The 461,373-nt window shown below is 40.0% G+C and carries 381 protein-coding genes, 2 tRNA genes, 6 pseudogenes and 1 CRISPR repeat array (1 of these 390 running past the window's edge); of the genes and pseudogenes, 194 read left to right on the top strand and 195 right to left on the bottom strand.

The genetic code is table 11. The annotated features are described in order from the left end of the window. Positions 1–42 precede the first annotated feature (42 nt). A complete protein-coding gene (locus AC2D3N_RS04430) occupies positions 43–1,263 on the bottom strand; it encodes a DNA double-strand break repair nuclease NurA (RefSeq protein ID WP_079678648.1) in 1,221 nt (406 codons plus the stop codon). A 92-nt stretch (positions 1,264–1,355) separates the two neighbouring features. Further along, on the bottom strand, positions 1,356–3,149 hold the full coding sequence (locus tag AC2D3N_RS04425; protein ID WP_079678646.1) for a hypothetical protein: 1,794 nt from the start codon (positions 3,147–3,149) through the stop codon (positions 1,356–1,358). Between the two features lie 336 nt (positions 3,150–3,485). Between AC2D3N_RS04425 and galE (AC2D3N_RS04420) the strand changes: the two genes are divergently transcribed. From galE (AC2D3N_RS04420) to AC2D3N_RS04395, 6 genes are all read left to right on the top strand, one after another. Continuing rightward, positions 3,486–4,712 carry a UDP-glucose 4-epimerase GalE gene (galE, locus tag AC2D3N_RS04420; RefSeq protein ID WP_079678644.1) on the top strand — a complete coding sequence of 409 codons (1,227 nt, stop codon included), beginning with the start codon at positions 3,486–3,488 and terminating at the stop codon, positions 4,710–4,712. Positions 4,713–5,181: 469 nt separating this feature from the next. Next, on the top strand, positions 5,182–9,135 hold the full coding sequence (locus AC2D3N_RS04415) for a polysaccharide deacetylase family protein (RefSeq protein WP_484692897.1): 3,954 nt from the start codon (positions 5,182–5,184) through the stop codon (positions 9,133–9,135). Positions 9,136–9,297: 162 nt separating this feature from the next. After that, on the top strand, positions 9,298–10,716 hold the full coding sequence (gene glmM / locus AC2D3N_RS04410; protein ID WP_079678639.1) for a phosphoglucosamine mutase: 1,419 nt from the start codon (positions 9,298–9,300) through the stop codon (positions 10,714–10,716). Between the two features lie 168 nt (positions 10,717–10,884). Next, positions 10,885–12,423 (top strand): HlyD family secretion protein, encoded by a 1,539-nt coding sequence (locus AC2D3N_RS04405; protein ID WP_079678637.1) that lies wholly within the window; start codon positions 10,885–10,887, stop codon positions 12,421–12,423. An 89-nt stretch (positions 12,424–12,512) separates the two neighbouring features. Beyond that, positions 12,513–14,012 (top strand): GT4 family glycosyltransferase PelF, encoded by a 1,500-nt coding sequence (gene pelF / locus AC2D3N_RS04400; RefSeq protein WP_484692896.1) that lies wholly within the window; start codon positions 12,513–12,515, stop codon positions 14,010–14,012. Positions 14,013–14,016: 4 nt separating this feature from the next. Continuing rightward, entirely contained in the window at positions 14,017–15,558 is a 1,542-nt protein-coding gene (locus tag AC2D3N_RS04395; RefSeq protein WP_484692895.1) for a polysaccharide biosynthesis protein, read from the top strand. 279 nt (positions 15,559–15,837) lie between these two features. Here the strand turns inward: AC2D3N_RS04395 and hypB are convergent, their stop codons facing one another. From hypB to hoxE, 12 genes are all read right to left on the bottom strand, one after another. Beyond that, positions 15,838–16,629 (bottom strand): hydrogenase nickel incorporation protein HypB, encoded by a 792-nt coding sequence (gene hypB / locus AC2D3N_RS04390; RefSeq protein WP_484692894.1) that lies wholly within the window; start codon positions 16,627–16,629, stop codon positions 15,838–15,840. Between the two features lie 2 nt (positions 16,630–16,631). Continuing rightward, positions 16,632–16,973 carry a hydrogenase maturation nickel metallochaperone HypA gene (gene hypA / locus AC2D3N_RS04385; protein ID WP_484692893.1) on the bottom strand — a complete coding sequence of 114 codons (342 nt, stop codon included), beginning with the start codon at positions 16,971–16,973 and terminating at the stop codon, positions 16,632–16,634. A 121-nt stretch (positions 16,974–17,094) separates the two neighbouring features. Then, positions 17,095–17,538: a hydrogenase maturation protease gene (locus AC2D3N_RS04380; protein ID WP_484692892.1), complete on the bottom strand. Its 444-nt coding sequence runs from the start codon at positions 17,536–17,538 to the stop codon at positions 17,095–17,097. A gap of 20 nt (positions 17,539–17,558) precedes the next feature. Beyond that, positions 17,559–18,725, bottom strand: a complete 1,167-nt coding sequence (locus tag AC2D3N_RS04375; protein WP_079678625.1) for a SpoIIE family protein phosphatase — start codon at positions 18,723–18,725, stop codon at positions 17,559–17,561. Between the two features lie 48 nt (positions 18,726–18,773). Continuing rightward, positions 18,774–19,274 (bottom strand): PAS domain-containing protein, encoded by a 501-nt coding sequence (locus AC2D3N_RS04370; RefSeq protein ID WP_079678623.1) that lies wholly within the window; start codon positions 19,272–19,274, stop codon positions 18,774–18,776. A 10-nt stretch (positions 19,275–19,284) separates the two neighbouring features. Next, on the bottom strand, positions 19,285–19,548 hold the full coding sequence (locus AC2D3N_RS04365) for a (2Fe-2S) ferredoxin domain-containing protein (RefSeq protein ID WP_079678621.1): 264 nt from the start codon (positions 19,546–19,548) through the stop codon (positions 19,285–19,287). Between the two features lie 117 nt (positions 19,549–19,665). After that, a complete protein-coding gene (locus AC2D3N_RS04360; RefSeq protein ID WP_079678619.1) occupies positions 19,666–21,096 on the bottom strand; it encodes a Ni/Fe hydrogenase subunit alpha in 1,431 nt (476 codons plus the stop codon). A gap of 165 nt (positions 21,097–21,261) precedes the next feature. Further along, the gene (locus AC2D3N_RS04355; protein WP_079678617.1) at positions 21,262–21,810 is read right to left on the bottom strand and encodes an NADH-quinone oxidoreductase subunit B family protein; all 549 of its coding nucleotides are present in this window, start codon (positions 21,808–21,810) and stop codon (positions 21,262–21,264) included. Then, complete coding sequence (hoxU, locus tag AC2D3N_RS04350) at positions 21,798–22,514, bottom strand: bidirectional hydrogenase complex protein HoxU (protein ID WP_079678616.1); 717 nt, start codon at positions 22,512–22,514, stop codon at positions 21,798–21,800. Before hoxU ends, AC2D3N_RS04355 begins: the two co-directional genes overlap by 13 nt. Before the next feature lie 273 nt (positions 22,515–22,787). Then, positions 22,788–24,437 (bottom strand): hydroxylamine reductase, encoded by a 1,650-nt coding sequence (gene hcp / locus AC2D3N_RS04345; RefSeq protein WP_484692891.1) that lies wholly within the window; start codon positions 24,435–24,437, stop codon positions 22,788–22,790. A 233-nt stretch (positions 24,438–24,670) separates the two neighbouring features. Continuing rightward, positions 24,671–26,287, bottom strand: a complete 1,617-nt coding sequence (locus AC2D3N_RS04340; RefSeq protein WP_484692890.1) for an NADH-ubiquinone oxidoreductase-F iron-sulfur binding region domain-containing protein — start codon at positions 26,285–26,287, stop codon at positions 24,671–24,673. A gap of 249 nt (positions 26,288–26,536) precedes the next feature. Next, on the bottom strand, positions 26,537–27,076 hold the full coding sequence (gene hoxE, locus AC2D3N_RS04335; protein ID WP_484692889.1) for a bidirectional hydrogenase complex protein HoxE: 540 nt from the start codon (positions 27,074–27,076) through the stop codon (positions 26,537–26,539). 404 nt (positions 27,077–27,480) lie between these two features. Between hoxE and AC2D3N_RS04330 the strand changes: the two genes are divergently transcribed. The 4 genes and pseudogenes from AC2D3N_RS04330 to AC2D3N_RS04315 all read left to right on the top strand — a co-directional run bounded on the left by AC2D3N_RS04330 (position 27,481) and on the right by AC2D3N_RS04315 (position 33,669). Further along, on the top strand, positions 27,481–27,714 hold the full coding sequence (locus tag AC2D3N_RS04330) for a HypC/HybG/HupF family hydrogenase formation chaperone (RefSeq protein ID WP_484692888.1): 234 nt from the start codon (positions 27,481–27,483) through the stop codon (positions 27,712–27,714). 368 nt (positions 27,715–28,082) lie between these two features. Beyond that, a pseudogene (gene nifJ, locus AC2D3N_RS04325) lies at positions 28,083–31,728 on the top strand (pyruvate:ferredoxin (flavodoxin) oxidoreductase). A gap of 223 nt (positions 31,729–31,951) precedes the next feature. Further along, the gene (locus AC2D3N_RS04320; RefSeq protein ID WP_484692887.1) at positions 31,952–32,962 is read left to right on the top strand and encodes a dihydroorotate dehydrogenase-like protein; all 1,011 of its coding nucleotides are present in this window, start codon (positions 31,952–31,954) and stop codon (positions 32,960–32,962) included. Between the two features lie 122 nt (positions 32,963–33,084). Beyond that, a complete protein-coding gene (locus tag AC2D3N_RS04315) occupies positions 33,085–33,669 on the top strand; it encodes a 50S ribosomal protein L25/general stress protein Ctc (protein ID WP_484692886.1) in 585 nt (194 codons plus the stop codon). Between the two features lie 257 nt (positions 33,670–33,926). On the opposite strand, the gene AC2D3N_RS04310 is transcribed toward AC2D3N_RS04315, so the two are convergent. Then, positions 33,927–34,928, bottom strand: coding sequence for an adenosine kinase (locus AC2D3N_RS04310; RefSeq protein WP_484692885.1), 1,002 nt, complete (start codon positions 34,926–34,928; stop codon positions 33,927–33,929). Positions 34,929–35,107: 179 nt separating this feature from the next. Here AC2D3N_RS04310 and AC2D3N_RS04305 point away from each other — a divergent pair, with 179 nt between their 5' ends. After that, a complete protein-coding gene (locus tag AC2D3N_RS04305; RefSeq protein WP_484692884.1) occupies positions 35,108–36,649 on the top strand; it encodes a bifunctional aminoglycoside phosphotransferase/ATP-binding protein in 1,542 nt (513 codons plus the stop codon). Between the two features lie 219 nt (positions 36,650–36,868). Continuing rightward, on the top strand, positions 36,869–38,122 hold the full coding sequence (locus AC2D3N_RS04300; protein ID WP_484692883.1) for a glycoside hydrolase family 10-like protein: 1,254 nt from the start codon (positions 36,869–36,871) through the stop codon (positions 38,120–38,122). Between the two features lie 17 nt (positions 38,123–38,139). Here AC2D3N_RS04300 and AC2D3N_RS04295 read toward each other — a convergent pair whose 3' ends face one another. Genes AC2D3N_RS04295 through kdpA form a run of 6 tightly spaced genes read right to left on the bottom strand, consistent with a single transcriptional unit; the run spans position 38,140 to position 44,019 of the window. After that, a complete protein-coding gene (locus tag AC2D3N_RS04295; RefSeq protein WP_484692882.1) occupies positions 38,140–38,937 on the bottom strand; it encodes a hypothetical protein in 798 nt (265 codons plus the stop codon). Next, positions 38,882–39,289: a hypothetical protein gene (locus tag AC2D3N_RS04290; protein WP_484692881.1), complete on the bottom strand. Its 408-nt coding sequence runs from the start codon at positions 39,287–39,289 to the stop codon at positions 38,882–38,884. Before AC2D3N_RS04290 ends, AC2D3N_RS04295 begins: the two co-directional genes overlap by 56 nt. Beyond that, the gene (gene kdpC / locus AC2D3N_RS04285) at positions 39,286–39,870 is read right to left on the bottom strand and encodes a K(+)-transporting ATPase subunit C (RefSeq protein WP_079678597.1); all 585 of its coding nucleotides are present in this window, start codon (positions 39,868–39,870) and stop codon (positions 39,286–39,288) included. The genes AC2D3N_RS04290 and kdpC overlap by 4 nt, the downstream gene beginning before the upstream one ends. A gap of 48 nt (positions 39,871–39,918) precedes the next feature. Continuing rightward, complete coding sequence (locus AC2D3N_RS04280; protein ID WP_079678595.1) at positions 39,919–40,188, bottom strand: potassium-transporting ATPase subunit F; 270 nt, start codon at positions 40,186–40,188, stop codon at positions 39,919–39,921. A gap of 43 nt (positions 40,189–40,231) precedes the next feature. Continuing rightward, positions 40,232–42,298, bottom strand: a complete 2,067-nt coding sequence (kdpB, locus tag AC2D3N_RS04275; RefSeq protein ID WP_484693731.1) for a potassium-transporting ATPase subunit KdpB — start codon at positions 42,296–42,298, stop codon at positions 40,232–40,234. A gap of 38 nt (positions 42,299–42,336) precedes the next feature. Continuing rightward, complete coding sequence (gene kdpA / locus AC2D3N_RS04270) at positions 42,337–44,019, bottom strand: potassium-transporting ATPase subunit KdpA (RefSeq protein WP_484692880.1); 1,683 nt, start codon at positions 44,017–44,019, stop codon at positions 42,337–42,339. Positions 44,020–44,364: 345 nt separating this feature from the next. Here kdpA and AC2D3N_RS04265 point away from each other — a divergent pair, with 345 nt between their 5' ends. Together AC2D3N_RS04265 and AC2D3N_RS04260 are read left to right on the top strand one after the other, a co-directional pair. Further along, positions 44,365–45,435: a sensor histidine kinase gene (locus tag AC2D3N_RS04265; protein ID WP_079678590.1), complete on the top strand. Its 1,071-nt coding sequence runs from the start codon at positions 44,365–44,367 to the stop codon at positions 45,433–45,435. A gap of 38 nt (positions 45,436–45,473) precedes the next feature. Beyond that, positions 45,474–46,145: a response regulator gene (locus AC2D3N_RS04260; RefSeq protein WP_079678588.1), complete on the top strand. Its 672-nt coding sequence runs from the start codon at positions 45,474–45,476 to the stop codon at positions 46,143–46,145. Between the two features lie 46 nt (positions 46,146–46,191). On the opposite strand, the gene AC2D3N_RS04255 is transcribed toward AC2D3N_RS04260, so the two are convergent. Continuing rightward, the gene (locus AC2D3N_RS04255; RefSeq protein WP_484692879.1) at positions 46,192–47,493 is read right to left on the bottom strand and encodes a hypothetical protein; all 1,302 of its coding nucleotides are present in this window, start codon (positions 47,491–47,493) and stop codon (positions 46,192–46,194) included. Positions 47,494–47,501: 8 nt separating this feature from the next. After that, complete coding sequence (gene thrB / locus AC2D3N_RS04250) at positions 47,502–48,437, bottom strand: homoserine kinase (RefSeq protein WP_079678585.1); 936 nt, start codon at positions 48,435–48,437, stop codon at positions 47,502–47,504. Between the two features lie 28 nt (positions 48,438–48,465). Here thrB and AC2D3N_RS04245 point away from each other — a divergent pair, with 28 nt between their 5' ends. Next, positions 48,466–48,666, top strand: a complete 201-nt coding sequence (locus tag AC2D3N_RS04245) for a hypothetical protein (protein WP_484692878.1) — start codon at positions 48,466–48,468, stop codon at positions 48,664–48,666. Between the two features lie 23 nt (positions 48,667–48,689). Then, complete coding sequence (locus AC2D3N_RS04240) at positions 48,690–49,070, top strand: cyclic nucleotide-binding domain-containing protein (protein WP_339394359.1); 381 nt, start codon at positions 48,690–48,692, stop codon at positions 49,068–49,070. Positions 49,071–49,081: 11 nt separating this feature from the next. On the opposite strand, the gene AC2D3N_RS04235 is transcribed toward AC2D3N_RS04240, so the two are convergent. Continuing rightward, positions 49,082–50,227 (bottom strand): ATP-dependent 6-phosphofructokinase, encoded by a 1,146-nt coding sequence (locus AC2D3N_RS04235; RefSeq protein ID WP_484692877.1) that lies wholly within the window; start codon positions 50,225–50,227, stop codon positions 49,082–49,084. Between the two features lie 340 nt (positions 50,228–50,567). Between AC2D3N_RS04235 and gap the strand changes: the two genes are divergently transcribed. Next, the gene (gene gap / locus AC2D3N_RS04230) at positions 50,568–51,590 is read left to right on the top strand and encodes a type I glyceraldehyde-3-phosphate dehydrogenase (protein ID WP_484692876.1); all 1,023 of its coding nucleotides are present in this window, start codon (positions 50,568–50,570) and stop codon (positions 51,588–51,590) included. An 88-nt stretch (positions 51,591–51,678) separates the two neighbouring features. Here the strand turns inward: gap and AC2D3N_RS04225 are convergent, their stop codons facing one another. From AC2D3N_RS04225 to AC2D3N_RS04190, 8 genes are all read right to left on the bottom strand, one after another. Then, positions 51,679–51,876: a cyanobactin biosynthesis PatC/TenC/TruC family protein gene (locus AC2D3N_RS04225; RefSeq protein ID WP_079678530.1), complete on the bottom strand. Its 198-nt coding sequence runs from the start codon at positions 51,874–51,876 to the stop codon at positions 51,679–51,681. A 47-nt stretch (positions 51,877–51,923) separates the two neighbouring features. Continuing rightward, positions 51,924–52,130: a cyanobactin biosynthesis system PatB/AcyB/McaB family protein gene (locus AC2D3N_RS04220; protein WP_079678529.1), complete on the bottom strand. Its 207-nt coding sequence runs from the start codon at positions 52,128–52,130 to the stop codon at positions 51,924–51,926. Positions 52,131–52,194: 64 nt separating this feature from the next. Continuing rightward, positions 52,195–54,171: a S8 family peptidase gene (locus tag AC2D3N_RS04215; protein ID WP_484692875.1), complete on the bottom strand. Its 1,977-nt coding sequence runs from the start codon at positions 54,169–54,171 to the stop codon at positions 52,195–52,197. A gap of 15 nt (positions 54,172–54,186) precedes the next feature. Further along, the gene (locus tag AC2D3N_RS04210) at positions 54,187–54,624 is read right to left on the bottom strand and encodes an endonuclease domain-containing protein (protein ID WP_484692874.1); all 438 of its coding nucleotides are present in this window, start codon (positions 54,622–54,624) and stop codon (positions 54,187–54,189) included. 389 nt (positions 54,625–55,013) lie between these two features. Next, positions 55,014–55,592, bottom strand: coding sequence for a Uma2 family endonuclease (locus AC2D3N_RS04205; protein WP_484692873.1), 579 nt, complete (start codon positions 55,590–55,592; stop codon positions 55,014–55,016). Between the two features lie 372 nt (positions 55,593–55,964). Next, a complete protein-coding gene (locus tag AC2D3N_RS04200) occupies positions 55,965–56,117 on the bottom strand; it encodes an anacyclamide/piricyclamide family prenylated cyclic peptide (protein WP_484692872.1) in 153 nt (50 codons plus the stop codon). 264 nt (positions 56,118–56,381) lie between these two features. Continuing rightward, positions 56,382–56,801, bottom strand: coding sequence for an HNH endonuclease (locus AC2D3N_RS04195; protein ID WP_484692871.1), 420 nt, complete (start codon positions 56,799–56,801; stop codon positions 56,382–56,384). Continuing rightward, a complete protein-coding gene (locus AC2D3N_RS04190; RefSeq protein WP_484692870.1) occupies positions 56,798–57,190 on the bottom strand; it encodes a hypothetical protein in 393 nt (130 codons plus the stop codon). Before AC2D3N_RS04190 ends, AC2D3N_RS04195 begins: the two co-directional genes overlap by 4 nt. A gap of 538 nt (positions 57,191–57,728) precedes the next feature. On the opposite strand from AC2D3N_RS04190, the gene AC2D3N_RS04185 reads away from it, so the two are divergent. Both AC2D3N_RS04185 and AC2D3N_RS04180 read left to right on the top strand, forming a co-directional pair. Then, the gene (locus tag AC2D3N_RS04185; protein ID WP_484692869.1) at positions 57,729–57,875 is read left to right on the top strand and encodes a hypothetical protein; all 147 of its coding nucleotides are present in this window, start codon (positions 57,729–57,731) and stop codon (positions 57,873–57,875) included. 61 nt (positions 57,876–57,936) lie between these two features. Next, positions 57,937–58,281 (top strand): hypothetical protein, encoded by a 345-nt coding sequence (locus AC2D3N_RS04180; RefSeq protein ID WP_079678521.1) that lies wholly within the window; start codon positions 57,937–57,939, stop codon positions 58,279–58,281. Here the strand turns inward: AC2D3N_RS04180 and AC2D3N_RS04175 are convergent. The 4 genes from AC2D3N_RS04175 to AC2D3N_RS04160 all read right to left on the bottom strand — a co-directional run bounded on the left by AC2D3N_RS04175 (position 58,253) and on the right by AC2D3N_RS04160 (position 59,220). Further along, on the bottom strand, positions 58,253–58,378 hold the full coding sequence (locus AC2D3N_RS04175) for a PIN domain-containing protein (protein ID WP_255377593.1): 126 nt from the start codon (positions 58,376–58,378) through the stop codon (positions 58,253–58,255). The two genes, AC2D3N_RS04180 and AC2D3N_RS04175, sit on opposite strands and share 29 nt — an antisense overlap. Continuing rightward, positions 58,372–58,665: a type II toxin-antitoxin system VapC family toxin gene (locus AC2D3N_RS04170; protein ID WP_200816751.1), complete on the bottom strand. Its 294-nt coding sequence runs from the start codon at positions 58,663–58,665 to the stop codon at positions 58,372–58,374. Before AC2D3N_RS04170 ends, AC2D3N_RS04175 begins: the two co-directional genes overlap by 7 nt. Continuing rightward, on the bottom strand, positions 58,650–58,880 hold the full coding sequence (locus tag AC2D3N_RS04165) for a type II toxin-antitoxin system Phd/YefM family antitoxin (RefSeq protein WP_079678520.1): 231 nt from the start codon (positions 58,878–58,880) through the stop codon (positions 58,650–58,652). Before AC2D3N_RS04165 ends, AC2D3N_RS04170 begins: the two co-directional genes overlap by 16 nt. A 178-nt stretch (positions 58,881–59,058) precedes the next feature. Further along, positions 59,059–59,220, bottom strand: a complete 162-nt coding sequence (locus AC2D3N_RS04160; protein WP_484692868.1) for an anacyclamide/piricyclamide family prenylated cyclic peptide — start codon at positions 59,218–59,220, stop codon at positions 59,059–59,061. Positions 59,221–59,300: 80 nt separating this feature from the next. Between AC2D3N_RS04160 and AC2D3N_RS04155 the strand changes: the two genes are divergently transcribed. Beyond that, a complete protein-coding gene (locus tag AC2D3N_RS04155; RefSeq protein ID WP_234996663.1) occupies positions 59,301–59,630 on the top strand; it encodes a type II toxin-antitoxin system HicA family toxin in 330 nt (109 codons plus the stop codon). A gap of 11 nt (positions 59,631–59,641) precedes the next feature. Then, complete coding sequence (locus tag AC2D3N_RS04150) at positions 59,642–59,833, top strand: type II toxin-antitoxin system HicB family antitoxin (RefSeq protein WP_369821836.1); 192 nt, start codon at positions 59,642–59,644, stop codon at positions 59,831–59,833. 171 nt (positions 59,834–60,004) lie between these two features. Here AC2D3N_RS04150 and AC2D3N_RS04145 read toward each other — a convergent pair whose 3' ends face one another. After that, positions 60,005–60,160, bottom strand: coding sequence for an anacyclamide/piricyclamide family prenylated cyclic peptide (locus tag AC2D3N_RS04145; RefSeq protein ID WP_484692867.1), 156 nt, complete (start codon positions 60,158–60,160; stop codon positions 60,005–60,007). Positions 60,161–60,347: 187 nt separating this feature from the next. On the opposite strand from AC2D3N_RS04145, the gene AC2D3N_RS04140 reads away from it, so the two are divergent. Then, positions 60,348–62,423 carry a S8 family peptidase gene (locus AC2D3N_RS04140; protein ID WP_484692866.1) on the top strand — a complete coding sequence of 692 codons (2,076 nt, stop codon included), beginning with the start codon at positions 60,348–60,350 and terminating at the stop codon, positions 62,421–62,423. 104 nt (positions 62,424–62,527) lie between these two features. Here AC2D3N_RS04140 and AC2D3N_RS04135 read toward each other — a convergent pair whose 3' ends face one another. Then, positions 62,528–62,896, bottom strand: coding sequence for a hypothetical protein (locus tag AC2D3N_RS04135; protein ID WP_079678515.1), 369 nt, complete (start codon positions 62,894–62,896; stop codon positions 62,528–62,530). Positions 62,897–63,435: 539 nt separating this feature from the next. Between AC2D3N_RS04135 and AC2D3N_RS04130 the strand changes: the two genes are divergently transcribed. The 6 genes from AC2D3N_RS04130 to AC2D3N_RS04105 all read left to right on the top strand — a co-directional run bounded on the left by AC2D3N_RS04130 (position 63,436) and on the right by AC2D3N_RS04105 (position 69,801). Further along, the gene (locus tag AC2D3N_RS04130) at positions 63,436–63,975 is read left to right on the top strand and encodes a phycobiliprotein lyase (protein ID WP_484692865.1); all 540 of its coding nucleotides are present in this window, start codon (positions 63,436–63,438) and stop codon (positions 63,973–63,975) included. Between the two features lie 5 nt (positions 63,976–63,980). Then, positions 63,981–65,102 carry an extracellular solute-binding protein gene (locus AC2D3N_RS04125; protein ID WP_079678513.1) on the top strand — a complete coding sequence of 374 codons (1,122 nt, stop codon included), beginning with the start codon at positions 63,981–63,983 and terminating at the stop codon, positions 65,100–65,102. Positions 65,103–65,199: 97 nt separating this feature from the next. Next, positions 65,200–66,651 (top strand): serine/threonine protein kinase, encoded by a 1,452-nt coding sequence (locus AC2D3N_RS04120; RefSeq protein WP_484692864.1) that lies wholly within the window; start codon positions 65,200–65,202, stop codon positions 66,649–66,651. A 41-nt stretch (positions 66,652–66,692) separates the two neighbouring features. Continuing rightward, positions 66,693–67,037 (top strand): phospholipid-binding protein, encoded by a 345-nt coding sequence (locus AC2D3N_RS04115; RefSeq protein ID WP_484692863.1) that lies wholly within the window; start codon positions 66,693–66,695, stop codon positions 67,035–67,037. A 211-nt stretch (positions 67,038–67,248) separates the two neighbouring features. After that, on the top strand, positions 67,249–69,090 hold the full coding sequence (thrS, locus tag AC2D3N_RS04110; RefSeq protein WP_484692862.1) for a threonine--tRNA ligase: 1,842 nt from the start codon (positions 67,249–67,251) through the stop codon (positions 69,088–69,090). A 408-nt stretch (positions 69,091–69,498) separates the two neighbouring features. Next, entirely contained in the window at positions 69,499–69,801 is a 303-nt protein-coding gene (locus AC2D3N_RS04105; RefSeq protein ID WP_079678509.1) for a type II toxin-antitoxin system RelE/ParE family toxin, read from the top strand. A 41-nt stretch (positions 69,802–69,842) separates the two neighbouring features. On the opposite strand, the gene AC2D3N_RS04100 is transcribed toward AC2D3N_RS04105, so the two are convergent. The 7 genes and pseudogenes from AC2D3N_RS04100 to AC2D3N_RS04070 all read right to left on the bottom strand — a co-directional run bounded on the left by AC2D3N_RS04100 (position 69,843) and on the right by AC2D3N_RS04070 (position 76,838). Continuing rightward, positions 69,843–70,481 (bottom strand): Uma2 family endonuclease, encoded by a 639-nt coding sequence (locus AC2D3N_RS04100; protein WP_079678508.1) that lies wholly within the window; start codon positions 70,479–70,481, stop codon positions 69,843–69,845. A 169-nt stretch (positions 70,482–70,650) separates the two neighbouring features. Further along, entirely contained in the window at positions 70,651–71,586 is a 936-nt protein-coding gene (locus AC2D3N_RS04095) for an NAD-dependent epimerase/dehydratase family protein (RefSeq protein ID WP_484692861.1), read from the bottom strand. A 181-nt stretch (positions 71,587–71,767) separates the two neighbouring features. Then, positions 71,768–72,826: a uroporphyrinogen decarboxylase gene (gene hemE / locus AC2D3N_RS04090; protein WP_484692860.1), complete on the bottom strand. Its 1,059-nt coding sequence runs from the start codon at positions 72,824–72,826 to the stop codon at positions 71,768–71,770. A 252-nt stretch (positions 72,827–73,078) separates the two neighbouring features. Then, positions 73,079–73,189, bottom strand: a pseudogene (locus AC2D3N_RS04085) (ISAs1-like element ISPlr1 family transposase); the annotation flags it as partial. A 172-nt stretch (positions 73,190–73,361) separates the two neighbouring features. Then, positions 73,362–74,240 carry an SPFH domain-containing protein gene (locus tag AC2D3N_RS04080; protein WP_079677926.1) on the bottom strand — a complete coding sequence of 293 codons (879 nt, stop codon included), beginning with the start codon at positions 74,238–74,240 and terminating at the stop codon, positions 73,362–73,364. Between the two features lie 109 nt (positions 74,241–74,349). Beyond that, positions 74,350–76,236: a S9 family peptidase gene (locus AC2D3N_RS04075; RefSeq protein WP_484692859.1), complete on the bottom strand. Its 1,887-nt coding sequence runs from the start codon at positions 76,234–76,236 to the stop codon at positions 74,350–74,352. Positions 76,237–76,364: 128 nt separating this feature from the next. Beyond that, a complete protein-coding gene (locus AC2D3N_RS04070) occupies positions 76,365–76,838 on the bottom strand; it encodes a hypothetical protein (RefSeq protein WP_144017685.1) in 474 nt (157 codons plus the stop codon). A gap of 203 nt (positions 76,839–77,041) precedes the next feature. On the opposite strand from AC2D3N_RS04070, the gene AC2D3N_RS04065 reads away from it, so the two are divergent. The 3 genes from AC2D3N_RS04065 (at position 77,042) to AC2D3N_RS04055 (ending at position 78,927) form a co-directional block, all read left to right on the top strand. Continuing rightward, positions 77,042–77,290 (top strand): alpha/beta hydrolase family protein, encoded by a 249-nt coding sequence (locus AC2D3N_RS04065; protein ID WP_079677929.1) that lies wholly within the window; start codon positions 77,042–77,044, stop codon positions 77,288–77,290. Between the two features lie 139 nt (positions 77,291–77,429). Continuing rightward, positions 77,430–77,930, top strand: coding sequence for a CGLD27 family protein (locus tag AC2D3N_RS04060; protein ID WP_079677930.1), 501 nt, complete (start codon positions 77,430–77,432; stop codon positions 77,928–77,930). Positions 77,931–77,973: 43 nt separating this feature from the next. After that, a complete protein-coding gene (locus AC2D3N_RS04055) occupies positions 77,974–78,927 on the top strand; it encodes an asparaginase (RefSeq protein WP_079677931.1) in 954 nt (317 codons plus the stop codon). A 157-nt stretch (positions 78,928–79,084) separates the two neighbouring features. On the opposite strand, the gene AC2D3N_RS04050 is transcribed toward AC2D3N_RS04055, so the two are convergent. Together AC2D3N_RS04050 and AC2D3N_RS04045 are read right to left on the bottom strand one after the other, a co-directional pair. Continuing rightward, complete coding sequence (locus AC2D3N_RS04050; RefSeq protein WP_484692858.1) at positions 79,085–79,900, bottom strand: circadian clock KaiB family protein; 816 nt, start codon at positions 79,898–79,900, stop codon at positions 79,085–79,087. 92 nt (positions 79,901–79,992) lie between these two features. Then, complete coding sequence (locus AC2D3N_RS04045) at positions 79,993–81,249, bottom strand: type IV pilus twitching motility protein PilT (protein ID WP_079677990.1); 1,257 nt, start codon at positions 81,247–81,249, stop codon at positions 79,993–79,995. Positions 81,250–81,468: 219 nt separating this feature from the next. Between AC2D3N_RS04045 and AC2D3N_RS04040 the strand changes: the two genes are divergently transcribed. The 3 genes from AC2D3N_RS04040 to AC2D3N_RS04030 all read left to right on the top strand — a co-directional run bounded on the left by AC2D3N_RS04040 (position 81,469) and on the right by AC2D3N_RS04030 (position 84,999). Further along, positions 81,469–82,878, top strand: a complete 1,410-nt coding sequence (locus tag AC2D3N_RS04040; protein ID WP_484692857.1) for an amidase — start codon at positions 81,469–81,471, stop codon at positions 82,876–82,878. 44 nt (positions 82,879–82,922) lie between these two features. Then, the gene (locus tag AC2D3N_RS04035; RefSeq protein WP_484692856.1) at positions 82,923–84,599 is read left to right on the top strand and encodes an alpha/beta hydrolase; all 1,677 of its coding nucleotides are present in this window, start codon (positions 82,923–82,925) and stop codon (positions 84,597–84,599) included. A 175-nt stretch (positions 84,600–84,774) separates the two neighbouring features. Then, positions 84,775–84,999, top strand: a complete 225-nt coding sequence (locus tag AC2D3N_RS04030) for a hypothetical protein (protein ID WP_079677935.1) — start codon at positions 84,775–84,777, stop codon at positions 84,997–84,999. A 253-nt stretch (positions 85,000–85,252) separates the two neighbouring features. Here AC2D3N_RS04030 and ilvC read toward each other — a convergent pair whose 3' ends face one another. The 3 genes from ilvC to AC2D3N_RS04015 form a co-directional block, all read right to left on the bottom strand. Further along, the gene (ilvC, locus tag AC2D3N_RS04025) at positions 85,253–86,248 is read right to left on the bottom strand and encodes a ketol-acid reductoisomerase (protein WP_079677936.1); all 996 of its coding nucleotides are present in this window, start codon (positions 86,246–86,248) and stop codon (positions 85,253–85,255) included. 157 nt (positions 86,249–86,405) lie between these two features. Next, positions 86,406–87,164 carry a CorA family divalent cation transporter gene (locus tag AC2D3N_RS04020; protein ID WP_079677937.1) on the bottom strand — a complete coding sequence of 253 codons (759 nt, stop codon included), beginning with the start codon at positions 87,162–87,164 and terminating at the stop codon, positions 86,406–86,408. A gap of 710 nt (positions 87,165–87,874) precedes the next feature. Then, positions 87,875–88,396, bottom strand: a complete 522-nt coding sequence (locus AC2D3N_RS04015; protein WP_079677938.1) for a hypothetical protein — start codon at positions 88,394–88,396, stop codon at positions 87,875–87,877. A gap of 162 nt (positions 88,397–88,558) precedes the next feature. Between AC2D3N_RS04015 and AC2D3N_RS04010 the strand changes: the two genes are divergently transcribed. Then, the gene (locus AC2D3N_RS04010) at positions 88,559–88,810 is read left to right on the top strand and encodes a hypothetical protein (RefSeq protein WP_484692855.1); all 252 of its coding nucleotides are present in this window, start codon (positions 88,559–88,561) and stop codon (positions 88,808–88,810) included. Between the two features lie 236 nt (positions 88,811–89,046). On the opposite strand, the gene gatB is transcribed toward AC2D3N_RS04010, so the two are convergent. The 4 genes from gatB to AC2D3N_RS03990 all read right to left on the bottom strand — a co-directional run bounded on the left by gatB (position 89,047) and on the right by AC2D3N_RS03990 (position 93,497). Next, positions 89,047–90,531 (bottom strand): Asp-tRNA(Asn)/Glu-tRNA(Gln) amidotransferase subunit GatB, encoded by a 1,485-nt coding sequence (gene gatB, locus AC2D3N_RS04005; RefSeq protein ID WP_079677940.1) that lies wholly within the window; start codon positions 90,529–90,531, stop codon positions 89,047–89,049. A gap of 128 nt (positions 90,532–90,659) precedes the next feature. Beyond that, a complete protein-coding gene (locus AC2D3N_RS04000) occupies positions 90,660–91,964 on the bottom strand; it encodes an LCP family protein (RefSeq protein WP_079677991.1) in 1,305 nt (434 codons plus the stop codon). Between the two features lie 126 nt (positions 91,965–92,090). Further along, complete coding sequence (locus tag AC2D3N_RS03995) at positions 92,091–92,774, bottom strand: HEAT repeat domain-containing protein (protein ID WP_484692854.1); 684 nt, start codon at positions 92,772–92,774, stop codon at positions 92,091–92,093. Positions 92,775–92,843: 69 nt separating this feature from the next. After that, on the bottom strand, positions 92,844–93,497 hold the full coding sequence (locus tag AC2D3N_RS03990) for a methyltransferase domain-containing protein (RefSeq protein ID WP_484692853.1): 654 nt from the start codon (positions 93,495–93,497) through the stop codon (positions 92,844–92,846). A gap of 120 nt (positions 93,498–93,617) precedes the next feature. On the opposite strand from AC2D3N_RS03990, the gene AC2D3N_RS03985 reads away from it, so the two are divergent. The 4 genes from AC2D3N_RS03985 to AC2D3N_RS03970 all read left to right on the top strand — a co-directional run bounded on the left by AC2D3N_RS03985 (position 93,618) and on the right by AC2D3N_RS03970 (position 98,783). Next, entirely contained in the window at positions 93,618–95,447 is a 1,830-nt protein-coding gene (locus tag AC2D3N_RS03985; protein ID WP_079677942.1) for a CBS domain-containing protein, read from the top strand. An 87-nt stretch (positions 95,448–95,534) separates the two neighbouring features. Beyond that, the gene (locus tag AC2D3N_RS03980) at positions 95,535–96,275 is read left to right on the top strand and encodes an HAD family hydrolase (protein ID WP_484692852.1); all 741 of its coding nucleotides are present in this window, start codon (positions 95,535–95,537) and stop codon (positions 96,273–96,275) included. A gap of 9 nt (positions 96,276–96,284) precedes the next feature. Then, entirely contained in the window at positions 96,285–97,298 is a 1,014-nt protein-coding gene (locus AC2D3N_RS03975) for a S66 peptidase family protein (protein ID WP_484692851.1), read from the top strand. Positions 97,299–97,739: 441 nt separating this feature from the next. Beyond that, a complete protein-coding gene (locus AC2D3N_RS03970) occupies positions 97,740–98,783 on the top strand; it encodes a hypothetical protein (RefSeq protein WP_484692850.1) in 1,044 nt (347 codons plus the stop codon). Between the two features lie 84 nt (positions 98,784–98,867). On the opposite strand, the gene AC2D3N_RS03965 is transcribed toward AC2D3N_RS03970, so the two are convergent. Beyond that, the gene (locus tag AC2D3N_RS03965) at positions 98,868–100,256 is read right to left on the bottom strand and encodes a hypothetical protein (RefSeq protein ID WP_484692849.1); all 1,389 of its coding nucleotides are present in this window, start codon (positions 100,254–100,256) and stop codon (positions 98,868–98,870) included. Positions 100,257–100,349: 93 nt separating this feature from the next. After that, the gene (pheA, locus tag AC2D3N_RS03960) at positions 100,350–101,192 is read right to left on the bottom strand and encodes a prephenate dehydratase (RefSeq protein ID WP_079677947.1); all 843 of its coding nucleotides are present in this window, start codon (positions 101,190–101,192) and stop codon (positions 100,350–100,352) included. A gap of 218 nt (positions 101,193–101,410) precedes the next feature. Between pheA and AC2D3N_RS03955 the strand changes: the two genes are divergently transcribed. Then, on the top strand, positions 101,411–101,995 hold the full coding sequence (locus AC2D3N_RS03955; RefSeq protein ID WP_079677948.1) for a DUF1997 domain-containing protein: 585 nt from the start codon (positions 101,411–101,413) through the stop codon (positions 101,993–101,995). 19 nt (positions 101,996–102,014) lie between these two features. Continuing rightward, positions 102,015–102,983 (top strand): Rpn family recombination-promoting nuclease/putative transposase, encoded by a 969-nt coding sequence (locus AC2D3N_RS03950; RefSeq protein ID WP_484692848.1) that lies wholly within the window; start codon positions 102,015–102,017, stop codon positions 102,981–102,983. Positions 102,984–102,985: 2 nt separating this feature from the next. Here the strand turns inward: AC2D3N_RS03950 and AC2D3N_RS03945 are convergent, their stop codons facing one another. Then, a complete protein-coding gene (locus AC2D3N_RS03945; RefSeq protein WP_484692847.1) occupies positions 102,986–103,591 on the bottom strand; it encodes a ribonuclease HII in 606 nt (201 codons plus the stop codon). Positions 103,592–103,660: 69 nt separating this feature from the next. Here AC2D3N_RS03945 and bchH point away from each other — a divergent pair, with 69 nt between their 5' ends. The 5 genes from bchH to AC2D3N_RS03920 all read left to right on the top strand — a co-directional run bounded on the left by bchH (position 103,661) and on the right by AC2D3N_RS03920 (position 109,782). Next, a complete protein-coding gene (bchH, locus tag AC2D3N_RS03940; RefSeq protein ID WP_484692846.1) occupies positions 103,661–107,332 on the top strand; it encodes a magnesium chelatase subunit H in 3,672 nt (1,223 codons plus the stop codon). A gap of 118 nt (positions 107,333–107,450) precedes the next feature. Beyond that, positions 107,451–107,792, top strand: a complete 342-nt coding sequence (locus AC2D3N_RS03935) for an ArsR/SmtB family transcription factor (RefSeq protein ID WP_079677952.1) — start codon at positions 107,451–107,453, stop codon at positions 107,790–107,792. Between the two features lie 162 nt (positions 107,793–107,954). Next, the gene (locus AC2D3N_RS03930) at positions 107,955–108,188 is read left to right on the top strand and encodes a DUF7219 family protein (protein ID WP_079677953.1); all 234 of its coding nucleotides are present in this window, start codon (positions 107,955–107,957) and stop codon (positions 108,186–108,188) included. A 330-nt stretch (positions 108,189–108,518) separates the two neighbouring features. Next, positions 108,519–109,112, top strand: coding sequence for a peroxiredoxin (locus AC2D3N_RS03925; protein WP_079676678.1), 594 nt, complete (start codon positions 108,519–108,521; stop codon positions 109,110–109,112). A 112-nt stretch (positions 109,113–109,224) separates the two neighbouring features. Further along, positions 109,225–109,782: a peroxiredoxin family protein gene (locus AC2D3N_RS03920; RefSeq protein WP_079676677.1), complete on the top strand. Its 558-nt coding sequence runs from the start codon at positions 109,225–109,227 to the stop codon at positions 109,780–109,782. On the opposite strand, the gene AC2D3N_RS03915 is transcribed toward AC2D3N_RS03920, so the two are convergent. Beyond that, positions 109,763–110,395 (bottom strand): DUF4241 domain-containing protein, encoded by a 633-nt coding sequence (locus tag AC2D3N_RS03915; RefSeq protein ID WP_079676676.1) that lies wholly within the window; start codon positions 110,393–110,395, stop codon positions 109,763–109,765. The genes AC2D3N_RS03920 and AC2D3N_RS03915 overlap by 20 nt on opposite strands. Positions 110,396–110,733: 338 nt before the next feature. Between AC2D3N_RS03915 and AC2D3N_RS03910 the strand changes: the two genes are divergently transcribed. From AC2D3N_RS03910 to glyS, 3 genes are all read left to right on the top strand, one after another. Then, positions 110,734–112,083, top strand: coding sequence for a 1-acyl-sn-glycerol-3-phosphate acyltransferase (locus AC2D3N_RS03910; RefSeq protein WP_484692845.1), 1,350 nt, complete (start codon positions 110,734–110,736; stop codon positions 112,081–112,083). 151 nt (positions 112,084–112,234) lie between these two features. Next, positions 112,235–112,915, top strand: coding sequence for a Uma2 family endonuclease (locus tag AC2D3N_RS03905; protein ID WP_484692844.1), 681 nt, complete (start codon positions 112,235–112,237; stop codon positions 112,913–112,915). Between the two features lie 160 nt (positions 112,916–113,075). Beyond that, positions 113,076–115,229: a glycine--tRNA ligase subunit beta gene (gene glyS / locus AC2D3N_RS03900; protein WP_484692843.1), complete on the top strand. Its 2,154-nt coding sequence runs from the start codon at positions 113,076–113,078 to the stop codon at positions 115,227–115,229. A 148-nt stretch (positions 115,230–115,377) separates the two neighbouring features. Here glyS and AC2D3N_RS03895 read toward each other — a convergent pair whose 3' ends face one another. The 4 genes from AC2D3N_RS03895 to AC2D3N_RS03880 are packed head-to-tail and all read right to left on the bottom strand — an operon-like array spanning position 115,378 to position 121,049. Continuing rightward, positions 115,378–118,590 (bottom strand): pentapeptide repeat-containing protein, encoded by a 3,213-nt coding sequence (locus AC2D3N_RS03895; protein WP_484692842.1) that lies wholly within the window; start codon positions 118,588–118,590, stop codon positions 115,378–115,380. A gap of 12 nt (positions 118,591–118,602) precedes the next feature. Beyond that, positions 118,603–119,091, bottom strand: a complete 489-nt coding sequence (locus tag AC2D3N_RS03890; RefSeq protein WP_079676672.1) for a prepilin-type N-terminal cleavage/methylation domain-containing protein — start codon at positions 119,089–119,091, stop codon at positions 118,603–118,605. A gap of 46 nt (positions 119,092–119,137) precedes the next feature. Further along, entirely contained in the window at positions 119,138–120,355 is a 1,218-nt protein-coding gene (locus tag AC2D3N_RS03885; protein ID WP_159451485.1) for a DUF1822 family protein, read from the bottom strand. 34 nt (positions 120,356–120,389) lie between these two features. Continuing rightward, complete coding sequence (locus tag AC2D3N_RS03880) at positions 120,390–121,049, bottom strand: RNA polymerase sigma factor (RefSeq protein WP_484692841.1); 660 nt, start codon at positions 121,047–121,049, stop codon at positions 120,390–120,392. A gap of 177 nt (positions 121,050–121,226) precedes the next feature. Between AC2D3N_RS03880 and AC2D3N_RS03875 the strand changes: the two genes are divergently transcribed. Then, positions 121,227–122,735 carry a UbiD family decarboxylase gene (locus AC2D3N_RS03875; protein ID WP_484692840.1) on the top strand — a complete coding sequence of 503 codons (1,509 nt, stop codon included), beginning with the start codon at positions 121,227–121,229 and terminating at the stop codon, positions 122,733–122,735. Between the two features lie 406 nt (positions 122,736–123,141). Here AC2D3N_RS03875 and AC2D3N_RS03870 read toward each other — a convergent pair whose 3' ends face one another. After that, a complete protein-coding gene (locus AC2D3N_RS03870) occupies positions 123,142–131,475 on the bottom strand; it encodes a glycosyltransferase (protein WP_484692839.1) in 8,334 nt (2,777 codons plus the stop codon). A 210-nt stretch (positions 131,476–131,685) separates the two neighbouring features. On the opposite strand from AC2D3N_RS03870, the gene ftsH3 reads away from it, so the two are divergent. Beyond that, positions 131,686–133,524 (top strand): ATP-dependent zinc metalloprotease FtsH3, encoded by a 1,839-nt coding sequence (gene ftsH3 / locus AC2D3N_RS03865; protein WP_079676668.1) that lies wholly within the window; start codon positions 131,686–131,688, stop codon positions 133,522–133,524. 185 nt (positions 133,525–133,709) lie between these two features. On the opposite strand, the gene AC2D3N_RS03860 is transcribed toward ftsH3, so the two are convergent. Further along, on the bottom strand, positions 133,710–134,315 hold the full coding sequence (locus AC2D3N_RS03860) for a CPP1-like family protein (protein WP_079676666.1): 606 nt from the start codon (positions 134,313–134,315) through the stop codon (positions 133,710–133,712). A 68-nt stretch (positions 134,316–134,383) separates the two neighbouring features. Beyond that, the gene (gene pgeF, locus AC2D3N_RS03855) at positions 134,384–135,154 is read right to left on the bottom strand and encodes a peptidoglycan editing factor PgeF (protein WP_079676665.1); all 771 of its coding nucleotides are present in this window, start codon (positions 135,152–135,154) and stop codon (positions 134,384–134,386) included. A gap of 68 nt (positions 135,155–135,222) precedes the next feature. On the opposite strand from pgeF, the gene AC2D3N_RS03850 reads away from it, so the two are divergent. From AC2D3N_RS03850 to AC2D3N_RS03840, 3 genes are all read left to right on the top strand, one after another. Beyond that, positions 135,223–136,029 (top strand): biotin--[acetyl-CoA-carboxylase] ligase, encoded by an 807-nt coding sequence (locus tag AC2D3N_RS03850; RefSeq protein ID WP_484692838.1) that lies wholly within the window; start codon positions 135,223–135,225, stop codon positions 136,027–136,029. A gap of 120 nt (positions 136,030–136,149) precedes the next feature. Beyond that, positions 136,150–137,715, top strand: coding sequence for a M23 family metallopeptidase (locus AC2D3N_RS03845; protein WP_484692837.1), 1,566 nt, complete (start codon positions 136,150–136,152; stop codon positions 137,713–137,715). Positions 137,716–137,798: 83 nt separating this feature from the next. Continuing rightward, positions 137,799–138,374 (top strand): Uma2 family endonuclease, encoded by a 576-nt coding sequence (locus AC2D3N_RS03840; RefSeq protein WP_079676663.1) that lies wholly within the window; start codon positions 137,799–137,801, stop codon positions 138,372–138,374. Between the two features lie 18 nt (positions 138,375–138,392). Here AC2D3N_RS03840 and AC2D3N_RS03835 read toward each other — a convergent pair whose 3' ends face one another. The 3 genes from AC2D3N_RS03835 to AC2D3N_RS03825 form a co-directional block, all read right to left on the bottom strand. Then, entirely contained in the window at positions 138,393–139,013 is a 621-nt protein-coding gene (locus tag AC2D3N_RS03835; RefSeq protein WP_484692836.1) for a J domain-containing protein, read from the bottom strand. A gap of 120 nt (positions 139,014–139,133) precedes the next feature. Further along, positions 139,134–139,748 (bottom strand): ATP-dependent Clp protease proteolytic subunit, encoded by a 615-nt coding sequence (locus AC2D3N_RS03830; RefSeq protein WP_079676661.1) that lies wholly within the window; start codon positions 139,746–139,748, stop codon positions 139,134–139,136. 29 nt (positions 139,749–139,777) lie between these two features. Then, positions 139,778–140,464, bottom strand: coding sequence for an ATP-dependent Clp protease proteolytic subunit (locus AC2D3N_RS03825; protein ID WP_079676660.1), 687 nt, complete (start codon positions 140,462–140,464; stop codon positions 139,778–139,780). A 55-nt stretch (positions 140,465–140,519) separates the two neighbouring features. On the opposite strand from AC2D3N_RS03825, the gene AC2D3N_RS03820 reads away from it, so the two are divergent. From AC2D3N_RS03820 to mtnA, 5 genes are all read left to right on the top strand, one after another. Further along, positions 140,520–141,758, top strand: coding sequence for a vWA domain-containing protein (locus tag AC2D3N_RS03820; protein ID WP_079676659.1), 1,239 nt, complete (start codon positions 140,520–140,522; stop codon positions 141,756–141,758). Between the two features lie 297 nt (positions 141,759–142,055). Further along, positions 142,056–142,592 (top strand): hypothetical protein, encoded by a 537-nt coding sequence (locus AC2D3N_RS03815; protein WP_484692835.1) that lies wholly within the window; start codon positions 142,056–142,058, stop codon positions 142,590–142,592. Positions 142,593–142,697: 105 nt separating this feature from the next. Next, positions 142,698–143,924 carry an NAD(P)/FAD-dependent oxidoreductase gene (locus AC2D3N_RS03810; RefSeq protein WP_484692834.1) on the top strand — a complete coding sequence of 409 codons (1,227 nt, stop codon included), beginning with the start codon at positions 142,698–142,700 and terminating at the stop codon, positions 143,922–143,924. 55 nt (positions 143,925–143,979) lie between these two features. Further along, a complete protein-coding gene (locus AC2D3N_RS03805; RefSeq protein ID WP_484692833.1) occupies positions 143,980–144,576 on the top strand; it encodes a Uma2 family endonuclease in 597 nt (198 codons plus the stop codon). 88 nt (positions 144,577–144,664) lie between these two features. After that, complete coding sequence (mtnA, locus tag AC2D3N_RS03800) at positions 144,665–145,717, top strand: S-methyl-5-thioribose-1-phosphate isomerase (RefSeq protein WP_484692832.1); 1,053 nt, start codon at positions 144,665–144,667, stop codon at positions 145,715–145,717. 146 nt (positions 145,718–145,863) lie between these two features. On the opposite strand, the gene AC2D3N_RS03795 is transcribed toward mtnA, so the two are convergent. Beyond that, positions 145,864–146,457 carry a Uma2 family endonuclease gene (locus AC2D3N_RS03795; protein ID WP_484692831.1) on the bottom strand — a complete coding sequence of 198 codons (594 nt, stop codon included), beginning with the start codon at positions 146,455–146,457 and terminating at the stop codon, positions 145,864–145,866. Between the two features lie 123 nt (positions 146,458–146,580). Between AC2D3N_RS03795 and AC2D3N_RS03790 the strand changes: the two genes are divergently transcribed. Together AC2D3N_RS03790 and AC2D3N_RS03785 are read left to right on the top strand one after the other, a co-directional pair. After that, on the top strand, positions 146,581–146,889 hold the full coding sequence (locus tag AC2D3N_RS03790; protein WP_484692830.1) for a BMC domain-containing protein: 309 nt from the start codon (positions 146,581–146,583) through the stop codon (positions 146,887–146,889). 71 nt (positions 146,890–146,960) lie between these two features. Then, the gene (locus tag AC2D3N_RS03785) at positions 146,961–147,305 is read left to right on the top strand and encodes a carbon dioxide-concentrating mechanism protein CcmK (protein WP_079676654.1); all 345 of its coding nucleotides are present in this window, start codon (positions 146,961–146,963) and stop codon (positions 147,303–147,305) included. A 138-nt stretch (positions 147,306–147,443) separates the two neighbouring features. On the opposite strand, the gene AC2D3N_RS03780 is transcribed toward AC2D3N_RS03785, so the two are convergent. The 6 genes from AC2D3N_RS03780 to AC2D3N_RS03755 all read right to left on the bottom strand — a co-directional run bounded on the left by AC2D3N_RS03780 (position 147,444) and on the right by AC2D3N_RS03755 (position 159,487). Further along, a complete protein-coding gene (locus AC2D3N_RS03780) occupies positions 147,444–148,310 on the bottom strand; it encodes an SDR family oxidoreductase (protein ID WP_079676653.1) in 867 nt (288 codons plus the stop codon). A gap of 53 nt (positions 148,311–148,363) precedes the next feature. After that, positions 148,364–149,008, bottom strand: coding sequence for a response regulator (locus AC2D3N_RS03775; RefSeq protein ID WP_079676652.1), 645 nt, complete (start codon positions 149,006–149,008; stop codon positions 148,364–148,366). Positions 149,009–149,072: 64 nt separating this feature from the next. Continuing rightward, positions 149,073–150,515, bottom strand: coding sequence for a response regulator (locus AC2D3N_RS03770; RefSeq protein ID WP_079676651.1), 1,443 nt, complete (start codon positions 150,513–150,515; stop codon positions 149,073–149,075). A 298-nt stretch (positions 150,516–150,813) separates the two neighbouring features. Next, a complete protein-coding gene (locus AC2D3N_RS03765; RefSeq protein ID WP_484692829.1) occupies positions 150,814–157,122 on the bottom strand; it encodes an AAA family ATPase in 6,309 nt (2,102 codons plus the stop codon). Positions 157,123–157,318: 196 nt separating this feature from the next. Beyond that, a complete protein-coding gene (locus AC2D3N_RS03760) occupies positions 157,319–157,861 on the bottom strand; it encodes a Uma2 family endonuclease (RefSeq protein WP_484692828.1) in 543 nt (180 codons plus the stop codon). Between the two features lie 57 nt (positions 157,862–157,918). Beyond that, a complete protein-coding gene (locus tag AC2D3N_RS03755; protein ID WP_484692827.1) occupies positions 157,919–159,487 on the bottom strand; it encodes a cytochrome P450 in 1,569 nt (522 codons plus the stop codon). Between the two features lie 280 nt (positions 159,488–159,767). Here AC2D3N_RS03755 and AC2D3N_RS03750 point away from each other — a divergent pair, with 280 nt between their 5' ends. Then, positions 159,768–160,796 carry a CHAT domain-containing protein gene (locus AC2D3N_RS03750; protein ID WP_484692826.1) on the top strand — a complete coding sequence of 343 codons (1,029 nt, stop codon included), beginning with the start codon at positions 159,768–159,770 and terminating at the stop codon, positions 160,794–160,796. A 53-nt stretch (positions 160,797–160,849) separates the two neighbouring features. On the opposite strand, the gene AC2D3N_RS03745 is transcribed toward AC2D3N_RS03750, so the two are convergent. Continuing rightward, positions 160,850–161,074: a hypothetical protein gene (locus tag AC2D3N_RS03745; RefSeq protein ID WP_484692825.1), complete on the bottom strand. Its 225-nt coding sequence runs from the start codon at positions 161,072–161,074 to the stop codon at positions 160,850–160,852. A 65-nt stretch (positions 161,075–161,139) separates the two neighbouring features. Further along, positions 161,140–162,435, bottom strand: coding sequence for a pentapeptide repeat-containing protein (locus tag AC2D3N_RS03740; RefSeq protein WP_484692824.1), 1,296 nt, complete (start codon positions 162,433–162,435; stop codon positions 161,140–161,142). A 172-nt stretch (positions 162,436–162,607) separates the two neighbouring features. Between AC2D3N_RS03740 and AC2D3N_RS03735 the strand changes: the two genes are divergently transcribed. After that, positions 162,608–162,934: a hypothetical protein gene (locus AC2D3N_RS03735; protein ID WP_484692823.1), complete on the top strand. Its 327-nt coding sequence runs from the start codon at positions 162,608–162,610 to the stop codon at positions 162,932–162,934. Between the two features lie 129 nt (positions 162,935–163,063). On the opposite strand, the gene AC2D3N_RS03730 is transcribed toward AC2D3N_RS03735, so the two are convergent. The 5 genes from AC2D3N_RS03730 to AC2D3N_RS03710 all read right to left on the bottom strand — a co-directional run bounded on the left by AC2D3N_RS03730 (position 163,064) and on the right by AC2D3N_RS03710 (position 169,847). Next, complete coding sequence (locus AC2D3N_RS03730) at positions 163,064–165,274, bottom strand: peptidoglycan-binding domain-containing protein (protein WP_484692822.1); 2,211 nt, start codon at positions 165,272–165,274, stop codon at positions 163,064–163,066. A gap of 154 nt (positions 165,275–165,428) precedes the next feature. After that, the gene (locus AC2D3N_RS03725; RefSeq protein ID WP_484692821.1) at positions 165,429–167,555 is read right to left on the bottom strand and encodes a caspase family protein; all 2,127 of its coding nucleotides are present in this window, start codon (positions 167,553–167,555) and stop codon (positions 165,429–165,431) included. Between the two features lie 135 nt (positions 167,556–167,690). Further along, positions 167,691–168,332, bottom strand: coding sequence for a lysozyme (locus AC2D3N_RS03720; protein ID WP_484692820.1), 642 nt, complete (start codon positions 168,330–168,332; stop codon positions 167,691–167,693). A gap of 46 nt (positions 168,333–168,378) precedes the next feature. Further along, on the bottom strand, positions 168,379–168,915 hold the full coding sequence (locus AC2D3N_RS03715; protein ID WP_484692819.1) for a hypothetical protein: 537 nt from the start codon (positions 168,913–168,915) through the stop codon (positions 168,379–168,381). 38 nt (positions 168,916–168,953) lie between these two features. Then, entirely contained in the window at positions 168,954–169,847 is an 894-nt protein-coding gene (locus tag AC2D3N_RS03710) for a C39 family peptidase (RefSeq protein WP_484692818.1), read from the bottom strand. A 222-nt stretch (positions 169,848–170,069) separates the two neighbouring features. Between AC2D3N_RS03710 and AC2D3N_RS03705 the strand changes: the two genes are divergently transcribed. From AC2D3N_RS03705 to AC2D3N_RS03670, 8 genes are all read left to right on the top strand, one after another. After that, complete coding sequence (locus tag AC2D3N_RS03705) at positions 170,070–170,672, top strand: 2Fe-2S iron-sulfur cluster-binding protein (RefSeq protein WP_484692817.1); 603 nt, start codon at positions 170,070–170,072, stop codon at positions 170,670–170,672. Position 170,673: 1 nt separating this feature from the next. Then, positions 170,674–171,669, top strand: a complete 996-nt coding sequence (locus tag AC2D3N_RS03700; RefSeq protein WP_484692816.1) for an FAD binding domain-containing protein — start codon at positions 170,674–170,676, stop codon at positions 171,667–171,669. Further along, on the top strand, positions 171,666–173,774 hold the full coding sequence (locus tag AC2D3N_RS03695) for a xanthine dehydrogenase family protein molybdopterin-binding subunit (protein ID WP_484692815.1): 2,109 nt from the start codon (positions 171,666–171,668) through the stop codon (positions 173,772–173,774). Before AC2D3N_RS03700 ends, AC2D3N_RS03695 begins: the two co-directional genes overlap by 4 nt. A 30-nt stretch (positions 173,775–173,804) precedes the next feature. Further along, complete coding sequence (locus tag AC2D3N_RS03690; RefSeq protein ID WP_484692814.1) at positions 173,805–174,935, top strand: XdhC family protein; 1,131 nt, start codon at positions 173,805–173,807, stop codon at positions 174,933–174,935. A 216-nt stretch (positions 174,936–175,151) separates the two neighbouring features. Then, the gene (locus AC2D3N_RS03685; RefSeq protein WP_484692813.1) at positions 175,152–175,754 is read left to right on the top strand and encodes a nucleotidyltransferase family protein; all 603 of its coding nucleotides are present in this window, start codon (positions 175,152–175,154) and stop codon (positions 175,752–175,754) included. Further along, a complete protein-coding gene (sufU, locus tag AC2D3N_RS03680) occupies positions 175,751–176,239 on the top strand; it encodes a Fe-S cluster assembly sulfur transfer protein SufU (RefSeq protein ID WP_484692812.1) in 489 nt (162 codons plus the stop codon). The genes AC2D3N_RS03685 and sufU overlap by 4 nt, the downstream gene beginning before the upstream one ends. A gap of 144 nt (positions 176,240–176,383) precedes the next feature. After that, a complete protein-coding gene (locus tag AC2D3N_RS03675; RefSeq protein ID WP_484692811.1) occupies positions 176,384–176,899 on the top strand; it encodes an FHA domain-containing protein in 516 nt (171 codons plus the stop codon). A gap of 31 nt (positions 176,900–176,930) precedes the next feature. Continuing rightward, a complete protein-coding gene (locus tag AC2D3N_RS03670) occupies positions 176,931–178,916 on the top strand; it encodes an FHA domain-containing protein (RefSeq protein ID WP_484692810.1) in 1,986 nt (661 codons plus the stop codon). A 10-nt stretch (positions 178,917–178,926) separates the two neighbouring features. Here the strand turns inward: AC2D3N_RS03670 and AC2D3N_RS03665 are convergent, their stop codons facing one another. Next, on the bottom strand, positions 178,927–179,484 hold the full coding sequence (locus AC2D3N_RS03665) for a Uma2 family endonuclease (protein WP_484692809.1): 558 nt from the start codon (positions 179,482–179,484) through the stop codon (positions 178,927–178,929). Between the two features lie 249 nt (positions 179,485–179,733). On the opposite strand from AC2D3N_RS03665, the gene AC2D3N_RS03660 reads away from it, so the two are divergent. From AC2D3N_RS03660 to AC2D3N_RS03640, 5 genes are all read left to right on the top strand, one after another. Further along, positions 179,734–179,949, top strand: coding sequence for a hypothetical protein (locus tag AC2D3N_RS03660; protein ID WP_079676631.1), 216 nt, complete (start codon positions 179,734–179,736; stop codon positions 179,947–179,949). Between the two features lie 114 nt (positions 179,950–180,063). Beyond that, positions 180,064–180,981 carry an alpha/beta fold hydrolase gene (locus AC2D3N_RS03655; protein WP_484693730.1) on the top strand — a complete coding sequence of 306 codons (918 nt, stop codon included), beginning with the start codon at positions 180,064–180,066 and terminating at the stop codon, positions 180,979–180,981. A 114-nt stretch (positions 180,982–181,095) separates the two neighbouring features. Continuing rightward, positions 181,096–183,891 carry a choice-of-anchor Q domain-containing protein gene (locus AC2D3N_RS03650; RefSeq protein ID WP_484692808.1) on the top strand — a complete coding sequence of 932 codons (2,796 nt, stop codon included), beginning with the start codon at positions 181,096–181,098 and terminating at the stop codon, positions 183,889–183,891. 230 nt (positions 183,892–184,121) lie between these two features. Further along, positions 184,122–184,700: a 5-formyltetrahydrofolate cyclo-ligase gene (locus AC2D3N_RS03645; RefSeq protein ID WP_079676630.1), complete on the top strand. Its 579-nt coding sequence runs from the start codon at positions 184,122–184,124 to the stop codon at positions 184,698–184,700. A 5-nt stretch (positions 184,701–184,705) separates the two neighbouring features. Further along, positions 184,706–185,533, top strand: a complete 828-nt coding sequence (locus tag AC2D3N_RS03640) for a carbohydrate ABC transporter permease (protein WP_445260726.1) — start codon at positions 184,706–184,708, stop codon at positions 185,531–185,533. 42 nt (positions 185,534–185,575) lie between these two features. Next, positions 185,576–194,047: direct repeats of the CRISPR family, unit length 37 nt; unit sequence GTTTCAATCCCTGATAGGGATTATAGGTTATTTCAAC. Between the two features lie 257 nt (positions 194,048–194,304). Here the strand turns inward: AC2D3N_RS03640 and AC2D3N_RS03635 are convergent. Next, positions 194,305–196,167, bottom strand: coding sequence for a DUF1565 domain-containing protein (locus AC2D3N_RS03635; RefSeq protein WP_484692807.1), 1,863 nt, complete (start codon positions 196,165–196,167; stop codon positions 194,305–194,307). 297 nt (positions 196,168–196,464) lie between these two features. On the opposite strand from AC2D3N_RS03635, the gene AC2D3N_RS03630 reads away from it, so the two are divergent. Then, complete coding sequence (locus AC2D3N_RS03630) at positions 196,465–197,535, top strand: thiamine phosphate synthase (RefSeq protein ID WP_079676628.1); 1,071 nt, start codon at positions 196,465–196,467, stop codon at positions 197,533–197,535. A gap of 13 nt (positions 197,536–197,548) precedes the next feature. Beyond that, positions 197,549–197,761 carry a sulfur carrier protein ThiS gene (gene thiS / locus AC2D3N_RS03625; protein ID WP_079676627.1) on the top strand — a complete coding sequence of 71 codons (213 nt, stop codon included), beginning with the start codon at positions 197,549–197,551 and terminating at the stop codon, positions 197,759–197,761. A gap of 53 nt (positions 197,762–197,814) precedes the next feature. Here thiS and AC2D3N_RS03620 read toward each other — a convergent pair whose 3' ends face one another. From AC2D3N_RS03620 to AC2D3N_RS03610, 3 genes are all read right to left on the bottom strand, one after another. Next, positions 197,815–198,663: a metal ABC transporter permease gene (locus AC2D3N_RS03620; protein WP_484692806.1), complete on the bottom strand. Its 849-nt coding sequence runs from the start codon at positions 198,661–198,663 to the stop codon at positions 197,815–197,817. Positions 198,664–198,748: 85 nt separating this feature from the next. Beyond that, complete coding sequence (locus AC2D3N_RS03615; protein WP_484692805.1) at positions 198,749–200,587, bottom strand: aspartate kinase; 1,839 nt, start codon at positions 200,585–200,587, stop codon at positions 198,749–198,751. A 246-nt stretch (positions 200,588–200,833) separates the two neighbouring features. After that, a complete protein-coding gene (locus AC2D3N_RS03610; protein WP_484692804.1) occupies positions 200,834–201,286 on the bottom strand; it encodes a GAF domain-containing protein in 453 nt (150 codons plus the stop codon). 225 nt (positions 201,287–201,511) lie between these two features. Here AC2D3N_RS03610 and AC2D3N_RS03605 point away from each other — a divergent pair, with 225 nt between their 5' ends. From AC2D3N_RS03605 to AC2D3N_RS03560, 10 genes are all read left to right on the top strand, one after another. Beyond that, on the top strand, positions 201,512–202,303 hold the full coding sequence (locus AC2D3N_RS03605; protein ID WP_484692803.1) for a mechanosensitive ion channel family protein: 792 nt from the start codon (positions 201,512–201,514) through the stop codon (positions 202,301–202,303). An 81-nt stretch (positions 202,304–202,384) separates the two neighbouring features. Continuing rightward, a complete protein-coding gene (locus AC2D3N_RS03600; protein ID WP_197046349.1) occupies positions 202,385–202,528 on the top strand; it encodes a hypothetical protein in 144 nt (47 codons plus the stop codon). A 178-nt stretch (positions 202,529–202,706) separates the two neighbouring features. Continuing rightward, a complete protein-coding gene (locus tag AC2D3N_RS03595) occupies positions 202,707–203,591 on the top strand; it encodes a J domain-containing protein (protein WP_079676622.1) in 885 nt (294 codons plus the stop codon). A 57-nt stretch (positions 203,592–203,648) separates the two neighbouring features. After that, positions 203,649–204,371 carry a M50 family metallopeptidase gene (locus AC2D3N_RS03590; RefSeq protein ID WP_079676621.1) on the top strand — a complete coding sequence of 241 codons (723 nt, stop codon included), beginning with the start codon at positions 203,649–203,651 and terminating at the stop codon, positions 204,369–204,371. A gap of 110 nt (positions 204,372–204,481) precedes the next feature. Next, positions 204,482–205,714, top strand: a complete 1,233-nt coding sequence (locus tag AC2D3N_RS03585; RefSeq protein WP_484692802.1) for an ATP phosphoribosyltransferase regulatory subunit — start codon at positions 204,482–204,484, stop codon at positions 205,712–205,714. A gap of 108 nt (positions 205,715–205,822) precedes the next feature. Next, on the top strand, positions 205,823–206,050 hold the full coding sequence (locus tag AC2D3N_RS03580) for a ferredoxin family protein (RefSeq protein WP_079676619.1): 228 nt from the start codon (positions 205,823–205,825) through the stop codon (positions 206,048–206,050). 62 nt (positions 206,051–206,112) lie between these two features. Further along, positions 206,113–207,057 carry an AAA family ATPase gene (locus AC2D3N_RS03575; protein WP_079676618.1) on the top strand — a complete coding sequence of 315 codons (945 nt, stop codon included), beginning with the start codon at positions 206,113–206,115 and terminating at the stop codon, positions 207,055–207,057. Between the two features lie 112 nt (positions 207,058–207,169). After that, the gene (locus tag AC2D3N_RS03570) at positions 207,170–207,817 is read left to right on the top strand and encodes a PAP/fibrillin family protein (RefSeq protein ID WP_484692801.1); all 648 of its coding nucleotides are present in this window, start codon (positions 207,170–207,172) and stop codon (positions 207,815–207,817) included. Positions 207,818–207,878: 61 nt separating this feature from the next. Beyond that, positions 207,879–209,231 carry a DUF58 domain-containing protein gene (locus AC2D3N_RS03565; RefSeq protein WP_484692800.1) on the top strand — a complete coding sequence of 451 codons (1,353 nt, stop codon included), beginning with the start codon at positions 207,879–207,881 and terminating at the stop codon, positions 209,229–209,231. Beyond that, a complete protein-coding gene (locus AC2D3N_RS03560; protein ID WP_484692799.1) occupies positions 209,228–211,216 on the top strand; it encodes a transglutaminase-like domain-containing protein in 1,989 nt (662 codons plus the stop codon). The genes AC2D3N_RS03565 and AC2D3N_RS03560 overlap by 4 nt, the downstream gene beginning before the upstream one ends. 20 nt (positions 211,217–211,236) lie before the next feature. Here the strand turns inward: AC2D3N_RS03560 and AC2D3N_RS03555 are convergent, their stop codons facing one another. Further along, a complete protein-coding gene (locus AC2D3N_RS03555) occupies positions 211,237–211,614 on the bottom strand; it encodes a PH domain-containing protein (protein WP_484692798.1) in 378 nt (125 codons plus the stop codon). 314 nt (positions 211,615–211,928) lie between these two features. On the opposite strand from AC2D3N_RS03555, the gene AC2D3N_RS03550 reads away from it, so the two are divergent. Next, positions 211,929–214,262 carry a VIT domain-containing protein gene (locus AC2D3N_RS03550; protein ID WP_484692797.1) on the top strand — a complete coding sequence of 778 codons (2,334 nt, stop codon included), beginning with the start codon at positions 211,929–211,931 and terminating at the stop codon, positions 214,260–214,262. Positions 214,263–214,363: 101 nt separating this feature from the next. On the opposite strand, the gene AC2D3N_RS03545 is transcribed toward AC2D3N_RS03550, so the two are convergent. After that, a complete protein-coding gene (locus tag AC2D3N_RS03545; protein ID WP_484692796.1) occupies positions 214,364–223,336 on the bottom strand; it encodes a CHAT domain-containing protein in 8,973 nt (2,990 codons plus the stop codon). A 153-nt stretch (positions 223,337–223,489) separates the two neighbouring features. On the opposite strand from AC2D3N_RS03545, the gene pyrE reads away from it, so the two are divergent. After that, positions 223,490–224,116, top strand: a complete 627-nt coding sequence (pyrE, locus tag AC2D3N_RS03540; RefSeq protein ID WP_079676612.1) for an orotate phosphoribosyltransferase — start codon at positions 223,490–223,492, stop codon at positions 224,114–224,116. 145 nt (positions 224,117–224,261) lie between these two features. Further along, positions 224,262–224,777 carry a hypothetical protein gene (locus AC2D3N_RS03535; RefSeq protein WP_079676611.1) on the top strand — a complete coding sequence of 172 codons (516 nt, stop codon included), beginning with the start codon at positions 224,262–224,264 and terminating at the stop codon, positions 224,775–224,777. Between the two features lie 27 nt (positions 224,778–224,804). Here the strand turns inward: AC2D3N_RS03535 and AC2D3N_RS03530 are convergent, their stop codons facing one another. From AC2D3N_RS03530 to AC2D3N_RS03520, 3 genes are all read right to left on the bottom strand, one after another. Beyond that, the gene (locus AC2D3N_RS03530) at positions 224,805–226,025 is read right to left on the bottom strand and encodes a M20 family metallopeptidase (protein WP_079676610.1); all 1,221 of its coding nucleotides are present in this window, start codon (positions 226,023–226,025) and stop codon (positions 224,805–224,807) included. Between the two features lie 269 nt (positions 226,026–226,294). Further along, positions 226,295–226,978, bottom strand: a complete 684-nt coding sequence (bioD, locus tag AC2D3N_RS03525; RefSeq protein ID WP_484692795.1) for a dethiobiotin synthase — start codon at positions 226,976–226,978, stop codon at positions 226,295–226,297. Between the two features lie 81 nt (positions 226,979–227,059). Next, entirely contained in the window at positions 227,060–229,042 is a 1,983-nt protein-coding gene (locus tag AC2D3N_RS03520; protein ID WP_484692794.1) for a protein kinase domain-containing protein, read from the bottom strand. 185 nt (positions 229,043–229,227) lie between these two features. On the opposite strand from AC2D3N_RS03520, the gene AC2D3N_RS03515 reads away from it, so the two are divergent. The 3 genes from AC2D3N_RS03515 to AC2D3N_RS03505 all read left to right on the top strand — a co-directional run bounded on the left by AC2D3N_RS03515 (position 229,228) and on the right by AC2D3N_RS03505 (position 231,877). Beyond that, on the top strand, positions 229,228–230,220 hold the full coding sequence (locus tag AC2D3N_RS03515) for a ribose-phosphate pyrophosphokinase (protein WP_079676607.1): 993 nt from the start codon (positions 229,228–229,230) through the stop codon (positions 230,218–230,220). 149 nt (positions 230,221–230,369) lie between these two features. Next, complete coding sequence (locus AC2D3N_RS03510; protein WP_079676606.1) at positions 230,370–230,846, top strand: hypothetical protein; 477 nt, start codon at positions 230,370–230,372, stop codon at positions 230,844–230,846. A gap of 95 nt (positions 230,847–230,941) precedes the next feature. Further along, positions 230,942–231,877 (top strand): NAD-dependent epimerase/dehydratase family protein, encoded by a 936-nt coding sequence (locus AC2D3N_RS03505; RefSeq protein WP_484692793.1) that lies wholly within the window; start codon positions 230,942–230,944, stop codon positions 231,875–231,877. Between the two features lie 375 nt (positions 231,878–232,252). On the opposite strand, the gene rsfS is transcribed toward AC2D3N_RS03505, so the two are convergent. The 3 genes from rsfS to AC2D3N_RS03490 form a co-directional block, all read right to left on the bottom strand. Beyond that, positions 232,253–232,669 (bottom strand): ribosome silencing factor, encoded by a 417-nt coding sequence (gene rsfS, locus AC2D3N_RS03500; RefSeq protein WP_079679552.1) that lies wholly within the window; start codon positions 232,667–232,669, stop codon positions 232,253–232,255. Between the two features lie 131 nt (positions 232,670–232,800). Then, positions 232,801–234,039 (bottom strand): glycosyltransferase family 4 protein, encoded by a 1,239-nt coding sequence (locus AC2D3N_RS03495; protein ID WP_484692792.1) that lies wholly within the window; start codon positions 234,037–234,039, stop codon positions 232,801–232,803. A 135-nt stretch (positions 234,040–234,174) separates the two neighbouring features. Next, positions 234,175–235,818: a DUF3352 domain-containing protein gene (locus tag AC2D3N_RS03490; protein ID WP_484692791.1), complete on the bottom strand. Its 1,644-nt coding sequence runs from the start codon at positions 235,816–235,818 to the stop codon at positions 234,175–234,177. A 147-nt stretch (positions 235,819–235,965) separates the two neighbouring features. Here AC2D3N_RS03490 and thyD point away from each other — a divergent pair, with 147 nt between their 5' ends. After that, complete coding sequence (gene thyD, locus AC2D3N_RS03485) at positions 235,966–236,892, top strand: thylakoid membrane protein ThyD (RefSeq protein WP_484692790.1); 927 nt, start codon at positions 235,966–235,968, stop codon at positions 236,890–236,892. Positions 236,893–236,995: 103 nt separating this feature from the next. Continuing rightward, the gene (locus AC2D3N_RS03480) at positions 236,996–238,372 is read left to right on the top strand and encodes a GTP-binding protein (protein WP_484692789.1); all 1,377 of its coding nucleotides are present in this window, start codon (positions 236,996–236,998) and stop codon (positions 238,370–238,372) included. Here AC2D3N_RS03480 and AC2D3N_RS03475 read toward each other — a convergent pair. The 9 genes and pseudogenes from AC2D3N_RS03475 to petC form a co-directional block, all read right to left on the bottom strand. Then, positions 238,369–238,803 carry a DUF4359 domain-containing protein gene (locus AC2D3N_RS03475; RefSeq protein WP_079679547.1) on the bottom strand — a complete coding sequence of 145 codons (435 nt, stop codon included), beginning with the start codon at positions 238,801–238,803 and terminating at the stop codon, positions 238,369–238,371. The genes AC2D3N_RS03480 and AC2D3N_RS03475 overlap by 4 nt on opposite strands. A 31-nt stretch (positions 238,804–238,834) precedes the next feature. After that, entirely contained in the window at positions 238,835–239,458 is a 624-nt protein-coding gene (locus AC2D3N_RS03470; RefSeq protein WP_079679546.1) for a carbonic anhydrase, read from the bottom strand. Next, a complete protein-coding gene (locus AC2D3N_RS03465) occupies positions 239,455–241,098 on the bottom strand; it encodes a SulP family inorganic anion transporter (protein ID WP_484692788.1) in 1,644 nt (547 codons plus the stop codon). The genes AC2D3N_RS03470 and AC2D3N_RS03465 overlap by 4 nt, the downstream gene beginning before the upstream one ends. Before the next feature lie 33 nt (positions 241,099–241,131). Next, positions 241,132–241,476, bottom strand: a complete 345-nt coding sequence (locus AC2D3N_RS03460) for an ArsR/SmtB family transcription factor (RefSeq protein WP_484692787.1) — start codon at positions 241,474–241,476, stop codon at positions 241,132–241,134. A 45-nt stretch (positions 241,477–241,521) separates the two neighbouring features. Further along, a complete protein-coding gene (locus AC2D3N_RS03455) occupies positions 241,522–242,007 on the bottom strand; it encodes a PIN domain-containing protein (protein WP_079679543.1) in 486 nt (161 codons plus the stop codon). Then, on the bottom strand, positions 242,004–242,300 hold the full coding sequence (locus AC2D3N_RS03450) for a UPF0175 family protein (RefSeq protein ID WP_079679542.1): 297 nt from the start codon (positions 242,298–242,300) through the stop codon (positions 242,004–242,006). Before AC2D3N_RS03450 ends, AC2D3N_RS03455 begins: the two co-directional genes overlap by 4 nt. Before the next feature lie 156 nt (positions 242,301–242,456). Further along, positions 242,457–243,302 (bottom strand): alpha/beta fold hydrolase, encoded by an 846-nt coding sequence (locus AC2D3N_RS03445; protein ID WP_484692786.1) that lies wholly within the window; start codon positions 243,300–243,302, stop codon positions 242,457–242,459. A gap of 121 nt (positions 243,303–243,423) precedes the next feature. Further along, positions 243,424–244,381 (bottom strand): annotated as a pseudogene (gene petA, locus AC2D3N_RS03440) (cytochrome f). Positions 244,382–244,510: 129 nt separating this feature from the next. Next, positions 244,511–245,050: a cytochrome b6-f complex iron-sulfur subunit gene (gene petC, locus AC2D3N_RS03435; RefSeq protein ID WP_079679539.1), complete on the bottom strand. Its 540-nt coding sequence runs from the start codon at positions 245,048–245,050 to the stop codon at positions 244,511–244,513. A 576-nt stretch (positions 245,051–245,626) separates the two neighbouring features. On the opposite strand from petC, the gene AC2D3N_RS03430 reads away from it, so the two are divergent. Next, the gene (locus tag AC2D3N_RS03430; protein ID WP_079679538.1) at positions 245,627–246,652 is read left to right on the top strand and encodes an ABC transporter permease; all 1,026 of its coding nucleotides are present in this window, start codon (positions 245,627–245,629) and stop codon (positions 246,650–246,652) included. On the opposite strand, the gene AC2D3N_RS03425 is transcribed toward AC2D3N_RS03430, so the two are convergent. The 5 genes from AC2D3N_RS03425 to AC2D3N_RS03405 all read right to left on the bottom strand — a co-directional run bounded on the left by AC2D3N_RS03425 (position 246,649) and on the right by AC2D3N_RS03405 (position 251,982). Further along, entirely contained in the window at positions 246,649–247,512 is an 864-nt protein-coding gene (locus tag AC2D3N_RS03425) for a DNA-methyltransferase (RefSeq protein ID WP_079679537.1), read from the bottom strand. The genes AC2D3N_RS03430 and AC2D3N_RS03425 overlap by 4 nt on opposite strands. A gap of 7 nt (positions 247,513–247,519) precedes the next feature. Next, positions 247,520–248,434 (bottom strand): HindIII family type II restriction endonuclease, encoded by a 915-nt coding sequence (locus AC2D3N_RS03420; RefSeq protein ID WP_079679536.1) that lies wholly within the window; start codon positions 248,432–248,434, stop codon positions 247,520–247,522. Between the two features lie 511 nt (positions 248,435–248,945). Beyond that, entirely contained in the window at positions 248,946–249,854 is a 909-nt protein-coding gene (locus tag AC2D3N_RS03415; protein WP_484692785.1) for an AAA family ATPase, read from the bottom strand. A 93-nt stretch (positions 249,855–249,947) separates the two neighbouring features. Continuing rightward, a complete protein-coding gene (locus AC2D3N_RS03410) occupies positions 249,948–251,009 on the bottom strand; it encodes a bifunctional riboflavin kinase/FAD synthetase (protein WP_484692784.1) in 1,062 nt (353 codons plus the stop codon). 88 nt (positions 251,010–251,097) lie between these two features. Then, positions 251,098–251,982, bottom strand: coding sequence for an MBL fold metallo-hydrolase (locus tag AC2D3N_RS03405; protein WP_484692783.1), 885 nt, complete (start codon positions 251,980–251,982; stop codon positions 251,098–251,100). 219 nt (positions 251,983–252,201) lie between these two features. Here AC2D3N_RS03405 and AC2D3N_RS03400 point away from each other — a divergent pair, with 219 nt between their 5' ends. Next, complete coding sequence (locus AC2D3N_RS03400) at positions 252,202–253,080, top strand: hypothetical protein (RefSeq protein WP_484692782.1); 879 nt, start codon at positions 252,202–252,204, stop codon at positions 253,078–253,080. A 10-nt stretch (positions 253,081–253,090) separates the two neighbouring features. Here the strand turns inward: AC2D3N_RS03400 and AC2D3N_RS03395 are convergent, their stop codons facing one another. After that, complete coding sequence (locus AC2D3N_RS03395; protein WP_144017756.1) at positions 253,091–253,681, bottom strand: hypothetical protein; 591 nt, start codon at positions 253,679–253,681, stop codon at positions 253,091–253,093. Between the two features lie 450 nt (positions 253,682–254,131). Here AC2D3N_RS03395 and AC2D3N_RS03390 point away from each other — a divergent pair, with 450 nt between their 5' ends. The 3 genes from AC2D3N_RS03390 to tpiA all read left to right on the top strand — a co-directional run bounded on the left by AC2D3N_RS03390 (position 254,132) and on the right by tpiA (position 256,367). Beyond that, positions 254,132–255,022, top strand: coding sequence for an alpha/beta fold hydrolase (locus tag AC2D3N_RS03390; RefSeq protein ID WP_079677252.1), 891 nt, complete (start codon positions 254,132–254,134; stop codon positions 255,020–255,022). 158 nt (positions 255,023–255,180) lie between these two features. Continuing rightward, positions 255,181–255,366 carry a PCP reductase family protein gene (locus tag AC2D3N_RS03385; RefSeq protein WP_079677253.1) on the top strand — a complete coding sequence of 62 codons (186 nt, stop codon included), beginning with the start codon at positions 255,181–255,183 and terminating at the stop codon, positions 255,364–255,366. A 275-nt stretch (positions 255,367–255,641) separates the two neighbouring features. Continuing rightward, positions 255,642–256,367 carry a triose-phosphate isomerase gene (gene tpiA / locus AC2D3N_RS03380; RefSeq protein WP_079677399.1) on the top strand — a complete coding sequence of 242 codons (726 nt, stop codon included), beginning with the start codon at positions 255,642–255,644 and terminating at the stop codon, positions 256,365–256,367. A gap of 94 nt (positions 256,368–256,461) precedes the next feature. On the opposite strand, the gene AC2D3N_RS03375 is transcribed toward tpiA, so the two are convergent. Then, on the bottom strand, positions 256,462–256,650 hold the full coding sequence (locus AC2D3N_RS03375) for a hypothetical protein (protein WP_484692781.1): 189 nt from the start codon (positions 256,648–256,650) through the stop codon (positions 256,462–256,464). Positions 256,651–256,673: 23 nt separating this feature from the next. Here AC2D3N_RS03375 and folP point away from each other — a divergent pair, with 23 nt between their 5' ends. From folP to AC2D3N_RS03335, 8 genes are all read left to right on the top strand, one after another. Continuing rightward, entirely contained in the window at positions 256,674–257,564 is an 891-nt protein-coding gene (gene folP, locus AC2D3N_RS03370) for a dihydropteroate synthase (RefSeq protein WP_484692780.1), read from the top strand. A 298-nt stretch (positions 257,565–257,862) separates the two neighbouring features. Further along, positions 257,863–258,603, top strand: coding sequence for a phosphoribosylaminoimidazolesuccinocarboxamide synthase (gene purC, locus AC2D3N_RS03365; RefSeq protein WP_484692779.1), 741 nt, complete (start codon positions 257,863–257,865; stop codon positions 258,601–258,603). 210 nt (positions 258,604–258,813) lie between these two features. Further along, on the top strand, positions 258,814–262,047 hold the full coding sequence (locus AC2D3N_RS03360) for a BamA/TamA family outer membrane protein (protein WP_484692778.1): 3,234 nt from the start codon (positions 258,814–258,816) through the stop codon (positions 262,045–262,047). Between the two features lie 153 nt (positions 262,048–262,200). Further along, entirely contained in the window at positions 262,201–263,151 is a 951-nt protein-coding gene (locus AC2D3N_RS03355) for a branched-chain amino acid ABC transporter permease (RefSeq protein WP_079677257.1), read from the top strand. 8 nt (positions 263,152–263,159) lie between these two features. Further along, positions 263,160–264,113 carry a branched-chain amino acid ABC transporter permease gene (locus tag AC2D3N_RS03350; RefSeq protein WP_484692777.1) on the top strand — a complete coding sequence of 318 codons (954 nt, stop codon included), beginning with the start codon at positions 263,160–263,162 and terminating at the stop codon, positions 264,111–264,113. Between the two features lie 10 nt (positions 264,114–264,123). Beyond that, entirely contained in the window at positions 264,124–264,903 is a 780-nt protein-coding gene (locus tag AC2D3N_RS03345; RefSeq protein ID WP_484692776.1) for an ABC transporter ATP-binding protein, read from the top strand. A gap of 3 nt (positions 264,904–264,906) precedes the next feature. After that, the gene (locus AC2D3N_RS03340) at positions 264,907–265,608 is read left to right on the top strand and encodes an ABC transporter ATP-binding protein (RefSeq protein WP_079677260.1); all 702 of its coding nucleotides are present in this window, start codon (positions 264,907–264,909) and stop codon (positions 265,606–265,608) included. An 11-nt stretch (positions 265,609–265,619) separates the two neighbouring features. Continuing rightward, complete coding sequence (locus tag AC2D3N_RS03335) at positions 265,620–266,018, top strand: helix-turn-helix domain-containing protein (protein WP_484692775.1); 399 nt, start codon at positions 265,620–265,622, stop codon at positions 266,016–266,018. A 12-nt stretch (positions 266,019–266,030) separates the two neighbouring features. On the opposite strand, the gene AC2D3N_RS03330 is transcribed toward AC2D3N_RS03335, so the two are convergent. Beyond that, a complete protein-coding gene (locus AC2D3N_RS03330; RefSeq protein ID WP_484692774.1) occupies positions 266,031–266,858 on the bottom strand; it encodes a pentapeptide repeat-containing protein in 828 nt (275 codons plus the stop codon). 300 nt (positions 266,859–267,158) lie between these two features. Between AC2D3N_RS03330 and AC2D3N_RS03325 the strand changes: the two genes are divergently transcribed. Together AC2D3N_RS03325 and AC2D3N_RS03320 are read left to right on the top strand one after the other, a co-directional pair. Next, a complete protein-coding gene (locus tag AC2D3N_RS03325; protein ID WP_484692773.1) occupies positions 267,159–267,716 on the top strand; it encodes a hypothetical protein in 558 nt (185 codons plus the stop codon). A 41-nt stretch (positions 267,717–267,757) separates the two neighbouring features. Then, positions 267,758–270,427 (top strand): hypothetical protein, encoded by a 2,670-nt coding sequence (locus AC2D3N_RS03320; RefSeq protein ID WP_484692772.1) that lies wholly within the window; start codon positions 267,758–267,760, stop codon positions 270,425–270,427. On the opposite strand, the gene AC2D3N_RS03315 is transcribed toward AC2D3N_RS03320, so the two are convergent. From AC2D3N_RS03315 to grrP, 12 genes are all read right to left on the bottom strand, one after another. Then, positions 270,424–270,636, bottom strand: a complete 213-nt coding sequence (locus tag AC2D3N_RS03315) for a hypothetical protein (RefSeq protein WP_484692771.1) — start codon at positions 270,634–270,636, stop codon at positions 270,424–270,426. The genes AC2D3N_RS03320 and AC2D3N_RS03315 overlap by 4 nt on opposite strands. Continuing rightward, complete coding sequence (locus tag AC2D3N_RS03310) at positions 270,624–271,157, bottom strand: hypothetical protein (RefSeq protein WP_484692770.1); 534 nt, start codon at positions 271,155–271,157, stop codon at positions 270,624–270,626. The genes AC2D3N_RS03315 and AC2D3N_RS03310 overlap by 13 nt, the downstream gene beginning before the upstream one ends. Before the next feature lie 28 nt (positions 271,158–271,185). Next, positions 271,186–271,794 (bottom strand): ARC6/PARC6 family protein, encoded by a 609-nt coding sequence (locus AC2D3N_RS03305; RefSeq protein ID WP_484692769.1) that lies wholly within the window; start codon positions 271,792–271,794, stop codon positions 271,186–271,188. Between the two features lie 32 nt (positions 271,795–271,826). Next, on the bottom strand, positions 271,827–272,360 hold the full coding sequence (locus AC2D3N_RS03300; protein WP_484692768.1) for a hypothetical protein: 534 nt from the start codon (positions 272,358–272,360) through the stop codon (positions 271,827–271,829). 204 nt (positions 272,361–272,564) lie between these two features. After that, positions 272,565–273,482, bottom strand: a complete 918-nt coding sequence (locus tag AC2D3N_RS03295) for a hypothetical protein (protein WP_484692767.1) — start codon at positions 273,480–273,482, stop codon at positions 272,565–272,567. A gap of 5 nt (positions 273,483–273,487) precedes the next feature. Continuing rightward, positions 273,488–276,220 carry an ATP-binding protein gene (locus tag AC2D3N_RS03290; protein WP_484692766.1) on the bottom strand — a complete coding sequence of 911 codons (2,733 nt, stop codon included), beginning with the start codon at positions 276,218–276,220 and terminating at the stop codon, positions 273,488–273,490. A gap of 8 nt (positions 276,221–276,228) precedes the next feature. After that, complete coding sequence (locus tag AC2D3N_RS03285) at positions 276,229–277,101, bottom strand: hypothetical protein (RefSeq protein WP_484692765.1); 873 nt, start codon at positions 277,099–277,101, stop codon at positions 276,229–276,231. 407 nt (positions 277,102–277,508) lie between these two features. Further along, positions 277,509–279,815 carry an S-layer homology domain-containing protein gene (locus AC2D3N_RS03280; protein WP_484692764.1) on the bottom strand — a complete coding sequence of 769 codons (2,307 nt, stop codon included), beginning with the start codon at positions 279,813–279,815 and terminating at the stop codon, positions 277,509–277,511. Between the two features lie 233 nt (positions 279,816–280,048). Then, positions 280,049–280,255, bottom strand: a complete 207-nt coding sequence (locus AC2D3N_RS03275) for a hypothetical protein (protein WP_079677263.1) — start codon at positions 280,253–280,255, stop codon at positions 280,049–280,051. A 103-nt stretch (positions 280,256–280,358) separates the two neighbouring features. Beyond that, positions 280,359–280,661, bottom strand: coding sequence for a HigA family addiction module antitoxin (locus tag AC2D3N_RS03270; protein WP_079677264.1), 303 nt, complete (start codon positions 280,659–280,661; stop codon positions 280,359–280,361). Positions 280,662–280,666: 5 nt separating this feature from the next. Further along, entirely contained in the window at positions 280,667–280,951 is a 285-nt protein-coding gene (locus AC2D3N_RS03265) for a type II toxin-antitoxin system RelE/ParE family toxin (protein WP_079677265.1), read from the bottom strand. Positions 280,952–281,175: 224 nt separating this feature from the next. Further along, on the bottom strand, positions 281,176–282,072 hold the full coding sequence (gene grrP / locus AC2D3N_RS03260) for an extracellular substrate binding-like orphan protein GrrP (protein ID WP_079677266.1): 897 nt from the start codon (positions 282,070–282,072) through the stop codon (positions 281,176–281,178). A gap of 108 nt (positions 282,073–282,180) precedes the next feature. Here grrP and grrA (AC2D3N_RS03255) point away from each other — a divergent pair, with 108 nt between their 5' ends. From grrA (AC2D3N_RS03255) to grrM, 3 genes are all read left to right on the top strand, one after another. After that, positions 282,181–282,504 carry a GrrA/OscA1 family cyclophane-containing rSAM-modified RiPP gene (grrA, locus tag AC2D3N_RS03255; RefSeq protein ID WP_484692763.1) on the top strand — a complete coding sequence of 108 codons (324 nt, stop codon included), beginning with the start codon at positions 282,181–282,183 and terminating at the stop codon, positions 282,502–282,504. A gap of 150 nt (positions 282,505–282,654) precedes the next feature. Beyond that, entirely contained in the window at positions 282,655–283,005 is a 351-nt protein-coding gene (grrA, locus tag AC2D3N_RS03250) for a GrrA/OscA1 family cyclophane-containing rSAM-modified RiPP (protein ID WP_079677267.1), read from the top strand. Between the two features lie 78 nt (positions 283,006–283,083). Further along, positions 283,084–284,286 carry a cyclophane-forming radical SAM/SPASM peptide maturase GrrM/OscB gene (gene grrM, locus AC2D3N_RS03245; RefSeq protein WP_079677268.1) on the top strand — a complete coding sequence of 401 codons (1,203 nt, stop codon included), beginning with the start codon at positions 283,084–283,086 and terminating at the stop codon, positions 284,284–284,286. Positions 284,287–284,350: 64 nt separating this feature from the next. Here grrM and sfsA read toward each other — a convergent pair whose 3' ends face one another. Continuing rightward, the gene (gene sfsA, locus AC2D3N_RS03240) at positions 284,351–285,106 is read right to left on the bottom strand and encodes a DNA/RNA nuclease SfsA (RefSeq protein ID WP_484692762.1); all 756 of its coding nucleotides are present in this window, start codon (positions 285,104–285,106) and stop codon (positions 284,351–284,353) included. 71 nt (positions 285,107–285,177) lie between these two features. Here sfsA and murJ point away from each other — a divergent pair, with 71 nt between their 5' ends. Then, the gene (gene murJ, locus AC2D3N_RS03235; RefSeq protein ID WP_079677270.1) at positions 285,178–286,791 is read left to right on the top strand and encodes a murein biosynthesis integral membrane protein MurJ; all 1,614 of its coding nucleotides are present in this window, start codon (positions 285,178–285,180) and stop codon (positions 286,789–286,791) included. A 295-nt stretch (positions 286,792–287,086) separates the two neighbouring features. On the opposite strand, the gene AC2D3N_RS03230 is transcribed toward murJ, so the two are convergent. The 3 genes from AC2D3N_RS03230 to AC2D3N_RS03220 all read right to left on the bottom strand — a co-directional run bounded on the left by AC2D3N_RS03230 (position 287,087) and on the right by AC2D3N_RS03220 (position 290,172). Further along, positions 287,087–288,049: a BadF/BadG/BcrA/BcrD ATPase family protein gene (locus AC2D3N_RS03230; RefSeq protein WP_484692761.1), complete on the bottom strand. Its 963-nt coding sequence runs from the start codon at positions 288,047–288,049 to the stop codon at positions 287,087–287,089. 156 nt (positions 288,050–288,205) lie between these two features. Beyond that, on the bottom strand, positions 288,206–289,090 hold the full coding sequence (locus AC2D3N_RS03225) for a S1 RNA-binding domain-containing protein (protein ID WP_484692760.1): 885 nt from the start codon (positions 289,088–289,090) through the stop codon (positions 288,206–288,208). 350 nt (positions 289,091–289,440) lie between these two features. Further along, positions 289,441–290,172 (bottom strand): dienelactone hydrolase family protein, encoded by a 732-nt coding sequence (locus AC2D3N_RS03220; protein WP_079677274.1) that lies wholly within the window; start codon positions 290,170–290,172, stop codon positions 289,441–289,443. Between the two features lie 308 nt (positions 290,173–290,480). Between AC2D3N_RS03220 and AC2D3N_RS03215 the strand changes: the two genes are divergently transcribed. From AC2D3N_RS03215 to AC2D3N_RS03205, 3 genes are all read left to right on the top strand, one after another. Next, on the top strand, positions 290,481–291,464 hold the full coding sequence (locus AC2D3N_RS03215) for a GntR family transcriptional regulator (RefSeq protein WP_079677275.1): 984 nt from the start codon (positions 290,481–290,483) through the stop codon (positions 291,462–291,464). Positions 291,465–291,530: 66 nt separating this feature from the next. Next, positions 291,531–292,187 (top strand): nitroreductase family protein, encoded by a 657-nt coding sequence (locus tag AC2D3N_RS03210; protein ID WP_484692759.1) that lies wholly within the window; start codon positions 291,531–291,533, stop codon positions 292,185–292,187. Positions 292,188–292,287: 100 nt separating this feature from the next. Continuing rightward, positions 292,288–293,781: a hypothetical protein gene (locus AC2D3N_RS03205; protein ID WP_484692758.1), complete on the top strand. Its 1,494-nt coding sequence runs from the start codon at positions 292,288–292,290 to the stop codon at positions 293,779–293,781. A gap of 91 nt (positions 293,782–293,872) precedes the next feature. Here the strand turns inward: AC2D3N_RS03205 and AC2D3N_RS03200 are convergent, their stop codons facing one another. Then, positions 293,873–295,933 (bottom strand): prolyl oligopeptidase family serine peptidase, encoded by a 2,061-nt coding sequence (locus AC2D3N_RS03200; RefSeq protein WP_484692757.1) that lies wholly within the window; start codon positions 295,931–295,933, stop codon positions 293,873–293,875. Positions 295,934–296,123: 190 nt separating this feature from the next. On the opposite strand from AC2D3N_RS03200, the gene cofG reads away from it, so the two are divergent. The 3 genes from cofG (at position 296,124) to AC2D3N_RS03185 (ending at position 298,445) form a co-directional block, all read left to right on the top strand. Further along, positions 296,124–297,104 (top strand): 7,8-didemethyl-8-hydroxy-5-deazariboflavin synthase subunit CofG, encoded by a 981-nt coding sequence (cofG, locus tag AC2D3N_RS03195; protein ID WP_484692756.1) that lies wholly within the window; start codon positions 296,124–296,126, stop codon positions 297,102–297,104. A 16-nt stretch (positions 297,105–297,120) separates the two neighbouring features. Next, positions 297,121–297,191, top strand: a tRNA-Cys gene (locus AC2D3N_RS03190). Between the two features lie 990 nt (positions 297,192–298,181). Then, positions 298,182–298,445, top strand: coding sequence for a hypothetical protein (locus AC2D3N_RS03185; protein WP_484692348.1), 264 nt, complete (start codon positions 298,182–298,184; stop codon positions 298,443–298,445). Positions 298,446–298,752: 307 nt separating this feature from the next. Here AC2D3N_RS03185 and AC2D3N_RS03180 read toward each other — a convergent pair whose 3' ends face one another. Next, the gene (locus AC2D3N_RS03180) at positions 298,753–298,959 is read right to left on the bottom strand and encodes a ribbon-helix-helix domain-containing protein (protein WP_484692755.1); all 207 of its coding nucleotides are present in this window, start codon (positions 298,957–298,959) and stop codon (positions 298,753–298,755) included. Positions 298,960–299,111: 152 nt separating this feature from the next. On the opposite strand from AC2D3N_RS03180, the gene AC2D3N_RS03175 reads away from it, so the two are divergent. The 6 genes from AC2D3N_RS03175 (at position 299,112) to AC2D3N_RS03150 (ending at position 304,952) form a co-directional block, all read left to right on the top strand. After that, positions 299,112–299,957, top strand: coding sequence for a hypothetical protein (locus AC2D3N_RS03175; protein WP_484692754.1), 846 nt, complete (start codon positions 299,112–299,114; stop codon positions 299,955–299,957). Between the two features lie 394 nt (positions 299,958–300,351). Then, positions 300,352–300,846 (top strand): hypothetical protein, encoded by a 495-nt coding sequence (locus tag AC2D3N_RS03170; protein WP_484691985.1) that lies wholly within the window; start codon positions 300,352–300,354, stop codon positions 300,844–300,846. A 118-nt stretch (positions 300,847–300,964) separates the two neighbouring features. After that, complete coding sequence (locus tag AC2D3N_RS03165; protein ID WP_484692753.1) at positions 300,965–301,231, top strand: hypothetical protein; 267 nt, start codon at positions 300,965–300,967, stop codon at positions 301,229–301,231. A 5-nt stretch (positions 301,232–301,236) separates the two neighbouring features. Next, positions 301,237–301,503: a hypothetical protein gene (locus AC2D3N_RS03160; protein ID WP_484692752.1), complete on the top strand. Its 267-nt coding sequence runs from the start codon at positions 301,237–301,239 to the stop codon at positions 301,501–301,503. Beyond that, positions 301,500–302,171, top strand: coding sequence for a hypothetical protein (locus AC2D3N_RS03155; RefSeq protein ID WP_484691982.1), 672 nt, complete (start codon positions 301,500–301,502; stop codon positions 302,169–302,171). The genes AC2D3N_RS03160 and AC2D3N_RS03155 overlap by 4 nt, the downstream gene beginning before the upstream one ends. A gap of 378 nt (positions 302,172–302,549) precedes the next feature. Continuing rightward, the gene (locus AC2D3N_RS03150; RefSeq protein WP_484692751.1) at positions 302,550–304,952 is read left to right on the top strand and encodes a VapE domain-containing protein; all 2,403 of its coding nucleotides are present in this window, start codon (positions 302,550–302,552) and stop codon (positions 304,950–304,952) included. A 354-nt stretch (positions 304,953–305,306) separates the two neighbouring features. On the opposite strand, the gene AC2D3N_RS03145 is transcribed toward AC2D3N_RS03150, so the two are convergent. Beyond that, positions 305,307–306,800, bottom strand: coding sequence for a hypothetical protein (locus tag AC2D3N_RS03145; RefSeq protein WP_484692750.1), 1,494 nt, complete (start codon positions 306,798–306,800; stop codon positions 305,307–305,309). A 150-nt stretch (positions 306,801–306,950) separates the two neighbouring features. Here AC2D3N_RS03145 and AC2D3N_RS03140 point away from each other — a divergent pair, with 150 nt between their 5' ends. Together AC2D3N_RS03140 and AC2D3N_RS03135 are read left to right on the top strand one after the other, a co-directional pair. Continuing rightward, positions 306,951–307,274, top strand: a complete 324-nt coding sequence (locus AC2D3N_RS03140) for a hypothetical protein (RefSeq protein WP_484692749.1) — start codon at positions 306,951–306,953, stop codon at positions 307,272–307,274. A gap of 38 nt (positions 307,275–307,312) precedes the next feature. Then, positions 307,313–307,615, top strand: a complete 303-nt coding sequence (locus AC2D3N_RS03135) for a hypothetical protein (RefSeq protein ID WP_484692748.1) — start codon at positions 307,313–307,315, stop codon at positions 307,613–307,615. An 8-nt stretch (positions 307,616–307,623) separates the two neighbouring features. Here AC2D3N_RS03135 and AC2D3N_RS03130 read toward each other — a convergent pair whose 3' ends face one another. Next, entirely contained in the window at positions 307,624–308,502 is an 879-nt protein-coding gene (locus tag AC2D3N_RS03130) for a DNA adenine methylase (RefSeq protein WP_484692747.1), read from the bottom strand. Between the two features lie 251 nt (positions 308,503–308,753). Here AC2D3N_RS03130 and AC2D3N_RS03125 point away from each other — a divergent pair, with 251 nt between their 5' ends. Both AC2D3N_RS03125 and AC2D3N_RS03120 read left to right on the top strand, forming a co-directional pair. Further along, a complete protein-coding gene (locus AC2D3N_RS03125) occupies positions 308,754–314,831 on the top strand; it encodes an AAA family ATPase (protein WP_484692746.1) in 6,078 nt (2,025 codons plus the stop codon). An 8-nt stretch (positions 314,832–314,839) separates the two neighbouring features. Continuing rightward, complete coding sequence (locus AC2D3N_RS03120; protein WP_079677282.1) at positions 314,840–317,239, top strand: response regulator; 2,400 nt, start codon at positions 314,840–314,842, stop codon at positions 317,237–317,239. Between the two features lie 72 nt (positions 317,240–317,311). Here the strand turns inward: AC2D3N_RS03120 and AC2D3N_RS03115 are convergent, their stop codons facing one another. Then, complete coding sequence (locus AC2D3N_RS03115; RefSeq protein ID WP_079677283.1) at positions 317,312–318,253, bottom strand: metallophosphoesterase family protein; 942 nt, start codon at positions 318,251–318,253, stop codon at positions 317,312–317,314. Between the two features lie 368 nt (positions 318,254–318,621). Here AC2D3N_RS03115 and rnc point away from each other — a divergent pair, with 368 nt between their 5' ends. Beyond that, positions 318,622–319,797: a ribonuclease III gene (gene rnc / locus AC2D3N_RS03110; protein WP_484692745.1), complete on the top strand. Its 1,176-nt coding sequence runs from the start codon at positions 318,622–318,624 to the stop codon at positions 319,795–319,797. A gap of 271 nt (positions 319,798–320,068) precedes the next feature. Here the strand turns inward: rnc and fabF are convergent, their stop codons facing one another. The 5 genes from fabF to AC2D3N_RS03085 all read right to left on the bottom strand — a co-directional run bounded on the left by fabF (position 320,069) and on the right by AC2D3N_RS03085 (position 324,645). Next, the gene (gene fabF / locus AC2D3N_RS03105) at positions 320,069–321,328 is read right to left on the bottom strand and encodes a beta-ketoacyl-ACP synthase II (RefSeq protein ID WP_484692744.1); all 1,260 of its coding nucleotides are present in this window, start codon (positions 321,326–321,328) and stop codon (positions 320,069–320,071) included. A gap of 226 nt (positions 321,329–321,554) precedes the next feature. Further along, a complete protein-coding gene (gene acpP / locus AC2D3N_RS03100) occupies positions 321,555–321,794 on the bottom strand; it encodes an acyl carrier protein (RefSeq protein WP_079677407.1) in 240 nt (79 codons plus the stop codon). A 454-nt stretch (positions 321,795–322,248) separates the two neighbouring features. Beyond that, the gene (locus AC2D3N_RS03095) at positions 322,249–322,719 is read right to left on the bottom strand and encodes a hypothetical protein (protein ID WP_484692743.1); all 471 of its coding nucleotides are present in this window, start codon (positions 322,717–322,719) and stop codon (positions 322,249–322,251) included. Further along, complete coding sequence (locus AC2D3N_RS03090; RefSeq protein ID WP_484692742.1) at positions 322,694–323,917, bottom strand: urease accessory protein UreH domain-containing protein; 1,224 nt, start codon at positions 323,915–323,917, stop codon at positions 322,694–322,696. Before AC2D3N_RS03090 ends, AC2D3N_RS03095 begins: the two co-directional genes overlap by 26 nt. A gap of 8 nt (positions 323,918–323,925) precedes the next feature. Further along, entirely contained in the window at positions 323,926–324,645 is a 720-nt protein-coding gene (locus tag AC2D3N_RS03085; protein ID WP_079677349.1) for a class I SAM-dependent methyltransferase, read from the bottom strand. 533 nt (positions 324,646–325,178) lie between these two features. Between AC2D3N_RS03085 and AC2D3N_RS03080 the strand changes: the two genes are divergently transcribed. From AC2D3N_RS03080 to AC2D3N_RS03045, 8 genes are all read left to right on the top strand, one after another. Further along, complete coding sequence (locus AC2D3N_RS03080; protein ID WP_079677351.1) at positions 325,179–327,710, top strand: mannose-1-phosphate guanyltransferase; 2,532 nt, start codon at positions 325,179–325,181, stop codon at positions 327,708–327,710. Positions 327,711–327,821: 111 nt separating this feature from the next. Next, positions 327,822–328,430 (top strand): single-stranded DNA-binding protein, encoded by a 609-nt coding sequence (locus AC2D3N_RS03075; RefSeq protein WP_079677352.1) that lies wholly within the window; start codon positions 327,822–327,824, stop codon positions 328,428–328,430. 208 nt (positions 328,431–328,638) lie between these two features. Further along, positions 328,639–331,353 carry a bifunctional diguanylate cyclase/phosphodiesterase gene (locus AC2D3N_RS03070; protein WP_484692741.1) on the top strand — a complete coding sequence of 905 codons (2,715 nt, stop codon included), beginning with the start codon at positions 328,639–328,641 and terminating at the stop codon, positions 331,351–331,353. A 324-nt stretch (positions 331,354–331,677) separates the two neighbouring features. Continuing rightward, positions 331,678–331,980, top strand: coding sequence for an RNA recognition motif domain-containing protein (locus AC2D3N_RS03065; RefSeq protein ID WP_079677354.1), 303 nt, complete (start codon positions 331,678–331,680; stop codon positions 331,978–331,980). Between the two features lie 340 nt (positions 331,981–332,320). Next, on the top strand, positions 332,321–332,671 hold the full coding sequence (locus tag AC2D3N_RS03060) for an RNA recognition motif domain-containing protein (RefSeq protein WP_079677355.1): 351 nt from the start codon (positions 332,321–332,323) through the stop codon (positions 332,669–332,671). Between the two features lie 354 nt (positions 332,672–333,025). Continuing rightward, positions 333,026–333,337: an RNA recognition motif domain-containing protein gene (locus AC2D3N_RS03055; protein ID WP_079677356.1), complete on the top strand. Its 312-nt coding sequence runs from the start codon at positions 333,026–333,028 to the stop codon at positions 333,335–333,337. A gap of 227 nt (positions 333,338–333,564) precedes the next feature. Further along, positions 333,565–335,388 (top strand): TIGR02921 family PEP-CTERM protein, encoded by a 1,824-nt coding sequence (locus AC2D3N_RS03050; RefSeq protein ID WP_484692740.1) that lies wholly within the window; start codon positions 333,565–333,567, stop codon positions 335,386–335,388. Positions 335,389–335,435: 47 nt separating this feature from the next. Continuing rightward, positions 335,436–336,386 carry a TIGR02921 family PEP-CTERM protein gene (locus AC2D3N_RS03045; protein ID WP_484692739.1) on the top strand — a complete coding sequence of 317 codons (951 nt, stop codon included), beginning with the start codon at positions 335,436–335,438 and terminating at the stop codon, positions 336,384–336,386. A gap of 37 nt (positions 336,387–336,423) precedes the next feature. Here AC2D3N_RS03045 and AC2D3N_RS03040 read toward each other — a convergent pair whose 3' ends face one another. The 5 genes from AC2D3N_RS03040 to lgt form a co-directional block, all read right to left on the bottom strand. Further along, positions 336,424–337,092, bottom strand: coding sequence for a hypothetical protein (locus AC2D3N_RS03040; RefSeq protein WP_484692738.1), 669 nt, complete (start codon positions 337,090–337,092; stop codon positions 336,424–336,426). Between the two features lie 371 nt (positions 337,093–337,463). After that, complete coding sequence (pyk, locus tag AC2D3N_RS03035; protein WP_079677359.1) at positions 337,464–338,891, bottom strand: pyruvate kinase; 1,428 nt, start codon at positions 338,889–338,891, stop codon at positions 337,464–337,466. A 142-nt stretch (positions 338,892–339,033) separates the two neighbouring features. After that, positions 339,034–339,849 carry an SDR family oxidoreductase gene (locus tag AC2D3N_RS03030; RefSeq protein ID WP_484692737.1) on the bottom strand — a complete coding sequence of 272 codons (816 nt, stop codon included), beginning with the start codon at positions 339,847–339,849 and terminating at the stop codon, positions 339,034–339,036. Further along, positions 339,839–340,681 (bottom strand): precorrin-4 C(11)-methyltransferase, encoded by an 843-nt coding sequence (gene cobM, locus AC2D3N_RS03025; RefSeq protein ID WP_484692736.1) that lies wholly within the window; start codon positions 340,679–340,681, stop codon positions 339,839–339,841. Before cobM ends, AC2D3N_RS03030 begins: the two co-directional genes overlap by 11 nt. Positions 340,682–340,808: 127 nt before the next feature. Continuing rightward, positions 340,809–341,672 (bottom strand): prolipoprotein diacylglyceryl transferase, encoded by an 864-nt coding sequence (gene lgt / locus AC2D3N_RS03020; protein ID WP_079677362.1) that lies wholly within the window; start codon positions 341,670–341,672, stop codon positions 340,809–340,811. A gap of 272 nt (positions 341,673–341,944) precedes the next feature. Between lgt and AC2D3N_RS03015 the strand changes: the two genes are divergently transcribed. The 4 genes from AC2D3N_RS03015 to AC2D3N_RS03000 all read left to right on the top strand — a co-directional run bounded on the left by AC2D3N_RS03015 (position 341,945) and on the right by AC2D3N_RS03000 (position 346,978). Then, positions 341,945–344,551, top strand: coding sequence for a M48 family metalloprotease (locus AC2D3N_RS03015; protein ID WP_484692735.1), 2,607 nt, complete (start codon positions 341,945–341,947; stop codon positions 344,549–344,551). A 459-nt stretch (positions 344,552–345,010) separates the two neighbouring features. After that, complete coding sequence (locus AC2D3N_RS03010) at positions 345,011–345,205, top strand: hypothetical protein (protein ID WP_079677364.1); 195 nt, start codon at positions 345,011–345,013, stop codon at positions 345,203–345,205. Between the two features lie 41 nt (positions 345,206–345,246). Then, entirely contained in the window at positions 345,247–345,786 is a 540-nt protein-coding gene (locus AC2D3N_RS03005; protein WP_484692734.1) for an RNA recognition motif domain-containing protein, read from the top strand. 91 nt (positions 345,787–345,877) lie between these two features. Further along, positions 345,878–346,978 (top strand): nucleotidyltransferase domain-containing protein, encoded by a 1,101-nt coding sequence (locus AC2D3N_RS03000; RefSeq protein WP_079677366.1) that lies wholly within the window; start codon positions 345,878–345,880, stop codon positions 346,976–346,978. A gap of 115 nt (positions 346,979–347,093) precedes the next feature. On the opposite strand, the gene AC2D3N_RS02995 is transcribed toward AC2D3N_RS03000, so the two are convergent. Next, positions 347,094–348,056, bottom strand: a complete 963-nt coding sequence (locus AC2D3N_RS02995) for an aldo/keto reductase (RefSeq protein WP_079677367.1) — start codon at positions 348,054–348,056, stop codon at positions 347,094–347,096. A gap of 69 nt (positions 348,057–348,125) precedes the next feature. On the opposite strand from AC2D3N_RS02995, the gene AC2D3N_RS02990 reads away from it, so the two are divergent. Both AC2D3N_RS02990 and AC2D3N_RS02985 read left to right on the top strand, forming a co-directional pair. Beyond that, positions 348,126–348,707 (top strand): DUF1802 family protein, encoded by a 582-nt coding sequence (locus tag AC2D3N_RS02990; RefSeq protein ID WP_484692733.1) that lies wholly within the window; start codon positions 348,126–348,128, stop codon positions 348,705–348,707. Positions 348,708–348,900: 193 nt separating this feature from the next. Next, complete coding sequence (locus AC2D3N_RS02985) at positions 348,901–350,499, top strand: YcjF family protein (RefSeq protein WP_484692732.1); 1,599 nt, start codon at positions 348,901–348,903, stop codon at positions 350,497–350,499. A gap of 110 nt (positions 350,500–350,609) precedes the next feature. Here AC2D3N_RS02985 and AC2D3N_RS02980 read toward each other — a convergent pair whose 3' ends face one another. The 3 genes from AC2D3N_RS02980 to AC2D3N_RS02970 form a co-directional block, all read right to left on the bottom strand. After that, entirely contained in the window at positions 350,610–351,713 is a 1,104-nt protein-coding gene (locus AC2D3N_RS02980; RefSeq protein WP_484692731.1) for a M23 family metallopeptidase, read from the bottom strand. Positions 351,714–351,849: 136 nt separating this feature from the next. Next, on the bottom strand, positions 351,850–352,497 hold the full coding sequence (locus AC2D3N_RS02975; protein WP_484692730.1) for a hypothetical protein: 648 nt from the start codon (positions 352,495–352,497) through the stop codon (positions 351,850–351,852). Positions 352,498–352,759: 262 nt separating this feature from the next. Next, the gene (locus tag AC2D3N_RS02970; protein ID WP_484692729.1) at positions 352,760–354,076 is read right to left on the bottom strand and encodes an AAA-like domain-containing protein; all 1,317 of its coding nucleotides are present in this window, start codon (positions 354,074–354,076) and stop codon (positions 352,760–352,762) included. 564 nt (positions 354,077–354,640) lie between these two features. Here AC2D3N_RS02970 and AC2D3N_RS02965 point away from each other — a divergent pair. From AC2D3N_RS02965 to AC2D3N_RS02945, 5 genes are all read left to right on the top strand, one after another. Next, a complete protein-coding gene (locus AC2D3N_RS02965) occupies positions 354,641–358,372 on the top strand; it encodes an MHYT domain-containing protein (RefSeq protein ID WP_484692728.1) in 3,732 nt (1,243 codons plus the stop codon). A gap of 65 nt (positions 358,373–358,437) precedes the next feature. Beyond that, positions 358,438–360,357 carry an adenylate/guanylate cyclase domain-containing protein gene (locus AC2D3N_RS02960; RefSeq protein ID WP_484692727.1) on the top strand — a complete coding sequence of 640 codons (1,920 nt, stop codon included), beginning with the start codon at positions 358,438–358,440 and terminating at the stop codon, positions 360,355–360,357. Between the two features lie 107 nt (positions 360,358–360,464). Further along, positions 360,465–361,007, top strand: a complete 543-nt coding sequence (locus AC2D3N_RS02955; protein WP_484692726.1) for a PAS domain S-box protein — start codon at positions 360,465–360,467, stop codon at positions 361,005–361,007. Further along, a complete protein-coding gene (locus AC2D3N_RS02950) occupies positions 360,988–361,440 on the top strand; it encodes an adenylate/guanylate cyclase domain-containing protein (RefSeq protein WP_484692725.1) in 453 nt (150 codons plus the stop codon). Before AC2D3N_RS02955 ends, AC2D3N_RS02950 begins: the two co-directional genes overlap by 20 nt. Positions 361,441–361,493: 53 nt before the next feature. Continuing rightward, positions 361,494–362,318 (top strand): alpha/beta fold hydrolase, encoded by an 825-nt coding sequence (locus AC2D3N_RS02945; protein ID WP_484692724.1) that lies wholly within the window; start codon positions 361,494–361,496, stop codon positions 362,316–362,318. A gap of 12 nt (positions 362,319–362,330) precedes the next feature. Here AC2D3N_RS02945 and AC2D3N_RS02940 read toward each other — a convergent pair whose 3' ends face one another. The 5 genes from AC2D3N_RS02940 to ctpA all read right to left on the bottom strand — a co-directional run bounded on the left by AC2D3N_RS02940 (position 362,331) and on the right by ctpA (position 368,137). Beyond that, positions 362,331–363,977 (bottom strand): mechanosensitive ion channel family protein, encoded by a 1,647-nt coding sequence (locus AC2D3N_RS02940; RefSeq protein ID WP_484692723.1) that lies wholly within the window; start codon positions 363,975–363,977, stop codon positions 362,331–362,333. Positions 363,978–363,986: 9 nt separating this feature from the next. Beyond that, positions 363,987–364,628 carry an HAD family hydrolase gene (locus tag AC2D3N_RS02935; RefSeq protein WP_484692722.1) on the bottom strand — a complete coding sequence of 214 codons (642 nt, stop codon included), beginning with the start codon at positions 364,626–364,628 and terminating at the stop codon, positions 363,987–363,989. A gap of 119 nt (positions 364,629–364,747) precedes the next feature. Continuing rightward, the gene (locus tag AC2D3N_RS02930; RefSeq protein WP_484692721.1) at positions 364,748–365,266 is read right to left on the bottom strand and encodes a pentapeptide repeat-containing protein; all 519 of its coding nucleotides are present in this window, start codon (positions 365,264–365,266) and stop codon (positions 364,748–364,750) included. A gap of 61 nt (positions 365,267–365,327) precedes the next feature. Further along, on the bottom strand, positions 365,328–366,743 hold the full coding sequence (locus AC2D3N_RS02925; RefSeq protein ID WP_484692720.1) for a dihydrolipoyl dehydrogenase family protein: 1,416 nt from the start codon (positions 366,741–366,743) through the stop codon (positions 365,328–365,330). A gap of 158 nt (positions 366,744–366,901) precedes the next feature. Beyond that, the gene (gene ctpA, locus AC2D3N_RS02920) at positions 366,902–368,137 is read right to left on the bottom strand and encodes a carboxyl-terminal processing protease CtpA (RefSeq protein WP_079679774.1); all 1,236 of its coding nucleotides are present in this window, start codon (positions 368,135–368,137) and stop codon (positions 366,902–366,904) included. 843 nt (positions 368,138–368,980) lie between these two features. On the opposite strand from ctpA, the gene ltrA reads away from it, so the two are divergent. Further along, the gene (gene ltrA / locus AC2D3N_RS02915) at positions 368,981–370,696 is read left to right on the top strand and encodes a group II intron reverse transcriptase/maturase (protein ID WP_484693729.1); all 1,716 of its coding nucleotides are present in this window, start codon (positions 368,981–368,983) and stop codon (positions 370,694–370,696) included. Positions 370,697–371,133: 437 nt separating this feature from the next. Here the strand turns inward: ltrA and AC2D3N_RS02910 are convergent, their stop codons facing one another. After that, complete coding sequence (locus tag AC2D3N_RS02910; protein WP_484692719.1) at positions 371,134–371,265, bottom strand: hypothetical protein; 132 nt, start codon at positions 371,263–371,265, stop codon at positions 371,134–371,136. A 203-nt stretch (positions 371,266–371,468) separates the two neighbouring features. On the opposite strand from AC2D3N_RS02910, the gene petB reads away from it, so the two are divergent. The 7 genes from petB (at position 371,469) to AC2D3N_RS02875 (ending at position 376,741) form a co-directional block, all read left to right on the top strand. Further along, the gene (petB, locus tag AC2D3N_RS02905) at positions 371,469–372,137 is read left to right on the top strand and encodes a cytochrome b6 (RefSeq protein WP_079679773.1); all 669 of its coding nucleotides are present in this window, start codon (positions 371,469–371,471) and stop codon (positions 372,135–372,137) included. A 159-nt stretch (positions 372,138–372,296) separates the two neighbouring features. Next, positions 372,297–372,776, top strand: a complete 480-nt coding sequence (petD, locus tag AC2D3N_RS02900; RefSeq protein WP_079679772.1) for a cytochrome b6-f complex subunit IV — start codon at positions 372,297–372,299, stop codon at positions 372,774–372,776. Between the two features lie 153 nt (positions 372,777–372,929). Beyond that, positions 372,930–374,117: a glycosyltransferase gene (locus tag AC2D3N_RS02895; protein ID WP_484692718.1), complete on the top strand. Its 1,188-nt coding sequence runs from the start codon at positions 372,930–372,932 to the stop codon at positions 374,115–374,117. A gap of 138 nt (positions 374,118–374,255) precedes the next feature. Further along, the gene (locus tag AC2D3N_RS02890) at positions 374,256–374,636 is read left to right on the top strand and encodes a hypothetical protein (protein WP_079679770.1); all 381 of its coding nucleotides are present in this window, start codon (positions 374,256–374,258) and stop codon (positions 374,634–374,636) included. A gap of 37 nt (positions 374,637–374,673) precedes the next feature. Further along, on the top strand, positions 374,674–375,672 hold the full coding sequence (gene galE / locus AC2D3N_RS02885) for a UDP-glucose 4-epimerase GalE (RefSeq protein WP_484692717.1): 999 nt from the start codon (positions 374,674–374,676) through the stop codon (positions 375,670–375,672). A 377-nt stretch (positions 375,673–376,049) separates the two neighbouring features. Then, positions 376,050–376,316, top strand: a complete 267-nt coding sequence (locus AC2D3N_RS02880) for a hypothetical protein (RefSeq protein WP_079679768.1) — start codon at positions 376,050–376,052, stop codon at positions 376,314–376,316. Continuing rightward, positions 376,313–376,741 carry a type II toxin-antitoxin system VapC family toxin gene (locus AC2D3N_RS02875; RefSeq protein ID WP_079679767.1) on the top strand — a complete coding sequence of 143 codons (429 nt, stop codon included), beginning with the start codon at positions 376,313–376,315 and terminating at the stop codon, positions 376,739–376,741. Before AC2D3N_RS02880 ends, AC2D3N_RS02875 begins: the two co-directional genes overlap by 4 nt. Before the next feature lie 177 nt (positions 376,742–376,918). Here AC2D3N_RS02875 and AC2D3N_RS02870 read toward each other — a convergent pair whose 3' ends face one another. Both AC2D3N_RS02870 and AC2D3N_RS02865 read right to left on the bottom strand, forming a co-directional pair. Continuing rightward, complete coding sequence (locus tag AC2D3N_RS02870) at positions 376,919–377,932, bottom strand: hypothetical protein (protein WP_484692716.1); 1,014 nt, start codon at positions 377,930–377,932, stop codon at positions 376,919–376,921. Positions 377,933–378,096: 164 nt separating this feature from the next. Beyond that, the gene (locus AC2D3N_RS02865) at positions 378,097–379,386 is read right to left on the bottom strand and encodes a lipid-A-disaccharide synthase-related protein (protein WP_484692715.1); all 1,290 of its coding nucleotides are present in this window, start codon (positions 379,384–379,386) and stop codon (positions 378,097–378,099) included. A 164-nt stretch (positions 379,387–379,550) separates the two neighbouring features. On the opposite strand from AC2D3N_RS02865, the gene AC2D3N_RS02860 reads away from it, so the two are divergent. Further along, on the top strand, positions 379,551–380,591 hold the full coding sequence (locus AC2D3N_RS02860) for a diguanylate cyclase domain-containing protein (RefSeq protein WP_484692714.1): 1,041 nt from the start codon (positions 379,551–379,553) through the stop codon (positions 380,589–380,591). Between the two features lie 18 nt (positions 380,592–380,609). Here the strand turns inward: AC2D3N_RS02860 and AC2D3N_RS02855 are convergent, their stop codons facing one another. The 6 genes from AC2D3N_RS02855 to AC2D3N_RS02830 form a co-directional block, all read right to left on the bottom strand. Next, positions 380,610–380,801: a hypothetical protein gene (locus AC2D3N_RS02855; protein WP_079679762.1), complete on the bottom strand. Its 192-nt coding sequence runs from the start codon at positions 380,799–380,801 to the stop codon at positions 380,610–380,612. Between the two features lie 463 nt (positions 380,802–381,264). Beyond that, a complete protein-coding gene (locus tag AC2D3N_RS02850) occupies positions 381,265–381,606 on the bottom strand; it encodes a hypothetical protein (protein ID WP_026788612.1) in 342 nt (113 codons plus the stop codon). A 204-nt stretch (positions 381,607–381,810) separates the two neighbouring features. Beyond that, complete coding sequence (locus AC2D3N_RS02845; protein WP_079679761.1) at positions 381,811–382,398, bottom strand: molybdenum cofactor guanylyltransferase; 588 nt, start codon at positions 382,396–382,398, stop codon at positions 381,811–381,813. Beyond that, on the bottom strand, positions 382,395–383,498 hold the full coding sequence (locus AC2D3N_RS02840) for an anthranilate phosphoribosyltransferase family protein (protein ID WP_484692713.1): 1,104 nt from the start codon (positions 383,496–383,498) through the stop codon (positions 382,395–382,397). Before AC2D3N_RS02840 ends, AC2D3N_RS02845 begins: the two co-directional genes overlap by 4 nt. A 51-nt stretch (positions 383,499–383,549) precedes the next feature. Continuing rightward, on the bottom strand, positions 383,550–384,542 hold the full coding sequence (locus AC2D3N_RS02835) for a LysR family transcriptional regulator (RefSeq protein WP_484692712.1): 993 nt from the start codon (positions 384,540–384,542) through the stop codon (positions 383,550–383,552). 177 nt (positions 384,543–384,719) lie between these two features. Further along, positions 384,720–386,003 carry a HEAT repeat domain-containing protein gene (locus AC2D3N_RS02830; RefSeq protein WP_159451547.1) on the bottom strand — a complete coding sequence of 428 codons (1,284 nt, stop codon included), beginning with the start codon at positions 386,001–386,003 and terminating at the stop codon, positions 384,720–384,722. A 137-nt stretch (positions 386,004–386,140) separates the two neighbouring features. Between AC2D3N_RS02830 and AC2D3N_RS02825 the strand changes: the two genes are divergently transcribed. Then, complete coding sequence (locus tag AC2D3N_RS02825) at positions 386,141–386,587, top strand: SRPBCC family protein (protein WP_484692711.1); 447 nt, start codon at positions 386,141–386,143, stop codon at positions 386,585–386,587. Between the two features lie 134 nt (positions 386,588–386,721). On the opposite strand, the gene AC2D3N_RS02820 is transcribed toward AC2D3N_RS02825, so the two are convergent. Both AC2D3N_RS02820 and AC2D3N_RS02815 read right to left on the bottom strand, forming a co-directional pair. Continuing rightward, the gene (locus tag AC2D3N_RS02820; RefSeq protein WP_484692710.1) at positions 386,722–387,807 is read right to left on the bottom strand and encodes an S-layer homology domain-containing protein; all 1,086 of its coding nucleotides are present in this window, start codon (positions 387,805–387,807) and stop codon (positions 386,722–386,724) included. A gap of 132 nt (positions 387,808–387,939) precedes the next feature. After that, the gene (locus tag AC2D3N_RS02815) at positions 387,940–390,477 is read right to left on the bottom strand and encodes a glycogen/starch/alpha-glucan phosphorylase (protein WP_484692709.1); all 2,538 of its coding nucleotides are present in this window, start codon (positions 390,475–390,477) and stop codon (positions 387,940–387,942) included. A gap of 286 nt (positions 390,478–390,763) precedes the next feature. On the opposite strand from AC2D3N_RS02815, the pseudogene AC2D3N_RS02810 reads away from it, so the two are divergent. Then, positions 390,764–390,997, top strand: a pseudogene (locus tag AC2D3N_RS02810) (zinc ribbon domain-containing protein); the annotation flags it as partial. A gap of 61 nt (positions 390,998–391,058) precedes the next feature. On the opposite strand, the gene AC2D3N_RS02805 reads toward AC2D3N_RS02810, so the two are convergent. Both AC2D3N_RS02805 and AC2D3N_RS02800 read right to left on the bottom strand, forming a co-directional pair. Continuing rightward, a complete protein-coding gene (locus tag AC2D3N_RS02805; RefSeq protein ID WP_484692708.1) occupies positions 391,059–392,531 on the bottom strand; it encodes a WD40 repeat domain-containing protein in 1,473 nt (490 codons plus the stop codon). Then, positions 392,528–393,667 carry a hypothetical protein gene (locus AC2D3N_RS02800; protein WP_484692707.1) on the bottom strand — a complete coding sequence of 380 codons (1,140 nt, stop codon included), beginning with the start codon at positions 393,665–393,667 and terminating at the stop codon, positions 392,528–392,530. The genes AC2D3N_RS02805 and AC2D3N_RS02800 overlap by 4 nt, the downstream gene beginning before the upstream one ends. Positions 393,668–393,841: 174 nt before the next feature. Between AC2D3N_RS02800 and AC2D3N_RS02795 the strand changes: the two genes are divergently transcribed. Continuing rightward, the gene (locus AC2D3N_RS02795; RefSeq protein WP_484692706.1) at positions 393,842–395,203 is read left to right on the top strand and encodes a helix-turn-helix domain-containing protein; all 1,362 of its coding nucleotides are present in this window, start codon (positions 393,842–393,844) and stop codon (positions 395,201–395,203) included. Between the two features lie 88 nt (positions 395,204–395,291). Here AC2D3N_RS02795 and AC2D3N_RS02790 read toward each other — a convergent pair whose 3' ends face one another. Next, the gene (locus AC2D3N_RS02790) at positions 395,292–396,857 is read right to left on the bottom strand and encodes an outer membrane protein assembly factor BamB family protein (protein ID WP_484692705.1); all 1,566 of its coding nucleotides are present in this window, start codon (positions 396,855–396,857) and stop codon (positions 395,292–395,294) included. A gap of 180 nt (positions 396,858–397,037) precedes the next feature. Here AC2D3N_RS02790 and AC2D3N_RS02785 point away from each other — a divergent pair. From AC2D3N_RS02785 to AC2D3N_RS02770, 4 genes and pseudogenes are all read left to right on the top strand, one after another. After that, positions 397,038–399,108, top strand: a pseudogene (locus AC2D3N_RS02785) (thioredoxin domain-containing protein). A gap of 122 nt (positions 399,109–399,230) precedes the next feature. Next, positions 399,231–401,382: pseudogene (locus AC2D3N_RS02780) on the top strand (Tex family protein). A gap of 65 nt (positions 401,383–401,447) precedes the next feature. Next, positions 401,448–401,999, top strand: coding sequence for a shikimate kinase (locus tag AC2D3N_RS02775; protein ID WP_484692704.1), 552 nt, complete (start codon positions 401,448–401,450; stop codon positions 401,997–401,999). A 114-nt stretch (positions 402,000–402,113) separates the two neighbouring features. Continuing rightward, the gene (locus AC2D3N_RS02770) at positions 402,114–402,548 is read left to right on the top strand and encodes an NUDIX domain-containing protein (protein WP_079679749.1); all 435 of its coding nucleotides are present in this window, start codon (positions 402,114–402,116) and stop codon (positions 402,546–402,548) included. 25 nt (positions 402,549–402,573) lie between these two features. On the opposite strand, the gene AC2D3N_RS02765 is transcribed toward AC2D3N_RS02770, so the two are convergent. Next, positions 402,574–402,646: transfer RNA gene (locus tag AC2D3N_RS02765), tRNA-Phe, on the bottom strand. 189 nt (positions 402,647–402,835) lie between these two features. Between AC2D3N_RS02765 and AC2D3N_RS02760 the strand changes: the two genes are divergently transcribed. Then, positions 402,836–405,373, top strand: a complete 2,538-nt coding sequence (locus tag AC2D3N_RS02760) for a phospholipid carrier-dependent glycosyltransferase (protein WP_484692703.1) — start codon at positions 402,836–402,838, stop codon at positions 405,371–405,373. A 29-nt stretch (positions 405,374–405,402) separates the two neighbouring features. On the opposite strand, the gene AC2D3N_RS02755 is transcribed toward AC2D3N_RS02760, so the two are convergent. Both AC2D3N_RS02755 and AC2D3N_RS02750 read right to left on the bottom strand, forming a co-directional pair. After that, positions 405,403–406,200: a pentapeptide repeat-containing protein gene (locus AC2D3N_RS02755; RefSeq protein WP_079679748.1), complete on the bottom strand. Its 798-nt coding sequence runs from the start codon at positions 406,198–406,200 to the stop codon at positions 405,403–405,405. 82 nt (positions 406,201–406,282) lie between these two features. Beyond that, a complete protein-coding gene (locus AC2D3N_RS02750; RefSeq protein ID WP_484692702.1) occupies positions 406,283–408,673 on the bottom strand; it encodes a DNA phosphorothioation-associated putative methyltransferase in 2,391 nt (796 codons plus the stop codon). Between the two features lie 104 nt (positions 408,674–408,777). On the opposite strand from AC2D3N_RS02750, the gene mrdA reads away from it, so the two are divergent. After that, entirely contained in the window at positions 408,778–410,580 is a 1,803-nt protein-coding gene (gene mrdA / locus AC2D3N_RS02745; RefSeq protein ID WP_484692701.1) for a penicillin-binding protein 2, read from the top strand. 141 nt (positions 410,581–410,721) lie between these two features. On the opposite strand, the gene uvrA is transcribed toward mrdA, so the two are convergent. After that, positions 410,722–413,691: an excinuclease ABC subunit UvrA gene (gene uvrA / locus AC2D3N_RS02740; protein ID WP_484692700.1), complete on the bottom strand. Its 2,970-nt coding sequence runs from the start codon at positions 413,689–413,691 to the stop codon at positions 410,722–410,724. Between the two features lie 125 nt (positions 413,692–413,816). Between uvrA and AC2D3N_RS02735 the strand changes: the two genes are divergently transcribed. The 3 genes from AC2D3N_RS02735 to AC2D3N_RS02725 are packed head-to-tail and all read left to right on the top strand — an operon-like array spanning position 413,817 to position 414,853. Continuing rightward, the gene (locus tag AC2D3N_RS02735) at positions 413,817–414,050 is read left to right on the top strand and encodes a type II toxin-antitoxin system RelE/ParE family toxin (protein ID WP_484693728.1); all 234 of its coding nucleotides are present in this window, start codon (positions 413,817–413,819) and stop codon (positions 414,048–414,050) included. Then, positions 414,050–414,502, top strand: a complete 453-nt coding sequence (locus tag AC2D3N_RS02730; RefSeq protein ID WP_079679744.1) for a helix-turn-helix domain-containing protein — start codon at positions 414,050–414,052, stop codon at positions 414,500–414,502. The genes AC2D3N_RS02735 and AC2D3N_RS02730 overlap by 1 nt, the downstream gene beginning before the upstream one ends. A gap of 9 nt (positions 414,503–414,511) precedes the next feature. Beyond that, complete coding sequence (locus AC2D3N_RS02725; protein ID WP_234996708.1) at positions 414,512–414,853, top strand: helix-turn-helix transcriptional regulator; 342 nt, start codon at positions 414,512–414,514, stop codon at positions 414,851–414,853. Positions 414,854–414,957: 104 nt separating this feature from the next. Here the strand turns inward: AC2D3N_RS02725 and AC2D3N_RS02720 are convergent, their stop codons facing one another. The 6 genes from AC2D3N_RS02720 to AC2D3N_RS02695 all read right to left on the bottom strand — a co-directional run bounded on the left by AC2D3N_RS02720 (position 414,958) and on the right by AC2D3N_RS02695 (position 420,490). After that, positions 414,958–415,584, bottom strand: a complete 627-nt coding sequence (locus AC2D3N_RS02720) for a hypothetical protein (protein ID WP_484692699.1) — start codon at positions 415,582–415,584, stop codon at positions 414,958–414,960. Between the two features lie 106 nt (positions 415,585–415,690). Continuing rightward, positions 415,691–416,302, bottom strand: a complete 612-nt coding sequence (locus AC2D3N_RS02715) for a PIN domain-containing protein (protein WP_079679742.1) — start codon at positions 416,300–416,302, stop codon at positions 415,691–415,693. After that, positions 416,299–416,925: a hypothetical protein gene (locus AC2D3N_RS02710; RefSeq protein WP_484692698.1), complete on the bottom strand. Its 627-nt coding sequence runs from the start codon at positions 416,923–416,925 to the stop codon at positions 416,299–416,301. Before AC2D3N_RS02710 ends, AC2D3N_RS02715 begins: the two co-directional genes overlap by 4 nt. A gap of 29 nt (positions 416,926–416,954) precedes the next feature. Further along, positions 416,955–417,137, bottom strand: coding sequence for a hypothetical protein (locus tag AC2D3N_RS02705; RefSeq protein ID WP_079679741.1), 183 nt, complete (start codon positions 417,135–417,137; stop codon positions 416,955–416,957). Between the two features lie 258 nt (positions 417,138–417,395). Beyond that, positions 417,396–418,079 carry a LapA family protein gene (locus tag AC2D3N_RS02700; protein ID WP_484692697.1) on the bottom strand — a complete coding sequence of 228 codons (684 nt, stop codon included), beginning with the start codon at positions 418,077–418,079 and terminating at the stop codon, positions 417,396–417,398. A gap of 116 nt (positions 418,080–418,195) precedes the next feature. Further along, the gene (locus AC2D3N_RS02695; protein WP_484692696.1) at positions 418,196–420,490 is read right to left on the bottom strand and encodes a ribonuclease R family protein; all 2,295 of its coding nucleotides are present in this window, start codon (positions 420,488–420,490) and stop codon (positions 418,196–418,198) included. Between the two features lie 432 nt (positions 420,491–420,922). Between AC2D3N_RS02695 and AC2D3N_RS02690 the strand changes: the two genes are divergently transcribed. Both AC2D3N_RS02690 and AC2D3N_RS02685 read left to right on the top strand, forming a co-directional pair. Next, the gene (locus tag AC2D3N_RS02690; RefSeq protein WP_484692695.1) at positions 420,923–421,540 is read left to right on the top strand and encodes a hypothetical protein; all 618 of its coding nucleotides are present in this window, start codon (positions 420,923–420,925) and stop codon (positions 421,538–421,540) included. After that, positions 421,506–421,703, top strand: coding sequence for a hypothetical protein (locus AC2D3N_RS02685; protein WP_484692694.1), 198 nt, complete (start codon positions 421,506–421,508; stop codon positions 421,701–421,703). Before AC2D3N_RS02690 ends, AC2D3N_RS02685 begins: the two co-directional genes overlap by 35 nt. 8 nt (positions 421,704–421,711) lie before the next feature. Here AC2D3N_RS02685 and AC2D3N_RS02680 read toward each other — a convergent pair whose 3' ends face one another. Further along, positions 421,712–422,128 (bottom strand): secondary thiamine-phosphate synthase enzyme YjbQ, encoded by a 417-nt coding sequence (locus AC2D3N_RS02680; protein ID WP_079679737.1) that lies wholly within the window; start codon positions 422,126–422,128, stop codon positions 421,712–421,714. Positions 422,129–422,179: 51 nt separating this feature from the next. After that, the gene (locus AC2D3N_RS02675; RefSeq protein WP_484692693.1) at positions 422,180–423,292 is read right to left on the bottom strand and encodes a glycosyltransferase family protein; all 1,113 of its coding nucleotides are present in this window, start codon (positions 423,290–423,292) and stop codon (positions 422,180–422,182) included. Positions 423,293–423,425: 133 nt separating this feature from the next. Between AC2D3N_RS02675 and AC2D3N_RS02670 the strand changes: the two genes are divergently transcribed. The 6 genes from AC2D3N_RS02670 (at position 423,426) to AC2D3N_RS02645 (ending at position 431,121) form a co-directional block, all read left to right on the top strand. Continuing rightward, positions 423,426–425,009, top strand: a complete 1,584-nt coding sequence (locus AC2D3N_RS02670; RefSeq protein WP_484692692.1) for a B12-binding domain-containing radical SAM protein — start codon at positions 423,426–423,428, stop codon at positions 425,007–425,009. A 448-nt stretch (positions 425,010–425,457) separates the two neighbouring features. Continuing rightward, on the top strand, positions 425,458–427,980 hold the full coding sequence (locus AC2D3N_RS02665; protein WP_484692691.1) for an adenylate/guanylate cyclase domain-containing protein: 2,523 nt from the start codon (positions 425,458–425,460) through the stop codon (positions 427,978–427,980). Between the two features lie 288 nt (positions 427,981–428,268). After that, positions 428,269–428,844, top strand: coding sequence for a slr1658 family protein (locus AC2D3N_RS02660; RefSeq protein WP_079679733.1), 576 nt, complete (start codon positions 428,269–428,271; stop codon positions 428,842–428,844). 45 nt (positions 428,845–428,889) lie between these two features. Beyond that, entirely contained in the window at positions 428,890–429,243 is a 354-nt protein-coding gene (locus tag AC2D3N_RS02655; RefSeq protein ID WP_484692690.1) for a slr1659 superfamily regulator, read from the top strand. Between the two features lie 74 nt (positions 429,244–429,317). Further along, complete coding sequence (locus tag AC2D3N_RS02650; RefSeq protein ID WP_079679731.1) at positions 429,318–430,166, top strand: diguanylate cyclase; 849 nt, start codon at positions 429,318–429,320, stop codon at positions 430,164–430,166. Between the two features lie 100 nt (positions 430,167–430,266). Next, entirely contained in the window at positions 430,267–431,121 is an 855-nt protein-coding gene (locus AC2D3N_RS02645; protein WP_484692689.1) for a GGDEF domain-containing protein, read from the top strand. Here the strand turns inward: AC2D3N_RS02645 and AC2D3N_RS02640 are convergent. Continuing rightward, positions 431,105–431,668 carry an NUDIX hydrolase gene (locus AC2D3N_RS02640; protein WP_079679727.1) on the bottom strand — a complete coding sequence of 188 codons (564 nt, stop codon included), beginning with the start codon at positions 431,666–431,668 and terminating at the stop codon, positions 431,105–431,107. The genes AC2D3N_RS02645 and AC2D3N_RS02640 overlap by 17 nt on opposite strands. A gap of 108 nt (positions 431,669–431,776) precedes the next feature. On the opposite strand from AC2D3N_RS02640, the gene AC2D3N_RS02635 reads away from it, so the two are divergent. From AC2D3N_RS02635 to AC2D3N_RS02615, 5 genes are all read left to right on the top strand, one after another. Further along, positions 431,777–432,457: a DUF305 domain-containing protein gene (locus AC2D3N_RS02635; RefSeq protein ID WP_484692688.1), complete on the top strand. Its 681-nt coding sequence runs from the start codon at positions 431,777–431,779 to the stop codon at positions 432,455–432,457. Positions 432,458–432,610: 153 nt separating this feature from the next. Continuing rightward, positions 432,611–433,006, top strand: a complete 396-nt coding sequence (locus tag AC2D3N_RS02630; protein ID WP_484692687.1) for a phosphomannose isomerase type II C-terminal cupin domain — start codon at positions 432,611–432,613, stop codon at positions 433,004–433,006. Between the two features lie 70 nt (positions 433,007–433,076). Next, positions 433,077–433,592 (top strand): adenine phosphoribosyltransferase, encoded by a 516-nt coding sequence (locus AC2D3N_RS02625; RefSeq protein ID WP_079679724.1) that lies wholly within the window; start codon positions 433,077–433,079, stop codon positions 433,590–433,592. A gap of 58 nt (positions 433,593–433,650) precedes the next feature. Next, positions 433,651–434,640 (top strand): ABC transporter permease, encoded by a 990-nt coding sequence (locus tag AC2D3N_RS02620; protein ID WP_079679723.1) that lies wholly within the window; start codon positions 433,651–433,653, stop codon positions 434,638–434,640. Positions 434,641–434,721: 81 nt separating this feature from the next. Continuing rightward, positions 434,722–435,006 (top strand): hypothetical protein, encoded by a 285-nt coding sequence (locus tag AC2D3N_RS02615; RefSeq protein WP_079679722.1) that lies wholly within the window; start codon positions 434,722–434,724, stop codon positions 435,004–435,006. A 176-nt stretch (positions 435,007–435,182) separates the two neighbouring features. Here the strand turns inward: AC2D3N_RS02615 and AC2D3N_RS02610 are convergent, their stop codons facing one another. Further along, positions 435,183–435,359 (bottom strand): type II toxin-antitoxin system PemK/MazF family toxin, encoded by a 177-nt coding sequence (locus AC2D3N_RS02610; protein ID WP_484692686.1) that lies wholly within the window; start codon positions 435,357–435,359, stop codon positions 435,183–435,185. 222 nt (positions 435,360–435,581) lie between these two features. On the opposite strand from AC2D3N_RS02610, the gene AC2D3N_RS02605 reads away from it, so the two are divergent. Next, a complete protein-coding gene (locus AC2D3N_RS02605; RefSeq protein ID WP_484692685.1) occupies positions 435,582–437,234 on the top strand; it encodes a DUF6930 domain-containing protein in 1,653 nt (550 codons plus the stop codon). Between the two features lie 214 nt (positions 437,235–437,448). Here AC2D3N_RS02605 and AC2D3N_RS02600 read toward each other — a convergent pair whose 3' ends face one another. Next, a complete protein-coding gene (locus AC2D3N_RS02600; RefSeq protein ID WP_484692684.1) occupies positions 437,449–438,090 on the bottom strand; it encodes a Uma2 family endonuclease in 642 nt (213 codons plus the stop codon). A gap of 231 nt (positions 438,091–438,321) precedes the next feature. Between AC2D3N_RS02600 and AC2D3N_RS02595 the strand changes: the two genes are divergently transcribed. Beyond that, positions 438,322–439,545 (top strand): hydrogenase, encoded by a 1,224-nt coding sequence (locus AC2D3N_RS02595; protein ID WP_484692683.1) that lies wholly within the window; start codon positions 438,322–438,324, stop codon positions 439,543–439,545. Positions 439,546–439,898: 353 nt separating this feature from the next. Here the strand turns inward: AC2D3N_RS02595 and cobS are convergent, their stop codons facing one another. Beyond that, positions 439,899–440,693, bottom strand: coding sequence for an adenosylcobinamide-GDP ribazoletransferase (cobS, locus tag AC2D3N_RS02590; RefSeq protein WP_079679716.1), 795 nt, complete (start codon positions 440,691–440,693; stop codon positions 439,899–439,901). A gap of 383 nt (positions 440,694–441,076) precedes the next feature. Between cobS and AC2D3N_RS02585 the strand changes: the two genes are divergently transcribed. Together AC2D3N_RS02585 and tgt are read left to right on the top strand one after the other, a co-directional pair. After that, positions 441,077–441,529: a hypothetical protein gene (locus AC2D3N_RS02585; RefSeq protein WP_079679715.1), complete on the top strand. Its 453-nt coding sequence runs from the start codon at positions 441,077–441,079 to the stop codon at positions 441,527–441,529. Between the two features lie 26 nt (positions 441,530–441,555). Continuing rightward, positions 441,556–442,716, top strand: a complete 1,161-nt coding sequence (gene tgt / locus AC2D3N_RS02580; RefSeq protein ID WP_484692682.1) for a tRNA guanosine(34) transglycosylase Tgt — start codon at positions 441,556–441,558, stop codon at positions 442,714–442,716. A gap of 109 nt (positions 442,717–442,825) precedes the next feature. On the opposite strand, the gene AC2D3N_RS02575 is transcribed toward tgt, so the two are convergent. Further along, positions 442,826–444,055, bottom strand: a complete 1,230-nt coding sequence (locus tag AC2D3N_RS02575) for a tetratricopeptide repeat protein (RefSeq protein WP_484692681.1) — start codon at positions 444,053–444,055, stop codon at positions 442,826–442,828. 131 nt (positions 444,056–444,186) lie between these two features. Between AC2D3N_RS02575 and cofH the strand changes: the two genes are divergently transcribed. Continuing rightward, the gene (gene cofH, locus AC2D3N_RS02570) at positions 444,187–445,335 is read left to right on the top strand and encodes a 7,8-didemethyl-8-hydroxy-5-deazariboflavin synthase subunit CofH (RefSeq protein WP_484692680.1); all 1,149 of its coding nucleotides are present in this window, start codon (positions 444,187–444,189) and stop codon (positions 445,333–445,335) included. Positions 445,336–445,449: 114 nt separating this feature from the next. Here cofH and AC2D3N_RS02565 read toward each other — a convergent pair whose 3' ends face one another. Further along, a complete protein-coding gene (locus tag AC2D3N_RS02565) occupies positions 445,450–446,658 on the bottom strand; it encodes a WecB/TagA/CpsF family glycosyltransferase (RefSeq protein ID WP_079679711.1) in 1,209 nt (402 codons plus the stop codon). Positions 446,659–447,162: 504 nt separating this feature from the next. Here AC2D3N_RS02565 and AC2D3N_RS02560 point away from each other — a divergent pair. Then, complete coding sequence (locus tag AC2D3N_RS02560) at positions 447,163–447,765, top strand: class II aldolase/adducin family protein (protein ID WP_484692679.1); 603 nt, start codon at positions 447,163–447,165, stop codon at positions 447,763–447,765. 60 nt (positions 447,766–447,825) lie between these two features. On the opposite strand, the gene AC2D3N_RS02555 is transcribed toward AC2D3N_RS02560, so the two are convergent. After that, complete coding sequence (locus tag AC2D3N_RS02555; RefSeq protein WP_484692678.1) at positions 447,826–449,775, bottom strand: diguanylate cyclase domain-containing protein; 1,950 nt, start codon at positions 449,773–449,775, stop codon at positions 447,826–447,828. A gap of 383 nt (positions 449,776–450,158) precedes the next feature. Here AC2D3N_RS02555 and AC2D3N_RS02550 point away from each other — a divergent pair, with 383 nt between their 5' ends. Continuing rightward, on the top strand, positions 450,159–450,842 hold the full coding sequence (locus AC2D3N_RS02550) for a matrixin family metalloprotease (protein WP_484692677.1): 684 nt from the start codon (positions 450,159–450,161) through the stop codon (positions 450,840–450,842). Positions 450,843–451,489: 647 nt separating this feature from the next. On the opposite strand, the gene AC2D3N_RS02545 is transcribed toward AC2D3N_RS02550, so the two are convergent. The 7 genes from AC2D3N_RS02545 to AC2D3N_RS02515 all read right to left on the bottom strand — a co-directional run bounded on the left by AC2D3N_RS02545 (position 451,490) and on the right by AC2D3N_RS02515 (position 456,926). Further along, positions 451,490–451,693 (bottom strand): hypothetical protein, encoded by a 204-nt coding sequence (locus AC2D3N_RS02545; RefSeq protein WP_079679707.1) that lies wholly within the window; start codon positions 451,691–451,693, stop codon positions 451,490–451,492. A gap of 146 nt (positions 451,694–451,839) precedes the next feature. Next, on the bottom strand, positions 451,840–452,160 hold the full coding sequence (locus AC2D3N_RS02540) for a hypothetical protein (RefSeq protein ID WP_484692676.1): 321 nt from the start codon (positions 452,158–452,160) through the stop codon (positions 451,840–451,842). A gap of 323 nt (positions 452,161–452,483) precedes the next feature. Continuing rightward, positions 452,484–453,530, bottom strand: a complete 1,047-nt coding sequence (locus AC2D3N_RS02535) for a sulfate/molybdate ABC transporter ATP-binding protein (protein WP_484692675.1) — start codon at positions 453,528–453,530, stop codon at positions 452,484–452,486. Between the two features lie 121 nt (positions 453,531–453,651). Next, a complete protein-coding gene (cysW, locus tag AC2D3N_RS02530) occupies positions 453,652–454,488 on the bottom strand; it encodes a sulfate ABC transporter permease subunit CysW (protein ID WP_079679704.1) in 837 nt (278 codons plus the stop codon). A 30-nt stretch (positions 454,489–454,518) separates the two neighbouring features. Beyond that, positions 454,519–455,391 (bottom strand): sulfate ABC transporter permease subunit CysT, encoded by an 873-nt coding sequence (cysT, locus tag AC2D3N_RS02525; RefSeq protein ID WP_079679703.1) that lies wholly within the window; start codon positions 455,389–455,391, stop codon positions 454,519–454,521. 43 nt (positions 455,392–455,434) lie between these two features. Beyond that, complete coding sequence (locus tag AC2D3N_RS02520) at positions 455,435–455,761, bottom strand: NIL domain-containing protein (RefSeq protein ID WP_079679702.1); 327 nt, start codon at positions 455,759–455,761, stop codon at positions 455,435–455,437. A 49-nt stretch (positions 455,762–455,810) separates the two neighbouring features. Beyond that, positions 455,811–456,926: a sulfate ABC transporter substrate-binding protein gene (locus AC2D3N_RS02515; RefSeq protein WP_484692674.1), complete on the bottom strand. Its 1,116-nt coding sequence runs from the start codon at positions 456,924–456,926 to the stop codon at positions 455,811–455,813. Positions 456,927–457,251: 325 nt separating this feature from the next. Here AC2D3N_RS02515 and AC2D3N_RS02510 point away from each other — a divergent pair, with 325 nt between their 5' ends. Beyond that, positions 457,252–458,043 carry a cyclic nucleotide-binding domain-containing protein gene (locus AC2D3N_RS02510; RefSeq protein ID WP_079679700.1) on the top strand — a complete coding sequence of 264 codons (792 nt, stop codon included), beginning with the start codon at positions 457,252–457,254 and terminating at the stop codon, positions 458,041–458,043. Positions 458,044–458,247: 204 nt separating this feature from the next. Here AC2D3N_RS02510 and AC2D3N_RS02505 read toward each other — a convergent pair whose 3' ends face one another. The 3 genes from AC2D3N_RS02505 to AC2D3N_RS02495 all read right to left on the bottom strand — a co-directional run bounded on the left by AC2D3N_RS02505 (position 458,248) and on the right by AC2D3N_RS02495 (position 460,741). Next, positions 458,248–458,490, bottom strand: coding sequence for a lipopolysaccharide assembly protein LapA domain-containing protein (locus AC2D3N_RS02505; RefSeq protein ID WP_079679699.1), 243 nt, complete (start codon positions 458,488–458,490; stop codon positions 458,248–458,250). A 150-nt stretch (positions 458,491–458,640) separates the two neighbouring features. Then, positions 458,641–458,868, bottom strand: a complete 228-nt coding sequence (gene patX, locus AC2D3N_RS02500) for a heterocyst-inhibiting protein PatX (RefSeq protein ID WP_079679698.1) — start codon at positions 458,866–458,868, stop codon at positions 458,641–458,643. Between the two features lie 91 nt (positions 458,869–458,959). Then, a complete protein-coding gene (locus AC2D3N_RS02495; RefSeq protein WP_484692673.1) occupies positions 458,960–460,741 on the bottom strand; it encodes an FAD-dependent oxidoreductase in 1,782 nt (593 codons plus the stop codon). Between the two features lie 222 nt (positions 460,742–460,963). On the opposite strand from AC2D3N_RS02495, the gene AC2D3N_RS02490 reads away from it, so the two are divergent. Next, on the top strand, positions 460,964–461,373 hold the beginning of the coding sequence (locus tag AC2D3N_RS02490) for a polysaccharide biosynthesis/export family protein (RefSeq protein ID WP_484692672.1). 1,126 nt of this gene lie beyond the right edge of the window; the window shows 410 of its 1,536 coding nt (coding positions 1–410); its start codon is at positions 460,964–460,966; its stop codon lies beyond the right edge, outside the window.

Below are 461,373 nucleotides of genomic sequence, written 5' to 3'. Positions count from 1 at the left end.
CGCAAAGAGAAAGAGGGTTGGGAGACCCAACCCCTACGATTTTCACGCAATACTACCCCGTTTTCTTGCTTCCTTATAGGAAATTCCCACATTTCTTAGTCCCGCTTTAATCATTTGTTGCTCCAACATCGTAAAAAATCGAGTGCGATCGCCTCCTTTCACCACCGCTTGATTATGGGCTTCTGCTAACACCACCGGATAGCCATATCCCTTTTGAACTTGCGCCATCACCATTCCCAATGCTAACTCTAATTGGTCAGAATTTTCCACTACCCAAGCCGGAACTTCTAAACGAGCAATTTCACTACCCATATTCACATAACAAAAATAGATTTGATGATGTTCATATAAATCCAAAATTGATGAATTAGAACGCCAGAAAGGACTGCGTTGACCGGGTTTTAATTGGGATTCCCATAATACCGTATCCCGCAGGGGTTCAAACACTTGACAAGGGGCTTTTTTCTCCGCTCCCGTTGAAATTATACCTCCTATCCCCGGACAATGTTGTAAACAATTGGGTTGATCAAAGGGACAAGCCTGTAATCTTAAAAAGGATAAACTTTCACTACTGCGAGAAGCACTTACATATCCAAATAAAGGAATACCCGCTAATCTTAACTGTTCCCAAGATTCTAAAATTGGTAATAAAATTAAATCTCTAGCTTCTGAGGGTAATTGTTCTAAAAACCAATAGATTAAAGAACCATCAACTAAAGCTAAAGTGGGAACATTTAACTGTTGATTTGGGGAAATTTCGAGTAATTGATTTCCCGATTCTGCTAAAATAATCGCTTCCGATACCGCCCGACGATATCCCATCCATTCTTCGGTTTTAATTCCCCATTGCCGGGATAAATATAAATCTTCCGGGCGATAATAAATTTCAGGAATACTATCTAAAATCGGATGACGACTTTGACCATAATGTAAAATCACCCGCCCGACATTAATTAAATAACAATAGGCAATTTCATGGGCACTGGGCGCAATTTGGGAACCATCCGTGGCAAAAACCGTATGGGCGGAAGGTGGCGCATTAATATCAGGACAATAACTTAAAGGTTCTAAGGGAGTAGCTGGTTTAAAAATCATTCTCGGTTTAAATTCTGCATAGTTTCGCATTAACTGATCATCATTTAATTTCGCTTGTTCGATTAAATTTAAAGCGATTTCAATGCGTTTGCGGGATGCTTCAGCTTCTCGATTAATATGTTGGCTCATGCCTTGCATTTGTTGAGCCAATTTTGTTAGATCTAACATAAGTTATTTGAGGAATTATAGTAACTAAAGCAACTGTTGAGCGATCGCCTCACTTGAGACAAATCAATTCTACCCTGAATGGAGTTCCATAATCAGAGTTCAAAATGACAAATTTTGAGTTGATCATCTTCATAATAGATAGAAGCACCAGCATGATGTTTTTGGTAAAGTTCACATAACTTTAAAGCTTCAAATTCTAAACTGGTGCGTCCCGCTAAAGAACGATAATAGTGATAGGTTGGGTCTAATAAAATGGAGTTAGAAATTGCTAAATGTAAGTTCAAAGGATAAATAGCCAGAGGTTGTTTTTCCACAAATACAAATAAATCTGGGACTTCGTAGGGAAATTGAAAATCATCAAACTTTACCTCCGTTAAATATTGTTTGACAAATTCGGCTAAATCTTCATGCCAACCCGCCCGATAATTTTGAGCTAGTTGTTCCGGTGGGGCGACAATAATCCAACGTTTGAGCGGAAATGTTGTGCGAATTTCTAGGCTTTTACGAGCAGCAACTTCATATTCCAAATAATTAATTTTAGCCGGGGGTGGCAGCAGGAAATTACAGGCAAAACAAAATAGTAAAATCAAACAAGCTATTTCTGAATTTCGTCTCAATATTGGGAATAAAAGCCAACTGATAAATAAAAATACTAAGGCAATGAGCAAACTGAGTCCCACAGGTAACGTAATTAGAAATACCCGAAAAAAGTCAAATTTTTCTGGAGAAAAAGCAAATAATAAAGCCAACAATAACCAGGAGATCGCAACCGAAGCCAATCCTAAAATCCGGCTCCCCATCACTCCTACTATTCCGATCAAGGCAAGAATCAGTAATACAGGTGCCGCCATCGCCACCATTGCTAAACAGCAACAGGTATCAAGTACCGCAGTTGGGCGCAATTTTCTGATATGAACCCTGGTAAAACAAGCCAGAGAAAGAACTAAAAACATAGCTGCAATTTCTTCATCACCCACAGCCCACTGTCGAACCAGGGAAAAGTTCAAGCTGCCGATCACAGTTCCTAAAACTTGCTGACCCCACAGGGGTAACTGTTTAGAAATTTCTGGAGACCAGGTAAACAGATAGGCTCCCAAACTGAACATTCCCACCCAAGCAACCGTACCCTTTTGAGTCAAAGTTTGCAGACTGTAACCCACACTCAACACCAGCAAAAACCCAAACAGAGGTTGAAGGAACCTTATAACTTGTGCGCTATCAACCGAAGCCAGCAGCGACATCACAGCAGTCAGAACTGAGAAGACAGGTAAATATTGAACTTGATGTTGAATTTTATCCCAATCTCCCGTTAAAAATTGCTGAGTTAGCAGTAAGTTCTGGTAACTATCGGGAGTTGCTAGGCGCATTTCTAGCAGGGGATGTTCAAAACGCAGTAATAAAGTGAAGCTCAAGATGACGGTTAATACTAGGATTTTGAGGGTTTTTTGAGGACTGTTAATGGTTTGAACACCGATGATCATTAACAATCTTTTTTGATATTGCTGATAAATGAGGGAGAAACTCTTGAAAATCTGTTCCGTAGGGAGTCCTTGGTCAAGTATGTCCAGGAATAAAAACAATAACCCCTGAACAAATATAGTTAGTTTTTCCCTGGCTGTTTTCCGTTGGCGATAATACCAAACAATCAGTAACAATATCGTGTAAAATAGCACCAAGGTTAACCAACTGAACAGATGGAAAGCAGTGAGCGCAAAAACTCCAACTGTTACCACCAATGAGGTTCGGGCGAAGGCACTCACAATTTTGCTGTGCCAATGATGATGATAAGAGCTAGAAAAACTTTTATAAGGCAACCCCAAAAATAAAATAGCCCACAGGGTATACAGCCAAATCGCTGAGATCAAGTCCAGAGCCAATATTTTCATAATTAAAAAAACACGCGAGATTATACCACACTAACACTTGTTAAATCAAGTCGAATTTTGATTTTTCATGAAACATTCATATAAGAACCCTTAATTCTTATTTTTCTTAAAGAATCGGTAAAGTTCGGCTCGGACTATTGCAAGATTCTGGTCGTATGAACCATCATTAGCTTAAGTAAATACACTGATCCGAACAAGTAGTCGGTTTAACTTAAGGTTAACGGTGAAAACTAGGAAAAAGTAAAGATATGTAAACACCTTTACAGTTCTTTACATAGCTGGGTTTATTCGTTTCCGACTACTTAACCACTTTTAAAAGTAGAGGAGGTATCTGTGATGCAAAGAAGTAAAAAGATATTAGTGACTGGAGGCGCTGGTTATATTGGCTCCCATGTCGTCAAACAACTCGGGAAAGAAACAGATTACGAAATCGTAGTCTATGATAACCTCTCTACCGGATCACCCAAAGCAGTGCTTTATGGGGAATTAGTCGTAGGAGATTTAGCAGACTCGCAAAAATTAGCTCAGGTGTTTGCCGAACATCAATTTGATGCGATTCTGCACTTTGCCGCCAGCATTTCAGTCCCCGAATCCACAGCCAATCCCCTGGCTTACTACGGAAACAATACCCGTAACACATTAAACCTGCTGCAATGCTGTGAAAAATACGGAGTCAAAAAGCTAGTTTTTTCCAGTACCGCCGCCGTTTATGGAGAAACCGCAGAAAACCCGGTGCGGGAGTCAACCCCCACCGCACCCATCAATCCCTACGGTTACTCCAAACTGATGAGCGAACAGATGATTCAAGACTACAGTCGAGCATCGGGATTAAAGTATGTGATTCTACGGTACTTTAACGTCGCCGGAGCCGACTCCAGTGGGCGCATTGGTCAAACCAACAAAAAAGCCAGTCATCTGATTAAAGTCGCTTTAGATGCCGCCTTAAACCGACGGGAATCCGTGAGTATCTTCGGCACAGACTTTCCCACCCCCGATGGCACAGGTATTCGTGACTATATCCACGTCGAGGATTTAGCCGCCGCCCATATTGACGCCCTGCGTTATCTGCAAGACGAAAATGACAGCCATATTCTCAACTGTGGTTATGGTCAGGGGTACAGTGTCAAGGAAGTCTTAGCAAAAGTCACAGAAATGTCGGGACGACAATTCCCGGTGGTTGAGATTGAACGACGAGCCGGAGACCCCGCTTGTGTGATTGCTTGTTCCGATAAAATTCGTCAGATTTTGGGTTGGAAACCTCAATTCAATAATCTGGAGACAATTGTGGGTAGCGCCCTAGCTTGGGAGTTGCAGTTAATGTATCCCGAAGAACCAGTAAAAAAGATGCCCAAAACGCCCGCAGCTTTTGCTCTGGGTACAATCCTACTCCAAAAGCAATTTATTTCTCGGAATCAATTGCAAGTCGCCTTGCAAGAACAAACTAATACAGGCAAAAAACTGGGGGAAATTCTGTTGCGGAAGTCTCTGATTTCTCATCAAACTCTGCAAAACTGTTTGCAAGAACAATTCTATTTAAGACAACGTAATTTATTAGCCAGTTAATCAGAGCAGTTTAGACAAAACCCTTTTTAAAAAAACCAGAGTCGAATTCCAATTATTTGTCAATTAACCAGAGTAGTTTAGACAAAACCCTTTTTAAAAAACCAGAGTCGAATTCCAATTATTTGCCAGCTAACCAGAGCAGTTTAGACAAAACCCTTTTTAAAAAACCAGAGTCGAATTCAAAAATTTTAGCCAAAACTTCAAGTAGTATCATTTCCTGTCCGATCCCTCTTTTTTGGATAGACGGGACAATCGGGGCTTTTAATCGGTTCAAAGGGCGTAAATTGTCTCAAATCGCCAAACTGACAAAAGAGGGCTGATACCATTTCTCTTTCACGGTGCAACTTATTCCCCCCTTTTTTAATGAAATCGGGGGGCGAGTGCCCTGCAACTTCACTCCAGATTAATATGACTAATCTTTGATTAGTCACTCATTGAGTACCCATTTTTTATCAAAAATATAGGAGTCATGATGACAAACCAATACGAAAACATTAACGTTGACGGAAAGCTGACGGATTGGACACAGAGTGAGCGCTTAGATTCTGTCTCCGGGACAGGGAAAGCCGGATATGAAATTTACGGCAAATATGCCGCAGATGCTTATGTTTTTGCCTTCAAAGCCGATAGTACGACCATTGGTGCTAATACCACTTTATGGCTGAATACAGATCGGAATACCAAAACGGGTTATACATTATGGGGGTCAACTTCAACAGTTGGAGCCGAATATAACGTCAATTTTGATAGTAATGGTATCCCGGCTCTGTACACTGGGGCTGAGGGCGCAACTAAAGTTTCCGACCTTGATTATACCTTTGATCCCGACAAGAAAATCGTAGAATTTGCCGTTCCCGTGAGCCAATTACAGGGAACACCCAAAGTTGTCGATGCCTACATTGACATTAACAATACTGACTTTTTACCCGGGGATTATGGCAGTCAAAAATATACGGTTTCAGCACCAAAAGTTTTAATCCCAAGAACAGATCTGAGTAAAAAAATAGGTATCGTCTATTCAGACACCACCGCAGCCAAATTCTTCGATAAAAAAGCCTATACCCAGCTATTTCTGTCCGCCCAATCCCAAGCCATGCAGGCTGGAATTCCGTTTGATATTTTAAACGAGGATGATCTAACGGATATTACAAAACTGGTCAATTATGACAGCTTAGTCTTTCCTTCCTTCCGCAACGTTCCCACCAGTAAACTGCAAGCCATTGAAAACACCTTATCAGATGCCGTTTATGACTATAAAATTGGGATTGTTACAGCCGGAGATTTCCTGACCAACGACGAAAATGGTAATGCTTTGCCCGGAGATTCCTATAGCCGGATGCGCAAACTCCTAGACCTGACAAGGGTTGATGGGGGCGGGCCAGTGAATGGGACTCTCACAGCCAAAGATGTAACTAATCCAGTCATGAAAGGGTACGCCGCTAATGAGGCGATTCTTAACTATAGCAACATATCCTATAACACTTATGGCGACGGTGTAACAGACAATAATCAACCCAAGGTTGTCGCAGATTTAGTTGCCAATGGCAAAAATAGCGAGGCGGTGATTACCACCCAAACCGGAGGCCGAAATGTTCACTTTGCCACGGAAGGATTTTTAGCCGATAGTAACTTGCTTTGGCAGGCGCTACAATGGTCTGCGGAAGGGACTGAACCCACAGTACGACTGAATATGAGCCGGGATCAGGGAATCTTTGTTTCTCGGAATGACATGGATCAGTCTCAGGAAACCTATGACGTTAATAATGGAATTTACGATAAACTGCTGCCGATTTTAGACAAATGGAACAAGGACTACAATTTTGTCGGTTCCTACTATATCAATGTAGGTGATAATCCCCCAGACCAAACCACGGATTGGAACAAGTCTGGCCCCTACTACCAGCAGATGTTGGCCCAGGGGAACGAAATTGGTACCCACTCCCTGACCCACCCAGAAGATACCAATGTTCTCACCCCCACCCAACTAGAAAAGGAATTTAATCAGTCCCAATTGGTGATTGAAAAAAATTTAGGAATTAATGTGACTGGTGCAGCCATACCAGGGGCTCCCGAAGGATTCCAAGTCAGTCAAGAACTGAAAAAATACCTCGATTATGTCAGTGGGGGATATTCAGGAGTGGGAGCCGGGTATCCGAATGCGTTTGGCTTACCCTTTAAAGGAGAAGACTATGTTTATTTAGCTCCGAACATGAAGTTTGACTTCTCTTTAATTGAGTTTGAGAAAAAAACGGTACCGGAAGCAGAAGCCGTATGGAATCAAGAATATAACGACATTGCCAGTCACGCCGCCATGCCCATCTTCCATTTTCCTTGGCATGATTATGCCCCAACAACCGCCCCGGGCGCGGCACCCGGTTATACCGAGCAGATGTTTACCAACTTGATCGCTAAGGCTTATAACGCCGGGGCAGAATTTGTCACCGCAGCCGATTTAAGCAATCGGATTAAAACATTTGAAAAAGCCAAAATATCCACATCAAGTACAGGAAATACGATTACGGCTAAAGTTGAAGCCGCTACTAATACCAGCGTCGGTGACTTTGGTTTAAATGTGGAAAAAGGTCAGCAAATCCAAAGTGTGAATAACTGGTATGCCTATGACGCAGACACGGTATTTTTGCCGAAAACCGGGGGCGAATTTACCATTAACCTAGGGACAACTCCCCAAGATGTGACTCGGATTATTGACCTACCGATGCGCTCAACATTGGAGAGTGTTACGGGTGACGGTCAGAATTTAGACTATACCTTTACCGGGGCGGGAACTGTCAAACTTGATTTGAAGATTCCCCAAGGTCAAGAACCGGTGATCACAGGCGCGGATAGCACCACCCTGAACGGCGATATTTTGGAGATGGTCTTTAAAAATGGAGGCTCCCATACTGCCAAGGTCACCTTTGGTACTGTAGATAAACCCCCCACGGTGGCTAGTCCCATTACTGATGTTACCGCCAAGGAAGATGATCCAAGCCAGACCATCGACTTAAGCAGTGTCTTTGATGATGTTGATAACGATAAAAACCTGATTGTCAAAACCATTAAAACTAACAGTAACGAGGCATTAGTTACTTCTAGTATTAGTGGAAATACTCTCACCTTAAACTATCTAAAAGATAAATCAGGTACGGCAGACATTACTGTAGAAGCGACATCCAATGGTCAAACAGTAACTGACATTTTTACAGTCAATGTCGCCCCTGTCGATGATGCCCCCACGGTGGCTAGTGCCATTGCTGATGTGACTGCCGCTAAAAATGCGCCGCAGTCTACGATTGATTTAGCCAATGTCTTTGATGATGTTGACAACGATAAAACAGCCATTACTAAGACCGTATTAACTAATAGTAATACTGGATTAGTTACTCCGAGTATTAATGGAAATACGCTGACCTTGAACTATTTGAACAATCAATTCGGTACAGCAAATATTACAGTTCGAGGTACATCTAATGGCAAAACCGTAGATGATACTTTTGTTGTCAAGGTCAATGACTCCACGGTTACCACCCCCACTGACCCCGTAATTACCAACCCCAATACACCTTTCAATGTTATTAACGTCACCAGTGCCAATAACAATAATGTTAAAGGAACTGCTGCTAACGATCAAATTAACGGTCTTGCTGGGGATGAGACCCTGGCAGGACAAAAAGGGAATGACATCATCAATGCTGGGGACGGGAATGACATCCTCAAAGGCGGGGACGGGAATGACACCCTCAATGGTGATGGCGGGAATGACCAACTAGCAGGTCAATTAGGCGATGACGGATTAAATGGGGGTGCAGGTAACGATATCCTCAGTGGGGGTGGAGGTAACGATTCACTCAGTGGCGGTGCAGGTAACGATAAACTCAATGGGGACGCAGGTAACGACCTCCTGAACGGGGATGCAGGTAATGATTCACTGAATGGGGGTGGAGGTAACGATTCACTCAGTGGCGGTGCAGATAACGATAAACTCAATGGGGAAGCGGGTAACGACCTCCTGAAAGGGGACGCAGGTAACGATACCATCTTTGCCGGAGACGGCGATGATACCCTGATTGGTGTCGATAGTACAACATTTGGAAAAGGCGAAATTGATGCTCTCACCGGGGGTCAGAACAAAGATCGCTTTGTATTAGGAGATTCAAGTCAAGCCTATTACAATGACGGCGATAATACCAACAAGGGATTAAATGATTATGCCCTAATCTCTGACTTCAAACTGGCTGATGATATCATTCAACTGTACGGAAGTGCCTCAAATTATCGCTTACAGTCCCGATATAGTCTCAGTGGTAATACGGGTACCGCTATTTGGTTAAAAACTTCAGGCACGTCGGAGGAATTGATTGCTATTGTTAAAGCGGATCAAACCCTCGCTTTAACTAATAGTAATACTTTCAGTTTCGTTTAGCAGCAACTGGATGAAACCATCCTAACTCAATGTCTAGCGGGCAATCTTCTTGCCCGCAGGACAAACTTTTTTCTCCTCAACCTCCACATTAAAACCTTTTTTGATCACTTTTTGCTCACTTTAAATCCAACAAAACCCCAATATTAACAAAGGATAAAAGTCATGTTTATCTCTACAATTCACAATATTATTGACCGTTTTCCCCTAAATTTACCCAAAACCCCCCTATTCGGAACCGATGGGATTCGGGGAAAAGTCGGAGACGTTCTCACCCCATCCCTGGCTCAACAAGTCGGATTTTGGACAGGGAAAATCCTACAAGCGGAGAATCAGAAAAAAGGGCCGGTAATTATTGGCCAGGATTCTCGTAACTCCAGCAATCTGTTAGCCTCATCATTATCTGCGGGTTTAAGAGCCACCGGATTAGAGGTTTGGTATCTGGGTTTATGCCCCACTCCCACCGTTGCTTATCTAACTCACATTTCTGAAGCAATTGGTGGGGTAATGATTTCCGCCAGCCATAATCCCCCGGAAGATAATGGAATTAAAATATTTGGAGCCGATGGTACAAAGTTAACCACCGCCCTACAAAAACAGATCGAAACTGGCATCCGAGGAGCCGGGGGAAAAATAGCCTACGAACCCGAACAGCCAGTAAAGTATGGATATCAACACGCTCGACCCGAATTATTAAATCAATATCTTCAGTCTTTACAAAACTCCCTACTCCCAACCTCCGATTTGTCGGGTCTACGGATTGTTTTAGATTTAGCCTGGGGAGCCGCCGTTAATTTAGCACCCCAAGCCTTCGCTCAAATGGGAGCCGAAGTCATTTGTCTGCATGATCAAGCCGCTGGCGATCGGATTAATGTTAACTGTGGCTCAACCCATCTCGCCCCCCTACAAGCCGCCGTGCAGGAAAATCAGGCGGATTTAGGTTTCGCCTTTGATGGAGATGCTGACCGAGTGATCGCCGTCGATGGTCAAGGTCGAGTAATTGATGGTGATTATATTCTCTACTTCTGGGGCAAAATGCTGCAACAACAGCAACAGTTACCCGGAAATACGATTGTTTCAACGGTGATGGCTAATCTGGGTTTTGAAATGGCCTGGAAACAGTTGGGCGGGAAGTTGATCCGAACTGCGGTGGGCGATCAATACGTTCATACAGAAATGATGCAAACTGGTGCAATGTTAGGGGGCGAACAGTCCGGTCATATTCTCTGTCGTCATTACGGTATTTCTGGAGATGGTTTGCTCACCGCATTGCATTTAACTGCCTTAGTACAACGTTCTGGCTGTTCCATGAGTCAACTGCGGGAACAAAGTTTTTCCACCTATCCTCAACTGTTAAAAAATCTGCGAGTAGAAGACCGGGAGCGACGTTGTAACTGGCAACAATGTGAACCTTTACAAAAGGCGATCGCTAAGGCCGAAACAGCCATGGGAAATCAAGGTCGGATTTTAGTTCGGGCGTCTGGAACTGAACCCCTAATTCGGGTGATGGTGGAGGCGATTAATGCTGACCTGGCCAATTATTGGTCTGACAATTTAGTTTCAGCCGTTCAGCAATATTTGTAAAAGCAGGTAATAGGGAACAGGTAGGAAAGACTGGATCAGTCTTAATCCTAACTGTTCTGGCAACTGCGATCACCCTCTTAAAATTTCCTGAATTTATGCAATTTTTGTTCATCAATTAATCCGCTTTTTTAAAACCTACTTCCAAAAAAACTCTAAAACTATAAAGCTATGGACGCCAGAATCCCTAATCAACGTTCTTCTCTTGATCCCCAAGGAAAAGCTTCCTTATTTAAGACCGAAGCAATTTCTGGTTTAAACAGCAACTCTCCGTTTACCAGCCTACCCAGCTTTTTAAATAAACCCTATCCTAAATCGGAAGTCGGTTTTGTCAATGAGGGGATTAATGGCGATAAATCCTGGCAACAATTGTTGGTTTTATTTATCATGGCGTTCAGCGTCACCGCCGGAATTTATTTCGTGCGTTATCGCCTGCGGGAACCTCTGCCGATTTTAACTAAATTAGAACAAAATAACCAAATTGGTAAAACAAAATTTACGGGAAAAATTCAACCTGCGAAAACCTTTGCGATCGCTTCCTATTATTCATCCATCGTTGAAGATATCAAAGTAGAAATCGGCGATCATATTCAAGTGGGACAACCGTTGTTAGTCTTAAAAAATATTGAGGCTGAACGGGAACTCAAACAAGCCAAAAAAGAACAACAAACCCTACTCCGAGAAAGAAAAGTTGCCCGACAACAACAGCAAGCCTTGAAACAACAGCAGAAAATCGCTCAACAGCAGCAGTTAGCGGCTTTAAAGCAAAAAGACATGGATTTGCAAGAACAACAAATGGGTCAACAGCAAGAAATCCTCAAGTTGGAACAAAAGATCCAATATTTTGATCAAAACAGCGCCCCCCTACGGGCGAATGTTGCAGAGGCGGAGTCTGAACTCAAAACCGCCCAAAACCAGATGCAGCAAGTCCCCTTACCTCAACGGCAAGATTCTGTGGAACGGGCTGAGGCTCTGTATCAGAAGGCTGAATCTTCCTATCAGCGTTACCTAGAATTGCGGGAACAAGGGGCGGTCTCTGAGGAAAAACTCGAAGAAATCGCAGCCGAAATGAAGGTAGCCCAGGCGGATCTTGACAGTGCGAAAGCGGCGATTGTAGCTTCAGAAACCTTTACCCAAGCACAGACAAAACAATCTCAATTGCAAAGTCAACTGGTGGTTGATCAACAGCAACAAGAACTGACGGACATGAAGGCGAAGTTAAAATTGGCTCAGTTACAATACCAACAATTGACGGAGCAACGTCAGATGGTTCAACAACAGTTGGCGGAATTAAGAGCTATAGAACTTCCCTATGAATCGATAGAAACTAACTCCTCAGACCCAGAAGAACTGTTGACGGAAATTAAAACGACAGAAGTAATTACAGCGACTCGCTCTGGAGTTATAGTGGATTTACCAGTGGCGGTGGGGAATCAAATTTTTGCCGGGACGAAGGTGGTCGATCTGGCGGAAATAGAAAACCTGAATGTGGAAATTCCTGTGAGTTCCCGTTTAATTAATGCTTTACATCTGGGTCAAAAGGCGATGGTCGAAATCGGCGGGGGAGACAAAACCCAGGAATTTGAAGCTAAGGTTGTGAGAATTAATCCTTTACCCTCAGAAGACCTTAACCATCAAGTCATTTTACAGTTTAAAAATGTTAAAAATGACTTGCTGGCAGGTCAGTTAGCCACGGTTTATTTCTGGTGAGCAGCAAAACCTAGGGGGGATCTAAATTATAATGACTATAACCTAAAAAATTCATCCCCTCAATGAGCCCAAACCGCCCCTCTGTACTCTTGACAACTGAAGGTACTTATCCCTTCCACAAAGGCGGGGTGAGTACCTGGTGTCATGTATTAACCCAAGAACTTCCAGAAGTTGATTTTAAACTGTTTGCCATTGTTGCCAACCCTTACCTCCCCCTACGGTATAACTTATCAACCAATGTTAAACAAGTTGTAAAATTGCCTCTATGGGGAATTGATGACCCGGTTGAATATTCTTGGCAATCGCCTTTTTCTAACGCCATTAGAAGTAAATTTCAGACGACCAAAAAAGTTGTCGCTACTCAATTTTTACCTCGATTTGAGAAATTTATACGCGCTATTCTTTTTGAAGATTTAGACATCGATCAATTGGGCGAACTGCTGTTAGACATTCATAAATACTTTCTACATTATGACTACCATATAACCATGATGTCCGCCTCGGTTTGGTCAGTTTATCAAGATTTAGCCTGTAGCAACTGGCAAATTGAATCGGAGCGCCTTGAACCCACCATTAATGAATTAGCTGAAGCTATCCGTTTACTCTATCGTTTTTTGCTGGCGATTAATATTCCAGTTCCCCACACAGATATCACCCATTCCTCAGCAGCGGCATTTTGTGGTTTACCCTGCGTGATTGCCAAATTGGAACGGGGAACTCCCTATCTGTTAACTGAACATGGGATTAATATTCGTGAACAATATCTTAATCTTAACCGTAGTATTCCTTCAGTGTTTGTGCGCCGATTTCTCTATAAAGTTGTGGAAGCTGTGGTCAGGCTTAACTATCATTTTGCCGATCAAGTTTCACCAGTTTGTGAATATAATGCTCGTTGGGAAAAATGGTGGGGAGTGCCTCCTGAAAACATAAAAGTAATCTACAATGGTGCAGATCCAGAACAATTTCATCCAACGCCCCCTGTGAAAAAAGAACGCCCCCAGGTGATGAATATGGGTTTAATTTTTCCCTTAAAAGGTCAGTTAGATTTAATTGAAGCGGCTGCAATTGTCCGAGATAAAATTCCCGATGTGGAGTTTCGTTTTTATGGCAAAGCATCCGATGAGGGATATTATGCCGAATGTTTAAGACGGGTAGAAAAATACGGGATTGAAAAAAATATCAACTTTGCGGGTTTTACCAGCGAACCCTGGCGTGCTTATAGTGAAGCTGATGTGGTAGCCATGTCCAGTATTTCGGAAGGGTTTCCCTATGCTGTGATTGAGGCTATGTTATCGGGTGCTACGATTGTTTCTACCGACGTCGGGGGAGTCAGTGAAGCCCTGGGAGATACGGGGTTAATGGTCAAAGCCGGTCGCCCCCCAGAGTTAGCCGCCGCCATTCTCAAGTTATTAGAATTACCGGAAACTGAACGTCGCCAATTTGGTCAACGGGCTTGCGATCGCGCCTTGGATTTATTTACTCAAAGACGTTTTTTAGATTTACATTTAGAGAGTTATTATCGACTGATGAATAAACCTTTTTCGGATGTTGAAAACCAGCTACAGGAAGTGGAAGTTCTGAAACAATAAAATTATGATTAATCTCGATGAAAAGCTCCAAGAATTAATCCATGCTGTCCAAGAAATTAGTCCTCATTTAGCAAACTATTGGCAAGCCACTGCTATTATTGAATCCCTTGGTTATACAGACAGAATTATCAGAGCAGAATTTGGTTTTGATAATGCTCGGGATTTGGGTCAGTATGTTTATGAATATTTGAACAATGCACCCGTTTCTCCAAAACAAACAAAAAAAGATGATGTTTGGAAAACAATATCCTATGAAATTTTAACTTTTATTAATGAATTTTCTCAAAGTTTTGTTTATGCCCTGCCGTTGATTATGATGTTAGGGATGGAGTATCTCGGGATCGGAGATAAAAAGCAGGTAATCTCACCGGAATTAGCGTCACTTTTTACAATAGTAACCATGGCCAGTCTCACCACCGCCGGTGGATTCGTACAAATGATTAGTCGCCGAGGTCTATTCTACATGACATTAGGCGAAATTCGTCAAGCACAACGAGTTTCTACTTCCCTATTATCCCTAGGAATTATTACGACTATTTTCCTGGGATTCTTGGGCTTATGGTTTGGATTTTATCGAGGCTTATTTGCCGATCATTATATCATTATTGCTGTATTTTACTATCTGTTACTCAGCATTTTGTGGATGTTTTTAGCCGTTCTTTCTATTCTATCACGCTGGAGCGGGCCATTGGTTTTAATTGGGTTAAGTGGATTGTTTCTGTTTTTAAGATTACAGTTGGGTTTAGGCACATTAATTGCACAAATATGGGCTATGTTTATTGGCTTATTAGTGGTTGTTGGATTGGTTTTATTTTGGTTTATTAAACACAAAGATACTGATACAGGTTCTCCCGTTCAATTACCTCGCCTCAGTGCCGTTGTCTATTTAATGTCTCCTTATTTTGGCTATGGATTAGCCTATTTTAGTTTTATTTTTGCTGACCGTATTGTGGCGGGTTTAACCATTAATCCTGCTTCTGGTCTACTATTTGCGATCGATCTTAAATATCAAAAAAGCATGGATTTAGCCTTACTAAACTTCTTAATATTAGTGCCATTATTGCAATATTTAGGATATATATTTATTCGTTATTGGTATAGTAAATCTAAAATTTTAACAATTCATAATTTAGCTAATTTTTCTTCTAGGTTATTTTTCTTTTATTGGTCAGCAATTATCATGGCAATAATATTTTTAGGGTTATCAGTTTTTCTAACTGTAGGTATCCTTAGACCGGATAATTGGACACAACCGGAAACAATGCAAGCATTATGGGGCTGTTTAGGTTATTTTTTCTTTGTTTTGGGTTTATTTAATGGATTAATTTTGTTTAGTTTAAATCAATCCACTACGATTTTTAAAATGTTAGTTATTGCTTTGATTGTGAATATTACAGTCGGGTATATTTTAGCCCATACAATTTCTGTCTTTTTTACCGTTTTCGGTTTAATAGCAGGTGGATTTGTATTTATGATTTTATCGAGTAAAAAGGTCTTTAAAGCTCTGAAAAAACCCGATTATGCTTATTATCTGGGTGGTTATTAAGTGTTAGGTAATGGGGATCGCGGATTTAAGAGGATTTCACGGATTTCACGGATTTTAATTTGTCCCCCAATCAAGTCGAGGGCAGGGTTAATCTGCGTAATCCGCTTAAATCCGTGATCGGTAATTACTAATTACGAATTACTAATTACTAATTACGAATGGGTAATAGGGAATAGAGAATATAAAGAGTTTACCTCCCCTGCTCCCCCTGCTCCCCCTGCTCCCCCTGCTCCCCCTGCTCCCCTACCTTCCCCGCTCCCCCTGCTCCCCCGCTCCCTTCTATACAATTAACCTAGGGCTGGTTTCTTTAACCTGTTGTTCTAAAAATTGATACCATTCCTTCATTCCCACCCCGGTTTTAGCAGAAACCTCAAAAATTCGAGCTTGGGGGACAATTTTTTTAATGTTATTTAAAGCCAATTCTCGATCAAAACCCACGACTTCTGCAATATCAATTTTATTAATAATTACCACATCAGCCGTTTTAAATAAGGTCGGATATTTTAAGGGTTTGTCTTCTCCTTCGGTGACAGAAAGTAACGCAACCCGTTGATTTTCTCCTAAATCATAGGCCGCCGGACAGACTAAATTACCAACATTTTCAATAATTAATAATTTGACCCCATCTAAGTTCATGTCAAAAATGGCTTTAGCGACCATATCCGCTTCCAAATGGCAAACATTTCCGGTAGTAATTTGAACCACTTGTGCCCCCGACCGTCTGAGTCTTTGAGCATCATTATCCGTGGCTAAATCTCCTACAATTACCGCTCCAGGAAGATGGGAATTGACATCAGTTAAAGTCCGTTCAATAAAGGCTGTTTTTCCTGAACCGGGAGAAGATAAAACATTTAAAACAAAAAGTCCTTTACCCCAAAAAAAGCCCCGATTTCGTTCGGCTAATCGTTCATTTTTAGATAAGATTGCTTCATGAATGGTTAGGGTTTGGTGAGAATGATCATGATCAGAATGTTCATGGTCATGGTCATGGGTATGAGGATGTTTATGATCATCATGACTATGGATTTCTACTTTTCCAGGGGTAACAGCACAGCCACAATTGGTACACATAATTAAGAAACCTCTAAAGATGTTAATTCTAACTCTTTTCCCTGAAGAATATCAAGGCTATATTCATGACAATGGGGACATTCATAAATATAATTATCCGGTTGAAATTCCACCTGACAATGATGACAATAACAGCGAACTGGAATAGAATCTATTTCAAAAATAGCGGTTTCTGCTATTGTCCCTTTCACCACTACATCAAAGGCAAATTCTAACGCTTCTGGGATCACTCCCGATAATTCCCCTACTTTCATTTTAATCCAATGAATTCGAGTTGCCCCTTGTTGTTTAGCATGGTTTAAGGCAATCTCTAGGGTCTGTTCCATAATACTAACTTCGTGCATAATTTGTAGTAACTCCTTTAGGGGTTTGATTGAGTCCTAAAGGACTCACTACCGTAGTAACCCCTAAAGGGGTTTCTTTTTAGGGGTTTCTTTTTAGTCCTAAAGGACTCACTACGGTTAATTATAATTGATTTGGGGTTTTATTAACAATATTTTTAATGATTTTTAAAGCCTCCTGAATGCCATTAAGAGCTTTTTGAGATAGGGTTTCACAGAGTTCAAAATTTTCTCCTGGGATCGCAATTAACCAGGCTTGGGGTTGTTTTTGATAGAGAAATTGGGTTAAGGATAAAAGCGATCGCGGATTTAAAGAATGTCCCCAATTAAATAAATTTGAGGGTAAGGCTTCTAAGGAAATAATATTAATTGTCTCTCCTTCTAAAGCAGCATCGACAAAAATAACGGTATCAACTTCCGCCATTTCTGCGGCGACTTCGGGGGTGAGTTGATGGAGAGAAAGCGATCGCACATTGGTTAAGTTCCACTGCTCAATTTCACTAATTACCGCTTGACCAACACCATCATCTCCTCGAATGGGGTTGCCATATCCGACAATTAAAATCATATTATTTTCTATATTTTATATTAACAATATTCTATCATAACTTCCTTTTGTTGACTGCGAAGTAATTGAACTAAATCTTCAATTAAATTGCGACGAATTGAAATATTTTTAGGTAATAAAGGGTTCTGATAAAACTCATTAATTTGTTGACCCACTAAAAAATAAATCGAATCCCCTTCGATAATTTCCCGCGCCAATAAAACCGCCCCATTATTATCAGAAGCCAACCGATCAATATCCCCCTTGCATTTTCTCAAAATTTCCGTGGCTTTAGAAATCGTTAAAATTCCTTCTGTGACTAAATCTACTTCTTTTAATTTACCAATGGGCGGTAAATCTTTTCGCATGGTTGCAATATCCATGTCAATGGTTTCCCCCATATAATTTGCCACTAAATTCCCTGTTGTTCCGCCACAAATCACTTTTCGACCGGGGAAATTTAATAATCTATCGGCATACAATTCATCCTGAGTAATATCTAAAGGCGGGCCAGTAAAAATCATGACCGGGTTGGGTTTTCTAACATAAACCCCCACAAAAGTGGCATCATCACCAATTTTTTCCCGATATAAAGAACGGGTTTCAGACATTACTTGCTCAATAATTGTTCGAGAATTAGTCGCTTGACTAATAAAAATTCTCTCCATGTATTTGGCAATATTATCCCAACCCCAGCCAAAATTCATCGTATCCCCTAACCCCGCATAAAGGATACCATCACTAATTGCCCCAATAAAATCTCCCCGCTCTAATGTTCCTTCTGAAGATTGAATTTTTTTCCCTAAAATTTTATCAATTTTGGTTTCTAATTTAACAATGCGACCTTTTTTAAAATAAAGAATGGGTGGATTATCAAAATTAATGACTTTAAATTCATTAGTTAAATGATTAATCGAAATAATCGTAAAAGTTGCATAGGCAATTTTTCTCACCTGACAGATAGGTAAAGTTCCAATCACGGTTTTAATCACTTCCTCTAAAGGGACATCCGCATTTAACATGGTGATTAAAATTTCCGTGGTCAAGGTGGCTAAAATACTCGCTTTTACCCCACTTCCTAAACCATCGGATAAAACAATGGTGCTTTTAGTTCCGGTTTTGGTAAATTTAACTTGGTCACCACAAAGTTCTTCGCCTTTTTTATTCAAACTCAGGTAACAAATATCAAAAAAGTTATCTTGATTCATATTAATTTTAAAGATGACTTAATTCCTGACTCCTGCCCATTGCCTGAGTTACTGATTCACCATTTCAATAATTTTGAGTAAACTAATTTTAGTTTCGGCGGTGGTTTCTCCTAATAACCCGGCAATTTCTTGAGCGACTTTCATCTGATTATCAACCACTTCATTGACTTTTTTAACGGTTTCCGCCTTAATTCTATCAGTTTCTTTTTTGCGTTCCATTTCGGCGGTAATATCGCTCATAATACAGCCAATAATATTTTCATCTTTAATGGGAAAAATAAACTCTCGAATATACAAATGATATTCAGGATATTCCGTTTCCCTTCCTCGAATCACCTGATTAGTTTCCCAAACCGTTTTAAAATGATCTACCGTCCCTAAAATTTCGGTTACGGGTTGACCAATAATTTCACTCGCTTCAACATTAAACAGTTTACAAAAAGCTGGATTAACAACTTTAATCATCAAGTCTGAGTCTACGGCAATTAAACCGTTAGGATCATATTCCCATAAAAGTTGCCAGAGGTGATTTTGAGTTGTTTCTAACATGGTTTTTATCTCAATTCTGATCTTTAATTGCCGGAAGAATTTCTTGCAAAAATCTATCTTCAATATTTTGAGGACTAATATTAATAAAATGTAAGTCCTTAAATTTCATCACAATTCCCGAACTACAAGTTTCTAAACAAAATGAGCCTTTTAGCTCAACTTTGTGATCAATATTATATTCACTCATCAAGGCTTGCAATTTCGGTAACACTTCATACACTCCAAGCTGATGACAAGCGGAACCCATACATAAATATAAGTTTTCCTTTGGCATTATTTTGCCTCCTAATATAGCAGGGGGAGCAGGGGGAGCAGAGGGGGCAGGGGAAGCAGGGGGAGATGATTATTGATACTCCTCACACTACAGCCTACACCCTACAGCCTATTTCATTTAGTGGCGATATTTTTCTTGGATAATTGTTCCGTCCTTTTGAATTAATTGGATGTGTAAGGGCATTTGACCGACGGCGTGGGTGGAACAACTTAAACACGGATCATAAGCCCGAATTCCGGCTTCGACTCGGTTTAACATTCCCTCTGGAATATCATTTCCATGAATATAATGTTGGGCAATTTGAGTCACGGTTTTATTCATGGCTAAATTGTTTTGTCCCGTGGCAATAATTAAGTTAACTTTCTTAATTAATCCGTTTTCATCTACTTGATAATGATGGAATAACGTACCCCGAGGAGCTTCACTCACGCCCACTCCTTCTAAACAGTTAATCCCCGCTTCTGAACGCACCCGTTTTGAGACGACATCCGGGTCATCAACTAACTGTTCAATGGCTTCAATACAAGCTAGAATTTCCACTAAACGAGCATAATGATAGAAGAAGGAAGAAGTGGCGACCCGTCCTCCCGCCCGATGACGAAATTCAATTAATTCTCGGTCGGCATCTTCCGTACCAATACAGTCACAAACATTCAATCTGGCTAAGGGCCCAACGCGATAAATTCCATCGGGATATCCCAGGGGTTTGTAATAGGGAAACTTCAAATAAGACCAATTTTCGACGGCTTCTCCCAGGAAATCTTGATAGTTATCTTCACTCAAACCATCGGCGACAATTTCCCCATTACTATCAATAAATCTTAGGTGTCCGCCGTAGTGTTCCCAAGTCCCATCGGGGGCAACTAATCCCATAAATAATGAGGGGAATTTGCCAAAAACATCGATTTCGGTTTTTAATTCCGTATCTAATAACCGCTTAAAGATACTAATAGCTAATTCGGTGGTTTGTCGGGCTTCGGGTAAGCGATCAATAATCCATTCTCGACCTTCATCGGAAAGGGGAGAACGCACGCCACCGGGAACAGCCCAAGCCGCGTGAATTTTTCTCGCGCCTAATAGTTCAATCACCGTTTGTCCGAACTGACGCAGGCGAATTCCGGCCCGGGCTAAATCGGGATCAGCCGCCATTAAACCAAAGACATTTCGTTTAGCTGGATCACTATCCCAACCTAATAGAAAATCAGGACTACTGAGGTGGAAAAAACTTAACGCATGGGATTGAGTAAGTTGGGCTAAATTCATCATTCGGCGCAGTTTTTCCCCGGCTGGAGGGACTTGTACCGCGAGGATTTTATCCCCGGTTTTGGCTGCGGCTAGGAGGTGACTCACGGGGCAAATTCCGCAAATTCGGGCGGTAATTCCAGCCATTTCAAACATCGGTCGTCCTTCGCAGAATTTTTCAAAACCGCGAAATTCTACGACGTGAAACCGGGCATTTTCGACTTCTCCCGCATCATCTAAATAGACAGATATTTTAGCGTGACCTTCAATCCGAGTTACGGGATCAATAATAACGGTTTTAGACATATTTTTAACCTCTGTAGTTTGTTATTTAGCTTGAACTTTTCTATCCCGTTGTTGCGCTTGGGCGCATCTTTATCAATGAGATTTGAGGATGGGAATTAAGGGTTATAACTTATATCCTCGGGTGCGCTGAAGCGCAACAACGGCGCAACAACGGCGCAACAACGGTTAACCGAATTTGATCATTTCCCGTCCTTCCATTACAGGCATTTTCCCTTCTAATAAAGGAGCGATCGCCGATTTAATTCTATCCGCAGAAGGAGGACATCCGGGTAAAAAGATGTCAATATCAACTAATTCATGAATCGGACGAACTCGCTCTAACAGTTCAGGTACAATTCCTGGTTCGTGAGGCAATTGAGCCCCGATATCACTTAGTTCCAAATAACAGCGTTTTAACACAGGTTCCGTACTACCTAACATATTTCTCATCGCCGGAACATTAGCCGTGACCGCACAATCTCCAAAGGAAATTAAGAGTTTAGTCCGTTTTCTAACTTGATATAATAACTCTAAATTTTCTTCGTTAGCCACGGCTCCTTCCACCAAACAAACATCCACATTTTCAGGATATTCTTTGATGTCACAACCGACGGGACTAAAGACCACATCGACTTTTTCCGCGAGATCAAATAGCCATTCATCTAAGTCTAAAAACGACATATGGCAACCGGAACATCCCGCCAACCAAACCGTAGCAAATCTTATCTTGTCCATTGATGTTTCCCTCTTGCATCTGCTAAGAATTCTAGTTTTTCACTATCCCGTTGCATTTCCGATGTGGTGGTGCCTTTTTTAAAGATTGAACCCGTGGGACAAGCATCGACACATTTACCACAGGAGGTACAAGCATCCACATCCCCCCAGGGTTGATTTAAACCACTAATAATTTTAGCTGCGGCTCCCCGATAGCCGACATCCCAGACGTGGGCTCCTTCAATTTCGGCACAAACTCTCACACACCGAGTACACATAATACAACGGTTATGATCGATGCCGAATTTACTATGGGAAATGTCTACTTCTCGCTCAGGAAAGCGATAGGGAAAACGGCTATGATCCATGCCGACTTCAATCGCAACGTCCTGTAATTCGCAGTTACCATTGGCAACACAAACGGCGCAAACATGATTTCCTTCTGCGAATAATAACTCCACAGTCATGCGTCGATATTCTTGCAGTTGGGGGGTTTGGGTACAGACTTCCATACCTTCTGCCACTTCGGTTACACAAGCGGGTAATAAACGATTAATTCCTTTAATTTCTACTAGGCATAACCGACAAGCTCCTACATCGGAAACCCCGTCTAAATGACAGAGTTTAGGAATTTTGACTCCGGCTTCTTCGGCGGCTTTGAGAACGGATGTCCCTTCTTCAACAGCAACATCAATTCCATCAATAACTAGGGTTTTTACGGACATAATTTTTTATCTCCTCTCAGGTTTAAATATCAAATTTAATCCTTTCATTTTAAGATGTATCTGGTTTCATTGTAGCAGTTTTTTCTAATATTTTTTACGGGATTTTTAGGGCTTTATTTGTGTTATATCAAGGGTTTGATCCCCCCTAACCCCCTTGAGAAGGGGGGAATTGGATTGATCTCAAAGTCCCCCTTTTTAAGGGGGATTTAGGGGGATCAAATCTCGGCTGTAATCAGATTTTTTCAGCCGTCTTTGACACCCATGAAATTAACCCTAGGCTAAACAAGCGGCTAAATCTTCATCGGGGGTTGAAATTGCTTTCAGATGATAGGTGTCCGATAGTAATTGGAATACATTCGGAGAAATAAAAGCAGGTAAAGTGGGGCCTAAGCGAATGTCTTGAATCCCTAAATATAACAGGGTTAATAACACCGCCACAGCTTTTTGTTCATACCATGACAAAATCATGGACAGGGGTAATTCATTCACACCAATATCAAACGCTTTAGCTAATCCTAAAGCAATTTGAATGGCAGAATAGGCATCGTTACATTGTCCCACATCCATCAATCGAGGAATGTTACCAATTTCACCTAATTCTTTATCAAAAAAGCGGAATTTTCCACAAGCTAAGGTGAGGACAACACAATCTTGGGGAACTTTTTCCACAAATTCTGTATAGTAACTCCGTCCGGGTTTGGCACCATCACAACCGCCGACTAAAAAGAAGTGACGAATTTTGCCTGCTTTCACCGCTTCAACGACGTGATCAGCTACACTTAAAACCGCATTATGGGCAAATCCAGTTTTCACTTCCCGGGGGGTTTCATCATCTAAAAAGCCGGGGAGTTCTAGCGCTTCTTGAATCACTGGAGTATAATCAGGAATCCCATCAGCATTTGAGGGTAAATAGCCTAACCCCGGATAGCCCACCGGCCCAACTGTAAACAGTTTTTGATCATAGGTTTCATGGGGTGGCATTAAACAATTGGTTGTCACCACAATCGCCCCGGGAAACTTAGCAAAATCTTTGGTTTGATTCTGCCAAGCTGTGCCAAAATGTCCGAACAAATGGGGATATTTTTGTTTTAAAAGTGGATATCCATGGGCGGGTAATAATTCCCCGTGGGTATAAACTGTAATCCCCGTATCGGCGGTTTGTTGTAACAGGGCTTCTAACTGTTTAATATCATGTCCCGAGACTAAAATAGCTTTACCTTGACGATGATTTAAGGGAACTGTTGTCGGGGTTGGATGTCCATAATGTCCGGTATGTCCGGCATCTAATAATTCCATTGCCCGGAGGTTCATTTCTCCCACTTTTAAGGCTAAACCGACCCAGGCATTTACGTCTAAATCCTGCCGATCTAAAGCAACTAAGGCTTCATAGATGAACTGATAAATCTTTTCATCCTCTTGACCCAGTTCGTAGGCGTGGAAGGCGTAAGAAGCCAATCCTTTGATGCCATAAATGGTGGTTAATTGCAGGGAATAGATATCAATATTCCCACTGGCTTTTTGAATTAAATCTAAGGCAAACTGTTGTCCCTGTTCCGATAAATTTTCCTCAAAATCCGGCTGATAATTACAAATTTCTGGCCAGGAAATGGGGGTGGGACTTTTAGTTTCCACCGCTTGTTTTAAGGTTTCCCGAAATTGTAAAGCCTGTTGGGCCGAGTCAGCAAATCGCTTGGTACTAAAGTTAACATTAGTCATCGTCGAAAACATCGATTCACAGGTAAATCGATCAATTTCTCGATTTGGAATTCCTAGCTCATAAGCTTTTAACGCAATGGGGGCAATACTGCGTAAGCAATAGACTAATAAATCTTGGATTGAATTAACTTCTGGACTTTTACCACAAGCCCCCCATTGATGGCAGCCATTACCACTGGCGGTTTGTTCACATTGTTCGCAAAACATTTTTTATGATCCTTACTTGAAAGTATTGGATACAATGGGTGAATTTTATCTTTGTTGACAACAATATCGTCACCCATTGCAGATATAGCAATCCTATTCGAGTTGTGTTCAAAATTCATGAGCAAAAGGGAATAGGGAACACCGGATAATACTTCTGACTGTTTCATATCAGTATTGAAATGTTACAACGTCAGCGCGGATTGCTATAAAAACCGCCTCATGTTCACCGAAGATTAAGACCCCGAAACCCGTCCGCTTTCTTCGGGTTGCAACAGGGCTGCATATTCCTCTGGGAAATAACGCAACGTACTCAAGACCGGGTTAGGGGCTGTTTGTCCGAGTCCGCATAAACTGGTGGCTTTGACCATTTCCGACAACAGTTTCATTTTCTCAATATCGGCGGTAGTAGCTTGTTTATTGAGAATTTTGGTTAACATTTGATACAGTTGAACCGTTCCGGTGCGGCAGGGAACACATTTTCCGCAGGTTTCCCCCCGACAGAATTCCATATAGAATTGGGCAACTTGCACCATACTGGTATCTTCGTCCAGTACCACCATGCCCCCTGACCCCATCATAGATCCTAATTGGGCCAAGGATTCATAATCTACCGGGGTATCTAAATGTTCTGCGGGAATACAACCGCCCGATGGCCCTCCGGTTTGCACGGCTTTCACCTTCACCCCGCCGGGAATACCGCCGCCCATCTCCTCGATAATTTGGCGTAAACTAATCCCCATGGGGACTTCAATTAAGCCGGTATTGCGAATTTTGCCCGTAAGGGAGAAAATTTTAGTCCCCTTGCTTTTTTCTGTCCCAATGCTGGAAAACCAGTCGCTGCCTTTTTTAATAATTGGGGCAATATTGGCCAGGGTTTCGACGTTATTAATTAAGGTGGGCTCCCCCCATAACCCGGAAACGGCGGGATAGGGTGGGCGCGGGCGAGGAGTGCCCCGTCCCCCATCAATGGAGGCAATCAGGGCGGTTTCTTCCCCACAGACAAAGGCGCCCGCCCCTACCCGGATATCGATGCGAAAATCTATTCCAGACCCAAAGACTTGACTGCCTAAAATTCCCTGACGTTTGGCCTGTTGGATGGCTTTTTGCAGACGGGAGATGGCCAGAGGATATTCGGCCCGGACGTAAATATAGCCCTGGGTCGCACCGACGGCATACCCGGCGATCGCCATACCTTCTAAAATCCGATGGGGGTCACTTTCCAACACACTCCGATCCATAAAGGCACCGGGATCTCCTTCATCGGCGTTGCAGATCACATATTTCTGTCCGGGGGGCATTTTGGCAACGGTGGCCCATTTTAATCCCGTGGGATATCCGGCCCCGCCCCGGCCCCGTAGCCCGGATTTGGTAATTTCTGCCACCACCTCGGCCGGACTCATTTCATAAACGGCGTGGTGGAGGGCTTGGTATCCCCCCACGGCGATATATTCGCCAATTTTTTCCGGGTCAATTTTACCGCTATTTTCTCGAACAATCAGCAGTTGACCACTAAAAAAGGGATGGTTGCGATCGCCTTGGACGGGTTTGGCTTCTCCCCCATTCAGGGCTTCAATAATAGATGGGGCTTCTTCGGGGGTGACTTTCTCGTATTGGAGTCCGGCGGGTTCGACTTCCACAATTGGCCCCCGGCCACAAAATCCCATACAACCCACCCCGACCACTTGCACCCTCTCCTCGAGTCCAGCAGCTTTCACGGCCGCATCCATTTGGTCTTTGACACCCAAGGAGTTTGAGGCCACACATCCAGTTGAGGTACAACAATGAACCCGGATCGGTTTTTGGGATTTTTGTTCCTTCTCGGCTAGTTCTAATAATTCGCTATATTCCATAATTTCTGTTTTCCTCTATATCGTAGGTAATGGGTAATGGGGAATGGGTAATGGGGAATGGGGAATGGGGAATGGGGAATGGGGAATGGGGAATGGGTTTAGGATGTGAAGGTTACGGGTTATGGGTTATGGGTTCACATCCCCTGCTCCCCCTGCCTCCCCTGCTCCCCCTGCTCCCCCTGCTCCCCTGCTCCCCTGCTCCCCCTGCCTCCCCTGCTCCCCCTGCTCCCCCTGCTCCCCCTGCTCCCCCTACTCCCCTACTACCTCTGATTCCCATGCGGCCATCCGCTCACAGGCCATCTCCGCGGTTTGTTGCGCAGCGACTTTGCCATCAAAGACAACGGCTGGAGCAATACCACAGGCTCCAATACAACGGGCGGTCATAATCGAAATTTGACCATCGGCGGTGGTTTCCCCGGCTTTAATTCCGGTTTTGGCTTCTAAGGCGGTTAAAACATCCCCGCCCCCCTTAACGTAACAAGCTGTGCCTAAACAAACCACACAGGTATGGGTGCCATTGGGTTTCAGGGAGAATAAATGATAGAAGGTGGCGACTCCATAGACATAACTGAGGGGAAGTTTCAGATTTCTGGCCACATAAATTAGGACATCTTCTTCTAAAAAGCCAAAGGATTCTTGAGCTTTATGTAGCACCTCAATTAAAGCGTCCTGACGATATTGGTTACGCTTCATGGTCATATCGAGGACTTTAAACCGTTTATCGCCTCCTTTTGTGGCTTCAGCTTTGGGTTTATCAGTTTTTGCAGTAGTTACCGTAGAAGATTGCATAGTTCTGTTCTCTACTAATGATGTGGGTATCACTCATTTTGTAATCAAAGATACCTTCAGAAAAGTTGGGTTCAGTTCACCACAAAAGAGTCATAAATTTAATCATGAACCTTGGGGGACTCAAGGATTATAGACTAGGTTGAGAGTTGTATAAACAACGCCTATGTTGTTTATCTTGATGATTCTGGTTTGGGTTCCAACTTCTCACCTAAATTGTAAGTCTACTGCTAATTTAGGGAAAAAAGTATTAAGATAAAGCAAAGAATTAATTAACCGGGGTTAATAATGGATGTAGCATGGGTCAGACTGAAATAGTGGGACAATCCCTGCTCGAATAAATTCCCTGGATGTTCGATCAGTTTTCTGTCCTTGCTTCAATAAATGTAACATTTTTAGGTGTACCGATGTGTTTAGCGATTCCAGGTCAATTATTGAGTATTTCCGGGGATGACCCCTTGGAAAAAGTCGGCAAAGTTAGCTTTGGTGGAATGGTCAAAGAGGTCAACTTGGCTTATGTTCCAGAGGTTCAAGTCGGTGACTATGTGATTGTTCATGTGGGTTTTGCTTTGAGTATTGTGGATGAACAAGCCGCGCAACAAACCTTAACAGACTTAGAACAAATGGCCGCAATAAGTTAAAAAACGTTAAGCTGTGATCCACTTTCTGCCATTTTTATTAGATGATCTAAAGCAATAACTCAAGGAACGTAGATCTCAAAAATTCTTAATCAAAACTTAAGGAGGTTTTAATCTCGATTAGGATTTAACCTGAGAAGTTCTCAATTCAACAACGACGGAGATCATTAGAGAAAGCTGAATTAATTGTTAAGGAAAATTCTGTCCGTTTAACTACAGAACTACAATCATTGTAAATTCAAACTCAACATCAGCAAGGATGAATTCAGGCGCGGAAATTACCACAATAATTCTGTAGAAAAGCGGGCGATGCCACAAAGTGGCGGCTACGCCATCGCATCAAATTTTTATTAAAGAGAGGAATTCCAAGAATGAATACAAAAAATTATGCAACCCTTGATGGGAACGAAGCCGTTGCCCGTGTTGCTTATCGTTTGAGTGAGGTGATCGCCATTTATCCCATCACCCCCTCCTCACCCATGGGAGAATGGGCCGATGCCTGGGCCTCCGTGGGGGATAAAAACCTCTGGGGAACCGTCCCAGCCGTGGTGGAAATGCAAAGTGAAGGCGGGGCAGCCGGGGCGGTACACGGAGCCCTACAAGCGGGTTCCCTGACCACCACCTTCACCGCCTCCCAAGGGTTGATGTTAATGCTCCCCAACCTCTACAAAATTGCCGGAGAGTTAACCTGTGCGGTGATCCAAGTCGCCGCCCGTTCCCTAGCCGCCCAGGGGTTATCGATTTTTGGTGACCATAGTGATGTCATGGCCGCGAGGGCCACGGGGTTCGCCCTGTTGTGTTCTGCCTCGGTGCAGGAAGCCCAGGATATGGCCTTAATTGCCCAAGCCGCTACCCTAGAATCTCGAATTCCGTTTATTCACTTTTTTGACGGATTTCGTACCTCCCATGAAGTCCAAAAAATTGAACTTTTAGAGGATAGTGATATCCGAGAATTGATCGATGACAAATACGTTTATGAACATCGCAACCGCGCCCTAACTCCCGACCGTCCCGTCCTGCGAGGAACGGCCCAAAACCCCGATGTTTATTTCCAAGGGCGAGAAACCGTTAACGTTTTTTATGATAAAACCCCCGAAATTGTGCAACGGGCGATGGATAAATTGGGGCAGTTGACGGGACGTAATTATAAACTCTTTGAATATCACGGAGCCCCCGATGCGGAACGGGTAATTATTCTGATGGGTTCGGGTTGTGAAACCGTCCATGAAACCGTAGATTATTTGAATGCCCAAGGGGAAAAATTAGGGGTCTTAAAAGTTCGATTATATCGACCTTGGGATGGGGAACAATTAATTGCGGCCCTGCCCGAAACAGTAAAAGCGATCGCGGTTTTAGATCGCACCAAAGAACCCGGTTCCAGTGGAGAACCTCTCTATTTAGATGTGGTGACGGCCGTTCAAGAGGTGATGTTAGGAGATAATGATACCCTTAAAGCTAAGATTAAAAACCTTAAAGCCTTGGTGGGTGGACGTTATGGCTTATCTTCTAAAGAATTTAACCCCGCCATGGTTAAGAGTATTTTTGAGAATTTAGCCCAAACTAAACCCAAAAATCACTTTACCATTGGCATTAATGATGATGTTAGCCACACCTCCCTAGAATACGATCCCAATTTCTCCACTGAACCCGATAGTGTGGTGCGGGCAATGTTCTATGGGTTGGGAGCCGATGGTACCGTAGGGGCTAATAAAAACTCAATCAAAATTATTGGGGAAGAAACCGATAATTATGCCCAAGGTTATTTCGTTTATGACTCCAAAAAATCCGGGGCGGTGACCGTCTCCCACCTGCGTTTTGGCCCCGAACCGATCCGGTCGATTTATTTAATTAGTCGGGCTAATTTTATCGGTTGCCATCAATGGACATTTATCGAAAAATTAGACGTTCTCCAATGTGCCACCGAAGGCTCAACCTTCCTCTTAAATAGTCCCTACGGCCCCGATGAAGTTTGGAACTATCTGCCCTTAGAAATTCAAGAAGAAATTGTCAGAAAAAATATCAAGTTTTATGTGATTAATGCCAACCAAGTCGCCCGGGATAGTGGGATGGGCAACCGCATTAATACCATTATGCAGGTGTGTTTCTTTGCTTTAGCCAAAGTATTGCCGAGGGAAGAAGCGATCGCCAAAATTAAAAAAGCGATCGAAAAAACCTATGGTAAAAAAGGCGCCGAAATTGTTGGTTTAAACCTGAAAGCCGTTGACAATACCCTAGAACACCTATACGAAGTTAACGTTGCCCAGGCCAACAGTACCCTACGGCGGGCCGAACCCGTAGCCGTCGGAGCCCCAACCTTTGTTAAAGAAGTTGAAGGCATGATGATCGCCGGACGGGGGGATGATTTACCCGTTAGTAAACTACCCTGTGATGGTACTTATCCCACCGGAACCTCCAAATGGGAAAAACGCAACGTCGCCCAGGATATCCCCGTCTGGGATGCGGATGTCTGTATCCAGTGCGGTAAATGCGTCATGGTTTGTCCCCATGCCACAATTCGGGGTAAAGCCTACGATGAGGCAGTCTTAGAAAACGCCCCGGCCAGTTTCAAATTTACCGACGTTAAGGATAAAACCTTTACCGGGGAAAAATTCACCATCCAAGTCGCCCCGGAAGACTGTACCGGATGTGGCATCTGTGTGGATGTTTGCCCCGCCAAAAATAAATCCATGCCGTCGAGAAAAGCGATCAACATGGAACCCCAGTTACCCCTGCGGGAACAAGAAGCGGCGAATTGGGACTTTTTCCTCGGCATTCCCAACCCCGATCGCCTCAAATTACGGCCCGACCTGATCCGGCAACAACAATGGCAAGAGCCGTTATTTGAGTTCTCCGGCGCCTGTGGTGGCTGTGGTGAAACCCCCTACATTAAGTTGGCCAGTCAGTTATTTGGCGATCGGATGATCGTGGCCAACGCCACCGGATGTTCCTCTATTTATGGCGGCAACCTACCCACCACGCCCTGGACAACCAACGCCGAAGGTCGTGGCCCCGCCTGGTCTAACAGCTTATTTGAAGATAACGCCGAATTCGGTTTAGGGTTCCGAATGTCCATCGACAAACACGCCGGGTTTGCCCTGGAATTGTTACACAAACTCGGCGGTGAGTTGGGAGATAATTTAGTTACCCAAATTACCGATAACGCCCAAAAATCAGAGGCCGATATTTGGGAACAACGGCAACGGGTTGTCCAACTCAAAGAAAAACTTCAAGGACTCCATTCCCCCGATGCCCAACAGTTACTCAGTTTGGCCGATTATTTAGTGAAAAAATCCGTTTGGATTATTGGGGGAGATGGTTGGGCCTATGATATTGGTTACGGAGGCCTAGATCATGTGATTGCCACGGGCCGGAACGTCAATATTTTAGTTCTGGATACGGAGGTTTATTCTAATACCGGCGGTCAGTCCTCGAAAGCGACTCCCCGGGGGGCCGTTGCCAAGTTTGCGGCCGGTGGTAAACCCTCGGCTAAGAAAGACCTAGGCCTGATTGCCATGACCTACGGGAACGTTTATGTGGCGAGTGTGGCGATGGGGGCCAAGGATGAACATACCCTGAAAGCGTTCTTGGAAGCGGAAGCCTATGACGGGCCATCGTTGATTATTGCCTATTCCCACTGTATTGCCCACGGAATCAACATGGAAACGGCCATGAGTCATCAAAAACAACTGGTGGAAAGCGGTCGTTGGTTACTGTATCGGTATAATCCCGACTTGAAAGAAGCAGGCAAAAACCCGTTAATTTTGGATTCTAAATCACCTAAGAAACCCGTTGAAGCGTCGATGTATGCGGAGAAACCGTTTCAAAATGTTGACCAAGAGCAAACCCGCCGACGCCAAACGGTTGTTAAAAGAAGCCCAACAAGACGTCAGTACCCGTTGGAAAATGTATGAATACATGGCCGCTCGTCCCTTAGAAACTAAGGGGAATAACGGGGCTACTGAGGCTAAACCCGCCCCCACTGCGGAAGGGAAACCGCCGGAAACCACATCGGTATAAACCGTTCTTAACTTGCCCCCTAGATCCCCCCTAGCCCCCCTTAAAAAGGGGGGAACCGGAAAATTAAAGTCCCCCTTTTTAGGCGGAACTGGAAAATTAAAGTCTCCATTTTTAAGGGGGAACCGGATGTTCAAAGTCCCACTTTTTAAGGGGGATTTAGGGGGATCTAATCTCGGCAGAAAACCAATCAATATTAATCATCTAAAACTTAGGACTAAAAACAATGGATTTAACCACAACTTATCTGGGATTAAATTTACGCACCCCGATTGTTCCTTCGGCGGCGGCACCGCTATCGGAGGATATTGATAATGTTAAACGCTTAGAAGATGCCGGGGCGGCGGCGGTGGTTTTGCATTCCTTATTTGAGGAACAATTACTGCGGGATAAATTTGAACTACATCATCATTTAGAATACGGAACGAATAGCTTTGCAGAGGCGTTAAGTTATTTTCCTGAACCCGATGAATACCACGTCGGGCCAGAACTGTATTTAGAACATATTCGTCAGGCCAGAGAATCTACAAATATCCCGATTATTGCTAGTTTAAATGGTTTTTCTCCCGGGGGTTGGGTGGAATATGCTCGACTCATGGAACAGGCGGGAGCCAATGCCATTGAATTGAATATTTATTATGTACCAACGGACTTTAATTTAACTGGAGAACAAATCGAACAAAACTATCTCAATACCATTAGAGATGTTAAGGCAGAAGTTACTATTCCCCTAGCTTTAAAACTGAGTCCATATTTCAGTAATATGGCGAATATGGCTAAACAATGTTGTGATGCGGGAGCCGATGGTTTGGTCTTATTTAATCGTTTTCTGCAACCGGATATTAACCCCGAGGAATTAATTGTGGAACCGGGAACGATTTTAAGTAGTCCCCATGACCTGCGTTTACCGATGCGTTGGATTGCCATTTTATATGGTCGAATTAATGCGGATTTAGCCTGTACCAGTGGCGTTCAACGGGGTCATGATGCGATTAAAGTATTGATGGCGGGGGCAAAAATTACCCAGGTTTGTTCTACCTTATTACGTCATGGTTTTAATTATATTAAAGTCATGGAGGCGGATATGAAACACTGGATGGAAGAACACGAATATCATTCTATTAAACAAATGCAGGGTTCTATGTCCCAACTCCATTGTGAGGATGAATCAGCTTATGAACGCGCCCAATATATGAAGACCATTACCTCCTATCAACCCGATCATAGTTTAGTTTAGACCCCAGCCCAGTCCTCCCTTTGGTCAGGGGAGGATTTTTTATGGTGATTTGGCTAGATTTTGGTATAATGATAGTTTGGCTAAAAATTTTTAAGCGTTTTACCCTAAGCGAAAGAAACCTCATGGAAATTACAATTGAAGGTCAAAAACGACCAGAAGGCTCTAAACCCAATGCTTTACGTCGTCAAGGATTAATTCCGGCGGTGCTGTATGGCCATCAGGGGGCAGAATCCATTAGCATTACCATTCCGGCGAAAACCGTAGAAACCCTACTCAAAAAGAACATTGTTAACCAGGCTCTAATTCAACTGAACATTCCTGATATCTCTTGGAGTGGCAAAACCCTACTGCGGGAAGTACAAAAACATTCTTGGAAAGGATTTCCCTATCACCTGAGCTTCTTCTCTGTGGCTCAACAAGACAGTTTAACCGTTTCTGTTCGTCTGCATTTCATCGGTGAACCCGTCGGAGTGAAAATGGAAGGCGGTCTTTTAGATGTCGTCCTCTCTGAATTGGAAATTGAGTGCGAACCGGGTAGTATTCCCGCTCGTATTGATGTTGATGTCACAGAATTACATCAAGGTCAAGCCCTACACATTAGAGAACTCAACTTACCTGATGGAGTTAAAGCCACAGGAGATGGCGAACAGGTGGTTGTTAGTATCATTCATCCTGAGCGGGGTGAGGAAGGCGACGCCGAGGCTTAATTTTAAGGAGCAGGGGGAGTGGGGGAGTGGGGGAGCAGGGGGAGCAGGGGGAGCAGGGGGAGCAGGGGAGGCAGGGGGAGTAGGGGAGCAGGGGAGCAGGGGGAGTAGGGGAGGCAGGGGGAGCAGGGGGAGCAGGGGAGGTAGGGGAATAAGTGTCCTCGCTCGTCAATAACCCTGAACTCTGAACTTTGAACCCTGAACTTTGAACTCTGAACCCTGAACTTTGAACTCTGAACCCTGAACTCTGACCCCACAGCCTAACTAATAATTTCCTTTAATTTATCCTGTTGAGATACGGGTAAGCGGGGGCCATGAATTTGGACGATTTGGGAACCGAGATAATTTCCCCAACGGGCGGCTTGGGTGGTGGTTAAACCGTTGGTGAGTCCATATAATACCCCACCGGCGAAAGCATCTCCCGCCCCAACGGTATCCACGGGTTTAACCGGGAACCCCGGAACGTGAATGAGGCTTTGGTTTTCCACCACTAAACAGCCCTTATCACTATTGGTAATAAAAACAAAATTCGCCTTTTCTCCTAACTGACGGGCGCAAACCTCTAAATCTTCGCTACCGCAGAAGTGACGCACCTCATCCGCATTGCAAAACAACACATCACAATATTCGGTTAAAACACTGCGAAAATCATCCCCAAACCGTCCCACTAAAAACATATCGGAGAAGGTAAACGCCACCTTTACCCCTAGGCGTTTCGACTGTTCCATGGTTTCAATACTGGCCTTGCGAGGTTCGGGGGCATCCCACAAATAGCCTTCAATATAACTGTATTGACACTGACTCAAATGGTCAATATTAATATCCGTCACGGATAAAGTTGTAGAAACCCCCAAATTCGTACACATGGTGCGTTCTGCGTCGGGGGTTGTTAATACCAAACAGGTTCCCGTTGGCCCTTGGGTACTGTCGGTGGGTTCAATTTCAAACCCAATTCCGGCGGCGACCATATCCTGTTGATAAAATTCGCCATTGGTATCCGTACTCACTTTACCCGAATAAATGCCCGTACCGCCACTTTGGGCGATCGCAATCATGGTATTTGCAGCCGAACCCCCACAGCGTAATTCTAAAGGATGGCTCTCCAATTGTTGTAACAATTTTCCCTGTTTGACCGTATCCATCAGGGTCATGGCGCCTCGGTTGAGGTCATGGCTTTGAATAAAATCATCCTCAACTAATGCCAAAATATCGAGGAGGGCATTTCCCACACCAAAGACATTAAAGGATTTGGGTTCTGTCATTGACTATTTCTATAAAAACGGTTTGAACAATTCAATGATTAATCCTATCAAATTTTCTGTAACTTTTATTTTCAAATCCTGAGAATTTGGTTTTTTCGGTGAGATAATAAAAATAAGACTCAACTGATTATCCTTTTTGCTGGGTAACTCAATTCATTTTTATATTTATTTTTTTTAATATGACTGACTCTGACCTTCCTCCACTTATTCAACAAATGTTAGAACCGGACTTTTATCCCCATCCGGTACAAGAACCCATTGAACTTTTACAAACTCATATTTCATTTATTCTGTTAACGGGAGAATATGCGTATAAAATCAAAAAAACCGTTGATTTTGGATTTTTAGATTATTCGACCTTAGAGAAACGACGATATTTCTGTGAACAAGAATTGCAACTCAACCAACAACAAGCTCCGGAATTATATTTAGAAGTTTTACCGATAGTAGAAATAGGCGATCGCTTTCAATTTGGGGACAATCAAAATCCTGCTATTGAATATACTTTAAAAATGCGCCAATTTCCTCAAGAAAACTTATTTATTAATTTATTTAATCAGGATAAACTCACAAAACAAGAAATGGAGGACTTAGGAAATATCGTAGCTAAGTTTCATCTGAATTGTCCAACAAATGAGGAAATTTTAAAATTTGGAGAAATTGCTCAAGTTCGCCATTCCATTGATGGAAATTATCAAAAAACAGAAAAATATATTGGTTGTTGTCAAACTCAAGAACAATATGAACAAACTAAAGAATATACAGATAGATTTTTTGAAACCTATGAAGCTATTTTTAAAAGTCGAATTGAAAACCGATGGATTCGAGAATGTCATGGAGATTTACATTTAAAAAATATCTGTATTTATCAAGACAAAATTATTTTATTTGATCGAATTGAATTTAATCAAGAATTTCGCTTTGTAGATGTGATTTATGATGTGGCTTTTGTGGTTATGGACTTAGAAGGACGAGGAAGGACTGATTTGGGAAATCGGTTTTTAAATACTTATATAGAACAAACGGGAGACTGGGAAGGATTACAATTATTACCCTTTTATTTAACCCGTCAAGCCTATGTTAGAGCTAAAGTTAATTCCTTAATATTAGATGATCCTGCCGTTTCTGAAGAACAGAAAGAAACAGCCAAACAAGAAGCCACTCAATATTATAAATTAGCTTGGCAATATACCCGCAGATCTCCAGGAGGAATAGTCATGATGTCGGGGTTATCGGGGTCAGGAAAAAGCACAACCGCCCGACAACTATCTAAACAATTAAATGCAATTCATATTCGTTCCGATGCGGTGAGAAAACATTTAGCGAATGTTCCTCTCCATGAACCAGGAGGAGAAGAAATCTATACTCCAGAGATGACAGAAAAGACCTATAAACAACTATTAGAGTTAGGATTATTATTAGCAAAACAAGGATTTTGGGTAATTTTAGATGCCAAATATGAGCAACAAGAACGACGGGGAGAAGTAATAGAAACCTGTAATACCAATCAATTACCGTTACAAATTGTTGAATGTATAGCACCCATGGATATTTTACAAGAACGTTTACAACAACGTCAGGGGGATATTTCTGATGCAACTATTGATTTATTAACATCTCAACGTGCCATATCTCAACCTTTTACAGATTCCGAAAAAAGCTATCTTACTACTATTGATACAACCCAAAATATCGATAATCAATGGAAGAAATTATATTAAAATTTAGATCCCCCCTAACCCCCCTTAAAAAAGGGGGGAACTGGATGCACTTATTCCACCAGGACAGCCCGAAAATTAAAATTCAAAGTCCCCCTTTTTAATGGGGATTTAGGGGGATCTAATCTAAGGGTTAAAGCAGGAGTTTCTAGGGCTGAAGTTGACACTAATACGAATAGCAAACTCCCTAGGACTGATCAATATTTTATCTGCGGTATAATAATGAAATTAAGAAAAAAAACTAGCTTAATTATCTATGGGATTTCCAGTTTAATTTTATCATTGATTTTAGCGATCGCCCTTTTAATTCCGCCCACCTCCCCCCAACCTATTTTAATTATCCCGAATGAAATTAGAGGGGTTTGGTTAACCAATGTTAGTAGTGGAGTCTTATTTTTTCCCTGGGGAATTAATCGTGCTTTAGAACAATTATCGCAACTCAAATTTAATACCATTTATCCCGTTGTTTGGAACCGAGGAAACACCTTTTATAAAAGTGCAGTGGGGAAAAGAGTCATGGGTCGCTCTCAAGATTCCCTATTAAATATAACCCAATTAGGGGGAGATATTCTCTCAAAAATTGTCTTAGAAGGACACCGAAAAGGGTTAAAAGTCATTCCTTGGTTTGAATATGGGTTTATGGCTCCTAAAAACTCGGCTATTGTGCAACAACACCCCGACTGGATTGCTGAAACTCAAAAAGGCGAAAAAGAATTAAATCATTTCAGAAATAGCGAGGATGTTTCCTATCAAACTAAAGTTAAAAACTGGATTGTGAATCAAATTTTAGAATCGATGACGATTCAGAATGTCTGGTTAAATCCCTTTCATCCGCAAGTTCAGCAGTTTATTGAAGATTTAATTTTAGAAGTCGTTATGAAATATAAAATTGATGGGATTCAACTGGATGATCATTTCGGTCTTCCTGTGGAATTTGGTTATGATGAATATACCATTAAACTTTATCGAAAAGAACATAATGGTCAATCTCCCCCCAATAATTATTATGATCAAGAATGGCGAAGTTGGAGAGCCAATAAAATCACTGAGTTAGTTCAACGTATTGTTAAAAAAGTTAAAATAGTTAAACCTAATTGTATTATTTCTCTATCTCCTAATCCCTATGAATATACTTATGAAATGTATTTACAGGATTGGTTAACTTGGGTGAATCAAGGATTAGTAGATGAAATTATTTTACAGGTTTATCGAGATAGTATGGGAAAATTTATTTCAGAATTAGACCACGAATCAGTTCAAATTGCACGGCGGAAAGTTCCGGTCATTATTGGGTTATTAAGTGGAACATTAAGACATCCTGTTCCCATGGAGCAAATTGAAAAACAAATGAAGGTTGTGCGCGATCGCGGCTTTGATGGAATCTCATTTTTTTATTGGGAAACCCTCTGGAGTTATTTTACTCCCGACTCCCCCCGATATCGTCGCCAAAGCTTTAAAACCTTATTTTTAGATTAGCTATAAATCCCATAATATTAAGAGGGTAAATTCAATATTTTCTCAGCATCAATAATATGAATATCAACTCCTTTGAGATATTTTAATAATTGTTGAACAGGTGATCCTTTCCAAACCAATTCCCAGCGAGATTTGCGTGTATGTCCGAGAACAACTTGAGTGATATGATATTGGTGAGCAACTTGAGCGATCGCTTCAGAAACATTATAACTTTTCACCCTAATAAATTCTCCCCCAAACTCCTTAATTAAATCCTGACAAGTTTCTAACAGTAAACTTTCTTCTTTCGTTAAAAAACGTTCTGGATTTTCCACATATAACCCATATAAACGCGCTTTCATCGCATTCGCTAAACGTAATCCTCGCCGCAAAAGTTGAGGGGAATTTTGATAAGTAGAAATACAAACTAAAACTCGCTCATGAACATTACAAAATAAAGTCTTTTCAGTGGTTTCTGCGGCAGCTTCAATATTATCAGCAACTTCCCGCAAAGCTAACTCTCGCAACGCCACTAAATGACGACGTTGAAAGAAATTTTGTAACGCTTGTTCTATTTTTTCAGGTGCATAGATTTTACCCTCTTTTAACCGTTCTTGTAGGGTTTCTGGGGTCACATCAATTACCACAACTTGTGTCGCTTCATCCAAAAGACGATCGGGAATTCGTTCTCGAACAATAACTCCCGTAATTTTTGCAACTAAATCATTTAAACTTTCTAAATGTTGAATATTCACCGTTGAATAGACATCAATTCCATGATTAAGAATAATTTCTACATCTTGATAGCGTTTTTCTCGAATAGAAACCCGGAACATTAGTATGAGCCAATTCATCCACTAAAACCAATTGAGGTTGACGAGCTAAAATCGCATCGGTATCCATTTCCCATAACGTTATTCCTTGATGAAAAACCGTTTTTTTAGGAATAAGTTCTAAATCTATGGCTTTTTCTGCGGTTTCTTCCCGTCCATGGGTTTCTAATAACCCAATTACAATATCAATCCCTTCTTCTTTTAATTGATGTCCTTCTTCTAACATTCGATAGGTTTTACCGACCCCAGGAGACATCCCAATAAAAATTTTATGTTTTCCTCGATTTCGAGAGGATGTTTGATCATAGGATTCAGGGGAATTCTTTTGAGTTTCAATTTCACTGCTGTTAATCATCGTGAATTGGATAGGTTGTCTAAATCTAGGTTTAGTTTTAGCACATTAACTCCCGGTTTTCCAAAAATTCCTAAAAATCTATTTTTGGTATTTTTGTTAACGAGAATTTCCACTTGATTGGGATTCAAAGAACGCGCCTTAGCGACTCGTTGAATTTGGGCGTTTGCGGCTTGAATACTAATATGAGGATCTAACCCTGAACCCGAGGAATAAACTAAATCCGCCGTTGGAGTAATATTATTAGATTGTAGTTGATTAATTCGTTCTGTTACTTTTTTTAACAAATCTGGATTACTCGGTGCTAAATTACTCCCTCCTGAAATTCCCGTTGCTAAACCATCTTTAACGGGACTATAATCAACGCTACTCGGACGGGAGATAAAATAACGATTGGAGGTAAAATTCTGACCGATTAAAGCCGAACCAACAATCTCTCCTTGAGGATTTTTAATCAAACTTCCATTCGCTTGAAATGGGAAAATTCCTTGACCGATTATTAGAATCAAAATCGGGTATAAAATAGCCGTTAAAACCCATAAAACTAGGGTAGTGCGGATGGCGGTTAACAAATCTCTAAACATAGTATATTTTGAAATTGAAGGTACATTTTTTAATGGTTTGACTGGTTTTTAAAACCGTTCAGGTTGCAAAATCACAGCTAATAAATAGAGGGCTATGGCTATTGTGACTAAAATTAAAACTCCAATAGCCCAAGCTGCTTTGCGAGTTATTTCTTCTCCCGTTGCTGCATAAATTACGGGGGCAAAGATTAAATTACAAGATAACAGGAAAAACAAAGAAAGGGGTAAAAAGTTGCGTTTACCTTGAGTTTGAATTAGGGAAATTATTCCTTTGAGTTCACTGGGTAATATTGAATTAAAATCGTCTAATGTTTTCATTTTTTACTCCTATTTTTTTTGACCCTAGAAACCTAGTTTATTTTTATATTAAACCAATAACAGCGATTATGCTATCAATCATTTTAATTCCAATAAAGGGTGCAATGATTCCTCCTAATCCATAAATCAAAATATTTTCTCTAAGTAATTGATTTGCACTGACGGGGCGAAACTTAACCCCTTTTAAGGCCAAAGGAATTAAGGCTGGGATAATTAAAGCATTATAAATTAGGGCGGATAAAATAGCTGATTGACTACTCGCTAACCCCATAATATTTAAACTGCCAATACCCGCCGCAGAAAACATCGCTGGAATGATCGCAAAATATTTGGCAATATCATTAGCAAGAGAAAAAGTAGTTAATGCCCCACGGGTAATCAATAATTGCTTACCAATGGTAACTAAATCAATCAATTTTGTGGGATCAGAATCTAAGTCAACCATATTTGCTGCTTCCTTTGCAGCTTGGGTTCCAGAATTCATTGCTAACCCGACATTCGCTTGAGCTAAGGCTGGAGCATCATTGGTTCCATCCCCGGTCATTGCTACTAATTTACCCTGGGATTGTTCCCGTTGAATTACAGCAATTTTATCCTCTGGAGTGGCTTCGGCAATAAAGTCATCTACCCCCGCTTCTTGGGCAATAACTTCCGCCGTAATTCGATTATCTCCCGTTAACATTACGGTTCGGACTCCCATCCGTCGCAGTTGGTCAAAGCGATCTTTAATTCCTGGTTTAATAATATCTTTCAAGTAAATAATTCCATACAATTCACTGTCTTTACAAACGGCTAAAGGTGTACCACCCAAACGGGAAACGCGCTGATAAGCGATATCTAAATCATCCGTTAGTTGACCTCCACGAGAACGAACAAACCCCTTAATGGCATCAACTGCTCCTTTTCTAACTTCACTGTTATCAGGTAAGTTTGTACCACTCATGCGAGTTCTAGCAGAAAACTCAATTCCTTCGGCTAATTCTCGATCAAAATTAACCATCGCCCCCATTTTTTCCGCGAGTCTAACAATTGATTTTCCTTCTGGTGTCTCGTCAAAAATACTAGCCATGAGTGCCACTTTAGCAACGGCTTCTGGAGTATGATTATTAACTGAAATAAACTCCTCAGCCAGTCGATTTCCTAAAGTAATTGTTCCAGTTTTATCCAAGACTAAAGTATTAATATCCCCACAGGCTTCCACCGCCCGCCCTGATGTGGCAACAACATTAAATTGAGCCACTCGATCCATTCCAGCAATTCCAATTGCACTTAATAAACCGCCAATTGTTGTGGGAATTAACGCTACCAATAGGGCAATTAAAATCACAATACTAACTGGAGTTTGAACGTAATTAGCAATGGGTGAAATCGTCGCAACCACAATTAAAAAAACTTCAGTTAATACGGCTAATAAAACCGTTAAGGCAATTTCATTCGGGGTTTTTGTCCGTTCTGCTCCTTCAACTAAAGCAATCATTCGATCTAAAAATCCTTTCCCCTGTTCCGATGTCACCCGCAAGATTAATTCATCAGAAATAATCCGAGTTCCCCCGGTTACAGAACTAGCAACATCACTTCCTGGTTCTTTCAAAACCGGGGCAGATTCTCCCGTAATTGCTGATTCATCAACGGAGGCAACTCCCGCAATCACTTCACCATCCACTGGAATCATATCTCCAGAAATAACTTTAATTTGATCTCCTTTTTTTAACGATGTGGAGCTAATTTCTTCAATCAAACCATCGGGTAATAATTTTCGGGCGGTGGTTTCTGTTTTCGTAGAACGTAAGGAATCTGCTTGGGCTTTTCCCCTTCCTTCTGCGATCGCTTCGGCGAAATTTGCAAACAGAAGGGTTAACAATAAAATCACTGTGACGAGGAAATTAAAAAAGCGATTATTTTCTCCTTGAACGGTTCCAAATAAGTTAGGATCAAGAACTAATAAGGCTGTGATTATTGTTCCCAACCAAACGACAAACATCACAGGATTTTTAATCATGTATCGCGGATCGAGTTTGCCAAAAGCATCCCGAAATGCCCGTTGATAAAGTCCTTTAGTATTGACTTTTTTTTGCCTTTTTTGTTGTCGTTTATTTAAGCGAGTTCGCATCATAAAATTGCAGGAGTATTTAAGGAAGAACAGAGAGATTATTTGAAACTAGCAATTTGAAAGGCTTCTGCCACTGGCCCTAATGCTAAAACAGGCAAGAATGTTAAGGCTCCTAAAATCAAAATAACTCCCATTGTAACACTAGTAAATAGGAGAGAATTGGTTTTTAAAGTGCCAGGAGTTTCGGGAACAGGTTGTTTATTTAATAGACTTTCTGCTAACAGTAATAACGCCACAATTGGGATATAACGTCCGGCTAAAAGTACAACGCTGGTACTCAGATTCCACCAGATAGTATTATCCCCTAATCCTTCAAATCCTGAGCCATTATTAGCGGCGGCGGAAGCATATTCATAAATCACTTGGGAAATGCCATGAAATCCCGGGTTTGAAATCCCTGAAAGTTGAGGATAGGCGAGGGTAATAGCACCAGGAATTAGAATGGCAATGGGGTGAACCAGTAAAATTACACTGGCGAGAATAATTTGTTGTTTTTCGATTTTTCGCCCTAGAAATTCTGGAGTTCTACCCACCATTAATCCGGTTAAAAACACTGTTAAAATCAGGAAAATGAATAAGTAGACTGTTCCGGTTCCTTGTCCCCCCCAAACAATTTGTAAAAACAGGTTAAATAAACTTGAAAAACCTCCATTTGGCATAAAGGAATCCAGCATTCCGTTAACAGCACCACACATCGTTCCAGTTGCGGTAACAGCCCACAATGCTGTTCCTGCCCAACCGAACCGGATTTCTTTTCCTTCTAAATTCGGGGCTTGTTGACCGAGAACATGATTAACAATTGGGTTTCCTTGAAATTCCCCCAGGGCGGTAATAATGATAAAGCTAGAATAGATTAAAAATACCATTCCAAACAGTAACCAAGCTTGTTTTTTATCCTGGGTAAAAATTCCAAAGGTATAAATCAAAGCAGCAGGAATACTAACCATTGCTAAGGTTTCTATTAAGTTAGAAAACCCATTGGGATTTTCATAGGGATGGGCTGAATTTGCCCCAAAGAAACCGCCTCCATTTTCTCCGAGTTGTTTAATGATTTCAAAATGGGCAATTGGCCCCCTAGCGATGACTTGGGTTCCTCCGTCTAAGGGTGTAACAATTTGCGACCCAGCTAAGGTTTCAGGCACACCTAATGCTAATAAAATGACTGCACCGATTAAGGAAATAGGTAATAAAATTTGAGTAATAGAACGAATAAAATCAACATAGAAATTCCCTAATGCGCGACCTGTTATTCCTCGAATAAAAGCGATAGAAACCGCTAAACCTGTCGCAGCCGAAGTAAACATTAAAAACCCTAATGCAAGTACCTGGCTGGCATAGCTGAGGGTGTTTTCACCGGAATAATGTTGTTGATCCGTATTGGTTAAAAATGAAATGGTTGTATGTAGGGTTAAATCCCAACGTGGAGGATTTAATTGCATGGGATTTAAGGGTAAAACTCCTTGTAAACTGATGATAAAATAGACAAAAACTCCCATGACTAAGTTGATCAAAAGCATGGCACGAGCATATTGCCAACCTGTCATATCCCTTTGTAAACGAACTCCACTGAGTTTATAAATCAGGTGTTCCAGGGGATTAAGTATGCGGTCAAGAGGGGTCTTTTTCCCTAAGAAAACATCAGCAATATAGGTTCCGAGAATAGGAACAATCGCCACTAATAGTCCCAAAGTTAGGGCAATTTGAAAAAAGCCTTGCCACATAAATTATGATAGAGATTAGCCGTAGAATTTAATTTGATTGTCTGACTTTTTCCAGATAAAACCATCTAACGAAAAGTATAATTTTGAGCAGAACACGATATAAGCCAAAAATATAAGAGATATGTAGCTACTCCTATCTGAGCCAATAAACCCCTTGATATAGATGAGTATAACTAGAGATATATACCAATCCTAAAAAAATCTAGGGGTTGGGTCTCTAAACCTAGGCAGAAATAGGGTTGGGTCTCCTAACCCCTGTGATAAAATATTACAGCGCGGATTGCTATAGTTCACTTTCAACGGTAATTTTAAGCTAGATTAAAAATAGTAATTGATAAATAAATTATGATTTTAAAAAATACTTTAAAAATTCATTGGTTAATTTTAGGATTATTTACGGTGGTAATTTTATTAGAATATATGACCCCCGCAGAATATATTTTTGGTTATCTTTACACAATTACTATTTTATTAGCTCACCCCCGTTTGAATCAGAGGATTACCTTACAAGTGACCGTGGTCGCTTGTTTATTAACGTTATTAAACTTGGTTTTTCCGAATCATGAAATTATCAATTTAGCAACAGTCGGTAATCGAGTAATTGCTGTTTTTGCCTTAATTATTACAGGTTGGTTAAGTGATCGCGCTCGTCGTTATGAAGAAGCGATCGCCCAACAACAAGTTCAACTCCAAGCTCACAGCAAACTTGCCAGTGTTCGAGAAGATTTTGCCTCTACTCTAACCCATGATTTAAAAACACCCCTTTTAGGGGCAATTGAAACTCTAAAATCCTTTCAAAATGGACAATTTGGTGAAATTAATTCGACTCAAGAAAAAATTCTTAATATGATGTTGCGTTCTCACCAAAGCAGCTTACAATTAGTTCAAACTTTATTGGATGTTTACCGCAATGATACTGAGGGATTAAAACTAAATTTAGAACCGATTAATTTGGTCAGAATTGCAGAAGAAGCGATCGCAACTTTAATAGCTTTAGCCACAACCCGGCGCATTTATTTGGGTTTAAGTTATCGGGATTCCAATTTTCGGCGATTTCTCTGGGTAAAAGGCGATCAACTGCAACTTCAGAGGGTTTTTAGCAATTTATTAATTAATGGGATTAATCATTCTCCCCGTGGGGGTCGGGTCGAGGTGATATTGGAGTCTGAAGCTAATTTTCAAGTGGTGAAAATTCGAGATCAGGGTTTAGGAATAACCCCCGCAGAACTCCCCAATTTATTTGAGCGATTCTATCAGGGAAATAGCGATCGCCAAGCCCAAGGCTCAGGATTAGGATTATACTTGACTCGACAAATTATTGAAGCCCATGGGGGTATAATTTGGGCAGAAAACAAAATTCCCAATGGAGCGATATTTTGTTTTCGTCTTCCGGCTTTGGCTCAGGGAGAAATTTAACTGTAACACTTAAAATATTTTGAAAAAAGTTAGTAAAAATGCCATCAAACCTATTAAGAGTTTTATTAGTCGAAGATGATGAATTATTCCGTTTAGGATTAAATATTCGTTTGCAAAAAGAACCAGAAATTAAAATTATTGGAGAAGCGACTGATGGAGAAACAGCTGTTGAATTGACAAATCAATATTTACCCGATGTGGTACTATTAGATGTAGGATTACCGGGAATTGGAGGCGTAGAAGCCTGTCGTCAAATCAAACAAAACCATCCTGAAATTCCGATTTTAGTCTTAACTTCCCATTCCCAAAAAAGCCTAATTGAACGATTAATTAAGGCGGGTGCATCGGGATATTGTTTAAAAGGAATTGAACCAAATTTACTAATTTTAGCTTTATATTCTGTGGCGGCGGGAGCTTTTTGGTGGGATCAAACCGTAACGGCAGAAATTCGGACATTGTTTGATAATATCAAATCAGGAGAAACCCAAAATTCAGCGATCACTGATCATGATTTAACCCACAGGGAACAGGAAATTTTAGCCTTAATTGCCGATGGCAAAACTAATCAAGAAATTGCTAATTTACTTCATATTACATCAGGAACGGTTAGGAGTCATGTTCATGCTATTTTACAAAAGTTAGAGGTACGCGATCGCACCCAAGCCGCCATTTTAGCGATTCAAAAAGGATTAATTTCTAAACCTTCATAATTCCTGATTCAACTGTTATAAAATTTGATTTTTGCCTGTTTTATGATTATTCAGATTCATCTAAACGTTTTTGCCATTCTACATCAATTTTATCAGAATTTTGTTCCTCTTGTTCTAATAAATCCGTTTCAGTTGTATAAGCTAAATCATCTTTATTAATTACATTCTTCTTCGCAAATTGGCGGGCATAATTGAGTTTTTTCTGTATAATTGAATTATCATCATCCAAAATATTAACTCTGTCTTTGCGAGTTGTATTGCGAATATTGATTTTTTGATTTTTCCATTGTACCCAGAAATATCTAATTAAAGGAATCGTCAAAAATACTATACCATAAATCAATAGAACTGGATAAATTACATGAACAAATCCTAAAAATCCGGTTAAATATCCAGCAATCTCAGGGCTTTTCAATAAACTCCCTAACATTAATGCTCCAATCAAATTAACCGAACCCAAACCAATTGCTCCCATAATTTGCCCGGAACTTGCCAAACTAAATCGCCAAGATTTTTCCTTTAAATAAGCAGGAACTGACTGAGAATTAGATGCTTTGGCGGTGATTTGTAATTCCGGGAAATGATAGATTAACTGTCCCTCTGGACTCACCTCCGGTCTACCATCAAATCTAGTTAAAATCGGCAACATATAATCTTCATATTCTTGAGCCATGGAACTGCCAATTTCATCTAAATATGGAGTTACTTGTTCAGCAATAATCGCTCCTTTTTGGTTTTTAATAACTTTTGCAATGGTTTGCCATCGGCGTTCTTCTAAATTATAATTCGGATTCCCGTCTCCAAAAATAAACGAAAAAATAGATTCAAAAAAATTCATCTGTTGCTTTTCGCTACTCTTGGCTTTTTGGCGTTGATAATTATTATTATCGACACTATAAAACCACCGAAAATCAGGCATCAACCAAGCTATCCAAAACCAACTACCACCACTACGATTATTACTGGAACTATTATTATTTTGATTTGAATTAATCACAACTAAAATCGTAATAATAGCAGCGACAATCAGAAGAATCGAGGCAATTAAAATAATTCCAAAGGAAATTCTAATCAGATAAAATAAAACTTTCCAAATTTTATTCCACCAGTCTTTTAACTTTAACTGCCAATATTTATTCCGCAGAATTGCTTGAAAATTGCGAGGAAATTCAAAGGCAATATCTCCTGAATCCGCAACTTGCAAATGACCTCCAGCTTCCGATGCCAGGACTAAAAGTTCCCGTTGGGCAATATTAATATCAATTCCGGCTTGAGTTGCTACATCGCCACTGGTGACCCGATATCCCAGTTTTTCAACAGCATTAATAATACTAGGATTAAGAACCATTGTTGCTCCTATTTAATATTCATAGCCGTAGCCCCTTGAGTATCCAGTTGCAAAACCTTAACTTCTGGGTTTACGCCCTCTTGTTTCCAGGCCATCGTCATCGCTACCGCCACCGCCGGGGCTGATATTTTATCGGTTAAAGCTAATAACGTCGGCCCCGCCCCGCTAATAACTAATTCAAAAGCTCCGGCCGTTAATGCCGCCGTGCGCACGGTTTCAAAGCCTTTAATTAAGGATTTTCGATAGGGCTGATGAATTTTGTCCTGGAGAGCCACCCTCAACCAGTCGGGGTTTCCGGTTTCTAAACCTCTAATTAATAATCCCAGATGGGCGGTATTAAAAATCCCATCCGCCCGACTATAGGTTTGGGGGAGAACCTTTCTGGCTTCTGCGGTGGATAATTCAAAATCAGGAATTGCCACCACCGGAACCAGATCAGAATGCCAGGGAATGGGGCAAATTTCCCAGCCGATGCCATTTTCCCCTCTGGATACGGATAATTGACAATGGCCTAGGAGAGCCGGAACCACATTGTCCGGGTGTCCTTCCATTTCAATTGCCAATTGTAAGATATCTCCCTGATTTAAGGGATTTCCGGCTAAGGTATTCGCCCCCACCAGTCCCCCCACAATGGCGGTGGCGGAACTCCCTAAACCCCTGGCTAAAGGAATTCCTAAATCAATCTCGATCTGAACAGGGGGCGGCGTTTGACCCAGATGTTGATAAACCCGAATAAAGGCTTGATAGGCTAAGTTACTTTCATCGGTCTGCACTCCGGCGGCTTCTGTCCCTTGAACCGTAATATTTAAGGTCTCACTTGAAGTATTTTTAAAATTAGAAAAACGCAGCGTATTGTATAGAGTTAAGGCGGCTCCAATACAATCAAACCCTGGCCCCAAGTTGGCCGTTGTTGCGGGAATAGTTACAGTAACAGTGTTAGGCATAAGATTTAAATGTAGTAGGGAATGGGGAATGGGGAATGGGGAATGGGGAATGGGGAATGGGGAATGGGGAATGGGGAATGGGGAATGGGGAATGGGGAATGGGGAATGGGGAATGGGGAATGGGGAATGGGGAATGGGGAATGGGGGAGAAAAGATTTCACCCTCGGGGTTTGGGTATTGCTATATTACCCTGTCTTTCTTTTCCTATTCTGCCCTAGGATTGATCTAAGAGAGCATATTTCAACTGGTTGAATGGATAACACTATGTTACAGCCCATCGAAACCGTAAAACTGTTTAAAAAACAGCCAGAACAATCCTATCTGGCCAATCAAGTGATTTTTGAGGAGGGCGAAACCGGAGATGTTTTGTATGGCATTCTCGAAGGGGAAATCCAGTTATGGGTGAATGGGAAAGCGGTGGAAACTCTGACGGCTGGAGATGTCTTTGGGGAGGGTGCTTTAGTTCAACCCGATCACACACGAGCGTCTACGGCGATCGCTAAAACCGATTGTCTTTTAGCCACCATGGATAAATCTCGATTTCTATTTGCCGTTCAGCAAACTCCCATGTTTGCCTTAGAAGTTCTCAAGAGTTATTCCGATCGCTTACGTCGGTTAAAACACTCTATTTAAACCTAATTAATCTAAGTTATTGTCTCTAAATAAGGAGGCTTTAAACAATTTATATTCGGGTTTAACGGAGTGACGTTTTCACAATCGAGTTCTTCTCCCAGATAAATTCCCAGGGATCGGGCGGTTTCCACCCAAAATCCCTGGGGGTCAATGAGTAGGGGACTATCGGCAAATACCTGATCTAAGGGAACAGTGGTAACAGCATTATTATGCCAAGCCACCATCACTCCGTAGGTTTCCTGGGCAATTAAATCCACCGCCACCTTTCCAAAGGCAGTGCCAATTAATCGATCTAAGGCAGAAGGAGCCCCACCCCGTTGAACATGACCTAAGACGGTGACCCGGGCTTCTACCCCCAGATTTTTTTCAATTTCCCCAGTCACATATTCCCCAATTCCCCGCAGTCGGACTTCTCCCAGGGCATCTTTATAGTAGCGACTCTCCCCATCGGCGGTTTTTGCCCCTTCAGCGACTACCACAATGGCGAATTTCCGTCCCCAGAGATTGCGTAACTCGCGAATGCGTTTACAGAGGGTTTTAATTGAGTAGGGAATTTCCGGGATTAAAATGGCATCGGCTCCCCCAACAATTCCCGAATATAGGGCTAAATGTCCGGTTGTCCGTCCCATCACCTCAACCACCATTACCCGGTCATGGCTGGCGGCGGTATAACTCAACCGATCTAAACAGTCTAAAATTGTGGTGACGGCGGAGTTAAAACCCACGGATAATTCGGTATGGGCAACATCATTATCAATAGTTTTGGGGACAGCAACTAAATTCCAACCGCCTTTTTCGGCAAGTTTCTGCAAAATTGCCAGGCTACCATCCCCCCCAATGGCGATCAAAGCATCAAGTCCTAAATCATAATATCCCTGAATAATTTCGTCCGTATTGCCTTCTGTATCTCCCTTGTTAATCGAACCCAAAATGGTTCCACCCATACTTAATAGGGGATCGGTTCCATGCCGTTCTAAACCATAGGAATTTAATACCACACTTTTTCGTTCAATCAGCCCCTGAGTGGCATAGGGAATGCCTCGGACTTCCCAGTTATACTCAGATGTGGCATGATTGACAACGGCCCGAATCACCGCATTGAGACCCGGGCAGTCTCCGCCACTGGTAAGAATGCCAATTCGTTTACGTTTGTTCATTTAAGTTTAAGCCCAATCGTATACCCTTGAATAGTACAGATTTTCGATCAATTTGTTAATACTGTTAGGGATAAAATTAGTCTTTTTTATTCTTTCTTAACGTTCAGTAAAAAAATCAGGAATATCAGCATTTTAAACCTTTAACCTGGGAATAAACTTATGTGAGTTACCCCAAATATCACCTAACTTTGAAAATCACCGAATCAAGATTAAAATTCTAATTTTATTAAAATTACAGAAAGAAAGAAGCTCAACAATCAACACTTATGCTACAGTTTACCACTAGTTGACAGCTTGAGCCATCAAGTCTGTTTAAATTTTGCCTAAAGGAGTTAATAATATGGCGTTAAGAGTAGGAATTAATGGGTTTGGTCGCATTGGTCGTTTGGTGATGCGGTCAGCTATTAATAACCCCGATATTGAGTTTGTGGGGATAAATGATCTCGTTCCTCCCGATAACTTAGCCTATTTGTTCAAATACGACTCTACCCACGGAGTATTTCCGGGCATCGTGGAAGCCAAGGAAGATGGCATTATTGTTGATGGACATTTTATTCGCTGTACGGCCATCAAAGACCCGACCCAACTCCCCTGGAAAGAAGACAGGGTGGATTATGTGGTCGAGTCTACGGGGTTATTTAGTGACTATGATGGCGCCCACAAACATATTGAAGCCGGGGCTAAACGGGTAATTATTTCCGCGCCCACCAAAGACCCGGAAAAAGTTAAAACTCTGTTAGTTGGGGTGAACCATGAAACCTTTGACCCCGCTTCTGATTTAATTGTTTCTAATGCTAGTTGTACCACCAACTGTTTAGCCCCGGTTGCCAAAGTGATTCAGGATAACTTTGGGTTAGCGGAAGGGTTAATGACCACCATTCACTCCATGACCGCCACCCAACCGACCGTTGATGGCCCCAGTAAGAAAGACTGGCGCGGGGGACGCGGGGCGGCGCAAAATATTATTCCCTCATCTACCGGGGCAGCTAAGGCCGTAACTTTAGTTTTACCTGCACTAAAAGGAAAACTGACGGGAATGGCCTTTCGAGTTCCGACTCCTAATGTTTCTGTGGTTGACCTCACCTTCCGCACGGAAAAAGCCACCAGCTATAAAGAAATCTGTGCGGCGGTGAAAGCGGCGGCTGAAGGCCCGATGAAAGGTGTTTTAGCCTATACGGAAGATGAAGTGGTTTCTTCAGACTTTATTACTAACCCCAATTCTAGTATTTTTGATGCTAAAGCTGGGATAGAACTTAATGCTAATTTCTTTAAAGTTGTGGCTTGGTATGACAATGAATGGGGTTATTCTTGTCGTGTCATTGATTTAATCACAGCAATGGCGAAAAAAGACGGTATTCTTTAATTATTTCTGAACCTCTGTAGAGATACGTTAATGTTGTGTCTCTACAGAGGTTTTGTTCTTATGATCCTGAATGGCGATCGCACCAAGACTAACACCAAATTCGACCCCGACGGAAAGGAGCATCCGGTTCTTTTCGGGCTGCAACTTCTTCTTTAACCTTTTGTGACCAGAAACCATAATCCGAAAGTCCGGTCATGAGACAATCTTGTTGAATTTCTTTTTTTTCGGGTTTGCTAATAGATTTAGTCACTTTATTTTCTGCCTTTGGATTTTTTTCCTTGCTCATAATTCCCTTAACTCCTTGTTCAATTTAAGTAAAAACCACAACCTATATTAAAATCCACATCGACAACCTGAAGATTTAAGTTGTTGATAGCTTCGGTTCGCAAAAGCTGCGGGGTCGTTATAATTAGCACCGTGTAATAATTTTAAGCGAATACTCAGTAATTCATCAACAGTACCATGAACCACATCAACCGAATGATGGGGATAAATAACATCAGGTCTTTTAACAGGAGGGGAAAGGTTAGGTAATCTCATTTGATTTAATCCTTACTGATTATTTATTTTTAATTCCCCCCTTAATAAGGGGGGTAGGGGGGGGTTAATAAGCGCTTGACCAAGAACGAACTTCACCCAAGGTGACAGGAATGGTATCGCTAACATCAATGGTAAAGCGATAGATTTTTTTGGCGCGACGGCTATTTTCCGGGTCAAAGAATTTTAATTTAACATCCCAACAATCGCTATCTAAACGACAGAAAGGACTTTTTTCTACGGTAATACTATCTAATTCATAACCTGCACCCACCGCTTGAGCAAAGGTTTGGGCAGCTTGGAAAGCATTTGTAGAAGCAAAATTTAAAGCTCTGTCTTGAGAGGTTGTACCTAAGTTGCGTAAATCATAATAAATCCGATTTAAGAAGCTGCTTAAGGTGCGGCGAATGGCATCTTCTTGAGCATCACCAGCTTCAGCTTGCACACTTTCAATTGCGGCACTGACTAAGGTATTAACTTTCCAGCCGTATAAACCACGAGTATTATTAATTTCAATTACCGGAACAACTTGTCCTGAGAATAACTTAACACTACGTCCGGTTAAAACACCCGGAATGCTAACTCGTTGCACAAATTCAGGGTTATTTTCTTCTTGAATTTGTCCGCTTAAAAGTGATTGTAAAACCTCATAAACATCTCTGGAAAAACCGCCTACGGGTTCAATCGCATAAATCGGAGTTAACTCTAAATTAAGTGTCCAAATTAACGCTTTAGCTTCGGGTAAATTTTCTCCTAAATAATCTACCATTTGCCGAGCATCGTAGGGATTAGCAGGAATCATTGTTCCTTCAATACTAACTCCTGGCATCAGTTGTTTAAAGGAATCTCTGCGAGCCTCTGAACCGAAATCATAACCCAAAACACCTAAAGCATAAACTAAGTTTTTGCCTTCAAGTTCGCTAGGGGCTTCACTGGCAGTCACAAAATTTGAGGTACGATTGGACATAACGGGTTGGGTTGTAATTTGTTGAGGGAATGAGGGAATATTAATTGGGGTTTGGGTCGTCACAGAAGCAACTATTTCATCGGGGTTTATTTCCGATGCGGGTTGTAGTTCACTATCAAGTTCAGGCTCGTTAATTTGAGTCTCTTGACAACCACAGCCAGAAGCTTCTACGCTTTCTAATTCTAATCCTTCGGACATGGTTTCTCCTGTTAAGTATTCTATCGCATCAAGGATGTTTAATTTTCCCATTAAACAACGACTTAAATCATCGGTGTCTTTGGGATTACAGGGAGTAGCACTTTGTAAAAGAGCATTTTTAACTTTTTGAGGGTCAGGTTTTTCCCCTCTTTTTATTTGCAAACTCAGTAATAAAGCAGCAACTCCACTGACAATAGGAGCCGCAAAACTTGTCCCACTCAATTTGATTGTACCACCGCCAGGTTTTGCTCCTAAAATATCTTTTCCAGGGGCAAGAATGCCTTGCTTTTGGTATGCTTCGCCCCAGTTACTAAAGTCAACGGGTTTACCTTGATCATCCATTGCTCCCACTGCTAAAACAGTCGGTAAAGAGGCGGGAACGTGCAAACATTCACAGCCATCATTTCCCGTTGCTGCGATTAGCAATACGTTGTTTTCTTGGCATAATTGGATAGCTTTTTCTAACCAAGTATCTGCTTCTCCTGCATCGGTTAATTGTCCCGCACTGACATTAATAATTTGTGCTCCGTTATTAACAGCTTGCTCTATGGCACGAGATAAGTCTAATTGCGATAATTTCAAACTTTCATCAGCAAAAACGGGAACAATTAAACCCCGACATTGGGGAGCAATTCCTGTTACTGGTGAATCATGTTGACCGAATATAATACTAGCAACATGGGTTCCGTGAGCGGACATGGAGCCGTTGGCGTTGGCTTCTCCTAATACTAAACTAGGAAGTCGGGTTAAGTCAGCACCGATGAAACAGGGGTGATTTTGATCAACTATACCATCAAGTATAGCGACACAAATTTTAGGATCACCTCTAGTTTCTGACCATAGTTTTTTCAGTCCGGGAATGTTAGTCATTTTGTTCATTTGATTGTATTTGTTTTACCCCCCCCAACCCCCCTTACTAAGGGGGGCTTTTGGAAGATTTTCTTGACTAAGGGGGGCTTCTGAAGGCTTTCTTAAGGATTGAATTTTTTCTGTGATGACTTCACAAACTGCTGAAATATTATCATATACGTCATCATTGGTAAACCTCAGAAAAGTAATTCTAGCTGACTCGATAAACTGTTGTCTTTCTCGGTCGTATTCTTGCGCTCCTTCTTGAAAGTGACTGTCGCCATCAACTTCAATAGCGAGTTTAATTTCTGGACTATAAAAATCAATAATAAATTGAGATACACTATACTGTCGCCGAAATTTACAGTTTTCTAATTGCTTTCCTTTAAGTTGTAACCACAATTTTTGTTCGGCCGCCGTCATGTTATTGCGTAAAAATTGTCGTTTCTCTTTTTCGGAATTTCTGTTATAAAGTTCAGTCATATAGTTTAGTCATATTTAATCATAATTTTGTTCTTTAATACATAGTTCTTTTTATTCCCTGGTGGCTACCCCCCAACTAAGGGGGGCTAAAGGCTTTTAGGGGGGCTAAAGGCTTTTAATTTCCCCTGACTAAGAGTAGCTAGGGGTGCTTCCTCTTATTCTCCCCTTTAATAAGAGTAGCTAGGGATGCTTCCTCTTATTCCCCCTTTAGTAAGAGTAGCTAGGGATGCTTCCTGCTTCCTCTTATCCCCCCCTTAGTAAGGGGGGTTAGGGGGGTAGAAACAGATGGTAATGTTAGTCATTTTGTTCATGTTGATGTTTTCCTGAGTTATTAATCATCAAAAGTGATATTTAATTTGTAAAGGATTTGTAATAACAAAGTCTAATATTTATAAACTGGTTGAATTAAATACCTCGGAGACTTTTAAGTTTAATTCTTTAAGTCCAGGAGAGGCAATTAAATCATCGTTGGTAAAATTACCGATTTCCCTATAGGTATCTCCAGTTAGTTCTAAGACTAAAATGGTTTGAGTTTGAGGATCAACTATCCAGTATTCGGGAATGCCACAATCTTGATATTGTAATTTTTTGGCGATGTAATCTCTTTCTCTTTGAATTTCCCCAGGACTAACCACTTCAATGACTAATAAAGGTGGTGACATGGAAAGAAGAATGGTATTTCTCTTGGAGAGTAATTGAATATGTTCTTCTCGAATAATGGTCAAATCAGGGTAACGGTTTTTCGGTTCACCTCTGACTTCTAATTCTAAGCCATGACCTCTAACTCTATCAGTTCCTAGTATTAAAGCAAAAACCAAAAAAAGGCGATTAGCAATTTGAAAATTAAACCCTGATTCTGGTGGTATTTCTACCAATTCTCCATTAAATAATTCACAGAGTTTTTCTGAATTATCGTCATATTGTAAATACTCAGCAAAGGTTTGAAAGCGGGGTTTCGTGATTAACATCAATTTGACTCCGTTTTAAATGATTTATAATAATAAAGTCTAATATTTTCAATTCTCGTTTTTTCTAATTCGCTTAGAAGAATGTGCCAGAAAGTACAAAGGCTTTTGTCAAAGGTACAAACCGAAGGAGAAGAAGACCCCAACCCAATGCCACTGGGGTAGTAAGCTGTTGGCTGGGGTGCATCTCTCGAAACAGGTCAAACCACTCACCCAAAAAAATCTAAGTCTCGTCTTGTTCAAACCCCGTGCCAGGTATCGGAAAGCCCCGAATTAACAAGGATTGTCCGTCAATTCGTTGATGCTAACCGTGCGCCTTGGCAAGTAGAAAAAGAGTTTTGACATTTTTTGAAGTGAGTGCTAGAATCAAGGGGACTACTCTGCGTCGTCGCCTGCAAAAGGATTGCCAATTCCCATCGCTACACAATGGTGGGGTGTCAGCCCTGTAGTATCACCCTCAGAGGCAGTGGTATTGATTTCCCGTTGGACGGGTGCGGTTTGTTGGGGTTTGATATTTTTCTTGGTCATGTTGATCATGGTTTGTGTCTCGACATTTTCAAAAATTTAGGAATAGTGTAAACTGCTTTTGAGTTTGGTTAGATTTTTGTAACACTTTTTAACAATTCTTTTGCAAATATATTAAATATTCCAGTGCAGTGTGAGTTTCTGTCTGCAATTAATCGCAAAAATACTCACCCCAAAAAATCTAAGTCTCGTTTTTTCCCACCGTGCCAGGTAACGGAAAGCCAGCACTGTATTAACCAAATATTTCTGGTGAGATTCTGTCTGAAATTAATCAGGTGGATGCCAACCCGCTTCAACCCAATTTTTACGGACAATAACAGCCAGATTATTATTTAATCTTAAAGCAATAATTGTCGCTCTACCACAAGCCGTTATTCCCATAATTTCTGTTCCCTCTGGGCTCCAAGTAAAATGTTCTTGCCATTTTTGAAGGCGAGGATTAAATAAAGAAACCAACTCCTCAGATTCAGAATCGATAGCCTCAGTTTGTATCCACTTATATTGATTACATAATTCACAAGCTAAACATAAATTATCTTCTGTATTAGCCCCACCTTTAGCTACGGGCTGGATATGATCAATTTGTAGTCTGCCCATAATATAATCTTGGTGACTAAGGCAATATTCACAGCGATTTCCTGCTCGTTGTCGAATCCTTTGGCGTAAGGCTTCTGTGAGAAAACTCATGGTAATAAAGGGTCTCTTAATCCTCGTCTAAAGGCTTCAGCTAACGCCGTTGATTTTCTTAATTGTCCCATTTGATAAATTGAGATTAAAACCAATAATTCATAGCCTTCAGCTTCAGTCAATCCGGTATTTTTTCCCTGAGCTTGTAGTTCTCCCAAACGTTGATTTTGGACTGCATCCATTTTTAAATTAGCTAATTCAATAACTTCGGCATCTAAAAGATTGGAAACTTCAACATGATTGCCACTTTTTGAAAAATTATTAAAAGCAGGTAAAATGATTTCTAGGGTATCAACTAAAACCTCTGATAGCTCTCGCGCCGTAGCATTTCCTAGACGTTGAGCAGATTCCAGTAAACTTTCAGGTAAATTAATCGTGATTTGAGTCATTTTTCCTGTTAAGATTTAATTGGGTTTACCCTAAGATTATAGCCCATATAATTCTGCCAAAGGTATAAAGCCAAAGAGAAGACCCCAACCCAATGCCACTGGGGTAGTAAGCTGTTGGCTGGGGTTCATCTCTCAAAACATGGTTTGTTTCTCCACATTTAGTTGAAGTTGAATTTGAGAGCATCCTAAATTAAAGATAGGCTACTTGTCAAGATTTTTGTTATAATTATTGACCTAATATTTCTGGTGAGATTGTGTTTGAGTGAGGTAGTGGTAGAATGGACTAGGTAAGTAAAAGTCGTTGGCAAAAGTCTTTATAACTTTCACCAACCCCGCCCTAAAAGTGCGGGGATTGTCTAAACCAATTTAGACAACGAAAGAGGCGAATACCGCAAAAGACATAGTTTGGTACACACTTCCAAATACTTCCCTAGTTTGGATTATCTGTAAGCCTGATTGGTAAAGGCGTTGGGTCAAGCCAAGACATCTTAAGTATGGGGGTTCTACAACTCGTCATCGCTTCCGTAAGGGGGACTTAGTGAAATGTCCCAAGGGTGTTGGTTATGTGTCAGGAGACACCGAAAGACAAGTATCTGTCAGCGATGCTAATTGGAAACGGTTAGGGCAGATTGCTTCTAGTAAAGTACAGTTAATTCGCCGTTCCAACGGGTTGATTGTTACCTAGAAGATTTTGTAAAGCCGTCCTTCGCTTCGCTAAAGGACGGGGTTTCAAACCCAATTTTTCGATGAAAGCAATTCAATCTACTGGAAAGATAGATAAGGTAGGTCAATTATCTTTAGACTACCCAATTAAAGGGACTCCACCCAGTTCCGTAAGAGTTATTATTCTTTGGGAAGAAACAGAAACAGAGGTTAATGAATTTTGGGAACAAATCAAAGAATATCAACAACATCCTTTAATGTCAGCAGAACAATTACAACTGGAATTAAAACAATCTTTGACCGAAGCAGGTTATGATTCAAGGGAGAAAATTGTTGATCTTGTCCAAGATATTAAACGAGAAATATCTCAAGAACGTCAACTTACTTCACTACTGCATCTCACCAAATTACTGAAGAATAAAAACTAGCTATTTTTTGATCGGCGGTAATAATATCGGCTTGGTTTCTTTGGGCAATTGCTACAACTACTCTATCTGCCGGATCTCGGTGTTCCCATTCTAACATTCTAACTTAACACTGTCTAACCAAATTTCCTCATCTATTGGGATAATCCGCACAACCTCAGACCTTTTAAGAGTAGCAATATAGTCATCAATATCCACTCCTAAATCTAATTTGCGGTTTTTAATCTTAATCGCTATTTCCCAGACTGCTATTGATGGCACTAAACCATTTTTTTTCTGTTCCATCTGTTCACAAGCTTCCTTTGCCTTTTGAGAAAGTTTGTCTGGATCTAAACTCCACCAAATTAGAGCGCAAGTATCAAGAACGATTTTTATATTTCCTGCCATTCTTCCGTTGTTGGGGTAGTTAAATCTTCAAAATACTGAACTTTTCCTCGCATATTCTTAAATAATTCCGCCGTTGAATAACTTTTTTTATATGGGGAAATTCTCACCACTGGTTTACTCCCCTCTGTCACCAAAATATCTTCTCCTTGTGACTCCACAATTTGCAACAATTCTAGTAAATTAGCTTTTAATTGAGTTTTGTCAACAGTTTTCATAAAATTTTTTTTCCCTTGTATCCCAATTTTTTCTCGTATCTTCAGCTATTTTACAATAAAAGTAAACTCAAAGCGAAGAACCCAAGCCGATCACCCTGGGGTAGTAAGCTGTTGGCTGGGGTTCATCTCTCGAATAAGACTCCAACTACTTTTGAGGTAAATGTTAGAATTAAGGGGGCTACTCCGCGTCGTCGCCGGCAAAAGGCAAGCCCGGCACCGATTCCCCAGTAAGCCACACCGACCACGAAGCTGCGGTGATCCCTTTAGCACCAACGGTAGCTGTAGTATTTTCCCGTTGCACAGGAGCGGCTTGTTGGGGTTTGAGGTTTTTCTTAGTCATGGTTTGTGTCTCCAAATTTTATGAGTTTTGAATTTAGGGAATCATAACTTAATGCTTTAGGATTTGTCAAGGTTTTTGTAATGATTGTTAGCCCAATATTCCCGAACCATATTCCCCGTGAGATTGCGTCGTTCTGTCGTTATTTTAAAATCAAAAATCAAACAAAATTTATACGACAAATGCCCAAAAAAGTTGGAGAATTGAAACAAATGTTAATGTTACAGAAAGCAGGATTTATACTCTTGCCTAAACGGGGAAAAGGTAGTCATTCTTACTGGATTCATCCCCTTTTACCGAAACCTGTCGTTCTCTCTGGTAAAGACAGCAAGGATGCAAAAAACTATCAGGAAAAAGATATAATGGCAAGCATAAAAGAACCAGAACAATTAGAACAAGGAGATGAACAATGAAATATAGTATTTTGATTCAGTGGTCTGAAGAAGATCAAGCTTATATTGCTAGTTTACCTGAGTGGGGACAATATGCACGGACTCACGGCGAAACCTATGAAGAAGCACTAGAAAACGCGAAGGAAGTTTTAGAAGATTTAGTGTATGGTTATGAGCAAATAGGGAAACTTTTGCCAGAACCAAAGACATTACAGGTCGCTTGAAACCGATTAGTAATTTATGTTGCTCCTTATTCCCCCCTTAGTAATAGTGGCTAAAGTTGCTTATTATTCCCCCTTACTAAAGATGATTAAAAGTGCTGTGCTTCTTATTCCCCCCTTACTAAGGGGGGCTAGGGGGGTAGAAACTCAGGTAAGTGTTAGGAATTAAGGGGACTACTCCGCGTTGTCTCCAGCAAAGGGAGTACATTGTCTGGTGAAAATATCACACTCTGTACTAGCAAATAATGCTTTTTCACCTTGACAAGAAGTTGTTGTCACTTGACGTTGTACCGGGGCAGATTGTTGGGGACGGATATTTTTCTTGATCATTGTTTGTGTCTCCAGATTAGTTGAAGTTTGACTGACTGGATGATAATCTAAGGTTATGCTGGTGGTTGAGTCTTTGTAATGATTATTAACAATGCTTATTAGCAAATAGGTAAAGTTTCTCTATACAATGCTCAAGAGTAGAGTGCTTCTAATGTAAACTAAAATTATTTGATCGATAACTATAACTATGCCAGATTTAACTACTATTCGTGGAATACCTGAACTTTGGACTCATACAAAAGGCGACTCTCGGATTAAAATTGCTATCCTTGATGGTGCGGCAGACTTAGACAGGGCTTGTTTTAAAGGGGCAAATTTTACTCAATTTAAACCCTATTGGACAGAAGATATTGAACTCAATGATGAGTATTATCATTATTTAAAATTAGCGACAGAATTTAATCAACAACAAAAAGCCAAAAAACAAGACCCCGACCACGATAAAGAAGAAGCCAAAAAAGAACGCGAAGCCTTCTTTAAGGATTTTCCTAAACCCATTCAGACACGGATTGATTTATCTAGTCATGCGACCCATATTTCGAGTACAATTTTAGGACAACACGGCTCTCCTGTTGCTGGTATCGCGCCTAATTGTACCGCGATTAATATTCCTATTTCCTTCGCTGGAGATGATTTTATCTCCTTTGTTAACCTCACCCATGCGATTAACGAAGCCTTAAAAGCTGAGGTTAATATTATTCATATTGCAGCTTGTCATCCCACTCAGTCAGGAATGGCTCAAGAAATCTTTGCCCGGGCGGTGAAACAATGTCAAGATAGTAATATTTTAATTGTGGCTCCGGGTGGTAATGATAAAGGCGAATGTTGGTGTATTCCTTCGATTTTACCCGATGTTTTAACAGTGGGAGCAATGCGTGATGATGGACAACCTTTTAAGTTTAGTAATTATGGGGGTGACTATCAACAGAAAGGGGTGATGGCTAACGGTGAAAATATCTTAGGGGCTGAACCTGGAACAGATATTCCTATTAAACAACAAGGGACAAGTTGCGCTGCACCTATTGTTACCGGAATTTCGGCTTTATTAATGAGTATGCAACTGCAACGAGGAGAAAAACCGAATGCAGAAACCGTGCGACAAGCTATTTTAAAAAGTGCTATTCCTTGCGACCCCAAAGAAGTAGAAGAACCCGAACGCTGTTTATTAGGAAAACTAAATATTCCCGGGGCTTACAACTTATTAACAGGAGAACTATTAACAACAGTTGAAACGTCTAAAATTAGACCCTCAGAAATTACTATTTCGGTTAATACTGTTACTCCTATTAAGAGAATAGAAAATACAATTAACAGCCAGTTACTAACTTTAAGTGATGTCGCTACTCCTAGGAGTTCTTCAGCCGTAGCGGTGGCTAATATTACCACGAGTCAACCCACTAACGGGATTACCGCTAGTGCAGTTTCTAAACTAGTTTATGTTTTAGGAACAATTGGTTATGACTTCGGCAGTGAAGCCAGACGAGATAGTTTTAAACAGTTAATGCCACCCGTAGAAATTGACGGAATAACCATTCCAGCTAATCCTTATAATGCTTCTCAACTTGTCAATTATTTAGCTGAGAATCCCTCGGAAAGTAAGTCCTTAATTTGGACTATTAATCAAGAATTAAATCCTATCTATGCCCTAGAAATAAAAGGTGGTTTTGCTGCTGATATTTACGAAATGCTGAACTTAATATTAGCCGGACAAATTGAACCTGAAAGTAGCGATGATTATGTGGAAAGGGTGAGTATTCCTGGACAAATTACTGATAAAACAATTACCCTATTTTCAGGTCAAGAACTTCCAGTTATCACTATTACTAACATCAGGGGAATGTACGGTTGGAAAGTCAACGGTTTAGTGGATGCAGCCCTACAAACTCTTTCTGAAGAACTAGCCGACGCTAACGAAATTGAAATGCGAAGATCTCTGAGTAGTTTTCTGAAACGAGTTTATTTTGATTTGCAAAATTTAGGAAAAACATCTAAAGATCGGGCATTAAATTTTGCAGCAACTAACGCTTTTCAAGCCGCTTCTAGTTTTGCTCAAGCTGTTTCTACCGGGATGGAATTAGATACAATTGAAATCGAAAAAAGTCCCTTCTGTCGGGTTAATAGCGATTGTTGGGATGTGAAATTAAAGTTTTTTGATCCCGAACGGGGTTTGAGAGCCAAAAAGGTTTATCTTTTTACCATTGATGTAAGTTATATGATTCCGGTTACATTGGGACAAGTTCGTTCTTGGTCTGTACCGAAATAGAGATAGGTGAGTATTACATTTAACCGATGCGGGCTGGGTGTTGACCGTTGACAGTTGACGTTTACCACTTGACTGTTGAGGTATTAACACCCTTTCTCCGCATCTTAAAAATGTATTCTTTTTGACAATAACTGTTCTTCTAAGGCCGCAATACGGTTATAGGCGGCAGTGAGTTGGGCCGTTAGTCGTTGAATTTGAATGTCGGCGGTCAGAGAGGGTTCTTGACTATAGTAACTGGTTTCTATATATTCATCATCAATCAAAATATCTTTGTGTTCCTGTTGGGATAGACCTTTGCGGGTCTGGGGAACATTGGGGAGGGACGGGGGAAAAACTATGGTTTTATCGGATGAGTTCGGGGTTTCTTCTGGAGACAAATGATCAGAGACTTGATTCGTAAGCTGTGTGATGATCTCGTATAAGGCATCTACTTTGTGGGTCAAAGTGACGACTTTTTGGGTCAGTCCATCCATAAAAATACTCCTGTTTCAGTAAAAAATTTCCTAAGCTGATCCTAGACAGCACAGAAGCGAAGACCCAATTATTTACTAAATTATTTAACCTTTTGCTTAAGTTTTATGGCAAGGAATAGGGAATAAGCAATTAATCTCAAAACGAGAGTCTTTTTATTATTTTAAATAATCTCGATTTATAAAATTAATTTAAAATCTCCCTATTCTGGAAAAAAAACCCACATTTCTCAATAATAGTTAAGTTTTCCTTATTCCCCAAAGCAAGAAAAATCACTCAATTTCAAAGTTTTGTCATGAAATTTAGATTTTTGATCACAGAGATCTTGAAAAATTGAAACAATTAGTGTACTTATAGCCTAACTCCACCGCCCGGTAGATACTACGAACGGTCTCAATTAAACTGTTCCTGCCCATCGGCGGAAAATGATTGCCAGTTTGAGTCTGTTATGATTAGATTAAGAATTGTGACAAAAGTTTTACTTTTACCTCTTTTGTGAGGGGATTCCGCCCGTTCATATCGTGTTTAGGAGCAGCCACCAATGAAAGCCCTGATCCAGCAAAACCCCCGTGAGATTGCCTCCCAAGTGGCGGACTATTTTAGCCGCAGTGTGGGAAATTGGTATTCAGAACGGCGCTACTACACACTTCCAGAAGGAGACACCCAAGAAGTTGCCAGCGACATTACCGTGGAGTTTTTAGAACCGGGTTGTCCTGATCTGCTCGATATTGCTCAATTACACCAATTAGATGACCCGATGCTCCTCAGTTGTGGGTCAAAAGTCACCTGGAAAAGCTCCAATTCCATCTCCGGTAAAAAAATGTCCACCGGATCAACTCGGTTTGGGGTCTGTGACACCTTACTCTATCGAGATCAGGGGTTTATGACTCCCAAACCTGTTGTCGCCAAATATTATCTGCTCGATACCAATACGTTATGCCTCAGAAGCGAGTACAATGGTTCTGTGTTTGAAGAAGAAATTAAATTGGTGGGTCAACGATACCGCACCCGGCAAACGATTATTTCACGCGCCGGAGAACAAACCATGATCGGTCAGTATTTAGAGAAACGGATTGAATAGCGATAGTGAAGCGAAGGTTTTTTCTACAGGGAATCAGTGCTTTAACTTTAAGTCAGGTCGTAGCTGGATGTAAACAAGCTGCGGCACTGACAGTGGAAGTTCTCAAGGGTTCTGTTCCCGTGCAAATGGCGAACAAATTTCGACAACAGTCTGACCGAGGGGCGGTGAATTTTGTTCCCCAAGCCCAACTCAAAGATTTATTTGAACGCTTGGAAAAAGGGCAATCCAAACGTCCAACTCAGCCGTCGTCCCAAGCTGATTTGGTGATGATTGGGGATTTTTGGTTACATTCAGCCATTCAACAAAAGCTGATTCAACCCCTTGACCCGAAATTATGGCCCGCTTGGTCACAACTTCCATCCCGTTGGCAAAATATTGTCCGACGCAATGCTCAGGGTAAAGTCGATCCCAAGGGGCAAATTTGGGCGGCACCCTATCGTTCGGGTAGTACAGTAATTATTTATCGGGTTGATAAGTTTAAGGGGTTAGGATGGACACCGAAAGATTGGAGTGATTTATGGCGTCCAGAATTACGTCACCGCATTTCTTTACCTGATCAAGCCAGGGAAGTTATTGGTTTAACCTTAAAAAAATTAGGTCATTCTTATAATACACCGGATTTAAGTAAAGTCAAAAACTTGGAATCCGAACTGCTTAAACTTCATCAAAATATTAAACTTTATGATTCTAATAGTTATCTCAAACCGTTAATTTTAGGGGATACTTGGTTGGCGGTGGGGTGGTCTACGGATATTTCGCCAGAAGTTCAATATCAGAATGGTTTAGCCGCCGTTGTTCCTCAATCGGGGACGGCTTTATGGTCAGATTTATGGGTGAAACCTGCGGGGGTTCAATCTTCTCCTACCGCGACTTTAGCAGATAATTGGATTGATTTTTGTTGGTCGCCTCAAGTTGCGACTCAACTCTCATTATTAACCGGGACAACATCCCCAATTATTTTGGAAATGAATCCACAGGAGTTACCCCAATCTTTAAGGGAAAATCCTCTATTATTTCCCGATAAAGCTATTTTAAAAAAAAGTGATTTTCTCGAACCCCTTTCGCCTAATTCCCTGAAACAGTATCAACAGTTATGGGAAAAAATTAGACGGGGAAAGTTACAGTGAATTGCTTTGATTATAGAATGCGATCGCCAACCCCAAAAACACAGAACAATTTTTAGCTATAATATTATATTAACCTCTATTTTATATTTTAGGAATAATGCTAACTGCGGGAACTTTACTTAACCATCGGTTTCGCCTAAAATGCCAACTGAATGAAAATCCCATTCGCCAAACCTGGTTAGCGGATGATTTAATACTTAAAGATAAAGCGGTTGTCAAATTATTAGCATTGGGAGGTTCAATGCAATGGGAAGATTTAAAATTATTAGAACGAGAAGCACAAGTTTTAAAACAACTCAATCATCCCCGTTTAGTCAAATATCGAGATTATTTTTCCCTGGATGATCACAATATTTGGTTTGCTTTAGTCACCGAATATATTCACGGTGATTCCCTCAAGCAAAAATTAGACAATCATCATCTATTTACTCAACAACAACTTTACTGGATCACCTTTGAAGTTTTAGAAAATCTAAATTATTTACATCAACTTCATCCACCTATTTTACATCGGGATATTAAACCCAGTAACTTAATTTGGGGAGAAGATCATCATATTTATTTAATTGATTTAGGATCGGTACAAATTCAACCGAGAACCCCCGGATCAAGTTTTACTGTGGTGGGAACTTTTGGGTATACTCCCATTGAACAATTTGGCGGTTTGGCTATTCCAGCTTCCGATTTATATAGTTTAGGAGCCACATTAATTCATCTATTAACGGGCGTTCCTCCGGCAGAATTACCCCAGGAAAACTTTAAAATAAAGTTTAATGGCGATACCCTTAATCCAGCGTTTAAAAGTTGGTTAGAAACCTTAATAGAACCCGCCGTAGAATCTCGGTTTGCTACCGCTCAAATGGCTTTATCTGCGTTAAATTATCAACCTAAACAGCCTTTGAAAACAATCTCAGAACCTCGTTTAAAATTATCCCAATCTGCTGACCAGTTAAAAGTTGATATTCCCTCTCAGTTTTCCCTACAATATATTTCTCCAGTCCAGAAATTTTTATTCAATCAGATCAATTTAGTTAAAAAAGGTTGGGAAATTGTTCCGGGATCGATTATAATTAAAGGATTGGGATTAGGTGCGATCGCTTCTTTTATTACCTATAAAACTTATACTATTTTAAATCCGGCTATCTGGCAACAGTTTGACCTAGGGTTAGTTATTCTATTCTATTTAATTTTATTAGGGATTCCCGTGGGGATAATTGGATTAATTTACAAAGCCATTATTGATTATAAACCCTTTGAAAAAGTCCGACTCAATTTTAATAATAAAACCTTTGAGATTTTCTGGTCTTCTTATTTACCCTTTCGCAAACAAGGTGAAATCTCCCAAATTCAACAAATTAACTTAATTAGAACTACCGATAATCAGGGTAATTTTTATCCCAGCTTAGAAATTGTCACCCAAGAACCCAATATTTTCTTTTTATCCCGTCGCAAAACCTATCGTTTTGGGCATCAATTACCCGAAGAAGAATTAAAAGGATTAAAACAGGAATTGCAGAAATGGCTTGCTTCTCAAACCAATCTCCCTTAAACTAAAATATTATTATTAATCAACTTAGGATCTGTAATTTTATGGCATGGTTTGAACGTATTTTTGGTGCGGTCACGGGTCAAATTCCCAGTAAACCTGATAATAATGTTGTACAACAGGCGGCGGCCAGTGCTGCCCTTCCCCCCGAAAGAATTGGCATTGCGGGAGAATATGATGAAAGCGGGTTAGCTAAACGGGTGACTTTAGCGTTTGATGAAGACCCCGAACTTACAGATATTGGTTCCCTGTGGGTGTCCCAAAAAGGTGCAACGGTAGTTCTTAAAGGAAAAGTCCCCAGTCAAGGTTTTCTGGAAAAAGCCGTTAATATTGCCGAATTTCAAGCTGGAACTTTGAGTGTTGATACTTCCCAGGTGAATATTGAGTAGGGGAGCAGGGGGAGTAGAGGAGCAGGGGAGGCAGGGGAGGTAGGGGGAGCAGGGGAGGTAGGGGAGGTAGGGGGAGTACCGGGAGATGGGGAAATAATGGAGAGTGGCAAACCCATAGTTAACGCCCCATAGGTCTGTTTTCGGTGTTTGTTTCCTCTGTTCTGTACAATTGAATTAAGAAACTTTTATTTTGCTTTTGTAACTTTAATCAATGTCTATATCAGAGTTAGAGAGTTCTCAAGAACCCTTAGAGAAAAAAGTCCATTTGCCTAAAACCAGTGAATCTGAAACCTTAAAACGGATTCGACATACTGCGTCCCATGTAATGGCCATGGCTGTTCAGAAACTGTTTCCCAAGGCACAAGTCACCATTGGCCCTTGGATTGAAAATGGGTTTTATTATGATTTTGATAGTCCCGAACCCTTTACCGAAAAGGATTTAAAATCCATTCAAAAGGAAATGGTTAAGATTATCAAACGCAAACTCCCCGTAATTCGGGAAGAAGTCAGTCGGGAACAAGCCCAAGAGCGTATCCAAAAACTGGGAGAACCCTATAAACTAGAAATCCTGGCGGGGTTACAGGAACCCATTACCCTCTATCATCTAGGCGAGCAATGGTGGGATTTGTGTGCGGGGCCCCACGTTGAGAATACGGTTGATATTGACCCGAACGCCATTGAACTCGAAAGTGTGGCCGGAGCTTACTGGCGCGGGGATGAAACCAAAGCCCAACTCCAACGGATTTATGGAACCGCTTGGGAAACCCCCGAACAATTAGCCGAACATAAACGCCGCAAGCAAGAAGCCATCAGACGTGACCATCGCCGTTTGGGTAAGGAGTTGGGACTGTTTATCTTCTCCGATTTGGTCGGGCCAGGATTACCCCTGTGGACACCTAAAGGAACCCTATTAAGAAGTACCCTAGAGGATTTTCTGAAACAGGAACAGGTGAAGCGGGGCTATTTGGGCGTCACGACTCCCCATATTGGTCGGGTAGATTTATTTAAAACCTCGGGACATTGGCAAAAATATCAAGAAGATATGTTCCCGATGATGGCTGACGATGAGGAAGCCAAAACCAACGAACAGGGGTTTGTCCTTAAACCCATGAACTGTCCGTTTCATATCCAAATTTATAAAAGCGAGTTACGTTCCTATCGGGAACTTCCCATGCGGTTAGCCGAATTTGGAACCGTTTATCGCTATGAACAATCAGGAGAATTAGGGGGTTTAACTCGGGTTCGAGGCTTTACCGTTGATGATTCCCATTTATTCGTTACTCCCGAACAATTAGAGGATGAATTTCTCAAAGTTGTGGATTTAATTCTGTTTGTTTTTAAGAGTTTACAACTGACCAACTATAAAGCCCGACTGAGTTTCCGTGACCCCAGTTTAGATAAATATATTGGGTCGGATGAAGTTTGGAATAAGTCAGAAGCAGCAATTCGTCGGGCGGTAGAAACCCTAGGAATGAACTATTTTGAGGGTATTGGAGAAGCCGCTTTCTATGGCCCGAAATTAGACTTTATCTTCCAAGATGCCTTAGAGCGGGAATGGCAATTGGGAACCGTTCAGGTGGATTATAACTTACCCGAACGCTTCGATTTAGAGTATGTGGCCGAAGATGGCACCCGTCAACGGCCGGTGATGATTCATCGTGCCCCCTTTGGCTCCTTGGAACGATTAGTGGGAATATTGATAGAGGAATATGTGGGGGATTTCCCCATCTGGTTGGCCCCGGTACAATTCCGACTATTACCCGTCAGTCAAGAATTTCTCCCCTTTGCTCAAGAAATTGCCCTCAGAATGCGCTCTGCTGGAATTCGGGCGGAGGCGGATGCGAGTAGCGAGCGTTTAGGGAAATTAATCAGAAATGCCGAGAAAGATAAAATTCCGGTGATGGCCGTGGTTGGGGCTAAGGAAATAGAAGCTAATTGCTTGAATATCAGAACTCGGGCGGATGGAGAGTTAGGAGCCATTCCGGTTGAAGATGTCATTCAACAACTGCAACAGGCTATTTCGAGTTACGGGAATTTTACCAAGACGGTATAAATTCAGGCTGACACCTAGACAGAACCATCTGATAGGATTGATCTGTCATAACTATAGACTGGATTTGAAACAATGACTGAAGCATTCGATTTCCCTGGGACATTTTCCATGGGGGAATATAACTTATTTTTTATTTTGACGACCCTATTCCCCGATAAAGTCGGTGTTAACAGTGTCTTTCGGGTGCTTCAGTTATTGAAAACTATAATAACTATAAAAAAAACCCAAAAAAATTATGAGTGGAACCAAAAAAGAAGTAGAATCCTTGTTGAGTAACCTACCTGATGATTGTTCACTGGAGGATGTTCAGTACCATCTCTATGTAATCGAAAAAGTCCGTCATGGACTTAAGATTCACGAAACGACCAGGAATCTCATACAAGAGGAAGCAGAAGGTTTATTAAGTAAATGGGTTATCAAGTAGTTTGGTCGCCTCAAGCCATTGATGATATTGATGCAATTGCTGCTTACATTGCACGGGATTCAATTTCTTATGCGGCGGCGGTTGTCCAGAGAATCATTGAGGTTACGCGCAACTTGAGCAAGGCTCCTGAAGCGGGAATGATTGTTCAAGAATTTGGCGATGAAAACATCCGGGAACAATTTGCTTACACCTATCGAGTCATTTATCAAATCCGAGAAGACATTGTTACCATTGCCTCTGTTATTCATGGCAAAACTTTATTGAACATTGAATTGAGTCAACAGTAAATTTTTATTTCATCCCCGTAGAGACGTTGCATGCAACGTCTCTACAAGTTTTTTAGGGTTTGACGAAAGGATTTGACAGCAACTAAAGGATTAGGATGTTGTACATATTCGGCTAATATTGTTAAATTGATATCGGGGAGAATTTCACTATTATTGATTAATTCATAGCCTGATGTTTGCTGAAATTGTTCAAAATTTTCAGACCGGAAATGATAGACAAAAAACCGATTATTCTGCCAAAACCAAACCTCACGGACTCCTAATCTTTGATAGACTTCTAAACGATTAATTCCCCCACTGGTAATCACAACTTCTATGGCTAAATCGGGAATTTCCTTATTACTTCCAATACAATAACTTTCATCGGGTTCGGTTCCCCCGCGCTGTTCTGGGTTGCGCAATGTCATCGAACCGGTGGGATAATATTCTGTATCTGTTTCCAAAAAATAGACTTCTAAAAGGGTTCCAATCTGGGTTTTAATCCTTTCATGATTACGACTAGGTGACATAATTTCTAAAATTCCATCCAAATAGGTTAAGCGAAATTCCAAACTATCCCCTAATTGAGTTAATAGGGTTTCATAATATTCCCAACTCACCTTATCTGTAATATAACGAACTTCTGAACCTTGGAGGTTTTCTTCAGGATTAAGTAAAGTTTCCAGTTTACTCGCCAACATAGTTAATTCTCCTATTTCACAAAATTATATCAAAAACCCCCGTTGTTGCGCTTCAGCGCATCCTCATCCCTATCATAAGTTAACTTAAGAGAGACGCGCCATGGCAATCAAGAGAGACGTGCCATGGCACGTCTCTACGGTAAAACCCGTTAAATAATCTGAGTCATTTTTATTTTAAAACATCCGTAAAAGTTGCACAATGGGCAGGTAAATTATAAACCCCAGGATGAATCGGATTTTGATAACTAAAATGGCGATAATCTAAGCAAAAACGATCCCAATCTGCCATTTGAATTCTAAATAACCAGATAAAAAAGTTAGCCAAACTCGGAGATAAATTAAAGCGAAAATAAATCCGTTTATGATAATATTCACAAGCCATTTCTATCGCTTGATTTAACGTAATTGCCGGATTTCCTAAAACAAATTGTTCCGTTTCTGAGGAAATGGGAGGATGATTCACTAAATAATATACCACTTGAGCAATATCGGCGGAATGGATAAAATGGAAACTTGCATCCGCTTGAAACCAACGAATTAAACCCATCCATTTCACCACATCAGAAATGCCCCCCGACAAATGGGAATAGGGTTTATTTTGTTCTCCCCCTAAAACCAAAGTCGGAAATAATACCCTTAAAGGCGGTAAACTAGGAGCTATTTTTAATAATTCCTGTAAACACTCATATTTAGTTCTAATATAATCCGTACCAATTTCTCCCGCTTCAGGTAATAAATTATTATTTCTATCTAAAATACTAGCGGTTGAAAAATACAAAATTTGTTCACAAACTTGGGGATTTAATAATTTTACTAACTCTAAATTTGCCTTAACATTAATCTCTAATACCTCTTGATATCCTCCCCAAGCGGTGGCAATTAAAATCACCGTATTAATTGTAGGTAATAAATCTTTGAATTTATCAAGTTCTCTTAAATCCCCCTGAATAATATGAATACCCGGACGACTTTGATAATCAAATCCTAATTTTTGGGGATTTCTAACAAGTAGAAATAATTCATCCTCGGTATTTTGAATTAGTTTCTCTACAACATAATGACCAATACAACCACTCGCACCCGTCACAAAAATTCGCTTTTTCATATTATTAATAATTACTCCTACCCTCCTATGGGGCGGGTTTAGATAATTCATGGGTGCGTATTTCAAGATTGACTTGAACCCGCCCCTACAAACGCTATAAATCTTGAATATATCCCATTTATCCTTAACAGTTAAACCTATTCCCCCCTTTTTAAGGGGGGTTAGGGGGGATCAATACAGCTTAACCTTTTAATAATTGATCCGCTTGTTTTGCCGTTTCAAAGAAATAGGCAACGTTTTCTTCTGGAGTATTGGGCAAAACACCATGCCCTAAATTCAGAATATGACCTTGATTTCCCGCTTTTCTAATGGTGTCTAAAATTCGATCCCGGATATTTTCTTTAGACCCGAATAAAATACAAGGATCAAGATTTCCTTGAACTCCAATATTGTGACCCAGACGTTGACGCGCATCGGCCATATCAACCATCCAGTCCACACTCACAAAATCAAACCCGGTTTTAGCCATCCGTTCTAATAATCCCGAACCGCCACTAATATAAAGAATTAAAGGCGTATCAGGATGGGTTTGTTTAACTTGATCAATCACCCGTTTTTGATAGGGAAGGGCAAAAACTTCGTAATCTTGGGGGCTTAATTGACCCGCCCAAGAATCAAACATTTGAATGACTTGGGCGCCAGAATCAATTTGATACCGGACATAAACGGCGATCGCATCGGCAATTTTTTCTAAGAATTTATGCAGAATTAAAGGCTCAGAAAATGCCATTTTTTTAATAATTGCATAATCCTTAGAACTTTTCCCTTCAACCGCATAGGCGGCTAACGTCCAAGGGGCACCCACAAACCCTAATACCGCGGCTTGATTGCCCACTTCTCGACGCAAAGTTTGCAGAATTTCTCGAATAAAAGGAAGTTTTTCTTCCGGTTCAATCGGATGCAGTTTTTCAACTTGTTCTAAACTGCGAATCGGAGGATTAATAATCGGCCCCTTGCTTTCGATAATATCAAAATCAATCCCAATTCCGGGTAAAGGGGTTAGAATATCAGAAAACAAAATCACCCCATCGGGTTGAAAAGCTCGGAAGGGTTGGAGAGAAATCTCAACAGCAATGTCCGTTTTTTCAGAGCGGTCACGGAAGGAAGGATATTTTTCCCGTAGATCACGATAGGCTTTCATATAGCGACCCGCCTGGCGCATCATCCAGACAGGGGGACGATCTAGTTTTTCACCACGAGTAGCGCGCAACAAATAAGGAATTTCGGTCGATTCGGTCATTTTAACGTTACTAAAAGTTTAAAAAAGTTTTTAGGCCAATTCTCAGCTTACCACTGAATGGTTTGACTGTTGACTGTTGACGGGTACAGGCGGGGAAACCCCGCCCCTACAATTAATTTTTGACTCTCCTCTCCCCCTGCTCCCCCTGCTCCCCCTGCTCCCCCTGCTCCCCCTGCTCCCCCTGCTCCCCCTGCTCCCCCTACTTCCCCTGCTCCCCCTGCTCCCCCTGCTCCCCCCAGGGCTGTATTCTCCTATCACCCCTAAAACTACTACTAATAGCACTTCCCATAACTCATACCTTTTTCCCTGACTTTTTCTGAAGTCCTTGACTTTTTTTAAATTTTCTATTAAACTTGTTAGCATCTTTTTTTAGAAAAAATGGCGATCGCTTTCCATTTTATCAGGTGGCGATCGCTCTTTCTTTACTCTTTTTCACCCGACTTTGAAACAGCCCTGGGGAGCAGGGGAGGCAGGGGGAGCAGGAGAGGTCAACTATTACCCATTCGTAATTCGTAATTCGTAATTCATAATTATTCTAGGTTTTTTGAATATTAGGATTAGGTTGAACTTTAGGAACTTGAACTTCTTGTAAATCGGGTAAAATAATCGGAGAAATGGGAGAATTTGTATTTTCTGAAACACTTTCCATCAGATGAGTAATCGGTTCTGTTAATTGATTAGGGTTCATAAAGATGATTTTTGAATTAGGACTTTCACTTAATTGTTGATTCGCGTCAACATATTGTTTTGTGATTAAAAATTTTAAAAATTCCTGACTATTGGTTTTTAATCCCAAGGTATCAGCTAAGACTTTAATAGATTGAGCTTGTCCTTGAGCTTCTAAAATTTCTGCCTGTTTTTGACTCTCCGCAACCCGTTTGCGTTCCATTGACTCCTGTATAGATTTAGGAGGGGTAATATTTTGAATATCCACCCGAATGATAATAATTCCCCAGGTCTTTGTTCCTTCTGCTAAGGCATATAATAATCTTCTATTAATTTCTTTAATTTTAGATAATAATTCTTCCAGATTTGTTAATCCAATTTCTGCGCGAAGTGTGGTTAAAACTAAATTAGAAATTGCTTCTTGGGTTTTATCAGTTTCAACGTTATAATAAAAGTTTTTTAAGTCTTCAATTTTCCAAAAAACCGCCGCATTAATTCTGAGGGTGATTTGATCTTTAGTAATCACTTCTTGAGGGTCAATATCCAATAAGCGTTCACGGTTAGTATCATAATAAACAATTTTCTCCGCCACAGGAATAATAAATTGGAGTCCTGGTTTTAGAGTCCGTCTATATTTACCTAGTCGTTCAACAATGGCTTGGTCACTGGTACTAATCACCTTCACTGAAGAATTCAGTGTAAATCCAATGATGATGGGAAATAAAATACCCAAAATATACTGGAACATAATTTTTTGAAAAAATTATAATTGAGTCGGAGAGTATACCCTGCCATTGTAGCATAATCTTGAGGCAAATCTGTCCCTACCCCCTTAAAAAAGGGGGAGATTTTAAAGATTAGGTTGAGGATTGAATTACACCGGAATGTCCGGTCATTTCTCCGACAGGTTCAAAGCGTCCTCCTAAATATTTAGCCAGAAATTCTTCGGCTACCCCATAGAAATGTAAGCGATTTTCAGGACGGGCAAATCCATGTCCTTCATCGGTATATAACACATATTCTACAGGTTTACCAGCTTGTTTCATTGCTTCAAAAATCTGCTCACTTTCCGCTTGTTTAACCCGGGGGTCATTTGCCCCTTGACCAATCAATAAAGGTTTCTCAATGCGGTCAACAAAAAATAAGGGTGAGCGCTGTTTTAAAAATTCCGATTCCGTGTCTAAATTCCCAACTCGATGATAGAAATTCTTGCGAATTGGTTCCCAATAGGGCGGAATACTTTGCATCAAAGTAATAATATTACTCGGCCCGACAATATCCACACCACAGGCAAAAACTTCGGGAGTAAATGTTAACCCCACTAGGGTCGCATAGCCCCCATAAGACCCGCCCATGATCGCAATTTTATCTTTTTGGGAAATGCCCTTTTCCACTAACCAATTCACCCCATCAATTAAGTCCTGGTGCATTTTTCCCGCCCATTCTCGGTTGGCGGCATTCAGAAAGGCTTTCCCATAGCCCGTTGATCCCCGGAAATTGACCTGTAAGACCGCGTAACCTCGGTTCGCTAACCATTGGGCTCGGGAGTCATAACCCCAGGTATCTCGCGCCCAGGGGCCACCATGAACTAACAGCACCGTCGGGGCGGGCAGGGCAACACCAACGGGTTTAGTTAAATAACCATGAATGGTTAACCCATCAATTGCGGTGTAAGAAATGGGTTCCATGGAGGCTAAAGATAAGCCTTCTAATTTGGGTTTATTACTGAATAAAAAGCTGTGGGTTTTGGTCGGGCGATCGTAAACGTAAAAATAAACTGGGCCGTCATCGGTGACAAAACTAATTAACCATTTTTCATCAGATAATGTTCGACTAATCCCAAATTCCCCCGGACGAATTTGTTTAATTGCCTCGATATCTTCGGCAATAATAGGATCAATAATTTGCCATTCTTCCTTATCTTTATAAAAAGAAACAGCCTCAATATTGCGGGTGGTGGGATGGGCTAATAATCCACCAATATCATATTCAGGATCTTCAGCAATTACGGTTTCTTGACGGGTGGATAAATCCAATGCAATTAATCGTTCAGCGTTGGCATCATGGTTTCCCACCATATACAAAATTTTGCCATCATTAGAAAATAAAGCCGCCCCGCCTTCTTCATCCGGCCCCCAATGACGCAGGGTTTCCCAAGGATGTTCGGGGGTTTCTCGATAGAGTAAATCAAACCCACCATCATCGGTGCTAGAACTCGCAGCCCGGATATTAAACTCAGCATCAGCCGTCCAACTAACAATATTCCCCGGATTTTCGGTATGAAAATCAACGGCGCCATTTTTTAAATTCACCTGATAAACGTCAAAAACCTGCGGATCTCTCAGGTTCATTCCAACTAAAATTTGATCGGGAAAATTGTGATCTAAATTAATAACTTGTGCCCGCACTCCTTGAAATGGAGTTAAGTCTCGGACAACCTGGGTTTGGACATTCACTAAATATAAATGCCAATTTTCATCGCCATCGGAGTCCTGAACATAAATCAGTTGATCCGGGTTATATGTCCAGAAAAAAAATCGAATTCCCCGTTTCGGATCACGGGTTAAAGATTGAGTTTCTTCTTGTCCAACGGTTTTTAACCAAACCTGTAAAATATTCTTTTCATCGGGGGCAATATAGGCCAGATATTTGCCATCGGGGGACAAACTGGGGCTAGTGCGTTCCGGGTTGCCAAATAGCAGTTCCCGGGGAATCAAAGGAGGAAGTTCGGTTACAGTGGCCATACTTTATGTATTCAAAACTTAACTTTTTCTATTGTGACTTAATTTTTCTAGGTTGAGGGGGGACTACGCCACCTTATCTTAGGGTTAACCGTTGAGTGTTAAAGGGATCAGCAGCAGTTCACTACTTTTTATTTGCATCCTTGGACAGAAAGAGTATAACTATATCCCAAGACCTTAATTCCTCCGACATTCAGATTAATTTGATAGGGTTGACTATCTGATCGGGGAGTGCCACTAATTTGTTGGGACTGATTTTGATCCAGAGGAATATCGCCTTCAAAGACTTGATCCGCAGTATCATCTGCATATTTTAGGTACATTTTAATTTTAAATATTCCCGGGTCATTAGATAAAGATTTAATCGTTGCAACATACTCGGTAAAGGCAGCATTGTTCGGAACGATAAAATCTGTGTCCCAGTTTCCTTGATAACCCACGGGAATGCGAGGAATAGTTCCCACATTGGGAGCAGACACTTGTTTTGTAACACTTGTTCCGTCCCCTTTAACAACCGCTAAAGGAGTACAGGTTTGGGCATTGACCGATAAACTCATGGGAAGTAATACAGTTAAGATTCCCAAGAAAAATAGAGGTCGAATCATTATTTTTGTAATAGATTTGATCATTAATTGTGATTCTATCGTTTTTTGTATCCTATTTACTAAGGGCAAAACACAGGGAAACCGTAGGATCTATCCCTCTTTTATTACCAAGGGGAATTTGAAGGAATTTATGCCCTTTTCAGCCTACAGGAAATCAGGCTTTTCCCTCAAAGTGATAAAAGAGGGTTACTTTGAGTCGAGCGATGGATCGTCAAAATGTCACCCGTCCAGAACAAACCTATGAAGCGGTTTTACAAAGTATTTCCCATCCTGGCTTAATTATTGCCATTGACTCGGATGTTCTCTACCAGGTGGTAGAACAGCAAGAATTAGCCGATTTGATTCCCCAAGCTGAATTAGTATTTTTGGAATCCTATCACGGTCACGATGCGTTTTTAATGGACATGGAATCTTTGAATCGTCTACTCTTAGTCTTTAAAGATCAAATATAAATTTCTTCTAATTTGTTAACATGGATGAGGTTTCGGAATATCTGACTGTTTCTGGTTTTTGATGGCAAGATTATGTCTTTGATAAAACTTAAAATCAAGACCAATATCTTAGAAAATATTAATTTTTTATATAAGGGATATGAGAGATTTTTCGGTATCTATCTGTCCGGTTCCCCCTGAACAGCGTCCTGTTAATGAATATCAAGAACTCAAAGAATCTTGGTTTTTTAGCTGGGTGACACTCAACTGGCCCCAATATTTGAGAAAATTGCTCTGGGTATGGTTGATTAGCTGGATTATTTTTTGTCCTGTCGCTGCGGTTAGTTTTACACCGAGCAAATATCCGGGTCAATTAATTCTCGGTGCCGCTTCTGGAGCAACTTTTATTTTAACCTTAGTCGTGATTCGGTTATCTTTAGGCTGGTACTATATTAGATCTCGTCTACTCAGTCCTAGGATTTTCTATGAAGAATCAGGATGGTATGACGGCCAGACCTGGCTGAAAACCCCGGAATTTTTAGTCCAAGATCAGTTAATTCTCACCCATCAAGTGCAACCAATTCTAACTCGATTACGACAAACCTATTATGGAATAGCCGGATTGTTGCTTGGAGGAGGACTAATCTGGGTCTTATTGTAAACAGTTACCGACCTGATCCCATATAAACTCTAAATTTTAAAATATGACACGGGGAAAACGAACACAAGCCAAAGAACTGGAAGTTAGACTCCTGCGGGAAGGACTGGTTGAGTCTACCCATCGGGTGCAAGCGACTGTCTGTGACCACCGAGGACGGGTGTTATCCGTTGCCGGAAACTCCGACACCGCCACCTTTATCCGTTCTGCCTTAAAACCCTTTCAAGCCTTAGCCGTGACCACCACAGGCACACTGGAACGATATGATTTAACTGATATTGATTTAGCGATTATTTGTAGTTCCCATCAGGGAACCGTTGAACAGGCTCGACAGGCTTTTAATATTCTCTGGCGGGCGGATGTTGAACCCGTACAACTCCAGTGTCCGATTCCTGAAGGGAAAAATAGCCCCCTACAACATGGCTGTTCGGGAAAACACGCCGGAATGTTAGCGGTTTGTCAACAATGTCATTGGCCCTTAGAAAGCTATTTACAACGGAAACATCCTTTACAACAACTGATTATTGGTAAAGTCGGAGAATTATTAGGACTACCCCCCGATGAGTTCCTCAGCGCCAGGGATGACTGCGGCGCACCCACCTATTATCTGGAATTGGGTCAAATGGGGATACTATATGCTCAATTGGCTTCTGGAGATAACCTAGACCGGGAACGAATTGTCCGGGCGATGACCCATCATCCTGAAATGGTGGCTGGAGAGGGACATTTTGATACGGAATTAATGCGTTTAACCGAGGGAGAACTGGTCAGTAAGTCGGGGGCGGAAGGGGTGCAATGTGTGGGACGTATTGGCGAAGGTATGGGATTAGCAATTAAAGTTATGGATGGGTCACATCGCGCTAAATACGCCACGGCGATTCATCTATTAAAACAAATGGGTTGGATTACACCGACCATCGCGGAAACCCTCTCGGAAAAATTCCTGACCCTGAGTGATTTTAAGCGTTTGGATGTGATCGGCGAATTATCGTTTTTGTAAATCAGGACTTACGCATCACCGCCATCAACAGTAGGGGTAGTTCATGAATTACCCCTACATCTAGGGTTACATCCCCAAATTTGCGTAAGTCCCGATTCTTGTTACTGATTTTGACAAAAATTTAATTGGGGTTTTGAATCAAAAGCCAGAAAGTTAATTAAAATTCATCGGGAAAGTCATCCGTAGGATTTCCTAATAATTTAAGAATAGTCTCAACATTATTTAACTCTCCAACAATCCGACGGACGGGTTTCGGCCAGACTTTAATTAAGGTGGGGGTGGCGGAAATTTGGTCAGCTTCGGCTAAGTCGGGATGTTTTAAAACATCAATCACTTTTAAAGTGTAAGGATCACCAATAGAACCTTCTAAGAGTTGATGTAGGGTTTGTAAGGTTTTTTCTGTCACCAGACTATTACCGGAGACAAATAACCGCAAAATATAGCCTTTGGTTTCATGCCGTTGGGGTTGAGGAGATAAATTGAGCTTAAAAGCTGGAGATCGAAGTTCCGATTGATTTTCGGGGGTGATGGAATCATCACTTAGATTTGTTTTTTTGACCTGAACAATCAAATCATGATTTTCCCACAATTTGGGAAACTGTTCATAGTAAGTCGCAATAATTAAAGGGTTACAAACTTCTTCGGAATTTTTTGTGGGTTGCCAAACTAAATCCCCAGTATCAAACAGGGTATTTAATAAGGTTTGGTATTGCAGAACTGGGGGATAGGCTTCTGCGGAAAACTGGATCTCTTGGGTTTGGGGGTTGACCCATTGATCATAGGTGGCGGTATAGCAAGGAATTAAAAAATGAGGCGGTTCAGGCAAACCGAGAAATTCTTGTAAATAAATACAAAGATCAGAATGCCAATGACGCTGTTTATTGGGGTCGATACAGTAGGCGACATCACCCCCGGGGGTGAACAAAGCGATCGCTTTAAATGAATGATTGACCGTAGACTGAAATAAACTCAAGGTATCATTCCATCTGTAAAAAATGGGTAATGGATAATAGACTAATAACTGTTAACTGATGACTGTTAACTGATGACTGTTAACTGATGTTGTTAGACTCGCCCGCGCAACATTTGGCTCATCTCGTTGGGGAAAGGAGAAACCTCTAAACAAATCTCCTCCGTAATTCGTCCTTCCTGATAAAGTGTGTAAAGAGATTTGTTCATAGTCGTCATCCCTTCATAGGTATCTTTGAGCATAATTTGATTGATGTCTTCAAACTTATCTTTGACGATATATTCCTTAATCACATCCGTGTTGATCAGAACATCGTGAAAAGCAGCCCGTTTACCATCGGTGGTTTTACACAACAATTGAGCAATAATAGCCACCAAAGATTCGGAAATAGACACTTTAATCGAAGGTTGTTCCTCGGCGGTAAACATATCCAAAATCCGAGTTAAGGTTTTGACCGCACTATTGGTGTGTAAGGTTCCAGAAACTAAGTGACCCGTTTGTGCCGCTTTTAAGGCAATTTGCATCGTTTCTTTATCCCGAATTTCTCCCACGAGTAAGACATCTGGATCTTGGCGCAAAGCTCCTTTCAAAGCATTAAAAAACTTCAAGGTATGACGTCCGACTTCTCGGTGTTTAATCAGGGATTTTTTACTTTCGTGAACAAATTCTACCGGGTCTTCAATAGTAATAATATTGTAGGCATAGTTGCGGTTCATGTAGTCAATCATGGCCGCTAGGGTCGTAGACTTACCTGACCCCGTTGGCCCGGTAACTAGAATTAATCCCTTATGATATTGACAGATTTTTTTAAATACCTCTGGTAACTTCAACTGTTCCAAAGTCAAAATCGACGAACCAATTAACCGCAACACCAATGAAGGGCCATTGAGGGCGTCAAAAATGCTAATCCGAATTCGCACAAAACCTAAATCCGCCGCGCCGTCAAAGTCTAAGTTTTCCTGAAATTGCTGGATTTCCTCATCGCTTAATACCTCCATCAACCAACTCATGAAGGTGTTCAAGTCGGTGTTCGGCCACTCCAAAGGCACAATATCCCCCCGTTTCCGAAAGCGTGGCGGCTCATTTACCCCTAAGTGAACGTCGGAAGCTCCCTCCTCGTTGGCTCGTCTGACAATATCCACTAAAGTTGGGTTTCCCGGGCTTGGGCCCCTATTTCTGGGTGCGACCATCACCCTTGTGGTTGTCGCGGTAGCCTGAGCCGGTGCAGAAAGAGTGGTTGCAGTGGTCGCGCCCGGAGGTGGAGGTGCTTTAGGTGCGGGTGGACGGGGTGGAACCCCTGGAACTCCCGGAACAGGTGGACGAGGCACAGGTGGACGCTCTGATTGTGTCATATCGCGTGACCTTAGAATAGAAACAATTAATTCTAGCTGAAATAGTAAAATCCCATATTCCTAGTTTACCCCCCAATCCTCTGTTGCAGCAAAGAATATCAACAAAAGTTTGAGAGCGAGGATGTTCAGACTCTATTCTTGTTAGTTTTACCCTGAATAATGATAAACTTCAAGCAGAATCAATGGTTGTTTATCAATAGTTTACTTGAGTTAATCAGTATGAATTCAGTGGATTTAGCCTTTACTTCTGCCCTAGAACAAGCCCAATTAATTCGCACTAAAGTTATCTCCCCTTTAGAATTAGTTAATCTTTATTTAGATCGAATTCAACGGTTAAATCCTCTGTTGGGTTGTTATTTTACCGTGATGGCAGATAGGGCTTTAGCATTGGCGAAAACCCAAACGGAACAATTAGTCCAGATTTCAGAGATTAACGATTTACCGCCTTTTTTTGGGGTTCCCATTTCTATTAAAGATCTAAATCCCGTTGCCGGAGTCCCTTGTACCTATGGCTCCCGGGCTTTAATGGATAGAATCGCCACCTATGATGATGGGGTGGTCAGCCGGATTCGTCAAGCCGGATTTAATATTTTAGGGAAAACGGCGACCTCAGAAATCGGTTCCCTACCCTACACCGAACCCGATGGTTTCCCTCCCGCGCGTAACCCTTGGAATTTAGACCACACCCCCGGAGGCTCCAGTGGTGGGGCGGCGGCGGCCGTTGCAGCCGGGTTGTCCCCGGTCGCCCATGGGTCGGATGGTGGGGGGTCGGTGCGCGGCCCAGCTTTTTGTTGTGGTTTGGTGGGAATTAAACCGACTCGGGGGCGCGTCTCCCATGCTCCGGTGGGGGACTTCCAAAGTGGGATTTCTACCGATGGCCCTTTGGCTCGTACCGTGGCCGATGCCGCGGCTTTACTTGATATTATGTCGGGATATATTTTGGGTGATCCCTATTGGCTACCTGATCCGAATCCTTCCTTTTTAGCCGCCACTCAACAACCACCCAAGGCTTTAAAAATTGCGATCGCCCCCTCTATTTTACCCGGTAGTTCCCTCTCCCCAGATTGTGAACAAGCCTTTAAAAATACTGCCCATCTCCTCGAACAATTGGGTCATCAAATCGAACCCATTAACCTGGATTTTAGTGATATTCTGGAACCCTTTATTGCGGTTTGGAAATCGGGAGTAGCCGCGGCGGGAATTCCCCCAGAATATTTAGGCTCAGTGAATCAATGGTTAATGTCAACGGAAATTACCGCCGGACAATATTTGCAAGCGGTGTCTAAAATGCAGGTCGGGGGTCGTCAAATTGTGGTGTCTTTAAGTCCCTTTGATGCGGTGCTTTTGCCCACCTATACGCACCCAGCAATTCGGGTGGGAGAATATGCCCAACTTTCCCCCCCAGAAACCTTACAACGGATTACGGAATGGATTTCTCCCTGTCCCGGTTTTAATGTCAGTGGCCAACCCGCGATCGCGATTCCCACCGGATTTACCCCAGAAGGTTTACCCCTGGGGGTGCAGTTAGTGGGAAAACCAGCCTCTGAAGCCACTTTAATCGCTTTAGCTGCCCAACTTGAAGCGGCACAACCTTTTTCCCACCACCGCCCCCCGATAGCGATCGGATAATTCGATGCTAGACTTTTGGGATTGTTTAACCTCGATCTTAGATTATGGTTCAAATTCCCCTTTCTGCTTCTGCGCAGCCCACCAAACGCCAGTGGAAACAATGGTTATTTCCCCTGAGTCTTTTCACAACTACTATTTTAAGTGGTTTTCCTCCGTTTACCCTTCCCAGTCGGGCGGCGGAATCCGTTGTAATTAGACAGGGATTTGTTTATGCAACGGTTTCCGTCAAAGACTTAAAAGAATTTGCAGAAACGGGGAAAGTTCCCGTGGGGTTATTAGGTTATTTTAGCTTTTTAAAGCCCGAACAAAAGCAACAGGCTTTAGGAGCGTTAAACATTAAAATTAAAATTAAAAATGAAACCGTTGAAGAAATTGTTAATAGTCAGGTGGGAACTAGACTGTTAACCGATATTGATACGATTATTTCTGCGGATAAATCCCAAGGCGGAACCGCGATTAAAACAGCTATTCTGTCTTCAGCTAAATCTGAACAAGGCCTATCCGTTATTAATTTTTTAGAAAACTATCCTTTGCCGACTATTGAGATTAATCTTCCCCGAGCCTTTGGGGTTTTAACACGATTAAATCAAGGATTTTGGCAAACTCAACGCTTGCTTTTAGAAGTCTTACCTAAACTCACCCATGAAGGATCTCAAGCTCCATCAATTCCTTTTGATCCGAGTCAACCCGGGCCAGGGAAAGTGGAAATTACTCGCCTAGAATTGCTGGACAAACAACGTAATCGCAATATTCCCGTTTATATTTATTCCTCCTCAACCGCCACACCCGATAAACCCTTAATTCTTTATTCCCATGGTCGAGGTTCCGATTATCAAGAATTACGATATTTAATGGAACATTTAGCCTCCCATGGCTATACGGTTATTGTTCCTGAACACCCCGGGAGTAACGCGACTTTTGTGGATAAGAATTTGTTTTTATCTCCCACGGAAATTATCGAACGTCCCCAAGATTTGATTTTTACCTTGAATGAATTAGAAAAACTAAATATAAATGATCCCAGATTTAAAGGTAAATTTAATACCAATAATACTTTAGTCTTTGGATACTCCTTTGGCGGAGCAACGGCCTTAGCTTTAGCTGGAGGCGAGTTCCAAATTGATCAATTAAGGAAAAATTGTGATCAGAGTTTTATTACCTTTAGTTTAGGAAAAGCTACCCAATGTTTAGCCGCAGAACTTCCTAAAGATCGCTATAGATTTAGTGATCCACGAATTAAACGGGCGATCGCATTTTCCCCCACCGCTTCGGTTATATTCGGAAAAACAGGATTAAATCAAGTTCAAGTTCCTACTTTAATTCTCACCCAATCATCTGATAAAGTGACTCCCGCTTTACCTGAACAAATTGCTATTTTTCCCCAAATTAAAACCGAAAAATTATTATTAGGGATTTTAGGAGCCACCCATTTAAGCGTTAGAGATCCCGGAACTATTGGGGATCAAAGCTGGATTCCTGTGACTCCCATTTCCGGTGGTGAAATCGTGGGAAATGCCTCACAAGATGTTAAGAATTACGCTAAAGCTATTGTTTTAGCCACCGCCGCCCAACTGACTCCCGAAGCCGAAAAATATAAGATATTTCTCACTCCAGAATATTATCGATATATCTCAACTCCTGCTTTTCCCGTACGTTTAATTACTGATATTCCCCCGGAAACTCAAGTTTTTATTGAAGACTTATTAAAAACTCAGTATTAATGGGTATAATTGTAATTAAGTTAAAAAACTTCGTTGTTGCGATGCGGCGCACTCTTGTTAGGGCTTTAGCAGCAACAACGAAGGGATTTCTTGATGTTGACTTATTGAGATGTACAAACCTTTCAAATCTGATTTAAATAAAATCCCATAAATATCCCTATCTTAAAAATCGCTTATGACTCCTAAAAAAATTCTAGGCTGGGGCGCCGTCGCCTTGGTTGTTTTGTTTATTTCCTCGGGCGATACATTCAAATTTTTACCCAAACCCGCCAGAGAAGCGAGCAAGACCAGCCGTGCGTTTGTTGTTAGTTTATGGCCTAAATGGTTAAAACCTAAAGATACTAACGAACAACGGGAGAAAGAAATTGAAAAACTTGATAAGGGTCAGCCAGTAAAATAGGGAGGCAGGGGGAGCAGGGGAGGCAGGGGAGGGAAGGATTTAGAGTAATTCTATTAATGAGGAGTTAGGAGTTAGGAGTTAGGAGTTAGGAGTTAGGAGTTAGGAGTTAGGAGTTAGGAATCATTACTCCCCCTGCTCCCCCTGCTCCCCCTGCTCCCCTGCTCCCCTGCTCCCCCTGCTCCCCCTGCTCCCCCTGCTCCCCCTGCTCCCCCTGCTCCCCCTGCTCCCCTGCTCCTACTCCCCTCCCCCTTCTCTAATCCTTCTTCATCCAGCTAAACATAGCGCGTAAATCTTTGCCGACTTCTTCGATGGGATGTTCGGCTTCTTGACGACGCATGGCGATGAAACCTGGTTTTCCAGCTTGATTTTCTAGGACAAAATCTCTAGCAAATTGGCCGGACTGAATTTCACTGAGAATTTTCCGCATTTCGGCGCGGGTTTCGTCGGTTACAATCCGAGGGCCGCGGGTATAATCTCCATATTCGGCCGTATTAGAAATACTATCGCGCATTTTGGCTAAACCGCCTTCCACGACTAAATCTACAATTAATTTAACTTCGTGTAAACATTCAAAATAAGCCAATTCTGGTTGATAACCTGCTTCAACTAAGGTTTCAAATCCGGCCTTAATTAGAGCACTTAAACCGCCACATAAAACCGCCTGTTCACCAAATAGGTCAGTTTCGGTTTCTTCGCGGAATGTGGTTTCTAAAACACCACCACGAGTGCCACCAATGCCTTTAGCATAGGCCATTGCCCGGTCGCGGGCTTGTCCAGAGGCATCTTGATACACCGCAAATAAGGCGGGAACTCCTTGGCCCTGTTCGTAGGTGCGACGGACTAAATGCCCTGGGCCTTTGGGGGCGACCATCACCACATCGACATTAGAGGGGGGGACAACTTGACCAAAGTGAATATTAAATCCATGGGCAAACGCTAAGGTTTTGCCTTCAGTTAAATAGGGCTCAATTTCATTTTTATAAACGGTTTTTTGCACTTCATCAGGCAGAAGAATCATAATGAAATCAGCAGCTTTTGCTGCGTCTTCCACACTATGCACTACTAAACCTGCGTCTTTGGCTTTGTGTGCTGATTTACTGCCAGGATATAGCCCGACAATCACATTCACGCCACTATCTTTTAAATTCAGGGCATGGGCATGACCTTGGGAGCCATAACCAATAATTGCAATAGTTTTGCCCGCCAAAATATCTAAATTGGCATCGGCATCATAATACATTCGAGCCATTTGGCTTCTCCTTCAAGTGCTGATTGGGTGTGTATACAAAACTTCCATCATATCATTAAAACTAATCCTGGCGCTGACAAGTTAAATAATAGGGGATGGGGAATAGTCCATGGGCTATGGGCAACATGGGGTTATGGGTTGGTCTGCATAAATCTGTCTAATCTGACAATCCTCGTTTTAAATCTATTGCTAATTTGCTAAAACTTAATTTAGAAATTGTTCCGGTCAGCACCCATTGTCTGACGACTAATCCTAACCAGATTCCGGCTAAAAAAATAATCCAAAATATTAGGATAGATTGGGATTCCAGACCACTGGTTAAGTTCATGCCAAATACACAGGAAATTGCCGTCAAGGGAAAGAAAATTGAGGCTAAAGTATTAAGCCGATGGGCGGCTTTAGTGGAGGCTTCTGTTTCTTTAGCAACTTTGAAATCCAAGGCATTTTTTGTGTTAATATAAAGGATGTCTAAGGTGCGTTCAATTTCATAAGCTCCATCTCTTAAATCAATTAGATCTCGATCTTGAGGGATGGCTTCTCTCGCAGTTTGTAAGGTAGCGTGCAGGTTTTCTATTGCTAACTGTAGAGGGGTAATCGCTTCTAAGAGTGTAAAATAATCTTCGGCAGTTTTAGCAATTTTATAGAATTGATTTAATTCTTCTTCGGCTGAATTATACTCTTTAATATGATTGGTTAATTGTTGCAGTGCCACACCGCCTTTACTACATTCCCAACGACCATCGGGTTTTCGCCAAAATAATACGGCATCTCGCTCGCGATCTCCAGGTTCTGGAGCTTTATGTAATACTAATAATAGATTATCTTCCGCTATTATTGCCCGTTGCTTGCCAAAACTTTTTTGACCCAAGCGATCGGAAATTGTGACGGGAAGATTCCAAGTCAGGGGTAATTTCATAAGGAAAAGAGGTAATGGGGATCACGGATTTAAGAGGATTTCACGGATTTCACGGATTTTAATCTGCGTAATCCTCTTAAATCCTTGATAGGTAATGGGTTTTAGGAAAAGAGGGAATAATGATTACTACTCTTATTAAAATACTCGAAAAATTCATCACCATTGCCCATTGCCTATTCCCCATTACCTATTTTAAAGTTATTTTTAAATCCTTGATAGGTAATGGGTTTTAGGAAAAGAGGGAATAATGATTACTACTCTTATTAAAATACTCGAAAAATTCATCACCATTGCCCATTGCCTATTCCCCATTCCCTATTTTAAAGTTATTTTTAAATCCTTGATAGGTAATGGGTTTTAGGAAAAGAGGGAATAATGATTACTACTCTTATTAAAATACTCGAAAAATTCATCACCATTGCCCATTGCCTATTCCCCATTACCTATTTTAAAGTTATTTTTAAATCCTTGATAGGTAATGGGTTTTAGGAAAAGAGGGAATAATGATTACTACTCTTATTAAAATACTCGAAAAATTCATCACCATTGCCCATTGCCTATTCCCCATTCCCTATTTTAAAGTTATTTTTAAATCCTTGATAGGTAATGGGTTTTAGGAAAAGAGGGAATAATGATTACTGCTCTTATTAAAATACCCGAAAAATTCATCACCATTGCCCATTGCCTATTCCCCATTCCCTATTTTAAAGTTATTTTTTATCTTTTTTCCCGTGGGGATTATCTGGTTTGGGTTCGGGTTCGGAAGATTTTAAGGCTTCATCTAAAACGGCTCTGGCTTCTTCTGCTTTGCCCCTAGCTTCTCGATATCTAAGATTAGAAACTGCGAAATTTTTTAACACCTTAAAGCCGTCTTTTAACTCGGTTATTTCTTCCACCGTCACAGATTGATCTGTGAACAAAATATCAATAGATTCTCGGACTTTTAAGGCTTCTTCTTTTGATTCCATCACCTTCAATTTCAAAGAAGCCAAATTACTCAGAATTTGCACAGCTTCGGAAATAGCATCTTCTTCTTCCAAGGGACTATCATCGGGCTCTTTAACTTCTATGAACTGTTGGGGACTAAAGCCTTCTTCCAATTCCGTTGGTAGTTTACCCGTATCCATCAATTCCATAAGTTTGTCCATCGCTTTCTCCCTGGCTTGAGATGAATCTTTGCCACGGACGGTAAGAACGATTTCGGGACTTTGAGCTAGGGTGTAGCGAACCATATTAACACAGACTGCCTACTATAACTGCTATATTCCATTGTAACAAAGATTAGGTTAAGTTTGTCTACAAATTTTGAATTAATATTTGCAAAAAAATCCCGCTAACCCTTAAAATATAATCAAGATCAAATAGATTGATATGATTTTTATTGAGTCTGAACTATGAAAGAACAATTGATTAAATGGTTGAATCTAGTTTTAGTGGCAAATGTTTTTTTTGTATTATTTAGTTTTTTTTGGTTAGTCGTTGCGGTTTTAGGCCATTCTTTTAAAGTTAATCTGGGGTTGGATTTATGGTATAAACTTTGGGAACCTGTATTTACTCCTGCGATCGGAATTTTAATGGGCGGGGCGATTTTGAGTTGGGTGATTAGTAAAGTTAATCAATTATTTTTCAGTCCTAAATCTGATTAATCCTAAAATCAAGGTTGGGTTTGATCATCTCTAAACCCAACCTATTGAGAAAAATTTTTATCCTTTTAAGGATAAGGAATAATTAGGAATATTCCCCAAGCTAAGAAAGAAAAAATTAAAAGAAAACCCATTCGCCAGTAAAAGCGATCGCGTTCATAGTTTGTCATAGGTTTAAACCTCCTTTTGATCTTGGGGAATTCGGGTAACTCCGTGTTAACCCAACCTTTAGAAATTCCTTATTTTTTGAGTTTTTCTCCTAAGAGTTGATTTGTGAGTTTAGGGTCAGCCCGTCCTCCAGTTTTTTTCATAATTTGACCGACAAAAAATCCTTGGAGTTTGGTTTTCCCCGCGTGATATTGCTCTAATTCCTTGGGATTTTCTAGCAAAACTTGATCAATAATTTCTGCTAGTGCTTTAGGATCGGATAATTGAATTAATCCTTTTGCTTCAACTAATGCTTTAGGAGATCCACCTTGGGTTAAGAGTTCGGGTAATAAATCCTTAGCAATTTTACCACTAATAGTTCCCGCTTCAATTAAAGCAATTAACTCCGCTAATCCTTCCGGTTTTAAAGCGACTTCAGTAACACTACATTTTTCATTTTTTATATGGGCAGTAATATCACCCATAATCCAATTTACCGCTTGTTTAATATTAGCTCCAGCGGCAATTGTGGCTTCAAAATATTTAGAAATAGGGTGATCATCCGTTAATACCCGGGTATCATAGGGTGATAATCCTAATTCTGATTCATAGCGATGGCGTTTTTCTGCCGGGAGTTCAGGTAATTGAGATTTCCAGGTTTTTAATTGTTCAGCAGATACTTGAATTGGGGGAAGATCGGGTTCAGGAAAATAGCGATAATCGCTTGATCCTTCTTTTTTCCGCATACTAATTGTGCGTTGACTTCCTTCTTCCCATAAACGGGTTTCTTGAACAATTTCTTCCCCGGTTTCAATTGCCTTAATTTGCCGTTCGATTTCATGATCAATCGCCCGTTGGATAGCACTAAAAGAGTTCATATTTTTGATTTCAACTTTAGTTCCGAACTCTTTTTGTCCCACCGGACGCACAGAAATATTCACATCACATCGCAGAGAACCTTCCTGCATATTGCCATCACTTACGCCCAAATAACGCACAATTCGACGTACTTCTTGGGCATATTCGGCTGCTTCTTGTCCTGAACGAATATCAGGTTCAGAAACAATTTCAGCTAAAGCAATTCCAGCCCGGTTATAATCCACCATAGAATAGGTGGAACCGGAAAGACGATCACTGCCACCATGAACTAATTTTCCCGCATCTTCTTCAATATGTAAGCGAGTAATCCCAATAGTTTTACGAGTTGCACTGCCATCTTCATCGACGATTTCTATTTCTAAATGACCCTTGATGGCAATGGGTAAATCATATTGAGAAATTTGATAATTTTTGGGCAAATCAGGATAAAAATATTGTTTGCGATCAAATTTACTGTAAGGGGCAATTTCACAATTTAGGGCTAACCCGGCTTTTACCGCATATTCTAAAACTTTTTCATTTAATACAGGTAGCACACCAGGTAGTCCCATACAAATGGGATCAATATTCATATTAGGATCGGCTCCAAATTTCGTCGAAGAATTGGAGAAAATCTTGGTTTCGGTGTTCAATTGACAATGGGTTTCTAACCCAATAATCGCTTCGTAATCAGTTTTAACAGGTGCAGTAGTAGTCATAGACATCCATCGGAATTTTCTTAACAACTACTCTCTATTGTATAGTAATTTTCGATAGATTGTCATATTTTATCCTAGGATTTGCCAATCCCGAATTAGGTGAGAATACCAAATTCCTAGAGCATTAATCAATTGATCCAATCTTCTCCGACTCTAATAGTTAAATCCGAGCCAATTTCCCCCGTTGAGGATGATTTAAGCTCACCTAAACCTAGGGTTTTTTGCATTAGTTTAGCCGCGCCCAAATCTCCTCCTTGAACAATGATTTGGGTCTTCAGTTGTTGAGTGGATTCAATCGGAGCTAAATAAACTTGACTAAATCCTTTATCGGCTAAAAAATTGAGCATTTTCTCGGCGGATTTGGGATTACTAGAAACATTTTGAATTGCAATTTTTAAATCCTTGGATAAAGTTTCATAAGCAGAGGGTTCGTAGGCACTTTTTAAGGTATATCCGGTTGAATCTAAGCGAAAGTATTGATACATGACTCGATCGCGTCCCCGTTCATCAATTAACCAATAACTACTCCCAAAATTATTCTCAGAACTAGAACTCCCAGGTAACATTACCATTTTAAAATTCTGAGGTTCCAGATTCAAACCAAAATTAACTAAGGTTAAAATTTCCTCAAAGTTTAAATTAGTATCAATATATTTTTGCATAATCCGAATAATTTCAGGAACACGAGGTAAAACCGTCGGATCTTTAAGTCGAACTAAAATTGCTTCCATTAACGCTTGTTGACGCTGTACCCGACCTAAATCTCCATAACCATCCCCCCGAAACCGCACAAATTGATCCGCTTGTTCGCCATTAATTGTTTGCCAACCGGGAGCTAAATCAATTTTTAATTGTTGACTTTTATCTTGATAGGACATGGGTTGAGGAATATAAACATCTACTCCTCCTAAAAAATTAACTAATTCTCGAAATGCACCGCTACTAACCCGAATATAACGGTTAACTTCAACTTTATTTAAAATATTTTGAATCACTTCTTTTGCTAATTTAGGGCCACCCCAATAATTAGCTTCATTAATTTTTCCCGTACCATAACCCGGAATTTGAACTTGAGTATCCCGGGGTATTGATAACAGACTCACGGATTTGTCTTGGGGTTGAAAATTTACAAATAACACCGTATCACTGCGACCTTTAAACAGATCGGGGGATGAGGAAGAACTATTTGGATTGCCATCAATTCCCAAAACCAAAATATTAACTGGACGAGATAAACTATATTTAAACCGATGTTGCCATAGCCCATCTAAAATATTGGATTCTGGCTCAGTAAAATCAAATTTTTCGGGAGCCAATAGGGCTGTCATTGCCCCTAGAATTGCCGAGGTACTAGCCAGAAATAAAACCACAAAACTGAAAAAAAATAATTGGAGAACTTTAGGCTTTTTTCGAGAAGGGAATGGAGAAGTCATAGGCTGATTTAACGATAACTTTTGATTTGAACATATAAACTGAAAATCCATCGTCTAACAGTAGGGTTCATTTGTCAATACGATTGAATCATCTTTGATATTCTCCATTCCCTGTTGATCAAATCCTTAAAGTTTTAATCCCGCTTCCTGTAGCCGCTCTATAGAAATTTTAGCGGATTCAGCCACGTGGGAATGATGATCTTTGGCTAAATAATTTAAAGCAGAAAGGCTTTTAGGTGTGACTAAATTCCCCAGGGCTTCGGCTAATCGTTGCCGAACTAACCAATCTTCAGCTTGAGCAAATCGCAGAATTTTATCAACAGATTCAACATCTTTAATTTCTCCGATCGCAGCAATTGCAGCTTGATGTAAAATCACTTCATCACTATCTAATGCAGCCAATAAAACATCCCGGGCGCGAATATCTTTTAGGTTTCCCAGGGAGACCGCCGCACTAAATCTAACCAGCCAATCTGTATCCTCATAAAAAGCTCTAACTAAAGCTTCAAATGCTCGAATATCTCCCAGATATCCCAGGGCTCCTGCGGCATCGGCTCTCACCCCATAATCCGGGTCAGTTTCTAATAGTTTCACCAACAGAAAATAGCATTCTTCTGTTGGTTTAATTCCCAGGGCAAAAATCGCCATAGAACGGACTTGTAAACTTTCATCATCTAGCACTTTTTTAATTAAAGGAACCGCATCCTTTGGCGGAACATTTCGCAAAGAAGCTAAGGCTAATAGACGATCTCGTAAATTTTTGCTATCTAGCTGATCGGCAATATTTTCTAAATCTAATGGTTGACTCATTTGTAAATCAGGTTTGGCTAAATCTTTACTTATTATAGTCAAATTAGAAAAAATTTGCAGAACGAATTGTTAGAGTTTTTGATCAACCGCAAAATGTCCCCAATGTTCTTCCCCTTGACGTTTAGGTGTTGATTCATTTACCAGATGCAGGGAAAGAATCTGAAATTTCCCTTGAAAATACCGTCGAATTTCCGCCGGGGTGATCCCAAAAGGTGGCCCTCCGGCAAGGGAATGGGTAAAAAACAACCCGAATAATTGCCCATCGGGTTTCAGAATTGACTCCACTAAGTCTACATAATCAGCGCGTTTATCTGGGGAAATCGCACAGAAACAAGTATGTTCAATGACATAATCAAACTGTCCTAAAAACTCCTGGGGTAAGTCAAAAATATCCTGTTGTAAAAATTGCGCCGAAGTGGGTAAATATTTTCCTGCTCCCTTTAAAATTAACGATTTATTGATGAATAATTGTTGATATTCTAATGCGTCTTTAATCGCAGAATCCACAAAATCAAACCCAATTACCTGAAACCCATAACTAGCAAATAAGAGGGCATCATAACCCCGTCCACAGCCTAAAATCGCCGTTTTTCCGGGAGGTGGAGCCTCAGAAGATTGCAAAAACTTCACAAATGGCGGGGCGGGTTCTCCTAAGTCCCAGCCTGTGTTTCCTCCTTGATAGCGTTCTTCCCAAAATTTTCTTTCATTAACTGATATAATCATAATTATCTGTATTTTTGAATGGAGTTAAACTGATTAGAGATTTAATAACCTCCTCTCCTGTTAAGTTTCTAAGGTTAAAAATCTTGTGTTTCTTCCCACAAACCCTTTTAGAGTATTGTTATGGAATTTTACCAATCTGTGCGCTATTCATCTGCTTTAGAACAAGCCATTGATCGGAATCCATTTATTATAACACCAGAAACTTGTTTGGCAGACGTGATTAAAATACTGGGTCAATCTCAAAATCATTGTCTTTTAAATTCCGGTAGTTCTTTAGTGGAAGAATCCCAGGCAAGCTGTGTTTTAGTCATTGCTCAAGACTCAGAAAAAATTATTCCTGTACTTCCCGATGAACAACCTCACACGGCTTCGGTTTTAGGAATTATCACCGAACGGGATATTGTTAAGTTAATAGCAACAGAAATTTCAGATCCTGCCAGAAAAAAAACTCTTAATATAATCAGAGCCGCTGAAATTATGTCTCCAATTTCTGTTAGTTTAACAGAATCAGATGATCAAGACATTTTTACAGCTTTATCCCTATTTCGGCAATATCAAATTTTACATTTACCCGTTTTAGATATTCGAGGTCAATTAGTGGGAGTGATTACCCCAGAACGAATTCGTCGTGTTTTACAACCTGCTAATATTTTAAGATTACGACGAGTTGGAGATGAAATGATCACCCAAGTGATTACGGCTCCAGTCACAACATCCGTATTAAGTTTAGCCCAAATGATGACCGCCCATCAAGCGAGTTATGTAGTGATTTTTCAAGCTGGAACTCAGAAAAAATTAACCCCCATTGGATTAGTAACAGAACAAGATATTGTAGAGGCGCAATTTTTAGAATTAGATTTAGCCACAACTTTTGCAACAACGGTAATGAGAAATCTGTCCTTTTCTTTGAAAATCAATGATTCTCTGTGGATGGCACATCAAGAAATGCAAAAACAACAGGTACAACGACTGATTGTTTGTGGAGATGAAGGGGAGTTATTAGGAATTATTACACAGGTTAGTTTATTAAGAATGCTTGACCCGACGGAAATGTATCGAGTGGTTAAACAACTCCAACAATCGGTTCATCAATTGCAAACGGAAAAATTAGAATTGTTAAAAAGCCGGAATGCTGAACTAGAAAGACAAGTTCAAGAACGCACTTCTAAGGTGGAAGAACTGCAACAGTTAAATATTCTCAAGGATGATTTTTTGAGTACGGTTTCCCATGAACTCCGCACCCCCTTAGCTAATATGAAAATGGCAATTCATATGTTAAAAATTGTCCCCGATTCAGAGCGAGGTAAAAAATATTTAGAAATATTAGAATCTGAATGTATGCGAGAAACTAATTTAATTAATGATTTATTAGATTTACAACGTTTGGAATCTTCCGCCACACCTATTCCCCTGGAAAATTTAGATTTATTAGAATGGTTTCCTAATATTATTAATCCCTTTTACTCTCGCACTAAAGAACGGAGTCAAGTGCTAAATGTCCAGTATTATCCTAATTTACAATCGATTAAAACTCACCCGAATAGTTTAGAAAGAATTATAGCAGAATTGTTAAATAATGCCTGTAAATACACTCCCAATGGAGGAGAAATTTTCTTAGGCATTCATTATCGTTCTTTATCTAATTGGCTAGAATTAACTTCGACAACTAAAAACAAACGTAAAACGAAGACACAGAATGTTTCTTTACCCTCTCCCCCCATTTCTGACCCCTTACAAATTGTGATTCGCAACCCAGCCGAAATTCCTGAACAAGAACTTCCCCGCATTTTTGAGAAATTTTATCGAGTTCCGAATTCAGACCCCTGGAAACAGGGAGGAACGGGGTTAGGATTAGCTTTGGTTCAAAAGTTGGTGGAACAATTAAACGGGACAATTCAAGTGGAAAGTAGCCAGAATCTCACCACTTTTACGATTGAATTTCCCCGTTAAGTGACTGCTGATTAAAAACGGGGTATGATCATCATGTATGATTAAATTTAGACACAGCAACACCGAAAATTTTTATTTTTGATCCCTATGAAATATTTAGCTTTAGCAACGGATTTTGATGGAACTTTAGCAACGGATGGTAGGGTCGAGGATTCCACCTCAAAATCCTTAGAATTATGGCGGGAGTCGGGGAGAAAGTTAATCTTAATTACGGGGAGACAACTGGATAATCTTATCGATCATGTTTCCGTAATTCATCGGTTTGATTGGGTGATTGCAGAAAATGGGGCGGTTTTATATCAACCCTCGACTCAAGTAGAAAAAATATTAGCGAAGCGCCCTTCTGAAGCGTTTATAAGCTGCCTGCGCGATCGCATTCACCAAAAACAACAACAATTACAAAACCAAGCCATTCCCGAGGAATTTTCCCGAATTGTTCAAACCCAAGCCTTAGAAACATTAGGGGTTGGACGAGTAATTATTGCCACTTGGGAAGCCTATTTGGAAATCACCCAAAAAACCATTCAAGAGTTAGGGGTTAATCTTAAAATTATTGCCAATAAAGGAGCCGTGATGATCCTACCCGAAGGGATTAATAAAGCCTCTGGGTTAAAGGCTCTTGCTGAATTCATAAACCTATCCCCTGATAAAATTGTAGGGGTTGGGGATGCGGAAAATGATTGTGATTTTTTAGCAGATTGTGGTTATTCCGTAGCCGTTGCTAATGCCTTACCCCAAGTCAAAGAAAGGGTTAATTGGGTCACGAAAAATAGCCGAGGATCAGGGGTTAAAGAATTAATCGATCAAATTCTCAATTCAGATAACTGATAACTGATTATGAATCGTCGTAATTTTTTAACCGGGTTAACCTTAACCGGAATGGCTACTCAGTTTCCTATTCTGGCTCAATCTTCATCAGTTCAAAGCTTACTGAAACCGAACGCTTTAAAACCCGGAGACATGGTTGGGTTAGTGACTCCCGCCAGCCCGATTTTAAAAGAACATTTAAAGTGGATTCAACTGCAATTAGGACAACAGGAACTAGCGGTTAAAGTTGCCCCCCATGTTATGAGTGAATATGGCTATTTAGCCGGAACCGATCAACAACGGGTATCAGACATTAATCAAATGTTTGCTGACCCTAATATAAAGGGAATTATTGCGACGGGTGGTGGTTGGGGAAGTGGTCGAATTTTACCCTTATTAGATTATGATTTAATTCGCAAAAACCCTAAAATTTTTCTAGGTTATAGTGATATTACCGCTTTATTATTAGGATTATATAGTCAAACCGGATTAGTTACCTTTCATGGATTATTAGGAACTTCCGTCTGGAATCCCTATTCGGTCAGTTGGCTAAAAAAAGTCCTATTTGAAGGACAAGCTGTAACCTTTAAAAATACCAATAATGTTCGGGTTGAAACAATTTATCCCGGTCAAGCCCAAGGGAGGTTAATCGGAGGAAATTTATCAGTTTTATCCGCTTTAGTCGGTTCTAAATATTTACCAAATTGGCAGAATACAATCCTATTTGTGGAGGATGTCGGCGAGGATATTTACCGAGTTGATCGAATGTTAACCCATTTAAAACTAGCTGGAATTTTAGATCAAATTTCCGGGTTTATTTTTAGTCAATGTACCGCCTGCACTAAAGGCGAGGGAAATGAACCCTCTTTAACCTTATTGCAAGTATTAACTGATCTCATTCAACCGTTAGAAATTCCAGCTTGGTATGGTTCAATGATCGGCCATATTCGAGATCAATTTACAGTTCCTTTGGGAGTACCAGTAAAAATTAATACCAGTCAAGGAAGCATCGCAATGCTTGAAAATGCTGTAATCTACAAATAAAATAAAAATAAAGACGTATTAATTTTTACATTATTTGCGTTAGAATTAAAATTAAGAATTTTCCCGAATCACGACAAATTTCAAATTTTGATGAGTTTTGTTACCTATGTCGTTTCTTTTGTTCGCTTTTTGCTCGAAATTGTGAATACTTGTATCGAAAAGCGATCGGTTTCTTAAACGGAGGTTAAATTTTCTCAACAATATAATAAGTTTTGTATTTTAAAATACTAGATTTTTAGTAAAAATTTAATAAATTTAAAATCTTTCAAAAAAGTATAGAAATTCTTTATAAAAATTGGCAGACATTGTGGTTTAAGTTGACTACACTTAAGCCAGACTGTAAACCGTAGAATTTAGTTAATTACAATTCTCGCAATTCTGCTTTTGCTAATCTATTCCTAAATCCTCTAATGAACCTATATTTCAAGGAAGCGAACTTTTATGATGTTCTCCCAGTCTCAAGAACAACTGAATGCCGTACCTAGTAGTTCCGTTGATCGAACTGAAATGACACGGATGGCGGTTCAATGGGCGCAGAAATATTATGCTAAAGCAGCTGCTCATCATCCCCGGACTCCCCATCATTTCTTCTTAGAAAATCATGAAGTTGATGTTACCGAATTTGATCAGGATCGTTCCCGCACTGTGGCAGAGTTAATGAAAAATATAAGCCTGTTGGGAACCCTGGCTTGGAATAAAGTAGGAACTATTTTAGGGATTGACTGGAATCGTTATCCGGTGAATAAACTATGTTTACAGGACACAGACACACTGATTCAAGATGTGTGTAATTTATATCATCAAGCCTTAGAAGTTTTTGCTCAATATGAATACCCCTTTCGTTTGTCAGTTTCTCTAGGGAGAGAAACCGTAAAACTGCGTCGCAAATACTCCCAAACTGAACCCTTAATGTTGGTTTTAGTCCAGTTGCAATTCCACTATATGGGTCGAATGTTGTTAGAGTGGATGTCGATGAAAGAACGAACAGTTTTCTTTCTCTACTTCAAAACTTTGGAGGATTATTTATATTCTCCCCTGGGGGAAGTTAATGATTTAGCTGGAAAACATTTATCGGATTCTCCAGCCTTAATTGCGGTTCAACAATTACTCCCCATCCTGACCACCGTTGCCCATCAGGTTTACCACACAGTACATCACTTAAACCCTGGGTATTGCAGTATCAGCGGAAATGTCAAAAATCATATCCTGCAATATTCGAGTACCCGTGATATTGAGTTATTTCAAATTTATCTTTGCTGGTGCGTCTTAGAGAATAGTTTACGTCCCATCCAACGAGAATTATTTCCCATGTGTGTGATTTTATATCCTCGACTCCATATTAGTTGGAAATTAATTCAGGATATGTTAGATGCCCTGTCAGAGGCATTGGAAAATCGGTTACTTCCTCAAAATTTTGCCGTCTTTTCTCCCTATCTTCAAGTATTATCAGAAATATTTTCTGATCAGGTTGTGCAATCTGTATAATCACAAAAACCGGGTTTTTTAAAGAATTAATTTTTGATTTTAGCCCATAGATAATAGTGAAAAACCCGGTTCCTTATTTAACAGTTAGGATTTCCACTTTCCTAATTCATACCAATGTTGAAAGGCTAACCAAATTCCTGATAACAACCCAGCTACACTTAACGTGATCCCACTATAGGGAACTAATAAACCAAATATTGGTAATATTCCCCCAGAAATTGTACAAATAATTGCGACCCAAGAGGCTTGACGGTTTTTCCCTAATCCCCAAACTGCTAATAATAATACTGGAGAAATTACTGTCCAAGCGAGTTTTGCATCAATCAAACGACTGCTATAGGTTAGGGTTAATAAACAGGCAAAAAATAGTCCGGCGACAATCGCAACATCTCCCAAGGTTAAGGGTAAAGACAGATATAGTAAAATGATCCACCACAAAAAGATAGCTGGAGCTAATAATAATAATCGCGGGATCACACCTGTATTACGAATCGGAGCGGTGGCGGTAAATATTCCTAATGGATTTTTAACGGAAATATTGCCTTCATAAATCCAAGAAAGTTGTCGATTTTCCCCGCCTTCTTTGGTGATGGTTGGCACTGCCCCGGCAAATTCTGCATCGGGAAAATTAGCTAAAACATTTAAGCTAAAATTTGATAATAATTGCTCTCCAGGTTGATAAACCCAACGGGGGGCACCTTGAGCTTGATAAGTCACCTTGAAATTTGTAGTTTCCCCAGGAGGTAATTTAAACGGAAATCCATAATCTCCCGGGTTGACTTGTACTAAGGATTTTCCATTTTGTTCGACTTGGAAATCTTGTAATAATAAATAACCGTAAGGTGGGGGAACTTCAAAGAAAAAGTCTGAGATACCTTTGAGTTGATTTTTTACTTGATATTCTCCCACAAAATCAACACTATAAATCCATTGTTTGGTTTCGGGACTGGTAGTTTGATTGATTTTAACCTGGATTTTTGATCCAGATAAAGTCATCCAACGGGGTACAATCCTGGTACTTTTAATTTCAATAGTTTTACCCTCAATATATTTATAATCGGTAAAAGGTTCTTCAATTTCATAGCGAATTTTAGGTGCTGTTTGTTCTAAACGTTCTCCAGCAACGGTGGTGGCAATTTGAGTAATACGTTGTTGTTCCCAATTATGATAGCGATTAGCCAAGGTAGAACAGAGAAAAAATCCACTGGTAATTACCAGAACAATTAGAATTAAATGCGGTAAAGTTTGCATCCATTTCAGATATTGTTCTAAGGCTGTTTTAATAGCAGGAATAGAAATAGAATCCCCCGGTTTTTTCATCGACCAGTTAATTAGGGATAATATTACACCAATTGCTATTAAAAAAATAGCCAATTTCATCAGGATTTTAATCACTATTGATCCCAATTCCATTAATTCATTAGGATGGGTCAAATCAGGAATACTGGGAATACTGCCAAAAAAAATATTCATAGAATCTTTGAAAATTAGTAGAGTGGGTAAAAAACCGGAGTAATTCTTACCCATCCTACAAGACTAATTATTAATTTTCCGAATTAATTCAAATTAATCCAGATTTAATAGGGTGTAACTGCCAAAAACTTTCAAGGTTTCTGTAAAGGTTTTTAATTCCGCTAAAGCTAATTGTACCGAGGGTTCATGACTATCCGCTTCTAAATCCATAAAAAATAGATAATCTCCCAATGAGCGCTTACTAGGACGGGATTCAATTCGGCTTAAATTAATTCCTCTATCGGCAAAAATTGCTAAAGGTTTTGCTAATGCTCCCGGAACATTTGCTGGAACACTAAAGCCTAAAGAGGTATATTTTCCCGATCCTGAAGGTTGTAGACTTACTACCAAAAATTTTGTACAATTATCGGGATAATCATTAATAGGATGGGCGAGAACAGGTAATTGATAGAGTTCTGCTGCTCTTAAAGATGCGATCGCGGCTGAATCCGTTTCATCTCTAACTGATTGTAGGGCTTCTGTGGTTGAATTTTTAGAAATTAATGGCACATCACAAAGGTGTTTTTCTAACCATCCTTGACACTGAGCTAGGGCTTGCGGATGGGAATAAACCACTTGAATCTTAGCAAAATTTTTAGCTTGAGAAATTAACGCATGGCTAATAGGAAGGATTAACGCCTGTTGAATTTGAAGACAGCCAATTTGCCACAATGTATCTAGGGTCATAGTAACACTTCCTTCAATGGAATTTTCAACAGGAACTACCCCAATATTGGCATCCCCTTTGGCAACTGTCCATAAAGTTTGACTAATACTTGAACATGGGCATAACATTGCTTCTTCCCCGGTTTTTTGGGTGAGATATTGAGCATAAGCTAGGGCTGCGGCCTCTGCATAAGTTCCCGATGGGCCAAGATGGGCAATAGAAACAGTCATAATTTTAGTTCCGTAAATAATAAATGGATAGAAAGGGACGTTACAATTATTTATATTATTCTCATCAACCTTACCATTATGATCAAGCGACTACCTATTTTTTAGGGAATACACGCCATTATTCTTGATCGGTGACTCTTGATTGATGAAAATAGTTTGAATAACTCTTAAATTATATTAAGATAAGTTAAAATTAGTAGACTTTTATAACTTTCTATATGTATACCCACTTTCAAGCCTCCCAAACAGTTGAAATGGCTGTACCAGAGCCAAATTTAATTCACCATTATCTGCGTCAACCGAAACGCTTGGTCAAGGCGCTAGTTGATCCGACCCGTTTAGATGCCTTAGCAGAGGACATTTACCGCCTAAAAATGCGTCCTTTGCAGTTTATGATGTTTAGTTTACAACCAACGGTAGACTTGAAACTGTGGATACAGTCCGATGGCACCCTAAACTTAAAATCTGTCGGATGCGAAATTCGTGGAATTGAATATATTAATCAACGGTTTTCCTTAAATTTAGTCGGAAAATTATATCCGGTTGAATTGCAAGGAATTACCTATTTAAAAGGTCAATCTGATTTAAAAGTTAAAGTGGAACTTCCCCCGCCATTATGGTTAACACCCCAACCAATTTTGGAAACAACAGGAAACGGATTATTAAAGAGTGTGTTAATGACGGTTAGACACCGATTAGTTCATAATTTATTATCGGATTATTCCCATTGGTCTGCTGAACAATTAGGGGATGTGGCTCCACAGCCCCAATCTGTTATTCAAGTTTCAAGTGCTGAATGTTAGGGGTTAAATCAGGATTAAAATGACTGAAAATTCAGAACGGGTAATTGAACATGATCGATTATTTAAAGAATTGCTATCGACGTTTTTTTGGGAATTTTTAGAATTATTTTTTCCTGATTTAATTCCCTATATTGATCAATCCTCTATTACCTTTTTACCCCAGGAAGTATTTATTGATATTACATCGGGGAATCGTCGAGAGGTCGATCTATTAGCAAAAGTTAGATTTCGAGAACAGGAAAGTTTTTTCCTCATCCATACCGAAACTCAATCCTACGCTCAAGCGGATTTTGCCCGGCGGATGTTCCATTATTTTGCTAGACTAGACGAAAAATATGCACTTCCGGTTTATCCGATTGCACTATTTTCTTTCGATACCCCCCAACGTCTGGAACCCAATAACTATCAAGTTGAATTTCCCGACCGGAAGGTATTAGAATTTAGCTATGCAGCGATCCAACTGAATCGTTTAAACTGGCGGGATTTTTTACGTCAGCAAAATCCAGTGGCGGCTGCATTAATGGCTAAAATGAGAATAGAACCCCAGGATCGACCCCAAGTTAAAGCGGAGTGTTTACGCTTGTTAGTAACGTTACGGTTAGATCCAGCCAGAAATCAATTAATTTCGGGGTTTATCGACTCCTATTTGCGCTTAAATTCTAGCGAAGAAGTCGTTTTTACCGAAGAACTCAATCGCTTAGGATTAATTCAGGAGGAAAGATTTATGGAAATTGTTACAAGTTGGATGGAACAGGGAATTGAACAGGGAATTGAACAGGGAATTGAACAGGGAATTGAACAGGGGTTACGACGAGAAATAACGTTCATTTTGCGTTTGCTAAGTCGTCGTTTAGGAACAATTAACCCCGAAATTTCAGAACAAATCCGCGGTCTTCCGATTGAACTAGTTGAACAACTAGGGGAAGCTTTATTGGATTTTGAAACGGAGTCAGATTTGTTAAATTGGTTAGCTGAAAATTGTTCCTAATTTTATAAAGGTAGGGATAATTGACAACAACCAAACGATTGACGATGTTGGCAAGTAATACCATAATCTTGGATCGCTTGACGGTGTTTTGCGGTTCCGTAACCTTTGTTTTGTTTTAAATCATATTCAGGATATTTTTTAGCTAAACGAGTGATTAATTGATCTCGCCAAACTTTTGCGATAATACTAGCGGCTGCAATTGCAATAGATGTACTATCTCCTTTAATGATAGTTTGTTGTGGAATTAATAATTGTGGAATCTTCTGATTTCCGTCAATTAAACAGAGTTCGGGTTGAGGATTTAACCTTAAAATTGCCCGTTTCATGGCTAATAATGTCGCTTGTAAAATATTAAAGCGATCAATTTCTTTAACGGACGCCCAACCGATTTTACAATCAATGGCGATCGCTTTAATTTCAATCGCTAACCGAGAACGAATCCCTGGAGTTAATTTTTTACTATCTTTAACTCCAGCGCTGGTTAATTGAGCCATACCATCCTCCGACAAAATTACCGCCGCCGCCACCACAGGGCCAAATAAAGCCCCCCGACCTACTTCATCCACTCCCGCAATTAAAATAGAAGTTAGAGCCTGATATTCTGTCATTTAATTTTAATTTAGAATTGCTATAATTATCAATAATAGATTAAAACGAATCGTTTAAAAATAGAGTTTATGAAAAAGATTGTTTTAATTGCTGGGTTTGAGTCTTTTAATGCTGAGTTATATCGCATAGCCGCCCAGTTAGCCAGCGCTCGTTGTCCAGAATTAGAGATTTGTGTGTTTAGCGATCGCGCGATTTCTGATCAACCGGATACTGTCGCCATGGCCATAAAAAATGCCGATGTTTTTTTTGCTAGTTTATTATTTGATTATGATCAAGTATTATGGTTACGAGAGCGGGTACAAAATATTCCGATTCGGTTAGTTTTTGAATCCGCTTTAGAATTAATGAGTTTAACTCAAATTGGAGCGTTTAAAATTGGGGATAAACCCAAAGGAATGCCCAAACCTGTACAATTTATTCTCAGTAAATTTTCTAGTGGCAAAGAAGAAGATAAACTGGCAGGTTATATTAGTTTTCTCAAAACAGGCCCGAAATTATTAAAATTTATTCCCGTTCAAAAAGTTCAAGACCTGCGTAACTGGTTAATTATTTATGGGTATTGGAATGCCGGAGGCACAGAAAATGTCGTGGCGATGTTCTGGACAATTGCTACTAATTATTTAGGGTTAACCGTTGGCGAAATTCCCCCTCCGATAGAAACCCCTAATATGGGATTATTACACCCAGATTATAACGGTTATTTTGAATCACCAAAAGCCTATTTAGATTGGTATAAAACCCAATATCCAAATGCAGTTAACGATCCCGTTGTCGGAATATTGCTGTATCGTAAGCACGTTATTACTAAACAAGATTATATCCCCCAACTAATTCGCTATTTTCAACAAGATCAATTAATCCCTTTACCAATTTTTATTAATGGTGTTGAGGGTCATGTAGCCGTGAGAGATTGGATCACAACAACCGATGAATTTAACAATCGAGAACAGGGAAAAATTGAAACCTTATCCTTATCAAAAGAGGCTGTAACCGTTGATGCAATTGTTTCTACCATTGGGTTTCCTTTAGTTGGAGGGCCAGCCGGATCAATGGAAGCCGGACGACAAGTGGAAATTGCTAAACAAATTTTAACCGTAAAAAACGTTCCATATTTTATCGCTGCACCCCTACTAATTCAAGACTTATTATCCTGGACTCGTCAAGGAATTGGCGGTCTACAAAGTGTAGTTTTATATGCCCTACCAGAACTCGATGGTGCTATTGATACCGTTCCTTTAGGGGGGTTAGTAGGAGAAAATATTTATTTAATTCCTGAACGAGTTAAACGTTTAACTGGACGGGTAAAAAGTTGGATTAAACTGCGAAAAACACCTCCAGAAAAGCGAAAAGTTGCGATTATTTTATATGGATTTCCCCCTGGATATGGAGCCACAGGAACCGCCGCTTTATTAAATGTACCCCAGAGTTTATTAAAAGTTTTACAAGCCTTAAAAGCTCAAGGATATACGGTTGGGGAGTTGCCAGAAACTGGGGAAAGTTTAATTCAAAAGGTCAAAATAGCCGATGAAACCTTAGAAGCTCAACAGAACTTTAGTTTTGCAGAAAATTCCGTTATTTCTAATCAAGTGAATGTCAATCAATTAGAGAAATGGTTAGGATATTTACAACGAAGTAGGATTAAAAAACAATGGAAATCCTTAACAGAAACCGGAATTAAAACCTTTGGAGAAGATTATCATATTGGTGGAATTCAATTAGGAAATATTTGGGTGGGAGTGCAACCGCCTTTAGGTTTATCCGGTGACCCCATGCGGTTAATGTTTGAGAGAGATTTAACTCCCCATCCCCAATATGTAGCTTTTTATCAATGGCTACAAAAGGAATTTAAAGCTGATGCAATTGTTCATTTTGGGATGCACGGAACTGTGGAATGGTTGCCCGGATCACCATTAGGAAATACGGGCTATTCTTGGTCAGATATTTTATTGGCAAATTTGCCCAATTTATATCTTTATGCAGCTAATAATCCCTCGGAATCAATATTAGCAAAACGTCGAGGTTATGGGGTATTAATTTCCTATAATGTACCCCCCTATGGTCGAGCGGGACTGTATAAACAATTAGTATCTCTACGGGAATTAATAGCTGAATATCGAGAAGATCCGCAGAAAAATTCTACCCTTCAGGAATCAATTAGTCAGCAAATTGTTGATATGGGTTTAGAGGTAGATTGTCCCTTTCAGGAGGGAAAAAAATTAGGAATTGCCTTTACAACCGAAAATGCTCGATTATTTAGTGTCGAAGTTATTTATAACTATTTTATCAAAATTTATGATTATTTACAAGTCTTAGAACAGCGTTTATTTTCATCAGGATTACATACCTTTGGAGAAAATCCAACGGCAGAAGAATTAACCACCTATCTGAATGCTTATTCTACCGAATCCATGAATGAGTTGACCTTGGAAACTGAGACTCAAATTCGAGAATTATTATTACAAACATCCGATGAATTAACTAATTTATTAAAAGGATTAAATGGGGAATATATCCCCCCAGCCCCCGGCGGGGATTTACTGCGAGATGGGCCAGGAGTTTTGCCAACCGGACGTAATATTCACGCCTTAGATCCCTATAGAATGCCCTCGGCTGCGGCCTATTTGAGAGGACGAGAAATTGCTCAAAAAATCATTAATCAACAGTTAGCAGAAACTGGGAATTATCCCGAAACCGTTGCCGTGATGTTATGGGGTTTAGATGCGATTAAAACTCGTGGAGAGTCTTTAGGAATTATCTTAGAATTAGTGGGAGCCGAACCAATTAAAGAAGGAACCGGGCGAATTGTGCGGTATGAATTACAACCTTTAGAACAAGTCGGACATCCTCGGATTGATATATTAGCCAATTTATCAGGAATTTTTAGAGATAGTTTTGCCAATATTATCGAATTATTGGATGATTTATTTGTGCGAGCGGCTGATGCGGAAGAAGCGGAGGAACAAAACTTTATTAGAAAGCACACTTTAAAGTTGCGATCGCAAGGAGTAGAAAACCCGTCCGCCCGTTTATTTTCTAACCCATCTGGAGATTTTGGATCGTTAGTTAATGATCAAATTGTGGATGGAAATTGGGAATCGGGAGACGAATTAGCAGATACTTGGAAAGGACGGAATGTATTTAGTTATGGACGCAAAGATCAAGGACAAGCTAGACCGGAAGTGATGACACAATTGTTAAAAACAATGGATAATGTTGTTCAAGAAATTGATTCCGTAGAATATGGGTTAACGGATATTCAAGAATATTATGCCAATACGGGCGGATTAAAACGGGCGGCGGAAAAACAAAAAGGTCAAAAAGTTAAAGCCAGTTTTGTCGAAAGTTTTTCTAAAGATACCACTCCTCGACAATTAGAAGACCTATTAAGAATTGAATATCGGACAAAATTATTAAACCCGAAATGGGCAGCAGCCATGGTCAATCAAGGAAGTGGTGGGGCTTATGAAATTTCTCAACGAATGACCGCCTTAATGGGTTGGGGAGGAACAACCAATTTCCAAGAGAATTGGGTTTATGATCAAGCCTCTAAAACCTATGCTTTAGATGAAAAAATGGCAACTAAATTAAGACAAGCAAATCCCGAAGCCTTTCGTAATATTGTCGGTCGAATGTTAGAAGCCCATGGCCGAGGATTTTGGGAAACCGATGGGGAAACATTAGAAAAATTAAAATCTTTGTATGAGTTAACCGAAGCAGATTTAGAAGGAGTAACCCTTTAATTTTTCTGGGGCGTTTTCGTGTCTTAGTACCTTTATGGTTCCTTCCTTTTTGCCCTGTACAAGTCACGAAAATAAAATGATAAGCTAGAGCTATGAACCTCGATTTAGGAGAGCTTGGATGGTTGCAAAAAATGTAATAGAGGTTTCTGCGGTTCCCGCCGTCAAAACCGTTTTGGCCGGGTTTCATGCCCTATCTGACCCTCTGCGTTTGCAGGTTATTAATCTGTTACGAGAAAAAGAATTGTGTGTTTGTGAACTTTGCGAACAGTTAGCCGTCAATCAGTCTAAACTATCTTTTCACCTAAAAATTTTGAAGGAAGCCGGATTATTGGGAAGTCGGCAAGAGGGACGTTGGATTTACTATCGTCTAAACCCTAGCCAGTTTGGAGTCCTAGAAGCCTATTTAGCCGAGCATTACCATGCGAGTCCCATTTCAACCTCCCACTCAGATTGTGATTAAGGGAGGCTGTATAGTTGTTAATAGAATTGTCTTCTTTTTAATAAACACTGGATGGAATTGATCGGGCTATAATTAAAGTATCAAGGTATACTTTGTAAGCCGATTCAAAATCCGGCATTCTATGTAAAAATAAACAATCATGTAAATTGGAGTCTGAGACCAATGACCAACCTGGGTTCCTTTTATTGGAGTTCTCGTTATCGAGGCAATGCTACACCTGAAAATATCGTGTTTAATGCTAATTTGCAGGAATTTGCTCAGAAGGTGGAGTTTATCGTTGGCCTCCAAACCGGGGGAAAACTTTCAGCAGAAGAATCTTATGTACAAATCGAAATCTTGTGGGAACAACTTCGAGAGAGTAAACAACATCTGGGAATTGACAAAAAAGCCGGATAATAGCCTGAATATAGAATCACTAAAATAAAGGGCGCAGATCAACTGCACCCTTTATTTTTAGTCTGGATTTTGGCAGAGTTGTTTCTATATCAATTAATGTCTGCCTGTAATTCCGAGATCGCCGTCCATTCTCGATTAATTGCCAACCAATACATAATCGTTTGTTCTATCTTGATTTTTGTTTAAGTCCCGCTGAGTCTTGTCTAACTGTACTCATTTCGACTATGATATAGTTGTAATAAATCGTAAAATGGCCAGACAATCGGGATCAAAATTATCCTGATTTTCTGCAACGAAACTATACTATCGTCAGTTTAAGGAGTATTATTCATGGCTGAGAGCCTGCGTGTTGGCCAAGTCGCCCCGGATTTTAAAGCAACGGCCGTTGTTGACCAGGAGTTCAAAGACATTTCCCTGTCTGACTATCGGGGTAAGTATGTGGTTCTGTTCTTCTACCCCTTAGACTTTACCTTTGTTTGCCCAACTGAAATTACTGCCTTTAGCGATCGCGCCGAAGAATTCAGCAAACTCAATACTCAAATTCTTGGGGTTTCCGTCGATAGTGCCTTTTCTCACCTCGCTTGGATTCAATCCGATCGCAAATCCGGTGGTGTGGGCGATCTCAACTATCCACTGGTGGCTGACCTGAAAAAAGAAATCAGCACTGCTTATAACGTGCTTGATCCTGAAGCTGGAATTGCTCTGCGCGGTTTGTTCATCATTGACAAAGAAGGGGTGATTCAACACGCCACGATCAATAACCTCGCCTTTGGTCGTAACGTGGATGAGACTCTGCGGACACTGCAAGCCCTGCAATATGTTCAAGCTCACCCCGATGAAGTCTGTCCTGCGGGTTGGCAACCGGGCGACAAAACCATGATCCCCGATCCCGTCAAGTCCAAAGAATTCTTTGCGGCGGTCTAAGATTAGGTTTTAGACAAGATTTAGGAACCCGTCTTTACAATTGTGTGAGGGCGGGTTTCGTCTATTCCGTAAGATTGTTTTACACTAAGATGAGTACAAACCACAAACTATTATGCTGACTTCTAACGATTTTACGGGTTTAATTAATCGTCGATTTTGGAATAACTTTTTTCCGATCCCCGCCACTAGCAATTTACAGATAGGGTTGAAAACCCCCGATTTTCAATTACCCGATATTACCAATGGTCAATTAGTGCGGTTATCTCAGTTTCGAGGCGATCGCCCCGTGATTTTAGCCTTTACCCGCATTTTTACCGAAAAACAATATTGTCCCTGGTGTTATCCCCATGTTAGAGCGCTGAATGAAAATTATGAAGCCTTTGTGCAAAGGGGAATAGAAGTTTTGATGATTACCAGTACCGATGAACGCCAAAGCAAAATTGTAGTCAAAGATCTGGGGTTAAAAATGCCATTACTGAGTAATCCAAGCTGTGGCATTTTCCAGTTGTATCAAGTGGGACAAGCCCTGGGGGCGCCCTTACCCGGGCAGTTTGTCTTAGACAAAAAGGGCATCTTGCAATATAAACATTTGTTTTCTTTTTTTGATTACAATGCTAGTATTAAAACCCTATTGGAAGTAGTCGATCCCCTCACGAGTCCCAAAGCCTAAAATCCGTGACTAAACAGACTGGATTTCCCTGGGAATCATAACCCCAATAGGAAGGATAACAACCCTCACCCCAACCGGAATGAAAGGCAATAATATTCAATCCGGTTGATTCATCTAAACAGAAATTTGTCCAATCCCAGGTATCAACATAGGTCTGATCTAAGACTTGATCCAAATGATGATAATAACTTTCAAACTCACTATCAGAAAGAGAAGATAAGTATTTGACCACTTCCCCATCAATAAAACATCCCGTCCCAGAAGTGACGGTATAACCCGATTCTTGATCCTTTTGAGAAGATAGCGCTAATTCCCATCGAACCGCAGGTTGATCTCGAATAACTAACATCCCATAGGCGACCCGTTGCTCTTTTTGGTCATGGAATGTGGCGATACTCAGTTTCACCGGATAACGACCCGCAGCTAGGGTTTGAGTCAAACACAGATGAGAATTAGGGACAACCAAAGGATCACAAACGGCAATTTTCCCAGAGGTTAAAACTAATTCACCGAGGGTATGGACGGAATAGGTAATTTGATCGTTATGTTGATCAAGGGTAGTTTGAAAACAATAACCATGTTGAAATGCTTGATTCAAGTCAGTGGGATTCATCCTTTCTATCTGCCTTCTAAGTGAAAACTTGATGATTTGTCCTTTTAAAGCAAACCGTTTTTAGAGGTAAAGTTTGGTTGTCATTGTAACGAATTATGGGTAAATTTTAGAGATTGACAGAACAATTCAAGGGTTCTATGATAAGTCTTTTTACTTAATTTATGGTCAGGAATTATCAAAAAATCTAGGATTGATGTCCCTCCAAAGCCAAACTAGAACAGGGGTTTGATCAGAAATCCCTGGAATCAAATATTACAACAAAATTCTGATGGATTGCTATAATAATGAGTTGAGTTCAATCCGCTTTAATACTTATTACATTGATTCGACCCTAATTTATGGCTAATCTGATTAAAAATATACAACCCACCCTAGATTTTATTCCGCCTAATTTTAACCCTTTGGTGCTAAAAGTCTGTCAATGGGGGATACCATTTTGGATGAAATGGAAAACGCCCCTAGTTGAAATTAAGGTAGAACAAATCGAACGATTAGTTAATCTTTATCAACAATTTCAAAGCGGAAAAATTAGATTTTTATTAGCTTTTCGTCATCCCAATACGGATGATCCCTATTGTATCAGTCAATTATTATGGCGATTTGTTCCTGAAAGTGCCAAACAACAGGAAATGGTCTTATATAATCCTATTCATGCCCATTTTATGTATGATCGAGGGATTCCTTTATGGGCAGGAAACATAGTTTCTTGGTTATTTCCAAAATTAGGAGGAACACCGATTTTAAGGGGGAAAGTAGATCGTTTAGGGTTACGATCAGCCCGGGATTTATTTATTAATGGTCAATTTCCTTTAGCTGCTGCACCGGAAGGGGCAACCAATGGACATAATCAAAATATTAGTCCTTTAGAACCCGGAATTTCTCAATTAGGATTTTGGTGTGTTGAGGATTTAAAAAAAGCTGAACGCTCGGAAGAAGTTTATTTAGTTCCGGTTGGTATACAGTATTTTTATATTAAAGATAATTGGGAAGATTTAGAAAAATTAATTGCCCAATTAGAAAGGGATTGTAACTTACCCCCATCTACCCCAGACTTAACCTTTGCATCTCTCTATAGCCGTTTAATTCGGTTAGGAAATCATTTATTAGATATCATGGAAAATTTTTATCGTCAATTTTATTATCGGAATATTCCCCCAGATGAAACCCTTGATTTTTCTGATCGCATTAAACGATTATTAGACATTGCTTTAACCGTTGCTGAAGAATATTTTAATCTCAAACCCATGGGAGATTTAAGTAGTCGTTGTCGTCGCTTAGAACAGGCGGGGTGGGATTGTATTTATCGCTATGATCTTAAGGCAAATGATACCTGGTCGGCCGTAGAATTGGGATTAGCAGATCGGGTAGCAACCGAAGCCAGTTTACGAATGTGGAATATGAGATTAGTGGAAAGTTTTGTGGGGGTAACAGGCAGTTATATTAAAGAAAATCCGACTTTTGATCGTTTTGCCGAAACCACTTTAATTGTTTGGACAATGGTAACTCGATTAAAGGGAGAAAACCCTCAAAAACGTCCCCATTTAGGAAAAAAACGCGCTAAATTAACCATTGGTGAACCGATTTCTGTGACTGAAAAATGGTCAGATTATCAAACAAACCGTCGTCAAGCGGTTGCTAATTTAACCCAGGATTTACAGAATGCTTTAGAACAGATGATTGAGCATTAAAATCCCATTCATCGTAGGGGCGAGGCGCGCCTCGCCCCTACACACTGAAAGTCGTTTTTTTAGGGTTAATCATCGTAATCCTACTTTTAAGCAATTCCTTGATACTTGCTATATAATAAATTAACCCAACCTCAAATGAGGAGGAACGGAAATGTCAATTACCGCAGAACAATTCGAGGCATTAATGCCCGATGGTACTCAGGTTGAAAGTGAGTATATAGAAATGGAAAGTACGTTACACTATCTCCAGTTAGCGTTGTTAGTGTCTTGTTTAGATTGGTTATGGAGAGATAGAACAGATTATTTTATTGGGGCAAATTTAACCATCTATTTTAGCCGTCAACAACTGAGAAATCGAGACTTTCGCGGGCCTGATTTTTTCTTGGTGAGAAATACTTCTAAACAGCCAAGAAAATCCTGGGTAGTTTGGGAAGAAGAAGGGAAATATCCCGATTTAATTATTGAACTTCTTTCTAACTCAACGGCAGAAACCGATAAAACGACTAAAAAGAATTTATATCAAGATCAATTTAGAACCCAAGAATATTTCTGGTTTTCTCCCGATGATTTAGAACTAAATGGTTTTAAATTAGTCGGACAGGAATATCAAGAAATTATTCCCAATACCGCAGGATTATTAGAAAGTGAAGTATTAGGGTTGTTTCTAGGAATTTACCAAGAAAAACTACGGTATTTTACTTCAGAAGGTGATCTGGTCTCAACCCCTGAAGAAGCGGCATTAAAAGCAGAAAATCGGGCTAATGAAGCACAAAATCGGGCTGAACGTTTAGCCGAACAATTGCGATCTTTAGGTATCGAACCGATGGAATAAAGACATTTTCAAAAATCCTGTAGAGACGAGCCATGGCGCGTCTCCACGGGGATTAAAAATTCTCAAAAAATGATTAACCCTTGAGAAATGACCCCCTAACCTGCTATGGTAATTGTTGGTCACCTTAATTGTCTTAGTAACATTCTTTATAAAATTTCCTATGGTTAGTTTTTTACTTGAAGTGGGTACAGAAGAATTACCAGCCACCTTTGTTGAAACCGCCATTCAACAGTGGAAACAGAAAATTCCAGCTAGTCTCAGTGAACAATTTTTAACTTTCGAGTCGGTTCAAGTATACGGAACTCCTCGAAGGTTGGCGGTGGTCATTGAGGGACTTCCTAGCCACCAACCCGACCGAGAAGAAGAAATTAAAGGCCCCCCAGCTTCTGCCGCTTTTAAAGATGGAAAACCAACTCCGGCGGCGGAAGGATTTATTAAAAAACAGGGCGTGACCTTAGAAGATTTAGAAATTCGTCCGACTTCTAAAGGGGATTTTGTCTTTGTTTTAAAGAAAATTCCCGGTCGGTTAACGGCGGAAATTTTAGCTGAATTAACATCGGAATGGATTACCAAATTAGAAGGGAAACGGTTTATGCGTTGGGGGGATGGGGATTTGAAATTTCCCCGGCCGATTCGCTGGTTAATTGCATTATTAGAAGATCGGGTTTTACCGATTACATTGGTTAGTGGTTCAGAAGTAGTTAAAAGCGATCGTATTTCCCACGGACATCGGGTTCTACATCCTGAACCGATCTCTATTTCCCATGCTAAAACCTACGCTGAATCTCTCAAAAAAGCCTTTGTTCAAGTTGACCCCCAGGAACGAATTCGGACTATTCAAAAAGAAGTTAAAATCGCGGCGAATAGTGTGGGGGGAGAGGCCGAAATTCCTGAAGATTTATTAGCAGAAGTCGTTAATTTAGTGGAATGGCCGACGGCGGTTGTCGGAACCTTTGATCAGGAATTTTTAGATTTACCCGCAGAGGTGATTAAAACCGTCATGGTGACCCATCAACGGTACTTTCCGATATTAACAACGGAAACCAAAAATTCATCGCCCTTAAAGCCCTATTTTATCACGATTTCTAATGGAGATCCGGCTAAATCCGATTTGATTGCGGCGGGAAATGAAAGAGTAATTCGGGCGAGGTTAGCCGATGGACAATTTTTCTATCAATCCGATTTAAAAAATCCTTTAGAAAGCTATTTGCCCTCCTTAGAAGCGGTGACTTTTCAAGAGGATTTAGGTTCAGTTCGGGATAAGGTGAATCGGATTGGTAAAATTGCGAATTGGATTAGTGATCAACTGAATATTAGTGAATCTGATCGCGATTCAATTCAACGGGCTGCGTTATTATGTAAGGCGGATTTAGTTACCCAAATGGTCTATGAATTTCCCGAATTACAAGGAGTAATGGGGGAAAAATATGCTCGAGAAGGGGGAGAACCCGAAGCGGTAGCAACGGCAATTTTTGAACATTATTTACCACGGAATGCTACGGATAATTTACCCCAAACCCTAGTCGGTCAAGTAGTAGGTTTAGCTGATAAACTCGATACTTTAGTCAGTATTTTTGGTTTGGGAATGTTACCCACGGGTTCCTCCGATCCCTTTGCTTTACGTCGGGCGGCGAATGCGGTGGTTAATATTATTTGGGCGACGGATTTACCCTTAAATTTATATCAACTCCTGAAACAAATTGCGGTGGATTTTGTTAATACTTTTCCTAATGCAATTTTAGGATTAAATCATGAATTATATGATTTTTTCCTGCAACGAATTAGAACTTTATTGCAGGATGAAAAAGCGATTGATTATGATTTGGTGAATGCGGTTTTAGGAGAGAATGATCTGGAATATCAAGAACGGGCGTTACAGGATTTGTTAGATGTTCGAGATCGGGCTTTGTTCCTCCAAACTATTCGTAAAGATGGCAGTTTAAACCAAATTTATGAAACCGTTAATCGTTCAACTCGTTTGGCGAAACAAGGAGATTTAAACACCCTGGAATTGCAACCGGAAATGACAGTTAATCCCGAGTTATTTCAAAAGTCCTCAGAACGGGAATTTTATCAGGCTTTGGTACAGTTAGTGCCTCGAACCCAAGCCTCTCAAGCTACGCGAAATTATCGTCAATTAGTGGAAGCCTTAGCAGAAATCACCCCAACGGTGAGCAGTTTTTTTGATGGCCCTGAAAGTGTTTTAGTGATGGATGATGATCCCAATATTCAACGTAATCGTTTGAATTTATTGGGGTTATTAAGAAATCATGCCCGGGTTTTAGCGGATTTTGGGGCAATTGTTAAAAGTTAAGGGCGATCGCAATATCATATAAGATTCCACTAGACAGGAGAATTGTTTCGGTTTACTATGATTTTCGTGAACTTTCAATTAAAATAATCCCGCTTGCGAGACTGAAACAATAGCAAAAGAATGACTAAACCTACTCCCCCTACAACGGTTATAAGATATCCTGACCAATACGACTTAATAACTGTTGACACTGTTGCTTAAATTCCGAGGTAGGGGGAAAATCAGCAATAGTCCCTTTAATCACCATTAAAGATTGACTTCCTAAACGTTGTTTAAGCTCCGAGGGAGGCATGGGTACTATTTGAAATAAAGCTTGCAATTGCTCTAAAATATTCGCCTGTTCTAAAGGGGATAAATCAAGATTTTGTTCAAATAGTTCTCGTAATTTTGCTAAATCTTCTAAACTGGTTTTCCCATCAGTTATTGTTGAAGATAAACCCCGTAAATCATCCCAAATTAAGGGCATTTCTGCCGGATTTTGAAAAATAATTGGCAACCAACTCGCACAGGGATATTGATCTTCTTTAGCGTGGAGTTTTTCTCTGGCTTCGCGCACGGCTGTATATAAGGTTTTTCCCTTAGAAAATGCTAGGAGAAAATATTTTAAAAATTCCGTAGCAATAGTATCAGGGACGGGTTCTCGCATCACAATAATTTGAGGAATTTGTAAATCCGCTAAATCCCGCGCTAACCCTAACCCATCACAGGAGTTAAAAATGGCTAATTTCAGCCCTCGATTAACAGCAAATCGGAGGGAATATTTTAAATCAGAAATGGTTAAATAATCCGTCGGATTAATATGAATAATACCCGATTCTTTCTCGGTTAAACTATGTCCGGCAAAAAACAGAATATCCCAGCCAATTTCATCGCGGAGATGAACATCCACTTCTAACCGTTGGGGTTGATCTAAAACTGTCACATCCGCACCGATAATCTGTTGTAAAATCGCTCGATCTTTCTGAACATTAATATCTTGATTATTTCCTAAAATCGCTAAAATTCTAACTCGCGTTCTCGGTAGGTTTAAATTAACAGATTCCACTTGGTCGTATTGGGGTAAACTCAAGGCAATTTCCGCTTTGGGGTAATGTTCAAAAATCTCCCAAACTTGCCAAGGAAGTCGCAGCAATGTCGGATGTTCTGTTTGCAGAATCAATCGAATTTCATCTGTTGAATTCAATTTTTGTTGTAATCGATCTTTCAGGGGATAAAATTCTTCTGATTTCAACCAGGTTTTGAGGTGTTTTTCTAACAGTTTTGCCGACTCTTTACATACATCTTCAGAGGAAAAAAGATTAACTTTTCTCCCACTAATCCTCACAGGAAGTTGAAGTTTATGATAAAGGATTTTCCACTGTTGATAGGTGGCTTCTAGTTCAGGAAAGGGGGGCAAAGAACCGGAAATTTCTGTACTAGGTAACATTCCATCTTGTCCTAATTGTAACATCACCGTGAACCCAGTTTTAAAGTCTCCTTTAATAATCTTTAAAATTACTAATTTACCTACAACTAGGGGAGATTTTTTGATAAATTTACGGTCTTGAGTAATTTCTCGACTTGCTAATAGCCGAATTACTTCAGTCATATTAGAACTACGTTCACGATAGTTAGCAATTTCTGAGTCTTTGATTTTTAATTTATCTTGATATTCTGCTTCTAAGGTTTGTAAGGTTTCCTGATAGGTTTGAGTAAAGTTTTGATGAATTTTGGCTTTATCCGTTTCGGGGGGAACCTGCACCCGCACAATAAACACGCCATCGCCTTTATTTTCAATTCTTTGGATAGTTAATTCGGTTTCTGAGTTTTCAACTTGAACTTTTTTAAAGGAATAAATAAACGCTCGCCAATCAACTCCTTCTCGGAAGATTAAATCAACGGTATCTATCGCTTCTTGAAATAATTTAGTAAATTCATCCGGCCCAAATTCTCCGCTACTGGGGCGACGTTCGCGGTCATCGGTTGCGGGTTTGGGATATTCTAATAGATAAATAAACTTACAATTCACCCATAATAAATTAGTGGTGTTGTCAATATTCCAAGTGCTTAAACCATAAGACCCGGTTAAACGCGCTTCTCTAAAATTAGTCCCGATGGCTTGAGTTTGGGCGAGGTTTGCCCATTCTAAATTGGCTGTTTCTAAGGTAGCTTCACTCAGATCAGATCCTCTTAAATTAGCATATTCTAGGTTAGCATTCATTAAGTTTGCTTCTCTTAAATTCAGACCAATAAATGTTTTTCTATATCCATCTAAACTAACAAGTAATTCTCGGACTTGGGCATTTTCTAAAATCGTGTTTCCGACTTTTGCCCATTCTAATTTTTCGGCTTGATACCAGCGTGTATGCTTGATATTAGCATCGCTAAAGTCGGTACTTTTTAATAGGGCTTGATTAAAATGGGCTTGGGTTAGGTTGGCTTTGACAAAGGAAGTCCCGCCCCAGGCAGAAATTGCGATCGCAAATTGTCGAATAATTGAATATTTTTCTTCTTCTTTTAAAACTTTATTGCCAATATTACTACTCACTAATATCAGAATAGTTGCTAAAATTATTGATAATATTACTAAGGCAATTAGGGTGATGATGGCAGGTAAGGGGGCTGGCTCTCCATTAACTACGGAAAACACTTCAAAAACTCTATCATCGGCATTTCTAGTGACAATAGCACTGGCAATAATTCCAATTGCTAATGCTTCGATAATAATTAATAATTTGAAGATTTTGTTTAAGGTAATAGTTGCGATCGCAATGGCTAAAGCTAAGGTAAAAATAACTGTTAGCGTGGCTCCCATTGAAGCTGTAAGGGTGACAATCAGAGCCGGAATTGGGTTTCCTATTTGGTTTGAGTTCATTAAATAGCTGATTCTAAAAACTCGCAACTCTGATAAAATCGGAGTTTTAGCATTTCCTAATGCAGCTAAAATTCCCCCGACAGGAATCAAAACTGCAATCGTAATTCCTAGATTTTGAATTGTTTTTTCTAACCCATTTTTGAGACTAGATATTAATAGGATACCATTCACAAAAATCACAATTAATCCCACGATAAAACTTACCATAAATGGCACAATTGGTTCGGGTTTAGGAGTCATCAATGCAATCGGTTGACCAACGGCTAGTGTAGCAGCGGCTCCTGCTAATCCTGATAGGGCTGCTGCTATCAATAAACTGCGGTAAATGCCCTGTTGTGATAATCCCGCTTTAGCCCCTCGAAAGTTAGCTCCCGTGAGGTTGGCTTCACTAAAATCACAACCCCGAATATCGGCATTAGAAAAGTCTTCTAGGGATAAATCTTTTCCTTTAAAAGAACGATTTTGATAATTTTTTTCGGCTTGAGAATGGAAAGAGTTAGATAACATATTTTTTGATAATTAAGGACAGAATTTTTTGGGATTTATCGACACTTGTATAAGCAGAAATAAAGGATCTGGGTTAGAAATAGGAACAGCTTCACATTTGATTTTATTGTTTTTTAGATAAATAATTTGAATATAGGAATTCAACTCATTTTTTTTTGACCTGGCAATATGGATGGCTCCATGTAATATCGTATTATCTGAGAAAAATTCAATAGAATAGTTTTCCGTTTCGGTTTTGCCATTATATTCTAATGCTGTTAATGATGTTGCTAATACTTGATTTTCATTAATATAACTTTCATGTAGTTTTTCTAAATAGTTAAGAATTTTTATTGCTTCAGTCTCTTTAGCCCGATTGATAAATTTTAGAAATGAGGAAGTTGCAATTACTGACAAAATGCCAATAATTATAATAACAACTAATAACTCAATCAAGGTAAATCCTTGATCAGAGAATTTCGAGTTACGCTGAGATGCACCGAGACGGAATATAGGTTTCATGGGTTAGGTCTGGGTAAGTTCGGTTGAACAATTTTTCAGACAAAATCTAAATCAAAAAATCTTCCAGGATAAAATCATCTTTGGTTGTTATTTTGACACTAAATTTTTCTCCGATCAAGCCTTGTAACGCAATTGATACAATTTCATTCTCTGCGGTATCCTCCAATACAATATCTTTTTTATCATTTAAAATTATTACTTTTAAATCTTTAGGGAGAGGCGATTTATCTGTAGAATAAACTTCCAATAAAATCCGCACTTCTTCCTTAACTCTGGAAATCAAGTTCATAGTTAAAACTAAGGCTGTTTCCTGAATATTAATCGACTTAACTTTTCTCACCCCTAAAACAGAATGGTGCGGTTGCAACTGTCGCAAAGTTGCTACAGCATTCCAAAGAATGCCATCATCTTCGGTGGTTTGAATTTGTTTAACTAAGGTTTCAATCTGGGTTATTTCCGCTTCACCTCCTGGGAACTCAGGGTTTGATTTACCTCTCCATCCTTCTAACGCGGGAGTTGCAGAAAATATTCCAACAACCTCCTCAAAAGTTTGCCATCCCGTCTGAACAATTCCCTGAAACCATTGATTTAAGGGAATAGGTTGTGTCGTTACTTTTGCCTTGAGTTGTTCTAATAATAAGGTTTCATCTAATGTCAACACTGCTTTTACATAGAGATGATAAGCCACCACCGGAACTTCTAATAGGGTTTTCCAGTCTAATTCCTGTTGCTGAAATTCGGGGTTATTTGTAGTTCCCTTATTCAAACCCAAAGCTAAAATTTCTTCTAAACTAGGAGCTTTTTCAATAAATCCTTGTTCAAAGTCTCCCATATCTAATAAAAGGTCATAAATTTTCCGAGATAATCGTTTTCCTACAGGTCTTAATAAATTACAAGTTAGCATCGGAATTACATTGCAAGTTTCTGCAATTACATCCTGTTTTAAACCGGAAATTGTTGTCGGAATTAAGAGATTAGTTGAACTAAGATAGTCAGTTTTTACAGACAGTAACATCACCGAAATAACTTGCCATTCCGGTGTTTCGTCGATTTCTAGTTCCGGTTCCGTGACAATTATCACATAGCGAGGCGGTGTATTTCCATTGAGAAAATCAAAAATAGCAGGGGAATAAAAATGCTGTTTTTCTTCTGGGGTAAATTCCAGAGGACTGAATACTTGACGACTGACTTCCCAAATTTGTCCGGGTTTAATTTCTTCAGGACTAATGATGGGCAATTCTCGGTTAATTTCCATTAATTTCATTGTTGGTTCTCCTTTTTTGGTCAAATAGGCTATTTTAGTTATCCCAGTTTTCTTGAGAGCGCTTGGGTTTTCGACCCTGACGAATGTTTTTTAGTTCCTCCTCTAATTGTTTAACGTTTAACAAGTCTAATTTTTTCCCAACTAAAAGAGCTAATTCCCGATATCGCTTGGAAACCTCCGATTGCTTCAAACCTAAATCTTGAGCGATTTGCTTTTGTTTTTTTTCAAATTTTAATCCTTGCCAAATTTGAAGATACTGTTTTTTGGGATTTTCTTGGTCTACAGAAATAATTGCTGTTTGAATTTGGGCGTTTGTATCGGTTGTTTCTAAATCTTCTCGGATATCAGGAAGATGATTAGTAATCTCTCGACTTTGATTTTTTAAAAATTCCCTTTCTGTTTTAATTTTACGCAGTAAATCTATAATACAATTAGAGGCGACTCTGGAACACCAATGATTAAATTTTTCTAGGTCTCCTTGGGTGAAGTTACCTCTTAAAGATTCTATTAACACTTTTTCAAATGCTGTTTGAGCCGCATCTTCCCAGTTGTGGGACTGTCCTGAAAATCTGTGTTTGGCTATGATTTGACAGAGTTGATAATATTTAGGATCTTTCAAAAGTTCTCGACAAGCATCCCTATCTCCTTGAAGATAACGCTTGAGCAATGCTTCTGGTGGTTCTGATAATCGCATAGCAAAACCTGGTTAGGTGGAAAGTGGATGATTTTAAAAAGGATATATTTCCCTCAAGTCAGTTATAGCATTAACTTCAAAAAAAATTAAATTTACTCATATTATTTTCCTACAGAGTCGCATTATTTCTCGAAAACTGTCATAATATAAAAATAGATGTAACAATTCTTAAACACAATGGCGAGAGACCTAAGGGGCTTTTTAAAACAGTTAGAAGAACGGGGACAATTACGCAGGATTAAAACCTTAGTTGATCCTGATTTAGAAATTGCGGAAATTTCTAACCGAATGTTACAAGCTGGTGGCCCTGGTTTATTATTTGAAAATGTCAAAGGTTCACCCTATCCGGTGGCGGTAAATTTGTTGGGGACAGAACAACGGGTTTGTTGGTCAATGAAGATGGAAACTCCCCAGGAGTTAGAGGAATTGGGAAAAAAATTAGGGATGTTACAACAACCTAAACCGCCGAAAAAGATATCCCAAGCAATTGATTTTGGCAAGGTTTTATTTGATGTGGTTAAAGCCAAACCCGGACGCAACTTTTTTCCCCCTTGTCAACAGATTATCATTGAAGGAGATGATGTTGATTTAAACCAAATTCCGATGATTCGTCCCTATCCTAAAGATGCGGGAAAAATTATTACTTTGGGATTAGTAATTACCAAAGATTGTGAAACCGGAACACCAAATGTCGGGGTTTATCGGTTACAATTACAATCTAAAAATACCATGACCGTCCATTGGTTATCGGTTAGAGGTGGGGCGAGACATTTACGCAAGGCGGCGGAGAAGGGAAAAAAATTAGAAATTGCGATCGCATTAGGAGTAGATCCGTTAATTATTATGGCGGCGGCGACTCCCATTCCTGTGGATTTATCCGAATGGTTATTTGCGGGATTATATGGCGGTTCGGGTGTACAATTAGCTAAGTGTAAAACGGTAGATTTAGAAGTTCCGGCGGACTCAGAATTTGTATTAGAAGGAACCATAACCCCCGGAGAAATATTACCCGATGGGCCCTTTGGCGATCACATGGGATATTATGGCGGTGTAGAAGATTCTCCATTAGTAAGATTTAACTGTATTACCCATCGTCAAGATCCGATTTATTTAACCACTTTTAGTGGTCGTCCGCCCAAAGAAGAAGCAATGATGGCGATCGCTTTAAACCGGATTTATACCCCGATTTTAAGACAGCAAGTGTCGGAAATTATAGACTTTTTCCTCCCCATGGAAGCCCTGAGTTATAAAGCTGCAATTATCTCCATTGATAAGGCTTATCCAGGTCAAGCAAGACGGGCAGCTTTAGCGTTTTGGAGTGCTTTACCTCAATTTACTTATACCAAATTTGTGATAGTTGTGGATAAGAGTATTAATATTCGAGATCCGCGACAAGTCGTATGGGCAATTAGTTCAAAAGTTGACCCGTCCAGAGATGTTTTTATTCTTCCCGATACGCCTTTTGATACCTTAGATTTTGCTAGTCAAAAAATCGGATTAGGGGGAAGAATGGGGATAGATGCAACTACAAAAATACCTCCGGAAACTAATCACGAATGGGGAGAACCTTTAGAGTCAGATATTGATACGGCCGAAATGGTAACCAGACGTTGGGCAGAATATGGATTAAATGATCTGAATTTAACCGAAGTAGACCCCAATTTATTCGGCTACGATATCAGATAGAAGTGTATAAATCGTTGTTGCGCTTCAGCGCACTTCTTATTGGACTAAAGCCTAAAAACAGGGTTTGTTTAAGTAAATGTTCATAATTATTTGCATTTATAAAAAAATTGTTGTTGATGCTTCAGGCTTGATAAGAGATGCGCTGAAGCGCAACAACGGCCTAAAAACAGGGTTTGTTTAACTAGGTGTTTATAATTATTTGCATTTATAGAAAAATTGTTGTTGATTTTTGGGGTTTTATAAGAGATGCGCTGAAGCGCAACAACGGCCTAAAAACAGGGTTTGTTTAACTAGGTGTTTATAATTATTTGCATTTATAGAAAAATTGTTGTTGATGCTTCAGGCTTGATAAGAGATGCGCTGAAGCGCAACAACGGCGCAACAACGGCGCAACAATATTATTGGTTTATTGATGGCTTAACTGTTCATAATCTGGACGAAACCATTGGGGTAAACGGGATAAATCTTGAATTTGTAATTGTTCAGGGCGACAATATAATAACACCGCCAATAGAGGTTTAATCGTCTCTATTTGATTCAATTCTTGATTCATTTGAGCGGCTAAGGTTTTAATGAATTGCTGTTCTGTAGTTGTTAAATTTTCTTGAGAAAAACCACTATATAATAGGCTTCGATAGACTTGACCCAATGAACTTTGATAAACCGATTCTAATTGTGTGGCTTCCAAACCTAACCAAAAATCAGCAAATTGTCGGCGAATTTGACGTAAATCATCAACAATAGCAGCATTAGACGGGTCAATTTTATATAAATTCACACATCCAATTAACCGATTTTGGAATGATTCGATAGGAGTTAATGGTTGATTTTGACTAACATCAGATACCGTCACTTTTTCTAAAGCTGATGGATTTTCAAAGACCCGTTGATATTCTTTTAATAACCATTGAGGTAAACGAGTTTCGGCATTAGCAACAACCATTTTTCCCTGGGGATAATATAACATTAACACCATTAAATGATTTAAAGAATCAGACTGTTTGAGTCCAATCGCCTGTTGAGTAATCTGGTTAACAAATTTTTCTTCTTCAGGGGTTAATAGTTCCCGTTGAATGCCTCGATTTAAGAGAATTTGATATCCCTTTCCTAAATCCGTTGTATACATTAGTTCTAACTGTTCGGTTGGAATTTTTAACCAATGTTCTACCATAATTTTCCGAATAGAACGCAACTGATTAACAATGGCTTGATTATGGGGTTCTAATTCATAATGATTGATATGAGTTACCAAAACCGATAAATACTGTTGAATTGCTTCTCGACTATTGAGTTGAATAGATGGCGGTTTGGGTTGGTTTTGTTGCCAAGTTTGGAATAACTGTTGGAAAATTACGCCCATTTTAGTCGAGTAGGTGCGACTATCCAAAAATTCAGGATTTTGCTGCATTTTTTGTTGAATTTCTTGGCTTTTTTGTTGTCGCAGTTGAGGGTTATTAGCAAGGGTTATCGCTAAATTAATATAGGATTCTTCACTATTAGCAATTAAATCAGGAATAGAGAGCGATCGCAACAAAGAAGCCGCCATCAAGGAACGGAATGATCCACTATCTCGGACGACAAAAACCTCTCCCGCTTGGGATGTTTTGGGGGAAAACGAAGGAATCACATCCCCATCTCGCACAACAGGAACTAAACCCACTTCTAAGGGATCAACTAAAGAATTGACCCCAGAAAAAGGATAGGAGTCTAAATAAATATCAGCTAATTTCAGATATTCTTTAATATCACTGCGACTCCCTTGGGGTTTAATCATAATTAAACGACTCGGATCAACCCCATATTCTGCTAAAACGGCTTTAAAATTATTAATCCAGGGAAGCGCCCGATATTGGGATGCCCAATTGGGGTTAAAGGGATATAAAACCAACACCGAATTAGGGACTTTTGCTAATAGTTTAGCCCAGGTTTCTCGCAGTTCAGGAATAATTTTATAGAAATTTGCACCGGAGATAAAAACAACCGCTTGTTCAGAAATTCCTAAACTAGAACGATGGGGAATGACTTGGGGAAGTTCCGGGGGAGTTGCATAATAACTAAAACAGTGGGCTGTCCCTTCTAAAAGAATTAATTTTTCCCGATATTGGACTTGGGGATTCTGTTTTATTTCTGTTAAAGTTCCCGAAATATAGTAATCCATATTCCGCATTCCTGTAGTTACACAGGATGATGTTGATGTGAGTTGAATGCGGGCTAACCGATGTAATCCTAATAGGGTTATCCCGTGATTAACGGCTGTTACATTGGTTCCAATTAACAGAATATCTAAATCATCATTCCGAATTAATTGCACCTGTTCTGAGACATTTTTAGGCAGTTTTACAAAGCGTTCTACCCGACTTTGACAATATTGTTCTAAGGGATGATTATTCGATTGTAGAGCATATAAAATCACCTCGAATTGAGTTGAATCTAAATACTCAAAAACAGGTAAAGTTGAGTAGGTTTCGGTTTGGGGTAGGAAATGATTACTCAGAATTCCTACGCGAATCTTTTGACGAGTTGGACGTTGGGGAAACTGATAGTCTAAGGAATAACCCAAATGAGTCAGGGCAAATTCCATAATTTCCGCCCGTTTAATATAAATATCTTTGAGATTAGCGGTATTAAAATATAGAGGAATAAAGTTAGCAATTTGGGTGAATTTCCAGGCTAATTCCTGCCAAATTGGAAACTCAGGATGACTGGTAAACCGCTCATGGATATAGGGAATCCAATTTTCTAAATAACGATAATAGAGTTCAGTTTCCCCGCGCTCTTGGAAAAACTGAGGGACGGCCAACATAAATTCAAAATAATCAGGTAAAAACCATTTAGGAATTGGAGCTTGAATATACCAATTAGGGGATAATTGATAGGGATAGCTATATAAAATAATTGCCAATAAATACTGTATTCCTTTGGGTTGATTTAACCCTTGTTTTAGATAGGTATACCAATCTTGAAGTTGAGCTTTTTCTAGGGATGTTAAGGCTTCATTTTTTAACCCACTATTGAGGAGAATTTTATGCGCTTGACCAATTTCTCCTCCATAGGTTTTTTCTAAATAATCCGATTCTAACCCTAACCAGTATTGAGCTACAATCTGCCGAATTTGACGCAGGGAATTGAGCAGGGATTCTGGGTTATTTGTTTTCTTGTATTCTTCAGTTAAATGGGAAACTTCCGCCAAAATTTGAGCCGGAGTTAAGGTTTTGAGTTGAGCTTTAGGTGGTTTTTGAGGAGTAAATAACTCGATAATAGCTTGTTTAACAACATCAGATTGACTACACTTTAAGGCTTCTTGAATTTGGGCAATTACGGCTTTAGCATCTCCATTAGCTAACAGTTGTTGAGCGGTATTAATGGCATATAAACCATAATGTTCTCGGGCTTTATTCGATAAATTAATTGCCAAATTTTCGGGTAAATAGGATTGAGAAAGTTCAATAGATTTTAAAGTATCTGAAATATTAGCCCCAATGGAAATTAACTTAGAACTTTCTGAGGTTGAATGTAAACGATAACAGGCTAAAGGTTGGGGTTCATAAGCAACAGGATAATAGGCGGAAATTCGTTTCCACATTTCCCAGTCAGCGGCGGAACCTGCATTCTCAGAAAATCCTCCTAATGTTTCATAAACACTGCGTTTAACCACCATCGCAGCAAATTGAATGCGCTGCATCACAGCAATTCGTTCTAACCAATTAGAAATAATCCCATTTGTTTCCTGTTCTAACGCGGAAAGGGAGCGTTGTTTTCCCTGTTCATCAATATAATAATGGCGACAAAATCCAGCCCCGGCGGTGGGTTCTTTTTCTAACAGTTCTCGCATCTGAGTATAAAATCCAGGAAGGACTAAATCATCCTGATGCAAAAGATGAATCCATTGCCCCGTAGACCGTTGAATACAATCATTCCAGTTAGGAATTAACCCTAAATTTTGCGGTTGTCGATAGAATTTAACTCGATTTTTACCAATATTTTTAACGATAGCTTCAATTTCTAAATGAGTCGAACAATCATCAACTACAATAATCTCCATTTCTTCAGAATTCGGTGCTTGACTCAGAACGCTATTTAACACCTGTTCGATATATTTTTCACCGTTATAACTAGGAATAATCACCGACCAAAAGGGTCGAGGTTGAGGGGAAAAAACCGGATCAATTCGAGGTGAATTAAGTTGACTGAGTTTAGATAAATTAATATAAAGTTGAGACTCATCAATTTTTTCCATTCCCTCGCCTTTGAGTTGAATTTGCTCATCACAAGTTTCTATGATTTGGGGTGATAAGGTTTTCATAAATTGAAATCGGGTGGCGGGGTCAGAAAAACGGTTCCAAATTCTTAATAAATTAGTTTGTACTGTTTGTTGATGGGTTCCTAATTCAACTACAGAGTTTAATAATTCTGTGATTAATTTGATATAAAAGGGGAGATGAAACTGTGATAAAACTTGATTCGCTAAATCACAGGATAAATTATTCACTAAAATTTGATAGTTTTGATCCGTGGGTTGAATTTTAGAATGATTCAAAAATTGAGCTAACTTTTCCCGGGAGGAGGTATATCTTTTAAAGATTAAAACTTCTTCTTCACGACTTAAATCTTGTTGATGACTTAAGGAGTTTTCTGATAAGTTCAAAGTCCCTAATATTTCTGGAATAAAATGGAATTCTCCCGCATTAGCAATTCTAATATAAAAGTCTTGATCTCCTCGAACCTTGAGGGTTTGATCAAATAATCCATAATTATTATGTAGAGATTTTCGCCACATCGGTTGAGAACCAACTTGGGCTGAAAATAATAATTTAAAACGGGAAAATTCCGGCCATTTCCAGTGGGGTTTGCCAGTTAATTGTTCTAAATTAATAACTTCTCCCGGTGATACCGCTTGCTGATCGGCGTGTACTAAGATGACTTCTGAATGTTGATCTAAATAGGTAGATAACCTTTCTAAAGCATTTAATTTGAGACGATCATCGGTATTTTGATTGGTGATATATTCACCCCTGGAGATCGCAATTCCTCTATTCCAGGCTTGATAAATCGGTTCCCTTTCTTCGGTTTTAATATAAATAATCGAGTCAGGATATTGTTTTTTAAACTCAGAAACAATCTCTCGTTCATTTTCCTGGGAACCGGAATCAATAATAATAATTTCTAATTTTCCTTGTTGAAATAAAGTCTGACTCACTAAATTTTCTAACCTTCCCGACATCATTGATGCCGAATTATAGGTAGAAATAATCGCAGATACTTTAATTTTGGGTGCAGTTAAAACCTTTTGTTTTAAGGCTAAAACTTGATGATCTTCCAACACAATTACAGGGGGAGATGGCTGTTCAGAAGGATATTTTCCTTGCTCAATTAATTGTAACTCCTCTTGAACAATTTGCTTAACTTCTTGAAAATATTGCTCTCGATAAATTTTAGAACGTTGGGTATCATAGGTACGAAATCCGCCAATTAAACTTCTCAATAAATACAAAGGAGCATAACGAGAAAAGCGTAACCAAAGTTCAAAATCTCCCGCCAAGTTGAGATTTGTTTGTAATTTTGATCCGGCTTTTTCCCAGAGCGATCGCGTCCAAAATGTACTTTCTTGTTGAATCCAAGTATGTTGTAATTGTTGATATTGTTCGACCCATTGTTTATCTAAAAGCATTTTTCTTGACCATAAAGGCGTCTGCATTTGACTATGAATATGTCTTCCATTTCTATCCCATTCTGTCGGAATTCCCATCACCCATTCCACCTGTTTATTGTGCCCAAATGTCGCCGCCAGTTTATAAAAAGCATCGGGATGGTATTTATCATCGGAATTTAACCACCCCATAATTTCACCAGTGGTTTTTTGAAATCCAGTATTAACCGCCGCATAATGACCGCCATCCGCTTGACTTTGCCAATGGGTTAAATACTTATCATATTTTTTAATAATTTCAACGGAATTATCCGTACTTCCCCCATCCATAATCATGTATTCTAAGTTAGGATAATTCTGACTTAAAACTGAATCAATACACTCCTCTAAAAATTCACCTTGATTCAAAGAAGGGGTAACAATAGAAATTTTAGGTAAAGATGAAGCAACAATCAATTGAGGAGATACAGATCTGACATTTATTGCGGATTTTTGCCAGAGAATATTATAGGAAATCGGTTGACCAAATTCTTGATAGGATTTTTGAGTCGTGGGTTGCCAAAACTGGCGATAAGCTATTTCTGACATTCCATATAAATCAGGATCAAGTTTAATTTGGTCAAAATTAATCATGGAATTTAAGGTTTTTTGAGTCTCAAATAAATAGGGTAAAAATTGATTTGTCCAAACTTCTGCGGGTTTCACTACCACATCAAAACAATGTAAGGAAAAACCATCGGGTCTTAAAATTCGATCAATATCTTGGGTAATTTGATCAAAAGTTGTTTGATTTTCAGAAATATGTTCTAGGGTAGAAATACTAAAAACACAATCAAAATATTGATCAGGAAGTTCAGAATTAAAGTTGCCAATATAGTCTAAAACAATCCGAGAGTTGGCATAATTTTGAATTTGATTGGGGCCATTTCCTACTCCTTCAAATTTATCTAAATTCCAGCATTCATAGTCCTGTTTTAATGCTTCTAAAACCCGAGAATTTCCCCCACCAATTTCTAATAATTTTGAACCTTTGGCTAAATTCTGGGTAATAAAATTATATACCAATAAATCTTGATAAATTTTCAGGTCACAAGCATCGGGATTAATATTACTATAGACTTTAAACCGTTTAAATTGATTAAAATGACTCCGTTTAGAATAGGTAAAGTCTTGAAAATCCAGTGGTTTTGTTGATGTTTTTAAATTTTGCACGGTTTGAATGAGAGTCTGTTGAATAATGTCAGCCATTTTTGACCAGGAATATTGGGAAGATTGTTGTAAACCCGCTTGAATTAAAGGTTGATAAATTTCGGGTTTTTGAATTTGTTCTAAGGCTTGTAGCATTTCTAAAACCAGGTCTTCATCCACATAATAAGCTGCATTTCCGGCGATTTCTGGAATTGAACCTTTTCGACAGGTAATCACCGGACAACCGCAAGCCATCGCCTCTATAATAGGCATTCCAAACCCTTCATATTTAGAGGGATAAACTAATGCAGTTGCGCCAGAATATGCCTGTTTTAATTCTTGATCACTGAGTTGCAATACATGAATTCTAAACTGTTGAGCATAGGGATAAAATTCAGCTTCTAAAGTGGGTTCTCCTCCAACACAAACAATTTCAAAATCCCGATTATTTTTCAGTTGAGTGAGTGCTTTAAAGAATAATAGAGTATTTTTATATCCTCCCGCACCTAAGCGTTGACCGACTAAAATAAAATAGGGTTTATTGATGCTATTTTTAAATTTAAACTGTTGAACTTCTCCTGGGGTTGCTGGGGAAAATACAGCCGGAACTCCACAATGGGCGACGGTAATTTTATCGGGTTGAATATTAGGGAAAAAGTGAATTAAATCTTGGGCTGTATTTGCAGAAATCGTGATATAGGCAGATGCGCGTTCAATTCCATGATGTTTTTCTCGCCACATGGGAATGGTTAAATCCAGTCCCAATTGTTCTGGAATCATATCATATCCCATAAAAACTGAAGTTGTTGTTAAGGGAGTTGTATAATAGGTAGAAATAAACAGATCGGCATTTTCTTGATCGCAGATTTTCTGTAATAATTGCCGATCTTCTTCGATTTTATCATAATTATATTCAGGAATTTGATAATATTTAATCCCAGGAATTTTAGGGGTAGTGCCTTCTCGGTCTAAAACAATAATCTGTTGAGCAAAACCCTGGGTAGACCAAATTTCTAGTAAGGATTTCCACACCCTCGCAATTCCAGTGTTACGAATTTGGAAAAATACACCATCAATAATAATTTTAATTGATTGCTGATCAGGATTCATCGATTGACGACTAGCTACAGCTTTTAAAAAATCCTGTTCCGTGAGTGAGGGTAAAGTCTGGGGAGAAATTTCTATAGATATGGCTTTTTTCCATGCTGATCCTGATATTTTTTGTTCGGTTAATAGATGTAAACTACTGCCATCAGAATATAAATTTAACTTGAATTTCTCAGCTATTTTTAATAAAGATTGATAGGTATAAATAGAAATATGTTGACCTTCATGGAGAGCATAGTACCACCATTGATCCGGTTGAGGATGATCCGCCGGAAGTAGTTGGGTACTGAATAATAAATTTTTGGAAAACTTCAATAATTTTTCAATTTCCTCCAGGGGATTAACAAAATGTTCAAACACTTCAAAAGTCGTAACTAAATCATAGTTTTCTTGTTGATTTCCTTCAAATCCCTGATAAAATATATTTTGACAATATTGATCATAGCCATAAAAATTAAACCCAAAATCCCGCATCAACCGCACAAATAAACCATAACCGCAGCCATAATCTAAAAACTTGCCTTTGGGATTAAAACATGATATAATTAATTCCTGAGTGATTTGAGAAAATTTAAAATTGCGTGACACTAATCCGACATCACTAATGGCAATTGGATCAGCATAAGCGACCTCTAACCAATAGGGCTTTTCAGTTTGGACAAATCCACAAACTGAACATTTAAAATAATCAACAGCATAGCGATTTAAAATTGTAGCTTGAGCAAAATAGGGAGATAAGGAACTACAAATTTTACAAAGGGAATTTTGGGTGAGTTTTGATTGACTTTCAACTTGCACTATGGTTTGACCTTAAACTGAACTGTGCGAAAAATCTTTTACTATATTACTGCGCGCGAGTGCCGGGGCGATCAATAGCTTTGTCCTTAACCCATTTAGATCACCGAACAACACCAAACGCACTGTTGATGAAAAATACGTTAAGATTAGTAACAATACCATAACAATGAGTCCTGTAGACTCGCCGCAACAGTAGGAGGATAGACCTCGGTGAATAAACGCTGGAGAAATGCGGGGTTATACGCCCTGCTTGCCATTGTCGTCTTAGCATTAGCAACTGCCTTTTTTGATAAACAGCCCCAAACTCGGGAAAGCTGGAAGTATAGTACCTTTATTCAAGAAGTCAAGAGTAATAAAGTTGAACGGGTCAGCCTCAGTTCTGATCGCTCCAGGGCCTTAGTCACGGCCCAGGATGGGAATAAAGTGATTGTTAATCTTCCCAACGATCCGGCTCTGATCGATATCCTGACCGAAAATAATGTTGATATTTCAGTTCTACCCCAAAACGATGAGAGCTTCTGGTTTAAAGCCCTAAGCAGTCTGTTCTTCCCCGTTTTACTTTTAGTGGGGTTATTCTTCTTACTCCGTCGCGCTCAGAATGGCCCGGGTAACCAAGCCATGAACTTTGGTAAGTCCAAAGCCAGAGTCCAGATGGAACCCCAAACCCAAGTCACCTTCGGGGATGTGGCGGGTATCGAACAAGCTAAACTCGAACTTAGCGAAGTCGTGGACTTTCTGAAAAATTCTGATCGGTTTACGGCCGTTGGTGCAAAAATTCCTAAAGGGGTGTTATTAGTAGGCCCCCCAGGAACAGGAAAAACCCTATTAGCCAAAGCCGTCGCAGGGGAAGCGGGCGTTCCCTTCTTCAGTATCTCCGGTTCGGAATTTGTGGAAATGTTCGTGGGTGTGGGTGCGTCCCGGGTGCGTGACCTGTTTGAACAGGCGAAAACCAATGCCCCCTGTATCGTATTTATTGATGAAATTGACGCCGTAGGTCGCCAACGGGGTGCAGGTTTAGGCGGTGGAAATGATGAGCGCGAGCAAACCCTGAACCAATTATTAACGGAAATGGACGGGTTTGAGGGCAATAACGGAATTATTATTATTGCTGCTACCAACCGCCCCGACGTTCTCGACTCCGCCTTAATGCGTCCGGGTCGCTTTGACCGTCAAGTGGTGGTTGACCGTCCCGACTATAACGGCCGGGCAGAAATTCTGCGGGTTCATGCCCGGGGCAAAACCCTGGCCAAAGATGTGGACTTAGATAAAATTGCCCGTCGTACCCCTGGGTTTACCGGGGCTGACCTGTCCAACCTGTTAAACGAAGCCGCGATTTTAGCGGCCCGTCGTAACTTGACGGAAATTTCCATGGATGAAGTCAATGATGCCATTGACCGGGTGTTAGCGGGCCCCGAGAAGAAAGATCGGGTGATGAGCGAAAAACGCAAAACCCTAGTCGCCTACCATGAAGCCGGACACGCTTTAGTAGGGGCCCTAATGCCCGACTATGACCCGGTACAGAAAATTAGTATTATTCCTCGGGGACGGGCCGGGGGGTTAACCTGGTTTATGCCCAGCGAAGAACGCATGGACTCCGGTTTGTTTAGCCGCTCCTATTTGGAAAATCAAATGGCCGTGGCTTTGGGTGGCCGGGTTGCCGAAGAAATTATCTTCGGGGAAGAAGAAGTCACCACCGGAGCGTCTAATGACTTACAACAGGTGACTCGGGTAGCCCGTCAAATGATTACCCGTTATGGGATGAGCGATCGGCTTGGCCCGGTGGCATTAGGTCGTCAACAGGGGAATGTGTTCCTGGGACGGGATATTATGTCAGAACGGGATTTCTCCGAAGAAACCGCCTCCACCATTGATGCCGAAGTCCGTCTGCTGGTAGATGCCGCCTATAAACGGGCAAAACAAGTATTAGTAGAAAACCGCCATGTTCTCAATCAATTAGCCGATGTTTTAATTGATAAAGAAACGGTGGATGCCGATGAATTGCAAGAATTGTTAGCCAATAATGAGGTCAAAATGGCGGCGGTTGTTTAATTCAAGTCCTAAATATTGAATCCGTTTAAATAAAAATAGGGCTATTTCTGTTTCCAGAAATCTAGCCCTATTTTTATGAAATTCGGCCCAAAAAGTCAGGAAAAAGACTGCTAAAGTCTTTTCTTCACTGTTCCCTGTTGCCTGTTGCCTGTTCCCTAATTCCGGTAACTTTGAACCCTGGGGAATTAACGCAAAAAGCAAGCCACAAGCCACAAAACAATAAAAGTAATAAAAGCAATAAATCGTTCTACTGCGATCGCTCCGGCGAGGGAACTCAATAAACTTCCTAATATTAACCCTCCAATTAAACCCACAACGGTCAGTAAAACAGCCCGACCAAACTTATTCTCTTTGCGGTTAAGAAAATAAAGACAAGATCCCACACCCAAGGCTAAAGTTAGCTGTAATAACGAGGTAGCAAAACCCGAATAAAGGCTCAAACCTGCCAATGTGACATATACCCCAGAAGGCCATAATAAATCAGCACGACTGGGAGTATCCCACAGTTGGTTTAACCAATTGGGTTTTGAATTTGCCGCGGGTTGAACACCAGAGGGCGGAGTTGGGGTGACTCGTTCGGGAAAACGAATTCGTTCCGGGACTTTAATTTTGCCCTCTTGTCGCATTTTTAACCGATCCATCAAAATGGCATCATAAGCCGCCTCGATCGATTGCAGCAGCTTAATTTCGCCACTATATTGCTGTTTTAGGCGATCCCGAGCTTCCTGAATTTCATCAAAGGAGGCATCAAGGGTAACCCCAAGCTGTTCGTAGGGACTTTGCTCGCTCATCGGACTTTTTCTTAATACCGTTTTATTTATTGTAAGCTTAACTCAATCTTGATCCAAACCAATGAATCCTATTGACTGACAATCCCTGACCACTGCACCCGTTTTAATTGTTCCCGACGGTAAGAAAAGAATGCCTCCGGGTCTTGATAGGTACAATGGGGTGCGATCGCTACTTGTTCGGGTGTAATCCCTAACTGTTCTAGTTGTAAGCTATTAAATCTTCGCACATCTAAACGAACTTTATCCGGTTCGGGATCGGGGAGTAGGGGGGAATTGGGGAGGTGATAGACGGGTTCTAGTCCCTCGGTATCAGAAACCAAACTTTGGGCTAACTGGGTCGCCACATCTAAGGAAACCTGATAGACTTGTCCCGAAATTGCTGGCCCCAAAGCCACCCGCAGATCTTCGAGTTGACTCCCCTGGGCTTGAAAATGGGCGATCGCCTCTGGAACAATCTTAGCGGCCGTCCCCCGCCATCCGGCATGAACCGCCGCCACTTTCCCCGTTTGAGCATCGGCAATTAACACCGGAACACAATCGGCCGTGGCCACCCACACCGCCTCTGAGGAGTTTTCCGCAAATAAACCATCCGCTTCTGTCAGGGGTTGATCTTCTAATGCTAAATGATCCAAGGGGTCAACGGTTCCGGTTTTCAAGACCCGATTTCCATGCACCTGCTTGACTCGATATACATTCACCCCAGGTTGTAAAACATCCACTAAGTCCGAGGGAGTGCGAGGACTAAAGGAACGGGTAAAAAACCCATGTTGCCAATCTTTGAGCAAACTACAGGTTAGATAGGGTAATCCATCCCAGGTTTGCCAATGCCAAGTGTGCATAAAATTATGATTAGGAACTGTTGCGACTACAAACAACCTTGATTTTAACCCTCGATTAAATAACTTGCGTGACCTTCAACTTATCCCGTTTAGAATCTGCCTTACAAACCTTGATGGACAAGCGCCATGGCACGTCTCTACCGAATATTTATTATTTTGATAGCTTAATTTCCACGAATCAAACCGCCTGGGAACTCTTAGAACAGGGTGAACCTTCGGAAACTGTTGTTATCGCCGGACAACAAACTGCTGGACGGGGACAATGGGGCCGACAATGGCAGTCAAGTCGGGGAGGGCTATTTTTATCAAAAATTGTCGATATCAACCTTCAGGTGACTCAAAAAGCGCAATTAAGCATCAGTTCCGCTTGGGGTATTGCTACGGTTTTGCGCGATCGCTCCTGTCCCGTACAACTCAAATGGCCGAATGATTTAATCTTAAATCAGCGCAAACTCGGCGGCATTCTCACCGAAACCAAAATTTCCGGGCAATTTATTACTCAAGCGGTGATCGGAGTTGGTTTAAACTGGGAAAATCCCGTTCCTGAAATGGGGATTAATTTACAAACCTTTTTTGCCGATGCAGCTACACCGCCGACGATTCAATCCTTAGAATTCCTTGCCGCCCTAGTCCTACAGGGATTAGACCTAGGGATTCAACACTTATCAGATGTTAAGGTTAAGAAAATGTTAACGGGCTATAATCAACTCTTAACCTGTATTGGGAAACCGATCCAGATTGGGGATCAAATGGGTGAAATTATTGGAATTTCGGAACAGGGGAACCTACGAGTCGGTCTTTATCCCAAAACCGAAATCGGTTTTTCTCAAGAAATTGACCAACCGCCGGGTACAATAAGTATCGGCTACGGTTAGTTAAACAATTAAACCGTAGGGGCAGGTTCCGAGACTATCTGGAATTATTAGTAATTATCTCCCTAAACCCGCCCCTATAGTTAGTTAAACGGTTAGATCATTATTGGTTGTGTGAGGAAGATGACGGAACAGAAAAAATATCCAACATCCAATACCCGCCAAGGACGTTGGTACTTGGGTTCAAGAAGTTACGCCCTTTTGGGTTTAGGTTGTCTTACGGGTTTAGTCCTATTCAGTAGCCGTGTGATTGCTACGGATGAATTTTCTATTCCCGCAGAAGCTGAACCTGTGGAAGCTCCTGTTCCCAGCGTTCCTGAAGCCACGACAGGATACAGTGATAGTCTGACTGTTCCGAATACTGAACCCGAACCTACCCATAGCGAACCCCAAGCTGTTCCAGACTACGCTACACCTGATCCCAGTTATTCTGAACCCGCTTATAATCCTGAACCCGAATATTATTCCGAACCGAACCCACCAGAAATTCCCAATATTGTCCCCCCACCTGAACAAGAGATTGTTTTTCCAGACACACCCCCCGCAGCCGAGTCTCCAGCCAATGCTTACATCGACCCCACGGACTACAAAATTGGGGCAACGGACGGATATGAAGCTCCCTCTACAGTGGTATTCTCCGAACGTTCAACTGGATGTGAAGCCTCTTTAGCATTGGGACAAGCCGCCGGAGATTTATGCTCTCCTTCTCCCGCATATCCCTCCTCAATCTATCAGGCGGAAAACAATCAAGTTCCTTACATTGGCAATAATAATTTAGGTTCTGTTCCTAATCCCCTCCTAGATGGAGGCAACTTTGCCCCAACTCAGCCCAATTCCTCTTACTCTAATGGGTTTGTTGCTAACTCCCCTGACTATGGCGGAGGCGGTTATGAGGCCAACTATACTTATACCAGTCAGCCGGAAGCCGTTGATTATGGTTCTGGCGGGTCATACTCCGGGGAAGTCGCCGTTACCGGGTTTAGTCCGATTCAAGTGGGCCCGATGATGGTCAGCAGTATGAGTAATTCCGGTTTGACCTATTATAATCGCACCCAACGTCCGGCGGCGGTGCGGGGAAATGGCAATACCAGCGTACTTTTTCCCTTGACCATTCCCTCCCCCATTACCTCTTTATTTGGTTGGCGTGAACACCCGGTTTTGGGTTATGGCCGTTTTCACACCGGGATTGATTTAGGCGCCGATGAAGGCACACCCGTTGTGGCTTCCTATTCCGGTCAAGTGTCCGTCGCCGATTGGTTAGGGGGCTACGGAATGGCGGTGGTATTAAATCACTCGGAGAAATCTCAAGAAACCCTCTATGGTCACCTATCGGAATTGTTTGTTAAACCTGGAGAGCTAGTTCAACAGGGGGAAGTGATTGGACGGGTGGGAAGTACGGGGGTATCAACCGGGCCCCATTTACACTTTGAGTTACGGAAGTTGACCAGTCAAGGTTGGGTGGCGATTGACCCCCGAAATGATATTGAGGTGGCGCTGGCTCAACTATTAAATACCATGAAGGTGGCGCAAGTTCCCTCCTCAGAATTTATTGCCAAATTAACAGAAGATGTGGAAACCGGAATGCCTAAATTACCCCCGTTACCGCCAGGTGTGGATGTGATGATTCCTAATTTAGAACCTCCGACTCTGAATTTTGGATTTGCAGAGAATCTTAAGAGTCCTGGTTAATTTGTGACATCCTCCCAATTTCCTGAATATGTTAGATTTTTAATAGGTTGGGTTTTAATCACCATCATCAAGGAGATAAAAACATGACTCAATTAATTTTAAATAATTCAGAAACCATCCCCATTACCCATGAGCAATTCTATCAACTTTGTATCGCTAACCGTGACTTACAATTAGAGCGAACTGCCCAAGGAGACTTAATTATTATGCCACCCACCGGAGGCGAAACCAGTAAGCGAAATTCAGATATTAACTTAGAATTAGGGTTATGGAATCGACAAACAAAATTGGGTATAACCTTTGACTCATCTGGTGGGTTTACCCTTCCCAATGGTGCAGATTTTTCTCCCGATGCGGCTTGGATACCCTTAGAAAAATGGGAATCCTTGACCGCAGAACAGAAAACTAAATTTCTACCTTTATCTCCTGATTTTATTATAGAATTGCGATCACCTAGCGATTCCTTAAAATTACTCCAAGATAAAATGCAGGAGTATATTGATAATGGCACTCGGTTAGGTTGGTTAATTAACCCCCAACAGCAACAAGTTGAAATTTATCGTCAGGGACAAAAAAAACAAGTTTTAGACAATCCTACAACCTTATCAGGAGAAGATATTTTACCGGGATTTGTTTTAAATCTCCAGTTAATTTGGTAATAAGTTAGGTTTTTAAGATTAATAAATCTTTTCCAACTGTCTAAAATCCCGTTCCACTTCCGCCCATAATGCCCGATTATGCGGGTCGGTTTTTAAGGCTTTTTTTAAATAATTTCTAGCTTTATCAACTTGCTTTTCTATAATCAATTGTCGTCCCCATCTTTGATAGGAAATCGCTTGCCATTGGCGAATTTCAGGATCATGGGGAATCCGTTGGGCTAACCCTTCAACTAATGCGATCGCCCGAGGAAAACGCTTAGATTTTAAAAGATTTTGTAACTCTAAATAGAAATTTTCCTTGATTTTTTGCTCCTCTGGAGTTAATTCAGGATTAAACTCAATTGGCGGACTTTTGGAGGTGATTTTAACTTTTGTTGATTGATATTGGGGAACTTTAAACCCCGATGTCACGGGTTTTGTAGAAGCCGTAACGGGTTCTAATTCTGCTTCGGGTTTAGCAATAGTTAATAAAAATTTATAGGCTTCTGTAATCGCCATAAACTTCTCTCGGGCGACCTCATTGCCAGGATTGACGTCAGGATGATATTGTCTGGCGAGCTTACGATAGGAAGTTTTCACCGCCTCCAAACTTGCCCCGGATCTTAATCCTAATTGTCGATAATAGTCGGTTGTATCCATCACTAATTGTATCAGTGACTCAATTTAATAATATGGGAAGTAAATTGCACAAATAGAAAAACAATTAGAGGATAAATGGATGGGAAAAACCCATCCAATATTATAGTGAATTGTTAACCCTTAACCTGCGGTTAAAGCCGCGGTCGCCCGTTCTTCAATCACTTGGTCAATTAAACCATAATCCTTGGCTTCTTGGGCAGAGAGGAAATAATCCCGATCCGTATCTTTTTGAATTTTTGCCAAAGTTTGCCCCGTACGCTGCACTAAAATATCATTCAATAAACTGCGGATTCTCAAAATTTCCCTGGCTTCAATTTCGATATCCGTAGCCTGCCCCCTTGCCCCGCCCAAGGGTTGGTGAATCATAATTCTGGCATGGGGTAAGGCCAAACGCTTGCCGGGGGTTCCTGCGGCTAATAGAAAAGCTCCCATGGAAGCCGCTAAACCCACGCAAATTGTGACCACATCGGCTTTAATATATTGCATGGTATCGTAAATCGCCATCCCGGCAGTTACCGAACCCCCGGGAGAATTGATATACAAATAAATTGGTTTATTAGAATCTTCCGAATCTAAATAAAGCATTTGTGCCACAATTCGATTAGCCAAACTATCGGTGACTTCTTGACCCAAAAACAAAATCCGTTCTACACCTAAACGGGTATAAATATCAATCCATCTTTCGTATTGACTACCTGGAAGACGGTAAGGAACACTCGGAATCCCAATCGGCATAGCTTTTCCCTTTTTAACTTCAATTAATTTTAAACCGTTGCCACCAATGCGGGCAGTTCTTTTCGACTTTTTAACACCTTATCAATTAAGCCATATTCCTTGGCTTCTTCTGGTGTTAAATAGAACATCCGATCGGTATCTTTAGAAATTTTTGCTACCGTTTGTCCGGTACTTTTTGCTAAAATTTCTAACATGGTTCTCTTATTATCGAGAACTTCTTTTGCTCGAATTTGGATATCCGTTGCTTGACCCCTTGCCCCACTTTTGGTTTGATTTAAAACAATGGTGGCATTCGGTAAACTCGCCCGAAAACCTTTAGTCCCCGCGGCTAAAATCATGGCTGCGGTTCCCATGGCCTGACCAATACAAATAGTATGAACTGGAGGCTTAATATAGCCCAAAGTATCGCAAATCGCAAAGGCTTCGGTTTCAAATCCAATAGCATCTCCTCCATACCAGGAAGTTCCCGTGGAGTTGATGTAGAAATAGATAGGTTTATCAGGATCGTCAAACTGTAAGTAAAGCAGTTGAGCGATAATCAGTTCAGTAACATCAATCCCGACTTGACGTTTGATGTCATCGGACGAATACAGGGGAAGTCCCAGATAGACAATCCTTTCCTTCAACAGAAGGGATTCTAAGTCTGGTGGGGGAGTCCGAATCGGGCTATCGGTGTAAGAATATGCCGATTGCACAGCTTGAATGGGTTCTCTCATCAGGAATTCTCAACCTTAAACTTATAGAAATAGTAGCGCAACTTCAGGTAATCCTATGAAACTCAGTTTACAAGCTATTCTTAGTGATCCCAACTTTGATCTGTCCGTTGGCAATAGTCAACGTCAGTTGGCGATCTCCATTTCGGCGTTTCCCTCTCAAAGTGATGCCGATGTCCCTTTGAATTTGTGCCTAATTTTAGATCATAGCGGTTCTATGAGTGGAAAACCCCTAGAAACCGTGAAACAGGCGGCGATTGAGTTAGTGGATCGATTAAAACCTGGCGATCGCATTTCTATTATAACCTTTGATCACCGCGCCAAGGTTTTAATTCCCAATCAAGATATTACGGATTTGGACAATATTAAACGGAAAATTCAAGGCTTAAAATCCTCCGGGGGGACGGCCATTGATGAGGGGCTAAAATTAGGGATTGAGGAATTAGGAAAAGGCAAACAAGAACGAATTTCTCAAGGGTTTTTATTAACCGATGGTGAAAATGAACATGGAGATAATGATCGTTGTTTAAAACTCGCCAAACTTGCCGCTACTTATAACTTAACGATTAATACTTTAGGGTTTGGAGAAGATTGGAATTCCGATGTTTTAGAAAAAATTGCCGATGCTGCTGGGGGAACTTTAGCCTATATTGAATATCCCGAACAAGCGTTAGATGAATTTAGCCGTTTGTTTAATAAAATGCAGTCGGTGGGGTTAACTAATTCCTATTTATTATTGGATTTAATGCCCCATGTCCGGTTAGCTGAACTCAAACCCATCGCTCAAGTTGCCCCCGATACCATTGAATTACCGATTCAAAAAGAAGGGGATAAATGGATTGTCCGTTTAGGAGATGTGATGAAAGATGTGGATCGGGTGGTTTTAGCTAATTTATACTTTGATAAATTTCCCCCGGGAAAACAAGCGATCGCCCAGGTTCAAGTCCGCTATGATGATCCATCCTTAGATTTAAAAAATTTATATTCTGATTTGGTGATTGTGGAAGGTAATTTTGTCGGTGATTATCAACCCAAAATGGATGGGTTTGTGCAACAACAAATTTTAACCTTAGCCAAATATCGTCAAACTCAAATTGCCGAAACCAAACTGCAACAAGGCGACCGGGCGGGGGCTGCAACCATGTTACAAACCGCCGCTAAAACTGCTTTACAAATGGGGGATAAAAACGCAGCAACGGTGTTACAAACCAGTGCCACTCGTTTACAATCGGGAGAAGAATTATCCGAAAGTGATAAGAAGAAAACCCGGATTGTGTCTAAAACTGTGTTGAAATAAGCGGGAACACCGCAACAGGGAAATCCCATCCTGAAAATTAGGGGTTTGGGATAATCCGGGTTTCCCAGGGATATGAAATAGTGTAAAGCCAAACTTTCCAATTTTCTAACTGTCTATTTTCTCAATAACAGACACAACCCCTAAAACCCTGATTTTGCTTGATTTAATCAGGGTTTTCCCTTGAAATAAACCCCCCAATTTTCTCTCAACCTTGTAGAACTTAGAATAGTAGCACTCACTAACCACTAAAGCCATTCAATCCCCAGGTAGAGTGAAATCAAAGCATGAGGAAAATGTATGATTTCCAATCGAGTTCGCACCTGTTTAATTGCCACAATTGTTCCTTTTATGATTAGTTTGTTCATGCCGATGTCGGGAAATGCCCAAACCCCCAGTAGTAACGGCAATACTGATATATTTATTCTAAAAACCCAAAATGCCAGCCATAATATGTTTCATGTTCCTGTGATTTCTAATTTTGATTGGTTCAATGATGGAGATAAAATTGGCTTAACCGATGGTATCAATGAAACCGATTTAGACTATACAGAATTAATGGATTTTGATGGGGATGGACGGGCTGATGATGCAGTTATTAAAATCAAATCTACCCAAGAAATTTTAGGCGTTGTCTTGAATGCCGATGACTTTGTTTTAGAAGGTGAATTTGTTTCCATTCCTTCGCTTTTGACTCGACCCATTGCTTGCTTACCTAAAACCAATACAACCACCTGTCAAGTTCCTGCTTTCAACCCAACAATTCTGCAATCTTCATCGAGTGTAAATTCCCCAGAAATTCCTCAACCCAAAGGAGAAATCAATTCTAAAAATTAAACCTGACAGAATATTGACCTTTGGGCATCTATCCCCAATCATCGGATCAAATTAACAGTAATTTGTTAAACTATAATAGCTCTTTAAACTTGAGATTTTATTCCGATGAAACGTTTCGATGTTGTGATTATTGGTGCGGGGCCAGCCGGAGGTCAATGTGCAAGACAACTCACCCAGGCGGGTCAGCAAGTATTATTAGTTGAACAACATGAAACTTTTTCTAAAAATGATTTTTCCAGCGCCGCTACACCGTTAGAAACTTTGGAAAAATTCCATTTACCTGAAACCGTTGTCGGAAGTTTTTGGCAAAATTTAGTGATTGTTACCACAAATGTTAATCAAAAATGGCAGTCTCCAATACCTTTGGGGGCTGTTTTTGATTTTGCCAAATTACGGGGATTTTTAGCCACGGAAGTTACTACCCATGGCGGTGAGGTTTGGATGGGATATCGCTATCTTAGGCATTTTAAGGAGAATCAAAATACCATTGTTGAATTAAAACAACGGTCTACCGGAGAAATTATTTTAGTAGAAACTCAAGTTTTAGTGGATGCGACCGGGCCGACTCGGGCTGTAATGTATACTAAAAAAGCACCTCAACCTGATTATTTAACCGGGACGGGAATTGAATATTTAATTGAACTTTCAGAAACGGATTATCAAAAATATTCTCAAGATCTAATTTTCTTTTTAGGTCATCGTTGGGTGCCCCGGGGCTATTCTTGGATTTTCCCCATGGGAAATAATCGCTTAAAAGTGGGGTCTGCCCAGTTAAATCGTTCCCATGAATGGGTAAATGAAACTCAGACTTTACGTTCCTATGTGGAATTATTATTAACGGATTATTTAACAGAAATTCCTTATAAAATCATTAATCATCATGGGGGAATGTTAAAATATTGTAGTGGATTAGAAGATATTTATTATCAGGATAATATTATTGCCATTGGGGACGCAGTTTCTATGGTGAATATGTTGGGTGGAGAGGGCATTCGTCACGGGATGCGAAATGCCAATATTGCTGCGGGATATATCCAAGATTATCTATCGGGAAAAATAACTAATTTTGCCGAATATCGTCAAGAAATCAAACAAACCTATACTCAAACTTGGAACTGGTCAGAACAAATGGGTTTGAGTAAATATTTACAATATAGTGATCAATCTATTGATAAAGGAGTCTATTATTTAAGGGATTTATCTTTAGAAGATATGATGGCTATTTTATTTGACTATGATTTTAAACGATTATATAAAGCAGGGTTTAAATATTTTCGCTATAAAATTAGTCAGATTTGGACAAGATTAAAACTTAAACTCAATTTAACCTAATTTTGATTATAATAGATCAATATCACCCGATAGGTTGATGGGAGGACAAGCCACGATGACCCAGGCAACGACTGAAAAAATCATGTCCTTGCAGGAGTTTCTCAATTATGATCAGGATACCGATGCTGGTTATGAGCTAGAGGATGGGAGACTTCTATTAATGCCGACTGAAAGCGAAATTAATCGGCGTATTGCTTGTTTTTTGTTTGCCTATTTTCTACAATTAGGTGTTTCCTTTTCTCAGTTAACCCTAAAAACTGAATTGGTGGTGATGGGAAGTCGAACTACGGTACGAATTCCTGAGTTAATGGTATTAACAGAAACCTTAGTACAGGTGATGGAGGGGGCAAGTCGCTCCTTAATTACCCTAGATATGCCACCCCCTGAAATGGTGGTGGAAGTTGTCAGTCCCGGTCAGGAAAATCAACAGCGAGACTATCGTTATAAACGATCACAATATCAAGCCCGAGGTATCCCTGAATATTGGATTATTGACCCTATCCAACAACAGATTACCGTCTTTAGTTTAGTAACGGGACTCTATGAACAGGCTATTTTTACCGGGGATAGGGTGATCAATTCTGCCTTCTTATCAGACTATAACCAGTCCTCTCCTTTGACGGCATCACAGCTATTACAAACACAAAATTAACGAGTCAGTTTTACGTTATTAACGTTCAATTTAGACTTATAATTACATAACTGGCAACAATATTCTACTATCAAGTTTAACTCTAAAAATGACCTCAACTTTAACTCAAGTTTATCCGATTATTTGGGAAAGCGATCGCGCTTCCCTCATTGACCAAACCCGTCTCCCCGATGAATATACCCGCGTAGAAATTACCACCTATCAACAAATGGCAGATGCCATTAAAACCATGATTGTTCGGGGGGCTCCCGCCATTGGAATTGCCGCCGCCTATGGGTTATATTTAGGGGCGAGGGAGATTCAAACCTCAGACCGTCAGGAATTTTTAAACCAACTAGAACCCATCGCCCAAGTCCTGCGGGCAACCCGTCCTACGGCTGTTAATTTGTTTTGGGCAATTGATCAAATGTTGCAAACAGCAACAGCAACCCCCGGCACAATAGAGGAGATTAAAACCGCCTTATTACACAAAGCCAATACTATTCGAGAAGACGATATTAAAACCTGTTTTGCTATCGGAGAAGCGGGGTTAATAGTATTACCTGAAACCCCCGAAAAACTCAATATTCTTACCCATTGTAACACGGGTTCCTTAGCCACGGGAGGGTATGGAACCGCTTTAGGAGTAATTCGTTCTGCTTGGAATTCAGGACGGTTAAATCGAGTGTATGCCGACGAAACTCGCCCCCGGTTACAAGGAGCTAAATTAACCACTTGGGAGTGTGTGCAAGATCAAATTCCAGTCACATTAATTTCCGATAATATGGCAGCCCATTGTATGAAACAGGGGTTAATTCATGCGGTCATTGTGGGGGCTGATCGAATTACTGCTAATGGCGATGCGGCAAATAAAATTGGCACCTATAGTTTAGCAATTGTGGCTAAATATCATCGGGTTCCATTCTTCGTTGCAGCCCCCTTATCAACCGTTGATTTTAAATTAGCAACCGGGGATGAAATTCCGATTGAAGAACGAGATCCTACGGAACTTTATCAGGTAGGAACTACTCGTATTTGTCCCGAAGGAGTGGAATTTTTTAATCCGGCTTTTGATGTGACTCCGGCCGAATTAATTACTGCTATTATAACAGAAAAGGGGGCAGTTATTCCTGGGGAATTAAGACAGTTTTCTGTGAGTTAATCAACCACAAAGACACAAAGGAATGAAGGGGGTATAGCAGGGAACACCGGGGGAAAAGATAGATACATCCATCTGGTGTCCTAACTGCCTTGGTGGTTGCTATATTAAAGAGTTATGGATGGTTGTTAATATTGCCGTCTATTTTTTTATTGATAACTGGCAATAAAGATTTGGTTGGCGGTTAGGTTGATGTTGGTGAATTGTGAGGAAAAAATGCGATCGCTTCCTTGAAATGTGCCGATTTCCGTATAAAAATTATTAACCAATTTTAATACTAATACGGTTTGTAATTGTGGATCAATAATCCAATATTCAGGAATTCCTCGATCTTGGTATTGCATTCTTTTGGCAATATAATCTCTATCTCTTTGTAATTCCCCAGGACTAACTACTTCCATAACAACTAAAGGAGGAGCCATAAAAAAACGTAATGTATTGCGCTTTTCTAATTGTTCGATATGTTCCTCTCGGATAATTGTTAGGTCTGGATAGCGGTTTTTTGGTTCTCCTCTGACTTCTAATTCTAAACCATGTCCTCTGACTCTTAAATGACCGATTAGCAAGGCAAATTGTACAAACAAAAATCCAGCAATTGCAACATTTTTTCCTGACTCGGGAGGCACTTGAATTAATTCTCCATTGAATAGTTCATACAAGTTTTCTGTACCATCATCAAAAGATAAGTAGTCTTCAAAATTTTGAAATCTTACTTGAGCTTGAGTCATATTCAATTGATTCATTACTTCATAATATCCATTTTACGCTCAACAGCCCCCGGATAGCTAACAACAGTAAACCTATCTTGACGTGCCATTGAGTCGTACAATGATCTTGATCGGTTTCGTTTTTACTAGGAGACTTCAATGCCAGAGGCAGTGGGTGTCATACAAGCCCTGGGTTTTCCGGGGATTTTAGCCGCAGCAGATGCGATGGTCAAGGCTGCGCGAGTTACCCTGGTTTACTATGATTTAGCAGAACGGGGTGAATTTATAGTGGCAGTTCGTGGCCCGACATCGGAGGTGGTTCCTGCTGTACAAGCTGGTGTTGAAGCGGCAGAAAAGACGTTTGGCTGTTCGGTGATTACTTACTACGTTGTTCCCAACCCCCCTGAGAACATTGTGGATGTTATGTCTATTGGCTACACAGAACTGAGTGAACGTTTTCGCACTTAAGATAATTTCTATTTTGCGAAAAATATTCAATTGCCACACTTTTAAAGTCTAGTTAATTTAGGAGAAATTCAATGGCAGAACAAGCAGTTGGAGCGTTAGAAACAAAAGGATTTCCAGGGGTTTTAGCCGCCGCCGATGCAATGGTTAAAGCGGGTCGGGTGACCTTGGTGGGCTATATTCGGGCAGGAAGTGCGCGGTTTACGATTATGATTCGGGGCGATGTTTCCGAAGTGAAAACCGCCATGGATGCCGGAATTGCAGCCGTCGATAAAGCCTATGGTGCCGCCTTAGAAACCTGGGTGATTATTCCCCGTCCCCATGAAAATGTGGTCGCTGTTTTACCGATTGATTTTAATGAAGATGTGGAGGAATATCGGGCGGCGGCGGAAGGGTTTACTTTACCCAGAGGTCGTTAATTCAGTTATTAATATTAACCCTCTTTTGTCGCAGGAAGGGACAACCTTGATTTATCGGTTGCAAGGGGGTCACTTCCCACTTTAATTATTCAAGATTTTTTGAATTTAATTCCAGGAAGTTATCAATATTTTTTTTATTTATATTAATCTACTTAATTCCTCCCGAATTAATGGAGGCTGATATCCTAAATTAAAGGCTTTATAACTATCTAAAGAAACATCGGGAGGACGAGGCGCGAACATTTTAATATCCGCTTGAGAACAGGGTTTAATTAAATGCTTTGGAAGCTCTAAAACATCAGCCATGAGTAAGCCAAATTCATAGCGGGAAATCCGTTCTTTCCCGCCTAAATGCAAAATTCCTGATGTAGTTTCTAAGGCTAATAATAATCCCTTAGCGGCAGTATTTCCCCCTACAGGAGTTCTAAATTCATCGGCAAATAAATTCAACTCTTTTCCGGCTTTTAAAGTTTGAATAAAAGGCTGAATAAAACTGCTGGCATGGTTAGGAGCATCCCCAAACATTAAGGGCATTCTGCAAATAGCTGTTCGAGGATAGCGTTCTAATATTCCCTGTTCAGCTAATACTTTCTGTTCTCCATAATAACTAATCGGGGATACGGAATCGGTTTCGCTATAGGGTGGATTTAAACCATTAAATACTAAGTCTGTTGAAGTAAAAACACAGGGAATATTGAACTCAGCACAAAGGTTAGCAATTTCTAAAGAACCAATAACATTAATTTGATAGGATATCTCAGGATAATGTTGACAAAAGTTAGGTTGAGATTGAGCCGCCGCATGAATAACGGCATCAGGTTTAATTTCTCGAAACAGATTTTTGAGTGCTTGAATATCGGTTAAATTTGTCTTCAAAAGACAAATATTAGGGATATTAATAGTTTTAGAATGAGTTAAGCCATATACTTGCCATTGAGTTTGAGCAATTCGGCAAAGATGCCATCCTAAAAAACCACTAGCCCCTGTAATTAAGAGTTTATTCATGATTAATATGATAGACTACAGAGTGTGAACAGCATTAAAAAAATAGGTTTTTTCTAGGGATTCCGCCAGGTACTGGCAATTCCTCGTTTTAGGGCGACCAATGCAGCTTGCGTTCGATCATTAACGTTCAATTTGCCAAAAATATTATTAACATGAAATTTAACGGTACTTTCAGTAATATGCAAAATTAAACTAATTTCTGGATTACTTTTTCCTGCAACAATTAAACGAATGACATCTAATTCACGGTCACTTAATTGAGGACTACTCATCCGTTCAGCTAATTTTGCTCCTACCAAAGATGGAATATAAGTTTGACCTTTAGCCACTGTCCGAATGGCGATTAATAATTCATTAGGGTCAGTATCTTTTAGCAAATAACCCTTAGCCCCTAACCGTAATCCTCGATAAATTTCCTCATCACCATCATAGGTAGTTAACACAATAATTTGAGCATTCTTAAACTCATTTACAATCACTTTAATAGCAGAAGTTCCATCCATGTCCGGCATTCTCAAATCCATTAACGTGATATCCGGTTGATATTTTCTAAACAATTCAATTGCTTCCTGTCCATTCCCGGCTTCAGCCACAACAGTTAAATCTTCTTCTCTATTTAATAAACTGACTAAACCCTGTCTAACAATCGAGTGATCATCAACAATTAAAACTCTAATTTTATTCAGTTGATTAGTCATTTTTATACACCCTTAAAATTCAAAGATTGCAGTTGCTATTAGATGACAAATTTCCTATTAATTTTTAGTTTTTATCAGGACGACGAACTAATACAATCACTGATGTTCCTTGCTTTAATTGGCTTTGAATGGTAAGTCTTGCTCCGATGCGCTCCGCACGTTCTGACATTCCCAAAAAACCGAAACCATTTTTAACGGCAAGAGGATCAAATCCCTGTCCATTATCTTGAATTCGCAAAATTAATTGCGTTGGTTCATAGATTAATTCCAGGGTAATCAGACTAGCATGGCTATATTTAATCGCATTTGTCAAGGCTTCTTGTCCGATTCTCAAAAGATGATTTTCGACTTCAGAAATTAAAAAATAAGGAGTTCCAACCACATCTAATAAAAGAGTTGCCTCAGTATAGGTTTTCATCTGATTGATTAAACAATTTAATGCGTTGCATAAATCACCTTCTTCTAATAATTTGGGACGTAATGCTGCCACGGAACGTCTGGCTTCAGCCAGTCCTGATTGAGCTAAAGTCCGTACCGTTTGAATATGATTAATCGTCGCTTCAAGTGTTTCTGGTATCACTCTTAATGCGGCTCCTGAGTGAATAATAATTCCCGTGAAAGCCTGGGCTAAACCATCATGAATTTCTCGTGCCATCCGGTTTCTTTCTTCTAAAATACAAGCGTCTTGAGCTTGTTTATGAATCCGAATATCTTGACCAATCCCAATGCGTTCCCCTTGATTTAAAGGAATAAATGCCCAAGCCGTTTCTAAGGATTCTTCCGCTTTTATTTTAAGCTGAAATTCTCGCCATTCTGATGTTGCGTTCTGAAGATGGTTTAAAAAAACTTGACTATCTTCATAATTAGGATATAATTGGGTAAGAAAATCTCGATTTTTGAAATCTTTTATTGTCCAACCCAATGTATTTTTTAAAGTTTGATTAGCGAATTGAATTTGGTTGTGATCATCCAACAAAACTAACATTACTGGAATTTGATCAAAGATCGTTTGTAAAACTTCCTTTTGTTGCTTAATCTGTTGTTCTACTCGCTGGCGTTCGGCAATTTCTTCAGCCAGTTGTTGGTTTTGTTGTAATAGCTGTTTTGAGAGTCTTCTCAGACGTAATTGATTTTCAACTCTGACTAAAACCTCTTGATATTCAAAAGGTTTAGTAATATAATCAGTTGCCCCCAAAGAAAAGGCTTTAACTTTATCAAAAACTTCTTGTAAAGCACTTAAAAATATAATAGGAATATCTTGTTTTTGTTCACAAGATTTAATTTGACTACAGACTTGATAACCATCTAATTCAGGCATCATAATGTCTAGTAAAATTAAATCCGGTCGGTTAGATTCTAAAAATTTTAGAGCTAATTTTCCGCTAGGAGCGAGATTAACTTTATATCCTCGACTCGACAACATTCCGCTTAAAAGATTTAAGTTTTCTGGTACATCATCAACAATTAAAATCTGCCCCAAGGCAGAAGAATTAACAGAAATATTCATTTTTTTTTGATGAAAAGGCCATTAATCGGGTTCAGCAGACACAGAGATGCGCGTTGAAACCTGCATGAATTTAATTTAGCAAGCATCAATAGGGAAATTCAACCTAGGAAGATGGGAGTCGGATATTAGACTATTTATAGCTTAAATTATAGACTTTTGCGGTTTTTTAAGCATTTTTTTAATCTAGCAAGCTGGTATCAGTTGTAGGGGCGGGTTCGTCGAGATGCGCGGTGATTCACTCCTATCTCAAAGAACCCGCCCGCGACTCGTTATTAGTCCAAAACCCATTACTTATTAACTATTTCCTACTCCCTTCTTCCACAACCATTTCAATTAAATTCAGTAATTGTTGATATTGAAAATGCTGGATTTGATGGGCGATCGCATTTCCTAATTCTAAATTAAGACTCTTGATTTCTGCGGTGATAGCTTCCATTTTTTGTTGATCCAGATTAACAATTGATTCAAATAAATCTGTTACTAAATTAGAAGGTAAATTCGCTATACTTTGAGTTGTTAAAACCTTTAAATTTACCTTAGATAAAAGAGAAATATCTGATTCTTGATAAATAAATTCTACTCCTAAATGTTTTTGTAAAATTTCAAATATTTTCATATCTCGAAAGGGTTTTCTAATAAAATCATCGCAACCGGATGATAAAACAATTGCTCTTTCCTCATCAAAACTACTCGCAGTCACCGCAATAATTACGGTTTCTTGACCTTGTATTGTATTTTTAATATGTTGTGTTGCTGCATAACCATCCATCACAGGCATCCGCATATCCATAAAAATTAAATGGGGTGAATATTGTTGACAAGATTCAATCGCTTCAATGCCATTACTGGCTTCATAAACTTCAAAGCCTAAACTGGATAATAATTGAATTAACATTGTTCGGTTATCCCGACGATCATCCACCACTAAAATTCGATATTCAGGTTGATTAGGAGCTAAACTCATCACTTTTTGATCAGGAATTTGAGGTTGAGAATCTATCCGATCAAGAATAATAATTTTAATCTCAAAATTAAAAATAGTTCCTTTTCCTACTGAGGATTTTACTTTTAAATCTCCGCCCAATAGCTGAATAAAAGACCGGGAAATCGCTAATCCTAATCCCGTTCCCTGTTGAGAATTCCGACCAGATTGGGTTTGTACAAACGCTTCAAATAGAGTTTCTAATTCTTCCGGTGCAATCCCGATTCCCGTATCTTCGATCTCAAAGAATAACTGATCCGTTTCCGATTTAACCCTTAAACAGACCCCTCCTTCTGAGGTGAATTTAACGGCATTTGCTAATAAATTTATTAAAATTTGACGTAATTTTACTTCATCTGTTCGGATATATTGAGGGAGATAGGGTGATTTTTCAAAGAGCAACTGAATTCCTTTATTTTGAGCTTGAAAATAAAATAAATCCTCTAAATCTTCTAATAATTGATCAAAATTAAAATCATTTTCATTCATGGTAGTTCGTCCCGACTCAATTTTTGATAAATCCAAAACTTGATTAATGAGAGTTAATAAATGTTCCCCACTTCGGGTAATAATTCCTAAATTTTCTTGCTGTTCTGAAGATAAATTAGAAGCACGATTAATTAGTTGAGAAAATCCTAAAATGGCATTAAGAGGAGTTCGGAGTTCATGACTCATATTGGCTAAAAATATACTTTTGGCTTGGTTGGCGGCTTCTGCGCTGGCTTCTGCTCGTTTTCTTTCTGCAATTTCTTGTTGGAGTTCTAGGGTACGTTCTGTAACTTGTTGTTCTAAAGTTGCGTTATAATCTGCTAAGAGTTTTTCCGCTTGTTTGCGTTCGGTGATGTCTTGAAAAGTGGCGATCGCATATTTAACTTGACCGGTTTCATCCACAATCGGTGTACTAGAAACCTCTAAAGAGATAATTTGATCCAGATGATGAATCTCCATATCATCAATTTTAACCGTTTCACCCGCTAAAGAACGAACAATTGGCATTTGATTTGTGGGATATAATTGCTTTGTTCCGGCTCGATAAACCTGACCAACTTTGGCAAATTGCTGATAATTAAGTTCGTGTATAGTATTCATTCCTGTTAGTTGAGAAGATGCTTGATTAGCATAATTAACTTGCCCATTCTTATCCAGAACAGTAACACCAATTGGCATCGCATCAATAAATTGAGTGAGTTGGCTTTCCCGTTCTTTAACTTCAGTGTAAAGTTTAGCATTGGTAATAGCGATCGCGGCTTGTCCTGATAATAATTGCAAAATTTCTAACCTGTCAGGAGTGAAAACTTGTGCGGTTAAACGATTTTCTAAATAAACAATAGCACTGAGTTGTCCTTGATTCATCAAAGGCGCACATAAAATCGATTTTGGTTGATGGGTTTGAATATAAGGATCATGGGTAAACTGTCCTTCACCACTCGCATCATTTAAGACAACTTTTTCTTGAGTTCTAAAAACATAACTAACAATAGATTCTGCTAATTTTTGACAATTTTTAACGGGGCTGGATTGTAATACTCTTACATCTTGACTGTCTAAAATACATTCCGCCTCAATCATTAATTGACCTTGGTTCTCTAAGATTAAATAGCCAATCTGAGAACCAATATTTTCAATCAAAATTTTCATGAGTTGGGACAATAACTTTTCGAGAACAATTTCACCAGAAATAGTTTCAGAAGCTTTCATGATAGTAGCGATATCCAAGGCCTGACTTGAAGGGTTCCCCGTGGTTGATATAGTAGTTAATATTGCTGTCTTTGTTGGCTGATTCATCACAAATAATTGGGAATATTGTGTTTCTAAATGTTTGACTTTAGCCACCGCACCCCAGAGTTGATAGCAGTAAAGAGCTTCCTGTATATAAGCCTTGGCAATTATTTCTTGACCTCTGGATAAATAAAATTTGGCGGCGAGTTCGTAAGCTAGGGCTGCTTCATGAATATATTCATGTTCTTTAGCAAGAGAAATAGCGCGATCGTAGTAGTCAATTGCTTCAATAACTTGCCCCAAACTTCTGGCTTTTTCTGCCTCAACTAGATAAAATTTATGCAAATAATTCATGGGAGCATGATGCGCCCATATTTGCATTTTCTCTTGATTAGTATTAACTCGCTTCAGAGTATTTTCTTTTTCCAAGTTTGAGGAATCAGCAAATTCGCTTAAATGTGCGAGAGAATCATAAAAATGAAAGATAGGTATAGCTGCCATTCCTGACACACCATCTAAATATGGTTCTGCGACTGTCGCGTTTTCAACAGCTTCACAAGACTTGGAAAATAAATAGCATAACACTAATTTATTGAGATAAAGTAGGAAAATTCCTTGTTGATCGCTCGATTTTATATGAAGTGGTAAAAATTTATCTTCGTTATAAAACTCTCCTATTAGCTGGGTGGGATTTTCAGATTTGCCTAATAAGTTAAAAATAATTTGTAAATACATTGACAACCCAATTAAACATCTTTTGTTTTTGATTTTAGTCTGGATTTGGCAATAAGTAATAATATCTTTTTGTAAGTTTATAAGTTCATATCCTACCGAGTAAGCATTAAAACAATAATCAAAAGTAGAATAACCAATAAAATCTATATTTCCTGTTTCAACAGCACTGTAATAAGCTTCTTTTAAAATTGACAAACTTCCTCTAAGATGCTCTTTCCAATGTAATATATGATTGCCAAATGTATCTAAGACTCCCGCTTTTAGGTTTCTAGCATTTAATTTTTCTACTAATCTTAAACCTAATTTTCCATATTTATAGCCAGCTTCAATATCTTGCATATTTGTACATAAAATGACTCCGTAAGTTGCATAAGCAAAACTCGACTTAGGAGCATTACCATATTTAATAGACAAATCAATCTGTGTTAACACAATTGGCGCTAATAATTCTGGAATGCCTATATAGCCAATCGCTAACATTTTTCCTAAAATCGACATCGCTGCTAGAGTTTCGGGATCTGTCATTTTGGGCAAGTTAATTAAGTTTTCTGTTTCTAGTTTTATAGATAGACTATTTGAATATTTTGGCAAGATAATCCCTAGATAATTTAGCACTTTTATTCCAATATTTAGCCCAGCTTTGAAATTGTTTTCTATGAGATAAAATTCAATTTTTAACTCATATACTTTGACCTTATCTAGCACGGTTTGAGCATTTTTTAGTACAATAGTAGCCAAACTTTCCATTTGCTCAAAATTCCCTAAAAGATAAGATGCTTCTGTGGCTTCTTGGTGCAGTTGCAAACTTAGGTTATATTGCACTAACCAAGCATTATCTCCTAGCAATTTTATTCCGGTTTGTAAGTAGTTAAAAGCAGCTTGATAAGCGACGGATGCTTTCGCTTTCTTACCCGCAACTAAATTTAACTGCGCCAGTTCATCTTTTTCTAACTGATCAGAAATGAGTTTAAAGCCTAAATTGAGTTGATTAACTATTTCAAATATTTTTTCATCTCGTTTTTCCGGATCAACATTGTTTAATATAATTTGTCCAATTTTTCTATGCAAAAGTGGCTGATCTTCTTCATCAATTAGACAATAAGCTGCTTGTTGAATTTTGTCATGGGTAAACTTATATTCTAATAATTGAGAATCAGGTAATTTTCCAGCTATGGCTAATTCTATATCTCCCCCATTATTTAGGGGTAAAATCAGATTTTCTGCCATAGCATCATGGAGAATATCTACGGTTTCCCTAAGAGATTTTTGAGCAATTAAAGCCAAATTTTGTAGTTCAAATTGATTGCCAATACAAGCAGCTATTTTAATAATTTTTTTTGTTTTCTCGGATAATTTCTGAATTTTTGATATCATCAACTCAATTACATTATCAGTAAAATTTTTAGCTTGTATTTCTTCTATATTCCATCGCCATTTTTGACAATTGATTTCAAAACTTAACAGTCTTTCAATATAAAGAGCTTGGAGAAACTCATTGATAAAGAAAGGATTTCCTCCGGTTTTATTGAAAATTAATTCAGCTAGAGTTTTAACCTCCTGTTCGTGACAGTGGAGGGTATCAGAAATGAGTTGAGTTACTGTTGGTAGATTCAAAGGCGATAAAAAAATCCGATTAATATTAATTCCAGTTTTAATCATTTCTTCAATCGTTAAACTGAGGGGGTCAGCAGGAGAAACTTCATTATCTCGATAGGCTCCAATTAAAAATAAACCTGCTTTTGCATCACTCATTAATAATTGAATTAGCTTGAGAGATGCTCCATCCGCCCACTGTAAATCATCGATAAATATAGTTAAGGGATGTTCCGGTTTAATAAAAACTTTGATAAAATTCTGAAAGACTAAATTAAAGCGATTTTGACTTTCACCTAGCCCAACTTCTGGGACAGTCGGTTGCTGACCAATAATTAATTCTATTTCAGGAATTACATCAATAATGACTTGACCATTTATGCCTAAAGCGGTTAATATTTTTTGTCGCCACTCCTGTAGTTTTACTTCTGTTTCAGCTAACAATTGCTTGACTAATTCTTGGAAAGCGTTAACAATCGCACTGTAGGGAATATTGCGCTGATATTGGTCAAATTTACCGGAAATAAAATAACCCCGTTTTTGAGTAATCGGTTTATAGAGTTCTTGGACAATAGCAGACTTTCCAATCCCCGAATAACCCGCAATTAAAAATAGTTCACTTTGAACAGAAACTCGCTCAAAAGCAGTTAATAAAGTTTCAATTTCTGCCTCTCTCCCATAGAGTTTTTGTGGGATTTTAAATTGCTCTGAAATATCTTGACAAGCCAAGGGAAATATTGATATAATCTTAGTATCAATTAACTGATTTAAACAGATTTCTAAATCTGCTTTGATGCCAAATCCACTTTGATACCGTTCTTCGGCATTCTTCGCCATTAATTTCATCACTATATCCGATAAAACTTGAGGAATTTCTGGATTGATTTGTGAGGGTGATAAGGGCTGTTTAGCAAGATGAAAATGAACTAATTCTAGGGCATCGGTGCTATCAAAAGGAAGTTGGTGGGTGAGCAGTTCATAAAAACTGATACCCAGGGAATAAAAGTCAGTGCGATAATCTAAACTTCTATTCATTCTTCCCGTTTGTTCGGGTGAAATATAGGGGAGAGTTCCTTCTAAACTATTGGGATTTTTGAGGGTGGGATTTTTCCGAGTAAACGGGGTAGAAATGCCAAAATCAATAATTTTTACTTGTCCGGTGGTGGGATTAAAAACAATATTGGAAGGGTTAATATCTTTGTGGATAATATTAGCTGCGTGAAGAAATCCTAAACTTTCTGTAGTGGCGATCGCAATTTTTAAAAATTCTTCTAAAGTAAATTGTCTCTGTTTCAACCATATTTTTAAAGATTCCCCGCCAAAATCCTCTAAAAACATCACCAAAGTATTTTGGTAGGGTTGCAAATCATACGCTTTAATTACCCCCGTTAAATCCAAGGATTGAGTAATTTGATATTCTGTGCGATAACGAGCAAGTTCCTGGGGTGTGGGGTAATTTTCCTTAAGGATTTTAACAATAACAGGTTCGTTATCTAGCTTTCGGATAGCACGATAAACTAGGGAATTCGTACTTTCATAGATGCAAGTTTGGACTTCAACACCGGGGATAGTCAGCATATTGAAACCGTTCTCCAACAGCAGGTAGACGAGGCTAAATCTGTCTTTAGATAGATGTTTTTTTAGTTAGTATATTTCTAATTTGCTAGATACTAACAATAAACATTCTAGCTATTTAAAAAAGTAGCATAAGTTTGCCTGCTCAGGTAGAGTGGTATCAGGAGTAACAATATTAATAATTTTAAATAATCCCAGCTTATTGAAACATTTGCTGAGGCGTGAATTGCAATCCTTCTAATAAATTATCGGTTAAAATTGCCTCATCTCGTTTTGTTTGAGGGGGTGCATCGGGATAAAAAATAGTCATGGTTTTAGCTTTAGGGTCAACAACCCAAACTCTCAATACTCCAGCATTGAGATAATCAATCGCTTTTTCACTCATTTGACCAAAGGTTTGATCAGGCGAGATAATTTCAATCACTAATTCCGGGGGAATAGGGCAAGCTTCATCAATAAATCGTTCTAAGGGAAGACGACTATAGGAAATATAAAGTAAGTCATGGATAGGAACCCAATCTCGATTATTTTTTTTCAGAGTAACTGCCCATTCTATGCCAATTTCTCCTCGATTTTGACACCATTGGGTTAACAGGGTACACAGAGTAACAGTCAGTCGAGAATGAAAACGTTTAGGAGCCATTTTAGAGATTGCTTCTCCATTAATCAATTCATAGTTTAAGTCAGTTTCGGGAAGGGTCAGAAATTCATTTAGGGTGAGTTGAGTTTTGAGTGTTACCATCAGTTGATTACTCAAATGGGTTTAATAGTAGAGAACAGGAAAGCTTTTAACATCTTACTATCGCTTTGAAAGACTGGGTACAATCTCTCTGGATTGAAATCGTAATGGCATCCGATCTTTTGGGTAAATCAACAGGTTCTGCTGTAAATTATCTAAAGATGAACGACCGTTGACCAACTCCCAATCAAAATGTCGGAGCAGTTGAGCTAACATCACGGTTGCTTCTAGCATCGCCAAATGTTCCCCCAGACAGCGATGAGCCCCTGAGCCAAAGTCAATCATGGGTAATGAAAGGCTACCTTTATTTTCTTCCAGCCAACGTTCAGGGAGAAATTGCTCAGGTTGAGCATAGGTTTGGGCATCCCTTCCCGCAGCCAGCATTGACCAAAATACTTTCGTCCCTTTAGGAATAGTAATCCCCTCAATCACAGTCTCCTTGATGGCTTGTAACGAACTCGAACCCGATGCAACGGAATAAAGGCGGAGTGTTTCTTTAACAATTGCTCGCAGATAAGTGAGTTCTTTAAGACTTTCGATTGAAATTGACCCATGCTTTTCCCATACTTGGTCTACAAGGGTTTGAGCCTTTTGGAAAACCTCTGGATGCAACGCTAATTCACCCACTATGAAAGATAATGTATGGGCTGTGGTATCAGTCCCCGCAATCAGGAATTCAATCATTTCTGCAATCAGTGTTTCCTTTGTGTAGCGAGGTTCTTTTACGGCTATTTTAACCAACATTGATTCAGTGAATAAAGGACTGAGGGAAACAGACTCAATGGGCTGAGAGTCTCTCAGTTGCAAAGCCAGGTCTACGCGAGGTGCTAGAAATTGTTCAACATAGCGTCTGGCTGACCAGTAATTACGAGACGATTGTGTCGGTAAATATTTCATCCAGCGCTTTTCACCCGTCGCCACGCGCAGAAATCGATAGGTGATCACGGACATCGCCTTATAGACTTTTTGAACATCCAGGGGAGGCCCCTCGGAGGTCGGAATTTTGGGATCAACTGGAATGCCCAACACTAAGCAGGCAATGACACCCATGGTCAATTCTACAAATAGGGGATCAACCTGAATCGTTTCTGAGGAGTCAGTTTCTTTAATTTTTGCTGTAATTTGAGAACAGGCTTGCTGAACAACGTTGATATACTGTGAAATTCCACTGGAAGTAAATTCAGGATTCCAGGCTTTGCGACGCCATTGCCATTCTGATCCAGTTTCTCCGATTAAAATTGGGCCACTGATATCGTTCCAAGCCTGACTTGTGCGTTGAGACCGGATCAAGCTACCGTCTCTCATACCATTAATAATCGTACTTTCAATAGCTGATGGCTTACTTAAAATCAGGACAGGATAATCTGTCCAATAAACATACATGGAACCATACTGTTGACTCCAATCAAAGATCAGTTTAAAGAATTGCTTTTTTTTAACCGCCTCTAAGATTTGAGGAATATTGCCAAATAGCCAGTGTCTGGGTGGAGAAGGCAGGGATTCGAGAGACTGATAGCGCTTTCTTTTTTCCCAATAGCGCCAGCCCAGTATTCCTACGAGGGTCAGGAAAATTACAGTCAGAATCAAGGGTAGAGAAACCGAAATCGGAGTATTACTGAATAAAAGCATAAGTTCACATTCCAAAACGATTGAGCTAATCCCTATAACTATAACGATAAGAGCAATAAAGAGAGCTAACAAATAGTCAAGTTTTAAACTAACCCTGGGGTGGGGGGATAACCTGTACTTTTGGCTAGGTAAAAAACCGACCTATCGTAGAGTTACGAGAATAAGGGTTGAGCCAATACAATAGGTTGTTCATAGAAAGAATGTTGTGGTGCTGAATTTCTCAACAGAAATATAACTTATAAAGCTGTTCTTTAAAAAATTATTTAAGGAGAATTGATTGGTGAATCAAGATGCTATTCATCGAAAGATTTTGATTTTATCGGCTAACCCTAAAAGAACAAGTCCTTTACGGTTGGATGAAGAAATGCGAGAAATTAAAGAAGGATTGAAGCGATCGCAGTCTAGGGATTTATTTTCTATTGAATCCGCAGAAGCAACTCGATATCGAGATATTCGCAGGGCTATTTTAGATTATCAACCGAATATTGTTCATTTTAGCGGACATGGATCGGGGGAAAATGGTTTAGTTTTTGAAGATGACACCGGATGTCAAAAGTTAGTGGATACGGAAGCGATCGCCGGACTGTTTCAATTATTTTCTGAACAGGTGGAATGTGTGGTACTGAATGCCTGTTATTCGGAAGTCCAAGCTCAAGAAATAGCCAAATATATTAATTATGTGATTGGCATGAGTCAGGCGATTGATGATAGAGCCGCGATTGAATTTTCAGTGGCGTTTTATGATGCGTTAGGAGCGGGTCAAACTTATAATTTCGCTTATAATTTAGGATGTAATGCAATTAGGATGGCTGGAATATCTCAAGAATTTATTCCTCGCTGGTATGGCGAAAAGGTTGAAAAGTCTACTGTTAAAACTTCACGTTTGATTAAACCCCCTGAATCCGATTCAACTGTTTCTAACTCAGGAGATAAAAAAATGACAGGCGGACGTAACATTAATATTGGAACTGGTAATTATCGGGAGATATCGGTAAATGACCAAGGACAATATGTAGAAGGAAATTATTATAATAATTCAGCAGAGAAACAAAATCTTGCTGAAGTTGCGAATGAAATTCAACAATTGCTTGAACAACTCAGCAAAGCTAACCCCACGAATACAATGACGGGAAAGATGAAAATAGCAGGGGAAGTGATCGAACAAATAGAAAGTAATCCAGCGTTGATGAAGCGAGTTCTCGGTGCATTAAAGACGGGTGGTGTTAGTGCTTTTCAGCAAGCTCTCAATCATCCAGCCACGAGTTTGGTAATTAATGCTTTGGAAGAGTGGCAAAATAGCAAAAGTTAGGAGGGTTTTAAGAATAATGCGATCGCCCTTAACTTTTAAGCCAAGCAATTTTCTCAAGTCTCTAACTCCCGAAGAAAATCATCTACAGAACCTACTGTAATCATACCTTGTGCCGCTTCCTGTCGAATTTCTTTAATTTCTTCGAGTAGTTTTTCTCGACGGTTTCTCTGTAGTCGCTTAACTAAGATTTCAACGATTAGGTTTTGTTCCTCAATTGAGAGGGATTCTACTGTATCCAGTGCTTGTTGAAGCCTTGAGGTTTGTAATCCTTCGGACATAAATTTTTGATATAAAAAATCTATCTTTTGATTATAACATTATGAGGAAGATTTCATAACAAGATTTAGCTTTCTTCGGGTTCGGAACTGTTCTGAACATTCCCTTCAATATAACTACCTTGGTCATTAACGGAGGTTTCTCGATAATCGCCTTTATTAATTTCAATATTGCGATCGCCTGAAATTTCCGTATCGCCTTGGGACACATCCACAGTTCCCGTTAAATCACCGCCAACGACTCCACTAATATTTCCCTGGACGCTACTAATGGTAATATTACCCCGACTTTCTTGATAAGTTTCCACATAAAATTTAGGTTGCTGAATGGCATTTTCTAGTAACTCTTGAAAACGGATAATTTGCTGATCTTTTTCAGCGACAGCGGCTAAAAACGCTTGTAAGTCGCTGTAAGTTCCCGATTTAATTTGGTTATAGATGGCACTATATTCTTGACTGAGGATTGAACGGTTAGCCTCATCAGTAACTTGAGCTTGGAAGTGAATTTTTTCGTTTCCTCGTCCTTCAATTGAAAGCACTTTTAGTCCGGCTTCTGGGTATTTTTCAATTAATTTCTGAAATGCGATCGCAGCTGCACTTGGATCGACTCCTTGATGGTGAAAGATATCCAGAATAGTATAATTTTCTGCCACTCTCCGTAAATCAATATTTTGAGTTTGGTAGAGTTTTTGAGTTTTAATAATTGGCGCGATAAAATCAGTGAAGTCTCCATCTTTAAACGTTTCATTACGGTTATCCGGTTTACGCCAAGGATCGGGGTCTTCTTTGGTTTCTAAACGCATATAAACATATTCACATTTAATCCCGTCAAATTGGGTATCGAGGGAAATTGCCCAATCTTGAATGCAAGCACCTGTTAAGATTGCATTCTTGAGGTTAGTCCCGTAGAGTTGAGCTTGAGCGAGTTTAGCGCGTGTTAAATTTGCTCCTTCTAAGGTGGCTTCACTCAATTTTGCATTAATGAAACTAGCATCGGTTAAGTCTGCATTTTGTAAGTTACATCCCCGCAAGTCTAAACCATCGAAGTTCTGATCGCGTCCATCTCCTGTGACAAGTAATTGCCTAATTTTTTCATTTTCTAAATAGGTTCCTTCGACTTTGGCTGTATCTAAGTTTTTGGCATTTCGCCAACAGGTACGAGTTAAGTTTGCTTTGGTAAAGTTCGTATTAGCTAGAATTGCTCCTGTAAAATCCGCATCGGTTAAATCAGCTTCTTGAAAATTGGTTCCTTTTATTGAACATATTGTTATAGCAAGCGATCGCAAAACTGAATACCGCCAATCTCCAGTAAGTGCCTGCCAACCAATATAAATTGCCAAGCTAATGGTAATTACAGTGCTCAATAATGATAATAATATAGCCCCATATATATCTATAAAATCAAAGCCTGTATAATTTAAAAAAAACGTAGGAGCAGCAGAAACAAGCGCAAGAAAGCCAACGAATATCGCAACTTTAACCTTATAGTTTCGAGTAGTCAATGTTCCCAGAATAACTATAACCGAAGTTAATATTGTGAAACCTGCTATTACTCCTATATCCATGATTAATCCAAACACTAATGGCCCTGTAAAATCTCGGCTTTCATCTGTACTAGGAGCAATAGCAAATATAAAGATAGCGCTACTAAAAATCGCAACTGTGAAAGAAGCCAGAGTATTTCTAAATTCTTTATATAGAGCAATAATAAAAAAAGCCAATAAAACAAATAAACTAATTAAACAAGCTATAACGTTTTTGCCAAGGATAAACATCAAGTCACCAATTGCGATACATGACCAAAATATAATTATTCCAGCTAAGATTGATAAAATTAATGATATACAAATAAGTCCAGACTGAAACAAAATTGATACTCCAGCTTTAGCATAATTAAACTTTACATTTTTAAGAACAGAATTTTGAAAGCTAATTCCTCTAATATCAAGCTGATTAAAATTTCTTTCTGTTAAAATTTTGCCTATTAGTCTTTTATGAGCCTTTACTTCTATCATTGTTAGATTTATTCTCAGTCTTATTGTTGTTAGACTTATTCTCAGTCTTATTATTGTTAGACTTATTCTCAGCCTTATTATTGTTAGACTTATTCTCAGTCCTATTATTGCTAGATTTCCTGGCGTTTTCTCTCTCTTGTGGTATGCTTATGAATGCTGGATACAGACCACTACCTCCCGGATCGCCTTCAGGTTGACAAAGTTCAAGCAATTTTTGATAATCCTCCTTTATAAAGGATAATTTTTGTACGCTATGATTTTTCAAAATACAGCCCATTACATTTGTTCTTTCATCATTTAAAGCATCTGTAAATATTTTTTTAATTTGATTTTTAAGCAGAGATTCTTGTTCAATAAATGAGTTAGTTGTTGTACTAATTTTTATTATTGATAAAGCTGTATAAAACCGTAGTCTTAAATCTATTGTGTTATTCTCTAAATTCTGCTTAAAAAAAGTAATAATATCTTGTTTTAATACCGAATTTTTTATAGAAGTTTGTTCTAATTTAACAACTATTTTTTCTAATTGAATAATAAGTAATTCTCCTAATTCATTAACTACAGAATCCTCATTCAATTTTTCTCTATCGTATGAAATTGAATTTATATCTTTTTCCAGATATTTATTACTTTTTTCTATGATATTTATAAACTTATTTTTTAAGTCAGGATCGTTAGCTAATTGAGGCTTTATTTTGACTAATTCTAAAGTTGCAGTTACTCGTACCCTTACATCTCTATCATCATTTTTTATGATTTCTTTTAAGATAGTAACAATATCATTTTTGAGACTATCATTTTTATTAACAATTTTTCCTAACTCTTTAACAATATCAGATTGAATTATTGGATCTTCAGATTTCAGTTCTGAAGGTTTAGCCAAACCTAGAATTGGATTAAAAATATTTAAAATATTTTCGTCAGCCGTTTTTCCTAAGTATGAAATTACAGTTGATTTTAATAGGTTAACATCTTTTATTTCAGAAACTTTATTAGGGTTTTTAAATAAATCAACCAGAAATATTTCGAGACTTTCTTTAGCTTCTTGATTACCATTAATTGCCAGATAAAACATTAATTGAGCAAGATAATCATTTCTTGTTGACATCAAAGATTGTTTCAAAGAAGAAACTTCTTTTGCAATAATTTTTATATCCGTAGCATAGCTTCCTATAACTGCTAATGCTTCAGCAGCAACATTGGAAATTTTTAAGTTCGGATCTTCAATAATTTCAGCATTATTTAAGTTTTTAATTAAAATTTTAATCATAGTTTCTGTTGGTTCTTCTCTAAGATAGGCTAGAGAAGTAGCAGCAGCAAACTGTAGATTAGGATCATTGTCTTGCTTGATAGCTTGATTAAAAATTATTCTCATCAAACTTATTGGTAGAGTAACTTTTTTCATTTTATTATCACCGTGATCTGAATTCACTTTAATCAAATTAGGTTTACATAATTTTGACCGATCAAAACCATTTTTAAGAAAAGCACTACATTTATCATTTAAAAAAGTTTCTTTATAAAATTCTACTGCTAAAAGCATAGCCACTTGATTTTGTATTTCTTGATCGTCTATTTCGACGGCTTTTATGAGTACCTCAAGTTTCTTATTTGTTAAAGGCATCAATCCGTTACCATTGACACCGATTTCATCTCTAGCTTCCTGAATTACTTTTCTGACTGCTGTACGAGTTTCACGACCAAAAATCCCATCTTCTTTGACTTGAAATCCTGAATTATTCAACTGACTCTGAAGCTCACGAACTTTCTCCCCTCGACTTCCCATCTTAAGAACTCCTGAACTAGCTAATGACTGGCAAGTTTTACCAGATTTCAAAGCATTGCGAGTTTGTTCTCCCACAACTCCATCCACTCTCAAGCCATGAGTTTGTTGTAGTTTTTTCACAGCAGCTTTCGTAATTTTTCCATAATAGCCCGTACTTCTAACACTTTTAGCCATACACCCAGCTTGTTTGAGATCATTCTGCAAGGCCACAACATCTTGACCTCGACTTCCTCTAGCTAATAATTCTGCGGCGAGTACAGGATGTAAATCGATCACAGGAGTGAGAATCAAAATCAAAATCAGTAAACCAGGAATAGAGGAAATCTGAATCTCAGGAACTTCTGACTGTTCCTGCTGTTCCTGCCAAATTAACCAAGCTTGAATGCACCCTAAAGTATCCATCGAATATTGTCCTTTTTGTAGTGTATCTGAACGAATCTTGAACTACGATTGTGCTTGCTTTGCCCAATTTACTGTATCTAGCCAATTCTGCACCTAGCCTAATTGCTAGTTCCACTGAACTTGGCCCCCTTGATGGCGCGTTTCAAACGTCCCTTTAGGTCGTAGCCTCTCGTTTGACCCTCAATTTAATCTGTTCCGTTGTCCATTCGGAACTCGCAGAAACCACCGTATTAATATTCCGTTGAGGCGGTGCATCTTCACTGGCTAAAAACTTAGCAAAAAACTGTTCTAAAGGTGTTTTTGCTTCCTCAGCATTTTTACGGGAAATTTCTGTATCTAATGGAGGCAATTCTAACCACTCAAAACTACTTCCATCAAGGGTTGCAAAGACTTTTAAAATATCCTCTCCTTGGTCATAACCGTCTGGTAAACTGGCATCAATTACCCAAGGAATTTCTCCTGCTGCGGGTAACGATTGATAACGTGCGCCACTAGGATATCCTTGTTTAATACTTCCATCTGTTTGAATCACTAATACGGTAATATTCAGGGTTTGGAAAGATTCATTTTTGATTTTCACCAGGACTTTTTTTCCTTCCTCCAAAATCGGAGAACCATCAACCGTATTAAAAGGTTTAGTCGTTAATTCTTCTCCGAGTTCATAGTCATCAGGTAGGGGATACAACTCAAGTTTAATTTTTCCCTGAAGGGGGGAGATGGGATCGTGATTTTTTAAGGCTAAAACGCTGTTATATTTCGATAAATGTAGTAACCGTTTGACTAAACGATCAGCAGCATTGGGGTCATCAACTTTTAACGGACGACATACATTAGTCAGGGGAATTCCATTGGGATCTAAAATTTCATACTCTCCCGATGAATTAATCGAAATTTGATAATCAACTTCTTCATCCCCTGACGCTAATTCTATCCAACCTTTTGCCGTTTTAATAGCAGATTCAACGGCATTTAAAACAATAGTAGGTTTAACTGTTAAGGGTTGACTTCGCAGTTCTTGAAAACGAATTTTACGAACTAATTGCAAATTAGGATAAAGCAACAGTGCGGGCGCGCCTGCTTCAATATCTTCAAGGGTATGATTATCTAAAAATTGGGTAATAGTTGCCCAAGATTTAACTCCACCCAGTTTAGTAACTTTTACTAATGCAATTCGTTGTTCTATTTTGGTTAAATCTGTTGCTGTTAATTGATAAATCGCTAATTCCGACCCCTTTCTAATGCCATGGGCTTGACCAACGGATAACTCAACTTGATTTTTTTTTACATCAACTTGTCGAACAAATCCAGTGAGTTCTAAGGTGCTAATAGTATTGCCAAAAAAGCTGCGATCGCCCTCTCCCTGCAACATGGGGGTTTGTCGTCGTTCAGCGACATTAATTTTGGCTAAAATTTGATTATGTAGAGCTTTTGCAGAGGTTCCTGTTCCCAATTCTTTGAGGGATTTTAATAACCAATAGGTTAACGCCCCATTCTTTTCATTTCCTTCAAATATTCGTTCATAAGCAGATTCATTATCTCGACAAGCGGCAAATAAAAGATAACCTTTGGGTTCCGGTATCCAACTTATACTATTGATATTTCGAGCATTACCTTGATCAGATTTTGAAGTTAGGTTTACACTTTTCCAATGTTGAATTAACTCCTCTATTGGTGCAACTAAACTATCGGTGGGGCGAGGGGTCATATCAATCATATCCACACCCCGCACGCCTTCATCTTTATCAGAACGGGCTGCGCCACCTGAATGACAACTATCTAAAACCAAGGTAACAATTAACCCTTTATCCACCATTTTTTGCATTAGCAAAGCTAATTCTACATCTCGAAGATAACGAGCATCTGAACGACTAATATCCGTAGGAACGAGGGTTTCATCTAACGCATATCCACCTTTTAATTGAGGATAAATGGTTGCTGCTTGGGCACCATGACCAGAATAATGAATATAAACTTGATCATTCGGTTGCGCTTTTTCAGTAATTTCTTTGAATTTAGCCACCATATTTTCATAGGTAGGCCATAGTTCTTGGGGTTCCAAAGGTTCAGGAGAATTCGGATTATTGGAAGCGGTTAATTTTAGTAAATTTGAGTCGGATAATTGCAGTGTCTCTTTCAAAAATGCTTCAATATGGTTAATATCTCGAACACATCCGCCTAAATTTCTCATTGATATTCCTCCAGGTGATGTGGGAGGTAAGTAACAATCTACGCCAATTAATAAGGCATAAAGGTTGGAGGTTGAACTTGTGGCTGAATTCATTTTAGTTACACCCTAATTGCTTGTTGAATTAAATTTGTGATCAGTAAAATAATGCCCTGCACCATACCCTATCAGTGTGTTTAAATTAAAGTTTGTGTCATGAGTAAGTGATGGGCAGAGCATTGTCTTACTAATCTAAAAAACTGTCCAATCTTGCCCTAAAAATAAGGCTCTTTCGGCTTTTCTTCGCCGTGTTAGTCCTGGCAATTCTTGATGTCCGGCTTTATTCCATCTCGGAAATTGATCCGCCGCCCCTGAAAAATCTCCTTGGTTTAATAGTTTTAACAGGGTTGATTGAAACAGGGAACCTGCACCCAAATTAAAAGCAAAAGAAACTAAGGCTGAGAACTGATTAGGATTAATTGAAACTTGTATTGCTTCTGTAACAGCTTCTTCAAATTCTGCTAAATCTTGACGGAGTAATTCTTCCGCTTGGGCTTCATTAATGCCCATTCCGGGTTCGACGGTTTGGGTATGTCCGTATCCAATTGTCCAGACTCCAACTACATCTTGATAGGCTTCTAATTCCATTCCTTCAAAGGATTTAATCAGTTTTACTCCCTCTGAATTAATTGTCATGCCGCCACGAGTTGCACTATCTATCACAACAGGAGGAACTTGATCAATAGAAGCAATGGCAAAGGTTTTAGCCAGAGTAAATTGTAAGGTTTTTTGCAGTAATTTAACCTGTCCGTGGCTGGGAATAGCTTTAATTGCTACACCGTCTTTATATTCATAAATATTGCCATCGGGAAAAATTTCGACTATTCGTTGCATTTTTTTCTCCTTAATTAATTGTTGTTTTAGAAACCGGGTTTATGAATTAAATCTCGATCCCTAATAATTGCGGGTTAGGTGTTTCTGTAGATTGGTCAATTTTACCTTTCCAAACTTCACAAACTGTTTCTGCGGTTGCTGAAGAAATTGCTTTAATAATTAGGACAGCTAAAATTGCTGCAATGGGATACGCTAATTGTAAGTTGGTGGCGAGAATAGGAGTTAATGCTCCGGCTAATTTTCCTAAATTATTTTTAAATTCTCCAGCAACTTTTCCTAGATTTTCTGTCAATAAAGTTTGGCATTGAGTTTGAATTAATTGATCATCAAACAGTTCACTACACATTAATTGATAGGCTTTGACGTTCAATTTTTGAAATAGGCGATCGCCTATTTCAATAGTATTCTGATCAAATCCGCCTCTAGGTGCTACCATTAACTCCACTTCTAAACTATCCAAAGAAGACCCAGAACTAGATCTCGCACTATTCGTGATTTGTTGTTCCTGAATCGCGAGTTGTGCCTTCAGGACATCTTCATCGAATTCTATTAGTTGTTGGGTGATTTCATCCAGTTGACTCATGATTTTTGTGGGTAATAATTAGGTTTAAAAAACTAACTCTAGGACAGGGGAAAATGACACCAACTTTCACCATCCACGTCCCAAACTGCGCGCAAATCGGGATAACTGTAGCGAACATCTCCACCACTTGCATCCGTATCATATCCCCCTCGATATCCTAACCATTTGCCATAGGGATCATTGCAAATCCAAACTGCGGCTTGATCGTCATAGCCTTTGATCACAATAATATGACCGGAATCGGTAAAATAACCATGAACAATCACCGGATTTCCTTTGGCTAAATGTTGTTTAATTTCTAGTTCTGTGGTAACATTTTTAAAAGTAGTATTTTGAAGTTTTCCAGGGCCATATTCTTGACCCCATTCTCGCAGAAGGCGCTGAAGAAATTTATATTCATGACGAGTTTTTACAGAACCTGTATATCCATATTGTTGATCCCATTCTTCGGTTTTACGAAATAGTACATCTTCGAGTTGCACATCATTATTAATGTCTTGGGCTGTGCGAGAATCAATGCCATAATATTTGAGAACCATGGCTACAGAAGTCACGTTACAAGAGCCCACAGGATGTTCTAAATTATTCAGTTGAGAATGATAAGGAACTTTTAGATCAACTTTGGGAGGAAGTACCGGAGGATATTGTTGACTGGCTTCTGTTCCGCGAGAAGTGGCTGTTAATACAATTTCCACATCATTCCCAAAACAGTAATATTGTTTGGGTGCAGTTTCAATCGAACGAGGATCAAATTCATCTAAATAAACTCGAATATATTTCCCTTGTAAATTCGGGGTATAAGCACTAATCGGAATTTCATCTCCGGCTTTATAGGTCAGAATTTCATCGGAAGATAAATAGGCGGTTTCTAAGGGTCGAACTTTCAGGAGAGAATCTGAAGTAAAGCGCAACGTATATTCTAAGGTGTTCATGTCTTTTTCCACCAAACGGGACTTTTAGGTTGTGCAAACTGGTTAAATCATAAAATCAGAAATAGAAAATAGCTCTATCTCTAAGTTCAGTATTGAACTAACCCTTGGGTGGGGAAAAAACCTATACTTTTGGCTAGGTCAAAATCAGTTATCAGTTTGTTGCATGAACTATTATAATTGGGTGTTAAATTCAACCCTAATCCCAACACAGGTGAAACCCTAATGCAGTTAAAAGATCAGCCTAAAATTGTATTAGCACAAGGGGAGGAGCAAATTCTCCTGACTCTTGATATTAATGGCACAACCCACAGGGTACAATTAGAACCACGAGTTACCCTTTTAGATGCACTGCGGGAATATTTAGGACTGACGGGAACGAAAAAGGGATGCGATCGCGGACAGTGTGGTGCTTGTACCGTTTTAATTGACGGACAACGGGTGTACTCCTGTCTGACTCTGGCAATTATGCAGCAGGGAAAAGAGATTACTACCATTGAAGGATTAGCCCATGATGATACCTTGCACCCCCTACAAACCGCTTTTATCGAACAGGATGGGTTTCAGTGTGGCTATTGTACCCCCGGACAGATTTGTGCGGCGGTGGCCTTAATTCAGGAAATAGAACGGGGATGTGCAAGTGCGGTGACACCGGATCTGACTCAGCCTCCGACACTTCAGGAACTCTCAGACCAGGAAATTAAAGAACGTCTGAGTGGTAATCTCTGTCGATGTAGTGCCTATAATGGCATTGTGGCGGCGGTGCAACAGGTGATCGGACAAACTCCCCCACCTGCTGATGCTTTAGTTTTGGTTACTGATAACTGATATGAGAAATTTCACTTATATTCGCGCCACATCCGTGCAGGATGCGGTACAGGGAATCCAAGATCACCCCCAAGCAACGGTAATTGCCGGGGGAACGAATTTAATTGATCGGTTAAAAGGATATCTGGAAACCTCCTCACACCTAATTGATATTTCTCACCTCGAGATGCAGCAGATTGAATCTCACTCCCAGGGGGGATTACGAATTGGTGCTTTAGCGAGTAATACGGCCGTTGCCGATCATCCGATCATTCGCCGGGACTATCCCCTGCTTTCCCGGGCGATTCTATCCGGTGCATCCCAACAAATTCGCAACGTGGCGACCGTCGGGGGAAATCTCCTACAACGCACACGCTGTCCCTATTTCTCCGATCCGGCTTTTCCCTGTAATAAACGACACCCCGGAAGTGGTTGTTCTGCCAGAACCGGAATTAACCGTCTCCATGCCATATTCGGGGCGAGTGATCACTGTGTGGCGGTGCATCCCTCGGATTTTTGTGTGGCGTTAGCTGCTTTAGATGCTGTTGTAGAAGCCCAAGGATTATCAGGAAAACGAGAAATTCCGATAACGGAATTTCACCGTTTACCTGGAAATACCCCCGAACAAGATACCAATTTACAACCGGGTGAACTAATTACATCGGTGATTTTACCTCCCCTAGTCTTTGCTAAATCCGGTGTTTATCTCAAATTGCGCGATCGCACCTCCTACAGTTTTGCCTTAGTCTCCGTGGCGACGGCCATGGAAGTCAGGGATCATCAGATTCAGGCGGTTCGGATTGCCTTGGGGGGTGTAGCCCATAAACCTTGGCGGGCTGTAGCCGCAGAACAGTTTTTACGGAACAAACCCGCAACAGTCGATTCATTTAAACAAGCATCAGAATTAGCTCTACAAGAGGCTAAACCCCTAGAACATAACGGTTTTAAAATAGAAATGGCAAAACGGGCGATCGAACGCGCGCTTATGGCCTCGGTTCAAACAGGAGGACAGGAATGAGCAATGTGATGGGAAAATCCGTTAACCGCCAGGAGGGACGGGCGAAAGTTACTGGAAGTGCCACCTATGCAGCAGAACATCAAATTTCGGGACTGGTTTATGGGGCTTTAATCACCGCGACGGTTGCCAAAGGTCGGATTAAAACCCTCCATCTCCAGGAGGCTCAAGCCAGTCCAGGGGTGCTGCATATTGCCACGGCTGAGAATATACCTCCACTCTCCCCCGTCGCCAATGATTGGGCAACTTCCCAAATCTATGAATCCCGTCTGCCCTTGGCCGATCACGAAATTCACTACGCTGGACAAATTATTGGGTTAGTGGTGGCCGATACTCCAGAACGCGCCCGTCATGCGGCTACGTTAGTTCAGGTGGAATACGAAACCGACACTCCTTTGATTAATCCCAAAAGTGCCTTATTTATCACCGCCCCCAGAACACCGGGTTTAGAACAGGGGGATACCGCTAAATCCCTAGAAACCGCCGAATGTCAGATCAGTGCCACCTACACAACGGCCATGGAACTCCACGCCATGATGGAACCCCACGCCATTATCGCCCATTGGCAGGATAACAACTTAACCGTTTATGAACCAAGCCAATGGGTGGCGCTGCATCAACAAACCTACGCTACCCTGTTTGGCATTCCCCCTGAACAGGTGCGGGTCGTGACTCCCTATATTGGTGGGGCTTTTGGTGCGAAAGCCTTTCCTTGGCCCCATGGAATTCTCTGTACAGCCGTTGCCCGGGAAATCCAACGCCCCCTGAAATTAGTGCTCCCCCGTCAACAGATGACGATGATTGTGGGAAACCGTTCAGCAACGGAACAACACCTTAAAATCGGGGCAACTGCGGACGGTCAACTTCTAGCCATTGAACATCATGCCAAATCCCAGACTTCCCCCGTCAATCCCACGTTTGCCGAAAATTGTATTGCGGTGACTCCGGTGATGTATGCCACGCCCAATTTATCCCTTAAACAAGAAATTGCTATTTTAAATGTGGGGATGCCTACCTATATGCGAGGGCCAGGGGAAACACCAGGAATGTTTGCCTTAGAATCGGCAATGGACGAACTCGCCTGGACGTTAGGAATTGATCCCGTAGAATTACGGTTAAAAAATGCTACCCCCGTACATCAACGCAGCCAACTCCCCTTTTCCGCTAAACATTTTGCCGACTGTTTGCAGGTAGGGGCCGAACAATTTGGCTGGAAAGATCGCCCCCAACAGCCCCGCAGTCTCACCCGGGACGGAAAATTTGTCGGTTGGGGAATGGCGGCGGCGACCTTTCCGGGTCTGCGTTTCATGGCCTCGGCAACGGTGCGTTTATTCCCCGATAGTACAGTCCAGGTGCTGACCTCTGCAAATGATGTGGGGACGGGTGCTTATACGGTGATTGCCATTAGTGCGGCGGAAACCCTGAATTTGCCCGTTGAGAACATCCGGGTGGAAATTGGGGATTCTCAGTTACCCAATGGTGGTCTAGCAGGCGGATCAATGATGACCGCAACCTTGGCCCCGGCTGTTGTGAATGTCTGTGAAGAACTGCTTAAACAGGTGAATGCCAATACCACAACCGAGGCATTACAGATATTACGGGAGTCGGGACAACCCTTTTTCGAGGCTACAGGATCATCTCAACCGGGGACGGAAAGCCGGGAATGGGCGTTTCAATCCTGGGGGGCTCATTTTTGTGAGGTAGAAGTGGATGAACCCTTGGGTCGAGTTCAGGTGACACGCTGGGTGTCGGTGATGGATATTGGTCGGGTGATCAATGCCAAGGCCGCCGCCAGTCAAATTCGAGGGGCTGTGATTATGGGCATTGGGGATGCTTTGATGGAGGAATGTCAGCTTGACCCCCATCTGGGATTACCAATTGTTTATGATTTGGCTACCTATCACATTCCTGTCCATGCAGATATTCCCCGCATTCAGGTGTCCTTCGTGGGTGAACCGGATCGGAATTTTAACCCCGTGGGGGCTAGAGGGTGTGGTGAAATTGGGATTACGGGGGTAGCCGCGGCGATCGCCAATGGGATTTATCATGCCACAGGTAAGCGACTGCGGGATTTACCCATGACTCCCGATCAGTTGTTAGGTATGTGAACGGTTCTTCTCCAACCCAAAACCCCTGTCATGAATGAACTTAAAGCTATTATTAAAGCTTTTGATCAAGCTGAAAATCATCGTCAAAAAACAGCCTTAGCAACGGTTGTTGAGGTTCAGGGTTCAGCCTATCGCCAAATTGGGGCAAAATTGTTAATTTTTGCAGATGGAAAACGAGTCGGTTCTATTAGTGGAGGCTGCTTAGAGAATGATGTCTGTGAATGGGCAAAACAAGTTATCGAAACGGGTCAACCGCAATTAATTATTTATGATACAACTGCCCCAGAGGATATTATTTTGGGTTTAGGATTGGGGTGTAATGGGGTGATCAAGGTTTTAATTGAACCTTTAGAAAAGCATACATATAGACAACAAATTCAGTTTATTGATGGGTGTTTAAATGCTCGAAAATTAGGAGTGATCGCCACTCTATTTCAAATCCAAGAAAATTCTCTAATAGATTTTAAGGTATTGGTTAATGAAACCGGAGTGATGATTAACTCTATTGAAGATTTTCAATTATCTGAAGCCATCATTCAAGATACTAAAACTGCTCTCAATTATCAACAATCTCAGGTGAAAACCTATCTCTGGAATCAGACTGAAGTTCCAGTTTTCATTGATATTATTAAGCCGGCTATTTCTTTAATCGTATTTGGAGGGGGTGAAGATGCCATTCCCTTAGTGAATTTAGCAAAAGAACTGGGTTGGATGGTGACCCTTATTGATCATCGACTTGATGCAGCCACCTCCGGCCGTTTTCCCTTAGCCGATCAAATTATTATTGCTCATCCTGAAGAAATTGAGTATAATTTAAGTCGAATTTTAGCTGATTTTGATGATTATACAGTGGCGGTGATCATGACTCATAATTATCTATGCGATCGGACGTTATTAAAATTTCTCCTCCCCTCATCTTTACCCTATATCGGACTGTTAGGTTCCCGACAACGCACGGAACAAATTCTACAGGAACTTCAAACAGAGTTAGACTTAAATTATGCACTGCTTGATCATTTCTATAGTCCTATCGGATTAGATATTGGGGCAGAAACCCCATCAGAAATTGCCCTTTCTATTCTAGCAGAAATTCGCGCCGTCTTATCCGATCGTTTAGGCGGATCATTAAAATATCGGGTCGGGTCAATTCATCAACTATAGCAATGGGGAATAGGCAAGAGGCAATAGGGAATGGGCAATGGGCAATAGGCAATAGTAAGTTATAGCAGTTGCCACATCTATTAGGACATTCTTGAAAGCTAAAAGCTACTTATAGTAAGTATTTACCTATTGCCCATTGCCCATTCCCTATTGCCTCTTGCTATATAACTAGGTTACAAGGTTTATTATTGTCTTAACCTTAATTGGTAGCGCTATATGACGGGATCAAAAATGGGTTTAATTATTTTAGCCGCCGGGGGGTCAACTCGCTTAGGTCAACCCAAACAGCTATTATTATTTAGAGGAAAAACGCTTTTAACCCATACCGTTGAACAGGCGTTAAATTCCCGGTGTCATCCGATTATTGTGGTTTTAGGATCGCAAGCTGAACAGATAGAGTTAGAAATTAATTCCTTTCCCATCATTATTGTTAAAAATCTTAATTGGAAACAGGGGATGGGTCGTTCTATTCAAACAGGAATTGAACAATTAAAAGCAATTCAACCCGATAGTCTAGGGGTGGTAATTACCCTTTGTGATCAACCCTTTATTTCTGCTGAAATTATTGATAAACTGGTAGAAACCTATGAACAGACTCAAAATTCTATGGTTGTATCTGAGTATAATAATATATTGGGAGTTCCGGCTTTATTTTCTCAAAATTTATTTGGAGAATTAATTAATTTGGATACAACCCAAGGCGCAAAATCTTTAATTAAAAGTTATCCTAATCATCGATGTATTGTGCCTTTTCCGTTAGGGATTCTGGATATTGATACCCCCCAGGACTATGAACAGTTATTACAGATTAGACTATGAATTTTCCTCCTTCCCAACGCCATATTTCTCAGCAAGTTATTTTAGAACACGCCCAAAAACCTCGCCATCGAGGGAAAACAAACCCGATTCATTTATCCCAGGAACAAAATAACCCTTACTGCGGAGATATTGTGCAATTAACGATTGAATTAGACTCTACAGGTGATCTTATTAAAGATATTAAATTTGAAGGGCGAGGTTGTGCCGTTTCCATGGCATCTGCTGATTTAATGGCAGAAGTATTAAGGGGAAAAACAATAACAGAATCTTTGTTAATTATTCAAGATTTTTTGAATTTAATTCAAGGAAATTATCAATTTAATCAACCTTTTGAAAAACTCAATGTTTTTACAACTATTGTTCAGTTTCCTATACGGATGAAATGTGCAGCTTTAAGTTGGTCTACCCTGGAAACAGCCTTAAAATCATATCTTCACAACCCTATTTTGATAGAGTGTGAAGGGCGATCGCATCTTTCATCCTAAACCATTAAGATCTAAAAGTGATCATTTTTGCTCCACAAAGGCAATTTTATCGGAAAATTAGGATAGAATTGAAAGTTAAGGATAACCTAAAATAGCATTTGGTCAACTGAAATAAAAACCTTCAGTGTTTGAATATTAATACTCATGAACGAACTGACGCTAAAGTGGACAGAAGCAGGTCAGTCCCGCACCCAAACCCTGAATGATCAAAAAACCTATCGGGTTGGACGAGATCCCACACGCTGCGATATTGTATTATCCCATCCAACGGTATCGGGATTACATATTGAAATTTTTTTTCATCCAGCTAATCATAACTTCTATCTGAAAAATTTACGAGAAACTAACCCACCGATGATCAATAATCAAAAGTTAATAACGGGTGAGGTTATTTTAAATTCCGGGAATAATATACAATTAGGACAGCAGCAAATAGAAGTAATTTCTATTAATTTTGAACATTTTTCAATTGCACCAACGCTATTATTTTCCCCCGATGAACTAACATCAAAAGCTCCTGTTCATCTCAATCCTGTACAATATGGTTTACAGTGTCCTCAATGCGATCATGTTTCCTCTTATGAACAATTAAATGTAGGTTGTCCTTGGTGTGGGACGTCCTTAGCAGCAGCAGTTAGTGTGGTTTTATCCACCCAATAGATAAACCTCAAAAATCAAGACTAAAAAACGGATGCAAATTCGACTAAGTTGGCAAAATTTAGAAACAGGAGAATGGCGAACCCCGGTTCTAACCCTACCCATTGCATTAGGAAGGGTTTTTGAACGAATGCCTTCTACGGTGAATGGAGAAAAGGTTTCTCGGATTGTTTTAACAGGAGAAAGAGTCTCCCGTTTTCATGGGTTAATTACCCGGGAACAAGGAAACTTGGTGGTCACCGATACCGGAAGTCGCAATGGAATTTTAGTGAATGGAATTGTGCAAACTCGTTGTTGCATTCAGGAGGGAGATACTTTACAAATTGGTCAATATAATATTACAATTTCTTTTATTACTAATACTTTTACCATTCCCAATCAAAAATTATCACAAATTTCCTTTAATTCTCACACAAATTTACCTGTTCCTAATATTTCTACTTCGACAATATCCTCATCAAATCAAGAGAGTTTCCCACCCCCATCCTTTCTGGATATCGCTCAAGTTTCTTTAACCCAATTACAAGCCACAGGATTACCCATTGAGCCAATCGATTATCTAACAATTGGGGCAGGATTAGGGAGTTTTATTTGGGTTGATTCCCTGAGAATTTCGGGTGTTAAATCCCATCAAATTATCGCCTTGGGAATGGAAGATAAACCCTATAATCGTTATCAGAGATTGTGTTTAAATTCCCAAATTCCTCCCCATGAACGGTTGCGGTCTAACTCCGATTCCTGTCCCGATAATCTTTGGGGATGGCCGAGTTATGCCCTCCGAGAATCCTATACAGAATGGCGTAAAGGCAAATTTTCCACCGCTTTAAATTTACTCTGGCAAGTGTTTTCTGAACCGACGTTTGCCGAAACCTATACTCCCCGTTCCGGTTATGTTTTTGATGCGATTGATCGAGAAGCTAATCGCATTGCCTGGTCAAATATCTATCACTATGGCCGGGTAAAAAATATTAGAAAAACCACCGATGGACGTTATGCAATTGCCTATTCCCGTTCCACAGAAAATCGTCGAGATTATGGGTTTATCATTGCCCGATATGTTCATTTAGCGACGGGTTATCCGGCGATTCAATTTCTCCCCGATTTACAGACTTATCGAGAACAAACCCAAGATTTTAAATCCGTTGTCAATGCCTATGAAGATCATCAACATATTTATGATCATTTAGAACAATCGGGGGGAACAGTAATTATCAGGGGTCGGGGAATTGTGGCTTCTCGCATTTTACAGCGTCTTTATGAAGCGAGGGCGAAAAATTCTCAGATCCAAATTTTACATTTAATGCGATCGCCCAAAGCCCAAGGAAATCAATTTCAACAAGCAAAAAGAACCATTGAAAATCATTTTGAATTTCAACCCTTTAACTGGCCTAAAGCCTGTTGGGGCGGTGATTTACGCCGACAATTAGAAACTGCTAATCCTCAAGAACGATTACAACTCCTGGAACAGTGGGGAGGAACTACCACAGCTAATCGAAAAGACTGGCGAAATATCATTAATCAAGGACTGCGCCAAGGGTGGTATCGGATTACTTTTGGAACCGTTGAACAGGTGGAACCCAGCCCTACAGGTCGCACCTTAACTACCATTCGAGAACATGGGTTAAATGCCCATCTTCAGTTAGAAGCGGATTTTATTATTGATGCGACTGGGTTAGAGGCAAAAGTCAATACCAATCCTTTATTAAAAGATTTGGTAGTTCATTACAATTTGCCCTTGAATGCCTTGGGACGGTTGAGTGTGGCGAATGATTTTGAACTGGTGGAAATGCGGAGTTCTACGGTAATAAATGATGCTTTAGGGGGTCGGATGTATGCCACGGGTGCAATTACCCTGGGTGGCCCCTATGCGGCCGTTGATAGCTTTTTGGGGTTGCAATATGCGGCGTTAATTTCCCTGGAAAGTTTGGCTTCTATTTCTGCGCCCGGTTTGGGAAAATTAAAGGGATGGCGATCGCTTTTACAATGGTTCAAATGGGTGAATAATCAACCTCCAAACTAAATTAATAATTTCAAACAATCCCAGCTTGTTGAAAAACTTGCAGAGGTGTGAGTTGCAATCCTTCTAATAGGTTATCGGTTAAAATTGCCTCATCTCGTTTTGTTTGAGGGGGTGCATCGGGATAAAAAATAGTAATAGTTTTAGCTTTAGGGTCAACAACCCAAACCCTCAATACCCCCGCATTGAGATAATCAATCGCTTTTTCACTCATTTGGCCAAAGGTTTGATCCGGCGAGATAATTTCGATCACTAATTCCGGGGGAATGGGGCAAGCTTCATCAATAAATCTTTCTAAGGGAAGACGACTATAGGAAATATAAAGTAAGTCAGGGATAGGAACCCAATCTCGATTATTTTTTTTCAGAATAACAGCCCATTCTATGCCAATTTCTCCTCGATTTTGACACCATTGAGTTAACAGGGTACACAGAGTAACAGTCAGTCGGGAATGAAAACGTTTAGGAGCCATTTTAGAAATTGCTTCTCCATTAATCAATTCATAGTTTAAGTCGGTTTCAGGAAGGCTAAGAAATTCGTCTAGGGTGAGTTGAGTTGTGAGTGTTACCATCAGTTGATTGCTCAAATGGGTGTTGGCTTAAGTTCGGGTATTGAATGGATTATAACAGCATTTTTTAAACATTCCATTGTTGTGTTCATTCGGTGCTTGAGTAATCATTGTATTAGGTGCTTAATCGCTTGTGGTGATATTGGTCACATAATTTCTACGGAAACATCACTTAACCAGACCTAAATCAATCACCCCCCAAACCAGGGGAATACGAGATGATAAAAGTGTCGAGTTCAAGGTCTAGCCATGATGCCCTACGTTAATCTTCTGCCCGGTGCGATTACTGAAATGGTTGCTTCCATCGCTGATAACCACTGTTTAACCCAAGCCGACCGCTACGGATTAATGGCCGCGATTTTGGACGACTCCTTACCCGAAGAAGAACGGATGTGTATTGACCGGGTGTTACGGTCACTGTTGCGCGGAAAAATTGCCGTTGTGAATGAAGTCTCTGCGATCGCCTAAATTCAACACCACAACCCATATTTTGTGAACTCGACAAACTCACAATGGGGAATTACGAATTACGAATGGGTAATCTTGCGATAAACTGATGACTGATGACTGATGACTGAAAATATGTTTCCGAGTTTTCTCCCCGAATCTGTACACAAATTAACCGAAGCCACTTCGATCGCCTTGGCTAAAAATCTCAAATGTGAACCTATTTCTACCCCCTTACGAAAGCAACCGATTCAAACCACTTATATTCGTCAAGGGCAGGGGAGAACCCCAATTTTATTAATTCATGGATTTGATAGTTCTGTCTTTGAATATCGGCGATTATTACCATTATTAGCTTCAGAAAATGAAACTTTTGCCGTGGATATTTTAGGGTTTGGATTTACAGAAAGGGGAACAGAATTTAAGTTAAATCGCTCGGAAATAGCGACTCATTTATATTCATTCTGGCAAACTTTAATTAATCAACCTGTGATTTTGGTTGGAGCTTCAATGGGGGGTGCAGTTGCCCTGGATTTTACCCTATTGTATCCTGAAGCGGTGAAATCTTTGGTATTATTAGACAGTGCGGGCATGAAACCAGGGCCAGTTATGGGTAAGTTTTTATTACCGCCTTTTGATTATTTAGCTACGGAATTTTTAAGGAATCCTAAAGTCCGTCAAGCGATTAGTGAAAGTGCTTATTTTGATAAAACTTTTGCGTCTGTTGATGCTCAAATTTGTGCCGCCTTGCATTTAGAAGCGATGGGTTGGAATCAAGCATTAATTCGCTTTAGTAAAACCGGAGGCTATGGAAAGTTTGGTAATCAATTGCAAAAAATTCAACAACCGACCTTGATTTTATGGGGCGATCATGATAAAATATTAGGAACCAAAGATGCGTCTAAATTTAAAAACGCTATTCCCCATTCCCAACTAATTTGGGTGAAAAACTCCGGTCATGTTCCCCATTTAGAACAACCCGAAACCACAGCGCAATCTATTTTAGACTTTGTTACAAATGAATCATCAAAAAGAGAGTCTATACTTAAGTAATAAATAATAAAGTTTGAATGAGAAATAACTCATATTCCCTGATGCTTTCAAAGCAGATAGAAGAAGTGAACAGAACTTAAAAGATTAATTTCTGTTGAACAGAGGGATATAAACATGGCTGAACTACTGGTACTGAATAATCAAGATTCTGGGTTAGGATCATTAAGAGAAGCGATCGCGCAAGCCAATTCCGGTGATACGATTAAATTTAGTCCCGCTCTAATCGGCGGAAATACCATCACCCTGACCACCGGACAATTAGACATTCCTGTGGGTAAAAATTTAACCCTGGATGGAATGGATAATTCTAACCTGATCATCAGTGGAAATAATCAATTTAGAATTTTTTATCTCAATTCAACCTCCGTTACCCCCACCACTTTAAACCTCAAAAATCTGACCCTGAATAATGGCTATACCCCCGAACGAGGCGCGGGAGTTGCGACCACCCATCAAGGAATTTTAGCGATTGATAATATTAAATTTAATGATAATGTCGCTGATGGTGGTGGCGGAGCTATTTTTAGTGCTTTTGAAGGGAATTTAACCGTTAATAACAGTCAATTTAATCGCAATAAAGCGATCGCAGCTAATGACGAACGGGGAGCCGGAGCCATCGCTTTTTGGGGGCCAAAGAATATTACCGTTACCAATAGTCAATTTATTGATAATGAAGGGATTAATGGCGCAGCAATTAACAGTTTAAATGGCAAACTAACCATTGAAAACTCTAGTTTTTTAAACAATAAAACCACGGCGGCTTTCTATGATAATGGAAAACCCAACCCCTTTTTACGGGGATTTGGTGGGGCTATTTATGCTGATCGCGCCAGTAGCAGTAATGAACCATCAGGAACCATTAGTATTGTTAATAGTAACTTTGAAGGAAATATCGGTCGAGGAGAAGGAGGAGCAGCTTATTTATTTACTGGAACCCAAGATAACGTTATTTTTGAATCTAATGTTTTTAAAGACAATCAAATTTTACCACTCCCGAATGGAGGAAATAATGGGAATGGGGGTGCTGTTGTTCAAATCAGTAATGGATTAAATCGGGGATTTAATATTAGCAATACTGCTTTTATTAATAATACCGCAGCGAGTCAAGGTGGTGGTATTTGGATGATGGATGCTCCCACAACCATTACTAATAGTACCTTCTCAGGAAATCGAGCCGAAGCCACCACAACTCAAGGGAATGGTGGGGCGATGGCTGTTTATGGCCCGACTAATATTATTAATACAACCATTGCTGATAATTACGCGGGATGGGTCGGAGGTGCAATTTCTGCATCATCAGGGGCGGAAGTTACAGTTCAAAACACAATTTTTAATAATAATACCGCCAATAATGGGGGAAACTCTTGGAATATTCAGCAGCAGACTAACCGAAGTTTCACGGATTTGGGTGGGAATATTCAATGGCCAGGAAATCCCAATCAAACCGGAAATGATTATAATGCTACTACCAATATTCAGAAAATTGATCCTCAATTGGGAACCCTTGAAAATGTCAATGGAACTTATTTTTATCCTTTATTAATCGGTAGTCCTGTGATTGATACAGGGGTCAATAATTCATTAACAACCGATCAAAATAATCAACCTCGTGTTGTTGATGGGGATCAAAATGGAACCTCAATTATTGATAGTGGTGCTTATGAGTTTTCAGTTACCCCAATTCCGACTCCCGCACCGACTCCCACACCAACTCCCGCACCAACTCCCGCACCGACACCCGCACCGACTCCCGAACCAACACCCGCACCAACACCCGCACCAACACCCGCACCAACACCCGCACCAACACCCGCACCAACTCCAACACCAACTCCCGCACCAACTCCCGCACCGACACCCGCACCGACACCCGGTTCAACACCGAGTCCGACACCGAGTCCAACTCCAGTATTAACCCCAAGTCCAACACCTGAACCCAATCAAGATGACTGTTCCTGTCAACCTTTTGCTGCTTTAGACATAGAAACAAGTCGTCAACAAAATATCATTCAGAACACCTTAAATGGTACTGAAAATAATGATAGTTTGATGGGAACTGATATTAGTGAAGCTATTAATGGTGGGGATGGAGATGATATTTTATTGGGGATGAAAGAGAATGATAATTTAGCAGGAGATATCGGTAATGATACGATTTTTGGCGGTCAAGGCACAGATTTTATCAATGGCGGTACTAGTTCAGACTTACTTTATGGAAACAAAGAATCAGACTTTATCTTTGGAATGGAAGGAGAAGATCAGATTTTTGGCGGTAACGGTGATGATTATTTAAGTGGTGGAACTGAAAATGATATTTTATTTGGCAATACTGGTAATGATTTAATCTTTGGAGATGAGGGAGATGATACATTATTTGGTGAAGATGATAATGACTCTTTAAGTGGAGGATTAGGCAACGATATTTTATTTGGAAATACGGGTGATGATCAACTTCAAGGAAATGAAGGAAATGATACAATTTATGGGGGTAAAAATGATGACTTCTTGTGCGGTAATCAGGATGATGACTTGTTATTTGGTAATTTAGGAGCCGATATTTTAGAAGGATGTGAAGGGAATGATACTTTGTATGGGGGTCAAGAAAATGATTTGATTAAAGGCGGAGTTGGGAATGATTTTCTGAGTGGAGATTTAGGAGAAGATACCTTAATTGGCGGCAGTGGAAATGATCAATTTGCGATCGCCATCAACGCCGGAAACGATACAATTCTTGATTTTAATATTCAAGAAGATAAGATAAATTTGTTAGGGGGATTAAACTTTGAACAATTAATCTTTGTACCCACGAATAACGCCACTTTAGTTCAGTTAGAAAGTAATGGAGAAGTATTAGCAACCTTAATCGGAGTTGACCCTTCTAACCTTAATATTAGTCGGTTTACGACTTAATCTAACGGCTAGATTTTTTGTCTCTGCTTTAGCTCAAAAATTCTTGGGAGAGAGCAGAGATAACGATAAACTTAGGTGATAAATTAATCAGGACTTACGCAGAATACCCAATTATACACCATCTGTAGGGGCGAACGGCCGTTCGCCCCTACTAGATATGGTTGTTTTGCGTGTATTCCTGTTAATACTGGAAAATATAGTAAAATTTAGATTTATTAAATAAAAAAATAATGCCAAATTCAACCAAAATAGAATTAAGACGTTTACTCATTAAACAGCGTCGTTCTTTATCCCACATAGATTGGAAATCAAAAAGCGATCTTCTTTGTCAAAACCTACAACATAACCCACTTTTTCAACAAGCAAAAACGATTTTATCCTATTTCAGTTTTCGCCAAGAACCCGATTTAAGTTTATTATTAAGTAACACCGATAAAAAATGGGGATTTCCCCGTTGTGTTGAACAATCTTTAACCTGGCATTATTGGCAACCTGGGGAAACCTATAATATCAATAGTTATGGTATTATTGAACCCGATGCAAACTTGATGCAACTACAGTCCAGTGAAGTTGACTTAATCTTAGTTCCATCCGTTGCTTGTGATGCCCAAGGATATCGGTTAGGATATGGAGGTGGATTTTATGACCGAATGTTGAGTTTACCCGAATGGAATTTAATTCCAACAGTGGGAATTATTTTTGATTTTGCTTATCTTCCTCAATTACCAATTGATGCTTGGGATAAACCTTTAAACGCGGTTTGTACAGACTCTCAATTTATTAATGTTTCCTATTGTTTACCCGCTTAATTAAATTGAACAATAAAACCATAAAAACAGTAATTATTTATATTATTCTCGGAATAATTGCTGTATTAATGCTATTTCCTCTGATTTGGTTAGTGAGTACCGCCTTTAAATCTCCCAGTGAAAATATCTTTCAATTTCCACCCCAATTTATTCCCCGTCAACCGACATTTCAGAATTTTATTAAAGTCTGGCAAACCAATCCTTTTGGACGTTATTTATTTAATAGTTCTTTTGTCGCCCTATTAACAGTCAGTTTAAATTTATTGTTTTGTTCCTTAGCCGCCTATCCCCTAGCGCGATTAAACTTTAAAGGTAGAGATGGCATTTTTACAGCCATTATTGCCACCATCATGATTCCTTTTCAAATTGTGATGATTCCGTTATATGTGTTAACTGTACAATTAGAATTAAGAAATAGTTATTTGGGAATTATTTTTCCCAGTATTGCCTCCGCATTTGGCATATTTCTGTTAAGACAAGCCTTTCAAAGTGTCCCGAAAGAATTAGAAGAAGCCGCCAGAATTGATGGCTGTTCAGAATTAGGAATCTGGTGGAATGTGATGATACCTGCGGCTAAACCCGCGTTAATTACCCTAGCAATATTTGTGTTTATTGGGTCGTGGAGTGACTTTCTCTGGCCGCTATTAGTTTTAGACCAGCCGGACTTCTATACCATGCCTTTAGGAGTAGCAACCCTAGCCGGAACATTCTCCCTCGACTGGCGATTAATTGCGGCGGGCTCTGTGATTTCTATTGCCCCTGTTTTACTATTATTCTTAATATTACAACGCTATATTGTACCGACAGATGCCGGGTCAGGGGTAAAAGGGTGAATTAGTTGAATTACGAATTACGAATTACGAATTACTAGATTCGTTTCAATCCCTGATAGGGATTATAGGTTATTTCAACTAACTTACTAATCTCGTCTGGGTTATTAGCTTCTGGTTTCAATCCCTGATAGGGATTATAGGTTATTTCAACTTTAGGGCTTTATGATTATTTATATGAAAAGTTGAGTGTTTCAATCCCTGATAGGGATTATAGGTTATTTCAACTGTGGGTGTTACCCCTATCTCTGATTCCAGTCAGAGTAGGGGGTTTCAATCCCTGATAGGGATTATAGGTTATTTCAACCTTTGTTTCTCCTTTGGTTCCCTTAATATTTCCTTGTTTCAATCCCTGATAGGGATTATAGGTTATTTCAACCGTATTTAAGGTCTATTTTAATACTCCACAATTCGTTTCAATCCCTGATAGGGATTATAGGTTATTTCAACTGTGGGTGTTACCCCTATCTCTGATTCCAGTCAGAGTAGGGGGTTTCAATCCCTGATAGGGATTATAGGTTATTTCAACCTTTGTTTCTCCTTTGGTTCCCTTAATATTTCCTTGTTTCAATCCCTGATAGGGATTATAGGTTATTTCAACCAGTTCTGGGTTAAATCCTTGGAGTGGGGATGGAAGTTTCAATCCCTGATAGGGATTATAGGTTATTTCAACAAAGGATTAACTATATAGAAATCATCTAAAGAATGTTTCAATCCCTGATAGGGATTATAGGTTATTTCAACGAATGAGATTCATGATTCAATTGATTCATTTGGTTTCAATCCCTGATAGGGATTATAGGTTATTTCAACCGCCGTCCGGTTCCGCCAAGCCCCCGAGTAGTAAGTTTCAATCCCTGATAGGGATTATAGGTTATTTCAACCAGACGAAAAGATCTGATTTTGCCGTTTTTGGTTGGTTTCAATCCCTGATAGGGATTATAGGTTATTTCAACTCCCAGACCAGTTAATCCAAACCTTATATTTTTGGTTTCAATCCCTGATAGGGATTATAGGTTATTTCAACTTACATCCAATGTATGCTGCCTGAATTTTTTCCTTGTTTCAATCCCTGATAGGGATTATAGGTTATTTCAACGTATCAAAGTACAGGCGCATCAAATTATTCACAGAGTTTCAATCCCTGATAGGGATTATAGGTTATTTCAACGCTCCCCTTCATCAATCGTAGTAAAGAAGGAAGTAGTTTCAATCCCTGATAGGGATTATAGGTTATTTCAACACAGCACCGCGTCGGCGTAATTCTCCGTTTGATTCTGTTTCAATCCCTGATAGGGATTATAGGTTATTTCAACGGCTGATGCGGCTGTCTTACAGTAAAAGAAGGTCAAGGGGTTTCAATCCCTGATAGGGATTATAGGTTATTTCAACTGCGCTATGTTCAACCCTGATAATTTCAGAACAGGTTTCAATCCCTGATAGGGATTATAGGTTATTTCAACCTCCCAATAATACCAATTCGGTCAGGCTGGGTGTAGTTTCAATCCCTGATAGGGATTATAGGTTATTTCAACCCGTAATTTCTGCAATGGTTGGGGCGGGCATACCCGTTTCAATCCCTGATAGGGATTATAGGTTATTTCAACAAGGTGCAGTCAACTTTAGCGTTAATTGGATTCCACCGAGTTTCAATCCCTGATAGGGATTATAGGTTATTTCAACCTTGATAATTTTGTCCAAAATTAAGAAAATCAATGTTTCAATCCCTGATAGGGATTATAGGTTATTTCAACATCCTGATATTTCACTTCTTTCTTGTCTGCGCCCGTGTTTCAATCCCTGATAGGGATTATAGGTTATTTCAACGAGATACCGAAAAGAAATGGTCAGGTAAAACCATTGTTTCAATCCCTGATAGGGATTATAGGTTATTTCAACAAAGGAAATTACACATAGCTTACTTCTTCTATCGCGTTTCAATCCCTGATAGGGATTATAGGTTATTTCAACTCGGCTTGCAATTTTTGAGCTTTTTTCTTAATTTCGTTGTTTCAATCCCTGATAGGGATTATAGGTTATTTCAACATCTATTTAGATTAATTTTTATCGACTTTGGCTTGTTTCAATCCCTGATAGGGATTATAGGTTATTTCAACGCGGAACAGGGCCAGGAGCAATGACGATCAACGTGTTTCAATCCCTGATAGGGATTATAGGTTATTTCAACTTTTGAGACTCCCCAACTCAAGGAAAAGTATTTAGGTTTCAATCCCTGATAGGGATTATAGGTTATTTCAACTCAAATCGTCATCTGGCTCAAGGAGTGTATAAATGTTTCAATCCCTGATAGGGATTATAGGTTATTTCAACCGGTTTGGCTATCTTGAATTGGCTAGAGAAAATGTTTCAATCCCTGATAGGGATTATAGGTTATTTCAACGGGTGATTTTCCCGCCAACGCTTTGTGGCTTGTGCTGTTTCAATCCCTGATAGGGATTATAGGTTATTTCAACACGGATGAAGCGGAGGGGAGACCGGAATCATCGAGGCGTTTCAATCCCTGATAGGGATTATAGGTTATTTCAACCTGGGATGGTCGTTTTGAGTTCATCAAACGATCCTGTTTCAATCCCTGATAGGGATTATAGGTTATTTCAACTGCGATGCTTTGGATCGCCTCAAATATTCCTCTGGCCTAGTTTCAATCCCTGATAGGGATTATAGGTTATTTCAACATCTTTGCAGATATTTTCTGAAACGATTATTTTTGTTTCAATCCCTGATAGGGATTATAGGTTATTTCAACATCCAATATCCTGTGGCGTATTCAATAACAAGAGAGTTTCAATCCCTGATAGGGATTATAGGTTATTTCAACATTAACCGTTATCTTAATTCCTCCTACTTCCATGTTGTTTCAATCCCTGATAGGGATTATAGGTTATTTCAACAATTACGGTTGTATCACCGGAGGTATAGGGAGCCATGTTTCAATCCCTGATAGGGATTATAGGTTATTTCAACATTGATCAGGGGGAGAAGTGGTAATGAAATTAAACTGTTTCAATCCCTGATAGGGATTATAGGTTATTTCAACCTCAAGCCTATACCCAGAAGATTCGACAAGGTTTCGTTTCAATCCCTGATAGGGATTATAGGTTATTTCAACAAGGTATGCTAAACAAACCCCAGGAAAATAATGAGTTTCAATCCCTGATAGGGATTATAGGTTATTTCAACCTTAGGAGCGATGAGCTTATCCCCCTGAAATAACCGTTTCAATCCCTGATAGGGATTATAGGTTATTTCAACCAGTGAATAAATCACTTGAGAGGATCTTACCATGTGTTTCAATCCCTGATAGGGATTATAGGTTATTTCAACGATTAAGACTTTGTTCAGTAGCGGTGATTTGTTCTGGTTTCAATCCCTGATAGGGATTATAGGTTATTTCAACACAAGGACTGGAAAATCCTTCATCTGTGATACTGTCAAGTTTCAATCCCTGATAGGGATTATAGGTTATTTCAACGATCATCGCATTAGCCAGAAACATTCTCTGATCCAGTTTCAATCCCTGATAGGGATTATAGGTTATTTCAACCGCAATCTTCCAGCTATGGCTCAAAAGATATATCGTTTCAATCCCTGATAGGGATTATAGGTTATTTCAACTTCTGAAATGAAAATTAAGTGGGAATGGGAAAAAGTTTCAATCCCTGATAGGGATTATAGGTTATTTCAACGACAAAACCTAAAATTACTGAGACAGATATCAGCAGTTTCAATCCCTGATAGGGATTATAGGTTATTTCAACGTCATTGTTCCCACACCCGTTACGCAAAAAAAATCGTTTCAATCCCTGATAGGGATTATAGGTTATTTCAACGCCACGGCAACAGCTATTAACGGGAAACTTCCGGGTTTCAATCCCTGATAGGGATTATAGGTTATTTCAACGGTAGCTCCCATCAAATATCGAGATGATAATGACCTGTTTCAATCCCTGATAGGGATTATAGGTTATTTCAACCACGGTAAAAGTACCGGATTGGGGGGTGATTAGAGGTTTCAATCCCTGATAGGGATTATAGGTTATTTCAACTTGAGTTTGATCGGATTATAGTGGAGACTAAACGGCGTTTCAATCCCTGATAGGGATTATAGGTTATTTCAACAAGAAGTCGGTAGCTGATAGCGTCCCTGTTGAGTTTCAATCCCTGATAGGGATTATAGGTTATTTCAACCGCCTACACTTCTGGGTTTGTGTACGAGGGAATTGCGTTTCAATCCCTGATAGGGATTATAGGTTATTTCAACACGGGATAGAGCGCCGGGTGTCGATTGCTAATGCCTTACGTTTCAATCCCTGATAGGGATTATAGGTTATTTCAACCGGGGCTGGTGTTGTCAGAATTTCGCCCTTGTAGCGTTTCAATCCCTGATAGGGATTATAGGTTATTTCAACACGAGACTAACTTATTCGGGTTCCGATAGGGTAACTAGGTTTCAATCCCTGATAGGGATTATAGGTTATTTCAACCTGAGTAAATTCTTTAATTGATAGGTATAGGTGAACTCATCATCGTTTCAATCCCTGATAGGGATTATAGGTTATTTCAACGCGTATAGTAATTATCCTGCTTGTTCAGATAATTGTTTCAATCCCTGATAGGGATTATAGGTTATTTCAACGATAGGATTCAAACCAGTTTCAACTGGGTTGTAATCGTTTCAATCCCTGATAGGGATTATAGGTTATTTCAACTGAACTCTCTGAAATCCCTAGTGTATTTCGGTTGTTTCAATCCCTGATAGGGATTATAGGTTATTTCAACGATTTGGTTTGGGCAGATTCTAAAGCTGAATTAATGTTTCAATCCCTGATAGGGATTATAGGTTATTTCAACCGGGGTCGGGGCGTTATTACATTCAAGAAGATTGGTTTCAATCCCTGATAGGGATTATAGGTTATTTCAACTATGGAGTTATACCCGTCTCCTGCTAACGCCCAAGAGTTTCAATCCCTGATAGGGATTATAGGTTATTTCAACAAAAATGTCCGCAAACTTATTAAAAGAGAAAGGGTTTCAATCCCTGATAGGGATTATAGGTTATTTCAACCGGGAGTGCAGTCGGGAGCGTGGGGGGTTTATTCCCTGTTTCAATCCCTGATAGGGATTATAGGTTATTTCAACACAAGACAAGCAATCAGAGGAAATAGGGAAAAAGGTTTCAATCCCTGATAGGGATTATAGGTTATTTCAACCTGAAGTGTTTGATGGCACTCATTCTGTCGAGAAAGTTTCAATCCCTGATAGGGATTATAGGTTATTTCAACTCAGGGCAGATCCGGCACTTTTGTCCCAGACAATCATTGTTTCAATCCCTGATAGGGATTATAGGTTATTTCAACCCTCAAATTCGGTATTGTTAAAGTCTTCATCATCAGGGAGTTTCAATCCCTGATAGGGATTATAGGTTATTTCAACAGTCGAAATCAGCTAAAGGGAACTCCTCAAAACCGGTTTCAATCCCTGATAGGGATTATAGGTTATTTCAACTATAAGAAAATCCTTTGGGGGTATCTCGATAATCCGGTTTCAATCCCTGATAGGGATTATAGGTTATTTCAACAATATTGCTTGAATCATAGCGTTCGATTCGCTCGTTTCAATCCCTGATAGGGATTATAGGTTATTTCAACCTGCACCGACTGTTTACAACATCAGAAACGATTAATTTTTTGTTTCAATCCCTGATAGGGATTATAGGTTATTTCAACATACCCGATTCAGTGGGTTTATGGTAGATGATGAGTTTCAATCCCTGATAGGGATTATAGGTTATTTCAACGTTTCAATTCTGTTCCTATTATATCATCGCTTTTCGTTTCAATCCCTGATAGGGATTATAGGTTATTTCAACCAACCTTTTGTAATTCAATATTTTGCTGTTTCTGCGATGTTTCAATCCCTGATAGGGATTATAGGTTATTTCAACGATCGTGAATGGCGAAATTATTCTAAATTATCTGGTTTCAATCCCTGATAGGGATTATAGGTTATTTCAACGCCTTTATAAGTTGGCAGAAAAAAATTTATGCGTTTCAATCCCTGATAGGGATTATAGGTTATTTCAACCGTTAAAAGCCCAAGATAAACCCACCGACTTGATGTTTCAATCCCTGATAGGGATTATAGGTTATTTCAACTCTACATTTTTTTTTCTTCCCACTTTTTATATGTTTCAATCCCTGATAGGGATTATAGGTTATTTCAACCAAAAGTCGAAGTGACATTGTTCTTAGATCAAGGAAGTTTCAATCCCTGATAGGGATTATAGGTTATTTCAACTCCGCAGTTTTATCTACGGCGGCTCCAGTGTCTTTGTTTCAATCCCTGATAGGGATTATAGGTTATTTCAACTATTTGGGGCAAGGATACTCGGCTTTATATTGGAGGTGGTTTCAATCCCTGATAGGGATTATAGGTTATTTCAACTCCAATCGGCTCAAATATTGCCAAGAGTTGTTCCCGTTTCAATCCCTGATAGGGATTATAGGTTATTTCAACAAAGCAAATAGAATCCGTCACTGGCTCTATTTCTGTGTTTCAATCCCTGATAGGGATTATAGGTTATTTCAACTGGTCTGGGAGATGGATGGCAACCCCGCGATTAAGTTTCAATCCCTGATAGGGATTATAGGTTATTTCAACGTGGAAATCATTGAACAAGAAGGCTTCCAATCTCCGTTTCAATCCCTGATAGGGATTATAGGTTATTTCAACCAACGCAGTATCCATCTTTTCCTCCAACTTAAAAGCGATGTTTCAATCCCTGATAGGGATTATAGGTTATTTCAACAATGTCTTAACTGCCTTAATTGAGGCACAAAAGGTCGCAAGTTTCAATCCCTGATAGGGATTATAGGTTATTTCAACTGAGTCTTACTGCTTCGTTTTTTTCGTCTTCTCTTGATGATGTTTCAATCCCTGATAGGGATTATAGGTTATTTCAACCCTTCAGAATGTAGTCTAGTGCTTCTCAGGATTCTGTTTCAATCCCTGATAGGGATTATAGGTTATTTCAACCTGTTTTTTTGTTTTCACTTTTCCTGCTTTTGCACGTTTCAATCCCTGATAGGGATTATAGGTTATTTCAACAATAATTAAATTCTATACAGGGGTCGGGTGATCTAAATGTTTCAATCCCTGATAGGGATTATAGGTTATTTCAACTTGACGAAAATGGTATGTATCGTTTCGGTGCAATAGACGAAGTTTCAATCCCTGATAGGGATTATAGGTTATTTCAACAAAATAAGCGATCGCTCAAAATAGAAATAATTTGTTTCAATCCCTGATAGGGATTATAGGTTATTTCAACAAAAACTCTTGAGTTCTGATATTTTGTTTCCTCTGGCGTTTCAATCCCTGATAGGGATTATAGGTTATTTCAACGGTTGTCAACAATTCTACGGCTACCGAAATAGTGGTTTCAATCCCTGATAGGGATTATAGGTTATTTCAACTACAGGATATAGCTGGGATAATATACCAATAGGGAAGTTTCAATCCCTGATAGGGATTATAGGTTATTTCAACCCAATGAAGCTCTTGAAAGACTAGAACAAGAAAGTTTCAATCCCTGATAGGGATTATAGGTTATTTCAACCAATGTCTAGGGAGGTTTTGCCGTCCGTCATCAGGTTTCAATCCCTGATAGGGATTATAGGTTATTTCAACTTTAGGGGGTTCGATTCCTTATAGATGGTATAAACCGTTTCAATCCCTGATAGGGATTATAGGTTATTTCAACCTCTGTTGTGCCACCATCCATCTCACAGGATAAGAGGTCGGTTTCAATCCCTGATAGGGATTATAGGTTATTTCAACCATGCGAGCGCCCGATTAACTCCATCAGGAAAAAGTTTCAATCCCTGATAGGGATTATAGGTTATTTCAACGGAAGGATGTTATTTTATTGTTATGATTGACCCTGAGTTTCAATCCCTGATAGGGATTATAGGTTATTTCAACCAAATAGAATATTATGTTTTACGATCTTAATTGTTATGTTTCAATCCCTGATAGGGATTATAGGTTATTTCAACTGCTAAAACCACTCGGTCATCCTTTGTTGCAGGTCGAGTTTCAATCCCTGATAGGGATTATAGGTTATTTCAACAATCGCGATCGCCTGCTAAAATAAAATCAATCCCCGTTTCAATCCCTGATAGGGATTATAGGTTATTTCAACCAACCCTTAAAAATGATCGAAAAGATGTACAGCACCGATGTTTCAATCCCTGATAGGGATTATAGGTTATTTCAACAATCAATTTAGAGTATTTGGTGAGGCTACAGCAACCCAGTTTCAATCCCTGATAGGGATTATAGGTTATTTCAACTTCGGACGCTCAAAATTTCCTGAGTCGTTGATGTTTCAATCCCTGATAGGGATTATAGGTTATTTCAACGCTACATTGGTGGCTTTATTATTAAAAAAAGTATGAGTTTCAATCCCTGATAGGGATTATAGGTTATTTCAACCGCAGGCTTCTGAAACCCTTGATATATTTGGTTTTCGAGGTACGATTCTGACAACCTGATCTAAATGTATCATTTCAGCCATCGACTTGTCAACGGGCAAAAATAAAAAAACGCCAAAACCCTTTTCCCATAAGGTATTCAGAAACTCCGACAACCTCTTTTCTGCCTTAAGACACCTCAAACCCATAACAGACAGAGCTTTCAGAGCCAAAATTTCCCCTCCCATTTTGAACAGCTATAGGTTGTCGCCAAAAACACTAATTCATCATCTCAATTCTGGCTCGCAACCCACTGCGGGTTAACTGTTGCAAGAGTGAATTTGCCCGATATTGATCTCGAAACGCCCCCGCTTGCACCACAGAGCGACCCTGTACCACCGTTGTAAAGGCTTCAGGGACAACCGACCGCACACGGCGAAGGTCTGCATCACTGTTACTTTCCACCACCACCCGATACCGTAATCCCAAGGCCGTCGGACTTAGAGGGATATCCCCCAGGTTTCCACTCGCCACCTCATTTGGGAGTAAACCCCCCCCCGACCCAATCGGAATATCCGGCCCGGGAACCGCTAAAATCCCGATAGCCGCGACAGAAGTCGGTTGAGATTGGGGCGGTTGAGTAATCGCTTGGGGGGTTTGGCGGGGTCGGGTACGGGGGGGAACCGGAACAGGAGCCGGACGACCCAAAATCAAATCAGAAACCACTGGCACTAATAATCCCAGCACCCTATCACCTCCGGTCTGGGGTCTGGGGGCAGGTTGGGGAGGACGACTATTTGGCAGGCGGGGTAAACGGGAAGACTCCGGGGGCGGAACTGGAATCGGAATCCCCGCTGCTGGAGTGGTGGGGCGAGTTGGGGCGGCGGGAACCGGAATTCCGTTAGGGTTAGCCGTATTGGATTCTGGAAGATAGACCGGAAGGGAAGAAGCCGTATTAATTGGGGTCATGGTGGTGGGATCATTGGCCACCCCCGTCCGAGACCCTGGGGCGGTGGTGGGGTTCGAGAGTTGACGGGCTAGGGGAGATGTCCCCGCCATCGCTGTTTGGTAGGGGGACAGTTGGATTGGCCCAATAATTTTGTTGGCCGCCAGTTGATTCCCATAGGCCAGGATTTCTTGACCCTTTGTACCGTTATTGAGGTCATAACGGCCATTATTGCGAATTACGTTCCCCCCGGGTTCTTGGGTATTTCCTAAGTCTGGTAAGGATTCAGCGATCGCTACAATTCCATCCCGTTGATTTCTTTCAATTTGATTATTTCTTAAAATCGGTCGGGCATTGGCTTGAATCACAATCCCGTCCTTATTATCAAAAACCCGATTTCCAATCACAAAAGGGGCTGCATTTTGAGCAATATTAATCCCAAATCCGGTATTTTGAAACTCATTATTTCTGATTTCTGGGCGAGAATTTCCATAAATCGTGATCCCATTTGCCCCATTTTGAATAAAAGAATTGTCTTGAATAATTGGCGCACTAATTCCGACAATAGAAATCCCATCATGGCTATTGCCCGTAAACGTATTTTGAGAGACAATTAAAGAACTCGATTCGATCCAAAGTCCATAACCTCGCTGATTGGGATTAGTAATTGTTACGCCACTAATTCTGGAGCTATTTGCCCCCAACATCGTAATATTTTGTTGAGCCGAAGTTTTGCTGGTGTACCAGCCGCCCCCAGTGATGATGATATCTTTTCCCTTGGTATTGGGATTCCCCTGAAGGGTGACATTATTATGTAAAATAATCGGGAATTGTTCCCCCGTTTGGCTGCTATAGGTTCCCGGCGCCAAAATAATTGCCGTATTTGAGGGAGCCATACTTACGGCTTTTGTAATTGTTTTGAACGGGGATTGTTGCGTCCCTTGTCCCCCATCATTTCCCAGGGTAGAACTTACATAAATCACCGGAATAGAACGATTAGTAGTCGCTGGAGCCGTTTGTTGATTTCTCGGGGGAATCGCTAACCCGCAGAGGGGGTTAAATAGTCCTAATCCCAAACTGATTAATAAAAATGGCGAAAAAGATCGCAGTACCATTAATGAAAATGGGGAAGTCAATGCGATCGCAGTTCGGGGAAAAGATGAACGAAGTTGAGAAATATCAGATAACCTTGTCATTGTTGGGAGGGGGAGATAAAACTGATATCGATTAACCCGTTGTTGCGCTTAAGCGCATCTTTATCATAAATTGCGGATGTGCCCAAGCACTACAACCGGGGGGAGAAATTCACAGGAGTCTGACGGACTAAAATTAGTTTAAAATGTCATTTGCGTCAAATCAGCCTCAATTTTACCTTAAACTTAACATTTTGGCTGTTAAGAATTTTGAACTTTGTTCACACGCACCCAGCATTAAAATCAAACTGGGGAAATTATACCCCGAATCTCACAAAATTACCAACAGAGGAACATTGAATGGATCAACAATATACTCCCCTAGCACAGCCGATTCTCTATCGGATTTTAGATGCTAACCTAGACCGCACCCGGGAGGGCCTGAGAATCATCGAGGAGTGGTGTCGGTTTGGGTTAAATAGCGGGGAACTCGCGGAAGAATGTAAACATCTGCGCCAAGAAATCGCCCGTTGGCATACCATGACCTTACGTTCCTATCGCAACACCGTTGATGATCCTGGCACAGAATTAACCCATCCCCAAGAGGAACAGCGGTCAGGCATTGAACAACTGTTACAAGCCAATTTCTGTCGGGTACAAGAAGCCTTAAGGGTTCTTGAGGAATACGGGAAATTATATGATCCCGAAATGGGGCGCACCTTTAAACAAATGCGCTATCAAGTTTATACCCTAGAAAGCCGTTTACTCGCCCATGAACGTCATAAGGTTTTACAAAATTCCTATCTCTATTTAGTCACTTCCCCCGGGGAAAAATTATTCGCCATTGTCGAAGCAGCCCTACAAGGAGGACTAACTTTAGTTCAATATCGGGATAAAACTTCTAATGATGAAATTCGATTAAAAACTGCCCAGAAATTATGTCAACTCTGTCATCGCTATGATGCTTTATTCTTAGTGAATGATCGAGTTGATCTTGCCGTCGCCGTTGACGCCGATGGAGTCCATTTAGGCCAAGAGGATATCCCGATTCAATTAGCCCGACAAGTCCTTGGCCCTCAACGATTAATTGGTCGTTCTACCCATAGTCCTGAAGATATGAAACGAGCCATTCAAGAGGGTGCAGATTATATCGGCGTCGGCCCGGTTTATGAGACTCCTACCAAGGCAGGGAAGGCAGCTGCGGGTTTAGAATATGTTCGTCATGCGGTTAAAAATTCCACACTTCCTTGGTTCGCCATTGGTGGAATTGATATGAATAATTTTGATGATGTGATGGCGACAGGGTGCGAACGGGTTGCCGTTGTGCGTTCGATTATGAATGCCGAACAACCGACTTTAGTCACCCAATATTTTCTATCCCAATTGCATCGGGTTAGAAACCTCCGATCCCACAAAGTTTTACCTAACTAACCGAAAATTAAGCATGAAAGAAACAATTACGGTTAAAGTTAATGGGGAATTAAAAACCTGTTCTTCGGGGCTAAAACTTCCCCAGTTTTTACAACAACAAGGTTTAAATCCCCGTTTAATTGCCATAGAATATAATGGTGAAATTCTCCATCACCAATTCTGGGAAACTACCGAAATCCAACCCGGGGATATCTTAGAAATAGTGACTATTGTGGGTGGGGGATAACTTACTATTCCCTATTCCCTATTGCCTATTGCCTATTGCCTATTGCCTATTGCCTATTGCCTATTCCCTGGCTCTATTTTTAATAATCCTTGGGTGGGACTGAATAAAAATGTCAAGACAAATAATCCAAATGTTACTAATACAATGGCTGGGCCAGAAGGGAGGTTATAAAAGTAACTGAGGTACATTCCGCTAATACTGGAAATTACTCCAATTATTACTCCTAATATCATAACTAAATGCAGACGTTCTACTAATAAATAGGCTGTGGCTGCGGGGGTAATTAATAGGGATAATACCAGGATGACACCGACGGCTTTTAAACTGGCAACAATGGTTAAGGCAATTAATCCCATTAATCCTAAATTCAGCAGGTTAACGGGTAAACCTGTGGCTTCAGCACCCAGGGGATCAAAGGTATAAAACAGGAGTTCTTTATAGATTAAGGTGACTACAGTTAGGATAATCATAGCAATGATAAAAGTATCCCTAACATCCTCTGTTGTTACTCCGAGAATATTACCAAATAGAAAATGATTTAAGTCAATTTTATTGTCTTTTTGAACTAAAGTAATTAGGGTTATTCCTAATGCAAAAAAAGCAGAAAATACAATTCCCATTGCGGCATCTTCTTTAATTCGAGAATAGGTTCTGATGATATTCATGCAAATTGTACTTAGAATCCCGGCAATAAAAGCCCCGACAAAGATATTAGCATTGAGGATAAATGCGATCGCTAAACCGGGTAAGACCGAATGACTAATGGCATCTCCTAATAATGCCAGTCGTTGCACCATTAAATAGCTACCGACAACGGCACAAATAATTCCGACTAAAATCGCTATGGTTAGCGATCGCTGCATGAAACTATACTGCAAAGGTTCAATCAAAAGATTAATCATTAGATTTAAACTCAAATAAAGTTATATTATGGCTATTTGTAGGGGTAATTCATGAATTACCCCTACAAAATTTTGGGAGATTCTATCAAGCAACAGGGGCGCGTTCTGGAACAATAAAGGTTTTATCGCCCGATAGTTCAAAGATTTCATGAACCGCTTTTAATGCTTCTACGCCCTGGTCTTCATCCACTAAACAACTGACTTTAATTTCAGAAGTCGCAATCATAGAAATATTAATATTTCTGTTAGCTAAAGCCTCAAACATTTTAGCAGCTACCCCGGGATGATGTAACATTCCCGAACCAACAACACTCAGTTTGGCAATGGATTTATTTACAATAATTTCACCACATCCTAATTCAGATACCGCCCGTTCTAAAATTTGTTGAGATTCATCTGCGTCTCCCTGGGCAACGGTAAAGGCGATATCTCGGGTTAAAATCCCATTAATTTGATGACAGCGTTGGGATTGAATAATCATATCCACGCTAATATTATGTTCGGCTAAAAGAGAGAATATTTTTGCCGCCATCCCCGGACGGTCGGGAATATAACGAATGGCTAAACGGGCTTGTTTAACATCCAATGCCACCCCACGCACGGGCGGTAAAGATTGATCAATTAGGAGTTTTTCTGGTGCAGAATCACCGGATTGTTTTTGGGAAATATTCACCTCACAGGATTGACATAAAGCTGTAACAGCCCGTTCACAATCTTCAGCGGCAATCACGCAACTCACCTTAACTTCTGAAGTCGAAATCATCTGAATATTAATTCCGGCTTGGGCGAGGGTATTAAACATTTGAGAGGCAACTTTAGGGCGACCAATCATTCCCGCTCCCACAATACTAACCTTAGCAATAGGACGATCATCGACCGTCACTTCCGCATTACCAATATCGGAACTATTGGGTTTTCCTAAAGCGGGTAATAAGGCATTGGAAATGGCGATCGCTTTGGTAAAATATTTCCGTTCTACGGTAAAGGTAATATCATTAATATTGCCTTCGTGAATAGATTGAATAATCAAATCAATATCTAAATTTTGTAAAGCAATTCCGCCGAATAATTTAGCCGCAATGCCCGGGTGATCTGGTATTCTTAATAAAGAAACCGCCGCTTGATCCGTATCAAATTCAACACCATCGACCGGACGAGCTAATTCTAAGCCTTCTAAGGGTCGAGGCTGGGATTTCGGAGGAATAACTTTTGTTCCAGGATCGTCTGTCCAACTGGAACGAACCACTAAGGAAACGCCATAATTTCGGGCTATTTCTACAGCACGAGGATGCAAAACTTTCGCTCCCAAACTGGCGAGTTCTAACATCTCATCACAGGTGATTTCTGTCATTAGTTGGGCATTGGGAACTAAGCGGGGATCGGTGGTTAAAATCCCTGGAACGTCAGTATAAATTTCACATAAATCCGCTTTTAAAGCCGCTGCTAAAGCCACCGCCGAGGTATCAGAACCGCCCCTTCCTAGGGTAGTAATTTCTAAATCATCTTGACTACTAACCCCTTGAAATCCGGCGATAATTACCACTTGCCCTTGATTTAAGTGACGTTCTATGCGTTCAGTTTCAATATTTAAAATTCGGGCGCGAGTGTGTTCGGCTTCGGTGACAATTCCTACTTGCGCACCAGTTAAAGAAATCGCGGGTTGTCCTAATTCCTGCAATGCCATACTTAATAAAGCAATGCTGACTTGTTCTCCGGTTGAGAGTAACATATCCATCTCTCGACGGTTAGGAGTCGGAGAAATTTGTTGAGCTAAACTAACTAATTGATCAGTGGTTTTTCCCATAGCAGAAAGAACGACAACCACTTGATGATCTTGGGCTGTTTTTAATACCCGTTGAGCAACAGATTTAATGCGTTCAACGGAACCAACAGAACTACCACCGTATTTTTGAATAATTAGCATATTAACTTCAGGGTTAGCAATTGGGATTTGACAATTAAACTAATTTAAGATCAGGCTGAATCAACCTATTGTATTCTACAGGAAAATAGGAGAAAATCACCCTCAAGTTTGGAAAAATATTTCAAGGAATGTTGACATAAAGGGTATGGAAGTTGGGATTGGGAATGCTAATATCATAGCACAGAGAAAGAAAACCCTGATCATTTGATGATCTAATCGGAGTAAAATATTAAATTGGCTCTGTTGCTACCTCTTTAAATTTATAATTTCTGGTGCATTAGATAGGGTTTTTGCGACGGTTTTCACCAGTTCAAATTCCGAAGCATTCCAAAGATGAGGAAGTTGACAATAATGAGCAATTAATAAACCCCAGAGTTGGTTATCAACAATCACAGGAACAACTAAATTAGCCCGAACATAAATACTACGCAAAAACTTTTGATGACAGGGATGAATAGCTTCGGTTTCAATATCGGTGATCGCGCTAATTCTTCCCTGTTGATAAAGTTGAGCATATTCCTGATTAAAACAATTGTCTGCACCCGTAGAACCATAGATTGAGAAGATTGCTTGACTCAAAGATTCAAAAGTAACTTGCCCTTTCCATTGATAATAAAAATAATATAAAATTACTCGATCACATTGCAGTTGAGTTCTGAGTTTATCCAGTTCTGTTTGGATTAAGATATCTCGTCCCATGCTCGTTTTCAACCGCAGTGCAAACCTTTGTAAACCCGGATCACCTGAATTTGGTTGATTTTCAAGGTCTTCGATGTTATTGAATTCGTTAGGGGTTGGGGAAGAATTCATTTAAAGCCAGCAAAATCATATTTCAGTTGGTGATTATATCATAAACTGATAATATTGAGCCGATGAATGCTCGAAAGTGCATTAAATTTTAGCTTTTTTTTGGATTTCCAGCTTATGCTAACAGCCGAACAACAAAAGGAATTATTGATTCAACTTTCTCAATTAATTGCTAAGTTGGGTATTCAATTTATCATGGCAATTCTGATCCTACTCATGGGTCTATGGTTGGCAAAACTTATCCAAAATTTAAGTAAACGTCTGATGATCAAGGCTCAAGTTGAGCCAACCCTAATTAGATTTTTTGTTAACTTAATTTACATGGCAACGGTTACCTTTGTAGTTTTAACTGCCCTGGGAAGGCTGGGATTGAAAACCACATCCTTTGTAGCGGTTTTAGGCGCTGCTGGGTTAGCTATTGGTTTAGCTTTGCAGGGGTCTTTATCTAATTTTGCTTCAGGGGTATTTATGATTTTTTTCCGCCCCTTTAAAGTCCATGATTATATTGAAGGGGGGGGAGTGGAGGGAATAGTTGAGGAAATCCAAATTTTCACGACCCTGTTAAAAACACCCGATAATAAAACAATTATTATTCCCAATAGTAAACTCTACGGAGATAAAATAGTCAATCACTCAATTCAACCTATCCGTCGGGTTGATATTAAGTTAAATATCAGTTATAATACAAACTTGGATCAAGTTAGGGAAATTTTTACGACTCTAGTTAAAAATGATTCACGGATTTTATTAGAACCAATACCTGATCTGGAAATTCAGGAAATAGCGGCGGGTGGGATTAAAACTTTATTAACGGTTTGGGTAGTTAATTCTGACTATTTGCGGGTACGTTCCGATCTGAATCAACAGCTTAAACAGAGCTTAGATGAGGGTGAGATTCAATTGGTTTGATCCCTTTGTTGTTAAGGTGCGATCGCCAAAATTAGAATTATTTGTGCTATAACTACTCATAAGAGTTAGGCAAACTAAAATATGGCATCCGACTTAGATCGTGGAATCATGAAATTTAAAGGGGCGGACAGTCCCACGGCAATTATTATTTCTTCTGTGCTGGTTTTGGGAGGTATCGGCGTTTTAGTTTGGTGGGCACTGCAAACAGCCTATTCTCTGTCTTAATCAGGAACTACAACGGATATTGATATTAAAAGGTCAGTCTCCATTAATATTTTAGCAACTGGGTTTCTGGCAGAGATCCGGTTTTTTTTTACTTCTAACTGTGGGAAACGGGTTATATTAGGATCAAAGAGGTGCGATTAATCTTCGTCGCAGGTCTAGCCAAGGAAAGCAAAACAGTATGTTTGAAATTAAACAAGGGTTATTTCAGTTTGAATTTATGGATAATCACGGGATTTTAGGGGTTTCCCTAGAAGCCGAATTTGACGATATTCGCAGACGCTATATGCAGATTGCTCGTCGTTTGCATCCTGATACCTGTCCGTTTGAGAACCCCCAAGATCGGGAGTTAGCCAAACAATTATTAGCTAAATTAGTCAGTCCGGCCTATAATCAGTTTTCTAAGGAAGCTGAACGCAAGGAATATACACTGCTGTTAAAAACCATTGGCGATCGCATTGTTAAAGAACAGCATAACCTAAAACCGCAAACCGAATCCGCTCAAAAACTTCTGCAAGCCTCCGATTATCAAAATGCCTATGAAAGTGCGATCAAAGCGTTAGCAAAACATCAATATGAATCCCCGGAAAAGGTATTGGAAATTACCGGGCAAATTAGTGAATTAAACCTGGTTTATTTACTTCGTAAAAACCAAAAAGGTGCCGCTCCCCCATCTGCTAAATCTCCAGAACTAACTCCCATCCCGTCCACAGCAACACCTAAAAAAGATTCCTTTGTCGAACAAGCCTGTCACCGTGCCGAACAGTTGATTGCAAGTCAAAACTATACCCAAGCGGCTTCAGAATTAAAAGACGCCATTAAACGGCAACCTGATAATAGTCATTGTCATGGTTTATTGGGGTTAGTTTATTTAAAACAAAATCAACCCAAACTAGCTACTCCCCATATTAATCGAGCCCTACAACTTGATCCGAAACAACCCCAAGCCCTAGAAGCAAAAAAAGAACTAGAAAAGTCCACAACTCCCGCCGGGATAAAATCGAAAACCGCTAAATCCTCCGGTGGCGGTTTGTTTGGTGGGCTATTTGGCGGCAAGAAAAAATAGAAATTATCGCAATCAGGGGCATCGAATCAAAAGTTATTCAGACTGTTTAATTAAATCATGTCTAAACTCACGGGTTTATCATCTTCTAAAATTGGATTAACTTGGTTAATTGTGGCAGCTATTGTCACCATTATTTTATGGCAATTTCCTTGGGGAAGTTATATTTTATATCCCTTCTCTATTTTAGCAACTTGGTTCCATGAAATGGGACATGGATTAACCGCTATTCTGTTAGGGGGCAATTTTTATAAACTATTAATGTTCCCCGATGGTTCAGGAATAGCCTACAATTCCGTGTCTTTTGCGGGTCGCATTGGAAAGGCATTAGTGGCGATGGGAGGCCCTATGGGGCCAGCTTTGGCGGGGGGACTGTTAATTTTATCTAGCCGTCGCTATAAAACCGCCCGTTGGTGTTTAATCGCTTTGGGTTCGGTGATGTTGCTTTCGGTATTATTGTGGATACGGACTTGGTTTGGGGCCGTTGCGATGTCTCTGTGGGGACTATTTGTTTTATTAATAGCTTGGAAAACTCCCCAAGGAATTCAGGCTTGGACGGTACAATTTTTGGGTGTACAAGCGATTGTCAGTACCTATCATCAAAAAGAATATTTATTTGGGCAAAGTTCAGTTAATATTAATGGTCAACAGTTAGTTTCCGATACCGGAAAAATAGCCGAATATTTATTTCTTCCCCACTGGTTTTGGGCAACATTAATTATTATTATTTCTAGTTTAATTTTTTGGGTAAGTTTGAATATCGCCTATGGCTCCAATGATTAAAAATCACAGTTTTAATTAATTTTTATTCCGTGGGTAACAGAATAGGGTATGGTAAGGAAAGTTACAAATTGATCGGTTTGTAACTCTATGTTAATTCTTAATTCTCCAGTATGGTTTATCAACCCCCATCAGGTGCGCGGGATTTACTGCCCCTCGATGTTGCTCAAAAAATTTGGATTGAACGGCGCTTACAACAGGTGTTTCACCGTTGGGGCTATCATCGAATTATCACCTCCACATTAGAACGGTTGGACACCCTGATGGCGGGAGGGGCGGTACAACCCTCAACGGTAATTCAATTGCAAGATGCCGAAAATCAGGGTTTAGGACTGCGCCCCGAATTAACCGCATCCATTGCCAGAGCCATTGTCACCCGCATGGGGAAACTACCCTCATGGCCCCAACGCCTCTATTACAATGCCAATGTCTTCCGCAAAGGTAAAGCTCTGGATCACGGACAACAGTTAGAATTTTATCAAGCGGGTGTGGAACTCCTGGGTGCGGGGGGGTTACGCGCTGATTCGGAAATTCTGTTATTGTTGCGGGACTGTCTGGAAAATTTGGGCTTGGGTAATGCCGATTTGATTGTGGGAGAAGCGGGTTTAACTCAATCGTTATTATCACCTTTTCCTGCGAAAGAACGGGAAAAAGTTAGAACGGCGATCGCTAATTTAGATAGAATTGGTTTAGAATCCCTATCCCTTTCCTCCGAACTTCGAGAGCGCGCTTTATTTTTATTTGATTTACGCGGTCGTCCCGAAACCGTATTATCCCAAGTTTCTCAACTTGATTTAGATTCCTCCCAACGAGAGGCGGTTAATAATCTCAAATCCTTAATGGAATTATTACAAAACTGTTGGGAAAATTCCGAAGTTAAACCCTCAATTACCCTAGATTTAAGTTTAGTTCAAACCTTTGATTATTATACCGGAATTGTGTTTATTGCCGTGAGTGATACCGCATCTGGAGCCAGGGTATTAGGACAGGGCGGACGTTATGACCAACTCCTAGGACTATACCATCCCCAGGGACAAACTGAACCCGGAATAGGGTTTTCTTTTAATATTGAAAGCCTGCATCAAGTGTTATTAGGACGGGGTGAACTCCCCCATCAAACCCCTGCCAGTGATTGGTTAGTGGTTGCCCAAACGTCTCAAGCCGATGCAGCCGCCTTTGCCTATGCCAGTCAGTTAAGACAGTCTGGTGAGTTAGTGCGGGTGGAAGTGGAGTTAGGGCGTCGGGAAACCCCCGAAGATATCCGCGACTATGCCCGACGTCGAGGCATTCATCAAATTGCTTGGGTGAATATTAACGGCGACCCAACCATTGAAAAAATTCTCTGAATTTAGAGTGGGAAAAGGGGAGAAATTTCTAATTCAGTTTTCTCCCTCGCAAATTCGCCCATTGTTAACCCGAATTACATCTTATTTTCAAGGAGGATAAAACCAACCATGCCCCATAGTATTGTCACTAATATTTGTGAAGGTGTCGCCGATTGTGTGGCGGCTTGTCCCGTTGCCTGTATTCATGAAGGGCCGGAAAAAAATATCAAAGGGACTGATTGGTATTGGATTGATTTTTCTATCTGTATTGACTGCGGAATTTGTCTACAAGTCTGTCCAGTAGAAGGGGCAATTGTAGCAGAAGAACGCCCGGAATTACAGAAAACTCCCCAATAAAAAGAGAATGGGAAATAGGTAATTACCCATTCCCCATTCCCTGAAAAACCTGATGATTTAATATGGAACATAATATATCGGGTCAAGAGATTTATCAAAGAATTAATAATAATATTCAGCAGGTAATGAAAGGGCAATCCCTAGGGATTAGAAAGCTATTAGCTGCCTTTTTTAGTGGGGGTCATGTTCTACTTGAAGATTATCCCGGGACAGGAAAAACCACCCTGGCTAAAGCCCTTGCCGCTTCCATAGAGGCTAGTTTTAAACGGATTCAATTCACCCCGGATCTTTTACCTTCAGATATTTTAGGGGTTTCTATTTTTGACCAGAATGAGCGCAGCTTTCATTTCCATGAAGGGCCGATTTTTGCTAATATTGTTTTAGCCGATGAAATTAATCGCGCCTCTCCTCGAACTCAATCCGCTATGTTAGAAGCCATGGCAGAATCTCAAGTTAGTATTGATGGGAATTTGAGAAAACTCAAGGATTTATTTTTCGTGATTGCCACTCAAAATCCCGTGGAATCTCGGGGCACCTATCCCCTACCCGAAGCCCAAATGGATCGATTTGCCATACAATTTAGTTTGGGTTATATTCTGCCTGAAGATGAAGTAAATTTACTCTCAGATCAAATTAATCAAAATCCGATTGATACCCTAAAATCCTGTGTTTCCTTGCCAGAAATTTTTGCTTTAAAACAACAGGTAAAACAAATTAGAATTAGTGCGGAAATCAAGCGGTATATTGTAGATTTAATTAATGCCACTCGCACCGCCGCCGATGTACAATTAGGAGCCAGTCCCAGGGCTTCTATTGCCTTAATGAAAATAGCCCAAGCCTTAGCTTTATTTGATGGCTATGAATTTGTTACCCCCGAACATATTCAGGAATTAGCTATTCCAGTTATTGCCCATCGTTTAGTCTTAGAACCCCGTTCAAGATTTACAGGGAGAACTGCCCCAGTTATTGTAGAAGAAATTATTAAATCTGTTCCTGTTCCTGCTTAGATTTAGGAGAAACCCGGTTTTTGAATAAATTTTATTTTAGGTACTCAAATTTCAGGAAAAACCAGGTTTCTGAAAGGGTATAATCAATAATAGTCTAATAAATTAAATCACCATGGAAATGCTATTAACCCAAACCGAATTAAAACAACAATTAATTACTAAAATTAAGTCGATTCAATCCCAACTGGGCGGAATAGAAGGAACTCCCGTCACCAACATTAAAATTAAACCGGATCTTGCTCAAGAAATCGAGGCGATGGTCATTCAATTAGAGGCGAAAAACCCCAACTATCGACCCTTACTGTTTAAACCATTATTGTTAGATGGAGCTTGGCTACTGCTCTATTCTACAGCCCGAGAAATTCGTAATTTAGCCTCACTTCCTTTAGGGTTAAAAGTCGGAAAAATCTATCAAATTATTGATGTTGCTTCCGGTAGTTTTTTGAATCAAGCCTTCGTTAAACATCCATTAGGATTAATTTCTGGGTATGTGAAAGTAACAGCTAATTTTGAAATTGTTCGTGATGATAATAACTTACCCAATAACCGCCTAAATGTTTATTTTCAACAACGTTATTTAGCCATTTCTAATATTGTAGGGGTTAAAACCCCTCAACTGGAACCCGCCCGGGTTGTTCCCGCCCGAAATCCAGTTGGGCGTATTCCGAGTTTAGAAATTACTTATCTCGATGAAACCTTCCGTATTGGTCGAGGAGGAGATGGGAGTTTATTTGTTTTGATTAAAAGTGAATTACCATAATCGCAGCAGGTAGACGCTGACACTGGCAAACTCCGATGTTAAATCACTCAATTAAGGAGAAATGAAAAGGTTATTTTATCGCCTATTTTATTTCAGTTATGCCGTTAAACAATCCCGCCGAAAACGATTTACAACTCGTGGGTTAATCGTGCTTTCGGGTATTGTAGTGACGGCTTTTTTGGGGTTAGATACTAACCAAAGTTTGACCTATCAAATATTTACCTTTCTCGTCTCTCTCCTGGTGGTTGCTCGGATTTCGGGTCTAGGGTTTCGGTTCCGTTTTAATGCCACTCGAACTTTACCTCGATTTGCCACGGTAGGTATCCCGTTTAAATCTCGTATTACTATTCATAATAACACCAATAAAACTCAAATAGGATTGCAAATTGTTGAAAATTTTGCCGATCCTCGTCCGACTTTACAAGAGTTTATTGAAACTCCCGAACCCTCAGAAAAACAGCGAAATTTTGTTGATCAAATATTAGGTTATTATCGCTGGTTATGGTTAATTGATCAAAAACAATATGCCCTAGAAAAACCCCAGGATTTGCCTTCTCTGCCCCCTCGACGTTCAACGGAAATTGAGATGAATATTCTACCCCGTCGTCGAGGGATTTTGCAATTCACCTGTTTGACCGTTTCCTGTGCTGATCCTTTCGGTCTTGTCAACGCCAGAAAGACAATTTCTTTACCCCAATCTTTATTAATTCTTCCTGCATTTTATCAGGTTCCACCGATTAAACTTCCCGGGTCAAAACAATATCAATCCGGTGGTGTTAGTCTCGCTTATTCCGTGGGAGATTCGGAAGAATTTAGGGCTTTACGAGATTACCGTCCGGGGGATTCTTTAAGAAAAATTCATTGGAAAAGTTGGGCAAAATTAGGCAAACCAGTTGTGAAGGAGGAACAGGATGAGTTTTTTGTCCGCCATGCTTTAATTTTAGATACCTTTCACCCTTTAAAGTATAGTGAATGTTTGGAGGAAGCGATCGCCATTGCTGCTTCGGTCGCCTATGAAATTCAAACTCAAGAATCTCTTTTAGATTTAATGTTTGTGGGTCATGAAGCCTATTGTTTTACCTTTGGTCGAGGGTTAAGTCATACGGACAAAATGTTAGAAATTTTAGCCTCGGTTGTCTGTTGTCAGGATAAAACCTTTGATTCTATTATTCCGATTATCATGGATAGGGTTTCTCTAATTAGTGGGTGTATCTGTATTTTTATTGATTGGGATGAACACCGCAAAACCCTAATTAATTATCTCAATAGTATGGGGATTCATACTTTAGTTTTAGTTGTGACAGATGAGCAAAATTCTGAACAATTGCTTAATTTAGAATCTCTCAATAATAATTTTACGACTTTTTATCCATTACATTTAGGCAAAATCCAAGAGGAGTTAATGCAATTATGAAAACCCCAGCTTTGCTGTTAGGTGCAACGTTAATTTTTTGGGGATGGCAAACGGGGCTATTAATTTTTGCCCTACCTATGGCTTTAATTCTTGAAGGTTATCGCTGGATTCAGTGGCGATGGGATGTGTCCTCAGAGGATATTAAAAATATAGAGAATTTTTGTTTAATTGTTGTGGTTTTAGTGACCCTGGTTTTGATTCTAAGTAATCGCTCAATTCAATTTATTTATACGCTTTTACAATGGCTTCCCATACTTTTTTTCCCCTTGGTCATGACTCAAACCTATTCTGTTAGCGATTGCATTAATATTCATAAACTCTTTTTATTCTTAAATATTTTCTCCTCATCGAAAAACACTGAAGGTTTTTATCTCAATTTAACCTATCCCTATTTTGTCCTGTGTCTGATCTCGACCAGTGCAGCGAATCTTCAAAATTTATCGTTTTATGGGGGGATGTTTATTCTGGTAGCAATTCCCCTATTTTGGGGTCGATCTAAACGATTTTCTCCTTTAATTTGGACAGGGTTAATGATAGGAGTAGGAACTTTAGGTCTGGTTGGATTTGTCGGACTCCATCGCCTCCATTTAACCTTTGAACAAGCGGTGATCGAACAATTAAGCGGTCTATCCTCCCAGGATGCTGATCCCTTTCAAAGAAGAACAGCCATGGGTGATATCGGAGTATTAAAACTTTCTAATAGCATATTTTTTAGAGTAGCTACAGAGGAGAAACAAACAACACCTATTCTGCTGAGACAATCTACCTATAATAAATATAATTTATCGACTTGGTTAGTCACTAATCCTGAATTTCAGTCGATTCAATCGGCTCAAAATTCAACCACTTGGCTATTAACAAAACCCTATCCAAACCATTCTCAAATCACAATTTCTGGACAGCTACAGGAGGGAAAAGGCTTGTTAAAACTGCCCAATGGAGCATTTCAAGTGAATCAATTACCTGTTTTAAGTTTAGAAAAAAATCAATATGGGACAGTTAAAGTAGAAGGTAAACCCGATTTAATCTCCTATCAAATTCTATTCAATTCTAGTGTTAATCTTGATAGTCCCCCCACGGAAGCGGACTTACAAATTCCCAATTCAGAAAAACCAGCTATTGCTCAAATTGTCAAGGAATTAGATTTAAAAGGAAAATCTCCTCAAGAGATTTTAAAACGGGTTCAGGATTTTTTTGATAATAGTTTTAATTATTCTTTGCAATTACTAGGACAAGACCCAGAGACCACATCACTCTCTACTTTTTTACTCAAAAATCGATCAGGACATTGTGAATATTTTGCCACAGCTACAACACTTTTATTGCGGGAAATGGGAATTCCAGCCCGTTATGCGATTGGGTTTTCCGTGAGTGAATTTAGCCCATTAGAGAATCAATTTATTGTTCGAGGTCGGGATAGTCACGCCTGGACTTTAGTATATTTAGATGGGGTTTGGCAAAATTTTGATACCACTCCGGCGGGATGGTCTGCTTTTGAAGATGCTGCTGCACCTCCATGGGAATTGATTACCGATATCTGGTCTTTTTTGGGGTTTCAATTGACCCTATTTCTGAAATATATTCAAACCATAAATCTGTTAAAATATAGTGGGTTATTAATGATTCCGGTGTTGTTAATTGTTGGGTTTCAGGCTAAAAAACGAGTCCATCGTTTCAAGTCTAAAAAAATCCGATCACAACCTATTTTACCCGCTCCCAAACCGGGTACGGATTCAGACTTTTATAGAATTGAGAACTCCCTGAATGAGTTGGGTTTTTTTCGTCATCCCTCCGAGTCTTTAAAATCTTGGATGAAACGATTAAAACGGGAGTCACCTCAAAACCCGTTAATGAATGATTTATCCTCTATGGTTGAACTTCATTATCGTTATCGTTTTGACCCTGAAGGAATTAATCAAGCGGAAAAACAAAAATTAAACGAGATGATCGAATCTTGGTTAAATAGTTATCAAAAACTCGATTAATGACGTTCTAAAATTGTGGTTTACTTCAAAACATAATAGGCTAAAACACTTTGAACCTCATAGATATTTAACCTTCTGTTAAACTCCCGTTCTATGGGGGTAGAACTTCCCGATATCCAGATTTTTAATTCAGCATCAAGGTCAAAATGCCCTGATGTTTCAATGCTAAAATGAATAATACTCCGGTAAGGAATAGAGTGATATTCAATTTTTTTTCCCGTAATTCCTTGTTTATCAACAAAGATTAATCGTTTATTGGTGAATACAATTAAATCTCGCACTAACTGATAAGCTCTTTCTACAGACTCACCCTCTGCTAAAAGTTTTACCAGTCCCGCCTGTAGCTTTTCAGAATCGATTTCAGATGCGTTACCTAATATACCATCCATTAATCCCATAATTGATCTCCTAACTCAAATTAAATAATGTGTTTTTTACAAGTTAAGTACCTACACAAAATTATTTGCACATCCGATTTCTTGCTCTCTATTTGTTTCAATGGCTTTAGGGCAACGAGCGTGTGTAATTAATTTTGTTTACTTACTTATGTCTATTATAGCTGTATTTTTGGGTTTCTGCACAGACTATTTCAATCTGTAGAATAGATTATTTTAGTTAAAATATTGAATCTAAAATTAATATAAAATAATCCCTGTTTCTAATAAAGCGGATTTATACTAAAAACAGTTAACAAAATGGAGGTCATATTTCCATGCCTCAAACCCTTAAAAATCAACCGGGTGGATTATACATACAAACCCTTGACCAACAACCGATCACCTTTCCCCTCAAACATACTAAGGTTATTGCTAAAATTAGCGGGAATCTGTCCCGGGTAGAAGTCACCCAGAGTTTTGAAAATCCCTTTTCCACAACTTTAGAAGCGGTTTATATTTTCCCTTTGCCCGATGAAGCCGCCGTTGATGAAATGTTAATTAAAATTGGCGATCGCATCCTGAAAGGCAATATTAAAAAACGGGAAGAAGCCCAACAAATTTATGAACGAGCCAGACGACAAGGACGCACCGCCGGACTCTTAGAACAAGAACGGGATAATATTTTTACCCAATCTCTGGCTAATATTCAACCCGGTGAACAAATTGATGTGATTATTCGTTATTCGGATAGTCTGAAATTTACCCGGGGAAACTATGAATTTGTGTTTCCCATGGTAGTTGGCCCCCGTTATATTCCGGGGACGGCGATCGCACCCCCAAATCAAGATACGGATTTAGTCCCCGATGCCTCTCGTTTAAATCCGCCGATTTTGCCGGAGGGAATGCGATCGCGCCATGATATTAATATAACCATTGAACTTGATGCAGGAGTGCCGATTCGAGCGATTGATTCTCCCTCCCATCAACTTCAGATTGACCATACCGGACAAAATGCCCGCATCACCTTAGCAGAGGGGGATACCATCCCCAATAAAGACTTAATTTTGCGGTATCAGGTCGCGGGCAAACAGACCCAAACCACGGTTTTAACCCAATCCGATGAACGGGGGGGACATTTCGCCGTTTATCTGATTCCAGCGATTGAGTATGGGACGGATCAGATTATTCCCAAGGATGTGGTTTTTCTGATTGATACCTCGGGTTCTCAATGGGGTATGCCACTCATCCAATGCCAGGAATTGATGCGACGGTTTATCCAGGGATTGAATCCAGCAGACACCTTTAGTATTATTGATTTTGCCAATACGACCCAACAGTTATCTCCGATGCCGTTGGAAAACACACCCCAAAATCGTGCTCAAGCCTTGCAATATATTAATCAGTTAAATGCCGATGGAGGTACGGAACTCTTACGCGGCATTCAGGCGGTTTTGAACTTCCCTGTGGCCGATGTTGGGCGGTTACGGACGGTGGTGTTGTTAACCGATGGATATATTGGTAATGAGAATCAAATTCTAGCGGAGGTCAAGCAGCATCTTAAACCCGGAAACCGCCTGCATAGTTTTGGGGTGGGAAGTTCGGTTAATCGCTTTTTGATCAACCGGATTGCTGAGTTGGGGCGAGGAATTTCTCGGATTATTCGTCATGACGAACCCGTGGAGCCCGTGGTCGAACAATTCTTTTCTCAGATTAATAACCCAATTTTAACGAGTATTCAGGTATCTTGGCAAGGAGAGGGAGAAAAACCCGTTATTTATCCTACTCTAGCACCGGATTTATTTGCAGAACAACCCTTAGTCTTATTTGGGAAGAAACCCGATGACAATTCTGGGGTTTTGCAGATTCGGGGTTCTGTGGCTGGGGGTACGGTTTATCAACAGGATTTTAACCTGAATTTTCAACCGGGGGGAAATCCAGCCGTAGCTCAACTGTGGGGACGATCTCGGATTAAGGCGTTGATGAATCAGATGGTACAAGGGGATACAAAGAGGGGAGTGGAGGCGGTGACGGACACGGCTCTCACTTATCAGTTATTATCTCAGTATACAGCCTTTGTGGCGGTGAGTGATGACGTGCGGGTGAATCCCAGTCAGGCTTCTGTCTCGGTGCAAGTCCCTGTAGAAATGCCGGAAGCGGTGAATTATCGGGGGATTGCATCTAATCATCTTAAGTTGAATCAATTCCCCGGGTCATCGGCGTCGATGAATACCGGAGCATTGGAGAGCCCAGAATTAGAAGATGATGGGGGTTTCTATGATCTTTTCGATCAACTCCCCGGGTCATCGGCGCCGATGAATACCGGAGCATTGGAGAGCCCAGAATTAGAAGATGATGGGGGTTTCTATGAGCTTCCATGTCCTGTTTTAAGGTCTTTAGAGATAGTCAGTGCGACGGGATTAGATGAAGAAGCGATCGCTTTTTTAACTCAACATTTACAATCAATTGAAATTCCAACAGGAATTACAGGTAATTTAGTGTTTGAGTTAAAGATTCATAAAGGACGAGTTAAACAGGTGATATTAGATGAAGAAGGTTCTACTATTCAGGATGCTAAAATCATTGAATTAATTCGGCGATCGCTCCTAACCTGGAAACCGAATCAAACTGACCCCATCACTGTTGTTTTAACTTTGAAAATTGAGGGTTAATGTTAATAAGGGCGGGTTATTTTAGATATGAGTTAATCACCGCGCATCTTGATGAACCCGCCCCTACAACTGATAACTGATAACTGATGACTGACAACTGATTACCAGGGACTTCCTATCATTGTAAATCCTGACCAATAATAGGGATGGGATAGGCTGGTAATATTGGATTCTGTGAGATCTGCCGGGATAGGAATAGTGCCAAAAGTTGTAATTAATTGCTCATTTTCGATGCGAGTTTTGCCTTGAATCATCGAAATTTGTGCGTCTTGTAAAGCGATCGCTTTAATGGGAGCCTGCTTCAAATATTCATAAAACTCACTCATTAATCCTAAAGTTCCCTGGTCACTCACATACCATAAACTTGCTAAAGCCGATTTAACTCCCGCTTGCACCGCTAACCCGGCAAACCCTAATTCTGACCGTCGATCTCCTAATGCTGTTCGACAAGCACTTAAAGTTAATAATTCCACCGTGGGATTATCCCAACCCAAGTTAGGAAGTTCCGTTAAGGGTAATTTTTCATTCCATAATTGAATAAAAGAATTACTTGGAGATCCGGTTTTAAAATCAGCGTGGGTGGCTAAATGAATCACTTTAAAATCCAATCTACGCCGTTGGGATTTCAGATTATCTAGGGTGAAACGCTCGTTTAAGAATTTTTCACCAGGCCAAATTTCAGTAATATTTTGGAGTTCAACTGGAACCGCCGGAAGTGGGTTTTGTTGTTGAAATTGACTAGCTCCCATTGCCAAAACTTCTGCTTGAACTAGGGATTGATACCGAAAGTCAATTAAGCTGGTACTCGGGATTAAACTAATCGCATATTTTTCAACTAAAAATTGTTGACCATCCCATAAAACTGCCATCGGCAAACTCCGTAAACCCGCATCTAGGGAGAATAGAATTGTAGAAACTCCTAATCTTTTCAAATCATCTTCTATCGGTTGAACCATCCATTGATAAAGTTGTTGCGCTGGAACTTGATAACTAACACTATCACGTTTTCTGGGGTTAGTAATTTCGCTTTGTAATTCTCGAACAACGGGGAATAATTTTTCTTTGGTGGCTTCAGGAACGCTATGTCGCAGGGGTTTACCGGAGGAAGGAACCACAATGATTTCTAATTGATCTTCCCTAGAAACAATATAAACAATCGCATAAACCTGTTTAGTTTTTATCTCCAATTCTTTTAACAATTGTTGAACTTCTAAACGATTTAATGGGGTTCCTTGGACTCCTAAATATTGTTGAAATTCTTGATTTCTTGACTGTTCTAATGCTAAAAAGGTAGAATCTAAATTATCAAAGCTAAAAGCAATATCTACCGTTGATAAAAGCTCCTGGGACAGAAAGTTATTATTATAATTAATAATAACTTCAGGAGGAGTTTGTTTCTGTTCTTGTTCTTGGTTATTAGGAGGAATTAATATATTTTGTTGCAGGATCACTCCTGTATCAATCAAGGGTTCGTTTCCACTAGGACTAGGGGGAATAATATTAGGGGCGTCATCGGTTTCAATGGCAATATTTCCCGATGTAAACGAACCTTCAAAACTTTGGGGTGGCAGAATGCTAAAGTCCCCTGTGGTAATGGTGGCGGCAGTTCCATTCACTGTTAAGTTACCTCCGATTTCAAAGGGTGCAACGGGAGGATTCAGTGGCCCTCCAGCGTGACGCAGGTTAATCGAACCCCCACCCAGACGTCCCGCCGTGGAGATACTGGCGGTTCCCGTGGGGGAAAATTTGGTGGGGAAGGAGTTAGTAGCACGGAAGTAGCCTTGGGTGGATTCGGCAAAAACGTTACCCCCGCGACCGTTGGGGGATTCGGCGTTAATAAATTCCACCTGAACATCATTAACCGGGTCGAGGAAAACGTTACCCCCCTGGGTTTGACCTTGGGTATCAATTTGTCCGGTGGTAATGGTGGTTTGGGCTTTGACCGTAAGGTTACCGCCCGTCGAACCCGATGTCAGTATATTCCCAGTTGTAACACTTCCGGTTATGGCTTCTAGGGAAATAGTTCCGCCTTGACCATTGGGGGATGAACTATTTAAGGTATTAGTAGTAATATTACCCCGGGGGGTACTTAGGGAGATTTCCCCACTATTAGCGTTGGGAGATGAACTATTGAGGGAATTAACCGTAATATTCCCGTTGCGGCTATTGAGGGTAATTCCTGGGGATGCAGTAATATCGCGGGTGGTAATATCATTATTGGCGGTGACTACAACCGTACCATTACTGAGGGTATTAGCATTAAAGTTAACTAGATTACTCGCATTAATACTGAATCCCCCTGACCCTAGGGTAATGGGGGCGTTAGCTTGGACGGTTCTAGCGGTAATCCCTAAACCGTTGAGGGGAGATTCGGTGGTAAAGGTATCTAAATTTACATCATTATTCCCCGCATTAAGGGTTAACTTTCCTTGTCCAGCAAGGGTTGAACCGATAAAATCAATCGCTCCGTTACCAATACTAGTATCTAATGTAACTAAATCTCCAGAAATATTAACGGTATTTACGGAGGAAAAGTTAAGTCCGGCGCTGGTGTAGATATTGCCAAACAGGTTAAGGGCGTTTGCCTGTTGAAAAATTAATCCACCTATGGGGTTATTATTATTACCAACGGTATTCAGGGAAATTGTTCCGTTTCCGGCGTTGAGCGTGAGGGTTGGGGAACCCGTTATCGAACTATTATTAAACAGGATATTACCATTATTTCCAGCAGTATTAATCGTAATTGAATTTTCGAGTTGCGTTCCTCCTAAAGCGTTACCAAAATCAACATTATTATTGGTAGTTAAATTTCCCTGTAGGGTCGTGAGTCCGGTGGTATTCACTTGCAAACTAGACAGGGGGTTACTATCACCCACACTGGAAAAAATAATATTACCACTCCCCGCATTTAGAGTTAAGTTACTATTTCCATTAATAGAATTATTAAAAATAATAGCCCCACTATTATTAGTCCCCGATGAAGTTAGGGTAATTTCAGGGGATGCTAGTTGTACAGGACTATTATACTGTTGTTGACTTCCAGTTCCATTATTACTCGAAGTATTAATATTGCTATTTAAAATAATTGGATTATTTCCAGTGTTTAAATTCAGGGTTCCCGCTGCACCAGAAATTGCACTGGTATTAACTTCTCCTAAATTGAGGGTTTGGGGGGTACTAATGGTAATATTTCCCCCATTATTCGGGGAATTGGTATTCAGAATACCGGGGTTTGTCGTAATATTTCCCGCGGAACTATTGAGGGTGATGGGTTGACCGTTGGTGGTGATATTTCCGGTAATAATATTATTGGTTGCGGTGATTTCAACGTTACTACCATTGGTGGTGATAACATCTTGGGGAAGGGTGACAGCATTACTAGAATTAATCCGCAAATTTCCCGTATCCAGGGTAATAGGAGAATTACTATTAACGGTTTGGGCATTAATTTCTAACCCTCCCAGGTTGACCGTATTATTAAATTGAATATTGCCATTTCCCGCTTGGAGAGTTAAACCATTATTATTAGAGGGAATACTATTAATTGTATTGTTGAAAATAATATTTCCGCTTCCGACAGTTCCCGAGGTATTTAGGGTAACAGGTTGATTTAATTCAACGGGATTATTTAAGGTTAAATTACTACCCGTCCCGCTATTTCCCGAGGTATTAATAGTTCCGGTTAGCGCAATCTTTTCTCCCGTCACCGTTAGAGTTCCAGCTTGGTTAGTTTGGGTACTGGTATTAATTTCCCCTAGGGTAATATTAGCAGGGGTTGTAATCGTAATATCACCGCCATTGCTATTATGAGAACTGCTATTAATAATTCCAGCACTGCTATCAATAGTGCCCGTATTGCTATTTAATATAATAGCTTGACCTTGGGTGGTTAGGTTAGCGGTGGTGATATTATTTTCAGCATTAATATTAATAGTGGCGGTATTCGTAGCGGTAATAGGTTGGGTTAAATTAACAGTTTCACTGCTATTGATATTAACTCCTTCTCCTGTAACATTAATTTCCCCATTACTGTCAACCTCTCCACCGGTTAGATTTAAAGTATTTAGGGGATTTGTTGCGCCGATATCTTGATTAATATTAACCCTTCCCGTCCCTGCTTGTAGGGTTAAATTAGCACTCCCTGAACTATTACTATCAACGGTATTGTTAAAGGTAACATTTCCACTTCCGGCGGTTCCAGATGTGGTTAAAGTAATGGTATCGGCATCTAAAATTACCGGAGAATTAAAGGTCATATTATTCCCCGAACCAATAGTAGCAGAAGTATCTATATTATTAGTTAAATTAATTGTATTTCCGGCAAGGGTCAGGGTTCCCGCTTGACTGGTTCCTAAATTAGATTCTGTACGGGTATTCACTGCACCCAGGGTTAAATTTTGGGCTGCATTCAGGTTAATTTCTCCCCCGTCTTCGGTGGTTGAACTACTATTCAGAATACCCGATGTAGTATTAATATTTCCGGTATTACTGGTGAGAGCAATTCTTGACCCATTACTAATAATATCTGATGTGGTAATATCTCCGGTGGCACTAACATCAATAGGACTATTATTAGCGGTTATGGTATCCCCTAAATTAACATCTTGAGTCGCATTAATATTAATTCCCCCATTCTCTACCCTGACAGTGGACTGAGTAACCACATTTCCGCTATTAATAGTTAAGGTTTGTAGAGGAACATTATCCCCTATTGCTTGATTAAAAGTGGCATCTCCTGTTCCAGTTTCCAGGGTTAAACTGTTACTCCCCGCATTACTATCACTATCCCCATTAATTGTTCCATTAAAGGTAACATTCCCACCGCTATTATTTCCCCTGGTTGTGATTGTAACCTGGGATTCAGGTAGAATAACATTAGCATTAAAATTAATATCACTTCCTTGACCTTGGGTCGCTGAAGTATTAATATCTCCCGTTAAATTAATGGTATTATTTCCTGAAGAAATATCGAGGGTTCCGGCTTGACTATTGCTAGAATTAGAGGCGGTACTGGTGTTAATATCCCCTAGGGTAATTGTTCCCGAGGCGTTGAGGGTTTGGTTGCCCCCATTATTATCAGAAGCACTGCTATCTAAAATGCCAGCTTGGGTATTAATTTCCCCATTGGTACTGGTTAAATTAATCGTTTCACCTCCGGTAATTAGGGTTCCGGTATTGATGGTATTAGTAGCAGTTAAATTAACCGCACCTCCAGTTATGGCGGTGGAAAGACTATTTAATGTTCCGGCGGTGGTATCAATATTATTACTACTTTCTAAGGTAATATTTCCCCCGGCGGTGGTCATATCCTGAGTGGTAATATTTCCCGCAGCTAAAATATTAATAATGCCGTTATCGGTCGTTAAAACATTCGCCAAATTCACCTCTCCCCTGGCATTAATGGTTAACCCAGAGTTTGCCAGATTCATCGGTGCTATACTATTAATAGTATTTCCCGTTAGGGTTAAACCATTTAGGGGAATAAGATTACCTACACTATCATTAAAATTGATATTGCCCGCTTGCAGAATTAACGTATTACTTCCCGGGGTAATCCCATTAATTGTATTATTAAAAATAATATCCCCACTACCTGTACTGCCAGTGGTATTAAAAGTAATAGTCGGTTGGGCAATTTGTAGGGGGGCAGAAACCGTAATTGTATTTCCCTGACCTGTGGTGGCGGAAGTATTAATATTATCAGTTACCGTAACACTATTATTAGCAGAAGTTAAACTAACACTTCCTCCTTGGGTGTTTCCACTCGCATTAATAGCACCAACCCTAATATTACCCGCCGCATCAATAGCAATATTTCCCCCACTACCCTGACTAGAACTACTATCAAGGGTTCCAAAACTACTATCAATATTTCCTTCGCTACTTTTGAGAGTAATGTCACCCCCGGCATTGGTTAAGGAATTAATCAATAAATCTCGATTTCCTGATATTGTGATACTTCCTAAACCCGTGGTAGTAATGGGGGTATTTTCTCCAATAATTACACTATTTGTATTTTCGCCATTATTCACACCATCGATTAAAATTGACCCCGTATTACTTTGAATTTGACTCCCTCCAAATATTCCCACCGCCCGACTCTGGGCAACTGCCCCACTGCGACCTTGAATATTAATATCCCCACTCCCCAAACTATTAATTTGAGCGGTATTAATTAAAAGAATCCCATTATTATCGCCCCCAGTCCCATTCCCAGTTCCAGTTAAATTAATGCCCCCGGTTCCTGATGATTGAATTAGACTATTTCCTAATAAAATACCCTGTCCACCCAAAGAAGATGAACTCACGCCAGTTAAATTCAGATTTCCATTAAAAACCTCAATTCTAGGGTTATCTAAAATAAAAATACCATGACTATCGGGAGTCTGACTACTACTACCCACTAAAGTAATATCTCCGGTTCCCGTAGCAGTAATATTTCCGCCACCAAAAAGGGCAATTCCATGACCACTATTTCCGGTAGCACTACTAAGTCCATCTAAACTAATATTCCCAGTTCCCGTTGAAACAATTTCGCCTCCATCCCCAATAAAAATTCCTGGACTTGAAGCTAAACCCCGCCCCAAACCATTAATTGAAATATTACCATTGGTAGTTTGTACCTGTGCATTGGCAATAAAAATTCCCTCGCTAATGTTACCCTCACCACTCACCCCCGATAGATTAATTGTCCCGCTTCCGGTGGTGGAAATAAGAGTGCCATTCAAGATAGAAAGACCATCATTATTATTTCCCGTGGCGTTATTATTTCCATTTAAGTCAATAATTCCCGTCCCCGTAGAAGCAATATTACTCTCACTCAGATAAACCCCCACACTCCCATCGGTTCCGGTGGGAGTTCCTGCTATTTGAATTGTGCCATCAACGGTTAAAATATTGCCTTGGCTCAAATTTACCCCAAAACTATTTGATCCATTTTCGCTATTTCCGGTTAAGTTAATATTCCCTGTTGTGCTTTGTAATGTGGAATTATTATTAATTAGAATCCCAATATTATTTGTTTGAAGTCCTTGACTATTACCAATAATATTAATGGTTCCTGTCTCTGATTTAATCGTAGATTGGTCTAACCAAACTCCTACATTTGTATCGGTTTCTGTACCACTAGTTCCGGTTAAATTAATATTGCCATTCCCAGAATTTAAGCTACTATTGGTCAGCAGAATCCCATGATTAAAAGGTTGGTTATCAACACCAATTCCATCTAGGGTGATGTTTCCCCCTAAACTATTAATTTGACTATTATCAATCCAAATCCCAGAACGAAAAAGCGAATTTCCTCGACCCGTTGCGGTAAAAGATCCTCGGTTTGTATCAATATTTGCATTACGAATAAAAACAGAACCACTATTATTTTTGTCAAAATCCGCATTAAAATTGAGATTTAGTTTATCATTATCATTCGGGATACTATCACTAATTGTCTGTCCATCCAGAATAATATTCCCGGCCGCATTTAAGGTTAAACTTCTTTCTCCCCCAATTCCATTAAAATCTAAGGAAGTTTGAAAGGTAATATTCCCATCTTGGGAATTGCTTCCCACATCTCCGGTTTCTACAACAACATTCCCTTCACTCAGGGCTGATTTTAAGACAAAAACACTTAATCTCGCATTATCATCGCTGGTATTAAATAGAAATTCACCCGTGGGTAAAAGATTTTCATTCAGGTTTGTATTTCCCCCCGTATCATCAACAATATCAATATTATTCGGGTCAAGTAACCAAGTTCCTCCTAACCCAGCAGGGGCAGAAATATTGGGGGCGGCGTTAATATCTAAAATACCGCGACTACTGGTTTCAACAAATCCCCCATTGCCACTTTGCATTCCTCCCTGCACTTGAATTGAACCATAAACTTGAGTTAAGTCCTCTGACCAAACAATAACTTGTCCACCATTTCCTGTGTCTAAAGCATTAGCATTGATAAAAGAATCGGGACTAATAAAGGTTTTTTGTGCCTTGGGAAAATCCCCGAGTCCTTTATAGTCTCCCCCGATTAAAACCGTTCCTCCTCCGGTTAACCCAGAGGCATTTAAGGTACTATTAATTAAGCCGATTCTTTCTCCAGTTAAGGCTAAGTTTCCCCCTAGTTGGGTCGGGGAACTTACATCAATAGTTCCTGATAAAATTGTAGTTCCAGGTGTGGTGGGAACCGTAATTCCCGAAGCAGTTAAAACAACCTGTCCCTGTTCATTGACCCTAACTTGACTTGCATTCACTGAATTTCCTCCGGTGAGTAATTCAGGTAGGGATAGGGGGGTAAAGGGGGAATGATTTTGAGGAATATCTGAGGTTAATTCTAAATTTAATAGGTGTCCGTCCTGGGAAAGTCGAACTAAATTTTCCCCCGTTACCGACGCAATGGCAATATTCCCGGCGGGGGCAGAAATTGTTCCAATATTTAAAACCGTTCCTGCTAATAAGGTTATATTCTGCCCCGGGGAAACCGTGAGATTTCCTAAATTAACTAAACTCCCAGGATTTTCGGAATTAAATACAAAATCCCTGGGAGTTCCGACTAAGGTTTGCCATTGATTTTCCCCGATAGATTGGAACCAATTTTGATTCCCAAATCCAATCGAGCTTGCCGTTGTCGCGGTAAAAGAGGCGGGAATATTTAAACTAGCATTTTCCCCAAAAACAATTCCCGCTGGATTGATCAAAAATAGGTTGGAATTTCCGCCCGTAACTTGAATTAACCCATTAATAAAAGAGGCTTCTCCCCCGGTAACTCGTCCTAATATATTCTGAATATTGGGATTAGAAATAAAGTTCAGAATCTGACCTTGAGAAAGTCCTAACTTTTCAAAACTATGGAATAAATTTGCTCCATTTCCCGATAAACTGCCACCATTAATATTAAACTGATTTCCCTGCTGGGTGACTTGGGTTCCGGTTCCATCCTGTGCCGGAATAATAGTTTGTGCCGTGATTGCATTGGGAAATAGGCAAACCAACAGTACCGATGGAACCATGACCCGGGGAGTGAATAGAACCGGAATTTGTGCACAAGGTTGCAACTTGGGGAGGCGCGTTTGTTTCCGATTCATATTTCTAACCTATCCAGAGAAACTTGTCTCTATCCTAGGCTGATTTTTTCTAAATGGCAACTCTTAATCTTGATAAGAAATCATAAATCTTTATAAAATTTATCAACTTCTATAGTAAACTAAGAAAATGCACTCAATCCCTTCTAATCATCAATGGATCAACATCAACATCCGGTAATTCTGAATCAGTCTGTCGCCACAACGGACTTAGCAACCCTGCGCCATTGGCTACTGGATTTATTTTGTCAGGTCGCTTATAAAGAAGGAGATTTTATACTTTCTTCCGGTCAACCGAGTTCCTACTATATTAATGGGAAACAAGTCACTTTACACCCTCATGGCGCTTTAGCCATCGGCCGTTTGTTATTAGCAATGTTACCCGAAGATACCCAAGCGGTGGCCGGATTGACCCTCGGTGCTGACCCCATGGTCTCGGCGGTAAGTGTGGTTTCTGCCTATGAAAATCGGCCAGTTTTTGCCTTAATTGTTCGCAAGGAAGCCAAAGGACACGGAACCCAGGCCTATATTGAGGGGCCAACTTTACCCCCGGGTGCCCAGGTGGTAGTCCTGGAGGATGTAGTGACCACGGGACAGTCGGCGATGAAAGCGGTCAAACGCCTACAGGATGCGGGATATCAAGCCCATCATATTATCGCTTTAGTAGACCGACAACAGGGGGGCGGGGAACTCTATCAGCAGGAAGGCTTAGAATTTCAGAGTCTATTTACGATAGATGACTTAAAAGCCCATAATGCTATAGCCCTAGGGAACAGGGAATAGGGAACAGTAAGCAGTGAAAGGGTTTCAGAACTCAAAAGTGTCCTAACTGTAATGCGTAGCACTATAGTAGCAATTGTGCCAGAATATGATATCCTCCTGAATACTTTCAATTTCGCGACGTACCATCCCTTCCCAAAAATTATCGATGAACAGCAAACATTTAATCTTGCCTGGATTTGCGCTTTTGTTGGGTACCGTATTCCTGGGGACTGCGGTTGCTAGGGAACTCACCGCAGATGAGAAAACAGTCATTTGTAAACTCAAGGAAGTAGTTAAGGATGCGGGGAGAGACGGTTTTGAATTAGCATTTTGGCCAATTGTCCGCAAGGGGCCAGCGAAAGCAAATGCTCCTCTAACCATCAGACTTGATCCTGCAATAGAATATTTATTTGTGGGCTACTGTGACGAAAATTGTACCGATGTAAATTTAAGTATTAAAACTCTGGATGGGAAGGTTTTACAATCAGAAAAAGATACATTATCTGTGATGCCATTTAAACCTCCGGCTGCTAATATTTATGAACTCAATCTGAATATGACCAGTTGTACCACAAAGGACGGATGTGTTTATGGCATTGGTATTTTAGCGCCGAAAGGAGTTCAGGTTCCCCATGCTCCATCCTTACCCAAAGATATTGCTAAATTTGAGTTTTGCAAATAAAAATAATCAGTCATCATTTATCAGTTATCAGAGTTTTGAAATACAGAATTTTTCCACACACCGCACAAACATTTCTACCCCCATAGCTAAGACAGTTTCATCAAAATCAAAACGGGGATGATGATGGGGAAAAGCCAAATTTTTGTCCGCATTTGCCGAACCCAAAAAGAAATAACAACCCGGAACAGTTTGGAGAAAATAGGCAATATCTTCCGCTGCCATGGTTTGGCATTCTGGCACAACCCCCGCCGGAGTTTCCACTAAAGTTTCCGCCACACTTTGTACCAACTCCGTGATTCGTTTGTCATTAAACACGGTCGGATATAAAGAGGCATAATTAAGTTCATAACTTGCTCCATGACTTTGGCAAATTCCGGCAATAATTTGTTCAACTCGACTTCCAAAAAATCCCTTATAGGTAGGATTAAAATAGCGCACTGTCCCCAACATTTTCGCACTATCAGCAATCACATTATCGGTTTTTCCCGCCTGAAGGGAACCCACACTAACAACGGCGGCATCTAAGGGATTAACATTGCGAGAAACAATGGTTTGTAGGGCTAAAACAATATGGGAAGCCACAACAATTGAATCAATAGTTTGATGGGGAATCGCACCATGTCCGCCCTTTCCATAAATTGTACATTGAAATTTTTCTACCGCCGCCATTAACGCCCCACTACGGACTCCCACAGTTCCCAAGGGTAAATTATTCCATAGGTGTAACCCAATTAAAGCATCCACATTCGGGTTTTTTAAAACCCCCGCCTCAATCATCGGTTTCGCACCGCCGGGCCCTTCTTCGGCGGGTTGAAAAATAATTTTAACTAAACCTTGAAAACTCTGACGATGATGGGCTAAATAATAGGCTGTTCCCAATGCGATCGCCGTATGACCATCATGACCGCAGGCGTGCATAATTCCCTGATGTTGAGATTTATAGGGAACATCATTTTCCTCTTGAATGGGTAAGGCGTCTAAATCAGCGCGAATCGCTAAAACTGGCCCAGGTTTTCCACTATCAATAATAGCCACAATTCCGGTTTTAGCAATTCCGGTTTCATGCTCAATTCCCCATTTTTTGAGTTTTTCGGCAACAAATTCCGCCGTTAAAGTTTCCTTAAATCCTAATTCGGGATACTGATGTAAATGGCGACGCCATTCGATTAACTGTGGCTGTAAGTTACGAATATCTAGTCGTAGTCGTGAGAGATTAACGGAATTTAAGCAGGGAATTGTAGAAACCATCGGTATGCGGAAAATCTGAAAAATTTATTAAGGATTAAAACTTATTATAACATTATTTTAATATTTGTAGGGGCGGGTTTTGAATTAATCTTTCAATTGTATAAATCATCTACCTAAACCCGCCCCAATTATTACCCAATAAATTCCTGATTAACTGAAGATCAATGGTGGGTTTGGGCGGGTTTTTTCAGATTATTTCTGCTTAACCTAAATTCTGACAGAACCCGCCCCTACGGTTTATTGGTAACTTTAAAATTAGATTATTTTAATTAATTAAAAATAGTTTCTAAATCTAAATTCGAGGCAATTTGAGTCAATTTTTCCCGATCGGTTGGTGTATCAAGATGCGGTAAAATTCCTAAAACTGGGATTTGGGTTAAAGATTCAATTAAACGGGTAGGAGTCCAATTTTCAATGTCCTGTTCTGAACAGGGTTCGACACAATTTAAGACCAAACCTTTTAGGAATACTCCCGTTTGTCGAGCTAAAGCAACATTAGCCACAACTTGGGCGATCGCACCTAAACGCACCGGAACTACTAAAATAGTTGGTAAATGCCAATCCCTTGCCAAATCGGCAACAATCAATTCATTTGTCACCGGAGATCCTAAACCGCCCAACCCTTCTATTAACACAAAATCCCGACGCTGCTGTAACTGACATAACTGCGACCAAACTAACTGTAAATCGACTATTTTTCCTTCTAATTCGGCTGCAATTGGAGGAGCAAGAGGGGCTGCAAAATGCAAAGGATTAATGTCTTCAATCGACTGACCTAAATCAAAAAGTTGAGTATATAATTCCCGATCCCCCTGGCCAGTTTGAATCGGTTTAAATACCCCTAAACTTCGAGATAAATAATAGGTTTGCCAATAGGAAATTAATGCCGTTGTTAATACTGTTTTCCCCACATTTGTATCCGTTCCGGCAATCAATAAAGTCTTGTTCACCATGCTCACCTATCTCAATATTTTTGATGCTTAAATAGTCTAACGGAAAAAGTTAACCCCGATGCCGTCCCAGCGTCCTAAGCCTTAAAACTTAGATCCCGTTGTCGGTTTAGATTCCGTTCCTGGAACCGGACTCGGCTCCAGTGTTTCCTCCTTGGGAGGTTCCGGGGCCAGACTCGGTTCCAAGGAAGGTTCGGGGGTCTGTTCCGGTGTTGGAATTGGAGTCGGTTCGGGAGTCGGTACAACAGTAGGTTCGGGGGTGGGTTGAGGTGTAGGTTGAGGCGTGGGTTCAGGTGTAGGGGCAAAAGTCGGTTGAGGTGGGGGTGCGGGTGCAAAAGTTGGTTGAGGTCGAGGTTGGGGTTCAGGTGCAAAAGTTGGCTGAGGTATCGGTTCAGGTTCAGGTTCGGGTGCGGGTTCAGGGAGAGTCACCGGGGGAAGGGTATTAATTAAAGTCAGTTCTAACTTATAGTTGCTTTCGGGTAGTCCTGGGATAGCCTTGAGAATCACCGTATAATCCCCGGTGGAGGGGAGAGTTCCCTGCCATAACGATACCGATGTGGCCTGATTAATCGGTTGTTGATCCGGGCCAACCAACGTCAGTAATACTCCATCTCCACTAACCGACGCATAAAACTGTTGTCCCGCTTCCGCAGGAACCACATAATTAATCGCTTGATTCGCCTTGAGATTACCCTCAACTACCTTGGCATCCCCAACGGCTAAATTTAGGCGTTCTGTGGAGGGCGTTGACACCCCTGGAGTCGTTGTTGGAAGCGGCGATGGTAAATTCGGAGGCGGTGTCAGGTTCGGTAATGGTATACCAGGTAAGGGAATAGACGGACTCGCGCTGGGCGGATTTACCTGGGAAGTCTGATCATCAGGGGAACGATCATTGGCTTTCAGCAATCCCTTAACCAAAGCCCAAGAACCCCAAGCCGCTAAACAGGCTACCAGAAAACCCACTATTATCACCGTTGCGGGTTTTTCCCAAATAGGTTGAGAACCCAAAACATCGGGGTCAGGAAGTTGGGGAGGGTTGGGAGTCGGAACCCCAGGAGGATTCTGGGCCTGCTGTTGCACGGGTTGACTGACTAACGGCCGTCCTACCGCCAGGGTGGGAAGCTGGGAAAAATCAGGGTTCGGAGGTTGGGGAGTGGATGGAGAGGTCGGGCGCGGTTGATTTTGCTGTGTCGAGGGAAAATTTAACGGCTGATTCAGGGTTTGTATGGCTTGTTCAACTTCTGGGGCCGATTGATAGCGATCGCTCGGTTGCCGACTTAACATTTTATCGATAATTTGAGCGAAATTATAACTAACCTGAGTATAGGGTCGCCAATTCCAAGATAAAGTCGTTTGATCTAATAAATATTGAGGTTCTTGCCCGGTTAATAAAACAATTGCTGTCACCGCTAAGGCATATAAATCACTGCTAGGAAATGCCTGTCCCGTTTGAATTTGTTCAAAGGGGGCATAGCCTAATTTTCCCACCCGAGTCGCCGGAGGCAAGGTTAAATCAGGGGTATTAATCCGGGTTGCTAATTCAATCACCACCCCGAAATCAATTAAGATCGGGAGTTGATCTTGATGACGTAAAATAATATTATCAGGAGAAATATCTCGATGAATAATTCCTAAATTATGAATATGGGCTAAAATCGGCAACATTTGCCGTAAAAACAGCACAATTTCTGCCTCTGTAAAGGTTTTTGGAAAGCCTGAAGGGGTGTTTTTTCTCTCCATTAATAGGGCGTGGTAAGTTTTGCCCTCCACATAATCTTGAACTAAAAATAACCGTTGGTTTTCTTCAAAAACCGCCCCAAATTGGGGGATTTGAGCATGACGAATTTGGTAGAGAATTTGCGCTTCCCGGCGGAATAGTTCTTGGGATTTTTGCAGGGCGTAGGTTCCGGTTTGGACAGGAATAAATTCTTTCAGGGCGCAGCGCTCGTTAAACCTTCCTTGATCTTCAGCTAAATAGGTACGACCAAAACCCCCCTGACCTAAAATGCTAATCAAGCGGTAGCGGTTTTGTAGAATTGTTCCAACGGGAATAGCAGTTTGAGTCATGCTTCAATGGCGGTGAGTACAGCGAAAAACCACTAATAAAAAATCAATCCCTTATATTATAAGGCTTAGACACAACCCTCAAGGTTAACACCGATGACTGACTACCGATTATGGATTACCGATTACTGATAAATCCATGATAAAATTGTGACAAATGAACTGTGAATGAACTGTGAGGGTTCGCCGTGATCCGTTCTGCTATATTACCCCTTCCTTACTCTGAGCCATTGGTTGCTGATCATGGTCGGTTACGACTATTTTCAGGCTCGGCAAATGTTCCTCTTTCCCAAGAGGTAAGCCGTTATTTAGGAATTGACTTAGGGCCAATGGTTCGTAAGCGATTCGCCGATGGAGAAATTTACATCCAGATTCAAGAGTCCATTCGAGGCTGTGATGTTTATTTGATCCAACCCTGCTGCTATCCGGTCAATGACAACCTGATGGAGTTATTGATCATGATCGATGCCTGTAAACGGGCTTCTGCCCGCCAAATTACAGCTGTTATCCCCTATTACGGATATGCTAGAGCCGATCGCAAAACCGCAGGTCGCGAGTCAATCACCGCAAAATTAGTGGCCAACCTGATTACTGAAGCGGGTGCTAGTCGGATTCTGGCCATGGATTTACACTCAGCCCAGATTCAAGGGTATTTCGATATTCCTGTTGATCATGTCTACGGTTCTCCGGTAATTTTAGATTACCTGATCAGCAAACAATTACCCGATCTGGTAGTTGTTTCCCCCGATGTCGGTGGAGTAGCCAGGGCTAGAGCCTTTGCTAAAAAACTCAATGACGCCCCTTTAGCGATTATTGATAAACGCCGTCAAGCCCATAATGTCGCCGAAGTTCTGAATGTAATTGGTGATGTTAAGGGTAAAACCGCCGTTTTAGTTGATGACATGATTGATACGGCTGGGACAATTTCTGAAGGCGCTCGTTTACTCCGTCGAGAGGGGGCGCGTCAAGTCTACGCCTGCGCCACCCATGCGGTCTTCTCTCCTCCCGCCATCGAACGTCTATCGAGTGGGTTACTTGAAGAAGTCATTGTGACTAATACAATTCCGATCGTACCCGAAAAACAGTTTGATCAGTTAAAGGTTTTGTCTGTTGCTAATTTGGTCGGTGAAACGATTTGGCGGATTCATGAAGATAGCTCCGTGAGCAGTATGTTCCGTTAATCAAGTATCCGCATGATCGGTAATCAGTGATCAGTTATCAGTAGGCTGGGAAATTAATTGAAAGACTTTCACCTAGGTTTGCTGATCAGTCTTTGTTCTAACTATTAGCCACAACTACTATAGCTCGATTAACAGACTCGGTGAAATCCATGATTAAATTCCCTGATCCTTTCCATCCTTTTTTATTAACAGGTTGTTGCGGTATGGGGATTATTTTTTTATCCCTATCCTCCGCTCAAGCTCAAGATCCAATTGATATTCCAGTACCCGTAATTCAGGGAACTCCCGCCCAAACCTATACCCCTGGGGCTTGGCAACCCGTAGCCAGAATTAATCCCAATCAACCGATAACAGTGACCATCACGAATCAAACTGGATATAATTTAGAAACGGGATTAACGACGGGAAAAACAAATACTAAAATTGCTCCAGGGGGCCAGGTTACGATGAATAATGTTCCGGTTAATTCTGATATTGTGATTAATTCCATCGATAGAGCCGCCGTTCTGGATTATGGAATTGATGTGCAAGATAATGGGGTTAATGTTACCGTAAAAACGGGTGCTGGTGTTGCCGGAGATAATGCAATTAATATTCAAAATACCGGGGCAATTTATATTTATTAATTGCTGGTTTTAGACCGGAGAGTTTTTCGTAGTGAGCCCTTCAGGGTTCTATAGATCTAGTTCTTGTCATTATTGAACTTTTTTAGGGGATAAAAATGCGAATTTTAATCATGGGTGGAACCCGATTTATCGGGGTTTATTTAACTAAAATATTAGTTGAACAAGGGCATGAAGTTGTTCTATTTAATCGTGGTAAAAAACCTGCTCCCGTTGAAGGAATTCAACAAATTCATGGCGATCGCACCGATGCCAACCAAATTCAAGAAAAACTGGCTAACCAACAATTTGATGCCATTTTTGATAATAATGGACGGGAACTTAATGATACAAAACCCCTCGCAAATTTATTTAAAGATCGGGTGGAACATTTTGTTTATATGAGTTCGGCTGGAGTGTATTTAAAATCCGATCAAATGCCCCATATTGAAGGAGATGCCACTGACCCGAAAAGTCGTCATTTAGGCAAATACGAAACCGAGAGTTATTTGCAAGCCCAAAATTTACCCTGGACATCGATTCGTCCTACCTATATTTATGGGCCATTGAATTATAATCCCTTAGAATCCTGGTTTTTTGATCGGATTGTGGCGGGTCGTCCAATTCCCATTCCCGGGAATGGATTTCACCTGACCCAGTTAGGTCATGTCAAGGATTTAGCAACCGCAATGGCTGGGATTTTAGGGAATCAAAAAGCTATTGGTCAGGTGTATAATATCTCGGGAGAACGTTATGTTACCTTCGATGGTTTAGCAAAGGCTTGTGCTGTGGCGGCGGGGAAATCCTTAGATACAATTCAACTAATTCATTATGATCCTAAACAGTTTGATTTTGGCAAACGCAAAGCATTTCCCATGCGAGTCCAACACTTTTTTGCCGATGTGCATAAAGCCATTCAGGATTTAAACTGGAAACCCGAATTTGATTTAATTTCCGGTTTAAAAGATTCTTTTGAAAATGATTATTTAGCCCGGGGTTTAGATCAAACAGAAGTGGATTTTTCAACGGATGATGAAATTATCGCCAATCATTAATTAGGTTGATTAATACCGCGATTCTTTTCCAATTCCCCACGAATATCAAGGGTCGCTGAAAACTCCTGATAATATAGCAAGAGGCAATAGGGAATGGGCAATGGGCAATAGGTAAATACTTACTATAAGTAGCTTTTAGCTTTCAAGAATGTCCTAATAGATGTGGCAACTGCTATAACCCAGATTAGAACCCCCTAAACTACCGTTAAAAAGGGGGATTAGGGGGTTCTATTCCCCCTGCTATATTGGCCAGATTATCAAGCCGCCAAGGACGCGAAAGAAAAGCTAGAAACAGAAATTAAAGCATTGAATAGCCAAACAAATCCTACGAGTCAGAGGGATGATGCTTCTTCTCAATAGGATTTTAGAGTTTAATTAATCCGATTGCCAATTGACTCGCTCGGCGTGACCCCAGAATGCCTCTAATTTATAGAAATCTCGTCCTTCAGGTAACAGAATATGGACAATCACATCACCATAATCCATTAACACCCAGTTGCCCTCGCTTTGGCCTTCGACTCTCAGGGGAAGTCGTTCTAATTCTATTTCTACTTGGTCTGAAATGGCTTGAGAAGTTGCCCGCAGTTGAGCTTGGGAAAAGCCGGTTACAATTACAAAATAATCCGCTAAATAGGAGACTTCTGACACACGCAGAACCAGAATATCATCCGCTTTCCGGTCGTCTGCGGCTCGGGCTGCGACTAGGGCAGTTTCCAGACTGGTATACTCATCAACATTGGCGCCAGATATCATTTGCTTAGAAGCATATTGGGTTTGGGAATGATTAACCATTCAGTTTTTTTTCCTCGTGTGAAATCCAGGGTAACAATCAAATTAAGATCTAGTGATTATTTTAATCATTATTTTCGATTTTGGAGGATTCAGTTTTGGGAAAGAACCCAATAGGAGCCAAATAAAATAGGCTATTCGGGGGATAATACCTGTGTAAATAACTGTTCATACCGGTCTAAAGCCTGTTCAATGCTATAATGTTCCTCAGCATATTTTCGCCCGTAATTACCCAAGGTTTCTAACTGCTCTGGATTTTTGTGAAGCTCAGTAATCGCCTGGGCTAAACTCTCCGCATCTTCGGGAGGTACCACAATTCCCCCGCCACTTTTAAGAATCACATCTTTTGCCGTTCCCGTATCAGGAACAGAGCCGATAATAGCACAACCACTAGCCAATAAAACCGGAATTTTTGAAGGTAGATTAAAAACCGTTACTCGTCTTTTTTGCACCACTAATCCCACATCCGCCGCCGCTAACATCTCGGGTAATTTTTCCCTGGGTTCGAGGGGAATTAATAAAACATTTTCCGTTTGATATTCCTGACAGACCTTTTCTAACTGTTGTAAAGCCTCGTGTTCTCCAGCAATGACAAAAGAGATTTCAGGAATAGACCGTAATAACTTTGCTGCTTTAATGACCGTTTCTAAACCTTGAGTTAAAGCAATATTCCCAGAATAAAGAACGACAAACTGATCTTGAAGTTGATACTTAATTTTAAAGGAATTATTCGTTTTTGATGAAGGTTTAATAAAATTAGTATCTACCCAATTCGGAATACAAACAATTTTATTTTTTGGGATGCCTAGTTCTACTAATTTATCAACAAAACCATCCGCAATTACACTAATCCGATTTACCTTTTCATAGGTCAACTTTTCCACAAATTTAGCAGTTTTAATCACAATACCATCGGGATTAACCAACTTCACCCGCAAGGCAGCTTCCGAAACAATATCCTGAATATTCAAGATCACCGGACAACAGAGCACCGAGGCATAAATACTCACCGGAATACTCACCAATAAAGGTGGAACCGTAGCAAAAATAATATCAGGTCGCCAACCGTTAAACGCCTGAACCATGCTTGTGACCATAAAACTACTATCCAGCAGCAGACGATCCAATAATCCAGGTTTCGGGCCACGCACCCAAATATAGCTGCGCTGAATCATCACCCCATTTCGTTCTTCTGTCAGATATAACTTATTCCGGTATCCCTCATAAATCCGGCGTTCTGGATAATTGGGCATTCCCGTTACCACCCGCACCTCATGGCCGCGCCTCACCAGACCCTCTGCGAGTTCTGTCATCAGAGGAGCAATACCAATCGGTTCAGGATAATAGTTATAGGAGTAAATCAGTATACGCATACGCTTTAAATCAGTTATCAGTTATCAGTTATCAGTGATTAGTTATCGCTAATTTAGGCAGATTACAATGATTTCGCAAATTTAGTTTTGTTGCTTTTTAAACCGTGTAATCTGTGTAATCCTTTAAATCCGTGATTAAGTTTTGGGTTTGAGTACCAATAGCATCTCTACCTCAACCTTCGAAGGATCGGGAAAACTAGCACTAATTCCCACACCTCGAATCGAATTTAGCATAGTCATTCTATTTGGTTGAAGGGCGATCGCCGGGGATGCTAATAGATATCCCATTGCCCAAGACGTCATTTTTTCAATATCTAAATAGACATAACTATGATGAGAACTCGGTAGGGATTTGCTAATTTCCTGAAACCGTTGGCTTCGATTCAGGGGATCGGTGGGGTTCTGAGTTATCGCTTCCACTACTGGCCCACCAAAGGCAACAAACATCACATTAGGACTTAACCATCCATGTCCAAATAGTGTTCCCTGTTTGGGATCATTCCATTCCGTCACCTCAATTCCAGATAAACTCCGTTGTTCAATATTAATCGGAGGATTGCCCCCGGCAACCAGAGTATTGAGTTTATTTAACATTGTTTCTGCGGCGGGGCGATCACTAGTTTCAATTAATACCACTCCCCCCAACCCCAAGGAGGCTAATACTCCTTTTTCAGAAGCGATCGCAGCCAGGGCAAACTCCCCGTCCATCCAGCCAAACACCTCCCTATCCGCGTCTAAATTAATCGCTTGCAGTCCCAAACGAATTTGACTAATTATCTTCTTCAAATCCCGGTTATTTTCCCCCAAAGTTAAAAACTCTAACCAAAATTGATGCAGATCATGACTATTTACCAGAGCCAGGGTGTTACTGGGGAAACGATCGATCATTTTCCCAAATTCCGGCAGTTGTTGGGATACTGTGCCATTGGGACGTAACTGAGCCATCGCTGTTAAGCGAATCCCATCCCCCTCTACCCCAACTCCAATGACCATCGATTGAATCGGTTTCACCGAAGATAGGGATTGACCGGATAAACTCAAAACTTCTGGCCAAGTGCTGCTCAAATCCTGTGTTAACCGATCATAATCGGCAATAAACACCGTCACTAGAGGATTAGCAAGATTGGCACTTTTAAAAAATAGGTCGGATTTTCCCGATAAACTGACCAAAGAAGGAGAACCCCTGAAGGTATCGATCGCCCATTTCACGGTTTCAGGATTAGCCGCGATTACTGCCTGATCGTTAATAACTGCCACGTTATATTGTTTTCCGGTTTTTTCGGTATAACTCGATAGAGTCACCCCTCGATATTGACTCTGTTGAGATTTAACATCCGATGAGGCATTTAATTTTTGGGCAAATTGCCAAGCTTTCCATTTATTTTTAATTCCCACAACCATTAATAATTGGGGGTCTGTTACGGGTTTAATTCCATCAGCAGGAAGTAAAGCCACCATCACCCCGCCGATCCAAGGTTGAATATCCCGGTTAAAATTAATCGTGGCCCCTGCTAAACTCTGTTGTTGAAAAATTTTGATTCCCCGACTCACTAATGCTTGAGCTTCCGGTGTGCCAAAATTTTCTAATTCTGATAGGACGTGAGGCGTTACCGACAGATAAGTTGCCATGATTGCCCTATCCGGCACCAGTTTGCCACTTTCTAAGGGACTATAGGCTTTGTACCGCTCGGTGGTTAAGTAAAGGGCTGCGGCGACACTCCCACATACAGTCAGCGCCGCCACAGCCAAAAGTAGCTTAGATTTTTTTCGGGTCAGCATGATGATTTTTTAGCGGGGGTTGGGATGATCACCCAGGGTTTCGGTTAATTTTCTCCATGTTAGCTTGTTACCCTATCGGGGAAGGGGACGAAGATTTGTTAATCTAAAGACAAAGGTGCGACTATTCAGCCATTACGAGTCATTTCAATGAAAGTAGCAGTTACAGGAGCCACAGGTTTTGTCGGCAGTCGTTTAGTGGAGCGACTCCAACGGTCAGGACATTCGGTATTAGTTCTCACCCGTCATCGGGAACGGGCCAAACGGGTGTTTCCCAGTTCTGTCTATTCCCAGTTAGAAATTGTCGGTTACACTCCCACGATATCCGGTGCTTGGCAACAGGCCATTTCTGGATGTGATGGGGTGGTGAATTTAGCCGGGGCGGGAATTGCCGATGAAAGATGGACACCGCAACGCAAACAGGAAATTTTAGAAAGTCGGGCTACGGCTACCCAGAAATTAGTCGAAGCGATCGCACAAGCTAATTCTAAACCTAGTGTCTTGGTTAGTGCTTCCGCGATCGGCTATTACGGAACCAGCGAAACTGCCCTCTTTGATGAACATAGCCCCTCTGGACAAGATTTTCTAGCCAATGTCTGTCTCGCTTGGGAAACCGCAGCCCAACAGGTTAAGGAAGCGGAAACCCGTTTAGTGATTTTAAGATTAGGGATTGTTTTAGCCATGGGGGGAGCTTTAGGAAAAATGCTCACTCCCTTTAAACTGTTTGCCGGGGGGCCATTAGGTTCGGGAGAACAATGGTTTTCTTGGATTCATCGAGAGGATTTAGTTAATTTAATCCTATTAAGTTTAACCAATTCCCAAATTGAAGGGGTGCTTAATGCTACCGCCCCTAACCCGGTTAGAATGGGGCAGTTATGTCATGCTTTAGGGGAAGTTCTCCATCGTCCCTCCTGGCTTCCGGTTCCTGATTTTGCCCTGGAAATGTTATTAGGGGATGCGGCCCAAGTTATCCTCCAAGGTCAACAAGTCCTACCCAAACGTACCCTATCCTACAATTTTAATTATCAATATCCCACCGTTAAACCTGCCCTAGAAGATATTTTATCTTCCTCCTAAATTGGGTATTTTTTAAACACGGATTTAAGAGGATTACGCAGATTAACACAGATTAAAATCCGTGAAATCCTCTTAAATCCGTGATCCCCATTCCCCATTAATAATGAATCATTTTAATCAAGCTCGTTCTAGTTTAAAACAAACTTTATCCCGTTATCACCATTTACAACGGGGGCGCAGGAGTTCCCATCCTGAATTACAAGCGACATTACAAAAACAGTTAGAAATTCTATCAACTAATTTAGAAAAGCTCGAACAAGGAATTATTAGAATTGCGGTTTTTGGTTTAGTTAGTCGGGGAAAATCGGCGGTTTTAAATGCTTTATTAGGGGAAAAAATTCTCCAAACCGGGCCGTTAAATGGGGTAACTCAATGGCCCCGTTCTATTCGTTGGAGTGTGCCTTTATCTCAGATTGAAGAACCGAATCGAATTGATAATATTGACGAATCAAATCCGATTCAAGTGGAGTTAATTGATACCCCTGGATTAGATGAAGTCGCCGGACAGGTACGGGGGGATATGGCTCATGAAGTCACTCGTCAAGCGGATTTAATTTTATTTGTAGTATCAGGGGATTTAACCAGAACCGAATATGAGGCTTTATTAGAACTACAAAATGCCCATAAACCATTAATTATTGTTTTTAATAAAATTGATTTATATACGGAAATAGAACGGGAAAAAATATATCAAAATTTACAAAAACTCGCTAAAATTCAAGATGTTTCTACTGTTGAATCTTCCAATAACTCCCAACCATTTGAGATTGTCAAAGTATCCGCAGAACCCGCACCCATTCAGTTAAGAATTGAATGGCCGGATGGTCGAATAACTTATGAATGGGAATCTCCCGCATCTCAAATTGATGAATTAAAACAGATTATTTTAAAGCTATTAAATCGAGAAGGACGCTCACTTTTAGCGTTAAATGCTTTAGTTCAAGGGAGAGAAGCAGAAAGAATTATTGCTCGTCAAAGTATTCAATTGCAAGCGGCGGAAGCCGAGGAATTAATCTGGAAATTTACTCGCTATAAAGCCCTAGCGGTAGCCCTAAATCCGATTGCGATTTTAGATGTATTGGGTGCAACCATTAGCGATTTAATTTTAATTCGGTCTTTGGCGCGTTTATATGGTTTACCCATGACCAGTTATCAAGCGGGGAAATTATGGAAAAAAATTCTATTAAGTTCGGGAGGATTACTATTAGCTGAAATGGGTAGTGGTTGGATATTAGGATTTGGTAAAAGTGCCGCCGGGTTAGCGACAGATATCGCTAATTATGCCGGAATTGCTATTACTCAAGCCTCGATTTCTGCCTATTTTACCTATACTGTGGGTCAGGCGGCACAAGTCTATTTAGAAAAAGGCTGTAGTTGGGGTGAACAGGGGATTGATACCGCTATTCAAGAGATTTTGAATCAAGTTAACCGAGATAGTTTTATCCTGCGATTAAAGTCGGAAATTGATCAAACTTCCTAATTTAATTTTTTGGCGGTAGATTTAGAAGAATTTGGATCTTTTGTCGGAAAGGTCATAAAATTACCAAATCCCCCTAATGTTTGATATTTATATCCGGCAACTTCGGTGGTATAAACACTAAATAAAATCGCATTTTGTCGGGTTGTGGATTTATCTACCGTGTCTTTAATTAAGTTGCGTTGGGTGGTTACTAAGCTATTACAAGTATTTACTAATGCACTAGAAAATCCTTTTAAAAATTCCGGGACTTGGGATTCTTTACAAATGGATTTTTTAATTTCGGCGGATAATTGATCAGAAGCATAATTAATATATTCTTCTCGTTGGGGATTGGTAAACGCCATGGTTCCAGCTAAAATAGTCAGTAGGATAGCACCTTTTCCCAGATAACCCGAAGATGATTGAGATGGAACATAATCAAGTCTCGCCATGGCATTTACTAAAAATAAAAGACTATCTTGATTATATCTTTCCAGGGTTCCTCTGTCGCTTCAGGATTTCGCTAGAAGCAGAAAAACCAGGTTTTGGAGTAACCGCCTGGAATTGCGACTCTAAGGTAACAAAATAGAGTTCCACATCCAAACTCGGATACCGCTCACGAATTGCTGTATAAGCTTGGTTTAAATAATTAACATGGGCTTGATATTCCCGTTCGGGATTTTCATGTAGGTTAGGGTCAATTAAACTAGCATAGGCTCCACAATCTTGATGATCTAAAATGATCACTTTTTCAATAGCATGGAGTTTATAGGATAACTCTAATTGATCCCAAAAAACCGTTGATTCTGCTTGATGGGGAAAACCAGAAATTGCTAAGGAAGCTCCGGCTAGGGCTGTCCAGTCATATTGTTGGGGTAAAATATTAGACAGAAATTGCTGTTCCGCGCTCATAAACCGAAAATCAATACAACTTAAGACTAAAGCCTTGGCGTGATGATTTGCAGATAGGGCGGGTTTAGCAAATTCCAACAGAGGAATAGAAACAATAGTTGTTAAAAGCGATCGCATAAACCAACGACGACTTAACAAATGGGAACAATTTCCCTGACAGCCACATCCCTGAATTCCCTGAAAATTATGGTTCATGTTTGAAATTCCAACTCTTTTTCTTTAATAGGTTCTTGCAAGGAGCGAATGGCTGCATCAGTGGTTTCAAAACAGTTATTTTGACCAATTTTTTCCAACAGACCACTCCGTTCTAAACGTTGCTGAACTTGAGGTTGTAGACCACTTAAAATCAAACGACAACCCCGACGTTTGAGGTCTTGATAGATGTCTTCAAGAGCTACTAAAGCCGTGGTATCAATATTAGGAACAAACCGCAGTCGTAAAATTAAATACTTGACTTGAGGTTCTTCTCTTAAGAAGGTAGCAAATCGTTCCGCCGCCCCAAAAAACAGGGGGCCATCAACCCGATACACGGCAATTTCTTTAGTCAATTCCAGAGGAATTCCAGGAGGAAAAGCTTCTTCTTGAGGAACTTTAGCCATTTCCAGTTCACTCATTCGTTTGATAAATAAAACACTTGCTGCAATCAAACCCACTTCCACCGCCAGAATTAAATCAAAACCAATTGTAATCCCCCAAGTCAGTAACATCACCCCAAAATCAGCGTAATCTGCCCTCAACAGTAAGCCAATGGTTTCCCATTCAATCATTCTGACACTGGTGACCATCAGAATTCCCGCTAAGGCAGCTAGGGGAATTTGAGCGGCTAGAGGCGCGAATATAACTACAATTAGGGCCAGAGCCACACCGTGAATCACCCCCGAAAGACGGGTTTTCCCGCCAGAGCGGACGTTAACAGCAGTGCGGGCGATGGCTCCCGTCGCTGGAATCCCCCCAAAAAAGGGAACAATTATATTAGCTAATCCTTGACCAATCAGTTCTCGGTTGCTATTGTGTTTATCGCTAACGGTCATCCCATCAGCGACCACCGCCGACAGTAAGGATTCAATACTCCCTAAAGCTGCTAATGCTAAGGCGGGATTAATTAATTCTCGGAGTAAGCCCCAATCTTGCCAATGGGGAATACCATGGGGAAGGGGTAGAGATTGGGGAATTTCGCCAATCATTTGAATATTCAGGTGAAAATAGGCCGTTAGTCCGGTTGCTAAAATTAACCCTACCAAAGAACCGGGAATTAGACGGGTGATTTTGACCCAAAATAGTTTGGTGACAATCACAACGCTGGCAATACTGACCGTTGCCCAATTAATATTTTCTAAATGGCTAAAAGTTTCTAATAATCCAGGAAAAAAGTGTTCACTTCGAGGTAAATCTAGGCCGAAAAAATTATTCAGTTGGCTACAAAAAATAATCACCGCAATCCCATTTGTAAAGCCACTGGTGACCGGATAGGGAATAAATTTCACCATTTGGCCTAATTTAGTCACTCCCAGAGCCACCTGAATGATTCCGGCCATGACCCCGGCTATCCAAACTTTCTCAATCCCGTATTTACTGACAATTCCAATCAGAATTACGGCCATGGCTCCGGTCGGCCCGGTAATTTGTACCTGTGACCCCCCACAGATAGCCGCGACAATCCCGGCGATAATGGCGGTATAAAGTCCGGCTTTGGGTTCGACTCCACTGGCTACCGCAAAGGCTAAGGCTAGGGGTAAGGCTACAATGGCGGCGGTAATTCCCCCGGTTAAATCACCTCGCCAAGAGCTAAAAATATTACCTAAGCCCCGGTTTTGTTTAATTACTTCTTCTGTCATGGCGGTGATTTACTCTAATTAATTTTGTGATAGTCATTTGCGAGCTTCAGAGTTCGGATCTTCGAGATTTTCTAAAGCATCACGCACTTCTACGAGATGGTTATTAAAAACTTCTAGGGCGGCATCAAGAACTTTGAAAATCGCTGGGTCACGGATGCAGTAAAAGATATAGTTTCCTTGGCGTCGGGCTTTGACTAGATTATAGCGACGCAGAATTGCTAACTGCTGAGAGACTGAAGATGCTTCAACTTCAATCCATTGGGCGATATCGTTAACGCTTTTTTCTCCTAAGCGCAAGGTGTCTAAAATCTGGATACGCACCGGGTTAGACAGGACTTTGAAGAAATCGGCTTTGAAGTAGCTGGGCTGAAATGTCATTTCATTAGGTTTCTATCTGAGTATCTTCAAATATATTCAGATAGTTTAGCATTCTTCGGCAGTTATTAGTGCATATTGGTAAAGCTGCTTGCTAATTCTTGTGCCATTTTCAATAAGCTGATCAAGAATCTGTTTAACAGATGTGATCAATCCCCGTTGTTTTGCTAACAAGAGAACACCAACCATACCAATAATTTTTATATTCATTAATAGAGCCAATTGTCTTGCAGAACGTTCATCAATGAGGAGTAAATCAGCATTCAATTCCTGAGCTAAGACAATTGCTGCACATTCTCCTAAATCCAAATCATATTCTAATTGAAACTGATTAACTTGTTGAGGATTTTTAACCCTAATAATTTCTAACCAATTGGCTTCTTGAACAAGCTCGGTTGCGGGATGAAAGCCTGTGTTTATTTCATTGTAGACTTCTTGAGGAATAATTACCTGACCAAAAACATCTCTTAGTAAATTCATCTGTCCGACCTTAGCTAATTCACTAAAAGCCGTTGTATCAGAAATAATAATCACTTGTTATATTGTTTCAAAATTGTGTTTGCCTGTTCTACTTCTTGTTGAAATTCTTCTAAACTCATACTATCATCTAAAATAGACAATCCATATTGACTCATTAAATTAATCAGCGCTAAACGAGAAATTCCTAACAATTTTTCTGCTCGACTATTGCTAATAATTTGATGCTCTAATAAAGTCATAATATAGGCTGTTTTAGCTTTTAATTCTGCTTGTTGATGAATTTCTGTAGAAGGAGGAGAAATATCTAGGGTAAATTGGACTTTGGTTGGGAGTTGTTGAGTTTCCATAAAACTTAACCAATGTTAATTAATTGATTGAATATCTCAGCAATGGAAATCGCTTATCTTCAGATAGTTTAACACACAAAAAACTTGTTGTTGGGCTTCAGCCCATCTTAAGATGGGCTGAAGCCCAACAACGGGGGGGTTTTGGGGTTGATAATCTTAAACTACTGTTTTCCGCAAAAATAATATTAGGGCTTCACTAATTTCTTTTGGCCAATGTTCTTGGGGATAATGTCCGGCTTTTTCTAAGGTGACAATTTCAATATCAGAAATCCCTTTGGCAAAGGTTTCTACGTCGGCAAAATTTAACCAAGGATCAATTAATCCCCAAATAATTTGAGTTGGGCGATCCCAATTTTTAAAGCCAGATTCTATTTCAATCATAGCATCTTTTAAACGTAAGTTTTTTAAGGTTGCTAAGAGCGATCGCCCGGCGGCAGAGGCTTTTAAAAACGGACTGCGATACACCTCTAAAACCTTATCCTCAATCACATATTTACTGCCTCCTTCTAAAGTTCTATCTACTAATAACGGGTCTTGGGTGATCATATCTCCCACAAACGGTAACGCCATTTGTTGTAATTTCCAGGGAAGTTTGGCCGATGTGGAAATAGGAGTATTCAGAATAATTAATTTTTCAATTTGTTCAGGATGACGGAGGGCATATTGTAATCCGACCGAACCTAAAAACCCTTGAACAACTAAATAAAATTTTTCTATTTTTAATTGTTCTAAAAATCCCCCTAACCCTTGAATAAAGGCATCGGGCGTATAGTCAAAATCCCGTTTATCTGGTTTTCCTGAATATCCAGAACCGATCCAGTCCGGTGCGATCGCCCGATATCCCTGTTTTTCTAATTCATCTAAAATCACCAACCAACTATAACTCTGAGAAACTAATCCATGCAAAAATACCACGGGAATTTTATCATTAGTTTCGGGATTTGTTTCCCGATAAAACCAATCTAAAGATCCGACTTTAATCTCGTTTTTAGTAATTGACATAATATTTTCAAGCCTAATTTAACCACAAAGATACAAAGACACAAAGAAGAATAAAAACAGTTGTAGAGACGCTAAATTTAACGTCTCTACAAAGGTTGAAAGCATCAAAATGATTCAAAAGTTAGAAATTCATTTCAGCCGCTTGCACTTTCTCAATTTGTTTCTTCTTCATCACCAGCATCACTTGAGCTAACATCACCAAAGCGATAAAGGCAATTAAGCCAGTAACACGAGTAGAACTTTGCAGAACAATTTCGGTATCATGTTGACCAAAACCGCCCACGTTGGGGTTATTGGTTAACAGATCACCGACTGCAACGGTTTGACCTTCAGAAACAATCACAGAAGGGCCAAGGGGAATTTCATCGACAACGGTTTGACCGTCAGCCTTTTGAATGGTCACTTGAGAAACCCGATTCTGCGTCCGTTGTTACCTGGGTAACGGTTCCAGCAGCAGAGGCTTTATAAACGGTATTATTGCTAGAGTTTCCGGCCGGATAGACTTGACCGCGACCTCGGTTTCCACCGACATGAATAGCAAATTTACCATAGTGAACGGATTTATCCGTTTCGGGGTTAGGAGACAACACTGGGAAGATAATTTCTTGATGTTCTTCTCCAGGTAATGGCCCAACAATCACCACATTTTCTTGATCTTCCCGATAGGGTTGGAAGTACAAATCACCAATTTCTTCCTTCCATTCTTCAGGAATCCGATCTTCAGGAGCAATTTTAAAGCCTTCGGGCAGCATTAACACCGCACCGACGTTTAAACCACCTTTGCTACCATCGGCCGTGACCTGCTGAATGTTGGTATCGTAGGGGATTTTAACAACCGCTTTAAAAACAGTATCCGGTAAAACCGAATGGGGAACTTCAATTTCTGTAGATTTTGCGGCTAAGTGACAGTTGGCACAAACAATCCGTCCTGTGGCTTCCCGGGGAGTTAGGGGAGCGGTTTCTTGCGCCCAAAATGGATAGGCCGCCGCTGACTGGGGTAGGGCAAAATCACTGGTTAGGAAGAAAGCAACCGTTGCTACGGCAACCCAAAGGATTTTCCAAGCCCGCAAACGAGGCATTTTTACTAATTGATCAATTGGTTGCATTACTAATGTTCTATTTCTGGTTAAAGTCAACAGAATCAATGATCACAGAGTTTAGATTTCAGGTATTTATCTAAAATCTAAAATCCTAGAATTTAAAATTTATTAAGACCACCAGGGATTTTCACCCGTGCGGAAATCGGTTTCTGTCCAGGTTGTAAAGCTCAATTTGTCATCCGTAACCGTGGCGTGAACCAGGGGTAAGGATAACGGTGCTGGCCCGCGAACAACTTTGCCTTCGGCGTTATATTGAGAGCCGTGACAGGGACACATAAATTTGTTTTCGCTGGCATTCCAGGGGACAACGCACCCTAAGTGGGTACAAACCGCATTGATTCCATATTCGGCTAAGGTGGAATCGGATTCAATCACCATATAGGTGGGGTCGCCTTTTAATCCTTGGGCTAAAACCCGGTCGCCGGGTTTATGGCTGGATAAAAATTCACTGACGATAACATCGTTACCCAGAGCATCTTTAGCCGTGACGCCACCACCAGCCGCACCGCTAGAAGGAGGCAGAAAATATTTGATCACCGGATACAGCGCCCCGACAGCAACGCCTGTAACTGTACCGAAGGTCAGTAAGTTCATGAATTGACGACGCCCCATACTGGGAGCATCGGAGGTTACTGAAATTTGAGTCATAACTGACGCAGCTTGTCTGTGTGATTGTTACTTATATACTGGGCAAAGAAGCCGTTAATCTACTGAATTTAGTTGAACATCTGACTCACTCGATTGAATGACGGCAAGCCCGATCTTCCTTCAATAAGCATTATCACATTATTTGCGCCCATGTTTATTGGGTGTCTTCCTTTGTTTCAGTCCCGCAAGCGGGATTATTATAATTGAAAGTCAGAATGGGCCGGAGGCTCTATTTCATTTGGGACGCGTTTCCGTCCCGCAAGCGGGATTAAATTAGTCTCAATTCATGAGTTTTAAAGCTCAATAAATTTTAGCTTTAAAAACGGATATTTAAATATATTATTGACGATGCACGAATTCGATTTTTGAAGAAAACCTTTTGTCTAATTGCTTTTGTACATGGACACATTACAAACAATAGATCTGGCAGAAGAAATGCTAAATTTTGCTTTGGCAAATATTGACTATCTCCCTCCTCCCTCACTGTAATAGGGTAATTATTTTTTATTTTGGGTGAATTGTAAGTTTATTGATCCAGAGGCTTTACTATAAGTATAAAGTGATTTTTAGTCGATTATGTCTCGTTCTAAAGCTTTACAATATTACGTTTTTAGTCGTTTACTATTAGCCCCTTTAATGTTGTGGACAATTACCACGGTGGTTTTTTTGCTGTTACGCGCCACGCCTGGTGACCCGGTGGATGCAATTCTTGGCCCCAGGGCTCCGGCCGCCGCCAAGGAAGCCCTGCGATCGCAATTGGGGTTAAATGGTTCCCTGTCGCAACAATATTTTGATTATATGGGGAAACTCCTGCATCTGGATTTGGGCACCTCCCTGACCAGTCGCGGGGAAACGGTTTGGCAAATTATTCAAAATCACTTTCCCGCAACGGTTGAACTGGCTTTATTTAGCATGATCGTGGCCTTGGCCGTGGGAATTACCGTGGGGGCGGTGGCGGCGTCCCATCCCGATACGATTTGGGACACGGGGGGCCGTTTATTCGGAATTATTACCTATGCAATTCCGCCTTTTTGGGCGGGGATGTTGTTGCAATTAATTTTTGCCGTGCAGTTGGGTTGGTTTCCCCTGGGCACTCGATTTCCGGTGACTATTCCTACTCCTGAAGGTTGGAGTGGTTTATATACCTTGGATAGTTTATTTACAGGAAATTTAATGCAGTTAGGAGTCGCACTTTATTACCTCTGTTTACCTTCTTTAACCTTGGGGTTATTATTAAGTGGTATTTTTGAAAGAATTGTGCGAGTTAACCTCAAACAAACCTTAAAAGCGGATTATGTGGAAGCGGCTAGAGCTAGAGGAATTCCCGAATTAAGAATTGTTTTAGCCCATGCTTTAAAAAATGCCATGATTCCGGTAATTACGGTGTTAGGTTTAACTTTTGCAGCGTTATTAGGGGGCGCAATTTTAACGGAAGTAACCTTTTCTTGGCCGGGATTAGCTAATCGGTTATATGAAGCCATTAGTTTCCGAGATTATCCCACAGTGCAGGGAATTGTTGTCTTTTTTGCGGCAATTGTTGTGGTTGCGAGTATTCTAATTGATGTTCTGAATGCCTGTATTGATCCGAGAATTAGATATTAGGACAATTGGGGTGATGACGGAATAGAATTTTGATTCAATTCGATGGAATCTAGGGGCAATTGCAACTGGAATCCATCGAATTTTTCAATCCGATTTCTCGCCATTTCACAGTATTCTGGACTCATATCAATCCCAATAAAATTTCTCCCCATTTGTTGAGCAACTTTGCAAGTTGTCCCACTTCCACACATCGGATCAAGAATTAAATCCCCAGTATTTGACCAAGAATAAATATGATCCCGAGCTAATTCACAGGGAAAGGGCGCGGGGTGATTTTTTGCTTCTTGATCTTCGAGATTTTTTCCCACCACATATTCCCAAATATTCCCTTTAATTTTTTGATTCTTTACAGGTTTTGCCATTTTTGAACGTTTTTGATCATCTTTTGAATAATTTTTATAGGTTGTGCCATTCAGTTCTAATCCGGCGTGCAAACAGTCTACCATTAGGGCGTTATGGGTGGCAACCTGACCTTTACTAAAAACAAACATATATTCAAATTCATTACTATATCTCCGTCGATAAATTTGAGGAATAGGATTTCTTTTTCTAAAAATCATGGTATCATGAAGATTGAAACCAATTTCTTTAAAAAAGATCGCCTGTTTAAAGCTAGTTGCGGTTTCACTTCCCTCAATCGTGGCGTCAGCAACCACCCAAACTATAACGCCTCCTGGTTTAATTACACGGTATAGTTCTCTAGCAATATCTTCAAAGGGAAAGACAAAACCTTTATATTTTCTCAGGTTATCATAAGGAGGGGACGTTAAGACCATATCAATACAGTCATTCTCGAAGTTTTTCATCACTTCTATACAATCTCCTTGAACTATTTTATTAATAAATTCAGTTATACTCATTGATTAGTTACCTGATTTCAAGAATTTTGCTATCTGTGACAGAGTTGATTATTTTGATTTTATTTTCAATTTTATAAACTTTTATAAGTTCCCGCAGAGCTTCTTCATGGGTCATCCGCATTATTTTCTCTCTTTCATCGGCAAGAAATTTGAGAGCTTCTTGTTTCGCAACCTCAATAGACTCAACGGCTGCTTGCTTTTCTTCTTTCCATAGATTTTCTATGATTTGGGAAGAATTTAAGATGGTTTTATTGACGGCAAGCCAATAATTAGACGCATTTTTAGATGGATTTAAGGTTGTAATTATTTGGAATACTTCTTGAATGATATTTTCTATATTTGGTTCTTTTTGAACTAGAGAAAATCGAAGCAACATAGCTAAATGAGAGTATGTAAATATGCACACATTTACTGAGCTAGATTGTTCATAAATTTGGCTAGATTGGTTTGGCAATTGATAAATTGGACAAACCACCATGGCATAGTTTTTACCATGCTTCCAGCGATCCATGTTCTGGATTTTAAAATCCTTTTGGTTTTTAGCAGTTCTACTAAGTCGGAAAGACTTTGCATCTGCTACAAAACTATAGGATTTAGCAAAAACTTCGACATCTGCTGCATCTGCTCTTTCTGTTATAACGTGACTTCTTAGACCTACAGCTTTAAATACTTCAGCCAACAATGAGTCAGTATATTTTGCATATAATTTTTCTTCACTGGAATCATGGGCATACAACTCTGGAATATTTCCGCAAAGACGCAAGTGATCAATAAGGGCTGAAACTCCCTCTTGTTTTATTTCATTACTAAGATCTTGTTTTAAATTCTCATAATAATCACTAAACTTACCACTCAATTGTTGAATCTTTTCAACCCATTGAGTCCGCCTATTAATTGCAATTTTACTTATCAATTTTTCCACAAATATCCTTTATACTTTCCATGTAACTCTGAATAGCTAACTCAATATTTATTTCGTATTGGTGCTATCAACAGGTACTCCTAATTATACCTGATATTTAATTTCCTGTCAATAATATATAAACCAAACTATAAGAGCTAGTTCGCGTCAATCTTCGTTATTTTAGATTCTTATCTAAAATAACTCGCTTTTGTTATCAACACAGAAATTAGATCTCAAAATTTGCCTCAAAAATGGATAGTTTTGATAAAATGGGGGATGAGCGATCGCGATAATGATCATTATGGAAAGTCAACCTAGGGAGATTCAACTTTATCGGGACTTACGCAATTACGCTATATATAGCGCATAGAAAATCTGGCGATTTTCGGCGATTTAGCCCAGAGAATCGTCAGACACCCGGATTAAATTAGTCTCAATTCATGAGTTTAAAGCTCAATAAATTTGAGCTTTTGGGGATAATCTGTTGTTGCGCTTAAGCGCATCCTAGAGAGCCCTGAAGGGCTCACTACTAGGGTATGGCAATTGTCCTTAATAACTGTTCAATAATTGTTTTTGCCCGCCTTCCCCCCGCCGGAATTAAACGATGGGATAAGACATGGGGCGCTAAGTATTTAACGTCATCCGGTGTGCCATAATCTCTACCTAATAAAAAGGCTAAGGCTTGAGTGGCTCGATGTAAAGAAATTGCACCCCGAGGACTCACCCCTAATGTGATTTCATCTGATTCTCTGGTGGCTCTAACTAAATTTAGAATATACTGTTGTAATGGGGTTTCAATCTTAATTTGACGACACCAATTTTGAATTTCTAATACCTCATCCTGAGAAATACAAGGTTTTAAATCATCTACCGTTATTCCATCCGATAACCGTTGTAACATTTGCAATTCTTCCGCTTCGCTGGGATATCCTAAAGTTAAGGATAATAAAAATCTATCCATTTGGGCTTCGGGTAAGGGAAAAGTTCCTTGATATTCAATGGGGTTTTGAGTTGCGATGACAAAAAACGGTTTAGGAACTAACCGAGAAACCCCATCAACGGTGACTTGTCTTTCTTCCATTACTTCTAATAATGCCGACTGAGTTCGAGGTGTCGCCCGGTTAATTTCATCGGTTAATAAAATATTAGTAAAAATCGGCCCGGGTAAAAATTCAAATTCCCCAGTGCGGGGATTCCAAATATTAGTTCCGGTGATATCTGTAGGTAATAAATCCGGTGTACATTGTATCCGATGAAATTGTCCTGCTATCGAACGGGCTAGGGATTTTGCGAGTAAGGTTTTACCCACACCCGGAACATCTTCTAATAAGGCATGACCCCCGGCTAATAACGCGACTAACGTTAACCGAATAGCGTCTTCTTTGCCTACAATTGTCCGGCTTAAATTTTGTTTTAGATGTTCAATTCTTTGTTTCATGGGATATTTTTATTGATAGTAAGACAAAATGCAATGATGTCAATTATAATCCTGGGTGAAAGAGAGAAAGACCAGACGCGCCGTGGCTCGTCTCTACATTGGGTCTAGTATTTCCTTAGCTTGTAAACAATCCGCCTTAATTTGAGTTTTGAGGGCTTCTAAAGAGGAGAATTTCTGTTCTGGTCGCAGGAATTCTTCTAGGCTAACATTTAAGGTTTTACCATATAAATCCCCCGACCAATCTAACAGATGAACCTCCACGGTGACTTTTTGACCTGCGACCGTTGGACGACAGCCAATATTCATCACCCCCGGATGATTCACTAACTCAAAATTAGCATCACCTCCGGTTTCTGTGAGTGATTTCATCCCCATTTCCGATACTTTTACGGCATAAACCCCATAGCGAGGTAAGAATTTTTCCGGGGGTAATTGTAAATTAGCAGTGGGAAATCCGATAGTTCGTCCCAACTGTTGACCCTGAACCACCGACCCAACTACATGATAGGATCTGCCTAATAACTGATTGGCTCGAATAATCGCACCTTGTTCTAAGGATATACGAATTTCTGAACTACTAATTCGCTCGCCGTTTTCACATAAATATAAAGGAACCGTTTGTACCTTAATTCCATAATTTGTGGCAATTTTTTCTAAATCCTTAACAGTTCCAGCCCGTTTTTTCCCAAAGTGAAAATCAATCCCCACACTAATATAATTAGGTTGTAACTTTTGAATTAAAATCTTTTCCACAAATTCTACTGGAGATAAAGCCGCCATTTGTTCATCAAACGGTAATAAAACTAACTGTTTTACCCCCATTCTTTTCAACCATTCCGCTTTTTCATCTAGGGGAGTGAGTAACTTTTTGGGTTGACCTGTAAAAAATTCTTGAGGATGGGGATGAAAGGTGACGACCGTACTATAACCGAGTTCCGATTCTCCCAAATTACTATCCAATAGGAATGTATCCCGCGTCAAATGGGCGACGGGGTTAGCTAAAAGCATCTCTGTCCGTGGTCGGGAATCAATTGGCGGCCTTACATTTAAAATCGGCTGAATCACCTGTTGGTGGCCCCGATGTAAGCCATCAAAGTTTCCTAAAGCAACGGCAGTGGGCGTTAATATGGTATCGAACGATGATGTTATCCACACACTTCACATTTTGACATAATTTGACATAATTTTGAAATTGGCGATCGCCAGGTCAGAAAATTTTGTGAAATCAACCCTAGAGTTAGACTTAATGGGAGAGAGGAGGAATAGAATTGGAAGGAGAACTTAACTGAATCGATAATCCTTCCCTGGCGATTAAACTATTCGGAAACTGTTCGGCCACCTGTTCCCCGGTTTTATCCATAAAATCATCATTATGCAGGGGGTCATGATGGAAAATCACTAACCGTTTCACCTTGGCAGCTTTGGCTATTTTGACCGCTTCTTGCCAAGTTGAATGACCCCATCCCACTTTACTGGTTTTTTCAGAATGATATTCTTCATCCGTATAGGTGGCATCGTAAATTAAAACATCCGCATTCCGAGCTAAAAATAACACATTTTCGTCTAGGCGATCGGGAAAATGTTCCGTATCACTGACATAAGCCGCGGCATAATTTCGCCAATTGACTCGATAGCCGACCGCTTCCCCCGGATGGTTTAATAGGGCCGTTTCCAACACAACTTCATCCCCAATTTCAATCGACTTGCCCACATTAATATCAACAAACTTTAAATCTGCTCCCATAATTTGTAAAGGAACCGGAAAATTAGGATGGAGCATTTGATCATTCAAACGATGCTGCACCGTTGAACCATCGGGGGCAATCGTACCATAAATATAAAAAGTATTAATTTTAATAAAAGCGGGAACAAAAAATGGAAATCCTTGAATATGATCCCAATGATAGTGACTAAAAAATAAATGCCCGGTTACAGGCATTTGAGACAGCAAAGATTGTCCGAGAACTCGTAAACCCGTACCCCCATCAAAAATCAACCGTTCTGAGCCCACTCGCATTTCAACACAGGGAGTATTTCCCCCGTAGCGCACCGTTTCCGACCCCGGACAAGCGATGCTCCCTCTGACTCCCCAAAAGTGAACCGTAAATTGGTTTTGTAAATTAGACATAGGTGTTAATTGCTAGTTGGAGTTAGGCAATTGAGTGGGTTAGGTTGATTATAATTAAGTTTTGGCTGGAAAACTTAATCGTAACCGATAGAGATGTAAGTTTATCTCGGATCAATATTAGCTAATGTGACAAAATGCCATAAAATATCCATAATGCCATTTTAATTTTAGCTCAAACTTGAGATCACAAAACACAAGACTTAACTTGGGATCGTCAGAATGGATAAACTCAGTAAAACCCTTGATCATCTTGAGCTAATTCGGATTAGCCTATCAATCGGGACTCAGCAACTCCGGCATCAAGTTCAAACACTATTATATTCCAGGGATGCAAAGGTCAATTCTTCTAAGTCTTTCCTCGCTACATCCCTACTTCCATATTTTCACCGGGTTCAACCCAGAAAAAGATTGAGCCACCGTCGGTATCAACGTTTGAGAAGTTGGTTGTTTTTCCTAATTCTATTCGGAATTTGGGGCTGGTGGAATAGTAAACTTTTATTTTCAACCGCTTTCGGTGCGCTGGTGATGAGTTGGGTTTACCGTCACTGGGAACTTCCAGTTAACCTCAACCAATGGGACTGGTATCGAAGACTAGAAAGGTCTCAACGTCAATTTTTATTAGCCCTTGGAAGTGGGGTAAGTTCCTGTATATTCCTGTATATTTCTTTATCGATTTGGACAAGCTCCCAGAGTCCAGAAATGGCTTTAAGTCTGATTGGGCAGAATTTAGGTATTCTGGGAATTTTAATCTTTATTATCTGGCAATGGTATCAACAAAAATTCAATATAGGTAAATCTCAACTTAACCGATGGTTAGGAGATTTAACCCAAGAGAATTGCCTAAAACGCTTGATTGCTGTGCGTCAACTCACCACAGCTTTTAAAAATTTTCCCCAACATTCGGGAAATCCACAGTTACTATTAGAAGCTAAACGTTGGCAACCCTTACCGCCCATAGAGTTCTTTCAAGAAATTGATCAGACTCATATTGTTGAGTATTTTCAGTTGATGTTATATCAAGAAAATGAACCCCTCGTCCGTGAAGCCCTATTAGAAGGGTTACAAATTCTGCAACAGGATTACAAAAATTATTCTTAGAAATTAAACTTTAAAATTCAACTCGAAAATGATGTAAAATTAATTGACCATCAAAGGTTCCAAAGGTAACTTTTTTAAGATTACAACCACTTAGTTTTAGTTGAGCATTAGGGAAGTTAAGAGCATCAGAACTCATATGATGGGAAACGCTCATTCCGGTTTCTGCTACTTTTTTACCTTCGATATCATAAGCTGATAAAACCGTAGCACTAGAACTGGTAACCATTCCACAGACTTTCTGAACGGGATATTTAAAGTTGATTTCTAAATGTCCCCCTTTGGGCGCACCCATGATTACAGTGGTTGTGGGTTTAATCACAAAAGCTGGATTAGACGGTTGGAGAGCGATCGCATTTTTAAAAGTAATGCCCCAATGTTGAAACTGATTTTCGATCACTTCAAAACAATATAATTCTTCTAAGGCTAACCTAATTTTTGTTGAGGTTTTAATGGTAAGTTCTTGCTCTAAATTAAGTTCTTCCCGTTGAGGATAAACCGTAATTTCAGTAGAATTAAACTCAGAATTAATAGGATTTTTTAACTCAAAGAGCCCAATTCCATCAACCGCCGGAAAGTCTTCGTCTATCATAAGATTTTTCATAGTGACCCACAACCAAATTAGTGATACTACAGGGTTGATTCGACCATTCTGGTGTCAAACTACTATCTTTTGGGAGGACATTCACAAAAAGATGGGCTTAACCCATGAGGGGTATCACCCCCTATTATAAACAAGTGGAGATGATTTGCAAACACTGGTTTAGGATTAACAAGATCCTACAAAGGTTCTGAGGGGGAATCGGGAAGATTGGGCAGGGGGAGCAGGGGAGGCAGGGGGAGCAGGGGGAGTAGGGGAGGTAGGGGAGGTAGGGGGAGCAGGGGGAGCAGGGGGAGCAGGGGAGGCAGGGGAGGCAGGGGAGGCAGGGGAGCAGGGGGAGCAGGGGAGGTAAACTCTTTCTATTACCCATTGCCCATTGCCCATTGCCCATTGCCCATTGCCCATTGCCCATTCCCCATTGTCTATTTCTTATTGTTTTTTAAGAGGTTAATAATGTTTGAACCCAATGGATTTGGTCAGCGTTCAATTGTCACGTCTTTAGGCAGAATGGTATATTACACGGCGGAGAGTGCCCCCTGGAATATCAATGAAAGTTCTGCCGAATTACCCCCATTAGTATTTTTACATGGATTTGGTGGGGGATCTTCTGCTTATGAATGGTCAAAAGTTTATCCAGCCTTTGTAGATGAATACCAAATTTTAGCCCCCGATTTAATTGGTTGGGGACGTTCAGAACATCCAGAAAAAAATTATAAAATAGAGGATTATCTAACCACAATTACCGAATTTTTAGAACAAACTTGTTCAACTCCCGCCATAGTAATTGCCTCCTCCCTAACCGCAGCCTTTACTATTCGAGTCGCAATTCAACGTCCTGACCTGTTCAAATCACTTATTTTAGTAACTCCCTCGGGATTATCAGATTTTGGCGAAGATTATGGACAAAGTTTATTAAGCCAAATTGTGAAAACACCTTTCTTAGATCGAGTTTTGTATTTTACCGGAATTGCTAATCCTGCTGGGATTTACGGTTTTTTACACAATCGGCAATTTGCCCAACCGGATCGAATTTATCCCGAAATTGTAGCAGCCTATTTAACATCGGCTCAACAACCCAATGCTGAATACGCAGCTTTGTCTTTTGTGGGGGGAGATTTGTGTTTTGATTTATCCTTATATATCAGTCAACTGATCACACCTACGGGTATTATTTGGGGTGAGAAATCATCCTTTACCAGTCCCGAAACAGGTGAACGTTTAGCTAACTTAAATCCAACAGCGATCAAGGTTTTTCAAAAAATAGATAATGTGGGATTAACACCCCATTTGGAACTTCCCGCCGTCACCATTGGGGTAATTCGTCAATTCCTGAAAATGCTTTAAGGCGGTTCAACTCTAGGTAAAATAGAGCTATAGCAATCCGTGGGGGACTTGTGACAACAACCTGTAGGGTTTTAGCTTTCAACGCTAGGTGTCAAGAGGGTTTGGAGACCCAACCCCTACAATGATTGCTATATGCTCCCAAAGTAACGGTTAAGTTTATGGCTAACACTGATTATTTCGATGAACTTCAGTGGCTTCCCGAAGCCAAGGTCAAACTAAAAAATATTCCCTATTTTGTTCGGACTCAGGCTAGACAACGTATTGAACAACTGGCCAGAGAAGCCGAACAAGGAATCGTGACCGCAGAAATGGTGGAACAAGCCCGCTTAGAATTTGGCCAATAACCCCTCCCTCAGAACTTAATTTCCCCCCTCCCCTACTCCCCTTACTCCCCCTGCTCCCCTCGCTCCCCCTGCTCCCCCTGCTCCCCTCGCTCCCCTCGCTCCCCCTGCTCCCCCTGCTCCCCCTGCTCCCCCTGCTCCCCCTGCTCCCCCTGCTCCCCCTGCTCCCCCTGCCGCCCTGCTCCCCCTGCCCCCCACCTCTGACTATAAAAATTTACCCTAAAGCCTTAAACTGAAGGGTGGGATTTTATTGTTTTTTAAGGTTAATTGCATTAACGGTGAGAAAAGTAATTATTGCGGGTAATTGGAAAATGTTTAAAACCCAATCGGAAGCTCAAGAGTTTCTGCAAGGGTTTATTAATCATTTAGATGATACTCCAGAAGACCGGGAAGTGGTGCTGTGTGTACCCTTTACCACCTTGGGGGTCATGTCCAAAAGTTTACATGGGAGTCGAATTCTCCCCGGTGCTCAAAACATACATTGGGAAGATTCTGGAGCCTACACGGGAGAAATTTCTGGCCCGATGTTACTAGAATTTGGTATCCGTTATGTTGTTGTGGGTCACAGTGAACGACGTCAATATTTTGGCGAAACTGATGAAACGGTGAATTTGCGACTTAGGGCAGCCCAACGTCATGGTTTAACCCCCATTTTATGTGTGGGAGAAACCAAACAACAACGGGATGCTGGAGACACAGAAAGGGTGATTTTCTCTCAGTTGGAAAAGGGTTTAATTGGGGTTGATCAAAACAATTTAGTGATTGCTTACGAGCCAATTTGGGCAATAGGAACTGGGGATACTTGTGAAACAAAAGAAGCTAATCGAGTGATTGGTTTAATTCGCAGTAAATTAGTCAATTCTAATGTAACCATTCAATATGGTGGCTCTGTTAAACCGGATAATATTGACGAGATTATGGCACAGCCAGAAATTGATGGGGCTTTAGTTGGAGGCGCTAGTTTACAGCCAGAAGGTTTTGCCCGCATTGTTAATTATCAATAAATCAGTCATTAGTTGTAGGGGCGGGTTCATCGAAATTTAGGTGATTAACAAACATCTAAAAGAACCCGCCCGTACCAGCTATTAGTTAAAAAATTTACAGATCAAACTTATATTTTTCCCATTCCCCATTCCCCATTCCCCATTCCCCATTCCCCATTCCCCATTCCCCATTCCCCATTCCCCATTCCCCATTCCCCATTCCCCATTCCCCATTCCCCATTCCCCATTCCCCATTCCCCATTCCCCATTCCCCATTCCCCATTCCCCATTCCCCATTCCCCATTCCCCATTCCCCATCAAAGAATTATGACTGTTTTTAACCCTTTAAATATTAGAAATAAAAGTTTTCAATGGGGAAAACGAACTTATATTATGGGGGTTTTGAATGTGACTCCTGATAGTTTTAGCGATGGGGGAGATTTTAATAGTTTAGAAAGGGCTTTGCATCAAGCGCAACACATGGTGGAAGCGGGAGTTGATATTATTGATATTGGCGGACAATCAACCCGACCTGGGGCAGAAATTGTGAGTTTAGAAATAGAATTAAATAGGGTTATTCCCCTGATTGAAACCATTAGAAATAGTTCTAATCAATTATTGGCAAATATTCCGATTTCTGTTGATACGACTCGTTCCCAAGTGGCGAAAGTTGCAGTTCAAACCGGAGCGGATATTATCAATGATATTTCAGGGGCTACTTTTGATGCTGAAATGTTATCTATGGTGGCGGGGTTGCAGGTTCCTATTATTTTAATGCACCTGCGAGGAACGCCCAAAACCATGCAAACATTGACGGATTATCAGGATTTAATTGGGGAGTTAGAAGGGTTTTTACAAGGTAGAATTAAAGAAGCGATCGCCCAAGGAATTGCACCTCAAAATATTATTATTGATCCGGGGATTGGTTTTGCAAAAACCTTCAAACAGAATTTAGAAATCTTGAGGAATTTAACAAAATTGCGATCGCTTAATTGTCCGATTTTAGTCGGAACATCCCGAAAGAGTTTTATCGGTCATATTTTAAACCAACCCGACCCAAAACAACGAGTTTGGGGGACGGCGGCGACCTGTGTGGCGGCTATTGCTAATGGTGCGGATATCTTAAGAGTCCATGATGTTAAAGAAATGGTTGATGTTAGTCAAGTTGCGGATGCTATTTATCGGGTGATTGACGAAGGTGGTAATATTTTATCGTAGGGGTTGGGTCTTCCAACCCTCTTTGCTTTTTTGATTTATAATTAATGGTTTAACCTTTCAATAGTCTATTCCTATGTCTACTATCAGGGCGAGGAGACCTCGCCCCTACACTATAATTGATTGTCTAACCTTTAAATAGTCTATTTTTATGTCTACTATCAGGGCGAGGAGACCTCGCCCCTACACTATAATTGATTGTCTAACCTTTAAATAGTCTATTTTTATGTCTACTATCAGGGCGAGGAGACCTCGCCCCTACACTATAATTGATTGTCTAACCTTTAAATAGTCTATTTCTATGTCTACTCCCGAAAAACTCTACGAAGGAAAAGCCAAAATCATCTATCCCACGGATGAACCTGAAATATTACTTGCCTATTTTAAGGATGATGCGACGGCGTTTAATGCTCAAAAACGCGGGACAATTCAAGGGAAAGGAGAAATTAATAATGCGATTTCTAGCCATCTATTTCAATGTTTAGAAGCAAAAGGAGTTCCGACCCATTATATTGATTGTCCTACCCCCAATGAAATGCGGGTGAAACGGGTTAAAATCGTGCCGATAGAAGTGATTGTTCGCAATATTGCGGCGGGAAGTTTATGTAAACAAACGGGGATTCCTGCGGGTTCAATTATTGAACCAACTTTAGTAGAATTTTGCTATAAAAATGATGAATTAGGCGATCCATTATTAACACGGGAACGGCTATTATTAATGAAATTAGCCACGCCAGAACAGTTGGAAAAAATTACCCAGTTATCCTTACAAATTAATCAAATTCTCTCGGAGTTTTTTAATGAATGTGGAATTACTTTAGTGGATTTTAAATTAGAATTTGGGATGACTTCTGAGGGTCAATTGGTACTCGCCGATGAAATTAGTCCTGATACCTGTCGTTTGTGGGATCAATCTGAAACAGACCCCGACCGGCGAGTTTTGGATAAAGACCGCTTCCGTCGAGATTTAGGAAATGTTGAATCTGCGTATCAACAAGTGCTTAAACGGGTTTTAGAACATACTTCCAACCCACCTCAATAAAGCTAAATATTTTGATCCCCCTAAATCCTTTTGTTATAAGGGTTAGGGGGGATCACAACCTCTGATTTTCAAAGCTTTTCGATGTAGAAGTGTCAAAGCTTGTTAAGATGTCAGATGTCGCAGCGATGGTAACGGGTGTAACCATCTCTCTAAGCCTTCGCTGAGGATTGACAAGTTGTAGGTGTGGGATTGTCTAAAAGAGTGAGTATCATGCGTTTATCTCCTGTCTTAGTTGCGGTTTTTACTGCTTCAGCTACGTTTGGATTATCAAACTCTGCAAATGGTCAAACCGCCTATTCTGAATCTGAAAGTTCCCTCAGTTCTCAAGAAGCTTTTGATCCAATAAATCCGAGTTTAAACCCATCGGAAACCCATGGAAAACAATCTTTAGCTGTTAATCAGATTATTCCCTCTACACCTATTAATTCTTTTGAAGGAATAGTTTTAAATAAGACTAAATCGCTCCATCCAGATCTGGCTTTTTCTCTGGGTCAGTCGATTGGGAACTATGTTTCCTTTTCTTGGGTTAATGTTTCCTATTCTCAAAATTTACCTCAATTCAATCCATCTCAACCCCTAATTCATCCTGCTTTAGAGTCTTCTTTGCATCCTGCGGAATCGGAGGTTTTAGCAGAACATTCTATTAGTCTCAATAAAGGGAAAACTACAGAAGATTTAGAAAAATTAGCGCAAGTTTCAACAGAGGTTTCACCTGAGAATACTGAAGCCAATGATTCAGCCATTATCCTAAATAAATCTGAAACCGAAAAAGTCGGTCATTTTAGCTTTCCCGTCAGAACAGAAACAGCGATCGCCCTCAACCCAAACTTACCCGAATCTGATTTATTTCAACCGAGTTTACATAAAGATTCTGAGAAAATAGCCCAATTTCCCCTAGAAGAAGTTTCCGAAAAAATCGCGAGTGCGGAAATTAATAATTTCTCGAATTTAGGAATTATCCTGAATAAATCTGAAACTGAAAAAGTCGGTAATTTTAGCTTTCCCGTTAGAACAGAAACAGCGATCGCCCTCAATTCCAACTTACCCGAATCTAATTTATTTCAACCGAGTTTACATAAAGATTCCGAAAAAATAGCCCAATTTCCCCTAGAAGAAGTTCCCGAAAAAATTGCGAGTGCAGAAATTAATAATTTCTCGACTTTAGGGATTATCCTGAATAAAGCTGAAACAGAAAAAGTTGGTCATTTTAGCTTTCCAACAATACCAGAAGAAGCGATCGCCCTCAACCCAAACTTACCCGAATCTGATTTATTTCAACCGAGTTTACATAAAGATTCTGAGAAAATAGCCCAATTTCCCCTAGAAGAAGTTCCCGAAAAAATCGCGAGTGTAGAAATTAATAATTTCTCGAATTTAGGAATTATCCTAAATAAATCTGAAACCGAAAAAGTTGGTCATTTTAGCTTTCCAACCATACCGGAAACAGCGATCGCCCTCAATTCAAACTTACCCGAATCTAATTTATTTCAACCGAGTCTACATAAAGATTCTGAAAAAATAGCATCATTTTCTCCTATTATTCCATTAACTATCGCCCAAACAACACCCGAAACTTTACCCCCTAATTCCGAAGTTCCAATACAACCTGAAACTCCTGCTACTATCCCCCTTCCTAGCACACCCGCACCCTCGGAAACCGAAGTGTTAGTCGGAGAAATTGCAGTCACAGGAACCCAAGATCAAGGATTAATTGAAAAAGTATATAGCGTTATTTCCACCCAACCCGGACGAACAACAACCCGGACTCAATTACAAAGAGATATTAATGCGATTTTCGCTACAGGTTTATTCCGAAACGTCAAAGCTGTTCCAGAAGATACCCCTTTAGGAGTACGAGTAACTTTTGAAGTAGAAGAAAACCCCCTATTCAAAGAAGTTGTAATTCAAGGGAATACGGTTTTACCCCAAGAAATTATTAACGAAAGTTTCGGCGATCAATTGAATAAAACCATTAACTTAAATCAGATAGAAGCAGGAATTAAAAAAATCAATCAATGGTATCAGGATAATGGCTATGTTTTAGCACAGGTTGTCGCCGCTCCTGAAGTTACAAAAGAAGGTGTTATTAACCTAGAAGTCGCAGAAGGGGTGATTGAAAATATTGGGGTGCGTTTCCTGAATAGTGATGGAGAAGCAACCGATGAAGAAGGAAAACCAATTTCGGGAAGAACCCGAGACTTTATTATCACCCGGGAAATTCAGTTAAAACCAGGGGATGTATTCAACCAAAAAACCGCACAACAGGATTTAGCCCGGGTATTTGGTTTAGGAATTTTTGAAGATGTCCGCTTAGAATTAGAACCCGGAAAAGATAATCCAAGGGAGGCGGTGGTGATTGTGAATGTAATCGAAAAAACCACCGGATCACTCGCATTTGGGGGAGGTGTAAGTTCCGCCGCCGGATTATTTGGAACCTTGAGTTATCAAGAAATTAACTTAGGGGGAAATAACCAACGCTTAGGGGCGGAATTAGAAGCAGGAAATCGGGTGTTTCAAATGGATTTAAACTTTACCGATCCTTGGATTGCGGGTGATCCCTATCGCACCTCTTATACTGTGAATGCTTTTAGACGTCGGACGATTTCTGTGGTCTTTGAAAATGGGCCAAAAGAGGTTTACTTGGCAAATGGCGATCGCCCCCGGGTGGTGAGAACTGGAGGGGGTATTAGTTTCACTCGTCCGTATGCGGATAATGTTTTTGCCGATCCCAATTGGGTCGCTTCCCTCGGATTCCAATATCAACGGGTGGAAATCACCGACTCCGATGGGAAAATTAACCGTACCGATGAATTTGGGAATCAACTGAGTTATAGCGGGAGTGGAAAAGACGATTTATTCACCGTTCAGTTTGGATTTCTGCGAGATCGCCGCAACAATAAACAACAACCCACCTCCGGCTATTTAGTGCGTTTTGGTTCGGAACAATCTATCCCTGTGGGTTCGGGAAGTATTTTAATGAACCGTTTGCGGGCTGCATATACTTTTTATATTCCTGTGAAATTCTTCTCCGGTTTCATTCCCGAAGGCTCTCAATCCTTTGCTTTTAACTTCCAAGGGGGTACGGTAATTGGGAACTTACCCCCCTATGAAGCCTTTCCCTTGGGTGGGACGACTTCGGTGCGGGGTTGGGAAGAAGGGGCGATCGCCTCTACTCGCAGTTTTATCCAAGCCTCCATTGAGTATCGTTTTCCCCTGTTTTCCAAGTTTATTGGCGGGGCGCTTTTTGTGGACGCGGCAACGGACTTGGGTTCCCAGGGGACAGTTCCTGGTTCTCCTGGGGGTGTGCGGGATAAACCCGGAAGTGGTTTCGGTTATGGGGTTGGTGTGCGCCTACAAACTCCCCTCGGGCCAGTGCGGATTGATTATGGGATTAATAATGACGGGGATGGTCGGATACACTTCGGTTTAGGGGAACGGTTCTAAGTCCTAAAATGCACCCAGATGATCTTGTCGAAATTCCCTATTCCCTATTCTCTTGTTACTGAGCGAAGTCGAAGTATTCCCTATTCCCTATTCCCTTGTTACTGAGCGAAGTCGAAGTATTGCCTATTGCCTATTGCCTGTTCCCTTCTATATATGGATTTTAATTTTTTCCTACAATCATTTTTAAATGGTTTATCGATTGGGAGTGTTTATGCTATTTTTGCCCTGGGTTACACCCTCGTTTTTTCAATTTTAGGGGTGATTAATTTTGCCCATGGTGCTATTTTTACCTTGGGAGCCTATTTTACCTATATCTTATCCGGGGGCGTTTTTGGGTTTAATGGATTATTAGCCAATGGCAAGTTACCCTTTCAATTCCCATTTTTTATCGCCTTAATTCTCGGGAGTATTTTAGCTGGGTTAGCCTCAATTGTCTTAGAAAGATTAGCCTTTAAACCCTTGAGAGTTAGAGGAGCCGATCCCCTATTAACCCTGGTTTCAAGTTTAGGGGCTGCGGTGGTAATTGTGAATACAATTCAATATTTAGTGGGGGCAGAAATTTACACCTTTCCTGATAATATTTATGGTAATATTCCCGCAGCAATTAATTTCGGTACAGCCACAAAACCGATTATGATTAGAAGCGTTCAAGTGATTATTTTTACGGTTTGTATGGTGATCGTGGCTTTATTAACCTATTTAGTCAATAGAACTAAGATTGGTAAAGCTTTACAAGCGGTGGCGGAGGATGAAATTACCGCCAGTTTATTAGGAATTAACCCCGAACAGTTTATTATATTAACGTTTTTTGTCAGTGGATTTTTAGCGGGACTCGCCGGAACTTTAGTTGGGTCTAGTGTGAGTATTGCGGGGCCGTATTTTGGTATTGCTTTCGGGTTAAAAGGCTTGGGCGTGATTGTTTTAGGGGGGTTAGGAAGTATTCCGGGGGCTGTAATTGGGGGGTTATTATTAGGGTTAGCAGAAGCCTTTGTCCCGCCGGATTTTTCCGGTTATCGAGATGCGATCGCCTTTGCCATTCTATTAATCATGCTATTAATTCGACCCCAGGGATTATTAGGACGTAAACGCATTCAAAAGGTATAACTAAATATATGATTAATTTTTTTAACACCTACGGCTTTTTAATCGTTTCTATGTTATTCGGAGCAGTTTTAGGGCTATCTATTTATTTACCTTTAATGGCGGGTCAACTCTCCTTAGCAACCCCTGGATTTTATGCGTTAGGGGGTTATATTGCTGCGATTTTATCTACCCAGGTTTTTAAATTTACAGGAACTATTTTTCCCTTACATTTTCTGTTTTTAGAACTATTAATAACTGCCATAATTTCTGCTATTCTAGCCGTAGGATTAGGAATTCCGGTATTGAGATTACGGGGAATTTACCTCGCCATTTCAACGATTGCTTTAGTCGAAATTTTACGCGTTTTAGCCTTAAATTTAGAGATAACTGGGGGGGCGGTTGGTATCTTTGGTATTCCCCAACCCTTTGCAACTCCCCTAGAATATTTATGGGTGGCAATTCCCCTGTTAATTCTGAGTATGGTATTCTTATACCGCTTAGAAAAAATTAAAGCCGGACGCGCTTTTCGGGCAATTCGAGAAGATGAATTAGCCGCCGATTCTATGGGGGTTAATCCTACCCATTACAAAGTGTTATCCTTTACCTTGGGGGCAATTTTAGCAGGATTAGTGGGAACTATCAGCGCCCATTTTCTCAATACTTGGAATGCTCGTCAAGGCACCTTTGATAGTAGTATTATTTATTTAGCTTTTGTTTTAATTGGCGGGTCAAGAACATTTTGGGGGCCAGTTTTCGGGGGAATTATTCTCACCGCTTTACCGGAAATTTTACGCGGAATGGGAGAAATAAGTGGTTTACCCCTATGGTTAGCCCAATTCTTAAGGGAAGGTCGTTTAATTATTTTTGGGGTATTATTGGTTTTGGGGTCAATTTTTTATCCTCAAGGTTTAATTACTCCCGAATTATTAAACCAAATTACTCGAAAAAATCCCTGGCGGGGACTATTAAAAAAACAATCATAAGGGTTAAAAAATGATTTTATCAACCTTAAAACCCCTTTTAGAAGTCCAAGGTTTAACCCGATATTTTGGGGGATTATTAGCAGTTGATCAGGTTTCGTTTGCGGTTCAAGATCAAGAAATATTCGGTTTAATTGGCCCTAATGGGGCGGGGAAAACGACTTTATTTAATTTAATTACGGGGTTAATTCCTCCCTCCAAAGGAGCTTTAATTTATCAAAATCATTCTATTACTCAATTAAAACCCTATCAAATTGCTGAAAAAGGGATAGCCAGAACCTTTCAAAATCTTCGATTATTTGGCAACTTATCGGCTTTAGAAAACGTTGTTATTGCTCGTCATATCCATAATCAAGCTAACCTAGTTTCAGGGGTTTTAGGCTTACCAAAGGGAAGAAAAATAGAACAGGAAAACTATCAAAAAGCTCGGGAATTATTAGGAATTTTTGGATTATTAGAACGGGCGGAACAAAAAGCCTATAATTTTGCCTATGGCGACCAACGACGGTTAGAAATTGCTCGAGCTTTAGCCTTAGAGCCGAAATTGTTACTATTAGATGAACCCGCCGCGGGAATGAATCCCAGTGAGAAAAAAGAACTCAGTGATTTAATTAGAAAAATTCGAGATCAATTTCAATTAACTGTGATTTTAATTGAACATCATGTCCCTTTGGTAATGGGGTTATGCGATCGCATTGCGGTGTTAGACTTTGGAAAATTAATTGCTTTAGGAGAACCGGAAATTGTGAGAAATAATCCGGCGGTAATTGAAGCCTATTTAGGAGATGAATAAGTTATGTTAGAATTAGTAACAGTATCGGTTAATTATGGTTCAATTCAAGCATTAAAAGAGATTAATATTGTTATTAATCAAGGGGAAATTGTTACCCTAATTGGAGCGAATGGAGCCGGAAAAAGTACCACCTTAAAAACCATTTCTCGATTAATTAATCCCCGCCAAGGAAAAATTATTTATCAAGGAAAAGATATTACTGATTTACGTCCCGATCAAGTCGTGAAAATGGGAATCGCCCAAAGTCCAGAAGGTCGCCGAATTCTAACTCAACAAACCATATTAACCAATTTAGAATTAGGGGCTTATACTCGCAGCGATCGCTTAGGAATTAAAGCAGATATTGAAAAACAATTTATTATTTTTCCTCGGTTAGCAGAACGAAAACATCAATTAGCTGGAACCCTAAGCGGTGGTGAACAACAAATGTTAGCGATCGCCCGGGCGGTGATGAGTCGTCCTCAGCTATTATTATTAGACGAACCCAGTTTAGGGTTAGCTCCCCAAATTGTTCGAGAAATCTTTTCGGTAATTCGTCAACTCAATCAATCTGGTGTTACTATTTTATTAGTCGAACAAAATGCCCATTTAGCTTTAGAAATTGCGAATCGAGGTTATGTTTTAGAAGCCGGATATTTAACCCTCACGGGTAAAGCCTCTGATTTATTAATTGATGAACGAGTTAAACAAGCTTATTTAGGTTAAAAAGGGGAAAAATGACCCTTACTATTGATAAAACACTTTATAGCAACCTATTAGCTGAAATCAGTCCTCAAGTGATTGAAACCGAGGCGGAGTATGATCGAATTTTAGCAATTGTTGAACGATTTACTTTTAGTCAAACTCTCACCCCGGAAGAACGAGTATTATTAAAATTACTGGTTCAGTTAATTGAAAATTACGAATCAAAAATGTATCCCATCGATGAGTCTACACCTGTTCAAATTCTACAGCATTTGATGGAAGTTACTGGAACTTGTGAAGGGGATTTAGTCGGTGTGATTGGATCAAGTAATGTTATTTCTGAAATTCTTAATAATAAACGTTCTATTAGTAAGACGCAAGCGCAAGCACTGGCTGATTATTTTGAAGTTTCGATCAATTTATTTATTTAGGTAGCTCCCCAATCATATATGAACACTGCCATCGGGTAAAATTGCCCCGGCTAATTTAGCTCCGGTTAGTTTGACCATGATTTTATCCCCAATTCCGACCTTAGCCCCGGTTAAATCTGCACATCTTAAATCAGCGCCACTTAAATCAGCCCCAATTAAATTAGCTTCTTGTAAATTAGCATAGGTTAAATTAGCCTGTAAAAAATTTGCCCTAAATAAATTCGCCTTATATAAACAGGCGGCACTTAAGTTAACTTTATGCAGAAACGCATCACTTAAATCGGCTTCAGTTAAGTCCGCACCGCTTAAATTGCGACTGGAAAAATCCCTTTCTTTTAAATCCGCCCCTTTAAAACTTAATCCACTTAATTCCGTCGGTCTGTCGGGGGGAGGCGTTGGTGCGGGGGGAGTTGGCGGTGGGGGCGTAACCGGAGGTTTACTAGCAGGGGGACGTTGAAAATGATTATTTTCAGAGGTTTTTACGCGACTTTGATAGGGAGAAGATTGATAGGTATAAGGTGGTTTTTGATAGGTATAGGAATTTCCGGCACCATTTGAGGAGGCTCGGGAATGGGATTCTGCACGGGAAACCGTTGAGGAATGTTGAGTTGAATTTGAACTTGATCGACGCAATAAGGAACGCAATTTTTCCCTAGCTTGATTGATTTCCTTGAGTTTTTCCTCAGCGATTTTTTTTAATCGTTGATTTTCTTCGGGAATGCGATCGGGATGCCAAATAAATGCTAAGTCTTTATAGGCCTGATCCACCGATTCTAAGGAGGCTCCAGGCTTCAGATCTAACACTTTATAATAGTAATTCAACTCACTGGGAGTGATCATAACAGGAGTCCACAATTAAGAATTTGGCATTGATAATTAAGAATAAAAAAAGAAAAAATTTCTCAATTCTTAATTTTGATCCTAGTTTTTAAATCAACATCGGATCTAGGAGAGATAGAAACTGGCAATCTATATTAGTGCTACAGCTTAACATAATCATCTCTACCTTGGGGTTTTTTATAGGCGAAATGGGTTTAAAACCCCGTGCTTTGAAGGTTTGCTTCATATTAGGTTGTCTATTGACGCCTAAGTGATGCTACCATTTTCGACAACACCGAGCTAACCTATACAGTAACATCAGTGGTCTGTAAAGCTATTGGTTCAGCCTGGGCTAGTCCTAGTCCATATTTAGCAGCAGGAGTTCTAAAAACTTTACCTCAACTTCTGCCGACAGTTGGTTTGGCAACCGGAACTTTATTTGGTGGAGCTTGGGCTGTTTTGATGGCTTATACTCCTTATATTTCCTTAATTGCTGGTTTGATTTTAATTACTCTCAAATGGAGCGATAAGAAAGTGAAATTCGGAAACCTTGTCTATATTTTTGGAGTTAAAGCCGCAGGGGAACCCGATACGGGGTTTGCCGTAACTTATGATATGAATGAAAAACAAATAAGAGATTATATTGTCGATTTCGCTAAAAAAATGCTTAATGAAGCTAAATCTACTTACGATAAACTTTGGGCATTTAATGTCAATGATGATGAAGAAGTTGCTCTAATGTTTGACCTAACAGATATTAATAACCCAATAGAAATAACTGACCAAACTATCCAGCAAGCTACCTGGGATTTCCTTAAACCTTTCACAGAAGAAACATCAACCCCGTCCAGAAGGTTACCTCCCATTCCGCCACTCTAATTAATCATAATTAATCAATTAAATAATTGTAGGAGTAAATTATGCCAACAATATTTAAGAACACAAAATTCAAAGAAGATGGCAGTGAAGGTCAGATAGAAACAGTTTCAACTTTCTCTGTTTGGGATTGCATAACTCAGAGGTATTCATCTGCACCACCAGTAGTTCTCCGTAATACAATGTTAGGGGCTCTATACTCGCATAAAGAATTTATTATTGGTGAAATTCCCAAAACATCAACTAACCCAAGTTTATTAGACCCTTTTGAAATCCCAGGAAGCAACGAAGGCACTTATTTTCTGGATTTAGCATCTAATTCAAGAACACATGGAAGATTTTTATTTACTCCCAAAAGAACAATTGGGCAACATTATTTTGAAGAAGATTGGAAACGAATTATTTATGGTTCGATATTACATACCGAATGCAATCGAATGTTTTATCGGGAGATGAAATACATTGTTGTTGATGATGAACGTCAAGATCGGGATGGGAATGCCCAAGATGATGGAGTAAATGATGTTCATTGGAACTCTGGAGATTCTCATGCGAAAATGTCTAAAAGTCTTCTATACCTGTTAGAAGCTATTGAGACTGACCCTGGGAATCCAATTGATATTGATCCAAATAATCCTGATCATCCAATAACAGTTCAATTCTGTGCTGCAATATTTAAAGAATGGGTGGCAAAAGGAACCGCTTCCTACCATCCTAAATTTGAATTGGATAAACGTTTTGCTGATTATGATTTAGTTATTCCCCTCTCTTGTTTTAAAGGTAATAAACCCGCACTCGGTAATCATACAGGTAAAGTTCTAATTGGTGTAGTTCATGAGGCCCAGGAGCGCCGTGCTAAACCAGGTTGGATGTTTTGGCAATGGTTTAGTTTTGAAACTCTTGAACAAGATGGAATAATTACTAGACTCCATGAGAAATGTCATCAACTTAGTTCAGCCCTAGATGATATTCATAAATTAGCTGATCTCCTCCGAATTGATTTAGATGAAGCTGAACAAGAATTAGCGAATCTTGACGATAATCCCGATACAGAAGTAGCTTATCTTGATTCGGTTATCAAAATAATTAAAGCTGATAAAGCTGGGGTTTTATTGTTGCATCCTTATGTTCTTAAAAAGGTTAAATTTAGGCTCAGAGATATGTGGAAAAACCTTGCTAAATCAGCAGGTGTAAGGTTCTATTCTGTTATGTTTACTTCTGATACCTACCTGGAAAAATATCAACAAGCTGATGGCAATGATTTTGTTTATCAACCCAAAACCTTCTGTTCACCAAGTTTTAAAGAAGGCTCTTATATTGTATTTGGTAATTCGATGCGACATTGGGGAAATGTTCAACTTTGGAATAATGTTTATGAAGGTAACTTCAAAAATACTAAAGGAATCGTCGCCGCAACTCGTGAACTTTTATTGAGTCTGGGGAGGGATGCCAACGGCGATGATATTCAATTAATAAATAGTCAAATATATCCATCTATTACTGCTGCTTTATATGATATGGATAGCCCTCCAAAAGTTAAGAAATTTCCTAAACTTGCACTCAAAGGAAATCTTCAACAAATTGCCGTTAATTCAATGAATAATCTAGCTGGTCTGGTTGCTAGTTTGATGGCACGAGCTAGAGCTATTGATGCTGAGTTAATTGTTCTCAATATTCCCAGTGAAGGTGAAATGAGAATACTTGACTTTCTTGCCCAGGAGATGCAAATTGCTGTCGATAGCCTAAAATCAGCTTATCCTAATAATCAGCCTGGTCTGGACATGGTGAGGGATTTCCTAGATAAAGCTGGTGCTGATATTCAATGGCTCAAAGACCTAAAATCTGATGATTGTTATTTTACTCGTCCTTGTTTGGTTAATAACAATCTAACTGATACTGTTACTCGAATAATTACTTTAGTTAATAGTTATTATCGACAGCCAAATCTTCAGGAAGATAAAACCCCAAGGGATTATAGATTCACATTATTTTCTAGTGTTATTACTGATGAAGTTCAGGAAGCGATCGCACTTCGGGAACGGGATGCTTATCGAACTGAAATGGGTGCAGCTTTGGCTTATAAAAGAGACACTGAAGATGATAGATTAGTTAAAGAAGTGACGGTTAAATTTAAAGCACAAACTGAAGTTATTCTGAAGGAAACTCTCAGTCCTTTGAGGAAACCTTATCCTCCTAGAACCTGGGCAGCCGCCTACTGGAGAACCAATCATTTAGCAAAATCGGGAACTGCTGGGTTAGTTTTCTTGTTATTTTGTGATGAAATTATTGAAGAACTAAAGAAATTAGAAAATAAAAAGGTTTGGATGCTGACGGTTTATGCAGTTCAATTCACCACATTTGCTCGTCCCCAGTTGAATGCTTGGAACGGGGAGGAACTAACAGTTAGGAGTAGTTTTCTGAATGTGAATGGCAAGGATAAAGTTAGTCTTGAAGGGAAGTTTGACGGACAGCCTGAGTTTATGAACATGGGACTTGTTAACGAGAAAGATATTGCCCAGGTTCCCAACGGGTGGACGGGTCGGGTGAGGATTTATGCTAAAACTTATGAGAATGATAAGTACCCTCGGAGAATGTCACCAAATGATGTTTGCACAAGTCTTTATTTGTTCTCAGTTGATATGGATCAATCCGATATTGATGATTTTATGCAGGATACTTGGTCACAGAGCAGTAGATTTCATCCCCTTTCTTAACGTCCTTCACAGCCAATGCCATCTTTATCATCTTTATCAGTATCGAAGTTGTGGGGGTCAGTTTGGAGAACAACGAATTTCCGATAAGAGATATCCTTCCAATCTAAGTCTGGTGGTGGGGAAGGAATACAAATTTTATTCCCAGCTAAGTCTTTGGGATAAGCAGGGTCAAAGGTTTGATTAGATTGAGCAATAGTTACTCTTTCCATTCTACTTTTCTGGGTTCGCCTACTTCACTATTACCAAAGCTCCTAATCATAATTTCTTTAAAAGCATCAGCACGTTCAATACTGATAAAAGATGCTATTTGTATCGCATTTTTACCATTCGTTATTCTAACCATTGGATAAGCATCTCCACAAAATTTAGACCTCACAGCTTGTAAATTTATTTCACTGTATTCAATAAAAACTGGATAAAAACTAACTGGATAAGCCGAAGAATTTGTTGGTTTGGTATCGCCACAGCTTGGTAAAGGAAATGCGACATTATCAAAAGGATTAGAAGTTGTAAGAGACTGTGTAGAGTTAAATGGCGATCTTGTCACTGATGGAGAATTTGAGGAAGTAGAATTAGCAGAATTAATATTAACAGTAGATTTAGCCAAATTCTGTTGAATTGCATTCCAGAGAGCTTGACTGCCTAAAATTAGCACAGCACCACCCACCATAACACCCATCAAAATGCTGTATATTTTCCAAAGTTTTTGTTTGTCTGTTTGGTCATTCATAGTTTTATTTGTATTTTTTTAAGGGACATCATTGATTTTTTTCAGACCTTTCAGATATTTTCCAATTACCGTTTTCTTGCTTTAGTGTAAAACGATAAATACTGGAATCTGCCGTAGATTTGTTGAGAGTCTCATTGCTATAAAAATAAACTACCTGTTCAATAGAAACCTCAACTTCTGCTTTATTGCCAGTGGTAGAAAAGTAGTTTGTTCCTTGAACTGAGCGACGGCCGTAGTGATAGTAAGCGTTATTTTGCTGTAACCATTCTATTGAACCACCTGGCTTGACAATATCATTATAGACAGTATCAGTGGTCAAGCTGGCAGCTAGTTGGCGATCAAAGGGAGGAGCAAAAATCTTTTCTTTCGCTTGCAGATAGCGCTCAATCAGATTAACAGCTTCTTCTTGTGTTAAAGTATTTGAAGCTGCTGACTGAGGTGATGGGGTAATATTGTTAGGTGTAGATGTTAAAGATTGGGTTGTTGAATTAGAAGGGGTATTAGATTTAGCCAAATTCTGTTGAATTGTATTCCAGGCAGCTTGACCGCCTAGAATTAGTACAGCACCGCCTACCATAACACCCATCAAGATGCCGTATATTTTCCATAATTTTTGTTTTTCTGTTGAGTCATCCATAGGTAAATATCTCCTGTTTGATGAGTAAAACTTTATGAAACTTCAATATTAATGACGTAGCCTGACTGATTGGGTGCAGAAATTTCAACAATATAATCTCCACTATTTGGCAGTTGACCCTGCCATTGGGATACACCGTTTGCAGCATTACCAATTGTTTGATTGTTAGGAGAAATAATTGTCACATTAATATCTCCCTGCCTGATTTGTACAGTCATGCGCTGTCCGCTACCGCAGTTTAGTAAGTAGCGCTTTCTTTGATTTGCTGTTACACTGTCACGAATTGTTGCTCCTGTACTACCTTCATTAAAGCTCACTCGTTCAGTTGAAATCAAGGGTGCAGAAGAAGGAGTTTGCGATCGCACTTCTGCTGGTGGTTGTGGAGTGGTTAAAGCCAAAGAGTTAGTAGAGGATGATTTATTTTCAATCCTGGCTTTTGACATATTCTGTTGAATTGCATTCCAGGCGGCTTGACCGCCTAGAATCAGCACAGCACCACCTACCATAACACCCATTAAGATGCCGTAGATTTTCCAGAGTTTTTGTTTGTCTGTTTGGTCATTCATTTGCCTTTCCTTAAAATTATAAAGACTTCTAATCATCAAATCAGGCTCATAGTTATATCTTTAAAATTTTTAAATAAGTAGGTAGGCGGGATTAAACTTTTCCATGTAACAATATGTAAAGGAGGCTTAGATCAGCCATTAGAAAGCGTTAGAACGATTTACAATCGTTTACATAGGGAGATTTTATAGAGCCTACCTACTTAACTATTCTGCTTTCGTCTTTTTTTTCTTTGGATCTGGAACCATTTGTGCATCTACTATGTCTGTAAAATTGGAGTTAATCCACAATCTTTCTTCATTATCATTAGACAGCTTTTTAACATCATTAGACAGCTTTTGAGTGAGGGAGAATGAAGAACCTTTAGGTGATTGGAGAGGAGTTGCTTTATTATGAAGGTCTAATAACAGCGTACAAACACCGCTAATTGTCATAAATGTGACCATAGAACTTTTAGCGGTATTAATGACAGTTTTTCCAAATTCATCTATCAAGGTGTGAAATCTGTTTCCTAATTCCTTGGAAGCATCTCCTATTTTGGAAGAAATATTATCAGCTTTGCTCTGTGCGTTTGAAATAGTAGTATCAACTTTTTTCATGTTTTCCCCAACCGCATCAATTTTCTTCAGAATTTCTTGTATTTTAGAATTAGCATCCTCAAGATTCTCTTTCTCATCATTTACAGCATCTTTAGACTCGCTTAGATCAACATCGCACTTTCGCTCTGTTTCTTCAAGTTCCGTCAAAGCGTCATCACGGTTTTTAATTTGTTCTGTAATTTCAGACTGTTTTTGTTGCATATCTTCTTTAATTGTTTCCAGCTTGCCTCTGGATTCATCAATCTCGGCTGCTTTTTGCTCCATTTTTTGGTTAATTTCCTGGTAAGCAATTTGCAAAGCATCTCCTTCGAGTTCACCGAGTTTTTCCGAGATGGATTCTAAGTTTTGATCAAGATTCTTAAGTTCTTCCGTCTTAGTTTCAATAATTTGTATCTGCTCATCAACCTCTTGATCTGCTTGCTCAATATCCTCAACTAAAACATCCAGGTTGTTACTATCAGAAACATCCCCCTGATTTTTTCGCTTCGAGTCGGCTGCTTTTTTGGATTTTTTGAAGTCACTCATGGCTACTAATTACCTCCAGTTTTCCTAGATAAAATTTGAATTTCATACTCAAAGCGTTGCTTTTGCTCTTCTTTTTGTTTGATTTCTTTCTTAATACCCTCTTTAGCTACATCTGGTAGATTACTTTCTAACCGCTTCTTCAAATTGATGATATTATCATGCAACCGAGAAATCGCAGCCTGAAAAGCTAAAATTAACTGCTCTCTGTCAGGCTCCATAAACTCACGCATACAAGCAATAACATCATCGTCTGTAAAAAATGTTTCTAGTTTTTCTCTCACTCCCGATTTATTCTTGAAATTTTCTGTAGCTACCCGGCGAGCGGTATCCCAACCAGGGACATAATAGAAAGCTTCACCAGGTGAAAAAATACCTGATAATTGTGCTTCGCCTTCCGTTAAACACATTGCCCTACCGAGATATTCTCTATCATCGGGAGAAGGTAGGCGGTGCATTAGCTTTAAATTTGTAGCATCTACAATCGACTGTGCCAAAGCTGCTGGCGATTGATCGACGACAATTACTCCTTCACCTGCTGCACGCATTTCACGCATGATTTGAGCAAACTTATCAACCACTTGAGATTTTGAATTACCTTCATCCCCTGAAGTTTGGACTTTTCCGAGCATATTATGGGCTTCTTCAACTAAAATTACATGGCGTAAATCTAAATCTGTTGCTCTTTCACCCGTGCGTTGTGGCTGAAACTGTTTAATTCTAACGGTGCGAATATACTCGAAAACAAAAACTAGCATGAACAGAGAAAATAAAGATTGTTCTTCTTTATTTAACCCACCGAGTTCAAAAATCACGGGTTTGCTAAGAAGTTTCGCAAATGGCAGGGGCCTGTTTGCTTGCAGCATTGAACCCTCCCCTCTTTTTGAAACGAGCCGATACAATCTGGCTTTGAGAGCGCCTTTAATGCGATCGCCTACTTCTTGATCGCTTCCATAATTCTTTTGAGCTAAATCAAGAACTTTATTATACAGTTCTTGCATTGTAGGAATTTCTAAGGATTTCCCCTCTTGATCAACATCTCCGCCCCTGCTGTGAGCTAATTGCCACCCCTTCCTTTCATAATAGTAATCAATGGCTTCTTGAATAAAAGACGGTAGCGGATTTTCTAGTGGCAAGGCTCCCATGAAGCAGTCAAATATCCTCGAAATATGCTCCTGTAGTGCAATTCCAGGCATCACATCAAAGGGGTTAAAGCGAAAAGGAGTAATTAATTCTTGACCTGGGGTAAAAATGAGCAAATCATCTTTAAATTCAGGCAGTCGCTTTAGATAACGATATTCTGGTGTCACCTTGGGATCAAATACCATAAAAGGTATTCTATGCTTTTCCCATAACTGAGTCAAAATGTTAAAAGTTGTCGTTGTTTTACCACTACCAGAACCCCCGACGACAAGCAGATGAGTTTTTAGCTGCTCAATATCAAATTCGCAAACCTGATTAGTTTTAACATTGCGGTAGTAGTTACCGATAGTAATTGTTTTATGTTTTGTATCCTTGGATTTTTCAGAAACAAAAGCTGAACCTGTATCGTACTCTACACCTGTACAAGACTGATTGATGGGAATGGGTAAACGAAAAAATGCTGCCGCTTCATCCAAATCTACCAAGCGATGCAATCTTTTAAGCATTCCTGGCCCACCAGGAAATCCAGGCAATATTTTCCCTGATGTATCCCATATTCCGGGTGTACAACTTTGCTCGTTTATATTAACTTGCAAGGCTGTTTGTACTGCATATTCGCTATCAATAACTTGTACAACTCGCGGAGTAACTGTATTTGCTGTACAGGTTGCAGCTAACTGATTAGCAACGCTTTGACAAGCATCGCCATCAGGCGAGAAAACACGGAAACTGTAGAGAAAAACTATCCCTGAATAATACCTTTTCTTGATATCTTCATAAACTGACTTGGCTCTTTGGGTATTGCTGTCAGGATCGATCTCTTCTTCAGGGATACCCTTACTGATTTGATTGAGTACCTCTAAGTATCGAGATATGATTTTTTTCTCATAGCCTTCAACCCTGGTCGGCACTAAGGTTAAATCAATACAAACAGGTTCTTCATATCCTTGCAGTTGCTCAAAAAAGGCTACCATATTATTCGCCTTATTAACTTGAACGCCACCTGGGGAGTAAAAAAAGTTTTGATGTTGTTTATCGTCGGGGTCTAGCCATGGAAAAACTTCTTCTGACTTGATAATTTCATAGCAAGAAAGCTGTTGATTAGACTCAAACCATGAGGGTCGCCAGTCAAATTGATTTTTTGTATTCTCCTCAAATTGGTAGAGAGGCGACCTCAAACTGCTCTTAATATGTTGTGCTTGCTTTTGTTGAAGAATATCTGCTATATTTTGGCTGCTATTGCTTGCCACTCGTGCCAAGAAATAGATGTCTGTCGATTTAGATCCTTGTGGTGCTGGATGATAAACAATTCTCAGACTATACCCGCAAGAAGCGTTAGCACTGGGATCATCAAATTGGGTATAGCTGAAATAAGCTAAACTTTTGAGCAAACTTTTTTGCCACCCGGCAACAAAACCAACTCTTCCAGATGGATCTAAATGTTCCATAAGCTTAAATCGACCTGATGCAAAGTCAGAAACCCCTTTAAGATTAAAGACATTTACAGCATGATAATTGTAAGTATCAACCTCTTGAGGCTGACCTGTTCCGGGTGAAGAACCTCTCCAGTATTTGATTCCAGATGTAGTAGTGATCATGGTGTTTTTTACTGAAACTCATCAAGGATATTTTTCTTGCTTTTGGGGATAATCTCTTCGTTTTTAGTCTCATTGATAAATTCTTTAACAACAGCACCTTTTTGAATCATATTTTCCCAGATAATTCTGTTAGTTAATTGATTCATTATTCTGTGAAAAACTCTCAAATCATCCCACTGAAAACTTCTTGATAGGCGATTGCGCTTCAGTTCTTCTTCTTCCAAATTAATTTTTTCTATTTGCCTGTTTCTTTCTACATCCTCCTCCTGATATCTAGCCAGTTGCGAATCATACTTGATCTTCGCTTTAGCTACCTCAGAATTTGATTGGATGTAAATTCCTAATGTACCAATTACTCCAAGTATGGCAAGGACTTGTAAACCCCCATTCCCTGAAAAAAACAGACCAGTAGCGATAAGTCCCAAGACAACTAAAGCTGCATCTGGAATTAAAGGTTGAGTGTTAACTGCTTGAGGTCGTGTTGGTGCATCTGGAATTTTTTGCGGTTGTTCTGGCTGGACAATCATCATCATTTGGACAGCTGCCCAATTGGAATCGCCGAAGTAATCAATACCAGCAATAAACTGCATATTGGTATAAATTGAGTTCCGAAGAGTTGCTGCTATCCTATCTCTTGTATCCTGATCGATTTTGAGATTGCCTCTGGCACCTTCTACAATCCAACCCGCTTTGGTACAAACAATATCGATGGGAACTTGTTGTGCTTCTAGTTCCTCTTCGAGAAGTTTATATAAGCTGCTGGTGTCAAATTTAATCCCGTTTGTTTCGATGATATCAACAGACTCCCAAATAACCCAGGATTGTGTCAGAATCGCTGGTGTTGGGGGCTGTACTGTGGTTGTTTTACTAAGATAACTCATGGCTTAACTCCTCTGGGTGCAGGAAAGAATTGACTCGAAAAACCTTCCGTTCCTTAGACTACAGCTAAATGCTCCGTTAGAAAACAGTAAATTTACTGGTTTTTAACAAGTATCTTTTAACTCAATAAAATCTTAAACCTCAGTAATTTACTTAAGACTTTGATAATTTATTGATACATTGCAATGCCATATTATATAGTTCTCAACTGTTGGTAATTGCCTACTTTTATTTGAAGAACCGTCATTTATTCCCTTTTCCCCTCGTTTTTGCCCAGGCTCTTAACTTGTCGTAAGTTAGATGGTCAACTTTTTAGAAAGTCTTCTTGCTAACAACTGTTGAATGGCGAATTCGACTTTTTAACCAAAACCAACATTGTTAAACCCGTAACCAAACCCAAAATCCTTTTTTATCGGCGAAATACCCCTAAACCATTGTGAACTGGGGCGGCGGTATCGGGGATACGGTTTAAAAGTTGCCCTCCTAAAATTAAATTCGTCGAACTTCCCCCGTCTAAATTTAGCGCATCAGTGGCTCCTAACTGCTGCATTAAGAGCGCCATTTCAGTTAATTTGGCCCCCACCCCTCCGACGCGGTTATGGACGGTGGCGATGATCCATTCGCCCTTGGCGGTGATTCCCACGCCGCTACGAATGGCCGACTGATCGGCAAAGGCGGGACTAAACCCTTCCGCGATCGCATCTACCACCACCTGTCCGTTTTGTAATAATAAGGGGCCGCCGCCTAAAATATGGGGGAAGGAATTAAAATCCGAGGGGGTAGTTTGGGATTGAATTTGAATAGATGTACCCACAGAAAACGAACTTAAAACACTCCGAAAAGATCGCAAAGTTAATAAATAACCGATTTTAGGAATAGGAATAGCGGAGGTTGTGTTCGTGAGTTCGACTTGTTGTTTAACAATATTATTTTCTACCACAATTACAATTTCATTGGCGGTTAAGGGGGTATAACTTTCCCCCCATTCAGGAGTATAACGGGCAATACCCGCTTTCACATATCCGGTATTCAGTAATTCACAGTCTAAGGGTTGTCCCGATGAGGAAATTAGGGTTTCTTTTAAACTTAAACGAGCTATTTTGAACTGTCCTCTATCATTCCAAGCGATCGCTCCTCGGTTTAAAATTGGCCCTGAAAACCATTGATTTTCCCGCCGAATTGCTCCTAAAGGAAAAAGATTATTCCGGTTAAAATATCCGGCATTAATTGCTCCTAAACATTGACTATGATCAACGGTTTTGGCTAAACTGTCAATACCTTTCATCCCCGTTTGACTTGCCCAAATCGGGCGTAAATTCAAGCCAAAATCAGGATTTACCGTTAACCAAACCACGGGAAAACGGCTATTATTTAAAGTCATATATTGTTGCCGCCACCGTAATCCTTTTACCCAGGTAATATCCCGTTCTATTAAGGCATCTTGCCGTAACTCAATTAAAATACGATTCGGATTATTCAAGGTAGAAACTTTCACCCCATAACCATCGGGTAACGTTCCTTGAATCACCGTTTGATTATTCACAATTTTTACCAAAGGACGGGAGGGTTTTTGAGTTGTGATTGCGGTTTCTCCTTCATTTTGTTGTGCAGAAGTTCCAGAAGTAGGTGTGGGTTGAGATTGTTCTTGAAAGGGTTTAGCAATAGTTGGATTTGTTGTTGCATCGACCACCACTTCCCATTGGGTATTTTGTTGATAGAGTTCCCAGGGAGTCGGTTGATTTAAGGTTATCGTCATTTGAGAAATATTCGCCCGTTCCTCAAAATTTAGGGTTTGAATAGTGCCGATTTTAGAAATAATATTAAGCGTATTTTCTTGAATTTCTAAATCCCAGGCTGATAATTCCGCTAATTGATCAATTTTTACATAACGATATTCGGCATCTAAAAAAGTCCCCGGAGTTGAATGTACAGAAAACCAACTTAAAGGTTGAAGACTGGCTTCCGTTGTATTTAAGGGATTAATTCCTAAAACTTGGATAATTCCCTTATCACTAACTCCGGTATTTGTAGCAATTCCTGAACTCCATTGACTCCAGGGTAACTTCCATTTTCTCCCATTCACAGAAAGATGGGTTCCTGTTTTAATAATTCCGGGGTGAGCTAAGGATATAATATAGGGACAAATAATCGGATTCACTTTTTTTAGCCACACTAAAGCCTGATAAATAATACTAACAACTTCTCCCCGAGTCGCATTAGAATTAGGATTAAAAACTTGGGGATAGGGGTAATTAACCACCAATTCAGAACGAGTTGCGGTGATCATAGCTTCAGTCCCATAGCTGGAAATTTTATCCCCATCTTCATAAATAATTTTTAAGTTTAAACTCTCTCCTGGAGGTAAATTTAAGCCTGAAACTAAAGCTAATAAAACCTGTAAGCGCGTTACTGGACTTTGAGGAAGAAACTGTCCATCAGGAAACCCCGAAATAAAGCCAGATTCATAGGCGGTTTTAATCGCTTCCGCCGCCCAAAACTCCTTGGGAACGTCTTTAAAAGGAATATATTTACGCTTAATAGAAGTGGGAAATGCCACCTTTAAAATAGTCGCAAATTCCCCCCTGGTTAGATTTTGATCGGGACGAAATGTGTTGTCCTTAAATCCACTAATTAAACCCTGAGCTTGCAAACGTTGAATAAAAGGACGTGCCCAATGTTGGCTAATATCTAAAAACAACGGTTGTGAACTGGTCATATTATTAAGGGAATAGGGAATAGGTAACAGGTAATAGGTAATACTTCAACTTCGCTCAGTAACAAGGTAATAGGGAGGAAAAGATTGTACTATCTAGGTTTAATTAAATAAATGAAAAAACTGTAGGGGTTTGGTCTCTAAACCCCAAGTATGAAAAGGGTTTGAACTCCAAAACCTTACAATAAGATCTTACAATAAGATATTACAATCTATTTAAGATTGCGACATCACCATCAGGATTCCTGATTTTCCATAACTTTTTGCAGTTTCTCCGCAATATCTTGCCAATTTTGAGCTAGATCTGTACTCCGATCTTGTCGCAAAAACTCTGCTTCTTTAAAACAATGATTGGCTAAAGAATGGACAACATTCTTAATTCCATGTTCCTCAATTAATTGATTTAAAGCCCGAGTTAACTTTTCGCTTTTTGGTTCTGTCATATTCTGTTCAACTCATGATTCAGTGGTCACAAATTCCATAATACCGCCATTTGTTACCCGATGGATACCCCCTAACCCCCTTTTTATATATACAATCAAGAATTTACTGGCTATAGGAATAAGGGTTAATCTGATTTAATTTTTCTCCTAATTTTCGTTTGGCTTCCATAATTTCATAGGTATTTTGTAATCTTAAAAAATATCCTTCTGAAAGTCCAAAATAACGACATAAGCATAAATCTATCTCAGCCGTAACCGGACATTTTCCCTTGATAATAGCATGAATTTTATTAGAATCAACATCGATTGCCGATGCCAAAGTGTTTTGATTAATTCCTAATTCTTCTAAAAATTCATGTTCTAAGATATCTCCAGCATGGGGATTGTAGAGTAAAATTTCATTCATGATTTTTAATCGTGATAATCAACAATCTCGACTCCTGAAACCTCTCCATTATACCAAATAAAACAAATTCGCCACTGTTGATTGATTCTGATGCTATATTTGCCTATTCTATCACCTGATAGAGCTTCTAAACGATTTCCTGGTGGAATTCTTAGGTCATCTAATAGGGTTGACGCATTGATTTGTCGTAACTTACGTAAAGCTCTTTCTTGGATGTCTGGTGGAAACTTTCGTGATAATTTCCCATTCCATATTTTTTCCGTTTCCTTGCAGGAAAAAGAAGTAATCATAGATAATGGATTGATTTTTATTTTATCAGTCTAACCCCCTAGAGGCGAGTTCTTCCTGACCTTCTGCTTCTCAACACTAATCTATCTAAACCCATCCTAATTAATCCTGTCAATTTTAATTAATTAAAAATTGGGTTGATAAAAATATTTTTATCAAGCAAAAGTGACTGGTGAACCCGCCCTTAACGTGTTTTTTTACAATTCCTATAGGAATTGCTATATTATTAGTTAAGTTTGATTTGTTCTCGGGAGTTGATCACACCTTGAAAATAATTTTTGATTAAATCATTATCTATTGTGATCACACCATTTTCTCCAAACCATTGATCAACAATAGCCACGGATTCTTTATCTCCCAAAACATAACCTTGCATCAGTTTTACGATCGCAAAATTGACCCGATCTAAAAAAGCAGAATTATTTTCCGGGACGATACAAGCAATTCCTTCTCGGGTATAGGGAAGATTAGGAACTACTTCTAAAGCATCGCGGTTAGGGAGGGTTTGTCGAGTTCCTTCTAGCAAAACCCCATCGGAACCAAAAGCATCTATTTTACCCTGTTCTAAAGCAGCAATTCCCTCGCCAATAGTCTTAAATTTGACTATTTTGGCTTGGGGTTGTACGACTCGGATTGTTGATTCACTGCTGCCATTTTCTAATACACCAATTTGTCGATTTGCTAAGGATTCTGGTGTGCCTAAATTACTTCCTTTTTTAACTAATAGCCGGGTTCCTGTCACCCCATAACTTACGGAAAAATCAACATAGCGATCGCGATTCCAAGTAAAAGTCACATCCTCACAAACAATATCAACATCCCGGGATAATACTTTAGGAATCCGCTCACCGATACTAATAGGAACCAGTTCTAAAGTGATTTCCTTTCCTAATTCCTTGGCGAGTTGGGCTTTAATTTGATTCAGAATATCAATGGAATAACCAACCAATTTATCCTGATCATTAACATAGGAAAGGGGAATAAAATCCGTTTGAACTCCGGCGGTTAATACTCCAGTTCGGGCTACTTTTTCCATCACCGTTTCCGCCCAAGCCGGACTCGATAGACCCAGGGACAAAGCAGCACTCAAAGCAGCGATCGCAATTTTTTTAGATAAAATCATTTTTTTCCTCACACAACTTTAATAAAGTTTTCCCAAGCAAACATACGCCATTATATCAAAATTTATGTTATAGTGCCAGAAAAATTATCAAAAAAAGGAGTAACTATTTTGAAAATCAGCACAAAAACTGGATTAGTTGGCTTTTTCTTGGCTCTAAGTGCTTTAAATATTCCGGCGGCAAACGCTACAGTTAAAACCACAAATTCAGCGCTCGCCTCGACAACTATTGAGTCCCGTTTGTTAAGAATTACAGAGACTTTAAGAGACCGAGAAAACCAGTTACAAGAAAAACCGGAAGCCCTAAAACCAGGAGAACAAATCGCCGGAGCTTGGGGGAATGGTGGTGGTGGGTTCGTCAATCGTGGAGGCGGGGGTGGTGGAAACTGGCGCAATGGTTGGGCCGATGGGGGCCGTTTTATCAATTCCCGTTAGTTCTGCTTAGTCTGTTTAGATTTTATCCCCATCTTGAAAAAGGCGTTGCGATGGTGACCAACGCTAACTTTTTTACCCTTTTTAAATCAATTGAGATCAAAATTTATGTTATAGTGCCAGAAAAATTATCAAAAAACAGGAGTAACCCCTTTGAAAATTAGCACAAAAACCGGATTAGTTGGCTTTTTCTTAGCTCTGAGTGCCTTAAATATTCCGGCGGCTAATGCCACAGTTAAAACCCCAGAATCTGCAACCATTGAGTCCCGTTTATCCAGAATTACAGAAACTTTAAAACAGCGAGAAAACCAATTACCAGAAACATCAGAAGCCCCACAACCGGGAGAACAAATCGCCAGGGGAGCCTGGGGTAATGGTGGGGGACGGGGAGGCTGGATTAATCGTGGAGGCGGGGGTTCCTGGGGAAATGGGGGGAGTTGGCGCAATGGGAATAACTGGCGCAATGGCTGGGGTGATGGGGGTCGCTTTGTGAATATCCGTTAGATGTGATTCTCTCTCTCAAAAGGCGTTGCGATTTCAAGCAACGCTAATTTTTTACTACTTTTAAATTAATTAAAATCAATGACAAATCCAACTTTATTAAAATATCAAAAAATTGATCTTAGCAAATTTGGCCCGATTAATTTAGTGGTAATTCAAGCCACATCTTTTTGTAATCTTAATTGTGATTATTGTTATTTACCGAACCGAGACTTAAAAAATACGCTCTCTTTAGATTTGATTGAACCTATCTTTAAAAATATCCTTACATCTCCGTTTATTGGTGATGAATTTACCGTTTGTTGGCACGCGGGAGAACCCTTAGCGGTTCCGATTTCTTTTTATGAATCGGCATTTAAACTAATTCAAGAAGCTGATCAAAAATACAATCAAAAACAAGCAAAAATCTGGCATTCCGTTCAAACAAATGGTACTTATATTAATCAAAAATGGTGTGATTTTATTCAAGAACATAATATTTGTGTCGGAGTAAGTTTAGACGGGCCGGAATTCATCCATGACGCCCATCGTCAAACCCGTAAGGGAACAGGAAGTCATGCCCAAACTATGCGAGGAATTTCTTTCTTACAAAAAAATGATATTCCCTTTTATGTGATTTCCGTTGTTACTCAAGATTCTTTGAATTATGCTGATGAAATCTTTCATTTTTTCAGGGAAAATGGAATTTATGATCTGGGATTTAATTTAGAAGAAATTGAAGGAGTAAATCAATCATCAACTTTAGAAGCCGTGGGGACATCGGAAAAATATCGTGCATTTATGCAGCGTTTTTGGGAATTAACCTCAGAAGTACAGGGAGAATTTAACCTGAGAGAATTTGAAGCAATTTGTGGTTTAATTTATTCTAATTCCCGTTTGACGCAAACGGATATGAATAACCCTTTTGTTTTAATTAATATTGATTATCAAGGGAATTTTTCTACCTTTGACCCCGAATTATTATCAGTGAATATTGAACCCTATGGCAATTTTATTTTAGGGAATGTATTAAAAGATAGTTTTGAGTCCGTTTGTGATACGGAAAAATTCCAGAAAATTTATGCCGATATGCAGGAAGGAATTAAATTATGTCGGGAAACCTGCGAATATTTTGGAGTTTGTGGAGGCGGTGCGGGAAGTAATAAATATTGGGAAAATGGCACCTTTGCCTGTAGTGAAACCATGGCCTGTCGTTATCGAATTAAAATTGTAACCGATATTATTTTAGAACAATTAGAAAATTCTTTGGGTTTAGTGGAAAACTGTTATAGCAATTCTAAATAAGTGCCAAGAGGGTTGGGAGACCCAACCCCTACGATTATAATAATCCATGGTTTTAATTGTGCTCTTACGATGCGCCGCCTCGCAACAACGGGACTGCTAACCCCAAATATTTAATCCCTGCGGGGGTAATTTCAAACCGACAGGGCAATATTTCCACCCCGGCTAAAATTGCTTCTCTTAACAGTTGACCATAAACCGGGTCGGCAGTGTCTCCAGGGGCAAATTCGGTGCAGTCTCCCCGATTAATAAAGTATAACATCACAGCCCGATCACCTTGTTTAACTACTTCAATTAATTCCTTGAGATGTTTTTGTCCTCTTGCGGTTACAGTATCGGGAAATAAGGCAATTTTCCCATCAGACCAAGTAGTATTTTTAACCTCTACATAAATCGGTTTGTCTTCTCCTTTCAGCAGAAAATCAACCCGACTTTTTAAATTCATTCCATAGGGAACTTCTTTTTTAATTTCGCTATAATTTCCTAATTCGGGAAACAACCTTTCTATTAAAGCTAAATTAATGATCTTGTTAGGTAAAGCGGTATTAACTCCAGTCCAAATTAACCCCTGACTCACCGAGTCAACCTCCGAATTTAACTGAATTAACTCCCAAGTGTAGGGATATTTGCGGGTTTTACTGGGGCTGTAGGACACCCTCACCGGGTTTCCTGGGATACAAACCCCGGTCATCGGCCCGGTATTGGGACAATGGGCGGTAATTACCTCCCCCGAGGTTAACTGAATATCCGCTAAAAATCGTTTATAGCGTTTGAGCAAAACCCCTGACTCCAGGGACGGATAGCGATACAAAAAAGAATCCATTAGCAATGGGTTTGAATGGTGGTCAATTCAGATTAAACTAGGGTTTGCATTTTAACCCCTTTGGATATTCCGTGTCAGAAGAACTTAAACGCTCTCGTTCATTAGTAGGAATTGCCACTATTGTTGCAGTTGCTACCCTGATTAGTAAAGTATTTGGCTTAATCCGTCAACAGGTGATGGCGGCGGCTTTTGGTGTGGGGCCAGCCATTGATGCCTATAATTTTGCCTATGTTATCCCGGGATTTTTATTAATTTTATTGGGTGGAATTAACGGCCCATTTCATAGTGCGATTGTTAGTGCTTTAGCAAACAGAGAGCGAAAAGATGCCGAGGCTTTAGTCGAAACGGTTTCTACCTTGGTCGGCATGGTTTTATTAGTAGTAACGGTGGGGTTAGTAATTTTTGCCACCCCATTAATTGATTTAATGGCTCCGGGTTTAAGCCTAACTCCAGAAGGAATAGCCACCCGAAATATTGCCATTGAACAGTTAAAAATCATGGCTCCGATGGCTTTATTTGCGGGGTTAATTGGGATTGGATTTGGTACGCTAAATGCGGCAGATATGTATTGGTTGCCATCAATTAGTCCCTTATTTTCGAGTGCGGCTTTAATTTTAGGATTAGGGGTTTTAATTGGGATTTTAGGGGATGAGGTAGGTAGCCCTAAATATATGGTTTTAGGCGGTGAAGTCTTGGCTTGGGCGACTTTGGCCGGGGCGGTTTTGCAATGGATTATCCAAGTTCCGGCGATGTGGAAATCGGGGTTAGGAACTTTAAGACTGCGATTTAATTTTAAAATCCCGGGATTAAGGGAGGTGATGAAAGTCATGTTACCTGCCACTTTATCATCAGGAATGTTACAAATTAATGTTTATACTGATTTGTTTTTTGCCTCTTATATTCCCCAAGCTGCTTCGGCAATGGGCTATTCTGGGTTATTAGTTCAAACGCCATTAGGAATCATTTCTAATATGATTTTGGTTCCTTTTTTGCCTGTTTTTGCTCGTTTAAGAGATCCTGAACAATGGCCAGAATTAAAAGACCGGATTCGTCAAGCCTTAGTATTAACAGCCATTACCATGTTACCGTTAAGTACATTAATGGTGGCTTTGGCCTTACCGACGGTGAGAATTGTTTATGAACGTTATGCGTTTAATTTGGAAGCATCGGAGTTTGTGGCTTCGGTTTTAGTTGCCTATTCCGTGGGGATGTTCTTTTATTTAGGACGGGATGTATTAGTTAGGGTATTTTATGGGTTAGGAGATGGACAGACTCCATTTAAAGTTAGTATTTTTAATATTTTATTGAATGGGTTATTAGATTTTATTTTGGTTAAATCTTGGGGTGCGCCGGGTTTAGTCTTCGCAACGGTTTTAGTGAATGTTGTTTCCATGGGGATGTTTTTATGGCTATTACATATCAAATTAAATGGGTTACCATGGCGGGAATGGAGTTTACCCTTTTTGGGATTAACAATAATTAGTCTAATTTCTGGGTTTGTGAGTTGGGGAACATTACAAGGCTTAAGAATTTTAACCCCCGGTGATAATTTTGGATTTTTATTAATGGAATTAGTGCTTCCGGGGATTATTGGTTTAATTGTTTTTATGATATTAATTCTATTTCTCAAATTACCCGAAGTGGATTTATTAGTCTCTCGACTTCGACAACGTTTTCAAAGATAATATCTGGCGCGATCACTGCGTCACACACCCTCAGTTTTATCACTATGATCAAGATTATTAACCCTAAAAAATACTTACATTCCCTTGTAGGGGGACGGCGCGCCATAGGTGTCAACGACCGCCGAAAACCTCTGATTATAGTCGAGATTAGATCCCCCTAAATCCCCATTAAAAAGGGGGACTTAGATCTCCTTTTCCCCCTTTGTTAAGGGGAGCCACTGCGGTCTTGGGGTCTCCCCAAGTGGAGCAAGTGGCATGGGTTAGGGGGGATCATTGACTTGGGATCAGCTTAATTTTAAGTTGGTTTTTCTAATGCTAACAATCCCGCACCATAGGCAGGTTCATGACGAGGAGATATAATATTAGCTAAAGGAGCGATCGCATTAACTTCAGTTTCAAATTGGCGACGAAAATTAGCTAATCCTTGCCACACGCCTCCGGTCACTACAATTTCAAAGGATTCTGTCGGTTCAAATAAAGCATCAATCGCGACTTCTGTAGCTAATACTAATTCATTAACGGCATTTTTAATAATATTTTGAGCCACCGAATCACCCTCCGCCGCCACTTGATCCACAATAGGAGCTAAACTGGCAATTTTTTTCACGCCCCATCCTTGACGGTAAATAATAGGAATTAATTCTTCAATGGAATTTAACTTTAAAACCTCCTTAAATTGGGGAATTAAATTCGTATATTCTAGGCGACCATCATAGGAACGTAAGGCAGCTTTTAACCCTTGAATTGCAATATCATAACCACTGCCTTCATCTCCTAAAATATACCCCCAACCGCCGACTCGTTTTGTGATTCCTTGACGATTTTTTCCGAATATATGGGAACCTGTTCCGGCAATTACAACTATACCGACGGAGTGACCTAAACCTCCAACTAAAGCAATTAAACTATCACCATTAATAATAATATTTTCGGGGGTTAATTTCCAGTCAATAGATAATTCGGAATCAGTTTGAATTTCTTGGATCAAATTGCGGATTAAATCAATATCTTCAGCACGCCCTACCCCCGCTAATCCTAAACTAATTCCTTGAATTGGAACTAATCCTTCTAAGGCTAAAAAACTCTGATCAACTGCTTGTTTAATCGCTGAAATAATATTAATTTTAGCTGTATCAATTCCGACTGTTTGATAATTGGATGGCCCGGCTTTTCCCCATCCTAATATTTTACCATCGGCACTCATTAACACACAAACCGTTTTAGAACCGCCACCATCAATTCCTAAAACATGAATCATGATAATTCTGACAATTAAAATTATACTAGGCAAAAGGGAACAGGCAATAGGCAACAGGCAACAGGGTAAGAAAAGACTTTACCATATAGGTTTACTGGATCGGTCTTTGTCAAAAACAATCCCCCTAAAATAATAATAATAGGGGGAAATTTAAAATTACAGAATAATTAACTTTTTAGCTCTTTCTGAGCGAGCTTCAGCAGATTCCATCACTTCTGATAACTTCTCGACCACTTCACCCGGATAATTTTCTAAAATTCGAGTGGATAGGGAAATCCGATGACGACCTTCATCTAAACTAATCACCATGGCTTTAATAATTTGACCAACGGGAAAAAGGGTGGGTAAAGAGTCAACATATTTTTGACTAACTTCTTTAATGTGAATTAATCCGGTTACTCCTTCAATATCCACAAACACGCCAAAGGGTTTGACACCCATAACTTTTCCTTCCACCAGTTGACCGACTTCTAATTGACTAAAACCGATGGATTGAGAGGCTAATCTTTGGGATAAAACAATTTTATTCCGTTCGGGATCTAATTCTAAAATACTAACACTTAAGGATTGATCAACTAAGGAGTCTAGGTCGTCTTTTTCTAAAAGATGCGATCGAGGAATAAATCCTCGTAAAGAATGAACTTCAACGGTCACACCTCCGCGATTTACTCCGGTCACTCTAGCTTGTAAAGATTGGCCTCCATTTTGAGCATCGAGGAGTTGATCCCAAATTTGTTTCATTTCCAATTGTCGGATGGAAAGTAAAATTTGACCATCGGCATTTTGTTCTCTAATAATTAAAAAATCTCGTTCCTCTTTTAAGGGGAGAATTTCGGAAATATCCTCAACTTCTACAACTGAAATCTCTTTTTTAGGAATAAAACCAGGAGATTTAGCTCCTTTAATATCAATGTAAGCACCATCACTGGTATAGGATTCTACCTGACCCTTGACGATTTGCCCTTTGTGTAAATCATAATTCTGTTGATCTAGGGCTTTGGCAAAATCATCAAGAGAAAAGGACGGGTTTTTAGTAGCCATAGCAAAAAGTAAAGAAAAACAAAAATAAAGGTGTTAGGAACCTGCTTATAACGCTGCTCTCGTCTTCAACAACACTCCAATCTTCTGAGCATAACACAGTTAGAGGAGGTCGGGGCAGATGGGGAGTGGGGGGAGCAGGGGAGGCAGGGGAGGCAGGGGAGGCAGGGGAGGTAGGGGGAGCAGGGGAGGCAGGGGGAGCAGGGGGAGCAGGGGAGGTAGGGGGAGCAGGGGAGGCAGGGGAGGCAGGGGAGGCAGGGGGAGCAGGGGAAGTAAACTCCTTTTATTAACCATTAACCATTAACCATTACCCATTACCTATTACCCATTCGTAATTCGTAATTCGTAATTCCCTATAGCTGCTGAAATAGTTGTTTAACCTGTGTCCAGGCGTCTTGGGCGGCGGCGGAATTGTAGGTGCTGCGTTGGTCGCAGAAGAAGCCGTGATCGGTTTTGTAGCGGAATATGTGATGGGGAATTTGATGGGTTTGGAGTTCGGTTTCAATTTGATCGACTTGTTCGTTAGGAATTAGGGGATCTTCTGTGCCAAAAAAGCCATAGAGAACCCCTTGAATGTCTTTTGTGCGGGTGATGGTTGGTGCTCCACCCCCGGGGGTCATGGTGGCAATTCCAGCCCCATAGAAACAGGCTGTGGCTTGGATATCGGGAAGGGTGGCGGCTAAATAAACCACATGACCGCCAAAACAAAACCCGATAGTACCGAATTTGGGTTTGAGGTTAGGGAGGGTTTTTAAGTAGTTGAGGGTGGCTTGAATATCGCTTAACAGGTCGGTGGCGGTGGTTTGATCCTTATATTGTCGCCCTAATTTCATCGCCTCTGGAGTATAACCGACATCAAAACCGGGGGCAAAGCGTTGATAAATGGCGGGTGCGATCGCGATATATCCTTCTTTGGCAATGCGTTCGGTCACATCCCGAATATGGGAATTGACCCCAAAAATTTCTTGAATCACGATCACGGCGGGAAATGTCCCTTCTCCCTGGGGGTAAGCGAGATAGGCTTCAATTTGTAATTCCCCATGGGGAATCTGAACATTGGCCGTGTGTATGGGTTGATTGATCATGATTGTTTAATACGTTATAAATAACTCCCCATACTATACCGACCTATCCCCAAATCGGGTAATATACAGACGGGTCAAATTATTTCAGTTGGTAAGGGATAAAATTAGATGAAAACTTTCTTATAAAAAACAAGTATAAATTAAGAAACTGTTCATCAAAAACAACTAAAAAGCCAATCGGAAATAAAATAGTTGCAATCAAAACGTGTGAAAATTTTCAGGAGAAAAATAGAGATTTTTCTCAAACAGTAATGTCTGGGAAATACACACTTAACCCATTTTGCTTTGATTCCCTTGGAGATTTAATCATGGTTCGGTTTTATATTCAACCTGATAGCGAGATTCCCGCTTCTAACCAATTATTTAATCAAATTCGATTTGCGATCGCCTCTCGACAATTTCCCCCCGGACATCGTTTACCGAGCACTCGTCAACTGGCGATGGAAACGGGATTACACCGGAACACGATTAGTAAAGTCTATCGACAATTGGAAGATAATGGCTTAGTAGAAGCTCAGGCGGGATCGGGGATTTATGTGCGGGCCTTAGGCCATGAAGGGGGATCTCGGTTAAACTCGCCGATTTTAGAAGATTATCCCCAAGCTAATAAAATTATTCAACGAAGTTTAGATGAATTATTATCTCAAGGATGTACCCTCAATCAAGCCCGGGAAATGTTTCTCGGTGAAATTGATTGGCGATTACGGTGTAGTGCGAGGGTCTTAGTCACGGCTCCGGCTCAAGATATTGGGATTGGAGAATTAATGGCTCAGGAATTAGAAGAAGCCCTAAAAATTCCAGTACAGTTAGTCCCAATAGAACAGTTAACTGATCTCTTAGAAAAAGTCCCCTCGGGAACGGTGGTGACCAGTCGTTATTTTATTGGACAAGCTGAAGCTATTGCCGCCCCTAAGTCCGTGCGGGTGATTCCGATTGATATTCATAACTATGCTAAGGAAATTGAGTTGGTGCGGGATGCTCCCAAGGGGACTTATTTAGGAATTGTGAGTCTGAGTTCGGGGCTATTAAGGGCGACGGAAGTGATTATTCACAGCCTGCGAGGGGATGATATTTTGGTACTGACAGCCCAATTAACCGATCCCTATAAGATTAATTCTATTATTCGCACGGCACGGATTATTATTTGTGATCAAGCCAGTTATCCGGTGGTCAAGAATTTAGTTCATACCAATCGAGAGGAATTGATTCGTCAACCTCAATTGGTCTGCTGTCCGAATTATATTGGTGCGGAATCGATTAACTTGCTCAAGCGGGAATTGGGTTTGAGTTAAAACAGTTAGCAAGATTGTGCTAATTATCAATAACAATAGAAAAACAAACTTTAATCAAACAATAGAATGGAACCTTCAATTAATTTAAGATATGCGATTGAGCAACGTCGGGCGGTCAGAGCCTTTCAACCCACGCCGATCCCGAAAGTGATTTTCTCGGAAATTCTGCGTTTAGGGATGCGATCGCCCTCGGGGTTTAATCTACAGCCCTGGCGGTTTATTATCTTACAAAGTCCCGAAGGTAAGGAGAAACTCAAAACCTGTGCTTTTAATCAGCGTCAGGTCATGGAAGCCCCGGTGGTGTTAATTTGTTGTAGCGATCGCCGTGTGGTCGAACCCGAATACATTGAGTCGGTGATTCAACTGGGTCGAGAACAAGGTTCGATCAATGATACCTATGCCAATTATATCCGCACAGCCATTCCCCAGACCTTTGAAAAACATCCTTCCTTTGAATCCCTAGAAACTTGGACAAACCGCCAAGCCATGTTAGCCGTTGCCCATATTATGATTGTGGCCCAGACCTATGGGGTGGATAGTTGTCCAATGGAGGGATTTATGGGAGCTCAGGTCAAAGCCCAATTTAATATTCCAGAATCAGTTGATGTTTGTTGTCTTCTGGCTTTAGGATATGCGACAGAACCTTTTAAAAAATATGGGGGAAGATTTTCCGTTGAACAACTCTGTTATGGAGAATCCTACGGGGAAGTCTGGGAAGGTTAATCTTTAATTGTGTTTCCAGAAAACCCGGATAAAATTTATCCACCGCAGTTCAACCTCTAAAAATCCCCGGTAAAATGTATCACTGATTACAGACAAAATTATGAAAACAGCAATTTTAGAACCCAAACAAAAACAAGATATTGAAAATTCCTCCGAGGTAGAAGCTAAAAATCCTTTTTTGGAGAAAGAAGAAACGCCGGACTACAATCCTTTTGATGTTCAAGATATAGAGGCTTTAGAGGATATTAGTACATCGGTTGAGGAAGAAACTGATCCTGATCAACCGTCTCCCCAAGAAGCAGTAATTAGTAAAAGATTAAATCTAGTTTTACTGGCTAAAATTGCTGCGGTTTTAGTCGTGGTATTTGGATGTATTTATACGGTAACTCGCCCCTGCGTGATGGGAGAATGTCAGGAAATGGATACCGCCAGAGATTTTAGTCAAAAATCTAAACAAACGATTGAAACCGTGAGTTCTTCTAAGGCTCCTATTTTGGCATCGGAAGATTTACAATCGGGAATTAAACTCTTAGAAACCATTCCTTTTTGGTCGCCCCGTTATCCTGAAGCTAAAGCTCTTTTATCGGTTTATCGTCAAGAATATAACGAATTAAATTCGGTAGTTAAATCCTTAAATGTGGCAGCAAAAGCTTCAGAAATGGGTCAAAATCCCCCCCATTCCGTAGCAGATTGGACGAAAATGCAATCCATGTGGGAAGAAGCGATCGCCTTTTTAGATCAAGTTCCTAATAGTAGTATTGTTTATCCCTTTGCTCAAGCCCGATGGCAACAATATCGAGCTAATTTAGGGGATGTGAGAAATCGCTTAAAATTGGAAAGGGACGGGGAACAAATTTTAGCCACAGCCAAGAAAACCGCCCAAGTGGCAGAAGCTCGTCAAGGAGTAGCTAAATATGCCGAAAGTTGGCAACAGGTGTTTGAAACTTGGCAAACCGCAGCCAATACTTTATCGACTATTCCCTATGGGACAACAGCCCATCAATCGGCCCAGGTTTTATTAGCCCGTTATCAACCGAAATTAGAAGCCGCTCGCGATCGCAAAACCATTGAACAAGTGGGTTTAGATGCTTATAATCAAGCGATTAGTAATTCTGAACAAGCCAAACTTTTAGAACAACGTGGGGCTTGGTCTGAAGCTGTTACCTACTGGAGTCGAGCGGTTAGTTACGGAAAACAAGTTCCGGTTAGTAGTTCCTATTCCGCAAAAATTAAGCCCCTTTTAACGACATTTAATGAGTCTTGGAAACGGGCAGATATTCAAAATCAGATTGCATCTCGTTTGGAAAAAGCCCGTCAAGATTTAGGGAAACTGTGCAGTGGAAATCCCAAGGTTTGTAACTACAGTGTGACTGAAAATTTGATTACGGTTCGGTTAACCTCCGAATATGTAAATCAAATTCAATCCACGGCGAAAAATGCAGATCAAGCAGGGGATTCTAAGAAACGTTCCGAAGCTGAAAAGCACGTTCAAACCCTGAAAGTTGCTTTAGAAACGATTAGTCAAAACGCCAAAATTTCCCTAGAAGTTTATGGGGCCAATAACGAAAAAATTGCCACCCATGTTCCGTTGTAAAAATTAGGCCCGTTGTTGCCCTTCAGCGCCCATTGTTGAACTTCAGTGCCCCTAGAAAGAGCGCTAAAGCGCAACAACGGTAACAACGTTTTTATGAATCAATCTGGAGAACTCGCTTTAAAAAAGCAAATTGATCGGCAATTTCTTCAATTACTTTATCCGTGGGTTTTCCGGCGCCATGTCCGGCTTTTGTTTCAATTCGGATTAATACTGGATTTTCCCCAATATGGTGTTCCTGTAAAGCCGAAGCAAACTTAAAACTATGGGCGGGCACCACTCGATCATCATGATCTCCTGTAGTAATTAAAGTTGCCGGATAAGCAATTCCTGGCTTCAAATTATGTAGGGGAGAATAGGCGTATAAGGCTTGAAATTCTTCGGGATTTTCCGGGGAACCATAATCGGAACACCACGCCCAACCTATGGTAAATTTATGGAACCGGAGCATATCTAAAACCCCCACCGCAGGTAACACCGCCGCGAATAAATCCGGGCGTTGAATCATACAAGCTCCCACTAATAACCCACCGTTACTTCCTCCCATAATTGCTAATTTTTGAGTAGAAGTATAGCGTTTTTCTATTAACCATTCGGCGGCACTAATAAAATCATCAAAGACATTTTGTTTCTTGAGTTTTGTTCCCGCTTGATGCCAATTTTCTCCATATTCTCCCCCACCTCGTAAATTTGCGATCGCATATACCCCACCCATTTCTAACCAGACTAAACGACTAATAGAAAACGACGGGGTGAGAGAAATATTAAATCCCCCATATCCATATAAAATAGTTGGGTTATTCCCATTCAGTTCTACGCCTTTTTTTGCCGTAATGAACATCGGAATTAAGGTTCCGTCTCTACTGGGATAAAACACCTGTTGGGTTTCGTAATCATCGGGATTAAAGTCAACATTTGCCTGACGATAAATTGTACTTTCTCCCGTTAAAAGATTGTATCGATAAATGGTATTCGGAGCCGTAAAACTGGTATAACTGTAGAAGGTTTCCGTATCATATCGTTTCCCGCCAAAACCTCCCGCCGAACCAATGCCGGGTAATTCAATTTCCCGAATAAATGACCCATCTAAATTAAATATTTTCATTTGAGTATGGGCATCTTTTAAATAATCGGCAACGAATTGATTATTTAAAATATTCACTCCCTCAAGGGTTTCGGTAGCTTCAGGAATAATTTCGGTGAGATTTTTGGTATTAATATCAATGGCAATTACTCGACTTCGAGAAGCATCCAAATCCGTCGTAAACCAAAAGATATTCCCTTGATAATCAATAAAACTATAACTGGCTTTAAACTCAGAAATTAGTTCGATAACCTTAGCATTCGGTTGAGTTAAATCTTGATAAAAAACCAAGTTTTTTGATTCAGTTCCCCGCCAAACAGAAATAATTAAATACTTGCCATCTTCGGTAACAAATCCATTAAATCCCCATTCCTTTTGATCAGGACGTTCATAGATTAAGGTATCTTCAGATTGGTCTGTTCCTAAACGATGGTAATAGAGTTTTTGAAAATAATTGATTTCTTCTAAAGGTTTTCCCTCCTGGGGTTGATCATAACGACTATAATAGAATCCTTGATGATCGTGTGTCCAAGATGCTCCAGAAAATTTAACCCATTTTAAATGATCCGATAAATCTTCTTTAGTATTAATATCTCTGACTTTCCATTCTTGCCAATCAGAACCGGAAGTTGATAAGCCATAGGCCATTAAATTTCCATCTTCACTAATTGACATTCCTGATAAAGCAATAGTTCCATCTTCAGATAAACTATTAGGATCTAATAAAACTTGAGGTTCGGCCTCTAAAGACTCTAAAACATACAAAACACTTTGATTTTGCAGTCCATCATTTTTAAAATAAAAATAGCGATTTCCTTGCTTAAAAGGAATCCCATATTTTTCATAATCCCAAAGTTGAGTCAGGCGCTTTTTAATCGTTTCTTTAGCAGGAATTTGATTCAAATAACCGAAGGTTACTGTGTTTTGAGCTTCAACCCATAAAGCGGTTTCTTCTGAGTCTAAATCCTCTAGCCATCGATAGGGATCGGCAACGGTCACGCCATGATAATTGTCAACTTGATCAGATTTACGAGTTTGAGGATAGCTGAAGATTGGATTCTGTTCAGACATGGAGTTAAATAATAGGGGTTGGACTGTTTTTTATCCTGTATAAGCGTAGCGTCACACACCACAAACGGCTTAACAGTGGATGAAATTGAGCATAGGGGCAACTTTTGATCAATGATTTTTTGGGATGAGCAAACTTACCTCTACGGATTCTATTATAATTCAAACTGATCATTCTGATGCTATTAAATTTATGATCAATCAACAAATTACTTATAGTCGGGCTTATACCTTAGTTCCGACCTATGATTGTTTTAATCGCTGTAGTTATTGTAACTTTAGAACCGATATCGGTACAAGTCCTTGGTTAACCTTAACAGCAGCCGAAGAAATCTTAAAAACCCTAGGAGATCAAGGAATTATTGAAATTTTAATTTTAAGTGGAGAAGTCCACCCCCATAGTTATCAACGTTTAGCCTGGTTTAAACGGATTTATGAATTATGCGAATTAGCGATATCCCTGGAATTTTTACCCCATACCAATGTGGGGCCGTTAACTTTTGCCGAAATGAAACAATTAAAACAGGTGAATGTTTCCATGGGGTTAATGTTAGAACAAATCAATCCAAAATTATTAGAAACCGTTCATCGTTACTCCCCTAGTAAAATCCCAGGACTGCGGTTAGAACAGTTAGAATGGGCAGGAGAATTAAAAATACCATTTACCACGGGTTTATTATTGGGAATTGGAGAAAGCTCCGCAGACTGGCGAGATACTTTAAAGGCAATTGCAAAGATTCATAAACGATGGGGGCATATTCAAGAAGTGATTTTACAACCCCATAGTTTAGGGAGTCAACAAAGCGATCCCAGAAACAGTTTTAATTTAGAACAATTACCCGAAGTTGTAGCGATCGCCCGTTCTATTCTACCTCCTGATATTACCTTACAAATACCCCCCAATTTAGTGACTAATCCTGATATCTTATTAGCCTGTTTGGAAGCCGGGGCGCGGGATCTCGGTGGAATTAGCCCCCGTGACGAAGTGAACCCCGATTATCCCCAGGATCACGATCAAACCTTACAGACGATTCTAGCCCCCAAGGGCTGGGAATTGGTGCGCCGGTTGCCCGTTTATCCCCAGTACGATCCTTGGGTATTTCCTGACCTGCAAGGAGTTGTAGCTCAATGGCGAAAAAAACTTGCTATTTCAGAAACACCTGTGCTATATTAAATAGCTGCATGGTCATGGCGGCATAGCCAAGTGGTAAGGCAGAGGTCTGCAAAATCTCCACCCCCAGTTCAAATCTGGGTGCCGCCTTTAAAATAATTCGCGTCCAGATTCTCATGGTGGTGGAGATTTTGCAGTCTACCGCCTTACCTGAGAGACTACCGAAAAAACTGATTTTATCCAGAATCTATCCATTCCCATGATATTCGATAGGATTTTGGATAGATTACTTTTTGCTTACTCATACAAACATTTAATCTAAAACCTTAAATAATTAATTTTTACTTATACCCTCAAAACTAAAAAACCCATTAACACATAAATTTAAAAGTGTCAAATGGGATAAACAGAAAATTATATATAAGGAATAATCCCTATAAACTATCTCTACAAGGTTACTCCCCCTAACCCAGACTATTGATTCTAAGTCGGTTTCAGTTACCCGTCAAGGCACACTACGTTGAAGACACCTTGACTGCTACCTGAAACCTCCAATCAATATTTGTCATGGGTTAGGGGGAGAGGGTATATTCTCCCAATCCTCAGCTAAGTTAAAAATTTTGTCACAGCCATTGGAGAAATTTGTAAATCTTCCCATTGTATGCAGCTTGGGAAGATAACCAGAAAGTTTTAGGATAGGAACGGTAGAAAGTTTTAACCCATGGCTGTGGTGATCGGTGAGTGATGGGAAAAGGGAAGGGGTGAGTGATTGGTGATGGCTCAATTTTTCGATTAAACCTGTAACGACTGATATTAATGACCTTAAAGGAATAGGGCATAGGTGATTATTTTCTATAGCCGCTATCCATTGCGGCTATAAATAGAAATCATCTATCAGACCCCCAAACCTATACCCCTAAGTAGTTTTGGTGAAATTAACTATATTTTCCCCTTATACCCTACTTAGTGTTGACTTTTTAGTGCAAGTTTTAAAACCTATATATAAAGGGTGTTACAGTGATATGCTTTATTCAAGGCGCATAATTAATGTATCGAGTATATTTAATCCTTCAAGACATTGTAGGCTAAATGAATCAGTGTTACACTGTTAGTAGTACCGTAACAGAGGACGCAATCATTATGCCTAACCGTATTCCTAACACCTCTGGACTAGATAAGTCCCCCTGGGTAAATAAACCCATCAAAGTCTACCGACTACCAGAAGCGATCGCACCTAAAGTTTTAGAATATGCCCACAAATTGGATAAGGGTAGCTATGACCGCCAAACTGAATTAGACGCCGCCATTGACACATTAACCCACGCCCTAACCCTACCTGCTAACACAGGGGGTGCTATCAAAAAGGAAATCAAGGAAGCGTTAGCCAAACTCAATAACCTATAACTTTTTTCATGCAATAAATAAGCAAAAGCTGGTATAGCTGGTAAAGCTGGTAAAAAAATAAATTTAACTAAAATAGCTGTGTAGGCCGTGTAAGAAAATGGGAAGTATTGATATATAAGGGTTAGAGGTTTACACAACCCCCCTACACAACCCTACACAACCCCATTAAACACTTTTATCCTAAATAGCTTCTAACCATTACCCTGTAAGCATTACAACATTTACACAGCCTACACAGTAAAAATAATCAAAAAAAATAACCCCTGATAGTTAGTCAGGGGTTTTAGTGTTTGGGGGTGATGGTGGGTTAGTTATCCTTTAATGGGTTCAACCCGTTTTCTTTCTGTCTCAATGCTTTTTCAGCTAACTTAGCCATAATCCAACTAACAGAGCGTTCTTCTTCGTTAGCCCAACGCTCCAACTCTTTTTTGACTTCCGGCTCAACGTAGGTACTGATTAAATCTAGCTTGCGTTTACCCAAGTCTTTCACAGAAACCTCTACAGAACTTAGCATACCTTACTTTACCTTTATTTACTTTTTCCTACTTGCTAATGTACCATACTATCTGCTACTGTATCAACAGGTCAATAAATAACCCGTAGTGCTAACCGTCCAAAGTCTGACACTACGGGTACTCACCCCTAGCTATTAGGAGCATTTTAATTATGACACTGACAGAACTCAAAGCAAAAGCGACCGCACTGGGATTAACCCCTGATGAAGTACGGCAGTACGGTAGCCTATCCAAAAAGGCAACATGGGAGATTGCGATCGCCGAATTTGAGGAGATGAAGGTAGCGGTAGATACTCACTGTGAAGCAATGGGTATCCCTCAGTGGTCATACCCAGAGGATGAAACAGAGGGGTTTGAACCCAGTGCCGATATCGCTGTAACAGTTAATCAGCCTAGTGTTGAAGATTTACCCTTTGACAACCCTACCCATACCCTGATTGATGGGGAGTGGGTGCTGTGTTCTGAAATTGTTGATCCGTCCCGACTGCCAACCCTTAAAGAAACCGACCCACGGTTTGAAGCATGGCAACCCTGGATGATGCCAGGTGAAACCTTTACCACGGGTCGCCAAGTTTACGAAATCCTCTACTTTGATGTTTGGGGGAACTGCAACGCCAAGGGAATTGATACCCGTTGGCATTCATTCCGAATTGAAACCATCGTTAACACCGCGACGGATGATTCTGTAAAAAAGTCTGACCCCATCCCCCCAATTAAGCCAGATGGGGATATGGAAGGTTGGCATCGGTGGGACAAAAAACTCAATCAATGGGTTAAAGAACACCCCGACCAATTGCTTAAAGACTGTTACCAACCAGAATCAGAACCCTTACGGCAACAGCTACTTAAACGAATAAAACCCTACATCGGGGACTGCATCCGATTAGAGGACTTTGAACAGCTTCAAAACGAACCTCTGGACGAAGATACCGCCGCCGTTTATCTCGGTTGGCTAGAGGCGGGTCAGGAAATTTTATCGGAGGCGTTGGCACTATGAAACCCAGGGGGATAATTGATTACTTATTCCCAGGTTTGCTGTACCTGATGTGCTTTCTAACTGGGTTTTATTTAGCAACCAATGTTCATGTCACAATATCACTGTAACACTCATTATGACTTGTTTACGATTGTTTTCTACCAACAACAAAAAAGAGTTTGTAATAGCAACTCGGGACATAAGCGGGTATTTCATTAATCCCGAGTATTACAGGATAACTCTTTATACCCAATCTTCTCCTATAGAGGTTTATAGCTCAGTTATAGAGGACTGGGATAACTGGGATGAATTTGTCGAACAAGTTAAAGAACGGTTCACAGAATCAAACGAATTATTCTAACCCTTTTTATCAAAACAGTTATCAGTGTAACACTCATTCCATAGGAGATTAACTATGCTCGGATTCTTGAGAGGAGATGATTTTAAATCATCAACAATTGCGCCCGTTGACGGTTCCCATAAAGGGATTAGCAAGGATAACGTTTTCAAACGCAGTGCTGATAACGCCATCACCCCTGACAACCCACCGGAAACAATTTTTGATACCTACCGGACAATGCCAGTTTGTGACCGTGTGCGGGAATTTACCCCAGAGGAGGCGGACGGATTAAGCGAGTTAGCACGGGTTAAAAAGCAAAATGCTACTGCTACTAAAAAAGCAGCCGATAAACACGAAGTCATCTTAAAAGCCGAGGCAAAAATCAACCGTCACGGGCAACGGATGATCAGAAACGAAGCTGAATTTGAGGTTAAAACTCAAGGCTACAAGGGAACAACCGCCAAAGCATTACACGGGATGCGTCCCCGTTATGCAGCCATGGGTAAAGGTTTAGAAAAGTCTGAACAATTAGCTGATCAAGCTATTAACAATTTGATGGCTCAATTGTAACTACTCTACTGAGTAGATTTTACAGAGTAAAACTCAAAAACATAAACCCGTCCTTTTGGTTCAGGACGGGTAAGACCCACAGGTCAATTAATGTATCAACAACTAGAGAGATTGTAACATGACAGTAGTACAAATTGAAAGACGCAAAATTGAGTTTTTTGTATCAACAGATATCCCATTGCCTGAATATCGTATCGGTCAACTGGTAGAAGTTTTTTCCTCAGTCAGTTGGGATAACCCTAGCGAAAAGCGTTGGTTCCCAGCGCGGGTAACTGGTATGGAACACAGCCACGGCAAGTGGAGCTATCAAGTTCAATTCCTAAACTGTAGCGGTCAAGGTATTGAATGGGTCAACCCTAAAGATATGTGGCTATTGGAACCTTAACCAAAATGATCCAATTTTATCGCGTTGTCGGGTTCTTTCTATTGGTAGCTAGTGGTGCAAGTTTGGTTAGTTTACTGGCATTATTAATCACTCAATTGAGAGAACTCTTTTTTATTGTTTCCTTACTGTGTTCTATCGGTTTAGGAATCGCAGGAACAGTTGTCTATTACCGCAAAACAGATGATAAAGAATGGGTCTTGGGTTTAGTGTTTATTATCGGTTTGGCTACCGCTTTATTATTAGGGGGTGTCATTCAATGGGTTACTCGGTGATCAATCCGTCTAGTAACGCAGAAGCAATAAAACAGAACTGGAAAACTCACCACCTAATTAACATTTTCCTGCTAACTACTTCACTCCCATTCTGGATTGCTACCCCGTTTTTAACTCGTGACGTAAGCGCTAACAATTGGCATAAGTTTTTTAGATTTACCTCTATAACCTACGCAATTTTAGCGAGTGGCACGTCGCTCTACTTAACAACAAAGTTAGGAGAAATTAAGCCTAAAATTGACGCGATTAAAAAGCGCGAGCAAGCCGAATTTAAACACAGTTTAGCTAGTGATTTATTTCTAGCACAGGGTACGAATACCGCGATCGCACAATATTTACTCACCGACCGGACTACTTCCCTGACTTCCCAAAGCGTAAGTGACTCGGAAGTGACACTAGAAGCCGATACTACCGCTTTTAGCGAGGAAACTTCCGATACTTCCCAAACACCGGAAGTACCTACTTCCGACCTTCCCGTAAGGGGAAGTAAACCGGAAACTGGGTTAAGTGTAGAAGCCGAGGAAATGCTTGAAATGGTAGTTGATGCGCTTGAGGATGGTTACTCAGATACAAAAATAGTAGAGGAGTTAATGGGGTATAAAGGCAGAAACTACAAAAAGGGTAAAAAGGTACTAAGTGAAATAAAACGTTTTTTAGAATTGGAGTGATGGGATAATTAGAGGATGGGTAAACCTTAACCTTTACCCATCCTCTAAAAACGCTCTAAAAACGTAACTGTAACACTGTTTATCTTTGCATATACAGCGAAATACCTATCGGAAACCTTTATAGGGTTTCCGCAAAATAGCACAGTATGTTTCAGGTAGTTGCAGAACAGGTAGAATTAGTCGAGAAAGGAGTACAAGCCTGGCACTTTAACTAATTTCTTCCCATTGTATGTATAACGGGAAGAATAGAAGGTAAGGTTAAAGAACCTACCTTGATACTGTCCCAATAATTCGTTATCCTATTAAGCAATTGATAAAAAAAATAAGGGCGCTTGTTCCACACCCTTACTGTCAACAGAATCTAAATTTTAAAACAATATGAAATCAAATAAAATGACTGTTACCGCTACCGATACACCTAATTATAGTGCAATCCACCAAAAAGCACAACCTTTAGGAAAACTTTACAAAAATACTCGGTTAACCGTTGAGCATTGGGACTACTTGGTTACAAAACGGGGGTTGCCGTTTGATTGGGTTATAGATAACTGCGAGTCAATGACTGCAAAGACCGCTACGGAATACCTGGGATATACAGCCCCATCTAACGGGGTTATGATTCGCAGCAGTAATGCTCAATGGCAGTTTAGACCGGATATCCCAAAGGTTACGGTTAAAGATGACGGGACTGAAAAGGTTTTAAAATACTTAACCCCTAGGGAGGATGAAGGGTACGATGCAATGCTCTTAACCCATCCTGATCATTCTGATTACTGGACTAACCTTGAGAAGTTAAAGGAACGGGCGTATATCATAGACGGCGTACCCTGTATTGCCATAACAGAGGGTGCATTTAAGGCGATGGTAGTGATGGATAACGGCATCCCCTGTGTGTCCGTGTTAGGGGTTGAAATGGGATTAACTTCGGGTAAAAAAGACCCGCAAGGAAAACGATATTTAGTTCACGCCCTAGAAAAATTCGCTAAAGCGGGTTTTGGGTTCTTGATGATGTTTGACGGTGACACCGCTACAAATAGAAATGTTACGGATGCCCTAAAAAAACTTGGCCATCAACTAGGCTTGTTCAATGTTCATGTTCGTGTAGCTAGTTGGACTATGACAAGTGAAAAAGATAAAGGTGTAGATGATTACATCCTTAATAACGGGTTTCCTCAATTCCGTAACGAAGTATTGGCACGGGTTCAACCCTTCACAGAATGGTTAGCTAAGGTTGATCAAGAGTTTAAGGATAGGGGGATTAATGCAGATGATTTACCGACTAATATTCCTGAAATTGAGGCGAAATTTACAAAAGCCAAAATGATTGTCGGGGATAGAATCCGGTTCAACGAATTGACCAAAGAGATTGAATTTGATGGTAAACCCGTAGGATTTGATGAGTTTAAACTAAAGTTAGCTCTTATGTTTAAACTGGATTTAAAGTGTAACAAAGAAGATTTAAAATCTATTGTTATTCAGATTGCAGAAGATAACAGTTACAACCCTATCAAAGAATACTTTAATCAATGCAACGAAAGTCACTCCGACACATCTATTTTAGATGGGATAGCTAAACGATTTTTTGGAACTAATAACCCACTTTATCAAGTATTTGTTAGAAAGTGGTTAATATCCACAGTAGCAAGGGTTATGAATCCTGGGTGTAAGGTGGATACAGCGTTAATCTTGCAGGGGGAACAGGGAACAGGTAAGTCTACATTTTTCCGTGTATTAGCAGGGGATGAATGGTTTTGTGATGATATGGGGAGTGTAAGTGATAAAGACCAAGTTCTCAAAATGCACCAATCTTTGATTACTGAATGGGCGGAGTTAGAGAATATTTTTAGTAAGTCAGATATCAGCAAGGTTAAAGGGTTTTTGTCATCTTCAACAGATAAAATCAGACTCCCTTATGGGGCAAGAACAAAGTCAATGCCTAGAATGGGAACTATTGTAGGGACAACTAACAAATTAGACGTCCTCCGTGACCCCACAGGCGACCGCCGCTTCTGGTTAATACCCGTGGCTAAAAAGATCCCTATTGACCTTTTGAAGCAAGAACGCGACGCGATATGGGGAGCGGCGGTACAAGCCTACAAGAGTGGCGAAACGTGGTATCTGAACAGCGCTGAACAGAAACAATCTACCGCTAACAATGAAGCATTTTCGGCGACTTCCCCCTGGTTAGATGACATTGAGAACTTCCTAGAGGGTAAAGCAACTGTTACCACGGATGAACTATTAAACCTGATGGGAATTAGCAAGGATAATCTGAGTCAGGTTAAGCGCGCCCAAAGCGAGATATCCGATGTCATGACCAAACTAAAATGGGTCAAGACTGAAAACTTAAAGGATGATAACGGCAATCGTAAACGGGGTTACAAGCGTCCTGTAGTAACGGTTCCTGATACAGAGGGAGATACACAATCCCCTTACACAACCCCCCCTAGCTGTGTAGATGACTGTGTAAGCTCAAACCCCGACACAGAGGGAGATACACAGTTTACACGGCCTACACAGCTAAAAACACAAAACTTTGAAAATATAAAATCAGATCCCGTACCGATGCCTAAACCAGAAGGGTTCAAGGTTGGTGACAGGGTGATAGAGGCGTGTCAGAAAACCGTTGACGGGCATAAACTTTATGGAAGCGTTGTTGAAGTAGAGGAGCCACGACGGGACGGTATGGGGGGTATCTATAAGGTCATGTGGGATAACGCCTCAATCCCTGGGTTGATGAACAGCGTCTATGAGCATGATATAAAACCCTATCAAGGCTAGTGTTTGTCTAAGTGGGGTTTTAAGTGTCTACTTTTTACCCTCCTGAACAGATACCCGGTTGCAACTTAATGGAAATCGGTAGTAGGTAATCCAGGGGGGTTTTAAGTGTCTACTTTTTTACGGTTCTGTAAAAATATTTTCTATCTTCCCTTTATACATACCTTGGGAAGATACACGCTCATCACTCCCGATCCCTACCGACACTGGCCCAATAAAAAAGCAACCCTGGTTAGAGGCCCAATAAAAAAGCAACCCTGGTTAGAGGCCCAATAAAAAAGCAACCCTGGTTAGAGGCCCAATAAAAAAGCAACCCTGGTTAGAGGTTGCCTGATAAATATTTAGATTAGTTGGGTTCTAATCGTCTAACTGGTAGATGATTCTGAGTAGCCGTTGTATATCCTTGTCTTTGGTATCGATCCCTTGAGTTTTTAGCTCACCTATGGCAATGTTTAAAGGCAGGGGATAACTGGATGCTGAAGATGCCAACTCATTGGCTAAAGCAATCGTCTTGCGGTTATAGAACTGTTCACTTGCTGATACTGAATGACCCATGTTTTGAGCCAACACACCCAATGGTAGTCCTGACAATAAACCCATCATTTTCCCTAGGTGTCGGAATGAATAACCCTGAGTCGTTGGACAATTCCATTCAGCAAGTGAACGCCTTAACGCTCTTTGAAACCCTTTAGCCATAGTTTCAGGTTTACTATCCATATCTGGTGTGTATTCTGGCATTTTTTGAGGCAATGCTTGAATATTTAGATAATCCAATATTTCCTTGTTTCTTACCATCGGATAACAAAACCGACCGCCTGTTTTGTTGGTAATAAAGTGTTTGTTCCGTGCCGTATCGGTTACGGTGAACCCATTACCTAAAATTAATAACATTTTAGGATTATTTTTTTTATCATTGAAAGCAGGGTTAACACCCTTAGAGTCCCCGTACTGTTTACCCTTTTCGCCCCAGAGGGTTTTGACTTCCTTATCGCTGATAGGTTTACAAAGATTGATTGCACTCATGACTTCAGCAGGACGCAATCCGTAAACTACACACATTTTAAATACCCATAACCATCCCTCCCTTGCCATTGCTTGCTTTTCTGGCATTTCTTGGACTAACTTCTCTTGAGATTGTAACCATTCGAAGAATTGCTCCCAATCAATGGCTTTAGTATTCTCACCTCGTTTTTTTTCGACTTTAATCCTGTTCAACTTAGGTAAGATATCTCGTTTAGTCGATTCAGGACAATAACTAATTATCTTTTTAATTTTGCCTAACGCTTCATATTGTCGTGTATCTTCTGGGAACGATTCCCAGAATAGCTTGACGTTATCCCATGTTGGGAACTCATCCCAGTTAGAGCATTTTAGAAAGTAGTCGGTATATGCAGTTTTAAAACTCCCTTGGCAACTAACACTATCTCTTGACCGCTTCTCACCCGTAAACTTATGCCGTCCTGAGTAATACTCATTCTCGATAATCTCGAAAATTTGACGGTAAGTCAGGCGGTCATCCGCTCCTGCTCCCTTGATGGGAATAATATTTTGGTTGAACCATGTTTCCCAGTCAGAGGCATTAATCCCATCTCGTTTACACTCATTGAGTTTCTGTCTTAACTTCAGGCACTTATCCAGGAACTCATTAATCCCTGAGATACTCCATTCACATCCTGACGCTAGGCTTGTTCGTTTACCCCCCTGCCATGGCTCAATAAATTTGAAATTGAGTCTGGTTTCAACCCGTTGGGCAACACCTTTAGGTATTAATGGCTCAATAGCTAACCAATGCTTTAAGACATCCCCATAGGTTCCAAAACCATCTATAGGGGCTTTATCCAATCTATCCATTTTCTATCCATTCCAAAATAAGTGATTAATTTTGGATAGACTATGGAACGGTATAATCGGTATTTGAGGTATTCTTACCAGTTCAAATCTGGGTGCCGCCTTTAAAATAATTAATCTATCCTACATACTCTTTGGAGAGTATTTTTTGTTTTGTTAATAGCTGTTTTTCAAGCAATTGGAAAAGTTAGAAAGCTAATCATTTGGAAACAGGGAAAAGCAGATTCTCATTTGGTCAAAAGGGTTCGCTTAGGTCATTTGCCCGATGATGCTACCCTTGAACAATATAATATGATCATCACTTTTGTGGTCAACAGTCCAGACGCCAATGTCTATCTTTATGTTTATGGAGAAACGATTTATCCGACGTTGGTAGCTAATGTGGAGAATCGGCTATGGTTAGTAATGATTGGCTTAGATGGGGTTTTAGAAACTGCTTTTCCTCCCGATGACCCGGAAGGGTATCTATCTAATTAAGCCTTTATCTATCTGGGTTTAGTTAAGGAGTTAGAAATATGAATCCTCTATTAAAAAACTATTGCGTGAGTGTTGAGTTTCCTGATGTTAGTGGTGCGGAGCATTTAGAAATGTTACAAATGCGCGATCGCCTTACAGAAATTGAACCTCAACTCACTGAGGAAGAAAAAATTTTATTGACAAAAGCAGACCGTCAATTAGTTGAGAATGCTAACATTTTTTATCAGGAATTATCACGTTTTATTAATTTAACAGAGAAGCGCAAAGCTCAATTTATTTGTCCTCAACGTTGGTGGTGGTATTTAGATGTACTAGCGGTTTTGCCCATATCCTGCAAATAATAGTAAGCTCAAAGATTGATAGAGAAAGGTTTAGGATCATAATTTAACACTAAAACCTCATTAATTTTACCTCGTTTAACAGCATTAGAATTGATACTGCGGGTTGCAGAAACAATTTTAGTTGTATCTTTATAATCTTTATATAAATCTGAAATAAACTCTGTTTCTGAGTTACTCAACATTACATGACATCCTTTTTCTGTTAATTCATCAACAACTTGTTTTAAGCGTCTTTGTTCATTCTGATTAAACCCATTAATATCATATCCGGTGAAAGAAGCGGTATTAGAAACCGGATCATAGGGAGGATCAAAATAGATAAAATCACCTTTTTTGGCATCTTTAACCGCTTCGGCAAAATCAATATTTAAAAAAGTTACTTTATTTTGATTAAAATAATCATTAACTCCTCTTAATACAGCCTCGTCTAATATATTGGGATTTTTATAACGACCAAAGGGAACATTAAAATATCCTTTAGAGTTCACTCTAAATAATCCATTGTAACAAGTTTTATTTAAATAAATAATTCTAGCTGCTTTTTCGGCTTCGGAGAATTTAAGATAGTCTTTTTTAAAACGATCTCTTTCACGAAGATAATCATAGTATTCTTTTGAATTGCTGGTCTTGTGATCTTTTAAAATCTCAATCAGTTCTTCAACATTATCCTTAATCACTCGATAACAATTAATTAATTCGCCGTTACTATCATTAACAATTGCTTTTTTAGGCTGTAACTCAAATAAAAGTGCACCTCCCCCCAAAAAGGGTTCAAAATATGTAGTCTTACCGATATTTTTAGGGAGATATTTTAGGATTTCAGGTAATAATTGCCGTTTCCCTCCTGCCCATTTCAAAAAAGGTTTAACTAGAGGATTTTTTTGCACAGTCACAGGTCAGTAATTCCTCAAAATTTTATTAACATATTTCATTTTAGCTTGAATTGAAATTCTAGTCAATATTTTGATTTAAAATTAAAATATTGATGTATTCTATCGATTAGAGTTATAATAAGTTATGAAGCCGTTAAACATCTAAATCAAACATCTAAATCGTAAACCTCATACCGTACCAGTATCTATAGCCTTCGGCATACTAGAAATACTGGCTAGAATATAGAAGTGCCCAAGAATAACAGATGAATACCCCAATTTCTAACTATCAAATTATTGAGCAAATTTATCAAAGTGCTAATTCAGTGGTCTATCGGGGAATTCGTTTAGAGGATTATCAACCTATAATTCTTAAAGTCCTGAAAGAAGATTATCCCACTTCCGTCGAACTAACCCGCTATAGACAGGAATATCAAATTACCCAAAATCTGAATATAGATGGGGTGATTAAATCCTATAGTTTAGAACCCTATCAAAGAACATTTATGATCATTTTAGAGGATTTTGGGGCATCCTCATTAACTCAATTTATTCAGAATAATTCTACCCTGGAAAAACGATATACTTTTCCTATTGATCAGTTTATTAAAAATGCCATTAAAATCACTAAAATTTTAGGAAAAATTCATGGTGCAGGTATTATTCATAAAGACATTAATCCTGCCAATATTGTATTTAACCCCCAGGGAGAAAAACTAAAAATTATTGATTTTGGAATTTCCACAACCTTCACCCGTGAAAATCCCATCCTGAAAAATCCCAATCTCCTAGAAGGGACTTTAGCTTATATCTCCCCAGAACAAACCGGACGAATGAACTGCTCCTTAGATTATCGCACGGATTTTTATTCTTTGGGAGTAACTTTTTATGAACTCTTGACCGGACACTTACCCTTTGAAACCCAAGATTCTTTAGAGTTAGTCCATTGTCATATTGCGAAACAACCGATTCCGCCCCATGAAATTCAACCCACAATTCCGATGGTTTTATCAAAAATTGTGATGAAATTAATGGAAAAAATAGCGGGGAATCGATATCAAAGTACCTTGGGAATTCAAGCGGATTTAGAATCCTGTTTAAACCAGTTACAAACAGATAAAATCATCCAGAATTTCCCCTTAGCTACTCAAGATATTACCGATAAATTTCAAGTTTCTCAAAGACTTTATGGACGGGAAACAGAAGTGCATCAACTCCTAACTGCCTTTGCCCGTGTCACATCTTCAGAACAGCAAAAAACCAGGAAAGGAGAAACAGAAAATCATAAAATTGAGATGATTTTAGTTACGGGTTATTCGGGGATTGGTAAATCATCTTTAGTTCAGGAAATTTATCAACCCATTACGGAAAAAAAAGGTTATTTTATTTCAGGAAAATTCGATCAACTTCAGCGCAATATCCCCTATTTTGGAGTTGTCAATGCCTTTAAAGAATTAGTTAAACAACTATTAAGTGAAAGTTCAGAACAACTCAATCAATGGCGCGAAAAATTATTAACTGTATTGGGAATTAATGGACAGGTGATTATTGATGTAATTCCCGAGGTGGAATTAATCATTGGCAAGCAGTCTCCGGTCGCTGAAATCGGGTTACAAGAATCTCAAAATCGGTTTAATTTTGTTTTTAAAAATTTTATTCAAGCCCTTTGTACACAAGATCATCCTTTAGTGATTTTTCTGGATGATTTGCAGTGGGCAGATGGGGCAAGTCTGAAATTAATTGAACTCATTCTAACGGATGGTAATATTCAACACTTATTAATCATTGGGGCTTATCGAGATAACGAAATCCATCCGACCCACCCGTTGATGCAGATGATTAATCAACTGCATCAGGCGGAATTAAAAATTAATTATATTCAGTTAAAACCCTTAACTTTAGAAGCAGTAAGTCAACTGATTAAAGATACTTTATACAGTGACATTTTATCCGTAAAACCTTTAGCGGAATTAGTCATAAAAAAAACCGCAGGAAATCCTTTTTTTATTAATGAATTTCTAAAAATGCTCCACAGTGAAAATTTGTTAACTTTTAACCTCTCGCCATCTTTCCCAACTCAAGGCAGAAGTTTAAGGGGATGTTGGCAGTGGAATATTGAAAAGATTGAATATAAAAACACTACAGATAATGTCATAGATTTGATGACTAGTAAATTTAAAAAACTTCCAGAATCTACTCAAGAAATTTTACAATTTGCTGCTTGTGTCGGAGCTTTTTTTGACTTAAATACTCTTGCTGTTATTAGTCAAAAATCTCCCACCAAAGTCTATCAAGAGTTGACTGTAGCATTACAATCTGGTTTTATACTCACAACTTCAGAATTAGATTCTCAACTCTTAATCCAAGATTATAAATTTTTGCATGACCGGGTACAACAAGCGGCTTATGCTTTAATTGACCCTACCAAAAAACAAGAAATTCATTTACAAATGGGTTGTCTATTATTAGAAAACATTAAGCCAAAACTACTGTCTGAGGAAGTTTTTGAAATTGTTGATCACTTAAATTTTGGTTTGGTAAATAGGCAGAATATCGCAGCAGTTTTACGAGGAAAACTAGCTGAAAATGAGATCTCAAAACTAAATTTTATGGCAGGTCAAAAAGCCAAATCTGCCAACGCCTATCAAGCCGCCGCCGAATATTTTAATCAAGGGCTAAACTTCCTCCATCAAAGCAGTTGGCAGACGGCATATCCCTTAACTTTAGCACTGCATCAAGCGGCCATAGAAGTCGCCTATCTCAAGGGTCATTTTAATGAAATGGAAACCTTGGGAAACGTTGTTTTAAATCAGGCTAAAAATGCCCTGGACACAGTAAAAGTTTATGATGCTAAAATTCAAGCCTCGGTGTCTCAAGGCAACCTAAAAGCCGCCATTAAAACTGGCTTAGAAGCACTAAAAATCTTGGGCATCAGCTTACCGGAAAAACCCAGTCATTCAGATATTAATAATAGCTTAAAACAGACTGCTTTACTCTTGAATGAATATGAAATCAAAGATTTAATTAATCTGCCTCCGATGGTGGATTCTCAAGCCTTAGCAGCGATGTATATTCTTTCAAGTATAACCGCTTCAACTTATATTTCCGATCCTGAGTTATTCTTGTTAGTAACCACATCACAGGTTAATTTATCCATCCAATATGGCAATACCACCGAATCCGCAATGGGTTATGCGTGTTATGGCGCTCTTTTATGTGGAGTTGTCGAAGATATTGAGTCGGGTTATCAATTTGGGGTCTTAGCTTCCAATTTAGTTAAAAAACTAAACGCCCAAAAAATAAAAGCAAAAGTAGATGATGCTTTAGCTGGTCATATTATTACTTGGAAAGACCATTGTCAGAAAATGCGACCCATTGCTATTGAAGGGTATTATAGCGGATTAGAAAATGGAGAATTAGAATTTTCTAGCTATTGTGGTTTTTGGGTTTGTGTGAGTCCCTATTTTGTTGGTCATGAATTAAGAGATCTTGAACAAGAAATGGCTACTTATAGTCAAGCAATTAGCCAAACCCGACAAGAAGCAGCCGTGAATTGGATTGCTATATTTTGGCAAGCTACACAGAACTTATTAGGAAAATCAGAAAATCCGATGCAGTTAACGGGTAATATTTACAACGAAGAACAATACCTTACCCTGGCAATTGCAGCAAGTGATCGAGTTCAAATCAACTTTTTTTATCTAAATAAACTGATATTATGTTATCTGTTTAATCATTATGATCAAGCCCAAGATCATGCCATTCTTGCCGAACAACATTTAGATGGTGTCATGGGAATGATCGTTGTTCCTATTTTCTATTTTTATGATTCTTTGGTGCATTTAAAATTATCAACTCAGACCACAAATTATGACCCAGAAATTTGGATTAATCGAGTCACTAGGAATCAAAACAAAATGCGAAAATGGGCAACTCATGCCCCAGACAATTTCTTAAATAAGTTTTACTTAGTTGAGGCAGAAAAAGCTCGGGTTTTGGGACAAATCCTAGAAGCAGAAGACTATTATGAACAAGCTATTTTTCAAGCATCGGAAAATAAATTTATTCAAGAAGAAGCATTGGCTTACGAATTAGCAGCTGAGTTTTATTTGAGCCGAGGTAGGTTAAAAATTGCTCAAACTTATATGAAAGAATCCCATTACCTTTATAAACGTTGGGGAGCCAAAACGAAAGTAGAGGATTTAGAAACTAAATATCCCCAGTTAATTTCTTCTTTATCCTCAATTAAAAGTGTTAATTATACCCTGCATCTCAATTCTCAATCCACAACAGGAACCCAATCAGATGAAGTCTTAGACTTGGCTGCGGTAATCAAGGCATCCCAGGCAATTTCAGGTGAAATTTTAATCGATAAATTGCTGATTATTTTAATGAAAGTTTTAATCGAAAATGCCGGGGCGCAACTGGGATATTTAATTGTGAAAACTGGAAATCAATTTCTAATTGAAGCTGAAGGATCAGCCGATTCTGATAGGGTTAAGGTGTTACAGTCGATTCCGGTGGATGGGAGTTATTTAGTCGCTAATTCTATTATTAATTATGTCGTTAATACGGGAGAAACCGTTGTTTTAAAAAATGCGAGTTGCGAAGGAAAATTTATTAATGATCCTTATATTAAAGTAAAAGATTCTAAATCAATTCTCTGTTTACCTTTGATTAGTCAAGGACGACTGACCAGTATTATGTATTTGGAAAATGATCGGGCAACAGGTGCATTTACCCAAGATCGTTTAGAAATATTAAAACTTTTATCTACTCAGGCTGCGATCGCCATTGAAAATGCTAAACTCTATGCAAATTTAGCAGAATCTAATCGAACTTTGGAAACCAAAGTGGAGGAACGCACGGCTGAGTTAGCGATCGCTAAACAAAAAGCAGAAGCCACCGCCGACTCTAAAAGTGCATTTTTGGCAAATATGAGTCATGAATTGCGATCACCTTTGAATACTATTCTGGGTTTCACTCAAGTGCTGCTGAAAAATTCTGATTTAACCGCAGAACACCGGGAAAAAATTCAGATCATTCATCGCGGTGCTGAACATTTGTTAGCATTAATTAGCGATGTCCTTGATATGGCTAAAATTGAATCGGGATGTACGACCCTAAATCCCATTAATTTCAACCTTCCTAACTTTCTCAATGGCTTAAAAGAGATGTTTGATTTGAAGGCACAGGAAAAAAAATTGGATTTTGTTTTGGAGTATAGTTCTAATCTTCCCCAGACAGTATTTTATGATCAAGTAAAGTTACGTCAAGTCTTAATTAATTTACTCAGTAATGCCTTTAAATTTACGTCATTAGGTCGGATAAGTTTGCGGTCTAAACTAAAAAAAATAAATGACCAAAATTATCTTGATTTTGAAGTTGAAGATCAAGGATGTGGAATTTTTGCCGATGAAGTGGACAAAATTTTTCAACCTTTTATTCAAACCAAAGCTGGACAGCAAGTGCAAGGAGGAACGGGCTTAGGATTAGCAATTAGCAATCATTTTGTTCAACTGATGGGAGGGAAAATTAGCGTGGAAAGTGAAGTAGGAAAAGGAACAATTTTTAAGTTTAATATTCCCGAGCAAGCCGTTACAGATGCTCATGCAGAAACTTCTGAAAATAAAAATCAAGTGATCCCCTTAGAACCCGATGCCAAAAATCACAAAATTTTAATTATTGACAATCATCCAGATACCCGACTTTTGCTAATTGAACTCCTCCAACCTTTGAATTTAGACGTTAAGGAGGCAAACAACGAGACAGAGGGCATTCAAATGTGGGAAACTTGGCAACCCGATTTGATTTTAATTGATGTACAAATTCCCAGAAAAAAGGGAGATAAAATAACGCAGACAATCCGAGAAAAAGAGCGAGAAAAAGCAGAATTAGAACCCTTTAACCCCGTTAAAATTATTGCGATTAGTGCCAGTCACTTTGATTCAGACTTCGACCAAAATCAAGCAATGGGGTACGATGATCTGATCAGTAAACCTTTTACAGAAGCAGATATTTTTGAAGCTATCTATGGGCAGATTCAGGTTGAAATGGGTTATAGTAGAGGTGACTTCCCATTAGAGGAAACCTCAAGTTCTTGGAATCCTAACCCCGAAATTTCGTCAGTGTCTATATTAACCCGTTTAGTGGCTTTGACTCCTGACTTAATTGATCGCTTAGAGCAGGCTGTGATTCGCCTCAACACTAGTTTAATCGAGTCCATTTCAAAAGAGATAAGCACCAACGATCCCGTTTTATCTGAAGCGATACAGAGGTTTGTTGATGATTTTGACCATTCCACGCTATGGGATTTAATTCAAGCAGCTAAAGCACAACAATAAATGCAACAATGAGTATTTTTAACGAGGAACAAACTGCCAATATCTTAGTAGTAGATGATACGGTCGATAATTTGCGTTTATTAGATACTTTTTTGAGTGGTTGTGGCTATAATGTTCGGCTGTCCAGGGATGGCAACTTTGCCATTCGATCTGCTTTAGAAGATCCTCCCGATCTGATTTTACTGGATATTATGATGCCTCCACCGGATGGCTATGAGATTTGTTCCCAGTTAAAAGCCCATGAACAAACCCGTAATATCCCGATTATTTTTATTAGTGCTAAAGACCAACTTTCTGATAAAGTTCAGGCTTTTTCTGTGGGAGGAAATGACTATATTACGAAACCTTTTGAATTAGAAGAAGTAGAAATACGAGTTAAAAATCAGCTAAAAATATCGAGACTGTCTCAAATTCTGAGTCAACAAAACTCCTTACTGAAGGCGGAGAATAAAATTCAAGAGCGTATCCGATCTTCCCTCAACCTAGAGGATATCTTGACAACGGCGGTGGAAGAAGTTCGCGAGTTTTTATCGGTGGATCGGGTGTTGATTTACCAGATTTTACCCAATGGAAATCGTAGCGCGATTACGGAATCAGTGGAACCGGGATGGCCGAGTATTAAAGGTCAAGTTTTTCCTGAAGAAATTTTTATAGGCGAGTTTCAATATTATGATTATCAAGAAAAATTCCTTTTAATTGAAGACATTAATCAAGTAACAATGACACCGGCTTTAGAAAATATTCTACGTCAGTTAAAAGTTCAAGCTAAACTGTTAGTTCCCATTGTCAAGGATTCAAGCCTTTGGGGATTTCTGATCGCCCATAATTGCCGAGGGCCCAGAAAATGGCTTCACTCAGAAATTGAATCAATTCGACACATTAGCATTCAGTTAGCGATCGCGGTGCAACAATCCACTCTATTTGAACAGGCTAAAGCTGAAATTATCGAGCGTAAAAAAGCAGAAGCAGCCCTAAAAAAAGCCGTGAATGCCGCCGATATTGCCAACCGAGCTAAAAGTGAATTTCTGGCAAATATGAGCCATGAATTAAGAACACCCCTGAATGCAATTTTAGGTTTTGCCCAATTAATGAATCATGATTTATCTCTCAAACCAGACTATCAACGTTATGTAGAAATTATTAACCGGGCGGGAAGTCATCTTTTAGAATTAATTAATGATATTTTAGAAATGTCTAAAATTGAAGCGGGTAGAGTCACCTTAAATAAAACCGACTTTAATCTGATTTCCTTCCTGAATAACTTACAAAATATTCTCCAAATTCAAGCCTTAAAAAAAGGATTAAACCTTGTTTTTGAAATCCCCCCTAATATTCCTCAGTTTGTCCAGACCGACGAAGGAAAACTACGTCAAGTTTTAATCAATATTTTAGGCAATGCCCTCAAATTTACTCAAATGGGTTCTGTGACCCTGCGGGCTAAATTAAAACCCGAAAATCAGGCTGATCAATCAGTAATTATTTTTGAGATAGAAGATACTGGTTTAGGGATTTCTTCAGAAGAAATTAGTCATTTATTTCAAGCTTTTGCCCAAACAGAAACCGGGCGCAAATATCATGAAGGAACCGGATTGGGTCTAGCCATTAGCCGTAAATTTATTCAATTAATGGGGGGAGATATTACGGTACAAAGTGTCGTTAATCAGGGAACAATTTTCACCTTTGAAATTTTAGTGCAACGGGTGGAATCTCCAATCCTTCATTCTTCAGTTTTTCACCCCCCTATCCTTCGTTTAGCACCCCAACAACCTAGCTGTAAAATTTTGGCTGTTGATGATGTTTTAGAAAGTCGCTTGCTCCTATCAGAAATTCTCAATGGCGTAGGTTTTCAGGTCAAGGAAGCAGAAAATGGTCTACAAGCGGTCGAACTTTTCCAGATTTGGAAACCCGATTTAATTTTTATGGATATGCGGATGCCCGTCATGAATGGATTAAAAGCCACCCAAATGATTAAAGCCGATTTACTCACTCACAAAACTCTGATTATTGCACTTACCGCTAGTGCTTTTGAAGAAGATAGGGCGATGCTTTTGGCAGCAGGCTGTGATGATTTTATTCGCAAACCGTTCCAGAGGGAAGACCTCTTAGAAAAAGTTAAGCAACATCTCCAGGTAGAATATATTTATCAAAAGGGGAAAAATAGAGAACTTGAGAACCTGGAAAAATCAGAAACTTTACCAACCGAAGATATCAAGTTACACCTAGCAAAAATGCCACCAAAATGGGTAGAACAACTCCATGAATATGCCTCTCAATGTAGTGATAATGGAATTATGGTTTTACTCCAACAAATCCCCCCTGAAAATGTAGCTTTAACCCAAGCTCTAACCTCTTTAGTTGATAACTTTCAGTTTGATAAAATCTTAGCCTTGCTGGTTATTGATAAATAGGTGATGGGTAATTACGAATTATGAATTACGAATGGGTAATAAACTGATGACTGATTATTTTTTACTATTGCTTTATAAACGAATGATTCCTTGATCAAATACTTGATCATTCGTATCAATTGCTTGAATTACCATCCGATCTGCATAAACCTCAATTGCAGTAAATCCAAGGGTTGAGGTGGCAGTTGCTGTCCACTCTGAACTTCCTACAGGACGTATACTTGCCCCTCCATTACCATTAACTAAATAAGTTGTACCATGAATAGGTTGGGTACGTTCATAATTATGTTCATGACCATTCATATAGAGTTGAACCCCATATTTTTTAAATAAAGGAGTTAAGCGATTGATCAATGCTGGGTTCACACCATATAACCCAGAAGAATACATCGGAAAGTGACTATAAACAATTTTCCAAGGAGTTTGACTCCGTTGAAGTTGGTCTTCTAACCAAGGTATTTGTTTGTCCCAATCGGCATTATCATTCGCATCTAAAACGAAAAATTGTACAGGATAATATTTAAATGTATAGTAACGACCCTGCATATTAAATAAAGGATAAGTCACCTGTCGATTACCATTTTCTGTTCTAATATCATGGTTTCCTAAACAGGCATAAAATTTAACATTTTGTTCCAGTAAAGATTGATAGGGTTTTTCAAATACATCCTTAATTTTTTCAATTTCACCATTAGTATAAATATTATCTCCGAGTAAAGTAACCACTTGAAAAGGATGATTTTGATGATAGCGAACCATTGCCTTTGCCACTTCATATTGTCCTGTTTCTCCCGTTCCCGCATCTCCAATAGTGACAAAACGAAATAGGAGTTTATCTTTCGGAATGGATGCGATAGTGTAGTCGCCACCTTGCGGCATCGCACCGTTCCCAGGAGAAATTTGTTGTTCAAGCATCTCAGGAAAGCTCAGGATTTTTCGAGTAGTTCCCAATCCGATAAAACCAGCAGCACTCAAGCTCGCTAAAAATAGAAATTGACGTCTTTTTAAGGACATAGGTAAGAGTAAATCAACTAATTATAAACATACTTTTAGTATAGAGCAATCCGCGCCGGGATGCTAATATAAAATCAGATTTAGTAATGACTTTTTTTAATAATTGGAGTTAATCGCCACCTGCTTCTGAAGTCAAATAACGTTGAATCTCCCTGGGTTGACTTTCCATTATGATCATTATAGCGATCGCTCATTCCCCATTGTATTAAATTTGGGGATAGCAAAAAAATATCAGTTTTTCAGAAATCGAATATTGTCGAGTTGTAGTTAAGGTCTAAGTTACTCAACCTATGGTATCAAGATGTTTACCAGTATTGATAGGTGTGGCTTTTTGTTTTGAGCTATTTTAGTAAAAGGATGAACTTAATATGCAACTCAGCAATAATGAAAGAATTGGTCAGTCTTTGACATTATTAAGTCAAGCACTATCTCCTTACGTTGAACAAAAAATGAGAGAAGTTTATGGCAATAGTTGGTTTTCTCAGGTCAATCTTTGCCTATCAAACAAGAACAATTTTAATCGAAGTGATGAAGAAATTTTCCAAGATGTTTCTGCTTTATTAACTATAATCAATCAACGCTGGGATAAAGTTTTCAAGAAATATTTATCTTCAGAAAGATATTTAATCAGTGAATTGATTGAAGTCCGAAATAGATGGGCGCATATTAATGGCTTTTCACCAGAGGACGCTTTTCGCGCTTTAGATAGTATTCATCGGTTACTTGTAAAAATTGGTGCTGAACAGGAAAAAACTGTTGATGCTCATAAACAAATTGTTTTTAAACTTCTGACTCAAAAACAATCTAATTTTTCTCAAGCTCAAATGTCTCAAGCCGATGAACAAATTCGAGAGCAATTGAAAGAACTTTTAGATATTATTCCCTTTCAAGATGCAAGATTATTATTACGAGCATTAACCCATCGCAGTTATATGTTTGAAAACCCGACTAAAACACAAGGAGATAACGAACAACTGGAATTTTTAGGGGATTCTGTATTACAATTTTTAGCGGGAGATTATGTCTATGAAAAATATTTCGGTGAACAGGAAGGACAATTGACCCAGAAACGAGAAAAAATTGTTAGTAATGAAGCGTTAGCAATATTAGCTCAGAAATTTAATTTAGGAAAATGGATAAAATTAGGGAGAGGAGAAGAATTAAGCGGAGGTCGGACAAATCCAACTTTATTAAGTAATACCTTAGAGGCGGTCATTGGAGCTTATTATAAAGATTCTGGTATTGATGCAGTTTGGGAATGGTTAAAACCGATGTTAGAACAATTAGAAACCATAAAAATAGAGCCTAACTGTTCTCAGGTATTGAATGATGCTAAAAATACTTTTCAACATTGGGCGATAACTAATCATAAACAAAATCCTGAATATATTGTTATTCAAGAATCTGGAAATGCTCATAATAGAGTCTTTACTGTAGCAGTTAAAGTCAATGGTATTAGTTATGGTCAGGGAACAGCTACAAGGATAAGAGATGCACAAAAGCAAGCTGCTACCCTAGCTTTAAATAAATTAGGATTAATATAAAATGATTTGTAGGGGTGGGTTCACTCAGAGCCTTATAACTCACAATTGATGTTTATAAACCCGCCCAGACTTTTTCAAAATCGATTATTCTGCATCTCCTTCTATAAGCTGCTCACAGTAAGTATTTACCTATAGCGAAATTGCCTATTCCCTATTGCCTCTTGCTATAAACAACAGCTTATCCCCCAAAACCAGATTGGAGAGCATACCGCTTCCGCCTCAAACCCACCCCCCGAATCAATTCAGAGGGTGGTATCCTGAGATTTTCCGCTCAACCATTAGGTTGAAACTTTCTAAAGACTAGGGTCACATTATGACCCCCAAATCCAAAGGAATTGGATAAAGCCACATCAACCACTTGGGCGCGACTCTGGTGGGGAACATAATCTAAATCACAATCAGGATCGGGATTATCCAAATTAATCGTCGGAGGCACCCGATCTTCGGCAATCGCCATCGCCGTTGCCACCGCTTCAATGCCTCCCGATCCCCCTAATAAGTGACCGGTCATTGATTTAGTCGAACTAACCGTCACTTTGTAAGCACTCTCGCCTAATATCCGTTTAATTGCTGCGGTTTCCGTCGTGTCGTTAGCCGAGGTACTGGTTCCATGGGCATTAATATAACTAATTTGATCCGGGGTAATTCCGGCATCCTTGATCGCTAAGGAAATTGCCCGACTTGCGCCTTCTCCCCCAGGAACCGGGGAGGTCATGTGGTAGGCATCACAGGTCATCCCATAACCCACCAATTCCGCATAAATCCGAGCGCCCCGACTTAAAGCACCCTCTAATTCTTCTAATAGTAAAATTCCGGCTCCCTCTCCCATCACAAACCCATCCCGATCGCGATCAAACGGACGACAGGCCTTCAGGGGTTCATGATTGCGAGTAGACAGTGCCCGGGCCGCGGCAAATCCCGCCACCGATAACGGAGTAACCGCCGCTTCGGTGCCGCCACAAATCATCGCTTGAGCATAGCCCCGTTGAATTAAACGAAAGGCATCGCCCACGGAATTGGAGCCAGCCGCGCAGGCCGTTACCGAACAGGAGTTAGGCCCCTTTGCCCCCGTATGAATAGCCGTGAGTCCGGCTGCCATATTGGCAATCATCATCGGGATCATGAATGGACTACAGCGATCGGGGCCACGATTTAAATAGATCTCTTGCTGATCTTCAAGCACCTTCAGTCCGCCAATACCCGTGCCAATAATGACACCCACCTGTTCTGCATTTAAGTCATTAATCACGAATCCGGCATCAGAAACGGCTTGCTGACTAGCCGCCACCGCAAACTGAGCAAAGCGATCCATACGCTTGGCTTCTTTGCGCGAGATGTAATCACAGGGGTCAAATCCCTTTACCTCACCAGCAATGCGACAATCGTGCTTTGACGCATCAAATCGGGTGATTGGGCCAATTCCATTGCGTCCGTTAATTAACCCGTCCCAATATTCAGCCTTGGTATTTCCCAGCGGAGTAATTGCCCCTAAACCTGTTACAACAACGCGCTTCAAATTCATCGTAGTCATGATATTCGATTCAAAAATTGATCACCCAAAATGCAGAACGTCGGTGAGAACCACAACCAACGTTATAATGGCAGTTTAATTAAGATGGGTTAGGATTGCCTAGTTCAGACAGTCGGATACAGGAAAGTTTCTGTGGGACTGACCAACGGCTAATCCTCCGCTTTTTCTGTTGATTTTACCCCAGTTGCAGATTAAGCCAATGCTTTGGCTTGGTTGTCGAAGTAGTCTACTGCTGATTTGCTGTGATATAGTCTATAGCGTCTTGAACGGTCTTAATATTTTCAGCATCTTCATCAGGAATTTCGGTATCAAATTCTTCTTCTAATGCCATAACCAGTTCTACTATATCCAGAGAATCGGCGCTTAAGTCTTCAAAGAAGTTAGCCGATGGAATAACTTTCTGTTCATCAACGTCCAATTGTTCTGAAATAATTTTTTTTACTCTTTCTGCGATGTTGTCACTCATAAAAACCTCATAGGAATTGGAAAACTCAGTGTCTTTAGACCTGAGAGAAAATGATTCGACATTGCTCATCAACCAAGATTCATAGCGGTTTTAACCGCCTGCAATCTCCTTTCACTGGGGGAAGGGTGTTGCCATCCGGTGGAGATCTATGTGTCTCCTTTCACCCATTGCTGGGGTGATGTTTGCTCTATTGGATGTCGCGTATACCATTTTATCTGAAAGGGGGATCACCGCAGCAACGATCTCCTAACTTTTTCTGGTCTGGAATTTCGGGTTTCGGGGGTTTGCTGTGGGCTAAAGTCTTTTGGAATTTAAGATGAGACGGGTTAGTATCGTTTTTATCTGCCTTTTAACTGTTGACAAAATTCCATAGCACTGTATATCGGATTGTTTGTCAGTAGGAAAGGTTAACTCGAACCCACCCCTACACCTGGTAAGAAAATCCTGTGAAAATTTATCGGACTGTGACGGAATAATTAGTTTTAAACGGTTTAAAACTATTGTTATCTTTGGAAGTTCCTTTCAGTTCTAATTGATAAATTCCTGCTTGGGGAAATATAACTTCTGTTCCAGGAATACCCTGATATTTTTCCGCAGCAATAGCTTTTAATTGGGGCCGCATTAATGGTTGAGTATTTGGGGAGCGAGGTTCGCGATAAATTGCCAATTGACAATTACATTCAGACAGGGGAATAATTTTGCCTCCACGACGGGTTAATGCAAACCAAATTATGGCTTTTTCTCCCGCCCGGGGATTATGATTTGGTTCTAGGTGGAATGTTACCGCCACATCTCCAGACACTTCCACTTCATGGGCAATAGCCAGGTTAGAATAGGAGAATTTTTGCAGGGGTTGAACACAGAGGAATGTTCCAATAATTAATAAAAATTTTAAAGACTTATTTTTGTTTAAGGGGTGCAACATAAAATTTCTCTAATCCCAATATTGACCAAACCGGAAGATACCTAATTAATAATACCATTAAAGTTAAAACAATAAAAATAAAACCTCTTAATTGATCAAGAAATGTTAGATCAAATCTACCGAAATAATTAGAACCAATTAACAGAGCATGAATCACAGCTAAAACCAAAGCTGGAACCGCTAATAAATGAATTCTCCGCCAGAATATTCCTAAATAATTTTGAATATGATCAAAACTGGTGATCGCCGCAGGAATCATCAATAATAATGCTAACCCGCCAGCTATAATTCCTCCTTGATGTTGGGGAATCATAAATTCAAAAGCAGTTAAATTCCATTGAAACGTATGATCTAACATTTGCACCGTATGAACAATTGCTAATACAAAAGCTCCTACCCCTAAAAAACGTCTATATTTTAAAGGTTGTGACCATAGGCGACTAATAGGACGAGCAATTAAGGCTAACATTAAACTAATTAAAGAACCATATCCCGTATAATCAACATGATTTCCGGTTCTTAATAGGGTTAAAATTCCAATTAATAAGGTAATCCATCCCCCCAGTCTAAAGAGTTGATTTCGACGGTCGGTGGTGAATTTTCCGGTTAATAATCCTACGCCCAACATCGTTGGAAAAGTTCCTATCCCAAAGGCTAACATAGTTAGCATTCCTAACCCCAAATTTCCTGTCTCTGCGGCTTTAATTTGGGCTGTGTAAAGAAAACCACAGGGAATTAAACCCCAAATTAACCCTAATAAAATCGGGGTAAAAACATGATTTTGTAAAGATACATTCACCATCCATTTACTCAGGTGATTATGTAAATTTTTCGGGGATAAAGGATGGATAATTGGGAACCGATGAAAGACAGTTGGATTAATTTGAGCTAATCCTAAAATAATTAATAGAATTCCAGTAAAAATTGCCATTCCTTGGCGAAAAATACTGCCAATTCCTGCCACTTGTCCCCCGGCAATTAAAACTGAACCCAACCCGCCAATCATTGCCCCAACTAAGGCATAACTAAGAATCCGGCCGAAATTTAATAAGAGATGAAATTGCCAGGGAATTTTGCCAGGAGAGAGGGATTCATCGGAAACAGAAAAAGCAACGGTTAAGGGGCCGCACATTCCTAAACAGTGACCAAAACTCCCAAGAAATCCTAAAGCACCAATTAATAATAGGTCAATGATCATGATTCCGTTTAAAAGCGGATTTTATAGAGTTGAAACAACGTTCCGGGCTGGCGTTTTAAAATTTTAGCTCCCGTTTCTTTGATGATTTTTTCCCAATTATCTAAGGTTTCCAAGAAAACTTCCGTGCCTAAATAGGTTTCTAAAATTGCCCAATCTTCGGCTAATTCAGCATCGGGAATCAGAACATCAAAAACAAAATCTCCCCCGGGTTTAACTACCCGCTTGACTTCTTTTAAAACCAATTTCCAATAACTGATCGGATAGTAACAACTCCATCCCGTGGCGATCGCTAAATCAAACTGATTCGCCTCATATTGCAATTGATGACCGGGGGCTAAATTTACCCCTTTAAACAGTTTAGAATTTAACTGTGGCCCTCGAATATTCAGGGCATCCTTAGCCACCGTACTAATTTCTTGACCATAAAATAAAGCTCCCCAATCTCGCCAGGGGTAAATTAGAAAACTCACCCCACAACCGATATCTAAACAGTGCTGATTTTTTTGCGGTTTGGCAATTTCCCAAAAGGGGGAAGTGATTTTTTCTGATAAAGTTCCCGCCATGCGATCGCGAAAAATTTCCATCGTTTCAACCTCTGGGGGCAAATCAAAAGATCCCCCTTGATATTCTCGATTAAAACGATTGGCAATCGAAGCGATCGCCCTTTCCAAAGGGTCGGAACTCACAGACAAATTGAAAAAACCCGATGAATTAGAAGATTTAGCCATTCATTGTAAGATGTGTGAAGAAAACCTCTAGGTTTGGAGACCAAACCGCCACAATCAAAGATTACGACCTCGGCGCGAATTGCTATAGCACTCTATTTTGAGCCCTTCAATGCTTTTTTAAAGTTTTTCCGATAGGAAGAATTAAATACAAACAAAACTGGCCATAACAGGGAGAAGATCAGACGGTTTTGGAAACTGCGGTTGAAGTTGGTATTTTCAAACCCCGTCCAAAATTTCCAGATTCCACCCGCATAAATAACGACCAATACTAGGGTAATTAGGGGATTCATGTCTGAAAGATTTTATACCTAAAGGATGATAGACATAGTGAACATGGGTTTATTCTAGCAGTTAATCTTAGAGAATGGTCATTGGGGATAAAATGGGTTAAGAGGGAAGCGATTCAATCGGAAATTTGCTATCCTATTATTGAGAAGGTTTTTAATTATAACAAATTTATTTAAAAACCTAGCTGTGATCAAATCTGGAAAACACCTGATCACCAAATCAGCCTAAATCAATCAGGAGGATATATGCGAGCAGTGCTAATGGCAGGTGGATCAGGAACACGACTACGACCGTTAACCTGCGATCTGCCTAAACCAATGGTACCGATACTCAATCGTCCGATTGCTGAACATATTATCAATCTCCTCAAACAACATAATATTACAGAAGTGATTGCCACATTGCATTATCTTCCCGATGTGATGCGAGAATACTTTCATGATGGCAGTCATTTAGGGGTACAAATCACCTATGCGGTGGAAGAAGATCAACCCCTGGGAACCGCAGGTTGTGTTAAAAATATTGCCGAACTTTTAGATCAAACCTTTTTAGTAATTAGTGGAGATAGTGTTACGGATTTTGATTTGACCGCCGCGATCGAATTTCATCATCGGAAACAATCCAAAGCCACCTTGATTCTAACCCGAATGCCCAACCCCATAGAATTTGGTGTGGTGATTACCGACGAAAATCATCGGATTAATCGCTTTTTAGAAAAACCCGCCGCCAGTGAAGTTTTCTCCGATACGGTGAATACCGGAACCTATATTTTAGAACCAGAAGTTTTAGAGTATCTTCCCTTTGATCAAGAATGTGATTTTTCCCAAGATTTATTCCCCTTACTTTTGGAAAAAGGGATACCCATGTATGGGTTTATTGCTAATAATTATTGGTGTGATATTGGTCATTTAGACATCTATCGAGAAGCCCATTATGATGCCTTAATGGGGAAGGTGAAACTCAAAATTGCCTATCCCGAACGTTCTCCGGGTCTGTGGATTGGAGAAAATACCTTTATTGATGAAACAGCTATTATCGAAACCCCGGTTTTGATTGGTCGCAATTGTCGCATCGGGGCGAGGGCGCAAATTGAAGCCGGAAGCGTGATTGGCGATAATATCACCATCGGAGCCGATGCCAATATCAAACGACCGATTATTTGGAATGGGGCGATTATTGGGGATGATGCCCATTTGCGGGCCTGTGTCATTGCTCGCGGTGCGCGGGTGGGTCGTCGCGCCCATGTCCTAGAAGGGGCGGTGGTCGGTTCTTTATCCACGGTGGGGGAAGAAGCCCAAATTAGCCCCGGGGTACGGGTCTGGCCGAGTAAAAAAATTGAGTCCGGGGCGACTCTGAATATTAATTTAATTTGGGGGAATACAGCCCAACGCAATTTATTCGGTCAACGGGGAGTACAAGGATTAGCCAATATTGATATTACCCCGGAATTTGCGGTTAAATTGGGGGCAGCTTTTGGGTCAACTTTAAAACCCGGTTCTTTGGTAGCAGTTTCCCGGGATCAACGGCCGATTTCTCGGATGGTAACTCGTTCTTTAGTGGCAGGTTTAATGTCCGTTGGGGTGAATATTATTAACTTAGATGCCACCGCCATTCCCATCACTCGTACGGCTATTCCTACTTTAAATGTAGCCGGAGGAATTCACGTCCGCCTCTCCCCAGAACGGGCAGACTATCTATTAATTGAATTTCTGGATAATAAAGGGATTAGTATTACCAAAACCAAAGAGAAAAAGATTGAAGGAGCTTATTTTAAGGAAGATTTAAGACGGGCGCAAATTCCAGAAATTGGTAACGTGAGTTATACGGTTGATTTATTAGATATTTATAGTGCCAGTTTTAGTAAACATATCAATAGTGAAATTTTACGCTACAGCAACGCTAAAGTTGTGATTGACTATGTTTATGCGGTTTCTGGAGCAATTTTACCCCAACTTTTAGCTAAATTTGGTTGTGATGCGGTGGTTTTAAATGCCAGTTTAAATCATACCGCTTTATCAGTTCCTGAACGGGAAAATTTACTCGATCAATTAGGGCGAGTCGTCGAAGCACTACGCGCTAATTTTGGAGCCCAGGTTTATGCCAATGGGGAACAATTTATGTTAGTGGATGAAACTGGAAGTCCCATCCGTGGGGAATTTTTGACCTCCCTGATGGTGAATATGGTCTTAACTTCCCATCCCCGCAGTACCGTTGTGGTTCCGGTACATACTTCCTCCGCCGTCGAACAAATTGCCCGTCGTTTCGATGCTAAAGTCATCCGCACCAAGGCAAATCCAACGGCCTTAATGGAAGCTTGTCACCGCAATCCTAACGTAGTTTTAGGTGGCAGTGGCGATATGGGATTTATCTTCCCCCAACTGCATCCCGGGTTTGATGCCATGTTTTCTATTGCTAAAATTATTGAACTGTTAACCAGCCAGGAACGATCGCTAACCCAGGTACGAGCCGATTTACCCCACGTTGTCCATCGTCGCTATACCGTGCGTTGTCCTTGGACGGTTAAAGGAGCATTGATGCGGCATTTAGTCGAAACCCATTCCCCCGAAAACTTAGAATTAATTGATGGAGTCAAATTAATTAACTACCAAGACGATAACTGGGTTCTGATTTTACCCGATGCGGGAGAACCCCAGGTTCATATTTTTGCCAATAGCATTGATCGCGATTGGGTTGATACGACCTTGCGAGAATATCGCAATTTAGTTCATGATTTTGTGAATCAATCTCAAGGGATGGATCACCGCGAAGATATTTAAGGTAAAAAATTAATCAAAAACCGTTTAAATTTTCCAATAAAAATGTCATGATTGAAAAAACTCTACTCTAGGAGAGAGTTTAACCTTGTACTTGAATTTATTGATCAAAAAATGAACAGTATTATTCTAATGGCGGAGATTATTCAAGATCCGCAACTTCGTTATACCCCCGATAATCAAATTGCCCTGACTGAAATGTTGGTTCAGTTTCCCGGACTTAGGGATATTGATCCGCCCGCTACTTTAAAAGTAATTGCCTGGGGAAATTTTGCTCAAGAAGTTCACGAAAAATATCATCAAGGAGATCAAATTATTATCGAAGGTCGTCTGGCAATGAATACCATTGACCGGCAGGAAGGATTTAAGGAAAAGCGGGCAGAACTGACCGCCCAACGGATTTATCCGGTACAAATGGATCTTTCCAGACCCACCCAAATCTCCGATCCCGCTACCTCCACCCAAAATAAAGTAGTTCCCTTGGGATCTCGTCGCGTGGCTACTTCTAATCCTGCTGCCGATGAACCCCAAGAGTCCCGTCGTCCCCCGACTAATTCTGCCCCTCCTAGAACTACTCCCCCCGATGAACCGGATAACCCCGATTATGATCCGATTCCTTTCCTGCGACCTGTGCCATTCCAAACCATTAAGATGGGATTGGTTGACTTTTGGGAATTAGAAATCAATTGTCCCCGAGTTGGGTTTGAAAGTCGAAAATTTTAATTTTCGTATCAGTTAAGCTGTTGTATATCTATAGCAATCCGCGACGGGTGAGACGGAGTGTGGGAGCGTCCTCGCTCCCTAGAATATAGAGTTTAAATGCACAACAGCTTATTCCATCCTTGTAATGTTTACTACAGATACTTGATCGGCTGGCTATTGCCTATTGCCTATTGCCTATTCCCTATTCCCCACAAGGAGATCGACACCGGTGAAATTATCACTCCGTCAACTTCTCGTTATTCCTTTTGTGCTACAAATTGCGATCGCCGTGGGAATAACGGGATTTTTTTCTTATAGAAATGGGCAAAAGGCGGTCAATGACTTAGCCACTCAGTTACATCAAGAAATTAGTAGCAGGATAGAGTTATCCCTAAGAACCTATCTGGATCAGGCTCATCTTATGAATGAGACGAATAAAAACGCGCTGACTCAAGAATTTATTTCTTTAACAGATTTCACGGGTTTACAAAGGTTTTTTCTGGGTCAACTCAAGGCTTTACCTTCCATTGATTATGTGGCTTGGGGAAGTGAACAGGGAGAATATATTGGTATTCAAAGAATCAATAATCAACAATTTAATCTGGAAATTGTTCAGAATTCTACTCAAGATTGGTTTCATATTTACCGCTTAACCCCAACGGGAGAACGGGTTAAACTCCTGGAAAGATTGCCTAATTATGATCCCCGTCGTCGTCCCTGGTATCAAGCGGCAAACGAAGCTAAAACAGGTGTCTGGACTCCAATTTATCTTTGGTTTTCTCGCCAAACCTTAGCCATCGATGCTGTTTTACCCCTTTATGATGCAAAAGGACGTTTATTAGGCGTACTAGATACAGCCTTATACCTGTCAGATATTAGTAATTTTCTGAGGAATGTGAAGATTGGTAAATCTGGACAGAGCTTTATTATAGATCGTTCTGGTCTTTTAATTGCTAGTTCTTCAGCCACTAATCCTTTTATCATTAAAGAGCATGAACTTCAAAGAGTAAAAGCGATTAACAGTGATGATATTTTAATTAAGGCCACGGCTAAAAATATACAAAATAAGGTCACAAATTTTGAATCTATTCAAGAGTCTATTGCTTTAGATTTTAAATGGGAGCAGGAACGATATATTGTCAAGGTTTTTCCCTTCTCAGATCCCAGGGGTATTGATTGGCTAATTTGTATTGTAGTTCCCGAACGGGATTTTATGGATTTGATTATTCATAATACAATATTTACGTTATTTCTGTGTATTTTATCTCTGATAATAGCAACTAGTTTAGGAATAATAACAGCCCATAGAATTACGGCTCCTTTGATTCAATTAAGTCAAGCTAGTCAAGCGATCGCCCAAGGAGAATTAGACCAGAATATTGAATTAAATCGAGAAGATGAACTGGGAATTTTGGCGAGGTCATTTAATCAAATGGCTATGCGATTAAAGCGCGTTTTTGAGGAGTTAGAAATTCGAGTGGAAGAACGCACGGCTGAACTCAAAGAAGCTAAGGCACATATTGAAAACTATAATAAAAAATTAGAAGAACGAGTCTATCAACGAACGGCCGAACTTTCTTTGGCTTTAGAAGATTTACAAAAAACACAAATAGAATTATTAAAACAGGAAGAAAAACTAAAATTTGATGCTTTTCACGATAGTTTGACTGGGCTGCCTAATCGGGCTTTGGTATTAAAAAAAATTCAGCATTTAATTGAAATCAATCAAAAAGAAAGCTATTATTTATATGCGGTTTTGTTTTTGGATTTAGATCGTTTTAAAGTGGTTAATGATAGTTTGGGTCATTTGGTCGGAGATGAATTATTAAAGAGTGTAGCCCATCGCTTAAGAGCAGAAACCAAATCTCAGGATACCGTTGCTAGACTTGGGGGAGATGAGTTTATTATTTTACTAGAAAATATTCACAATGAAGATGAAGTGACCGATGTAGCGCAACGCATTATTGAACAGCTTAAACGTCCTTTTTATATTAACAATAACCAGATTTTTACCGGGGTTAGTATTGGAATTACCCTCAGTTCCATGGGATATTTTCAAGCGGAAGCCGTAATTAGAGATGCGGATATTGCCATGTATAATGCCAAACATTTAGGCAAAGGTTGTTATCAAGTATTAACCCAGGCTATGCAAATTCCAGCCCTGCAACGTTTAGAACAGGAAAATCAGTTAAGACAAGCCTTAATTCGTCGGGAATTTATTTTAAACTATCAACCCATTATTGCCTTAGCAACAGGGAAAATAACAGGATTTGAGGTATTAATTCGTTGGAATAATCCCTTGAAAAACATGACTAGTCCTGATGATTTCATTCCAATTGCGGAGGAAACAGGATTAATTCAAGCGATAGATTTATGGGTATTAAAACAAGCCTGTTACCAAATGAATTGTTGGAACCAGCAATTTCCAAATTTACCCCCATTGAGCATTAATATTAATCTATCTCCTATTGATTTAAAACAAATCAATTTAGTAGAAAAAATTCAGCAAATTATGGACAATTATATTCTAAAGAATTGGAGCTTAAAACTAGAAATTACTGAAACTTGTTTTTTAGAAACCCTAACCTTTAATAAGGATTCAATCCACCAACTCCTGGCTATCGGAATTGAGTTATGTATTGATGATTTTGGCACAGGCTATTCCTCTTTGAGTCGGCTACATAATTTTCCCCTGTGTACCTTAAAAATTGATCGTTCTTTTGTTAGCCAAATCCAGTCGGAAGCTAAGGGATCAGAAATTATTCATACGATTATTATGTTAGCCCATAGCTTGGGAATGGATGTGATAGCAGAAGGCATTGAAACAAAGATTCAGTTAGAAAAACTAACCGAGTTGGGGTGTAATTATGGACAGGGTTATCTGATTTCTAAACCATTGGACTGTTCCAAAGCAACGGAGTTCTTAATGAGTCAACTTAGTTAATTAAAATTGACCTCTGAGCAAATATCCGTGACTCAATGAGATACCCAAAATAATACCCAAACCATCCTTTACAATATTTAACAATAGGATCAGACACTAGAGGGGCTTCAGTTTAAGCACAATCGAGTCAAAGAAATTAACTCTGTCAAAGGATAGATATAGCTTTTTCACAAAAGAATGTTATAATCCTGGAAAGATTAGATATCGGTAGCCTAGTTTGCTAGGGCATCAGGAATGTTTTTGCTCCTTAGTGTAAGTTCTACCCGTTTGCCTCCGAGTTCCAATCTCCGCACACCCCTTGATTTTTGACTGAAAAGGTAATTAATGACGATTTATGTAGGCAATCTGTCTTACGACGTAACAGAAACCGACCTCACAGCAGTTTTTGGTGAGTATGGTTCTGTCACAGATGTTCAAATCCCTATTGACCGGGAAACCCAAAAAAAACGGGGTTTTGGCTTCATCAAAATGGCAACGGATGACGAAGAAACCAAAGCAATTGGTGAACTCGATTCGGCAGAATGGATGGGTCGAGTTCTGAAGGTGAATAAAGCCAGACCCAGGGAAGATCGCAAGTCTTCTGGTGGTAGCTGGGGAGATAAACAGAATTACTCGCGACGCTACTAAAAATTTGACCCACGGAAATCTAGTCAATGCTAGGAACATTGGTGGGCAAGGGTTTTTTTGTGTAAGGTAAGACATACCGAGTTTTGGGCTTGTGGAGAGGATGTCAGAGTGCTTGCACTAAAAGTGCTCCTCCGTGAAGCAAGAGCCCTAAGATCAATCCCTAGGATTGTTGCGGGAGTGTCAGTGCCTGTTTTTTAACAGGTTGTGCTAAAGTAATCAGTGAGAGTAAAATTCGGTTGTAGCTTTTGTTTGTAGTCTTGATGGGCATTTCCCGTTTGGTTTGGACAGGCTTCTCTCCGAAATTCTAACCTCCGCACTATTTTGATTTTGGAGATACCCTATGTCTATTTATGTCGGTAATCTTTCTTACGATGTCAGCGAGGAGGATCTGAGCAGCGTTTTTGCAGAGTATGGTGAGGTTAAACGAGTTCAACTTCCTAAAGACCGTGAAACCGGCCGAGTCAGAGGCTTTGCTTTTGTGGAAATGGAAACTGAAACGCAAGAAGACAAAGCCATTGAAGAACTCGATGGTGCTGATTGGATGGGTCGCACCATGAAAGTGAACAAAGCCAAACCCCGTGAAAATTCAGGTGGTGGTGGCGGTGGTCGCTCCTCCTATGGTGGTGGCGGTGGTAATCGTGGCGGTGGCGGCGGTGGTCGCGGTGGCGGCGGTGGTCGCTACTCCAATTAGGATTTGACTGCGGGCATATGCTCGACTTCATCTAAATAAGAAAGCTTAGGTAGTAATACCTGAGCTTTTTTATTGGTTAGGTCGTAATATCTAAGCTTTTTGATTTGAGATTGATTTGGGTTGCTAGATCGGACTGAATTCCAAGATTCAAAGGTTCCTCAGTAAAGCCAAAATTTGGGGAATTGTTGCAGAACTGTCAATTTAATTAAAAATAGGTTACACTAAAGTGGTTAATGAGAGTGAAATTCGGTAGTGGCTTTTGTTTGTAGTCTTGATGGGCATTTCCCGTTTGGTTTGGACAGGCTTCTCTCCGAAATTCTAAGCTCCGCACTATTTTGATTTTGGAGATGCCCTATGTCTATTTATGTCGGCAATCTTTCTTATGACGTTATTGAAGACGATCTAAGAGGGGTCTTTACAGAGTACGGTAATGTTAAACGGGTTCAACTCCCTACAGATCGTGAAACCGGTCGAGTGCGGGGCTTTGCTTTTGTGGAAATGGAAAATGACGCAGAAGAAACAGCAGCTATTGAAGCACTAGATGGAGCGGAATGGATGGGTCGAGACCTGAAAGTGAACAAAGCTAAACCGAAAGAAGACCGAGGATCGTCGGGTGGTGGTCGCTCCTCCTATGGCGGTGGTGGCGGTGGTCGTAGTCGCTATTAAATGGCTTTTTGACCCTTCGGTTTCATCTAAATAAAGAAGGCTTAGGTAGTGATACCTGAGCTTTTTTTATTAGGGTAAAATTTCATACAGAAAAAATTGTAAACTTATATTTCTACAATTCAGTAATCCTTGATAGCTCAAGTGTAGATCGTTAAACTTGAAGACTGAGTAAGTGCGATAGTTTTTGTTCAAATCTTCTACCTTCATACACAGCTTAATCAGGCGATATGAATACAACTAAAACCCTTCATGCTCTATTCGGATTAATTTTTTGGTTGTGGAATGTGACCTTCCTCACCGTTGTTTATATTTGGATTTTACCCTTTCTAGCAATTTTCCTGGTTTTAGCCACCTTTGCTGGAGAAATCGAACTAGAATTTACCTTAACAATACTTGCTTTAATTGCAGTTCCCACCGTTTGCGTGATTATTGCCAATCGGCATTTTCGCCAAAGACCTGTAGAGTTAATCCGGTTATTTTATGGTGTAGAAGCACCGCTATTTTTATTCTGTCTGGTGCGGTTATTTATTCTGCGGGAAATGACCCCGGCTAGTCGTTTTGTATTAAGCACTATTTTAATTTGTATCACTGCCTTTTTTGTAGAATTAGTCTGGGGATATTTAGGACAAAAACAGCATAAAACCTCTGGAGTTTTATCAGGAATACAACTGGCTGTCCATAGCCTGATGTTATTGGTCGGATTTTATTTAGGAATAGTTCTGCTGTATTATGCTGTTCCGGCTGCTGTAGTTCTGTTAAGACAGTTATTTTCATTTCAGTGGTTAGAATATTTGTGGTGGGATTTAACTCATAATTTCTTGTTAGGTTTTGCTGTGGTGACGATTCTTTTCGCGGGAACAGCAACATTATTTTTAGGAATGCCTTCGGCTTTAGTTGCTCTTTATGTTCATTCAGGACAACGAATATTACGCAACTTTTCAACCCAATATGGTCGGACTCGCACCGCTCAAATATCATTAGGAGTTGTAACCCTTTGGACTGTATTATTAATCGGTTTCCTTCGTCAACCTCAAGTTTTAGCCTTTCAAAAGTTAGAAAATATTCCCCAAACCGAACCCCAAAAACAAGAATTATTAGCCCAATCTGAATCTATTCGGAAAGGATTAGTCAATGCCTATTTATCCCCCTATCGTTATTTAGGAGCGGTTAAAGATAGTAATTCGATGGAGGCAATGTATAAAGATGTTTTTAATTTGCCTCAACCTCTTTTAGATGGGATTCAGAATAGTTATAATCAACTGATGTCTCCCTTTCTTTATCAAGGAGATTTAGAGAAAGATGCGGACAAAGCCGAGAAACTCTATGCTAATTTTTTTGATACTCCGATTGAAAAAGCCGAACGTCTGGCGATTCAACACGCGCTTAAATCTACAGTTATTTTAGATGATGCTAAAGCGGGTTTATTGAATATCAATCAGAAAAAAGTTTGGTTAGCCAAACAAGAAGTTACTGTTCAAGAACAGGGGGACTGGGGCGAGGTGGAAATCCACGAAATTTATCAAAATCAAACTAAGGATGTAGAGGAAATTTTTTACTCTTTCACCTTACCTGAAACCGCCGTAATTACGGGCATTTGGTTAGGAGATACGAATAATAAAGCCAGCCGTTTTCCCTTTACGGTTTCTCCCCGGGGGGCGGCGCAAAAAGTATATAATTCTCAAGTTAAACGGGAACGTCCCGTTGACCCGGCATTGTTAGAACAAGTGGGAACCCAACATTATCGACTGCGTGCATTTCCTATTCCGCCGAAATTAGTTTCTTGGGAGATAAATAATCCTAACCCTCCCGCAGAATTGCATCTGTGGTTAACCTATAAAGTCATGGTTCAAGGTAATCAATGGCCCTTGCCTAAATTGGGAGAAAAACGTAATATTTTCTGGACAAAAGCCACAGAAAGAATTAGAAATCAAAAATCAATTAAAGGATTTGAAAAGGACTGGTTAGAGGCCAGTTTACCCGCCGCTCAACAGCCGATGCAATCCCATCAAGTCAGTTTAGCTGATTATAAAATTACGGCTCAACCCTTTTAGCAGAAAAGGATTATATTTTACCCCATAATCAACGATTTGCGATTATTTTGGATACCTCTCGCAGTATGGGAACCCATAAACAGGAATTAGCGAAAACCTTAGATTGGTTTAAGCAGAATATTATTCCCCAGAATCAGACGGATTTATATGTAACCGCAACGGCGGGAAATCAGCCCCAATTTATGAATGATTTGCCACAGTTTCAGGTGAAGCAAAAAGTCTTTTATGGAACCTTACAAATTAAAGAGATGTTACGCCAGTTTGTACAGTTGCGAGGTAATAAAACCTACGACGGAATTGTATTAATTAGTGATGAAGGCAGTTATGAGTTATCAGAAGATAAAACCGGGGTTCCTCAGCTTGCAGTTCCCCTGTGGATTGTGCATTTAGGTTCCCTGGCTGGTGCTTATGAAGATGGAACTTTAAAGATGATTCAAAATAGTGGGGGTGGGGTTTCGACCGATATTTCGGAAGTGATGAAGCGGGTGGCGACAACGGAACAATTAACCCAAAAATTGGCAGGTTCAACTCAACCCAAGTCAGGAAAAAATCAAGAAAAACCCCAGGTTTTAACCGTGGCGGATGGCTATGCTTGGTTCATGGAAAAAACAACGGAAAAAGCAACAGAATCTCAGGGGTTTGAACAAATTGCAGCGCGATTATTAGTTCGGGGGTTAAGTCAGAAAAACCCTGAACAACAATTGGCTAAATTAGATGCTATTCATGCGATCGCCAAGACCTATAATATTGTTACTCCCTATTCTTCGATGATTGTTCTAGTGAATGATGAACAACGTCAAGCCTTGAAAGCCGCAGAAGCTTCTAATGATCGATTTAATCGGAAGATAGAGGATGGTAAAGAACAGTTAAATAAACCCAATAATCCACTTAATAAAGCCGCTAGTGTTCCTGAACCTGGAATGACGATTGGTTTAGGGGTTATTGCCCTGTTTATTGTTGTTAAATCTCAAAGAAATAAAGATAAAAATTGGTTTTGATATTTAATTAAATGATTAAATTAAAAGCGATCGCTCTTTAAACCCCAGAAAAATCATTCCGAATTTGCTGTAAAGTTCGATAGAATTTTTGACGATGAATCCATCCCACATAACCCGCAAAACAACAATTTCCCACCGGGTCAATCAAAAACACATGATCAACTTCTGCTAAGTTTTTCCAAACATTGATTTTTATATTATTCTCTAATATAATGTAGGGGGTTGAATATTTTAAATCTTGGAAATGGGTAGGAGTCATACCCGGAATTTTTTGTAAGCTGTTTATAATACTTAAAAGTTGTTTTTTGTTGGGATCAGGATTATTGATGGGTTCATGGGGTTTAGTATTATTGAGTTCAATATTGAGTTCAATTTCAGCAACGGTATATTCACCAGAACCGAGAATCACACCGCCACTTTTATTATAAGTTCCTCGTAACTTTCCATCAATATAAAGTTCAAGACGTCCACACCAATCTTGACCAAATAACCCTCTGCGAATTCGTTCTGTTAGACTGTAAGTTTTAATCATAAAATTCAATAAATTAACTCCTTCTTGCAAAGCAGAAGAAATATTAATTTTTGTCCCCGTCACCAAGGAAAAATAATGTTCATTTACCCGAATATAGGCTTCATCCCGACCTTCAATTAAGCGAACTTCGATTAAACTGGTATTCAGGGCCGAAAGTTTAATAATAGATTCCATAATTAACCTCAATTGTAGGGTGTGTAAGCGCAGTGCGGGCAATCACCTAACACTTATTTTAACCTATTTTAACCTATAGCACTACGCACTCTTAGAACACCGAAACACCGGAACAGTAAGCAGTGAATGAGTTTGCTGGATTTAGAATTGTTCTAACTGTCATGCGTAGCGCTATATATAGCAATCCGCGACGCGCGAGACGGAGGTTGTAACATTTTATCGTAGGGGTTGGGTCTCCCAACCCTCTTTGCGCCTGGGTTGGGTCTCCCAACCCCTACGGGTTTTGATCACAAATCCTACACGGATTACTATAGTTACCCCAAGTAAGGAGAATTGTCCTTAGTTAAGGGGATTGGTTGGGGCTAGAAAGCTTAATCCGCAATTGTGTGAATTTTTAAGAAATTTGTACCCCGAGCTTTTTTAGTTGGAACCCCCCCAATAATTAGAATTTTATCTCCAACTTGAGCTAAATTCCGGTCTAATAATTTAGTTTGGGCGAGATCAATTAACCCTTCAAAAGAATCGACTTGATGTTCTAATAAAATCGGTTTCACACCCCAAACTAAATTTAAACGGTGATAAACTTTATGGTTGGGAGTCAGGGCGATAACGGGAACCTTGGGTCGTTCTCCGGCGGCTAAAATTGCCGTATATCCGCTACTGGTATAGGCAACAATACAATGTAACTTCAGGGTTTTATCAATGATATTCAACGCTTCACTTAAAGCATGGGTTTCATCAGACATCACCGCCGGATAATTTTTAAATTCGATTTCCGGTTCAACATCACTGGCAATTTTCGATAACATTTGTACTGATTTCACCGGGAATTTACCAACAGCAGATTCTCCCGATAACATCACCGCATCCGTACCATCAATAATTGCATTGGCAACGTCACTGGCTTCGGCGCGAGTCGGACGGGCACTATGAATCATGCTATCTAACATTTGGGTGGCGGTAATCACGGGAATCCCTTTTTGATTACACATCCGAATGATTTGTTTTTGCAATAAAGGGACTTTTTCGGGACTCATTTCTACCCCTAAATCCCCCCGTGCAACCATTAAACCATCACATTCATTGATAATAGATTCTAAGTTAGCGATCGCTTGGGGTTTTTCAATTTTAGCAATCACCGGAATTTCTGAAGCCCCCTTTTGGGCTAATAAAGTTTTTAAGGCGATAACATCCTCAGCCCGACGAACAAAACTCAGGGAAACCCAGTCTATCCCTTGAGAAATCCCAAAGTCTAAATCCTGTATATCTTTCTCCGTTAAGGAGGGAAGACGCAAAATTAAACTGGGTAAATTCACCCCTTTACGACTTTTTAGGGTTCCTCCTTCAATGATGCGACATTGAACGGAATTTCCTTGAATTTCTTCTATTTTTAATTCCAATAATCCATCATCAAGTAAAACTTGCGATCCGGGCTTGGCTTCTTCGGATAAATAGGGATAATCAATGGGGACGGTATTCGGTTGATTTTCAAAACTATCAACGGGAACTAAGGTTAATAATTCACCTTCAACTAATTCTATTTCTCCCGATGGTAGCAGACCAATCCGAATTTTTGGCCCCTGTAAATCCTGTAATAAGGTAATCGGAGTATCACATTCTTTAGCAACTTGTCGCAGCAGTTTTACCATTTCCGCATGATCTTCATAACTGCCATGGGAAAAATTTAATCGAGCAACATTCATTCCTGCATTCAGCATTTGACGAATAATTTCTGGGGATTTACTCGCCGGGCCAATAGTGGCAACAATTTTGGTGCGATTTTTGAAAGGTTTAGTCATGGTTTTTTACTCCCAATGGAATAATAATTAAAAGTTCTTGGGATCAAATTTAACTCTTGTCTAGGATATTCTATCAATAGTTTACCCGTTGAACTAAAGTGTTGCATAGATTGTTTCACCTGGGATAAATCTTAACCCTAATTTAACTTTTTATGTGTTGAATGAGATAATCAAAATAGCGATTTAAGATAGGAAAGAGTAAACTATGGAAAGTATTTAAAAGTTTAATTTCCAATCCGGGAGCGATCGCAAATTTATTTTTATTCATCATTCCCCTGACAATTTCTTGAGCAATATCCTCGGGTTCCCAAGGTTTCACGGTTCCGGTAATGGCTTTTGTTTCTAAAGGTTTAGTCTTATTTTCAGCGATTAATTGCGGGGTATTAGTATCCGGGGGATAAACAATAGAAACTTGAATTCCCAAGGGTTTTAATTCCCCTCGCAGGGATTCCGCTAATCCTCTGAGGGCAAATTTAGTAGGACTATAGGCGGTATAACCATAAATTCCAATTAATCCAGCCCCCGATGAAATCATAATAATTTTACCCTGTTTTTGTGCTATCATTGTAGGTAAAACTTCTCGAATACAATACAAAGATCCCCAATAATTAACCGCCATTGTTTGTTCAAAAACTTCTAGCGGAAGTTCTCTAAAATACCCCGGATAGGCCGTACCCGCCGAGAGAATTAAAATATCTACGCCTCCCAAAACTATTATGGCTTGTTTGATAGCATTTTCCGCTTCTTCCCGCACCGAAACATCCGCAGAAAGGGTAAAAATTTTTTGCTTTTGATACAATTTTACCGCGTTAATTTCCTTTTGGGCTTGGTCAAGGATGGTTTGATTTCGAGCAATAAGGGTTAAATTTGCCCCTAAACTCACTAATAATTGAGCCGTTGCTTTACCAATTCCACTGGAACCGCCAGTAATAATAATATTTTTTTGATTAAAATTCATAAGTACACCGTAGGGGCGAGGTCTCCTCGCCCAAGTCTGGGTCTGGCTGACGGAATAAATGGGAATGTTCCGGGTTATATAATTTCGATCTAAAAGTTGAAGCCTGGGGCGTTTTTGCTAAAGCGGGACTAATTACATAAAGGGTGGTTCTAATTAAGTTTTCTTCCTGGGTAACTTGTGCCATTTTTTCTAAGGGAACTACCCGGATTTTTTCATCGGGCCATCCCAAACGATAACAAATAGCAATCGGCATTTCTGCGGGATAATATTTGATTAACTTTTGCTGAGTTTCTTCCACATAACGCGCACTCAAATATAAACATAAACTAGCTTTATGAGCCGCTAAACTTTCTAATTCCTCATCCGCAGGAACACTAGTTGCTCTCCCACTCACCCTGGTTAAAATAATTGTTTGTACCAATTCCGGGACAGTTAATTCTATTTTTAATTTAGCCGCCGCATCTTGAAAAGCACTAATTCCAGGGACAATTTCAAACTCAATTTCTGCCTCTATTAGTTGTTGTATTTGCTCATAAATAGCCCCATATAAACTCGGATCACCCGAATGTAATCTGACAACAGAAAGCCCTTGATGAACTCTTTGAATCATGAAAGGAACAATTTCTTCTAAGGTTTTATCAGAGGTTTTAATTAATTCTGCCTCCGCCCGCACCCCCTTTAAAATCTGTTGAGGAACTAGAGAATCGGCAAATACAATTACATCCGCACAGGCTAATAATCTTTGAGCTTTCACAGTTAATAATTCTGGATCACCCGGCCCTGCTCCAACAATATAAACCGCAGGTTTGAGTAATGCGATATCCGGTTCCATGATATTCTAATTTCCTAAAATTGACGCTGGATTTCTATTTTTTCCGGATCTCAACTGAGCCACTGAGAAGATAAGAATGGTAGATGCACCCTGGTTGAAGCCCTAACAATTGAGTCTAGGGCTTTTTTTATTCGGATTCCGAGGGATGGGATTTCTGCACAATATCGGGTAAGGTTCGCTTCAATCCATATAACCAAATTAAACCAAATAACCCTAACATCATCGCCGTCAAACTAACCAGTTGAGCCATTTTTAAAGACCCTAACATTAAACTATCCGTGCGTAATCCTTCAATCCAAATTCGACCCAAACTATAGGTCAATAAATAGACCAAGAATATTGTCCCTGATTTTAAAGGATGTTTGCCTTTTAAACCTTTTAAGAATAAGGTGATTAATAGGGCAAATATAGTTAAATTCCACAGGGATTCATATAAAAAAGTTGGGTGAAAATATTCGTAGGATTCAAAACCATTAGGGCGGCGTTCCGGGGGAATATAAAGTTTCCAAGGTAAATCCGTTGGACTTCCGAATGCTTCAGAATTAAAAAAGTTACCCCATCTGCCGATAGCTTGACCCAAAATCAAAGAAGGGGCAATTATATCGGCTAATTGCCAAAAGGGAATTTGTTTGATTTTAGCAAATAGTAAAGTGGCTATTAATCCGCCGATAATTGCTCCATGAATGGCAATTCCTCCCTTCCAAATTGCCATAATATTCCCGGGATTATCGGCATAACTTTCCCATTGAAATACCACATAATACAATCTGGCAAAAGGAATCGCTCCAATCACTAACCAAATAGCTAAATCTCCAATCAGTTCGGGATCAATTTGGCGACGACTGGCAAGATACCCAGATAAGGATACTCCAATCAAGACCGCCGAGGCAATTAACAAGCCATACCACCGAATTGATAACGGCCCGATTTCAAAGATGATGGGGCCGGGAGAGGTAAATTGAAATGCTAGAAATAAGTAATTTGTATCCATAATAGCTGATTTTGAGCCAAGCCATTGTATCACTCCTTGGGGATCAGATGTCAGTTTTAATTTTTTTTCCTAGAAGAAAGTTGATTAAAATATGTAATCAAAGGAATTTTAAGATATTTTGATCGGGAAAATGGGTACAATAGGATTTATTGTGCTTTCCATCAATTTTTAACCCTTTAGATGAGATCGAATCAATCATTTTTATGATTTTAGGATATGGGTTTTCCCCTTAAACCGTGAATGTTAATTTATTTTAATTCTTAATTTCTCCTATGTCTTCCTCCAATTTACCCCCCAATTCATCGGATTTAGCATCAGGATTAGCAGCTTTAAAACGGAAGGATTATCAACAGGCGATCGCTTTTTTAGAACCTGTTGCTCAATCTGATAATTCCGGTCAATTTAAGGCACAAATGGGGTTAGTGATTGCTTATGAACGCACAGGAAATACTAAATTAGCGATTAATTTATGTCAGAGTTTAACTCAATCTCAGCAGGAAAATATTAAAAATTGGGCTACGGATTATTTAAGACAATTATTAAAACGCCATCCCCCTAAACCCCAAAATATTAGTCCTAATATTGCACCTCAACCTTCAGAATTACCCCCTATTACAGAAACGGGTTTTATCCCGTTAAATCCTAATCTACAACCCACAAAAGCTAAATCGACTCTAGCCAAAACTCCCAAACTTTCCTCCCCATCACCTCCGAAAAAGTCCCCGAATCCTTCTTTATCTCAACCCACACCTTTAAATCTGAAAAAAACCGCAAAAATCCCCCCAAGTTCTCAAGCAAAAATTCCCGATTCTTCTATTAATTTAGAACCGGAAATTATTCAACCGCCACCCCCGCCTCAAGAATGGCAATGGCGACAAGCTGGACGAGCTACGAATTGGCAACAACTTAAACCTTTACAATTGAGTTATTTTAAACTAGAACAATTATTAATGGCTGTCGGTTTAACTTGGTTTATTCCGATTGTTTTTGCTTTTATTAATAATAGTTTAAATCAAATTTGGATTTGGCAACCTATTTTAAATCCTTGGCAACAATTATCCAGTCAACCTTGGCAAATTATTTTTATTATTTTATTTATCTTTGCTGTGGGTTGGATTTGGCAAACATCCCGATTGTTTGCGGAACTTTCCCTAACTGTTTTAGCAATAATTTGGTTAACTCCTCGTTTATTAGAGGAATTGATGAAACTCACGAATAATAGTTTATCTTGGCTGCCTATTGTACAACCGATTCCTTTATTTTATCAAAATCCCACCCCAGGAGTTTATATCACCCTATTGATTTTATTTATCTTCTTACCTTGGTTATGGGATGGATTGTTAAAACTGAGTTATGGATTAAAACCTTTACCTTTAACCACATTATTTAATCAAAGTCAAGAAACCAATAAACTATTAAGAAATTATTGCCAAAAGCAAAAATTCAAAGTACCTGAAATTAAACTATTACCCATTGATGATCCGGTAATTTTTTCCTATGGAAATTTGCGACGATTTGCTAGAATAGTTGTGAGTCAAGGATTATTAGATCAATTAACAGAAGATGAAATTGCCGTCCTATTTGCCAGAGAAATTGCGACCATCGGGGAATGGGATTTCACGGTAATGTCTTTGGCAACATTGGTTAGTCAAATTCCCTATTTAATCTATTGGTATTTAGCAGAATTAACCGAAAAATTACCCGATCTTAATATTCCGCTTCCAGCCATTATCCGAGGTATTTTACATCAAATTTTGAATGCAATCGCTATTTTTATCTGTCCGTTATGTTATGGATTATATAAACTTTTAAGATTTCCCTCCTTGTATTTATCCCGTCGTCGAGTTTATTATAGCGATCGGGTTGCTTGTAACCTCACCGGAAATCCCAATGCTTTAAGTCGTGCATTATTAAAAATTACGATAAAATTATCCCAAACCATTCAAACTGAGGGAAAAACCAGCTTTCTTTTAGAATCTTTCGATAGATTGATTCCGATTAATCATCAACAGGCTTTAACCTTAGGTAGTTTAACAGCTTACAGATCAATCAATTCTTTATTAACCTGGGATTTAACCAATTGTTACACCCCTGAATTAACCTTAAATCAATCCCATCCCCTAATTGGAGAACGCTTAAAAATCCTCGGTTTTTATGCGAATTATTGGAAATTAGAACCCGAATTTGATCTATCAAATATTACCCCAGCTAAACCCCCCAAATTACTCACCAACAATTCCCCCTTATTACTACAAGGTGCGCCGTTTTTTGGTATTCCCTCTGGAATGATCATTGGGGGAATCATTTGGTTAATGGGGGGACTCTGTTCTCTTTTAGGACTATGGCAATTAGAATGGTTATGGGGAGACTATTGGATTATGACGGCTTCAATTACCATTGGTTGTGGCTTAGGTATTTTAATTCGGATTAATCCCTTTTTTCCCGAAATCAAACCCACTAATATTTTAAATCAACCTAACTTATCGGATTTAGTGGTCAACCCTAAGACTATTCCGGTTGATAGTCAACCGATTTGTTTAACTGGTCAACTCCTCGGTCGAAGCGGTTTAAGAAATACCTTTGCTCAAGATTTGATCCTACAAACCCCAAGCGGAATCGTCAAACTCCATTATCTCCCCGAAAAAACCCCCCTGACCAATTTTTTGCCACGCATTCGTCATCCCCAGGAATTGATTACTCAAACGGTTAAGGTAACGGGATGGTGGCGACGGGGGGCGACACCCTGGGTGGATGTGGAAACCCTAGAAACCTCCGATTCTCGGACAGTCCTACGGGGGGGACATCCCCTGTGGTCAACGATTTTGGCCGTTATTCTCACCCTCTGGGGGGTTTACTTGGCATCTCAAGGTGGCTGGTAAAATGAAGTTGATCCAGAAAGATTGCTTTTTTTAACCGATTAGTGATACATTCTTTAACCAAAGAGTCAAAACAACCTTATCCCTTTTTGGATAGAGTTATTCCGATCACTCGGTTGATGAAAGTTCAGAAAGTTTGCCAAATTAAATGCGAAAATCTTGGCAGAACCCTAGAACTATGTTCCAGGATGTGCTATCCTAGGGATTGTCCTATGACGATCCGGTACTGGAAAACCCATAGCAAAGGTTCTAGGTTCCACTCAATAGCCTGACTGGTACAAGGCGAAGCAGCAACTTAAAGAAATGATTCAATTTTTGTTGAATGCTGTAATCAACTATTGGCAATGCAAAGTCAGGAAGTTAACATCCAGTGAGTTAACTTTATATGGTTTTAGCTATAGGAAGTTAAATCTATTTTTGAACACAGAGATAACAAAACTCTATAGCATTAAGTTTTGACAGATGGCAAAAAGTTTACAAGACAACCGAGCAAACCCGCTTTCCCTACATGATAAGTTCAACATGGAGAGAATAATAGGACTTTATCTTAATTTTAAGATGGAGTTGGTTGTTGAGTTTAATTTAACCAGCCCAAGTGCTGATGGCTTGGGGGTTGATCCTCAACTTGTGTTTTTAAACGACACAGGTTGGGGATGATTTCGTTTACTTATTTTTCATTTAACTTGGAGGTTCTACTTATGTCCGTTCGTCTTTATATTGGTAATCTTCCTAAAGAATTAGAACGCAAAGAATTACAAGATGTCTTTGCAGAAGAAGGAGATACCGTTTCTGCTAAGGTAATTACCGATCGCAAAACTGGCAAATGTCGAGGTTTTGGATTTGTAACGGTGCAGACCGATGAAGTCGCGGATCAAATTGTTGAAAAATATAATGGGGTAATGTTTAGAGAAAATGCTCTAAAAATAGAAAAAGCATTACCTCGGAAAAAAGGAAAAGGTGACGGTGTTGGTGAGGGGGAAAACGGTGGGGAAGATGATCAACCTCAACAACCTCAACAACAACAACAGCCGGTTCAACAACCGGTTAAATCATCGGGTAATATGCCGAAAAGTGGTGGGAGTGGTAAAAACCGGAACAAAAAATCAAAACATTCTTCCGGTGGTCAAACTTCTACATCGAGAAGCAGTGGTGATGATTCCTTCCAACCCGATCCTCGTTGGGCTAATGAATTAGAAAAACTAAAACAAATTCTAGCCGCCCAAGCCGCCAACCCTTAATTTTCTTGGCTTTGTTTGAATGAGAATGAACCCGCCTGAATCAATATTGAGGGGGGTTCTTTTTATCTTAGCACTAAAGGCGAAGAACCTTATGAACCGTTTAGAGATTGAAAACCGGACAATTTTACTGGCGTTAACGGGTTCCAGAGGTTATGGACTGGACACACCCACTTCTGATTACGATTATCGTGGGGTATTTATTGCCACCGAACCCTATTATTTGGGATTTAATATTATTGAACAAAAAGATCGGGGTTGGGAAACAGAACCCACAGAAAAGTTCCCTTTTTTATCTCAAGATACCTGTTTATATGAATTAAAAAAATTTCTGAAACTCTTGATTGATAATAACCCTAATATTTTAGAATTATTATGGTTTAAAGATTATGTTCATTTGACGGAAGTTGGGGAACGATTGAAAGAACATCGTCAGATTTTTTTATCTAAAAAAGTTAAACAGACCTATTCTGGCTATGGCTATGCTCAAATTAAAAAGTTAGAATCCCATCGCCGTTGGTTATTGAATCCACCAACGGGGAAACCCACAGCGGCGGAATTTGGTTTGGTGGAGACACCACCCTTAACCGTTAGTCAGATGAATGGTTTTTTAGAATATTTATATGGGTTAGTTCGCGATCGAATTGAATTTTTAGAACCCACCCAAGAACTCTATAAACTGCTAACGGCGGACATCGATTTTAAAGGGATTTTAAAACAGTATCCCCTACCAGAATCTACTTTAGAAATGACTCAAAAGTTGTCTAATTCCTCTAATGATTTTATCCAATTATTGCAAAAAAGTCAACAGTATCAACGGGCTTGTAGAGAATACCAACATTACCAAGATTGGAAGAAAAATCGCAATCGAGATCGGGCGGAAATGGAGGCGAAGGTGGGATACGATTGCAAATTTGCCATGCAAGCGATTCGGCTATTAAAAACCGGAATTGAGGTCTTAGAAACCCAATCTTTAATAGTAGACCGTCGGGAAACTGGAGATGCGGAGGAATTATTAGCTATCAAAAAAGGGAAATATACTTATGATCAGGTGATGGAAATAGCTAAAGGTTTGTATGAAAAACTCGACCAAGCGGCAGAAAATTCTACCTTGCCAAAACAGGTAGATGCGGAAGTTGTGAATCAACTTTGTATTGAATTAGTGTCTCAGCAAGGATTTGGATCACAGATTTAAGGGGATTTCACGGATTTCACGGATTTTAATCTGTCTCTTAATCAAATTGAGGGCAGGGTTAATGTGCGTAATTCTCTTAAATCCGTGATGGGGAATGGGTTAAGAATATCACCTTTTAAAAATTCCACATCACTGGACTATCATCTAAATAATCGGTAACAGTCTTTCCAATTTTATCGATTTCTGCAAGATCTTCGGGGGAAAGAGGAATCTGAGTCGCCAGAGTATTTTGTTGGGCTTGTTCGGTATTTCTAAACCCAATAATGGCGTTAGTTTGAGGTTGAGCAATTAACCAAGCGATCGCCAATTGTCCTAAAGTACAGTGATAACCTTCGGCAATGGGTCTTAATTGGTCTAGGGCATTTTGTACCCGTTGATAATGCTCTTTATCGGCAAACAGTTTATTTTTAGACCGATGATCTCCTTCGGAAAATTGATGATCATGACCGAATTTTCCGGTTAATAATCCTTGAGCTAAGGGAGAATAGGCTAAAATCGAAATATTCTGTTCAATGCAATAGGGCATGGCATCTTTTTCTACCTTTCTCCAGAATAAGGAATAGGGGGGTTGTAGACTTTCTATTCTTCCATATTGGGCAGCTTCTTCTAATTGAGAACGAGAAAAATTAGAAACACCAATTGCTCGAATTTTTCCCTGTTCTTTTAAGTGATTTAAAGCCTTCATAGTTTCTGCAATAGGAACAATTTCCGAATTCATAAATCCAGAAGGCCAATGAATTTGATAGAGGTCAATATAATCGGTATTCAGATTTTTTAAAGATCGTTCACAAGCTTCAATCACTTGATCATATTTTAAATGATTGGCAAAAACTTTACTAGCATAAACAACTTGATCCCGGACATCAGATAGGGCTTGAGCTACAATTTTTTCCGAGTGTCCTTCCCCATAAATTTCTGCGGTATCAACGGTGGTAATACCCGCATCAAAGGCGGCACGAATGGCTTTAATCGTTTCTGCATCTTCAATGCCCACCCACATCCGTTTTCCCGCTTGCCAAGTTCCGATTAAAATGGGAGTAATTAAAATATCAGATTGACCCAGAGTTCGTTTTTTCATGTTGATTTTCCCAGTTTCAGATTATTATTGTATATAATTTTAGCAAAAATTAGCATCTATAGTTAAATCATGGAAACCGTCACAAATTACGCTTTCAAAGAATGGGATATTGCCATTCAAGCCTTAGAAATGGGTAAAACCATTATGTTATTAAGAAAAGGAGGAATTCGCGAACAGGGGGGGAAATTTAAGGTAGATCACGATCAAATTCTACTCTATCCTACCTTAGAACATCAAAAACCCACTTTATTAAAACCTGAATATGCGAACCTTGTGCAACCTGTCCCTTCTGGTTGGCATCCTAAAACCATTAAAATTAGCAGTTTTGCTGAAATTACTCACATTTTATCATGGAATAATGCTCAAAATGAATCTTCAATCCATTCTTTAATAAAATATCATATTTGGAATGAAGAATTTGTGCGCGATCGCCTTCAATTTAAACCCCAGCAACCCCTCTATATTTTATTACTGAGAACCTATAAACTCTCTCAAGTTTATAACATTCCTTATCATCCTAGTTGTGGAGGCTGTCGTTCTTGGATTGAGTTACAAGAAATGATTCCTTTAACCCATAGTAGACCTGTTTTAACTCAAGAAGACTACAATCAACAAGTATCAACTATCCATCAAATTCTCCAAACCCCGTAGTCAGATATTCAGGACTCTATTCTTCTTAAGAAAGCCCTGAAGGGCTTACTACATTGTAGTGAGGTGTTCACGCCTCTATCACGCCTCTATTCTATCCTTTTTAATAAGAAAGCCCTGAAGGGCTTACTACGAGTTATTATTCTTTAGTATAGAAAGATAAAATTGGCTGATTTAAGGTTGGAGTGATCGCATTATGCCCATCTCTCGTTATTTACTTTTAATTTTTGGAATTTGCCTAATTTTAGGGTTAATGATTTGGCTGGTGAGTTCCCTATCGGCTCTTTATACCCAAGTTATTTGGTCAGCTAATCCAATTTTAGCAAATTTGCTACTTTTGTTATTAATTATCTTGTTGGGATTAGCGATCTTTGCCTTTTTTTATTATACTCGATTCTTCCAAAAATCAGGGAAATCTCGCAAAAAACGGCGACCTTTAAAAATACCTTTAGACAAGATAGAAGCGGCGGAAGCATCGATCAAATCTGTACAAGAACAGGTCACTCAAATTCAAGATGAAATTGCTAAAAAAGCGTTATTAAGTCGTTCTCAAGATATGGCTTCAGAATTAGCTAAAGGCAATATTCAAGTGGTTGTATTTGGTACGGGTTCGGCGGGAAAAACCTCTTTGGTTAATGCTTTAATGGGTCGAATGGTGGGGAAAGTTAATGCACCCATGGGAACCACCGAAGTTGGGGAAACCTATCATTTAAAATTAGATGGAATTGAGCGGGAAATTTTAATTACCGATACCCCGGGAATTTTAGAAGCGGGAATAGCCGGGTCTGAGCGGGGAAAATTAGCGCGTTCGGTGGCGATGGATGCTAATTTATTATTATTTGTTTTAGATAATGATTTAAGACAATCAGAATATCAATCTCTACAAGCCTTAGTTAAAATTGGCAAGCGATCGCTAATTATTTTAAATAAAAAAGATTTATATACAGAAGCGGATCAAAATATTATTTTAGCTAAACTTAAAGATAGAGTCAAACTATTTTTAGATGCCAATGATGTGATTTCTATTGCCGCAAATCCGCAATTAATTAAATTAGAAACGGGAGAAATAATTCAACCGGAATCGGATATTATGCCCTTAATTCGACGCATCGCCCTAATTTTAAGATCCGAAGGAGAAGAATTAATTGCGGATAATATTTTATTACAATCCCAACGCTTAGGAGAAGAAGCCAGACTCTTAATTGATAGTCAAAGAAAACGGGAAGCTGAAAAAATTGTTGAGCGATTTCAATGGATAGGTGCGGGGGTAATTGCAGTAACACCTTTACCCGTAATTGATTTAATTGCTACAGCAGCCGTTAATACCCAAATGGTGATAGAAATTGGTAAAATCTATGGGTGTGAATTAAATAGCGATCGCGGTCGAGAATTAGCCCTATCCCTAGCAAAAACCTTGGGAAGTTTAGGAGTAGTTAAAGGGGTGATTCAGTTAGTCTCAACCGCCCTACAATTAAATTTAGCAACCTTAGTGGTAGGACGGGCAATTCAAGCAGTGAGTGCGGCCTATTTAACCCGAATTGCAGGTAAAAGTTTTATTGAATATTTCCGCCAAGATCAAGACTGGGGAGATGGAGGGATGACAGAAGTAGTACAACGACAATTTCAGTTAACCCGTCGGGATGAATTTGTGAAACAATTTGTGCAGGATGCCTTTGCCAAAATTATTGAACCCCTGAATTTTAATTCTACTGAATTGGAGGAAGAAGAACAACCCATCGAACCAGATATTAAACCGTTATTAAAGCGTTATTTAGATGATTGGGAAGACGAATAATCAGTGATCAGTTATCAGTCATCAGTTATCAGTTTAGGAGTTATCAGTTTAGGAGTTAACTAATAACTGAGATTATATCTTTTTTTCACCTATTCCCTATTCCCTATTCCCTATTGAATTTCCAGTTGTTTTTGAGTTTTAACTAAAGTGCGATCGCCTCGAATTAATTGATATTCTGCTTTCCAAGTTCCAGAAGTTAAAGGTTGTTGAGGATTATTTTTTTTCCCCACATAACCAATCCAAGTTTTACTGGAATCATTGACAAAATTCTCATTATTTAAAACTCTTTGTCCTTGGGGATTATAGAGATTAAAAATCATTTTATCCCCACTTAATACCCCATAAACCTGTACCCAAAATAACAACGCCGGACTGTCTTGGGGTAGGATATTTTGATTAAATTTCCCCTGCCATAATTCATCCATCGTTGGAGGTTGAGCGGAAAATCCAGCCCGAATTAATCCCGTGGGAATATAGGCAAAAGACTGTTCCCAAATCGGGTTACGAGTCACATTACACCCGACCGTTGCTCCCGGCCCCACAAAGGGATCAATGACTTGCCCCTGATAATTAATAGTGAGATGAACATGGGGAAAAGATGCCAAACCCGAAGCTCCCACCGCCCCTAAAACCGTCCCTTTTTCGACCTGATCCCCGGGTTTGACCTGGACACTTCCCCGGCGTAAATGACAATATTGGGTTTCCCACCCCGCCCCATTGGGAATCGAACTATGGTCAATCACCACACCATTGCCACATTCCGTGCCTTCCACGGTCTTTTTATCCGCTTCCGTTTGAATTCGTCGATCTGCTATCCCGTCCCGTACACGCAATACCGTCCCCCCCTGGGAGGCTAAGACCGGAACCCCTCTAGCCATGGCTTGTTCGTCGGGTATGGCAAAATCCGTGCCTTTATGCCCATCGTAGGTTTGCCGTCCACAACCAAAATCCACAGCATTAGGGGTGGGATCGCGATCGGGGTATAACAAAATAAAGCAATCCTGACCCAATTGACAATCAATCGGTTGAGCAAAACGGGGATTTTGGGTTTGGCTGATCAGTTGTTGGGAGATGCCTTTGGCCAGGGTCTGAGCTTGTTGTAGGGAAGACTCAGCCGTTTGGGTGACTTTAGGACTCCAACAACTGACTAATGCCGTTAACCCCAAAGTTAGGCAGAATGCGATCGCGTATTTTTTAACCGTGGAAATCCTCATAAGTAGTAAGCCCTTCAGGGCTATCTTGATAAGTAGTAAGCCCTTTAGGGCTATCTTGGAAGAAGGAACCCTAAAGGGCTCACTACGGTTTATCAGGCTATCTGGAAAGAAGGAGGCGTGAACGCCTCACTACGATTTAACGGAAGATAATATCCGATTGTACGGTTAAACTGAGGTCTTGACTCGGATTAATCACCACCACATCCACTTTACTCCGTCCCACAAAGACTCCAGTAATGGCGCCGAGTCCCGCACCGACTAAAACTTCTTCCGTGGCGATCGCATTATCCCCAGCCACCGCACCAATAGCTGCTGCGGCTGCGGCTCCAATGGCTGCCCCACCAATAACAGATTTCGCCGAGGCTCCTTTGCGGACGGTTTCGGTGTGGGTTACAACTTGAGAATTTGCATCCAGGCGAAACCGTTTTCCGGCACTAATAATGACTTCACTCGCCACAAATTGAGACCCCCCAGAAGCAGGTTGTAATTGTCCAACAATTTCAGCACCCGCCGGAATCCAAACCCGTCCCTGGCTGGTAACAACATCCTGTGCTACCGTGATCGTTAGGGAAACGGTTTCATTCGGCATAACCACGATTTTTTCAGCTTGGGAGTATTCCACCGGAATTTGGGTTCCTGCTAAAATTCTATCCCGTTGTAAGGTATTGGGAAAGGCTTGGGCGGTGGCGGGAATAGCTTGTAGCAGAGGTGTGACCACGGCTGTTGTTAAGCCCAAGGCTAGGAAAACTGACAGTCCTGAACGGGATAATTTAGAAGTTAACATACACTCAAACATCCTTATTTTTTCAAGTTCTGAATTTAACTCTTATAACCTAAGAGTCGATAGAATCGCTTTATTGTTCCTTTGAAGATTCAATTTGACCGGACAGAACTTATATTTAATTTCTAATCAACGATACTATAGTGCTACCAATTAAGGTGTTTGACAATACTAAACCTTGTAACCTGCTCATAACCTACTATTCCCTATTCCCTATTCCCCATTCCCTATTCCCTGTTCCCTGTTCCCTGTTCCCTGTTCCCTCTTAATCAAGTAATTGATTCCTAAAATATACTCGATAAAGTTCACAACTATGGACAACAGAATCTCCTTTCAGGGTGACAATGCCCATACTATCTAATTTGTACGTTACCACAGAAGCTAGTTTAATCGGTTGATCGGCATAAATCACCTGTTTAAATGCTTTTTCAAGTTGAGGGTCTGCCTGTAAAACCGCTAAAATTCGCCGTAGGTGACTACTATAAATTCCCGTTTCTGTTACCGCTTCTTGTAACAGTTGTTTTAGGGTTAATTCCCCTCGACATAAATAGTATAATCCCAGTCTAACTAAAAAAGGATGACCACCAACCATTGCCATGAGTTGCTTGGTTTGGGTGGGAGTCCAGTCCAACCCATGACGCAGGGCTAAGGATAAAACCTGTTCAGCATCAAAAGCGGGTAATTTTAAAGGTAATCCCACATTAAAAGGGGATTGATTAATATTTAAGGGAATATAAATTTCCGTTGAATAGGTTAAAACTAAACGTAACTTTTTCCAGGTATTATTACTTTTGGCTTGCTCATACCAAGACCGGAGAAGTGAAAAAAATTCTTCGGCAATATCAGGATATTCAAAGAGACGATTAACTTCATTTAATCCTAAAACTAAATTTGTCTCAATTTGTTGTAAGAGATAAGCCTCAAAATAAATAGTACAACTGACCTTACTACCCATATCTTCATCCCAATAGTCACCAAGATTGGGAGGAATTTTCAACTTCCAACTAATATTTCGACTAAACCAACGAAAAAATTTATCTACACTCGAAAAAATAGTTTTTTCTGCCTGTTGAAAATCAATATTAACGGTGCTATAATGATGGGATTCAGCTTGATTAATAATTCTTAAAAGTAAAGAAGTTTTGCCCATTTTCCAAGGGGCTTTAATCCGAATAATACTGCCAGGTTTGGTGATTTCTTCATAGGCAAGGGTTTCAATCGGAGGACGTTCAATATATAATTTGGAGTCTAAGCCCACGGGCGCACCAGGGAACTCTAAAACAGAGATCAAGGTTTGACATTGAAACTGTTCGAGGAGTTGTCGTTGGGCTTTAGTTAACGGACGGGACTCGAACACCAGGCGTAAATTATTTTTGCCAATGGGTTCCTCCCAGAAATCACTTAGGGTTGACCAAAGTTCCGACGCCGCCCGACTTAGGTATTCTTTGACATAGTTAGTTTCCGAAGCCATTAACGCATAGGTTTTACCATCCCAAGAAGAACGTAAAATCATTTCTTGGAGGGATGTCAGACCCTCGGGTAAACTGACTTTGAGAATATCAATGAGTTGATCAATGGTCATTCAGTCAGGTGTTGTGTTCTTGAAGCAATGGCTTACTGGTTCCATCTAGCAGGCAACACCCCAAAGGGTGAGAAAGACTTGTAATGTCCTAATTGCCTTGGTACTGCTATAACTCCCATGTCAATATCCTTGCATAGACTTAACCATTTTTGCAAAATTCAAGCAGAAGAAAGTTACAAGAGGTTAACTTTAGGGTATTGACAAAAATTGATTTTTATGAAACATCTATGAATATTGGGTTTTAGGAATTTGTTAGAGAAAAATTCAAGCATTTAACTCTGAATTTTGGTATTAAATTATACTAAATCAATACTAAATCTTGATAGATAGGATTCAAAAACCTACTTTTTTATTCGCTATTGTCTAAACCTTCATCTAAATTTTAACAAAATGTTTACTTTAGGAGTTGGGGCGATGTCGATATAATAAAGTCAATAATCTGATGATTTCCCCCTCATGTGCTATGGAAAAAATTCTATATAAAATCAAAGAAAACCCTTTCAATTCAGGTTTTATTGTCGATCATCAAGCTGGGTTATTAATCATTAATTTAATCCCGAAGATATGAAATTCTTAATCACCATGACGGTTATTCACAACCATTATCAACCCTTTTTAGTTGCTTTCTCCTTCTTAATCGCGGTGATTGCCTCCTATACCGCTTTAGATCTCGCCACACGAGTCACCCCCGAATCACCCCCCCAAAGTCGCCTACTGTGGACGTTAGGCGGTGCTGTTGCCATGGGAACAGGCATTTGGTCAATGCACTTTATCGGGATGTTAGCCCTAAAACTCCCCCTGCCCGTGACCTACAACCTGGTGATTACCCTGGTCTCCTGGGGGGTAGCTATTATCGCCTCGGGACTAGCTTTATTACTATTCAGTCGGCCGAAACTCAGTTTGGGGGTGTTTTCCGGCGGTGTGGTCATGGGATTAGCGATCGCCTCCATGCACTATCTAGGCATGGCCGGAATGACCGTTGCTGGAGCCATGATGCAATACAATTTAGGGCGAGTTTTGCTGTCGGTGGCGATCGCAATTATTGCCTCCATGGTGGCCTTGGGTTTGGCATTTTACCTGCGAAACGCCCCCTCATCGGCGTTTAATCCCTGGAAGGTTTGCAGCGCCGGGGTAATGGGCATTGGGATTAGTGGAATGCACTATACGGGAATGTGGGCCATATCCATGGTCGAACAGTCTTCTGTTCCCGTCAACTTAATGGAAACCAATGCTAATTCCGGGTTAGCGGTACAAATTGGAATTGTCACCTTAATCCTGTTAATTGGAACCCTAGTAATATCGGTTTTTGATCAACGGTATACCAGTCAATTAGTCTATCAAAATGCTCTGCAAGAAAGTGAAAAACGCTTCCGTTCTCTAATTCGAGAAATGCCCGTTGGTGTATTACTTTTATCTCCCCAAGGAACAATTATTTTGAGTAACCAAGTCTCTCAAGATTTATTAGTACAAACCGAACCGGAATTAGAGGGAAAAAATATATTTTCCCTATCTTGGAAATTTCTCGATGAAGAAGGGAATCCCTTAACCCAGAAAATGCAGCCCATTCATCAAGCAATTTCCCAAGGGAAACCCATCCACAATTTAATTTTGGGACTGACTCAAAGCCAGTCCTCTCAACTCAGGGCTTGGTTATTATTGAATATTGATCCTCAGTTCAATAGTGCAGGTAAATTAGAACGAATTGTTTGCACTTTTAATAATATTACCGAACGGAAAAAACTGGATCAAAAACTTGCCGAATCTCAACAATTTTTAAATACAATTATTGAAAATATTCCCTTAGCCATCTATGTAAAAAATATTGAAAATGATTTTAGATTTGAACTCTGGAATAAATCCAGTGAAACCATATTTGGAGTCAAAAGAGATGAAATTTTAGGCAAAAATATTTATAGTCTTCTACCTCAGAAGCAAGCGGATTATTTTCGATCCCATATTTTAGAAATTTTAAATCACAAAAAAGCCGTAGAAATCCCGGAATTTATGATTCATAATCTAGCCGATCAAGACCTAATATTAAAAACACAAAAAATCCCGATTATTAACCATCAAAAAATCACCCATATGTTGTGTATTTCTGAAGATATCACCGACAGCAAAAATACCCAAATTGCTTTAGAAGAAAGTTTAAAACGGGAACAAGCCCTAGCAAAAGCAATTCAAAGAATCCGCCAAACCTTAGACATAAAAACAATTTTTTCCACCACTGCTTTAGAATTAAGACGAGTGCTTAATTGTGAACGGGTTGTGGTGTACCAGTTCCGCCCGGACTGGAGTGGAGAATTCATCGCCGAATCCGTTAGTCCGGGTTGGATGTCTTTATTTGAAGAACAAAATACTAATCCCTCATTACAGGAAAATACCACAGAAAATGAACGGTGTACCGTTAAACTATTTGAAAATAATTCTTCTAGCAATTCCTCTGTGCTCCAAGATACTTATTTGAAAGATACCCAAGGAGGTCTATATAGTCAGGGAGCTAACTATCGTGCGGTTACTGATATTTATAACGCTGGATTTAATCAATGTTATATCAACTTATTAGAGAGTTTTCAGGCTAGAGCCTATATTATTACTCCGATTTTTTCTAACAATCAATTATGGGGTTTACTCGCCACTTACCAAAACTCTAGTCCTCGTCAGTGGAAGGAAGTAGAAATTAATATTGCCATCCAAATTAGTAATCAGTTGGGCGTCGCTTTACAACAAACTGAATTATTAGAAACCACACAAAAACAATCGATTCAGCTACAAAAAGCAGTCGTAGCAGCTGATACAGCCAATCAAGCTAAATCAGAATTTTTAGCGAGTATGAGTCATGAGTTAAGAACACCCTTGAATGCAATTTTAGGGTTTACTCAATTAATGAATGAAGATCCTTTATTGTCTTCCAAACATCATAAATATGTGGGGATTATCAATCAAGCAGGGGAACATTTATTAACCTTGATTAATGACGTTTTGGAAATGTCTAAAATTGAAGCCGGAAGAACTACCCTCAACCAACATCAGTTTGATTTAATTAGTCTCCTAGAGGGGTTAAGAAAAATGATGCAAATGCGGGCAGAATCCCAAGGCTTAGAATTAAAATTTGAGTACGCACCCGACCTACCCCGTTATTTAGAAACTGATGAAGGAAAATTACGACAGGTTTTATTAAATTTGTTAAGCAATGCCATTAAATTTACCACTCAAGGGGAAATTCGAGTCAGGGTAAAACGGGAATATCAAATTGTTCAACCCGAATCTTCCTTAGCTTGTAATTTAGAGGATTTAGATGGGGAAAATTTGGCTATTGATTCCGCGAATCAGCAGAAATTAGAGTTTATTTTATTTGAAGTCGAAGACACGGGGGCGGGAATTGCTCCCGAAGAAATTGACCTGCTCTTTGAACCCTTTAAACAAACTGAATCAGGACGAAATTCTAATCAGGGAACCGGATTAGGATTAGCCATTAGTCGAAAATATATACAACTTATGGGCGGAGATATTCACGTCAGAAGTCAGTTAGGAATCGGAACTTTATTTAGCTTTGAAATTCCGACCCATTCTTTGGAGTATTATCCATTGCCTGTGAATACAACTAAAGCTAAAGCAATTTATCTTGCACCCGGACAGCCAGACTATAAAATTTTAGTCGTCGATGACCGTTTAGATAGTCGTTTATTATTGAATGAATTATTATCAAGTCTGGGGTTTAAAATTGAGAATGCAGAAAATGGTCAAGAAGCCATTGATTGTTGGAAAACTTGGCAACCAGACTTAATTTTAATGGATGTCAGAATGCCCGTCCTAGATGGGTTAACCGCCACTAAATTAATTAAAGGTACACCCCTAGGACAACAAACTAAAATTATCATTTTAACCGCCAGTGTCTTTCAGGAGGATCAAGAACAAATTTTAGCCTGTGGTTGTGATGATTTCGTTACTAAACCCCTAGAAGTTGACAATTTACTGGAAAAAATTAGCCAGCATTTAGGTGTACAATATACCTATCAAGAAAATGAAACTCAGTCAGAACAATCAAGTTCTAATTTCCCTACGAATTCAGAAGAAAGTTTAAGTTTTCTCCTCACTACTATGTCCCCACAATGGCAAGGAGAACTCTATTATGCGGCGGCTCAAGGAAGTGATGAGAAAATTGCAGATTTGATTGCTCAAATTCCCCCTGAAAATCAGGAATTAATGACTATTCTAAATCGGTTAAACATGAATTTTGAATTTCAAACTATTTTAGAACTCACAAGTGACCAGATTACGAAGGGACAACCCTAACCCCATCAAACCATCCCCTGCGTCAAAGTTCCCGCTATCCTACTCCGTCATTAAGTTAGTTATTTATGAATATTAATACCGATCAATTTAAAGCCGATATTCTGATTGTTGATGACAATGTTGACAACATTCGTTTTTTATCCGATTTCCTCGTCCAGCAAGGATATCAAGTGCGGAAAGCGATTAATGGAAATGTGGCTTTAATGGCTGCGAGAACCGTAATTCCCGATCTGATTCTTCTGGATATTAATATGCCCCAAATTACCGGTTATGAGGTCTGTAAAATCTTAAAATCCGATCCCAAAACCAGTTCTGTACCCGTTATATTTTTAAGTGCTGGAGATGATGTCAAGGATAAAGTCCAAGCTTTTGAAGTCGGAGGAATAGATTATATTACTAAACCCTTTCAAATCGAAGAAGTTCTCATTCGAGTTCAAACCCAATTAAAACTTCAAGTCCTTCAGAAAACCCTGAAAACTCAAAATCAAGCCTTAGAAAAATCCGAGGCGGAAGTTAACGCTTTATTTAAAGCGATGAAGGAATCAATTGTGGTTTTTGATGCGGATGGGCATTATCTAAAAGTGGTTACCCCCAATACCCAATTATTATATAAGCCGGAACAGGAAAGAATTGGTCAAACGATTCATGATATTCTCCCCCAAAAACAAGCCGATATTTTGTTAGCAGGGATTAAAACCGCTTTAGAAACCCAGGAGACCATTGAAGTTGAATATAGTTTAATTCTCGAAAATAAAAAAACAGATTTATCCGTTAATATTTCTCCTATTTCCTCTAATTCAGTCTTGACTGTGATGCGGGATATTAGCGATCGCAAGCGTCGGGAAGAAGCCCTAAAATTAATTGTAGAGGGGACAGCTTCTAAAACCGGAGATGATTTTTTTCGCTCCTGTGTTCAGCACTTAGCTGAAATTTTAGGTGTTCGTTATACATTTGTAACCGAATGTACCAATCCCCAAAAAACCAGAGTTCGCACCTTAGCATTTTGGCTTCATAGAAGTTTTGTTGATAATATTGAATATGACTTAAAAGGAACACCTTGCCATGAAGTTATTGAAAATGGGGAATATTGTTGTTATCCCGATAATATTATTAATCGGTTTCCAGAAGATCAAGATTTAGTGGAGTTAAAAGCCCGTAGTTATGCGGGAATTCCCCTGATTGATTCATCAGAAAATGTCATTGGTCATATTGCTGTTTTGGATACCAACTGTATGCAAGATGACCAAACTAGAGAACTGGTTTTAAAAGTATTTGCAGCCCGGGCTGGCGCCGAATTAGAACGGAAAAATACCGACAAAGCACTCCAGGAAAGCCGAGAACGTTCGGAAAAACTATTACTGAATATTTTGCCTCCATCGATTGCAGAACGTCTCAAATATGATAGCAGTTCTATTGCCGAAAAATTTGATGAAGTCACCATTTTATTTGCCGATATTGTTGGGTTTACGCCCCTTTCAACTCGCATTCAACCCGATGAATTAGTGGAGCGATTAAATCAAGTGTTTTCGGTGTTTGATCAACTGACAGAAAAGCATGGTTTAGAAAAAATCAAAACCATTGGGGATGCCTATATGGTGGTCGGAGGTTTACCCCTATCCAAGCCAGATCATGCCGAAGCTATGGCTCAAATGGCTTTAGATATGCAAAGAGCGATCGCCAATTTTCAAACCCAATATAACGAACCTTTACAAATTAGAATTGGCATCAATAGCGGATCAGTTATTGCGGGAGTAATTGGGGTGAAAAAATTTATTTATGACTTATGGGGGGATGCGGTTAATGTCGCTTCTCGGATGGAATCCTCCGGTTTACCGGGGAAAATTCAAGTCACTGAAGCTACCTATGAACGCTTAAAAAATTCCTACATCTTGGAAAAACGCGGACAAATTGAAGTCAAAGGTAGGGGGGAAATGACTACCTATTGGTTAATTCAAGAAACTGTTAACTCTAGGAATCAGGAATAAACTATATTCATCAATCATGAAGATCACTTAATTCCTGACCATTACCAATTGTTCACTCCATAATTGCCTTAAATATGAACTCATCTACCCTCAACTTCACTGCTGTTATGACAGACTCTATCGATGAAATTCTTAATAATGCACCCTGCGGTTTTTTGTCATTTACCGATGATAAGATGATCGCCATAATCAATAATACATTATTAAAATTACTCGGCTATGAAACCCACGAACTCCAGGGAAAATCCATGAACTCAATTTTACCATTGGCCGGGCGTATTTTTTGCCAAACCCATTTTTTTCCCTTATTAAAATTTTATGGAAAAGCAGAAGAAATCTATTTTTCTTTACGTTCAAAAGATGGAACCGATATTCCCATGCTGGTGAATGCAGTTAGGAGAGAACACCAAGAAAAATTTTTTAATGATTGTATTTTTACCCCAATTAATCAGCATACTCAAATCACAGAAATCTTAAAAAAATTAGCGGAATGGGGTATGGGAAGTCATGTCGTCAATGCGGCAATTAATAATCCCGAACAATTAAAATTTCAACGGTTTGATCGGACTATTTTATTTATGGATATTCGAGGATTTACCGCCTGGTGCGAACAGAGAGAAACCCGATCATGTGGCTACGGTATTAAATAACTATTATCGTCATGTGGAACCCATAGCAGCCCAATTTAACCCCCTAAAAGTTAGTTTTACGGCCGATGAAATTATGGCAATTTATGCCACACCCCAACAGGGAGTAAAAGCAGCGATCGCCATGCAAAAAGCAGCCTCAGACATCCTCAAACCCGAAAATATTAGTACGGGTTGTGCCGTCCATTGTGGTAATGTAATTGAAGGATTATTTGGTGGTAGTGGCGTAAGAACTTATACCGTCATTGGTGATGTTGTGAATACTGCTAAACGTTTAGAAGGTGCGACTCCTGCCGAAGAAATTACGATTTCTGATACAGTTTATCAAAGTATGAGTCATTTATTAGAAGTAGAAGCAAAAAAGCCCATTGATGTTAAAGGAAAAGCCAATTCTTTAATAGCATGGAAATTGATTAAATTTCATATCATAGAATAGAGAATCGCTCAAACTTTTGATAACGGTTAATTAAAATTAAGAAAACAAAACAGATGATAGTGACTGAAAATATTCTGAAAAGAAACAACGTAAAAATTTTGGGACAAGGAACACAACCCCTATTATTTGCCCATGGGTTTGGCTGTGATCAAAATATGTGGCGTTTCATCACACCTGCTTTTGAAAATGACTATAAAATTATTGTTTTTGACTATGTAGGGTCAGGAAAATCAGATATGAATGCTTATAGTGTAGAAAGATATGCTGATCTCCAGGGTTATGTTCAGGATGTTCTGGATATTATTACAGCTTTGTCCTTAGAAAATATATTTTTTGTCGGTCATTCTGTGAGTAGTATGGTGGGTCTTTTAGCCTCAATTAAAGCTCCCGAATTATTTCAAAAGATGGTTTTAATTTGTCCTTCCCCCTGTTATATTAATGATTCATCGGATGATTATATCGGCGGATTTGAGCGCTCAGATATTGAAGATTTACTGGATCTAATGGGTAAAAATTATATCGGTTGGGCGAGTTTTCTGGCTCCCATTGTCATGCAAAATCAGGATCACCCGGAGCTCATTCAGGAGCTAGAAGCCAGTTTTTGTTCAACTAATGCGGTGGTGGCTAGTTGTTTTGCTAGGGCAACTTTTTACTCCGATAATCGCCCGGATTTACTGAAAGTTAGAACACCCTCATTGATTTTACAATGTACCGATGATGCGATCGCTCCAGTAGAAGTGGGATACTATCTTCAGCGCTACCTTTATGAAGGTACCTTAAAATTAATGGAAGCTACCGGGCATTGTCCCCAGATGAGTCATCCCCAGGAAACAATTAATTTAATCAAAGATTATTTATCCGATAATTTTAAGGAATAGAGATAGGCACGGTTAAATTTTGTCAACCCCTGGGCCGTAATTGGTGGGATCGGCTTCATAATTAGGGGCAAAAATCCGAATTCCGGCTGTGGCACAACAATCTCGGATATTTTCATTCAATTGGGAGCAAGCTTGTTCAATTCCTTTTGAAGTTTTTCCCTGAAAATACTCCACATTCATATAGGCATTGAGCAAATAGGTAACGTAAACTTCGTTTAGTTCCCCTTGTAGTACGAAAGGTGGCGGAGACTCAAGCATTCCTTCCGTACGCAACGCCGCTTGGATCAAAGCCTCGTAAGCTTCGCGCCAGGGGACTTCATACCCTAAATACACCGTCGTCCGCAGGATCAAGGGCTGGTTTAATTCTCGATGGCTAAAACTGAAGTTTTCAATCGAACTGGTACTTATTTGAGAATTGGGAATACTAACAACGACATTCGTAGGAGTCAGGATACGAGTTACCAGCAGGGTTGTTTCCATAACTTTCCCAGAGATATCCCCAATTTTAATCCGATCACCCACCCGAAATGCCCGAGTATAGATCAGAACACTACCAGAAACGAGATTAGAAATAACAGAGGTAGAGCCCAGAGAAATCAGCAGCCCTAAAAACACAGATATCCCTTGAAACGCAGGAGACTGGAATCCCGGCAATAACGGAAAGATAATCACTGCCGCCAAAGCAATAATTAAAAAATTAACCAGCTTTTGGGTAGCATCGGCCCACTCGCTATAGAAGCCCGGTAAAGAAAATGTCCCGGTACTCAATTCTCGGAAGAAAGGTTTGGATAAGCTCAGAAGAAATTGGGTCGCAACAATGACGAGGATAATTGTCAACAAACTGGGCAAATAATTGATAAAAGCTTGCCACCCCGTTTGTAATGTGGCGACCAAATAGCCCTCCAAGGTTTTGGCTAATTCCCTCGTCCAAGGAAATTGTCTCAGGACAAAGGGAAAATAGGCAGCCAATAGCCCTAGAATCATCCCCACCTGCACCAGCCGAACCAGCCAAAGAATGATATTGTCTAATTGGTTGGCACGAATCAGTTCCCAATTGCCAAACCGCACGGGGCGAATATAAGATTCTTCCCAAATTTTGAGTCTTTGGTCAATTCTGGCAAAGACGTTATTAGTAATCAATAAAATAATAATCAGAGCCACGGTGGCTAAAACACTCCACAAACTAGCACGCAGCAAATATTCCAGACTCCTTTGCTCTCGGTAGCGACTGACTCCCGCCTTGATTTTTTCTAAATACAATGTGGCTAATTCAGGGCGCGGTTTGCCCGCTATTTGGGCATCGGCGCTGGAGATTGTGGTTAAAAAAAGATTGCCAGCACGAATTACCGTTAAGGGAATGCCGTCCTTGTCCCCCGTATAGATTTCAAGTTCGTTCAGAGATAGGGCTTGGTTGTCAGCAAAATCCTTCAAGCTTTGGCTCATGCGTTGAGAACGTTCTGAAGGAGACGAACCGCCTAATTCAGTTTCAATCACAAATAAAGTTTCGTTGTCTAGTATTACAGACCCACGGTTAGACTCAATTGCGGGTACATTGGGTTTAGGGGATGGAGAATTCTGTGCCACCACTAGAGGAATGGCGGTGACCATCAGAAAGGTAACTAGCAGCCAGGTGATAAAAGTTTGTCCAATTTTTTTCATAACAGATATTTAGCCCATAATTTGTAGGTCAACCTGGGTAAAATCCTCAATTACAAATGTTACCCCCAAATCTTTTAAACGATTAGGATCATGGGTAGAAGCAACCCCAATGGTTTTAATCCCCGCAGCAATGGCAGAACGAATCCCAGAAGGAGAATCTTCAAAAGCGATCGCTTCTTCTGGTAGAATATCTAACTGTTCTAAACAATATTGATAAGGGGCTGGATCGGGTTTACCGATGCCAATTTCATCGGACAAAACCACACTATCAAAATAATCTGATAACTTTAGAATTTCTAGGATAAAATCTGTATTTTCCCGAGGCGCGTTCGTGACTAAACCTGTTTTAAACTCTTGCTGATTTACCCAAGCCAAAAAGTCCATCAACCCGGGTAATGGCTGTAAATCAATAGCTAGTTCTCGAAATTTTAATTCTTTTAAATCTACCATCTTTAAGATATCTTCATCGGAAAATTCAGGAAATAAATCCCCTACAATTTCAGCATTGGTTCTGCCACTAATCCGAGTTTGATAAAAATGATGATCAATGGTCAATTTATAAATTTCTAAAACCTTTGCCCAAGTCAGATAATGTAATGGGTCACTATTAACCAGAGTTCCATCTAAATCAAATAAAATCGCTTTGAGCATAATGATATTATATCGAGTATAAAACTTAAATAGGACTGCTATAGCAATCCTATTTATTGCCTATTCCCTATTCCCTATTCCCTATTCCCTATTCCCTATTCCCTGTTCCCTTCTATACATTATTTCTGAATCGAACCATCCGGCATAATTGCCCCTTGAAAATTAGCGCCTTTCTGGTCTGCTCCCGTTAAATCGGCTGAGTTCAAATCCGCATCTTTAAAGGTGGCTCCATTCAGTTTAGCATTATTCAGTTTAGCCCCTCGAATAAATGCCCCGGTCAGATTTGCTTGACTCAGGTTAGCATTTGTTAAATTAGCTTGATTTAAAGTAGTTTCACTTAAATCTGCTCCGGTTAAATTAGCTCCGGTAAAATCAACAGTATCTAAAAATGCTCCCTTGAGATTCACACCTTTTAAATCCGCTTGACTAAAATTAGAATTATTCAATTTAGCCCCGGTTAAATTTTGCCCTTGCAAACTTTTTCCACTAAAATCACATCCAAAACATTCTTGATCTTGACCTAACTGAACTTGAGCGGCAGGCTTTTGGCAACCCGTAACAGTTAATAATAAAAGACTAAAACCGATAATCGTTGCCCGGGTAAAAGGTTGTATTTTTTGAACTTTCATGTTAGACATTTTTGGTTTATTAAAGATCCTATATCCTTCCCATTGCCCATTGCCCATTGCCTATTCCCTCTTAATTTCCCCAATATCGTCGCCAATGAAATAGATTTTCTGTCCAATCAAATAATACCCTATTTTGACAACGGCGTTGATGTGTCCAGGCGATCGCACTTTGATGATAAACCTCGGAAAAGCTGGGAAAAATCGGGGGAAATTCAGCTAAGGTTTTCAGGTTTACCCCTTGACGAATTGCCAAAGCTAGGGTATTAATCAACTCACTCCCCTGGGAACCGACCACCGTAGCCCCTAAAAGTTTACCATCGGCTAGACCCACGAGTTTACAAAATCCCGTGATTTCCCCCGCAATTTGCGCCTGGGCGATCAGGTTTAGGGATTGTCGCGATACAATCACTTGAGTTCCATACCGTCGTTTCGCCTGGGTTTCTGTTAACCCCACCTGTGCCAATTTAGGATCGGAAAAAATAGCCCAAGGAATGCCTTGATAATCAACCCGAAACCTCGGCCAGTATAGGGCATTTTTCAGGGCAATTTGTGCTTCATATTGGCCGATGTGTTCAAAGGGATATCCCCCTAAAATCTGTCCACATCCATAAATTCTAGGATTAGTGGTTTGTAATTTTTGATTCACCCATAAATTATTCCCTTTAAACTCAACCCCGACCCCGCTTAAATTCCAAGATTCTATATCAGTTTGAGAACCGCAACTTACCAAAATTTCATCCACTTCTAAAGCCGTATTTCCCGCTTGAATCCATTTTTTATCAGCAATTTTTTTAACCTGAATAATTGGAGTTTGGGTTAAAATCTTGACTCCTTCGGCTTCTAATTGACCTTGAATCAACTGCACCGCCTCGGGATCTGCTTGGGATAAAAGTTGAGTCGCTGAGGTAATTAGGATCACTTCTAAACCTAAACGAGCGAAATATTGGGCTAATTCAATGGCTTTGGGATCACCTCCAATAATTGCCAATCTTTGGGGTATTGTTTCTGATAAAGTTGGCAATTTTTCTAAAAACAAATCTAGGGTTTCTGAGGTCAGAAATCCTGTGGATAATAACCCTTCAATGGTGGGAATTTTAGGGATAGAAGCGGGGGCTAATAAATAGTTGCGCGATCGCAATATCCGATTATTAACTTTAAATCCCAGACGGGGAGATTTGATAAATTCACCCTCACCCACAATTACATCCACACCCCCAGCCCCTAACCGTTGATGTGAATAAATTTCCTCGCAATTGTTTCTCACCCAATCGACCCCAGGTTTGAGCGGTTTTCTGTTAATATTCGACCCGTCCCACACCGATATAGGATCAAGTTTCGGGAGAGATAAAACCCTGGAAAACAACCCGGAATACCCCGTTTTTTCCGGTTCGACTAAAGCAATTCGCCCCTGCATTTGACTCCCCAATAAGGCAGCATAGCGTCCCGTTAAACTCCCTCCTAAAATCACCAAATCATAATCCAACATACAAAAATCAGTTATCAGTTATCAGTCATCAGTCATCAGTCATCAGTTGTAGGGGCGGGTTCATTAAGATTTAAGTGATTAACAAAGATCTAAAAGAACCCGCCCGTACCAGTCATCAGTCCAAAAATCATTCCCTATTCCCTATTCCCTATTCCCCATTATTTCTGAGCCACCACAAATTGAGAAGATAGCAATTCCAAAGCCGCTTGATATTGGTGATCGGCTTCCGTTGCGACTTGACTTCTAAGTAAGGGCTCCGAAGGAATTACCCGATCGGGCATAATTCCTAATTTGTTAATATCAGTATGATTAGGCGTTTCATACTTAGCCACCGTCACTGCTAATCCCGAACCATCGGATAAATCAAATAAGGATTGAATTAACCCCTTTCCAAAGGTTTTTTCCCCTACTAAAATGGCTCGATGATTGTCATGTAAAGCCCCGGCTAAAATTTCACTGGCACTGGCAGTTCCTGGGTTCACTAATACCACTAAAGGAGCTTGAGTTAAAGCCGAACCCACCGCTTCAAAACTTCCCAGTAACCCTTGACGATTGACGGTATAAACAATCGTTCCTTCATCTAACCAAAGCCGGGCTATTTCTATGCCCGATTGTAATAATCCCCCCGGATTATTTCTGAGATCCAAAATATAGGCTTTTGCCCCTTTTTTTTCTAAAGATTGAATCCCTTGGGCTACTTCTTCGGTGGCATTGGCACTAAATTGACTTAAACGAATATAACCTAATGGAGTATTTCCCAAATCAGAACGGAGTTCGGTAATGACGGGGTTGAGGGCAATGCGATCGCGAACTAAAATAATATTTTTCGGGGTTTTGTCATCAGGGCGTAATACAGTTAAAGTCACTTGACTGCCCCTGGGCCCCCGCATCCGAGCCGCCGCTTCATCCAGAGTTAACTCAGAGGTTGCAAAGCCATCAATTTTCAAAATCCGATCCTGGGGTTGAATACCCGCGGCTTCTGCGGGAGAACCATCAATGGGGGCAATGACGGTCAAATTTCCCGTTTCCCCGTCCTGGGAGATTTGTAATCCCACCCCCATCAATTCCCCGGAGGTACTCACCTGTAAACTGCGATATTGATCTGGTCGTAATAACCGGGTAAACGGGTCATCCAAGGTGGCTAACATCTTCTCAATGGCATCATAGGTCTCCTCGCGGTTTTTGAAGGGTTGTCGGACTAGTTTCTCGCGGATAGACCACCAGTTTTGATGGTTGAAACTTTCATCCACATAAGCGCGATTAATAATTCGCCAACTTTCACTCAAGATTTTTTGATCTTCGGTCAAGGCCAGAACCGGATTTGTCCAAGTGATCCAGATTAAGCTAACTTGCAGAATGATTAGAAATGCTATGGGAAAAACTCGCTTTTGCATGGTGGTAATTTAACGATGCTTGCAGATTGGGTTTAGGAATCAACGGGTTTAAGACCCTTCTTGGCTTGATTTTTAGCCTCAGCCCTGGGGGATTCTATCCCGGACAGGTTGATTGCCGAGTTTTGTGAAAATTGAGTTGAAGTTATCGGAAAATTGGGTCTAAAACCCCGTCCTTACTTCGACAGGCTCAGTAACCATCTAGGACGGCTTTATATGGATGTAGCAATATTGTATAGTTAGGGAGTTGGTGCGATTCGTTTAACCTAAAATAAGTTGAAAGACTTATGGGACGGTTAACCCAGAACACTGGTGATAACTGATTACATTTATGGGTGAAATTCCGTGAATTAAGTCCCATCCCTCAAGTGCTGAGGTGAAAGCATAACCCCTAGTTTGCTTGGATAGCAACCATCAGATTAAAGCGGGGTTAAAAGGTAGAACTACTGGAAGCCAAATTTGGTAACTACCAAGCAAGAAGTCCATGCGTAGCATAAGCAAAGATGTGTTTGAACCATCGTTAGAATTGATGGTGTAATGGCTAAAATCAATATAAAAACTTGATTAACACCAAGCCAAAAGGCAAGGATAGGGCATAAGCAGTTCAACTTCTGACTTATAAGCACCGCCTAAGAAACCCGGTGGATAGCATCACGCTAAAGATTTCAAACCAATGTGTAATCGGAACGAAGTAACCCCTATATATCTCTGGAAAAGGTCGAAAACCAGTAAGTAGCTAACGAATGATATATAGGGGAGGGATGGTATCAAAAGCGAATGCCCTTGGTAATGCAAGGGATATGCTGACAGATGCTCGGTAATTCCAAAGAAATAGAACAAGTAGCAATGAATATATCTAAAACGCAGAACAATCTGACGGTGGAGTGGAAAGACCTTAATTGGCGCAAGCTAGAAAAGGTAACTTTTAAGTTGCAAAAGCGAATATTTCAAGCGAGTGAACGAGGCGATGTTAAAGCAGTTCGTAAACTTCAGAAGACCCTGATTAGGTCTTGGTCAGCAAAATGTATAGCGGTTCGCAGGGTAACACAAGATAACCAAGGTAAAAATACGGCAGGTGTGGATGGAATTAAATCTCTGACCCCAAAGCAACGTATAAACCTTGTAGGACGATTAAAGTTAACCAATAAAGTTAAACCAACTCGTAGAGTTGAAATACCTAAACCTGGTACAACCGAAACCCGTCCATTAGGAATACCCACAATTAATGACCGCGCATTGCAAGCGTTAGTCAAACTAGCGTTAGAGCCAGAATGGGAGGCTAAATTCGAGCCAAACAGTTATGGTTTTAGACCAGGACGTTCCTGTCACGATGCAATCGGAGCAATATTTAGCAGCATTAAGCAGAAAGAAAAATATATATTAGATGCTGACATTGCTAAATGCTTTGACCGTATTGACCACAAAGCGTTACTCTCCAAAATACACACATACCCTACATTAAGCCATCTACTGAAAACGTGGCTCAAAGCAGGGTACATGGACGGAAAAGAACTTTTTCCTACCAATGATGGTACACCACAAGGCGGGGTCATTTCACCTCTACTTGCGAATATTGCCTTACATGGTATGGAAGAAAGAGTTAAGCAATACGCCGAAACTCTAAAAGGGGCAAAAACGATAAATCGTCAAGCCCTTAGTTTAATCCGATATGCTGACGACTTTGTAATAATCCATGAGGATATAAAAGTTGTCAAAAAATGTCAAGAGATAATTGCTGACTGGTTGAGTGATATGGGATTGGAGTTAAAACCAAGTAAAACAAAATTAACCCACACCCTCAATGAAATTGAGGGAAATGTTGGGTTTGAGTTCTTAGGGTTCCATGTTCAACAACATAAAATAGGTAACTACCGAAGTTCAAAAAAAACGAATGGAACACCGCTAGGTTTTACAACATTAATCACACCCTCAAAAGCTAAAATTAAAGCTCATCTTGTAAAAATAGCTGAAGTAATAGACACCCACAAGACCTCCCCACAAGCTGCTTTAATTAGCAAGCTGAATCCAATTATTAGAGGTTGGTCAAACTATTACTCAACAGTGGTTAGTAAAGAAACTTTCTCGAAAGTTGACAATCTAACCTATGATAAGTTAAGAGCGTGGGCAAGAACGAGGGGAAAAGGGAACATCAATAAAGACAAATACTGGCGAACAGTAAATAACAGGAATTGGTGTTTTAGTACAGAAAACGGATTAAAATTAATCGCTCATACTGATACGCCAATCGTAAGGCATATTAAAGTTAAAAGTGAAGCTAGTCCGTTTGATGGTAACTGGATTTACTGGAGTAAACGACGAGGCGAATATCCAGAAACTCCCAAAAGAGTGGCAACACTTATCAAGAAACAAAAGGGTATTTGTCTTCACTGTGGTTTGTATTTTACAAGTACAGACAAGGTAGAAATTGACCATATTAAACCAACAACATTAGGTGGAAAAGACACTTATGAGAACTGGCAACTTCTACACAAACATTGTCACGACACAAAAACGGCAAACGATGGTTCTTTAACTAAAAGTAATACAATTACCAATAGTTGAGAATTATGAAAATAACCCGTTTTGAATCGTACCTATAACAAAGGTGGTATTATCAAGGAGCCGTGTGAAGCGAAAGTTTCATGCACGGTTCTGAAGGAGAGGTTAGGGGGTAACTCCCTAATCGACTCTAACAGAGCAATAACCAAGTTTTCAGCAAAAAAAAATTTTTGAATACCGCAGGGCTTGCGGAAAGGCATAAGCCTAAAGTCTGTGGAGCGAACATAAGACCAAAAAACTCCTTGAGGGTAGAGGCAGTTGCGAAACCCCAGCAATGGGAAGAAACAGAAACCTAAGTCGTGAGTCTTAGGAATCCCCGTCGCTTCAGCGCGGGGTGGATGTCAACGAAAAAATGGGTAGAAACCCCGTCGTTCTACGACGGCTTTGTGTTAGAATTGTAGATGGTCACTGGCCCACCCGTGACGATGGATTCAGACAGCCTAACGAGCGAAGCCCAGTTGTACTGGCGGCGCAGAAAAATCGGTAGACCGGGAAAATGAGGATAGGGCAATGGGCAGTCCACCCCTAGAATCAACACAAACTTCAGAATTCTCTTTTTGAGACTTCGACATATAAGAACCGCAGGGCTTGCGGGGATAGTCTGTGGAGCGAACATAAGACCAGAAAACTCCTTGTGGGTAGAGGCAGTTGCTAAGAAGCAGAAACCTGAATTGTGAAGTTTAGGAATCATCGTCCGTTTTACGGCGGTGAGGATGTCAAGATGTCTTAAAGCAATAATAATAGGCAGCCATTTATTTTTAGGAATTCTAGCTTCATGTTTTCTAAGGGAATCAAAGAATCTCAGACTTTCAAGTGGTTTGATGAACGGCTGGATATCCAAGCACTGGATGATGACATTTCGAGTAAGTATGTACCCCCTCATGTCAACATCTTTTATTGCTTGGGTGGAGTTACTTTAGTTTGCTTTTTAATCCAGTTTGCCACTGGATTTGCGATGACGTTTTATTACAGACCGACCGTCACAGAAGCCTTCACTTCCGTTCAATACATTATGACGGATGTGAGCTTTGGTTGGTTAATTCGCTCCATCCATCGCTGGTCTGCCAGCATGATGGTGTTAATGATGATCCTGCACGTTTTCCGCGTTTATCTCACCGGCGGTTTCAAAAAGCCCCGGGAATTAACCTGGATCACGGGTGTGATTTTAGGCGTAATCACAGTTTCCTTTGGGGTAACTGGTTATTCTCTGCCTTGGGATCAGGTTGGTTACTGGGCGGTGAAAATTGTATCTGGGGTTCCTGAAGCGATTCCCGTTGTCGGTTCAACTATTGTGGAACTGATGCGGGGTGGTACAGCCGTGGGTCAAGGTACTCTTAGCCGTTTCTACAGCTTACATACCTTTGTCCTACCTTGGCTGATTGCCGTCTTTATGTTAGCCCACTTCTTGATGATTCGGAAGCAAGGGATTTCTGGCCCCCTCTAAATTCCAGGGACGGGCTAGGGTTGGGTTTATCGCTACTCCTGCATCGGTGATCATTTCGAGAAAGTTAACTTTTCTCTAACGGTTTGGGAGTAGCTTTTGTTAAACTCAAAAGACTAGCAATCATCGGTTAAATTTTCCCAGAAGGAGCGTATTTTAATTATGTCCATCTTAAAAAAGCCGGATCTCAGTGATCCAGTTCTGCGCGCTAAACTGGCTCAAGGCATGGGTCACAACTATTATGGTGAACCCGCTTGGCCAAATGATTTGTTATATACGTTCCCTGTTGTAATTTTAGGAACTTTCGGTTTAGTGGTAGCATTATCGGTTCTTGACCCCGCCATGATGGGAGAACCCTCTAATCCTTTTGCCACCCCGTTAGAAATTTTACCCGAATGGTATCTCTGGCCAACCTTCCAAATTTTGCGGGTCGTTCCCAATAAATTGTTAGGAATTATGTTGATGTCTTCGATTCCTTTGGGCTTAATTGCGGTTCCTTTAATTGAGAACGTTAACAAGTTCCAAAACCCCTTCCGTCGTCCTGTGGCAACGGCTGTTTTCTTATTTGGAACTTTAGTAACCCTGTGGTTAGGAATTGGGGCCGCCCTTCCCATTGATAAGTCTTTAACTTTGGGATTTTAGACGACATCCTCCTAAAATTTTTGATGATATGATACCTGTGGATTCACCGGGATAGCGTGTTAGGCTAGGTCTGGGAGCATCACAGGTATCCTTTTTTATGGGAACAATTGGAAAAGGCGGAATACAAAACAATATTATTCTTGAAACCCAGATATGTTATTAAAAAAATACCCAAACTTAGATCAAAATCGATTAATTTGGTGCTTTTTAGCTGTTTTTTCTTGTGAAGGTGGGATTCAATCCTATGTTAAAGATATTTTAGACGCTTCCCAAACGATTAAACCTATTTCTCCCTCCTCAAACCTTAATATTAATCCCCAGAATCAGGTTTTAATTTTACGCGATGATCCCGGATGTCCTAACCCTTTGGAAACTTTATCCAGTTCGTTTCAATTTGGGTATTTTAAATCTCAAAATCCTCTCTGGGGACGAATTAAATTAGCGATCGCTTTACTCACCTATGCCTTCCAATACCGACCACGACGGGTGCTGTGTGGTCATATTAATTTAGCCCATTTAGTGCAAACTATTTGTCAACCCTTGGGCATTCCTTACACCGTATTAACCTATGGTAAAGAAGTCTGGGAACCTCTACCCAAAAAATATCAAAAAGCTCTACAAAATGCTGATCAAATTTGGACAATTAGCCGCTATAGTCGCGATCAAGCCTGTGCTGCGAATCAGTTAAATCCGAATCAGTTTCAAATGTTACCCTGTATGGTGGATGGGGAAAAATTTACCCCTGGCCCTAAACCCCAGGACTTAATCCAGCGCTATCATTTACAGGATGCCCGGGTATTGATGACCGTGGCCCGTTTATGGAAAGGTGATCCCTATAAGGGAGTGGATGTTACCATTCGCGCCCTCTCCCAAATTGCCCTAGTCTTTCCCGATGTTAAATATTTAGTCATTGGTCGGGGGGATGATCAACCCAGATTACAACAGTTGGCGCAGGATTTGGGGATGAGTGATCGGGTCGTTTTTGCCGGATTTATTCCTACCGAGGAATTAGTCGATCATTATCGGGTGTGTGATGGTTATGTTATGCCCTCTCAAGAAGGGTTTGGGATTGTTTATTTAGAGGCGATGGCCTGTGAGAAACCCGTTATTGCTGGGGATAACGATGGGTCAGCCGATCCCTTACAGGATGGAAAATTGGGTTGGCAAGTGCCTCACCGCGATGTAGAAGCCGTGGCAGAGGCTTGTATTCAACTGCTTCGGGGTGAGGATCAACGCTGCAATGGGCCTTGGTTACGCGAGCAATGTTTGGCCTATTTCGGAAAACCCGCCTTTGAGAGCCGAGTCCAAGAGTTGCTGGATCAAAACCAGGGGCAAGCTTGATTGAACCACAAAGACACAAAGAAGTTGTGAATACTAACCTGCTGGTTGCTATAATATCATAGAAATTAAAATATCAAAGTTCAAATTTTTAAGGGTTCCATCAGATTAAATCTGGCTTGAATAATTAAGGAGATAGCTGTGAACCAAGAGCGGTTCAAAACTCTACAAATCAGACTTTCCGGTTTGACTAACTGGCTGGTTACATTAGCTGTAATTGGCATTTTAATCTCTATTGGTTTGGGTTGGTTAGTCAAGGGGGTTCTGATTTTAATTGCGGTAATTGCGATTACTCCGATTTTGGTGATTTTGGGTGTCCAGTGGTGGTTGAAACGCAATCTAATTCAAGATCAATGTCCGGTTTGTAGCCATGAATTTCCGGCTTTTAATACCACTCAATTTCAATGTCCCAACTGTGGAGAACCGTTAAAAATTGAACAGGGGCGTTTTAGTCGGTTGACTCCTCCAGGGACTATTGATGTGCAAGCGGTTGATGTTTCAGTTCAACGGTTAGAAGATTAATTTAAATTCATTCAATAAAACAAAGGAGCATACATTTATGTCTGAAGATAAAACCACTATTTTAGTTACCGGAGGAGCGGGTTATATTGGTTCCCATGCTGTCCTAGCACTACAGCGTTCGGGTTATGAAGTTATTATTCTCGATAATTTAGTTTATGGACATCAAGACTTAGTAGAAACGGTATTAAAAACCGAATTAATTATTGGGGATACGAATGATCGTCCGTTGCTCGATCAGTTATTTTCCAGTCGTAAAATTGATGCCGTGATGCACTTTTCTGCCTATGCTTATGTGGGGGAATCTGTTAGTCATCCTGATAAATATTATCGCAATAATGTGGTCGGAACTTTAACGCTTTTAGAAGCGATGCAAGAGGCGGGAATTAATAAGTTTGTGTTTTCCTCAACCTGTGCCACCTATGGGGTTCCTGATAGTGTTCCCATTCCTGAAGATCATCCCCAAAATCCAATTAATCCCTATGGGGCGACTAAATTAATGGTAGAAAGAATTTTATCGGATTTTGATATCGCTTATGATTTTAAATCGGTACGTTTCCGTTATTTTAACGCCGCCGGAGCCGACCCAGATGGGTTATTAGGAGAAGATCATAATCCCGAAACCCATTTGATTCCCTTAACGTTATTAGCCGCCTTAGGCAAACGAGATTCGATTTCGATTTTTGGAACCGATTATCCCACACCCGATGGCACTTGTATTCGAGATTATATTCATGTTACCGATTTAGCAACCGCTCATATTTTAGGGTTAGAATATTTATTGAATGGCGGAAAAACAGATGTTTTTAATTTAGGAAATGGCAAAGGATTTTCCGTGAAAGAGGTGATAGAAACCGCTAGGGAAGTTACGGGAAAAGAGATTAAAGTGATAGAATGCGATCGCCGCCCTGGAGATCCACCAAGTTTAGTTGGAAGTGGAGAAAAAGCCCGAACCATATTAGGTTGGAATCCTGAATATCCCGATATTGAAAATATTATCACCCACGCTTGGAATTGGCATCAAAAACGACACACCTAACCCCGTAGTAAGCCCTTCAGGGCTTTCTTTCTAATACTACGATCACAAACCCTGTTTCTAACAAAATATGTCTATCTTTAATAAAAACTATCTCAAAAACTCGGTTTCTCAATGGGATGACTAGGACTAAGCCCTGAAGGGCTTACTACAATTGTTGTTAAACCAATACATCCGTGAAGAACGCCGTGATGAGATATATGATAACTTCAAGTTAGCGCAGGTAGAACAGCAAAAAGGTGAACTGAAGTTTTCCTCTAATATTAACGAACTCAGACAATTAATAGAGGAATAATCGTGGAAGTTAGTTTTAGTTCAGCTTTTAAACGTGCCTTTAAAAAGCGGATTAAAGGTAATACAGATTTAGAGGAGGCTTAACCATGCTCACACTTAACCTTGATGACGAAGCTGAAAAATATCTGATTGAGATATTATCTCAGGAAAAAACTACTAGCCAAGAATTAGTGAAAAAACTCTTGCGTAACCATTTGACTAATTTAAAGCCATCTCAAACTATTTTGGAAAGAATGGGAGGTTATCCCGAATATTTATTAGAAGGCACAAAGGATTTATCAGATAGAGAGACTCGCAAACAAATCCTGGGAGAAAATATCAAAAAAAGACATGAAGAACGCCAAAAATTATGACTAATTATTATCCTTTAATTCTAATTGATAGTGGAATTATGGTCGCCTTTTATAATCGCCAAGACCGCTACCATCAACAAGTTGTTCAATTCTTTAGCACTTCGACCAGCCAGTTAATTACAACGGTTAGTTGTATCACAGAGGTTATGTGGTTACTTGCACCCAATATTCAAGTACAAAATGAATTTTTATCGGCAGTGGAAAAAGGAGTTTTTCTAGCTGAACATTTAATCTGTGAAGATTATAAACGCATGGCAGAACTAAACTTAAATTATCAAGATTTACCAGGAGATTTTAGCGATTTATCATTGGTGGCAATTTCTGAGCGTTTAAATATTCCCGCGATCGCCACATTAGATAAAGATTTTGATATTTACCGTCGTTATCGCAATCAACCTTTTATTCGTGTTTTTTATCCTCAATAACTCATTCACGTTTCTAAAATAGTCCGTTGCAGCCAAGTCATAATAGTTTGAATCAGGTGCGGCTCTTGGGGTTTCGCTTCTTCGTAGAAAATGTATCCCCAGAACAGAAACCGGGTTTCTTAATTGAATCTTGGGTAAGCTGCTAAAACTGTCTCAGAAACCCGGTTTCTTATCTTTCTAATCTCTTAAAATCATATTAATTTGTTTCTGAACTTGATCTAATTTTCGACGTTGTTGCTCAATCCAATCTTTTTCCGATTCCTGTTGTTCGCTGGTTTCTTGTTCATATCGGTTTTGTTTTTCTAAAAAATCATTGTAAAAATTAATAATTTCTGTTGTAGTTGATAATGCAAAATCAAAGAATTCAGAAAATCTATCTTGAACATTGTCTTCTAGGATTTTATTAACATTAAGAACCAAATCATCCCAGGTTTCTCTTTTGATTAGAGAAAAAATGTTGTTTGAGTTGTTTAAGAATGAGTCCCAAGTTGGTTTTATCCACTCTTGCATAAGATTACTACTTTGACCTTTTATGTTAATTAAATAGTTTTTTTCATAAAAATATAAACTAGGATTAATTGAAAGATTTACTCGCTTTTTTAAAGCAAGTAAATTAATTATATTTTGAATATAATCAAATCTTAAATTAGATATAATTTCAATTAAAAGATCTAAATTAGTATTGATTAGGCTGATTATCTCATTATTGATAACTTTTATTGCCTTATCTAACCCTTGAATCATACCATCTTTATCGGAATAACCCAAGTCTTTCTTATATGTTCCGGTTTTACTATCTTTAAACCACGTTTCTTTAAGCTGTTCACATTGATTTAACCATAAATTTTTAATTTCTGGAATCACTTCTGTTTCACATTTCTTCTGTAACTCACGAATTCTAAAATCAATCGCTGCTAGTTTTCCTATTTCTTCCCAGAGTTCAGACTTGGGGACAGTCATAATTCTAGCTTTACTATTCCAGACATCCTCAGCATGATCTAAATCTTTATAACTAATTTCCATTAACTCTTTTAATCTAACTGCGGACTGTCTTAACTCCTGATTACAGGATTGAATCGACTGATTTAACTCCGTAGCGGATTGTTTTAACTCGCAAGATTCACTTTGATTGTTCAGTACAGAAACCGTTGAATAAGTAATAGACTGGAAGATATTTAAAAATTCATTCATTATCATTATTTTCAAGTTAAATCTTCAAATGCCTAGAGTCTCCTTGAAAATCGGACTGATAAATATTTAGCAAAATCGTAGTAAGCCCTTCAGGGCTAACTCATCAATCCTAATTATGAGGGATAAATTTACCAGCAAATATGGATTAAGCCCTGAAGGGCTTACTACGATAGATATTGGGCAATGCGACGACTCGCACCTGGTTGTCCGAGGCGACGTTTTCCGTTTTCTGCTATTAACTTTAATTGATCGGAGTTAAGCAGAAGCGATCGCAATATTTCAGGAATTTCTGTAGGATTTTCTACTATAATTAATGATCGACCTAATAAACGCTGTTGATTATTAGCAAAGGTGGGGGTAAATTGCGGCCCCTCGCCCGGAATTGCGATCGCTGGTTTCCCTAAACCGACAAATTGTTCTGTAGCAGTTCCAGCCATGGCGATCGCAATATTCCCTAAAGCTAAACAATCATTAAATGCTTGATTTGTCAAGATTAATATAGCATTTTTTTGAGAAAAAATTAATTCTCCATGACCCCAAGGAAAGTTAAGATTAGGTAATCTTAAATCTGGGGTTTCTTGCCATTGGTGAAGCAAGAGAGATTGACAAAAGGGTTGCAGGTCTAAACTGGAGGCGATCGCACCTAAAAATACCAATTGTTGATAGCTAGGAAGGGAATTTTCTGTTGATCGGATCGAGCTTTGAATAATTGCATCTACTCCTTGTAAAATTATATCCCAATTTCGATTAACTTCGGGAGAACGAGAACCAGGTAATATTGTAATGAATAGCGATCGCTGTGTTTCAATCTGGAGTTGATCAATAGTATTATTATAAATATGAGGTTCTAAATTATCCATCATGGGATTTCCTAAATCAATCGCCGTAATTCCATATTTTTGTAAGGTTTGAGTTGTTATACTATCCCTAGGAAATACCCCTAAACACCGAGAATGATTCATTAACCAACGTTCCCAAGGAAAATAAATTGAATCACAATATTTATACCATCGCCACATTCCAGTTAGGGGTAATTTTTCCTGTTCATCCCGGAGATAATAGTCGGATTTTGCGGTTCCAATAAAAGCATAATTTCCCCCACTTAACCAAGCTAAAAATAAAGGAACAATATCCCCAACGGCGAGAATTATTCCCCCTTGTTTTACCCACTGGCGAATAGTTTGATATTGCTGAATAATTAAGGGAAATAACCCCGCTTGTAGATCCCGCCAGAGTTGGTGTTTATCCATATAAATAAATCCCCCAGAGGGTAGGGATTTTACTGATCCCATAATGGGAACGTTGTCTAGTTGAGTGTAAGCTTGTCCTAGTCCCACTAAGGGTAAAGCGGCAATTTCTGGGGGATGGGGCTGTTTTTGGAGTTCTCGTAAAATCCTAACGGCGATCGCATCCTCCCCATGACCATTACTCACCGATAGAATTTTGACAGTCATGGTCTAACTTCCTCAATAGGTTGTAATATTTTATCAGTTATCAGTTAAATCAATAAAGTCAAGGTTTCTACTGATAAAAAAACTGTGATTTATTCTTGACTGATTATGCGGATACTTGATGAAGCAATTCTGTTTTTGAACCTTATTTAATCCGATTAAATTATATGATTTTACCTACCCAAAAAATTCCCCCATTGGATTGTTTAATTATTGATTATGATGATCAGAATGTACAAATTTTATCGCAAATTTTGGGTGAGCAAGGGTATCAAATCAGAAGATCTTTAAATGCAAATGTGGCTTTAGAATATTTACAGACTAAGATTCCTGATATTATTTTTTGGGATTTTTCAGAACTTGAAGATCAAAGATTAAATCTTAACTATTTTTCTCAATATTGTGAAAATAATCAACAAAATGTTGCTATTTTTTTATTGATTTCATATTCTGATCATAGCTATTCCATTCCCTTAGACTATGACGGCTATTGTGACTACATCAGAAAACCGTTTCATCCTCCAGAAATTATTCTGAGAATCCAGAATAGCCAGCATTATCGTCAAAGTCAGAAAATTTTAAGCGAATCTTTACTTCAACTGGAACAGGAAATATCCGCCCGTCATAGCGCCGAAAGTCAACTGGAGCAAATCAGTCAACAGTTACAAACGACAACGCAGCAACTCAAGCATTTGAGTCGCCTTGACCCCCTAACTCAATTAGTCCATCGTCCCTACTTTGATGAATATTTATTAAGAGAATGGCAACGTTTAGCCCGGGAAAGAATACATTTATCCTTGATTATTGGAGATATTGATCGGTTTAGGGACTATAACGACTTTTATGGATTTGATCAAGGAGATATCTGTTTACAAACCATCGCCCAAACCATGGCCGCCTGTATTAAACGTCCGGCGGATTTAGTGGGGCGTTATAGTGGGGAAAAATTTGCAATTTTGCTTCCCCATACAGCCCGGGGTGGGGCGATCGAAGTAGCCAAACTGATCCGAGCTAAGATTCAACAACTGGAAATCCCTAACCCCAAATCGGAGATCAGTCCCCACCTGACTCTAAGTTTAGGGGTAGCCACAGCGATTCCCACACCGGAGTTGCCCCCCTATCCGTTGATCGCCATTGCCGAAGAAGCACTACAGGAGGCCAAACAGCAAGGGGGTGATCGGATTGGGGTGGGAGTCCGTTGGCGTTAGAAACAGCTTCAATAGGAATTAAGATTTTTTAGTATCGATTTGTTCTGTGTCTCCATCCTCATTTTTCCCTGTGTAACTCAGTGTTGTCCAATGATCGAGGGTGGTTTGATTTACCTGGGATTTGGACGGGACTGCATGGGCAGAAGGTACGGAAAACACGGTAAAACTTGTAGACGCAACAAGTCCTAATAAAACAATAATATTTTTCATGAGATGACCCCTGATGGCTATTAAAATCGATGCCCTGATTGAACAGAATAGGAACATAACAAGGTGGTGACAACCCGATCACACCCTGGAGAATTGCACGAGGGATATGGGAAGCGGCTCCGGTCGATGCACATAAGAATTAGCCGCTTCTGGATTTGACACTCCGAGTAAATAGGCTATGCGCCCCTTCACCAAGATTTTTAAAAGTCCAAATACGGACTCTTAAAGGCTTAGTCAATGAGCCTGTACAAACTTCACTAAGGTTTACACCCTATGTTGTCGATGCTCTTGTGTTTTATCTTCGCTCTATTTTGAGGATTTGGGGAGCGGGGAGTCACCCATCAGGGGGGGTATTGTAAAACTTCAACTTCTAGTTAAATTAAAGACTGTGTAACATCTGACCGAAAAGAACTCAAGAGCGATGTACCAGCAGACGCGACCAGCAGCATCACTCTTTTTTTAATTAGTTTTCCAGTAGGGATTCAAAAGTATTGCGGAGGAATTTGATATCGGCAACTCTAGCCACTAATAGATTTTGCTGTCCAGCGTCCTCTAGGCGCGTTTTCCAATATTGGATGCTGTCGGCGTTATTCATCCAGAAGTGAATTACCGTATCGACCACTTGATCGACATTCCAACCCCGTTGAGGAGAAACCGTTTGCACAGACTCAATAAAAGTATCGAGGGTACACTTATGATTTCCCAAGTATTCAACCCCTGGGGCGGGTTGTTGGTTTAATTCCTGTTGTTCATAAAAAAAGGCAAGAATGGGAGAAACACCCACTAGATCAAAGGTGTATACCATCGGTTCCTCCTGTCCATTTTTAAGTATTTGTTGGTTATAGCAGGTAAATTGGCTGAAGAAAGTAAATTTACTTACAACTTACCCAGATTTTTGGGATTTTGGATCGGATTTTGCAAAAATTCACAAGTAGGGAAAACCCCACCTCAAACATCAAAAAAAGATTTAATTTTGATAACAATATTTAATTAATAATTTAATTATTTTTTAAGGTTTTAAGTCGTCGGGTCTATTGCAATTTAATAACATTTCTGATTCTGCTTCCGATAGCTCAATGGCTTCTACAGGAATTTGACTTAACCAGCGTTGAAATGATCGGCCCCCGGGAGCCATAAACCCTTGTAAATGGTCATAGGCGGAACGGCGATAAAACCCACATAAAGGTTCCCAACGGGACTGGGTTTGAGGAACAACGGCTAAAATTGTATCGGGGAGAAGGGTTAAACGGGTTTGCCACTGTTGAATAATAGCGGGTTCTAATCGAGGCAAATCACAGGCTAATAACCAAATCCAATCAAAGGGAATTTGTGATAATCCTTGGGATAGGGCGATTAACGGCCCTTGGTTCGGTTCCGTCTCTAATATAACTTCGTAATCCTCGGTTAATAGAGTTTCATACCGTTTGGGCCAAGGGGTAGCAATATATACTTTTTGGCTACAGACCGCCGCCACTTGATAAACTCGCTGAAGCAGGGGTTTTCCTTCATAAAGAACAAAAGCCTTATCCTCACCCATGCGAGAACTTTGTCCCCCAGCTAGAATTAAAGCCGCAATTGATAGATCTTTGTCCATCATTTCAAATCCCCATGCAAAAAATAATGTTGAAGCTCCCGTAATTTAGCCTGAACTTTCCCCTGGGTTAGTAGAGATTCAGCCATTGATAATCCCGATTCTAAATTTTGACACACCCCAGAACGCCAGAGATAAAAACCCCCATTCCAGAGGGCGGCTTTCATAAATTCACTACTTTGACCCGTTAAAACCGTTTGAATTTGTTCAATTAAAATCGGAGTGGAGGACAGAGGAACTTCCCGACCTTCAAACCCGTAATCCCGGGGATGTAATAATAATCGTTCAAAACAAATATCATCGAGTTGTGCTGGTATTTTTGTCGGGTTTTTCAAGGCTTGAGTATGTTGACTAGGTTGACGTAGCCCAATAATACAAGTGCGATCGCGGGGTAAATCACAACTGCCTTCTAAACCCTTAACCGTTATAAATTCCCTCACCCCACGCCAACGAAACGCTTCCCTAAACATAGTTTCTGTCGGGGGATGCACATACCCACAGACCACCGTTGCTGGCCCTAGATAGGGTTTCCAGATCAATTCCATTGTCGCTAGAGGTGGACGTTTCCCAATTTCCCGACGATAGGTAACTAACTTTTCGGCGGCCAAAAAATGTTGGGGAAGATAAACAAACCCCAAACCCAATTCGGCAAATACCTTTTGTACTTGTGCTAGGGATAATTTAGACCAGTCCAACCCCAACCCCTGCCAAATTTCAATTAAAGGAATTCCCTCCTTTGTGGGCATTCGCTGACCCCCGTGTAAAATTACCCGCACCCCGGCGGTGACTAAAATTAAGGCCGTTAAGGGGGCCATGGGAGCCGTGCGAGACCGACCATCGTAGGGACACCCTAATATAAAGGGCGCGGAAGCAACAGACTGAAGTTGAGGGCCGATTTCTTCATAGGCATCTAACATTCCAGCCAATTCTTCCCCCGTCGGGCGTCGGATGCGATGGGCAATCAAAAATGCACCAATTTGAGCCGGAGTTGCTTCCTCTAATAGCATTAATTTCATAGCTTCGGCTGCTTGAGAACGGGTTAATGCTTCACTGGTATGGGTACCACTGCCCACTTGACGAAGTAAGTCCCTAAATCGATCACTCATGTTTATAAGTTTTAAATGTAAGATTATCCACTATAGCAATCAACGCTAAGGTTATTTCAACAAAGTAATTTGAGGATTTACAGAACTAATTGATCCATTTCTTTGATGGGGAATACAGTCATGAACTAATTGCCAAAAATAGGCGATCGGAGGAATTTGCATTCGATCGGGTGTGGTTACAATTACCACTTCACGAGTCCAATTTGTATCTACATCCTCAGCAATTAAATCAGAAGAAGCCGAAGGTTTGGAAGAGGAAGCTAATTCTCTAACCGCCAAAGTCGGATCGGTTTTAGCTTCTAACAGGGCGGAATAGGGTAATAATGCAATTAGTTCTCCTTGACGAATGACACCGCGAAACCCATCTAATGTATTTAACTCTAAAACGGCATTCAGTTTTGCCTCGGCTTTATTAAAGTTTTCTTGAACTAAACGCTGCATTCCATAACCATCTTTAAAAACAACTTGGGGATAACGAATTAATTCATCCCAAGGAACTTGAGCATATTGGGTTAAAGGATGGTTACTTGCCATTAATACTTGAATCGATTCTTGATATAGAATATCAACTAAAAGTTCTCCACTGACGGTAAAAGAACGATTATTCATAATAATGGCAATATCTACTAATCCATCTTTCAGAACTTTTAAAGCTCGATCACTTCCCAGGGAGGTTACTCTTAACTGAACCTCTGGATAAGCATAACAAAACTTCTGTAAAACCGGGGGTAAATAGGAGGAACAAACCGAATGAATCACCGCTACACAAAGCTCCGGTTGTTTGCCCATCAACAAAGATGCGATTTCCTCTTTAGCACTATCCCAGGTTTGGCAAATTTTACGAGCATAGGGCCAAAAACGTTCACCTCCAATTGTTAATTTAACTTGACTTGTGCGGTGAAACAAGGGTAAACCGAGTTCTTCTTCTAGTCCTTGTACCTGTCTACTAATTGTTGATTGAGTTAGACCCGATTTCCGTGCTGCTTGTTGAAAACTTCCGGTCTCAGCAACGGACAGAAAAGATTGCAGTTGCTCTAAACGCATAAATACAGTTATCAGTTATCAGTAAACAGTAAACAGTTATTAGTCATTAGTAAACAGTAAACAGTAGACCGTAAAAAGTTATAGGTAAACATTTATCATTAATCATTTACACTGATAACTGGTAACCGATGACTGATTTTAGGTACGGGCGGGTTCTTTTAGATCTTTGTTAATTACCTAAATCTCGATGAACCCGCCCCTACAAATTTCTGATAAAGCCATGAGAACTGCCTGTTTAATATCAGAACTAATATTTTCTTGCTGGGATAAATTTTGTAAATGTTGATAGGTTTGTTCGGGTTCAATTTGTTTTAAGGCTGAAATACAATGGAATCTTACTGAGGGATTCGGATCAACCAAAAGGTTAATTAAGGGATTGATTGCTTCTATTAACCCTAGTTTTCCCAATCCTAATGCAATCAATTGTTTTATTTTGGGATCGGAAACTGCGGGATGATTACTATTAATCAAATTGATTAAAATTTGAGTAGCTTGTTCCTGCAATTCCCTGGTTTCAATTCGTCCTATACACTGAACAGTTTCTTGAATTAGGGTAATTTCTTCTATTGTTATTGGGTTTAAATTTAGATTGAATTGAGGATCAAAAGTCAAGAAAATTTCCTGTAAATAATCTAAACTTTTAGCGGTTTCGATCCATCCCAAGGAACGAACCCCATCTATTTTTAAGGCAAGGGGAACACTTTGAGATTGCACCTGTTCAAAGATGGCAGTAGCAGCTTCATCGGTTTTTAAACGGGCTAAAGCGAGTTGAGTTTGTTGACAAACTTCTGGTCGAATATCCCATAATAAGGGTTTCAGTTTTTCGACTAAATTGATATTTTCTAATAAATCTAATCTTACTCCTAATCCAATGACGGCTTGTTTTCTCACATCAGCAACTGGATCATTTAAAGCTGCTAATAAAATCGGGATAACTCTAGGATCACGAAAACTCCCTAATGCCTCAATTGCCATTGCTCTAATTTGAGAATTTGGGTCATCAACAACGGTTAATAAGGGAGGAATAGTTTCAGAATGACGAATTTGAGCCAGGGTTTGGGTTGCTAATAATTTGGAATCGGGTTTTTCTAATAATTGAGTTAAAGGTGCGATCGCTGAAATTCCAAAACCTGCTAAGGTAACTGTAGTTATTTCGTGCAGAGATATTTCTGCTTCTGTCGCTTCAATTTTAGCATTTTTAAGTAGATTAATTAAGGGCTCAATAATTAATTCTGATTTAAAATTCCCCAAAATTCGAGCCACAAACCAACGCATTTCTACATCGGCTGTTTCATCTTGTAAAATATTAAGCAGTGGCTCTAGGGCAATGGTGCCTAAATCGGGTAAAATCTTACTAATTTCCCATCTTTGTTGAAAATCTCCCCGTTCTAACTGAGTTAAAACTAAATTCAGTAATGCTTTTGGATCTTGTTGTGAAAAATCAATCTCTGAATTTTCCATAATTTTTTTTAAGAAAGGGAACAGGGAACAGGGAACAGGGAACAGGGTAATACTTCCGGCTGTTTCATATCATTATTAAAATGTTACAATCCATTTATACTTGCTATAGTTATAAATTATCTTAATTTTAGAATGTTATGCAACACTTTAAATATTCTTCGATTATTCATGCCCCTGTAGAAGTAGTTTGGGAGTTTCATACCCGCCCCGATATTTTACAAGTGTTAACTCCTCCTTGGCAACCTGTAGAAATCCTGCGACGGGAAGGGGGATTAGAAATAGGGGCAATTTCTGAATTTCGGATAGGATTAGGGTTAATTTCGGTGCGATGGGTTGCAGTTCATACTGAATATAAACCCTATGAGTTATTTACCGATGAACAACAGGAAGGACTGGTCGAAAGTTGGGTACATCGACATCAATTTGTGGCTGAAAATGGTCATACCCGTCTAACGGATGCGATCGCATTTTCCCTACCCGGTGGAATATTAGCCGAACAAATCTTAGGAAGTTGGGTTAATAGTCGTTTACAAGATATGTTTAATTATCGTCATCAAGTCACAAAAAAGGAATGTGAAACCTGAATCAGTCATCAGTCATCAGTTACCAGTCATCAGTCATCAGTTACCAGTCATCAGTTACCAGTTATCAGTTATTAGTTATTAGTTGATTGACAACCCATAATCCATTACCAATTCGTAATTCGTAATTAGAATTGCTATTTTTTTTCAACAGGTTTGACTAAATAGTCAGAGGAAATTGGTTCTGCTTTTTTTTGATAGACTAACCCTTGGTAAATCATTGAGGTCACTTCCCCATAAGTTGCCGATTGGTTTGGATTCAAAGTATTTTTATCAGGATAATTAACCACTAATCCGGCTTCCGTTGCCGCCGCCACACCTTCAATTGCCCAAGGAGGAATTTGATCCGCATCCTTAAATATTTTTAAGGTTTCTTGGGAATTAGTTGCAGGTTTTAAGCCTAACCCACTGGCTAAAGCTACTAAAACTTGAACCCGAGGAATTGACTGTTGGGGTTGAAATATATCCTTGGGATATCCGGCTAAAAAACCCGATTGATTAGCGGATTTCAGAGCGGATTTAGTTGCCGAGTTTCGGGGAATATCTTTAAATTGAATAGCAGGTTGTTCCGGTTTAGGATTAAACGCCTTTTGTAGTTCGGTGGCAAATTGTTCTCGGGTAATTTTTTCATCGGGTTTAAACTGTTTTTGATCCGATCTAACGGCCCCATTTTGATTAGCAAAATACAGGATAAATGGAGTCGCCCAATGGGATTCGGTCGTTGTTGTGGAAGATGGGACGATGGCAGAAGCTAAAGGGGTTGTACAAATATTTCCTGCTGTGGGTTGAACCGAACAAGCGGTTTTTGTTTTTGTTGAAGTTGTGTTCTGGGACGGAGGAAGAACTGGGATAACTTGGGGTTTAAGGGAGGGCTGAATTGGTTTTTGTGCTGGGATTAAAAAGGCTAATCCCAAAATAGCTGAGGTCGGTTGTTTCACCTGTGGGGTCGGTGAAATGGGGGTTGTTGTTGCTGGGGTGGGAGTTTCGGACGCAGGGGAAACCGCATCGGGAAGTGAATCTTTTGGGATTTCGGCGACGGTGGGATTGGTGGAAGGGATGAGGGTTGTGGGGGAGGTTAAATCGGGATTGAGAACTAATTTTCGGTTGGGTTGAGTTAAAACCCAATATAAAATTGTCCCAATTGTGGCTAGGGCAACAACAATGGCGATGATCTCATCTAGGGGGAGATTAGACCGAGGATTGGGGGGATAGGATTGTGACATGGATTACTGGCAAAATAAAGTGGAAGAATAATAAAGCACCCCTTAATTGGGATTAAAGAGTGCCTTTCAAATAGATAAAAAACGAGGGGAATTTAGGGGATAAAATTCACCTGGTTTTAACGGACTCAAAGATTAATTGATAACTCGCAATCCGGCGGCTTCTGGGTTATATCCACCCATTTCTACGGGGACGGATTTAACGTTCCAGATTTCTTTACAATATTCGCCAATGGTGCGATCGCTGGAGAATTTACCCATCCGCAGGGCATTGAGAATCGACATTCTCGTCCATTTTTTGGAATCTTGAAATGCCACACTGACTTCCCGTTGACAATCAATATAGGATTGATAATCGGCGAAAAGCATATATTCATCGTGGTACATCAAGGAATCCACCAAAGGTTTAAACATTTCCTGATCGCCATGGGAGAAATAACCCGATGAAATTCGATCGATCACCGCTTTTAATTCAGCATTGTGATTGTAGTAATCCATGGGTTTATAGCCCTGGGATCTTAATTTATAAACTTCTTCGGCGGTTAATCCAAACAGGAAGAAATTCTCAAACCCGGCTTCTTCACGGATTTCAATATTGGCTCCATCGAGAGTTCCAATGGTTAAGGAACCATTCATGGCAAATTTCATATTTCCGGTTCCAGAGGCTTCTTTTCCAGCCGTAGAAATTTGTTCGGATAAATCCGCCGCTGGATAGATGCGTTGACCCAAAGAAGCGTTAAAGTTCGCCAAGAATACCACTTTCAAACGGCCGCGCACATCGGGATCTTTATTCACCACTTCAGCAACGGCATTAATCAATTTAATGATTAATTTCGCCATGAAATAACCGGGAGCCGCCTTTCCTCCAAAGATAAAAGTCCGGGGACAAATATGGGTATTGGGGTTCTGTTTGATCCGGTTATAGAGGGTAATAATATGCAGGACATCCAGATGTTGGCGTTTGTATTCGTGAATCCGTTTCACCTGAATATCAAAAATAGAATGGGGGTCAACTTCAATCCCATTAAATTTCCAGATATAATCGGCTAACAGTTTCTTGTTGTACAGTTTAATTTGATGCCACTGTTCGCAGAATTCGGGATCATCAACGTAGGCCTCTAATTGACGCAGTTTGTCTAAATCTTTCAGCCAACCGTCCCCAATTTTAGAACTATAAAACTCGGACAAGGTGGGATTACTTAATAAAATCCACCGTCGAGGGGTGACACCATTGGTTTTATTGAAAAACTTCTCGGGCCAGAGTTTATAGAAGTCCCGCAGGGTATCTTGTTTCAATAACTCCGTATGCAGGGCCGCCACACCATTCACCGCATGACTACCGACGCAGGCTAAATGGGCCATCCGCACAAATTTTTCCTGCCCATCTTCAATTAAAGATAATCGTCTGATTAAGTCATCATCATTGGGATACCAACGCTGCACATCATCAATAAAACGGCGGTTAATTTCATAGATGACTTGCAAATGACGGGGTAACAAATACTCAAATAAACCCACAGACCATTTTTCTAGGGCTTCGGGTAAGAGGGTATGGTTGGTGTAGGCAAAGGTTTTTTGGGTGACGCGCCAAGCGGAATCCCAATCGATGCCATATTCATCTAACAATAATCGCATTAATTCCGCGATCGCAATCGCCGGGTGGGTATCATTTAACTGAATGGCGGCGGTTTCATTCAGGTTATAAAGACTGCTGTTGTGTTTGAGATGGCGTTTGATAATATCCCGCAGAGAACAGGCGACAAAGAAATATTGTTGTTCTAGGCGCAATTGTTTCCCTTGGGGGGTATTGTCATTGGGATAGAGGACTTTAGAGATGGTTTCCGATCGCATTTTATCAGCCACCGCCCCATCATAATTTCCGGCGTTGAAGGCGTCAAAGTTAAAGGCATCACTGGCTTCAGCTTTCCACAGTCGCAGGGGGTTGACGGTGTTGGTATCATAGCCGGGAACGGGCGTATCGTAGGGAATCCCGATCACGGTTTTGGAGGGAATCCAGCGAATGCGTTCCCGTCCTTTTTCGTCGTGATAGGTTTCGGTATGGCCCCCAAAGTTGACATCAATCGCCTGGTCAGGGCGAGGAATTTCCCAAGGATTACCAAATCTTAACCATTTATCAGGGATTTCGGCTTGCCAGCCATCCTGCATGATTTGGTGAAAAATCCCAAATTCATAGCGAATTCCGTAGCCCACGGCGGGAATTTCCAAAGTAGCGAGGGAGTCGAGGAAACAGGCGGCCAATCGTCCTAAACCCCCATTTCCTAAGCCGGGATCGGGTTCTTGTTCGAGAAGTTCATCTAAATCTAGTCCCGATTCTTCGACGGCCTGACGGATGCGATCGTACAGGTGCAGGTTAATTAAACTGTTCCCCAGGTGTCGCCCCATCAGGAATTCGGCCGATAGGTAGTAAACGATTTTGACGTTATTGTCATCGTAGGTTTTAAAGGTTTTTAACCAGCGGCTTAACAGGCGATCGCGCAGGGTATAGGCCAAGGCCATATAAAAATCTTCCTTGGAGGCAATGGCTTCATATTTGCCAAGCTCATAGAATAGATTATCGGCAAACGCCCGTTTCAGCGTTGGCACACTGGTTCCAGTCCGATCATCCTCGATTTGGATGGGACATTCATTAATCGGAATTAACGATTCAGTCATTTATTCTCCTTGGGTGGGCATCAATCAATGGTAAAGGATCATCCAGGTAATAGAATACAGACTCGCGCTGAGTTCGTGATGTTGTATTGATGACGGTTTGCTGATATTTTCCCTCTGGATGTTTCTGATGGCGCAAAACTTAACTTTATGTTTACAAGTCGTCGCTCTTAACTTGTCTACAGCTTACAAAAATTTCTTTGATAAACGGGCACTATCTCGCAAGATAGTCAACGAAAACGTAGAGACGTGCCCGAGCGCAGGGATGCCATAGGCTATTGGCACGTCTCTACTTGCTGTAGAAGATCTAGGGGTTAAAAATAGGGTTAGAAACCATAAATTAGCCAAGGCAATTAGTGATTGTGGCTGGGTAATGTTCTGCACGATGTTGAAGTACAAAGCCCAAAAAGAAGGGAAAACCTATCAAGAGATTGATCGATTTTTTCCTGCTTCTAAAACTTGTCATGTCTGTCTAAATCAAGTAGGGGCGAATGGCCATTCGCCCCTACCGCTTGATGTTAGAAGTTAGCCGATCAAACATTGAAGCGTTTAATGATGTAATTCGTCTTTTAGATTAATCTATACTATTCTTGAACAGGTCGCCACACTCTAACTGTACCATCTTTACTTCCACTAATTAACTTTTTACCATCGGGAGTAAATACAACAGCAGTAACCGCTTTGTCATGTTCTCCTAGTGTGCAAGGCGATGACTGCGGATTTTTTAAATCCCAAATTTTTATCCTTGTGTTATCGCAACCAGTCGCAATCAAGGAACTATTGGGACTAAATGCAACGCAATTAATGGGTTGAGATTCTTTCCAATCAACAGGATATTCTTCTTTTGTTTTTACATTCCATACCTTAATTACACCGCCATTACTTCCGCTTACTAAAAATTGTCCATCTGGACTAAAAGCCAATGAATTTACAGGAAATTGATCTGATGGTATCTTTAAAATTGCTTTTTTATTTGATATTTTCCATAGCTTAATATAACCCCGACGATCTCCACTAGCAAGTATTCCCTTATTAGAATCAACTGCTAAACATATAACATCATCAGAATGACCAGAAAGTTCACCTCGTTCTATTCCTTCACATTCTGCATCCCATAGTTTAATTTTTTCACCACTAGCACTAAAAACTATTTTACTATCAGGACTAAATAGGACTGCTTTAACTCTTTTAAAGTGTCCTTGTGTTCCTAAATCTTTACAGTCATTGGTTTTTAAATTATAAAGTTTTATTTTATTTTCATCGATTCCTTCAATCATAGCAGTAGCAATTAACTCGCCTGTGGAATTAACTACAATTGGAGTAGGAAAGCCACCTAACGAAATTCTTGTTCCAGAAAATTTGGGAATAGGTTCTTTTTCTGAAATTTTCCAGACAACAATATCACAATCATAGCGTGCAGCAAAAGTTTCTGAATCAGGAAAGACGGCTAAGGAAGCCACTTCTTCATTATTATATATTTTTTCATCTATAATCTTCCAAGAACTAGAATTAAGTTCTAATCTTTCTTTTTGTGGCAAAGAAAGCTGCTGTTTTTCACCTGCAATATACGCAGTAAGTTTAATTAAGTTTAAAGATTGACCAGAAGGTTTTATATATTCTATTGACTCTGAAGGAAAAATTGAAATCCTTGTTATTGCTTGCCAAAACTCTCGATAATAGCTGATAACTTGTTGATGTGCTGCTTCTAAATTTTGTTCAGTCACAACAATATCTGGGAGAAGTCCCTGGAAAACTAAACCTTCTATCAAAGATATTTCTCGACCAACTGAATCTTTTAAACAACCATTACCATCAATTCCCGTATTTTCTGCCGTTGCTTCAATAATTCGATAAATTATCGTGAAATCTGCGGCTTTAGAATACAGAATTTCTCGATAAAATGCAGTTCCTTGTTCTGTTATATCCCCCTCTGTTACTCTAGCAAGTATATTACCTATACCTGCTTCACAAATAAAATTAGGAGCAACAACAGTTCGATAGTCAAGATATGGATTACGGCTCACTAAAAAACACCAAGATTTAAGATTATCTATCATCGCTTTAAATTAGATTCAGGGAAATTATAGTCCAGTCGGTTTTGAATATCTAAGAAACACTTAATGGTGTAATTAAGGGCAGTTTCTTCATCAGTAACTTTTTTAAGAGCTTCTTCCTTTTCTTCCTGTAACTGTAACTTCCTATTATTAGCAACTTCTCTCTTTTGTTCAATAGGAGTATCTAAAAATTCTATTAACCTTTCTAATATATCGGCTGCAAATTGATATTTTTTAGGCAAAAGATGGCTAACTCTACTAACGGCTTCACCAACTAACTCGCCTAGCCAATCCCAGAAAGTAACATTAGCTTCAACATCAATGGAAATATCAGAAATTTCTTTTTTTTGTTCCATTATCTCTTTTAGTTTTGTCTGAATCATATCTGGCAAAACACAAGCTAGAGGAACTTCAACTTGAAAAGGTTTAGGCAAAGTTTGAGAATTTTTTGCCATACTTCCATCCTTTTGCAACGTGGCAAAATCTTTGCCTACCGCACTAATAGGAATTAATCGAATTGGAATATTACCCCTGCTACGAGTTTTAATTAAATTATTAAATTCAGGAATTTTGTATAAACAATCTATAATTTCTTCTAAAGTATATTTTCCTTCGAGAATATCCCATTTACTAATCACAAAATGAATAGGTTTATTTTGGATTTCTTGCATGATATTCAGCATATTAGGCAAATCGTTAACAGCCCAAACCCGACCCAATGCTTCACCCTGCATTAAAGCAAGAAGTCTTTGACCATCCAGCAAACCCAGTAAAGCATCCGCATTTTTAAGTTGATTATCAAATTCAGAATCTTCTTCTCCCATTTCATCATTAATTCGACCTCCAGCATAGTCCAAATAAGTAAACTGACAAGCTGAGTAAATGGGTAAACCCTCAGTTTGCACACGGCAGGTAAATGTCCATTCAGAAACCTCGCTGTAGGTTGTTCCTTTCGGCCATTTTTCATCAACGGCAATTTGTGTATAAAGGTTGTTTAAGCGTTTCCTTTTTTCTGCACTTTCAACTTGAAGGAAAAAGCCTGCATCCCCCTGTGTTGATAACTTTTTGTATAGACTAGCCAGGAAAACGGTTTTCCCTGAACCAGATGGCCCTAACATAATGACTGAATAAGTATTCATGCGAATCCGTGAAGTAAATCCTCAAGGTTGCTGTTGCGTCCCTTTATTCAGCATCTGTCAAAAGTGGAATTTTGTCTGTCGGAAATATCAGAGATTTTGTCGGAGGTTTTGTCGTATTTGTCGGAATTGTCGGAAAGTCCGGTATAATACAATAAAATCTAGCTAATTCTTGACATGGATATTCAAGAAGTCCTAACAATTGCGGATGATCTCATATTTGCAAGTACGGGAAAACATTTAGACCATCTGCAAAAAGCGATACTAGAGGGAACATTACAGGGTCAAACCTATACCAAAATTGCTGAGGATATCCATTCTAGTGAAGGCCATATTCGAGATTTGGGCGCGGAAATTTGGAGAATTTTCTCAAAAGAATTTGGAGAGACTGTTAGTAAATCTAATTTTAGGGCTATTTTAGAAAAGGCTAATTTTTATAATTATTCATCAGCGATTGTTAGTAATACTGTAACTGTTAATAACGTTAATATTTGTTCTGAGGGAAGATGCGCTGAAGCGCAACAACGGGGTCAGGATAGAGTTTGTTTAGATTGGGGAGATGCACCAGAAATATTGACGTTTTATGGTCGTCAGGAAGAAGAAAATTGTTTAAAAGAATGGATGATTGAAAAACACTGTCGTTTAATAGCACTTTTAGGTGTGAGTGGAATTGGTAAAACATCTTTAGCATTGCATTGTGTTGAACAGATTAAATCTGAATTTCACACGATTATTTATCGAAGTTTGCGATTTTGTCCAAGTTTAGAGGATATTTTAACTCATTTTTTAGAAGTATTTTCTGAATCTTCAGTGATTCCTAAAACTTTAGATGCTAAATTGACTCAACTTTTAAAATATCTGCGTCAATATCGCTGTTTAATTATTCTCGATGATGTCCAGATGTTATTTGCACCTCAAGAGTTAGCCGGATGTTATCAAGCAGAATATGAAAATTATCGCTTATTTTTCAAACAAATTGCTGAGGTTTCTCATCAAAGTTGTTTGATGCTCTTGAGTTCAGAAAAACCTAGAGAGGTTGCAGAATTAGAAAATGATGCTATTTCCTCTTTAGTATTAGGAAGTTTGGGAGAAGCATCCAAACAAATATTAAGAGATCAAAAATTAAAGGATGAAACCGAATGGAATGAGTTAATTAAACTTTATCAAGGTCATCCCCTGGGTTTAAAGTTAACAGCGGCTTTAATACAAGAGTTTTTTGGTGGTTGTGTCTCTGAATTTTTGGGGTGTTACCCTCCGATTTTATGTGAATCTTTGCAATTTCAATTGCATCAACAATTAGAACGTTTGACAATCTTAGAAATACAAATTATGAATATATTAGCCAATGAAAATGAACCTTTAAATTTATCTAAAATCAATCATAAAATTCAATTGCCTTATCCCGAAGTTTTAAAAGGTTTGCAATCTTTAAATTTACGGTTATTTTTGAAAAAAGTAGAACAAAATAATATAAAATTATTTACTGTTGATTCCATGTTCAGAAATTTTTTAAAAAATACCGCAAGGAATAGGGAATAGGATAGAAAGTCGCAAGCACATAGAGTAGTGCGAGCATCCTCGCTCGCTGAGGTAATACTATAAGCAAGAAATTCGGTTTCTGATAGTTTTAACCTAACGTATATAATCCCCCATCCCGTCCACAAATCATCACCTGATTATTCCAAACCACAGGCGTTGACTCAAAGGAAACTTCCGGTTTAAATCGTCCCGTTTGTTCGACTCTTAACCGATAATATTCCCCCCGTTGATTAGGAATCGCATTGCTTTGATTTGCTCTGGCTTCCTCCCAATATAAATTAAATAAATAAACCCCATTATATCCAGCCGTTACTAATTTATAACCATCGGTAAAAATAGGCGTTGAAATTGAGGCTCCGATTTTTTCCTGGACTAATATTAAAGGAGTTTTATATTCTCCCTTTCCTAATAGCCCGGAAACCTTTTTATCCGTTGTGATCATTTGAGAACCAATATATAAATAACCATCAATCGCATTAGTAGCAAAAATAGCCGGAAATCCATCGGGGTTATATTCATCATTTAAGGCGACAGAACCTATTATACCGCCATCCCAGGTATTGAATTTTCGATTTTGGGTGGGTAAAAACCATTCCACACTCTCTTGAGGTTCTCGGTTAGGATTGAGTTTAAGCACACCTCCATTTCCCGGAATATATTGTTTTTCAATTGCACAAAATAACTTCCCCTCCTGAGAAATAACCGCCGACCCATCAATATCAGAACCCGTATAAAAATCCCAAATAATTTTTCTAGTTTTTAAATCAATTCCATAAATATGTCCCGAACCCGATGCCATAAAAATTCGATTATCTAACCGAGATGGTGAGGATTCACTAACTAAATTTCCTCCATGTCTGCTACTATCTCCATCCTCATAAAGTTTGACTTCTGATAGAATTTGAGGTTGTAAAAACCCTGATTTTTTCTCCGCCGTTTTAACCGAACTATTGAGAAAATAACCGATCGCATTTTCCCCCGCATTAAAAATAACTCCATCCCCTAAATATAAGGGCGAACTATCATTATCTCGACTATAACTGGGGGTAGAACGTAAATTTAACTTCCAGATTTCTTTTCCCGTCCTAAAGGAAATTGCCCGAAAACTGGTGGCTAATCCTCCTTTTGACATACTGCTACGACTCCCCTGTAAAACGACAATTCGGTTCTCATCCGTTGCCGTTTCATCAATATAAATACTTGAGGTTCCTTTAACTACATCATCAAATTTATATCTCCAAATTTCCTTTTGAGTGTCTAATTCTATTTTTCTTAAATAATGGTCAAAAGCTCCTATAATTAAATAGGTTTTGCCGCGATCGCGGGTAATAGTCGGTTGTCCTGTCCATCCCGCCCCACTCCAAACTTTACGGGTACGTCCCACATAAGTTACCCCTGTTCCTAATGGAAATTTATGAATTTCTTTCAGATTTTCTGGCACTCCTCGCCCATAAAAACGCCGTTGATCATTACCCAAATAAGTGGGAATTAATAACTCAATTTCTGGATCTAAAATTGATAATAAAGTTTTAAATTTCTCTTGAACTTCTGCCTCAGATGTGTTAAAATTAAAGAATTGAGAAACACCCGAAGGCAGTAGAGATCCCAAAGAAAAATAAGCAGCAAGTTGATTAAAGCGTCGTCGAGAAACCATAATTTTAAAATTTTGATATAATCAATAATCCCCGTAGAGACGTTTCATGCAACGTCTCTACTTAATATTAAACCATGAATTGCTAATCAAAAAATCCGTACCCAGATTTGATATAATTAATAATCCCCGTAGAGACGTTGCATGAAACGTCTCTACTCAAAACATCTTTAGGTATTTCTAATGGTTAATCGTCTTTCTGAATCCAAAAGTCTCTATCTTCGCAAACACGCAGAAAATCCGATTGATTGGTGGCCCTGGTGTGACGAGGCTTTAGCAACAGCAAATCAGCAAAATAAACCCATATTTCTTTCGATTGGTTATTCTAGTTGTCATTGGTGTACTGTCATGGAAGGAGAGGCATTTTCCGACCCTGGAATTGCTCAATATATGAATCAACATTTCCTTCCAATTAAAGTTGATCGAGAAGAACGACCCGAAATTGATAGTATTTATATGCAAGCCTTACAAATGATGACGGGTCAAGGGGGATGGCCGTTAAATATATTCTTAACTCCCGATGAAAGAATCCCCTTTTATGGCGGAACTTATTTTCCCTTAGAAACCCCGTTATGGTAGACCCGGATTTTTAGAAGTTTTACAAGCTATTCGTCGATTTTATGACTTAGAAAAAACCAAATTGCAAGCGTTCAAAGATGAAATTATGACGCATTTGCAGCAGTCTACAATTTTACCTGTTTCTACATTAACTGAAGATTTATTACAAATAGGATTAGACGCTAATACTGGAGTTATTAGTCGCAATGAATATGGGGGGCCAAGGTTTCCCATGATTCCCTATTCCGAGATGGCATTACGAACAATTCGGTTTAATATTGAGTCAAAATATGATGGAAAAGAAGCCTGTACCCAACGGGGTTTAGACTTAGCATTAGGGGGAATTTATGATCACGTTGCGGGAGGATTTCATCGCTATACCGTTGACCCGACTTGGACAGTTCCCCACTTTGAAAAAATGCTCTATGATAACGGGCAAATTGTTGAATATTTAGCGGATTTATGGAGTGCGGGGATACAAAAACCGGCTTTTAAACGTTCAATTCAGGGAACTGTTGAATGGTTAAAACGGGAAATGACTGCCCCGGAAGGTTATTTTTATGCTTCCCAAGATGCGGATAATTTTACGACTCCCGAGGAGTTAGAACCGGAAGAAGGAGCTTTTTATGTTTGGAATAATAGTGAATTAGAAAAAATATTAACTTCTGAAGAATATGCCGCCCTACAAGAACAATTTACTATTACAAAATCGGGAAATTTTGAAGGTAAAAATGTCTTGCAACGGTGCAATGCAGATGGGTTAAGTGATACGATTGAATCGGGTTTAAAAAAACTGTTTAAAGTTCGGTATGGGGAAATACCAGAAACCTTGAAACTGTTTCCCCCCGCCCGCAATAATCAGGAGGCAAAAACCCATCATTGGTTAGGTAGAATTCCTCCGGTTACAGATACTAAAATGATTGTGGCTTGGAATAGTTTAATGATTTCCGGTTTAGCCAAAGCTGCAAAGGTTTTTGGAGAAGTTGAATATTTAGAATTAGCCACAAAAGCGGCTCAATTTATCCTAAATCATCAATGGTTAGAGGGACGTTTACATCGAGTCAATTATGAAGGAGAACCGGATGTTGTAGCTCAATCTGAAGATTATGCCTTACTCATTAAAGCCTTGATTGATTTACACCAAGCTAGTTTAATATTAACCCCCAGTTTAGTATCACCCGATTACTGGTTAGAACAGGCGAAAAAAGTTCAAGAAGAATTTAATAATTTACTCTGGAGTGTGGAATTAGGAGGTTATTTTAATACCGCCCAAGATACCGGAAAAGATTTATTAGTTCGAGAACGCAGTTATATTGATAATGCCACTCCCTCGGCGAATGGGGTCGCTATTGCTAATTTATTGCGTCTGTTTTTATTAACAGAAAATCTGGAATTTTTAGACCAGGCAGAAAAGGGATTAACCGCCTTTAGTTCCGTGATGCAGAAATCCCCCCAAGCTTGTCCTAGTTTATTTACGGCGTTGGACTGGTATCGAAATAATACCCTAGTTCGGACTTCTCCCGAACAAATTTTAGGGTTAGGTGTGCAGTATTTTCCCTCGACTATTTTTAAAGTTGATAACACGCTTTCCGATGATATTATCGGCTTAGTTTGTCAGGGATTAAAATGTAATAAACCTGCCCAATCTACTGAAGAACTGTTACAACAGTTGCAAGCTAGTCAAACTCGTTCTTAACTTAAATTATTGGCTGTGTAGGGGCGAGGCGCGCCTCGCCCCTACGATTATTCGGATTTCTGACATTGAATTAAATATGATATAATTAAGATTAGGTAAAATCACGGTTGATTCTGAATCCCATGCTCAATATTTCTCAAATTCTCGCTCAAGAACTGTCCCTTAAACCCTTTCAGGTAGAAAACGCACTACAACTGTTTTCCGAGGGTGCAACCATTCCTTTTGTAGCGCGATATCGCAAGGAAATAACGGGTTCCTTAGATGAAATTCAACTGCGGGATCTTTCAGAACGTTATACCTATTTAACGGAATTGGAAGACCGGAAAAAAAGTATTTTAGAAGCGATCGCATCCCAAGAAAAACTCACCGATGAACTTCGAGAAAAAATCGAAACCTGTTTACAAAAAACCGAATTAGAAGATTTATATTTACCCTATAAACCTAAACGCCGAACCCGCGCCACCATTGCTAAAGAAAAGGGATTAGAAACCCCTAGCCCAATTTATTGCTAATTTTAATCAACCCAATTCCCCTACCCCTGGTTTAGAATCAGAAGCGGAAAAATATATTTCCGCAGAAAAAGGCGTTAAAACCATTGAAGAAGCATTAAATGGAGCTTCTGATATTTTAGCAGAAATTGTATCCGAAAAAGCTAATTTACGAGCCTATTTAAGAGAATATTTAATGAATCGAGGGGTATTTGTTTCCCTAGTAAAAGAGGACTATCCCGAAGGGTCAACTAAATTTGAAATGTACCGCCAATATCGAGAAAATGTACAGGATATTAAACCCCATAATTTGTTGGCATTATTGCGAGGAGAAACGGAGGGAATCTTAAAAGTTGAGATTGAATTTGATCAAGATTTTGTTCAGTCCTATTTAGAATCTCAGGAAATTAAAACTAAAAATCCTATTATTAGAAAATTCTATCAGCCGATGTTAAAAGATGCCTTTAATCGGTTAATGAAAACCTCTTTAATCAGTGAAGTTAGAGGCGATCGCAAAACCTACGCTGATTTGGAATCAATTAAAACCTTTGAATCGAATTTAAGAGAATTATTACTCGCTTCCCCGGCGGGAATGAAACCCACCTTAGCCATTGACCCTGGATTTAGAACTGGGTGCAAAGTTTCCGTGTTATCAGAAACCGGAAAATTCTGTGAATATCATACGATTTTCCCCCATCAAGCGACGGGTCAACGTCAAGAAGCCGCGCAAAAAGTTAAACAATTAATTGATAAATATAAAATCGAATTAATCGCGATCGGAAATGGCACCGCCGGACGAGAAACCGATGAATTTGTAACGGAAATTATTGCTAAATTAGACCGAAAACCGATAAAAGTTATGGTGAATGAATCCGGTGCATCAATTTATTCTGCTAGTGATGTAGCCCGACAGGAATTTCCCGATTTAGACTTAACGGTGCGGGGTGCTATTAGTATCGGAAGACGGTTACAAGATCCCCTAGCAGAATTAGTTAAAATTGATCCCAAGTCCATTGGTGTCGGACAATATCAACATGATGTAGATCAGAAATTACTGAAGAAAAAACTCGATGATACTGTTGAAAGTTGTGTTAATTATGTGGGAGTGGAATTAAATACCGCCTCCAAGGAATTATTAACCTTTGTATCAGGAATTACCCCAACAGTTGCCCAGAATATTGTCAATTATCGCAATGAAAATGGAGCCTTTAAAACTCGAAAAGAACTGTTAAAAGTTGCTAAATTAGGCCCTAAAGCCTTTCAACAGGCGGCGGGATTTTTAAGAATTAGAGGGGGTGTTAATCCTTTAGACAATACCGCAGTTCACCCCGAAAGTTATCCCGTTGTGGAAATTATGGCGAAGGATGTAGGAATTACCTTAAATAATATTAGTCAATTTAAGGATAAAATTAAATCCGTTAAACTGGATAAATATGTTACTGATACCATCGGAATTCCTACCTTAAAAGATATTATTAGCGAATTAGAAAAACCCGGACGCGATCCCCGGGCTGAGTTTAAATATGCCACCTTCAAAGAGGGAATTAAAGAAATATCCGATTTAAAAATAGGAATGGAATTAGAAGGAAGTGTGACTAATGTAGTGGCTTTTGGTGCATTTGTTGATATTGGTGTGCATCAAGATGGGTTAGTCCATATTTCCCAAATCGCCGATCAATTTGTCGATGATCCGAATAAATTTGTTAAGGTTGGACAAGTAGTTAAGGTGCGGGTAATGGAAATTAATGAGAAGTTAAAACGGATTAGTTTAACGATGAAATTGTAAAGAATTAGTGTAAAATAGAGTAAATGACATACTAAAGAATCGTTTTTAATGGGGAGTTATCAACTTTGCAAGAACAGTTAAAAGGCATCAATATTTATTTAATTGGGATGATGGGGTCAGGGAAAAGCACCATTGGTCGATTATTAGCCAAACAGTTAGGGTATCGATTCATAGATACCGATGACCTAATTAGCCAAACCACCCATCGGTCTATTACTGATATCTTTGCCACGGAAGGAGAAGCGGTTTTTAGAGAGTTAGAATCTCAAGTTTTATCGGAAATTTGTGCCTATAAAAAATTTGTGGTGGCGACGGGAGGAGGAATTATTCTTAAACAAATGAATTGGAGTTATCTCAGACATGGAATGATTATTTGGCTGAATGTTCCCGTGGAAGAACTCTATAACCGTTTAAAAGAAGATCAAACCCGACCCTTATTACAACATCCCGACCCGTTACAACAATTACAAATTCTATTAGAACAACGTCAATCTCGCTATGCTCAAGCCGATCTCGAAATTAAAATTAATCCCGGTGGTATCCCGCAACAGGTTGTTACCCAAATCTTAGAAAAAATTCCCACTATTTTAAAACCTCAATCCCATGGTTTAAATTAAACTGTAAAATCTTAAACTGATAACTGGTACGGGCGGATTCTTTTAGATATGAGTGAATCACCGCGCATCTCGATGAACCCGCCCCTACAACTGATAACTGATAACTGATAACTGATGACTGATTATCGCAATCCTGCTCCCACCGTTGATATTATTATTGAATTAAGCGATCGCCCGGCTAGACCGATTGTATTAATTGAACGCAAAAATCCGCCCTTTGGATGGGCAATTCCTGGGGGATTTGTGGATTATGGAGAATCCGTTGAAACCGCCGCCATTCGGGAAGCAAAAGAAGAAACGGGATTAGATATCGAGTTAATTGAACAATTTTATGTGTATTCCGATCCGAGTCGAGATCCGCGTCAACATACCCTTAGCGTTGTTTTTTTAGCCACAGCAATTGGCGAACCCCAGGCGGCGGATGATGCGAAACATTTAGAACTTTTTGAACCCTGGAGAATCCCCCAAAACCTCTGTTTTGACCATGATCGGATTCTCAAAGATTACTGGCGTTATCGCCATTACAAAATTAGACCGCCACTGAGTTGATCAGTAACGGTCTAATTTTCCAGGATGCCAGGAGGGAGACTTGAACTCCCGACACGAGGATTTTCAGTCCTCTGCTCTACCAACTGAGCTATCCCGGCTTGTTTTCACTTTCACTAATCTAGCAAATAGAATTGAGTTTGGCAACCCCCCGGCGAAGAAATTTTTTCTGATCGGCATCGATCATAGTATTTTATTCTAGGGGTTTGGTCTTCAAACCCTCTGATTAATTGACTTTGGAGATTCAGCCCTCTGGTTTGGGTTCACAAATCTTATTAGGAAGCACAACGATGAAGCACAACAAACCCCCCGCAGAGCTCATTGGGGTTGGCTTAATTTGGCTGGTGGTGGCGGTGAGCGATCGCCTCTGGTTTAGGATGGATCGGTCTGTTCCCGCTTGGGATCAGGCGGATTATCTGAATGAGGCTTTAAATTATTGGCAAGTTTGGCAACACCCCCAATGGTTTTCCGGGGACTGGTGGACTCAGATGTGGATGATGTCCCCTAAAATTCCCCCCTTGACCTATTTATTAACTATTCCCTTTCAGAATTTATTAGGAACTGGATCGGATCAAACTAATGCAGTTCATCTATTATTTAGTGCTATTTTATTCGCTTCAGTTTATGGTTTAGGAACCCTATTATTTAACCGTTCCGTAGGATTTTGGGCAACGGCTATCTGTGCAATTTTACCCGGACTTTATCACCATCGGTTACAATTTTTGCTCGATTATCCGTTAACAGCTATGGTGACATTAAGTTTCTATGGCTTGACTTTATGGTGGGTTTCTGGTCTGAATAATTCCGATAAAAAACTAACTAATTCTTGGTGGTGGGCTATTCTATTTGGGTTCACCTTTGGGCTGGCTCTTTTAACCAAACAAACGGCTCTTTTTTTCCTATTTACTCCCCTATTGTTGGTGACGGTAGGAGTTTTAAAAAAACGCCAATGGCAGCGATTTTTACAATTATTCGTGGCGTTATTATTATCAATAGCAATTATTTTTCCTTGGGCGAGAACCAATTGGTTATTAATGTTAACATCGGGAAAACGAGCGACGCTTGATTCTGCGATCGCCGAAGGTGATCCGGCTTTAACCAGTTTAGATGCTTGGACATATTATTTTAAATTACTTCCCGCCCATGTTTCTTTCCCCCTATTAATTATTCCGATTATTGGTCTTTTATTCTATATTATTAAACACTATTCTTTGTCTTGGAATCAACAGCATCATCCCTTTGAACATTTCTCAAAGTTAGAATTAAACTGGATATCCTTAAAATGGTTAGCAATATTTTGGTTTGGGGGATATCTCCTCTGTTCCCTAAACCCTAACAAAGATTTCCGCTATAGTTTACCCTTACTCCCGGTTTTAGCGATTGTTTTAGCCTATTTTTTAACCCTATTTCCTCAAGGTTGGGGGCGACAAATTCGCTGGGGAACCTTGGGTTTAGGGATAATATTAATGATGTTTAATTTATGGCCAATTGGCAGTTATCCGGTTAGACAGGTAATTAGAACTTTCAACCCGGGAAATGAACATCATGTTTATTTAGGAAACCCTTGGCCCCATGAACAAGTAATTACTGCTATGATTGCATCACAACCCTATTTAAAAAGCAATTTAGGAGTATTACCTTCAACGCCAGAAATTAATCAACATAACTTAAACTATTATGGTTCCTTACAGGGTTCTCAGGTTCACGGGAGACAGGTGGGAACGAATAAAAATCATGTTTTACAAGATGTGCGATCAATGTCTTGGTTTGTGACTAAAACCGGACAACAGGGTTCAGTAAATCGGGTACAGGATGCTCAACAAATGACGATGCAAACCTTAGAAACCAGTCCCGAATTTAAGCTGAATCAACAATGGCTATTACCCGATAATAGTTTTTTGAATTTATATGAAAGAATTATTCCCTTTGTAGAAGTTTTACCTATAAAAGAATCGATTCCCAAAATAGAGTTAGAACGGGTTTTAATTCCGTCTCAAGCTCCCCCTGGTCTTCCGGTTCCGGTTACTTATCAATGGCGAGGATCGTTACAGGATTTGCAGCAGGGAATTGTGATTTTAAATTGGAAGTTAACTCCTTCTAACCCCAAAGGTTTATCATCTTGGATTCATGATCATGGGATAGGAACAGGACAATTATATGGGGATGCACCGAATCAAAGTTATCAAGTCACAGAACGAATGGCGATGTTTCCTCCGGTTGATTTGATTCCAGGAAATTATCAATTAGAAGCCACTTATTTGAACCGAGAAACGGGGAAAAACTATAAAATTAACACCCCTAATATTACCTTAGAAATTGATCCTAAAACGCCTCCCGTCGCCGCCCCCGAGTTAGATTTAGTGACGCAGTTAAGACTATTAACCGTTAATTTACCCGCAGGAATTAAGGGGTTAGATCCGATTTTTGCTCAGGTGGGAAGAATTAATCAATATGATCCGACTCAAGACTATACAATTCAAGCGGAAAAAGCCTTAGAATATCGGTTAAAACAGGAGCCTAATCGATTAGATTTTGCTTATAATTTGGCTTTGGCTAATGTTTTACAACAGGATGCTGAAGGTGCGATCGCAGCCTTAAAAATAGTAACTCAACTTGATAGTAAAAATCCCAATGCTCACGCCTATTTAGGGTTTGTTTATCTGTATAATTTACAAGCAAAATTAGCAGAACAGGCCCTAAAACCAGCTTTAGAGTTAAACCCCAATCAACCTGAATTTAAGGTTTTAGTCGGGGTTTCTCAACTCCTACAGGGGAACTTTATTCAAGCTTGGCAGAATTTACAAGTCTTGAATAAAATTAAAAGTTAGGTAGAGATTGCTCAGGAGTAAATTAATTCCTAATCTAAGATAGCCCCGCGTTGTTTGAGGTTGAGTTTAGCTTCAGGAGAAAGTCCCACCACACCGACAAATTTAGCGTTTTCGATAATAGTATCGGTGAGATAAATTCCACTTAAATTAGAACCGCTTAAATCTGCATGACTTAAATTAGCCCTGGTTAAATTGGCTCCAATTAAGTTAGTTTCTTTCAAATCTGCATAACGTAAATCCCGTTCTATTCCCCCTTGGGTGACAATTTCTTGAACCAGTCGCCATTTGTCACTCAGTTGGGTAGTTTCATCAATTAAGGTTCCACTTAAATTTGCTCCCCTGAGATCAGCCCCTAAAAGGTTAGCACTTTTGAGATCAGCCCCAATTAAATTAACTCCGGTGAGATTAGCATTGGTCAAAACTGCTCGAGTCAAATTCGCATTAATTAATTTAACATTAGTGAGATTAGCCCCGGTTAAATTTGCCCCAATTAGTTTAGTATAAATTAAATTGGCTCCACTTAAATAGGTATTAATTAAATGGGTGCGGTTGAGATAAGCACCAACTAATTTAGCTCCATTCAGATAGGCACGGCTTAGATCCGAACCACTTAAATCAGCACCACTTAAGTTAGCATTAATTAGGTTGACTCCGGTCAAATCGGCTTCGCTTAAATCCGCTTCTTGCAAGTCGGCATTAATCAGATTTGCTCCACTTAAATCGACACTACTTAAATCAACGCCATTGAGTTGAATCCCAATTAAAATAGCGCCTCGAAAATCCCTTTCCCCGTGGGTGTATTTTTCTAGTAATTGTTTAATATCCATTGTTTAATGTTTAATCTAATTCTTGTTAGCCTGACTCGACAATAAATTGGCTATTGATGAACAAAGATATCGGGGGTAAAATCTATAATTTATTACGATTCCGACGAGCAGAACGTAATAATTTCACCCGATAAGGATCGGCATCTGTACGCCAGTAGACACGATAACCCCTGATTTGAGCACAATGATCTTCTAAACATTTTAACCAACCCAGGCGCGTTTGAATCAATCCAAAGTTATCGAACAGTCCCCATTTTTCCTCTTGGTCAGAGAGTTTTACCAACTGTTGATGGTGGGGATAGTCTGGGGTGACCAAGGTGTGTTTGCGATGCAAAATTGGGGGGTTGGGGCCATCATAGGTTTGATAGCTGACATGAAGATCCCGCAGGTCAATTTGCATACAGTTACTCAGGGTCGGATGGGTTTCGAGATCAAAATCGGGGGAAAATAAATAGGAAATTTTGGGAGTTTTGATATGAAACTTAATTAAGTTTGCCCCTTCAGGACGACCCAGGGTTTGACTAGCACATCCTTCATAGAGTCGCAGTAATGGAGATAGTTTTTCCAGTGCGCAAATATGAATCCAGAGGGAATTGGCTCGTTTTTGACCCACTTCACTGTTTTGGCAATGGTTGGCAATGATTTTAGGATCACCCAGAGTATATAACATTAAATCTGCTAAATCACAAGATTTTCTATAACTACCGAATAAACCTTTTATATCATTTTTCATTGCTTCTGAAAGTTGAAACAGTTTCGGACGATGACTAAATCGACTTAAGGCAATATAAACCAGTAAATCCTGACGGCGTTTATGGGCAATTACGTCCCATTCTTCGGGATTTGTAACTTGTAAAATGATTTGAAAGGCTCGTTTCAAACTGCCCAATTCCTGTTGTAGTTGTTCGGCTTCTGGAAGTTCGGTTTCCACGGGTAAACGACCGCGATCGCTGATGAATTGAATTAACGGTTGAAGTAATTCTTGATAATCTTCAAACCGTTTCAAAGTTAAACGAATTCGGGGAGAAGTTAACCGAGATCGGAAGCGAGAGGCTCGAAATTTTTCGGCTTCGCTCTCATCCCGAAACACAATATAAACCCCTAAATCTAAGGGAATTGCATCAACATTTAAGACTTGATCAATATAAACTTTGAGTTCTTCCTGTTGATAATATTTTTGAAAGGTATTGCGACTGGTAATCACCCCATCCCCATACACCATAATCCCTTTTTCTTGAGCATCCACTAATACTTGGGCTGCAACAATTAGGACTTTTTGAGCTAAATTCCAGGCTTGAATTAAGGCTTCCCGTCGTTCGTTTTGACATTCAATCACATTAATCACATACCCCAAATTCACAATATCGGATTCTATTTGGGGAGTTTGGGGAGAATAATAAGGATCCCATCCGCTCCCTGTATACCCCTGTTCTGTTAATCGTTGAATATCCCCCCCATATCCACAACCATAATCAAAAAAAGTGCTATGTTCTTGAAACACTTCCGCTTCTAGGGCTAAACGCACCGGACGGGATAAATGTTTACGAGGAATGGCGGCGCGATGACGTTCAATTTTGGGTGAAAAATGTAAGGCATTTTCCGAATTAAATTCGGTTAAATTATTGGTAATTTCTGAAAGTTTCATCACCCGATGATCATGGATTTCTACTCCATGTTTATGTAAGTGTTGTTGCCAACCCTTGCGAGTTCCAATGGTTCGGTATAAACGAGTTTCTGAGTGAATAAATTCCTGATGGGATGAAAGTTTGGGCGTTTCTAATAATCCTAATCGTTCCTCTGTTTTTGTGAGTTGTTTAAACTTTTGATAATGGGGATAATTAGGCGTAATAAAGGTTTCTTTTCGATGCAGAATCGGAGGATTATCACTATTAGAATAATCCATAATATTTACCTGTCCGGTTTTAACATTCACTTGAAAACTAGCTGTTAAGGCAGGATGGGGATCTTGATCAAAATCAGGATAAAATAAATAAGAAATCAATGATTGATTGGTATGAAGTTTAATTAGAGTAAAGGGTTTTAATGATGGTAAATAAAAACGACTTAATTGTTCGTATAGTCTTAATACAATATTTAACTCATTTAAGGCTGAACGATGAATATATAAAGCGTTGGGTAGTTTTTTCCCTAGGGGACTTTGCTGGCAATATTGAGTGATAATATTCAGATTTTCAACGGTTATTAATAATTGATTGATCAAAATACAAGTCTGTTGATAACTGCCAAAATAGTTGGAGATTTCCCGTTGAATTTCGGGAGCAAAATCATCAAAAGCTTTGAGACGGGGGGGAACTTGTCTTTGTAGAGCTTGTATAGCCAAAAACATCAGCAAATCATTCCCAACAGCAAAATCCCGGTTAGGAGAATTCAGTTGAGTTAAAACCTCAGAGGTGGTAAGGGATTCCCCAGAGTAAGTCCGGGGAGGAAAAACAAGATGATGACTACTACTCATTCATCTGACCCCCATGAAAACGTGGCAGTTTGTTCTGATTTTAAGGCAAGAAACCGGAATTAAGAATTAAGAATAATAAAGTTTAATCTAAGAATTTCTTAACTATGGCTAACGAATCTCTGTTTCCGTCTAAATCTCCATATCTGACAATCCCAGCCCAACAAAATTCAATAATCCAACGTCGTAGGACTCATAAAGGGGTAATTTTATTATTGTTAATTGGGTGTTTTTTTGGAGGTTTAGGAATTAAACTGGTACAGTTACAATTAATTGAAGGAGAATATCATCGTATTCGGGCGGAAAATAACCGTTTACGCCTGATTCCTGTCCCGGCTAAACGGGGGCAAATTTTAGATCGAAACGGGGATTTATTAGCGGGAAGTCAACTCTCGCGCTCCGTATATTTATGGCCCCAGGAACAGTCTCCTGAACAATGGAAAATTACAGTAGAACAACTCCATGCTATTTTAAATGTTCCCGCTGCTGAGATTCTGCAAAAATTAGAAAAAACCGGATATCGATCTCGAATTCCGGTGAGAGTTAGTCCAAATCTTTCGGCTGAAATGTTTATTGGTTTAGCGGAAAAAGTCGAAAATTTACGCGGTGTTGAAGTGCGAGCAGAATCTCGGCGTCATTATCCCAATGGAAAATTAGCGGCTCATATTTTAGGTTATATTGGGGAGGCGACATCAGAAGAATTAAAAGCAAATCCTCATGATCCGATGGGAATGATGGCTGGAAAAATGGGAGTTGAAAAATTAGTAAATTCCCAAATCAAAGGCATTTGGGGGAATCGATTACTGGAAGTCGATGCCAAAGGTCAGGAAATTCAAGAGTTAGGGTTACAATCTCCTAAACCGGGTCAATCAGTTCAGCTAACATTAGATTTAGCCTTACAAAAAACTGCCGAAAAAGCCTTGGCAAATCGTCGGGGGGCGGTGGTGGTTTTAGATGTCAAAACCGGAGCGATTTTAGCCTTAGCTAGTGGCCCAACTTTTGATCCTAATTTATTTACAAATCAGGTAACAAATCAGGACTGGAAAAAGCTACAAAGTGCTGAACAACCGTTATTAAATCGAGCTTTACAGGGATATCCCCCAGGGAGTACATTTAAGATTGTGACCACTGCGGCGGGAATTGAATCGGGGAATTTTTCCATTACTTCTAAAATCCCGACTGCTGCATCAATTAAAATTGGGGGGATTTCCTTTAATGAACATGGAAAGGGTTATGGTGTAATTGGATTTAAAGAAGCTTTAGCTTTTAGTAGTAATACCTTTTTCTATCAAGTTGGGGTGAAAACGGGAGCAGAAAATATTGCCAAATGGGGCAAAGAATTAGGAATTGCAGGGACAATTAATTTGGATTTATTGGGGTTAGATGGCGCCAATCATGGGCAAATTCCTACTCCTCAAGAGAAAGAAAAATTATATGGCGAACCTTGGTATATTGGGGATACGGTGACCATGGCAATTGGTCAGGGTTTAGTCTTAGTTACCCCGTTAGAATTAGCTGTGATGGTTTCTACGGTAGCTAACAGTGGTTGGCGAGTTCAACCCCATTTATTAACATCTCAAACTAATAAAATCCAAACAAAACCGATTAAAACGAAAATTTCTGCGTCAACTCTAAATCTGATTCGGGCGGGATTAATTGATGTGGTAAAAAAAGGAACTGGACGGGGTTTAAATGATGGTTCAATTCCTTTAACCGGAGGAAAAACAGGAACGGTGGAAATCCCTGGACAGCCTGATAATGCGATGTATGTGGGGTTTGGGCCAGCCAATAAACCGGAAATTGCGATCGCCGTTGTGGTCGAAGCCGGGGGATATGGGGCGGTTTCTGCGGTTCCAATTGCTCAAGATATTTTTAAAACCTATTTTAGCAAACATAGCAATAGGAAATAGGGATTTTTTTATGGGGTATTAATATCCGACTACCAATCATTTTATAAAAGGCTTCAATAATGATTTGTGAAACCCGTAGGGGTTGGGTTTTCCAACCCTCTTTAAGCCTGGGTTGGAAGACCCAACCCCTACAATAAAATATTACAACCTATTTAGGATTGCTATATGTTGTTTTAACACTTGTTTTAAATAAATTCCCGTATAAGATTTAGTGTTTTTAGCAATATCTTCCGGGGTTCCTTCGGCAATTAATTCTCCTCCTTTATCTCCTCCCTCTGGCCCTAAATCAATTACCCAATCTGCACAACGAATCACATCTAAATTGTGTTCAATCACTAAAATAGAATTGCCTTTATCCACCAAACGTTGCAATACATTTAATAATTGATGCACGTCATAAAACGATAAACCCGTTGTCGGTTCATCAATTAAATATAACGTTTTTCCCGTGGCTCTTTTGGATAATTCTGATGCTAATTTAACCCGTTGGGCCTCCCCTCCTGATAAGGTTGGGGCGGGTTGTCCTAAGCGAATATAACCCAAACCCACATCCGCTAAAGTTTGTAAACGACTCGCCGCCCGGGGGATATTTTGAAACACTTCTAACGCGGTTTCTACGGGCATATTTAACACATCCGCAATCGAATATCCTTTATATTTCACCTGTAAAGTTTCTCGATTATATCGGGCTCCTTTGCACACTTCACACTGCACATAAACATCGGGTAAAAAGTTCATTTCAATCACATTAACACCCTGTCCCCCGCAGGCTTCACACCGCCCTCCTTTAACATTAAACGAAAATTGTCCAGCCTTATAACCTCTGGCTTTCGCTTCAATGGTTTCGGTAAAAACCTCTCGAATAATATCAAAAACTCCGGTATAGGTAGCGGGGTTAGATCTGGGGGTGCGACCAATGGGAGATTGATCAATAACAATGACTTTATCCAATACGTCTAACCCTTCTATGGCTTTTAAATCCTTGGGAAAAGGCACTTTTCGGGTAAAATGGTGTTGTAAAGCGGGGTACAGTAATTCATTCATTAAGGTGGATTTTCCCGAACCGGAAACCCCCGTAATACTCACCAGTTTTCCTAACGGAATTTCCACGGTAATTTTGTTTAAGTTATTGCGGGTAGCATTAATTAATTTAATTGTTTTTCCATTGCCTTTTCTTCTTTCTGCGGGGGTTTCAATTTGCTTTCTTCCTGATAGATAAGCTCCGGTTAAAGAGGTTTCAGCATTTAACAAAACCTCTATATTTCCCTGGGCAACAATTTCACCGCCATGCACCCCTGCCCCCGGCCCAATATCTACTAAATGATCCGCCGCCCGAATAGTTTCTTCATCATGTTCAACCACAATTAAAGTATTTCCTAAATCCCGTAATTTGATCAGGGTATTTAAGAGTTTTGTATTATCCCGTTGATGTAACCCAATACTGGGTTCATCTAAGACATATAAAACCCCCGTTAAACCCGCTCCAATTTGGGTCGCTAACCGAATCCGTTGGGCTTCTCCTCCTGATAGGGTGGATGCGGTTCTAGCTAGGGTTAAATAGTCTAATCCTACATCGAGTAAAAATTGCAATCTAGCTTTAATTTCTCGGAGAACTAATTCCGCTATTTTGGCTTGTCTTTCGGTTAGGTTTAACTGATTAATTCGGTTTAAACAATCCTGAATTGAAACTCCTGTTAGTTCATCGATTTGATATTGTCCCACTCGCACCGCTAGGGCTTCGGGTTTGAGTCGTTTTCCCAGACAAACTTCGCAGGGTTGATCAATTAAATATTGTTCTAATTTTTGTTTTTGTAATTCGGAAGCACTGTCTTGATATTGACGTTGTAATAATGGCAATACCCCGGCGTAGGGTCGATAATAACCTTTGTTTTCTCGATAGCGAGAATCTGTTTCAATTAAAATAGGTTCCTCTGAACCATAAAGGATAATATGTTGTTGTTCTTTTGTGAGTTGATTCCAATGGGTTGTAATCTCAAAACCAAAGGCTTGACCCACACTATGTAAGATGGATAAATAATAGGAATTATCCTTATCTGACCAAGGGGCAATGGCCGTATAAACGGGTTGAGTTAAGTCGGGAATTACTAACTCCGGGGAAAAGGTTTTAAGATGTCCTAAACCATGACAATTCGGACAAGCCCCAAAGGGAGAATTAAAGGAAAATAACCGAGGAGAAAGTTCTTCCATCACCGCCCCGTGTTCGGGACAAGCGAAGTTTTCAGAAAAGACTAATTGTGAAGATTCTACCCCTTTAATTGAGGGGGATTGAAAGTTATCGGGTTCTGGGAGATCGCGATATTCTGGATCTTTTTGATCTTCAGAATTATCATCTAAGAGTTTGATAATTGCAATTCCATTCGATTGTTTTAAACAAGTGGTTAAAGAATCGGCGAGACGTTCTTGTAGTCCTGGTTTTTTAATTAAGCGGTCAATAACAATTTCAATATTATGGGTATGGTTTTTATCTAATTCAATATTTTCTGAGAGTTCCAAAACCTCATTATTCACCCTAACGCGCACAAATCCTTGGGAGGCTAAACTTGATAATAGCTTGCGGTGGGTTCCTTTTTTTCCCCGAACCACCGGAGCTAGGATCATAAATTTGGTGCGGTCTGGGAGTTCCATGATCCGATCGCACATCTCATCGATGGTCTGGGGGGCAATATTGCGATCGCACATCGGACAATGGGGCTGTCCCGCCCGACCAAACAGCAACCGCAAGTAATCGTAAATCTCCGTTACCGTCCCCACGGTAGACCGGGGGTTATGGGAGGTGGATTTCTGGTCAATAGAAATGGCGGGACTCAACCCCTCGATGGCATCGACGTCGGGTTTATCCAGTTGTCCGAGGAATTGGCGGGCGTAGGCGCTCAGGGACTCCACATAGCGGCGCTGACCTTCGGCGAAGATGGTATCAAAGGCCAGGGACGATTTCCCAGAGCCGGAAACCCCGGTAAAAACGATGAGGCGATCGCGGGGTAACTCCAAATCAACATTTTTCAAGTTATGTTGTTTCGCCCCCCGAATGCGGATGGTGTTGGGGGAGTTGTTGGGATAGGGTAGGGGGTCAGAGAGCAATTTTGAGTTCACTACATTTCGAGTGGTACAGTCCTTAATTATCTTAGCGTTATCGTAGATTTACTGAGGATGAGAATGTTGGGTTGTGTTCAATAATTGAAGATTTGGTGAAATTGTGTCATCATAAAATATGACAAATTTGGAATAAAAGATCTGATATTTTAGATAAAATAGTAACGGAAACAAATTTGTATGAATTACGATTAGATAATACACCCAATAATCCGCGAATTTTTCTTTGTGCTTTTGTTGGAAGGCGTTTTGTCCTATTACATGGGTTTAAAAAGAAAAGTCGCAAAACACCTAAAGCGGAAATTAGTATTGCGGTTAGACGACGCGATCGCATCATTCAACAACAGGAGGGAAATTAATGACAGAAACAAATATTCAAGATGTTCTGGCTTTCCTTGAGCAAATTATTCCTGATACCCCAGAAATGCAACTCATCGAAAGACAGGAATTATTTAGATTAACCTTAACTCAAGTGATGCGAAATTTGCGAAAAAAATCAGGTTTAACCCAAGCGGAATTAGCTGAAAAAATGGGAGTAGGTCAAAGTTGGGTTTCTAAGTTAGAAAGTGCTAATAATGATCATGCTTTTGAATCGGTTTTAGCTTATTTAGATGCTTTGGGTGCAGATTTCGAGGTAACGATTTTACTTAAGGGTAAAAAAGTAGCAGTTATTCCAGCGTTGTTGAGAATGACACCAGAAGAATTTGAAGCATCACTATCAACAGTATTAGATGTTTCTGAAGAATTAGAAAACAATCATCAAGATATAAATAAAATACCCCTAAACAGAATAAAATTACCTATAGGTTGAACTCACTATATGACCGAGATCAAGATTAATAGTGCAATGGATGAAGAAAAAAAGAAACGCTTAGAAGCTAAAGGCTGGAAAGTAGGAACTGTGGCTGAGTTTTTAGAACTAACGCCCGAAGAAGTGTTATTAGTTGAAATTAAATTAGTATTAAGTCGTAAGTTAAAAGAACGTCGTCAAAATTTGATGACACAATCAGAGTTAGCTGAAAAAATTCATTCTAGTCAACCGCTTATTGCTAAAGCAGAAAATGGGGATGGTTCGGTTTCTATTGAGTTGTTAATTAAGGCTATTTTAGCTACAGGTGCTACCCCTCAAGAGATCGGAGATTTAATTTCTAGTATAGGATAGTTAACAATAACCTGTAGATTGAGATAGCGATCGCATTTAAGCATTTGTAAGATCAATTAAATGCAGTGTTATGGACTTAGAATTGTTATAAATTGGTATCAATATCAATATCCCTTTCTTTTTAAACATGAATCCAGTCGTTCAATATCTCCTGGATTTACTGTACTACCCATCCCTGTTTCAGCAGCACATTCATTTACATCTGCCTCTGTATCTCTATTTGTATCCTGATAATTCGAGGAATCACTAAATATATTGGAACAGAAATTTAGAATAAATAGTAAAATTATTGCAATTGTAAAGATTACCATTGTGTTTTGGGTTACTTCATACTTATCGGCAGGTATTATAGATACTTCCGAAATAGAAATCCGTTTTTTTAATATAGTCTTTAGCTTATTTTGTATTTCATGATCAATTTCTTTCGCAGTATCAAATAAATAAAAGCTATGTTCTTGTTTTGACTTTAATATAATTTTTATTCCATTTTTAGCGATAATTATTTTTTCTACTTCCCCTAAAACACAATCAAAATTATCATCAAGTCCAATACCTTGATAATTATTTTTCATTTGTATTAAGCTGTGAGCAAAAATATATATTAATATTTTTTCTTTTCTAATCAATAAAAAAGCTATTTTTGTTTTATATCTTCCACCAATTATAATTTCAATATCAGAATAATTATTTTGATCATAAAGATATGTTACAAGTTGAGATAACCCAGCCAAATAAACAGGTTCCCCCACCCCAACATGAGGGAAATAACTAATTTTATAAAGTAAGTTCCTTAAATCTTCTTCACATTTAATTTGTTCTTCTACACATTCCTTTTTATTAAGATAATAGTTGAGATTGAATAAAACTTAATCCTTGATTAAATTGTGATATCATTCTGCAATTCAAGCGATTTAATTCTGCTTTAATTTCGGGGGTATCAAAATCTCGTGAATTTCGATTTAAAAAACAAGCGATCGCAGGTTTATGTAGATTGAGATGAAATAGAATTGAAGTATAAACTAAGGCATCTTGAGGCATCAAACCATAACAATCTTCATGGGTTGTGGCTTCAGAGATAATATCCGCAGTCAGTGGAATAATATCTGCATGACTCAATAATCGATTTCTATATTCTGCAAATCGTCTTTTTTCTTGAACATCAATATCAACTAATAACCGGAAAAGTTCTCTAATATTATTCTGAATCAAATTTTGGTATGAAGCTGTCCGTTCAAGCTGTTTAAATTCCCGATCCAGATGTTGCTGTAAAGCTTTACGGTTTCTATCTTGACGAATTAATTTTTCATGAGGTTCAGCTAAACTATAGGCAGGAATGATCAGTTCTGCACGTCCTCCTTCACAAAGTAACAGAATTTCTTCACAGCTTTGAAACTGTTCTTGTTCAAAAACTAATTCTAGGAAAAAATTAGTCTCAACGTAGATCTTCACGCAATATCCTCATATTGAAAGTAACCTCCTGCTATCGCTTTCCCTAGTCCTGAATCAACTAACCATTGTTGAGATTGATCACTCACATTAGGAAAGATTGAAGAATGAATAATTTCTCTTAACCAAGAAGCCACAATCATTTCAAAGCTTTGACCACTAATTTTATTCGCCGTAACTCCGACTTGTTCAAAGTAAGGTTGAAAAATAGGAGTTGCATCAATAATATAAGAAGGTTCTGCGATTTGTTTTTGATGGTTGAGATTAGACCATAAATAGATTGAATCAGTGAAAACTAACATCAGATAAGGACATCTGGGAAAATTTTGACTCTCAAAAATCTTCTGGCTTAATTCTATAACCCAATCTAGTGAAGGCTTGGATCTACGCTTAACTTCAACAATTAATATCAGTTGGTTATCCCGATTATAAACTGATAAATCTACCTCCCAACGAGACTGAAAAACTTGTGATGCAGATTGATCTCGCTCAAAGGTAGTAATTTGAGGATTGTCTTTAGTATTTTTGACCTGAAGTTCTACTAACAAACGAGATGCGATCGTCTTTTGTTCCTCCTCTGGGAGTTTTTCTAGTTCTTCTATTACTTGCTGAAGTAATTTATTCATGGTTTAATTTATCCTATTCTCTGTGTTGCTTAATCCCTATCTTCTAACCCTCGTTTAATTCCCTCAATTGCTTTTTCAGTATCATCCGCTTCCCATGTTAAGATTTGATTGAGAAGTTCAGTGACAACATAATTAATATCCTGTCCTTGCTTGGTGGCTTTTTCTCGTAGTTTTGCTTCCAGTTCGGGAGTCAGTGTTACAACAATTGACATAAATATTTTTTGAGTGTTGTTAACCTTTACAGCGTATTATAGCAAGAAATTAGAGCGATCGCTGCTTAACTTCAACAATTAATATCAGGATGAGATCGCATTTTGTTCCTCCTCTGGGAGTTTTTCTAATTCTTCTATTACTTGCTGAAGTAATTTATTCATGGTTTAATTTATCCTATTCCCGTTGTTCTTTAACCGCCATGCTATCTCTTTAATAAGCATACTTTTATTCGATTTTTTACCCCAAACCTGAGAGTATCAAACCCAATCTTCATCATCATCATTGGAATTCTGATTTTTGGGTTCAGTATCAGCTTGAATTTTCGTTTTCGGAGGCGGGGTAATAATTCGATAATCAGCATCATAAACCGTTTCGACTTTCCCGACTCCGGTACTACTAGAATCTCGATCCTCGTAGGAATAAGAATAAGATGAATCCGATGCAGTTAGGGGTTGTTTTTCTGGAGAATTTCCTCTCCCATCATCTCCTTCCCAAGTGGGGTTAAAAGGTTTAACTTCCGTTTCCCAATCATCATCATCTGCAAAACCACTCCGACGGGGTTCCGGTTCGGAAGAACTAACAGGACTAACGGAACCATAGGCGGTATAAACCGATTCTGGAGTTGGTTCGACGGGTTCGGGAGTATAACCCCAAGAAGAAGGATTAACAGGGTCTAAGGGGGCTTTAGCAGCAGGCTCAGAAGCCGTTTTAGAGGGAGAAAAAGGTGTAACCCTCTGAGGGGTAACTTGAAATAAATTATGAATAATGGAATAGGTTAATATTCCCGTTGCGATCGCTATTAAAATCCAAATTGAAAGGGGCAAAGTTGGCAGTTGATTACCTAAAAAAATTAAAGATAGAGAAGGGGATAGATTTTGGATCGTAAAGATCGCTAAACCTCCCACAAGCACCAGTAAACTAATTAATTGTGTAATAGACATTTTAGGAATTACGAATTAAGAATTAAGAATTACGAATCAGGATCACGAATTCAAGAGGATGACGCAGATTAACACAGATGAAAATCCGTGAAATCCTCTTAAATCCGCGTTAAGATTTAGGAAAAATAGGGTTCGTCGTTATCCTCTGAGGCTTCACTACCACCACCGACTGCAACTAAATCAATTTGTTGACGATAGTAGTCTACACTTTTCACCTGGACTTCGACATTATCCCCGAGACGGTATTGGTTGCGATTTTTGCGACCGACTAAAGTTTGTTGACGAGAACGGTATTCATACCAGTCATCCTTGAGGGAGGAAACATGAACCAGTCCTTCCACCCGTAAAACCGTACCGCCGGGGGACTTCACCTCAATTTCCACAAAGAATCCATAGGACTGAACCCCAGTAATCAACCCAATGAAGTTTTGGCCCGTGCGTTCCTTCATGAATCCGGTTTTCTTGAGTCCCTCTAAGTCCTCCTCCGCATCCACCGCCACGCTTTCCCGTTCACTCAGATGAATCACTAACTGGTTAAACTGACTTTCCAACTCATGCTGAATTTCCGGGGGGAGCACATTCCAGGTAATTTTTCCATGACAGGAAGAATGGCCTAAATCCACCCGTTCCTTAGCGCGGGTGGAACGGCGATCGCGTCCTTCCTCAAACACGCTTTTGAGTACCCGCAAAATCTGTAAATCGCAATAGCGAGACAGGGGGGAGGTGCAATGGGTATAACAGGGAAGGGCCAAGCCAAAATGAAGTTTAGCGGTGGTGCTATAAACCGCCGGTTTGAGAGTTTCCTCCAATAAATAACTCAAAACCCTTTCCGCCCTGCTGTTTGCCAATTCTTCAGTAAATTGTTGGAACGTACCCGGTTCTACCTCCTCATCTTCCTCCAAAAATAATTCCGTCCCCAAATGGGTTGCTAATTTAGCTAACTCCGAGACATCAGAAGCTTCTGGAGGCGGTTGGACGCGGTAAATAGCTGGAACACCCAAGGTGTTTAAATGACTGCCAACAATTTGATTAGCCAATACCACTAACTCAGAAATCATCGACCGGGCTGGAGACAAAGAAGATAGAACAATTGGCCCTAGTTCCCCTTCATCATTAAAGTGGCAATGGGTATCGGGTAAATTGAGTTCAAAACTGCCCCTTTCCAGGCGAATTTGGCGTACCGCCCGACTGAGTTCCAGTAGGTTTTCTAGGACATTAGCAAAGGGGGAGGGTTCACCATCGAGAACGGCTTGGGTTTGGTCAAAGGTGAGTTGATGATCTACCCGGATCACACTGGGTTGGATCTCGTATTCTATGACCCGTCCGGCCATATCTAAGGTGATCATAATTGATAGGGCTAATCGGTCTTCGTCGGGAACTAGGGCCAAGCGATCGCAAGAAATTGTTTCTGGATAAATCGGAATCAATTTATCCGCTAAATAAATCGCCGTTCCCCGTTTGCGGGCTTCTCGGTCGAGATCACTATCGGGGAGAATATAGTGGGCAGCATCGGCTAAATGAATTCCTAATTGCCAAAGATCGGATTTAGTTTGTTCAATACTAAAAGCATGATCGATGCAGGGGCGACGCTTGGCCCGTTCTTCATCTTCTAAAACCGAAAATTCAGGATTACCTAAATCCGGTTCAAAACTCATGGTTAAGACATTGCGAATATCAGCCCGATTTTTTAAATCGCTTTTTTTCAAGGTACGGTCAATTGCCTCGGCTTCGCGTAAAGCTCCGGCGGGCCATTTGCGGGGTAAATCGTGTTTACAACAAACAATATCTAAATCATCGGCATCTTCAGCATCGGAACCGAGAATTTGGACAACGTGACCGAGGGGACGATGGACACCAATGGGATAACGCAGGACTTCGACATGAACTAAATGATCCACCGCCTCGGCTAGTTCAGAAGGGTCATTAATTAAATCTAATTCAAATAACAACCGATCATCTAAAGGAACTGCCCGATACCCGGTTTTTGATTGTTTAATTCGAGCTAAAACTGAAGGATTAGCCCGTTCTAAAATCACATAAACTTCTCCTTCAGGGGAACGGCGACGACTACCTTCTTTAATGATTCTAACGAGAACCCGATCGCCATTCCAAGCGGTACTCAGATGACTTTCGCGAATATAAACATCTTCGGCTCCTTCAGCATCTTGAATAGCAAAACAGAAGCCTTTACTCGAACATCGTAGTTTCGCCTCCACAATTCCTTCCTCGGGAACCCGGCGATAACGACCTTTATCTTTTTCCAGAATGCCAATTCGTTCCAAAGCATCCAAAGCAATTTGAAACCTTCGGAGACTTTCCTCGTCGGGGGCGAGTTTTTTCTCTAAAGCCTTGGGGGTGACTAATTTATCATCGGAAAAATAGGCTAACAGTGTAGCGATTGAAAATTCCATGTAGCGATTAATCCTCTTTGTCAGAATCAGGTTTCGGGTATTAGGGATGGGTATTTAGTGTTAAATGGGTGAAGGTTGAGCAAAGAAGTGATTTCTGCTTTCCACACATCGGACACTCAACACCCAACCCCCAAAACCCCATCTTTAAAACACCTGGGGGGAACTTCTCACGGGCTGATTTTACCAACCCCATAAGGACAGTGTTACAATCCACGGATACACAGAAGCCGTCCGTTAGATAGGTCGGCTAAAGGCAAACCAGAGGATACCCTAGTATCTATTCCCTTGGGCAATGCTAACTTCGAGCTTGTGGAATAGCACCCAATGTTAATTCCCTTGGTGGTTGTGAGATAGGGTATAGAATTTGTGACGTTTAGCTTTGTGAATGACTAACATTAAAGTATATCGTAGTTTGTTTAGGAATTATTGATTATGTTGGCTCAATTGCGATCACGTTATCCGACGGGAAGTTTAATTTCTGAGCTACTCACCATTTATCTGGGAAAATATGTGGTGCGGGCGGTGGTCGAAATAGACGGGGTGATCCTAACAACGGGATTAGCCGCCGCTGATACCGTGGAGTTAGCAGAAGATCAAGCCAAAAAACGGGCGATTCAATCCCTAGATCTCGATACCACCCGACCCCAACCTTCTATCCCTAGGGAACCTTTAAAACCGACACCCCCGGAACTCAAACCGGAGGTTTCCACTGCTGTTTCTGTTCCCGCAGTCCCTCCCACCCTTGAGAGTCCGCCCCCCTTCGCCCCATCTTTTATCCCCGATGAAGATTCCGGGGGAATTCCCTCCGGGTCTCTCACCTCCGATGATTGGTTATCAGCCACCTATATTCAGCCCAAAACCGACAAGACCCCGGACAATGAGACGGAGAGCAAATCCAAGGGTTCTAAAGGACGTAGTGCTTCCTTGCCTCCGGTTCCTGCAAGTCCCGAAGGTGTCCCCACCTATCCCGATGAACCCGAATTTAGTCAAGCCTCGGCGGGTTTCTGGTCGTTCTTTGGAAACAACGGATTTTTCCTCGGATATTGCTAAAACGGATATTGAATTAAAACGGCTACGGTGGACGCAGGAACAGGGTCGCGCCCATTTACAAAAAACCTACGGGAAGCGGTCTCGCCAGCATTTAACCGATAATGAATTATTGGATTTTCTGCACTATTTAGAGTCCCTTTCTACCCCGACCGAATCCCCCTAAAATCGGTTTTATTCTCCCATAATATGGACGACTAATTCCCTGGTATGACGATGACGTCGATGTTCCCAGAGATAAATTCCTTGCCAGGTTCCTAATAGTAACCGTCCCTGGGAAATCGGAATTTGTTCAGAAGTATGGGTCAGAATAGTGCGAATATGGGCGGGCATATCATCGGGCCCTTCGGCATCATGGATATAATAATTGCCTTCGGGAACTAACTTAGATAAAAAGTTCTCTAAATCCCTGAGAACATCGGGATCGGCATTTTCTTGGATAATTAAACTGGCGGAAGTATGACGTAAAAATAGATGGCAAATTCCTGTTTTTATCCCAGAATTTTTAACTACTTCCTGTACATAAGCCGTAATTGTAGAAAAGGATTTTCCACTGGTTTGTACTTCCAAAATTTCTTGATAATGCGCCATAGTTAATTCGTAGTAAGCCCTTCAGGGCTTAATGATCCTTAAATATTAAAGTCAACCCATAAGATAGTCAATCACAGATTGAGCGATCGCTTCATTCCCATTTTTATCTAAGGTTTGAGATAAACGGGGTTTGATCAAAGGTTGGTACAGAAAATTCCAATCCTGTTGAAAAAATTCCGTCGTTGTAATAATCTGGTGAGTCCCATAATTTTGTAACCATTCTAATAAAACGGGAGCTTCGGCAAATCCATCTCTAGTTAAAGAAACTACAGGAATATCTAATCTTAATGCCTCCGCAAAGGTACTATAACCGGGTTTAGAAATTACCTGACTACAAAGAGGCATTAAATCCACCGGACGCACATGGAAGGGACGGGATTTGTGATCCGGTAATTTCTGAGAATTACTGACTTGAATTAAATTGGGAAAGGGGGGTAAATGCTGATCAAAGGTAATAAACGTATAATCCGATAACCGTTCAATATTATGGTGGGGAATTGCTGATAATCCCAAACCGCCAAAAGTTAATAATATGGTTTTTTCCGGTGGGGTTTTAATTCCTAACTTTTCCCGCAGATAGTCTAAATCAAACCGAGGATTTCCCCCGGTTAAACCCACATCAATTTGATCGGGAAAAGCCGTCATCGGTTCATGGAGAGGAAACCGAAACAGGCGATCGCACCGACTAAAACAACCGCAAATCCAATCTGCTAACTCCATAAATTCTTCCCCCCAATCTCGATAGATAAAATCCCAGCCAAAATTCCCCATCATCCAACAGGGAATCCCCGCAGCTTTAGCAATTTCCGTAGCCAGGGGAGAAATATCAGCTAAGATTAAATCAACTTTATTTTGTTTAATAAAACTCACTTCCCCGGCAATAATCGCCCGTTGCTGTTGACGGATTTTTTGCCATTGTTCCAGGGTTGCTGCCTTATCCATGGTCAAACTATCGGACTGTACTACCCCCACATCAAAGCCTCGGGGACGGATAATAAAATCCCCATCCAAATAAGATTCTAATAACCATCGGGGGGCTGTTGTGACTAAAATTAATAACACATCAGGAAAACGCCTTTGAATTTCATTGGCAACCGCAGAGGTTCTAACCGCATGACCAAAGCCATGATTGGTAATCGCTAAATATACAGTAGGTCTTGACATTATGGAAAAAATTTAGTTTGGATTAGATTAACAGAAATTCAATTTTGGTGATTTGATCAAATAATCATACTTAAGATAGATAAAAATTAAGCCGATTTCACCTAAAGTCACTAAAATTAGAAACTAAAAATCCATGAAAGTATTGCTGATCTATCCTCAATTTCCTCAATCTTTCTGGTCTTATGATCGCTTCATGGAAATTGCTGGTCTCAAAGCAGTGATTCCACCGTTAGGTATTATTACAGTTGCAGCCCTATTACCGCAAGACTGGGAGATGAGATTTCGCGATCGCAATGTCGCCTATGAAACCCAAGCCGACTGGGACTGGTGCGATCTGGTAATTCTTTCTGCCATGCTAGTGCAAAAACCTGACTTTCAAGGCTTAATTCAAAAAGCGGTGCGTCTGGGTAAAACCGTAGCTGTCGGTGGCCCCTACCCCACCTCCGTCCCCCAGGATGCCCTCGACGCCGGGGCTGATTTCCTGATTCTCGATGAAGGGGAAATGACCATTCCCTTATTCCTAGAAGCTCTGAGTCGAGGCCAAACCCAGGGGATCTTTCGCTCGACGGAAAAGCCCGATGTTAGCCACAGTCCCATCCCCCGTTTTGACCTGCTGCACCGGGAGAGTTACTTGATGATGGCGATGCAGTTTTCCCGGGGCTGTCCCTTCAACTGCGAATTCTGTGACATTATTTCCCTTTATGGCCGCAAACCCCGCACCAAAGAGCCGTCCCAAGCCCTAAAGGAGTTACAAACCCTCTATGATCTAGGTTGGCGCGGTTCTCTGTTTATTGTAGATGACAACTTTATTGGCAATCAGAAGAACGTTAAATCCTTTCTGCGGGAATTGATTCCCTGGATGGAGCAACACAACCATCCCTTCACCTTTATTACCGAAGCCTCGGTCAATTTAGCCGAAGATGATGAACTCCTACAACTGATGGGAGAAGCGGGTTTTTATGCGGTTTTCCTGGGAATTGAAACTCCTGACCAAGATAGCCTCAAATTCACCCGCAAACAGCAAAATACCCGTAGTCCCCTATCCGAAGCCTGTCGTAAAATCAACCAGGCGGGGCTACTGATTTATGCCGGGTTTATCCTGGGTTTTGATGGAGAGAAGGCGGGAGCCGGCGATCGGATTCAGGCTTTCATTGAAGAAACCAGTATTCCTCAACCGATGCTGGGTATCCTTCAAGCTCTCCCCAATACAGCCCTTTGGGATCGGCTGAAACAAGAAAAACGCTTAATGGAGGAAAATGGTCACCCCACCGGCGACCAAAATACCCTAATGAATTTTATCCCCACTCGCCCCATGGCTGATATCGCCCGGGAATATGTAGAAGGGTTTTGGACGTTATACGAGCCAGAGAATTATCTGCGACGCTGTTTGCAACAATGCTTAAAAATTAACTGCTCCCCAACTAAAAAACAAACCATGCAGTTTCCCCTGGGTAAAGGGTTAAGATTAGTCGCCCAGGTCATTTGGCATCAGGGAATACGCCGACCTGAGCTTCGGGGACAGTTTTGGCGTCAACTTTGGATCATCCTGCGGAAAAAACCCCAACTGCTGAATCTGTATCTGGGGCTATGTGCGGCTGGGGAACATTTCTGGGAATATCGCGCCTTGGCTAAAGAACGGATTGAGCAACAGATTAATCTTCACCCCTTAGCAACCCCTGAAGTCAAGATCCTCACCTCCTCACCCCTACAGGTCTAAAAGGATTCAGAACTTGGGCAAATTTGGGGATTTAAGCTCATAAGTAGGGGTAATTCACGCATTACCCCTACTTTCTATGGAAGTGATGGGTAAGTCCCGTTTGGGAATCACTGAAATTGAGTCAGCCGTTAAGTTGGGTCTCAACTCAATCTTCCAAATTACACGGGAGGTTTTTATAATTCAGAGATTGAATATACTATTAATTCAGGAAACGTGCCGAATTATTGAGCAAAAAGGGTGCAGAAGCTCTAAGGTAAGTCTTGAGGGAACAAGGAGCCACCAAGTCAGTAGCAAAGTCCTTCCTGGCTTCATCGACCACCAGGTGTGTGTGAGTTTTGTGTTGTACCTGAGAAACTTAAGTTGTGACCAGTGATCAAGGGCAAATTGAATGAAATTCTGGACAAAAAGCCTGATGTCCAGGCTTGTGATCTATTTTTTACTGCTATCTATGGTCACTGTCCTTGGGGTGGCGGCGGTCGCATTTCAATGTGCTAAAACCTCCATGCAGCAACTCATCTTTGAGCAGTTGGAAGTCACGGCTACCCTGAAGGAAAGAGCTTTGAATTTATGGGTGGAAAACCAAAAAAATGCGACTTTTTCCTTAGCACAGTTACCCGATATTAAAACAGCTACCAAAATTTTAGTGACTGATGATCCGAGTTCCCAAGCATGGCAGGATTCTCATACTCAAATTCGGCAATATATGGCTTCGGTATTAGCTACCAAACCGGACTTTCAGGAAGTTCAGATTTTGAGGGCAACTGGGGGACAAATTGTTTTTTCTACTAATCCCCAATCGGAAGGTAAATATCGGGATCAGGAAAAATATTTTCAAGCGGGTATTTATAAGACTTTTGTGCAAAATCTTGATGTTTCATCTATTACAAATAAACCAACTTTAACGATCTCGACACCGATTAAGGGATCTAATCAGGATGTATTTGGGGTGTTAGTATTACACCTTAATATGAAAAGAATGGAAGAAATTATTTTTGATAAAACGGGTTTAAAAACCACGGGAGAAACCTATTTATTTGATCGATCTCAGATATTTTTTACCGCCAAACAATTTGATCGGTATGACTTTCCAGAAAAAGTCAATAGTCCAGGGATTAGAGATGCTTTATCGGGAAAAAATGGCTATAAAACTTATATCAACCATGCCGGGATTCCAGTGATTGCAGTCTATCGTTGGCTGGATAGACAGCAATTAGGATTATTAGTGGAAATGCACCAATCAGAAGCTAATCAACCGGCTAAAAGATTGGCTTGGATTATTTTATTAATGGGATTAACTTCGGCTTTTATTTTAGCAGTGGGAGTTTATATTTTAGCCCTAAAAATTACTCGCCCAATTGTCAATATTACTAAAATGGCAACTCAAGTCTCCGATGGAGATTTGACGTTAGTGGCTCCAGTGGTTACTGATGATGAAGTCGGACAATTGGCAATTTCATTTAACCAAATGACTCAACAATTACGCCTTCTATATACGGGTTTAGAAGAAAAGATTTCTCTCCTTCAGCAAAAAGAAATCGAATTAAAAAATAGTTTAAATCAGCTAAAAGCCGAAAGGAAAGTGAGTGAAGTTCAGGAAAATCAATTAACTCAAGCCTATCAAGAAATTAGTCTGCTCAATGAAAGGCTAAAAACTGAAAATTTGGATTTAATGTCAGAACTAAAGACCCAAAATCGACGACTCTATCAATTTTTAGAAGCAATTCCTTTAGGTGTTGTAGTTGTGGATGCCCTGGGAAATTTATATTATAGCAATAAAGTGGCTCAAGAGTTGTTGGGAGTTGAGGTTTTATTTTCTAATCCTCCGTTACAATTGAACGTTTATTCAAATTCATCATCAACCACAAAAACACCTTACATTTTAGAGAATCTACCCATTTTTAGAGCCTTAAATGAGGGGTTTTGCTGCATTGATACATTAGACTTTCAATACTTAGATAAGACAATTCCGTTGCAAATGTGGGGAACCCCAATTTATGATGAATTTAGAGAAATAGCCTATGCCATTGGTGTGTTTCAAGATGTTACTGAACGCCGAAAAGCCGAGGAAGAACGTCAACAGTTTATTGAGGAAATGTTTGAGATTAATTGTAATTTAGAATTGGCTTTAGATCAAGAGGAACAATTGACAGATGCGGCAGGGCGATTTGTTCCGAATCAGTTTTTGGCTTTTTTAGGATATGAAAGTTTAGTGGATGTAAAATCTGGGGATGCGGTGCAGAAACAAATGTCGATTTTGTTCTCAGATATTCGCAGTTTTACCCAAATGTCTGAACGGATGACACCCGAAGATAACTTTAAATTTATTAATGCTTATTTGTCTCGCATGGAACCTGCTATTACTGAAAATCGAGGCTTTATTGATAAGTATATCGGCGATGCAATTATGGCTTTATTTGGAGGAAGTGCTGATGATGCGGTGAAAGCAGGAATTTCTATGTTACAAAGATTAGCAGAATATAACCTCACTCGTCAACGTCCCGATCGCCCTCCAATTAACATTGGGATCGGAATTAATACCGGGGATTTAATGTTAGGAATTGTAGGTGGACAACACAGAATGGATAGTACCGTGATTAGTGATGCGGTTAATTTAGGATCTCGCTTAGAGGAATTAAGTAAAAGGTATGGCATTCCCTTATTAATTAGTGAACATACTTTTTTATCCCTTGAAGATCCTAATATTTACTCCTTCCGAGTGATTGATAGAGTTAGGGTGAAAGGGAAATCAGAAATGGTCTCAGTTTTTGAAGTTTTTGATGCCGATCCGCCCTTGCTCTATCGAAAAAAAGTAGAAACAAAAACCTTGTTTGAGCAAGCCTTAACCCTATATCATCTGGAAGCCTTTCCCGAATCTGCTCAGTGCTTTGAAGCCTGTCTGCAAGAAAATCCCTCGGATCAAGTGGCTCAAATTTACTTACAGCGTGTGATTCAATCCTTATCAAGTAATTAAAAAGAGTCCCAATTAGATTTTTATTGCATGAGTAAATATTTTTACCCTAACATGATATAATGAGCTACTGAAGTTTTTAGAATCAGGCGATCATGGAGCAGTTAACAAAAAGTTTTTGGCTCTGATTGAGTTAAATTTTATCCTCTACTCCAGTAGCCTAAAAATACTCCAGTTTCCCATTTTTTAGTGCCTTTTCCCGATTTTTTACTGTTTCTCCCCTGAGTTATTTTTTGTAAAAAAAGCACAGTAGCCCAAATAACTTTTTATGTATCCTCACTCAAAGGATTTATGACACAAATTTTTGGTGACTTTGTTGAAGTTCCTCCAACAAGCAATGAATTTCTCGTCATTGGTTTCTCTCCGAGTTCGATTCCCCTGAAACACCGTTGGCGCAATAATGGATTATCCGCTAATTTTATGGCTGATTATGTCACGACCTTTTTTCCTAAAAGTGAAGATGATCCCACGACGGCAAATTTACAAAATGAAATCAAAAGTGCCGTGAGCTTTATCGCCAATGAATTATTAGAAAATGCGATGAAGTTTAGTGATTATAATGTCAATTATCCGATCAGCATCCAACTGTATTTAAAAACTGATCGATTAATCTTTGTTGTGGTCAATAGTATTAACCAGGAAAAATTTGAATCCTTCCAACTCTTTATTGAAAAACTGATTCATTCTGACTCTCAAGAATTTTATATTGAGCAAATAGAAAAAAGTTTGGACAGTGAGAATAGTTCTGGTTTAGGCTATTTGACCATGATCAATGATTACCTAGCCCGATTGGGCTGGAAATTTGAGGATCTTCAAACAGAACCTAAAGTTATGACTGTCACAACCATGGTTCAGCTTTTCATTTAACATTTAAAATTGATTGATCAACAGTAAAATATTAGGATTATAACAATGGTAACCAAAGCAATTAAAGCCGAAGACTATGAAGTCATGTATGAGAGTAACACAACTACAGTAACTTTATCAGGCTCCTTACGTTTAAGTGGACTAGAAGACACTAACCCTGTGATTAAATTGCTCAATGAAATTTTGGAAGAAAACCCATGCCTGATTACTGTTAATCTCCAAGAATTAGAGTTTTTAAATAGTTCTGGTATTAATATGCTATCTAAATTTGTAATTAAAGTTCGCCAGAAAAAAGATACTAGCTTAACAGTTTTAGCCTCTACAAAAATTCCCTGGCAAGGAAAATCTCTGAGGAATTTACAAAAACTTATGCCCTCTTTAGAGCTAAAGATTGAATAGTAAACTTTATCCCTATTTAGGATGGAATTTTAAATCTAAACTGGATATTTATAGAATATATAAACAGTACAAAGATGCAGAATCCTCTCCCAAAATCGAATACCGAACTATTATTGGAAACCGAAAAACTTTGCCGAAAACTAGAACAGTTAAAACGGGAAAAGTTTGATTTAGAAATTTTGCTGGAAACAACAATATTTCATGCAGATTTAGTTGAAGATCAATTACACGAATCCAATCTACAACTTCAATTAGAAATCCGAGAGCGAAAAGTGGCTGAAGCTAAATTAAAAGCATCAGAAATTCAACTGAAAGCCTTACTAAAAACCGTCACTCAAGCTAATTATGATCTGAAAATAATCCTAGAAACTACAACAGTTCATGGAGATTTTATCGAGGAGTATACCCACAACCTGAGTATTCGAGACCCTTTGACGGGTTTGTTTAATCGGCGTTATCAAGAAAAATCCTTAGAACGTCACCTGAAACACGCAAAGAAACATCAGCAAAATCTAAGTATTATTATGGGTGATATTGATCATTTTAAAAATTTTAATGACCAATGGGGACATCAGGCTGGAGATGTGGTTTTAGTAGAAATTAGTAAATTTTTAATTTACAATATTCGTCAATCGGATATTGCTTGTCGTTATGGGGGTGAGGAGCTAATCTTGATTTTACCTAGGACTTCATTGGAAGAAGCTAAAAATTTAGCAGAACAACTGCGCTTAGGAATTGAAAAATTAAGCCTAGACAAACCGCATCAATTTTTACAAAAAGTGACGATTTCTTTAGGGGTTGCCAGTTTTCCTGAACATGGATTATCGAGTCTTGGAATTACTCAATCGGCTGATCTAGCTTTATATCAAGCTAAGGCTAATGGACGAAACTGTGTCGTTACAGCCCATGAACTTTTGCGTTAGGAGATTGTTTTTTTTTCAACATTATCAATTAATTTTTGAGTTACTATTAAATCAATAGCATTCTGAATCTGATCTCATCCTTTAAGGTAAATATAAGTTAATGGAAAATGAGCATCTTTCTCAAAAGCAACTGTTAGACTATATCAGCCAACTTCGCCAGGATATTGACATTCTTAAACAGGAAAAAGCTGATCTGGAAATCCTATTAGAAATTATCATTGATCATGGAGATTTAGTTGAAGCTCAGTTACATGAATCCCATGAAAAACTCAAAGCTGAAATCCAACAACGCTATTTAACCCAACTTAAATTCCAAGCCTCTCAAGAACATTTACAATCCTTAGTCGCTTTATTAACTCAGGAAAAAAATGACTTAGAGTTAATCCTAGAAACAACCATCGAACATAGTAATATTGTCGAGGAATCCCTACATTATGACAGTATTCATGATCCCCTCACAGGATTATTTAATCGGAGATATTTAGATCTCGTATTACCCCAGGTCTTTAACTCAGCCCAAAAAACACAAGAGTGTTTAAGTATTTTAATTGCAGATATTGATTATTTCAAGCAATTTAACGACAATTTCGGTCATAAAGCTGGAGATATTGTTTTAAAATTAGTCTCTCAAGCGGTACAAAGTGTGATGCGAACTTCCGATCTAGCTTATCGTTATGGGGGGGAAGAATTAGTATTTATTTTACCCAATACAAATATTGAAGTTGCTGAAATTATTGCGGAGGAAATCCGTCAAAAGATTAAAAACTTACAGTATGAGTATTCCTATAATTTCTTAACAGGAGTGACTATATCAATTGGGGTCGCGGGGTTTCCTGAACATACTCAATCCTGTGATGATTTATTACAATTTGCAGACCGGGCATTATATCAAGCTAAAGCCCAGGGACGCGATCAGGTTGTTGTTATTGATCCTAATGCTATTCACCTATTTTAAATTGATATTTCCACTCTAATAAAATCCCGCGACACTGAAAACAAACCAAATCCTGGAGTAAATCTTCAATGCCTAAAATATTCGTAGGATAGGTCGCGCCCAAATAGTTCTGATCTACTAAAATATTGGGCAACAGTTCCGCTACAAACCCATACAATTTTTGATTAGAAAATGAACTATTAATCAGCCAACCCTCATGATTTAGAGGAGTAATTTTATCAAGATCACAGGGTTTAATTCCCAACTCCTTTTGCAGAATAATTGGAACCGTTTCTAAAGGAGTTTTTTCTGGGGAAACCCTTCCCCCTGGGAAATCCAAGGTGGTTTTTCCTACCCCTGGACGATACATCGGTCTAGGGAACAGGAAATGCTGATTTTGAATTGTTAAAATTACAACAGAATCGGCTTTTTCAACCCGCCAATAGTCTAAAATTTCGCCTTGATGATTTTCTAATTGTTCTGCAATAATCGTAACCCAAGGAGACGGTATTTCTAGTAACTTTTGAACCACTCGCCAAGGATTAGAGGGGTAATCATTTTTGCTCATTTCATCTTTTTATGTTATACTAAAGCCAAGGATTTAAGTATTAAATCCTTGGCTTGAATTTAATCTTAACTTACCGATCCTTTTCTTGCTAACTTTGACATCAAAACCATGAAATTCAATGCTCGTTTTTTATTACCCATCCTCGGGCTTCCTATTACCTTGATTTTGGGAGCTTGTACAATGGTTAAATCCGATTCTAAATCCATGGTTTCTGAATCAGCAACTCCCGTTAGTTCGGAAACAGTTCTGACCCAAAATAACGGGATGATGCCAGGAAATCATAGCATGATGATGGATTTAGGGCCGGCTGATGCCGAGTATGATTTACGCTTTATTGATGGGATGATTCCCCACCATCAAGGCGCGATTAAAATGGCTGAACAGGTACTGCAAAAATCTAATAATCCTGAACTTAAAAAATTAGCAGAGGAAATTATTAAAGCCCAGAAAAAAGAAATTGCTCAGATGCAGGAATGGCGGAAAACATGGTATCCCCAAGCGAAGGGTGCTGTCATGTATCATGCGGCTATGGGTCACAGTATGTCCATGTCTGCTGAACAGATGGAATCAATGATGATGATGGCTGATTTAGGTGCTGCTGATGCAGGTTTTGATCAACGATTTATTCAGGCGATGATTCCTCACCATGAAGGGGCATTAACTATGGCAAAAGATGCTCAATTGAAGTCAAAACGATCTGAAATTCAGCAACTTTCCCAAGCTATTTTAACTTCCCAAGCAGCAGAAATTAAGCTAATGAAACAATGGTTAAAACCAGGATCTAATTAATCATAAATTTTCCCTTAACCGTCATCCTTTAAATCTTGGGGATTTAGGGATGATGGCAATTAAAGATTTGGTAAATTGAGGTATAATATCTAATATCTATATTGACCTTAGAGACTTTAAAATTAATAACCAATCAATTACCCATCAACCATTATGAGCAAGGATAAAACCTCACAACCGACCTTGAATACAGAATCGACAACTCGGACACCGCCTTGGGGTCAGGTTAGCTTACTCGAGGAAGGTGAGCGCTATCGGATTAATCGAATTGTGGTAAATCCGGGTTATCATATCAGTACCCAAATGCACTATCATCGCAGTGAACACTGGATTGTTGTGGCAGGAACCGCTAAAGTGATCTGTGGCGGAGAGGAAATTTTACTACTTCCCAAACAGTCCACCTATGTTCCCATGAATACCCCCCACCGCCTAGAAAATCCTGGGGTAATTCCGTTAGTCATGATTGAAGTCCAAAATGGCGAATATTTAGGGGATGATGATATTACTCGTTTTCCCGAAGAAGATGTCAAAAGCCAGACTAAAAAATAACTCGACAGAAGGCACAAAATGAGAGACAATTGCCCTGAGTCAATCGATCTTCGCCTTTACTAAAATACTCATGGATTTAAAGTCTCTCATTCGCAATATTCCCGATTTTCCTAAGCCTGGAATTTTATTTCGAGATATTACTACCCTGTTACAAGACCCCCAGGGACTTCGATATACCATTGATTGTTTAACAGAAAAATGTCGTCCTTTGTCTCCTGACTATATTCTCGGGATGGAGTCCAGGGGGTTTTTATTTGGAATGCCCTTAGCTTATCAATTAGAAGTAGGTTTTATTCCGATTCGTAAGCCCAAAAAATTACCCGCAGCCGTCTATCGGGCAGAATATGAATTAGAATATGGGACAGATTGTTTAGAGATGCACCAAGATGCCATTTCATCGGGGCATAAAGTCTTAATTGTTGATGATTTAATTGCCACTGGAGGCACAGCCAAAGCCACGGCAGAATTAGTTCAACAAGCCGGGGCTACGGTGGCAGGATTTTGTTTTGTGGTTGAACTTAACGGGTTAAAAGGACGGGAACAATTGCCCGATGTTCCGGTAATTAGTTTGTTACAATATGATTAATAGTTTTAGAGTTTTTCCGGGAGAAATTTGTTAGTTATCAAGGGGTAAAATTAAGATTATGAGTGAAACATTAGTCTATATTGGTAAGCGCTTATTACAGGCACTTTTAACTCTACTTTTAGCATCGGCTTTATGTTTTACCATTACTCAACTTGCCCCCGGAGACTATTTAGATAACCTCTCCAATAATCCTCAAATTTCCCCCGAAACCTTGGAACAATTGCGACAGCAATTTCACCTAGATCAATCTCCCCTAGAACAATATTGGTATTGGTTAACCCAAATTATCACTAGGGGAAATTTTGGCTTTAGTTTTGCCAATCAACGTTCTGTGACTTCCCTACTGATAGAACGAGTTCCTGCTACCTTATTATTAGCGTTTTCATCGTTAATTTTAACCTGGGTCATCGGGATTCCATTAGGGATAATTGGGGCGGTGAATCAGAATCGTTTTACTGACCGATTTTTGCAAGTTATTAGTTACACCGGACAGGGTTTTCCCAGTTTCATCACGGCTTTATTATTATTATTTTTCGCTCAAAAAACCTCCCCTTTATTTCCCGTTGGCGGCATGACCAGTATTAATTTTCCCGATTTATCACCCCTGGGAAAAATAGCCGATATTGCTTGGCATAGTATTTTACCGACCTTAGCATTAAGTATTACCAGTTTTGCCGGGTTACAACGATTAATGCGGGGGCAACTTTTAGATGTTTTACGTCAGGATTATATTCAAACAGCGAGGGCGAAAGGACTGCCAGAAAATCGGGTGATTTATATTCACGCCCTGCGGAATGCGATTAACCCTTTAATTACATTATTGGGCTTTGAATTTGCCAGTTTATTAGGGGGAGCTTTTATTGCCGAAACCTTTTTTAACTGGCCGGGATTGGGTAAATTAATTTTACAAGCGGTACAACAACAAGATTTATATTTAGTTATGGCGAGTTTAATGATGGGGGCGGTGATGTTAATTATTGGTAATTTATTAGCGGATTTACTCTTAAAAGCCGTTGACCCCCGAATTAAATTAGAAGATTTACGATGAAATTTTAGAGTTAAAATAGAGGTAATAGAATCAAAATAAATTGGGGTAAGCCTAGTTTGCAATTTTAAGGAGACGGTTTAAATGCTCTCTGAAGTTTATTATATTCTGCGCTCGAAAGCTGATGGACGGTATGTGACTGCCCATCCTGACCCCGATAGTCCATCGACTTATTTGTTATTATTTTCAGAAAATTTTGATGCTTTGAGTTATTTGAACAAACACGCTACGGATGTCAAAGATCGGTTTGCGGTAGAATCGGTTACGGGTTATCAAATTAAACCGATTTTACAGCGCTGGGGATTTACGGGTATTGCGATGGTTAAAGATCCCCTTTTACCGCAGATTGAATTTATCCAAATTAAATAAAATTAAGCGGGTAACAAAACAAAGTAAACTGATAGCGATCGCTATTTTCTCTTTGGTCAATTAGAACCGCTTCAAAATATTTGCTAGGGTTTTTATCCCTAGAAAACCTCTATCTGTACCAGCGACTCAGGACGCTTGCACTACTTTTTGAGCAATTTTCTATATTAGTTTCTAAATTAATCTAGTCTAGATGTAGGTTCAATTCTTACCATCCAAGGAACTTTTGCAAATACATCATTCCATCCTGTAATGGGTACAATAACCTTTAACCTAAGAACACCAATGTCGTCATTGCTGACAATTACACAAGGGCGAGTTTTACCGATTTCTAGGTTTGATCCGGTTCTGACCATTGAATTAAAATACTATATTGGGAGCGCATTTTTTATCCTCCTATTGTAAATTTTCCAAGGATTTCAAGGCTTTTTTAACATCTTTAGTAGAACTTAGGGGTTTTAAACCCATTTTTTCGATAAGATAGAGAAAGCATTACATGACACCATGGCGAGTTTAAGCAATTCGTTGTGCCGCACCATCGAAACTGGTGAAACTACCCCAAGATTAAGATTAATTTGATGGCAACTCTGAATCACTCAACCGTTCGTAGGCTCAAAAATTTGCCCCAAATTCCCAGTGTGTGGGAAGGAGATCGGCGTCCAATGGCGACCGATGCCAGTCCTAGTATCGATACAGACTCCGAAACTGCGGGCGAATGTATTATTTGGGTAGATGGTTCCCAGGGGATGGTGCGAGCAATGGATATGGTTGCACCGGATATGGGGCCAGAGGCAATTGTCCGCACCCTACTCAGGGCGATCGAACATCCCCAAAGTCCCGCGCCTGTAGCCCGTCCCCAAAAAATAGTGGTCAAAGATCGGGAAATTCAATTTTTTCTGCGAGGGGTTCTGCAAAATTTAGATATTGTCATTGAATATGTCCCGGATTTACCTCTGATCGATGAAATTTTTCGGGGGTTGCAGGAAGTAGCCCAGAGTCGGCCGCCCCAACTCCCCCCCCAATATGCGAAAGTGGTGACGGAAAAAGCCTATCAAATTTGGCAAGATGCTCCTTGGGAACATTTAGGGGATCATCAGATTATTTCGATTGAATTAAACTTATTTGGCATTAATACCTTATATGTTTCCACTTTGGGGAAATTGGGGATGGATTATGGGGTATTGTTATATCGTTCTTTGGATTCGTTAAAGCGGTTTCGAGAAAGAATTGTTCGCAATAAATCCTATGAAAATTTAGAGGAAGCCTTTTTAACTCAGGACTGTTTATTTGTTACTTTTGATCGCACCGATGGTTTTGATGAGGATGAGGACGAGGATGATGATGATTTTGTCACGATCACTAATTTATCCCCCTCGGAAATTGAACCCAATTTTGGCAATCTTCATCCCTTAGAAGGATTACGTTCAATTTTGTATGATGAAGAAGCGGCGATTGTTTTAATCGCTTTAGAGGCCTTACATAGATTTTTACGCGATCATCGTCAAAAATTAGCCCGATATGAATTTCCCAGTCTAAACCGTCGGTATCGAATTCCGGTCGATTTGCCCGATGGGGAAAAAAAACAGGTCTCGGTGAAGGTGGAAACTTTACCCGATATTGCCTCGGAGTTGGCGTCAATGGTGGCGGATGATGATGATGATGACGACGAGGATATGGACGTCGATGCTCCACGGTTACGCGACGATTTAGTCCCGCCTAAATCTTTCTTGAGTTTGGGAGTTGTCCCTTGGGAAACGGCCAAATATTTGCGCAGTAATACCCAATTTCACCAAGCCGCAGAAACAGAAATTCCCGAACTCGGAGAGGGTTTACCAGTGGTTGTAATTCAAACGACTAAACCGAAAGCTGAGATATTAATTCGCAGTTTACAGGATGCTGGAGGACTGCAAGGAATTGGTTTTAATCCAGGTGAAGATCCGATGGCGGGTTCTAATTATGACTTGGGAATTTTGAAGACAGAAGATGGAGATTTACATTTATTTGGAGAGTTTATTGAAGATGATCCGGTGCATCAAGAAGCGCGGAAAAAATGGGAACAACGCTGTAAAAAAACTAAGGGTTGGTGTGGTTTAATTATTGCCATGGGATTAACGGGTGCTTCCCGAGGTAAACCCCAATTTAAGGATATGATGGCTTTATTAGAAGTTCATTTTATTCCTTCTGAAGACTTAGATTTAGGGCGATTACAGTTAATTCCGGCGGAATTTTAAAAGATTTCCCCTCAATAAAAAAAAGGGGGGAATCATTCCATAGTTCAGGGTATAGCTTTTATCTCAAACTCTATAGCAATCCTATTTGAGTTGTGTTCAAAATTCCTGATCAAAAGGGAACAGGGAACGCCGGATCTGGGAACAGGGGTAATAATTCTGACTGTTTCATATCAGTATTGAAATGTTACAACCTATTTGGGATTGCTATATTGTATTAACTTTGAAATTCTGATAACAACCAAGCACTAACTTTCCCATGATTGGTTTGACGACTACGACGAAATGCTTCCTCTAATATCCCCATTTGTAACCCCGGTAAAACGTGAGATTCTTTAATTCTATAACTCCCTAGATTTTCAACTTTAAACGCAATTACCTTAACCGCTTGAACATCAATAATCCAATATTCCTGTACCCCTAAAGATTCATAAAGTAGTCGTTTTTCCCCTTGATCATCTGCTAAAGAAGAATAAGCAACTTCGATGACTAAATCAGGCGCCGGAAACTGATCTAAATCAATAATTGTGGTTTCCCAAGGAATGATTTCTGCATTGTCAGCAATATAAAAAGAAGCATCGGGTTGGGCTTCGTCAAACCCGGTTTTACGGTAGGTGCAGTTGTCATGAGCATCTAAATCAATATTCCGCAATGCTGCAAATAGATACAGCACTGCAATAATGGTGGCGTGATCACGGGAATGGGGATTTCCTAGGGGTGACATTTCTAACCTCATGCGTCCATTAAAATAATAACCTCTGGCGTTAGAATAGATGGGATTATCTAATGCAGCCAAGTATTCATCCCAAGTTGCTGTTACCCAGGTATCGGTCGGGAGTAGAGTTTGAATAGGACTCATAACGGTATCATTGATGAGCGATCGCTTTTATTTTAACAAATTCAAACACAACTTACCAAGTGCTGTTAAATAATTTTTTTCCCCTGCTAAGGGAGTTTATAATAATAAAATTTTACCAGAATTAAACTTAATTGGATGGTATCATACAATAAATATCAATAACAAAAAGCCCAAGGATAACCGAGGCGCTTTCAACCCATTTTTTTTTGTGAACTAGGAGGATTATTATTTATGGAACAGACTCACGAAATCTTAAAACAACAACTGAGTGCCCTATCCCAACGCTATCCCGATTTAGGCAACCGTCTGGCCGAAACTGCACAGAAACTCAAAACCGCAGGAATTCCACCGACAAAAACCTTAGTAGATGAACTGATAGCCTACTCCCAAGACTTTAGCAAGATTCAACAAACCCTACTCAGCCAAGGACAACCAACGGCTAGTCAAGCCACCTCCGTACAAGAGTTAGAGACTTTATTGCTAAATCTAACACCCGCTCCGGCTCATCAAAAAACGCACCAACAGGCCTTACAAACTTTAGAGCGAGTTCTCTCCCTAACCCACAACGAACAAAAAGAGTTTCCCCCGTTACAAACGGCTCAAAATCAGGCTCGGGAATTGCAAACTGCGATTTCTCAACAAACAAATCAACTCCATTCTGGGGCGGAAGCCTTAGCTACAGGAAATCATCCCTTGGTGGCCTTAGTGAATTTAGTCGAAAAACAAGAGAGTTTAGACGATAATCAATGGGCAGTTTTAGAAGAACAAATTACGAGCGCCTTTGGTAAATCTTTGGGTGTGGCAATTTCCAGAGGAAAAATTAATTTTACCATGCCAGCCGTCGCCCCATCTGCTGTTGCTGCTCCGAAACCAGCCATTCCTGATATTGTAATTTTAGATGAACCTCAAGGATCAAGAACTCCTGAATTAATTATTGTTCCTAGTATAGATGTCACGAAATTACCTCCAACAATTGATGGTAAAAATATTTTCTTTGGCAATGCTCCCCTAGCAGGTAAAACTCAAGAAAAAGCCAGTCTTTCTAATATTAACTTAAAGATTTTAGTCCATTTACAAGGATTAGGCGATCGCACTTTTGCCGCCAGGGAATATGCCGGAACTCGGGGACAGGGAAGACGTTTAGAAGCCTTTCAAATTAATATTGATCCCGCTATAGAAGGTTTAAGTCTGCGCTATATGGCTCATATCGCAGCCATTGGGGACACACCCCTAACTCCCGAAGGTGAACTGGTGGGAGAGCGGGGCAAAAACCGACAAATCGAAGGATTAGCGATTGAACTAATCGGCCCCCAAGCCCCTAACTACAGTGTTTTTTATACCGCCCATATCCAAAATAAAGGAGATGTTCCCGTCTGCACCAACGGCCAATACTGCGGCACCAAGGGTCAAGGGTTAAGAATTGAAGGGATTAAAATTTGGATTGAAGCCAAGTGAGAAGGGGTAATGGGTAATGGGTAATGGGTAATGGGTAATGGGTAATGGGTAATAGTTGGCTTCCCCTGCCTCCCCTGCCTCCCCTGCTCCCCCTGCTCCCTCTGCCTCCCCTGCTCCCCCTGCCTCCCCTGCCTCCCCTGCCTCCCCTGCCTCCCCTGCCTCCCCTGCCTCCCCTGCCTCCCCTGCCTCCCCTGCCTCCCCTGCCTCCCCTGCCTCCCCTGCCTCCCCTGCTCCCCCTGCCTCCCCTGCCTCCCCTGCCTCCCCTGCCTCCCCTGCCTCCCCTGCTCCCCCTGCTCCCTCTGCCTCCCCTGCTTCCCCTGCTCCCCCTGCTCCCCCTGCCTCCCCTGCCTCCCCTACCCCTGAAGTGCCACAACTAACACCAATAAAAAGGCTTCTGTCCATTCAACCACAGCCCCATAGGTATCTCCGGTGTGTCCTCCCAGACGGGCGTTAAACCAAGCCCCAATTAAAATAGCGATCGCACTTCCCCCCAAGGCTAGACCCACGGCCACTAACCAGTGTTGGGGATGGAGGATCACTAAAACCCCACTTAAAGCCATCAGCATCAGCACACCGGGAATTAAATCCCAGGAGGAATAGGGGGTATCTTTATGAAAAGCCCCCTTTCCCGTGGCTTTCAAATAGGGATAACGGGCGATCGCCACCAACTGTCCCCACCGTCCCCAACCCGCGACGGCCATTAAAATTAATCCCCGGTTAGCCGTCACATCCTGTAAAGCCGCGACCTTCAATAAAACGATCGCGATCGCAGCCATTACCCCAAAAGCTCCCGTAACACTATCCGCCATCACCTCTAACCGTCGATTCGGGTCAGCCACCGCTAAACCATCGGCCGCATCCATCGCCCCGTCTAAATGCAATCCTCCGGTTATTGCAATTCCGGTGACAATTACCAAAACCGAGCGAGTCCAGACCGGACACCCTAAAAGAGATAATCCCCCATCCATCAATCCTAAAATCCCCCCAATCAATATCCCGACCACCGGAGCTAAACGGGCGATCCCTCTAAACTCCAGCGTCCAAGAGAGGGGAATGGGAAAACAGGTATAAAATGCGATCGCGGCGGCTAAGGCGGCTCCCTGTCGTTGGCAGAATTGGGAGAGCGATCGAAAGTAATCCTCTGGCATGGTAAAAAATTAAATTGGCATAGATGTATAAATATTTTCTAGGTTATGCCAGAATTGAAATAACAACTCAGGTTTTGTCTGAAAGTCAAAATACCTGGCACCAGAGTTCACCAACTCCAGGGTTGTTAAATCGCCGATCCAAAAACAAATCCATCCTTTTTGATTAATTTCAACGATCAAAGATTAGAGAAGGAATAGAGGAACAAGAGATTGAAGGTTTACCCATTAGCAGGTGTATGGTCGCTCTTCTACCTGTATAGCCAGATGCCTTTATTTACAATTCCTCAAGACCTCGGGATGGGAAAATTTCAAACCTACAAATTTCATTCAACAGAATCATCGCCATTCTGTAATTCACAGATTACATCTGAGGCTTTTGTTCCATGAGTTATGATCAATTAGACTACAGGGTGTCTGCTCCTTGCATTATTGATACGGGGATCATTGTTAACAAGCGGGATATGCAGAAACTGCTTGTTGATTTGGGTCGCGTCCGTTATCTTAATATTCAAGACGGACAAGTGTACAGCGAAGCAGAAGGATACATCCTAGAAGTTTTTGCCAATCCTCAACAGGCGACTTTAGTTGCCAATCATTCGTTGTATTTGAATGTTTATAGTTTCGATTACTTAGAACTCAAACAATCTCCTGAGCAAGAAACTTATTTTGATCTAGTTCAAGAAGGAGGGAGATTATTACGATTAATTCCCTTAACAAATCCCTTACAAGAACAATTTAATCGTAACTTTAATACAGCGGCTCTTGATGCGGTCATGGATCAAGTTTTGTCATCAAATTGGGAGAATCCCCTTGATGATGAAGACTGCCCATTCTAAGTAATTAAGCCGTTTTCTATTGTTTTATGTCACATCCTTTTTCCTTTGAAGTTCAGGCGTGCTGTAGTCAAACTAAAGCCCGTGTTGGCTTATTTCATACTCCCCATGGTTGGGTAGAAACCCCGCGATTTATGCCCGTGGGAACCCTCGCCAATGTCAAAACTCTGACTCCAGCACATCTCAAGGATGCGGGCGCCCAGATGGTGTTATCTAATACCTATCACCTGCATTTACAACCCGGGGAAAAGATTGTGGCTGGGGCGGGGGGACTCCATCGGTTTATGGGCTGGGATGGCCCCATGCTGACGGACTCCGGCGGGTTTCAAGTCTTTAGTTTAAGTAAAATCAACACCATTACCGAAGAAGGTGTTACCTTTCGTTCCCCCCATGATGGACGCTTGATTAACTTTACCCCGGAACTTTCGATCCAAATTCAAAACGAATTAGGGGCCGATGTGATTATGGCCTTTGATGAATGTCCCCCCTATCCGGCGACGCGGGAGGCGGTCGTCAAAGCCACGGAACGGACAAAACGCTGGTTAGAACGCTGTATTAAAGCCCATAAACGGCCTGACCAAGCGTTATTTGGGATTGTTCAGGGGGGCGTTCATGCGGATTTACGACAACAGGCGGCGCGAGATTTAGTGGAATTTGATCTCCCCGGATATGCCATTGGTGGGGTGAGTGTGGGGGAACCTTCGGCCTTAATTGAAAAGATTGTGCAGGTGACAACCCCAATTTTACCGTTTAATAAACCCCGTTATCTCATGGGAATCGGAACCTATCGAGAAATGGCCCAAGCGATCGCGGCTGGGGTAGATGTGTTTGATTGTGTGATTCCCACTCGTTTGGGCCGTCACGGGGCGGCGTTGGTTCAAGGAGAACGATGGAATTTAAAAAATGCTCAATTTCGGGAGGATTATCGCCCCTTAGATGCCACTTGCCCCTGTTATACTTGTCAAAATTTTAGTCGAGCTTATCTGAGTCATTTGGTACGGGCAAAGGAAGTTTTGAGTTATACATTAATTGCGATTCATAATGTTACCGAATTAATTCGTTTTACCCAAAGAATTCGAGAGTCGATTTTAAATAATCGGTTTGCGGAGGAGTTTCAATTTTGGCTCACCTCAACGGATGCCGAAGCCACCTTAGAGGACTACGAAATCGACAAACGTTCCGATCATTAACCTTCCCCCGTAGTAAGCCCTTCAGGGCTTCTTCAGTGGTTTTTGACATTTTGAGTATCTTAACAATGGCAAGGTTTAATTTAACCACAAAGACACCAAGACAGAAAGTTTAACCCCCCTGTTTTTTCTCTAATTCCTCAATTCTGAGTTGGGTTTCCTGGGCTGCTTTTTGATTTCCGGTTTTTTCCAGAATGGCTAAGGCTTCTTTCCAGGTTTGGAGGGCTTGGGAATATTCCCCTTGCCCGTAATAAAGCGTGGCTAAATTATTCAAAGCGGTGCTTAAATTATTTTGATCATTGGCTAATTTTGCCAGTTCAACTGCTTTTTGATAGGAGCTTAAAGCCTGATCAGGTTGTTTTAATTTTTCCTGAATTTCTCCGATCAAATTATGAATTTTCGCCGCCCCAGTATGATCCGCAATTCGAGTCATGAATTCTGACGCTTGTTTTAAATAGACTAAAGCCTGGGTATCGTCTCCTAATTGACGATATAATAACGCCATATTACCTAATAGCCGCCCGACTCCAGCTTGATCGCCAATTTGACGCCGCAGAGCTAGGGCTTGTTGATAGATTTCTAAGGCTTTTTGGGTATCTCCTTGAACTAAATATAACGCCCCTAAATTATTTAAAGTGCGACTGAGATCCCGTTTATCCCCCACTTCTTCCCGAACTTTTCGGGCGTCTTGATAGAATTTTAGGGCTTGATCATATTGTTTTAAACTGCTATAATCATAGGCTAAATTATGTAAGGCTTCGGCAATATTTGGTCGATCATTAATAGACTGAGCAATTTGTAAAGCTTCTTGATGAAGTTTTAATGCTTCTGAGACTTTGTTTTGATTGCGATAGGAAAATCCGATTAAATTTAAACTCCGACTGATTCCTGTTTGATACTCTGGATTTTTGTTTTCCGCTTGTTGATTTAATTGTCGATAGGACGTGAGAGCTTGTTGTAGGACTTTTAAGGCTTCTGTATCGTTGCCTAAATTGCTATAAACCTCTCCAATATAAGTTAGGGTTTCCGCAATTTCTTCGGGTTTACCTTGTTTTTGTTGTTGTTCTAAAACCGTTTTAAATGTAGCTAAGGCTTCGGGAAATAACCCTTGACGAAATTGTTCAATTCCGCTTTTAAATAAAGCATTAATATCAGGTTTTACTGGGGTTTGAGCTAGAACTATCATTGATTGTCCCCCGATAAAATTGAAAGGGGGTGTATGGAGCAACAACAAACCGACTCCTACGCCGAGGGAAACTGGCAAGACTCCCGCACTAGCCGTTAAAATACCCAGGGATTTTAATAAAAAAAATCGGTTTTGAAACAATAACGAATTATTCATGGCAATATTTAAGAATAAACACCGGATATGAGAGAAAAAATAAGGGAATGGGGAAACACAAAGAATTGATATTCGGTGATTTCTCCTATCCCACCCGCGATTAAGTTCACCTCTATTTAATATTGATCAAAATGCTCCTAAATTTAACTGTTGATACCATTCTTAACCGTGCCTTAGCAGGTGATGACCTATCCCCGGAGAAGGGAGTGATTTTGCTCGAACAAACTGATCCAGCTATTCTGGAGAATATTCGGGTGGTGAGTGACACTTTGCGATCGCAACAAGCTGGGGAAACGGTAACTTATATTATTAATCGCAATATCAATTTTACGAATATTTGTGAACAGCATTGCAGCTTTTGTGCCTTTCGTCGAGATGCGGGGCAGGAGGGAGCTTTTTGGTTAGAAATTGAGCAAATTTTGGAAAAAACAGCCGATGCAGTTGTAAGGGGGGCGACGGAAATTTGTATGCAGGGGGGGTTAAACCTGGAAGCAAAAATTCAGGGAAAATCCTTACCCTATTATTTGAATTTAGTCCAAGCCATTAAGACGGAATTTCCTCACCTGCATTTTCATGGATTTTCACCCCAAGAAGTCCAATTTATCGCCCGAGAAGATGATCTCAGTTACGCCGATGTGATTATGGCTTTAAAAGATGGGGGAGTGGGTTCGATGCCGGGAACTGCTGCGGAAATTCTAGCAGATTCAGTCCGAAATATTATTTGTCCCGAAAAAATTAATACCGCCACTTGGTTAGAAATTGTGGAAACAGCCCACCGTTTGGGGGTTCCGACCACGAGTACCATGTTATCGGGTCATATTGAAACACCTCAACAGCAAATGCACCATTTAGATCAGTTGCGATCGCTACAACAAAAGGCCGAGAATTATCCCGCTAGAATTACGGAATTTATTATTTTACCGTTTGTGGGAGAAATGGCTCCAGCCCCTTTGCGACGACGGGTGGGACGGGATCAACCGATTTTAGCCGATACCCTGTTATTAACAGCCGTGGCTCGAATTTTTCTGGGAAATTGGATTTCTAACCACCAACCGAGTTGGGTGAAATTAGGGTTAGAAGGGGCGAAGGAAGCCTTGCGATGGGGTTGTAATGATATCGGTGGTACTTTAATGGAGGAACACATTACTACCATGGCGGGTGCTAAAGGTGGCACTTGCATGGAACCCGAAACCTTGAAAAATGCGATCGCCTCCCTGGGGCGTCCCTATCAACAACGGGATACGCTTTATAATTACGAATTACGAATTACGAATGGGTAATGGGTAATGGGTAATGGGTAATGGGTAATGGGTAATGGGTAATAGAAAAGACTCGCCGGGATGAAGATTAAATCATCTTGACGAGTCGGAAGGACAAAACAGAAACTTTGATTTTTAGGCGACAGAACTACCATTTAATTCTTCAGTTAATTCTTCGATGGAACTACCATTTAATTCTTCAGTTAAGTAATCTAAAACCGTATCAAGGGTTTGCTGTTTTACCCAACCCTTCATCACTGCAACTTCTCCAAATCGCAGGTTCAATCGGCCTTGTTCTTCTAGGATTGAGTCTATTTGAGATTCGTCTAACAATTTAGCTTTATAGAGATAGTAACCTAAAGGATGTCGATGTTTAGAAAGTCCTAATTCGGGCAAGAAGTCGGCGAAGAAATCGACAGTTTCCTGTTCCAGCCATCCTAACTCTACGACGAAAGCACCGAAGCGTTTTTCCGGTTGTTTCTTTTGTAATTCTAAAATCTTCTTTACTTGTTCAGCAGATAATAAACCAGCTTTACTAAGCAATTGTCCTAAGCGGGGAGATTCCCAATTCACAAATTCTTGTCGGGTGGAAAACGGAGGGTTATACAGTTTTAACTTTTGTAATATTAGTAGCCAGAAAAAAGGAAAATCCTCAACTAGATACCGCTTCCACATCCGTCCGGGTTCTGAAAATAGGCGGTATAACCATTCGATTCCTAGATCGCTCATCCATTTGGGAGAGCGTTTTTTTTCTCCCGCTTCAAAGTCAATTGTTGCACCAATCGCCAGAAAAACTTTGACGTTTTTGAGTTGATTTCGGTATTTAGCAATCCATTTTTCTTGTTTGGGGGCGCCGACACCAATGGCTAATACGGTAGCTCCAGACTCGTTAATGCGAGTGACAATCCGTTGGCATTCTACCTCATCTTTCTCAAACCCAAAGGAAGGAGAATAGGACTCTACAATCATTTCTCTACCGACTTTGGCATTGATTTTTTCCTGAGCACGTTTAGCGACTCCCTCGGCGGCTCCCATCAAAAAGATGGTCATTTCTTTATTGTCTTTATAGTAGTCGTAGAATGCTGGAAATAAATCTGACCCTGAAATTTTTTCTTTGATGGGTTGACCTAAAAATTTGGAAGCATAAATCAGGATTTTACTATCACAAACTCGGTAGGTTGAACCCTTATAGATCTCGTAGAATTCTGGATCTTTTTGCAACTTCATCAAGTGATCAACATTAGGCGTAACGACAGTACCACCCTCGGAACCCAGTCGTTCCAGAAGCTCGATGATGGTAATGTTATGAATCCGTACATTGAGGATGTTAATTTCGTCATCCATAGGGTTTTTCCGTCCTGTCCTAAAAAATAATGGGATTAGCTCAATTTAGCGATAGCCCAGTCGAAATCATACCACGACACTCGACTCCGCTATTGGCTACGACCTGATGGTGAAACGATTGAATTGTTAACTTGTGTTTCTTTTAGATTTTCTTGATTTTGCCACCCGTTTCTTCGATTCAGAGACTTAGCTCTATCTGTTACTAACCTATTAGTGTAGCTAATCGATCAATGAGGAGCTACGACTTGGTAGTTATATTAAGTAGAGGAAAGCGGTTATGAATACATCAATTCTACAACAAAATTCGGCATTTTAGCTAACTTTTTTTGTAAAAATTCATGAGAATTTATGTAAAGATTTGGTAAAAATCCCCTCCGGTTGAAAATTTTGTTATAGAATCACATCTTACTGGTCTATTTACCTTAAAATCGCTGAGTGTATTCTGACTCCTGCTAACAATTATCTGTAAAATAATCAGGCCAGTTACGGTTTCGAAGGTGGACAATGATTGATGAAGGCATCGTCAAATATTCCTGTGAATGGGTTTTGGGGGAAGCAGTTGCCCTTGAATCGATCAAATCTTTAATCCAATGGCGGAATCGCATTCATAAATTAGGATTAATTGGAGTTTATGACAATGGCATTGGATTTGGAAACATCAGTATCCGTATTCCTCATACTTTACAATTTATTATTTCCGGGAGTCAAACCGGACATTTAGCTCAATTAGAACCCGAACATTATACCGTTGTGACGGATTTTGATATTCAACATAATCATCTCACCTGTTGCGGGCCAATTCAAGCCTCCTCTGAATCCCTAACCCATGCCGCAATTTATAGTTATCAACCCCAGATTAATGCCATTATTCATGTTCATCACCCCCAACTTTGGCACAATCTATTATATCAAGTTCCAACTACCCTTAAACAAGTTCAATATGGAACCCCAGAAATGGCAAAGGAAATGTTTAGATTGTTTGATCAAGAAAATTTAAGTCAGCAAAAAATATTAGTGATGGCTGGACACGAAGATGGATTTTTAACCTTGGGAAAAGATTTGGATGAAGCGGGAGAAATATTAATGAACTATAGCAATCCTATTTGAGTTGTATCCAAAATTTAGGCTTAAAAGAGAGCACCGGAACACCAGATAACAATGTCAAGCCTAATTTAACGACATAGAAGGGGATAATGAAGACACAACATATTGATTACGTCCTTGAGCTTTAGCTTGATAGAGTCCTTGATCCGCGATTTCGATTAATTGTTTAGAATTCATATTTTGCGAGGGAATAACCATGCCAATTCCTAAGCTACAGGTCATATAATAACCCACCGATGAACCCGAGTGAATAATCTGCAATTTTTCAATCTGTTTTTGAATATTTTGGGCGATTAAAATAGCTTCTGCTACCCCGGTTTTGGGTAAAATAACGGCAAATTCTTCCCCCCCATATCGAGCGACGAGATCCGTAGGATATCTCATGGCTTTACAAATAGCCTGAGCTACCTCTCGCAAAGCCTGATCCCCTGCTAAATGTCCATAGGTATCGTTATAGGGTTTAAAGAAATCTAAATCGCAGAGAATCACCGATAAGGGGGCTTGTTCCTGAGATAATTGATACCACTGAATTTGTAAATATTCATCAAAATAACGGCGGTTAGCAATTCCGGTTAAACTATCAAAAGTTGCCAAATATTTTAATTCATGATTGACAATTTTTAACTGATGATAAAGTTCTGATTGTTGAATGGCGATCGCCAGTTGTGCAGCTAAAGAAACTAATAATTCCTGTTCCCAAACCTGCCATTTTCGAGGACTTGAACATTGATGAGCGACTAGCAACCCCCACATTTTTTGTCCATGCAAAATCGGAGTGACTAAATAAGCTCGAATTTTAAGTTTAATTAATAGTTTTTGATGACAATGACTTAAATTATCTGTGTAAATATCGGCAACGGATTTAACTTGATCGGTCTTTTCCAGACTCAAAGTTTCCTTAATGCAACAATCCTTATATCGATTACCTAACAGAGAAAAACACCCCGAAGTACAGGATTCTGTTAAGACTTCTCCCTCTTTATCGCTATCAAAACGAAAAATAATCACCCGTTCATTCTGTAGAGCCTGACGAACTTCTGTAACGGTAGTATTGAGAATTTGACTTAATTCTAGGGATTCGTGTATGCGTTGGGTGAGTCGGGTATTCAGTCGTTCTCGTTCCGCTTGCTGTTTGAGTTGTTGTTCAATTTCTAAGCGATCGCTAATATCCCGAGCCAAAGTATGAATTAATTGTTGTTCCCCAACTTGAATTAACCCCAGGCGCACTTCCACCGGAAAAGTGGTTTGATCTTGGCGACGGTAAGTTCGTTGTAGGGTTATGGGTTGACCCTGGACTAAACTTTGAAAAAATATTAGCGGCAGCGGATCGACTTCTATCTGTTGAAGGGATAAACTTAAAAGTTCCTTTCTGGTATAGCCCAAACTCTGACAAGCAAATTCATTCACATCCAAAATCTGGCCATTAAAATCATGCAACAGAAATCCATCCGCCGCCTGTTCCACTAACGCCCGAAAACGAGTTTCACTTTGCATCAGGGCGATTTCCGTTTGCTGTAACCGTTGGGACGCCAGACGCAAATCCAACTGTTCTATCACCAATTCCCCCAGAGATTGCAGGGTTTGCACTTCCAATTCACTTAATTCATGGGGGTGATGATCCATCACACAAAGGGTTCCTAAGCGTTGTCCATCGGACGTACACAAAGGAGCCGCCGCATAAAACCGCAGACCAAACTCTCCCGTGACTAAGGGATGATCACACCATTGGGGATCAATTAGGGTGTCATTGATGCAGTAAACGCCCTGATTATACATGGCAAAACCACAGAAACTGCCTTCTCGATCAACTTGAGGACAATCAAGTCCCTGGCGGGATTTAAACCAAATTCGATCTTGATCAACTAAACTGACCAAGGAAATCGGAACCCCGAGCAACCGAGATGCTAAAAGCGTAATTCGGTCAAATGCTGCTTCAGAAGCCGTATCTAGGATGTTGTAATGATAAAGTGCTTCTAATCGTTGATTTTCCTGAAGACTCGGAGATGGAGACATACCTTAAGGTAACCTGGAATAACTACCGATTATATTTGGTTTGGATTAGCACACAAGCAAGAAGATGGTAAATTGGGATTCAATTGATACAAGTGGGTTGAGAGGCTAAGAATCTAGGAACTTGATTGGGATGCGATTCTAAACATATCTATAACACATTTTTGGTGTTGAATTTTTGTAAAATATGATACCGTGGACAGGCATAAAATTTGAAACTCAGTTATTGCCCGCATTCTAACACTCTCCATCGTCAGTTGGGGTTTTTAACAGAAAGTAAAAAATTAGACAAGATTACACAAACTTAGACATATAATCTGATATAATGGCAATGTGTATAATTGATTATCAGTAACAGAAGCGGCACAACTTAATTACTGATTAAAATGAAGCGTCATTCTTTAATAGGACTGGTTTTAACAACATTTTTTATAGTTTTAATCATTCAAATCCCAACTATTGCAACCGACGATAAAATTCCATTTAAACCTCACCCCTTACCAGAAAGTTTAGAACATTGGCAAGACTCAAATAACCAAGGTGATTATTTTGATAAAATTGAAGCCCCTAATTTTGGTTATTTAGTTTTTTCAAACTTTCCAATCAAAGTTTATATTGAAAATCCTGTTTCCGATCAAAACTGGAAAGAAAGTATTACATCTGCTATTTTTAAATGGGATAATTATTTGCCTTTAAATCTTGTTGAAGAACCGCAAAATTCTGATATTGAAATTATCAGAAAAAATCCTCCCCTAGACCCCCAGAAAAAACGCGCCAGTTCCGCAGAAACTCGTTACAAAACTTCGGTTAAATATACCCCCCAAGGGTTTCCCTATTTATCCCACCGCTTTACGATTTGGTTAAGTCCCACCCAAACCGGAAAATATATTCAAGCCGCCGTCCTTCATGAATTTGGTCATGCTTTAGGAATTTGGGGTCATAGTCCTGAACCCACAGATGTCATGTATTTTTCCCAAGTTCGAGAACCCCCGCCTATTTCTGCTAGAGATATTAATACTTTAAAACGGATTTATCAGCAACCGACTCGCTTGGGATGGCCTGTATTGTAGTGGGTAATTACGAATTACGAATTATGAATTACGAATTATGAATAGGTAATAGGTAATAGGAAGGAAAGAATTAACAGTCAGATTTGCTGGATCAGTCTTAATCAAATACCATCAAAAGCGCGACTGCTATAACGCAAAAATCCAGTCCCAATGACTAAGGTCTGGTACAGAACAACCAGACCTTAATCGTTATAAAACAAACTAAGTTGACTCAAGCAAATTTCAGATAAGTTAACGAAAAAAGCAAAACACTAAACTAAGGTGGACAACAGATTGCAACTTTATCCAATCAGAAGTATTGCACTAGGAAAGTCGATACAGACCTTTGTTCTGATATTGACCCCAAAGCCAACTCAATCGTTATCGTTTGGAAGCTCCAGGCGAGTTCTTGACCCTCTACAATATCAACAGTTGGGTAGTTCACAGTGCCACTGACGGCGTTGCAATGGGATTAAAGCGGAACGGACACAGGCATTTAATCCGGCGGGGTTGTTATCAACAGTTGCGTTTTGTTGAGTGGTGTCCTATACCTATTAAGTTAGCATGACTTTTGCGATCGCCAACCCCAAATTTACTAAAATTTACACAGTTTAATATTTTGCAATAATTAATAACAGCAATTTCAATTAGTTAGTATAAATAACGCTTTAATCTATGACTTTTAACCATCCGTTGTTTAAACGATTAATAATTTCACTGATTTGTTTGCATTCGCGTAACCCCAAAACTTGGTCAGAAAAAACTAAAGCCATTAACCCGTTTTGGTCGGCGCGGGTAATTTTGCCTGTGGCGTAAATTTTGCTAACGATACCCTGGATATCAATAGATGTTCCCGATAATGCCTTGTTCATGCTTCCATCCGGTCAGGTCAATTTGTAATCTATACAGACCCGTTGACTTGGGATCAGGATGATTGAGTACCAATATGATTATCGGGATGGGTAAATTGTTGAGAATTAAAGGACAAATCCTCCAGTTAAACTGATTAAATCAGAGATTAATTAGTAGAAACGTAAGTCGCCAATCCTCTGAATTTAAGTCCTAAAATAATATCATTCCATTCTGAACCTAAATAGTTTCCTGTTTTGGTAATAGCATTAATAAAGTAGAATCCATCTAAATCTGTTGCTTGTTCTGCCCAATTATTAATATCAAAATAGCCAATTTTATTAAACTCTGTTACAGCTTTATCATGGTTTTCATCGGGTAATACATAGAGATGATCACCTGATTTCTCAACAATGGTTACACCACTAGCTTTGCGAATTTTTAGTGGGGAAGCAGGCTGTAACGGGTTATATCCTTGAATGATTTTCATGTCGTCAACCTCTACTTTAGTTTGATGATTATATCGGATGTTTGGAAGTAGGATACGATTGATCTTGATATGATCAGTATCTCTAGTAAAGTCGATTTTTACAGGAGAAATTGTTCCAGTTTTTTCCCCGTTATCAAAATCTTCCCTACCTATAAGCCGAAAGACGGAATCTAATTATGTAACGGATGTGACAGTTGAGCAAGTGGTTTTGCTGTTATCGTTATTTTTTGTAAAATTTCCGGTTAATGATTATCCTTTCCTGAATAAAAAACCCCTCTCCGGTATGGAGAAGGGATAGGAGGCGGTTAAAGGGATTTGGGGTTTTAGTGGACTGCTACGGCGGGTTCTTCCAATATAATTTCGCAGGTATCGCCGTTATATCCCCGTTTGGGCTGGACAAAAACTTGATCACCCGCTTGCAGTTCCAGTTTGTTCAACTGTTCTTTACTTAAATGGGCAACAATTTCACCGCCATCGGCTAGGGTTAAATCCACTTGAATATCCCAGCCCAAATGAGTCAACCGTTTCACCTGGGCAACAGCACTAAGTTGTTGATAATTACTGGTATGTAATTCCAGATCATGGGGACGAACAAAAATATTAGCAGCAGTAGAATCTAAATCAAAATCTTGAAAGAGTGTGGTGTTACGGGGTAACAGATTCACGCTACCGATAAATTGCATAACAAAGGGGGTCGCCGGGTGATCATAAATTTCTGAGGGGCTTCCCACCTGTTCAATTCTGCCTTTATTCATCACCACAATCTCATCCGCCACCGCCATGGCTTCTTCTTGGTCATGGGTGACAAAAACGCTGGTAACGTGAACTTCATCATGCAATTGACGTAACCAACTGCGCAATTCTAAGCGAACTTTGGCATCTAAGGCCCCAAAGGGTTCATCGAGTAATAAAACCTGGGGTTGCACGGCTAAAGCCCGGGCTAAGGCCACTCGTTGACGTTGACCACCAGAAAGTTGAGAGGGATAACGATTTCCTAATCCAGTTAACTGAATTAAGTCTAATAATTCTTCGACTCTGGCTTTAATTTTTTGCCGAGGATGTTTGCGAATTTCTAAACCAAAGGCGATATTTTGACGGACAGTGAGATGTTTAAATAGGGCATAATGTTGGAATACAAATCCAATATTGCGACGTCGGACATCTAAGTGGGTTTGATCCTGACCATGAATAATAATTTGTCCACCAGTAGGAGGTTCTAATCCGGCGATCGCTCTTAATAAAGTGGACTTTCCTGAACCAGAAGGCCCTAATAAGGCGACTAAAGTGCCATCTTTAATTTCCAAGTTAATATTATCTAAAGCTTGAAAATTACCGAATACTTGAGAAACGTTGTTAACTAGAATACCCATAGTACCTCACAATAAAATAGTGGAATTAGAATCGGTCAAATGCGAATTACGAATTACGAATTACGAATTGAGGAATGATTAAAACAATTCGTGAATTCGTGATCTCTAATTTGTAATTAATTTATCCGTGACTGGTTTTTCTTTCTAATATCTCCTTGAGAACTAAAGTAACTAAAGCCAGTAAAGCTAAAATGGTGGCGGCACCAAAGGCAGCTTCGGTTTGATAGTTTTTGTAGGCCTGTTCCACAAAGGTTGGTAAGGTTAAAGTTCTGCCGGCAATTAATCCAGAAACAACCGCCACCGCTCCAAATTCACCCATAGCTCTCGCATTAGTTAAGAGAACACCATAGAGCAAACCCCATTTAATATTGGGGAGGGTAACGCGCCAGAAAATTTGGAAATCCTGAGCCCCTAAAGTGCGGGCGGCTTCTTCCTGTTCTGAACCTAATTCTTCTAAAACTGGAATCACTTCTCTAGCCACAAAAGGTAAAGAAACAAATAGTGTGGCGAGCACCATTCCTGGGAGGGAGAATAACACCTTAATATCCAGGTTTTCTAACGCTGGCCCAAACCAACCGTTGCGACCATATAACAGCACAATCATTAACCCGGCTACCACGGGAGAAATAGCAAAGGGCAGGTCAATAATACTAATTAATAAGGTACGACCTCTAAATTGATTTCTAGCAATCACCCAAGCGGCGCAGAGTCCAAAAACCGTATTGGTCGGAACAACAATCAAAGCAATGATTAAAGTTAGTTGCATTGCTTTTTGAAAGTCGCTGGTATTTATAGCCGTGATAAACTCTTGGGTGCCTTTATGAAAGGCTTCGTAAAAAACGGCTACGGCTGGAATAAATAAAACCAGAGCCAGATAGAGTAAAGCAATGCCAATCAGCAGCCATTTAACCCAAGGGAATGACTGAGATTGAGCAGAATTTGGTTGCGAAGATGCCATAAAAGGTAAACAATTAAAGAGTTAAAAATCTTAACTTTTCAGAGAATAACGGCGTCCCCACTGTTGCAACGCATTGATTAATACTAATAAGAACAATGAGATAATTAAGAGGACTGTACCCACGACCGTCGCACCTACATAATCATATTGTTCTAAGCGCTGAAACACTAAAATTGGGGCAATTAAATCTTTAAAGGGAATACTCGAAGAAATAATTACTACTGAACCGTATTCTCCTACAGCCCGGGAAAATCCCAGGGCAATTCCGGTTAAAATTGGTGGCATTAAGGGCGGCAGTAAAACCCTGACAAAAGTTTGGAATTCCGATGCACCCAATGACCAAGCTGCTTCCTCCGTTTCCCGTTCCATTTCTTGCATAACCGGTTGTAAAGTTCGTACCACAAAGGGTAAGGAAATAAACAACATGGCAACAAAAACCCCTAAACGGGTGAAGGCTATTTTAATCCCAAAGGGAGCAAAAAATTGTCCAATCCAACCGTTATCACTATAAACCGTTGCTAAGACTAAACCAGCAACCGAAGTGGGTAAGGCAAAGGGTAAATCAACGGCGGCATCGATTAATTTTTTCCCAGGAAAGCTATAACGAACTAACACCCAAGCGATTAAGGTTCCCATGATTCCATTAATTGCCCCGGCGGCTAAACCGGTTACAAAAGTAACGTTATAAGCGCTCATGGCAACAGGACTAAAGGCAATTTTCCAAAATTCCTGGGGGGATATGGTTAAGGATTTTGTAATTAATGCTGCAAAGGGCAGAATTAACATGAAAATTAGATAGGAAAAGGTAAAAACCCAAGGAAAAGAAAGCCGCCCCCAAAATTCCTTTAAAGGGTTATTAAAAGCGGGTTTCTGGGTTTTAAATGGGTCTACAGAGGTCACCATTAATGTTTAATACTCTACGGGGAATAGGAATTGACTTGATGGTTTACCAACCATCTACTTCTGATTGTGAATCTCGCCAAATTTCAACATCCAAATCGGAAAGATAAATTAGGGCGCTATCAATTTGTTGGGGAGTTCCTTTCAGGAGTAAATCAAACCAACCATCTTCCCGGGCATTCTGACCTAAAATTGCTCCAATAATGTTCACTTGTAAACCATAATCGGAAGCTAGGCGAGAAATCACGGGTTCTTGGTGGTATTCCTTGGGAATTCTGACTCTAATTCGGGAATCAGATTGATATTTTTCTCTAGCATTTAATCCAGATAAATCTGTATTTTCTTGATCAATATTCGGAGAATTTAAAGACATTTTAATCTCCTCAAATAAATGACTAGAATTTTAGGGACTGAATCAATCTCTATTTAGATTGGGAAATTTTGGCTTGGATTTGATCAAAAATTGCTCCATCCGCAAAGAATTTAGTATCCACCTCTTTCCAACCTCCTAAATCCTTAATGGTGAACAGTTTTTCAACTTTAGGAAATTGGGTAGCAAATTCGGCTTCTACTGTGGGTTCAACGGGTCGGAATCCGACTTTGGCAAACTCTTTTTGAGCTTCCGGTGTAAACAAGAACTTGGTAAAAGCTTCTGCCACTTGACGGGTTCCATGTTTGTCTACATTTTTATCGACAACGGCAACGGGGTTATCAATGGAAATGTTATAATCCGTCGGCACAATATAGGGTTGTTTATCCCCTTTTTGAGCAGCTAAAATCACCTCGTTTTCATAATTAATTAAAACATTGCCTTGACCCTGTTTGTAGAAGACATCACTGGCTTCCCTGGCATCTTTTGGCAGCACCGGAACTCGACGAAAGACACTTTCTACAAAGGTTTGAGCTTCTTCTGGAGTGCCTCCGGCTTGGGTGATGGAACCCCACAAAGCCAGAACGTTCCACTTAGCTCCACCGGAGGTTTTGGGGTTGGCTGTAATTACTTGAACATCATCCAGGGTCAAATCCGACCATCCCTTAACGTTGGTATTGCCATCCCTAAGCACCAAAGCCGCGACGGATTTATGCACAATTGACTCATTGGGAAGTTCCTGTTCCCAACCGGGTTGGATGAGTCCAGCCTTCTCTATTTTGGCGGTATCTCCAGCTAGGGCTAAAGCCACCACATCGGCATCGAGTCCATCGATAACCGCACGGGTTTGGGAGCCTGAACCCCCATAACTTTGTTCAAACTCTACAGTTTGTCCAGTTTGGGCTTTCCACTGTTCTACGAACTTAGGAATGATGTTCTCATAGGCAGTTTTAGTGACTGCGTAGGATACGAGGGTGAGTTTAATCGGTTTATCCGTTTGGGCGGCTTGGGGCGCGGGACTATTCGTGGCGTTAGGAGAGGGATTGTTGGCGGTATTGTTGGGTGAGGAGCAAGCTACCACCATGCAGTTGAGTGCAAGTCCAGTCAGGACATAGCCAATAGACTTAGCAGAGAAACGTTTTGGGGGTAACGGTGAACTGATTCGCATTATCACACTCCTGAAATCCGTCTGGAATTTATTTACACAGTCTTTTGTTTTTGACTGCCTTTGGATTCTATACTAAGTTAGTTTGAATTTCAATACATCTGCATTACAAAAATTAAAAACTTAAATTTATCAATCAATGTCTTTACCATGTCAAAATACATATAGGTTGACCCAACAGCCCCATCAAAGGCAGTCCAATCGATGCTATCGTGCTCTGGTGTTCAGCCCCAAAAAATGGTGTTCTAGGAAATGTACGTCCGGCATTGCCACCCCTAGACCAGCCACAACTATTCAATCCGGTGGAGTCAAACTAGGGAAGTAAAATATGCCAGCACAATTGCCCTCAGCAGATGAAGCAGAGTTAGCCAAACTTTTGATTCAGAGTAACTACCTATTCCGAGACTTGGAAGTTAAGTGGCTGGCTCCGTATCTTTCCCCAGTCCTGACTATAGAAAAACTGTATTCTAATCGTCCTGTCTACACGGCTTTTCGTCCCAATATCTTTTTAGATGTTCTCTATATTATTATTAATGGCGGGCCTATTATTACTCGGAGTACACCCCTAGACCGGATTATCGCCATCAGCTACCCGGGGGGATGTTTCGGGATGAGAAATCTTCCCTTTGGTTTTGGCCAGATGAGTCGAGCCTTTCCTAGTTTAGTCGAAGCCTATAAAACCACCGATGTGATTAAACTTCCCCTGGATACCCTGAAAGAAATTTATCAGGATAGCCCAGTGGTGCGGGAACGTTATGATAAATTCTTTGAACTGCGGGAAAAATTTCAGTATCATCTGCTTAATTGTAGTTCCTATCCTCCTCAAGCCGTGGCGGCGCTATTCAGGGCATTGGTCTATCAAGAACGCAGTCTGGGAAATCAACCCCAGTCCGACGGAGTTTATATCTTCGATTTGCCTATTGATGTGATTGCCCGTTCCTGTCAGTTAAACCACCGCACCGTTGAACAAGTTCTCAAGGGAATGCAGAAAGTTAAATTAATTGAAGCGGCTAAATCCAATGATTCTTCAGAAGATACGATTCGAGTCATTGACCCCGAAAGACTTAAAGAAACCTATAGTGCTACCCGGGATAAGGTTTCGTGGTGGCCGTTGAAGTAGTTACGGAGTAGGGGGAGCAGGTGGAGCAGGGGAGGCAGGGGAGGCAGGGGAGGCAGGGGAGGCAGGGGAGGCAGGGGAGGCAGGGGAGGCAGGGGAGGCAGGGGAGGCAGGGGGAGTAGGGGAGAGCAGGTGGAGCAGGGGGAGTAGGGGAGAGCAGGTGGAGCAGGGGAGGCAGGGGAGGCAGGGGGAGTAGGGGAGAGATAATTAGTGTCTGATTTTTGGGTTTTGAGGGGTGAGTCCTAATTGGGCAAGGGGCTTGAATAGGGCGCCGCCCAGGAGTCCCAGGGCAACACTAAAGGCGAGAATCAAACCGATGGGAAGTTGAACAGACTCGAAAAATAGGAACCTCAGAGCAATCGGTGTGGCGTTTTGGACTGCAAGAATGGCAATCGTACTAATCCAGAAAGCTAGGATAAAACTGGTGACAATGGCGGGGGCATTAGGCATAAATGATCACAATGTATCCAACGAAAAAACCTATTGTTTATTCTAATCAATTTTCCCGTTGCCTGATAGATATAAAATACCCTAGCTTTTATTTTTCGGGGTAAAAAGCCAGGGTGAGCGGTTATCAAAAAATATCAATGTTTTCAATAATTAGAGTTGAACATTAACATCATTAGAGTGGGTGGTATCTTGGAAATCCCGACGTCCGCCGCCTCTGTCGGGTTCGTAGGGGCCATTAAGTCCCGTGCGGGCGGAAAGTAATTGTGAGGTGCTAACAACATCTGATAATTGATTAGAAGCAGAACTCGCTGCTAAAGCGTTAGTAGTAAGACCAACCAATAAACAAACTGATAAAACTAAAGATGTATAGGTTTGCATAATAAAGTGTCCCTGTAAGTCTGTCCACTTCCTTATACAAACCGTTAATATTTAGATCAGGATAACTGTTAAAAGTTTTTGTTATATCCGGCTATAACCCCTCTAAAATTAACCATTGACCGGAGAAATTTAAACGTCCATAAACTTTTAGGGGGGAAGGACTGGGAATATTTTGTAATTGTTGGTTAATTTCCGGGTATAGGGTGACTAATTTCCAGCTTTGACCGATAAACTGTCCTTGAGTTAGGGTGAAACTATAGTCTTGGTGACTCTGACGCTGAAAAATACCCTCGAAGGCGTGACTATCTTTAGAAAGATGACAGGGGTTTGAGGATGCCGGACAATTACCATCAATGGGATATAATTCGGGATGATCTAAATAATAATATTGCCAGTATAACCAATCGGGATGATCGGGTGGTAAATTAAATAAAGGAATCACGGCTTGCGGGGCAATTATATCAGTTAATAGGGCATTTTGTAAGGTTCTAACGGATAATTCCTGGGGTTGTATTCCCTGTTCAATACATAAAGCTGCGGCCATTCCTGCGGCTTGTCCAATTCCTAAAACCACAGGTTGCAAACGAGTCGCACCGTTAGCAATATGGGAAACGGAAATATTTTTTTCACAGACTAATAAATTCTCGATACTAATAGGAATTAATGCTCGATAGGGAATAGTAAAGGGGGTTCCTGTCCACCGTCCACCCCAACGTAAACTTTTGGGTTGCAGGGTTAATTGAAATTGGGCATAATGATGATCGTTAGCGTAATTTCCGATCGTGATCGCTTCACATTCTCCAGTTTCATTGAAAGGTAAGGTCGCAGTATAACCCTTTTCAATCGGTAAAATATCTGGTTCTATTATTGTTGTTAATCCTTCAATTCGGCGACTTTCTCGATAGTAGGGATGGAGAGCAAAAGCCGATAAAATATCAGGATTACTATTAAAATTAGGTCGATTTTCTAGGGAAAAGGTTCCTGTTGCCAACCCATATCTCCGTCCTAATTTTATTTGAATAAACCGGGCAAAACTGAGACTGTGCCAGAAACTTTCCTGCCAAAATTGCAGCCGTTCAGAGTTTGAACTGATTAATCGATCTAAATTTTGATCATAATCATTTCCCTGTATCGGCCAGTTAATCATAAACTTATTGTCGGGTAATCTACCATAATTAAGAAAAGATTCTATATCATAATTTTTCCAAGCATTAGTAAATAATTCCGGGGTATGAATGGGGGGAAGGGGAATTTCTGGGGCTATGTTACCTTCTCCAAAATCCTCCATAATAAAAACCCAGGTGGGAGCTTGAACCGGAGTCGTTTTCATTAATGTTGATAGTTCAATTGGGGCGCTGGGTTCTTGCCATTGCCCTTGCAATTCCCATCCCCAACGATAGGGAATTTCTGCGAGTTCTAAAAGATCGCCTAATTCCGTTCCATCTATAATAATTTTAGCTTGAATAGTACAGGAATTAAATCTAACCTCTGTAATAATATTCCCTTTTTTAATAACTTCCAAAGGTTGTTCTTCCGGTATCCATAATAAATTGGGTTCTGATTTCACCCAATCGGCAAAAATATTCGCCCCTATTTGGGGATGATAAGTAAAGAAACTCACCCAAGCATTATCTAAACCTTGGGGTTGACGGTGGTTTAATTCGCGTAAAAATGCCCCCCAAATTCCGGTTTGAAAAGCGACTAATTCATTCCCATCCGGTGCAACAACGCCCCCAGAAGTTAACATTCCTCCTAACATTGACCATTGACTGACTAAAATAGTCTTTGCCCCTCGACGGGCGGCTTGCAAGGCGGCGGCTGTCCCTCCCGTCCCGCCTCCAATGACTAAAACATCCGCTTGTAAATGATTCATAGTTATTTGTTAACAAAAAAAACAATCCAAAAATTATCGGTTAAAATAGAACCCAGTAGTAAGCCCGACCGGGCTTAATCTGATAAAAGTTTAGTAGTAAGCCCTTCAGGGCTTAATCTGATAAAAGTAATCACCGACGGCATCTATATAACTAATGTTTTTTGAATAATCCTTGGGAAGAAGCCCTGAAGGGCTTACTACTTTTATATTTATTGGGATGCAATGGCAAAGATTCTATCTTCAAATTCTAAAATAACTGCTAATTTCCTCTGTTTATGGGGGGTTTGGCTTCCGGTTGTCGTGATTCTGGGATATCTCCCCGAAGCCCTTGCCCAAGGGCCAGTGCTTCAACCGATGATGAATCTTCCTACGAGCGATACGGGTTATACCCTTGGCCCTGGGGATTTGCTACAACTCGATATTTTTAATGTTCCTGAATATAGTGGTAATAATGGTCATCATCAAGTCTCGATTGATGGTTCTGTGAATTTGCCTTTAATTGGTAATATTTCAGTTCAAGGAATGACGGTAGACCAATTAACAGCAATAATTCAACAGCGCTATGGGGAATATTTACAACGGCCGATTTTAGCCCTTAAATTAATCGCCGCCCGTCCTCTGCAAGTAGCGGT

This window comes from Planktothrix sp. PLAVEN19ND (assembly GCF_057220675.1).
The sequence above is the reverse complement of the archived record's forward strand: the minus strand, read 5'-3'. Positions and strand labels throughout refer to the sequence as shown.

Bases quoted from the DNA above. Each gene is read 5' to 3' on its own strand.
- AC2D3N_RS02605 (WP_484692685.1), top strand. From the start codon at position 435,582: ATGGCAACTCTGAATCACTCAACCGTTCGTAGGCTCAAAAATTTGCCC.
- AC2D3N_RS03825 (WP_079676660.1), bottom strand. From the start codon at position 140,464: ATGAGAGAACCCATTCAAGCTGTGCAATCGGCATATTCTTACACCGAT.
- AC2D3N_RS04035 (WP_484692856.1), top strand. From the start codon at position 82,923: ATGGTTCAAATTCCCCTTTCTGCTTCTGCGCAGCCCACCAAACGCCAG.
- AC2D3N_RS02935 (WP_484692722.1), bottom strand. From the start codon at position 364,628: ATGCTCAAAGCGATTTTATTTGATTTAGATGGAACTCTGGTTAATAGT.
- AC2D3N_RS03490 (WP_484692791.1), bottom strand. From the start codon at position 235,818: ATGCTGACCCGAAAAAAATCTAAGCTACTTTTGGCTGTGGCGGCGCTG.
- cysT (WP_079679703.1), bottom strand. From the start codon at position 455,391: ATGGTGACCTCTGTAGACCCATTTAAAACCCAGAAACCCGCTTTTAAT.
- AC2D3N_RS02870 (WP_484692716.1), bottom strand. From the start codon at position 377,932: ATGAATGAATTTTTAAATATCTTCCAGTCTATTACTTATTCAACGGTT.
- AC2D3N_RS03175 (WP_484692754.1), top strand. From the start codon at position 299,112: ATGACACTGACAGAACTCAAAGCAAAAGCGACCGCACTGGGATTAACC.
- AC2D3N_RS02705 (WP_079679741.1), bottom strand. From the start codon at position 417,137: ATGTCAATTGTTGTAACACTGACTCCCGAACTGGAAGCAAAACTACGA.
- AC2D3N_RS02820 (WP_484692710.1), bottom strand. From the start codon at position 387,807: ATGTCACAATCCTATCCCCCCAATCCTCGGTCTAATCTCCCCCTAGAT.
- AC2D3N_RS03375 (WP_484692781.1), bottom strand. From the start codon at position 256,650: ATGGGGAATGGGGAATGGGGAATGGGGAATGGGGAATGGGGAATGGGG.
- hoxU (WP_079678616.1), bottom strand. From the start codon at position 22,514: ATGTCCGTAAAAACCCTAGTTATTGATGGAATTGATGTTGCTGTTGAA.
- AC2D3N_RS03185 (WP_484692348.1), top strand. From the start codon at position 298,182: ATGCCTAACCGTATTCCTAACACCTCTGGACTAGATAAGTCCCCCTGG.
- AC2D3N_RS02690 (WP_484692695.1), top strand. From the start codon at position 420,923: ATGTTGGCTCAATTGCGATCACGTTATCCGACGGGAAGTTTAATTTCT.
- AC2D3N_RS03950 (WP_484692848.1), top strand. From the start codon at position 102,015: ATGACTGAAAATTCAGAACGGGTAATTGAACATGATCGATTATTTAAA.
- AC2D3N_RS03975 (WP_484692851.1), top strand. From the start codon at position 96,285: ATGAATCGTCGTAATTTTTTAACCGGGTTAACCTTAACCGGAATGGCT.
- glmM (WP_079678639.1), top strand. From the start codon at position 9,298: ATGTTTATCTCTACAATTCACAATATTATTGACCGTTTTCCCCTAAAT.
- AC2D3N_RS02585 (WP_079679715.1), top strand. From the start codon at position 441,077: ATGAGTTATGATCAATTAGACTACAGGGTGTCTGCTCCTTGCATTATT.
- AC2D3N_RS02975 (WP_484692730.1), bottom strand. From the start codon at position 352,497: ATGTTAACTTCTAAATTATCCCGTTCAGGACTGTCAGTTTTCCTAGCC.
- AC2D3N_RS04380 (WP_484692892.1), bottom strand. From the start codon at position 17,538: ATGATTTTAATTGTCGGATATGGCAACCCCATTCGAGGAGATGATGGT.
- AC2D3N_RS02840 (WP_484692713.1), bottom strand. From the start codon at position 383,498: ATGAGTGATCGATTTAGGGACTTACTTCGTCAAGTGGGCAGTGGTACC.
- AC2D3N_RS02835 (WP_484692712.1), bottom strand. From the start codon at position 384,542: ATGCGTTTAGAGCAACTGCAATCTTTTCTGTCCGTTGCTGAGACCGGA.
- AC2D3N_RS04120 (WP_484692864.1), top strand. From the start codon at position 65,200: ATGCTAACTGCGGGAACTTTACTTAACCATCGGTTTCGCCTAAAATGC.
- AC2D3N_RS02635 (WP_484692688.1), top strand. From the start codon at position 431,777: ATGAAATTCAATGCTCGTTTTTTATTACCCATCCTCGGGCTTCCTATT.
- AC2D3N_RS02575 (WP_484692681.1), bottom strand. From the start codon at position 444,055: ATGAATAATTCGTTATTGTTTCAAAACCGATTTTTTTTATTAAAATCC.
- AC2D3N_RS02595 (WP_484692683.1), top strand. From the start codon at position 438,322: ATGGAACAGACTCACGAAATCTTAAAACAACAACTGAGTGCCCTATCC.
- AC2D3N_RS02535 (WP_484692675.1), bottom strand. From the start codon at position 453,530: ATGGGTATTCTAGTTAACAACGTTTCTCAAGTATTCGGTAATTTTCAA.
- AC2D3N_RS03345 (WP_484692776.1), top strand. From the start codon at position 264,124: ATGATTTTATCAACCTTAAAACCCCTTTTAGAAGTCCAAGGTTTAACC.
- thrS (WP_484692862.1), top strand. From the start codon at position 67,249: ATGTCTATATCAGAGTTAGAGAGTTCTCAAGAACCCTTAGAGAAAAAA.
- AC2D3N_RS03875 (WP_484692840.1), top strand. From the start codon at position 121,227: ATGGCGAGAGACCTAAGGGGCTTTTTAAAACAGTTAGAAGAACGGGGA.
- AC2D3N_RS03080 (WP_079677351.1), top strand. From the start codon at position 325,179: ATGCGAGCAGTGCTAATGGCAGGTGGATCAGGAACACGACTACGACCG.
- AC2D3N_RS03660 (WP_079676631.1), top strand. From the start codon at position 179,734: ATGCCCTACGTTAATCTTCTGCCCGGTGCGATTACTGAAATGGTTGCT.
- AC2D3N_RS03765 (WP_484692829.1), bottom strand. From the start codon at position 157,122: ATGCTGACTATCCCCGGTGTTGAAGTCCAAACTTGCATCTATGAAAGT.
- cobM (WP_484692736.1), bottom strand. From the start codon at position 340,681: ATGGAACCGGATATCGCATTACTCAAACCTGCGGTTTATATTGTTGGA.
- ltrA (WP_484693729.1), top strand. From the start codon at position 368,981: ATGAATATATCTAAAACGCAGAACAATCTGACGGTGGAGTGGAAAGAC.
- AC2D3N_RS02990 (WP_484692733.1), top strand. From the start codon at position 348,126: ATGGAAACCGTCACAAATTACGCTTTCAAAGAATGGGATATTGCCATT.
- kdpC (WP_079678597.1), bottom strand. From the start codon at position 39,870: ATGTTTAGAGATTTGTTAACCGCCATCCGCACTACCCTAGTTTTATGG.
- AC2D3N_RS03335 (WP_484692775.1), top strand. From the start codon at position 265,620: ATGACCCTTACTATTGATAAAACACTTTATAGCAACCTATTAGCTGAA.
- AC2D3N_RS03990 (WP_484692853.1), bottom strand. From the start codon at position 93,497: ATGATTATATCAGTTAATGAAAGAAAATTTTGGGAAGAACGCTATCAA.
- AC2D3N_RS03530 (WP_079676610.1), bottom strand. From the start codon at position 226,025: ATGGTTTCTACAATTCCCTGCTTAAATTCCGTTAATCTCTCACGACTA.
- AC2D3N_RS03890 (WP_079676672.1), bottom strand. From the start codon at position 119,091: ATGAAACCTATATTCCGTCTCGGTGCATCTCAGCGTAACTCGAAATTC.
- AC2D3N_RS03605 (WP_484692803.1), top strand. From the start codon at position 201,512: ATGCTAACAGCCGAACAACAAAAGGAATTATTGATTCAACTTTCTCAA.
- AC2D3N_RS02875 (WP_079679767.1), top strand. From the start codon at position 376,313: ATGACTAATTATTATCCTTTAATTCTAATTGATAGTGGAATTATGGTC.
- AC2D3N_RS04160 (WP_484692868.1), bottom strand. From the start codon at position 59,220: ATGACTAAGAAAAACCTCAAACCCCAACAAGCCGCTCCTGTGCAACGG.
- AC2D3N_RS02620 (WP_079679723.1), top strand. From the start codon at position 433,651: ATGAGTGAAACATTAGTCTATATTGGTAAGCGCTTATTACAGGCACTT.
- AC2D3N_RS03835 (WP_484692836.1), bottom strand. From the start codon at position 139,013: ATGGATACAACCGACTATTATCGACAATTAGGATTAAGATCCGGGGCA.
- AC2D3N_RS03845 (WP_484692837.1), top strand. From the start codon at position 136,150: ATGACGGAACAGAAAAAATATCCAACATCCAATACCCGCCAAGGACGT.
- AC2D3N_RS04140 (WP_484692866.1), top strand. From the start codon at position 60,348: ATGCCAGATTTAACTACTATTCGTGGAATACCTGAACTTTGGACTCAT.
- thyD (WP_484692790.1), top strand. From the start codon at position 235,966: ATGAAAGTAGCAGTTACAGGAGCCACAGGTTTTGTCGGCAGTCGTTTA.
- AC2D3N_RS02675 (WP_484692693.1), bottom strand. From the start codon at position 423,292: ATGTCAAGACCTACTGTATATTTAGCGATTACCAATCATGGCTTTGGT.
- AC2D3N_RS03340 (WP_079677260.1), top strand. From the start codon at position 264,907: ATGTTAGAATTAGTAACAGTATCGGTTAATTATGGTTCAATTCAAGCA.
- AC2D3N_RS02985 (WP_484692732.1), top strand. From the start codon at position 348,901: ATGCCCATCTCTCGTTATTTACTTTTAATTTTTGGAATTTGCCTAATT.
- thrB (WP_079678585.1), bottom strand. From the start codon at position 48,437: ATGCCTAACACTGTTACTGTAACTATTCCCGCAACAACGGCCAACTTG.
- AC2D3N_RS02710 (WP_484692698.1), bottom strand. From the start codon at position 416,925: ATGAATAAATTACTTCAGCAAGTAATAGAAGAACTAGAAAAACTCCCA.
- AC2D3N_RS03315 (WP_484692771.1), bottom strand. From the start codon at position 270,636: ATGGAAAGAGTAACTATTGCTCAATCTAATCAAACCTTTGACCCTGCT.
- AC2D3N_RS03635 (WP_484692807.1), bottom strand. From the start codon at position 196,167: ATGACAAGGTTATCTGATATTTCTCAACTTCGTTCATCTTTTCCCCGA.
- kdpA (WP_484692880.1), bottom strand. From the start codon at position 44,019: ATGTGGCAAGGCTTTTTTCAAATTGCCCTAACTTTGGGACTATTAGTG.
- AC2D3N_RS02955 (WP_484692726.1), top strand. From the start codon at position 360,465: ATGACAGACTCTATCGATGAAATTCTTAATAATGCACCCTGCGGTTTT.
- AC2D3N_RS03705 (WP_484692817.1), top strand. From the start codon at position 170,070: ATGCAGTTAAAAGATCAGCCTAAAATTGTATTAGCACAAGGGGAGGAG.
- AC2D3N_RS03480 (WP_484692789.1), top strand. From the start codon at position 236,996: ATGAATCATTTTAATCAAGCTCGTTCTAGTTTAAAACAAACTTTATCC.
- AC2D3N_RS03795 (WP_484692831.1), bottom strand. From the start codon at position 146,457: ATGAATCAATTGAATATGACTCAAGCTCAAGTAAGATTTCAAAATTTT.
- AC2D3N_RS04060 (WP_079677930.1), top strand. From the start codon at position 77,430: ATGAGAGATTTTTCGGTATCTATCTGTCCGGTTCCCCCTGAACAGCGT.
- AC2D3N_RS04105 (WP_079678509.1), top strand. From the start codon at position 69,499: ATGGGTTATCAAGTAGTTTGGTCGCCTCAAGCCATTGATGATATTGAT.
- galE (WP_484692717.1), top strand. From the start codon at position 374,674: ATGTCTGAAGATAAAACCACTATTTTAGTTACCGGAGGAGCGGGTTAT.
- AC2D3N_RS03425 (WP_079679537.1), bottom strand. From the start codon at position 247,512: ATGAGTATAACTGAATTTATTAATAAAATAGTTCAAGGAGATTGTATA.
- AC2D3N_RS02615 (WP_079679722.1), top strand. From the start codon at position 434,722: ATGCTCTCTGAAGTTTATTATATTCTGCGCTCGAAAGCTGATGGACGG.
- AC2D3N_RS03230 (WP_484692761.1), bottom strand. From the start codon at position 288,049: ATGATTCATGTTTTAGGAATTGATGGTGGCGGTTCTAAAACGGTTTGT.
- AC2D3N_RS04095 (WP_484692861.1), bottom strand. From the start codon at position 71,586: ATGAAAAAGCGAATTTTTGTGACGGGTGCGAGTGGTTGTATTGGTCAT.
- AC2D3N_RS04100 (WP_079678508.1), bottom strand. From the start codon at position 70,481: ATGTTGGCGAGTAAACTGGAAACTTTACTTAATCCTGAAGAAAACCTC.
- AC2D3N_RS02510 (WP_079679700.1), top strand. From the start codon at position 457,252: ATGCCAGCACAATTGCCCTCAGCAGATGAAGCAGAGTTAGCCAAACTT.
- AC2D3N_RS04055 (WP_079677931.1), top strand. From the start codon at position 77,974: ATGACACGGGGAAAACGAACACAAGCCAAAGAACTGGAAGTTAGACTC.
- AC2D3N_RS04220 (WP_079678529.1), bottom strand. From the start codon at position 52,130: ATGAGATTACCTAACCTTTCCCCTCCTGTTAAAAGACCTGATGTTATT.
- AC2D3N_RS02895 (WP_484692718.1), top strand. From the start codon at position 372,930: ATGTTATTAAAAAAATACCCAAACTTAGATCAAAATCGATTAATTTGG.
- AC2D3N_RS03840 (WP_079676663.1), top strand. From the start codon at position 137,799: ATGACTCAATTAATTTTAAATAATTCAGAAACCATCCCCATTACCCAT.
- AC2D3N_RS02555 (WP_484692678.1), bottom strand. From the start codon at position 449,775: ATGTCTCCATCTCCGAGTCTTCAGGAAAATCAACGATTAGAAGCACTT.
- AC2D3N_RS02655 (WP_484692690.1), top strand. From the start codon at position 428,890: ATGGTAACCAAAGCAATTAAAGCCGAAGACTATGAAGTCATGTATGAG.
- AC2D3N_RS03150 (WP_484692751.1), top strand. From the start codon at position 302,550: ATGAAATCAAATAAAATGACTGTTACCGCTACCGATACACCTAATTAT.
- mtnA (WP_484692832.1), top strand. From the start codon at position 144,665: ATGACCTCAACTTTAACTCAAGTTTATCCGATTATTTGGGAAAGCGAT.
- AC2D3N_RS03350 (WP_484692777.1), top strand. From the start codon at position 263,160: ATGATTAATTTTTTTAACACCTACGGCTTTTTAATCGTTTCTATGTTA.
- AC2D3N_RS02945 (WP_484692724.1), top strand. From the start codon at position 361,494: ATGATAGTGACTGAAAATATTCTGAAAAGAAACAACGTAAAAATTTTG.
- AC2D3N_RS04395 (WP_484692895.1), top strand. From the start codon at position 14,017: ATGATTAATCTCGATGAAAAGCTCCAAGAATTAATCCATGCTGTCCAA.
- AC2D3N_RS03050 (WP_484692740.1), top strand. From the start codon at position 333,565: ATGAATACAACTAAAACCCTTCATGCTCTATTCGGATTAATTTTTTGG.
- AC2D3N_RS03145 (WP_484692750.1), bottom strand. From the start codon at position 306,800: ATGGATAGATTGGATAAAGCCCCTATAGATGGTTTTGGAACCTATGGG.
- AC2D3N_RS03785 (WP_079676654.1), top strand. From the start codon at position 146,961: ATGGCAGAACAAGCAGTTGGAGCGTTAGAAACAAAAGGATTTCCAGGG.
- AC2D3N_RS02600 (WP_484692684.1), bottom strand. From the start codon at position 438,090: ATGAGTCCTATTCAAACTCTACTCCCGACCGATACCTGGGTAACAGCA.
- AC2D3N_RS04070 (WP_144017685.1), bottom strand. From the start codon at position 76,838: ATGATTCGACCTCTATTTTTCTTGGGAATCTTAACTGTATTACTTCCC.
- AC2D3N_RS03905 (WP_484692844.1), top strand. From the start codon at position 112,235: ATGTCAATTACCGCAGAACAATTCGAGGCATTAATGCCCGATGGTACT.
- AC2D3N_RS03710 (WP_484692818.1), bottom strand. From the start codon at position 169,847: ATGAACACCTTAGAATATACGTTGCGCTTTACTTCAGATTCTCTCCTG.
- AC2D3N_RS03460 (WP_484692787.1), bottom strand. From the start codon at position 241,476: ATGACATTTCAGCCCAGCTACTTCAAAGCCGATTTCTTCAAAGTCCTG.
- AC2D3N_RS02550 (WP_484692677.1), top strand. From the start codon at position 450,159: ATGAAGCGTCATTCTTTAATAGGACTGGTTTTAACAACATTTTTTATA.
- AC2D3N_RS03395 (WP_144017756.1), bottom strand. From the start codon at position 253,681: ATGAAAAATCTTATGATAGACGAAGACTTTCCGGCGGTTGATGGAATT.
- AC2D3N_RS03210 (WP_484692759.1), top strand. From the start codon at position 291,531: ATGGAACCTTCAATTAATTTAAGATATGCGATTGAGCAACGTCGGGCG.
- AC2D3N_RS03880 (WP_484692841.1), bottom strand. From the start codon at position 121,049: ATGCGATTATCAGAACCACCAGAAGCATTGCTCAAGCGTTATCTTCAA.
- bchH (WP_484692846.1), top strand. From the start codon at position 103,661: ATGAAAAAGATTGTTTTAATTGCTGGGTTTGAGTCTTTTAATGCTGAG.
- AC2D3N_RS03915 (WP_079676676.1), bottom strand. From the start codon at position 110,395: ATGAATCCCACTGACTTGAATCAAGCATTTCAACATGGTTATTGTTTT.
- AC2D3N_RS03820 (WP_079676659.1), top strand. From the start codon at position 140,520: ATGAAACTCAGTTTACAAGCTATTCTTAGTGATCCCAACTTTGATCTG.
- AC2D3N_RS03135 (WP_484692748.1), top strand. From the start codon at position 307,313: ATGAATCCTCTATTAAAAAACTATTGCGTGAGTGTTGAGTTTCCTGAT.
- AC2D3N_RS04195 (WP_484692871.1), bottom strand. From the start codon at position 56,801: ATGAGTTTTCTCACAGAAGCCTTACGCCAAAGGATTCGACAACGAGCA.
- AC2D3N_RS02800 (WP_484692707.1), bottom strand. From the start codon at position 393,667: ATGAATACTTATTCAGTCATTATGTTAGGGCCATCTGGTTCAGGGAAA.
- kdpB (WP_484693731.1), bottom strand. From the start codon at position 42,298: ATGCGAACTCGCTTAAATAAACGACAACAAAAAAGGCAAAAAAAAGTC.
- AC2D3N_RS03285 (WP_484692765.1), bottom strand. From the start codon at position 277,101: ATGAGTTATCTTAGTAAAACAACCACAGTACAGCCCCCAACACCAGCG.
- AC2D3N_RS04295 (WP_484692882.1), bottom strand. From the start codon at position 38,937: ATGTTCCGGGTTTCTATTCGAGAAAAACGCTATCAAGATGTAGAAATT.
- AC2D3N_RS02640 (WP_079679727.1), bottom strand. From the start codon at position 431,668: ATGAGCAAAAATGATTACCCCTCTAATCCTTGGCGAGTGGTTCAAAAG.
- AC2D3N_RS03095 (WP_484692743.1), bottom strand. From the start codon at position 322,719: ATGTTGCACCCCTTAAACAAAAATAAGTCTTTAAAATTTTTATTAATT.
- AC2D3N_RS04200 (WP_484692872.1), bottom strand. From the start codon at position 56,117: ATGACCAAGAAAAATATCAAACCCCAACAAACCGCACCCGTCCAACGG.
- pgeF (WP_079676665.1), bottom strand. From the start codon at position 135,154: ATGCACACTTGGCATTGGCAAACCTGGGATGGATTACCCTATCTAACC.
- AC2D3N_RS04135 (WP_079678515.1), bottom strand. From the start codon at position 62,896: ATGGATGGACTGACCCAAAAAGTCGTCACTTTGACCCACAAAGTAGAT.
- AC2D3N_RS04075 (WP_484692859.1), bottom strand. From the start codon at position 76,236: ATGGCCACTGTAACCGAACTTCCTCCTTTGATTCCCCGGGAACTGCTA.
- AC2D3N_RS02925 (WP_484692720.1), bottom strand. From the start codon at position 366,743: ATGTTGGATTATGATTTGGTGATTTTAGGAGGGAGTTTAACGGGACGC.
- cofH (WP_484692680.1), top strand. From the start codon at position 444,187: ATGCTCCTAAATTTAACTGTTGATACCATTCTTAACCGTGCCTTAGCA.
- AC2D3N_RS03495 (WP_484692792.1), bottom strand. From the start codon at position 234,039: ATGCGTATACTGATTTACTCCTATAACTATTATCCTGAACCGATTGGT.
- AC2D3N_RS02660 (WP_079679733.1), top strand. From the start codon at position 428,269: ATGACACAAATTTTTGGTGACTTTGTTGAAGTTCCTCCAACAAGCAAT.
- AC2D3N_RS04265 (WP_079678590.1), top strand. From the start codon at position 44,365: ATGATTTTAAAAAATACTTTAAAAATTCATTGGTTAATTTTAGGATTA.
- AC2D3N_RS03670 (WP_484692810.1), top strand. From the start codon at position 176,931: ATGCAAATTCGACTAAGTTGGCAAAATTTAGAAACAGGAGAATGGCGA.
- AC2D3N_RS02495 (WP_484692673.1), bottom strand. From the start codon at position 460,741: ATGAATCATTTACAAGCGGATGTTTTAGTCATTGGAGGCGGGACGGGA.
- AC2D3N_RS03125 (WP_484692746.1), top strand. From the start codon at position 308,754: ATGAATACCCCAATTTCTAACTATCAAATTATTGAGCAAATTTATCAA.
- AC2D3N_RS04415 (WP_484692897.1), top strand. From the start codon at position 5,182: ATGATGACAAACCAATACGAAAACATTAACGTTGACGGAAAGCTGACG.
- AC2D3N_RS04430 (WP_079678648.1), bottom strand. From the start codon at position 1,263: ATGTTAGATCTAACAAAATTGGCTCAACAAATGCAAGGCATGAGCCAA.
- lgt (WP_079677362.1), bottom strand. From the start codon at position 341,672: ATGGATACAAATTACTTATTTCTAGCATTTCAATTTACCTCTCCCGGC.
- AC2D3N_RS02965 (WP_484692728.1), top strand. From the start codon at position 354,641: ATGAAATTCTTAATCACCATGACGGTTATTCACAACCATTATCAACCC.
- AC2D3N_RS04210 (WP_484692874.1), bottom strand. From the start codon at position 54,624: ATGACTGAACTTTATAACAGAAATTCCGAAAAAGAGAAACGACAATTT.
- AC2D3N_RS03520 (WP_484692794.1), bottom strand. From the start codon at position 229,042: ATGACTCAAACTGCTATTCCCGTTGGAACAATTCTACAAAACCGCTAC.
- AC2D3N_RS04235 (WP_484692877.1), bottom strand. From the start codon at position 50,227: ATGAACAAACGTAAACGAATTGGCATTCTTACCAGTGGCGGAGACTGC.
- AC2D3N_RS03470 (WP_079679546.1), bottom strand. From the start codon at position 239,458: ATGAACCATAATTTTCAGGGAATTCAGGGATGTGGCTGTCAGGGAAAT.
- hemE (WP_484692860.1), bottom strand. From the start codon at position 72,826: ATGACCGAATCGACCGAAATTCCTTATTTGTTGCGCGCTACTCGTGGT.
- AC2D3N_RS02970 (WP_484692729.1), bottom strand. From the start codon at position 354,076: ATGACCATTGATCAACTCATTGATATTCTCAAAGTCAGTTTACCCGAG.
- AC2D3N_RS03300 (WP_484692768.1), bottom strand. From the start codon at position 272,360: ATGAATGACCAAACAGACAAACAAAAACTCTGGAAAATCTACGGCATC.
- AC2D3N_RS04340 (WP_484692890.1), bottom strand. From the start codon at position 26,287: ATGGAATATAGCGAATTATTAGAACTAGCCGAGAAGGAACAAAAATCC.
- AC2D3N_RS03215 (WP_079677275.1), top strand. From the start codon at position 290,481: ATGGTTCGGTTTTATATTCAACCTGATAGCGAGATTCCCGCTTCTAAC.
- AC2D3N_RS03405 (WP_484692783.1), bottom strand. From the start codon at position 251,982: ATGTCTAATTTACAAAACCAATTTACGGTTCACTTTTGGGGAGTCAGA.
- AC2D3N_RS03030 (WP_484692737.1), bottom strand. From the start codon at position 339,849: ATGAATTTTAATCAAAAAAATATTATTATTACTGGCGGTTCCAGTGGA.
- AC2D3N_RS03650 (WP_484692808.1), top strand. From the start codon at position 181,096: ATGGCTGAACTACTGGTACTGAATAATCAAGATTCTGGGTTAGGATCA.
- gap (WP_484692876.1), top strand. From the start codon at position 50,568: ATGGCGTTAAGAGTAGGAATTAATGGGTTTGGTCGCATTGGTCGTTTG.
- petD (WP_079679772.1), top strand. From the start codon at position 372,297: ATGTCCATCTTAAAAAAGCCGGATCTCAGTGATCCAGTTCTGCGCGCT.
- grrM (WP_079677268.1), top strand. From the start codon at position 283,084: ATGACAAATCCAACTTTATTAAAATATCAAAAAATTGATCTTAGCAAA.
- hypB (WP_484692894.1), bottom strand. From the start codon at position 16,629: ATGTGTACCAATTGTGGCTGTGCTGTTACCCCTGGAAAAGTAGAAATC.
- AC2D3N_RS03075 (WP_079677352.1), top strand. From the start codon at position 327,822: ATGAACAGTATTATTCTAATGGCGGAGATTATTCAAGATCCGCAACTT.
- AC2D3N_RS04300 (WP_484692883.1), top strand. From the start codon at position 36,869: ATGAAATTAAGAAAAAAAACTAGCTTAATTATCTATGGGATTTCCAGT.
- AC2D3N_RS02540 (WP_484692676.1), bottom strand. From the start codon at position 452,160: ATGAAAATCATTCAAGGATATAACCCGTTACAGCCTGCTTCCCCACTA.
- sufU (WP_484692812.1), top strand. From the start codon at position 175,751: ATGAATTTTCCTCCTTCCCAACGCCATATTTCTCAGCAAGTTATTTTA.
- galE (WP_079678644.1), top strand. From the start codon at position 3,486: ATGCAAAGAAGTAAAAAGATATTAGTGACTGGAGGCGCTGGTTATATT.
- AC2D3N_RS03910 (WP_484692845.1), top strand. From the start codon at position 110,734: ATGGCTAATCTGATTAAAAATATACAACCCACCCTAGATTTTATTCCG.
- AC2D3N_RS03790 (WP_484692830.1), top strand. From the start codon at position 146,581: ATGCCAGAGGCAGTGGGTGTCATACAAGCCCTGGGTTTTCCGGGGATT.
- AC2D3N_RS03430 (WP_079679538.1), top strand. From the start codon at position 245,627: ATGTCTCGTTCTAAAGCTTTACAATATTACGTTTTTAGTCGTTTACTA.
- AC2D3N_RS02855 (WP_079679762.1), bottom strand. From the start codon at position 380,801: ATGAAAAATATTATTGTTTTATTAGGACTTGTTGCGTCTACAAGTTTT.
- hypA (WP_484692893.1), bottom strand. From the start codon at position 16,973: ATGCACGAAGTTAGTATTATGGAACAGACCCTAGAGATTGCCTTAAAC.
- petB (WP_079679773.1), top strand. From the start codon at position 371,469: ATGTTTTCTAAGGGAATCAAAGAATCTCAGACTTTCAAGTGGTTTGAT.
- AC2D3N_RS04240 (WP_339394359.1), top strand. From the start codon at position 48,690: ATGGATAACACTATGTTACAGCCCATCGAAACCGTAAAACTGTTTAAA.
- AC2D3N_RS02960 (WP_484692727.1), top strand. From the start codon at position 358,438: ATGAATATTAATACCGATCAATTTAAAGCCGATATTCTGATTGTTGAT.
- AC2D3N_RS04130 (WP_484692865.1), top strand. From the start codon at position 63,436: ATGAAAGCCCTGATCCAGCAAAACCCCCGTGAGATTGCCTCCCAAGTG.
- AC2D3N_RS03220 (WP_079677274.1), bottom strand. From the start codon at position 290,172: ATGATCAATCAACCCATACACACGGCCAATGTTCAGATTCCCCATGGG.
- AC2D3N_RS04375 (WP_079678625.1), bottom strand. From the start codon at position 18,725: ATGAATCAAGATAACTTTTTTGATATTTGTTACCTGAGTTTGAATAAA.
- AC2D3N_RS03085 (WP_079677349.1), bottom strand. From the start codon at position 324,645: ATGGCTAAATCTTCTAATTCATCGGGTTTTTTCAATTTGTCTGTGAGT.
- AC2D3N_RS03895 (WP_484692842.1), bottom strand. From the start codon at position 118,590: ATGTTATCTAACTCTTTCCATTCTCAAGCCGAAAAAAATTATCAAAAT.
- AC2D3N_RS03720 (WP_484692820.1), bottom strand. From the start codon at position 168,332: ATGCAACGAATAGTCGAAATTTTTCCCGATGGCAATATTTATGAATAT.
- AC2D3N_RS04015 (WP_079677938.1), bottom strand. From the start codon at position 88,396: ATGGTTCGCTACACCCTAGCTCAAAGTCCCGAAATCGTTCTTACCGTC.
- AC2D3N_RS04225 (WP_079678530.1), bottom strand. From the start codon at position 51,876: ATGAGCAAGGAAAAAAATCCAAAGGCAGAAAATAAAGTGACTAAATCT.
- AC2D3N_RS03610 (WP_484692804.1), bottom strand. From the start codon at position 201,286: ATGGGACGAGATATCTTAATCCAAACAGAACTGGATAAACTCAGAACT.
- AC2D3N_RS03400 (WP_484692782.1), top strand. From the start codon at position 252,202: ATGGATAAACTCAGTAAAACCCTTGATCATCTTGAGCTAATTCGGATT.
- AC2D3N_RS03055 (WP_079677356.1), top strand. From the start codon at position 333,026: ATGTCTATTTATGTCGGCAATCTTTCTTATGACGTTATTGAAGACGAT.
- AC2D3N_RS03450 (WP_079679542.1), bottom strand. From the start codon at position 242,300: ATGGAAACTCAACAACTCCCAACCAAAGTCCAATTTACCCTAGATATT.
- tgt (WP_484692682.1), top strand. From the start codon at position 441,556: ATGTCACATCCTTTTTCCTTTGAAGTTCAGGCGTGCTGTAGTCAAACT.
- AC2D3N_RS02515 (WP_484692674.1), bottom strand. From the start codon at position 456,926: ATGCGAATCAGTTCACCGTTACCCCCAAAACGTTTCTCTGCTAAGTCT.
- AC2D3N_RS04030 (WP_079677935.1), top strand. From the start codon at position 84,775: ATGACTCCTAAAAAAATTCTAGGCTGGGGCGCCGTCGCCTTGGTTGTT.
- AC2D3N_RS04355 (WP_079678617.1), bottom strand. From the start codon at position 21,810: ATGGACAAGATAAGATTTGCTACGGTTTGGTTGGCGGGATGTTCCGGT.
- AC2D3N_RS04305 (WP_484692884.1), top strand. From the start codon at position 35,108: ATGACTGACTCTGACCTTCCTCCACTTATTCAACAAATGTTAGAACCG.
- hcp (WP_484692891.1), bottom strand. From the start codon at position 24,437: ATGTTTTGCGAACAATGTGAACAAACCGCCAGTGGTAATGGCTGCCAT.
- AC2D3N_RS03955 (WP_079677948.1), top strand. From the start codon at position 101,411: ATGTATACCCACTTTCAAGCCTCCCAAACAGTTGAAATGGCTGTACCA.
- pheA (WP_079677947.1), bottom strand. From the start codon at position 101,192: ATGACTGTTTCTATTGCCCATCTTGGCCCATCGGGAACTTATGCAGAG.
- AC2D3N_RS03205 (WP_484692758.1), top strand. From the start codon at position 292,288: ATGAAAACAGCAATTTTAGAACCCAAACAAAAACAAGATATTGAAAAT.
- AC2D3N_RS04045 (WP_079677990.1), bottom strand. From the start codon at position 81,249: ATGACACAATCAGAGCGTCCACCTGTGCCTCGTCCACCTGTTCCGGGA.
- AC2D3N_RS03620 (WP_484692806.1), bottom strand. From the start codon at position 198,663: ATGATTAATCTTTTGATTGAACCTTTGCAGTATAGTTTCATGCAGCGA.
- AC2D3N_RS02750 (WP_484692702.1), bottom strand. From the start codon at position 408,673: ATGAGTAGTAGTCATCATCTTGTTTTTCCTCCCCGGACTTACTCTGGG.
- AC2D3N_RS03330 (WP_484692774.1), bottom strand. From the start codon at position 266,858: ATGATCACTCCCAGTGAGTTGAATTACTATTATAAAGTGTTAGATCTG.
- AC2D3N_RS03005 (WP_484692734.1), top strand. From the start codon at position 345,247: ATGTCCGTTCGTCTTTATATTGGTAATCTTCCTAAAGAATTAGAACGC.
- AC2D3N_RS04205 (WP_484692873.1), bottom strand. From the start codon at position 55,592: ATGTTAATCACGAAACCCCGCTTTCAAACCTTTGCTGAGTATTTACAA.
- AC2D3N_RS02940 (WP_484692723.1), bottom strand. From the start codon at position 363,977: ATGAAAAAAATTGGACAAACTTTTATCACCTGGCTGCTAGTTACCTTT.
- AC2D3N_RS02670 (WP_484692692.1), top strand. From the start codon at position 423,426: ATGAAAGTATTGCTGATCTATCCTCAATTTCCTCAATCTTTCTGGTCT.
- AC2D3N_RS02610 (WP_484692686.1), bottom strand. From the start codon at position 435,359: ATGGTCAGAACCGGATCAAACCTAGAAATCGGTAAAACTCGCCCTTGT.
- AC2D3N_RS03360 (WP_484692778.1), top strand. From the start codon at position 258,814: ATGCGTTTATCTCCTGTCTTAGTTGCGGTTTTTACTGCTTCAGCTACG.
- AC2D3N_RS03885 (WP_159451485.1), bottom strand. From the start codon at position 120,355: ATGAAATTAATGGAAATTAACCGAGAATTGCCCATCATTAGTCCTGAA.
- AC2D3N_RS03580 (WP_079676619.1), top strand. From the start codon at position 205,823: ATGCCCCATAGTATTGTCACTAATATTTGTGAAGGTGTCGCCGATTGT.
- pyk (WP_079677359.1), bottom strand. From the start codon at position 338,891: ATGACTAAACCTTTCAAAAATCGCACCAAAATTGTTGCCACTATTGGC.
- AC2D3N_RS03180 (WP_484692755.1), bottom strand. From the start codon at position 298,959: ATGCTAAGTTCTGTAGAGGTTTCTGTGAAAGACTTGGGTAAACGCAAG.
- AC2D3N_RS03965 (WP_484692849.1), bottom strand. From the start codon at position 100,256: ATGAATATTTTTTTTGGCAGTATTCCCAGTATTCCTGATTTGACCCAT.
- AC2D3N_RS03570 (WP_484692801.1), top strand. From the start codon at position 207,170: ATGGAAATGCTATTAACCCAAACCGAATTAAAACAACAATTAATTACT.
- rnc (WP_484692745.1), top strand. From the start codon at position 318,622: ATGCAACTCAGCAATAATGAAAGAATTGGTCAGTCTTTGACATTATTA.
- AC2D3N_RS03320 (WP_484692772.1), top strand. From the start codon at position 267,758: ATGCCAACAATATTTAAGAACACAAAATTCAAAGAAGATGGCAGTGAA.
- AC2D3N_RS02795 (WP_484692706.1), top strand. From the start codon at position 393,842: ATGGATATTCAAGAAGTCCTAACAATTGCGGATGATCTCATATTTGCA.
- cysW (WP_079679704.1), bottom strand. From the start codon at position 454,488: ATGGCATCTTCGCAACCAAATTCTGCTCAATCTCAGTCATTCCCTTGG.
- AC2D3N_RS03985 (WP_079677942.1), top strand. From the start codon at position 93,618: ATGGAATTTTACCAATCTGTGCGCTATTCATCTGCTTTAGAACAAGCC.
- AC2D3N_RS03615 (WP_484692805.1), bottom strand. From the start codon at position 200,587: ATGCTAATTATTCAAAAATACGGTGGTAGTTCTGTTGGTTCCGTTGAA.
- AC2D3N_RS04315 (WP_484692886.1), top strand. From the start codon at position 33,085: ATGGAAATTACAATTGAAGGTCAAAAACGACCAGAAGGCTCTAAACCC.
- AC2D3N_RS02645 (WP_484692689.1), top strand. From the start codon at position 430,267: ATGGAAAATGAGCATCTTTCTCAAAAGCAACTGTTAGACTATATCAGC.
- AC2D3N_RS03115 (WP_079677283.1), bottom strand. From the start codon at position 318,253: ATGTCCTTAAAAAGACGTCAATTTCTATTTTTAGCGAGCTTGAGTGCT.
- AC2D3N_RS03165 (WP_484692753.1), top strand. From the start codon at position 300,965: ATGACAGTAGTACAAATTGAAAGACGCAAAATTGAGTTTTTTGTATCA.
- AC2D3N_RS03475 (WP_079679547.1), bottom strand. From the start codon at position 238,803: ATGGCGAGACTTGATTATGTTCCATCTCAATCATCTTCGGGTTATCTG.
- AC2D3N_RS03715 (WP_484692819.1), bottom strand. From the start codon at position 168,915: ATGAGTCAACTGGATGAAATCACCCAACAACTAATAGAATTCGATGAA.
- patX (WP_079679698.1), bottom strand. From the start codon at position 458,868: ATGCAAACCTATACATCTTTAGTTTTATCAGTTTGTTTATTGGTTGGT.
- folP (WP_484692780.1), top strand. From the start codon at position 256,674: ATGACTGTTTTTAACCCTTTAAATATTAGAAATAAAAGTTTTCAATGG.
- AC2D3N_RS02815 (WP_484692709.1), bottom strand. From the start codon at position 390,477: ATGACTGAATCGTTAATTCCGATTAATGAATGTCCCATCCAAATCGAG.
- AC2D3N_RS04190 (WP_484692870.1), bottom strand. From the start codon at position 57,190: ATGACTCAAATCACGATTAATTTACCTGAAAGTTTACTGGAATCTGCT.
- AC2D3N_RS03925 (WP_079676678.1), top strand. From the start codon at position 108,519: ATGGCTGAGAGCCTGCGTGTTGGCCAAGTCGCCCCGGATTTTAAAGCA.
- AC2D3N_RS03535 (WP_079676611.1), top strand. From the start codon at position 224,262: ATGAACAGCAAACATTTAATCTTGCCTGGATTTGCGCTTTTGTTGGGT.
- AC2D3N_RS02980 (WP_484692731.1), bottom strand. From the start codon at position 351,713: ATGAGGATTTCCACGGTTAAAAAATACGCGATCGCATTCTGCCTAACT.
- AC2D3N_RS04000 (WP_079677991.1), bottom strand. From the start codon at position 91,964: ATGACTTCTCCATTCCCTTCTCGAAAAAAGCCTAAAGTTCTCCAATTA.
- AC2D3N_RS04260 (WP_079678588.1), top strand. From the start codon at position 45,474: ATGCCATCAAACCTATTAAGAGTTTTATTAGTCGAAGATGATGAATTA.
- AC2D3N_RS03585 (WP_484692802.1), top strand. From the start codon at position 204,482: ATGGTTTATCAACCCCCATCAGGTGCGCGGGATTTACTGCCCCTCGAT.
- AC2D3N_RS03385 (WP_079677253.1), top strand. From the start codon at position 255,181: ATGGCTAACACTGATTATTTCGATGAACTTCAGTGGCTTCCCGAAGCC.
- AC2D3N_RS03700 (WP_484692816.1), top strand. From the start codon at position 170,674: ATGAGAAATTTCACTTATATTCGCGCCACATCCGTGCAGGATGCGGTA.
- AC2D3N_RS03860 (WP_079676666.1), bottom strand. From the start codon at position 134,315: ATGAGCGAGCAAAGTCCCTACGAACAGCTTGGGGTTACCCTTGATGCC.
- AC2D3N_RS02770 (WP_079679749.1), top strand. From the start codon at position 402,114: ATGACTGATTATCGCAATCCTGCTCCCACCGTTGATATTATTATTGAA.
- AC2D3N_RS02845 (WP_079679761.1), bottom strand. From the start codon at position 382,398: ATGATGGACAAAGATCTATCAATTGCGGCTTTAATTCTAGCTGGGGGA.
- AC2D3N_RS02805 (WP_484692708.1), bottom strand. From the start codon at position 392,531: ATGATAGATAATCTTAAATCTTGGTGTTTTTTAGTGAGCCGTAATCCA.
- AC2D3N_RS03015 (WP_484692735.1), top strand. From the start codon at position 341,945: ATGTCTTCCTCCAATTTACCCCCCAATTCATCGGATTTAGCATCAGGA.
- AC2D3N_RS03665 (WP_484692809.1), bottom strand. From the start codon at position 179,484: ATGGTAACACTCACAACTCAACTCACCCTAGACGAATTTCTTAGCCTT.
- AC2D3N_RS03970 (WP_484692850.1), top strand. From the start codon at position 97,740: ATGATGTTCTCCCAGTCTCAAGAACAACTGAATGCCGTACCTAGTAGT.
- AC2D3N_RS02730 (WP_079679744.1), top strand. From the start codon at position 414,050: ATGACAGAAACAAATATTCAAGATGTTCTGGCTTTCCTTGAGCAAATT.
- AC2D3N_RS03120 (WP_079677282.1), top strand. From the start codon at position 314,840: ATGAGTATTTTTAACGAGGAACAAACTGCCAATATCTTAGTAGTAGAT.
- AC2D3N_RS02695 (WP_484692696.1), bottom strand. From the start codon at position 420,490: ATGGAATTTTCAATCGCTACACTGTTAGCCTATTTTTCCGATGATAAA.
- AC2D3N_RS02725 (WP_234996708.1), top strand. From the start codon at position 414,512: ATGACCGAGATCAAGATTAATAGTGCAATGGATGAAGAAAAAAAGAAA.
- AC2D3N_RS04320 (WP_484692887.1), top strand. From the start codon at position 31,952: ATGGATTTAACCACAACTTATCTGGGATTAAATTTACGCACCCCGATT.
- AC2D3N_RS03415 (WP_484692785.1), bottom strand. From the start codon at position 249,854: ATGAAACAAAGAATTGAACATCTAAAACAAAATTTAAGCCGGACAATT.
- bioD (WP_484692795.1), bottom strand. From the start codon at position 226,978: ATGGTGAACAAGACTTTATTGATTGCCGGAACGGATACAAATGTGGGG.
- purC (WP_484692779.1), top strand. From the start codon at position 257,863: ATGTCTACTCCCGAAAAACTCTACGAAGGAAAAGCCAAAATCATCTAT.
- AC2D3N_RS04065 (WP_079677929.1), top strand. From the start codon at position 77,042: ATGGATCGTCAAAATGTCACCCGTCCAGAACAAACCTATGAAGCGGTT.
- AC2D3N_RS03600 (WP_197046349.1), top strand. From the start codon at position 202,385: ATGGCATCCGACTTAGATCGTGGAATCATGAAATTTAAAGGGGCGGAC.
- AC2D3N_RS03685 (WP_484692813.1), top strand. From the start codon at position 175,152: ATGACGGGATCAAAAATGGGTTTAATTATTTTAGCCGCCGGGGGGTCA.
- AC2D3N_RS03270 (WP_079677264.1), bottom strand. From the start codon at position 280,661: ATGAATGAAATTTTACTCTACAATCCCCATGCTGGAGATATCTTAGAA.
- AC2D3N_RS04330 (WP_484692888.1), top strand. From the start codon at position 27,481: ATGTGTTTAGCGATTCCAGGTCAATTATTGAGTATTTCCGGGGATGAC.
- AC2D3N_RS03745 (WP_484692825.1), bottom strand. From the start codon at position 161,074: ATGTCCGAAGGATTACAAACCTCAAGGCTTCAACAAGCACTGGATACA.
- AC2D3N_RS03310 (WP_484692770.1), bottom strand. From the start codon at position 271,157: ATGAATGACCAAACAGACAAACAAAAACTTTGGAAAATATACAGCATT.
- pyrE (WP_079676612.1), top strand. From the start codon at position 223,490: ATGGATCAACATCAACATCCGGTAATTCTGAATCAGTCTGTCGCCACA.
- AC2D3N_RS02630 (WP_484692687.1), top strand. From the start codon at position 432,611: ATGAGCAAGGATAAAACCTCACAACCGACCTTGAATACAGAATCGACA.
- AC2D3N_RS03275 (WP_079677263.1), bottom strand. From the start codon at position 280,255: ATGACAGAACCAAAAAGCGAAAAGTTAACTCGGGCTTTAAATCAATTA.
- AC2D3N_RS03695 (WP_484692815.1), top strand. From the start codon at position 171,666: ATGAGCAATGTGATGGGAAAATCCGTTAACCGCCAGGAGGGACGGGCG.
- ilvC (WP_079677936.1), bottom strand. From the start codon at position 86,248: ATGGCTCGAATGTATTATGATGCCGATGCCAATTTAGATATTTTGGCG.
- AC2D3N_RS03090 (WP_484692742.1), bottom strand. From the start codon at position 323,917: ATGATCATTGACCTATTATTAATTGGTGCTTTAGGATTTCTTGGGAGT.
- AC2D3N_RS02755 (WP_079679748.1), bottom strand. From the start codon at position 406,200: ATGGATATTAAACAATTACTAGAAAAATACACCCACGGGGAAAGGGAT.
- AC2D3N_RS04145 (WP_484692867.1), bottom strand. From the start codon at position 60,160: ATGATCAAGAAAAATATCCGTCCCCAACAATCTGCCCCGGTACAACGT.
- AC2D3N_RS03160 (WP_484692752.1), top strand. From the start codon at position 301,237: ATGATCCAATTTTATCGCGTTGTCGGGTTCTTTCTATTGGTAGCTAGT.
- AC2D3N_RS04365 (WP_079678621.1), bottom strand. From the start codon at position 19,548: ATGCCAAAGGAAAACTTATATTTATGTATGGGTTCCGCTTGTCATCAG.
- AC2D3N_RS02930 (WP_484692721.1), bottom strand. From the start codon at position 365,266: ATGTCTAACATGAAAGTTCAAAAAATACAACCTTTTACCCGGGCAACG.
- AC2D3N_RS03805 (WP_484692833.1), top strand. From the start codon at position 143,980: ATGACCCAGGCAACGACTGAAAAAATCATGTCCTTGCAGGAGTTTCTC.
- AC2D3N_RS03630 (WP_079676628.1), top strand. From the start codon at position 196,465: ATGGATCAACAATATACTCCCCTAGCACAGCCGATTCTCTATCGGATT.
- AC2D3N_RS02625 (WP_079679724.1), top strand. From the start codon at position 433,077: ATGGATTTAAAGTCTCTCATTCGCAATATTCCCGATTTTCCTAAGCCT.
- mrdA (WP_484692701.1), top strand. From the start codon at position 408,778: ATGGCTAACGAATCTCTGTTTCCGTCTAAATCTCCATATCTGACAATC.
- AC2D3N_RS03760 (WP_484692828.1), bottom strand. From the start codon at position 157,861: ATGGTAACACTCAAAACTCAACTCACCCTAAATGAATTTCTGACCCTT.
- AC2D3N_RS04010 (WP_484692855.1), top strand. From the start codon at position 88,559: ATGAAAGAACAATTGATTAAATGGTTGAATCTAGTTTTAGTGGCAAAT.
- AC2D3N_RS03355 (WP_079677257.1), top strand. From the start codon at position 262,201: ATGGATTTTAATTTTTTCCTACAATCATTTTTAAATGGTTTATCGATT.
- AC2D3N_RS04175 (WP_255377593.1), bottom strand. From the start codon at position 58,378: ATGTTAGAATGGGAACACCGAGATCCGGCAGATAGAGTAGTTGTAGCA.
- AC2D3N_RS03595 (WP_079676622.1), top strand. From the start codon at position 202,707: ATGTTTGAAATTAAACAAGGGTTATTTCAGTTTGAATTTATGGATAAT.
- AC2D3N_RS04255 (WP_484692879.1), bottom strand. From the start codon at position 47,493: ATGGTTCTTAATCCTAGTATTATTAATGCTGTTGAAAAACTGGGATAT.
- AC2D3N_RS03170 (WP_484691985.1), top strand. From the start codon at position 300,352: ATGCTCGGATTCTTGAGAGGAGATGATTTTAAATCATCAACAATTGCG.
- AC2D3N_RS03060 (WP_079677355.1), top strand. From the start codon at position 332,321: ATGTCTATTTATGTCGGTAATCTTTCTTACGATGTCAGCGAGGAGGAT.
- AC2D3N_RS02700 (WP_484692697.1), bottom strand. From the start codon at position 418,079: ATGTCTATTACACAATTAATTAGTTTACTGGTGCTTGTGGGAGGTTTA.
- AC2D3N_RS03755 (WP_484692827.1), bottom strand. From the start codon at position 159,487: ATGCTTTTATTCAGTAATACTCCGATTTCGGTTTCTCTACCCTTGATT.
- AC2D3N_RS02910 (WP_484692719.1), bottom strand. From the start codon at position 371,265: ATGTCGAAGTCTCAAAAAGAGAATTCTGAAGTTTGTGTTGATTCTAGG.
- AC2D3N_RS03290 (WP_484692766.1), bottom strand. From the start codon at position 276,220: ATGATCACTACTACATCTGGAATCAAATACTGGAGAGGTTCTTCACCC.
- AC2D3N_RS04280 (WP_079678595.1), bottom strand. From the start codon at position 40,188: ATGAAAACATTAGACGATTTTAATTCAATATTACCCAGTGAACTCAAA.
- AC2D3N_RS03945 (WP_484692847.1), bottom strand. From the start codon at position 103,591: ATGACAGAATATCAGGCTCTAACTTCTATTTTAATTGCGGGAGTGGAT.
- AC2D3N_RS03575 (WP_079676618.1), top strand. From the start codon at position 206,113: ATGGAACATAATATATCGGGTCAAGAGATTTATCAAAGAATTAATAAT.
- AC2D3N_RS03830 (WP_079676661.1), bottom strand. From the start codon at position 139,748: ATGCCGATTGGGATTCCGAGTGTTCCTTACCGTCTTCCAGGTAGTCAA.
- AC2D3N_RS03675 (WP_484692811.1), top strand. From the start codon at position 176,384: ATGAACGAACTGACGCTAAAGTGGACAGAAGCAGGTCAGTCCCGCACC.
- petC (WP_079679539.1), bottom strand. From the start codon at position 245,050: ATGACTCAAATTTCAGTAACCTCCGATGCTCCCAGTATGGGGCGTCGT.
- AC2D3N_RS03780 (WP_079676653.1), bottom strand. From the start codon at position 148,310: ATGAATAAACTCTTAATTACAGGGGCTAGTGGTTTTTTAGGATGGCAT.
- AC2D3N_RS03390 (WP_079677252.1), top strand. From the start codon at position 254,132: ATGTTTGAACCCAATGGATTTGGTCAGCGTTCAATTGTCACGTCTTTA.
- AC2D3N_RS02860 (WP_484692714.1), top strand. From the start codon at position 379,551: ATGATTTTACCTACCCAAAAAATTCCCCCATTGGATTGTTTAATTATT.
- AC2D3N_RS03775 (WP_079676652.1), bottom strand. From the start codon at position 149,008: ATGACTAATCAACTGAATAAAATTAGAGTTTTAATTGTTGATGATCAC.
- AC2D3N_RS03505 (WP_484692793.1), top strand. From the start codon at position 230,942: ATGCGAATTTTAATCATGGGTGGAACCCGATTTATCGGGGTTTATTTA.
- fabF (WP_484692744.1), bottom strand. From the start codon at position 321,328: ATGACTACGATGAATTTGAAGCGCGTTGTTGTAACAGGTTTAGGGGCA.
- AC2D3N_RS02880 (WP_079679768.1), top strand. From the start codon at position 376,050: ATGCTCACACTTAACCTTGATGACGAAGCTGAAAAATATCTGATTGAG.
- acpP (WP_079677407.1), bottom strand. From the start codon at position 321,794: ATGAGTGACAACATCGCAGAAAGAGTAAAAAAAATTATTTCAGAACAA.
- AC2D3N_RS03770 (WP_079676651.1), bottom strand. From the start codon at position 150,515: ATGAATATTTCTGTTAATTCTTCTGCCTTGGGGCAGATTTTAATTGTT.
- AC2D3N_RS03995 (WP_484692854.1), bottom strand. From the start codon at position 92,774: ATGAGTCAACCATTAGATTTAGAAAATATTGCCGATCAGCTAGATAGC.
- AC2D3N_RS02520 (WP_079679702.1), bottom strand. From the start codon at position 455,761: ATGTCTTTAAATTCTCCGAATATTGATCAAGAAAATACAGATTTATCT.
- AC2D3N_RS02830 (WP_159451547.1), bottom strand. From the start codon at position 386,003: ATGGAAAATTCAGAGATTGATTTTTCACAACAAGATCCAAAAGCATTA.
- AC2D3N_RS02560 (WP_484692679.1), top strand. From the start codon at position 447,163: ATGATTGATGAAGGCATCGTCAAATATTCCTGTGAATGGGTTTTGGGG.
- AC2D3N_RS04020 (WP_079677937.1), bottom strand. From the start codon at position 87,164: ATGAAATTACCCCTGACTTGGAATCTTCCCGTCACAATTTCCGATCGC.
- AC2D3N_RS04360 (WP_079678619.1), bottom strand. From the start codon at position 21,096: ATGTCTAAAACCGTTATTATTGATCCCGTAACTCGGATTGAAGGTCAC.
- AC2D3N_RS04425 (WP_079678646.1), bottom strand. From the start codon at position 3,149: ATGAAAATATTGGCTCTGGACTTGATCTCAGCGATTTGGCTGTATACC.
- AC2D3N_RS03040 (WP_484692738.1), bottom strand. From the start codon at position 337,092: ATGGAATCTATTATTAAACTTTCGGCCCTGAATACCAGTTTAATCGAA.
- AC2D3N_RS03690 (WP_484692814.1), top strand. From the start codon at position 173,805: ATGAATGAACTTAAAGCTATTATTAAAGCTTTTGATCAAGCTGAAAAT.
- AC2D3N_RS02995 (WP_079677367.1), bottom strand. From the start codon at position 348,056: ATGAAAAAACGAACTCTGGGTCAATCTGATATTTTAATTACTCCCATT.
- ctpA (WP_079679774.1), bottom strand. From the start codon at position 368,137: ATGCAAAAGCGAGTTTTTCCCATAGCATTTCTAATCATTCTGCAAGTT.
- AC2D3N_RS03445 (WP_484692786.1), bottom strand. From the start codon at position 243,302: ATGTCAATTACTAAAAACGAGATTAAAGTCGGATCTTTAGATTGGTTT.
- AC2D3N_RS02850 (WP_026788612.1), bottom strand. From the start codon at position 381,606: ATGGTATACACCTTTGATCTAGTGGGTGTTTCTCCCATTCTTGCCTTT.
- AC2D3N_RS02650 (WP_079679731.1), top strand. From the start codon at position 429,318: ATGCAGAATCCTCTCCCAAAATCGAATACCGAACTATTATTGGAAACC.
- AC2D3N_RS02665 (WP_484692691.1), top strand. From the start codon at position 425,458: ATGGTCACTGTCCTTGGGGTGGCGGCGGTCGCATTTCAATGTGCTAAA.
- AC2D3N_RS02505 (WP_079679699.1), bottom strand. From the start codon at position 458,490: ATGCCTAATGCCCCCGCCATTGTCACCAGTTTTATCCTAGCTTTCTGG.
- AC2D3N_RS03815 (WP_484692835.1), top strand. From the start codon at position 142,056: ATGATTTCCAATCGAGTTCGCACCTGTTTAATTGCCACAATTGTTCCT.
- AC2D3N_RS02680 (WP_079679737.1), bottom strand. From the start codon at position 422,128: ATGGCGCATTATCAAGAAATTTTGGAAGTACAAACCAGTGGAAAATCC.
- gatB (WP_079677940.1), bottom strand. From the start codon at position 90,531: ATGACTACTACTGCACCTGTTAAAACTGATTACGAAGCGATTATTGGG.
- AC2D3N_RS03810 (WP_484692834.1), top strand. From the start codon at position 142,698: ATGAAACGTTTCGATGTTGTGATTATTGGTGCGGGGCCAGCCGGAGGT.
- AC2D3N_RS03295 (WP_484692767.1), bottom strand. From the start codon at position 273,482: ATGAGTGACTTCAAAAAATCCAAAAAAGCAGCCGACTCGAAGCGAAAA.
- glyS (WP_484692843.1), top strand. From the start codon at position 113,076: ATGGTTAGTTTTTTACTTGAAGTGGGTACAGAAGAATTACCAGCCACC.
- AC2D3N_RS03730 (WP_484692822.1), bottom strand. From the start codon at position 165,274: ATGGATACTTTAGGGTGCATTCAAGCTTGGTTAATTTGGCAGGAACAG.
- AC2D3N_RS04290 (WP_484692881.1), bottom strand. From the start codon at position 39,289: ATGATTAACAGCAGTGAAATTGAAACTCAAAAGAATTCCCCTGAATCC.
- AC2D3N_RS04370 (WP_079678623.1), bottom strand. From the start codon at position 19,274: ATGTTAGAAACAACTCAAAATCACCTCTGGCAACTTTTATGGGAATAT.
- AC2D3N_RS03280 (WP_484692764.1), bottom strand. From the start codon at position 279,815: ATGACCAGTTCACAACCGTTGTTTTTAGATATTAGCCAACATTGGGCA.
- AC2D3N_RS03930 (WP_079677953.1), top strand. From the start codon at position 107,955: ATGACCAACCTGGGTTCCTTTTATTGGAGTTCTCGTTATCGAGGCAAT.
- AC2D3N_RS02825 (WP_484692711.1), top strand. From the start codon at position 386,141: ATGCAACACTTTAAATATTCTTCGATTATTCATGCCCCTGTAGAAGTA.
- AC2D3N_RS03935 (WP_079677952.1), top strand. From the start codon at position 107,451: ATGGTTGCAAAAAATGTAATAGAGGTTTCTGCGGTTCCCGCCGTCAAA.
- AC2D3N_RS04040 (WP_484692857.1), top strand. From the start codon at position 81,469: ATGAATTCAGTGGATTTAGCCTTTACTTCTGCCCTAGAACAAGCCCAA.
- AC2D3N_RS03010 (WP_079677364.1), top strand. From the start codon at position 345,011: ATGGCAAAAAGTTTACAAGACAACCGAGCAAACCCGCTTTCCCTACAT.
- hoxE (WP_484692889.1), bottom strand. From the start codon at position 27,076: ATGCAATCTTCTACGGTAACTACTGCAAAAACTGATAAACCCAAAGCT.
- AC2D3N_RS04245 (WP_484692878.1), top strand. From the start codon at position 48,466: ATGGGGAATGGGGAATGGGGAATGGGGAATGGGGAATGGGGAATGGGG.
- AC2D3N_RS03725 (WP_484692821.1), bottom strand. From the start codon at position 167,555: ATGAATTCAGCCACAAGTTCAACCTCCAACCTTTATGCCTTATTAATT.
- AC2D3N_RS03000 (WP_079677366.1), top strand. From the start codon at position 345,878: ATGAACCGTTTAGAGATTGAAAACCGGACAATTTTACTGGCGTTAACG.
- thiS (WP_079676627.1), top strand. From the start codon at position 197,549: ATGAAAGAAACAATTACGGTTAAAGTTAATGGGGAATTAAAAACCTGT.
- AC2D3N_RS03305 (WP_484692769.1), bottom strand. From the start codon at position 271,794: ATGGATGACTCAACAGAAAAACAAAAATTATGGAAAATATACGGCATC.
- AC2D3N_RS03545 (WP_484692796.1), bottom strand. From the start codon at position 223,336: ATGAATCGGAAACAAACGCGCCTCCCCAAGTTGCAACCTTGTGCACAA.
- AC2D3N_RS02790 (WP_484692705.1), bottom strand. From the start codon at position 396,857: ATGGTTTCTCGACGACGCTTTAATCAACTTGCTGCTTATTTTTCTTTG.
- AC2D3N_RS02545 (WP_079679707.1), bottom strand. From the start codon at position 451,693: ATGAACAAGGCATTATCGGGAACATCTATTGATATCCAGGGTATCGTT.
- AC2D3N_RS04405 (WP_079678637.1), top strand. From the start codon at position 10,885: ATGGACGCCAGAATCCCTAATCAACGTTCTTCTCTTGATCCCCAAGGA.
- AC2D3N_RS03265 (WP_079677265.1), bottom strand. From the start codon at position 280,951: ATGATTACTTCTTTTTCCTGCAAGGAAACGGAAAAAATATGGAATGGG.
- sfsA (WP_484692762.1), bottom strand. From the start codon at position 285,106: ATGGATTCTTTTTTGTATCGCTATCCGTCCCTGGAGTCAGGGGTTTTG.
- AC2D3N_RS03465 (WP_484692788.1), bottom strand. From the start codon at position 241,098: ATGACAGAAGAAGTAATTAAACAAAACCGGGGCTTAGGTAATATTTTT.
- rsfS (WP_079679552.1), bottom strand. From the start codon at position 232,669: ATGGTTAATCATTCCCAAACCCAATATGCTTCTAAGCAAATGATATCT.
- AC2D3N_RS03200 (WP_484692757.1), bottom strand. From the start codon at position 295,933: ATGTCTGAACAGAATCCAATCTTCAGCTATCCTCAAACTCGTAAATCT.
- AC2D3N_RS04115 (WP_484692863.1), top strand. From the start codon at position 66,693: ATGGCATGGTTTGAACGTATTTTTGGTGCGGTCACGGGTCAAATTCCC.
- cofG (WP_484692756.1), top strand. From the start codon at position 296,124: ATGATCAATCAACAAATTACTTATAGTCGGGCTTATACCTTAGTTCCG.
- AC2D3N_RS03645 (WP_079676630.1), top strand. From the start codon at position 184,122: ATGCCAAATTCAACCAAAATAGAATTAAGACGTTTACTCATTAAACAG.
- AC2D3N_RS04215 (WP_484692875.1), bottom strand. From the start codon at position 54,171: ATGAACAAAATGACTAACATTCCCGGACTGAAAAAACTATGGTCAGAA.
- AC2D3N_RS04170 (WP_200816751.1), bottom strand. From the start codon at position 58,665: ATGGCAGGAAATATAAAAATCGTTCTTGATACTTGCGCTCTAATTTGG.
- AC2D3N_RS02565 (WP_079679711.1), bottom strand. From the start codon at position 446,658: ATGGATGACGAAATTAACATCCTCAATGTACGGATTCATAACATTACC.
- AC2D3N_RS02760 (WP_484692703.1), top strand. From the start codon at position 402,836: ATGAAGCACAACAAACCCCCCGCAGAGCTCATTGGGGTTGGCTTAATT.
- AC2D3N_RS02865 (WP_484692715.1), bottom strand. From the start codon at position 379,386: ATGACTGTCAAAATTCTATCGGTGAGTAATGGTCATGGGGAGGATGCG.
- AC2D3N_RS03590 (WP_079676621.1), top strand. From the start codon at position 203,649: ATGTCTAAACTCACGGGTTTATCATCTTCTAAAATTGGATTAACTTGG.
- AC2D3N_RS03065 (WP_079677354.1), top strand. From the start codon at position 331,678: ATGACGATTTATGTAGGCAATCTGTCTTACGACGTAACAGAAACCGAC.
- AC2D3N_RS04180 (WP_079678521.1), top strand. From the start codon at position 57,937: ATGAAAGCAATTCAATCTACTGGAAAGATAGATAAGGTAGGTCAATTA.
- AC2D3N_RS03565 (WP_484692800.1), top strand. From the start codon at position 207,879: ATGAAAAGGTTATTTTATCGCCTATTTTATTTCAGTTATGCCGTTAAA.
- AC2D3N_RS03980 (WP_484692852.1), top strand. From the start codon at position 95,535: ATGAAATATTTAGCTTTAGCAACGGATTTTGATGGAACTTTAGCAACG.
- AC2D3N_RS03510 (WP_079676606.1), top strand. From the start codon at position 230,370: ATGATTAAATTCCCTGATCCTTTCCATCCTTTTTTATTAACAGGTTGT.
- AC2D3N_RS03655 (WP_484693730.1), top strand. From the start codon at position 180,064: ATGTTTCCGAGTTTTCTCCCCGAATCTGTACACAAATTAACCGAAGCC.
- AC2D3N_RS03225 (WP_484692760.1), bottom strand. From the start codon at position 289,090: ATGGCTACTAAAAACCCGTCCTTTTCTCTTGATGATTTTGCCAAAGCC.
- AC2D3N_RS03550 (WP_484692797.1), top strand. From the start codon at position 211,929: ATGCCTCAAACCCTTAAAAATCAACCGGGTGGATTATACATACAAACC.
- AC2D3N_RS03560 (WP_484692799.1), top strand. From the start codon at position 209,228: ATGAAAACCCCAGCTTTGCTGTTAGGTGCAACGTTAATTTTTTGGGGA.
- AC2D3N_RS03920 (WP_079676677.1), top strand. From the start codon at position 109,225: ATGCTGACTTCTAACGATTTTACGGGTTTAATTAATCGTCGATTTTGG.
- AC2D3N_RS04310 (WP_484692885.1), bottom strand. From the start codon at position 34,928: ATGACAGAACCCAAATCCTTTAATGTCTTTGGTGTGGGAAATGCCCTC.
- AC2D3N_RS03555 (WP_484692798.1), bottom strand. From the start codon at position 211,614: ATGGGATTAATGGATGGTATATTAGGTAACGCATCTGAAATCGATTCT.
- AC2D3N_RS04165 (WP_079678520.1), bottom strand. From the start codon at position 58,880: ATGAAAACTGTTGACAAAACTCAATTAAAAGCTAATTTACTAGAATTG.
- AC2D3N_RS04080 (WP_079677926.1), bottom strand. From the start codon at position 74,240: ATGTTCCAGTATATTTTGGGTATTTTATTTCCCATCATCATTGGATTT.
- cobS (WP_079679716.1), bottom strand. From the start codon at position 440,693: ATGCCAGAGGATTACTTTCGATCGCTCTCCCAATTCTGCCAACGACAG.
- grrP (WP_079677266.1), bottom strand. From the start codon at position 282,072: ATGATTTTATCTAAAAAAATTGCGATCGCTGCTTTGAGTGCTGCTTTG.
- AC2D3N_RS04155 (WP_234996663.1), top strand. From the start codon at position 59,301: ATGATTGTTAGCCCAATATTCCCGAACCATATTCCCCGTGAGATTGCG.